373 protein-coding genes, 2 tRNA genes, 1 other RNA gene, 28 pseudogenes and 1 riboswitch (2 of these 405 only partly in view) are annotated in these 461,373 nt (G+C 61.1%); of the genes and pseudogenes, 232 read left to right on the forward strand and 172 right to left on the reverse strand.

The features are described 5' to 3' along the window. Positions 1 to 642, forward strand: the 3' portion of a protein-coding gene (locus tag A4R29_RS02915) for a dipeptide ABC transporter ATP-binding protein (RefSeq protein ID WP_013527989.1). The gene continues 189 nt to the left of window position 1, outside the view; only the last 642 of its 831 coding nucleotides appear in the window; the start codon falls outside the window, past its left edge; its stop codon occupies positions 640 to 642. Between the two features lie 85 nt (positions 643 to 727). On the opposite strand, the gene A4R29_RS02920 is transcribed toward A4R29_RS02915, so the two are convergent. From A4R29_RS02920 to A4R29_RS02930, 3 genes are all read right to left on the reverse strand, one after another. Continuing rightward, on the reverse strand, positions 728 to 2,002 hold the full coding sequence (locus A4R29_RS02920; RefSeq protein ID WP_063171134.1) for a cysteine desulfurase-like protein: 1,275 nt from the start codon (positions 2,000 to 2,002) through the stop codon (positions 728 to 730). Positions 2,003 to 2,051: 49 nt separating this feature from the next. After that, entirely contained in the window at positions 2,052 to 2,726 is a 675-nt protein-coding gene (locus A4R29_RS02925) for an amino acid ABC transporter permease (protein ID WP_013527987.1), read from the reverse strand. Positions 2,727 to 2,877: 151 nt separating this feature from the next. Next, complete coding sequence (locus tag A4R29_RS02930; RefSeq protein WP_013527986.1) at positions 2,878 to 3,675, reverse strand: ABC transporter substrate-binding protein; 798 nt, start codon at positions 3,673 to 3,675, stop codon at positions 2,878 to 2,880. A 504-nt stretch (positions 3,676 to 4,179) separates the two neighbouring features. Here A4R29_RS02930 and A4R29_RS02935 point away from each other — a divergent pair. After that, positions 4,180 to 5,271 carry an LLM class flavin-dependent oxidoreductase gene (locus A4R29_RS02935; protein WP_063171135.1) on the forward strand — a complete coding sequence of 364 codons (1,092 nt, stop codon included), beginning with the start codon at positions 4,180 to 4,182 and terminating at the stop codon, positions 5,269 to 5,271. Between the two features lie 24 nt (positions 5,272 to 5,295). Here A4R29_RS02935 and A4R29_RS02940 read toward each other — a convergent pair whose 3' ends face one another. From A4R29_RS02940 to A4R29_RS03000, 13 genes are all read right to left on the reverse strand, one after another. Continuing rightward, entirely contained in the window at positions 5,296 to 5,691 is a 396-nt protein-coding gene (locus A4R29_RS02940) for a RidA family protein (protein WP_063171136.1), read from the reverse strand. 63 nt (positions 5,692 to 5,754) lie between these two features. Beyond that, a complete protein-coding gene (locus A4R29_RS02945; RefSeq protein WP_063171137.1) occupies positions 5,755 to 6,903 on the reverse strand; it encodes an acyl-CoA dehydrogenase family protein in 1,149 nt (382 codons plus the stop codon). Between the two features lie 75 nt (positions 6,904 to 6,978). Beyond that, positions 6,979 to 7,791 carry an enoyl-CoA hydratase family protein gene (locus tag A4R29_RS02950; RefSeq protein ID WP_063171138.1) on the reverse strand — a complete coding sequence of 271 codons (813 nt, stop codon included), beginning with the start codon at positions 7,789 to 7,791 and terminating at the stop codon, positions 6,979 to 6,981. After that, on the reverse strand, positions 7,788 to 8,258 hold the full coding sequence (locus tag A4R29_RS02955; protein ID WP_013527979.1) for a MarR family winged helix-turn-helix transcriptional regulator: 471 nt from the start codon (positions 8,256 to 8,258) through the stop codon (positions 7,788 to 7,790). Before A4R29_RS02955 ends, A4R29_RS02950 begins: the two co-directional genes overlap by 4 nt. Continuing rightward, positions 8,252 to 9,025, reverse strand: coding sequence for an SDR family NAD(P)-dependent oxidoreductase (locus A4R29_RS02960; RefSeq protein ID WP_063171139.1), 774 nt, complete (start codon positions 9,023 to 9,025; stop codon positions 8,252 to 8,254). Before A4R29_RS02960 ends, A4R29_RS02955 begins: the two co-directional genes overlap by 7 nt. Then, complete coding sequence (locus A4R29_RS02965) at positions 9,022 to 11,316, reverse strand: bifunctional salicylyl-CoA 5-hydroxylase/oxidoreductase (RefSeq protein WP_063171140.1); 2,295 nt, start codon at positions 11,314 to 11,316, stop codon at positions 9,022 to 9,024. The genes A4R29_RS02960 and A4R29_RS02965 overlap by 4 nt, the downstream gene beginning before the upstream one ends. A gap of 141 nt (positions 11,317 to 11,457) precedes the next feature. After that, positions 11,458 to 12,057: a VOC family protein gene (locus tag A4R29_RS02970; protein WP_063171141.1), complete on the reverse strand. Its 600-nt coding sequence runs from the start codon at positions 12,055 to 12,057 to the stop codon at positions 11,458 to 11,460. A 78-nt stretch (positions 12,058 to 12,135) separates the two neighbouring features. Beyond that, positions 12,136 to 12,972: an ATP-binding cassette domain-containing protein gene (locus A4R29_RS02975; protein ID WP_063171142.1), complete on the reverse strand. Its 837-nt coding sequence runs from the start codon at positions 12,970 to 12,972 to the stop codon at positions 12,136 to 12,138. Further along, a complete protein-coding gene (locus tag A4R29_RS02980) occupies positions 12,965 to 13,843 on the reverse strand; it encodes an ABC transporter ATP-binding protein (protein ID WP_063171143.1) in 879 nt (292 codons plus the stop codon). Before A4R29_RS02980 ends, A4R29_RS02975 begins: the two co-directional genes overlap by 8 nt. After that, positions 13,840 to 14,688, reverse strand: coding sequence for an ABC transporter permease (locus tag A4R29_RS02985; RefSeq protein ID WP_063171144.1), 849 nt, complete (start codon positions 14,686 to 14,688; stop codon positions 13,840 to 13,842). Before A4R29_RS02985 ends, A4R29_RS02980 begins: the two co-directional genes overlap by 4 nt. Beyond that, positions 14,681 to 15,688, reverse strand: coding sequence for an ABC transporter permease (locus A4R29_RS02990; RefSeq protein ID WP_063171145.1), 1,008 nt, complete (start codon positions 15,686 to 15,688; stop codon positions 14,681 to 14,683). The genes A4R29_RS02985 and A4R29_RS02990 overlap by 8 nt, the downstream gene beginning before the upstream one ends. Before the next feature lie 222 nt (positions 15,689 to 15,910). Continuing rightward, positions 15,911 to 17,440, reverse strand: coding sequence for an ABC transporter substrate-binding protein (locus A4R29_RS02995; protein ID WP_063171146.1), 1,530 nt, complete (start codon positions 17,438 to 17,440; stop codon positions 15,911 to 15,913). Between the two features lie 110 nt (positions 17,441 to 17,550). Beyond that, entirely contained in the window at positions 17,551 to 19,125 is a 1,575-nt protein-coding gene (locus tag A4R29_RS03000; RefSeq protein ID WP_063171147.1) for a phytoene desaturase family protein, read from the reverse strand. Positions 19,126 to 19,244: 119 nt separating this feature from the next. Between A4R29_RS03000 and A4R29_RS03005 the strand changes: the two genes are divergently transcribed. The 5 genes from A4R29_RS03005 (at position 19,245) to A4R29_RS03025 (ending at position 26,176) form a co-directional block, all read left to right on the forward strand. Continuing rightward, positions 19,245 to 20,036, forward strand: coding sequence for a cyclase family protein (locus tag A4R29_RS03005; RefSeq protein ID WP_063171148.1), 792 nt, complete (start codon positions 19,245 to 19,247; stop codon positions 20,034 to 20,036). 314 nt (positions 20,037 to 20,350) lie between these two features. Beyond that, positions 20,351 to 21,922, forward strand: coding sequence for a phytoene desaturase family protein (locus A4R29_RS03010; protein WP_063171149.1), 1,572 nt, complete (start codon positions 20,351 to 20,353; stop codon positions 21,920 to 21,922). After that, positions 21,922 to 22,404, forward strand: coding sequence for a MarR family winged helix-turn-helix transcriptional regulator (locus tag A4R29_RS03015; protein ID WP_013527967.1), 483 nt, complete (start codon positions 21,922 to 21,924; stop codon positions 22,402 to 22,404). The genes A4R29_RS03010 and A4R29_RS03015 overlap by 1 nt, the downstream gene beginning before the upstream one ends. 45 nt (positions 22,405 to 22,449) lie before the next feature. Continuing rightward, complete coding sequence (locus A4R29_RS03020; protein ID WP_063171150.1) at positions 22,450 to 24,603, forward strand: thiamine pyrophosphate-dependent enzyme; 2,154 nt, start codon at positions 22,450 to 22,452, stop codon at positions 24,601 to 24,603. Further along, positions 24,596 to 26,176, forward strand: a complete 1,581-nt coding sequence (locus A4R29_RS03025; protein ID WP_063171151.1) for an indolepyruvate oxidoreductase subunit beta family protein — start codon at positions 24,596 to 24,598, stop codon at positions 26,174 to 26,176. The genes A4R29_RS03020 and A4R29_RS03025 overlap by 8 nt, the downstream gene beginning before the upstream one ends. A 5-nt stretch (positions 26,177 to 26,181) precedes the next feature. Here the strand turns inward: A4R29_RS03025 and A4R29_RS03030 are convergent, their stop codons facing one another. From A4R29_RS03030 to A4R29_RS03065, 8 genes are all read right to left on the reverse strand, one after another. Next, a complete protein-coding gene (locus tag A4R29_RS03030) occupies positions 26,182 to 27,918 on the reverse strand; it encodes a sulfatase-like hydrolase/transferase (RefSeq protein ID WP_244506886.1) in 1,737 nt (578 codons plus the stop codon). Positions 27,919 to 28,092: 174 nt separating this feature from the next. After that, positions 28,093 to 28,380: a GCG_CRPN prefix-to-repeats domain-containing protein gene (locus A4R29_RS03035; protein WP_024503409.1), complete on the reverse strand. Its 288-nt coding sequence runs from the start codon at positions 28,378 to 28,380 to the stop codon at positions 28,093 to 28,095. Positions 28,381 to 28,491: 111 nt separating this feature from the next. Beyond that, a complete protein-coding gene (locus A4R29_RS03040; protein WP_063171153.1) occupies positions 28,492 to 28,947 on the reverse strand; it encodes a periplasmic heavy metal sensor in 456 nt (151 codons plus the stop codon). Continuing rightward, positions 28,944 to 29,396, reverse strand: a complete 453-nt coding sequence (locus tag A4R29_RS03045; protein ID WP_063171154.1) for a hypothetical protein — start codon at positions 29,394 to 29,396, stop codon at positions 28,944 to 28,946. Before A4R29_RS03045 ends, A4R29_RS03040 begins: the two co-directional genes overlap by 4 nt. An 86-nt stretch (positions 29,397 to 29,482) precedes the next feature. After that, the gene (locus A4R29_RS03050) at positions 29,483 to 30,025 is read right to left on the reverse strand and encodes an RNA polymerase sigma factor (RefSeq protein ID WP_013527960.1); all 543 of its coding nucleotides are present in this window, start codon (positions 30,023 to 30,025) and stop codon (positions 29,483 to 29,485) included. Positions 30,026 to 30,070: 45 nt separating this feature from the next. Next, positions 30,071 to 30,502, reverse strand: a complete 432-nt coding sequence (locus A4R29_RS03055; RefSeq protein WP_063173539.1) for an EF-hand domain-containing protein — start codon at positions 30,500 to 30,502, stop codon at positions 30,071 to 30,073. A gap of 151 nt (positions 30,503 to 30,653) precedes the next feature. Continuing rightward, complete coding sequence (locus A4R29_RS03060) at positions 30,654 to 30,842, reverse strand: YodC family protein (RefSeq protein WP_013527958.1); 189 nt, start codon at positions 30,840 to 30,842, stop codon at positions 30,654 to 30,656. A 131-nt stretch (positions 30,843 to 30,973) separates the two neighbouring features. After that, a tRNA-Thr gene (locus A4R29_RS03065) sits at positions 30,974 to 31,049 on the reverse strand. Between the two features lie 331 nt (positions 31,050 to 31,380). Between A4R29_RS03065 and A4R29_RS03070 the strand changes: the two genes are divergently transcribed. Then, positions 31,381 to 32,520, forward strand: a complete 1,140-nt coding sequence (locus A4R29_RS03070; RefSeq protein ID WP_024503420.1) for a hypothetical protein — start codon at positions 31,381 to 31,383, stop codon at positions 32,518 to 32,520. 20 nt (positions 32,521 to 32,540) lie between these two features. Here A4R29_RS03070 and A4R29_RS03075 read toward each other — a convergent pair whose 3' ends face one another. Continuing rightward, on the reverse strand, positions 32,541 to 34,142 hold the full coding sequence (locus A4R29_RS03075) for a cisplatin damage response ATP-dependent DNA ligase (protein ID WP_024503421.1): 1,602 nt from the start codon (positions 34,140 to 34,142) through the stop codon (positions 32,541 to 32,543). A gap of 4 nt (positions 34,143 to 34,146) precedes the next feature. Beyond that, on the reverse strand, positions 34,147 to 35,157 hold the full coding sequence (locus A4R29_RS03080; protein ID WP_013527947.1) for a ligase-associated DNA damage response exonuclease: 1,011 nt from the start codon (positions 35,155 to 35,157) through the stop codon (positions 34,147 to 34,149). Positions 35,158 to 35,263: 106 nt separating this feature from the next. Between A4R29_RS03080 and A4R29_RS03085 the strand changes: the two genes are divergently transcribed. Next, a complete protein-coding gene (locus tag A4R29_RS03085) occupies positions 35,264 to 36,193 on the forward strand; it encodes a class I SAM-dependent DNA methyltransferase (RefSeq protein ID WP_027161792.1) in 930 nt (309 codons plus the stop codon). Positions 36,194 to 36,479: 286 nt separating this feature from the next. Beyond that, entirely contained in the window at positions 36,480 to 36,842 is a 363-nt protein-coding gene (locus tag A4R29_RS03090) for a hypothetical protein (RefSeq protein ID WP_027161791.1), read from the forward strand. Here A4R29_RS03090 and A4R29_RS03095 read toward each other — a convergent pair whose 3' ends face one another. The 7 genes from A4R29_RS03095 to A4R29_RS03125 form a co-directional block, all read right to left on the reverse strand. Then, entirely contained in the window at positions 36,843 to 37,784 is a 942-nt protein-coding gene (locus A4R29_RS03095) for a 2-hydroxyacid dehydrogenase (protein ID WP_013527944.1), read from the reverse strand. Positions 37,785 to 37,813: 29 nt separating this feature from the next. Continuing rightward, entirely contained in the window at positions 37,814 to 39,445 is a 1,632-nt protein-coding gene (locus A4R29_RS03100) for an ABC transporter ATP-binding protein (protein WP_063171155.1), read from the reverse strand. Continuing rightward, a complete protein-coding gene (locus A4R29_RS03105; RefSeq protein WP_027161790.1) occupies positions 39,442 to 40,587 on the reverse strand; it encodes an ABC transporter permease in 1,146 nt (381 codons plus the stop codon). Before A4R29_RS03105 ends, A4R29_RS03100 begins: the two co-directional genes overlap by 4 nt. Next, the gene (locus A4R29_RS03110) at positions 40,587 to 41,684 is read right to left on the reverse strand and encodes a microcin C ABC transporter permease YejB (RefSeq protein ID WP_013527941.1); all 1,098 of its coding nucleotides are present in this window, start codon (positions 41,682 to 41,684) and stop codon (positions 40,587 to 40,589) included. Before A4R29_RS03110 ends, A4R29_RS03105 begins: the two co-directional genes overlap by 1 nt. Before the next feature lie 30 nt (positions 41,685 to 41,714). Continuing rightward, positions 41,715 to 43,583 carry an extracellular solute-binding protein gene (locus A4R29_RS03115; protein WP_063171156.1) on the reverse strand — a complete coding sequence of 623 codons (1,869 nt, stop codon included), beginning with the start codon at positions 43,581 to 43,583 and terminating at the stop codon, positions 41,715 to 41,717. Beyond that, positions 43,583 to 45,460, reverse strand: a complete 1,878-nt coding sequence (locus A4R29_RS03120) for an extracellular solute-binding protein (protein WP_063171157.1) — start codon at positions 45,458 to 45,460, stop codon at positions 43,583 to 43,585. Before A4R29_RS03120 ends, A4R29_RS03115 begins: the two co-directional genes overlap by 1 nt. 157 nt (positions 45,461 to 45,617) lie before the next feature. Continuing rightward, the gene (locus A4R29_RS03125) at positions 45,618 to 46,295 is read right to left on the reverse strand and encodes a c-type cytochrome (protein ID WP_013527938.1); all 678 of its coding nucleotides are present in this window, start codon (positions 46,293 to 46,295) and stop codon (positions 45,618 to 45,620) included. 192 nt (positions 46,296 to 46,487) lie between these two features. Between A4R29_RS03125 and A4R29_RS03130 the strand changes: the two genes are divergently transcribed. Together A4R29_RS03130 and A4R29_RS03135 are read left to right on the forward strand one after the other, a co-directional pair. Then, positions 46,488 to 47,216: a 3-deoxy-manno-octulosonate cytidylyltransferase gene (locus A4R29_RS03130; protein ID WP_027161787.1), complete on the forward strand. Its 729-nt coding sequence runs from the start codon at positions 46,488 to 46,490 to the stop codon at positions 47,214 to 47,216. Positions 47,217 to 47,225: 9 nt separating this feature from the next. Beyond that, complete coding sequence (locus A4R29_RS03135) at positions 47,226 to 48,089, forward strand: prephenate dehydratase (RefSeq protein WP_013527936.1); 864 nt, start codon at positions 47,226 to 47,228, stop codon at positions 48,087 to 48,089. Here the strand turns inward: A4R29_RS03135 and A4R29_RS03140 are convergent. Genes A4R29_RS03140 through A4R29_RS03150 form a run of 3 tightly spaced genes read right to left on the reverse strand, consistent with a single transcriptional unit; the run spans position 48,086 to position 49,834 of the window. Then, positions 48,086 to 48,391, reverse strand: coding sequence for a Dabb family protein (locus A4R29_RS03140; protein ID WP_027161785.1), 306 nt, complete (start codon positions 48,389 to 48,391; stop codon positions 48,086 to 48,088). The two genes, A4R29_RS03135 and A4R29_RS03140, sit on opposite strands and share 4 nt — an antisense overlap. 37 nt (positions 48,392 to 48,428) lie before the next feature. Then, a complete protein-coding gene (nudC, locus tag A4R29_RS03145) occupies positions 48,429 to 49,373 on the reverse strand; it encodes an NAD(+) diphosphatase (RefSeq protein WP_013527934.1) in 945 nt (314 codons plus the stop codon). 41 nt (positions 49,374 to 49,414) lie between these two features. After that, positions 49,415 to 49,834, reverse strand: a complete 420-nt coding sequence (locus A4R29_RS03150; RefSeq protein WP_063171158.1) for an HIT family protein — start codon at positions 49,832 to 49,834, stop codon at positions 49,415 to 49,417. Between the two features lie 172 nt (positions 49,835 to 50,006). On the opposite strand from A4R29_RS03150, the gene ffs reads away from it, so the two are divergent. The 13 genes from ffs to A4R29_RS03215 all read left to right on the forward strand — a co-directional run bounded on the left by ffs (position 50,007) and on the right by A4R29_RS03215 (position 61,961). Then, an RNA gene (ffs, locus tag A4R29_RS03155) (signal recognition particle sRNA small type) lies at positions 50,007 to 50,103 on the forward strand. 105 nt (positions 50,104 to 50,208) lie between these two features. Continuing rightward, on the forward strand, positions 50,209 to 52,020 hold the full coding sequence (locus tag A4R29_RS03160) for a DNA polymerase III subunit gamma/tau (protein ID WP_063173540.1): 1,812 nt from the start codon (positions 50,209 to 50,211) through the stop codon (positions 52,018 to 52,020). 30 nt (positions 52,021 to 52,050) lie between these two features. Then, positions 52,051 to 52,374 (forward strand): YbaB/EbfC family nucleoid-associated protein, encoded by a 324-nt coding sequence (locus tag A4R29_RS03165; protein WP_013527931.1) that lies wholly within the window; start codon positions 52,051 to 52,053, stop codon positions 52,372 to 52,374. Between the two features lie 14 nt (positions 52,375 to 52,388). Further along, positions 52,389 to 52,796, forward strand: coding sequence for a hypothetical protein (locus A4R29_RS03170; protein ID WP_063171159.1), 408 nt, complete (start codon positions 52,389 to 52,391; stop codon positions 52,794 to 52,796). A gap of 230 nt (positions 52,797 to 53,026) precedes the next feature. Beyond that, positions 53,027 to 53,953: a cell wall hydrolase gene (locus A4R29_RS03175; protein ID WP_013527929.1), complete on the forward strand. Its 927-nt coding sequence runs from the start codon at positions 53,027 to 53,029 to the stop codon at positions 53,951 to 53,953. Positions 53,954 to 54,145: 192 nt separating this feature from the next. After that, positions 54,146 to 54,751, forward strand: coding sequence for a recombination mediator RecR (gene recR / locus A4R29_RS03180; RefSeq protein WP_063171160.1), 606 nt, complete (start codon positions 54,146 to 54,148; stop codon positions 54,749 to 54,751). A gap of 26 nt (positions 54,752 to 54,777) precedes the next feature. After that, positions 54,778 to 56,091 (forward strand): lytic murein transglycosylase, encoded by a 1,314-nt coding sequence (locus A4R29_RS03185; RefSeq protein ID WP_063173541.1) that lies wholly within the window; start codon positions 54,778 to 54,780, stop codon positions 56,089 to 56,091. A 261-nt stretch (positions 56,092 to 56,352) separates the two neighbouring features. After that, entirely contained in the window at positions 56,353 to 57,996 is a 1,644-nt protein-coding gene (locus A4R29_RS03190; protein WP_027161780.1) for an ABC transporter substrate-binding protein, read from the forward strand. An 18-nt stretch (positions 57,997 to 58,014) separates the two neighbouring features. Beyond that, positions 58,015 to 59,082, forward strand: coding sequence for an ABC transporter permease (locus tag A4R29_RS03195; RefSeq protein ID WP_024503440.1), 1,068 nt, complete (start codon positions 58,015 to 58,017; stop codon positions 59,080 to 59,082). Then, entirely contained in the window at positions 59,079 to 59,999 is a 921-nt protein-coding gene (gene nikC, locus A4R29_RS03200; RefSeq protein WP_013527924.1) for a nickel transporter permease, read from the forward strand. Before A4R29_RS03195 ends, nikC begins: the two co-directional genes overlap by 4 nt. A 10-nt stretch (positions 60,000 to 60,009) precedes the next feature. Continuing rightward, entirely contained in the window at positions 60,010 to 60,855 is an 846-nt protein-coding gene (locus A4R29_RS03205) for an ABC transporter ATP-binding protein (RefSeq protein WP_063171161.1), read from the forward strand. Beyond that, a complete protein-coding gene (locus A4R29_RS03210; RefSeq protein ID WP_013527922.1) occupies positions 60,852 to 61,601 on the forward strand; it encodes an ABC transporter ATP-binding protein in 750 nt (249 codons plus the stop codon). The genes A4R29_RS03205 and A4R29_RS03210 overlap by 4 nt, the downstream gene beginning before the upstream one ends. A gap of 45 nt (positions 61,602 to 61,646) precedes the next feature. Beyond that, positions 61,647 to 61,961, forward strand: a complete 315-nt coding sequence (locus tag A4R29_RS03215) for a hypothetical protein (RefSeq protein ID WP_063169981.1) — start codon at positions 61,647 to 61,649, stop codon at positions 61,959 to 61,961. Positions 61,962 to 61,973: 12 nt separating this feature from the next. Here the strand turns inward: A4R29_RS03215 and A4R29_RS03220 are convergent, their stop codons facing one another. Genes A4R29_RS03220 through A4R29_RS03230 form a run of 3 tightly spaced genes read right to left on the reverse strand, consistent with a single transcriptional unit; the run spans position 61,974 to position 67,284 of the window. Further along, the gene (locus A4R29_RS03220) at positions 61,974 to 65,072 is read right to left on the reverse strand and encodes an efflux RND transporter permease subunit (protein WP_063171162.1); all 3,099 of its coding nucleotides are present in this window, start codon (positions 65,070 to 65,072) and stop codon (positions 61,974 to 61,976) included. Next, positions 65,069 to 66,148, reverse strand: a complete 1,080-nt coding sequence (locus A4R29_RS03225; RefSeq protein ID WP_063171163.1) for an efflux RND transporter periplasmic adaptor subunit — start codon at positions 66,146 to 66,148, stop codon at positions 65,069 to 65,071. Before A4R29_RS03225 ends, A4R29_RS03220 begins: the two co-directional genes overlap by 4 nt. Beyond that, on the reverse strand, positions 66,145 to 67,284 hold the full coding sequence (locus A4R29_RS03230; protein WP_063171164.1) for an efflux RND transporter periplasmic adaptor subunit: 1,140 nt from the start codon (positions 67,282 to 67,284) through the stop codon (positions 66,145 to 66,147). Before A4R29_RS03230 ends, A4R29_RS03225 begins: the two co-directional genes overlap by 4 nt. 244 nt (positions 67,285 to 67,528) lie before the next feature. Here A4R29_RS03230 and A4R29_RS03235 point away from each other — a divergent pair, with 244 nt between their 5' ends. Beyond that, positions 67,529 to 68,806, forward strand: coding sequence for a 4-aminobutyrate--2-oxoglutarate transaminase (locus tag A4R29_RS03235; protein ID WP_063171165.1), 1,278 nt, complete (start codon positions 67,529 to 67,531; stop codon positions 68,804 to 68,806). Positions 68,807 to 68,836: 30 nt separating this feature from the next. Here the strand turns inward: A4R29_RS03235 and A4R29_RS03240 are convergent, their stop codons facing one another. Beyond that, complete coding sequence (locus A4R29_RS03240; RefSeq protein WP_063171166.1) at positions 68,837 to 70,090, reverse strand: NAD(P)/FAD-dependent oxidoreductase; 1,254 nt, start codon at positions 70,088 to 70,090, stop codon at positions 68,837 to 68,839. 433 nt (positions 70,091 to 70,523) lie between these two features. Here A4R29_RS03240 and A4R29_RS03245 point away from each other — a divergent pair, with 433 nt between their 5' ends. From A4R29_RS03245 to trmB, 18 genes are all read left to right on the forward strand, one after another. Next, the gene (locus A4R29_RS03245) at positions 70,524 to 71,813 is read left to right on the forward strand and encodes an imelysin family protein (protein WP_063173542.1); all 1,290 of its coding nucleotides are present in this window, start codon (positions 70,524 to 70,526) and stop codon (positions 71,811 to 71,813) included. 112 nt (positions 71,814 to 71,925) lie between these two features. Further along, positions 71,926 to 72,237, forward strand: a complete 312-nt coding sequence (locus tag A4R29_RS03250; RefSeq protein WP_013527915.1) for a (2Fe-2S)-binding protein — start codon at positions 71,926 to 71,928, stop codon at positions 72,235 to 72,237. Further along, entirely contained in the window at positions 72,203 to 72,688 is a 486-nt protein-coding gene (gene bfr, locus A4R29_RS03255) for a bacterioferritin (protein ID WP_013527914.1), read from the forward strand. Before A4R29_RS03250 ends, bfr begins: the two co-directional genes overlap by 35 nt. Positions 72,689 to 72,700: 12 nt before the next feature. Further along, positions 72,701 to 74,302 carry a di-heme oxidoreductase family protein gene (locus A4R29_RS03260; protein ID WP_063171167.1) on the forward strand — a complete coding sequence of 534 codons (1,602 nt, stop codon included), beginning with the start codon at positions 72,701 to 72,703 and terminating at the stop codon, positions 74,300 to 74,302. Continuing rightward, positions 74,302 to 75,381, forward strand: a complete 1,080-nt coding sequence (locus A4R29_RS03265) for an imelysin family protein (protein WP_063171168.1) — start codon at positions 74,302 to 74,304, stop codon at positions 75,379 to 75,381. Before A4R29_RS03260 ends, A4R29_RS03265 begins: the two co-directional genes overlap by 1 nt. Position 75,382: 1 nt before the next feature. Beyond that, positions 75,383 to 76,489, forward strand: a complete 1,107-nt coding sequence (locus A4R29_RS03270; protein WP_063173543.1) for a DUF1513 domain-containing protein — start codon at positions 75,383 to 75,385, stop codon at positions 76,487 to 76,489. A gap of 95 nt (positions 76,490 to 76,584) precedes the next feature. Further along, positions 76,585 to 77,262, forward strand: coding sequence for a tRNA (adenosine(37)-N6)-threonylcarbamoyltransferase complex dimerization subunit type 1 TsaB (tsaB, locus tag A4R29_RS03275; protein ID WP_013527910.1), 678 nt, complete (start codon positions 76,585 to 76,587; stop codon positions 77,260 to 77,262). 83 nt (positions 77,263 to 77,345) lie between these two features. Beyond that, complete coding sequence (gene rimI / locus A4R29_RS03280; protein WP_024503455.1) at positions 77,346 to 77,840, forward strand: ribosomal protein S18-alanine N-acetyltransferase; 495 nt, start codon at positions 77,346 to 77,348, stop codon at positions 77,838 to 77,840. 21 nt (positions 77,841 to 77,861) lie between these two features. Next, positions 77,862 to 78,662, forward strand: a complete 801-nt coding sequence (gene olsA / locus A4R29_RS03285; RefSeq protein ID WP_063169990.1) for a lyso-ornithine lipid O-acyltransferase — start codon at positions 77,862 to 77,864, stop codon at positions 78,660 to 78,662. 113 nt (positions 78,663 to 78,775) lie between these two features. Further along, complete coding sequence (gene miaB, locus A4R29_RS03290; RefSeq protein WP_244506962.1) at positions 78,776 to 80,146, forward strand: tRNA (N6-isopentenyl adenosine(37)-C2)-methylthiotransferase MiaB; 1,371 nt, start codon at positions 78,776 to 78,778, stop codon at positions 80,144 to 80,146. 83 nt (positions 80,147 to 80,229) lie between these two features. Then, on the forward strand, positions 80,230 to 81,222 hold the full coding sequence (locus tag A4R29_RS03295) for a PhoH family protein (RefSeq protein ID WP_023758127.1): 993 nt from the start codon (positions 80,230 to 80,232) through the stop codon (positions 81,220 to 81,222). Positions 81,223 to 81,240: 18 nt separating this feature from the next. Then, complete coding sequence (gene ybeY / locus A4R29_RS03300) at positions 81,241 to 81,741, forward strand: rRNA maturation RNase YbeY (RefSeq protein WP_013527905.1); 501 nt, start codon at positions 81,241 to 81,243, stop codon at positions 81,739 to 81,741. A gap of 28 nt (positions 81,742 to 81,769) precedes the next feature. Then, positions 81,770 to 82,900 carry a hemolysin family protein gene (locus tag A4R29_RS03305; protein ID WP_063171169.1) on the forward strand — a complete coding sequence of 377 codons (1,131 nt, stop codon included), beginning with the start codon at positions 81,770 to 81,772 and terminating at the stop codon, positions 82,898 to 82,900. A 16-nt stretch (positions 82,901 to 82,916) separates the two neighbouring features. Next, a complete protein-coding gene (locus A4R29_RS03310) occupies positions 82,917 to 83,387 on the forward strand; it encodes a VOC family protein (protein ID WP_063171170.1) in 471 nt (156 codons plus the stop codon). A 101-nt stretch (positions 83,388 to 83,488) separates the two neighbouring features. Next, positions 83,489 to 85,081 carry an apolipoprotein N-acyltransferase gene (gene lnt, locus A4R29_RS03315; RefSeq protein ID WP_063171171.1) on the forward strand — a complete coding sequence of 531 codons (1,593 nt, stop codon included), beginning with the start codon at positions 83,489 to 83,491 and terminating at the stop codon, positions 85,079 to 85,081. Positions 85,082 to 85,221: 140 nt separating this feature from the next. Further along, positions 85,222 to 85,641, forward strand: a complete 420-nt coding sequence (locus A4R29_RS03320; protein ID WP_013527901.1) for a helix-turn-helix domain-containing protein — start codon at positions 85,222 to 85,224, stop codon at positions 85,639 to 85,641. 169 nt (positions 85,642 to 85,810) lie between these two features. Next, complete coding sequence (gene metK / locus A4R29_RS03325; RefSeq protein WP_024503461.1) at positions 85,811 to 87,076, forward strand: methionine adenosyltransferase; 1,266 nt, start codon at positions 85,811 to 85,813, stop codon at positions 87,074 to 87,076. A 23-nt stretch (positions 87,077 to 87,099) separates the two neighbouring features. Then, a complete protein-coding gene (gene trmB, locus A4R29_RS03330; RefSeq protein WP_063171172.1) occupies positions 87,100 to 87,801 on the forward strand; it encodes a tRNA (guanine(46)-N(7))-methyltransferase TrmB in 702 nt (233 codons plus the stop codon). Between the two features lie 66 nt (positions 87,802 to 87,867). Here trmB and A4R29_RS32575 read toward each other — a convergent pair whose 3' ends face one another. Next, positions 87,868 to 88,035, reverse strand: a complete 168-nt coding sequence (locus A4R29_RS32575) for a hypothetical protein (RefSeq protein WP_013527898.1) — start codon at positions 88,033 to 88,035, stop codon at positions 87,868 to 87,870. A gap of 298 nt (positions 88,036 to 88,333) precedes the next feature. Here A4R29_RS32575 and rimP point away from each other — a divergent pair, with 298 nt between their 5' ends. The 11 genes and pseudogenes from rimP (at position 88,334) to A4R29_RS03380 (ending at position 100,581) form a co-directional block, all read left to right on the forward strand. Then, a complete protein-coding gene (gene rimP, locus A4R29_RS03335) occupies positions 88,334 to 88,978 on the forward strand; it encodes a ribosome maturation factor RimP (RefSeq protein ID WP_013527897.1) in 645 nt (214 codons plus the stop codon). Between the two features lie 49 nt (positions 88,979 to 89,027). Next, complete coding sequence (gene nusA / locus A4R29_RS03340; RefSeq protein WP_013527896.1) at positions 89,028 to 90,623, forward strand: transcription termination factor NusA; 1,596 nt, start codon at positions 89,028 to 89,030, stop codon at positions 90,621 to 90,623. Between the two features lie 38 nt (positions 90,624 to 90,661). After that, positions 90,662 to 91,312, forward strand: coding sequence for an RNA-binding protein (locus tag A4R29_RS03345; RefSeq protein WP_024503463.1), 651 nt, complete (start codon positions 90,662 to 90,664; stop codon positions 91,310 to 91,312). Then, positions 91,309 to 93,885: a translation initiation factor IF-2 gene (gene infB, locus A4R29_RS03350; protein WP_013527894.1), complete on the forward strand. Its 2,577-nt coding sequence runs from the start codon at positions 91,309 to 91,311 to the stop codon at positions 93,883 to 93,885. The genes A4R29_RS03345 and infB overlap by 4 nt, the downstream gene beginning before the upstream one ends. A 125-nt stretch (positions 93,886 to 94,010) precedes the next feature. Continuing rightward, on the forward strand, positions 94,011 to 94,451 hold the full coding sequence (gene rbfA, locus A4R29_RS03355) for a 30S ribosome-binding factor RbfA (RefSeq protein ID WP_024503464.1): 441 nt from the start codon (positions 94,011 to 94,013) through the stop codon (positions 94,449 to 94,451). Next, a pseudogene (gene truB / locus A4R29_RS03360) lies at positions 94,451 to 95,120 on the forward strand (tRNA pseudouridine(55) synthase TruB); the annotation flags it as partial. The gene rbfA and the pseudogene truB (A4R29_RS03360), both read left to right, overlap by 1 nt. Positions 95,121 to 95,206: 86 nt before the next feature. Further along, positions 95,207 to 95,446 (forward strand): annotated as a pseudogene (gene truB / locus A4R29_RS35525) (tRNA pseudouridine(55) synthase TruB); the annotation flags it as partial. Between the two features lie 44 nt (positions 95,447 to 95,490). After that, positions 95,491 to 96,585, forward strand: a complete 1,095-nt coding sequence (gene corA / locus A4R29_RS03365; protein WP_063171173.1) for a magnesium/cobalt transporter CorA — start codon at positions 95,491 to 95,493, stop codon at positions 96,583 to 96,585. Positions 96,586 to 96,724: 139 nt separating this feature from the next. Next, a complete protein-coding gene (gene rpsO / locus A4R29_RS03370) occupies positions 96,725 to 97,036 on the forward strand; it encodes a 30S ribosomal protein S15 (RefSeq protein WP_269470859.1) in 312 nt (103 codons plus the stop codon). Positions 97,037 to 97,313: 277 nt separating this feature from the next. Further along, positions 97,314 to 99,461 (forward strand): polyribonucleotide nucleotidyltransferase, encoded by a 2,148-nt coding sequence (gene pnp, locus A4R29_RS03375; protein WP_013527890.1) that lies wholly within the window; start codon positions 97,314 to 97,316, stop codon positions 99,459 to 99,461. 100 nt (positions 99,462 to 99,561) lie between these two features. After that, positions 99,562 to 100,581 carry a class I SAM-dependent methyltransferase gene (locus A4R29_RS03380; RefSeq protein WP_063171174.1) on the forward strand — a complete coding sequence of 340 codons (1,020 nt, stop codon included), beginning with the start codon at positions 99,562 to 99,564 and terminating at the stop codon, positions 100,579 to 100,581. A gap of 68 nt (positions 100,582 to 100,649) precedes the next feature. On the opposite strand, the gene A4R29_RS03385 is transcribed toward A4R29_RS03380, so the two are convergent. From A4R29_RS03385 to fabA, 4 genes are all read right to left on the reverse strand, one after another. Next, the gene (locus tag A4R29_RS03385) at positions 100,650 to 102,194 is read right to left on the reverse strand and encodes a putative bifunctional diguanylate cyclase/phosphodiesterase (RefSeq protein ID WP_063171175.1); all 1,545 of its coding nucleotides are present in this window, start codon (positions 102,192 to 102,194) and stop codon (positions 100,650 to 100,652) included. A gap of 207 nt (positions 102,195 to 102,401) precedes the next feature. After that, positions 102,402 to 103,214 (reverse strand): enoyl-ACP reductase FabI, encoded by an 813-nt coding sequence (gene fabI / locus A4R29_RS03390; protein ID WP_013527887.1) that lies wholly within the window; start codon positions 103,212 to 103,214, stop codon positions 102,402 to 102,404. A 13-nt stretch (positions 103,215 to 103,227) separates the two neighbouring features. After that, positions 103,228 to 104,448, reverse strand: coding sequence for a beta-ketoacyl-ACP synthase I (gene fabB, locus A4R29_RS03395; protein ID WP_063171176.1), 1,221 nt, complete (start codon positions 104,446 to 104,448; stop codon positions 103,228 to 103,230). Between the two features lie 52 nt (positions 104,449 to 104,500). Then, complete coding sequence (gene fabA, locus A4R29_RS03400) at positions 104,501 to 105,016, reverse strand: 3-hydroxyacyl-[acyl-carrier-protein] dehydratase FabA (protein ID WP_013527885.1); 516 nt, start codon at positions 105,014 to 105,016, stop codon at positions 104,501 to 104,503. Between the two features lie 242 nt (positions 105,017 to 105,258). On the opposite strand from fabA, the gene irrA reads away from it, so the two are divergent. Next, positions 105,259 to 105,690 carry an iron response transcriptional regulator IrrA gene (irrA, locus tag A4R29_RS03405; RefSeq protein ID WP_024503471.1) on the forward strand — a complete coding sequence of 144 codons (432 nt, stop codon included), beginning with the start codon at positions 105,259 to 105,261 and terminating at the stop codon, positions 105,688 to 105,690. Between the two features lie 46 nt (positions 105,691 to 105,736). Next, a complete protein-coding gene (locus A4R29_RS03410) occupies positions 105,737 to 106,144 on the forward strand; it encodes a DUF4260 domain-containing protein (protein ID WP_063171177.1) in 408 nt (135 codons plus the stop codon). Here the strand turns inward: A4R29_RS03410 and A4R29_RS03415 are convergent. Continuing rightward, complete coding sequence (locus A4R29_RS03415; protein WP_063170456.1) at positions 106,117 to 106,677, reverse strand: SH3 domain-containing protein; 561 nt, start codon at positions 106,675 to 106,677, stop codon at positions 106,117 to 106,119. The genes A4R29_RS03410 and A4R29_RS03415 overlap by 28 nt on opposite strands. 209 nt (positions 106,678 to 106,886) lie before the next feature. Here A4R29_RS03415 and A4R29_RS03420 point away from each other — a divergent pair, with 209 nt between their 5' ends. After that, complete coding sequence (locus tag A4R29_RS03420; protein ID WP_013527881.1) at positions 106,887 to 107,888, forward strand: 2-hydroxyacid dehydrogenase; 1,002 nt, start codon at positions 106,887 to 106,889, stop codon at positions 107,886 to 107,888. A gap of 47 nt (positions 107,889 to 107,935) precedes the next feature. On the opposite strand, the gene A4R29_RS03425 is transcribed toward A4R29_RS03420, so the two are convergent. The 9 genes from A4R29_RS03425 to A4R29_RS03465 all read right to left on the reverse strand — a co-directional run bounded on the left by A4R29_RS03425 (position 107,936) and on the right by A4R29_RS03465 (position 117,746). Then, the gene (locus tag A4R29_RS03425; RefSeq protein WP_013527880.1) at positions 107,936 to 108,424 is read right to left on the reverse strand and encodes a GNAT family N-acetyltransferase; all 489 of its coding nucleotides are present in this window, start codon (positions 108,422 to 108,424) and stop codon (positions 107,936 to 107,938) included. A 4-nt stretch (positions 108,425 to 108,428) separates the two neighbouring features. Continuing rightward, positions 108,429 to 109,184 carry a molybdopterin-synthase adenylyltransferase MoeB gene (locus A4R29_RS03430; RefSeq protein ID WP_013527879.1) on the reverse strand — a complete coding sequence of 252 codons (756 nt, stop codon included), beginning with the start codon at positions 109,182 to 109,184 and terminating at the stop codon, positions 108,429 to 108,431. Positions 109,185 to 109,215: 31 nt separating this feature from the next. After that, a complete protein-coding gene (gene recF / locus A4R29_RS03435; RefSeq protein WP_063171178.1) occupies positions 109,216 to 110,361 on the reverse strand; it encodes a DNA replication/repair protein RecF in 1,146 nt (381 codons plus the stop codon). Between the two features lie 82 nt (positions 110,362 to 110,443). After that, entirely contained in the window at positions 110,444 to 111,562 is a 1,119-nt protein-coding gene (gene dnaN / locus A4R29_RS03440; protein ID WP_013527877.1) for a DNA polymerase III subunit beta, read from the reverse strand. A gap of 303 nt (positions 111,563 to 111,865) precedes the next feature. Further along, complete coding sequence (gene dnaA / locus A4R29_RS03445) at positions 111,866 to 113,341, reverse strand: chromosomal replication initiator protein DnaA (protein ID WP_224618575.1); 1,476 nt, start codon at positions 113,339 to 113,341, stop codon at positions 111,866 to 111,868. Positions 113,342 to 114,266: 925 nt separating this feature from the next. Further along, the gene (gene rpsT, locus A4R29_RS03450) at positions 114,267 to 114,533 is read right to left on the reverse strand and encodes a 30S ribosomal protein S20 (RefSeq protein ID WP_013533694.1); all 267 of its coding nucleotides are present in this window, start codon (positions 114,531 to 114,533) and stop codon (positions 114,267 to 114,269) included. Between the two features lie 182 nt (positions 114,534 to 114,715). Then, positions 114,716 to 115,489, reverse strand: coding sequence for an enoyl-CoA hydratase (locus tag A4R29_RS03455; RefSeq protein ID WP_027161752.1), 774 nt, complete (start codon positions 115,487 to 115,489; stop codon positions 114,716 to 114,718). A gap of 132 nt (positions 115,490 to 115,621) precedes the next feature. Further along, positions 115,622 to 116,512: a bifunctional DNA-formamidopyrimidine glycosylase/DNA-(apurinic or apyrimidinic site) lyase gene (mutM, locus tag A4R29_RS03460; protein ID WP_063173544.1), complete on the reverse strand. Its 891-nt coding sequence runs from the start codon at positions 116,510 to 116,512 to the stop codon at positions 115,622 to 115,624. After that, complete coding sequence (locus tag A4R29_RS03465) at positions 116,505 to 117,746, reverse strand: phosphopentomutase (RefSeq protein WP_063171179.1); 1,242 nt, start codon at positions 117,744 to 117,746, stop codon at positions 116,505 to 116,507. The genes mutM and A4R29_RS03465 overlap by 8 nt, the downstream gene beginning before the upstream one ends. A gap of 251 nt (positions 117,747 to 117,997) precedes the next feature. On the opposite strand from A4R29_RS03465, the gene A4R29_RS03470 reads away from it, so the two are divergent. Further along, entirely contained in the window at positions 117,998 to 118,918 is a 921-nt protein-coding gene (locus A4R29_RS03470) for a phosphate/phosphite/phosphonate ABC transporter substrate-binding protein (RefSeq protein WP_063171180.1), read from the forward strand. Between the two features lie 34 nt (positions 118,919 to 118,952). Here A4R29_RS03470 and A4R29_RS03475 read toward each other — a convergent pair whose 3' ends face one another. The 3 genes from A4R29_RS03475 to A4R29_RS03485 all read right to left on the reverse strand — a co-directional run bounded on the left by A4R29_RS03475 (position 118,953) and on the right by A4R29_RS03485 (position 120,750). Next, a complete protein-coding gene (locus A4R29_RS03475; protein ID WP_013533689.1) occupies positions 118,953 to 119,570 on the reverse strand; it encodes a TadE/TadG family type IV pilus assembly protein in 618 nt (205 codons plus the stop codon). 38 nt (positions 119,571 to 119,608) lie between these two features. Further along, positions 119,609 to 120,190, reverse strand: coding sequence for a TadE/TadG family type IV pilus assembly protein (locus A4R29_RS03480; protein ID WP_063169998.1), 582 nt, complete (start codon positions 120,188 to 120,190; stop codon positions 119,609 to 119,611). 137 nt (positions 120,191 to 120,327) lie between these two features. Then, a complete protein-coding gene (locus tag A4R29_RS03485) occupies positions 120,328 to 120,750 on the reverse strand; it encodes a pilus assembly protein N-terminal domain-containing protein (RefSeq protein WP_013533687.1) in 423 nt (140 codons plus the stop codon). Positions 120,751 to 121,084: 334 nt separating this feature from the next. Here A4R29_RS03485 and A4R29_RS03490 point away from each other — a divergent pair, with 334 nt between their 5' ends. The 9 genes from A4R29_RS03490 to A4R29_RS03530 all read left to right on the forward strand — a co-directional run bounded on the left by A4R29_RS03490 (position 121,085) and on the right by A4R29_RS03530 (position 130,161). Beyond that, positions 121,085 to 121,267: a Flp family type IVb pilin gene (locus tag A4R29_RS03490; protein WP_063171181.1), complete on the forward strand. Its 183-nt coding sequence runs from the start codon at positions 121,085 to 121,087 to the stop codon at positions 121,265 to 121,267. Between the two features lie 171 nt (positions 121,268 to 121,438). Then, the gene (locus A4R29_RS03495; protein WP_013533685.1) at positions 121,439 to 121,957 is read left to right on the forward strand and encodes an A24 family peptidase; all 519 of its coding nucleotides are present in this window, start codon (positions 121,439 to 121,441) and stop codon (positions 121,955 to 121,957) included. Positions 121,958 to 122,170: 213 nt separating this feature from the next. After that, positions 122,171 to 122,983 carry a Flp pilus assembly protein CpaB gene (gene cpaB, locus A4R29_RS03500; RefSeq protein ID WP_013533684.1) on the forward strand — a complete coding sequence of 271 codons (813 nt, stop codon included), beginning with the start codon at positions 122,171 to 122,173 and terminating at the stop codon, positions 122,981 to 122,983. Then, positions 122,980 to 124,500: a type II and III secretion system protein family protein gene (locus A4R29_RS03505; protein ID WP_063171182.1), complete on the forward strand. Its 1,521-nt coding sequence runs from the start codon at positions 122,980 to 122,982 to the stop codon at positions 124,498 to 124,500. Before cpaB ends, A4R29_RS03505 begins: the two co-directional genes overlap by 4 nt. A 14-nt stretch (positions 124,501 to 124,514) precedes the next feature. Then, positions 124,515 to 125,249 carry a CpaD family pilus assembly protein gene (locus A4R29_RS03510; protein WP_063171183.1) on the forward strand — a complete coding sequence of 245 codons (735 nt, stop codon included), beginning with the start codon at positions 124,515 to 124,517 and terminating at the stop codon, positions 125,247 to 125,249. An 18-nt stretch (positions 125,250 to 125,267) separates the two neighbouring features. Beyond that, positions 125,268 to 126,557, forward strand: coding sequence for a CpaE/TadZ family protein (locus A4R29_RS03515; protein WP_063171184.1), 1,290 nt, complete (start codon positions 125,268 to 125,270; stop codon positions 126,555 to 126,557). A 29-nt stretch (positions 126,558 to 126,586) separates the two neighbouring features. Continuing rightward, the gene (locus A4R29_RS03520) at positions 126,587 to 128,086 is read left to right on the forward strand and encodes a TadA family conjugal transfer-associated ATPase (RefSeq protein ID WP_063171185.1); all 1,500 of its coding nucleotides are present in this window, start codon (positions 126,587 to 126,589) and stop codon (positions 128,084 to 128,086) included. 29 nt (positions 128,087 to 128,115) lie between these two features. Continuing rightward, entirely contained in the window at positions 128,116 to 129,129 is a 1,014-nt protein-coding gene (locus A4R29_RS03525; RefSeq protein ID WP_063171186.1) for a type II secretion system F family protein, read from the forward strand. A 9-nt stretch (positions 129,130 to 129,138) separates the two neighbouring features. Further along, a complete protein-coding gene (locus tag A4R29_RS03530) occupies positions 129,139 to 130,161 on the forward strand; it encodes a type II secretion system F family protein (RefSeq protein WP_013533678.1) in 1,023 nt (340 codons plus the stop codon). Positions 130,162 to 130,246: 85 nt separating this feature from the next. Here A4R29_RS03530 and A4R29_RS03535 read toward each other — a convergent pair whose 3' ends face one another. Continuing rightward, positions 130,247 to 131,068, reverse strand: a complete 822-nt coding sequence (locus A4R29_RS03535) for a tetratricopeptide repeat protein (protein WP_063171187.1) — start codon at positions 131,066 to 131,068, stop codon at positions 130,247 to 130,249. Between the two features lie 116 nt (positions 131,069 to 131,184). Between A4R29_RS03535 and A4R29_RS03540 the strand changes: the two genes are divergently transcribed. The 5 genes from A4R29_RS03540 to pdeM all read left to right on the forward strand — a co-directional run bounded on the left by A4R29_RS03540 (position 131,185) and on the right by pdeM (position 137,328). Continuing rightward, entirely contained in the window at positions 131,185 to 132,549 is a 1,365-nt protein-coding gene (locus A4R29_RS03540) for a leucyl aminopeptidase family protein (protein WP_063171188.1), read from the forward strand. Positions 132,550 to 132,621: 72 nt separating this feature from the next. Then, on the forward strand, positions 132,622 to 132,972 hold the full coding sequence (locus A4R29_RS03545) for a MarR family winged helix-turn-helix transcriptional regulator (RefSeq protein ID WP_063171189.1): 351 nt from the start codon (positions 132,622 to 132,624) through the stop codon (positions 132,970 to 132,972). Positions 132,973 to 133,003: 31 nt separating this feature from the next. After that, positions 133,004 to 133,864 carry a C40 family peptidase gene (locus tag A4R29_RS03550; protein WP_063173545.1) on the forward strand — a complete coding sequence of 287 codons (861 nt, stop codon included), beginning with the start codon at positions 133,004 to 133,006 and terminating at the stop codon, positions 133,862 to 133,864. Positions 133,865 to 134,065: 201 nt separating this feature from the next. Continuing rightward, complete coding sequence (locus A4R29_RS03555; protein ID WP_063171190.1) at positions 134,066 to 136,615, forward strand: ligase-associated DNA damage response DEXH box helicase; 2,550 nt, start codon at positions 134,066 to 134,068, stop codon at positions 136,613 to 136,615. Next, a complete protein-coding gene (gene pdeM / locus A4R29_RS03560) occupies positions 136,612 to 137,328 on the forward strand; it encodes a ligase-associated DNA damage response endonuclease PdeM (RefSeq protein WP_013533672.1) in 717 nt (238 codons plus the stop codon). The genes A4R29_RS03555 and pdeM overlap by 4 nt, the downstream gene beginning before the upstream one ends. Before the next feature lie 6 nt (positions 137,329 to 137,334). Here pdeM and A4R29_RS03565 read toward each other — a convergent pair whose 3' ends face one another. The 3 genes from A4R29_RS03565 to A4R29_RS03575 are packed head-to-tail and all read right to left on the reverse strand — an operon-like array spanning position 137,335 to position 141,935. Further along, positions 137,335 to 138,270, reverse strand: coding sequence for a dimethyl sulfoxide reductase anchor subunit family protein (locus tag A4R29_RS03565; protein ID WP_063171191.1), 936 nt, complete (start codon positions 138,268 to 138,270; stop codon positions 137,335 to 137,337). Positions 138,271 to 138,273: 3 nt separating this feature from the next. Then, complete coding sequence (locus A4R29_RS03570; RefSeq protein WP_024503180.1) at positions 138,274 to 139,008, reverse strand: 4Fe-4S dicluster domain-containing protein; 735 nt, start codon at positions 139,006 to 139,008, stop codon at positions 138,274 to 138,276. Continuing rightward, a complete protein-coding gene (locus A4R29_RS03575; RefSeq protein ID WP_063171192.1) occupies positions 139,005 to 141,935 on the reverse strand; it encodes a molybdopterin oxidoreductase family protein in 2,931 nt (976 codons plus the stop codon). The genes A4R29_RS03570 and A4R29_RS03575 overlap by 4 nt, the downstream gene beginning before the upstream one ends. Positions 141,936 to 142,213: 278 nt before the next feature. Between A4R29_RS03575 and A4R29_RS03580 the strand changes: the two genes are divergently transcribed. Continuing rightward, positions 142,214 to 143,116 carry a LysR substrate-binding domain-containing protein gene (locus A4R29_RS03580; RefSeq protein ID WP_063171193.1) on the forward strand — a complete coding sequence of 301 codons (903 nt, stop codon included), beginning with the start codon at positions 142,214 to 142,216 and terminating at the stop codon, positions 143,114 to 143,116. A gap of 134 nt (positions 143,117 to 143,250) precedes the next feature. Here A4R29_RS03580 and A4R29_RS03585 read toward each other — a convergent pair whose 3' ends face one another. Beyond that, positions 143,251 to 144,813, reverse strand: coding sequence for a winged helix-turn-helix domain-containing tetratricopeptide repeat protein (locus A4R29_RS03585; protein ID WP_063171194.1), 1,563 nt, complete (start codon positions 144,811 to 144,813; stop codon positions 143,251 to 143,253). Between the two features lie 110 nt (positions 144,814 to 144,923). Here A4R29_RS03585 and A4R29_RS03590 point away from each other — a divergent pair, with 110 nt between their 5' ends. Beyond that, a complete protein-coding gene (locus A4R29_RS03590; protein ID WP_063173546.1) occupies positions 144,924 to 145,385 on the forward strand; it encodes a cupin domain-containing protein in 462 nt (153 codons plus the stop codon). Positions 145,386 to 145,573: 188 nt separating this feature from the next. On the opposite strand, the gene A4R29_RS03595 is transcribed toward A4R29_RS03590, so the two are convergent. The 4 genes from A4R29_RS03595 to A4R29_RS03610 form a co-directional block, all read right to left on the reverse strand. Continuing rightward, positions 145,574 to 146,830, reverse strand: coding sequence for an Hsp70 family protein (locus A4R29_RS03595; RefSeq protein WP_024503176.1), 1,257 nt, complete (start codon positions 146,828 to 146,830; stop codon positions 145,574 to 145,576). 169 nt (positions 146,831 to 146,999) lie between these two features. Further along, on the reverse strand, positions 147,000 to 147,791 hold the full coding sequence (locus A4R29_RS03600) for a TIGR02186 family protein (RefSeq protein WP_013533664.1): 792 nt from the start codon (positions 147,789 to 147,791) through the stop codon (positions 147,000 to 147,002). Then, positions 147,791 to 148,714, reverse strand: coding sequence for a sulfite exporter TauE/SafE family protein (locus A4R29_RS03605; RefSeq protein ID WP_013533663.1), 924 nt, complete (start codon positions 148,712 to 148,714; stop codon positions 147,791 to 147,793). The genes A4R29_RS03600 and A4R29_RS03605 overlap by 1 nt, the downstream gene beginning before the upstream one ends. Before the next feature lie 192 nt (positions 148,715 to 148,906). Next, a complete protein-coding gene (locus A4R29_RS03610) occupies positions 148,907 to 152,944 on the reverse strand; it encodes a peptidoglycan-binding protein (protein WP_063171195.1) in 4,038 nt (1,345 codons plus the stop codon). 455 nt (positions 152,945 to 153,399) lie between these two features. On the opposite strand from A4R29_RS03610, the gene A4R29_RS03620 reads away from it, so the two are divergent. From A4R29_RS03620 to A4R29_RS03650, 7 genes are all read left to right on the forward strand, one after another. Beyond that, positions 153,400 to 153,858 carry a MerR family transcriptional regulator gene (locus A4R29_RS03620; RefSeq protein ID WP_013533661.1) on the forward strand — a complete coding sequence of 153 codons (459 nt, stop codon included), beginning with the start codon at positions 153,400 to 153,402 and terminating at the stop codon, positions 153,856 to 153,858. Between the two features lie 306 nt (positions 153,859 to 154,164). Further along, positions 154,165 to 155,955 (forward strand): acyl-CoA dehydrogenase, encoded by a 1,791-nt coding sequence (locus A4R29_RS03625; protein ID WP_024503172.1) that lies wholly within the window; start codon positions 154,165 to 154,167, stop codon positions 155,953 to 155,955. A 46-nt stretch (positions 155,956 to 156,001) separates the two neighbouring features. After that, positions 156,002 to 157,174: an acyl-CoA dehydrogenase family protein gene (locus tag A4R29_RS03630; protein WP_082827285.1), complete on the forward strand. Its 1,173-nt coding sequence runs from the start codon at positions 156,002 to 156,004 to the stop codon at positions 157,172 to 157,174. Between the two features lie 33 nt (positions 157,175 to 157,207). Then, positions 157,208 to 158,416 carry an acetyl-CoA C-acetyltransferase gene (locus A4R29_RS03635; RefSeq protein WP_063171197.1) on the forward strand — a complete coding sequence of 403 codons (1,209 nt, stop codon included), beginning with the start codon at positions 157,208 to 157,210 and terminating at the stop codon, positions 158,414 to 158,416. Between the two features lie 14 nt (positions 158,417 to 158,430). Further along, the gene (locus A4R29_RS03640; RefSeq protein WP_063171198.1) at positions 158,431 to 160,650 is read left to right on the forward strand and encodes a 3-hydroxyacyl-CoA dehydrogenase NAD-binding domain-containing protein; all 2,220 of its coding nucleotides are present in this window, start codon (positions 158,431 to 158,433) and stop codon (positions 160,648 to 160,650) included. 82 nt (positions 160,651 to 160,732) lie between these two features. Then, positions 160,733 to 161,383 (forward strand): S24 family peptidase, encoded by a 651-nt coding sequence (locus A4R29_RS03645; RefSeq protein WP_013533656.1) that lies wholly within the window; start codon positions 160,733 to 160,735, stop codon positions 161,381 to 161,383. A 9-nt stretch (positions 161,384 to 161,392) separates the two neighbouring features. Beyond that, positions 161,393 to 162,244, forward strand: coding sequence for a thermonuclease family protein (locus A4R29_RS03650; protein ID WP_366212087.1), 852 nt, complete (start codon positions 161,393 to 161,395; stop codon positions 162,242 to 162,244). On the opposite strand, the gene A4R29_RS03655 is transcribed toward A4R29_RS03650, so the two are convergent. Beyond that, a complete protein-coding gene (locus A4R29_RS03655) occupies positions 162,210 to 163,856 on the reverse strand; it encodes a lysine--tRNA ligase (RefSeq protein WP_063171199.1) in 1,647 nt (548 codons plus the stop codon). The genes A4R29_RS03650 and A4R29_RS03655 overlap by 35 nt on opposite strands. A 165-nt stretch (positions 163,857 to 164,021) precedes the next feature. Between A4R29_RS03655 and A4R29_RS03660 the strand changes: the two genes are divergently transcribed. Next, positions 164,022 to 164,429 carry a tellurite resistance TerB family protein gene (locus tag A4R29_RS03660; protein WP_013533653.1) on the forward strand — a complete coding sequence of 136 codons (408 nt, stop codon included), beginning with the start codon at positions 164,022 to 164,024 and terminating at the stop codon, positions 164,427 to 164,429. A gap of 12 nt (positions 164,430 to 164,441) precedes the next feature. Here A4R29_RS03660 and A4R29_RS03665 read toward each other — a convergent pair whose 3' ends face one another. Further along, positions 164,442 to 165,290 (reverse strand): transporter substrate-binding domain-containing protein, encoded by an 849-nt coding sequence (locus A4R29_RS03665; protein ID WP_063170010.1) that lies wholly within the window; start codon positions 165,288 to 165,290, stop codon positions 164,442 to 164,444. A gap of 249 nt (positions 165,291 to 165,539) precedes the next feature. On the opposite strand from A4R29_RS03665, the gene A4R29_RS03670 reads away from it, so the two are divergent. The 3 genes from A4R29_RS03670 to A4R29_RS03680 all read left to right on the forward strand — a co-directional run bounded on the left by A4R29_RS03670 (position 165,540) and on the right by A4R29_RS03680 (position 167,770). Next, a complete protein-coding gene (locus A4R29_RS03670) occupies positions 165,540 to 166,271 on the forward strand; it encodes a helix-turn-helix transcriptional regulator (RefSeq protein ID WP_024503165.1) in 732 nt (243 codons plus the stop codon). 96 nt (positions 166,272 to 166,367) lie between these two features. Further along, positions 166,368 to 167,006 (forward strand): acyl-homoserine-lactone synthase, encoded by a 639-nt coding sequence (locus tag A4R29_RS03675; RefSeq protein WP_013533650.1) that lies wholly within the window; start codon positions 166,368 to 166,370, stop codon positions 167,004 to 167,006. A 14-nt stretch (positions 167,007 to 167,020) separates the two neighbouring features. Continuing rightward, positions 167,021 to 167,770, forward strand: coding sequence for an enoyl-CoA hydratase-related protein (locus tag A4R29_RS03680; RefSeq protein WP_013533649.1), 750 nt, complete (start codon positions 167,021 to 167,023; stop codon positions 167,768 to 167,770). Between the two features lie 48 nt (positions 167,771 to 167,818). Here the strand turns inward: A4R29_RS03680 and ppk2 are convergent, their stop codons facing one another. Beyond that, positions 167,819 to 168,727: a polyphosphate kinase 2 gene (ppk2, locus tag A4R29_RS03685; RefSeq protein WP_063171200.1), complete on the reverse strand. Its 909-nt coding sequence runs from the start codon at positions 168,725 to 168,727 to the stop codon at positions 167,819 to 167,821. Between the two features lie 120 nt (positions 168,728 to 168,847). Here ppk2 and A4R29_RS03690 point away from each other — a divergent pair, with 120 nt between their 5' ends. The 3 genes from A4R29_RS03690 to A4R29_RS03700 all read left to right on the forward strand — a co-directional run bounded on the left by A4R29_RS03690 (position 168,848) and on the right by A4R29_RS03700 (position 172,053). Next, complete coding sequence (locus A4R29_RS03690) at positions 168,848 to 170,113, forward strand: ATP-binding protein (protein WP_063171201.1); 1,266 nt, start codon at positions 168,848 to 168,850, stop codon at positions 170,111 to 170,113. A 113-nt stretch (positions 170,114 to 170,226) separates the two neighbouring features. Then, positions 170,227 to 170,952, forward strand: coding sequence for a phosphate signaling complex protein PhoU (gene phoU / locus A4R29_RS03695; RefSeq protein WP_013533646.1), 726 nt, complete (start codon positions 170,227 to 170,229; stop codon positions 170,950 to 170,952). A 90-nt stretch (positions 170,953 to 171,042) separates the two neighbouring features. Beyond that, positions 171,043 to 172,053: a magnesium and cobalt transport protein CorA gene (locus A4R29_RS03700; protein ID WP_013533645.1), complete on the forward strand. Its 1,011-nt coding sequence runs from the start codon at positions 171,043 to 171,045 to the stop codon at positions 172,051 to 172,053. Positions 172,054 to 172,175: 122 nt separating this feature from the next. On the opposite strand, the gene A4R29_RS03705 is transcribed toward A4R29_RS03700, so the two are convergent. After that, positions 172,176 to 172,694 (reverse strand): GcrA family cell cycle regulator, encoded by a 519-nt coding sequence (locus A4R29_RS03705; RefSeq protein ID WP_013533644.1) that lies wholly within the window; start codon positions 172,692 to 172,694, stop codon positions 172,176 to 172,178. Positions 172,695 to 173,052: 358 nt separating this feature from the next. Here A4R29_RS03705 and A4R29_RS03710 point away from each other — a divergent pair, with 358 nt between their 5' ends. The 3 genes from A4R29_RS03710 to A4R29_RS03720 all read left to right on the forward strand — a co-directional run bounded on the left by A4R29_RS03710 (position 173,053) and on the right by A4R29_RS03720 (position 176,323). After that, positions 173,053 to 174,252, forward strand: a complete 1,200-nt coding sequence (locus A4R29_RS03710; protein WP_063170013.1) for an aspartate aminotransferase family protein — start codon at positions 173,053 to 173,055, stop codon at positions 174,250 to 174,252. Between the two features lie 17 nt (positions 174,253 to 174,269). After that, positions 174,270 to 175,181, forward strand: coding sequence for an ornithine carbamoyltransferase (gene argF, locus A4R29_RS03715; RefSeq protein ID WP_013533642.1), 912 nt, complete (start codon positions 174,270 to 174,272; stop codon positions 175,179 to 175,181). A gap of 110 nt (positions 175,182 to 175,291) precedes the next feature. Continuing rightward, positions 175,292 to 176,323 carry an Hsp33 family molecular chaperone gene (locus A4R29_RS03720; RefSeq protein ID WP_013533641.1) on the forward strand — a complete coding sequence of 344 codons (1,032 nt, stop codon included), beginning with the start codon at positions 175,292 to 175,294 and terminating at the stop codon, positions 176,321 to 176,323. A gap of 47 nt (positions 176,324 to 176,370) precedes the next feature. On the opposite strand, the gene apaG is transcribed toward A4R29_RS03720, so the two are convergent. Then, positions 176,371 to 176,763 carry a Co2+/Mg2+ efflux protein ApaG gene (apaG, locus tag A4R29_RS03725; protein WP_013533640.1) on the reverse strand — a complete coding sequence of 131 codons (393 nt, stop codon included), beginning with the start codon at positions 176,761 to 176,763 and terminating at the stop codon, positions 176,371 to 176,373. Between the two features lie 233 nt (positions 176,764 to 176,996). Between apaG and A4R29_RS03730 the strand changes: the two genes are divergently transcribed. Further along, positions 176,997 to 178,148, forward strand: coding sequence for a ceramide glucosyltransferase (locus A4R29_RS03730; protein WP_063171202.1), 1,152 nt, complete (start codon positions 176,997 to 176,999; stop codon positions 178,146 to 178,148). 7 nt (positions 178,149 to 178,155) lie between these two features. Here the strand turns inward: A4R29_RS03730 and A4R29_RS03735 are convergent, their stop codons facing one another. Beyond that, positions 178,156 to 179,343 (reverse strand): O-succinylhomoserine sulfhydrylase, encoded by a 1,188-nt coding sequence (locus A4R29_RS03735; RefSeq protein ID WP_063171203.1) that lies wholly within the window; start codon positions 179,341 to 179,343, stop codon positions 178,156 to 178,158. 57 nt (positions 179,344 to 179,400) lie between these two features. After that, a riboswitch (SAM riboswitch) is annotated at positions 179,401 to 179,478 on the reverse strand. A gap of 74 nt (positions 179,479 to 179,552) precedes the next feature. Here A4R29_RS03735 and A4R29_RS03740 point away from each other — a divergent pair. Together A4R29_RS03740 and A4R29_RS03745 are read left to right on the forward strand one after the other, a co-directional pair. Further along, the gene (locus tag A4R29_RS03740) at positions 179,553 to 180,647 is read left to right on the forward strand and encodes a 2'-deoxycytidine 5'-triphosphate deaminase (RefSeq protein WP_063171204.1); all 1,095 of its coding nucleotides are present in this window, start codon (positions 179,553 to 179,555) and stop codon (positions 180,645 to 180,647) included. A gap of 100 nt (positions 180,648 to 180,747) precedes the next feature. Further along, positions 180,748 to 181,521, forward strand: a complete 774-nt coding sequence (locus A4R29_RS03745; protein ID WP_024503157.1) for an ABC transporter substrate-binding protein — start codon at positions 180,748 to 180,750, stop codon at positions 181,519 to 181,521. Positions 181,522 to 181,693: 172 nt separating this feature from the next. Here the strand turns inward: A4R29_RS03745 and araD1 are convergent, their stop codons facing one another. From araD1 to chvE, 4 genes are all read right to left on the reverse strand, one after another. Beyond that, positions 181,694 to 182,686 carry an AraD1 family protein gene (gene araD1, locus A4R29_RS03750; protein ID WP_063173549.1) on the reverse strand — a complete coding sequence of 331 codons (993 nt, stop codon included), beginning with the start codon at positions 182,684 to 182,686 and terminating at the stop codon, positions 181,694 to 181,696. 305 nt (positions 182,687 to 182,991) lie between these two features. Further along, positions 182,992 to 184,278: a multiple monosaccharide ABC transporter permease gene (gene mmsB, locus A4R29_RS03755; protein ID WP_013533634.1), complete on the reverse strand. Its 1,287-nt coding sequence runs from the start codon at positions 184,276 to 184,278 to the stop codon at positions 182,992 to 182,994. Then, on the reverse strand, positions 184,275 to 185,807 hold the full coding sequence (gene mmsA, locus A4R29_RS03760; RefSeq protein ID WP_063171205.1) for a multiple monosaccharide ABC transporter ATP-binding protein: 1,533 nt from the start codon (positions 185,805 to 185,807) through the stop codon (positions 184,275 to 184,277). The genes mmsB and mmsA overlap by 4 nt, the downstream gene beginning before the upstream one ends. Before the next feature lie 123 nt (positions 185,808 to 185,930). Then, positions 185,931 to 187,001, reverse strand: a complete 1,071-nt coding sequence (gene chvE / locus A4R29_RS03765) for a multiple monosaccharide ABC transporter substrate-binding protein (RefSeq protein ID WP_027161715.1) — start codon at positions 186,999 to 187,001, stop codon at positions 185,931 to 185,933. Positions 187,002 to 187,312: 311 nt separating this feature from the next. On the opposite strand from chvE, the gene A4R29_RS03770 reads away from it, so the two are divergent. Then, a complete protein-coding gene (locus A4R29_RS03770; protein WP_027161714.1) occupies positions 187,313 to 188,302 on the forward strand; it encodes a LysR family transcriptional regulator in 990 nt (329 codons plus the stop codon). A 130-nt stretch (positions 188,303 to 188,432) separates the two neighbouring features. Then, positions 188,433 to 188,669, forward strand: a complete 237-nt coding sequence (locus tag A4R29_RS03775) for a hypothetical protein (protein WP_024503153.1) — start codon at positions 188,433 to 188,435, stop codon at positions 188,667 to 188,669. 2 nt (positions 188,670 to 188,671) lie between these two features. On the opposite strand, the gene A4R29_RS03780 is transcribed toward A4R29_RS03775, so the two are convergent. The 10 genes from A4R29_RS03780 to A4R29_RS03825 form a co-directional block, all read right to left on the reverse strand. Further along, positions 188,672 to 188,745, reverse strand: a tRNA-Gly gene (locus tag A4R29_RS03780). 81 nt (positions 188,746 to 188,826) lie between these two features. Further along, on the reverse strand, positions 188,827 to 190,740 hold the full coding sequence (locus A4R29_RS03785) for an acyltransferase family protein (protein WP_063171206.1): 1,914 nt from the start codon (positions 190,738 to 190,740) through the stop codon (positions 188,827 to 188,829). A 196-nt stretch (positions 190,741 to 190,936) separates the two neighbouring features. After that, on the reverse strand, positions 190,937 to 192,418 hold the full coding sequence (locus A4R29_RS03790) for a hypothetical protein (protein ID WP_063171207.1): 1,482 nt from the start codon (positions 192,416 to 192,418) through the stop codon (positions 190,937 to 190,939). 40 nt (positions 192,419 to 192,458) lie between these two features. Continuing rightward, a complete protein-coding gene (locus A4R29_RS03795; protein ID WP_063170021.1) occupies positions 192,459 to 192,926 on the reverse strand; it encodes a GtrA family protein in 468 nt (155 codons plus the stop codon). Further along, positions 192,904 to 193,605 carry a class I SAM-dependent methyltransferase gene (locus A4R29_RS03800; RefSeq protein WP_013533626.1) on the reverse strand — a complete coding sequence of 234 codons (702 nt, stop codon included), beginning with the start codon at positions 193,603 to 193,605 and terminating at the stop codon, positions 192,904 to 192,906. The genes A4R29_RS03795 and A4R29_RS03800 overlap by 23 nt, the downstream gene beginning before the upstream one ends. Next, positions 193,598 to 194,587: a glycosyltransferase gene (locus A4R29_RS03805; RefSeq protein WP_174299097.1), complete on the reverse strand. Its 990-nt coding sequence runs from the start codon at positions 194,585 to 194,587 to the stop codon at positions 193,598 to 193,600. The genes A4R29_RS03800 and A4R29_RS03805 overlap by 8 nt, the downstream gene beginning before the upstream one ends. An 80-nt stretch (positions 194,588 to 194,667) precedes the next feature. After that, positions 194,668 to 196,167 (reverse strand): sensor histidine kinase, encoded by a 1,500-nt coding sequence (locus A4R29_RS03810; RefSeq protein WP_063171209.1) that lies wholly within the window; start codon positions 196,165 to 196,167, stop codon positions 194,668 to 194,670. Continuing rightward, positions 196,164 to 196,838 (reverse strand): response regulator, encoded by a 675-nt coding sequence (locus A4R29_RS03815; protein WP_063173550.1) that lies wholly within the window; start codon positions 196,836 to 196,838, stop codon positions 196,164 to 196,166. Before A4R29_RS03815 ends, A4R29_RS03810 begins: the two co-directional genes overlap by 4 nt. 40 nt (positions 196,839 to 196,878) lie before the next feature. Beyond that, positions 196,879 to 197,271 carry a hypothetical protein gene (locus tag A4R29_RS03820; RefSeq protein ID WP_063171210.1) on the reverse strand — a complete coding sequence of 131 codons (393 nt, stop codon included), beginning with the start codon at positions 197,269 to 197,271 and terminating at the stop codon, positions 196,879 to 196,881. A 315-nt stretch (positions 197,272 to 197,586) separates the two neighbouring features. Next, positions 197,587 to 198,159, reverse strand: a complete 573-nt coding sequence (locus tag A4R29_RS03825; RefSeq protein WP_063171211.1) for an outer membrane protein — start codon at positions 198,157 to 198,159, stop codon at positions 197,587 to 197,589. Between the two features lie 502 nt (positions 198,160 to 198,661). On the opposite strand from A4R29_RS03825, the gene A4R29_RS03830 reads away from it, so the two are divergent. Continuing rightward, positions 198,662 to 198,925: a DUF6460 domain-containing protein gene (locus A4R29_RS03830; RefSeq protein WP_013533620.1), complete on the forward strand. Its 264-nt coding sequence runs from the start codon at positions 198,662 to 198,664 to the stop codon at positions 198,923 to 198,925. Between the two features lie 65 nt (positions 198,926 to 198,990). On the opposite strand, the gene A4R29_RS03835 is transcribed toward A4R29_RS03830, so the two are convergent. Further along, a complete protein-coding gene (locus A4R29_RS03835; RefSeq protein WP_063171212.1) occupies positions 198,991 to 199,896 on the reverse strand; it encodes a histone deacetylase family protein in 906 nt (301 codons plus the stop codon). 132 nt (positions 199,897 to 200,028) lie between these two features. Between A4R29_RS03835 and A4R29_RS03840 the strand changes: the two genes are divergently transcribed. Continuing rightward, positions 200,029 to 201,384, forward strand: a complete 1,356-nt coding sequence (locus A4R29_RS03840; protein ID WP_063173551.1) for an MATE family efflux transporter — start codon at positions 200,029 to 200,031, stop codon at positions 201,382 to 201,384. Between the two features lie 299 nt (positions 201,385 to 201,683). Next, entirely contained in the window at positions 201,684 to 201,857 is a 174-nt protein-coding gene (locus tag A4R29_RS34570) for a hypothetical protein (RefSeq protein WP_167355166.1), read from the forward strand. 7 nt (positions 201,858 to 201,864) lie between these two features. Here A4R29_RS34570 and A4R29_RS03850 read toward each other — a convergent pair whose 3' ends face one another. Both A4R29_RS03850 and A4R29_RS03855 read right to left on the reverse strand, forming a co-directional pair. Beyond that, entirely contained in the window at positions 201,865 to 202,941 is a 1,077-nt protein-coding gene (locus A4R29_RS03850; protein ID WP_063171214.1) for a quinone-dependent dihydroorotate dehydrogenase, read from the reverse strand. Then, the gene (locus A4R29_RS03855) at positions 202,938 to 203,288 is read right to left on the reverse strand and encodes a DUF952 domain-containing protein (protein WP_063173552.1); all 351 of its coding nucleotides are present in this window, start codon (positions 203,286 to 203,288) and stop codon (positions 202,938 to 202,940) included. Before A4R29_RS03855 ends, A4R29_RS03850 begins: the two co-directional genes overlap by 4 nt. A 186-nt stretch (positions 203,289 to 203,474) precedes the next feature. On the opposite strand from A4R29_RS03855, the gene A4R29_RS03860 reads away from it, so the two are divergent. Further along, the gene (locus tag A4R29_RS03860) at positions 203,475 to 203,891 is read left to right on the forward strand and encodes a hypothetical protein (protein ID WP_063173553.1); all 417 of its coding nucleotides are present in this window, start codon (positions 203,475 to 203,477) and stop codon (positions 203,889 to 203,891) included. Between the two features lie 122 nt (positions 203,892 to 204,013). After that, positions 204,014 to 204,673 (forward strand): response regulator transcription factor, encoded by a 660-nt coding sequence (locus A4R29_RS03865; protein ID WP_063173554.1) that lies wholly within the window; start codon positions 204,014 to 204,016, stop codon positions 204,671 to 204,673. Positions 204,674 to 204,676: 3 nt separating this feature from the next. Here the strand turns inward: A4R29_RS03865 and A4R29_RS03870 are convergent, their stop codons facing one another. The 3 genes from A4R29_RS03870 to A4R29_RS03880 form a co-directional block, all read right to left on the reverse strand. Beyond that, a complete protein-coding gene (locus A4R29_RS03870; RefSeq protein WP_063173555.1) occupies positions 204,677 to 208,165 on the reverse strand; it encodes a PAS domain-containing hybrid sensor histidine kinase/response regulator in 3,489 nt (1,162 codons plus the stop codon). A 98-nt stretch (positions 208,166 to 208,263) separates the two neighbouring features. Then, on the reverse strand, positions 208,264 to 208,560 hold the full coding sequence (locus A4R29_RS03875; RefSeq protein WP_063171215.1) for a type II toxin-antitoxin system RelE/ParE family toxin: 297 nt from the start codon (positions 208,558 to 208,560) through the stop codon (positions 208,264 to 208,266). Then, entirely contained in the window at positions 208,550 to 208,759 is a 210-nt protein-coding gene (locus A4R29_RS03880; RefSeq protein WP_024503137.1) for a hypothetical protein, read from the reverse strand. Before A4R29_RS03880 ends, A4R29_RS03875 begins: the two co-directional genes overlap by 11 nt. A 399-nt stretch (positions 208,760 to 209,158) precedes the next feature. Here A4R29_RS03880 and mscL point away from each other — a divergent pair, with 399 nt between their 5' ends. Both mscL and A4R29_RS03890 read left to right on the forward strand, forming a co-directional pair. After that, positions 209,159 to 209,581: a large conductance mechanosensitive channel protein MscL gene (mscL, locus tag A4R29_RS03885; RefSeq protein WP_013533610.1), complete on the forward strand. Its 423-nt coding sequence runs from the start codon at positions 209,159 to 209,161 to the stop codon at positions 209,579 to 209,581. 112 nt (positions 209,582 to 209,693) lie between these two features. Then, positions 209,694 to 210,860 carry a pyridoxal phosphate-dependent aminotransferase gene (locus tag A4R29_RS03890; RefSeq protein ID WP_024503136.1) on the forward strand — a complete coding sequence of 389 codons (1,167 nt, stop codon included), beginning with the start codon at positions 209,694 to 209,696 and terminating at the stop codon, positions 210,858 to 210,860. Positions 210,861 to 210,932: 72 nt separating this feature from the next. Here the strand turns inward: A4R29_RS03890 and hemA are convergent, their stop codons facing one another. Beyond that, a complete protein-coding gene (hemA, locus tag A4R29_RS03895) occupies positions 210,933 to 212,210 on the reverse strand; it encodes a 5-aminolevulinate synthase (protein WP_013533608.1) in 1,278 nt (425 codons plus the stop codon). A 267-nt stretch (positions 212,211 to 212,477) separates the two neighbouring features. On the opposite strand from hemA, the gene galE reads away from it, so the two are divergent. The 3 genes from galE (at position 212,478) to A4R29_RS03910 (ending at position 216,659) form a co-directional block, all read left to right on the forward strand. Beyond that, positions 212,478 to 213,473, forward strand: a complete 996-nt coding sequence (gene galE / locus A4R29_RS03900; RefSeq protein ID WP_063171216.1) for a UDP-glucose 4-epimerase GalE — start codon at positions 212,478 to 212,480, stop codon at positions 213,471 to 213,473. Positions 213,474 to 213,579: 106 nt separating this feature from the next. After that, positions 213,580 to 214,830 (forward strand): D-amino acid dehydrogenase, encoded by a 1,251-nt coding sequence (locus tag A4R29_RS03905; protein ID WP_063171217.1) that lies wholly within the window; start codon positions 213,580 to 213,582, stop codon positions 214,828 to 214,830. Positions 214,831 to 214,832: 2 nt separating this feature from the next. Then, positions 214,833 to 216,659, forward strand: a complete 1,827-nt coding sequence (locus A4R29_RS03910; RefSeq protein ID WP_063171218.1) for an alanine racemase — start codon at positions 214,833 to 214,835, stop codon at positions 216,657 to 216,659. Here A4R29_RS03910 and A4R29_RS03915 read toward each other — a convergent pair whose 3' ends face one another. The 7 genes from A4R29_RS03915 to A4R29_RS03945 all read right to left on the reverse strand — a co-directional run bounded on the left by A4R29_RS03915 (position 216,660) and on the right by A4R29_RS03945 (position 223,802). Continuing rightward, positions 216,660 to 218,036, reverse strand: coding sequence for an FGGY-family carbohydrate kinase (locus tag A4R29_RS03915; protein ID WP_063171219.1), 1,377 nt, complete (start codon positions 218,034 to 218,036; stop codon positions 216,660 to 216,662). It abuts the gene before it with no gap. Further along, the gene (gene rhaM, locus A4R29_RS03920) at positions 218,033 to 218,350 is read right to left on the reverse strand and encodes an L-rhamnose mutarotase (RefSeq protein WP_013897237.1); all 318 of its coding nucleotides are present in this window, start codon (positions 218,348 to 218,350) and stop codon (positions 218,033 to 218,035) included. Before rhaM ends, A4R29_RS03915 begins: the two co-directional genes overlap by 4 nt. Then, positions 218,350 to 219,345 carry an ABC transporter permease gene (locus A4R29_RS03925; protein ID WP_063171220.1) on the reverse strand — a complete coding sequence of 332 codons (996 nt, stop codon included), beginning with the start codon at positions 219,343 to 219,345 and terminating at the stop codon, positions 218,350 to 218,352. The genes rhaM and A4R29_RS03925 overlap by 1 nt, the downstream gene beginning before the upstream one ends. Further along, positions 219,342 to 220,319 (reverse strand): ABC transporter permease, encoded by a 978-nt coding sequence (locus A4R29_RS03930; RefSeq protein ID WP_063171221.1) that lies wholly within the window; start codon positions 220,317 to 220,319, stop codon positions 219,342 to 219,344. The genes A4R29_RS03925 and A4R29_RS03930 overlap by 4 nt, the downstream gene beginning before the upstream one ends. Then, positions 220,316 to 221,857: a sugar ABC transporter ATP-binding protein gene (locus A4R29_RS03935; RefSeq protein ID WP_063171222.1), complete on the reverse strand. Its 1,542-nt coding sequence runs from the start codon at positions 221,855 to 221,857 to the stop codon at positions 220,316 to 220,318. The genes A4R29_RS03930 and A4R29_RS03935 overlap by 4 nt, the downstream gene beginning before the upstream one ends. 84 nt (positions 221,858 to 221,941) lie before the next feature. After that, the gene (gene rhaS, locus A4R29_RS03940; RefSeq protein ID WP_013533599.1) at positions 221,942 to 222,937 is read right to left on the reverse strand and encodes a rhamnose ABC transporter substrate-binding protein; all 996 of its coding nucleotides are present in this window, start codon (positions 222,935 to 222,937) and stop codon (positions 221,942 to 221,944) included. A gap of 55 nt (positions 222,938 to 222,992) precedes the next feature. Beyond that, positions 222,993 to 223,802 (reverse strand): DeoR/GlpR family DNA-binding transcription regulator, encoded by an 810-nt coding sequence (locus tag A4R29_RS03945; protein WP_063170034.1) that lies wholly within the window; start codon positions 223,800 to 223,802, stop codon positions 222,993 to 222,995. A gap of 185 nt (positions 223,803 to 223,987) precedes the next feature. Here A4R29_RS03945 and A4R29_RS03950 point away from each other — a divergent pair, with 185 nt between their 5' ends. The 3 genes from A4R29_RS03950 to ggt all read left to right on the forward strand — a co-directional run bounded on the left by A4R29_RS03950 (position 223,988) and on the right by ggt (position 229,440). After that, complete coding sequence (locus tag A4R29_RS03950; RefSeq protein WP_027161700.1) at positions 223,988 to 226,090, forward strand: bifunctional rhamnulose-1-phosphate aldolase/short-chain dehydrogenase; 2,103 nt, start codon at positions 223,988 to 223,990, stop codon at positions 226,088 to 226,090. A gap of 12 nt (positions 226,091 to 226,102) precedes the next feature. Beyond that, positions 226,103 to 227,392, forward strand: coding sequence for an L-rhamnose catabolism isomerase (gene rhaI, locus A4R29_RS03955; RefSeq protein WP_063170035.1), 1,290 nt, complete (start codon positions 226,103 to 226,105; stop codon positions 227,390 to 227,392). A gap of 308 nt (positions 227,393 to 227,700) precedes the next feature. Beyond that, positions 227,701 to 229,440 (forward strand): gamma-glutamyltransferase, encoded by a 1,740-nt coding sequence (gene ggt, locus A4R29_RS03960; protein WP_063171223.1) that lies wholly within the window; start codon positions 227,701 to 227,703, stop codon positions 229,438 to 229,440. Positions 229,441 to 229,526: 86 nt separating this feature from the next. Here ggt and A4R29_RS03965 read toward each other — a convergent pair whose 3' ends face one another. After that, positions 229,527 to 229,874, reverse strand: coding sequence for a hypothetical protein (locus A4R29_RS03965; protein ID WP_032808338.1), 348 nt, complete (start codon positions 229,872 to 229,874; stop codon positions 229,527 to 229,529). A gap of 504 nt (positions 229,875 to 230,378) precedes the next feature. Between A4R29_RS03965 and A4R29_RS03970 the strand changes: the two genes are divergently transcribed. Genes A4R29_RS03970 through A4R29_RS03980 form a run of 3 tightly spaced genes read left to right on the forward strand, consistent with a single transcriptional unit; the run spans position 230,379 to position 234,218 of the window. Beyond that, positions 230,379 to 231,254 carry an ABC transporter substrate-binding protein gene (locus tag A4R29_RS03970; RefSeq protein ID WP_063171224.1) on the forward strand — a complete coding sequence of 292 codons (876 nt, stop codon included), beginning with the start codon at positions 230,379 to 230,381 and terminating at the stop codon, positions 231,252 to 231,254. Beyond that, positions 231,247 to 233,295 (forward strand): Fe(3+)-hydroxamate ABC transporter permease FhuB, encoded by a 2,049-nt coding sequence (gene fhuB / locus A4R29_RS03975; RefSeq protein ID WP_082827289.1) that lies wholly within the window; start codon positions 231,247 to 231,249, stop codon positions 233,293 to 233,295. Before A4R29_RS03970 ends, fhuB begins: the two co-directional genes overlap by 8 nt. Before the next feature lie 23 nt (positions 233,296 to 233,318). Continuing rightward, positions 233,319 to 234,218 carry an alpha/beta hydrolase gene (locus A4R29_RS03980; RefSeq protein ID WP_063173557.1) on the forward strand — a complete coding sequence of 300 codons (900 nt, stop codon included), beginning with the start codon at positions 233,319 to 233,321 and terminating at the stop codon, positions 234,216 to 234,218. A gap of 26 nt (positions 234,219 to 234,244) precedes the next feature. On the opposite strand, the gene A4R29_RS03985 is transcribed toward A4R29_RS03980, so the two are convergent. Continuing rightward, positions 234,245 to 234,583: a hypothetical protein gene (locus A4R29_RS03985; protein WP_013533590.1), complete on the reverse strand. Its 339-nt coding sequence runs from the start codon at positions 234,581 to 234,583 to the stop codon at positions 234,245 to 234,247. A gap of 378 nt (positions 234,584 to 234,961) precedes the next feature. Next, on the reverse strand, positions 234,962 to 235,402 hold the full coding sequence (locus A4R29_RS03990; protein ID WP_013533589.1) for a hypothetical protein: 441 nt from the start codon (positions 235,400 to 235,402) through the stop codon (positions 234,962 to 234,964). Between the two features lie 543 nt (positions 235,403 to 235,945). Between A4R29_RS03990 and A4R29_RS03995 the strand changes: the two genes are divergently transcribed. Then, positions 235,946 to 236,971, forward strand: a complete 1,026-nt coding sequence (locus tag A4R29_RS03995) for a DUF1403 family protein (protein WP_063171225.1) — start codon at positions 235,946 to 235,948, stop codon at positions 236,969 to 236,971. A gap of 5 nt (positions 236,972 to 236,976) precedes the next feature. Further along, a complete protein-coding gene (scpB, locus tag A4R29_RS04000; protein WP_063173558.1) occupies positions 236,977 to 237,711 on the forward strand; it encodes an SMC-Scp complex subunit ScpB in 735 nt (244 codons plus the stop codon). A 44-nt stretch (positions 237,712 to 237,755) separates the two neighbouring features. Here scpB and A4R29_RS04005 read toward each other — a convergent pair whose 3' ends face one another. Beyond that, positions 237,756 to 238,031: an RES family NAD+ phosphorylase gene (locus tag A4R29_RS04005; protein ID WP_244506887.1), complete on the reverse strand. Its 276-nt coding sequence runs from the start codon at positions 238,029 to 238,031 to the stop codon at positions 237,756 to 237,758. Between the two features lie 478 nt (positions 238,032 to 238,509). Here A4R29_RS04005 and A4R29_RS04010 point away from each other — a divergent pair, with 478 nt between their 5' ends. From A4R29_RS04010 to A4R29_RS04020, 3 genes are all read left to right on the forward strand, one after another. Further along, complete coding sequence (locus A4R29_RS04010) at positions 238,510 to 240,138, forward strand: MBL fold metallo-hydrolase (protein ID WP_063171227.1); 1,629 nt, start codon at positions 238,510 to 238,512, stop codon at positions 240,136 to 240,138. Positions 240,139 to 240,545: 407 nt separating this feature from the next. Continuing rightward, entirely contained in the window at positions 240,546 to 242,510 is a 1,965-nt protein-coding gene (locus A4R29_RS04015; protein ID WP_063171228.1) for an ATP-binding protein, read from the forward strand. Between the two features lie 8 nt (positions 242,511 to 242,518). Continuing rightward, positions 242,519 to 243,955, forward strand: a complete 1,437-nt coding sequence (locus tag A4R29_RS04020) for a Shedu immune nuclease family protein (RefSeq protein WP_082827290.1) — start codon at positions 242,519 to 242,521, stop codon at positions 243,953 to 243,955. Positions 243,956 to 244,278: 323 nt separating this feature from the next. On the opposite strand, the gene A4R29_RS04025 is transcribed toward A4R29_RS04020, so the two are convergent. Then, positions 244,279 to 244,728 (reverse strand): Ros/MucR family transcriptional regulator, encoded by a 450-nt coding sequence (locus A4R29_RS04025; RefSeq protein ID WP_063173559.1) that lies wholly within the window; start codon positions 244,726 to 244,728, stop codon positions 244,279 to 244,281. 386 nt (positions 244,729 to 245,114) lie between these two features. Between A4R29_RS04025 and A4R29_RS04030 the strand changes: the two genes are divergently transcribed. The 10 genes from A4R29_RS04030 to A4R29_RS04075 all read left to right on the forward strand — a co-directional run bounded on the left by A4R29_RS04030 (position 245,115) and on the right by A4R29_RS04075 (position 257,171). Further along, positions 245,115 to 247,607, forward strand: coding sequence for a phospholipase C/P1 nuclease family protein (locus A4R29_RS04030; RefSeq protein WP_063171230.1), 2,493 nt, complete (start codon positions 245,115 to 245,117; stop codon positions 247,605 to 247,607). A 165-nt stretch (positions 247,608 to 247,772) separates the two neighbouring features. After that, entirely contained in the window at positions 247,773 to 248,318 is a 546-nt protein-coding gene (locus tag A4R29_RS04035; RefSeq protein ID WP_063171231.1) for a hypothetical protein, read from the forward strand. A 67-nt stretch (positions 248,319 to 248,385) separates the two neighbouring features. Next, the gene (locus tag A4R29_RS04040; protein ID WP_145923725.1) at positions 248,386 to 249,390 is read left to right on the forward strand and encodes a hypothetical protein; all 1,005 of its coding nucleotides are present in this window, start codon (positions 248,386 to 248,388) and stop codon (positions 249,388 to 249,390) included. A 172-nt stretch (positions 249,391 to 249,562) separates the two neighbouring features. After that, positions 249,563 to 250,735: a DUF2235 domain-containing protein gene (locus tag A4R29_RS04045; RefSeq protein WP_063171233.1), complete on the forward strand. Its 1,173-nt coding sequence runs from the start codon at positions 249,563 to 249,565 to the stop codon at positions 250,733 to 250,735. 165 nt (positions 250,736 to 250,900) lie between these two features. Beyond that, entirely contained in the window at positions 250,901 to 251,242 is a 342-nt protein-coding gene (locus A4R29_RS04050) for a hypothetical protein (protein ID WP_063171234.1), read from the forward strand. Between the two features lie 22 nt (positions 251,243 to 251,264). Beyond that, positions 251,265 to 252,644 carry a DNA cytosine methyltransferase gene (locus tag A4R29_RS04055; protein ID WP_082827291.1) on the forward strand — a complete coding sequence of 460 codons (1,380 nt, stop codon included), beginning with the start codon at positions 251,265 to 251,267 and terminating at the stop codon, positions 252,642 to 252,644. A 4-nt stretch (positions 252,645 to 252,648) separates the two neighbouring features. After that, complete coding sequence (locus A4R29_RS04060; protein WP_063171235.1) at positions 252,649 to 253,761, forward strand: hypothetical protein; 1,113 nt, start codon at positions 252,649 to 252,651, stop codon at positions 253,759 to 253,761. A gap of 36 nt (positions 253,762 to 253,797) precedes the next feature. Beyond that, positions 253,798 to 254,220, forward strand: coding sequence for a very short patch repair endonuclease (locus tag A4R29_RS04065; protein WP_063171236.1), 423 nt, complete (start codon positions 253,798 to 253,800; stop codon positions 254,218 to 254,220). A gap of 144 nt (positions 254,221 to 254,364) precedes the next feature. Then, a complete protein-coding gene (locus A4R29_RS04070) occupies positions 254,365 to 256,185 on the forward strand; it encodes a hypothetical protein (RefSeq protein WP_145923726.1) in 1,821 nt (606 codons plus the stop codon). A gap of 251 nt (positions 256,186 to 256,436) precedes the next feature. After that, positions 256,437 to 257,171 (forward strand): hypothetical protein, encoded by a 735-nt coding sequence (locus tag A4R29_RS04075; RefSeq protein WP_063171238.1) that lies wholly within the window; start codon positions 256,437 to 256,439, stop codon positions 257,169 to 257,171. Positions 257,172 to 257,201: 30 nt separating this feature from the next. Here A4R29_RS04075 and A4R29_RS04080 read toward each other — a convergent pair whose 3' ends face one another. Continuing rightward, complete coding sequence (locus A4R29_RS04080; protein ID WP_063171239.1) at positions 257,202 to 260,525, reverse strand: phosphoribosyltransferase; 3,324 nt, start codon at positions 260,523 to 260,525, stop codon at positions 257,202 to 257,204. Positions 260,526 to 261,014: 489 nt separating this feature from the next. On the opposite strand from A4R29_RS04080, the gene A4R29_RS04085 reads away from it, so the two are divergent. The 4 genes from A4R29_RS04085 (at position 261,015) to A4R29_RS04100 (ending at position 266,093) form a co-directional block, all read left to right on the forward strand. Continuing rightward, positions 261,015 to 263,168, forward strand: coding sequence for an AAA family ATPase (locus A4R29_RS04085; protein WP_145923727.1), 2,154 nt, complete (start codon positions 261,015 to 261,017; stop codon positions 263,166 to 263,168). After that, on the forward strand, positions 263,165 to 264,037 hold the full coding sequence (locus tag A4R29_RS04090) for an HNH endonuclease family protein (RefSeq protein WP_063171241.1): 873 nt from the start codon (positions 263,165 to 263,167) through the stop codon (positions 264,035 to 264,037). The genes A4R29_RS04085 and A4R29_RS04090 overlap by 4 nt, the downstream gene beginning before the upstream one ends. 177 nt (positions 264,038 to 264,214) lie before the next feature. Beyond that, entirely contained in the window at positions 264,215 to 265,063 is an 849-nt protein-coding gene (locus tag A4R29_RS04095; protein ID WP_063171242.1) for a S1/P1 nuclease, read from the forward strand. A 142-nt stretch (positions 265,064 to 265,205) separates the two neighbouring features. Beyond that, positions 265,206 to 266,093 carry an SMODS domain-containing nucleotidyltransferase gene (locus A4R29_RS04100; RefSeq protein WP_063171243.1) on the forward strand — a complete coding sequence of 296 codons (888 nt, stop codon included), beginning with the start codon at positions 265,206 to 265,208 and terminating at the stop codon, positions 266,091 to 266,093. Between the two features lie 101 nt (positions 266,094 to 266,194). Here the strand turns inward: A4R29_RS04100 and A4R29_RS04105 are convergent, their stop codons facing one another. Beyond that, complete coding sequence (locus A4R29_RS04105; protein ID WP_063171244.1) at positions 266,195 to 269,671, reverse strand: DEAD/DEAH box helicase; 3,477 nt, start codon at positions 269,669 to 269,671, stop codon at positions 266,195 to 266,197. Positions 269,672 to 269,988: 317 nt separating this feature from the next. Between A4R29_RS04105 and A4R29_RS04110 the strand changes: the two genes are divergently transcribed. Further along, the gene (locus A4R29_RS04110; protein WP_063171245.1) at positions 269,989 to 270,516 is read left to right on the forward strand and encodes a hypothetical protein; all 528 of its coding nucleotides are present in this window, start codon (positions 269,989 to 269,991) and stop codon (positions 270,514 to 270,516) included. A 291-nt stretch (positions 270,517 to 270,807) separates the two neighbouring features. Here A4R29_RS04110 and A4R29_RS04120 read toward each other — a convergent pair whose 3' ends face one another. Both A4R29_RS04120 and tuf read right to left on the reverse strand, forming a co-directional pair. Then, on the reverse strand, positions 270,808 to 271,443 hold the full coding sequence (locus A4R29_RS04120) for a hypothetical protein (protein WP_063171247.1): 636 nt from the start codon (positions 271,441 to 271,443) through the stop codon (positions 270,808 to 270,810). A gap of 430 nt (positions 271,444 to 271,873) precedes the next feature. After that, positions 271,874 to 273,039, reverse strand: a pseudogene (gene tuf, locus A4R29_RS04125) (elongation factor Tu); the annotation flags it as partial. 422 nt (positions 273,040 to 273,461) lie between these two features. On the opposite strand from tuf, the gene A4R29_RS04130 reads away from it, so the two are divergent. The 5 genes and pseudogenes from A4R29_RS04130 to A4R29_RS04155 all read left to right on the forward strand — a co-directional run bounded on the left by A4R29_RS04130 (position 273,462) and on the right by A4R29_RS04155 (position 280,386). Continuing rightward, positions 273,462 to 275,198, forward strand: a complete 1,737-nt coding sequence (locus A4R29_RS04130; RefSeq protein ID WP_063173561.1) for a gluzincin family metallopeptidase — start codon at positions 273,462 to 273,464, stop codon at positions 275,196 to 275,198. A gap of 1 nt (position 275,199) precedes the next feature. Continuing rightward, a complete protein-coding gene (locus tag A4R29_RS04135) occupies positions 275,200 to 276,492 on the forward strand; it encodes a ComEC/Rec2 family competence protein (protein ID WP_201787929.1) in 1,293 nt (430 codons plus the stop codon). A 129-nt stretch (positions 276,493 to 276,621) separates the two neighbouring features. Further along, positions 276,622 to 278,024: pseudogene (locus A4R29_RS04140) on the forward strand (tyrosinase family protein). Continuing rightward, positions 278,021 to 278,758, forward strand: a complete 738-nt coding sequence (locus tag A4R29_RS04150; RefSeq protein WP_063171250.1) for a copper chaperone — start codon at positions 278,021 to 278,023, stop codon at positions 278,756 to 278,758. Before A4R29_RS04140 ends, A4R29_RS04150 begins: the two are co-directional and overlap by 4 nt. A gap of 473 nt (positions 278,759 to 279,231) precedes the next feature. After that, positions 279,232 to 280,386: pseudogene (locus tag A4R29_RS04155) on the forward strand (IS30 family transposase). A 578-nt stretch (positions 280,387 to 280,964) separates the two neighbouring features. Here the strand turns inward: A4R29_RS04155 and A4R29_RS04160 are convergent. Genes A4R29_RS04160 through A4R29_RS04175 form a run of 4 tightly spaced genes read right to left on the reverse strand, consistent with a single transcriptional unit; the run spans position 280,965 to position 284,950 of the window. Continuing rightward, positions 280,965 to 282,476 (reverse strand): SAVED domain-containing protein, encoded by a 1,512-nt coding sequence (locus A4R29_RS04160; RefSeq protein ID WP_063171251.1) that lies wholly within the window; start codon positions 282,474 to 282,476, stop codon positions 280,965 to 280,967. A 45-nt stretch (positions 282,477 to 282,521) separates the two neighbouring features. Next, a complete protein-coding gene (locus tag A4R29_RS04165; RefSeq protein ID WP_063171252.1) occupies positions 282,522 to 283,457 on the reverse strand; it encodes an AAA family ATPase in 936 nt (311 codons plus the stop codon). Positions 283,458 to 283,459: 2 nt separating this feature from the next. Then, entirely contained in the window at positions 283,460 to 283,969 is a 510-nt protein-coding gene (locus A4R29_RS04170; RefSeq protein WP_063171253.1) for an HORMA-1 domain-containing protein, read from the reverse strand. 9 nt (positions 283,970 to 283,978) lie between these two features. Beyond that, positions 283,979 to 284,950, reverse strand: coding sequence for a CBASS oligonucleotide cyclase (locus tag A4R29_RS04175; protein ID WP_063173563.1), 972 nt, complete (start codon positions 284,948 to 284,950; stop codon positions 283,979 to 283,981). 125 nt (positions 284,951 to 285,075) lie between these two features. Here A4R29_RS04175 and A4R29_RS04180 point away from each other — a divergent pair, with 125 nt between their 5' ends. The 7 genes and pseudogenes from A4R29_RS04180 (at position 285,076) to A4R29_RS04215 (ending at position 290,417) form a co-directional block, all read left to right on the forward strand. Then, positions 285,076 to 285,285, forward strand: coding sequence for a ribbon-helix-helix protein, CopG family (locus A4R29_RS04180; protein WP_063173564.1), 210 nt, complete (start codon positions 285,076 to 285,078; stop codon positions 285,283 to 285,285). Continuing rightward, on the forward strand, positions 285,282 to 285,902 hold the full coding sequence (locus A4R29_RS04185; RefSeq protein ID WP_063171254.1) for a hypothetical protein: 621 nt from the start codon (positions 285,282 to 285,284) through the stop codon (positions 285,900 to 285,902). The genes A4R29_RS04180 and A4R29_RS04185 overlap by 4 nt, the downstream gene beginning before the upstream one ends. Before the next feature lie 35 nt (positions 285,903 to 285,937). Continuing rightward, the gene (locus A4R29_RS04190) at positions 285,938 to 286,393 is read left to right on the forward strand and encodes a helix-turn-helix domain-containing protein (protein WP_145923729.1); all 456 of its coding nucleotides are present in this window, start codon (positions 285,938 to 285,940) and stop codon (positions 286,391 to 286,393) included. Then, positions 286,390 to 287,310 carry an ImmA/IrrE family metallo-endopeptidase gene (locus A4R29_RS04195; protein WP_063171256.1) on the forward strand — a complete coding sequence of 307 codons (921 nt, stop codon included), beginning with the start codon at positions 286,390 to 286,392 and terminating at the stop codon, positions 287,308 to 287,310. Before A4R29_RS04190 ends, A4R29_RS04195 begins: the two co-directional genes overlap by 4 nt. A 1,504-nt stretch (positions 287,311 to 288,814) precedes the next feature. Continuing rightward, a pseudogene (locus A4R29_RS34840) lies at positions 288,815 to 289,242 on the forward strand (MobA/MobL family protein); the annotation flags it as partial. Between the two features lie 195 nt (positions 289,243 to 289,437). Then, on the forward strand, positions 289,438 to 289,947 hold the full coding sequence (locus A4R29_RS04210) for a YciE/YciF ferroxidase family protein (protein ID WP_063171259.1): 510 nt from the start codon (positions 289,438 to 289,440) through the stop codon (positions 289,945 to 289,947). A gap of 53 nt (positions 289,948 to 290,000) precedes the next feature. Beyond that, positions 290,001 to 290,417, forward strand: coding sequence for a low affinity iron permease family protein (locus tag A4R29_RS04215; RefSeq protein ID WP_063173565.1), 417 nt, complete (start codon positions 290,001 to 290,003; stop codon positions 290,415 to 290,417). A 48-nt stretch (positions 290,418 to 290,465) separates the two neighbouring features. On the opposite strand, the gene A4R29_RS04220 is transcribed toward A4R29_RS04215, so the two are convergent. Continuing rightward, positions 290,466 to 290,924: a response regulator gene (locus A4R29_RS04220; RefSeq protein WP_063171260.1), complete on the reverse strand. Its 459-nt coding sequence runs from the start codon at positions 290,922 to 290,924 to the stop codon at positions 290,466 to 290,468. A gap of 84 nt (positions 290,925 to 291,008) precedes the next feature. On the opposite strand from A4R29_RS04220, the gene A4R29_RS04225 reads away from it, so the two are divergent. From A4R29_RS04225 to A4R29_RS04255, 8 genes are all read left to right on the forward strand, one after another. Further along, positions 291,009 to 292,799 (forward strand): PAS domain S-box protein, encoded by a 1,791-nt coding sequence (locus A4R29_RS04225; RefSeq protein ID WP_063171261.1) that lies wholly within the window; start codon positions 291,009 to 291,011, stop codon positions 292,797 to 292,799. 534 nt (positions 292,800 to 293,333) lie between these two features. Beyond that, positions 293,334 to 293,777 (forward strand): cyclic nucleotide-binding domain-containing protein, encoded by a 444-nt coding sequence (locus A4R29_RS04235; protein WP_145923730.1) that lies wholly within the window; start codon positions 293,334 to 293,336, stop codon positions 293,775 to 293,777. Positions 293,778 to 293,782: 5 nt separating this feature from the next. Beyond that, a complete protein-coding gene (locus A4R29_RS32590) occupies positions 293,783 to 294,169 on the forward strand; it encodes a hypothetical protein (protein WP_082827293.1) in 387 nt (128 codons plus the stop codon). A gap of 184 nt (positions 294,170 to 294,353) precedes the next feature. Further along, a complete protein-coding gene (locus A4R29_RS04245; protein WP_244506888.1) occupies positions 294,354 to 294,959 on the forward strand; it encodes a thermonuclease family protein in 606 nt (201 codons plus the stop codon). 360 nt (positions 294,960 to 295,319) lie between these two features. After that, positions 295,320 to 295,463 (forward strand): hypothetical protein, encoded by a 144-nt coding sequence (locus A4R29_RS34445; protein ID WP_161491065.1) that lies wholly within the window; start codon positions 295,320 to 295,322, stop codon positions 295,461 to 295,463. A gap of 155 nt (positions 295,464 to 295,618) precedes the next feature. Further along, a complete protein-coding gene (locus A4R29_RS35315; RefSeq protein WP_082827294.1) occupies positions 295,619 to 296,041 on the forward strand; it encodes an ArsR/SmtB family transcription factor in 423 nt (140 codons plus the stop codon). A 365-nt stretch (positions 296,042 to 296,406) separates the two neighbouring features. Continuing rightward, positions 296,407 to 298,173, forward strand: coding sequence for a type I secretion system permease/ATPase (locus A4R29_RS04250; RefSeq protein ID WP_082827295.1), 1,767 nt, complete (start codon positions 296,407 to 296,409; stop codon positions 298,171 to 298,173). Next, a complete protein-coding gene (locus A4R29_RS04255; RefSeq protein ID WP_082827296.1) occupies positions 298,160 to 299,506 on the forward strand; it encodes an HlyD family type I secretion periplasmic adaptor subunit in 1,347 nt (448 codons plus the stop codon). The genes A4R29_RS04250 and A4R29_RS04255 overlap by 14 nt, the downstream gene beginning before the upstream one ends. A gap of 96 nt (positions 299,507 to 299,602) precedes the next feature. Here A4R29_RS04255 and A4R29_RS04260 read toward each other — a convergent pair whose 3' ends face one another. Both A4R29_RS04260 and A4R29_RS35530 read right to left on the reverse strand, forming a co-directional pair. Beyond that, positions 299,603 to 305,020 (reverse strand): beta strand repeat-containing protein, encoded by a 5,418-nt coding sequence (locus A4R29_RS04260; RefSeq protein ID WP_063171266.1) that lies wholly within the window; start codon positions 305,018 to 305,020, stop codon positions 299,603 to 299,605. Positions 305,021 to 305,716: 696 nt separating this feature from the next. Then, a pseudogene (locus A4R29_RS35530) lies at positions 305,717 to 305,836 on the reverse strand (hypothetical protein); the annotation flags it as partial. Positions 305,837 to 306,105: 269 nt separating this feature from the next. Here A4R29_RS35530 and A4R29_RS04265 point away from each other — a divergent pair. Both A4R29_RS04265 and A4R29_RS04270 read left to right on the forward strand, forming a co-directional pair. Then, positions 306,106 to 306,520: pseudogene (locus tag A4R29_RS04265) on the forward strand (transposase); the annotation flags it as partial. Positions 306,521 to 306,841: 321 nt separating this feature from the next. Continuing rightward, complete coding sequence (locus A4R29_RS04270) at positions 306,842 to 307,462, forward strand: hypothetical protein (RefSeq protein ID WP_063171267.1); 621 nt, start codon at positions 306,842 to 306,844, stop codon at positions 307,460 to 307,462. A 128-nt stretch (positions 307,463 to 307,590) separates the two neighbouring features. Here A4R29_RS04270 and A4R29_RS34850 read toward each other — a convergent pair whose 3' ends face one another. The 3 genes and pseudogenes from A4R29_RS34850 to A4R29_RS34575 form a co-directional block, all read right to left on the reverse strand. Next, positions 307,591 to 307,860 (reverse strand): hypothetical protein, encoded by a 270-nt coding sequence (locus A4R29_RS34850; RefSeq protein WP_244506889.1) that lies wholly within the window; start codon positions 307,858 to 307,860, stop codon positions 307,591 to 307,593. A gap of 154 nt (positions 307,861 to 308,014) precedes the next feature. After that, positions 308,015 to 308,555 (reverse strand): annotated as a pseudogene (locus A4R29_RS04280) (recombinase family protein). 154 nt (positions 308,556 to 308,709) lie between these two features. Beyond that, positions 308,710 to 309,006 (reverse strand): hypothetical protein, encoded by a 297-nt coding sequence (locus A4R29_RS34575; RefSeq protein WP_167355159.1) that lies wholly within the window; start codon positions 309,004 to 309,006, stop codon positions 308,710 to 308,712. On the opposite strand from A4R29_RS34575, the pseudogene A4R29_RS04285 reads away from it, so the two are divergent. From A4R29_RS04285 to A4R29_RS32605, 3 genes and pseudogenes are all read left to right on the forward strand, one after another. Beyond that, positions 308,900 to 309,121, forward strand: a pseudogene (locus tag A4R29_RS04285) (transposase); the annotation flags it as partial. The gene A4R29_RS34575 and the pseudogene A4R29_RS04285 overlap by 107 nt on opposite strands. Before the next feature lie 430 nt (positions 309,122 to 309,551). Further along, positions 309,552 to 311,237 (forward strand): NAD(P)/FAD-dependent oxidoreductase, encoded by a 1,686-nt coding sequence (locus tag A4R29_RS04290; protein ID WP_063171268.1) that lies wholly within the window; start codon positions 309,552 to 309,554, stop codon positions 311,235 to 311,237. Between the two features lie 210 nt (positions 311,238 to 311,447). Continuing rightward, positions 311,448 to 311,642: pseudogene (locus tag A4R29_RS32605) on the forward strand (DDE-type integrase/transposase/recombinase); the annotation flags it as partial. Between the two features lie 607 nt (positions 311,643 to 312,249). Here the strand turns inward: A4R29_RS32605 and A4R29_RS32610 are convergent. After that, a pseudogene (locus A4R29_RS32610) lies at positions 312,250 to 312,436 on the reverse strand (transposase); the annotation flags it as partial. Positions 312,437 to 312,671: 235 nt separating this feature from the next. Between A4R29_RS32610 and trxA the strand changes: the two are divergent. The 3 genes from trxA to A4R29_RS04305 all read left to right on the forward strand — a co-directional run bounded on the left by trxA (position 312,672) and on the right by A4R29_RS04305 (position 319,116). Then, a complete protein-coding gene (gene trxA / locus A4R29_RS04295) occupies positions 312,672 to 312,992 on the forward strand; it encodes a thioredoxin (RefSeq protein WP_063171269.1) in 321 nt (106 codons plus the stop codon). A 297-nt stretch (positions 312,993 to 313,289) separates the two neighbouring features. Further along, positions 313,290 to 318,470 carry a shikimate kinase gene (locus A4R29_RS04300; RefSeq protein WP_063171270.1) on the forward strand — a complete coding sequence of 1,727 codons (5,181 nt, stop codon included), beginning with the start codon at positions 313,290 to 313,292 and terminating at the stop codon, positions 318,468 to 318,470. Between the two features lie 133 nt (positions 318,471 to 318,603). Continuing rightward, the gene (locus A4R29_RS04305) at positions 318,604 to 319,116 is read left to right on the forward strand and encodes a DUF192 domain-containing protein (RefSeq protein ID WP_063171271.1); all 513 of its coding nucleotides are present in this window, start codon (positions 318,604 to 318,606) and stop codon (positions 319,114 to 319,116) included. 309 nt (positions 319,117 to 319,425) lie between these two features. Here the strand turns inward: A4R29_RS04305 and A4R29_RS35535 are convergent, their stop codons facing one another. Both A4R29_RS35535 and A4R29_RS35435 read right to left on the reverse strand, forming a co-directional pair. Beyond that, positions 319,426 to 319,584, reverse strand: coding sequence for a hypothetical protein (locus tag A4R29_RS35535; RefSeq protein WP_366212690.1), 159 nt, complete (start codon positions 319,582 to 319,584; stop codon positions 319,426 to 319,428). 73 nt (positions 319,585 to 319,657) lie between these two features. Continuing rightward, on the reverse strand, positions 319,658 to 319,846 hold the full coding sequence (locus A4R29_RS35435) for a Tn3 family transposase (RefSeq protein WP_338039880.1): 189 nt from the start codon (positions 319,844 to 319,846) through the stop codon (positions 319,658 to 319,660). Between the two features lie 530 nt (positions 319,847 to 320,376). Here A4R29_RS35435 and A4R29_RS04310 point away from each other — a divergent pair. Next, positions 320,377 to 321,732, forward strand: coding sequence for an aspartate aminotransferase family protein (locus A4R29_RS04310; protein ID WP_063171272.1), 1,356 nt, complete (start codon positions 320,377 to 320,379; stop codon positions 321,730 to 321,732). Positions 321,733 to 321,925: 193 nt separating this feature from the next. Beyond that, a pseudogene (locus tag A4R29_RS34855) lies at positions 321,926 to 322,154 on the forward strand (LysR family transcriptional regulator); the annotation flags it as partial. Positions 322,155 to 322,167: 13 nt separating this feature from the next. Here the strand turns inward: A4R29_RS34855 and A4R29_RS04315 are convergent. The 5 genes from A4R29_RS04315 to A4R29_RS04335 form a co-directional block, all read right to left on the reverse strand. Then, the gene (locus A4R29_RS04315) at positions 322,168 to 322,980 is read right to left on the reverse strand and encodes a TIM barrel protein (protein ID WP_027161672.1); all 813 of its coding nucleotides are present in this window, start codon (positions 322,978 to 322,980) and stop codon (positions 322,168 to 322,170) included. A 573-nt stretch (positions 322,981 to 323,553) separates the two neighbouring features. Then, positions 323,554 to 324,450 (reverse strand): alpha/beta hydrolase family protein, encoded by an 897-nt coding sequence (locus A4R29_RS04320; protein WP_082827299.1) that lies wholly within the window; start codon positions 324,448 to 324,450, stop codon positions 323,554 to 323,556. 101 nt (positions 324,451 to 324,551) lie between these two features. Then, positions 324,552 to 324,950 (reverse strand): tautomerase family protein, encoded by a 399-nt coding sequence (locus A4R29_RS04325; protein WP_027161670.1) that lies wholly within the window; start codon positions 324,948 to 324,950, stop codon positions 324,552 to 324,554. A 61-nt stretch (positions 324,951 to 325,011) separates the two neighbouring features. Beyond that, positions 325,012 to 326,367 carry an MFS transporter gene (locus A4R29_RS04330; protein WP_063171273.1) on the reverse strand — a complete coding sequence of 452 codons (1,356 nt, stop codon included), beginning with the start codon at positions 326,365 to 326,367 and terminating at the stop codon, positions 325,012 to 325,014. A gap of 47 nt (positions 326,368 to 326,414) precedes the next feature. Further along, entirely contained in the window at positions 326,415 to 327,416 is a 1,002-nt protein-coding gene (locus A4R29_RS04335) for an NAD(P)H-dependent flavin oxidoreductase (RefSeq protein WP_027161668.1), read from the reverse strand. 115 nt (positions 327,417 to 327,531) lie between these two features. On the opposite strand from A4R29_RS04335, the gene A4R29_RS04340 reads away from it, so the two are divergent. After that, positions 327,532 to 328,458, forward strand: a complete 927-nt coding sequence (locus A4R29_RS04340) for a LysR family transcriptional regulator (protein WP_027161667.1) — start codon at positions 327,532 to 327,534, stop codon at positions 328,456 to 328,458. 341 nt (positions 328,459 to 328,799) lie between these two features. On the opposite strand, the pseudogene A4R29_RS35540 reads toward A4R29_RS04340, so the two are convergent. Together A4R29_RS35540 and A4R29_RS35545 are read right to left on the reverse strand one after the other, a co-directional pair. Further along, positions 328,800 to 328,870, reverse strand: a pseudogene (locus tag A4R29_RS35540) (thiamine phosphate synthase); the annotation flags it as partial. Positions 328,871 to 328,885: 15 nt separating this feature from the next. Next, positions 328,886 to 329,329: pseudogene (locus A4R29_RS35545) on the reverse strand (beta/alpha barrel domain-containing protein); the annotation flags it as partial. A gap of 648 nt (positions 329,330 to 329,977) precedes the next feature. Between A4R29_RS35545 and A4R29_RS04345 the strand changes: the two are divergent. The 4 genes from A4R29_RS04345 (at position 329,978) to A4R29_RS04355 (ending at position 335,507) form a co-directional block, all read left to right on the forward strand. Further along, complete coding sequence (locus tag A4R29_RS04345; protein ID WP_063171274.1) at positions 329,978 to 331,408, forward strand: phosphomannomutase; 1,431 nt, start codon at positions 329,978 to 329,980, stop codon at positions 331,406 to 331,408. Continuing rightward, on the forward strand, positions 331,408 to 332,823 hold the full coding sequence (locus A4R29_RS04350; protein ID WP_027161664.1) for a mannose-1-phosphate guanylyltransferase/mannose-6-phosphate isomerase: 1,416 nt from the start codon (positions 331,408 to 331,410) through the stop codon (positions 332,821 to 332,823). The genes A4R29_RS04345 and A4R29_RS04350 overlap by 1 nt, the downstream gene beginning before the upstream one ends. Before the next feature lie 217 nt (positions 332,824 to 333,040). Further along, on the forward strand, positions 333,041 to 333,301 hold the full coding sequence (locus A4R29_RS32620; protein WP_167355167.1) for a helix-turn-helix domain-containing protein: 261 nt from the start codon (positions 333,041 to 333,043) through the stop codon (positions 333,299 to 333,301). 298 nt (positions 333,302 to 333,599) lie between these two features. Further along, entirely contained in the window at positions 333,600 to 335,507 is a 1,908-nt protein-coding gene (locus A4R29_RS04355; protein WP_063171275.1) for a putative bifunctional diguanylate cyclase/phosphodiesterase, read from the forward strand. Positions 335,508 to 335,687: 180 nt separating this feature from the next. Here the strand turns inward: A4R29_RS04355 and groL are convergent, their stop codons facing one another. Next, positions 335,688 to 337,346, reverse strand: coding sequence for a chaperonin GroEL (gene groL / locus A4R29_RS04360; RefSeq protein ID WP_063171276.1), 1,659 nt, complete (start codon positions 337,344 to 337,346; stop codon positions 335,688 to 335,690). Positions 337,347 to 337,408: 62 nt separating this feature from the next. Beyond that, positions 337,409 to 337,705 carry a co-chaperone GroES gene (gene groES, locus A4R29_RS04365; RefSeq protein ID WP_006203049.1) on the reverse strand — a complete coding sequence of 99 codons (297 nt, stop codon included), beginning with the start codon at positions 337,703 to 337,705 and terminating at the stop codon, positions 337,409 to 337,411. Between the two features lie 596 nt (positions 337,706 to 338,301). Here groES and A4R29_RS04370 point away from each other — a divergent pair. The 5 genes from A4R29_RS04370 to A4R29_RS04390 all read left to right on the forward strand — a co-directional run bounded on the left by A4R29_RS04370 (position 338,302) and on the right by A4R29_RS04390 (position 344,182). Beyond that, the gene (locus A4R29_RS04370; protein WP_063171277.1) at positions 338,302 to 338,577 is read left to right on the forward strand and encodes an acyl carrier protein; all 276 of its coding nucleotides are present in this window, start codon (positions 338,302 to 338,304) and stop codon (positions 338,575 to 338,577) included. Beyond that, complete coding sequence (locus A4R29_RS04375) at positions 338,578 to 339,786, forward strand: beta-ketoacyl-[acyl-carrier-protein] synthase family protein (protein ID WP_063171278.1); 1,209 nt, start codon at positions 338,578 to 338,580, stop codon at positions 339,784 to 339,786. It begins immediately after the preceding gene. Positions 339,787 to 340,082: 296 nt separating this feature from the next. Beyond that, positions 340,083 to 340,820 carry a 3-oxoacyl-[acyl-carrier-protein] reductase gene (fabG, locus tag A4R29_RS04380; RefSeq protein ID WP_027162822.1) on the forward strand — a complete coding sequence of 246 codons (738 nt, stop codon included), beginning with the start codon at positions 340,083 to 340,085 and terminating at the stop codon, positions 340,818 to 340,820. A gap of 438 nt (positions 340,821 to 341,258) precedes the next feature. Continuing rightward, the gene (locus A4R29_RS04385; RefSeq protein WP_063171279.1) at positions 341,259 to 341,849 is read left to right on the forward strand and encodes a NodA family N-acyltransferase; all 591 of its coding nucleotides are present in this window, start codon (positions 341,259 to 341,261) and stop codon (positions 341,847 to 341,849) included. Positions 341,850 to 343,015: 1,166 nt separating this feature from the next. Then, complete coding sequence (locus A4R29_RS04390) at positions 343,016 to 344,182, forward strand: NAD(P)/FAD-dependent oxidoreductase (RefSeq protein ID WP_063171280.1); 1,167 nt, start codon at positions 343,016 to 343,018, stop codon at positions 344,180 to 344,182. Between the two features lie 115 nt (positions 344,183 to 344,297). Here A4R29_RS04390 and A4R29_RS34865 read toward each other — a convergent pair. Continuing rightward, positions 344,298 to 344,561: pseudogene (locus A4R29_RS34865) on the reverse strand (IS481 family transposase); the annotation flags it as partial. A 719-nt stretch (positions 344,562 to 345,280) separates the two neighbouring features. Here A4R29_RS34865 and A4R29_RS04395 point away from each other — a divergent pair. From A4R29_RS04395 to A4R29_RS04440, 10 genes are all read left to right on the forward strand, one after another. Then, positions 345,281 to 346,273 carry a nodulation protein NodZ gene (locus A4R29_RS04395; protein WP_063171281.1) on the forward strand — a complete coding sequence of 331 codons (993 nt, stop codon included), beginning with the start codon at positions 345,281 to 345,283 and terminating at the stop codon, positions 346,271 to 346,273. A 134-nt stretch (positions 346,274 to 346,407) separates the two neighbouring features. Then, a complete protein-coding gene (gene gmd / locus A4R29_RS04400) occupies positions 346,408 to 347,508 on the forward strand; it encodes a GDP-mannose 4,6-dehydratase (RefSeq protein ID WP_063171282.1) in 1,101 nt (366 codons plus the stop codon). Positions 347,509 to 347,581: 73 nt separating this feature from the next. After that, a complete protein-coding gene (locus A4R29_RS04405; RefSeq protein ID WP_027162816.1) occupies positions 347,582 to 348,550 on the forward strand; it encodes a GDP-L-fucose synthase family protein in 969 nt (322 codons plus the stop codon). Positions 348,551 to 350,049: 1,499 nt separating this feature from the next. Continuing rightward, on the forward strand, positions 350,050 to 350,643 hold the full coding sequence (locus A4R29_RS04410; RefSeq protein ID WP_063171283.1) for a NodA family N-acyltransferase: 594 nt from the start codon (positions 350,050 to 350,052) through the stop codon (positions 350,641 to 350,643). A 126-nt stretch (positions 350,644 to 350,769) separates the two neighbouring features. Beyond that, the gene (gene nodC / locus A4R29_RS04415) at positions 350,770 to 352,044 is read left to right on the forward strand and encodes a chitooligosaccharide synthase NodC (protein ID WP_027162814.1); all 1,275 of its coding nucleotides are present in this window, start codon (positions 350,770 to 350,772) and stop codon (positions 352,042 to 352,044) included. Positions 352,045 to 352,108: 64 nt separating this feature from the next. Further along, positions 352,109 to 353,116: a nodulation factor ABC transporter ATP-binding protein NodI gene (nodI, locus tag A4R29_RS04420; protein WP_395316747.1), complete on the forward strand. Its 1,008-nt coding sequence runs from the start codon at positions 352,109 to 352,111 to the stop codon at positions 353,114 to 353,116. Between the two features lie 3 nt (positions 353,117 to 353,119). Beyond that, the gene (locus A4R29_RS04425; protein WP_027162812.1) at positions 353,120 to 353,908 is read left to right on the forward strand and encodes an ABC transporter permease; all 789 of its coding nucleotides are present in this window, start codon (positions 353,120 to 353,122) and stop codon (positions 353,906 to 353,908) included. Between the two features lie 291 nt (positions 353,909 to 354,199). After that, positions 354,200 to 356,215 (forward strand): carbamoyltransferase family protein, encoded by a 2,016-nt coding sequence (locus A4R29_RS04430; RefSeq protein WP_027162811.1) that lies wholly within the window; start codon positions 354,200 to 354,202, stop codon positions 356,213 to 356,215. A gap of 93 nt (positions 356,216 to 356,308) precedes the next feature. Then, positions 356,309 to 356,968 (forward strand): chitooligosaccharide deacetylase NodB, encoded by a 660-nt coding sequence (gene nodB, locus A4R29_RS04435; protein WP_027162810.1) that lies wholly within the window; start codon positions 356,309 to 356,311, stop codon positions 356,966 to 356,968. Positions 356,969 to 357,460: 492 nt separating this feature from the next. Continuing rightward, entirely contained in the window at positions 357,461 to 358,090 is a 630-nt protein-coding gene (locus tag A4R29_RS04440) for an FMN-binding negative transcriptional regulator (RefSeq protein WP_027162809.1), read from the forward strand. A gap of 406 nt (positions 358,091 to 358,496) precedes the next feature. Here the strand turns inward: A4R29_RS04440 and A4R29_RS04445 are convergent, their stop codons facing one another. Then, positions 358,497 to 359,438, reverse strand: a complete 942-nt coding sequence (locus A4R29_RS04445; RefSeq protein WP_027162808.1) for a LysR family transcriptional regulator — start codon at positions 359,436 to 359,438, stop codon at positions 358,497 to 358,499. A gap of 302 nt (positions 359,439 to 359,740) precedes the next feature. Between A4R29_RS04445 and A4R29_RS32635 the strand changes: the two are divergent. The 4 genes and pseudogenes from A4R29_RS32635 (at position 359,741) to A4R29_RS34450 (ending at position 362,900) form a co-directional block, all read left to right on the forward strand. After that, positions 359,741 to 360,159 (forward strand): annotated as a pseudogene (locus A4R29_RS32635) (GNAT family protein). After that, entirely contained in the window at positions 360,152 to 361,273 is a 1,122-nt protein-coding gene (nolL, locus tag A4R29_RS04450; RefSeq protein ID WP_063173568.1) for a nodulation factor fucose acetyltransferase NolL, read from the forward strand. The pseudogene A4R29_RS32635 and the gene nolL overlap by 8 nt, the downstream one beginning before the upstream one ends. 51 nt (positions 361,274 to 361,324) lie before the next feature. Next, positions 361,325 to 362,230 (forward strand): LysR family transcriptional regulator, encoded by a 906-nt coding sequence (locus A4R29_RS04455; protein ID WP_027162806.1) that lies wholly within the window; start codon positions 361,325 to 361,327, stop codon positions 362,228 to 362,230. 529 nt (positions 362,231 to 362,759) lie between these two features. Then, on the forward strand, positions 362,760 to 362,900 hold the full coding sequence (locus tag A4R29_RS34450; protein ID WP_161491067.1) for a hypothetical protein: 141 nt from the start codon (positions 362,760 to 362,762) through the stop codon (positions 362,898 to 362,900). A gap of 950 nt (positions 362,901 to 363,850) precedes the next feature. On the opposite strand, the gene nodU is transcribed toward A4R29_RS34450, so the two are convergent. Beyond that, positions 363,851 to 365,536 (reverse strand): nodulation protein NodU, encoded by a 1,686-nt coding sequence (gene nodU / locus A4R29_RS04460; RefSeq protein ID WP_027162804.1) that lies wholly within the window; start codon positions 365,534 to 365,536, stop codon positions 363,851 to 363,853. A 555-nt stretch (positions 365,537 to 366,091) separates the two neighbouring features. On the opposite strand from nodU, the gene A4R29_RS04465 reads away from it, so the two are divergent. Next, positions 366,092 to 366,340 (forward strand): DUF982 domain-containing protein, encoded by a 249-nt coding sequence (locus A4R29_RS04465; protein WP_027162803.1) that lies wholly within the window; start codon positions 366,092 to 366,094, stop codon positions 366,338 to 366,340. A 273-nt stretch (positions 366,341 to 366,613) separates the two neighbouring features. Here the strand turns inward: A4R29_RS04465 and A4R29_RS04470 are convergent, their stop codons facing one another. Further along, entirely contained in the window at positions 366,614 to 367,516 is a 903-nt protein-coding gene (locus A4R29_RS04470; protein WP_027162802.1) for a dihydrodipicolinate synthase family protein, read from the reverse strand. After that, positions 367,504 to 368,796, reverse strand: a complete 1,293-nt coding sequence (locus A4R29_RS04475; protein ID WP_082827304.1) for a trans-sulfuration enzyme family protein — start codon at positions 368,794 to 368,796, stop codon at positions 367,504 to 367,506. Before A4R29_RS04475 ends, A4R29_RS04470 begins: the two co-directional genes overlap by 13 nt. A 68-nt stretch (positions 368,797 to 368,864) precedes the next feature. Here A4R29_RS04475 and pdxR point away from each other — a divergent pair, with 68 nt between their 5' ends. The 3 genes and pseudogenes from pdxR to A4R29_RS35440 all read left to right on the forward strand — a co-directional run. Then, on the forward strand, positions 368,865 to 370,403 hold the full coding sequence (gene pdxR / locus A4R29_RS04480; protein ID WP_063171284.1) for a MocR-like pyridoxine biosynthesis transcription factor PdxR: 1,539 nt from the start codon (positions 368,865 to 368,867) through the stop codon (positions 370,401 to 370,403). Positions 370,404 to 370,586: 183 nt separating this feature from the next. After that, positions 370,587 to 371,309, forward strand: a complete 723-nt coding sequence (locus A4R29_RS04485; RefSeq protein WP_174564957.1) for a B3/B4 domain-containing protein — start codon at positions 370,587 to 370,589, stop codon at positions 371,307 to 371,309. Positions 371,310 to 372,816: 1,507 nt separating this feature from the next. Continuing rightward, positions 372,817 to 372,975: pseudogene (locus A4R29_RS35440) on the forward strand (hypothetical protein); the annotation flags it as partial. An 87-nt stretch (positions 372,976 to 373,062) separates the two neighbouring features. Here the strand turns inward: A4R29_RS35440 and A4R29_RS35445 are convergent. Next, positions 373,063 to 373,404 carry a hypothetical protein gene (locus tag A4R29_RS35445; RefSeq protein WP_063171285.1) on the reverse strand — a complete coding sequence of 114 codons (342 nt, stop codon included), beginning with the start codon at positions 373,402 to 373,404 and terminating at the stop codon, positions 373,063 to 373,065. A gap of 383 nt (positions 373,405 to 373,787) precedes the next feature. Here A4R29_RS35445 and A4R29_RS04495 point away from each other — a divergent pair, with 383 nt between their 5' ends. Continuing rightward, on the forward strand, positions 373,788 to 374,630 hold the full coding sequence (locus A4R29_RS04495; RefSeq protein WP_050596312.1) for a TIM barrel protein: 843 nt from the start codon (positions 373,788 to 373,790) through the stop codon (positions 374,628 to 374,630). 307 nt (positions 374,631 to 374,937) lie between these two features. Here A4R29_RS04495 and A4R29_RS04500 read toward each other — a convergent pair whose 3' ends face one another. The 3 genes from A4R29_RS04500 to A4R29_RS04510 form a co-directional block, all read right to left on the reverse strand. After that, positions 374,938 to 375,591 carry a transposase gene (locus A4R29_RS04500; RefSeq protein ID WP_244506892.1) on the reverse strand — a complete coding sequence of 218 codons (654 nt, stop codon included), beginning with the start codon at positions 375,589 to 375,591 and terminating at the stop codon, positions 374,938 to 374,940. Between the two features lie 1,373 nt (positions 375,592 to 376,964). Next, positions 376,965 to 378,029 (reverse strand): LacI family DNA-binding transcriptional regulator, encoded by a 1,065-nt coding sequence (locus A4R29_RS04505; protein WP_050596311.1) that lies wholly within the window; start codon positions 378,027 to 378,029, stop codon positions 376,965 to 376,967. Between the two features lie 278 nt (positions 378,030 to 378,307). Next, positions 378,308 to 379,663: a dicarboxylate/amino acid:cation symporter gene (locus A4R29_RS04510; protein ID WP_082827306.1), complete on the reverse strand. Its 1,356-nt coding sequence runs from the start codon at positions 379,661 to 379,663 to the stop codon at positions 378,308 to 378,310. Positions 379,664 to 380,751: 1,088 nt separating this feature from the next. Between A4R29_RS04510 and nifA (A4R29_RS04515) the strand changes: the two genes are divergently transcribed. The 3 genes and pseudogenes from nifA (A4R29_RS04515) to A4R29_RS04525 all read left to right on the forward strand — a co-directional run bounded on the left by nifA (A4R29_RS04515) (position 380,752) and on the right by A4R29_RS04525 (position 385,008). Further along, positions 380,752 to 382,533, forward strand: a complete 1,782-nt coding sequence (gene nifA, locus A4R29_RS04515; RefSeq protein ID WP_063173572.1) for a nif-specific transcriptional activator NifA — start codon at positions 380,752 to 380,754, stop codon at positions 382,531 to 382,533. A gap of 221 nt (positions 382,534 to 382,754) precedes the next feature. Continuing rightward, positions 382,755 to 383,898: pseudogene (gene hisC, locus A4R29_RS04520) on the forward strand (histidinol-phosphate transaminase). Between the two features lie 82 nt (positions 383,899 to 383,980). Continuing rightward, positions 383,981 to 385,008: pseudogene (locus A4R29_RS04525) on the forward strand (LLM class flavin-dependent oxidoreductase). A 169-nt stretch (positions 385,009 to 385,177) separates the two neighbouring features. Here A4R29_RS04525 and A4R29_RS04530 read toward each other — a convergent pair. Both A4R29_RS04530 and A4R29_RS04535 read right to left on the reverse strand, forming a co-directional pair. After that, positions 385,178 to 385,855: a thermonuclease family protein gene (locus A4R29_RS04530; RefSeq protein ID WP_167355168.1), complete on the reverse strand. Its 678-nt coding sequence runs from the start codon at positions 385,853 to 385,855 to the stop codon at positions 385,178 to 385,180. 162 nt (positions 385,856 to 386,017) lie between these two features. Next, positions 386,018 to 386,398 carry an excalibur calcium-binding domain-containing protein gene (locus A4R29_RS04535; protein ID WP_027162793.1) on the reverse strand — a complete coding sequence of 127 codons (381 nt, stop codon included), beginning with the start codon at positions 386,396 to 386,398 and terminating at the stop codon, positions 386,018 to 386,020. A 153-nt stretch (positions 386,399 to 386,551) separates the two neighbouring features. Here A4R29_RS04535 and A4R29_RS35330 point away from each other — a divergent pair, with 153 nt between their 5' ends. Both A4R29_RS35330 and A4R29_RS35335 read left to right on the forward strand, forming a co-directional pair. Further along, positions 386,552 to 387,238 carry a S1/P1 nuclease gene (locus A4R29_RS35330; protein WP_276327768.1) on the forward strand — a complete coding sequence of 229 codons (687 nt, stop codon included), beginning with the start codon at positions 386,552 to 386,554 and terminating at the stop codon, positions 387,236 to 387,238. Beyond that, positions 387,213 to 387,485, forward strand: coding sequence for a S1/P1 nuclease (locus tag A4R29_RS35335; RefSeq protein WP_276327769.1), 273 nt, complete (start codon positions 387,213 to 387,215; stop codon positions 387,483 to 387,485). Before A4R29_RS35330 ends, A4R29_RS35335 begins: the two co-directional genes overlap by 26 nt. A 235-nt stretch (positions 387,486 to 387,720) precedes the next feature. Here the strand turns inward: A4R29_RS35335 and A4R29_RS04545 are convergent, their stop codons facing one another. Beyond that, positions 387,721 to 388,947, reverse strand: coding sequence for a PAN domain-containing protein (locus tag A4R29_RS04545; protein ID WP_145923732.1), 1,227 nt, complete (start codon positions 388,945 to 388,947; stop codon positions 387,721 to 387,723). Beyond that, positions 388,931 to 390,604 carry an ABC transporter permease gene (locus tag A4R29_RS04550; protein ID WP_027162790.1) on the reverse strand — a complete coding sequence of 558 codons (1,674 nt, stop codon included), beginning with the start codon at positions 390,602 to 390,604 and terminating at the stop codon, positions 388,931 to 388,933. The genes A4R29_RS04545 and A4R29_RS04550 overlap by 17 nt, the downstream gene beginning before the upstream one ends. A gap of 175 nt (positions 390,605 to 390,779) precedes the next feature. On the opposite strand from A4R29_RS04550, the gene A4R29_RS32655 reads away from it, so the two are divergent. The 4 genes from A4R29_RS32655 (at position 390,780) to A4R29_RS35550 (ending at position 393,856) form a co-directional block, all read left to right on the forward strand. After that, complete coding sequence (locus A4R29_RS32655; RefSeq protein WP_198032122.1) at positions 390,780 to 390,917, forward strand: hypothetical protein; 138 nt, start codon at positions 390,780 to 390,782, stop codon at positions 390,915 to 390,917. Between the two features lie 612 nt (positions 390,918 to 391,529). Next, the gene (locus A4R29_RS04555; protein ID WP_145721649.1) at positions 391,530 to 392,375 is read left to right on the forward strand and encodes a hypothetical protein; all 846 of its coding nucleotides are present in this window, start codon (positions 391,530 to 391,532) and stop codon (positions 392,373 to 392,375) included. 178 nt (positions 392,376 to 392,553) lie between these two features. Then, on the forward strand, positions 392,554 to 393,543 hold the full coding sequence (locus tag A4R29_RS04560; RefSeq protein ID WP_027162789.1) for a hypothetical protein: 990 nt from the start codon (positions 392,554 to 392,556) through the stop codon (positions 393,541 to 393,543). Positions 393,544 to 393,553: 10 nt separating this feature from the next. Continuing rightward, entirely contained in the window at positions 393,554 to 393,856 is a 303-nt protein-coding gene (locus A4R29_RS35550; RefSeq protein ID WP_395316743.1) for a hypothetical protein, read from the forward strand. A gap of 181 nt (positions 393,857 to 394,037) precedes the next feature. Here A4R29_RS35550 and A4R29_RS04565 read toward each other — a convergent pair whose 3' ends face one another. From A4R29_RS04565 to A4R29_RS04640, 15 genes are all read right to left on the reverse strand, one after another. After that, the gene (locus A4R29_RS04565; protein ID WP_027162788.1) at positions 394,038 to 395,942 is read right to left on the reverse strand and encodes an ABC transporter ATP-binding protein; all 1,905 of its coding nucleotides are present in this window, start codon (positions 395,940 to 395,942) and stop codon (positions 394,038 to 394,040) included. After that, a complete protein-coding gene (locus tag A4R29_RS04570) occupies positions 395,942 to 397,804 on the reverse strand; it encodes an ABC transporter ATP-binding protein (protein WP_063171287.1) in 1,863 nt (620 codons plus the stop codon). Before A4R29_RS04570 ends, A4R29_RS04565 begins: the two co-directional genes overlap by 1 nt. A 92-nt stretch (positions 397,805 to 397,896) precedes the next feature. Beyond that, on the reverse strand, positions 397,897 to 398,781 hold the full coding sequence (locus A4R29_RS04575; RefSeq protein WP_063173573.1) for an SIR2 family NAD-dependent protein deacylase: 885 nt from the start codon (positions 398,779 to 398,781) through the stop codon (positions 397,897 to 397,899). A 38-nt stretch (positions 398,782 to 398,819) separates the two neighbouring features. Beyond that, positions 398,820 to 399,032, reverse strand: coding sequence for a putative nitrogen fixation protein NifT (gene nifT, locus A4R29_RS04580; protein WP_027162785.1), 213 nt, complete (start codon positions 399,030 to 399,032; stop codon positions 398,820 to 398,822). Continuing rightward, complete coding sequence (locus A4R29_RS04585) at positions 399,029 to 399,349, reverse strand: nitrogen fixation protein NifZ (protein WP_027162784.1); 321 nt, start codon at positions 399,347 to 399,349, stop codon at positions 399,029 to 399,031. Before A4R29_RS04585 ends, nifT begins: the two co-directional genes overlap by 4 nt. Before the next feature lie 88 nt (positions 399,350 to 399,437). Further along, positions 399,438 to 399,632, reverse strand: a complete 195-nt coding sequence (locus A4R29_RS04590) for a 4Fe-4S dicluster domain-containing protein (RefSeq protein WP_027162783.1) — start codon at positions 399,630 to 399,632, stop codon at positions 399,438 to 399,440. Positions 399,633 to 399,663: 31 nt separating this feature from the next. Then, positions 399,664 to 401,145 carry a nitrogenase cofactor biosynthesis protein NifB gene (gene nifB / locus A4R29_RS04595; protein ID WP_027162782.1) on the reverse strand — a complete coding sequence of 494 codons (1,482 nt, stop codon included), beginning with the start codon at positions 401,143 to 401,145 and terminating at the stop codon, positions 399,664 to 399,666. A 475-nt stretch (positions 401,146 to 401,620) separates the two neighbouring features. Beyond that, positions 401,621 to 403,375, reverse strand: coding sequence for a nif-specific transcriptional activator NifA (gene nifA, locus A4R29_RS04600; RefSeq protein WP_063171288.1), 1,755 nt, complete (start codon positions 403,373 to 403,375; stop codon positions 401,621 to 401,623). A gap of 166 nt (positions 403,376 to 403,541) precedes the next feature. Beyond that, entirely contained in the window at positions 403,542 to 403,841 is a 300-nt protein-coding gene (locus A4R29_RS04605; RefSeq protein ID WP_027162780.1) for a ferredoxin family protein, read from the reverse strand. Between the two features lie 12 nt (positions 403,842 to 403,853). Further along, positions 403,854 to 405,161: an FAD-binding protein gene (locus tag A4R29_RS04610; protein ID WP_027162779.1), complete on the reverse strand. Its 1,308-nt coding sequence runs from the start codon at positions 405,159 to 405,161 to the stop codon at positions 403,854 to 403,856. A gap of 11 nt (positions 405,162 to 405,172) precedes the next feature. Beyond that, positions 405,173 to 406,282, reverse strand: coding sequence for an electron transfer flavoprotein subunit alpha/FixB family protein (locus tag A4R29_RS04615; RefSeq protein ID WP_027162778.1), 1,110 nt, complete (start codon positions 406,280 to 406,282; stop codon positions 405,173 to 405,175). An 18-nt stretch (positions 406,283 to 406,300) separates the two neighbouring features. Continuing rightward, the gene (locus tag A4R29_RS04620) at positions 406,301 to 407,149 is read right to left on the reverse strand and encodes an electron transfer flavoprotein subunit beta/FixA family protein (RefSeq protein ID WP_027162777.1); all 849 of its coding nucleotides are present in this window, start codon (positions 407,147 to 407,149) and stop codon (positions 406,301 to 406,303) included. Positions 407,150 to 407,317: 168 nt separating this feature from the next. Beyond that, complete coding sequence (nifW, locus tag A4R29_RS04625) at positions 407,318 to 407,695, reverse strand: nitrogenase stabilizing/protective protein NifW (protein WP_027162776.1); 378 nt, start codon at positions 407,693 to 407,695, stop codon at positions 407,318 to 407,320. Between the two features lie 563 nt (positions 407,696 to 408,258). Then, on the reverse strand, positions 408,259 to 409,479 hold the full coding sequence (nifS, locus tag A4R29_RS04635) for a cysteine desulfurase NifS (RefSeq protein WP_063171290.1): 1,221 nt from the start codon (positions 409,477 to 409,479) through the stop codon (positions 408,259 to 408,261). A 170-nt stretch (positions 409,480 to 409,649) separates the two neighbouring features. Beyond that, positions 409,650 to 409,970, reverse strand: a complete 321-nt coding sequence (locus A4R29_RS04640) for an iron-sulfur cluster assembly accessory protein (protein WP_063173574.1) — start codon at positions 409,968 to 409,970, stop codon at positions 409,650 to 409,652. Positions 409,971 to 410,284: 314 nt separating this feature from the next. On the opposite strand from A4R29_RS04640, the gene A4R29_RS04645 reads away from it, so the two are divergent. The 5 genes and pseudogenes from A4R29_RS04645 (at position 410,285) to A4R29_RS04660 (ending at position 416,173) form a co-directional block, all read left to right on the forward strand. Then, the gene (locus tag A4R29_RS04645; protein WP_063171291.1) at positions 410,285 to 411,346 is read left to right on the forward strand and encodes a hemin-degrading factor; all 1,062 of its coding nucleotides are present in this window, start codon (positions 410,285 to 410,287) and stop codon (positions 411,344 to 411,346) included. Positions 411,347 to 412,970: 1,624 nt separating this feature from the next. Then, positions 412,971 to 414,188: a cytochrome P450 gene (locus A4R29_RS04650; RefSeq protein WP_063171292.1), complete on the forward strand. Its 1,218-nt coding sequence runs from the start codon at positions 412,971 to 412,973 to the stop codon at positions 414,186 to 414,188. Then, positions 414,179 to 414,403: pseudogene (locus A4R29_RS34870) on the forward strand (ferredoxin); the annotation flags it as partial. The gene A4R29_RS04650 and the pseudogene A4R29_RS34870, both read left to right, overlap by 10 nt. A gap of 33 nt (positions 414,404 to 414,436) precedes the next feature. After that, positions 414,437 to 415,099 carry a nuclear transport factor 2 family protein gene (locus A4R29_RS04655; protein WP_395316745.1) on the forward strand — a complete coding sequence of 221 codons (663 nt, stop codon included), beginning with the start codon at positions 414,437 to 414,439 and terminating at the stop codon, positions 415,097 to 415,099. 432 nt (positions 415,100 to 415,531) lie between these two features. Then, positions 415,532 to 416,173, forward strand: a complete 642-nt coding sequence (locus A4R29_RS04660; protein ID WP_082827532.1) for a nitrogen fixation protein NifQ — start codon at positions 415,532 to 415,534, stop codon at positions 416,171 to 416,173. Here A4R29_RS04660 and rpoN read toward each other — a convergent pair. Then, positions 416,152 to 417,561 carry an RNA polymerase factor sigma-54 gene (gene rpoN, locus A4R29_RS04665; protein WP_063171294.1) on the reverse strand — a complete coding sequence of 470 codons (1,410 nt, stop codon included), beginning with the start codon at positions 417,559 to 417,561 and terminating at the stop codon, positions 416,152 to 416,154. The two genes, A4R29_RS04660 and rpoN, sit on opposite strands and share 22 nt — an antisense overlap. A gap of 182 nt (positions 417,562 to 417,743) precedes the next feature. Further along, the gene (locus A4R29_RS04670; RefSeq protein WP_063171295.1) at positions 417,744 to 418,277 is read right to left on the reverse strand and encodes a peroxiredoxin; all 534 of its coding nucleotides are present in this window, start codon (positions 418,275 to 418,277) and stop codon (positions 417,744 to 417,746) included. 1,600 nt (positions 418,278 to 419,877) lie between these two features. Here A4R29_RS04670 and A4R29_RS04675 point away from each other — a divergent pair. Then, a complete protein-coding gene (locus tag A4R29_RS04675) occupies positions 419,878 to 421,086 on the forward strand; it encodes a DUF418 domain-containing protein (RefSeq protein ID WP_082827309.1) in 1,209 nt (402 codons plus the stop codon). Positions 421,087 to 422,027: 941 nt separating this feature from the next. Here A4R29_RS04675 and A4R29_RS04680 read toward each other — a convergent pair. Then, positions 422,028 to 423,245 (reverse strand): MFS transporter, encoded by a 1,218-nt coding sequence (locus A4R29_RS04680; protein ID WP_063171296.1) that lies wholly within the window; start codon positions 423,243 to 423,245, stop codon positions 422,028 to 422,030. Positions 423,246 to 423,873: 628 nt separating this feature from the next. On the opposite strand from A4R29_RS04680, the gene nifH reads away from it, so the two are divergent. The 9 genes from nifH to A4R29_RS04725 all read left to right on the forward strand — a co-directional run bounded on the left by nifH (position 423,874) and on the right by A4R29_RS04725 (position 433,734). Next, positions 423,874 to 424,767 (forward strand): nitrogenase iron protein, encoded by an 894-nt coding sequence (nifH, locus tag A4R29_RS04685; protein ID WP_027162766.1) that lies wholly within the window; start codon positions 423,874 to 423,876, stop codon positions 424,765 to 424,767. Between the two features lie 92 nt (positions 424,768 to 424,859). Beyond that, positions 424,860 to 426,362 carry a nitrogenase molybdenum-iron protein alpha chain gene (gene nifD / locus A4R29_RS04690; protein WP_063171297.1) on the forward strand — a complete coding sequence of 501 codons (1,503 nt, stop codon included), beginning with the start codon at positions 424,860 to 424,862 and terminating at the stop codon, positions 426,360 to 426,362. 133 nt (positions 426,363 to 426,495) lie between these two features. Then, complete coding sequence (gene nifK, locus A4R29_RS04695; protein ID WP_063171298.1) at positions 426,496 to 428,037, forward strand: nitrogenase molybdenum-iron protein subunit beta; 1,542 nt, start codon at positions 426,496 to 426,498, stop codon at positions 428,035 to 428,037. A 62-nt stretch (positions 428,038 to 428,099) separates the two neighbouring features. Continuing rightward, the gene (gene nifE / locus A4R29_RS04700) at positions 428,100 to 429,602 is read left to right on the forward strand and encodes a nitrogenase iron-molybdenum cofactor biosynthesis protein NifE (protein ID WP_063171299.1); all 1,503 of its coding nucleotides are present in this window, start codon (positions 428,100 to 428,102) and stop codon (positions 429,600 to 429,602) included. Continuing rightward, positions 429,599 to 430,981, forward strand: a complete 1,383-nt coding sequence (gene nifN, locus A4R29_RS04705; protein WP_063171300.1) for a nitrogenase iron-molybdenum cofactor biosynthesis protein NifN — start codon at positions 429,599 to 429,601, stop codon at positions 430,979 to 430,981. Before nifE ends, nifN begins: the two co-directional genes overlap by 4 nt. Further along, positions 430,947 to 431,444: a nitrogen fixation protein NifX gene (gene nifX, locus A4R29_RS04710; RefSeq protein WP_063171301.1), complete on the forward strand. Its 498-nt coding sequence runs from the start codon at positions 430,947 to 430,949 to the stop codon at positions 431,442 to 431,444. Before nifN ends, nifX begins: the two co-directional genes overlap by 35 nt. 14 nt (positions 431,445 to 431,458) lie before the next feature. Beyond that, complete coding sequence (locus A4R29_RS04715) at positions 431,459 to 431,938, forward strand: NifX-associated nitrogen fixation protein (RefSeq protein ID WP_063171302.1); 480 nt, start codon at positions 431,459 to 431,461, stop codon at positions 431,936 to 431,938. Between the two features lie 103 nt (positions 431,939 to 432,041). Beyond that, on the forward strand, positions 432,042 to 432,746 hold the full coding sequence (locus tag A4R29_RS04720; protein ID WP_063171303.1) for a response regulator transcription factor: 705 nt from the start codon (positions 432,042 to 432,044) through the stop codon (positions 432,744 to 432,746). Between the two features lie 97 nt (positions 432,747 to 432,843). Beyond that, positions 432,844 to 433,734 (forward strand): universal stress protein, encoded by an 891-nt coding sequence (locus A4R29_RS04725; protein WP_063171304.1) that lies wholly within the window; start codon positions 432,844 to 432,846, stop codon positions 433,732 to 433,734. A gap of 683 nt (positions 433,735 to 434,417) precedes the next feature. Here the strand turns inward: A4R29_RS04725 and A4R29_RS04735 are convergent. The 6 genes and pseudogenes from A4R29_RS04735 to A4R29_RS33985 form a co-directional block, all read right to left on the reverse strand. After that, positions 434,418 to 436,352, reverse strand: coding sequence for an acyltransferase family protein (locus A4R29_RS04735; protein ID WP_063171306.1), 1,935 nt, complete (start codon positions 436,350 to 436,352; stop codon positions 434,418 to 434,420). 532 nt (positions 436,353 to 436,884) lie between these two features. Beyond that, positions 436,885 to 439,041 (reverse strand): peptidase domain-containing ABC transporter, encoded by a 2,157-nt coding sequence (locus A4R29_RS04740; RefSeq protein WP_063171307.1) that lies wholly within the window; start codon positions 439,039 to 439,041, stop codon positions 436,885 to 436,887. Between the two features lie 32 nt (positions 439,042 to 439,073). Further along, positions 439,074 to 440,156 carry an HlyD family secretion protein gene (locus A4R29_RS04745; protein WP_063171308.1) on the reverse strand — a complete coding sequence of 361 codons (1,083 nt, stop codon included), beginning with the start codon at positions 440,154 to 440,156 and terminating at the stop codon, positions 439,074 to 439,076. A 117-nt stretch (positions 440,157 to 440,273) separates the two neighbouring features. After that, on the reverse strand, positions 440,274 to 440,435 hold the full coding sequence (locus tag A4R29_RS34455) for a hypothetical protein (protein WP_161491068.1): 162 nt from the start codon (positions 440,433 to 440,435) through the stop codon (positions 440,274 to 440,276). 855 nt (positions 440,436 to 441,290) lie between these two features. Further along, positions 441,291 to 441,608, reverse strand: a complete 318-nt coding sequence (locus A4R29_RS34580) for a hypothetical protein (RefSeq protein ID WP_167355160.1) — start codon at positions 441,606 to 441,608, stop codon at positions 441,291 to 441,293. 36 nt (positions 441,609 to 441,644) lie between these two features. Continuing rightward, positions 441,645 to 441,833: pseudogene (locus A4R29_RS33985) on the reverse strand (IS5/IS1182 family transposase); the annotation flags it as partial. A 16-nt stretch (positions 441,834 to 441,849) separates the two neighbouring features. On the opposite strand from A4R29_RS33985, the pseudogene A4R29_RS32670 reads away from it, so the two are divergent. Next, a pseudogene (locus A4R29_RS32670) lies at positions 441,850 to 442,067 on the forward strand (transposase); the annotation flags it as partial. Positions 442,068 to 442,445: 378 nt separating this feature from the next. Here the strand turns inward: A4R29_RS32670 and A4R29_RS34460 are convergent. Then, positions 442,446 to 442,610 carry a hypothetical protein gene (locus A4R29_RS34460; protein WP_156949319.1) on the reverse strand — a complete coding sequence of 55 codons (165 nt, stop codon included), beginning with the start codon at positions 442,608 to 442,610 and terminating at the stop codon, positions 442,446 to 442,448. Between the two features lie 1,004 nt (positions 442,611 to 443,614). Here A4R29_RS34460 and A4R29_RS04760 point away from each other — a divergent pair. From A4R29_RS04760 to A4R29_RS04825, 14 genes and pseudogenes are all read left to right on the forward strand, one after another. Further along, positions 443,615 to 445,057: a lysine N(6)-hydroxylase/L-ornithine N(5)-oxygenase family protein gene (locus A4R29_RS04760; protein WP_082827533.1), complete on the forward strand. Its 1,443-nt coding sequence runs from the start codon at positions 443,615 to 443,617 to the stop codon at positions 445,055 to 445,057. 645 nt (positions 445,058 to 445,702) lie between these two features. After that, on the forward strand, positions 445,703 to 446,482 hold the full coding sequence (locus A4R29_RS04765; protein ID WP_063171310.1) for a phytanoyl-CoA dioxygenase family protein: 780 nt from the start codon (positions 445,703 to 445,705) through the stop codon (positions 446,480 to 446,482). 305 nt (positions 446,483 to 446,787) lie between these two features. Next, a complete protein-coding gene (locus A4R29_RS04770) occupies positions 446,788 to 448,770 on the forward strand; it encodes a class I tRNA ligase family protein (protein WP_244506894.1) in 1,983 nt (660 codons plus the stop codon). Between the two features lie 706 nt (positions 448,771 to 449,476). Beyond that, positions 449,477 to 450,631: a TlpA disulfide reductase family protein gene (locus A4R29_RS04780; protein WP_082827534.1), complete on the forward strand. Its 1,155-nt coding sequence runs from the start codon at positions 449,477 to 449,479 to the stop codon at positions 450,629 to 450,631. Positions 450,632 to 450,775: 144 nt separating this feature from the next. After that, positions 450,776 to 451,036, forward strand: a complete 261-nt coding sequence (locus A4R29_RS04785) for a hypothetical protein (RefSeq protein ID WP_063171312.1) — start codon at positions 450,776 to 450,778, stop codon at positions 451,034 to 451,036. Between the two features lie 387 nt (positions 451,037 to 451,423). Further along, entirely contained in the window at positions 451,424 to 451,627 is a 204-nt protein-coding gene (locus A4R29_RS04790) for a CCE_0567 family metalloprotein (RefSeq protein ID WP_027162749.1), read from the forward strand. Continuing rightward, complete coding sequence (gene fdxB / locus A4R29_RS04795) at positions 451,624 to 451,941, forward strand: ferredoxin III, nif-specific (protein WP_063171313.1); 318 nt, start codon at positions 451,624 to 451,626, stop codon at positions 451,939 to 451,941. The genes A4R29_RS04790 and fdxB overlap by 4 nt, the downstream gene beginning before the upstream one ends. A gap of 34 nt (positions 451,942 to 451,975) precedes the next feature. Then, on the forward strand, positions 451,976 to 452,296 hold the full coding sequence (locus A4R29_RS04800) for an exopolysaccharide production repressor protein (RefSeq protein ID WP_063171314.1): 321 nt from the start codon (positions 451,976 to 451,978) through the stop codon (positions 452,294 to 452,296). Between the two features lie 285 nt (positions 452,297 to 452,581). Further along, positions 452,582 to 453,041: pseudogene (locus A4R29_RS32675) on the forward strand (pyridoxal-phosphate dependent enzyme); the annotation flags it as partial. Between the two features lie 555 nt (positions 453,042 to 453,596). Continuing rightward, a complete protein-coding gene (locus A4R29_RS04810; RefSeq protein WP_063171316.1) occupies positions 453,597 to 454,877 on the forward strand; it encodes a KamA family radical SAM protein in 1,281 nt (426 codons plus the stop codon). Positions 454,878 to 454,961: 84 nt separating this feature from the next. Further along, positions 454,962 to 455,615: an SET domain-containing protein-lysine N-methyltransferase gene (locus A4R29_RS33990; protein WP_145923733.1), complete on the forward strand. Its 654-nt coding sequence runs from the start codon at positions 454,962 to 454,964 to the stop codon at positions 455,613 to 455,615. Between the two features lie 647 nt (positions 455,616 to 456,262). Continuing rightward, positions 456,263 to 457,552, forward strand: a complete 1,290-nt coding sequence (locus A4R29_RS04820) for an ATP-grasp domain-containing protein (RefSeq protein WP_063173577.1) — start codon at positions 456,263 to 456,265, stop codon at positions 457,550 to 457,552. Positions 457,553 to 457,755: 203 nt separating this feature from the next. Then, positions 457,756 to 458,162, forward strand: a pseudogene (locus A4R29_RS34875) (transposase); the annotation flags it as partial. A 57-nt stretch (positions 458,163 to 458,219) separates the two neighbouring features. After that, a pseudogene (locus A4R29_RS04825) lies at positions 458,220 to 458,773 on the forward strand (transposase); the annotation flags it as partial. Here the strand turns inward: A4R29_RS04825 and A4R29_RS34880 are convergent. Next, positions 458,766 to 459,571: pseudogene (locus tag A4R29_RS34880) on the reverse strand (transposase family protein); the annotation flags it as partial. The pseudogenes A4R29_RS04825 and A4R29_RS34880 overlap by 8 nt on opposite strands. Before the next feature lie 121 nt (positions 459,572 to 459,692). On the opposite strand from A4R29_RS34880, the pseudogene A4R29_RS04835 reads away from it, so the two are divergent. Next, positions 459,693 to 460,844: pseudogene (locus A4R29_RS04835) on the forward strand (IS110 family RNA-guided transposase). Positions 460,845 to 461,154: 310 nt separating this feature from the next. Here the strand turns inward: A4R29_RS04835 and A4R29_RS04840 are convergent. Beyond that, a protein-coding gene (locus tag A4R29_RS04840) for an aminomethyl transferase family protein (RefSeq protein ID WP_063171319.1) crosses the window boundary here: on the reverse strand, positions 461,155 to 461,373 show its 3' end. Its footprint extends 1,008 nt past the window's final position; the window shows 219 of its 1,227 coding nt (coding positions 1,009-1,227); its start codon lies off the right edge, out of view — the gene reads right to left on this strand; it ends in the stop codon at positions 461,155 to 461,157.

Raw genomic sequence — 461,373 nt, forward strand, 5'->3', positions numbered from 1 at the left:
ATCGATCCGGCGACATCGGGCGAATTGTTCATCGACGGCAACAAGGTCGACATCGCCAAGGGCGGATTGACCAAGGAGATGCGCCGCAAGGTGCAGATCGTCTTCCAGAACCCCTACGGATCGCTCAATCCGCGCCAGAAGATCGGCGACGTGCTGGGCGAGCCGCTTTTGATCAACACCGACAAGCCGGCGTCCGAGCGGCGCGACCTTGCGATGAAGATGTTGAAGAAGGTTGGCCTCGGCCACGAGCACTACAATCGCTATCCGCATATGTTTTCCGGCGGCCAGCGTCAGCGCATCGCCATTGCCCGCGCGCTGATGCTGAACCCGAGCCTGCTGGTGCTCGACGAGCCGGTCTCGGCGCTCGATCTGTCGGTGCAGGCGCAGGTGCTCAACCTGCTTGCCGACCTGCAGGATGAGTTCCAGCTGACCTATGTCTTCATCAGCCACGATCTGTCCGTGGTGCGTTACATCGCCGACGATGTGATGGTGATGTATTTCGGCGAGGCGGTGGAATACGGCTCGCGCGACGAGGTCTTTGCCGATCCCAAGCACAGCTACACCCGGACGCTGTTCGCGGCGACACCGCGCGCCGACGTCGCGTCGATCAAGGCGAGGCTGGCGAAGAAGAAAGCGGCTTAACGTCTCTTCGTCATCCTCGGGTCTGCACTGCGTCGCTACGCTCCCTTGTTCCGCCCGTGGATGACGACGCTGGAGAGGCCGCCTCTCACGACAGCTTGGCGATGATGGCGCGTAGCGCCTCGCCGCAGCGCCGGACTTCCTCGACCGTGTTGTAGTGGACCAGCGAGGCACGGATGGCGCCGCTGTCCATCGAGAGGTTGAGACGCTTCATCAGCCGTGGCGCGTACATGTGGCCATCGCGGATGCCGATCTGCATCTCGGCCATTTCCTCGACGATCCGCTGCGGTGACAATGTGCCGATGTTGAAGCAGAAGGTCGGCACGCGTTCCGTGATCCGGTCCTCGTCGGCGACGCCATAGATGGTCGCGCCACAATCTTTCAGCACAGCCAGCATCTCGCGCGCCAGCACCAACTCGTAGTCGCGGATGGCGCCCATGCCGGCAACGATGTTGTCGCGCCGCGAACGGTTGTTGGACGGCGCCAGATTGCGGCCTATCAGTTCCAGGTATTGCACGGCGGCATCCATGCCGGAGACGTTCTCGTAGATGAAGGTGCCGGCCTCGACCTTGTAGGGCGGCTCGTCGGGGATGAAATCCTCGCGGAAGGTCGGCAGCCGCTTCAGCGTCTCGAAGCGCCCCCACAGGAAGCCCATATGCGGCGAGAAATTCTTGTAGCCGGAGCAGACGAGATAGTCGCAGTCCCAGGCCTGCACGTCGATCAGTCCATGCGGCCCGTAATGCACGCAGTCGAGGAACACTTCGGCGCCGGCCGCATGCGCGATCTCAGCCACCGAAGCGACATCGACGATCGAGCCGATCGAGTGCGCTGTCACCGTGCAGGCGACCAGGCGGGTGCGGTCCGAAACCAGCGGACGCAGATCGTCGACATGCAGATTGCCGTCCTCACGCATCCGCCACCATTTGAATTTCGCACCGGCCGACTCCAGCGCCAGCCAAGTCGCGATGTTGGCGTCATGATCCATGTCGGTGACGACGATCTCGTCGCGCTCTTGCAGCATCTGGCCGATGCCGAGGCTGACCAGGCGGATGAACGAGGTGGCATTCATGCCGAAGCAGATTTCCGCCGGGCTGTAGGCGTTGATGAGCAGAGCGACGCTTGTCCGCGCATCGGCGACCGATTGGTCGACGGTGACGCTGCGGCCATAGCGGCCGCCACGCTGCACATTGTGCGAAACCAGATGATTGGTCACCGCGTCGAGCACGCTCTGCGGGATCTGCGCGCCGGCGGCGTTGTCCAAAAAGATGAAATCGCCGGCCCGCTGCAAGGCTGGAAACATGGCGCGGATGGTGTCGACGGGGAACGCGCTGGCATTCGCATTGTCGGTTTGATGCTTATTCACGGGTAGGCTCCTGCGGAGGGCTTGGACGGGGTGGGATCGGTTGGCGAGGTCAGCGCTTCTTTTCGGTCTTGAAGCGCTCTTCAAGCAGGCTGACGAGGCGGACCATCGGCCAGAGGAAGATGAGATAGACAAGGGCGGCGCCGATCAGCGGCGATGGGTTGGCGTAGAGCGACTGCGCGTTGGTCGCTTCCTTCAAGAGTTCCGGCAGCGCCACGGTGGACGCGAGCGAGGTGTCCTTGAACATCGAGACGCAGTTGCTGGTCATCGGCGGGATGACGACGCGGATCGCTTGCGGCAGCACCACCTTGCGCAAGGTCAGGAGGAACGGCAGGCCAAGCGCCTGCGACGCCTCGAACTGGCCACGCGGAATGCTCTCGATGCCGGAGCGGAACACCTCGGCCGAGTAGGCCGACATGATGAAGGCGAAGGCTGTCACCGCCGATGCCCAGGACGACAGGCGTATGCCGAGGAAGGGCAGCGCATAGTAGATCAGGATCAGCACGACCAGCACCGGCAGGGCGCGGAAGATGTCGGTGTAGCCGACCGCGAGCCAGCGCAACGGCTTCGGCGCATAGAGCCGCACCAGGCTGATCCCTAGGCCGATGGGGATGCCGATGCCGATGCTCAAAATGCCGAGCAGCAGCGTGTTCAGGAAGCCGCGCAGCAGCGCCGGCAGGCTGGACATGATGACGTCGGGGTTGAAGAAGGTGTCGATCAGCGACATGGGAGCGTTCCCGAACCCCAGAGCAAAGAATGCTCACGTTAAACTCGATGGGCCCGCCGAGGGCAGGAGATCTGCGGCAGAAGCCGGCGGCCAGGCGTGAAAGAATCGTGCCGGCCTGGAAAGCCGGCACGATGTTACCGCAGCCTTCAGCTCAGGCCTTCGGCAGCGGCATTTCCTTCATGGTCGAAGAGTCGGCGGGCGCGTCGCTGCCGAACCACTTCTTGTGGATCGCGGCCAGCGTGCCGTCCTTCTTCATCGCGCTCAGCGCATCGTTCAGCTTGCCGAGCAGCGGGTGGTCCTTGGTCATCATCAGGCCGTATTGCTCACCGGTCTTGATGCGCTCCTTGACCACCAGGTCCTTCATCTTGGTGAAGGAATATTCCATGCCCGGAATGTCGCTGACTGCCGCATCGACGCGGCCGGCGCTGAGGTCGAGCAGCAGGTTCTGCTGCGTGTCGTAGCCCTTCACGTCGCTGAAGCCGTCGGCTTCCTGATGCGCCTTGACCCAGGTTTCACCGGTCGAACCGGACAGCACGCCGACGATCTTGCCCTTGAGGTCGGCCTCGGCCTTGATCGGGCTGTCGGCCTTGGTGGCGATGCCCATATCGGAATCATAATAGGGCTGCGTGAACGACTGTGACTTCAGCCGCTCCGCCGTGATGGTGATCGACGAGATGGCGACGTCGATGCGCTTCGAGGTGGTGGCGGCAAACAGCGCCTGGAAACCGAGATCGGCGATGTCGGTGGTCATGCCGATGCGCTTGGCGGCTTCGTTGACGATGTCGACCTCGAAGCCTTCGAAAGTGCCGCTCTCGTTCTTGAATTCGAAGGGCGGGTTGGTCGGGTAGGCGCCGACATTGAGCATGTCGGCGGCATAGGCGGTGGCGGGGCCGGCGGCGATGCCGATGGCGGCGGCGAGAAGAAGCAATTTGCGACGCGTGAAGCTCATCTGTGTTCCCTCTGTTGTTGATCGGGCGGGTTGCTCCCGCACGGTTTTTTTGCCGCCCCGCTTCACGCAGGGCGTCAATTCATGGCAGCGACCATGCGGTCGCGGCGGCGATGTTGTGTGTTGCAGACCGCGAATCCGCGCGCACGTCATCGAAGGCATGGCGCGTGTTGGATGATGACTGGGGCAGTATGAACGACAAGAACTGAGACTCCCACCCGGAGCACCCACGATGGCTGGCCGGCACGATGGACTGGTCTGCTCGATGGACTGGCCGGCAAGCCCGTCCGGCACGGCAATCGCCATCGACTCCGGAATGCTTATCCAAAGTGCGGCGCTTTTCAAGGCGAAAGTTTTAAGCTTAAAAAGCTGCGGTGTCCGTTGCGTGGCGGACATGGTGCGGCCCGCTGGAACCGATACCCGCGAGCGATGGTGACGCCAAGCTATTTCATGCTTGAAATATTTCTGCGGAGCCGTAGCGTGCGATCTTCGCCGGGAGGTCGCGACATGAACAAACCATACCCCTTGCACGGCCCGAACAGACTGAAGCTAGGCGTCTTTTCAACCAATGCCGATGGCGGGCTCGCCATCACCGATGTGCCGGAGCGCTGGGCGGCGAGCTGGCAGGACAATGTGACCGCAGCCCAGATCGCCGACCGCGCCGGGCTGGAGTTCATGCTGCCGATCGCGCGTTGGCGCGGCTTCGGCGGCCGCAACAAGGTGCGCGAATGGTCGTTCGAGACCTTCACCTGGGCGGCGGCACTCGCCATGGCCACCGAGCAGATCGGCCTGTTCATGACCGTGCATGTGCCGCTGGTGCATCCGCTCTATGCCGCCAAGGCGCTGGCGACGGTCGACCATATCAGCCAGGGACGCGCGGGCTTGAACATCGTCTGCGGCTGGAACCCGAAGGAATTCGGCATGTTCGGCACGCCTTTGGTCGAGAAGGGCTACGATCAGGCGGCCGAATGGATCGAAATCCTGGAAAAGCTTTATGTGTCGGCCGAGCCGCTCGATTACGAAGGCACTTATTACCGCCTCAAGGAGGCTGTCAGCCGGCCGGCCAGTCTGCAGGTTCCGCGCCCCGTGACCATGAACGCCGCCTTCGGCGGGCCGGGCCGCGATTTCGCTGCCGCCCGGTGCGATTATCTGTTCACGACATTTTCGGAAATGAGCGATGCCGGCAAGCATGTCGCCGACATCAGCGAGCGGGCCGATAAGGCAGGCCGCGATGTCGGCGTCTACACCGTGGCGCATGTCGTCTGCCGCCCGACGATGGAAGAGGCGCAGGCCTACTACACGCGCTACGCCGTCGATATGGCCGACCATGACGCCGTCGATGCCCACATGGCCGGCAAGAAGGAATTCTCGCAATCGCACGACCCGCACGCCTATGACCGCTACCGGCAGCGTTTCGCCGGCGGCGCCGGCACCTACCCGCTGATCGGAACGCCGGAAACGATCGCCGCCGACATGGTCGCCATTGCCGGGCACGGCTATCAGGGCATCGCGCTGTCCTTCGTCAACTACACGCAAGAACTGCCCTATTTCTGCGATCACGTGCTGCCGATCTTGAGGCAGGCGGGGCTTCGCGAATAATTTATTCCTGAGGCAGCCAATAATTTATTCCGGAATGACGGCGGTGGCCTGGATTTCGATCTTGGCGCGATCCTCGACCAGCGCCACCACCTGCATGGCGGCCATCGCCGGAAAATGCCGGCCGATGACCTCGCGATAGGCCTCGCCGATACCCCTGAGATTGGCAAGGTATTCGGCCTTGTCGGTGAAGTACCAGGTCATCGAGGTGATGTGCTGCGGCCCCGCGCCGGCTTCCGCCAGCACCGCGACGATGTTCTGAAGCGTTTGCCGCACCTGGCCAACAAAATCGTCGGTCTCGAACTGGCATTGCCCGTTCCAGCCGACCTGTCCGCCGACGAAGACGAGCTGCCCGCGCGCCGCGACGCCATTGGCGTAGCCGACAGGTTTTGCCCAGCCTTCCGGCTGCAGAATCGTGTGCATTCAAAACCTCCCGGTATTCCAAAACCCAATTTTCAAAATCGAACGCTCGTCAATTTGCCGCCGTCAGGCCGCGCCCATCACTTGCCGCGCAATCACCACTTTCTGCACGTCGGAGGCACCCTCATAGATGCGCAGCGCGCGGATCTCGCGATACAGGCTTTCGACGATGTGGCCTTTGCGGACGCCGTCGCCGCCGTGCAGTTGCACGGCCTTGTCGATCACCTCTTGCGCCTTGTCGGTGGCAAACAGCTTGGCCATCGCCGCCTCGCGGGTGACGCGGGCAGCGCCCATGTCCTTGGTCCAGGCGGCACGATAGACCAGCAGCGCCGCCGCATCGACATCGAGCGCCATGTCGGCGATGTGCCCCTGCACCATTTGCAATTCGGCCATCGGCGCGCCGAACAGTTTGCGCTCGGCCACGCGTTTGATGCTTTCATCCAGTGCACGGCGGGCAAAGCCGAGTGCCGCCGCACCGACGGTCGAGCGGAACACATCGAGCACCGACATGGCGATGCGGAAGCCGTCGCCTGGCTTGCCGATCAGTGCGGTGGCCGGCAGGCGGACCCGCTCGAAAGACAGCCGCGCCAGCGGATGCGGCGCGATCACTTCGAGCCGTTCGGCGATGCCAAGGCCCTTGGCGTCGCCAGGCACGAGGAAAGCGGAAAGTCCCTTGGCGCCCGGCGCCTCGCCGGTGCGGGCAAAGACGACATAGAGGTCGGCGATGCCGCCATTGGAGATCCAGGTTTTTTCGCCTGTAAGAACGTAGCTGTCGCCGTCGCGGGTCGCCGTCATTTCCGTGTTGGCGACATCTGATCCCGAGCGCGGCTCCGACAGGGCGAAGGCTGATATCGCCTTGCCGGCGCGCGTCTTCGAAAGCCATTGCTGCTGCTCCACCGTGCCGAACAGGCTGAGCGCGCCGGTGCCCAGCCCTTGCATGGCGAAGGCAAAGTCGGCCAACCCGTCATGGCGGGCGAGCGTCTCGCGCGTGATGCACAAAGTGCGGACGTCGAGGGGGCCCGGATTGTCGGTGTCGAGCGCCGTCGGCTTCAGCCAGCCGTCTCGGCCGAGCTTGCTGACCAGCTCGCGGCAGGCGGCGTCGACATCATGGTGATCGACTGGGAGGTTGGTCGTGCACCATGCCTCGAGGTGCTCGGCGAGGTGGCGATGGCGGTCTTCGAAGAACGGCCAGGAGAGGAAGGAACGATCAGGCATTGGTGGCCCCGCTATTGAGGCCTTGCGCACTACGGCGCCCCCCTCCCGCCAACGTCTCCACGCAAAGCATCATCCTCAATCCCCCTCGAACACCGGCTTTTCCTTGGCCACGAACGCCTTGTAGGCGCGTTCGAAGTCGCGGGTCTGCATGCAGATCGCTTGCGCCTGCGCTTCCGCCTCGATCGCCTGGTCGAGGCCCATCGACCATTCCTGGTTGAGCTGGGTCTTGGTGATGCCGTGCGCGAAGGTCGGGCCGGAGACGATGCGCGCCGCCATGTCGAGCGCGTCGGCTTCAAGCGCGGCGGCATCGACCAGCCGGTTGTAGAAACCCCAGCGTTCGCCTTCATCAGCCGTCATGGTGCGGCCGGTGTAGAGCAGCTCGGCGGCGCGGCCCTGGCCGATGATGCGCGGCAGGATCGCGCAGGCGCCCATATCGCAGCCGGCGAGGCCGACGCGGGTAAACAGGAACGCGGTCTTGGCTTCCGGCGTGGCGATGCGGATGTCGGAGCTCATCGCAATGATGGCGCCGGCGCCGACCGCGACGCCGTCGACCGCCGCAATGATCGGCTTGCCGCAATTCAGCATCGCCTTGACGAAATCGCCGGTCATGCGGGTGAAGGCCAGGAGCTCCTTCATGTCCATTTTGACCAGCGGGCCGATAATGTCGTGGACATCGCCGCCGGAGCAGAAATTGCCGCCATTGGAAAGGAACACCACGGCGTCGACATCGTCGGCATAGACGAGGTCGCGGAACGTGTCGCGGAGTTCCGCATAGCTGTCGAAGGTCAGCGGGTTCTTGCGCTCCGGCCGATCGAGCCGGACCTTGGCGGTCCTGCCCTCGACCTCCCAGAGGAAATGCTTCGGCTTGCGCCCGGCCATTGCGGTCATTCGCGTCCCTCCCAGTTGCTGCGGAACGAGGTCAGCATGCCGGTCAGCCGGCGCGCGTCGTCCTCACTGACCTTGCCCAGCAATTCGCCGATCCAGCCTTCATGCGCCGCGGCGATCGCGGCAAAAGCCTGCGTGCCTTCCTCGGTCAGCCGCACCATCGAGGTGCGGCGGTCGCCATTGCGCCGCGCGCGGGCGACAAGTCCTTCCGAAACCAGCCGGTCGACGATGCCCGTGACATTGCCGTTGGAGACCAGCAGGAAGCGCGACAGGTCGCTCATCAGCATGCCTTCCGGCGCGCGATAAAGCGCTGCCATCACGTCGAAGCGCGGCAGCGTGGTGTTGAAGTCCTTCTTCAGCCGCTCGCGCAGCTCGGCCTCGATCGTGCGCGAGGCACGCAGCAGCCTGATCCACAGACGCAAGCGGTCCTTGCCGGGTCCCGACGGCGCGGGCAGGGGGCCGGCTACCATGTTTCGCCTCCTGAGAGGGAAATCGCCTGTCCGGTGATCGATTGGGCGGCGTCGCCGCACAGCCACAGCACGGCGGCGGCGACCTCATCCGGCTGGATGAAGCGGCCTTGCGGGTTGGTCGAGGCAAGGCTCGATCGCGCTTGCTCGACCGAGCGGCCGGTCTTCTCGATGATGCGCCGGATGGACTCTTCCAGCATTTCGGTTTCCACAAAGCCTGGGCACACCGCGTTGACGGTGACGCCGGATTTCACTGTTTCGGCGGCAAGCGCCCGCATCAGGCCGATGACGCCATGCTTGGCGGCGACGTAAGACGCGACGTAGGCGTAGCCTTTCAGGCCGGCGGTCGAGGCGATGAAAACAATTCGTCCCGTTTTCCGCGCGGCCATGCCGGCCAGCGCGGGCTTCACCGTCAGGAAGGCGCCGGTCAGATTGACGTCGAGCGTCCGCTGCCAGTCGCTGAGCGCGGTTTTGTGCGCTGGCGCGCTGCCGGCCATGCCGGCATTGGCGACGACGATGTCGAACGGGCCGCGCGCGGCTTGCGCCCTCTCGTAGAGCGCTGCCATTGCCGCCTCGTCGGTGACATCGGCGGCGATGCCAGAGATGCGGTCGTTTTCGCCGGCCACCTTGGCGAGCTCTGCTTCCCGGCGGCCGCAGATGGTGACGCCGATGCCGGCAGCAGCCAGCGCCAGCGCGATGGCCCGCCCGACGCCGGAGCCGCCGCCAGTGACCAGCGCATGCTTGCCGGGTATCGTCGCGGCGGCCGTCATACTTTCAGCCCCGCTGCGGCGTCGCGCTCGGCCAGACGGTAGAGCTGGTCGCGTCCGGGCAGATAGGGATCAGGCCATTTGACACCGCGGTCGCCGAGCGTGACGGCGGCATGCAGTGTCCAGTAGGGATCGGCAAGATGCGGCCGCGCCAGCGCCACCAGGTCGGCGCGGCCGGCCATCAGGATCGAATTGACATGGTCCGGCTCGTAGATGTTGCCGACCGCCATCGTCGCCATGCCGACCTCGTTGCGGATGCGGTCGGAAAACGGCGTTTGGAACATGCGGCCATAGACAGGCTTGGCCAGTGCCGAGGTCTGGCCTGCCGAGACATCGCAGATGTCGACGCCGGCCTCATGCAGCAGCCGCGCGATCTCGACCGCGTCGGCCGGCGTCACGCCCTCGATGCCGACCCAGTCATTGGCCGAAATGCGCATCGAGATCGGCTTCTCCGCCGGCCAGGCGGCGCGCACCGCGCGGAAGATTTCGAGGGGATAGCGCATGCGATTGTCCAGCGAACCGCCATATTCATCCGTGCGCCGGTTGGTGACCGGCGTGATGAAGGACGACAAGAGATAGCCATGCGCGGCGTGGATTTCGAGCATGTCGAAGCCGCAACGATCGGCCATCTCGGTGGACGCCACGAATTCGTCGCGCACGCGGTCCATGTCGGCGCGGTTCATCGCCTTCGGCACCTGATTCTGCGGCGACCACGCAACGGCCGAAGCCGCCATCACCGGCCAGTTGCCTGAGACCAACGGCACGTCAGTGCCCTCCCAGCCGAGCCGGGTCGAGCCCTTGGCGCCGGAGTGGCCGATCTGGGCGCAGATCTTGGCCTCGGTCTCGGTGTGGACGAAATCGACCAGCCGCTTCCACGCCACCTCATGCTTGGGCGCGTAGAAGCCGGGACAGCCGGGCGTGATGCGCCCTTCCGGGCTGACGCAGGTCATCTCGATATAGAGGAGGCCGGCGCCGCCCTTGGCGCGCTCGGCGTAGTGGGTGAAATGCCAGTCGGTCGGACAGCCGTCGACAGCCTTGTACTGCGCCATCGGCGAAACGACGACGCGGTTCTGCAGCCTCATGTCGCGCAGCTTGAACGGCGCGAACATCGGCGCGCGGCGCAGGCTGTTGCCGCCGGCGCCCGCCTGGCGCTGGAACCATTCTTCCGCGCTTTCAAGCCATTCGGCATCGCGCAGTCGCAGATTCTCGTGGCTGATACGCTGCGAGCGGGTCAAAAGCGAATAGTTGAACTGCACCGGATCGAGGCCGAGATAGCGCTCGACCTCCTCGAACCATTCCAGCGAATTGCGCGCCGCCGATTGCAGCTTGAGCACCTCGGTGCGGCGGGCATCCTCATATCTGCGGAAGGCGGCATCCAAGTCCGGCTCGGTTTCGACATATTCGGCCAGCGCCACAGCACTTTCCAGTGCCAGCTTGGTGCCGGAGCCGATCGAGAAATGCGCCGACGCCGCCGCATCGCCCATCAGCGCGAGATTCTTGTAAGACCAGCGCTCGCACAGCACGCGCGGGAAATTGATCCAGGCCGAACCGCGGATATGGTTGGCATTCGTCATCAAGGCGTGGCCGCCGAGATGTTTTTCGAAGATCCGCTCACAAACGGCGATCGATTCCTGCTGCGACATCGCACCGAAGCCGAAGGCAGCCCAGGTCTGCTCGCTGCACTCGACGATGAAGGTCGCGGTGTCGCTGTCGAACTGGTAGGCGTGGGCCCACACCCAGCCATGCTCGGTTTTCTCGAAGATGAAGGTGAAGGCGTCGTCGAATTTCTGGTTGGTGCCGAGCCAGACGAACTTGCATTTGCGGGTGTCGATGTCGGGCTTGAAGATGTCGACGAAGCTGTTGCGCGCCCTTGAGTTCAGGCCGTCGGCAGCGACGACCAGATCATGCGTCGCCATGTAGGGCTTGGGATCTGCAATGTCGGTCTCGAACATCAGCTTGACGCCGAGTTCACGCGCCCGGCGCTGCAGCAGGACCAGCAGCCGCTTGCGGCCGATGCCGCAGAAACCGTGCCCTGACGAGACCGTGCGCACGCCGTCATGAATGACGGCGATGTCGTCCCAGTAGGCAAAGTGCTTCTTGATCCAGACGGCGCTGACCGGATCGTTTTTCGACAGATTGTCGAGCGTTTCGGCCGACAGCACGACGCCCCAGCCGAACGTGTCGTCGGCGCGGTTGCGCTCGAACACCGTCACATCGTGGGCGGCGTCCCTCAGTTTCATCGAAATGGCAAAGTAGAGGCCGGCTGGTCCGCCGCCGAGAACCGCAACCTTCATCTGTGCGATCTCCTCTTCGCTTGCTGGAGTTCAGTATCGCGCCGGCGACAAGATATTTCAAGCTTAAAGTTTTATATCAGAACGATCGTCCTGACATGGCGAAAGCGCGCCTGCGTGTCATCGCGCAAGCGCGCTGCCGGATCACTTTTCCGGGCTCTTCGGGCTCCACAACACCGTCTCGGCGCCCTTCTCATAGGCCATCCCGTCGGGATAGCTGATCGCTTCCAGTTGCAGCCCCCAGGGCGCCTGGAAATAGAGGATGGTCTGGCCGGCGGCGGGTCCTTCCTTGACCGGCAATGGTCCCAAGCGTGTCTTGACGCCCTTGCCGTCGAGATAGGCTTTGGCAGCGGCGACGTCGTCGACATAGAAGGCGATGTGGAAGCCGCCGATGTCGCTGTTCTTCGGCGTCAGGTTCTTCTGGTCCGGCGCGGTGTATTTGAACAGCTCGATGTTCGAGCCGTAGCCACAACGCACCATGGTGACCTCTTCGATCACTGCCTTCGGATCGACGCCCAGAAGATCCTGCATGAACGTGCCCTTGTCGTCGGCGAACGGGCCGAACGACATCGCCTTCTTGCAGCCGACCACTTCTGTGAAGAAGTCGACCGCCTGCTTCATGTCGGGAACCGTGATGCCGGTGTGGTCGTGGCCGCGCATGCCCGGGATGGAATCCGCCGAGGCCATGCCGGCGCTGCCGAGCATAGCGGCGGCGAGCGTCGCAATTGCGATTGTGGTCTTCATGTCAGTCCTCTCCATTTGGCGGGACTTGGGTCTTTGTGGTCGCACGTCCGAGGCCCGCTCGTCGGCGTGCGTATGCATTCATGGCGGCGGCTTGGCTGCGGAAGGAATGTCGAGCCAGTTCGCATCGATCTCGGGCAGCGGAATGGCCGCGATGAGATCGCGCGTGTAGCTTTGCCGCGGCTTGTCGAACAAGGTGTCGGTGGCGCTCGCTTCGACGATCGCGCCTTCGCGCATGACGATCACCTGCCGGCACAGCCGCCGGATGACCGACAGATCGTGGCTGATGAAAGCGACGGTCAGCCCCATCTCCGCGGCAAGCTCCTCCAGCAGGGTGAGGATCTGCGCCTGCGTCGAGACGTCGAGGCCCGAGACGATCTCGTCGGCGAGCACGAATTTTGGCGACAGCGCCAGAGCGCGCGCAATGCCGACGCGCTGGCGCTGGCCGCCCGACAGTTCGTGCCGATAGCGGCTGGCGAAACTTTGCGGCAGGCCGACACGCTGCAGCGCCTCGGCGACGCGCGCCTTCAGGTTGTCGCCAAGACCATTCTGCTTCAAAGGCGCGGCGATAATGCTGGCAATGGTGCGGCGCGGGTTGAGCGACGACATCGGATCTTGAAAAATCATCTGCAGATTGCGCCGCAGCGGCCGCAGCTCCGCTTCCGGCAGATTGGTGATGTTGCGGCCGTCGAAGTTGATGCTGCCGGCGCTTGGCTGCAGCAGGCGCACCAGCGCGCGGCCGAGCGTCGACTTGCCCGAACCGGATTCGCCGACAATGCCGGTCACCGAGCCCCGCGGCAGGTCGAAGTCCAGGCCCTTCAGGATTTCGGCCAATGGCGCGCGGCCGATCAGTGGCTTGCGAGTCATGTCGGGCAGCGCGACCTTCAGCCCGCGCACGGAGAACAACGGTTCAACCATGCGACCGCCTCCAGGCTTGGTCGGCGGCAGCGATCTCCGAAGCAAGTCCGGCCAGCACCGCCTCGTCCACCGGTCTTAGCGAGGCGAAAGGATCGGTGTAGCGTGGCGTCGCCGCGATCAGCGCCCGTGTGTAGGGGTGCTGCGGCGCGGCGAAGAGCGCTGCGGTCTCGGCCTCCTCCACCACCTTGCCGGCATAGAGCACCGAGACCCTCTGGCTGATCTTGGCGACGACGCCGAGATCATGGGTGACGAACAGGATCGCCGTGCCATGCTCGCGCTGCAACGCAGCGATCAGCCGCAGGATCTGCTTCTGCACGGTGACGTCGAGCGCCGTGGTCGGTTCGTCGGCGACGATCAGCCTTGGCTCGGCGGCGAAGGCGGCAGCGATCAGCACGCGCTGGCGCATGCCGCCGGACAGTTCGTGCGGATAGCTTTTGAGCACGCGGTCGGGGTCGCGGATCTGCACCTCGTCGAGCAACTGGCGAATGCGGGTATCGGCCTTCTCGCCACTCCAGCCGAGGATGCGCACCAGCCGGTCGGTCATCTGCGAGCCGATGCGGCGTGACGGGTTGAGAGCGGTCAGCGGGTCCTGCGGGACTAGCGCCGTGCATGCCCCGATCAGCGTGCGCCGCGCCTTGGGCTGCAATTTGCCGAGGTCTTCGCCCTCGAGCCGCATGTCGCCTTCGACGATGCGCACGCTCGACGGCAGCACACCGAGCACCGCCTTGCCGATCATCGTCTTGCCGGCGCCGCTTTCGCCGACCAGCGCGCGGACCTCGCCGGGCTGAACGGCAAGCGACACCGAGCGCAATACGCGCTGGCCGTTGGGCAGCACGGCGCTCAGATCCCTGACGTCGAGACAGGCGCTCATCGCAGCACCGGATCGAAACGCATCTTCAGCGCCTCGCCGAACTGGCTGAACGACAGCACGGTCAGGATCAGCGTGATCAGCGGAAATACGAGCACCCACCAGGCCTGGTGGATCGACAGCCGGCCCTCGGCGATGATGCCGCCCCAGGTCGGGTCGTCGGTCGAGATCGACAGATTGACGAAGGACAGGATCGCCTCGACGATGACGGCGATGCCCATTTCCAGCGACAGCAGCACCACGATTGACGGCACCACATTGGGCAGCACTTCGCGCAGCATGATGCCGATGCGGCCATAGCCGGCGATGCGGGCATTCTCGACATAGTCCATGCGCGACTGGCCCATCGTCTCGGCACGGATCACCCGGCAGAAACGCGTCCAGTCGATGATGGCGATGGCGAGGATGACGGAACTCAAGCCTGTGCCGAGCACCGCAACCAAAAGGATGGCGAACAGCACCGGCGGAAATGCCATCCAGACATCGACGATGCGCGAGATGATGCGGTCGGCCCAGCCGCCGAAATAGCCGGCTATGAGCCCCAGCATCGAGCCGACCAGGCAGGCGGCGATGGCCGCGGCGAAAGCGACGATGAAGGCGATGCGGCCGCCGAAGATCAGTCGCGACAACAGATCGCGGCCGAGGCTGTCGGTGCCGAGCCAATAGCCGGGTTCGGCGCCGGCCATCCAGAACGGCGGCAACCGTTCCAGCATCAAATCCTGCGCCAGCGGATCCTGCGGCGCGACCAGCGGCGCGAAGATTGCCGCCAGAAGCGCCAGCAGCAGCCAGCCGCCGGCCAGCCACAGACGCGGCGACACAGCTCGTCTTTGAGCGCGGCCCTCATCCATGGCGCAGCCTTGGATTGAGCAGCGCGTACATCATGTCGACGCTGAGGTTGATCAGCACGAGCAGCAGCGCGAAGACCAGAACGATGCCCTGGATCAGCGGCAGGTCGCGGTTGATGACGGCGTCGATCGCCATGTTGCCGAGGCCTTCATAGGAAAACAGCCGTTCGACGATGACGGTGCCGCCGATGAGGAAGGTGAACTGCACGCCGACCAGCGTCAGCGTCGGCAGCGCGGCATTCTTCAGCGCTTCGCGCAGGATGACCTGTGTTTCCGAGAATCCCTTGACCCGCGCCAGCACGACGTAGTCGAGGTCGAGCACTTCCTTCAGCGACTGTTTCAGCAGCTGCGAGATGATCGCCGCCAGCGGCAGCGCCAGCGCCACGGCCGGCATCAGCATGTGTTTCAGCAGATCCCAGGTCAGGTCGAGGCGCAGACGAAGCAAGCTCTCGAACAGATAAAACTGGGTGACGAAGGGCAGGTCGAGTTGCGGCGACACCCGGCCGGAAATGTCGAAGATCGGCACCAGCACGCCGAACAGCAGGATCAGCACCAGGCCCCACAGGAAGTCGGGAATGGAAAGCGCCGCGCCGCTGGCGATGTCGATGCCGGCCTCGACCGCCGTGCCGCGTTCGCGCGCGCCGATGATTGCCGTCGTGCCGCCGAGCGCCACCGCCATCACAAGCGCGACGATGGCAAGCTCCAGCGTCGCTGGCAGCCGGTTGAAGACGAGACCCAGCACATCCTGCCTGAGCGAAATCGAGGTGCCGAAATCGCCCCTGGCGACGCCTGACAGCCAGATGAAGAATTGCTGCACGATGGTCTTGTCGAGGCCGTAGAGCGCTCGCAGCCGGGCAATGTCGGCATCCGTAGCACCAGGCGGCAGCATCATGGCGATCGGATCGCCGGGCGCGACGCGGATCACGACAAAGACGACGACGGCCACGCCGAACAGCGTGATCAGCATCGTCAGCAGACGGATCAGGAATCTTTGCAGGAGCATTCTGGCGTAGGCCTAATGCGTTTCGGTGACTGATGGAACGAAGACCCCTCATCCGGCCGCTTCGCGGCCACCTTCTCCCCGAGGGGAGAAGAGGTCGCTGACGGCTGAGCCGGTCTCTTCTCCCCAGCGGGGAGAAGGTGGCCCGAAGGGCCGGATGAGGGGGCCTGCGCAAGTTGGGAGAAGGCATGCCGGCTTTGCGACAGCGCGCCTTTCTCGACTCTCTCAGGCCGGGGTCATCAGGGCCGGCAGCAGCGCGCCCGACACATGCTGAACCACATTGACGCCCTTGGCATGGACGATGGGCTGCGCATACTGCATCAGCGGCAGCACATAGGCCTGCTCGGCGATGTATTTGTCGACAGCCTTCCAGCCGGCGATGCGCTTGGCCTCGTCCTTCTCGCCCCACAGCGGGTTGATCATGTCGATCAAATCCTGGCTGTCCCACACCGAATGCGGGCTCGGGCCGTACATGGCAAAGCCGGTCGAGGTGGTCGGATCGCCGATGGCGTTGCCCCAGTTGTAGAAGGCGGCCGGCGCCAGCTTATCGGCGGCGCGCAGTTCGTAGTGCTTTGCGATCTCGTAGACCTCGATCGTCGCCTCGATGCCGACCTTGCGCCACATGCCGACGATCGCCTGGATCATCTCATAGTCCTTGGGCTTGAAGCCCTTGGTCGTCTGGATGGTGAACTTGACCGGCTTTTCCGGCGAATAGCCGGAGGCAGCCAGCAATTCCTTGGCCTTTTCCGGATTGTGCTCGACCTTGATCGACGCGTCGTAGGATGCGTATTCCGGCGTTTCCAGCGTATCGATCGGCTGTCCGTAGCCGCGCAGCAGGCGATCGACCAGCAGCTTCTTGTCGACGGCCATCACGGCGGCCTGACGGACGTTCTTGTCCAGCATCGCCTCGATGTCGTTGAAGAAGATCATGCCGATGTCGGAAACGTTCTTGCACGAGCCGGCCAGCCCGTCCTTGGCGATCAGCCGGTCATACTCCTCGTAGGGGATTTCGAGCGTCACTTGCGAGGAGCCGGATTCGATCTCGGCGACGCGGCTTGCCGCGTCGGCGACGAACTTGATCGTCACATTCTCGAAGGCCGGCTTGCCGCCCCAGTAGTTCGGGTTTGCCTTGAGCCGCAGGAAAGCGTTGCGCTCGAACTTTTCCACCATGTAGGGCCCGGTGCCGATCGGCGCCTTCTCGAAACCTTCGGCGCCGACCTTCTCGTAATAGGCCTTCGGCATGATGTAGCCGGTCAGGAACGACATCCATTTGAAATAGACCGGGTCGAACTGCACGACGTCGCCGGTGATCTTGTTGCCATCGATCTTGAAGTTGTTGACGTTCTTCCAGACGAACTGGATCGGGTTGCCGGTCTTTTCGTCGCCTGCCCGCTGCAGCGACCAGACCACGTCCTCGGCCGTGAACGGCGAGCCGTCATGCCAGGTCACGCCTTCGCGCACCGTCATCATGATCTTGGTGCGGTCGTCGTTCCAGCCCCATTCGGTGAGCAGGCCCGGCGCGAAGGACAAATCGGGCTTTTGCGGGATGAATTGGTCGAACACCGACTGGTAAAGCCCCTGGATGGTCGGGTTGACGGCCGAGGGTCCGGTGGTCGGATCCCAGGATGGCAGGTTGACGTTGTAGGCGATGGTCAGTTCGCCGGCAGCTGCCTTGGCGATCTGCGGCAGGCCGACGGCGGCCACCCCAAGTGCCGCAGCGCTGTATCCGAGCAATTCCCGTCTGTTGATTGTCATGGTCGTTCCCCTTGTTGGTTTTGTTTCTGCGCGGCGTCTTCAGGTCATTGGTTCAGGCTTCTTGGGCAGCAGCGCCTTGCCCCTCGTAGCCTCAAGGAAATCTCCGGCTCCTACCTCCCGCCAAGCTGTTGTGCGAGCATGAAGCCCGACGCCGCACCTGTGCCGGCGCCCGGCCATGTCGCGGCTCCAGTGAGGTGCAGATGCGCCACCGGCGTGTTCCAGCCGGCATAGTTGCGCGCCGGGCGGAATAAAAAGTTCTGCGCCAGATGATGGCTGCCGCAGACCTGGTCGCCACCGACGAGATTCGGGTTCTCACGCTCGAGGTCGATGGGCGAGAAGACGGCGCGGCCGAGGATCTTGTTGCGCAGGCCGGGCGCATAGGTCTCGATGATGTCGAGGACACGCTCGGCGTAGACCTCCTTGACCTTGTCCCAATGGTCCGGTGCGATCTTGCCGGCGGCATCGCCCAGGATTTCGGCCGGCAGCATGCGCACTTGCACCCACAGCACATGCTTTCCCTGAGGCGCCCGCGACGGGTCGATCGCCGTCGGCTGGCCGACCACCAGCACAGGCTCGTCCGGCAGCATGCCCGCCATGGCCTGCTGATAGGTGCGCGACATGGCGTCGAGCGACGGCGACAGATGCACATAGGCGAACTGCCGAAGCTCCGCTCCGGCACGCCAATCCGGCAAATCGTCCAGCGCCAGGTGGATCATCATCGTGCCTGGCGCATGGCGGAATTTCTGCATCGCCGTGTCGAAGCCGGCGTCGCCCGAACCATTGGGCAGCAATCTGCCCGTCAGCGCCTTGGGCGCGACGCCGGCAATGACTGCCCTGGTGGCGGTATGCGACTCGCCCGAAGCGAGCCGTACGCCGGTCGCCTTGCCGGCCGAAACGGTGATCTCGGCGACTTCGGCGCCGGTGACGATCTTGCCGCCGGCGGAGGTCACCATGCCAGAGAGGGCACGGATGATGCTATCGGCGCCGCCCTTGCCCAGCACCATGCCGAAACTCTGGTTGGCCATCGATTCCAGATAGGGGAACACGGCACCGCCGGCGATATCCGGGGCGAAGTCGAGATGCATGCCCCAAGTGGCGAGCGTTGCCCTGATATGCGGCGACTCGAAAGTTTCCTCCAGCCAGGCGCGGGGTGAGGACAGCAGCAGGCGGCCCGTATCGAGCGCTCCGGACATGCCCTTCTTGCGCCACAGGTTCCACGCCGTGCCGGCAAGCGCGCGGGCACTCATCGGCGAACCCAGCAGCCGGAACAGGTGTTCGGCCTCCGCCGGGAAGGCGGCAACCAGCCTGCGCCATGTGGCGGCGTCAGTGGCGGAGAAGGCGGCGATGCGCGGGGCCGTCTTTTCCAGATCGTTGCTGACGCCGAACCAGCGCCCGTCAGGGAATGCGCTGGCGAAACAGTCGGCGACCGGGGCGAACTCCAGCCCCTGCGCTTTCAATTCATTTGCATATTTCCGGTGGAAGGCCGAGCCGGCGAAGAGGCTGAGATTCATCGCGCCGAAATCGTGGCGGAAGCCGGGAAGGGTGAATTCGCGCGTCTGGACGGCGCCGCCGATTGTCGCGCCGCGCTCGAAAACCCCTGTTTTCCAGCCTTTGAGCGCCAAATGCGCGGCGCATGCCAGACTGTTGTGGCCCGCCCCGACAAAGATGGCGTCGAACTCGCTCACGCCCCGTCCCCATTTCCTTTATGCTTAAAGATAATTGCAGATGCATATGTTTTCGTCTAGTAGGATATTAAGGGCCGAGACGAGCCTTGATCATCACACGAAAGAGGGAACTTCAAACCATGGACACGCAAAAACTCCTCGGCGAAGTCGCCGGCCAGCTTCTTTCAGGCGCCATCAAGGTGGTCGACCTGTCGGCGCCGCTCGGCCCGGACACGCCGTTGATCAAGCTGCCGCCGGAACTCGCCGTCGACACGCCGAAGGTCGAGATCCACAACATCTCCCGTTACGACAAGAACGGTCCGTGGTGGGCCTGGAACTGGCTGAAGCTCGGCGAGCATTCCGGCACGCATTTCGACGCGCCGCAGCACTGGATCAGCGGCAAGGATTATCCGGACGGCGCCACCGACACCATTCCGGCGCAGAATTTCGTCGGCCCGGTCAATGTCATCGACTGTTCGAAGGAAGCCGCCGCCGACCCCGATTTCCTGCTCACCGTCGACCACATCAAGGCCTGGGAAGCCAAGCACGGTGCGATCAATGCCGGCGAATGGGTGGTGATGCGCACCGACTGGTACAAGCGCAACGGCTCGGAAGCCGAGTTCCTCAACGCCAACGAGACCGGCCCGCACACGCCCGGCCCGACGGCCGAAGCCATCCAGTTCCTGATCAGTAAGGACATCAGGGGCTGGGGCTCGGAGACGATCGGCACCGATGCCGGCAAGGCCGGTGGCATGGAGCCGCCATTCCCGGCGCACACGCTGATGCACAAGGCCAACCGCTACGGTCTCGCCAGCCTCTGCAACCTCGACCAGCTGCCGCCGAAGGGCGCCATCCTGATCGCGGCGCCGCTCAAGATCGAGCACGGCACCGGCAGCCCGATCCGCGCGCTGGCGCTGGTGTCGAAGCAATAAAGCGAGGTGGGTCTTCGGGAGAAGATCATGCGAGAAGGCGAAACCGGGTTGATGGCAGGTAGAGGGTGGCAGGCTTGTAGCGCTAGCGCCCTACGGCGCCCCCCTCTGTCCTGCCGGACATCTCCCCCTCAAGGGGGGAGATCGGCCTTCACAATGGTTTTCGCCAATCTGCGACGTTGCAGGATTGAGTGGGGCGCCGAAGCTGCCAATCTCCCCCCAAGAGGGGGAGATGGCCGGCAGGCCAGAGGGGGGCGCCGTAGAGCGCAATTCCACGCGATTGAACTCCACTGCCCGCAAGCAAAGAGCAACCGCCAATGACCGCCCCCGATCACATCATCGTCGGCAGCGGCATCAACGCGCTGGTCTGCGCGGCGATGCTTGGCGGCAAAGGGGCGCGTGTGCTCGTCCTGGAGCGCAACGACCGCATTGGCGGTTGTTTGCGCACCGAGGAGATCACCGCGCCCGGCTTCATCCATGATGTGATGGCGACGACCTTCGTGCTGTTCATCACCTCGCCGGCCTTTGCGGCACTGGGCGCCGATCTCGCGCGCCACGGGCTGGAGTTCTGCCACACGGGCACGCCGACGGGCGTGCTGCGGCCGGATGGCAGCCATGCCGTGCTCAGCACCGACCGTGCCGCCAACATCGCCGCCCTCAACGCAATCACGGCAGGCGACGGTGACCGGCACGCGGATGATATCGGCGGTATCGAACGCAATGCCGGCCTGCTGTTCGGCTTACTCGGCGGCAGCCTGTGGTCCTACCCGACAGCGAAGCTGCTTGCCGGTGATGGCTGGCGGCGTGGCCCGCGCGGCCTTGCCGCCTTCCTCGGCGAAGCTCTGGTGCCGGCGCGCGGCTGGCTCGACAACACCTACTGGTCCGAAACCATCCGCGCGCTGTGGGCACCCTGGGTACTGCATGCCGGGCTTGGACCCGAGGACGCCTTCTCCGGCCAGATCGCCAAGGTGATCGCCTTCGCACTTGAGGCGGCCGGAGCACCGATCGTCAAGGGTGGGGCAAAAAACCTGCTGGCGGCCTTCGAGGCTTTGATTCGGGAACGCGGCGGCGATATCCGCACCAGCGCCGATGTCGCTTCGATCGTTCAAAACAATGGCCGGGCAACCGGCGTGCGGCTGGCCTCGGGCGAGACAATCAATGCCGAGAAGAGCGTCATCTGCTCGGTTACGCCAACGCAGCTCTATGGCAGGCTGCTTGGCGCGGATGCACCCAAAGCCGATGTCGAGGCGACGCAAAAGTACCGCTACGGCAAAGGCAATTTCCAGATCCACTACGCCTTGGACAAACCGCCTGCATGGCGGGGCGAAGGCTTGGATAAGGTGGCGCTGCTGCACCTGACACCGGGCCTGGATGGCGTCTCGAAAGCCTGCAACGAGGCGGCGCGGGGCATGCTGCCGGAGGTGCCGACCATCTGTGTCGGCCAGCCGCATGCGCTTGACCCATCGCGCTGCCCTGAAGGCAAGGCGATCCTGTGGCTGCAACTGCCAGAGGCGCCTCGCCACATCAAGGGCGACGCGGCCGGCAAGCTGCAGGCGCCGGCAGACGGGCAATGGACCGATGTGCTGCGCGAAGCCTATGCCGACCGCATTGAGGCGATCCTCGCCAGCCATATCGAAGGCTTCAAGGACAGCGTCATCGCGCGCCGCGCCTATTCGCCGGCCGATCTGGAGGCGATGAACATCAACCTGGTCGGCGGTGACCCCTATGGCGGTTCCTCGACCATCGACCAGTCTTTCCTGTGGCGGCCGTTCAAGACCAGCCGCAACCATCAGACCGGCATCAAGGGTCTCTACCATATCGGCGCCTCGACCCACCCGGGTGCGGGTCTCGGCGGCGGTTCCGGCTTTCTCCTGGCGGGGAGGCTGTGATGGAAGAGAAGGTCGCGGAAAAGCGCCAGCGCATTTCGACCCTGGGGCAGATCGGGCTGCAGCAATTCGCGCCCTATCTGATGAACCGCATCATGGGCCGCTACAACGCCACCTTGCGCGACGATTTCCGCAAGCAGGGCCTGACCATCCCGCAGGTCCGCACGCTCGCCGTGCTGTCGGTCACCGACGGTATCACCGTCAACGACCTCTCGGTCTATACGGTCATCGAGCAATCGACCTTGAGCCGGACCCTCGATACGCTGGAGGGCCAGGGTCTGGTGCGACGCGAGCAGGGTGTCACCGACAGCCGAATCCGCCATGTGTTCCTGACCGACGAGGGCCGCGCCGAGTTCACCCGCGCCTGGCCGGCCATGCACGACGCGTTCGAAGCGATGTTCGACGACATCGACGATGCCGAATATTCCGCGCTCATCGCCACGCTTTTGAAGATGCTGAAGAACATTCGCAAGCACGACATCTAGACCTACGCGCCGCCAGCGCTGGCGGTAACGGAAGGGAGAAAAAGAATGGCCGAACGGTCTTTTGCCAGGGAAGTCGAAAAACTCAGGCTCGGTGCCGGCGAGGAGTTTGCCGGCGAAGGCATTCTCGCCATCACCAAGGCGCTGCTGCAATGCGGCGTCGGCTATGTCGGCGGCTATCAGGGCGCGCCGATCAGTCACCTGATGGACGTGCTGGCCGACGCGCAGGACATTCTGGGCGAGCTCGGCGTGCATTTCGAAGCCAGCGCCTCGGAAGCCACTGCCACCGCCATGCTGGCGGCGTCAGTGCATTATCCCATTCGCGGTGCGGCGACCTTCAAGTCGACGGTCGGCACCAACGTCGCCTCCGACGCGCTGGCCAATCTCGCCTCCGGCGGCGTCACCGGCGGCGCGCTGATCATCGTCGGCGAAGACTATGGCGAGGGCTCCTCGATCATGCAGGAGCGCAGCCATGCCTTCGCCATGAAAAGCCAGGTGTGGCTGCTCGACCCGCGACCCAACCTGCCATCGATCGTCAAGGCGGTGGAGGATGGTTTCGAGCTGTCGGAGATTTCCAACACGCCGGTCATGCTGCAGGTGCGCATCCGCTGCTGCCACGTGCATGGCCATTTCATCGCCAAGGACAACAAGCGGCCGCCGATGACGGTCGCCGATGCCCTCGACGCGCCGCGCCGCGACACCGGCCGCATCGTGCTGCCGCCTGCTTCCTTCCTGCATGAGAAGGAGAAGGTGCAGAAACGCTGGCCGGCGGCGGTCGACTTCATCGCCAAGAACAAGATCAACGAGTTCTTCGGCTCGGACCATGGCTCGGTCGGCATCGTCATGCAGGGCGGCATGTACAATTCGGTCATCCGCGCGCTGCAGCGGCTCGGCCTTGCCGATATTTATGGCGACACCGACGTGCCGCTCTATGTGCTCAATGCCGTCTATCCCTTGATCGATGACGAGTTCCTGTCGTTCTGCGAGGGCAAGCAGTCGGTGCTGGTCGTCGAGGAAGGCCAGCCCAACTACATCGAACAGGCCTTTGCTTCGATGCTGCACAAGGCCGGTCGAGGCACCAGGCTGGTTGGCAAGGAGCATCTGCCGATGGCCGGCGAATATACCGGCCAGGTCATGCTCGACGGCATCGGCGCCTTCCTGCGCGCCGAGGCGCCGCATCTTTTGCCGGGCGAGGTGCGCGCGCCCAACAAGGTTGGCGACGGCGTTGATGCCGCCGACCTCATCAATGTCGTGCCGGGCCGTCCGCCGGGCTTCTGCATCGGCTGCCCGGAACGGCCGATCTTTGCCGCGACAAAACTGGTCGAGCAGGAGCTAGGCAAGCATCACATCGCCTCCGACATCGGCTGCCATCTGTTCTCGATCATGCCGCCTTTCGAGCTCGGCGCCACCACCATGGGCTACGGGCTGGGCCCGGCCTCCGCCTCAGCCTTCAATTCGCCTGATGCCAAGCGGCGTTCCATCTCCTTCGTCGGCGACGGCGGCTTCTGGCACAACGGCCTGACCTCCTCAATTGGCAACGCGGTGTTCAACAAGAACGACGGCGTCATCGTCATCGTCGATAATTTTTACTCGGCCGCCACCGGCGGCCAGGACATCCTCTCGTCCCGCGCCGGCAACAAGACCAAGTCGACGAAGCATCCGATCACCGAGGCGGTCAAAGGCATGGGCGTCAAATGGCTGCGCCATGTCGACCGCACCTATGACGTGACCAAGATGCAGGACACGCTGCGCGAGGCGCTGACGACGGAGGAGAAGGGGCCGAAAGTCATCGTCGCCTCGTCCGAATGCATGCTCAACCGCCAGCGCCGCGAAAAGCCGCTGGTCGACAAGGCGATCAAGGGCGGGACCCGTGTCGTGAAACCGAAGTTCGGCGTCGATGAGGACATCTGCACCGGCGACCACGCCTGCATGCGGCTGTCCGGCTGCCCATCGCTGTCGGTCAAGTCGCTCGACGATCCTTTGCGCGACGATCCGGTCGCGCATATCGACCAGAGTTGCGTCGGTTGCGGCAATTGCGGCGAGGTCGCCAATGCGGCGGTGCTCTGCCCGTCCTTCTATCGCGCCGACGTCGTCCACAATCCAAGCCGCTGGGATCGCTTCCTGGAAGCCGCGCGCCGCGCCACCATCAGCCTGTTGCAGCGTCGCCGCGAAAGCCGGCGCCTGACTTTCGCCGATGCTTGACGCCGTCCCCCCACTTCGCGCCCACGCCAGCGCTCAGGATGGTGAGCGTGTCATCAAGCTCGCCGTGCTGGCGGTCGGCGGCCAGGGCGGCGGCGTGCTCGCCGACTGGATTACCGACGTCGCCGAGCGCAACGGCTATGTCGCGCAGTCGACCTCGGTCGCCGGCGTCGCCCAGCGTACCGGCGCCACCATCTATTATGTCGAGATGGCCCGCGACACCGGCCGGCTGCCGGTCTTCGCTCTGTCGCCCTCGCAGGGCGACGTCGACATCCTGATCGCCGCCGAATTGATGGAAGCCGGCCGTGCCATCATTCGCGGCTTCGTCACGCCCGAGCGCACCACGCTGATCGCCTCGTCGCACCGCATCGCCGCCGTGTCGGAAAAGATCGAACCGGGCGATGGCCGGGCTTCGTCGTCGAAGGTGCATGCAACGGCGGAAGCCGCATCGAAGCGCTTCATCGCTTTCGATATGGAGAAGATCGCCGCCGACAATGGCTCGATGATCTCGGCCAGCCTGCTTGGCGCGCTGGCGGGGTCCGACGCCCTGCCGTTCACGCGCGAGAGCTACGAACAGGCGATCGGTGCCGGCGGCCGGGGCGTCAAGGCCAGCCTCGCCGCCTTCGGTGCCGCGTTTGACCGTGCGCGCGGCACGGCGGCACCGGCGCCTAGGCCGGCCGAGCCCGCGATTGTCGAATCTGCCCTGGGCGCCGGACAGGTGAGTGGCCCGCAAAACCTGCTGCAAGGCTGGCAGGCGTTGGCTGCCCGCATCGATCTGTTGCCGGTGGCCGTGCGCGACATGGCGCTTCGGGGCTTGAGAAAGGTCGTCGACTATCAGGACATCGCCTATGGGCGCGACTATCTCGACCGGTTGGACAAGGCCGTCGCGCTGGACGGGCCGATTCAGGGCTATGGCTTGTCCATCGCTGCCGCCAAGCATCTGGCCAACGCGCTGTGCTACGACGACATGATCCGCGTCGCCGATCTCAAGACACGTTCGACGCGCGACAAACGCGTGCGCCGCGAGGTCGGCGTCAAGGATGGCTCGATCCTGCAGGTCACCGAATATTTCCATCCGCGCATCGAGGAGTTCTGCGGCACGCTGCCGGCGGGTCTGGGCAGCTACATCGAGGACCGGCCGAAGCTCGCCGCCTTTCTCGACCGCCGCATCAACCATGGCCGCCGCATCCGCACCGACAGTTTTGCCGGCTTTGCAGCACTCTGGTTCATCGGTGGCCTGCGCCGCTGGCGCCGCAGCCTGCTGCGCCACAAGGTTGAGATCGCGCATCTCGATCGCTGGTACGCGCTGGCGCTCGACCATGTGCCCCAGGATTACGCACTGGCCGTCGAAATCCTCAATTGCCGCCGGCTGATCAAGGGCTACAGCGACACCCATGTCCGGGCGCAGTCGAAATTCGACCGGGTGCTGTCCGCGCTCGACATGGTCAAGGGCCGCACCGACGCCGCCGACTGGATCCGCCGCCTGCGCGAGATGGCGCTGAAGGACGAGAAGGGCGACATGCTGGACGGTGCGCTGAAGACCGTGGCGACGCTGGGGCCAGATAAAATCGGCTGAGATAACTAGCGAGCATCTACCGATTGGAGCGGCGCCAGCCCACGCAGCGGCACCGTTTCCGGGAACAGATGCAGCAGGCCTGAATCGACGCGCCGGCGCAGATGCGCATCGACCTCCGCCCGATCCTGACAACCATGAAACCTGCCGCCGCAATGGTCGCGCAGGCGCACGAGGTCGGCCATGACAGGCGACATCGGCAGGCCGGCGGCGTCGAGCAGGCTCGCGCTGAGGAAGCCGATGTCGAGCGGCGCCAGGTCAGGCATCGGATGGCGCAAAGGATGGTTGAAGGTGGTGAGCGTGTAGAAAGTGCGATAGGCAAGCGAGCCAGGGGTCGCCAAGGCCTCGTCCCCGGCGATCGCCTCGACGAACGGCTTGGTCGCCGACGACTGGTGATCGCCGAATTCGAGCACCACGGCGCCGCGTTCACCGGCATCCGCTTGCCTCTTGTCGAGGAAATCCTGGAAATCGCCGCGCGCTACCGCCATCCGGCGCAGATACTCATTGGCCTGGAAATCGCCCGAGAAAGGCTCGCCCTCGACCTTCAGCCCGGGCTCCATCCGCCCCTCATAGGGTGAGTGCGGAAACATGGTCTGGATTTCGAGGAACAGCGGCCGGCCGTCTTCCCTATGGTGCCTGGCGATGAATGCCTCGGCCGCCTGGTAATAAAAGTTGTCGCGCAGGTGATAGAAGGGCGCGGCGATGTCCTTGATGTCGAGCACGGTCTCGAAACCGATCGATTTCAGGAACGGCCCTTCATTGACGAACGAAAAGTCCATCGGCGTCATCACGACAGTCCGATATCCGCAGCGCGCCAGCACCTCCGGCAAGGCTCCGGCGACCTTGTCCTGCAGGGTGATGGTCAGATAGGGGCTTCGCCAGCCGAAATCGGTGGCCGACAGGCCGGTCATCAGCGACAGATTGGTGATCCAGGTGCCGCCGCCAAACGTCTCGACCTGCATCTGGTGCGGCGTGCCGGCCCCCGGAGCGAATCTCTGCAGGAATCCCGCGCCGTTGCCGACCTGCGGAAAATAGCCGGGATCGGACTGGCTTTCGCTGAGCACGAAAAAGACGTCGGGAAGATCAGCCCGGTCGCCGCAATCGACCGTGTCGGCAAAAGGCGGCTGTGGCGCCACGGCTTGCAGCCGCTTTTCGAAGCCCGATTCTACAACGAGGTTGTGCAAATCCAGCAGCGAGACGAAGAAGGCCGACATGTGCCGCCCCTGCATGTAGTAGAAATAGCGGTCCTTCGAGGCCTCGGCCGGAAAGGTCAGCGGCACCAGAACGACGAGCGCCGCCATCACCAGGACGCGTGCCGACACCGGCCAGCCGATTTTCCGATCGATCCGGAACAGAAGCACCGCCGCCGTAATGCCGAGCCCCAGGGCAATGACGACCGGCGCGATCAGATGGAGGTAGGAGCCGAGCAGGAAGCGGTACACTTCCGGATCCCTCGACACGAAGACCGTGTCGTAGAAGTGCAGCGAAAACCCCTTCATCCTGAACTTGATCGCCGAAACCACGGTGACGAAGGCAATGCCCATCCAGGCGAGATAGACGGAAAAGGCAAGGCGCCCCGAAGCCAGGAACAGAAGCCCGGCAAGGGCTGCCACCAGCGCCAGCGAGAACGGCACCGACAGCCATTCGTGCTCGGCCCGTCCGGCGGCGAAGACGCCTGCAAGGCTGACCACGGCCAGCGTCAGCGGATGGCAGTGCACCCGTCCAAGACCTTGAAGCTGAACCACAGATTTTCCCACGAAGATGCCTGAGCATAGTTTCGGGAAATTCTTCGATTATTTGCGGGCTAAGAACAAATGTATAGTGAATTTAACCTTAACTCGGCTGGTCGGGATTGTCCGGTGCGCGCCAGCGCTCGCGCGGGGCCGCCCCGAAAGGTGCCTGGCCCCGCGGTGCTTTGATCAGTAATGGTGCCAGTGGCGCCAGTGATGATGCGGATGCCAGACGTAGGCCGGACCGTGCCAGTAGTGGTAGCGCGGGCGCACGACGACGACGCCGTTCGGCACGCAGCGGCCCCATCTGTTAGGGTGCCAGCCGATGCCGCAGCCCCAGCGGACATGCTCGACCAGTGCCGGGGTGGCTGGCTTGGCAACGGACACGATGGGCATTGCGCTGGACGCGGAGGCTGTCACGACAGTTCCACCGATGGCCAGGATAGCGGTTGCTGCATAGTTTTTCAGGCGACTCATAATTGGACTCCGAGTGCTTTCGACGATGAAGATGGCCGTCCTGTATGGTGCACAGGGCAGGCTTGTCCCTTCGCATCGTTAAACGGCGTCTCCGGCCTTTTCCGTCGGTCGTCATGGCGATTTTTTTGGCGTAACGGTGGCGCGGCGTTCCATATGGCGCAGCAACGCCTGTGCCAGCACGCTCCGGTTTTCAGGCGATGTGCTCGCCGCGAAGTCGACAATGGCCTGTTCAAGCCGGCTGCGCACCGTCACATCGGCATTGCGTGCCCGTTCCAGGGCGGCGGACAAGGCGGCCTTGTCCATGACAGGCTGCTGCAACAGGTCCGCTGCCTCCTGCCTCGCCTGCTGGCCATCGAGAATGATCTGACGGGACTGCACGCGAACCTGGCGCAGCGCCTCGCGGAACGCCTTGCGGTCCTGGTCGGGCAGCTGTCGGCCGGCCGATTCCAGCGAGAAGCCCGATTTGGCATTTCTCAGCCAGACCGCGCCACCGACAAATGCGCTGGCCAGAAAGACGTTCAGCACCACGGAAGTAATGACCAGACCACGGATCCAGCGCGGGCTCATAGGTTTTCCTCACCGTTCTCGGCATCCGGGCCGGCATAGCCAAACGCCGTTACATCGGTATCCAGCACATAATGGTCCGGCTGGACCTCCGGCGTGACGATGGTCACCAGGGCCAGTCCTGCCACGGCACCGGCCAGGCCAATGCCGGCAAGTCCAAGTCCCAGCCACCAGAACCACTGACGCCGGCGCTGGACGATGTGCCGGCCGGCAGCCTGCAGAATGCTGCTGTGCAGTGCCTTGTCCGGGGCGTCGACGCGGTAGCTGTCGAGCAGCGCGTCAAGTGTCCCGGCCTGCCTCAAGATGGCCTCGCCCGCGTCGCTTGCGGCAAAGACCGTGCCGGCCATTCGCTCGGCCTCGGGCCATCGCCGCAAGTCGCCGCCATAGGCCTGCGCCAAGGCGGCAAAGCGCCTGGCATCCATTGCGGGTTCGTTCCTGGACCCTTCAGCCATGTGTCTCCCCCTTGCCCGTCGGCGCCGAGCGCCAGGCGGCACCAGCAAGGCGCAATGGCCGTGCTGCGTTGCTGCTTGCCCGGCGTTTACTCATCGGCGCCATCCTCCGCCAGGATCGCTTGCAGCGACCGCCGGCCGCGCGCGAGCAGGCTTTCCAGGGCATCGACGCTGATCTGCAGTGTCGCTGCCGCCTCGATATTGGACATCTCCTGATAGTAGACCAGAACGATCGCTTCGCGCTGGCGCGGCGCTATGGCTTGCAGCGCCCGTTCGACCCGATGGGCTTCTTCCTCGGAATGAGCATCGGGAAGCGGCGCAGGATCGGCGACGTCCGGCAGGTCGCCGGTCACCCACTCGCGCCTGCGACGCAGCCGGTCGTAGCAAAGGTTGAGCGTCACCCGGTGGATCCAGCTGTCGAAGCGCGCATTGCCGCGCCGCCAGCTCGCGGCATGGCGCCAGATCCGCACGAAGGTTTCCTGCGCGACATCCTCGGCCTCCGCCGCATCGCCGAGCATGCGCACGGCAAGAGCCAGGATACGCGGCAGCTTGCGCGCGACGAGCGTTTGCACGGCTGCCGGCTCGCCGGCGCCGACACGGCGAACCAGCTCCTCGTCCGGATCCGCAGCCATCAGTCCGCGCACTCCCGATGTTCATCGCGCGTCATTGCCTCTTGGTCATTGCTCTTGCTTGGGAGCGGTTTTGTGGCCCGGCAGTTCGTCGGCCGTCAAAATGCCGTCGGCATTCTTGTCCAGCCGGGCGAAGCGCTTGGCGAAGAACGCATCGAGTTCGGCGCGATCGATGAAGCCGTCATGGTTGGAATCGATCCGCGGGAAGGATTTGGCGGCGTCGCCCTTGACGTTGCGCTTCGCCTGAAAGGCCTCCCATTCCAGCAGGCTGATCTTGCCGTCGCCATCCGTGTCGGCCGCCATGATCGCCTTTTCGCGCCGCTTCTGGAATTTGGCCAGCGTGATGTCGGACCTGGTCCCCGAGGCGCCTGGCGCGGCAAGTGGCGCGCCGGTCTGCGGTGCAGGCGGGGTCGTTGCCTGGGCAAGAGCCGCAACCGTCTGCAAACTCAAGGCAACGACTAATATCGAACGGCTGATCATGTTGTGCGTCTCCAGCTTGGCGCGACGCAGACGGCTTGTGCCGTCATCGCGCTTCAACCGTTAAACGCCGCGACCCGGAAAATCCGTCGGTCGCGCGTGCTGATCCGTTCGTGCTCGGGTGCGCATCCCGTCGATCGGGATGGAAGGAGCTCTAGTCCGACTGGTCGGCCGCAATCAGTTGTTCGGGCTTGAACCCGGCATGCTGCGGGGTCCACACCTCGCCCTCGCGATTGAACCAGTGGCACAGATACATGCCCGAGGCTGCGCCATCGCTGACCGTCATCCTGGGGCCTCCGGATTTCAGCTTGACCACGTCTCCGGTCTTGAAATTGTTGGGCATTTTTTGACCTCCCATGCTGAGGCCATGAGTTTCACACCAAACCGGGGTCTCGACAATGGCAGATCTGCCAGGCCGGCGCCGCAATCCTTTGCACCAGATGCGAAGGGGTAGACGACAAAAAGGAGGGGAAATGGTGCCGCTTGCGTGACTCGAACACGCGACCCCCGCATTACGAATGCGGTGCTCTACCAACTGAGCTAAAGCGGCCCGGGAAGCCAACGCCTCCAAGATGCGGCGGTGATAGACGCAACCGGGCGCGAATTCAAGATGCGACTTGGCAATTCCTGCGGCGGCGTCATGGCACCCTCGAAAGCCGGCCGCCGCCTTGTCCGCCAATCAATCGTCAAGGGGATGCGGCGCACGGTGCGTGCGCTCCCCGCGCGTGAAGATCGGTGAAACATGCTGATTTTGTTGCCGGAACAGCGCCGGAATGGACTTTGCATACCTCCGCGAGGCAGAATGCGCCGCTCGCCCGTTGATTGATTGGTCGCCTGCGGCTAACGATCACGGCAAGGTTGGCAAAGACAGAGGGACCCGCTTGGACGCGATCGAAAAAGCGATCCGGAACGCCTTGGAGAAAGGCAATGCCGAGGACCGCGCGTTCCGCGAGAGGGTCTATCGCTCGGCTTTTGCCGCGCTTGATCGCGCGCTCCAGGCCAATCCCGGTGTGACCGTTGAGGTCGCCATCAAGCGCCGCAAGGCAATCCAGGCGAAAATCACCGAAATCGAATCCGAGTTCCTGCCGGCGGTGCCGGATGTCGGCCCGCAGGGCGATGCACCGGCGGTCGAACTCGGAGCGGACCCGGCGCCCGCGGTCGAAACCGGCCGACAGGCATCGTCCCCCGATGTCGTCGTCGACGGCCCCGTGCAATCCGCTGCCGATGCGCCGCGCTCGCGTGTCCTGCCCGTCGTTCCCGACATCATGCCGGACGCCACGCTTCCCGATGCTCCGGCCATCGACATGTCGGTTCCGGCCGCGGCCGGTGCGACCACGGAAGTGGCGCCCGACCGCGATGAACGACGCATAAGGGGGCGTCGCCTGCCGCTGACCGCCATCTTCCTGACCGTGACACTGCTGGCAGCGGTTGGCATCGGCCTGTTCTTCGCCGTGCAGACCGGCGTGTTCAAGACGTCGGCCCAACTCGACACCGCACCACCTGAAGCGCCGCCGACCGTCGAGGACGACGATTTCACACCGGCCGACGGCGGTCCGGCAAAACCCGGCGCCGCCGACCAGTCGCGCGACTGGATCAATGTGTTTTCGCCGGCCGATGCATCGCATGTCAGTGCGCCATCGGACGCCAGGGCCGAGGTGATGAAGGACGATACCGGTTCGTTCCTGCGCATCCGTTCCGGCGCGTCCGGTTCGGCGATCAGCTTCGACGTTGGACAAGGCGTGCTGGAGAAACTGGCCGGCAAACATGCCGTGTTCGACATCATTGCCCGCTCCGAAGAAGGCAAGGAGACGCAGATTTCGGTCGACTGCAATTTCGGCGAACTCGGCGACTGCGGCCGCAAGCGCTATGCGGTCGGCCAGCAGCAGAACGAATATCTGTTCGACGTGCAGTTTCCCGACAAGCATCCGGGCTCGGCCGGCACCATTGCCATCAATTCCGACTTCGACAAGCAGGGCAAGGCCGCCGACATCTACGAAATCCGCGTTTCGATCGAGCCATAGCGAACCCTGCACGCGCGAAATTAGCGGTCGAGCAGCGCCTGCAGCGTTTCGATGCGGTCGGCCTCGTTGGCCGGCTTGTCCCAGCGCAATCGCGAAATGCGGGGAAAGCGCATGGCGACGCCGGATTTGTGCCGGGTCGAGCGGTTCAGTCCTTCGAAGGCGACTTCCAGCACCAGGCCGTTGTCGCGGTCGGCCCGCACCGAGCGCACCGGCCCGAAACGCTCGATCGTGTTGTCGCGGACATATTTGTCGATCTGCTTCAGTTCCTCGTCGGTGAAGCCGAAATAGGCCTTGCCGACCGGTACCAGTTCCTCTTCGCCTTCGGCACCTGTCCAGACACCGAACGTATAGTCGGAATAGAAGCTCGACCGCTTGCCGTGGCCGCGCTGCGCATACATCAGCACCGCGTCCACTGTGTGCGGATCGCGTTTCCACTTGAACCACGGACCTTTCGGCCGGCCGGCGACATAGGCTGAGTCCCAGCGCTTCAGCATGACGCCTTCGATGATCGGATGCGGCGGCGCCCGGCGCAGTTCCTCCAGCGTTTGCCAGTCCGTGAAGTCGACGAATGGCGACAGATCGAAACGGCTCGGGTCGAGTGTCGCGACAAAGCTTTCCAGCCGGCCGCGCCGTTCGCGAAACGGCAGCGCGCGCAAATCCTCGCCGCCGACCTGGAGCAGATCGTAGCAGCGCATGAAGGCCGGGTATTGCTGCTGCATCTTCGGTGCCACCGTCTTGCGATTCAGCCGTTGCTGCAGATCGGAGAAGGTTCCCGTCGCCTCCCGGGGATCGCCGACAAGCAGTTCGCCGTCCAGCGTTGCGGAAAAATGCATGGCCTCGGCGAGGTCCGGAAAGGCGCCCGAAACGTCATCGCCGGTGCGCGAATAGAGCCGGCGGATGCCGCCCTCCGCCACCGCCTGGACACGGATGCCGTCCCATTTCCATTCGGCGGCATAATCCGCCGGATCGAGCTTTTCGAGATCGCCGTCGCCGACCGGGTTCGACAGCATCACCGGGCGAAACAATGCCAACGCCGTGTTCCTGGGCTTTTCGGCCTTGCCTTCCAGCCAGGCGAACAACGCTGTGTAAGGCGGTGACAGCCCGTGCCAGAGCTCCTCGATCTCCGCGACCTCGACCTTGCCGAAATCCGCCAGCGCCTGTTTGGCCAGACGCGCCGACACGCCGATGCGCAGGCCGCCGGTGACCAGCTTGATGATGGCAAAGCGTGCCGAGATGCCGGCGCTGTCGAGCAGCCCTGCCAGCACCTTCGGTCCGTCGGAGCGGCTTGCCGCCTGCAGCTTGGCGACGACCTCGCCGAGCGTCGGCTCGCGGTTCGGGATGTTTCCGGGCGTTTGCGGCCAGACCAGCGACACCGTTTCGGCGAGATCGCCGACATAGTCGTAGGAATAGCCGAACAGCACCGGATCCATGCGTTCGGTGACGAGCATGCGCAGCATCGCCGGCTTGACCGCGGCGATGTGGAGATCGCCCGTGATGGCAGCCAGCGCCAGGCCGCGATCGGGATCCTCGACGCTGCGGAAATAGTCGGTCAGCAAGGTCAGCTTGCCGTTGCGCGACGGCGTCAGCACCAGACGGTCGAGAAGTTCGGCGAAGCGGTTCATGGCTTCAATCGCCCTCGTCCTCGTAGCCCACCAGGTGCAGCGGCCGCGCCGCGATGCCTTTGAGCTCGCACCAGCGGACCAGCGCCTCCTCGCGGCCATGCGTCACCCAGACCTCTTCGGCTCCGGTCTCCTTGATGGTGGCGGTCAGCTCATCCCAGTCGGCATGGTCCGAGATGATCAGCGGCAGTTCGACGCCGCCCTGCTTGGCGCGCTGGCGGATGCGCATCCAGCCTGACGCAAAGCACGAGATCGGATCGGGAAACCGCCGCGCCCAGCGATCCGCGAAGGCCGAAGGCGGGCCGACGACGATGGCGCCGGCAAAATCATCCTTGCCGCCGCTTTCGACGGTCGCCGGTTCGAGGGTGCCGAGATCGATGCCTTGGCTCTGGTAGTACTCACTGAGTTTGGCCAGCGCGCCATGGATGTAGAGCGGCCTGTCGTAGCCGGCGTCGCGCAACAGCCGCATCACCCGTTGCGCCTTGCCCAGCGCATAGGCGCCGACCAGATGCGAGCGTTCAGGGAACTGCGCGGCCGATTTCAGCAGGCGGGCGATTTCTTCGGTGTCCGGGGGATGGCGAAACACCGGCAGGCCGAACGTCGCTTCGGTGATGAACACATCGCACGGGATCGGCTCGAATGGCGCGCAGGTCGCGTCCCTCTGCCGCTTGTAGTCGCCGGAAGCGACGATGCGCGTGCCCTGATGCTCGACCGCTATCTGCGCCGAGCCCAGCACATGGCCGGCCGGATGGAAGCTGACGCTGACGCCATCGAGGGCAATCGTCTCACCGAGCCTTGCCGCTTGTGTTGTTCCAGCGAAATCCTCACCGTAGCGCAGCCCCATAATGTCGAGCGTCTGCTGCGTCGCCAGCACCGAGCGGTGGCCGGAACGCGCGTGGTCGGAATGGCCATGCGTGATCAGTGCCCGGTTGACCGGCCGCACCGGGTCGATGAAGAAATCGCCCGGCGGGCAATAGAGGCCCTCGGGCCGGGGGTGAAGCAGAACACTGGTGCGCATGGTCTCCAAGATAGGATATAATTCCGCGTCGGGAAGCCTGTTGTAAGTCACTGCTGACTCCCGCATAGAGCACCGCCGGCTCGATCCGCCGGCAGGACCCATCGCCATGAAACCGCTTCAGGCTTCGTCCGGCGACTTGAACGCCGATCGCCGCGCCGACTATGCCGAGATGCTGCACGCTGATGGCGATCATGCGGCGGCGGCGGAATTGCTGCTCGGTGCGCTGGAAATAACGCCGCAATGGGCGATGGGCTGGTTTCGCCTCGGCGAGATGCAGCAGGCGGCGGGCGCGGCGGATCTGGCCGCGCAGGCGTGGACGATGTCGCTGCAACTCGATCCATCGGATCGTCAAGGCGCTGCATTGAACCTGCAATTGATCGGCAAGGCGCCGGCGGTCGATGCGCTCCCCAGCGCCTTCGTCGAGACCTTGTTCGACCATTATGCCGAGAGCTTCGACGAGTCCCTGGTCGGCAGGCTGGGTTACCGCCTGCCTGGGATGCTCGACCAGGCCATTCGAGCGGCAAGGCCGGGCCGCTTCGCGCTGGCGCTCGATCTCGGCTGCGGCACAGGCCTGATGGGGCAGAGGCTGCGGCCGATCGCCGACCGGCTGGAGGGGTATGACATTTCGGCCAAAATGTTGAGAAAGGCGCGGGCCAAGGGCGTCTACGATTTCCTCGACAAGGCCGATCTGCGGGATTTTTCCTATGCCGGTCCGAAAGCCGATCTGGTGACGGTGGCCGATGTTTTCATCTATGTCGGTGCGCTGGGCGGCGTGGTGAAGACGATTGCCGGCCTGCTGGCCACGGATGGCCTGTTCGCGTTTTCCGTCGAGACGCTGGCTGGCGATGGCGATTTTGCGCTGCTGCCGTCTCGCCGCTATGCGCATGCGCAACGCTATGTGCTCGACGTGCTGGCCGCCAACGGGTTTTCGGTCCTGTCACTGGAACCAACCGCGATCCGGCAGGATCGCGGGGAACACGTCAACGGGTTGGTCGTTGTGGCCAGGGCTCCGAACTCAGCTGAACAAAGGACCTGACGGCAGCCGGTCGGCGGTGTCGGCAGCTTTTCGTCGGGTGCGATAGGAATTTTTTCTTGACACCCTGCCCTCAGCTATGGTACATTTTCGCCCATGGTGCTGATTTGCGCCAGTGACCCGCCGGACAGGCGGGTTTTTCGTTTGATGCTCCGTCAGCCGCGCGCCTGCGGAGGGGCAGCCTCGCCGCCTCGCAAATATTCCTGCTGTGAAAAAGTCCGATTTGCATGCGCGACTGATATTTGCGATCTGCTCGCGTCAGGGCGGGATATCAGGAGGAGCATAGCCGATGCGCTGGAACATGATGATCTTGGCCTCTTGCCTGCTGACCGCCGGCTGTGTCGGTGGCACTTCGATGTCGGAACAGCAGGATGCGAACATCCAGTCGTCCCTGCAATACGACAGCGTGCCGTGCGACCAGTTGCTGGCGCAGCGCAATGGCTTGGCGCAGCAATACAACCTGCCGATCAAGGCCAAGCCGACCTTCTCCAATCCGGCGATGGGCTTCGGCCCGTTCACGCCGGACATGCGCTCCAAGGCCAAGCGCGATACCGACAAGGCGAGCGGTGAGATCGATGCCATGAACCGGTCGATCGACCGACGCGACTGCGGCCAGCCGGAGAAGCAGAAGAAGATCGCTCTGCCTGGCTAGCTAGTACCCCGCCTTGCGGTCCACCAGATTGTCGAGCTTTTCGCCGCGTTCGAAGGCGTCCATCTGGCGCAGCATGATCGGCGCCAGATGCACCGGATCGGAGGTCGCCGCCGCATGTGGCGTCACGAACACTTTCGGATGCCCCCACAGCGGACTGGTCTTCGGCAGCGGTTCGACCTCGAACACGTCGAGGCTTGCCTCCTTCAACGTGCCGTCATCCAGCGCCCGCAAAATGTCGGCATCCTTCTGCAGGCGGCCACGCCCGGCATTGATCAGCACCGAGCCGCCGAGGCCGTTGCGTTTCCGCAGCTCCTTCAGCACGCCGTAGTTGATGATGCCCTTGGTCTCCGGCGTCAGCGGCAGAAGCACCACCAGGATGTCGGTTGCCTTGAGGAAGGGGATCAATCCAGCTTCGCCGGAATAGGTCGCGACGCCTTGCATGGCCTTGTCGGTGCGCGACCAGCCATTGACGGCAAAGCCGAGCGAGAGCAGCACCGAGGCCGCGGCGCGGCCGAGACTGCCGAGGCCCATGATGCCGACCGAAATGTCACCGGCAGGCCTCTGCTGCGGCTCATGCCAGATCTTCTTCGACTGCTGCGACCGGTAGAGCAGGCCCTGGCGGTGATGGTCGAGCACCCGCCAGACGACATATTCCGTCATGTACTGGGTGAGGTTGTCGGCAACGATTTTGACGATCGGCACGTCGGGCAGGCCGGGATCGGCGAAGATATGGTCGACGCCGGCGCCGATCGAGAAGATGGCGCGCAGATTGGGCAGCGACGCCAGGATGTTCGGCTTCTGCTTCCATACAACGGCATAGGTGATCGAGGGGTCGCTGGCGCCGTCCGGCTCCAGCACCACCTCGCGTTCGGCCGACAGCAGGTCGCGCCAGCGCTGCGGATGAAAGCCGGTGACGGCAAGCAGGATGCGGCCTTTTTCCATTGCGGTCCTTTAGTCCCTCTTTACGCAAATCACTCGCTGACGATGCCGACCGGTGCCGTCTCGATCTTGAAGGCGGCCGAGATCAGCGCGCGAGTATAGTCGGTTTGCGGATTTTCAAAAATCTGCTGGGAAGGGCCGGCTTCGACGATCCTGCCATTGCGCATGACGATGACGTCGTTGGCGAGCGCGCGGATGACTTTCAAATCATGGCTGATGAAGAGATAGGCGAGGTCGTGCTTGGCCTGCAGGCTGCGCAACAGGTCGACGACCTGCGCCTGCACGCTCATGTCGAGCGCCGATGTCGGCTCGTCCAGCATGACGAAGCGCGGGTTGAGCACCATGGCGCGTGCGATGGCGACGCGCTGGCGCTGGCCGCCGGAAAACTCGTGCGGGTAGCGGTTGCGTGTCGCCGGATCGAGCCCGACCTCCTTCAGCACGGCGGCCACCTTGTCGTCGCGCTCATCGGGTGACAGCTTCGGCTCGTGGATCTTGAGGCCTTCCTCGATGATCTCGGCGATCGACATGCGCGGGCTGAGCGAGCCGAACGGATCCTGGAAGACGATCTGCAATTCGCGCCTGAGCGGCCGCATGGCATTGAAGGACAGCTGGTTGATGTCGCGACCGTTGAACTGGATCGTGCCGGTCGACGAGATCATGCGCGCCAGCGCCAAGCCGAGCGTCGTCTTGCCGGAGCCGGATTCGCCGACCACGCCGAGCGTCTGGCCGGCGCGCACGGTGACATCGATGCCGTCCACTGCCTTCACATTGTCGACGGTGCGGCGGAAGAAGCCCTGCTTGATCGGGAACCAGACCTTTATGTCCTTGCCGGTCATGACCGGCTTGGCGTCGGCATTGGCGGCCGGCGGCTTGCCCTTCGGCTCGGCCGCCAGCAGATGCCTTGTGTAGGCATGCTGCGGATTGGCGAAGATCTCCTTGGTCGGGCCGGTCTCGACGATCTTGCCCTTGGTCATCACGCAGACGCGGTCGGCAATCTTGCGCACGATGCCGAGATCATGGGTGATGAACAGCATCGACATGCCCTTGCGGCTCTTCAAGCCGGCCAGCAGTTCGAGGATCTGCGCCTGAACGGTGACGTCGAGCGCCGTCGTCGGCTCGTCGGCGATCAGAAGTTCGGGCTCGTTGGCCAGCGCCATGGCGATCATCACGCGCTGGCGCTGGCCCCCGGACAACTGGTGTGGATAGGCATCGAGGCGCTTGTGCGGATCGCGGATGCCAACCTCGTTGAGCAGGGCCAGCGTGCGCTCCTTGGCGGGGCGGTCGGCCATGCCTTGGTGCAGCTTCAGGATCTCGACGATTTGATGCTCGATCGTGTGCAGCGGATTGAGCGAGGTCATCGGCTCCTGGAAGATCATGGTGATCTTGTTGCCGCGCACCTGCCGCAACTGCTTCTCGCTCATCGCCAGCAGGTCGTTGCCCTGGAACACGATCTTTCCCGAGGGGTGACTGGCGCTTGGATAGGGCAAAAGCTTCAGCACCGAAAGCGCCGAGACCGATTTGCCGGAGCCGGATTCGCCGACCAGCGCCACCGTCTCGCCCTTGGCGATGTCGAACGAGATGTGGTCGACAGCCGTCGACTGGCCGCCGCCCTGGCTGAAGGCGACGCTGAGGTCCTGTACGCTGAGCAAGGGGGCTTCGCTCATCGGAACGTCTTGCGCGGATCGAAGGCGTCGCGCGTCGCCTCGCCGACGAAGACCAGCAGCGACAGCATCAGCGAGATGACGACGAAGCCGGAAATGCCGAGCCACGGCGCATTGAGGTTGCGCTGCGCCTGCTTGAGCAATTCGCCGAGCGAGGCGGAGCCGGGCGGCAGGCCAAAGCCGAGATAGTCGAGCGAGGTCAGCGTCGAGATCGAGCCCGAGAGCAGGAAGGGCATGAAGGTCAGTGTCGCCACCATGGCGTTGGGCAACAGGTGCCGGAACATGATGGTGCGGTTGGGCACGCCGAGCGCCCGGGCCGCGTTGACATATTCGAAATTGCGGGCGCGCAGGAACTCGGCCCGCACCACGCCGACCAGCGCCACCCAGGAAAACAGCAGCATCAGGCCGAGCAGGATGAAGAAGCCCGGCGGCAGGATGGCGGCGACGATGAGCAGGAGATAGAGCACCGGGATGGCGGACCAGATCTCGATGAAACGCTGGAACAAGAGATCCGTCCAGCCGCCGAAATAGCCTTGCACGGCGCCGGCCGCGACGCCGATCAAGGCGGAGCCGGCGGTCAGGATCAGGCCGAACAGCACCGAAATGCGGAAGCCGTAGATGACGCGCGCCAGCACGTCGCGCGCCTGGTCGTCGGTGCCGAGCCAATTCCAGTTGCCGACGATGCAGGCGGGGTCGGCAGCACCCTGCGGATACTGATTGCAGCGTGTCTTGGCGTCATACTGCCACGACGGCTTGGCCGGTGCTGCTTCGGGAATAGCGTTGTTGACCGTCTGATAGGAGTAGCGCACCGGCGGCCAGATCATCCAGCCATTGGCGTTGATCTCGTCCTGGATGACCGGGTCACGATAATCGGTGACGGCATAGAAGCCGCCGAATTTTTCCTCGGGGTAGGCGACCAGCACCGGAAACAGGATTTCGCCCTTGTAGGAAGCGATGATCGGCTTGTCGTTGGCGATGAACTCGGAAAACAGCGACAGCACGAACAGGACGAGGAAAATCCACAGCGACCAGTAGCCGCGGCGGTTGGCTTTGAAGTTCTGCAGGCGGCGCTTGTTGAGCGGCGACAGAAACGGCCGCTTGATCCGCGCGGGTGCCGCGTCGACGGGGACTGTAGCCTCCGACATCAGACGTCTCTCCGCTCGAAATCGATGCGCGGATCGACCCAGGTGTAGAGCAGGTCGGACAAGAGCCCGACGAACAGCCCGAGCAGCGAGAAGATGTAGAGATTGGCGAACACCACCGGATAGTCGCGCTCGACCACCGACCGGAAGCCGAGCAGACCGAGGCCATCGAGGGAGAAGATGTTCTCGATCAGCAGCGAGCCGGTGAAGAAGGCCGAGATGAAGGCGCCGGGAAAACCGGCGATGACGATCAGCATGGCGTTGCGGAAGACGTGGCCGTAGAGCACCTGCCGTTCCGACAGACCCTTGGCCCGCGCCGTCACCACATACTGTTTGCGGATTTCTTCGAGGAACGAGTTCTTGGTCAGCAGCGTCGTGGTGGCGAAGGCCGACAGCACCAGCGCGGTCAGCGGCAATGTCATGTGCCAGAAATAGTCGACGATCTTTCCCCACCACGACAATTGATCCCAATTGTCCGAGGTGAGGCCGCGCAACGGAAACCAGTCCCAGAAAGACCCGCCGGCAAACAGCACCATCAGCATGATGCCGAACAGGAAGCCCGGAATGGCATAGCCGACAATGACGACGCCGCTGGTCCAGACGTCGAAGGGAGTACCGTCCTTGACCGCCTTGCGGATGCCGAGCGGGATCGAGATCAAATAGGACAACAGCGTGATCCACAGCCCGATCGAGATCGACACCGGCATTTTTTCCAGGATCAGGTCGAGCACCGAAATGTCGCGGAAATAGCTGTCGCCGAAATCGAAGCGGGCATAGTTCCACAGCATCATGCCGAAGCGCTCGAGCGGCGGCTTGTCGAAGCCGAACTGCTTTTCCAGCTTCTTGATGAATTCCGGATCGAGCCCCTGCGCACCGCGATATTTCGAGCTGACGTCACCGGCGGCATCGAAATTGCCGCCAGCACCCGCGTCGCCGCCACCACCGCCGAGGCGGTCGCTGCCGCCCTGATTGGTCAGCCGGGCGATGACCTGTTCGACCGGACCGCCGGGGGCGAACTGGATGACGGCGAAGGATATCGCCATGATGCCGAACAGCGTCGGGATCATCAAAAGGATGCGGCGCAGGATATAGGCGCCCATCAGGCCTTCTGCCCTCGTTGAGCGAACATCTCAGCCTTTGCCAATTCTTGCCGCCTTGCCCTTATCGAACCACCACAGCGTCTCGACCGGAAAGCCGAAATCAGGCTTCTGTTCGACAAAGCCGAACATGTCCCAATAGGCGACGCGGTGATTCGCCAGATAGTATGTTGGAATCCAGTCCAGCCGCGCGCGCAAGACCCGGTCGAGCGCTCTGAGCGCCGTGACGAGTTCTATACGGTCTTTCGCCTTGGCTGCTGCCGCGATCAGGGCGTCGATGGCCTTGCTTTCGGTGCCCGGATAATTGCGTTGCCCCGGGATTTTCGCCATGCGGGAATCATAGAGCATCTGCAGGCTGTCGTCAGTCGGCGTCGCCCCGATCGACCAATGCAGCAAGGCAAGATCGAAGTCGTAATTGCTGTGCCGCTGCTCATACTGCGCCGAATCGATTTGCCGGATCGATGCGTCGATCCCGATCGCCTTCATATTCTCCGACCACGGGGTGTAGATACGAACGATGCCATCGTCCTCCGCCAGCATTTCGACCCGCAGCGGCTCACCCTTGTCATTGACGACGAAACTGCCGTCGCGCTTCCAGCCGGCTTGCGCAAGCAATCTCGAAGCCTCGCCCAGCAGCTTGCGGTCATGGCCCGAACCGTCGGACAGGGGCTGTGTTACCGCTTCACCGAAAACCTCTGGCGGCAACTCGGCCCGGAATGGCTCCAGCAGGGCCAATTCGTCAGGCGAGGGCAGGCCTTCGGCCTTGTAATCCGATCGTTCGAAGTTCGATTGAGAACGCTCGTAGGAGCCGTAAAACAAGGCCCGCTTCATCCATTCGAAATCGAAACATCTGGCGATCGCCCGCCGCACCCGCTCATCGCGGAATTGCGGACGACGCTGGTTCAGCGCGACGCTCTGCATGTCCGGCGTCTTCTCGCCGGGAAATTCCCGTTTGAGGACCTTGCCGTCCTTCAGCGCCGGAAAGTCGTATCCGGTCGCCCATACCCGTGAGGTGAATTCCTCGCGAAAATGCGTGTCGCCTTTCTTGAAGGCCTCGAATGCCGCCTGCCGGTCAAGATAGAAGTCGATGCGGATGCGGTCGAAATTGTAGAGGCCGCGGTTCACCGGGAGATCGCGGCCCCAATAATCGGCGACGCGGTCATATTCGACCGTCTGTCCGGCCGCCACGCGTCCAATCTTGTAGGGTCCCGAGCCAAGCGGCGGCGTCATGGTCGAAGCATCGAAATCATTGGCCGTGTAAAAGGCCTTGGAGACGATAGGCATCCCCACGATCGCAAGGACGTTTTGCGCCGACTGCTTGCCGTTGAGGGTGAGATCGACGGTGGTGGGATCGACCGCAACCACGTCGGTCATGTACCGCAACGCCTGGGAAAGGTTCGGATGGCCCTTGTCCTTATAGAGCTTCAGCGCAAAGACAACGTCTTGCGCGGTCAGCGGCGAGCCGTCGTGGAAACGCGCTTGCGGTCGCAGCACGAAGCGGAAACCGTTGCGGTCTGGCGACAGGGTAATGGTTTCGGCAAGCAGGCCATAGACTGCATCTGGCTCATCGAGCGCGCTTGTCATCAGCGAATCGAAACAGAGTTCGGCGCGCGGCGGCGCCTCCCCCTTCAACACCAGGAAATTCAACGTGTTGAAGGTCAGGAAGCTCTGATTGAGGGTTGCGTTCGGCGGCGCGAAATTCATCTGGCCGCCCTTGGGCGCGTCCGGATTTACGTAGTCGAAATGCGCGAAATCGGGCTTGTATTTGAGGTCGCCGAAGGCCGACAGGCCATGCAGCTTGATGCCGGTCGCAATGTCGGCGAAGGCCCGGCCGGGCAACAGGGCAGCGGCTGCCGCGGCACTGCCCAGGGCGAGAAAGTCGCGGCGGGGCAGGGCCGCCATCAATTGCCGCCCTTGTATTTGGCCGCCAGCGCCCTCTCCTTGTCCGGGTCGATCCACCAGGAATCGATGTCGGCGCCGACATAGGCGGGCTGCTTGTCGGGGAATTTGAACTTGTCCCAATAGGCCAGCCACACCGCCGACCGGTGATATTGCGGCAAGACATAGAAGTTCCACAGCAGGATGCGGTCGAGCGCATGGGTGGCGGCGACGAGATCGTCGCGATCGGTGGCGAAGATGATGCGATCGACCAGCGCGTCGATGGTCGGATCCTTGATGCCCATCAGATTGCGCGAACCGGGCGAATCGGCAGCTTTCGAGCTCCAGAAGTCGCGTTGCTCGTTGCCCGGCGATTCCGACTGCTGGAGGATGCCTGTGACGACATCGAAATCAAAATTGTTGACGCGGTTGATGTACTGCGTCTGGTCGATGATGCGCAAAGTGGCATCGACACCGATCTTGCGCAGATTGGCGATGTAGGGACTGGCGATCACCTGGTCAGTGTCGTTCCAGCCGAGGATCTCGAACTTGAACGGCGCGCCGGTCTTGGCATTGACCATCTTGCCGCCCTTGATCACCCAGCCCGCCTTGGCGAAGAGATCGACTGCCTGTTTCAGGTACTTCCGTTCCGCCTGCGGCGAATCATAGACCGGCAGCTTGAATTCCTGGGTGAAAAGTTCGGGCGGCAGCTTGTCGCGGTATTTTTCCAGGATCTCCAGTTCCTTGCCTTGCGGCAGTCCGCTCGACGCCAGTTCTGTGCCCTGGAAATAGCTCGATGTACGGGTGTTGAAGCCGAAGAACAGGGTGCGGTTCATGCTCTCGAAATCGAATGGGATGGTCAGCGCCTCACGCACCAGCCGGTCCTGGAACAGCGGCCGCCGCTGGTTGAGGACGAAACCCTGCATCGGTTGCGGCGCCTGGGTCTGGAGATCCTTCTTGATGACATCGCCGGCCTGGAATGCCGGGAAATTGTAAGCCGTCGCCCACTTACGCGAACTGTATTCGCGGTTGATGTCTTCCAGTCCGCCTTTGGTGAAGGCGAGCCAGGCAGCATTGTCGTCGAGGATATAGGTGTAGCGTCGGGTGTCGAAGTTCTCGCGGCCGATCTTCACCGGCAGCTTGGCCGCCCAGTAGTCCGGCACACGCTGCCAGATGATCTCCGAGCCCGGCTTGAAGCTGGCGATCTTGTAGGCCGCCGAACCGAGCGGGATTTCCAGGGTCGGCTTGGTCACGTCGCGTTTCTTGCCGTTGGCATCGGTGCCTTCCCACCAATGTTTCGGCAGCACTGCGAGGTCGCCGATGATCTTGGGCAGTTCGCGATTGCCCTTCTGGTTGAAATGGAACTCCACCTCGCGGTCCGAAATCGCCACCGCATCGGTGACATTCTCGAAATAGCGGCTGTATTGCGGGCTGTTGGCCTTGAGCACCTGGAACGACCAGATCACGTCATCGACGGTGATCGGCTGGCCGTCATGCCATTTGGCGCGCGGATCGAGCCGGTAAGTCGCGGAGGAATAGTCATCAGGATATTTGTAGGCGTCGGCGATCAGCGGATGGCTGGTGCTGCCTTCATCGGTCGCCTGCTCCATCAGCGTGTCGTAGAGCAGGCCGCCGCCGAACCCGACCAGGCCGGCGGCCGGTGATCCCTGGACGACATAGGGATTGAAACTGTCGAATGTGCCTGGCACCACCGAATTCAGCGTGCCGCCCTTGGGCGCGTTCGGATTGACGTAGTCGTAGTGCTGGAAATTGGCGCCGTATTTGGACTCGCCGATCAGCGATGAGGTGGTGCGCCATTCGTCGGCGCGGGCAGCCTGCAATCCCGCCGCCAGAAGGGCTGCCGCCAGCAACGACTTGAGAAGCGTTCGGCCAACCGTCATGCACTATCCTCTTCGCGATGCCCGTTCATGGGCAATCTAGATGATTTGGCGCTCGTGAAAACCGTCATGCGCGGCTTTGTCGCCGCCTATGCGGTTTTCCCAATAAAAAAGCCGGGCTGAACCCGGCTTTTTCAAGGTCGTTGAGATGATATCGAAATTATTGGGCAGGCGCCGGTGCCGGTGCGGCCGGAGCCGGGGCGGCGGGAGCGGCCGGCGCGGCACCCTCAGCCGGCTTTGCCGGAGCGGCTGCATCGGCAGGCTTGGCGCCTGCATCGGCGGCGGCACCGGGTGCCGGCAGCGGCTTGGGATTGTCGGACAGCGTGCGCAGATAGGCGATGACGTTGGCGCGGTCCTCGTCCTTGGGCAGGCCGGCGAAGCCCATGGCGGTGCCCTTCACGAATTTCTTCGGCGAGGTGATGAAGTGGTTGATGTTGTCGTAGGTCCACTTCTCGGTGCCGCCCTTGGAGAATTCCTTCATGCCGGCCGAATAGGCAAAGCCTTCATGCTCGGCGACCGGACGGTCGACGAGGTCCCACAGGTCCGGGCCGACCTTGTTGGGGCCGCCCTTTTCGCCGGAATGGCAGGCCTGGCACTTCTTGAAGACGGCAGCACCCTGCTCGACATTGGCGGTCGCCAGCAGATCGGCGATCGGCTTGGCCGCGGCGGCGGGCGCGGCCGGACCGCCTTCGGCGGGCTCGGCGGCCTCGATGGCGAAACCAGGCTTTTCCGGCGCCGGCGACGCAAACAGCGCATCGGACACAATGCCGACCGAGAAGACGACGAAAACGGTTCCGAGCAATCCGGCGAGCAGTTTGTTGACTTCGTTGGAATCCATACGCCCCTTGCTCCCTTTTCCGGCGGACAGAACCGTCCACTCCGTCCGTCGGTATCGTGACCGTCCTGCCAGGGCGGTCAAATCGGGCGGAAACTAGGTCTTTTGCTGCGGCGTTGCAACACCTATAAGGGCGCTTCCAGTGAGACCTTTTGCCACTTTCCCTGTCCTCTTTCGAGACGCCTTGCACCCGAAATGTCCACGCTGATCCTGATCCCGGCCCGCATGGCTTCGACCCGCCTGCCGGGCAAGCCGCTGGCCGACATCGCCGGCGCCCCGATGATCGTCCATGTCGCCCGCCGCGCCGCCGAAGCCGGCCTTGGCCGGGTGGTGGTGGCGACCGACACGCAAAGCGTGGCGCAAGCCGTGCGCGCGCACGGTTTCGAGGCCGTGATGACACGCATGGATCATGAATCCGGCTCCGACCGCATCCACGAGGCGCTGGTCGCGCTCGACCCTGGGCGCAAGGTCGAAACCATCGTCAATGTGCAGGGCGACCTGCCGACCATCGATCCCCGGATCATCGCCGCGTCGCTCAGGCCTTTCGAGGACAGTGCGGTGGACATCGCCACGCTCGGCGTCGAGATCGTCCGCGATGAGGAAAAGACCAATCCCAATGTCGTCAAGATCGTCGGCTCGCCGCTTTCCGGCAGCAGGCTGAGGGCGCTCTATTTCACCCGTGCCACGGCGCCTTGGGGCGAGGGGCCGCTCTACCATCATGTCGGCCTCTACGCCTATCGCCGCGAAGCACTCGAGCGTTTCGTCGCGCTCAAGCCGTCGCCGCTCGAACGGCGCGAGCGGCTGGAACAGTTGCGGGCGCTGGAAGCCGGCATGCGCATCGACGCCGAGATCGTCCAGTCGCTGCCGCTCGGCGTCGACACGCCTGAAGACCTCGAACGCGCCAGAACAATCCTTTCAACCTGAGATATCGGCATGCCTGAAAAGACCAACAGAATATCCTTCCAGGGCGAACCGGGCGCCAATTCCGACACCGCCAGCCGCAACATGTTTCCTTCGATGGAGCCGTTGCCCTGCCCGACCTTCGAGGATGCCTTCAACGCGGTCGAGACCAACAAGGCCGACCTCGCCATGATCCCGATCGAGAACACCATTGCCGGGCGCGTCGCCGATATCCATCATCTCCTGCCGGAATCGAAGCTGCACATCGTCGGCGAATATTTCCTGCCGATCCATTTCCAGCTGATGGTGCTGCCAGGCGTCAAGCGCGACGAGATCAAGACGGTGCACAGCCACATCCATGCGCTTGGCCAGTGCCGCAAATACGTTCGCAAGAACGGTTGGAAGGCGATCGTCGCCGGCGACACGGCCGGCGCCGCCAAAATGGTCTCCGAGGTCAAGGACCGCAGCATGGCGGCGCTGTCGCCGGCCCTGGCCGCGACCCTCTACGGGCTCGATATCATCGAGCAAAATGTCGAGGACACCGACTCAAACGTCACCCGCTTTGTCGTCCTGACCAAGAACAAGCAATGGGCCGAGCGTCCTTCGCCCGACGTCAAGATGATGACGACGTTCATCTTCCGCGTCCGCAACGTGCCGGCCGCGCTCTACAAGGCGATGGGCGGCTTCGCCACCAACGGCATCAACATGACCAAGCTGGAGAGCTACCAGCTGGGCGCTTTCACGGCGACGCTGTTTTACGCCGACATCGAGGGCCATCCCGACGATCCGCTGGTCAAGCTGGCGCTGGACGAGCTGCGTTTCTTCTCGCGCGAAGTGCGCATTCTCGGCGTCTATCCGGCCAGTGAGTCGCGTGAGCAGTGGAAGGTTGCGGACTAGATCACCGCGCCCAGCGGCACATAGTCGATCTCCATGAACGTCTCGACCTCCGGCACCCAGCGGTCGCGCACGAAGGCGACATGGTCTGGATGGTCGTTGTATCTGGTGTAGGCGGCCTGGTCGGCGAACTCCATCGAGAAGCCGAAACGATAGTCGTTCTTGGGGCTGATCTGCCGCAATTGCTCGAAATGCGTGACGCCCCTGATCGCGGTGAGGATCCTCTTGGCGTCGACCAGGAACCGCTTTTCCTCCAGCGAATGCGGCGGATGCTTCAGCGTGAAAACGACGGTGTGACGGATCATGTCCTGCTCCTGCAATGTCTTTAGGTGTTCGCTGCCATCATTCTGAATCGACCCAGGCGCGGATGAGGTGATGCGCAATGGCGCCTTTCGGCGGCGTGATCAGATTGTCCTGGTGCGTCCTTTCCAGCATCCGGCGCACCTCGTCGCGAAAAAACCAGCGGCAGTCCTCAAGCTCGTTGAGGTCGGCCTGGATATCGTCATTGAGCGGCTCGCCGAAGCAGCCGATCATCAGCGAATAGGGGAACGGCCAGGGCTGGCTGGCGTGGTAGACGACGCGGCCAAGCCGGATGCCGGCCTCTTCCAGCGTCTCGCGGCGCACCGCCGCCTCGATCGTCTCGCCCGGCTCGATGAAGCCGGCGAGGGCCGAATACATGCCCGGCGCGAAATGACGGCCGCGCCCGAGCAGGCACTTCTCCCGCGTCGCCGTCAGCATGATCGCCACCGGGTCGGTGCGCGGAAAATGTTCGGTGCCGCAATTCGGGCAATGCCGCTTGTAGCCGCCGGCCCGCATCTGCGATTCCGTGCCGCATTTGCTGCAGAAGCGATGGCTGGCATGCCAGGCGAGCAAAGCCGCCCCTTGCGCCATCGCGCCGGCCGCCGCCTCGTCGATCAGCCCTTGCATGTAGACCGAGCGGTAGTCGATGGCCTTGACTGTTTCCGGAAGCTGTTCGGGTTCGACGCCCGCGGGCACGGCCAGCACCGGTCCTCGTTCGGAAAAACCGAGCAGGATGCCTTGCGCCAGGGAAACCTTGAAGGGCTCGCTCTCGGTCGCGCCGAACCAGGGATCGAGAGCGCCGCCATCGCCGAGCTTCAGATAGAGCCGGCCGCCATGCATCAGAAGCAGCCGCGTCGCCGGATCGGCCAGCGCCTTGTCGACCGAATCGTCGGCGCGGTTCTCGGACTGCCGGTCGATCGTGTTGCCGGCGAAGCCGACGAACTGGCTCGGCTCGCGCAAAGGCGCGTCAAACAGGCGGAAGCTCATGGGGACTCTGGAATATGTTGAGGGATGGACACGGGGAACGCTTATAGCGCCGCCTTGATCGTTTCGGCAAACCGTCGCAAGTCGGAACGCTGATAGGGCTCTCGCAGGCCATGTCCCCACACAGGACCTGGCCAGCCGGGATCGCCTTCAGAACGCGCGATGACATGGACGTGCAACTGGCGCACGATGTTGCCGAGCGCGCCGGTGTTGATCTTGGTGCAGCCGGTCGCTTTCTTCAGCGCCTGCGCCACCATATTGGTCTCGAAGGTCAGCATCGCCTGGTCAAGCGGCGTCATGTCGTGGATTTCCTCCGCGCCCGGCCGCTGCGGCACCAGCAGCAGCCATGGCCAGCGGCGGTCGTTCATCACCCGCAGCTCGCACAGCCCAAGCCACATCAACTGCTCGCTGTCCGCCTCCAGCCGTGCGTCCAGCGTGAATCCGGCCTTCAGGCCCGGCAGCATCGGCGTTTCCCTTGCTTTTCTTGTTTTCCTCAAACGCAGGAACGCTAGAGCGGCGGCAGGGGGGCTGCAAGCGAATCATTGCGCCCCTCACGCCTTGGTGCGCCAATTCCATATTTTTGCGATTTCTGCGGCGCACTTGCATTTCGTCGCGCAATTGCCGATATGGAAAGCGGGAGGTTGGTGGTGGACGATCCACTCGCCAACCGGGTCAGGTCCGGAAGGAAGCAGCCCTAACGAGCCCGGAACGGGTCATTGTTCCAGCCTCCCACCTCATCGGCCCCTCTCGCGACATTGACGACGCATTGCAGCGCGGGCGAGACTATGCGCAGGAATCGGCCGCCTTCGGGCGCGGCCATTTGGAGCTTTACGGGCGTATGAGCGAAGCCGGAAATTCGGGACCAAAGAGCCTGGAGATAGGCAAGGCCGCCGCCTATCGCGTGCTGGCACGCAAGTACCGTCCTTCGAACTTCTCCGAGCTGGTCGGCCAGGAGCCGATGGTGCGCACCCTCACCAACGCCTTTGCCACCGGCCGTATCGCCCAGGCCTGGATGCTGACCGGCGTGCGCGGCGTCGGCAAGACCACGACGGCGCGCATCCTCGCGCGCGCCCTGAACTATAAAACCGCTGATATCGACCAGCCGTCGGTCGACCTTGCCGTCCTCGGCGACCATTGCCAGGCGATCATGGAAGGCCGCCATGTCGACGTCATCGAGATGGACGCCGCCTCGCACACCGGCATCGACGACATCAGGGACATCATCGAGCGCGTGCGCTACGCGCCGGTCTCGGCCCGCTACAAGGTCTACATCATCGACGAAGTGCACATGCTGTCGACGCAGGCCTTCAACGGCCTTCTGAAGACGCTGGAAGAGCCGCCGCCGCACGTCAAATTCATCTTCGCCACCACCGAGATCCGCAAGGTCCCGATCACCGTCCTGTCGCGCTGCCAGCGCTTCGACCTGAGGCGCATCGACGCCGGCGCGCTGGTCGGGCATCTCGCCTCGATCTCGGCCAAGGAGGGCATTTCGGTCGACGACGACGCGCTGGCGATGATCGCGCGCGCCGCCGAGGGCTCGGCCCGTGATTCGCTCTCCATCCTCGACCAGGCGATTGCCCATGGCGCCGGCTCTGTCGGCGCCGACGCGGTTCGGGCGATGCTGGGGCTTGCCGACCGCGCCCGCATCGTCGACCTGTTCGAACATGTGATGAAAGGCGATGTCGCGGCAGCCCTTGGCGAATTCCGTGCGCAGTACGATACCGGCGCCGATCCGGCCGCCGTGCTGACCGACCTTGCCGAATTCAACCACCTCGTCACCCGGCTGCGTTTCGTGCCGACGGCCATCGAGGATGCCTCGCTATCCGAGGACGAGCGGCAGCGCGGCGCCGATTTCGCCAGGACGCTGTCGGTCAGGGTGCTGTCGCGGACATGGCAGATGCTGCTCAAGGGCATTCCAGAGGTGCAGTCCTCCAACCGGCCCGTCAGCGCCGCCGAAATGGTGCTGATCCGGCTGGCGCATGCCGCCGACCTGCCGACGCTGGACGAGGCGTTGAGATCGCTTGAAGGCGCCGCGCCGGCGCAGAATGGCGCGCTGCGCCCAAATGGGGCGCCTGCAGGGGGAGGCAACGGCGCCAGCGCGGTGGCGCAGACGCGCATGCCGTCTGGCCCGGGCGGCGCGCAGACCATGCGGCTGGTCGAAGCCTCGCCTGCGCCCGTTGCCTACGTCGCTCCGCCGGAGCCGGTCACGGAGGCGCAATCGGCGCCGCTGAAATCGCTGGCCGACATCATTGCCCTGGCAGACGCGCAGCGCGACATCGCCTTCAAGGTGCTGGTCAAAAGCTGCATCCGGTTTGTGCGCATCGAGCCCGGCCGCATCGACGTTGGCCTGACCAGCGATGCGCCCAAGATGCTGCTCAACGACCTGACGACGAAATTGCGCGCCTGGACCGGTCGCAGCTGGCTTGTCTCGCTGTCGAAGGAAGAGGGCGGCCAGACGCTCGCCGAAATGGAATCGGCCAAACGCGAGACGGCTTTTCTCGATGCCAAGAGCGACCCGACAGTGGCCGCCATCCTGGCGCGCTTTCCCGGTGCCAAGATCATCGACGTGCGCATTCCGGACGCGCCGGAAACCGAAACGGCAGAGGCCGAAGTGCCGGTCGAGCCGCCGGCTGACGACGATGAACCCTGATCCAGCTACGAATCCGCAAAGGACCCGACCATGAAAGATCTTCTCGGCCTGATGGGCAAGGCGAAGGAAATGCAGGCCAAGTTCCAGGCCATGCAGGACGAGATCGCCACGCTGGAAGCGTCCGGCCAGGCCGGCGGCGGCCTGGTCAATGTGACGCTGACCGGAAAATTCGAGATGAAGTCGTTGAAGATCGATCCGTCTCTGTTCAAGGAAGACGATGTCGAGATCCTGGAAGACCTCGTGCTGGCCGCTCACAACGACGCCAAGACCAAGGTCGAGCAAATCATGCAGGAAAAGACCAAGGCGCTGACCGCGGGCCTGCCGATCCCGCCGGGAATGAAACTGCCCTTCTAGCCTTCGGTGCGGCCATGGCCGAAGAGCCGTCCGAAAGACTGATCGAGCAGCGTATCCGCAACAGGATCTACGAGATCCTGGAAATCCTGGCCGATTGTGACGACGGCGTCGATCTCGTCGGCATCAAGGGTTATTTCTATCTGTTCGAGGATTTCCTCCATCGCCCATCGATCGAAGCCGGCACATCGGCGCTTTCGAAGGACGAGCGCGCGATCGTGCTGGAGATCGCCGAATTCCTCGAGGCGGCAAGCGAGACAAATCCGGACTTCACCAAGGCTGAGTTCATAGACAGCGACTGGCCGGGAAAGATCGCGCCGACGGCCAGGGAGGCGCGGACGCTGTTCCTCCGGCGCGGCCTGTTTTCGGAGAGGGTCGAGGAGCTTGAGCCTGGCCAGCCGGCCGCGATAACGGCCGGGCGGTAGATCGCTTCAGGAAAAACCGCGTGGTGCTTTCCCTTGGGGCAATTGCGGCGAAACAAAGAGAGAGCGGTCATCGCTTTTGTGAAATGACGGCTCGATCTATCTGGAAAGCCACGAAATTGTGCCAATTTGGCAACAGTACGTTGTTAATAACGTTTTGGCCATCATTTTGCCCGAAAGTGTCTCATTCTTGCCGCAGCCTGGGGGCGGGCACGAAGTGAGAGGGTTACCTGTTGATTTCCACGCGATGGAAGACGCCGCTGTTGCTCGGCGCCGTCATTTCACCCCTGTTTTTGGCTGCCTGCAGCCAGACCACTTCACACGGCATGTCCGTCGCCAGCCTGACCGACGCCATCACGCCGGGTTTCCTGAGTTCAGGGGCCTACAGCCACACGCCGAAGGACAAGGAATGCCTGGAACGGGCGATGTTCTTCGAGTCCAACCGCTCGAGCCGCGACGGCATGATCGCGGTCGGCACGGTGGTGATGAACCGGCTGCGCTCCGGCAACCATGGCAGCACCATCTGCCAAGTGGTGGGCGAGCCCGGGCAGTTCGCGCCTGGTGTCATGACAAGGCCGATGAATTCACGCGCAATGCCCGATGTCGAGGAAGCCGCCGACGCGGTGCTGAAGGGCGAGCGCAAGTCCAAGCTCAAGAACACCATGTTCTTCCACACAGCCGGCCTCCGCTTCCCCTACAAGAACATGCACTACACCATGGTTGCCGGCGGCAATGCCTTCTACGAGAAGCGCGGCCGCAACTGGCAGCCGCTGCCGGATGAGCCGCAGGTCGCTATTGCCTCGGCGGCGCCCGACAAGTCAGCCGCGCCGGTGACGATGGTCGCGTCCGCGGAGCCGGTGCGTCCAGCCAGGACGGCAACCGTTCGATCCGCTCCCGCCCAGCAGACCTATGTGACCGCCGCCGCCGCGCCGGCCGCGAAATCCGCGCGTGTCTCGCAAGAGCCGACGGTGGTGGCGATGCAGGAGCCGATGGAAGAGCCGGATGCCGCGCGTTTTGGCGGAAGCTTGAACACAAGGGTCATCTCGTCGGTTCAAGACGCGCCGCAAGAGGCGTCGATGGGGTTCCAGTCGACGCCTGAGAACACAGACGCCATTGGCGCGATGATTGTCAGCCAGGGCCGGCCGCTCGAGACCAACTGATCTGCGCCCCGCGGTCCGCCAAGGCCCAATATGGCGGTCATGCGGATGCAGATGTTCCAAAGCGCTCTGAAAAATCCTGGAGCGGTTCACCCGTTTCGCGGAAACGGTGAACCGCTCCAGCTTTTCGTTTTGACGCAATTCCGGACGGAAAACCGCTTCGCACTTTTCCTGGAATTGCTCTAGATCAGAGCGATGTCGAAGCGAATCGCCGGTCCCGAGATCGAACGTCTGATCCAGCTCCTGGCCAAGGTGCCGGGGCTGGGACCCCGTTCGGCCAGGCGTGCCGCCCTTCATCTGATCAAGAAGAAAGAGCAGCTTTTGTCGCCGCTTGCCGCCGCCATGGCCGAGGCGGCCGACAAGGTGCGCATCTGCTCGACCTGCGGCAATGTCGATACATCGGACCCTTGCATGATCTGCACCGATCCGCGCCGTGATGTCGGCACCATCATCGTCGTCGAGGACGTCTCCGACCTGTGGGCGCTGGAGCGCGCGGCGGCGATGAATGTGCGCTACCACGTGCTCGGCGGCACGCTGTCGCCGCTCGACGGCATCGGCCCCGAGCAGCTCAACATGCGCTCGCTGGTTGATCGCGTCGCCGGCGGCGAGGTCAAGGAGATCATCCTCGCCGTCAATGCGACGGTCGAGGGCCAGACGACCGCGCATTATCTCACCGACCAGTTGTCCGGCTTCGACATCAAGGTGACGCGCCTTGCGCATGGCGTGCCGGTCGGCGGCGAACTCGACTATCTCGACGAGGGCACGCTGGCCGCGGCGCTGCGTTCGCGGACGGCGTTTTGACAAAGTTGCGGCAGAGGATGCGGGTCATGATTTTTGCGCGTCCTTCCAGGCTGGTGCCAAGCACCCCCCTCGACAGGACGGAGAGGGGTGCGAAGGAACGCAAACCTCTCAGATTGGTTCTGTTTTCCTTTTTTGCAGTTCTTCTCTCGGTCTTTTCCACCCCCGCCTCCGCCGCAAAGATCGACGACCAGTTCCGCGCCTGGCTGCAGAACGACCTCTGGCCACAGGCCAAGGCGAAAGGCATTTCCAAAACCACCTTCGACGCCGCCTTCGACGGCATCAAGCCCAATCTGAAGCTGCCGGACCTGGTCAAGCCGGGCGAGAAGGCGGCCACGCCGCAGAAGCAGCACCAGGCCGAATTCGGCTCACCCGGCGCCTATTTCGCCGAGAAGACGGTTCGCGCGGTGACGGCAGGCGGGCGCGCACGCGAAGCCGCCAATGCCAGGACACTTGCGGCCATCGAAAAGCGCTATGGCGTGCCGGGCGAAGTGCTGCTGGCGATCTGGGGCCGCGAGACCGGATTCGGCGCGGCGAAGATGCCTTATGACGCCTTCGAAGTGCTGGGCACCAAGGCATTCATGTCGACCAGGAAGGGCTTCTTCCGCACCGAACTGCTTGCCGCACTCGAGATCGTCGAGCGCGGGCTGGCTCCGGTCGGCGCGATGAAATCGTCCTGGGCCGGCGCGCTCGGCCAGCCGCAATTCATGCCGACCTCGTTCCTGAAACATGCCGTCGATTTCGACGGCGACGGCCGCGTCGACATCTGGAACTCGACGCCGGACGTGTTGGCCTCGATCGCCAATTATCTCGTCCACTATGGCTGGGTAAAGGGTCGTGGCTGGGGATTCGAGGTGACGGTGCCGGAAAGCGTTTCCTGTTCGCTGGAAGGCCCGGACCAGGGCAAGAAAATCTCGCAATGGGCTGATATGGGCATCAAGCGCGTCGGCGGCAAACCGTTTCCAGTGAGTGAGCTGAAGGCCGAAGGCTTTCTGCTGATGCCGGCAGGGCGCAGCGGCCCGGCCTTTGTCGCCACGCCCAATTTCTACGTGCTGAAGCAATACAACACCAGCGACCTGTACGCGCTGTTCATCGGCCATGGCGCCGATCGCATCGCCCATGGCGATCAGAACTTCGCCGGCAGCTGGGGCGCGGTCGGCGGGCTGCACCGTTCGGACATCGCCGCCCTGCAGCGGGCGCTGGAGGCCAAGGGCTATGATGTCGGCAGCGCCGATGGCCTGCCCGGCTTCAAGACCCGCCGCTCGATCGGCATATGGCAAGCCAAGAACGGCCGCGCCGCCACCTGCTTCCCTGACGCCGACCTGGTCGCAGTGCTGAAATAGCTCCGAAATTAGCAGATTTTTCTCGATCGGCAGCCTCGATTGGCTGGCCTATGCGTCGACATCCCACCGGCCTTTCTGGCCCAATGAGCCGTCGTATAAATGCTCGTTGCCCGCCACGGGGCCGCCGGGTATGGTGTTGACCAACTGGACAAAAACCACGACGGTAAGTGGGCAGAGGGGCCGTCTCCAGGCCCCGAAAAAATTCCGCAACCCTGAGCCGGGAACTCAGGACAACAAACAACAAAACAGGGAACAATCACAATGATGATGGAAAAGTTTGCTCTACGCTCCCGCTTCCTGCTCGCGGGTGCCGCCATGTCGGCGCTGCTTCTGGCCGGCGCGCCCGCCGGTGCGGTCACGCCCGCCGACACGCTGGTCGAAGGTTTCGCGATCGACGACATCATCTCCATGGATCCAGGCGAGGCGTTCGAGCTGTCGACCGCCGAGGTCACCGGCAACACCTATGATCTGCTTGTCCGTCTCGACCTCAGCGACACCTCCAAGGTCAAGGGCGACCTTGCCGAAAGCTGGACCGTCTCCGATGACGGCCTGACCTACACGTTCAAGCTAAAGCCCGGCCTGAAATTCGCTTCCGGCAATCCGATCACGGCGTCCGATGTCGCCTGGTCGTTCGAGCGCGTCATCAAGCTCGACAAGAGCCCGGCCTTCATCATCGGCCAGTTTGGCATCAGCGGTGACAACGTCACCGAAAAAGCCAAGGCTGTCGACGACGGCACCTTCCAGTTCACCGTCGACAAGGCCTATGCGCCGAGTTTCGTGCTGAACTGCCTGTCGGCAACGGTCGCTTCGGTGGTCGACGCCAAGCTGGTCAAGGAACATGTCGCTTCGGTCACGCCGAGCGCCGACTACAAATGGGACAATGACTTCGGCAATGCCTGGCTGAAGACCGGCTATGCCGGCTCCGGCGTCTTCAAGCTGCGCGAATGGCGGGCCAACGAAGCCGTCGTTCTCGAGCGCAACGACAATTACTACGGCGAAAAAGCCAAGCTTGCCCGCGTCATTTATCGCAACATGAAGGAAAGCTCGGGCCAGCGCCTGGCGCTTGAGGCTGGCGACATCGACGTTGCCCGCAATCTCGAACCGAACGACCTCGACGCCATCGCCAAGAACGCCGACCTCACCACCACCAGCGCGCCCAAGGGCACGGTCTATTACATCAGCCTCAACCAGAAGAACGCCAACCTCGCCAAGCCGGAGGTGCGCCAGGCGTTCAAGTATCTGGTCGACTATGATGCCTTGAGCTCCACCATCCTCAAGGGCATCGGCGAAATCCATCAGACCTTCCTGCCCAAGGGCGTGCTCGGCGAATTGGATGAGAATCCGTTCAAGCTCGATGTCGCCAAGGCCAAGGAATTGCTGGCCAAGGCCGGTCTGCCCGACGGCTTCAGCGTAACCATGGACGTACGCACCGGCCAGCCGACGACCGGGATGGCGGAATCGATCCAGCAGACGCTCGGACAGGCCGGCATCAAGCTCGAGATCATCCCGGGCGACGGCAAGCAGACGCTCACCAAATACCGCGCCCGCAACCACGACATCTATATCGGCCAATGGGGCCAGGATTATTTCGACCCGAACTCCAACGCCCAGACCTTTGCCTCGAACCCGGACAATTCGGATGGGGCCAAGACCAAGACGCTGGCCTGGCGCAACGCCTGGGACATTCCGGACCTGACCAAGCAGACGGAAGCGGCACTGCTCGAGAAGGATGCCGGCAAGCGCGCCGACATGTACAAGGATCTCGAGAAGAAAATCCTCGACACCAGCCCCTTCGTCGTCATCCACCAGCAGCTGGAAGTGGCCGGCCTGCGCAAGAACCTCAAGGGCTTTGCGCTCGGCCCGAGCTTCGACACCAACTTCGTCGGACCGGTGTCCAAGGAATAGTGCTCGCGGACACGCCGCATGAGCGCGGTTGAAAAAGAAGTGGCGGCGGGGCGCGGCAGCGCCCGCGCCGTCGCTATTGCATCATCGCTTGGCCGTTTCCTGGTCATTGCGATCACGACCTATCTTGGTCTGCTCGCGGTCACCTTCTTCATCGGCCGCGTCATTCCGATCGACCCGGTGCTGGCGGTGCTCGGCGACCGGGCGCCGGCCAATGTGGTTGAGCGCACGCGCCGCGAGATGGGTCTCGATTTGCCGTTGATCGAGCAGTTCTACATCTATGTGAAGAATGCGCTGAACGGCAATTTCGGCGTCTCCGTGCTGACCACCAATCCGGTCATGACCGACATTCGCCGGGCGCTTCCGGCCACGACGGAACTGGCGACCCTCGGAACGCTGATCGGCGCGTTGTTCGGCGTGCCGCTCGGTGTGCTGGCCGCGGTCAGGCGCGGCAGCCTCATCGACCAGATCGTGCGCGTCATCGGCCTGATCGGTTATTCCGTGCCGATCTTCTGGCTGGGGCTGCTTGGGCTGGTGCTGTTTTACGCCAAGCTGCAATGGGTTGCCTTCCCGGCGAGGCTCGACGTCGTCTACGAATACACCTTTACGCCGATCACCGGCTTCTATCTCCTCGACTCCGCAATGCAGGGGCAGTGGGACGTTTTTTACGACGCCTTCCGCCACATCATCCTGCCGGCCTCGCTGCTCGGCTATTTCTCGCTCGCCTATATCAGCCGCATGACGCGCTCGTTCATGCTCAACGAATTGTCGCAGGAATATATCGTCGCGGCGCGCGCCAAGGGCCTGTCGGAAACCCGCATCATCTGGGGCCACGCGCTGCGCAACGCAGCGGTGCCGATGGTGACGGTGATCGCGCTGTCCTATGCCGGACTGCTGGAAGGTTCGGTGCTGACCGAGACCGTCTTCTCATGGCCGGGCATCGGCCTTTACATCACCAATTCGCTGCAGAACGCCGACATGAATGCGGTGCTCGGTGGCACCATCGTCATCGGCTCGGTGTTCATCGCCATCAACCTTCTCTCCGACCTGCTGTATCGGGTGCTCGATCCGAGGACGAAGTCCGCATGAGCGTCGACACCATCCAGAGCCGTCGCGACTGGCTGCTCAGCGAGCGGCCGGCCTCGCGCATGCAGGCAAGGCTCGGCCGCGCCTATGTGGCGTGGCGGCGCTTTTCCGCCAACCGGTTGGCGTTTCTGGGCCTGCTCATCATCATTGCCCTGCTGGTCGTTGCCGCCCTTGCAGGCGTGCTGGCGCCTTATTCGCCAACGTTCGGCGACCTGAAGAACGCGCGCCTGCTGGCGCCGAGCGCCGAGCACTGGTTCGGCACCGACGATCTCGGCCGCGATATCCTGTCGCGCATCCTCTACGGCTCGCGCTGGACGCTTTATGTGGTCATCCTGGTTGCCATCATCGCCGCACCCATCGGCCTTCTGGTCGGCACCGTTGCAGGCTATGCCGGTGGCTGGACCGATGCCATCCTGATGCGCATCACCGACATCTTCCTCGCCTTTCCCAAGCTGATCCTGGCGCTGGCCTTCGTCGCAGCACTTGGCCCCGGCATCGAGAATGCAGTGCTGGCCATCGCCATCACCTCATGGCCGCCCTACGCCCGCATCGCGCGGGCAGAGACGCTGACGGTGCGCAATTCCGACTACATCAAGGCGGTGCAACTGATGGGCGCTTCGCCCTTCCGCATCGTGCTGCGCCATATCATGCCGCTTTGCATTTCGTCCCTGATCGTCAGGGTGACGCTCGACATGGCCGGCATCATCCTGACCGCCGCCGGGCTCGGTTTCCTCGGCCTCGGCGCGCAGCCGCCGCTGCCCGAATGGGGCACGATGATCGCCTCCGGCCGCCGCTTCGTGCTCGATCAATGGTGGGTGGCCGGTGCGCCGGGCTTCGCCATCCTCATCGTCAGCCTCGGCTTCAACCTGCTTGGCGACGGCCTGCGCGACGCGCTCGATCCGCGGAGTGGCGACCAATGAGCGGCGACCAATGAGCGGAGAACCGAAAACGCTTCTCGACGTAGACGACCTGCGCGTCACCTTCCCGACCCGCACCGGGCTGATCGAGGCGGTGCGCGGCGTTTCCTTTTCGCTCGGCCGCGAACGGCTCGGCATCGTCGGCGAATCCGGCTCGGGAAAATCGCAGACCGGCCGCGCCATCATGGGCCTGACGCCACCGCAGGCGCGGATATCGGCCAACAAGCTCGCCTTCGACGGCATCGATTTGCTCACCGTCTCGCCACGCGAACGCAGGAAGCTGCGCGGCAAGCGCATCGCCATGATCCTGCAGGATCCGAAATATTCGCTCGACCCGGTGATGAGCATCGGTCGCCAGATCGTCGAGACGCTGCGCACCCATGAAAAGGTCGGCAAGGCGGAGGCGCGCGACCGTGCATTGGCCATGCTGGAGGCGGTGCAGATCCGTGATCCCTCTCGCGTCTTCAATTTGCATCCGCATGAAGTTTCGGGCGGCATGGGCCAGCGCGCCATGATCGCCATGATGCTGATCGCCGGTCCGGAAATGATGATCGCCGACGAGCCGACCTCGGCGCTCGACGTCACCGTGCAGCTCGATGTGCTCGGCATCCTCGACCGGCTGGTCAGTGAGCGTGGCATGGGGCTGATCTTCATCTCGCACGATTTGCGCCTGGTCTCGTCCTTCTGCGACCGCGTCATCGTCATGTATGCCGGCAAGGTGGTCGAGCAGCTCAAGGCGTCCGAACTCGGCCAGGCCCAGCATCCCTACACGCGCGGCCTGCTCAATTGCATGCCCAAGATCGGTGCCGACCGCCACCCGCTGCCGGTGCTCGACCGCAAGCCGGAGTGGGCGGCATGACTTCTGCGATTGCCGTCGACAGGCTGGAAGTGATCTTCGACCGTTTTCGCGCACTGAAAGGCGTCAGCCTCGACGTGCAGCCGGGCGAATCCTTCGGCCTGGTCGGCGAATCCGGCTCCGGCAAATCGACGCTGCTGCGGGCCATCGCCGGCCTTGCGCCGGTTGCATCGGGCGGCATCGTCGTCAACGGCAAGACGCTCGGCGCGCGCCGCGACAAGGCCTTCTACCGTGAAGTGCAGATGGTCTTCCAGGATCCGTACGGGTCGCTGCACCCGCGCCAGACCGTCGACCGTCTGCTGCAGGAGCCGCTTGCCATCCATGGCTTTGCCGACGGCGAAAAGCGTATCCAGCGGGCGCTCGACGAAGTCGGCCTCGGCAACGGTTTTCGGTTTCGCTATTCGCACCAGCTCTCCGGCGGCCAGCGCCAGCGCGTGGCGATCGCGCGTGCGCTCATTCTGGAACCGTCGATCCTGCTGCTCGACGAGCCGACCTCGGCGCTCGATGCCTCGGTGCAGGCGGAAGTGCTCAACCTGCTGGAAGAGGTACGCAAGCGCCGCAAGCTGACCTTCCTGATGGTCAGCCACGACCTCGCCATCATCACCCATATGTGCGAGCGGCTGATGGTGATGCAAAGCGGCGAGGCGGTGGAGAATCTGGCGGCGGCAGACCTTGTCGAGCGCCGCGTGACCAAGGACTATACGCGCAATCTGTTGCGGGCCAGCGACGGGTTTGTGAGAACCGCTTGAATTCGTTTTCTCTTTTGCGCCGAACAACCATCTTGGGGAATTCCCATGGAGGAATGGAAGTTTGCGGATCCGCCCAATGTCGCGGTGTTTGTGGATAGGGCAGTCGTTACCCGCGGCGATTGGATTACATACGTCTCACATGACGATGACGACGGCAGTTGGCAATTCCACAACAGCGAAACCGGACCTGTTGACGAAGGCGATATCATGATCGTCAGCTTGCAAAACGTTGTGCAGCGGGACGAAAGCATCCAGGCGTTGGCGGACTTGCCAGAAGGCTGGCACGCTTGGCGCACCTCGAAATCGTCGCCATGGCAACGCGCCAGGTCGCGCCCTGTGCCCTCCAACGACAACGAATGATCAGGCAAAGCCTTAGGCTGAGCCTTGCGCCAGTTCGCCGCTCTCCAGAACGGGTGGCTCTTCCCGGCCCTTCGGCTCCTTGATCCTGAACCACGTCACATAAAGCGCCGGCAGGAACAGCAGCGTGATTGCGGTACCCGCGATGATGCCGCCCATCATCGCATAGGCCATCGGACCCCAGAACACTTCACGCGCGATCGGGATCAGCGCCAGGCTGGCGGCCGCCGCCGTCAGTGCGATCGGCCGCATCCGGTGTTCGGTCGCTTCGATGACCGCCGCCCAGCGGTCCTTGCCCTCTCGAACAAGATCCTCGATCTGCACGATCAGGATGACCGAATTGCGGATCAGGATGCCGATCAGCGCCAGCACGCCCAGGATGGCGACGAAGCCCAGCGGCGCTCCGCTCGGCACCAGGGCCGCCACCACGCCGATCAGGCCGAGCGGCGCCACCGCCACGACCAGGAACAGGCGCTGGAAGCTCTGCAACTGCACCATCAGGATCGTTGCCATGACGAACAGCATCAACGGCACGACGGCGGCGATCGGTCCCTGACTTTTGGCACTCTCCTCGACCGAGCCGGCGGTGGCGATCGAATAGCCCGGCGGCAGCTTGGCGGTGAAGGCATCGACCGATGGCTTCAGTTCGTTGACGACCGTGGCCGGCAGCACGTCGCCGACCAGCCCGGCGCGCACGGTGATGGTCGGGATGCGATCGCGTCGCCACACCGTCGGTTGCTCCAGATCGTAGCGGAAGTTGGCGACCGCCGCGAGCGGGATCGCCTCGCCGGTGCTGGTCGGCAACTGCATGTTCTGCAACGTCTCGATCGAGCCGCGTTCGGCCCCGCGGGAGCGGGCCACGACATTGATCAGGTAAGTGGCGTCGCGCACCTGCGTGATGGTGGCGCCGCCGACCGTACTGTTCAGCGCGCTGGCGATGTCGGAGGAGGTGATGCCGAGCTGGCGTGCCTTGTCCTGCAGCACGTCGACCCTCAGCACGCGCTGCGGCTCGTTCCAGTCGAAGGTCGGCGCGGCGAGCTTTGGATTGGCGGAGATGACACCGGCGAATTGCTGCGCCAGTTCGCGCACCGTCTGGATGTCGGGACCGCCGACGCGGTATTGCACGGGGCGGCCGACCGGCGGTCCGAGTTCGAGCGGCTTGACGAAGGCGTCGGTGCCGACGAACTCCTCGCGCAGCAGCTTTTCCAGCGCCGGCTTGACCCGGTTGCGGGCCTCGATGCTCTTGGTGACGATGACGGTCTGGCCGAAATAGGGGTTGGCCGGCTGCACGTCATAGGCGAGCACGAAACGCACCGCGCCCTGGCCGATATAGGACGAGAAATGGTCGATGTCGGGATTGCCGACCAGTGCCCGCTGCTCGAACCGCTCCATCTGGTCGCGCGTGTCGGCGATCGAAGAATTCTGCGGCAGGTTCCAGTCGACGATCAACTCCGGCCGGTCCGATGGCGGGAAGAACTGCTGCTGCACCAGGCCGAAGCCGGCGATCGAGCCGGCAAACAACAACACGGTGGCGATGATGGTCAGCCAGTGATGGCGCACCGAGCCGACAAGCACGCGCCGGAACAGTGAGGTGAAGCGGCCCGGCTGGTCGTGATGCTTGGTTTTCATCGTCGCCGGCAGGATGGTGACGCCGAGCAGTGGCGCAAACAGCACCGCCACGATCCATGACACCAGCAGCGAAACGGCGATGACCACGAACAGGGTGAAGGTATATTCGCCGGCGGCGCTGTTGTTGAGGCCGATCGGGATGAAGCCGGCGACAGTTACCAGCGTACCGGTCAGCATCGGAAAGGCGGTCGATGTGTAGACATAGGTCGCCGCCTTGCGCAGATTGTCGCCGACCTCAAGCCGCGCCACCATCATCTCGACCGCGATCATCGCGTCGTCGACCAGAAGGCCGAGCGCGATGATCAGCGCACCCAGGGAAATACGCTGCAGCGAAATGCCGAGATAGGCCATGACCGTGAAGGTGATGGCCAGCACCAGCGGGATCGAGAGCGCCACGACGAAGCCGGCGCGCATGCCGAGACTGATGAACGACACGGCGAGCACGATGGCGACCGCCTCGAACAGCGCGCGCGTAAAGCCCGAGACGGCCTCCTCGACGATGACCGGCTGGTCGGCGACCAGATGCACGCCGACGCCGACCGGCAGGTCGGCCAGCACCTTGTCCATCTCCTTGTGCAGGGCCTCGCCGAATTCGAGCAGGTTGGCGTTGGGTTTCATGCCGATGGCGAGCCCGATCGCGTCCTGGCCGTTGAAACGGAACAGTGCCGTCGGCGGATCGACATAGCCGCGTGTGATCGTCGCTACGTCGCTCAGGCGGAAGAAGCGGTCGTTGACGCGCAGATTGATGGCGCGCAGGCTTTCCTCGGAGGTGAACTGCCCGCCGACACGCACGCTGATGCGCTCCGGCCCGGACTGGATGACGCCGGACGGCGTGATCGCGTTCTGCGCCTGCAGGCTGGCGACGATCGCTTGCTGGTTGAGGCCGAGGGCGGCGATCTGGCGGGTTGAGAATTCGAGATAGATCGCTTCGTCCTGGGCGCCGACCAGGTCGACCTTGCCGGCGTTGGGCACGGTCAGGATCTTTGTTCTGGCATCCTCGACATAGTCGCGCAACTGGCGCGGCGTCAGCCCGTCCGATGTGAAGGCGTAGATGTTGCCATAGACGTCGCCGAAGCGGTCGTTGAAGAACGGGCCCTGCACACCCTGCGGAAACTGTGCCCCGATGTCATTGACCATGTTGCGCACCTGAATCCAGTTCGGCACGACATCGCGTGCCTTGGTGGTGTCCTTCAGGTTGACGAAGATGACGGTCTGGCCGGCCGTGGTGACGGACTTGGTGTAGTCGAGGCTATCGAGTTCCTCGAGTTTCTTCTCGATGCGGTCGGTCACCTGCTGCACGGTTTCCTTGACCGAGGCGCCCGGCCAGTTGGCCTGGATGATCATCGTCTTGATGGTGAAGTTGGGATCTTCTTCACGGCCGAGATTGAGGTAGGAGAACACGCCAGCCACGACGAAGACCAGCATGAAATACCAGACCATGGAGCGGTGGTTGAGCGCCCAGTCGGAGAGATTAAAGCCTTTCATGAGGCCCCTCCCTCGGGCACTGTCACCTTCTGGCCTTCGCTCAGGCTGTGGACGCCCGCCGTGACAACACGCATGCCGGCCTCCAGCCCCTCGGTCACCGTGAAGGTGCCGCCATTCTTCGACGCGACCTTTATGTCGCGTGCGTTCACGCTGGATGTCTGCGGGTCGACGATCCATACTTTCGCGGAACCGTTCTTTTCGAACAGCGCCGACATGGGCAGTTCGATCGTCGGTGCCACCTTGGTCACGCGGGTCGCCGTCACCGTCGAGCCGAGCCGGAAGGCCTGTGGCGGATCCGTGAGCGTCAGCCTGACGCGCCGGGTGCGGGTCGAGCCCTCGGATTGCGGTGCGATCTCGCGCAGCTTGGCCCCGGTCTGGATCGTCGGCAGCGACTGCAGGATGACCTGGAAGGGCGTGCCGGCCGCGAGATCACCGGTCAATTGGTCGGGAATGTCGACCACCGCCTCGCGCAGGTCCGAGCGCGCCACGGTGACGACGGTCTGGCCGGGCGAGACCGTCTGGCCAACTTCGGCGCCGACAGCGGTGACGACACCGTCGAAATCAGAGAACAGCCTGGCATAGCCGAGCTGTTCCTGCGATTTGGCAAGCGAGGCCTTGGCCCGCTCGACACCTGCCTCCGCAGCTTTGCGCGCCTGCTGCGCGGCGTCGAAGACAGCTTGCGTGGCGTTGGCCGAGGCGAGTAACTGGCGCTGCCGTTCCTCGCTGGCGGCGGCGTTGGCGAACTGCGCCTCGGCATTGGACAGTTCCGCCTTGGCCGCCTGGAGCGACAACTCCAGCGCGGTCGGATCGAGTGCCGCTATCGTCGTGCCCTTGCTGACGATGTCGCCGACCTGGACGTCGCGCGAGACGACCCGGCCAAGCAGACGGAAGGCCAGATCGGCGCTGACCTGCGGTTCGACGGATCCGGCAAAACCGAAGACTTGCGTGGTGCGCGGCTCGATCACCATCGACAGCACCGGCCGGATGATCTCGGGCGGCTTTTCCTCCGACCTGGAGCAGGATGCCAGCGCGCCGAGCATGAGCACGCCGAGCAGGACGCGCGGCGTCCGGCTCATTGGCCCGCTCCCGATATCTCGATCGTCTGTCCAGGGCTGAGCAGCTGTCCTCCAGCGGTGACGACGCTTTGGCCTTCGTCCAGCCCCCTGGCGATCACGACCGTGCCCGAATTGAACGCCAGCACTTCGACCGGCGCCATCGTCACCGCCTTGGTCGACGGATCGACGATCCAGACCGCCGGCTTGCCGGCGCTGGACGTCAGCGCCTGCCAGGGCAGCAGGATCGCCTTCGCCGGCTTGGCGCTTACCGAGCCGATGACGGCTGCTCCCAGCGGCATGCCGGCGGGCGTGTCGGGAATGGCGACCTTGACCCGGATTGAGCCCGAAGCCGGGTCGACCGCAGGCGAGATTTCGCGGACCTTGCCCGTTGCCTTGACCTGCGGATCGGACAACAGCGTGATCGTCACCGCAGGCGATGCCGGTGTCTTGGCGATCAGCGTCTCCTGCACGTTGAACACCGCGTCGCGGTCGCCGTCCTCGGCGACGGTGAAGACGGTTTGCGCGGCTTGCACCACTTGGCCGGTTTCGACCTGGCGGGCGGTGATCACGCCGGCGGCACCGGCCTTGAGCTCGGTGAAGGACAGGTTTTGCTGGGCGTTGGAGAAAGCGCTCTGCGCGGCTTCGACGCTGCCTTGTGCCACCTTCAGGGCCTGGTCCGCGGCGTCATAGTCGCGCCTGGTGGTGAAGCCCTGCGCCAGCAGCGTCTTCTGCCGCTCGAAGGCGGCAACGGACTGGGTCAGTTGCGCCTTGGCTGCATCAAGATCGGCCTGCGCCGAGCGCAGGTCGGATTCCTGCTCCTGCGGGTCGATGCGGGCGAGCACCGTGCCTTGATCGACATGCTGGCCGACATCGACAAACCGTTCGGCGACGCGACCGCCGACCCGGAACGACAGATTGTTCAGCGTACGCGCCGCGATCACCCCGGTCAGCGAAGTCCTTGGCGCATAGTCGGCCATCGCCACCGTTTCGGTGCGCACCATGATCTGCAGTTTCTTGTCCGCCGCTTCCTGCTTCTGACAGCCGGCCAGAAGCAGCGCCGCCGTGCAGGCGAAAAGCGCCGGGGCGGCTGGAAAAGACAAAAGACCGGGAGCTTTGACCGATGGCTGCGAGACGGGCGAAGTCACGTTCCTGCTCATGGGCTCTCCCGACCGCGGGCCGCTCGCTGATCGCGGTGCCTCGCGGCCATCCAGAGGATAGTCGATCCCCGGGAAAAGGAAACCGGTCTCGTACGTGTATCGCCCGACTGGCTAAGCGCCGGGATCTGCCCACCGCAGGCCCAATCGCCTGCCGGTGGTGCCGACTTGAGGAAAACGTGAAATAAGGTCAGAAGACATCTCAACGGCATCAAACAGGACGGGCGCCGGCCCGGTGAGGGATACGATGAAGAATTCAGCCATTTCCGAACGCAAGAACCAATCGATTTCCCGCGGCGTCGGCATGACCACGCAGATTTATGCCGACCGGGCTGAAAATTCGGAAATCTGGGATGTCGAGGGGCGTCGCTATATCGATTTCTCGTCGGGCATCGCCGTCGTCAACACCGGGCATCGCCATCCCAGGGTGATCGAGGCGGTCAAGGCACAGCTCGACCGCTTCACCCACACCTGCCACCAGGTGGTGCCCTATGAGAGCTATGTGCGCCTGGCCGAACGGCTGAACGGCATGCTGCCCGGCAAGTTCGAGAAGAAGACGATCTTCGTCACCACCGGGGCCGAGGCGGTAGAGAACGCCATCAAGATCGCCCGCAATGCCACCGGCCGTCAGGCGGTCATTGCCTTCGCCGGCGGCTTCCATGGCCGCACCTTCATGGGCATGGCGCTGACCGGCAAGGTCGTGCCTTACAAGGTCGGCTTCGGCGCCATGCCGGGCGATGTCTACCATGCGCCGTTTCCTGTGCCGCTGCACGGTGTCTCGGTCGCCGACTCGCTGGCGGCGCTCGACCGGTTGTTCAAGGCCGATGTGGATCCGGCGCGCGTCGCCGCCATCATCATCGAGCCGGTTCAGGGCGAGGGCGGCTTCTACGACGCGCCGCGGGATTTCCTGGTTGCGCTGCGCAAGCTTTGCGACCAGCACGGCATGCTGCTGATCGCCGACGAAGTGCAGACCGGCTTTGCCCGCACCGGCAAGATGTTTGCTATGGATCACCATGAGGTGGCCGCCGACATCACCACCATGGCCAAGAGCCTGGCCGGCGGCTTTCCTCTGGCGGCGGTCACCGGCCGCGCCGAAATCATGGATGCGCCCGGCCCCGGCGGGCTCGGCGGCACCTATGGCGGCAGTCCGATCGGCGTTGCCGCGGCGCACGCCGTGCTCGACGTGATCGAGGATGAAAAGCTGTGCGACCGCGCCAATACGCTGGGCGCAAGGCTGAAACAGCGGCTGCACTCGATCCGCGACGACGTGCCCGAGATCGTCGACATCAGAGGTCTCGGCTTCATGAACGCGGTCGAGTTCAACGACGTCAAGAAGGGCCTGCCCTCAGCCGAGATCGCCAATGCGATCCGGTTGAAGGCGCTCGACAAGGGCCTGATCCTGTTGACCTGCGGCGTCTACGGCAACGTCATCCGCTTCCTGGCGCCGATCACCATCCAGGACGAAGTCATGAACGAAGCACTCGACATTCTGGAAAGCTCGATCCGCGAAGTCTGCGCCGCCTGATCAGTAAGGTGCCGCGCCTGAGGGACGGAATTATCCCGCCGCTCTGGCGGGCTCATTCTCGAGGAAAGCAGCCAGTGCCGCTTTCAGCCCCTCGGGGCCAGCGGCCACCGTCTGTGGCGTCGGCGAGAAGCCGGCGCCCAACATCTTGCGGCCAAGCATATGGTCGCCCGGACGGTTGACCGATTCGATGCCGAGCAGCCGCTCGCCGGCGTAGTGGTAGATCGAGAATTTGTTGTCGGGCAGGTCGCCCAGCACGACATGGCTGTCGCCGCCGGCGGTCAGGCCGACCATCTGCAGCTTCATGTCGCCGATGTCGGACCAGAACCATGGCACCGCAGAATAGGCGTCGGCATGGCCTGATATCGTGCGCGCGGCAAGCCGCGCCTGGTCGGTGGCATTCTGCACCGATTCCAGGCGCACGTCGCCGCCGGTGAACCAGTGACGGTAAGAGGCAGCATCGCCAATAGCGAGAATCTCCGGCACCGAAGTCCGCATCTGGTGATCGACGCGGACGCCGTTGGCGATGCCGAGGCCAGCTTCCTGCGCCAGTTCGACATTCGGCACGGCACCAATGCCGACAATGACCATGCGCGCCGGCAGCCTTTCGCCTGACGAGGTGATCGCGGCCACGACATGACCGTTTTCGCCTTCGAGCCTGGCGATCGAGGTGCCGGTGAGGATGCGCACGCCCGTCGCTTCCAGCCGTTGCCGGACGTGGCTCGCCACCACCGGCGCTACGGCGCGGCCGAGCAGCCGGTCCACCGCCTCGACCACTGTCACCGTGCGGCCGGCGGCCTTCAACGTGGCTGCGATCTCCAGCCCGATGAAACCGCCGCCGAGGATGACGACTTCGTCGGTTTGCGCGCTGAGGTCGCGGATCAGCCGCGCATCGGCCAGTGAGCGCAGCGACAGCACCCCGGACAGATCGGCACCGGGCAGCGGCAGCGTGCGCGGGCGCGAGCCTGTCGCCAGGATCAGGTGGTCGAAGGCAAGCGCACCACCGCCGGCAATATCCAAACTGCGGCGTCCGGCATCGATGCGATCGATCCTGACGCCAGGCCGGTAGTCGATGGCGCTGCCGGTGTAAAAGGCCTCGCCGCGCAAGGGTTGTGGCTTGGCCTCGGCATCCTTGATGAAGGTCTTCGACAGCGGCGGCTTGTGGTAGGGCAGTTCGTCCTCATCTCCGACGAGGATTACCGGTCCGTCATAACCGTCCTCGCGCAGACTTGCGGCCGCTTGCACGCCCGCATGACCCGCGCCGACAATGACCACACCGTTCTTCATCGCACTCAATCCCGATTCTACCCTAGGATGTTCCGCCAGATGGCAATTGTCTGGCACCGCTGCAAGCGAGCTTTTGCGGGTCGCATCCGGGATGGCGGCTGTCAATCGCACAGTTCAGCGGCAAGACCGGTGCAGGAAAACGCATAAAGTTGACAGTTGCAGTTTAGAATAATTCTAAACTGTTGTTTCGATTGACTTTTCTTGCGGATTGTCATTGACATCCGACGGTGTCGCAGCTTTATGGAAGTTCGCGCGTCAGCGCATCCCTTTAATGTTTGGGCCTTGAACCCTTTCGATTGGAGGCATTTTGGTGTCTTTCTTCCGCGAACCGCGCGATGGCGCGGCATCTCTTGCGCCCAATGGCCCGCAGATGGCCTGGCGCCGGTTGCTGCGCGCGCCGTTTACAGAATTTCCGAGAAACTGGAGAGTGATCATGACAGCACGATATGGCAGCAGGCTTGCGGCGATCGGCGCCACTGCCCTGCTGACGGCGGCGGTATTCGTGTTGCCGGCAAAGGCGGAAACAGATGTAAAGGCGGTCAACAAGACCTATTCCGACATCGCGCTCGCGAAATACGAGGATTCGCTGACCACCGCGCAAGCGCTCGACAAGGCGGTCGACGCGCTGCTCGCCACGCCATCGGTGGAAACCCTCAACGCTTCCCGTGACGCCTGGAAGGCATCGCGCGTTCCCTACCAGCAGACCGAAGTCTACCGCTTCGGCAACAAGATCGTCGACGACTGGGAAGGCAAGGTGAATTCCTGGCCGCTGGATGAAGGCTTGATCGACTATGTCGCCAAGAGCTACGGCACCGAATCGGACGCGAACGCGCTCTACACGGCCAATGTGATCGCCAACAAGGAGATCGAGATCAACGGCAAGAAGGTCGATGCATCGAAGCTTTCGCCGGAATTCCTCTCCGGCACGCTGCAGGGAGCCGGCGGCATCGAGGCCAATGTCGCCACCGGCTATCACGCCATCGAATTCCTGCTCTGGGGCCAGGACCTGCATGGCACCGGCCCGGGTGCCGGCGAGCGCCACTACACCGACTACGACCTCAAGAACTGCACCGGCGGTAATTGCGACCGCCGCGCCGAGTATCTGAAATCGGCCAGCGACCTTCTGGTTTCGGATATTCAGGAGATGGTCGGCAACTGGAAGGAAGACGGCGCCGCCCGCAAGGCTCTTGTCGATGGCGAGCCGAACACGGCGATCTCGACGATCTTCACCGGCATGGGCTCGCTGTCCTACGGCGAACTGGCCGGCGAGCGCATGAAGCTCGGCCTACTGCTGCATGATCCGGAAGAGGAGCACGATTGCTTCTCCGACAACACCTACAATTCGCATCTCTACGACGCCATCGGCATTCGCGCGGCCTATCATGCGAGCTACACGCGTCTCGACGGCACCGTCGTTTCGGGTCCTTCGGTGGCCGATATGGTGAAGGCGGCCGACCCGGCGATCGACAAGGAACTGTCTGACAAGCTCGATGTTTCGGTCGCCAAGATGGAGGCGATCAAGGCGCGTGCACTGGCCGGCGAGGCCTATGACCAGCAGATCGCCGAGGGCAACATTGAGGGCAATGCCACCGTCCAGGCGGCGATTGATGCGCTGATCGATCAGACCAAGTCGATTGAGCGCGCCGTCGGCTCCCTGAAGCTCAGCACCATCGCCTTCGAAGGGTCCGACAGCCTCGACGCGCCGGACAAGGTGTTCAAGTAAGGGGTAAACGACGGAGACTGACCCGGAGCCGGACAACCGGCTTTGCAACGGCCTCCGCCAGAAGATCAAGCCACACGGCGCGGGAGACGCCGTCAGCCAGCCGAGCAAGCCAATGCTGATTTGTCATTGCAACATCATCACCGAGAAGGAGATCGAGCAGACGATCGTCGGGCTGCTGGACCAGGATCCCTGGCAGTTGATCGTGCCGGCGAAAATCTACCATGCAATGCAAAAGCGCGGTCGCTGTTGCGGCTGCTTCCCAAATGTGGTGGAAACGATCATTCGGGTCACCGAAAACTACCACGCTCGCTCGGAGGCGAGCGGCGTGGATGTCGTTTCACACCTGGATCGCGTCAGAGGCCTGCGCATCCAATACGGGAGCAGAATTCATGAAAGGCGATCCGCAGATCATCGAGCGGCTTAACGAGGCCCTTTTTCTGGAGCTTGGGGCCGTCAATCAGTACTGGGTGCATTTCCGTCTGCTTGAGGACTGGGGATACGCGAAGCTGGCAAAGAAGGAGCGGGCGGAATCGATCGAGGAGATGCACCATGCCGACAAGCTCGTCGCCCGCATCATCTTCCTCGAAGGCCATCCGAACCTGCAGTCCGTGGCGCCGCTGCGCATCGGGCAGAACGTGAAGGAAGTGCTCGAATCCGACCTTGCCGGAGAATATGACGCACGTACCGCCTACAAGCGTTCGCGCGAAATTTGCAACGACGCCGGCGACTACGTGACGATGAAGCTGTTCGAGGAATTGCTGGCCGACGAGGAGGGTCACATCGACTTTCTTGAGACGCAGCTCGACCTGCTTGCCTCGATCGGCGAGGAGAAATACGGCCAGCTCAACGCCGCATCGGCAGACGAGGCGGAGTAAGGGCATGCGGGAATGCGGCGCCTGCTAGAATTCGTGCGCCGCTCGCGGCGGGCCAATGGCTCGCCGCCCCCTGAGAAGACGCCAGCCGGATTGGCGCGTCGGCGCTGTGTCATGCTCGTGTTGGCGCTTACCTCTTCGGCGATGGCGGGTGATCTTCAGCCGGCCGGCTTCGCCACCACGCGCACCGACCTCAATGCGAAGGATCAGGCGCGCGCCATCGCCGTCACCAGGCCGACCACGGATTTTTCCAGGCCAGAGCCGTTCGAACTGATGCAAGGTGGCGCCGGCACGTCCCGAAAGGACGTCAGCCGCGATTCCTTCTCGCAATCCTCGGCCAACCTCACCTTCGAGGAAGAGGGCGACTTCAAGCTTGGCAATGCCCTTTTCCGCAAGAACTGGGTCTCGTCGCCATCCTCGACGCAGGCGTCGGACGGGCTCGGCCCGCTGTTCAACGAACGTGCCTGCCAGAACTGTCATCTGAAGGACGGCCGCGGCCGCCCGCCGCAAGGCGACGCCGGCACCACGTCGATGTTCCTGCGGCTGGCCCGCGACGCCAGCAGCACGCAAGAAAGGGCGGCGCTTGCCGACCACGAGGTGCTCAACTTCCCCGACCCGGCCTACGGCAGGCAATTGCAGGAGCTCGCCGTACCCGGCCTGCCCGGTGAAGGCAGGATGCATATCGATTACCAGGAACGTAAGGTGGAGCTGACGGACGGCTCTGTGATCTCCTTGCGCAAACCGAGCTATTCGGTTGACGGCCTTGGCTACGGGCCGCTTGACCCGCGCACCACGCTGTCGCCGCGGCTGACGCCGCCGATGATCGGCCTGGGCCTGATCGAACAGATCGCGCCGGCTGATATTCTCGCCCACGCCGATCCGGACGACAGGGACGGCGACGGCATTTCCGGCAGGCCGAACATCGTGCGCGATAGCCTGAACGGGGAACTGACGCTTGGCCGTTTCGGCTGGAAGGCACAGACCGCGTCGATCCGCCGGCAGGCGGCGGATGCCTTTGCCGGCGACATCGGCATCTCGACGCTCGAAGAGCCGAGGCATTGGGGCGATTGCACTGCTGCGGAGGCAAAATGCCTCGCCATGCCGAACGGCGTGCAGCAGCGTCTTGGCCCGGTCGAGGCGCCGCCGCCGGTGATGGATCTCGTCACCTTCTATTCGCAGAACCTGGCCGTGCCGTCGCGCCGGGACCTCGACCGGCCGGACGTGCTCGCGGGCAAAAAGACATTCTACGAGATCGGCTGCATTGCCTGCCATACGCCGAAATTCGTCACGCGCCGCGATACGCCCAATAAGGCGCAGGCCTTCCAGTTGATCTGGCCTTATTCGGACTTCCTGCTGCACGACATGGGGCCTGATCTGGCCGATGGCCAGGCCGTGGGCGATGCGACGGGCAATGAGTGGCGCACGCCGCCGCTGTGGGGCATCGGCCTGACCGAGACAGTCAACGGCAATTCCTTCTTTCTGCATGACGGGCGCGCGCGCAGCCTGGCTGAGGCGATCCTGTGGCATGGCGGCGAGGCGCAGAAAGCGCGCGACCGTTTTGCCGCCGCTAACGCGGCCGAGCGTGACGCATTGCTCAAATTCCTGGAGTCACTGTGATGTTCAAGCGTTCTGCATTGTTTTTCGCTCTTCCGCTGGCCCTGCTGGGCGTTGTCCCTGCGTCGGCGGCGGTCAAAGCCTCCGACATCATCCAGCGGGCGATCGATGGCTTCGTCCGCCCGGCCTATGCCGGCCTGCACGAGCATGCGGAAGCCTTGACCGGATCCATGCGCAAGCTGTGCGTCACGCCCTCGCAAGGAGAGCTCGATGCCGCACGCGCCGAATTCTCCGCCACCGTCTATGCCTGGTCGTCAGCCGAAATCATCGGCTTCGGGCCGATCAAGGAGAACAACCGGCTGGAACGCATGCTGTTCTGGCCGGATCGCAAGAGCATTGGCCTGAAGCAGGTGCAGGCGGCGCTGTCGGCGAAGGATCCAACCGCCACAGATCCGGCACAGCTGGCCGGCAAGAGCGTCGCCATGCAGGGGCTGGGCGCGCTGGAGTTCGTACTTTACGGCGACGGCGCCGATGCACTGGCCGGCAAGGATGATCCCTACCGCTGCGCCTATGGCACTGCTGTTGCCGGCAACATCGAAACCATGGCCGGCGAGGTCAGTGCCGCCTGGAACAAACCGGACGGCTTTGCAGCGCTTTGGGCCAATCCGGGGCCGCAGAACCCGCTCTACCGCGACGGCAATGAAGCGGTGACCGAACTGGTCGGCGTCTTCGTCAACGAGCTGGAAATGGTGCGTGACGTGCGCCTGAAAGGATTTTTCGGCGGCAAGCCGGACGCGGACAAGCCGAAACAAGCGATCTATTGGCGCTCGCAAAACACCACCGCGTCACTGGCCGGCAATCTCTCCGGCATCGATACGCTGTTCCAGGCCTCGAAACTTGGCGACGCCCTGCCGGCCGATGCGCGCTGGATGGCCGAATCGATCCACATCCAGCTGGTCAACGGTGTCGCCACCGCCAAGGCCGTCAGCGGTCCAATCGACAAGGCGCTTGCCGATCCGGCATTGCGCGACAAGCTCGATCATTTCGCGCTGATCACCTCCAGCCTGTCGACCCTGATCGGGACCAGGTTGACCGCTGAATTCGGCCTGACCGCAGGCTTCTCCTCGCTGGATGGGGACTGAATTGAAAACCCCGCTGATAGATCGCCGCGATTTCCTGAGAGCTGCAGGCGTTGGCTTCATGGCCGCGATGGCGCCATCGGCCTGGGCAAGGACGCTTGCGGCCGACGCCGTCTTCGCCACCGCTTTCGTCAAACGCGACGGCAGCTTTGGCGCTGCCGTCCTGTCCGAGGCCGGCAAAGTCCTGCATGCGATCGATCTGCCCGATCGCGGCCACGATGTCACCTTCGATCCCATATCGAAACGCTCGGTGGTCTTCGCGCGGCAACCCGGCACCTTTGCCGTGGTTTTCGACCATTCGGGCCGTGATGCGCCGCTGACCATCGCCAGCATCGCCGGCCGGCATTTCTTCGGCCATGGCGTGTTTTCGGCCGACGGTGCGCTGCTCTATGCCACCGAAAACGACTTCGACAACGCCGCCGGCGTCGTCGGCGTCTACGATGCGCGGGCGAAATTCAGCCGTGTCGGCGAGTTCCCGACCTATGGAATGGGTCCGCACGAGCTTCTGCTCCTGGGCGATGGCAGGACGATTGCGGTAGCAAATGGCGGCATCGAGACCCATCCGGATTACGGCCGCGCCGAGCTCAACATTGCGACCATGAAGCCGTCCTACGTGCTGATAGACCGCGCCACCGGCGACCTTATCGAGAAGCACGAATTGCCGGCCGCACTGCATCAGCTGTCTATCCGCCACATGGACACAGATCCATCCGGAACCGTCTGGTTCGGCTGCCAGTACCGGGGGCCGGGCACCGATCGTCCGTTGCTGGTCGGTCGCGCCACGCGCGGCAAGGATCTGCAACTGCTCGACATGCCGCAGGACGTTTTGTCCGGCTTCCGCAACTACATAGGCTCGGTCGCCGCCAATCCGGCTGCCGGCACGGTCGCGGTCTCCTCGCCGGAAGGCAACTCGCTTGTCGTGCTCGATTCGGCCAGCGGCCGGGTCGTCGCGAACAGCGCGCTGGTCGAGGTCTGCGGCGTGGCACCTGACGGAACCGGCTTCATGGCCACCACCGGCGCTGGCGAGATCGTCGAGGGCAGTGGTGCGACACGCTCCGAACCGGACTATGTCTGGGACAACCACATGCTGCGCATCGAGCAGGCCGCATAGGCCACAAGCGAAGCCGCTTAACGAATTATGCACTATCCCCTTGCGGTGGCGGGCCGTGGCGGGCACAGGGAATTGTCTTTCGAACCGGTTGCTTCATGAAATTGCTTGCCATCGACTGTGCCGCCAACCTCTGCGCCGCTAGCGTCTATGACGCGACGGCGAAGCGGGAGCTCGGCCGCTCGGTGCTCGATCTCGGCAAGGGCCATGCCGAGCAGCTGATGGCGGTCATCGCCGAAGCGCTGGAGGCAGGGGCAACCGACTATGCAGGTCTTGGCGCCATTGCCGTGTCTGTCGGCCCCGGTTCCTTCACCGGTCTGCGGGTCGGCGTCTCGACCGCGCGTGGCCTGGCGCTGGCGCTGAAGATACCGGCAATCGGAGTGACGACACTGGAGGCGCTGGCTGCCGAAGCAGCGACGGCATTTCCCGGTCGCGCCGTGCTGGCGGCGCTGGATGCCGGCCGTGAGGAGATCCACGCGGCCTTTTATGACGAAAGGTTAGTATTGACTTACGGTCCGGCCGTGGCCACGCTGGCCGACGTGGTGGCAATGGCGATGGCAACGTCTCCGGTGCTTGCCGGCACCGCTGCAGCGCTCATCAGTGCATCGGCCGGGCGCGAATTCGATGTCGGCCCTCGGACGGCCACCGCCGACATTGTCACCTACGCCCGCCTGGCTGCCGCCAAGGGCGCGGGCGAACGGCCGAAACCACTCTACCTGCGCGGCGCCGACGCCAAGCCGCAGGCCGGGTTCATTCTTTCAAGGATCAGACCATGATCCCGAAAAGTGGAAGCCGGTTTTCACGGACAACGGTTCCCGTTTGTCCAGAGATCATGGTCAAACAAGAAAACAAAGATTAGATGCGCATACCTTTTCTCCAACCACGCCGCCGGGACTATGCGCTCGAGCCGCTGAGGATCGCCGACAGTCCGGCGGTCTCGCTGCTGCATCGCGAGGACTTTGTCCGCCCCTGGACCGATGGCGAATTTGCCGCCTTGCTCGAACAGGACACCGTGTTCGGCTATGCCGCGCGCGAAACCGGACAGGGCTCCAAGCCGCCCGTCGGCTTCGTGCTGGCGCGGCTTGCGGCAGGCGAGGGCGAGATCCTGACCGTCGCGGTGGCGCGATCGCATCGCCGGCAGGGGCTGGGCTGGCAATTGATGGACGCGGTGTTGCGCGAACTGCACGCGCAGCGCGCCGAAGCGCTGTTCCTCGAGGTCGACGAGACCAATGTCGCGGCGATCGCGCTTTATCGCCGGCTGGGCTTCCGCGAGGTCGGCAAGCGGCCGAATTACTACAGGTCGGCCGAACACGGACCGACCGGCGCGCTTGTCATGCGCCGCGATCTTCGCTAGCGAGACGGCCGGGATGGGGCGATGATCAAGAAAATCAGGATTTTCCTGGCACTGGGCCTCGTTGTCGCCGGTTCGCTGGTCCTCGTGCCGTTACAGATACTGTCGATGAAGACCGGCTGGTGGCCGGAAACCTTCATCCTCAAGATCTGGCACAGGCTGATCATCAGGGCGCTCGGCATGCGCATCCATGTCAAGGGGACGCTGTCCGACAAGCGCCCGCTGCTGGTTGCGTCCAATCACATCTCCTGGACCGACATCATGGTGCTCGGCTCTTTTGCCGACGTAAAATTCATCGCCAGGGCTGATATGGAAGGCTGGCCGCTGATCGGCATGCTGTCGAAGCTGCAGCGTACCGTGTTCATCGAGCGCGAGCGCAAGCGTTCGTCGGGCGACCAGGCAAGCGAGATTGCCAGCCGCATGGCCAAGGGCGATGCGATGGTGCTGTTTGCCGAGGGCTCGACCGGCGACGGCAATATGGTCCTGCCGTTCAAGAGCACGCTGTTCGGCGCCGCCTCGATGGCGATTTCGGAAGGCGCGGCGGAACAGGTGTTCATCCAGCCGGTGGCGATCGCCTATACGCGTCTGCACGGCGTGCCGCTCGGCCGCCGGCATCGCCCGCTTGCCGCCTGGATCGGCGATGAGGATTTGATGCCGCATCTCAAGGTATTGCTCGCGGAGGGCGCGCTCGACGTCGAGGTGCATTTCGGCGAGGCAATCGCCTTTTCCAAGGGTTCGAACCGCAAGGAGACGTCGAAACTGATGGAAAGCCAGGTGCGTGAGATGATGCAGGCGGCGCTTGCCGACCCGCGGCCGAGCCGCTAGCCCCGGCATGCCCTTGCTGGCGCGGGCCGAGAATCGTCTGTTTTTTGTCACGGAAAGGCGTTAGAAGCCGCCTTATGGACTTGAACACGATAGAAAGCGACGACATCGGCACTATGGCTGGACAGCCGGCAGTGCTTTCCACGGCAGCGAGAAAAGTCTTCATCAAGACCTATGGCTGCCAGATGAATGTCTATGATTCGCAGCGTATGGCCGATGCGCTGGCTGCCGACGGCTATTCCGCGACCGATGCCATTGGCGAGGCGGACCTGGTGCTGCTGAACACCTGTCATATCAGGGAGAAGGCGGCCGAAAAGGTCTATTCCGAGCTCGGCCGTATCCGCGACATGAAAGCCGAGCGTGCCCTGGCCGGCCGCGAGATGCTGGTCGGCGTCGCCGGCTGCGTGGCGCAGGCCGAAGGCGCCGAGATCATCCGCCGTTCGCCGGCCGTCGACCTGGTCATCGGCCCGCAGACCTATCACCGGCTCCCCGACGTGCTGGCGCGGGTGCGCGGCGGCGAAAAGATCGTCGAGACCGACTACGCCATCGAGGACAAGTTCGAGCATCTGCCGCAGCCCAAGCGCGCCGAGGTCATCAAGCGCGGCGTCACCGCCTTCCTCACCGTGCAGGAAGGCTGCGACAAGTTCTGCACCTTCTGCGTCGTGCCCTATACCAGAGGCTCCGAAGTTTCCCGGCCGGTGGCGCAGATTGTCGCGGAGGCTGAGCGCCTGGCTGAAGCCGGGGTGCGCGAAGTGACGCTGCTTGGCCAGAACGTCAATGCCTGGCATGGCCAGGGCGAGAACGGCCACGAGTGGGGCCTTGGCCGCCTGCTGTTCAGGCTGGCCGAAATCCCCGGGCTGGCGCGTCTGCGCTACACCACCAGCCACCCGCGCGACATGGATGACGAGCTGATAGCGGCCCATCGCGATCTGCCGTCGTTGATGCCCTATCTGCATCTGCCGGTGCAATCAGGCTCCGACCGCATCCTCAAGGCGATGAATCGCCGGCACACGGCGAGGGATTATCTGGCGCTGCTCGACCGTATCCGCACTGCCCGGCCTGACATCGCGCTTTCCGGCGACTTCATCGTCGGCTTCCCCGGCGAGACCGAGGCGGATTTCGAGGCGACCATGGAGCTGGTGCGTCAGGTGAATTACGCCTCAGCCTTCTCCTTCAAATATTCGCCGCGTCCCGGCACGCCAGGCGCCGAAATGGCCGATCATGTGCCGGAAGCGGTCAAGGACGAGCGCCTGCAGAGACTGCAGGCTCTGCTTGTGAAGCAGCAGCAGGACTTCGGCTTGAGCCTCGTCGGCAGCACCATCGACACGCTGATCGAGAAGCCCGGCCGCCAGGCCGGCCAGAAGGTTGGCCGCTCACCTTGGCTGCAGCCGGTTATTGTTGATGAAAAGGCCGGCGAAATCGGTGACATTATCCAGGTGCGAATCACGAAGACGGGCTACAACAGCCTGTTCGCCGAATTGGCCTGAGGGTCTCGGCAGATGAGGAGAGACGGTTGAGCGCAGCAGAGCTGAAGAACCTGCCCCCGGTACCGGCATCTGGGGCTTCTGACATGGCGCACATCGTTCTGACTTTCGACAACAACAAGCTTGCCAGCGCCCTTTATGGTCAGTTCGACGAAAACCTCGCCCGGCTCGAGCAGAAGCTTGGCGTCGACATCCGCTCACGCGGCAACCAGCTGACCATCAAAGGGTCCGCTTCTGCCGCCGAGCAGGCGCGCCGCGCCCTGGACAATCTTTACGGCATTCTCCAGAAAGGCGTCGATATCGGCCAGTCCGACGTTGACGGCGCCGTGCGCATGGCGATTGCCGCCGACGATCAGTTGACCCTGCCAACGCTGGAACGCAAGGGCAAGGTCTCCGCCGCCCAGATCGCCACCCGCAAGAAGACGATCTATGCCCGTTCGCTCAACCAGGACGCCTATATGCGGGCGCTGGAACGGTCGGAACTGGTGTTCGGCATCGGCCCGGCCGGCACCGGCAAGACCTACCTGGCGGTGGCGCACGCGGCGATGCTGCTCGAGCGCGGCATGGTCGAGCGCATCATTCTCTCGCGGCCGGCGGTCGAGGCCGGCGAGCGGCTGGGCTTCCTGCCCGGCGACATGAAGGAGAAGGTCGATCCCTATCTGCGGCCGCTCTATGACGCGCTCTACGACATGATGCCGGCCGACAAGGTCGAGCGCGCCATTGCCGCCGAAGTGATCGAAATCGCGCCGCTTGCCTTCATGCGCGGCCGCACGCTGGCGCATGCCGCCGTCATCCTCGACGAGGCGCAGAACACCACGCCGATGCAGATGAAGATGTTCCTGACGCGTCTGGGCGAAAACTCGCGCATGATCGTCACCGGCGATCCGACCCAGATCGACCTTCCCTCGAACACCAAATCGGGCCTGGTCGAAGCCTTGCGGGTGCTGGACGGCGTGGCGGGCGCGGTCACCGTGCGCTTCAACGACGGCGACGTGGTTCGCCATCCGCTGGTGGCGGAAATCGTCAGGGCCTACGACCGGGACGCCAAGCTGGCGCGTGGCCTCGGCGCCGAGAATTGATGTTGGCGATGCGGCTTCATGCCTGAGGACATAATATCCGGCGACGGGAATATTCCCGTCGACATCGACATAGCGGTTGAGGCGGGCAACTGGCCCGACGAGGCAAGCCTGACGCGGCTGGTCGATCGGGCCGTTAAGGCGGCTTTTGCCGAAACCGGCGTGGCGGGCCGTTCCGAACTCAGTCTCGTTTTTTCCGACGACGCCCATATCCAGGTTCTCAACGCCGGCTGGCGCGGCAAGGACAAACCGACCAACGTCTTGTCTTTCCCGGCTTTTCCGTTTGCGCAGGGCGGTCCGTTGCCGCCGATGCTGGGCGACATCGTGCTGGCCGCCGAAACGGTCGCCCATGAAGCGGTACTGGAAGACAAGCCTGTCGAGAACCATATCACCCATCTCGTCATCCACGGCCTGCTGCATCTGCTGGGCTACGATCACGAGACCGAGGCCGAGGCCGAGGCGATGGAAGCCGTCGAACGCGCGGCGCTTGCAAGGCTTGCCATTCCCGACCCCTACGCGTAACTACATCTGACCAATTGACCGGACGACGATGAACGACAAACCAGAGACTGCCGCCCGCCCCGACGCCGGCAGTGCAACCAAGGCTTCCGATACGTCGGAAGAGGGATCAAGTCCGAGTACCGTTACCTCTGGTGCTAGCAGTACCTCTGCTGCTGCCGGCACCTCTGGTGCTGCCAGCATCGGCAGCGCTGCCAGCGAGACATCGCCTGCCGGTCCCTCCCTGTTCGACCGCGTTCTTGGCCTGTTCAGGCAACGCAACGGAACCAGCCTGCGGGAGGAAATCGCCGGCGCGCTTGCCGAGACAACGAGCGATGCCGGCGCCTTCTCGCCCGGCGAACGCGCCATGCTCAACAACATCCTGCGGCTGCGCGAAGTGCGCGTCGAGGACGTCATGGTACCGCGCGCCGACATTCAAGGGGTCGAAATCACGACGACGCTCGGCGATCTGCTGGGCACCTTTGAGCAATCCGGCCATTCCCGCATGCCGGTCTATTCAGAGACCCTCGATGATCCGCGCGGCATGGTCCATATCCGTGATGTGCTGGCCCACATCACCAAGATCGCGCGCGTCAAGAAGGGCCGCTCGACCAGGAAAACACCCGTCGCCACGGTTCTCGATCTCGCCCAGGTCGATCTCGCACGCACCATTGGCGACCTCAATCTGATCCGCCCGGTGCTGTTCGTGCCGCCGTCGATGCTCGCCTCCGACCTGATGGCTCGCATGCAGACGACGCGCACGCAAATGGCGCTGGTCATCGATGAATATGGCGGCACCGACGGCCTTGCCTCGCTGGAAGACATCGTCGAGATGGTGGTCGGCGACATCGAGGACGAGCATGACGACGACGAGCCGATGATCACCCAGAGCGGCGACGGCGTGTTCATCGTCGATGGCAAGGCCGAGATCGACGACGTCGCCAAGATGATCGGCGGGGATTTCGCCGCCGGTGAACATGGCGAATATGTCGACACCATCGGCGGCATGATTTTCAACACGCTTGGCCGTGTTCCGGCCCGCGGCGAGGTGGTGCAGGCCATACCCGGTTTCGAATTTCACGTCCTCGACGCTGATCCGCGCCGCGTCAAGCGCGTGCGCATCGTGCAGAGCCAGAAGGGTGAGCGTCGCCGGCGTGCCACGGCGCGCACCGAACAGGCGTGAGCGTTTCGCTCGCACGATGACTATCGACGACCCGTTCAAGCATCCAAGTCTGGGCTCTGGTGTTTTCTACAAGGATCCTGGTGCCGCGCTGGACTGGCTGGAAGCCGCTTTCGGCTTCGAGCGCAGCATGGTGGTCAGCGATGCCGAGGGAAAGCTCATCCATGCAGAGATGCGGTTCGGCGACAGCTACATCATCGTCGATTCCGAGTGGAGCGATTACGTCGCCAGCCCGGCTTCGATCTTGGGCAAGAACACGCAGTCGATCTACGTCAGGCTGAAGGGTGGCCTGGATGCGCATTGCGAGCAGGCGCGGGCGCTCGACGCTGATATAATCCAGGAGCCGGCGGATCAGTTCTACGGTGAGCGCCAGTATCGTGCACGCGACCCCGAGGGCCATGTCTGGACCTTCACGCAGACCATCCGTTCGGTTCCGCGCGAGGAGGCCGAGCGGCTGGGGGGCGTTCAAATCGAGGGTTGGCACCGGTAGGCAGGGCCGGAGCTGTGCATCTCAGCCAGCCCATCCGCCGTTTGGAGCGCGGAGCGCAGCCTGTTAAATCTTGTGTCCTGATTCGCGACTCGGAAGTATGCATGGAGCGCCTCACCGGCCGGATAATTCTGCTTTGGGGTTGGCGGCGTGCGCTCGTGGCGTTTCTCGCAGGCGCCCTCGCGGTGCTTGGGCAGGCGCCTTACGACTTCTTCGCCGCCTGTTTCGTCTCGTTCCCGCTGCTGGTCTGGCTGCTCGACGGCGCCACCGGCGAAGCTTCAGGCAGTCTGTTCCGGCGTCTGCGGCCGGCTTTCGCCGTCGGTTGGTGGTTCGGTTTCGGCTATTTCCTCGCCGGCCTCTGGTGGATCGGCTCGGCGCTGCTGGTCGAGGCCGACAGCTTTGCCTGGGCGCTTCCCTTCGCGGTGGTCGGCATTCCTTTCATGCTCGCCTTTTTCTACGGCTTTGCGGCAATCGTTGCTCGGCTGCTGTGGAGCAACGACATTGGCCGCATCGCCGCCCTTGCCTTCGGCTTCGGCCTGGCGGAATGGCTGCGCGATTTCCTGTTCACCGGTTTTCCCTGGAATGCCGTCGGCTACGCGGCCATGCCCGTGCCGCTGCTGATGCAGAGCGTCTCGGTGACGGGCATGATCGGCATGAACGCGCTCGCGGTGTTCGTCTTCGCACTGCCGGCACTGCTGGCGGCACGTCGGCACCTGCGCCTCGGCGCGGCACTGTTTGTCGTGCTCGTCGCTGCCCATGTCGGCTTCGGCTATATCAGGCTTGCCGCTCCCGAACCGCCGGCTTCACGCAGCCTGGATGTCCGCATTGTCCAGCCGGCCGTGGACCTGTCGGAAAAATGGGATGCCTCGGTGCGCGACCGCATCTTCGCGGTCCTGATGGGGCTCTCGGGCAAGGCGCCGGATCCAGGCCATCAAAAGCCGCAACTGATCCTGTGGCCCGAAACCTCGGTGCCGTTCCTCTTCACCGAGCGTCCGGACGCATTGACGGCGCTGGGGGATATGCTCGGACCCGGCCAGATGCTGATTGCCGGCGTCGTCCGCGAGGAAGGCGGCTCGGCCGCAAATGCCGACAGCCGCTACTACAACTCCGTGGTGGCGATCGACGACAAGGGTGAAATCACCGACGCCGTCGACAAGGTTCACCTGGTGCCGTTCGGCGAATACCTGCCTTTCGCCGATCTGCTCCAGCGTTTCGGCATCGAGCAACTGGTTGCCGGGCCGATGAGTTTCGCGGCCGGCAATGAGCGGCACGCCATCACGCTACCCGACGGCATCCGTGCGCTGCCATTTATCTGTTATGAGGTGATCTTTCCCGATCTTGTCGCAGTTGACGCTGCGTCAGCGCAGCTTATTGTGAACGTTACCAATGATGCGTGGTTCGGCGACACGCCGGGTCCGTATCAGCATTTCAGGCAGGCCCAGATCCGTGCGGTGGAAAATGGATTGCCATTGGTGCGTGCCGCCAACAACGGCATCTCGGCCGTCGTCGATCCGCGCGGGCGCATCGTCGATGCGCTTGCTATCGACGCGCGCGGCGCCATCGATGCCCACATACCGATTTCCGGACAGGCGCTCATATCTCCCGGCCAACGGCGCATTAACGGAATGCTGATCATGTTGCTGTTTGCCGTTGGGGCAGCGCTGTTGAACGTAAGGCAAAGGCTACGGGTGAATTGACAGCCAACACATTAGAAACTCATACTGTAAGTGCCTGAAAATTTCTCGAAGCCGGTGGATCGTTCTGTTGGGGCAGTTGCCTCCGGCTTTGTTTGGGCAGGAAAAAATAGAGAAAGCCGAAAAAATTCGGCGAGGAAAAAATGACAGAAGATAACAAGAAGAAACCGAATCCGATCGACATCCATGTTGGCAGTCGCATTCGGCTTCGCCGCAACATGCTTGGAATGAGCCAGGAAAAGCTGGGAGAAAACCTCGGCATCACATTTCAACAGATTCAGAAATATGAAAAGGGCACCAACCGCGTCGGCGCCAGCCGTCTGCAGGCGATCGCGTCCATACTCGGCGTGCCTGTCGCTTTCTTTTTTGAGGATGCGCCCGGCCAGGAGCCTGTGGCGGGCCGTGGATTTGCCGAGGACGCTTCGATGGCTTTCGCTGTCGAATTCTGCGGCAGCCCTGAAGGCCTTCAGCTCAACCGGGCCTTTGTCAAGATCGCCGACGCCAAGGTGCGCCGCAGGATCATAGACCTGGTCAAGTCCCTCTCCGCCGACGATCCCGACTGATCCTCAATCACGCCAGGACCGGCGGCGCCCCGCCGCCGGTGGCACAAGATAACGGCATCGACATTCATGCCAGAGCCGAAGCACCGCTTGACGAGCGGCGCTTCGCCCCGCTAACACGTGGCGCGCCAAAATCGGCAGCCTGCCGATCGTTTTTCAAGAGGGGACACCCGTGACGCGGCAGAACTACTTCTTTACCTCGGAATCCGTTGCCGAGGGCCATCCCGACAAAGTCTGTGACCGGATTTCCGACGAGATCGTCGATCTGGTCTATCGCGAAGCCAAGAAGACCGGCATGGACCCGTGGAAAGTCCGTGTCGCCTGCGAGACGCTGGCCACCACCAACCGTGTCGTCATCGCCGGCGAAGTGCGCGTCCCGGAAACGCTGCTGAAGAAGGACAAGGCAGGCAACATCCTCAAGGATGCCGCCGGCCATCCGGTCGTCAATCCGGCCAAGTTCAAATCGGTCGCCCGCAAGGCGATCCGCGAAATCGGCTACGAGCAGGCCGGCTTCCACTGGAAAACGGCGAAGATCGAGGTTCTGCTGCACGGCCAGTCGCCTGACATAGGCCAGGGCGTCGACAACGCTGCCGACCGTCAGGGCGAAGAGGGTGCCGGCGACCAGGGCATCATGTTCGGTTATGCCTGCCGCGAGACGCCGGATTTGATGCCGGCGCCGATCTACTACAGCCACAAGATCCTCGAACTGCTGGCTGCTGCCCGTCACGAAGGCAGCGGTGAAGCCGGCAGGCTCGGGCCGGATGCCAAGAGCCAGGTCACCGTTCGCTATGTTGATGGCAAGGCCGCCGAGGCGACGCAGATCGTGCTGTCCACGCAGCATCTCGATGCGAGCTGGGATTCAAAGAAGGTCCGCAAGGTCGTCGAACCCTATATCCGCGAGGCGCTGGGCGACCTCAAGATCGCCGACGATTGCATGTGGTACATCAATCCGACCGGCAAGTTCGTCATCGGCGGGCCGGACGGCGACGCCGGCCTGACCGGCCGCAAGATCATCGTCGACACCTACGGTGGTGCCGCACCCCATGGCGGCGGCGCCTTCTCCGGCAAGGACACCACCAAGGTGGATCGTTCGGCAGCCTATGCGGCGCGCTACCTGGCCAAGAACGTGGTGGCGGCGAAACTCGCCGACCGCTGCACCATCCAGCTCTCCTACGCCATCGGCGTCGCCCAGCCGCTGTCGGTCTATGTCGACTTGCATGGTACCGGCAAGGTCGACGAGGCAAAGCTCGAGGACGCGCTGCGCACGGTGATGGATCTGTCGCCGTCGGGCATCCGCCGTCACCTCGATCTCAACAAACCGATCTACGCCAAGACGTCGTCCTACGGCCATTTCGGCCGCAAGGCCGGCCGTGATGGGTCTTTCTCCTGGGAAAAGACCGATCTCGCCAAGGCGCTCAAGGACGCGGTCGCCGCCTGACAGCGGCGCCGCGAAGTCCCGCCATGGATCCGAAGGACAGACCAAGCCGCGCGACCGAAGCCTTTTTCGGTCGCCGGCGCGGCAAGACCATGCGTCCGCAACAGGCGGCCGCGCTGGAAAGCGGCTTCGGTGCATATCGGCTCGATCTGGCGGCCGAGCCGCCGGCCGATCTGCAAACTCTGTTTCAAACCGATGTCAGCGCGGTTCGCCTCGAGATTGGCTTCGGCGGTGGCGAACATCTCCTGCACCGCGCGACCGAGGCGCCTTCGATCGGCTTTATCGGCGTCGAGCCCTTCGTCAACGGCATGGCCAAGATGATGATGGCGGTGCGCGAGAAACCGCTCGCCAATCTGCGGGTTTATGACGACGACGCCACAAGGCTGCTCGACTGGCTGCCGCAGGCCTCGCTCGGCGGCATCGATCTGCTCTATCCCGACCCCTGGCCGAAGAAGAAACACTGGAAGCGACGTTTCGTAAGCCCGGTCAATCTCGAGCGGTTCGCGCGCGTGCTGAAGCCTGGTTCAAAATTCCGCTTCGCCTCCGACATCGACACCTATGTCAACTGGACCTTGCTGCATTGCCGCGCGCATGGCGCGTTCGCATGGCAGGCTTGCGAGGCGGCGGACTGGCACCGGCCCTATGATGGATGGCCGGGCACCCGTTACGAGGCCAAGGCCATTCGTGAGGGCCGGCGGCCGGCCTATCTTACCTTCATTCGGAAATAAGCTCGCGGTCTTAGAGCAATTCCAGAAAAAGTGTGAAACGGTTTTCCGTCCGGAATTGCGTCAAAGCTAAAAGCGGCGGCCGATGCGATCGAAGGCGGCCGGCTCGACGCCGAGGTTGCGCAGGTCGTCGGCGCGCGGCCTGCGACCGGCTTCCACGGCCCGTGAAGCGGCCACGGCGCTGCCGAATACGGTGAAGAAGTCGCCTATTGCAGAAAATATCTTGCGATTGCTCATGATCATGTCCTTTCGCGCACGTGTGGCGCACAGCCACCTTTGTGCAGCGCAGCGTAAGTAGGTGCGTTTCAGCGCCGATCCCATGGGGGCCGCCGCATGGGCGCCATGCGCTCCATGCAACGCTGGCGGGGCCACCTCGATGGCAGCGTTGCCCGACCAGCATAGCGGGCTTGAAACACAGGCCGCGATCGTCTATATCAGCCTCAAATTCTTGGTCGGTATGACGAAGAGTGGGTCCACCCGGTCCCGCTCTTTTTTATTACCTGCCGATAACTTGGTAGAGAACGACAGGGCTTCAATGACTGCAACGGCAAGCGAGGGCGACGATCGTATCATCCGCGAAAGCGGCATCGATGCGCGCATCGCGCTGATCGTCCAGCCGGTTCTGCGCGGCATCGGCTTCCGCCTCGTGCGGGTGCATCTGTCGGGCCAGAACGGGCTGACGCTGCAGATCATGGCCGAACGCGAGGACGGCACCATGACCGTCGAGGATTGCGAAGAGGTCAGCCGCGCGGTGTCGCCGGCGCTCGATGTCGATGATCCGATCGAAAAGGCCTACCATCTTGAAGTCTCGTCGCCCGGCATCGACCGGCCGCTGGTCCGCAAATCGGATTTCACGACCTGGACGGGTCATCTGGTGAAAATGGAAACATCGATCGTCGTCGCCGACCGCAAGCGCTTCAAGGGCAAGATCGCCGAAGCCGGCGAAGACGATGTGCTGATCGAGCGCGACAAGGCAGCCTATGGCGAGGAGCCGACGGTGCGCGTCCCCTATGACGCGATTGCCGATGTGCGCCTGATCCTGACCGACGATCTCATCCGCGATGCCCTGTCGAAGGACAACAGGGCGCGCAAGGAAGCCAAGAAGCGCCGCGGCGAACCGGACGACGACGAGTCGGGTGCGGAAGCGGACGCCACGGAAGAACACGAACAGGAACTATGATTGAGCTGCCGGGCGCAAAGGTCCGGCAAACAAGCTCGGGAGAAAAACGATGGTTGTAAGCGCCAACAGACTTGAATTGCTGCAGATCGCCGACGCGGTCGCGCGTGAAAAGTCGATCGACAAGTCGATCGTCATCGCCGCCATGGCCGATGCGATCCAGAAGGCGGCGCGCTCGCGTTACGGTCAGGAGACCAACATCCGCGCCGACATCAACCCGAACACCGGTGAGATGAAGCTGCAGCGGCTGATGGAAGTGGTCGAGAAGGTCGATGACTATGCCACGCAGATCGCCATTTCCTCGGCTCGCGAGCGCAATCCCGACGCCCAGCTCGGCGACTTCATCGCCGAACAGCTGCCGCCCATGGATTTCGGCCGCATCGCCGCCCAGTCGGCCAAGCAGGTCATCGTCCAGAAGGTCCGCGAGGCCGAACGCGACCGCCAGTATGACGAGTACAAGGACCGCATCGGCGAGATCGTCAACGGTACCGTCAAGCGCGTCGAATACGGCAATGTCATCGTCGATCTCGGCCGCGGCGAAGCGATCATCCGTCGCGATGAGCTGATCCCGCGCGAGAACTACAAATATGGCGACCGCGTCCGCGCCTATGTCTACGATGTGCGCCGCGAGCAGCGCGGCCCGCAGATCTTCCTGTCGCGCACCCATCCGCAGTTCATGGCCAAGCTGTTCACCATGGAAGTGCCGGAAATCTATGACGGCATCATCGAGATCAAGTCGGTCGCCCGCGACCCAGGTTCGCGCGCCAAGATCGCCGTCATCTCGCGGGACTCTTCGATCGATCCGGTCGGCGCCTGCGTCGGCATGCGCGGCAGCCGCGTCCAGGCCGTCGTCGGCGAATTGCAGGGTGAGAAGATCGACATCATTCCGTGGTCGCCTTCTGCGGCGTCCTTCATCGTCAATGCGCTGCAGCCGGCGGAAGTCGCCAAGGTCGTGCTCGACGAGGATGCCGAACGCATCGAAGTCGTGGTTCCCGACGACCAGCTGTCGCTGGCCATCGGTCGCCGCGGCCAGAATGTGCGTCTGGCTTCGCAGCTGACCGGCTGGGATATCGACATCCTGACCGAAGCCGAAGAATCCGAGCGCCGCCAGAAGGAATTCGTCGAGCGTTCGTCGCTGTTCATGGAAGCCCTCGACGTCGACGAGATGGTCGGCCAGGTGCTGGCCTCCGAAGGCTTCACCAGCGTTGAGGAAGTCGCTTATGTCGATTCCGGCGAGATCGCTTCTATCGACGGTTTCGACGAGGACACCGCTTCGGAAATCCAGACCCGCGCCCGCGAATATCTGGAGAAGATCGAGGCCGAGCACGACGACAAGCGCAAGGCGCTCGGCGTTTCGGACGAATTGCGCGAAATCCCCGGCGTCACCACCGCCATGATGGTGACGCTTGGCGAGGACGGCGTGAAGACGATCGAGGATTTCGCCGGCTATGCCGCCGACGACCTGACCGGCTGGAAGGAACGCAAGGACGGCGAGACAAAAGTCTATCCGGGCGTGCTGGCCAATCATGGCGTGACCCGCGCAGACGCCGAACAGATGGTTCTGGCCGCCCGCCTCAAGGCCGGCTGGATCACCGAAGACGAGCTTGCAGCCGAAGAAGTCTCGGCTGACGAAGCCGTTGGTGCGTGAGGTGAAACCGCATCGCACCGAACCCGCCCTTGGACGAGATGAACGATCGCACCTGCATCGTTACGCGCAAACAAGCCGAACCGGATGATCTGATCCGGTTTGTCGTCGGCCCGGATTCGGCCGTCGTTCCCGACATCAAGAGAAATCTGCCCGGCCGCGGTTGCTGGGTGAGCGCCGACCGCCTACATATCGACAAGGCTGCGGCGAAGAACCTCTTTGCCCGCGCCTTCAAGGCACAGGTGGTCGTGCCGCCCGATCTTGGCGGCATGGTCGACGGGCTGCTTTCCAGGCACGCTCTGGGCATGCTTGGTCTTGCCCGCAAGGCAGGCGCAATTTCGCTTGGTGCTACCAAGGTCGAGAGCGCGGTGCGCGGCGGATTGGCGCTTTTCGTGCTGCATGCTTCCGAGGCGTCCGATGACGGCGTGCGCAAGATCAGCCAGGCGCGACGGGCGACGGTCCATCTTGGTGGGCCCGCTATCCTTGCCTACAAACTTTTCTCCGAGGCCGAGTTGAGCTTGGCATTGGGGGGTACAAATGTGATACATGCTGCCGTTCTCGCGGGAGACGCGGGCAGGGCGGTCCAGAAGCGCATGGTTGCGCTCGACCGGTATCGGGGCGGTTCCCCGGACGATCTGGCAATGCTTGCGGCTGTTGCTGACGAAGATGATGCCGCAGAGGATATGGAATGAGCGATACGAAATCGGGTGACGACAATACGCTGAGTGTGACGCCGAAGAAGACCTTGACGCTGAAGCGCCCCGGTATGGAACAGGGCACTGTGCGCCAGAACTTCTCGCACGGCCGCACCAAGCAGGTCGTCGTCGAAACCAAGAAGCGCAAGTTCTCGATGCCCGGCGACAAGCCGGAGCCTGTTGCCGCCCCCGTCTTCACACCGAAGCCGGCGGTCGTGGCCGCACCCGTCGTCGTGCCGGAAGCACCGAAGGCGCCGCCACCTCCGCCGCCACCGGCCCCGGTCGAGCGCAGCGGCATGGTGCTGAACGAACTGTCGCGCAGTGAAATGGAAGCACGCCGCAGGGCGCTCGAGGGCTCGAAGGTTCGCGAGGTCGAGGACCGCCAGCGCGCCGCCGAGGATGCCAAGCGTCGCGCCGAGGACGAAGAGCGCCGCAAGCGCGAACGCGATGAATCCGCACGCCGCCAGGCCGAGGAAGAGGCTCGGTTGCAGACCGAGGCCGAATCCCGCCGTCGGGCCGAGGAAGAGGCGCGTCGCCGCGCGCCATTGGCTGCCGAACTGGCAACAGTCGATGACGAGGAAGTGGCCAAGCCGAAGCGGGTTGGCGCCGGCGCGCCGGTGCGCCGTCCGGTCACGCCTGAAGTGGCGCGTCCGGCCAAGCCGACCAAGAGCGAGGAAGATCGCCGCCGTGGCAAGCTGACGCTGAATTCGGCATTGTCCGACGAAGATGCGCGAGCCCGTTCGCTGTCGTCGATGCGTCGCCGCCAGGAAAAATTCAAGCGCGCGATGCACAATGAGCCGCGCGAGAAAGTCATGCGCGAAGTGATCCTGCCAGAGACCATCACCATCCAGGAACTGGCGCAACGCATGTCCGAGCGCGCGGTCGACCTGGTCAAGTTCTTCATGAAGCAGGGCCAGATCCTGAAGCCGGGCGACGTCATCGACGCCGACACGGCCGAGCTGGTCGCCACCGAATTCGGCCACACGGTCCGCCGCGTCGCCGAGTCCGACATCGAGGAAGGCCTGTTCAACATCGCCGACAATGCCGAGGACCTGGTTTCGCGTCCGCCGGTCGTGACGATCATGGGTCACGTCGATCATGGCAAGACCTCGCTGCTCGACGCGATCCGCAACGCCAATGTCGTCTCCGGCGAAGCCGGCGGCATCACCCAGCATATCGGCGCCTACCAGGTCGAGAAGAATGGTCACAAGATCACCTTCATCGACACGCCCGGCCACGCCGCCTTCACGGCGATGCGTGCTCGTGGCGCCCAGGCGACCGATATTGCCATCCTGGTGGTTGCGGCCGATGACAGCGTCATGCCGCAGACGATCGAATCGATCAGCCATGCCAAGGCGGCCGGCGTTCCGATCATCGTGGCGATCAACAAGATCGACAAGCATGATGCCGATCCGCAGAAGGTGCGCTCCGAACTGCTGCGCCATGAGGTTTTCGTCGAATCCATGGGCGGTGAAGTTCTGGACGTCGAAGTATCGGCGACCAAGGGCACCAATCTCGACAAACTGCTTGAGGCGATCCTGCTGCAGGCCGAAATTCTCGACCTGAAGGCCAATCCGGACCGTACCGCCGAAGGCGTCGTCATCGAGGCCCAGCTCGACAAGGGCCGTGGTCCCGTTGCCACCGTGCTGGTGCAGACCGGCACGCTGATGCCGGGCGACATCCTCGTTGCCGGCAATGAATGGGGCCGGGTGCGTGCGCTGGTCAACGATCGTGGCGTGCAGATCAAGGAAGCGCCGCCGGCGATGCCGGTGGAAGTGCTTGGCTTGCAGGGCACCCCGCAGGCCGGCGATCGCTTCGCCGTGGTCAATAACGAGGCCCGTGCCCGCGAGATCACCGAATACCGCCAGCGTCTGGCGCGCGAGAAGGCGGTTGCCAAGCATGCCGGCCAGCGCGGTTCGCTCGAGCAGATGATGTCGCAATTGCAGACAAGCGGGCTGAAGGAATTCCCGTTGGTCATCAAGGGCGACGTGCAGGGGTCGATCGAGGCGATCAACGCCGCACTCGACAAGCTCGGCACCGACGAGGTTCGTGCACGCATCGTCCATGCCGGCGCCGGCGCCATTACCGAAAGCGACGTGTCGCTGGCCGAGACTTCGGGTGCCGCGATCATCGGCTTCAACGTCCGCGCCAACGTCCAGGCACGTGCCGCTGCAGCGGCGGCTGGCATCGAGATCCGCTACTACTCGATCATCTACAACCTTGTGGATGACGTGAAGGCGGCTCTGTCGGGCCTGTTGTCGCCGGAGCGTCGCGAGACTTTCATCGGCAATGCGCAGATCCTCGAAATCTTCGACATCACCAAGGTCGGCAAGATCGCCGGCTGCCGTGTCACCGAAGGCAAGGTCGAGCGTGGTGCGGGCGTGCGCCTGATCCGCGACAACGTCGTCATCCACGAAGGCACGCTGAAGACGCTGAAGCGCTTCAAGGACGAAGTTTCGGAAGTCCCCGGCGGCCAGGAGTGCGGCATGGCCTTCCAGAACTACGAGGACATGCGCGTCGGCGACGTCATCGAGTGCTTCCGCGTCGAGATGGTGACCCGGACACTCTGAGTTCGAGTGACTTGTCCATACCGGGCGGTGGTCGAAAGGCCGCCGCCCCAAGTCTATTGAGAATGCCCATATGAGACATGCGGCACGGTTCCATCCCGCGCCTCACGCTTTCAGGATTGAGAAAAATGCCCCGTCCAACCGCATCCAGCCCATCCCAGCGCATGCTGCGCGTCGCCGAACAGGTGCGCCATGCGCTATCCGAAACCCTGCAGCGCGGCGAGATCATCGATCCGCTGATCGAGAACACCGTGGTGTCGGTCTCGGAAGTGCGCATGTCGCCCGATTTGAAGGTCGCTACCGCTTTCGTCTCGCCGCTCGGCGCCAAAGATGCCGATGCGGTGGTCGAGGCGTTGAACAAGCATGCGAAATTCGTCCGTGGCCGTGTCTCCGGCGCGCTGCGGCAGATGAAGTTCATGCCGGAGTTCCGCTTCAAGCTCGACACCTCCTTCGACAATTTTGCCAGGATCAACGACCTCTTGAAATCGCCGGAAGTGGCGCGCGATCTGGGTCCTGAGGACCAGGAAAACGCGGACCAGGACAAAGACGACAACAAGGACACCGAATAGTGGCGCGTCGCGGCAAGAAGAAGGGCCGGCCGATCTCGGGCTGGCTGATCCTGGACAAGCCGGTAGGCATGGGCTCGACCGAAGCCGTCTCCAAGATCAAATGGCTGTTCCAGGCGGAAAAGGCCGGCCATGCAGGCACGCTCGACCCGCTGGCGTCCGGCATGCTGCCGATCGCGCTTGGCGAGGCTACCAAGACCGTGCCTTACGTGCAGGACGGCGCCAAAATCTATCGCTTCACCGTTGCCTGGGGACAGGAGCGTTCGACCGATGACCTCGAAGGTCCGGTGACGAAAGAATCCGACCTGCGTCCGTCGGAAGCCCAAGTGCTCGCCCTGCTGCCGAAATACACCGGCGTCATCATGCAGACGCCGCCGCAATTCTCGGCGATCAAGATCGCAGGCGAGCGCGCCTATGATCTGGCCCGCGACGGCGCGACGGTCGACATACCCGCGCGAGAGATCGAGATCGGCCGTCTGGACGTTGTCGAGCATGGCGCCGACCATACTGTTTTCGAGGTCGAGTGCGGCAAGGGCACCTATGTGCGCTCGCTGGCCCGCGACATGGGCCGCGACATCGGCTGCTTCGGTCACATCTCCGAATTGCGCCGGGTCGAGGTCGAGCCGTTCACCTCGGAAGACTTCGTCACCATCGCCGAACTGGAAGCCGCCCGTTTCGGTGTGGAGGAGGTCGACAGCTCGGACACGACAGAAGCCGCTGACAAGGCAGAGGCTGCCGACAAGGTGGAAGCGCCAATCGACTTCGACGCCATCGATGCGCTTCTGGTCGACACATCGGCTGCCCTCGATTGCCTGCCGCAGATCGCCATCAGCGATGACGCGGCAACCAAGATCCGCCTCGGCAACCCGGTCATCATCCGCGGCCGCGACGCACCGGTGGAAGCCGAAGAAGCCTGCGCCACGGCGCGCGGCAAGCTGGTCGCCATCGGTGCCATTGAGCAAGGCATGTTCAAGCCCAAGCGGGTCTTTGCCGGTTGATTCCTGTCGTCTAATGTCGAGGCGAGGACTCGCACGAGGGGAATATGGCAAAGACTGAGACCGTGAAGACGCGGGCACCGGCGAAAACGCGGCGGCCGCCGGTCGGTGCGTCGCCCGGCACGCTGATCGCCGACCCGTCGGCGCGTCGCTCGGAACTGCGTCTGACGCTGATCTCGCCCGAAAAATTCAAGACTATCGAAAATGCCAGCATCGACGACCTCAATACCCATTGCGACAAATGGCCGGTCCTCTGGCTCGACTGCACCGGCCTCGCCAACATCCCGCTGATCGAGGAGATCGGCCGCATTTTCAGCCTGCATCCGCTGGCGCTGGAGGACGTCGTCAACACCGGCCAGCGGCCCAAGGTCGACTTCTTCGAGGACCATGCCTTCGTCGTCGTCAGGATGATCGACGATGTCACCTCGCACCGCTATGAGCAGATCGCCGTCTTCTTCGGCAGCAACTTCGTCGTTACCTTCCAGGAGCGGGAAGGCGATCCATTCGATCCGGTGCGCAAGCGCATCGAAAGTTCGGCGCCCAACCGGCTGCGCGCCCGCGGCGCCGACTACCTTGCCTATGCGCTGATCGATGCCATCGTCGACAGCTATTTTCCGCCGATCGAGGCCGCCGGCGACATGGTCGACAGCATCGAGGACCAGATGCTGCATTCGCCGCACAAACACCAGATGCGGCAGCTGCATGAATTGCGGCGTGACGCCAACGTGCTGAAAGGCGTGCTGTGGCCGATGCGCGATGCGCTGGCGACGCTGATCCGCAACGATGTGCCCTATGTGAAGGCCGAGACCAAGATCTTCCTCAACGACACGCTCGACCATGCGCTCAGGCTGATCGAGCTGGTCGAGACCCAGCGCGATATGCTGACCGGCCTGATCGAGATGCACCTGTCGCTGAGCCAGGCGCGCACCAACGACGTTATCAGCTATCTCACCATCGTCTCGGTCATCTTCATGCCGCTCACCTTCCTGGTCGGCATCTGGGGCATGAATTTCGATCCGGAGTCTTCGCCCTGGAACATGCCGGAACTGAAGGCCTACTACGGCTATCCCTTGTCGCTGCTGTTCATGGCGCTTGTCGCGTTCGGGCTGATCGCCTTCTTCAAATGGAAGAAATGGCTTTGACAGGGATAAACCTGCCATTTTGGCCTGAAAAGCCGGCTTGTGAATTGGGCTGGTGTTTTCCGGGGAATTGCACTATATGCGCCGCAGCTTAGCGCTATGACGCTTTGCTTGCACCGGCCCCTGCTGGACGACATCCCGGCTGAGGGCGACCCGTTTCCTCAAACAGATAAGGAAAAACACGATGTCGATTACTGCCGAGCGCAAACAGGAATTGATGGGTGAATTCGCAACCGCCAAGGGCGATACCGGGTCTCCGGAAGTCCAGGTGGCCATCCTTTCCGAGCGCATCAAGAACCTGACCGACCATTTCAAGGACCACAAGAAGGATAACCATTCCCGCCGTGGTCTGCTTGCTCTCGTCTCCCAGCGCCGCAGCCTGCTTGATTATCTCAAGCGCAAGGACGACGCGCGCTACCAGACGCTGATCGAGAAGCTCGGTCTGCGTCGTTGACGAATTGACCGGCGGGCTTTCGAAGGAGAGCCCGCCGGTCGCGCATTCTGCCAGTCGTATCGACTGGCCAGACCCGGTTTCGATCGTGCAGAGGGCACTCGAAACCGCCCATGGACGGTCATGGGGCAGGATTGCAGGACGCTCGCGCGCGCACCGCGCCGAAACACCCGAGCCTCCCGTTGTCTTGCCCGTGGCTGCCCGAGAAAGGAAGCCAGGGAAAGGGCATCTCCGCGCACCGTGAAACGGCGCGGCCCTTTCCTCATATTAAGGACAAGAGATGTTCAATCACCACAAAGTGGAAATCGAATGGGGCGGTCGTCCGCTCATCCTCGAAACCGGCAAGATCGCGCGCCAGGCTGATGGCGCGGTGCTCGCCACCTACGGCGAGACCAAGGTCCTCGCCACCGTCGTTTCGATGAAGGAGCCGAAGCCCGGCCTCGATTTCTTCCCGCTGACCGTCAACTACCAGGAAAAGACCTACGCCGCCGGCAAGATCCCGGGTGGCTATTTCAAGCGTGAAGGCCGTCCGAGCGAGAAGGAAACGCTGGTTTCCCGCCTCATCGACCGCCCGATCCGCCCGCTCTTCGCCTCCGGCTACAAGAACGACACCCAGATCGTCGTCACCGTCGTCCAGCATGATCTCGAGAACGATCCCGACATCCTGTCGATCGTTGCCACTTCGGCCGCCCTGACGCTCTCCGGCGTTCCCTTCATGGGCCCGGTCGGCGGCGCCCGCGTCGGCTACATCAACGGCGAATACGTTCTGAACCCGCATGTCGACGAGATGCAGGAATCCAAGCTCGACCTCGTTGTCGCCGGCACCGCCGACGCTGTGCTGATGGTTGAGTCCGAAGCCAAGGAATTGGGCGAAGAGCTGATGCTCGGCGCCGTCATGTTCGGCCACAAGGGCTTCCAGCCGGTCATCGACGCCATCATCAAGCTGGCCGAAGTCGCCGCCAAGGAGCCGCGCGACTTCACCGCGCCGGACTATTCCGCGCTTGAAGCCGAGATGCTGAAGATCGTCGGCGACGAACTCAGCAATGCCTACAAGAACGTCGACAAGCAGAAGCGTTACGCCGCCGTCGACGCCGTCAAGGCGAAGGTCAAGGCAGCGTTTGCCCCGGCCGAAGGCGAAGATGCCAAGTACACTTCCGAGCAGATCGGTTCGGTATTCAAGGAACTCCAGGCCAAGGTCGTGCGCTGGAACATCCTCGACACCGGTTCGCGCATCGATGGCCGTGACCTCAAGACGGTCCGCAAGATCGTCTCCGAAGTCGGCGTCCTGCCGCGCACCCACGGTTCGGCGCTGTTCACCCGCGGCGAGACCCAGGCGCTGGTCGTTGCCACGCTCGGCACCGGCGAGGACGAGCAGTATGTCGATTCGCTGACCGGCATGTACAAGGAGAAGTTCCTCCTTCACTACAACTTCCCTCCCTATTCCGTCGGCGAGACCGGCCGCATGGGTTCGCCGGGTCGCCGCGAAATCGGCCATGGCAAGCTCGCCTGGCGCGCCATTCGCCCGATGCTGCCGAGCGCCGACCAGTTCCCCTACACGCTGCGTGTCGTCTCGGAGATCACCGAGTCCAACGGTTCGTCGTCGATGGCCACCGTCTGCGGCACCTCGCTGGCGCTTATGGATGCCGGCGTGCCGCTGGCCAAGCCCGTCGCCGGTATCGCCATGGGCCTGATCAAGGAAGGCGAGCGTTTCGCCGTTCTATCCGACATCCTCGGTGACGAGGATCACCTCGGCGACATGGACTTCAAGGTCGCCGGCACCGCCAACGGCATCACCTCGCTGCAGATGGATATCAAGATCGAAGGCATCACCGAGGAGATCATGAAGATCGCGCTGGACCAGGCCAAGGATGGCCGCCAGCACATCCTCGGCGAGATGGCGCATGCTCTGACCGGCGCGCGTTCGGAACTGGGTGAGTTCGCACCGCGCATCGAAGTGATGCACATCCCGACCGACAAGATCCGTGACGTGATCGGCTCGGGCGGCAAGGTGATCCGCGAGATCGTCGAAAAGACCGGCGCCAAGATCAACATCGAGGACGACGGCACGGTCAAGATCGCTTCGTCCAATGCCAAGGAGATCGAGGCGGCGAAGAAGTGGATCCACACCATCGTCGCCGAGCCGGAAGTCGGCGAGATCTACGAAGGTACGGTCGTCAAGACCGCGGACTTCGGCGCTTTCGTCAACTTCTTCGGCCCGCGTGACGGCCTCGTCCACATCTCGCAGCTTGCCAACGACCGGGTCGCCAAGACCTCGGACGTGGTCAAGGAAGGCGACAAGGTCTGGGTCAAGCTGATGGGCTTCGACGAGCGCGGCAAGGTCCGCCTGTCGATGAAGGTCGTCGACCAGGCCACCGGCAAGGAACTCGCCCGCGACAAGAAGACCGAAGGCGAAGAAAACGCCGCCTGATTGGTCTGAGATCATGAATCGAAACGGGCGCGGCTTATGTCGCGCCCGTTTTCATTTTCAGCCTGGGTTTCAAAGCGCTTAGACAAGTCGAGATCGAACAATGTCCGCCGAGCCGTTGAAGACGCTTTTCCATCCCTTCGAGGCGGAGGCTGTTGCTTTGCCGGGAAAGGGCACGCGCGCCCTGTTTTTCGGCGCTGAGCCGGGTTTTCGCCTGCCTGAAGGCTTTGAGGCGACGCTTCACCTCGTACAGGGCTTCCGGCCGCATTTTAGCGTGCTGCAGGCGTCTGGCTTCGTCGTCACCGCGCAAGTGGAAGGCGATGGCTTCGATATGGCACTTGTGCTTGCCGGCCGGCATCGCGGCTTGAACGAAGTGCGCATCGCGCAGGCGCTTGAGTGCGTGGCGCCGGGCGGCCTGGTCGTCATTGCCGGCGGCAAGGACGATGGCATTGCCAGCCTGCGCAAGCGCGTTGACGAGCTTGTGCCGCTTGAAGGCCATTTGCCCAAATATCACGGCATTGCCTTCTGGCTGCGACGTCCCGCCGATCTGGCCGCCGCGGAAGAATTGCGCGCTGCCAACCCCGCTCTGCTGGTTGAAGGCCGGTTCCACACCGCGCCCGGCATGTTCTCGTTCGACCGGATCGATACCGGATCGAAATTGCTGGTCGAGAACCTGCCCAATGACCTGCGTGGCAGCATTGCCGATCTCTGCGCCGGCTGGGGCTATGTGGCGGCCGAGATCGCCGCCCGCTCCCCCGGCGTTCAGGCGCTCGACCTCTATGAGGCCGATTTCGCCGCGCTTGAAGCCGCGAAGCTCAATCTGGCAGCGGTCAGCCAGCCGACCGCCAGGAATTTCTTCTGGATCGATCTGCTGAAGGAACCAGTCGAGAAGCGCTACGACGCGATTGCCATGAACCCGCCCTTTCACCGCAGCCGGGCGGCCGAGCCGGAGATCGGCGCCGGCATGATCCGAGCGGCGGCCAAGGCCTTGAAGCCGGGTGGGCGGCTGTTCATGGTCGCCAACCGTCAGCTTCCCTACGAACCGATCTTGGCGGCTGTCTTTTCGAGCCATGCCGAACTCGCTCGTGACGGCATGTTCAAGGTGCTTTCCGCTCGTCGTTGAAGCATGATCCCGAAAGTGGATACCGGTTTCGGAAAAGATCATGCTCAAAAACAGATATCGCGTCGCACTCAATGCAGATTGGCAACGCGCCGGACCTCATCGGTGATATGCACGTCGCCGACCCTGATCTTGAGGGGGGCGGGCCTGCCATACAGGTAGCCTTGCACCACCTCGCAGCCGGCTGCCCTGAGCAGTGTCGCCTGGCTTTCGGTCTCGACGCCTTCGGCAATGATGCTGACGCCGAGCGCGCGCGAAAGCCCGACGATGGTCGAGACGACCGCGCCGGAGCTGGAATCTGTGTCGAGGCGGCTGACGAAGGACCGGTCGATCTTCAGCTTGCCGAATGAGAAATCGATCAGGTAGCTCAAATTGGAATAGCCGGTGCCGAAATCATCGACGGCGACCGAAATGCCGATATCCGCAAGCTCCTTCAGGATGGCGGCGGCGCGGTCGCGATCCTGCATCATCGCCGTCTCGGTCACTTCCAGTTCCAGCCGTGACGGCTTGATGCCGGTGCTCGTCATGGTGTCGCGCACGATGCCGACGAAGTCCTTGGTCATGAACTGGACGGGCGAGATGTTGACGGCGACGAAGCAGTCGTCGGGCAGATGCCGGGCGTCGCTGCAGGCTTTGCGCAGCACCCATTCGCCGATCGGGCCGATCATGCCGGTTTCCTCGGCGATCGGAATGAACTCCATCGGCGGGATCATGCCGCGTTCCGGATGCCGCCAGCGGATCAGCGCTTCGTAGCCGACGATGCGGCCGGTCGGGAGATCGAGCTGCGGCTGGTAATGAAGGTCGAAGTCACCGCGCTCGAAGGCTGTGTGCAGTTCGGATTCGATCCACTGGCGATGGTCGGCGACCCTGCCCATTTCGGCATGGAAGACGGACCAGTTGCCGACGCCGCTGGCGCGCGCGTTCTGCAGCGCCAGATTGGAGCGGCGCAGGATGAGGACGGGATCGACACCGTCCTTTGGCATCGCCACGATGCCGACCGACAGGCTGACCGATTGCAGGTGCGTGCCGAGATCATAGGGCTCCATCATCTCGTCGATGAGCCTCTCTATGGTGCTTTCCAAGGACCCTGCGACTTGGTTGTCGGGGAGCAGGATCGCGAATTCACCGGCGCCGATGCGTCCGATCAGCGCGCGCGGCGGCACGCACGTCTTCAAGCGCTTGGTGAAGGCGCGGATCAGCTCGTCGCCCTGGCTGTAGCCGATGGCGTCATTGATCTGCTTGAACCGGTCGATGTCGATATCGATGAGGAACATCGGCTCGCCGGTCCGGCTGGTCGCGCATGCCGCCTCGGCAATCTTGCCGACCATCGCCGGACGTGCCACCAGGCCGGTCAGCTTGTCAAAATGGGTTTCCGTGAAGACGAAATCCGCCGATTCATCGACGCCGGCGAAGAAGGACATCGCGGCGACCGACGCCGCCAGTGCGCAAAGAGCGGCCATCACCGAGACCATCATGTCGGCGGAGATGCCGGCAAAGCCATCGCCGAGACCGAGCTTCAGGCCCCAGAGCCCGAGGACGAAACTGCCGAGACCCGAACTCGCTATGGTGAGCAGTCGGAACACCGGTGATCGCTTCGGGTTGCTGACGGCGAGCATTGAAAGTTCCCCTGAGTACGGGGCTTTCTAGCGGATATCTCCTTAAAATGAGTTTCCGCGAATGAATCCAATTTTATTGGACCGAAAGTATTTCTTGAGCGGATCAATGCGACTGGCGCTGAAACGGGGTTTAGCCGCGCGCTTTAAGCTTCGTGTTTTCAGATGTCCGCCATTTCAAAACCGTCGCGCACCTTTGGCCGACAGGCGTTAGTCTCGCCCGCCGTCGGTCTGCTTCAATTCGTCGAGCGTCGGCATGGAAACGATGTGATAGCCGGAATCGACATAGTGGATTTCGCCGGTAACCCCGGAAGACAGATCCGACAACAGATAAAGCGCCGAACCACCGACCTCGTCGATGGTCACCGTGCGGCGCAGTGGCGAGTTTCGCTGCTGGTAGGAGAACATGTGGCGGGCGTCCGAAATGCCGGCGCCGGCGAGCGTGCGCACGGGCCCAGCCGATATGCCGTTTACCCTGATGCCGCGCGGACCGTAATCGTTGGCGAGGTAGCGCACGCTGGCCTCCAGTCCGGCCTTGGCGACGCCCATGACATTGTAGTTCGGCATGACGCGGACGGAGCCCGCATAGGTCAGCGTGATCATCGATCCGCCGTCCTTCATCAAGGTGGCCGCATGGCGGGCGACCTCGGTGAAGGAGTAGCAGGAGATCACCATGGTGCGGACGAAATTATCCCGGCTGGTGTCGGCGTAGAGGCCTTTCAACTCGTTCTTGTCGGAAAAGCCGATAGCGTGGACGATGAAATCCAGCCCGCCCCATTCGTTGCCCAGGGTCTCGAACGTGGCGGCGACCGAAGCGCTGTCCTCGACGTCGCACGGCACGACCAGCGAGGCGCCGAGCTTGTCGGCCAGCGGCTTGACCCGGCGTCCGAAGGCATCGCCCTGATAGGTGAAGGCGAGTTCCGCCCCGTGTTCGGATAATTTCCGGGCGATGCCCCAGGCGATCGAATGATCGTTGGCGACACCCATGACAAGCCCGCGCTTGCCCTTCATCAATCCGTCCATGGCCGGCAAATCCTTATGCGGAATAGCGCTGGAAAACGAGCGTGGCGTTGGTGCCACCGAAGCCGAACGAATTGGACAAAACAGTGTCGATCCTGGCGTCGTCGATGCGCTTTCGCACGATCGGCATGCCCTCGAATTCGGGGTCGAGGGTCTCGATATGGGCGCTTTCGCCGATGAAACCGCCCTGCATCATCAGGATCGAGTAGATGGATTCCTGAACGCCGGCCGCGCCCAGCGAATGGCCGGTCAGCGACTTCGTCGAGGTGATGTACGGCATCTCTGGGCCGAACACCTCGCGGATGGCGCCCATTTCCTTGGAATCTCCCACCGGCGTCGAGGTGCCATGGGTGTTGATGTAGTCGACCGGCGTGGAAACCGTGGCCAGCGCCTGGCGCATGCAGCGGACCGCGCCTTCGCCTGAAGGAGCAACCATGTCGTAGCCATCCGACGTCGCGCCATAGCCGACGATCTCGGCATAGATCTTGGCGCCGCGCGCCTTGGCATGCTCAAGCTCTTCCAGCACCAGCACACCGGCGCCGCCGGCAATGACGAAGCCGTCGCGATTGACGTCATAGGCACGGGAGGCGGTCGATGCCTTGTCGTTGAATTTCGACGACATGGCGCCCATGGCGTCGAACAGGTCCGACATCGTCCAGTCGAGATCCTCGTGGCCGCCGGCGAAGACGATGTCCTGCTTGCCCCATTGGATCAATTCATAGCCATTGCCGATGCAATGCGCCGAGGTCGAACAGGCCGACGAGATCGAGTAGTTGACGCCGTGGATCTTGAACCATGTGGCAAGCGTCGCCGATGCGGTCGACGACATTGCCTTCGGCACCGCGAACGGACCGATGCGCTTGGGACTGCCGTTCTTCAGCGTCGTTTCGGCAGCTTCGACGATGCTGCGGGTGGATGGTCCGCCCGATCCCATGACGATGCCGGTGCGCTCATTGGTGATGTCGCTCTCGCCGAGGCCCGCATCCGCGATCGCCTGGTCCATGGCGACGTGGTTCCATGCAGCACCCTGGCTCAGGAAGCGCATCGCACGGCGATCGATCATCGCCGATGGATCGAGCGTCGGCGCTCCCCAGACCTGGCAGCGGAAGCCGTGTTCGGCGAAGGAATCCGAGAAGCTGATGCCTGATCTGGCGTCATGCAGCGAGGCTTGCACCTCGTTGGCATTGTTGCCGATCGACGACACGATGCCGAGGCCTGTGACTACGACACGTCTCATTCGCAACTCCTTCCAGGGATGCTGGCCAAAGGGGGCCGGCCAGGGGTGCCGGTCAGCCGACCGCCGACTGCTTGGACAGACCGACTTTCAAATCCGTTGCCGCGTATATGGGTTCGCCATCCGCCTTCAGCCAGCCATCGGCGATGCCGAGCACCAGCCGGCCCCGCATCACGCGCTTGAAGTCGATGCCATATTCGACCTTCTTCACCGAAGGCGTGACCATGCCCTTGAATTTCACTTCGCCGGTCGACAGCGCCATTCCCTTGCCGGGTTCGCCAAGCCAGCCAAGATAGAAGCCCGTCAATTGCCACATGGCGTCGAGGCCGAGGCACCCCGGCATGATCGGATTGCCGATGAAATGGCAGGCAAAGAACCACAGGTCCGGCTTGATGTCGAACTCCGCGCGGATAAAACCCTTCTCGAAGGCGCCGCCGGTCTCGCTGATCTCGGTGATGCGGTCGAACATCAGCATTGGCGGATAGGGAAGCTGGGCGTTGCCCGGTCCGAACAGTTCGCCGCGGGCGCAGGCCAGCAATTCGTCGTACTCGTAGCTGGATTTACCCGCCATCAATCTCATCCCATATCGTTCCGGGCCATCGGGTGCCCTTGTCGTTGGTTTCCTAACACAATCTGTTTCAGGCCGGAAACCGGCGTTTGCGCTTAGCCTGCTCGTCTGCCTGGGTCAATGCGCGCTATTGATCGCATTCGGACGACAGAATATATGTCCTGAGAGGTCCGGTTTCGGCAGACGTTCATTTTTTTGCCATTCTGGGCGTGTCTTGGGGCGGAACTGTGGGGTTCGACGAGAAGATGGACCTGGACGGCCGGAAGGAAAATGTCGCTGTGGACAAGCGGGTCCGTGAAGCCGGGCTGAGGCCGACGCGTCAGCGCATTGCGCTGGCCGATCTGCTTTTCGCCAAGGGCGACCGGCATCTGTCGGCCGAGGAACTGCACGAGGAGGCGGTTGCCGCCGGCGTGCCGGTGTCGCTGGCCACCGTCTACAATGCCCTTCACCAGTTTACCCAGGCGGGACTTTTGCGCATCCTCGCCGTCGAAGGCGCGAAAACCTATTTCGACACCAACACCTCCGACCACCACCATTTCTACATCGAAGGCGAAAACCGTATATTCGACATCGACAGCGGTCCGGTGACGGTTGCCAACCTGCCGGAGCCTCCGGAAGGGATGGAGATCGCCAATGTCGACATCGTCGTGAGGCTGCGCCCCAAACGCCGCGAATGACTGGCGAGGCCGGAATCATCTGCCAAGCCAGAATTATCGGCCAGGGATGAAACCCCTCGATCTCGTAATCCGGCTCGAATGGGCGATCGTGGCACTGGCTGCCGTCATTTTCTACGGTTCGACCGGCATCTCCTGGTGGCTCTTCGGATTGCTTATCCTGGCGCCTGACCTATCGATGTCGGGCTATCTGGCCGGTCCGCGCGTCGGTGCCCTTGCCTATAACGCCTTGCACATCCTGATCGTGCCCGTGCTGCTGCTGCTCGGCGGGCACATGTGGGGCAATACGGCCGCGATGGCGGTTGCGCTGATATGGATCGCCCACATCGCCATCGACCGTGCGCTGGGCTACGGTCTGAAGCTGCCGACCGGCTTCCAGGACACCCATCTCGGCCGTATCGGGCATAAAGCCAGGACCGCGAAAGAGAATCAGTCCTTGACCCGTTCGCCGGGATAGGCGCCCCAGACGACCGACTGGGCGAGCCAGCCGGTGTGGCCGTCGAACGTCATTTCGCACCACTGGCCGTCGCAGGATTTGATCGTACCCATGACGCCAGGTTCGATCATCGCGACCACCCTTGCGTCCTTGTCGGGACTGTTGAGAAGGTTGATCCGGGTGCCCTTGCCACGCTGCCATGGTGCGACGATTGCCGTGCGTCGGCCGGAAAGCAGCGACTGGTTGATCCAGCCTTCCGAACCATCGGCATCGCGCACGCGGCGCCATGTGTCGAATTCCTGGATGATCTCCATCGGCAGGCCGGCCTTCATGTACATCCAGTCGACCGAGTAGTTGGCGCCGGGGCCGACGCGCGAGTTGACGCGGCCGGATTTCAGGCTGACGAATCGCGGCAGCGGCAGGCCGCTCGGCCCGAGCGTGACGACGCTCTGGGCAGGTGCAGCCGCACTCTGTGCCGCCGTAAGCGGAGAATAAAGCAGAGCGCCGAAAAATGCTGCACTGAGGGCCAGGCGAAGCGACGCGAAACCAGACACTTTCATTCCTTTCGGCGCTTGCCTCGGCGCCCCTTTTTCTTTGTCTTCGGCGGCACCGCTTGTTACATGGGTAATCGGCACCGCGACCGGCTTTCAGTTTCGCCGGTCTTGGTTAAAGAGGTCTCAACGAGATCGGGTTAGAGCAATTCCAGCAAACGTGTGAAGCGGTTTTGCGTTCGGAATTGCGGCAAATACTCGAGAGGGAAACAATGGCAGGCAAAAAAAGGCCTCTCGTCGTCATCACGCGCAAGCTGCCCGACCCGGTCGAGACCCGCATGCGCGAACTGTTCGACGCAAGGCTAAATGTCGAGGACCGGCCGATGACGCAGCCGGAACTGGTCGCGGCGGTCAAGGAAGCCGACGTTCTGGTGCCGACCATTACCGACAATATCGACGCGGCGCTGATCGCTCAGGCAGGCGACAACCTCAAGCTGATCGCCAATTTTGGCAACGGCGTCGACAAGATCGATGTCGCGGCTGCGGCCAAGAGGGGCATCACCGTCACCAACACGCCGAATGTCCTGACCGAAGACACCGCCGACATGACGATGGCGCTGATGCTGGCGGTGCCGCGGCGGCTCGCGGAAGGCGCCAATGTGCTCACCGGCGACAAGAAATGGGCCGGCTGGTCGCCGACCTGGATGCTGGGCCGGCGCATCTGGGGCAAGCGGCTTGGCATTGTCGGCATGGGGCGGATCGGCACGGCCGTAGCCAGGCGGGCCAAGGCCTTCGGTCTGTCGATCCACTATCACAACCGCCACCGCGTGCTGCCGGCCGTGGAAGACGGGCTGGAGGCGACCTATTGGGAAAGCCTCGACCAGATGCTGGCCCGCATGGATATCATCTCGGTCAACTGTCCCTCGACGCCGGCAACCTTCCATCTGCTTTCGGCGCGGCGGCTGGCGCTGCTGCAGCCCACCGCCTATGTCGTCAACACCGCGCGCGGCGACATCATCGACGAGGAAGCACTGGTCAAGCTGATCCAGGACGGCAAGATCGCCGGCGCCGGCCTCGATGTCTACGAGCACGAGCCAGCCTTGAACGGCAAGCTGCTGAAGCTCGCGGCCAAGAACAAGGTCGTGCTTTTGCCGCATATGGGCTCGGCGACGCTCGAGGGCCGTATCGACATGGGTGAAAAGGTCATCATCAACATCCGCGCTTTCGTTGACGGCCACCGCCCACCAGACCGCGTGCTGCCGCTCAGGACCTGATGCTGTCGCGGTGCAATATCCGTGGCCCACAAACCGTAAGATAAGACTTACGGGAGGGCTTTGCGCATGGTGACCGAAGTCGGCCTGGCATAGCCGTCATGCGCCGTCCGTTCAGTTTCGCGAAAGCCGAGGCGAGCAAAGGCCGCATGGTTTGCGGTCAACTCGATCCGCGTCTGAAGCTCGATGGCGGCCTTGCCGCGGCTGCGGGCAAGGTCTTCGACCGCCTGCATCAGCTGCCGTCCAATGCCTTGTCCCTGGCAGTCCGGCGCCACGGCGAGCTTGCCGACATAGAACTCTGCCACCTTTTCAAGGGCAAAGACGCAGCCGACGATCCGATCGCCCTTGAGCGCCACGAAGCCGGTCTCCCGCCCTGCCTTGTCCCGCAGAGTGTCTGCGGTCAAAAGGTGGGCCGAGGAGGGCGGGTCGATGACGTCGTCCATCGAGGCGAAGGCACGCATGATCAATGCGAGCACATCGTCCCAACGGTCGAAATCGGTCGGGATCCGCCTGATGGAGACTGCTTCGATCCGGCCCAAGAATTCAGCTTCTCTTGTAACGGATGGTGTCGAAGCGCGCCGCCAGCCCATCATAAAGCAGCAGCCGGCCGACCAGCGGTTCGCCCACGCCGGTGATCAGCTTGACCGCCTCCATGGCCTGCAGCGTGCCGATGACGCCGGTCAGCGCGCCAAGCACGCCGACTTCGGCGCAGGACGGCACCAGGCCCGGCGGTGGCGCTTCGGGAAACAGGTCACGATAGCCTGGGTTGGGCTTGCCGTCCTTGCCGTCTTCGAATGGCTTCAGCACCGTGACCGAGCCGTCGAAGCGTCCGACTGCGGCATGCACCAGCGGTTTCCCAGCGCTCGCGCAGGCATCGGCCACGGCGTAGCGCGTTTCGAAATTATCGGAACCGTCGACGACGATGTCATAGCGGGCGACGAGGGCAGGCGCATTGTCCGTGGTCAGCCGGAACGTATGCGGTTCGACTGTGGTATTGGGATTGATGCGGGCGATTGCCGCCTTGGCGCTGTCGGTTTTAAGCAGGCCGACAGTGTCGGTGCCGTGAATGACCTGGCGCTGCAGGTTGGAGAGCGAAACGGTGTCGTCATCGACCACGCCGAGCGTGCCGACGCCGGCGGCGGCAAGATATTCAAGCACCGGGGCGCCCAACCCGCCGGCGCCGATGACCAGCACCCGGGCCTGCTTCAGCCTCTGCTGTCCGGCGCCGCCGATTTCCGGCAGCACGATGTGGCGGGCATAGCGTTCGATCTCGTCTGCGGTCAGGGCGGCAGTGGTCATTGCCTGATCATACAGGCACGGAAAAACCTTGTCAGGGGTCTTCGGTTGGCCCAACCGTCCCGTGGTCGACGGTCAGGAATTGCGCACGGCCCTGGAGACTGGAAAACAGCGCAGCATCGGTTCCTGTCATGAATGCCTGGCAGTTCAGTTCCTCCAGGATGGAAAACAGCGCCGCGCGCCGCCCGCTGTCGAGATGCGCAGCGATCTCGTCGAGCAGCAGGATCGGCGTCATGCCCGACATTTCGCCGGTCAGCCTCGCGTGCGACAGCACGATGCCGACCAGCAGCGCCTTCTGCTCGCCGGTCGAGCAGAGCTCGGCCGGCATCGCCTTGGGGCGGTGCCGAACCACCAGGTCCGAACGGTGCGGGCCGTCGAGCGTGCGCCCGGCGGCGCGATCGCGCTCGCGGCCCTCGGCAAGCGTCCGACGGAACCGTTCCTCCACATCGACCGCCGGCGCCACGGCAATCTCGGCTTCCAGCTCGCCTGAAAGGCCGATATCGGCCTGCGGAAACGGTCCCGTGTCGGGCAGCCTGTCGATCATGGCGGCCAGCAGGCGCACCATCTCGGCGCGCGCCGCGGCAATCGCCACACCGGTTTCGGCCATCTGCGTCTCGATAGCGTCCAACCAGCGGTCGTCCCGAGAGCTTTCGGTAAGCAGTCGGTTACGACCGCGCATCGCCTTCTCGTAGTCGATCGCACGTTGCCCGTGGCCGGGATCGATCGCCAGCACCAGCCGGTCGAGGAAGCGCCGGCGATCCGCGGCCGGTCCGGTGAATAACGCGTCCATGGCTGGCGTCAGCCAAACCACGCGCAGCCATTCCAGCATGTCCTCGGCCGAACGCGCCGAAGCTCCGTTGATGCGTACCCGCCTGCCGCCTTCGCCGGCGGTGTCACCGCCGGAAATGCCTGTTCCGATCTCGACCTGGCCATCAGGTCCGTCGAGGCGGGCATGCAGCGCAAAGCCGCCGTCGCCGCCCTCGCGCGCGACATCGGCGTAGGGCGCGCGGCGCAAGCCGCGTCCCGGTGTCAAAAAGGAGATCGCTTCGAGGAGATTGGTCTTGCCGGCGCCGTTGTCGCCGGAAAAAACCACGGCACCTGGCGCCAGATCGATCGTCAGCGCCGCATAGTTGCGGAAATTAGTAAGTGTTAGCTTACTTATATGGGTCTGTGCCGGCAACCGCTATCCGCCTATAGAAGTCGCCGTAAATATCGCGCTTGCCGCCGGTCCACAACAGGACCGAAGTGCTGACACCGCGCCGCTACACGCGCATCGGCATCAGCACATAGAGTGCGGTCTCGTCGGCCATGTCGTGGATCAGCGTCGGCGAACCGGCATCTGCCAGCATGAACTTGGCCTCCGTGCCGGTCAGCTGCGCGGCAACGTCGAGCAGGTACTTGGCGTTGAAGCCGATCTCGATCGGATCGGATGAATAGTCAGCGGACAGTTCTTCGGTGGCGCTGCCTGAATCCGGATTGTTGACCGCAAGCGTCACCTGACCCTCGCTGATCGACAGCTTCACCGCGCGACCGCGTTCGGAAGAGATGGTCGAGACACGATCGACGGCGGCGGCAAAGCTCTGGCGGTCGATGATCAGCTTCTTGTCGTTGCCTGTCGGAATGACCCGCTGATAATCGGGGAAGGTGCCGTCGATCAGCTTCGAGGTCAAAACCACGCTGCCGATGGTGAAGCGGATCTTGGTGTCCGACAGTTCGGTGGTCACCGCAACATCCGGATCGTCGACAAGCTTCTGCAGCTCGCTCACCGTCTTGCGCGGAATGATGATGCCCGGCATGCCCTCGGAACCCGCCGGCGCGTCGATCTCGGCGCGCGCCAGGCGGTGGCCGTCGGTCGCCACCGAGCGCAGCTTTAGCTTGCCGCCGACCTCATGCGTGTGCAGGTAGATGCCGTTCAGGTAATAGCGTGTCTCCTCGGTGGAGATGGCGAACTGGGTCTTCTCGATCAGGCCTTTCAGGGCAACCGAGTCGAGACGGAAGATATGTGAGAAGGATCCGGCCGAAAGCTCCGGGAAGTCGGATTGCGGCAGGCACTGAAGGCGGAAGCTCGAGCGGCCAGACGTCACCGTCATGGCGTTGCCGTCCTCGTCCGTCTTCAGCATCACCTCGGCGCCATCGGCGAGCTTGCGCACGATGTCGTAGAGCAGATGTGCCGGGACCGTCGTCGCCCCGCCGCGCTCCACCTTGGCGGGCGTCGCTTCGGTCACCTCGAGGTCGAGATCGGTCGCCTTCATTTCGAGGCTGGCGCCTTCGGCGCCGAGCAGCACGTTGGACAGGATCGGTATGGTGTTGCGCCGCTCGACCACACGGTGGACGTGGTTGAGCGACTTCAGGAGATTTGACCGTTCCAGGATAACACGCATGACGAAACAGGCTCGCTTGAATGAATGACGGGTCACCAGTGAGCGGCGTCCCGCGAAAGGTCTGAATAGGCTCAGAATCTGCGTAAACTGACAGGAAAAAACCAGCAAACGCAAGCCCGCGCCGCCGGTTCAGGCCGGCTACGCGGGCTTTCTGGGGATAACGCGCCCGAAGTCCGCGAGCCAGTGTCGAAAAACCGAAATCCAGATCGCTTCCAGGCGATGCCACGAGCCCGATGCAGGCCCGGCGCCGCACTGGCAAGCCATTGAATTCCGGCGTTGTTTCGGTTCGGCCCTCCCGGAGGGTCAGGCCTGATCGTTGATCAGCCGCCTCAAAAGCTCAAGTTCCTGCGCCAGCGTGTTGTCGTTGCCGGAAAGGTCCTCGATCTTGCGCACGGCATGCAGCACCGTGGTGTGATCGCGGCCGCCGAAACGCCGTCCGATCTCGGGTAGCGAGCGCGGCGTCATCACCTTCGACAGGTACATGGCGACCTGCCGCGGCTTGACGATGGTGCGCGTGCGCCGGTTGGACAGCAATTCGGTCTTCGACACATTGTAGTGACGCGCCACGATGCGCTGGATGTCCTCGATACGGACACGCTTCGGCTCGCCTGTGCGATAGATGTGGCCGAGGATTTCGTCGATCCGGTCGATGGTGATCTGCGGCTCGAAGGATTGACGGAACAAAAGCTGATTGAAGGCGCCTTCCAGCTCGCGTCCGCTGCCGGTCACGGTGCGGGCGACGTGATTGAGGATCTCCTCCGAAATGTCGAGGGATGCGTCGTCGCTCCTGGCCGTGGCAAGGCGCAATTTGAGCATGCCGAGGCGCATGGCGAAATCGGGCGCCGACATTTCAAGCGCGACACCGCCATTGAGGCGCGAACGGACCCGCGGTTCGAGCGATTCCAGTTCCGATGGTGGCCGGTCGGCAGCGACGACGACCTGCTTGGCGCTGTCGAGCAACATGTTGATCAGGTGGCAGAATTCATGCTGGATCGACTTGCCCTGCAGGAACTGCATGTCGTCGATGATGAGCAGGTCGATGTCGCGCAGCTGCTCCTTGAGCGTCAGAGCGTTGTTGTCGCGGATGGCGGTGGCAAAGCGCCACATGAAATACTCGGCCGTGAGATAGACGACGCGCGACTTGGGGTTCTGCTTCAGCGATTCCGCGGCGATGGCCTGCAGCAAATGGGTCTTGCCGAGCCCGACGGTTGCGTGAAGGAAGAGCGGATTGAAGCGCACCGCGCTCGATTGCGATTCCGCCACTGCCTTGGCGGCGGCGAAGGCCACCCGGTTCGACGGCCCCTCGATGAAAGAGCCGAACGTGTAGCGTGGATCGAGCGGTGACCCCAGAACGTTGTGGCGGAATTCGCTCTCGACGGGTGTGCCCGGACGCGGAGTCGATGCGCGCTCCACCCGGCTGGGGCTGACTGTGCCTGCGGCAAGCGCCGTCTGCGTCTGCCGTGTCACCTTGCTGCGTGCCGGCGTTACCTCTGGCTCGGCCTGGGCGCGTCCCTGACGGGTTGCCGTGCGCACGACGATGTCGATCTTGAGAAGATCGGGATCCTCCTGCTTCCACAGTTCGGAGATGAGGTCGAGATAGTGGCCGTTGATCCATGAGCGCAGGAAGGCGGTAGGCACCGAGATGCGGACAATGCCCTTGGAAGCCTCGGCGACTTTCATGCGGCCAAACCAGCTCGAATAGACTTCGGTTCCCAGGCGCGCCTTCAACTGGGTCTTGACCCGGTCGAATTTCTGTTCCGCGTCGCTGGACACCGCCATGTCGTTTGCTCCGATCAAAGTTCCAGGAAATGGGAGGTCGCCCGTAAGTTCCCTTTCGATGCCGCTCTGCATGATCTTTTCCTTGTCCTTCCGTACCTGTTTTCCGCCGGGGATGCGCCTCCTGCATCCGGTTCCGGCGACCTAAGTCTTTGCTGCGATGTCCGCTGCCGCCGCCGGCAGGTGAACGTCGCCCATTATCCGTGGGAACCGGTGCCGGCCCATGGAAGCCAGTCCGCGTTGGGTATGTCAGGGCAATACAACACCGTCCGGCGAAAAGAGCGCCGGCGCGCCGTCTACCTGCCATGTCTAGTTACGCCAGTCCCCTACCGTATCGAAAAAGACAAACCAAAGCCGTCCGCGGACTTGATCCGCGTTGCAAATCCCGCCAATTTAAGCTGGCCGATTCAGGCTTGGGTTAAGAGCCAGAGCCCGTCCCTTTCGATAGATCGACACTACCGAAATCGCTGTGGATAGGGCAAGGCCACGTCTAACGGATTTTTAAGGAATCTGGTTAGTGGAGGCGGGTTCGAGTGGCATGCCGCGACGGCACATTTTAACAAAGCCATTGTGATTCAAACCCTTTTCCGGCGAATATGAAAAACCGGGCGCTGACAGAAATATTCTGAAATAATTCGCTTGACAGCGACTTCTCCCCGATCGGGCCAGTCCGGTGTGGACAAGCTGTGGATCACCATCTGTAAGCGTTTGAAAAATATAAGCTATTTTTGACAGCCAAGAATCATTAGGCCGGCGATTTTCAAGCGTGCCGATCAACAGCAGGCATGCATATGCCGGCAAACTATTCCCTATTGTGAAATCCGCATAAGACGCCGTTTCCGGACATTCTTTTTAAGTGCTTGCCGGCAAACGAAAAAACCCGGCACAAACGGCCGGGTTCGAAGAACGTCAGTCTAGGCAAGTAATGTCAGGCCGACAGTACCTTGACCCGCTGAGCCAGTCGCGACACCTTGCGGGACGCCGTGTTCTTGTGAATCACGCCCTTGGTTGCGGCGCGCATCAATTCCGGTTCCGCGATCTTGAAGGCAGCCTGTGCGGCAGCCTTGTCACCGGAGGCAAGCGCCTCTTCGACCTGGCGGATATAGGTGCGGACGCGCGAGCGACGGTTCTTGTTGATCGCTGCGCGGCGGACGATCTTGCGCGTTGCCTTTTTGGCCGAGGATGTATTGGCCATGATGCCTCTCTTCTGATCTGGTCGGCGCATGCGGGATGCCGCAGGGCGCAAAAAACAAACGGGCTGCCACGGGGCCGCCTCGGTTGGTGCGGCTTATAGTTCAGCTTTTCCGGCGCGTCAACGCTGCCTGACCTTCTTTTTGGCGGCCAACAGCCATCTTCTTCGAAGCCAAGGGATTGGCGTCAGCGGTTGGTGAAATTCGGCTTCCGCTTCTCGGCAAAGGCCGCCATGCCTTCCTTCTGATCGTCCAGTGCAAACAGCGAGTGAAACAGCCGGCGCTCGAACCGCAATCCCTCGGCAAGCGTCGTCTCGAAGGCGCGGTTGACAGCTTCCTTTGCCATCATCACCGATGGCAGCGAGAAAGCGGCGATCTTGGCCGCGGCCTTCAGCGCCTCCTCGACAAGTTCGCCGGCAGGCACGACCCGCGACACCAGGCCAGAACGCTCGGCCTCGGCGGCATCCATCATCCGCCCGGTCAGGCACATGTCCATCGCCTTCGACTTGCCGACAAAGCGGGTCAGCCTTTGTGACCCGCCCATGCCTGGAATGACGCCGAGCGTGATCTCGGGCTGGCCGAACTTGGCCGTGTCGGCGGCGATGATGAAATCGCACATCATCGCCAGCTCGCAACCGCCGCCGAGTGCATAGCCCGCCACCGCCGCGATAATAGGCTTTCGCGCCCGCGTCAGTTCCTCCCAGCCGACGAAGAAGTCTTGGGCGTAGGCGTCCGCATAGGAGATGGACTGCATCTCCTTGATATCGGCGCCCGCCGCGAAAGCCTTTTCGGAACCGGTGATGACCATGGCGCCGATACCGGGATCGGCGCTGAACCCGTTCACGGCTGCCACCACCTCGGTCAGGATCTGGGAGTTCAGCGCGTTGAGCGCCTGCGGCCTGTTCAGCGTGATCAGCCCGACCTTGCCGTGCGTCTCGGTGATGATCGTCTCATAGGTCATGGCTGCTTCTCCTTGCTTACGCTCGTCTAGAGCGGTTCATCGTTTCACGGAAACGCAGAACCGCTCCATCTCCTTGTCTTGACGCAATTTCGGACGGAAAACCGCCCTCGCTTTTGCTGGAATTGCTCTGACTCATCGCTGACATGTCCGGCAATAAAAGGTCGATCGGCCGCTCTGCACGATACGCTCGATGTGGCCGCCGCAACTGGGCTTGGAGCAGGCCTCGCCTTCGCGGTCGTAGACGGCGAAGGCGTGCTGGAAATAGCCCAGCGACCCATCGGTCTGCATATAGTCCCGCAGTGAGGAACCGCCGGCTGCGATCGCATCCGATATCACCGAACGAATGGCTTGCGCGAGGTGTTCGCTTTGGGCCTGGGCTTTCTTTCCGGGCTTGGCGATCGTGCCCGCCTCGCGCAGCGGCGACAGGCCCGCACGCCACAACGCCTCCGACACATAGATATTGCCGAGCCCGGCGATCAGCCTCTGGTCGAGAAGCGCTGCCTTCAGCGGTGATCTCCGCCCCTTCATCAATGAGGAAAGCAGCGCACCGTCCAATGTGTTGCCCGTAGGCTCGACGCCAAGTCCAGCCAGCATCGGATGAACGTCCGGCAGTCCTTCCGCAAACAACATGAAGCCGAAGCGGCGCGGATCATTGAAGATCACGCGCGATCGGGTACCGGCCGGAGACACGACATGGAAGACGACGTGGTCGTGATTGGAGCTCTTCGAGCGGTCGTGCCGGAAGATGCCGGGCATGTCGCTGCCATCGGCCGTCTCGATGCGGAATGAGCCCGACATGCCGAGATGGCAGATCAGCGCGGGGCCGCCTTCCAGGTCCATCGTCAGATACTTGGCCCGGCGGCCGAGTGCCGTGATCGTCTTGCCGGCCAGTCGCTGCGCGAATTTCTCGGGAAATGGAAAGCGCAGATCCGGTCGGCGTGCCTCGACGCGGGCGATGGTGGCGCCTTCCAGAACCGGCTGAAGTCCGCGCCGGACGGTTTCGACCTCCGGTAACTCAGGCATGACCGCCGATAGCCGCATAGAAAGAAGTGCCGTAGCGTCCGGGCGCCAGCCCGAGATGCTCGGCCACGGTTTCGCCGATGTCGGCGAATGTCGTTCTCAGTCCGATGTCGCCGCCCTTGAGACCCGGTCCAGTGCCGATCACCGGAACCCGCTCGCGCGTGTGATCGGTCCCGGCCCAGGTAGGGTCGTTGCCGTGGTCGGCCGTCAGGATGAGAAGATCGCCCTGCCGCAGCCTCGCAAATGCCTCCGGCAGCCGCAGGTCGAAGGCCTCGAGCGCTGCAGCATAGCCCGCGACATCGCGGCGGTGACCGAATTCGGTGTCGAAGTCGACGAAATTGGCGAAGACGAGGTCACCGTCGCCGGCATCATCCATCGCACCCAGCGCTTCGTCGAACATCGCCATGTTGCCTGCCGCCTTGCGCACTTGCGAAATTCCGCGATGGGCGAAGATGTCGCCGATCTTGCCGACGGCGATGACACGGCTGCCACGCGCCGTCAGCCGGTCGAGCAGGGTCGGTTCCGGCGGGGGCACGGCGTAGTCATGACGGTTGTATGTCCGCTCGAAAGTGGCGGTGGTTTCGCCGACGAACGGCCGCGCGATCACCCGTCCGATCCTGAGCGGGTCAACCAGCCTGCGCACCACCTGGCAGAATTCATAAAGCCGATCGAGGCCGAAATGGACTTCATGCGCGGCGATTTGCAGGACCGAATCGACCGACGTGTAGCAGATCGGCTTGCCGGTCCGGATGTGTTCCTCGCCGAAGCGCTCGATGATTTCGGTGCCCGGCGCATGGCAATTGCCGAGAATGCCCGGCACCTTGCCTTCGCGGATCATCGCCTCGGTCAGTTCGGCCGGAAAGGCGGGAACCGTATCCGGGAAATAGCCCCAGTCGAGGCGCACCGGCAGGCCGGCGATCTCCCAATGGCCCGACGGGGTGTCCTTGCCGCTCGAAACCTCCTGTGCGGCGCCGTGAAAGGCAGTTGGGAGCAGATCCGTCCCGCTGCTGGCAAAGCCCAGCCCCGTTGCGGTTTCGGCAGCCTTGCCAAGCCCGAGCGAGGCCATATGGGGGACAAACAGCGGTCCACTGCGAAGCCCTTCGCGATCCGCGCGGCCCTCTGCACAGGCTTCTGCGATGTGCGCGAATGTGTTGGCGCCGGCGTCGCCGTAGCGGTCGGCGTCGGCCGCTCCACCGATGCCGAAGGAGTCCAGAACGAAGAGGAAAGCGCGTGCCATCGAGTTGTTGCCAGTTTGACCGACCAGACATAGGGTTCCGCGACTTCATTGGCAATTCGGAAACCAAACGGCAACGGCTTGGCGTGATAGTCTGGTGCATGTCGCCCAAAAGTGCGCAGCGGTTTTGGGATAACGACATGCACAAACAGAGATGCATGTCGCCCAAAAGTGCGCAGCGGTTTTGGGCTGCGACATGCACAAATGCTCCGGGCATGGGCATGAATCGAGGACAACAGACCGTGGTTCCTGTCATGAGGGTTGCGCTGAAGACTTATGCCGCTCTCATGCTGGCGCAGGTCGCGCTCTGGTCCAATCCGGCGCATGCCGACTGGCGCGATGATATCGGCACGTTTCGCATCGGCATCGTTGCCGAGCCAGGCGCCGGCAACTCCGTTCCGGGGCTGGCACTGTTGACCGACGCCTACACCAAGGCCTTGGGCATGAAGGTCGAGTTTGTCGTTGCACGCAACTATGCCGCGCTGATCGAGGCGCAGGCCAATGCCCGCATCGAATATGCGATCTATTCGGCCACCGCATATGCGACGGCCTCGCAGCGCTGCTTATGTATCGAACCGCTTGTGGCTCCGGTCGATTCAGACGGCGCGATCGGCATCCGCTCGGTTCTGCTGACGCGGGACGGCAAGCTGGCCGACCTTGCGGCGATGGACAGCCATCGTATCGCCATGGCGCCTTCTGACAGCGTCGGCGGTTCTCTCTTGCCATTGGCGGCGTTGGCGGCGGAAGGCCGCAAGATCGCGGAAGACGCACCGTTTCTGGTCCATGCCGATTCGGCCGCGGCGGCCGAGACGATGCTGGTCGACGGCAAGGCCGATGGCCTGTTCGGCTGGGTGACGGCCGCTGCCGGCGGCCCGCGAGAACCGTCGGGCACCCAGGCCAGGTTGGAGGCGGTAGGGCTCTCGGTGACGGCGCTTCGGATCGTATGGACGTCGGGCCTGTTGAGATACGGCCCCCATGCGGTCCGCAGCGATCTCGACCCCGAAGCCAAGCGCCGGCTTGCCGTGTTCCTCACCAACCTCAAGTCGACGACGCCCGATATCTACGATCTCCTGGAATCGAAACATTCCGGCGGCTTCGCCACCGTGGCGCCAAAAGACTACGAGATGGCCGCTGCTATCGTGCGCTTCGTTTCGGACCGTGGGCCGCAGCAGTAGCTGGAGCGGCCTGCGCACGCCTGGCTGCCTCTGTTCAACAGTCGCTGCAAGGGATCGTCACGCTTCTGCGGGGGCGCAGAAAATAGGTTTCGCCCATGGTTATGTTGCTGAAAGCCGAGGTCAGCCCAAGCTTCTGTTGACTGCTCGCGCTCCACGCGATGACCGGCGTATAGCCGAGGTTGCTTTCGACGCGGATGAGAAAAGTGTTGGCGACTCTGAGCGACGCCGGGATCGTTGTCTCGGTGGTGGCGGCGGCGCCAGGGCTGGCGACGCCGGCTACCAATTTGCGTGACCACACCACCAGTGCCCTCGTCGCATCGGCCGAGACCTGGATTGCCGTGACGGTGATGGTCGGATTTGAGCGGTTGTAGGGCTGAAGGGTGACGCTGCCGATCTGCATGATGGCGTCGACATCTGCCTTGAGGACGCTTGTCTGCTGGGTGACGAGATCGGCCACCATGCTGCCGATACGGCTGACCTTCTTGCTGGTCTCGATGGCTTGCGACGCTTCCATTGTGAGGAAATACATGATCAGCAGAATTGGCATGATCAACGCGAATTCGACCGCCGCGATGCCACGACGATCGGACCAGAACAGACTTGTTTTCCGCCAAACTCCCGTAATCATAAGATGTGCCCCCGCACGCATCATGCCCATTGCCCTTTTCTTATACTGCTCGTGCATTCCGCTCAGTTGTCGAACGGTTCGTTCTGCCAGGTCACCGATGCGAAGTGCAGCGTCTTGTTGCCGCCCATCGATTTGGCCAGCAGGTCGGTCATGATCGGCCATTTGTAAAAGACCCGCAGCATGTTCCTCGACTCCGCCGCACCCGCTGTCACTGAAAACGACTGGGTTGCGGTGCCTTTCGTCAATACGACATCGCCGTTCTGGATCTTGAAGCCGGCCGTGGCCGCATCGGCGAACGATGTATATTGGCGAAGATCCACCAGCAGTTGATTGGGACAATCCTGGGAAACGATGATCTGCAGTTTTGTGCAGATCATGTCCCGCAAGTTGGTTCCGGCGACGTCAACCGCCCTCAACTGGCCGGTGCGAAGCTTGCGCGCGACATCGTCGGTGATGTTGGCCATCACTTCCTGCGCGGCAAACGAGATGCAGCTTTCCAGAATGGCGAAGACAAGCAGCGCGAAGGGGACTGAAAGGATCGCGAATTCGATTGCCGTGGCGCCGCGCCGGTCACGAAGAAAGCGGGCGAAAAACCTTGGGCATCTCACTTTGTGGTCGCCTGCGCGGCCGTATCCCTTGCTCATGTCCGATCCTGCCGATCTCTATGCGGTCTCGGAAGGACCATTAACGCAAACCGATTGAGGTCCGGTTTGGATGATCGTTAAAGTCGGCGCAGGCCTCTTAACCGGCCAATAACCGCACCGGCAGCCGGTCACGCCACCTATCGGCTGACGCTCATCTCCGCCTCGGAAGACTTCTCCGCTTCGCTCTTGTAGGAGCTTTCGCAATAGGGCGTGCAGGACATCGTCTGGATTTCGGCACGCCGATAGATGCGCACCGACGAAGCGGCCTGCCGCACGACGGTTACCTGCTCATCGACGATGGGACTGCCGTCGGTATCGAGCACGACCAGATTGGTGACGCCGAAACCTTTGCCGGTGAGCACGATCGTCGAAGCGTCCTGCACGGAAGCGTCGGCGATTGCCGGGTTGCCGACCACGATGGTGTCTGCGGGACGCGACAGTTTGACGATCTTGGCCTGGTTCATCGTGACCTCGATGCCGGCGCCGGCCATGGCGGGCGCGACGAAGCTCGAGACGGCAAGAAGCGCGGCAATCAGGATTGACGATCTCGGCTGGGCCATTGAGGCGCTCCACGCAGGCGGACTGATCAACGGAACATGAACGAGATTGGTGAACCAACGGTTAAGCCTGCGATGTTGCCAATCCTGCAATGGCCGATAAGGGCGCCCCGCGAGGCGCGGTCCAGTCGGGGCGCAAGCCTGCCAAACCTGGGACTGGAAGGCGCGGCGGTACTTTAGCCCGAAGTTAACCACGCAATATGTTCGAACCGGGAAAGGAATCGGTAAGGCTGTTTCTTAAGCCGATCGAAAGAGCTTCTCCCTAGATTGGCAGCATCCGATCAACCATCACAGAAGTTGACGGAAGTGCTGTAACACGTGGAGTAGGAGCTCTCGAATGTCTAATCTCATCGCACGTTTTGTGAAGGACGAATCCGGCGCGACCGCTATCGAATATGGTCTGATCGCCGCTCTCATCGCGCTCGCCATCATCACTGGCGCCGGCACGCTCGGCAATGCGCTGAATGCCAAGTTCACCAACATTGGCAGCACCCTGAACGGCACGCCGAGCGGCAGCTGATCGGCTTATCGCCGAGCACTTGCATTACATTTCTGGAAAAGGGCCGCCGCGTGGCGGCCCTTTTTCTATGCCGCTGCCAATATAGGTCGTCTTTTCGTTCTTGGCCTCATCAATCGTTAATCGAACATACTTAGATTGAGCCCGTGAAATCGGACAATAGGCATGGCGCCGATGCTTGAAGCCCTGATCTTCGTCGTCTTTCCGTTCTGCATGCTGTTTGCCGCGATCTCCGACATGCTGTCGATGACGATCGCCAACCGCGTGCCGGTGCTGCTCGTCGTCGTTTTCGCGCTGGTCGCGCCCCTTACAGGCATGGACTGGGCGGCCTATGGCGGACATTTCGCCGCCGGCGCCCTGGTCCTGGCCGTGACGTTCGGCCTGTTTGCAATAGGCGGCATGGGCGGCGGCGACGCCAAGCTTCTGGCCGCAACCGCGATGTGGATGGGCCTCAATGTCAATCTCGTGGAGTATCTTGTCGCCTCGACAATCATCGGCGGCCTGCTGACGCTCGCGATCATCCTCTACCGGAAGTCGATGCTTGCGGCCGTTACCGGCCAAAATCCGTTTCTGCGCCATTTCGCCGACGAGGCAAAAGGCGTTCCCTATGGCGTCGCGCTCGGCCTTGGCGGGTTGCTGACCTATCCGGACTCGCCTTTGATGATATGGGCGCTGGCCAGGCTGGCGGCCTGACCACGATATTATTTTATTGTCTGTCAGCATTGCCGAGACCCCGTTCTCAACGGGGTCGGCCCGGCTGTTTTGGCCGGTCCGGCTATAGTCCGGCTAATTTATGTAAACGTTAAATTAATCACGATCGTAAGCATTACATTAACCTTGTTTTGACGATTGCCGCTGCAAAGTCCGGCTTGGCTACGTGGTTTGCCAGGGCAAGGGTTCGGACAGATGCCAGCATCGCGATTGATAATTCTGAGCGTGGCGGTGGCCGCGGCGGGTGGCGCTGGCTATGTCGCGAAGAACATGGTGGCACCGCCGCCCCAGGTCGTCGTTGATTCCGCTCCCCAGGCCCCGGCAGTGGCACTCCAGGATGTGCTTGTGCTTTCAGGCGACGTTCCGATGGGCAGCCCGATCCAAAACAACATCGCCTGGCAATCCTGGCCCGCCGACGGCGTCAACGCGAATTTCATCACCCGCACCGCCGAGCCCGAGGCGCTGGACAAGCTGAAGGGTTCCATTGCCCGTGTGGCGATGTATGCCGGAGAGCCGCTGCGGCGTTCCAAGCTGATCGGGGAGGGGCAGAGCTTCATGTCGTCGATCCTGCCTTCCGGCATGCGGGCGGTCGCCACGGCCATCTCGGCCGACACGTCGGCCGGCGGCTTCATTCTTCCCAACGATTTCGTCGACGTCATCATGACCCGCAGGGCCGATGCCGCCAGCGGTGCCGCCGGCTTCAACACCGAAACCATCCTCAAGAACATCCGCGTCCTGGCCATCGACCAGACCATTCAGGAGGACGAGGAAGGCAAGAAGACTAGGGTGGGCCAGACCGCCACGCTGGAACTGACGCCCAAGCAGGCGGAGATTATCACCGTCGCCCAGCAGATGGCGGATCGCCTGACCTTGGCGCTGCGGGCGGTCGCGGACACGCAGGAAAAGAATGTGGGTGAGGCCGACTATCTCGTTTCCGGCAATGGCCGCAGGGGAACGGTGAGGCTGATCAAGTCGGGCGAAGTTTCCGAAGTGGGAGCAAGGAAATGAAGCTAGGTGGCAAACTGCCGGCAATCGTAGCCGCGGCATTCGGCCTGCTGCTCGTCGGAACGAATGTGCAAGGCAGCGTCGTCGAGGCAAAGAACGCGCAGGTCACGGCATCGACGGCCACCCAGCGCGTCAAGCTCGGCCTCAACAAGTCGGTGGTCATCGACCTGCCGAGCGATGCCTATGACATTCTCGTAGCCAACCCGGCGGTTGCCGATGCGGTGACCCGCACCGCAAGGCGCATCTATCTGTTCGGCAAGGCGGTCGGCGAGACGAACATCTTTGTCTTCGGCCCCAATGGCGAGCAGATCGTCAGTCTGGACCTGGCCGTCGAGCGCGACGTTGCCGGCCTTGAGGATTATATCAGGCGCTTCCTGCCGACGTCGGCCATCAAGGTGGAACTGCTGAACGACAACGTCGTCCTGACCGGAACGGTCGACACGCCGCTGGACGCAAAACGCGCGGTCGACCTGGCGACGATCTTCGTTTCCGGTGGTGAAGCGACGACCGGACAATATTCGCAGACCGCTGCCGGCGGTTCGGCCCAGAGCGGTGTCGACATCAACAATCCGGACCAGGAGCGCCGCACCAGCAAGATCGTCAACCTTTTGCAGATCATTGGCGACGACCAGGTAACGCTGAAGGTCACGGTCGCCGAAGTCAGCCGCTCGGTGATGAAGCAGCTCGGCGTCAACATGGTCGGCAGCGGGGGCAGCAACGGCATTAGCTACGGCGCGGTCAGCGACAATTTCATGGGTCTCGGCAAGCAGCTATCGAACTCGGGCCTCCAGGTCGGCGCGTCGGGGCTGCAGGCCTATGTCAACGCCATGGAGCAGTCCGGAGTCATGAAGACTTTGGCGGAGCCGACCTTGACCGCCGTATCCGGCGAGAAGGCGACCTTCAAGGTCGGTGGTGAATACAACATGGTCACAAATGTCGACCAGAAGGTATCCGACGACAACCGGACTGGGTTGAAGACCTACAGTGTCGAAAAGATCGAGTACGGCATCGGCCTGGAATTCCAGCCGGTGGTGCTGTCTCCCGGCCGCATAAGCCTGAAAGTCCGAACCTCGGTTTCCGAGCCGACAACCGAGGGATCCGTGTCGTTGTCCGAAGGCGTGACGAGTTCCGGCATGAACGCCCTTTCGCTGCGTAAGCGTCTTGCCGATACGACCGTTGAACTGCCCTCGGGCGGCTCCATGATGATCGCCGGGCTGGTTCGCGACGATGTCAGGCAAGCCGTCAACGGACTGCCCGGACTGACAAAGATTCCAGTGCTTGGCGCGCTCTTCCGCAGCAGGGATTTCGTCCGCAACGAGACCGAGCTCGTCGTCATCATAACCCCCTATCTGGTGAAGCCGGTGGCACGCAACGACCTTGCCAAGCCGGACGACAATTTCAACGCCGCCAGCGATGGCGCCGCCATGTTCCTTGGCCGCGTCAATCGTGTCTACGGCACCATGCAGACCGACAAGCCCAACGGCCGCTACCACGGCGTCGTCGGCTTCATCTACAAGTGAGCGGAGAAGCGGACATGTCTCAGTCAGCATTGAAGGCAAGCACCATCGCCGCAACGATGCGCTTTGGCCGCTCGCGGGTCTGCCGGCGGTCCGTTCCGGTTCTGGCGATTGCGATGGCGGCACTGCTGGCCGGCTGCGCCCAGCGCGACAGCATCACGGTCGGCTCCATCCCGGACGATTATCGCACCAACCATCCGATCGTGATCGCCGAGAAGAACCAGAAGATAGATCTGCCGGTGGGCGCCGGTGACCGTGGCATGACGGGCTCCCAGCGTGACACGCTTTCGGGCTTCCTCGACGGCTACGACAGGAGCGCCGCCCCGACGCTGACGATTGCAATCCCGGCAGGCTCGGCCAACGAGGTCGCGGCGGCCGCTGCCGGGCGTGATTTCGCCCGGCTGGCGGTTGCCAGCGGCATCAAGCGCAACCGGATCGTCATGACCTCCTATCAGTCCGCTTCCGCCGAAGCCTCGGCCCCCATTCGCGTTGCCTATATCTCGGTGAAAGCCCAGACCGATAAATGCGGGCGCTGGCCCGAAGATCTCGTGGAGACATCGGAAAACAAGCACTATGCCGATTTCGGCTGCTCCTATCAGAACAATCTTGCTGCCCAGATGGCCAATCCGGCCGATCTGCTTGGACCACGCAAGCAGGCGCCTATCGACGCCGAGCAGCGTGGAAAAGTCATCGACGGGTACCGAAATCAACCGTTCTTTGATTGGCAAGCAGAAGGCGAAGTTAGCTACTAAAGCGCAGTTCCGGAGCACATGGACATGAACAATCTGGCCTATGACACTCCTGTGGACGGCAGCGATACCTCGCAGCAGGACATCGCCGCGATGCAGGCGTTGCGGCCGATCCCGCGCATCTCGATCCAGGCATTCTGCGAGACCGAGGGTGTTGCCAACCCGGTCGAGCGCGCCGGCGAGGACCGTCGCATGACGAAGGCGCATCTCAAGGTCCACATGGGCGGTGTTCCCACTGCCATCGAATTCTACCAATCGGCGCCGACGCCCAATCTGATCCTGCTGGAATCGCGCAGCGAGCCCAAGCAATTGCTGGAACAACTCGCCCAGCTTTCGGAATATTGCGATCCGACGTCGAAGGTGGTGGTGATCGGCCACTACAATGATGTCGGCCTCTACCGGGAACTCATCCGCAACGGCATTTCCGAATATGTGATCGCTCCGGTCTCGATGGCCGACATCGTCAGCGTGGTGTCGTCGATTTTCATCGATCCGGAAGCCGAGCCGCTCGGCCGCTCGATCGCCTTCGTCGGCGCCAAGGGCGGTGTCGGCTCCTCGACGATCGCCCACAATGTGGCTTGGGCGATGTCCTCCCTGTTCAAATCCGAAGTGGTCGTCGCCGATCTCGATCTGGCTTTCGGCACCGCCAACATCAATTTCGACCAGGATCCGGCGCAAGGCATCGCCGAGGCGGTGTTTTCACCGGAACGCATCGATGAAGTCTATCTCGACCGGCTGCTGACCCAGTGCGCCGAGCATCTGTCGCTGCTGGCGGCGCCTTCGACGCTCGAACGGGTCTATGATTTCGATCCAGAGGCCTTCGTTCAGCTCATCGACACCGCCCAGCGCAGCGTGCCGCTTCTGGTGCTCGACGTCCCCCATGCCTGGACGGGCTGGACCAAGAACACCTTGGTCAAGGCCGACGAGATCGTCATCACCGCGACACCGGAACTTGCCAATCTGCGCAACACCAAGAACCTCATCGATATGCTCAAGCGGCTTCGTCCCAATGATCCGCCGCCCAAGCTGATCATCAACCAGGCCGGCGTCCCGAAACGCCCGGAGATTTCGCCGGCCGATTTCGCCGAGCCGCTCGGTCTGTCGCCAATGTCGGTCATTGCTTTTGATCCCTTGCTGTTCGGCAATGCTGCCAACAACGGACGCATGCTTGGCGAAATGGATGCCAAGAATCCGATCGTCGCAATGATCAACGAAATGGCGCATGTGCTGACCGGGCGCAGCGAAATCAAGATCAGGAAGAAGGCCGGGCTCGGCAGCCTGCTCGGCAAGCTCTCGCGCAACAAGAAGTGACGCTTCAGCAGTGGAATCGGTAGTCGATCATGTTTGGTAAAAGAGGCAGCGACGACGGCAACCGGTTCACGCCGGAATTTCGCCAGCCAGCACCGGCGCCTGTTGCGCCGCCGGCTGCAGGTTCCGTGGACACGGCGGTTCTGACACGGCCCTCGGCGCCAAGCGCGCCTGTCGCGCCGCCGGCGCGCCGTGCGGTCGAGGCACCGCCATTGGCGCCTGAGCCGAAGCGGGCACAGCGCGAAAAAAGCGAAACCTATTACGATACCAAGAGCCAGGTCTTCTCCGCACTCATCGACACCATAGATCTGTCGCAGCTTTCCAAGCTTGATCCTGAAAGTGCGCGCGAGGAAATCCGCGATATCGTCAACGACATCATCGCGATCAAGAACTTCGCAATGACGATCGCCGAGCAGGAAGAGCTGCTCGAGGACATCTGCAACGACGTGCTCGGCTATGGGCCGCTCGAGCCGCTGCTCGCCCGCGACGACATCGCCGACATCATGGTCAACGGCTCCAGGAACGTCTACATCGAGGTCAACGGCAAGGTCGAACAGACCGGCATCCGCTTTCGTGACAACCAGCAGCTCCTCAACATCTGCCAGCGCATCGTCAGCCAGGTTGGCCGCCGCGTCGACGAATCCAGCCCGATCTGCGACGCGCGCCTCCCCGATGGCTCCCGCGTCAACGTCATCGCGCCGCCGCTCTCCATCGATGGCGCCACGCTCACCATCCGCAAATTCAAGAAGGACAAGCTGACGCTCGACCAACTGGTCAAGTTCGGCGCCATCTCGCCGCAGGGCGCCGAAGTTCTCAAGATCATCAGCCGTGTTCGCTGCAACATCGTGATCTCGGGCGGTACCGGTTCGGGCAAGACCACGCTGCTCAATTGCCTGACCAACTATATCGACCGCGAGGAGCGCGTCATCACCTGCGAAGACTCGGCCGAGCTGCAATTGCAGCAGCCGCATGTGGTGCGCCTCGAAACCCGCCCGCCCAATCTGGAGGGTGAGGGTGAGGTGACGATGCGCGACCTGGTCAAGAACTGCCTGCGCATGCGGCCCGAGCGCATCATCGTCGGCGAAGTGCGCGGACCCGAAGTGTTCGATCTTCTGCAGGCGATGAACACCGGCCATGACGGCTCGATGGGCACGATCCACTCGAACAGCCCGCGCGAATGCCTGAACCGCATAGAATCCATGATTGCCATGGGCGGTTATTCGCTGCCGCAGAAGACAGTGCGCGAAATCGTCGTCGGCTCCATCGACGTGATCATCCAGGCAGCGCGCCTGCGCGACGGATCGCGCCGCATCACCCACATCACCGAGGTGATCGGGATGGAAGGCGACGTTATCATCACGCAGGATATCGTCCTCTACAACATCAAGGGTGAGGACGCCAACGGCCGGCTGTTGGGTGAGCACGTATCGACCGGCATCGGCCGTCCGCATTTCTGGGAGCGTGCACGCTATTACGGCGAGGAGCAGCGTCTCGCCATTGCGCTCGAGGCGATGGAGAAACGCGCTGACTGACGTCTGCTGGGGTGTAAGGGTTCGGGCCAATGTTTGGAATTGACGGCACAGTACTGGCGTTTGTCGTGCTCGCCGGCTTCAGCGCCGGCGCCGTTGCTTATGCATTTCTGTTCACCCGGATCAGCAACGAGAAACAGGTCGGCAAGCGGCTCGAAACAATCAGGACCGCCGAGACGGATCGCTCCGTCGTCAAGGCCTCGCGCGACCGCGTGGCGGAAGCCGCCAAGCGGCGCAAATCGGTTCAGGATTCTCTCAACGAACTCGACGCCAAGCAGAAAACCAAGGACAGCCGCGTCAAGAAGCCGCCGCTGAAAGCCCAGCTTCGTCAGGCCGGCCTCAAGACCACCATCGAGCGTTTCTATATGTATTCCGCAATATGCGGCATCGTTTTGACGATGGCCGCTTTCGTGGCCGGAGCCCCGCTGATCGCCTTGCCGGGCGTGCTGCTGGCCGGGGGGCTGGGCCTGCCGCGCTGGTTCGTCACGTTTCGCCGCGCCCGCCGGGTCAAGGCATTCCTCAACGAATTTCCAAACGCGCTCGACATCATCGTGCGCGCGGTCAAATCCGGCCTGCCGCTGAACGATGCCGTGCGCCTGATCGCCAACGAATCGCCCGAACCCGTGAAGACCGAGTTTCGCCGCATCGTCGATTCACAGCAGATGGGCCTCTCTATCCCCGACGCGACCTTGCGCATGCCCGAAACCATGCCTTGCACCGAGGCAAGCTTCTTCGGCATCGTTATCCAGATTCAATCGCAAGCCGGCGGCAATCTCTCCGAGGCGCTGGGCAATCTTTCGCGCGTGCTTCGCGATCGCAAGAAGATGAAAGCCAAGGTCGCGGCGCTGTCGATGGAAGCGAAGGCATCCGCCGCGATCATCGGTGCGCTGCCCTTCATCGTCGCCTTTCTCGTCTACCTGTCGAGCCCGGCCTACCTGATGCCGCTGTTCAACACCAGCGTCGGAAACCTGATCCTTGGTTGCTCTGCGGTCTGGATGTCGATCGGCATCCTGGTGATGCGCAAGATGATGAACTTCGAAGTCTAGGATGCTGGCATGACCGAGCAAGTCATCAAGACCCTGACGGATCCGAGCTTCCTGATCGCGATGCTGGTCGCGATAGCGGTGTTTGCGACCGTCTTCACCTTGCTGCCGGCGTTTGGCGGAAACCAGCTCAAGTCACGCATGAAATCCGTTGCGCTGGAGCGCGACGAACTGCGTGCGCAACAGCGCGCCCGGCTTGCGGTCGAGGCCGATCGCCGTCGCAAGGGCTTGCGTGAGGAACAGTCGATCGGCATGCGCAACATCGTCGACCGGCTGGATCTGAGACGCGCGCTCGCCGATGAAGGCACCTTGCAGAAACTCAAGGTGGCCGGTTTTCGTGGACAGAATCCGCTGACGCGGTTTCTTTTCTTCCGTCTCGTGCTTCCTTTTGTCGGTTTCGCGCTGGCCGCAATCTACATTTTCGTGCTCGGAGGACTGCCCGACAAGCCATTGGTCATCAGGCTGTTCGTCTGCATCCTCGTTGCTTACGGCGGCTTTTACGCGCCGGTCATCTACGTCAACAACCGCGCCACCAAGCGCAAGCAGTCGATCCAGATGGCATGGCCGGATGGGCTCGATCTGATGCTGATCTGCGTCGAATCGGGCATGTCGGTGGAAGCAGCATTGCGCAAGGTCGCCGACGAGATCGGCGCGCAATCGGTGGCGCTGGCGGAAGAGTTCATCCTCACCAATGCCGAGCTTTCCTATCTGCCGGAGCGCAAGCAAGCCTACGAGAACCTGGCAAGCCGCACCGGCCTGGATTCGGTCAAGTCGGTGTCGCAGGCGCTCGTCCAGGCCGAGCGTTACGGCACGCCGGTGGCGCATGCACTGCGCGTGCTTGCCGCCGAAAGCCGCGACATGCGCATGAATGCGGCCGAGAAGAAGGCGGCCGCCCTGCCGCCAAAGCTCACCGTTCCGATGATCCTGTTTTTCCTGCCGGTGCTCTTCGCCATCATCCTGGGTCCCGCCGGCATTCAGGTCAGCCAACGCGGTATCTTCGGCGATCATGCGGCGCCGGCAACAAACGCCCAGTAGCGGCAAATTCCTGCAGTGCACTTCAAACGAAGAGGCCGCGCTGCATGCAGCGCGGCCTCTTCGTTTGGGCGTCGGACTTGTGGTCTCAGTTGGTTGCGGATTTCGTCTTGTCCTGATCCTTGAGCTGGCTCCAGGCGTTCTGTTGGGCCAGCATCTGCCTGAGATAGGCGACATTTGCCTGCGCCTGTTCGGGCGACAGTTCCTGTGAGGCGATCTTCTCGGCCTCGTCGAACCGGCCTTGCAGGCCGACGACCAGCGCCAGGTTCTGGCGGACCCGGCTGTCCGCATTCGGCTGTTGCGCGGCCGAGCGCATATAGGTTTCGGCGGTGCGCAGATCACCTTCCAGCACATACGACATGCCAAGATTGGAGAGCACGGAAGGCTCGTTCGGCTTGAGGTCGAGCGCCTTGCGGTAAAGCTGGCGCGCATCGTCCTTCTGGCCGGTCTGGTCGAGAATGGCCGCTTCCGCCGACACCAGCCTCCAGTCGGGATATTCCGGTGTCTGAGCGCGGCGCACGGCGTCGAGCGCCGCCTCGAACTGGCCATTGGCGGCCAGCGCCTTGCCATAGGAGGCAAGCACGTCACGATCCTTGGGCAAAGCGATGGCGAGTTTGCGCATCACGGCCAGCGACTGGTCGGCATCGCCATCCATCTGCAACGCCGCCGCATAGTTCGTCGCTATCCGCTTGTCGTTGGGGTTCTTCGCGTAGGATTGGCCAAGTGCGCCGGTGGCATTGTGCAGTTCGCCGGCCGACATGCTTTCAAGCGGTTTGCCGCTGGTGCGTGCGATAGAGCCGGTGGAGAGCTTGTCGGTTCCGCAACCGGCGACGCCCGCCGTCAGCGCCAGCACAAGAGCCATGGTGATGAGCCGTTTTCCCCTGGCATTGATCCTGCGGTTGGTCGGCATGGCACCCTAAGCCTCCATTCATGCGCGGCCATTGCGTGGCCGTCTTCCCTCTCGCAGAAATATTCTGTTAACCCTAACGGACGGTTAAGAACGGCGACTCACACGGAGAACATCGCATGCCTGTCGAACTCGTCGGGAAGACATTGCCGGGCGCGTTGCCGGTCCATCTGGTCGCCAGGGACGGTCTGGACGCGGCCGGTCTTGCGCCGGCCGCCATCGCCTGGGCCAGGGCCAACGGCTTTTCCGGCGAGGCAGGCAGGACACTGGTCGTGCCCGGCGAAAACGGGGCGCTCGGCGGCGCCTTGTTCGGTATCGGCGATGGCGAAGGCGCGCTTGCCCTCGGCGCATTGTCGAAAGCCTTGCCGGAAGGCGACTGGCATTTCGCCTTGGCGCCGGCCGAGGCCGAACTCGCGGCGATCGCGCTGCTGCTCGGCGGTTATGTCTTTACTCGCTACGGCAAGAAGCCAGGCAGGGCGCTGCGCTTCGGCCTGCCGGCCGACGTCGATGCCGGGCGCGTTCGCCGCATTGCCGATGGCGTCTTCCTGACACGCGATCTGGTCAACACGCCGACCAGCGATATGGGTCCTGAAGATTTGGAGCAGGCGGTGCGGACTCTGGCCGCCGGGCACAAGGCCGAAGTCTCAGTGATCAAGGGTGACGATCTCCTCGACTGGAATTTCCCGATGATCCATGCGGTCGGCCGTGCGTCGACCAGCGCACCGCGCTTGATCGACATGCGATGGGGGCAGCAAGACGCGCCCAAGGTGACGCTGGTCGGCAAGGGCGTCTGCTTCGACACGGGCGGCCTCGACATCAAGCCATCGTCCGGGATGCTGCTGATGAAGAAGGACATGGGCGGTGCCGCCAATGTCCTTGGCCTCGCCTCGATGATCATGGCTGCCGGGCTGAATGTGCGGCTGCGCGTGCTCATTCCCGCGGTGGAAAATTCGATTGCCGGCAACGCCTTCCGGCCTGGCGACGTGCTGGTGAGCCGCAAGGGCATCACTGTCGAAATCGGCAACACGGATGCCGAGGGACGGCTGGTGCTGGCCGACGCGCTGGCGCTGGCCGACGAGGAGGAGCCGCAGCTTCTGGTCGACATGGCGACGCTGACCGGGGCTGCCCGTGTCGCGCTCGGCCCCGATCTGCCACCGTTCTACACCGGCGACGAAACGCTGGCATCCGATCTGGCGGAGGCTTCCGTCGCGACGGAGGATCCGCTGTGGCGCATGCCGCTGTGGCGGCCCTACGATGCAAAACTGTCGTCGAAGATCGCCGACATCAACAATGTCACCACGGACGGTTTCGCCGGCTCGATCACAGCGGCGTTGTTCCTGAAGCGCTTTGTCGAAAAAACCGCGGGCTGGGCGCATTTCGACATCTTCGCCTGGAATCCGGCTGATCGTCCGCATGGCCCCGCCGGCGGCGAGGCACAGGGCATCCGCGCGCTGGAGCGGATCATCGCGAAACGCTATGGCTGACAGTCGCAGGCGAAAGACGGCAATCGCTTTGACTGAAACGGAACCGAAACAATTTGCCGTCATGCTGGCACGATGTCGATTGCGATGCGCCCGAACCAGGCCTTGCGACTGTGGCAGCAGGTGATGCTGTCGCAGGTGCGCGACGACGCGCCCGATCTGACCATGCGCCAGACGGCAATCCTGTTCACCATCTATCTCGATCCGCCGCCGCACACCGTGCGCGGGCTCGCCGCCCGGCTCAATGTCACCAAGCCGGTGATCACCCGCGCCCTTGACACGATGGGCGCTTTGAAACTCGTCTCGCGCCATCGCGACGAGCTCGACAAGCGCAATGTTCTGATCAGGCGCACGGTCGAGGGCGCGCTCTTTGTCGAGCGCTTCGGCGATGGTATCATCGCCAAGGCGCTCGAACTGCCGATGTGAGCGACCTTACCTTTTCAACAGAGTGCTCGATTTGACTGCCAGAGATGCCCGCCTTCACGCTTTTCGCTCCGACCTTGCCGATGCACGGCTGAAGGGTGAGGTCGCCGCTGACCGCTTCGTCGCCGGCCGGCCGGCGCGGGTCATCGCGTCAGTGGCCGATATGCGCAAGGCGCCGCAGCCGGATGCCGGCGTCAACACGCAAGCCCTGTTCGGCGACGATGTCCTGGTCTTCGATGTCGCTGAAGGCTGGGCCTGGATCCAGGCCGAACGCGACGGCTATGTCGGCTACGTCGCCGACACGATGCTGGGCGGGCGGGACCATACGCCGACGCACATCGTCTGCGTGCCGCGCACCTTCCTCTACCCCGGGCCGGATCTGCGCTTTCCGATCGCCGGACAATTGTCGATGGGATCGACGGTGACGGTGACGGAGGCGGCCGAGACGCGCGGTACGCACTATGCGGTCCTGCCGTCCGGCGAGGCGCTGATCGCAGGTCACCTGCGGCCGCTCAGTGAAGCTGTGTCCGACTATGTCGCGGTTGCCGAGGCGTTTCTCGGCACGCCCTATCTCTGGGGTGGCACTTCCGGTTTCGGCATCGACTGTTCGGGGCTGGTGCAACTGGCGATGCGCATGGCCGGCAGAGACGTGCTGCGCGATTCCGACATGCAGGCTGCGGCCCTTGGCGAGCCGCTGGAACCGGGACCTGATTTCTCCGGCTTGCGACGCGGCGATCTGGTGTTCTGGAAGGGCCATGTCGCCGTGATGACCGATGCCGACACGATGATCCACGCCAACGGCCACACCATGCTGGTGTCGCGCGAAGGCCTGAAGGATGCGGTTGACCGCATCGGTTATCTCTATGGTGGCCCGACAGGGTTCAGGAGGCCGTAGCCCTTTCTTCCTTCGCCCCGTTCACGGGGAGAAGGTGCCCGAGGGCGGATGAGGGACAGCGCCAGCATTGAAAGGTTCGCGCCGCCCCCCACCTGCCTGCCGGCATCCTCTCCCCGTAGACGGGGCGAGGAAAGCTCACCTCGATCACCTTTTGTTCCGATTTTCCTTGGCGTTCGCGCGCCGTCGCGCTACCTCTGGCGGGTGACAGTTGAGCCGCGCCTTGCCGAACAGAATGCCGCCGTGGCCCTGCCCGAACCATTCCTCAGATGGTTTGGCGAGAAAGGCTGGTCGCCGCGCGCCCATCAGATCGAACTTCTGGCGAAGGCCCAGGCCGGTCAGTCGGTACTGCTGATCGCGCCGACCGGTGCCGGCAAGACGCTGGCCGGCTTCCTGCCTTCGCTGACCGAACTGGCCAACCGGCCAAAGAGAAAGCCGGGCCAGGCGCAGCGCGGTATCCACACGCTCTACATCTCGCCGCTGAAGGCGCTGGCCGTCGATATCGAGCGCAATCTCGGCAAGCCGGTGGAAGGAATCGGGCTGCCCGTCACCATCGAGACGCGCACCGGCGACACGCCGGCGCACAAGCGCCAGCGCCAGAAACTGGTGCCGCCCGATATCCTGCTGACCACACCCGAACAACTGGCGCTGCTGATTGCGGCCGGAGATGCCAGACGCTTCTTCGAAGATCTGCGCTACGTCGTGCTCGACGAACTGCATTCGCTGGTGACATCGAAACGCGGGCATCTGCTGGCGCTCGGCCTGGCACGGTTGCGCGGCTATGTCCCTGGCCTGCAGACGATCGGCCTGTCGGCCACGGTGGCCGAACCGGACGAGTTGCGGCGCTGGCTGGTCAGCCAGAATCCACTCAAGGGTTCGACAGGCCATGACATGGCCGAACTGATCGTCGTCACCGGGGGTGCGAAACCGGAGATTTCCATCCTCGACTCCGAAGAGCGCGTGCCATGGGCAGGACATTCTGCGCGCTACGCCACGCCGGAAATCTATCGCGAGATCAAACGCCACAAGACGACACTGCTGTTCGTCAACACCCGCAGCCAGGCGGAGCTGCTTTTCCAGGAGTTGTGGCGGGTCAACGAGGACACCCTGCCGATCGCGCTGCATCACGGCTCGCTCGACGTCGCCCAGCGCCGGCGCGTCGAGAAGGCGATGGGCGAAAACGCGCTGCGCGCCATCGTCGCCACCTCGACGCTCGATCTCGGCATCGACTGGGGCGATGTCGATCTGGTCGTGCATGTCGGCGCGCCAAAGGGGGCGAGCCGGCTGGCACAGCGCATCGGCCGTGCCAACCACCGCATGGACGAGCCGTCCAAGGCGATCCTCATCCCCGCCAACCGCTTTGAGGTGCTGGAATGCCGGGCCGCCCTCGACGCCAACTATCTAGGCGCGCAGGACACGCCTCCGTTGATCAATGGCGGGCTCGATGTACTGGCCCAGCATGTGCTCGGCTGCGCCTGCGGCGCGCCGTTCCGTGCCGATGACCTGTACGAGGAGGTGCGAACGGCAGCACCCTATGTCAGCCTCGACCGGCCGACATTCGACCGCGTCATCGATTTCGTTGCCACCGGCGGCTATGCGCTCAAGAATTACGAACGCTACGCCCGCATCCGTTTGAACAAGGATGGGTTGTGGCGGGTGTCCAATCCGCGCGTCGCCCAGCAATACAGGCTGAATGTCGGCACCATCATCGAGGTGCCGGCGCTGAATGTTCGATATGTGCAGGCCGGCAGCAAAGGCACGGCTTCGCGTGGCGGCCGGGTCCTCGGCAAGATCGAAGAGGCCTTCCTCGAAACGTTGACGCATGGCGACACGTTCATGTTCGCCGGCAAGGTGCTGCGCTTCGAGGGCATCCGCGAGAATGAATGCTTCGTGTCGAACGCGCCGGGCAGCGATGCCAAGGTGCCCTATTATGGAGGCGGCAAGTTTCCGCTTTCGACCTATCTCGCCGAACAGGTCCGCATCATGCTCGATGACCCGCAGCGATGGAAAAAGCTGCCCGAGCAGGTCGCCGACTGGCTGCGCTTCCAGGCCGACAAATCGGTGCTGCCCAAGCGCGACGACCTGCTGATCGAGACCTTTCCACGAGGCAACCGCCACTATCTGGTGGCTTACCCGTTCGAGGGCAGGCTGGCGCACCAGACGCTCGGCATGCTGCTCACCCGCCGCCTCGACAGGGCAGGAGCCAGGCCGCTCGGCTTCGTCGCCACCGATTATGCGCTGGCTATATGGTCACTGGGCGACATGGGCGCGATGTTCAACGCCAGGAAGCCTTCGCTGAGCGCACTTTTCGACCAGGACATGCTGGGCGACGACCTCGAAGCCTGGCTTGCCGACAGCTGGCTTCTCAAGCGCACCTTCCGCAACTGCGCTCTGATTTCCGGATTGATCGAGAAACGCCACCCTGGCCAGGAGAAGAGCGGCCGCCAGGTCACGGTCTCGACCGACCTGATCTATGACGTGCTGCGCAGCCATGAACCGGACCACATCCTGCTGCAGGCGACGCGTGCCGATGCGGCGGCCGGCCTGCTCGATGTCAGCAGACTTGCCGACATGCTCTCGCGCATCCAGGGTCGAATCGTGCATAAGGCACTCGAACAGATATCGCCGCTCGCCGTGCCGATCATGCTCGAGATCGGCAAGATGCCGGTGAACGGCGAAGCCGATGAGACATTGCTGATGGATGCGGCGTCGCTGGTCGCAGAGGCCATGGGGCCGGAGATGGTCGAGGAATGAATTTTTCGCTGGCGCGCACATCGCTGATCGCCGAGGCCGATCTTGTCGGCATATCAGGCGAACGCGCCGTCTGCGACCCGCGCGGCGTGCTTTATTTTCCGGATCTGCGGCTTCTGGCCGTGTCCGACCTGCATCTGGAAAAGGGCTCGTCGCTGGCACGCCGCGGCACGCTGATTCCGCCCTATGACACCGGCGCGACCTTGCTGCGATTGCAGGCCGTCATCGCTGACTACCAGCCGTCTATCGTCATCAGCCTGGGCGACAGCTTTCACGATGGCGGCGGCGCCCAACGCATGCATGCAAGTTTCCGAGAGCGGCTGGAAGCGCTGATATCAGGCCGGCAATGGTTCTGGGTCGCCGGCAATCATGACCCGGAAGCGCCAGCCGACCTGCCTGGCGAGACGGTGCGTGAACTTGCTATAGGCTCGCTGCTGTTCCGGCATGAGCCATCGAAGCAGCGTGTCGAAGGCGAAATAGCGGGCCATCTGCATCCCTGCGCCCGCATCGTCCAGCAGGGCCGCTCGGTGCGGCGCCGCTGCTTTGCCGGCGACGGCGGCCGCATGATCATGCCGGCCTTCGGTGCCTATACAGGCTCGCTCAACGTGCTCGATCGCGCCTATGCCGGGCTGTTCCGGCTGGACACGCTGATGGCCTATATGCTGGGCGCCCAACGCATCTTTGCCATTTCCGGCTCGATGCTGCGGCCGGGCTAAACAGCCCTACCTGCCGTAATAGAGCGTAACCGTGTGCTTCGCCTCTGCAAAAAACAGCCAGCGCTCGACCAGCATGCCGGCGAACTGGATTGCAGCAGCGAGTACCGACAGCAACGCTGCCGGCGGCCAGGGCAGGGCGAACACAATGGCGAGCAGCCCCAAGGGCAACGCGAAGGCCAGAAGCTGCGTGATCTGGCGCAGCCGCGCGCTGTGCTTGCGCGCGATGCGGAAACCCATTTCCTTGAGCAGATAATTCTCTTCGGTATGCGGCCATTCCAGCGACCGCACCGTACCTCCCGCCAGCCCGGTCGCGGTGTTGGCGGTGGTCGCGATCTCCAATCGGTCGTTGTAGCGCCAGGTCGCCACTTTCCAGCCCCAGCCGATCAAGGTCAGCAGCAGGCAAGGCGCCAGAAGCATCTTCGAACCGAAGGCAAAGCCCTGCAGCAGCGCGTTCAGCAGCACGCTGCCGGTCATTGCCGAGAAGATGACATAGCCGGGCAGGGTGAAGCGGCTATGCCATTGGGCGATCGGCTTCAGCGACGCATAGATCATGCCGGTGGTGCAGACGGTGATGATTGCGCCGATGGTGGCCAGAGATCCGGCGATGCCGACCCAGCCATCGGTCTTGCCGAAGAATATCCAACCGATGCCGAACAGTCCCGCCGGAATGAAGGTGATGACCGAGGCAACACCTTCGCGCGACAGCCATGAACTGCGCCATTGCGAGAACGCCCGCCAGGCGCGTTCGGGGCGGCCGAGATGACCCGTCGAGGACAACAGGCCGGCTACGATCAGGCCGAGCGCCAGCCCCATGCCGATGAAGCCCAGCCAGAAATCGGGTGGGATGATCTGGAAGCCTCCGAGCGTGCCCAGCAACGCGAGCAGGCCGTAGCCCGCGCCGGTGGCAGTGGTGAAGAAGACGACGGAGAAGGCTGGATGCATGGGTCAGTTCGAAAGCATGCGGTCGACCCAGCCGAGGAAACCGCCGTCGGCCCGCACCGGTTCCAATGCCGGCGCGGCCACCGATGCGGCGCGCGCGGTGTGGGCGCGCGGCGGCAAATATTTGTTGGTCGGGCGATAGCCGAGCTCAGGCATCAGGTCGACGCCGCCACGCTCCGCCACCAGTTGCGAAACAGCCGACAGGGGATCGCCGAGATCGCCGAAATGCCGGGCACTGGTCGGGCAAGCGGCGACGCAGGCCGGCACGCGGTCTTCTTCGGCCAGATTGTCATTGTAGATGCGGTCGACACACAGCGTGCATTTCTTCATCACCCCGACATCGGTGTCGAATTCGCGTGCTCCATAAGGACAGGCCCAACTGCACAATTTGCAGCCGATGCACTTGTCCTCGTCGATCAGCACGATGCCGTCCGAAGCCCGCTTGTAGGAGGCGCCAGTCGGGCAGACGGTGACGCAGGCCGGCGTCTCGCAATGCAGGCAGGAGCGCGGAAAATTCACCGTCCGTCCGCCCATCTCGGTGGTGTGCTCATAGCTGTGCACGCGGTTGAACCAGACGCCGTCGACATGGCCGCCATAGGGATCGATGTCGGTCAGCGGCGCCATGTGGCCGCCGGTGTTCCATTCCTTGCAGGCGGTGACACAGGCCTGGCAGCCGACGCAGGTATCGAGGTCGATCACAAGGCCGAGTTTCTTGTCGCTTTGACTTGGCAGACAGGTCATTTGGTCGCCTCTCTCGCCCTGCGGAATTCGGCGCCGAAAGTCAGTCTGTCGGGCGAGGGTTCGAAATGCGGCGGCTGCAGGAAACGCTCGAACTGCGGCTCGGTGAACCCGGCTTCTTCGGCTGCGCATTTGACGATGCGCACGCGCAGGTCGAACCACGCAGCCTGGCCCGTCACCGGATCGGAATTCGAATAGCGTTTGCCCTGCGCGTCGGCCGAGGTCTGGTCGCCGATGATATGGTTGAGCAGGAAGCCACGGTTGCTCTCGGCCGCGTCGTCCTTCAGCCCCCAGCTGCCGCGCCTTTTGCCGATGGCGTTCCAGGTCCAGACCGTGCTTTCGTTCACCCCGTCGATCAGCTTGATCTGCCCCTTCACTCTACCGTTGATGCTTTCGATCCACACCCAGTCATCATCGACAAGGCCAAGACCGGCTGCCGTCCGGTGATGCACGAACAGCCGGTTCTGGCTGGTGATCTGCCTCAGCCATGCATTCTGCGAACCCCAGGAATGGTACATGTGCATCGGCCGCTGCGTCAGCGCATGCAGCGGATATTTTTCGAGGTCGACGACCGCTTCCTCGAAGGGCATGTGCCAGAACGGCAGCGGGTCCATGTAGGTCTCGATGCGCTGGCGATCGCCTTTCGGCGGCACCACACGGCCATGGCCACGCGCGGCGAGCCTGAAGCGCTGCATAGGCTCCGAGTAGAGCTGGAAAACGATCGGTTCGGCTTTCGGGATAAAACCCATCTGCACCGCGAAGTCGAGATAGGAGCGGTTGGCCATCTTGTAATAGCGCTGGTCGTCCGCGAAATCATGATGCCAGAAGCCGCCATTGTCGATGTAGCGCTGCAACTGGTCCGGGTTGGCCTCACCCCTGCCGGTCGAGGTCCCATCCTTGCCGCGCCAGCCGGCGAGCGGGCCGATGCCGGGCGTGCGCTCATGGTTGACGATGTAGTCGGCATAGTCGCGGTATCTGGCCGAGCCGTCCTCGTCGACGAAACCAGGCAGGCCGAGCCGGGCGCCGAGTTCGATCAGCACCGACTGGAACGGCCGGACGTCGCGGTCGGGCTCGATGACGGGATGGCGGATGGCGTCGCCCGGTCCGTCGGCATGACTGATCGGCCGGTCGAGCAGGCTGATGCAGTCGTGGCGCTCAAGATAGGTCGTGTCCGGCAGCACCAGATCGGCGAACGGCACGGTCTCGGAATAATAGGCGTCGGAATAGATGATGAAAGGGATCTTGTAGTTGCCCGCTTCGTCGCTGTCGGTCAGCATCGCCATGGTCTCGACGGTGTTCATCGAGGAATTCCACGCCATGTTCGACATGTACATCATCAGCGTGTCGATCTTGTAGGGATCGCCTGCCCAGGCGTTGCGGATGACGGTGTGCATCAGGCCGTGCGCGGCCAGCGGCGCGTCCCACGAATAGGCCTTGTCGATGCGAAGCGGCGTGCCGGCCTCGCCGACCAGCAAATCGTCCGGCCCGCAGACGAAGCCGAGCGGCATGCCATCGAGCGGCGTCATCGGCTTGACGGTCTTGCCCGCCGGCTTCGGTCCGGGCGGCGCGGATCGGGGGTAGGGTGGCTTGAAACGGAAACCGCCGGGAACATCCACCGTGCCCAACAGCACCTGAAGGAGATGGATGGCGCGGCAGGTGTGAAAACCGTTCGAATGGGCCGAGATGCCGCGCATGGCGTGCATCGAGACAGGCCGCCCCTTGATCGTCTCGTGGCGGCGCCCGGCCCAGTCGGTCCAGGCGATCGGCAATTCGATCGTCTGTTCGAAGGCGACATGGGCGAGTTCGGCGGCGATCCTGCGGATCGTGTCGGCGGCAATGCCGCAGCGCTCGGCGACCGAGTCCGGTGCGTAACTCTCATCGAGGTAGCGGTCGGCGATCAGCTGGAACACCGGGACGCAGCGGCGCCCGCCGATCGTGAAGCTGCCGGTCAGCGCCGGTTTCGCACCGGCATCGGCGGCGCTGACCGGTGTCTTCGCCACCCTGTCCCAAGCCAGCGGATTGCCGTCGGCATCGCGCACGAACAGCCCGTCATCGGCAGCACCCGGCTCCTGGATGACGAGCGAATGGGCATTGGTGTAGCGCAGCAGATACTCGAGATCGACGCGGCCCGCCTTGAGCAATTCGTGGATGAGGGCGAACACGAACAGGCCGTCTGTTCCGGGCCGGATGCCGATCCAGTCATCGGCAATGGCATTGTAGCCGGTGCGGCACGGATTGATCGAGACGACCTTGGCGCCGCGCGCCTTGAGCTTGCCGAGACCGATCTTGATCGGGTTGGAATCGTGATCCTCGGCGACACCGAACAGCATGAAATACCGGGTGTTGTCCCAGTCGGGCTCGCCGAACTCCCAGAACGAACCGCCGATCGTATAGAGGCCGCCGGCCGCCATGTTGACCGAACAGAAGCCGCCATGGGCGGCGAAGTTCGGCGTACCGAACTGGCTCGCCCACCAGCCGGTCAGCGACTGCGACTGGTCGCGGCCGGTGAAGAAGGCGAGTTTCCTGGGGTCGGTCCGGCGGATGTTCGACAGCCGTTCCGTAGCGATCGAAAACGCCTCCTCCCACTCGATCTCGCGGAACTCGCCGGAGCCGCGCGGGCCGGCGCGCAGCAATGGCTTCTTCAGCCTTGCCGGGCTGTAATGCTGCATGATGCCGGAGCTGCCCTTGCCGCAGATCACGCCGCGATTGACCGGGTGGTCCTTGTTGCCGTTGATGTAGCGGACCTTGCCATCCTTGATGTGTACATCGATTCCGCAGCGGCAGGCGCACATGTAGCAGGTCGTCTTGGCGATGCTGTCGGAAACGGCAGGCGAGGTGTCGACGCCGTCGCCTTCGTCAGGCGCTCGCGTGTCGGCAAGCGGGCGTTGCGATGGTGCCGAATTCGCGCCGCGCGGCGGTCCCTGCATCATGATCCGGTGGCGCCTGTACGGCGCATGGATTTGGCCCGCGTCTTCGGTCCGGGGCCGCGCATGTAATGCTCTTCCGTGTGGTAGCGATCACCGGCAAGCCGCCGCCTTATGCCGCGGGTCCAATGCGCAAGCAAGGATCTGAAACGCCCGATCATTCTGCTCTCTGCGATCTTTCGGCGAATTTTTTCTAACTTCGCTGGAAAACTTAGAATAAAGCTATCGATCTGTCTAATCAGTTGTTCTTGTAAATTCGATCGATATTGGTTCTTAATACGGACATGACCCTGGATCAGTTGCGGATTTTCGTCGCCGTCGCCGAGCGCGGCCATATGACCAAGGCGGCGGAACTGCTGGGCATTTCGCAGTCGGCGGCATCGGCGGCCATCCGGGCGCTTGAAGAACAGCACGGCGTCCACCTGTTCAACCGCGTCGGCCGCAACATCGAGCTTGCCCAGACCGGCCATCGGTTCCTGCCCGAGGCCAAGGCCGTGCTCGAACGGGCCGCCGCTGCCCGCAATGTGCTGGAGCATGTCTCGCAGACCGTCACCGGCAGCCTCTCGATCGCCGCCAGCCAGACCATCGCCAGCTACTGGCTGCCGCGCCGGCTGGCTTCCTTCCACGAAGCCTATCCGGCCGTCAGGCTGAGCGTCTCCATCGGCAACACCAGGCAGGTCGAGGCCAATGTCCTCGATGGCGCGGCGGATCTGGGCCTGGTCGAAGGCCGCACCGAGTCCGATATCCTGCGCCGCACCAAGGTCGACGTCGACAAGCTGATGCTGGTGGTTGCCAGCGCGCATCCGGAGATCCCCGAAGTCGCGCCCGGCCGCCCTGACATCAAGGGCCTGCGCTGGATTATCCGCGAGGGTGGTTCGGGTACGCGCGAGGTGCTGGAGGATCTGGCACGCCACGAAGGCATTTCGCTAGCCGACCTCCAGATATTCCTGGTGCTGCCGAGCAATGAAGCTATTCGCCAGGCGGTCGAGGCGGGGGCCGGCGCCACCATCATCTCCGAGCTTGTCGCGGCTCGCGCCGTGGCCGAAGGCAGTCTGAGATCGGTGCCGCTCGAACTGCCGAAACGCGACTTCGCCATGATCACCCATCGCGATCGCCAGGCAAGCCTGGCCCACATGGCGCTTAAGGCGCATCTCGACGGCAAGGCGGATGCCCCGTCGGCGGGCTAGAGTATCAGAGTTTGCGGCTTTGCCGTTGGCTCGGAGGTCTTGGTACTTTGTATCGAGTGGCTGATTGAAACGCCTCACCACGACCTTCCTCCCCAGATGGGCTCGCTAGCGCTGTCCGCCTCGACGCCCAGCCGTCACTCTGGCAATCCGGCGTCCCGCAGCGCGCTTCCCAGAGTCTCCGCGAGCGCTGGCGCACAGCGCACGCCAGCAAATTGGCGGCTGTAGCGGAAGCCCGGCTGAAGCTCGCGCACGCGCGCGGCGGCGGCCCTCGCTTCGTCCAGCCGGCCGAGTTTGGCGAGCGCAGCGGTCAGTTGCACGTAGGTGATGCTGTGTGCCGGATTGGCTTGAACGGACTTGTAGGCTGCGCGACAAGCTTCTTCGTAACGCCCGCGCAGCAAATGGCTCATAGCTTGGGCGTCAAAGGCGGCCCAAGCCCACGAATCGAACGGGCTTAGCCGGATACCCTTCTCGCTCCATTCTATCGCGCGTTCTGCTTCGCCGGCCCATCCGAGAACGACGCTGCCAAGAATGTAAGTCAGCGCCGATGACGGGCTAATGGCGAGGGCTGCGTCTAATGCCGTGAATGCAGCGGCGCGATCATGCGCGTCCATGCCGATCGAAAACCCTGCCCATGTCAGAGCGAGTGCATCGTCTTGTCCATGGACAATGGCCAATCGGGCGTGCCGGATCGAAGCCGCACGGTTGAATTCCTGCAGCCCGGCACGAAGGAACAAACAATGATGACACATTGCTGCATTGCCATGCGCAAGGGCATAGGCAGGCTCGAGTGCGATGGCACGCTCAAGAAGCGCCAGTGCTCTCGTAACTTGTTCCGGCATACCTGTATCGACATCAGGCTGGGCTTGAAGCACGAGATCGTATGCGTCGAGACTCTCTGGGCGCTTCCGCCTGACACGTTCAATTTCCGCTTTTCGCAAGCTTGGAGCAATCGCGCCCACCGCTGATAGCGCGATTTCGTCCTGAAGCGCGAAAATGTCCTCCGAACTCCGGTCGTAGCGCTCGGCCCACACGTGCGCGCCGGTCGATGCATCGATCATCTGAGCGGTTACGCGCACACTACCGCCAGCTTTGCGCACGCTGCCTTCGAGGACATATCGTACGCCAAGCTCGCTGCCGACCTGCTTCACGTCCACGGCGCGGCCTTTGTAAGCGAAGGTCGAGTTTCGCGCGATAACGAAAAGCCATTTTATGCGTGCCAGGCCGGTGATGATGTCATCGACCATTCCATCGGCGAAGTACTCCTGTTGCGGATCTCCGCTCAAGTTCGAGAACGGCAGGACCGCCACGGAAGGCTTCTCAGGCAAGGTCGGCGCCGACGCGGTGCGGGCGGCTGCAAAACGATCGGGGACATTCGTCGCAACAGCCGGTCCTACATAGCGATAGCCTCGGCGCGGCAGTGTTTCGATCCAGCTCTCAGCATCCGCTGCGTCGGCCAATACCCGGCGCAAGGCCGCGATCTGGACCGTCAGGTTGTTGTCGGCAACCGCCAATTTGCCCCAGCCGGCTTCGACCAGCGCGTCTTTGGATACCGGTACGCCCGCGTTTTGGAGCAGCAAACGCAGAAGCGAAACGGCGCGTTGCCCAAGCATGGTCGGCTCGGCGCCGTGATACAAAATGCCCGCCACCTGATCGAGACGGAACGGGCCAAACTGATAAAGGTCGCCTCCGATTGTCATCCAACGCTTTTAGCAAATTTTTGGGAACGAATTCACGACTTTCCCGGCATCGACGGCCAATGTTGCACAGGTGCTTGCCGGAAGTAAGCACCCAGTCAAAGGAGGATCCTATGAGTGCCAATGCCATTATTCGCATGCCCGACGAGAAGAAGGGGATCATGCTGCGTGGTCAACCTATGGTCTTCCTCGTCACCGGCGAAAACACCAAGCACACGAGCATGTTCGACTGGACGATCCCAGCGGGATTCGCCACCGGACGGCATGTTCACCGTGTGCAGGAAGAGACGTTCTACCTGCTCGAAGGTGAGTGTGCGTGGCATGTCGGCGACAAGACGGTTCGCGCAACGCCCGGAACCTATCTGTTCATTCCACCGGGAGTGCCGCACGACATCACGAATGTCAGTGAGAGACCCGCCCGCGTGCTGATGACCGTCTCTCCGCCTGGCCACGAACGCTACTTCGAAGAACTTGCCAGACTCGCGGCGCAGGGTGCGCCGGACCCAAAAGCCCTCGCTGAGTTGCGGAACCGCTACGATACTGACCAGCTCTCGACTTTGACGACACGCGGGTAGGCATCTGTCACGGCGGCCCCACGGCAGCTTCTGGCCAATTGCGACATATCGCGCTGGCGCACGAGCTTGGTCGCTATCGGCGCAAAGCGGACGTGATCTTCATCGCATCACGCCGAAGGTTATGGGTACACGACCTGGCCTAAAGCGGATCAGTAATCTCTGAAAAGCTGGACCGCTCGAAGAAAGCCTCAGCCGAACTTGCGTTGCGCATCCAGCGCCAGGCCAAGTCCGACCGAGCCGAACATGTCGCCTTCGATGACGGATGCCTGCGGCACCAGCGACAGGATCTCTCGTTTGGCCAGCGGGATCGCGGTCGATCCGCCGGTCAGGAACACCGCGGTGATGTCGGACGGCTTCACCTCAGCGTCCCTGATAGTCTGCCCGACCGTTGCGGTGACCCGCTCGATGTCCCTGGCAATCGTCACGTCGAGCCCGCTGCGCGTGATTTCGGCGGTGAACTCCGCACCCGGCAGCTTCACAGCGACCTCTGCGGATGACCTGTCGGTCAGCTCTATCTTGGCCTTCTCGACACGTGCGGCCAGCGCGTGTCCGTAGCGGTGTTCGACGACGTGGATGAAACGGTCGACCAGGTCGGCGCGCTCGGCCTCGTAGCGGATCTGGCGCAGATGCGTCATCGCCTTGGCGGTGTAGACCAGGTTGATGCGCTGCCATGTGGCGAGGTCTATGAAATAGCTTGCCGGCAGGTTGCGCTTGCCGTCCTTGGTCGGCGTCAAATAGCCGAGTTGCGGCATGACATGGGCGATGCTCAGCAGCCGGTCGAAATCCGTGCCGCCGATATGGACGCCCCGGCTGGCCAGGATGTCGTCCTTGCGGTCGAGCGAACGGGAGCGCTGCGGCGAGACACGCACGATCGAGAAGTCCGACGTGCCGCCGCCCATATCGATGATCAGCGCCAGCTCCTCGCGTGTCACCTTCTGCTCGTAGTCGAGCGCCGCCGCGATCGGCTCGAACTGGAAAGCGATGTGCTTGAAGCCCTGGGCACGCGCGGCGTTCTCGAGTTCGCTTTGCGCCTTCGCGTCGGCCTCGGCATCGTCATCGACGAATTGCACCGGCCGGCCAAGAACGACGGTCTCGACCGTATCGCCGGCATCGGCTTCCAGCCTCTTCTTGAGATGGCCAAGGAACATGCCGACGATCTCCATGAAGCCGATCGACCGCGATTTGATGCGGGTCTTTTCATGGGCCAGCGAACTGCCGAGCACGCTCTTCAGCGAACGCATCAGCCGGCCTTCGATGCTGTCGGTGTAATTGGCGATGGCCTGACGGCCAAAGCAGGTGCGGTTGTCCTCGAAGTTGAAGAACACGGCACTGGGCAGCGTGACCTGGCCGTTCTCCAGCGCGACGAGGCGCGGCTGCCCGTTGCGGACCACGCCCACGGTGGAGTTCGAAGTGCCGAAGTCGATGCCGCCGAAGGCTGGTCGCATGACAAGTTCCTGCATTTGTCGTCGGCGAGCCGACAGGCGCCATGAGAAATCGCGCGCTGTCCGGGGACGGGCTGCTCTGCCGAACCGAATTGTTTGTGTCTGCCATTTGGCTGGGGAGCGCGGTCTACCGCATGCCTCGGCAAAGGGAAACCACTTTTCGGGGAAAATGCTAATCTCGCCGGAAGATCAGCCTTCCGAGCCAGCCGGTCAGCATGGCCAGCGATATCGCGAAGACGCCGTAGAGGAAGGAATAATTGTGGGCGACACGGAAGATCGACTGCTCGAAACCGGATTTGCGGATTTCGAGCTGGGCCGAGCTTTCCTTGATGAACAGACCGCTCTTGAACAGGAACGCGCGGGCTTTGTGGGTTCCAACCGGCACATTTGGCGCCAGCCTCACTGTGGCGCGGAAAAGGTTCTGCGACAGGAATTGCACGCCGCCGACATTCTCGCTGTAGAGGCCGGTCGCCGACTTGCGCTCCCGCAGTGCTGCCGTGAACTCCTCGATCGTCGCCGGGCTGTCGCCGGCATCGGCGGGCTGCATATAGAGGTTGGAGGCGCCGAGCGACAGCTGCTTGTAGCTGTTGGGTTCGGTGATGTCCTGCAGCGGCCGCGTCGTCGCCACCGAATAGGAGACCGGCACGTTTTCGAAGGTCTCAGAGTCCAGATTGACCCAGACGCCGAGCACCCTGTCCTTGCGGCGCACCACCACCGGTTTGGGCGGACCTTCGAGCACGACGATGACGTCGTAGCGGCCCTGGCGCGCGACGAGTGGATCCGGGTTTTCCAGCGAACCGAAGATGGTCAGATCGGCCCCGGAAAAACCGGCGGTGATCGAGACGTTGTCGGTGGAGAGACCGATCTGGATGCCTTCGGTCAGCGGGACCTGTGCCTTCGCCGGCACGGCGGCCGCAAGCAGCGACAGGACAATGGCGGTTGCGAATGTGCTGCGAGCCTTCATCAGTTGAGGCCCGCGGCAGACAGCGAATAGAGGTTGGGCGGGGTGACGAAAAGATCGATCGCCAATCGTATCGCCACCGCCAGCACCAGCAGTGCCAGCAAGGCCCTGAGCTGCTCGCCGCGCAGCCTCTGGCCGGCCTTGGCACCGTACTGCGCGCCGGCGACGCCGCCCGCCATCAACAGGAAGGCCAGCACGACATCGACTGTCTGGTTGGTGGTGGCGTGGACCAGCGTCGTGTAGGCGGAGGTGAAGATGATCTGGAACAGCGAGGTGCCGATGACGACATTGGTCGGCACTTTCAGCAGATAGATCAGTGCCGGCACCATGATGAAGCCGCCGCCGACACCCATGATCGACGACAGGAAGCCGATGCCGGCGCCAAGCCCAAGGACGGGGATGACGCTGACGAACAGTTTTGACGCCCTGAACCGCATCTTCAGCGGCAAGCGGTGGATCCAGTTGTGCTGGCCGGATTTCTTCAGCACCGGCGCCGCACCGCTGCGCGTCGCGCGCAGCGCATTGACGCTCTCGACCAACATCAGCCCGCCGACAGTGCCGAGCAGCACGACGTAGAGCAGCGAGATGAACAGGTCGAGCTGGCCGAGCCTGCGCAGGAAGGCGAAGACGTAGATGCCGCCGGTGGAACCGACAATGCCGCCGGCCAGCAACACCCCGCCGAGCTTGAGGTCGAGCGTACCGCGCTTCATGTGCGAAAGGACGCCGGAGACGGAGGAGGCGATGACCTGGTTGGCGCCAGTGGCGACAGCGATCGCCGGGGGGATGTTGTAGAAGATCAACAGCGGCGTGATGAGGAAGCCGCCGCCGACGCCGAACATGCCCGACAGGAAACCCACCGCCGCGCCCATCGCCAGCAGGACGAAGATATTGACGGAAATTTCCGCGATCGGGAGATAGATGCCCACCCGTCAGTCTCGATCAGTTCTGCCTGTCGGCGAATGCAACCGTTGCGGGCATCTTGGACCGACAAGCCAATTCGTTCTTGCGCCGGAGGTGCTGCGAAGTCAAACCGCGCTACGCCGCCGAAACAAAAAACATCTCAATCAGTTAACAGGCGAATGTGTGGCAAGGGCGTCGTGGAAGCGACGCCTCTGCCGTTATTTGCGCGCCAGCAGTGCCTTCACCAGGTTTTCGTCGACTTCGCCGGTCGCCGGCATCTTGTTGTCGGTCTGGAAAGCCATGATCGCGGTCTTCGTTTTCTGGCCCATCTTCCCGTCGGCGCCGCCGGCGTCGTAGCCGTTCTTGTTGAGAATGCGCTGGATGTTCTGGACGGCCTTCTTCATGTCGATGCTGGCGGTCGTCTGCGGCGCGCCGTCCTGCCAGGACTCGGGAATGTCGGCCGAGTTGGCTGCCGCATCCAGCGGCTTGGCCTTCCACAGCTCGGTCGCGGCGCGGGCGCGCTCGAGCTGCTCGGGCCGCAGCGCATTGGCGATCTCGTCACGCTTGGCCGCCGCATCCTTGTCGCCGGTCTTGGCGACGAGCGCGAACCATTTGTAGGACTCCTCGAGGTTCTGCTTCATGCCGACGCCCTTGGCGGCGAGGATGCCGAGATTGAACTGGCTGTCCTTGACGCCGACGTCGGCCGCCGCCTGGAACCAGTGCGCGGCCGATTCATTGTCGGTCACGCCGTCAGCCGCCATGGCGAACAGCACGGCCAGATTGTGCATGCCGCTGGCGTTGCCCTGTGCCGCGGAAAGCTGGTACCAGGTCTTCGCTTTCTTGATGTCGCGCGCGACGCCGATGCCCTTTTCGTAGAAATTTCCGATACGGTATTCGGCCGGCGCGAAGCCGAGTTCCGCCGATTTCTCGTACCATTTGGCCGCTGCCGCCATGTCTTCCTTGACGCCGCGCGACTCGGCATAGCGCGAACCGATTTCGAACAGCGCCTTGGCGTCGCCGCTGGCAGCGGCGTCACGCAAGGCGGCCGGGCCGGCGTCAGCGGGAATGTCGAATTTTGCCGTCGTCGCCGGCGAAGCGTCCACCGGCGGAACCGCGCCCGTGGTGTCCTTGGCGGTGGTCGGCTCTGTCGCCATAGGCTGGATGCCGGTGGCGGTATCGGTATCGGCAGGTTCGGCGGCGACCGGAACGGTCGAGGCCGGCGCAGCCGAAGCTGTCGTCGTCTCGGACGCCGCTGGGTTCGCATCGGCCGATGTAGCCAAGGCGACGGGGGCGGGAACCGGTTCTGCGATCGGCGCGGCACCCATCGACGGCTCGGCGCCTGACGGCGTGGCAATCATGCTTTGCGCGGCCATGTCGTCCTTGGTTGCCGGTGCGGATGGCTCGGCCTGTCTGACGGCATGGTCCGGCGCGCTTTCCACTGCCGCGGGCTGCGCGTCCGTCTTTGGCTGGCTCGCGGCATCGAGCGAGGCGGTTTGCATCGGCTGCGAGGCGACGATCGGCACGACATCGTTGCTCGCCACCTGGGCCGGATCGGCGAAGAAGGCCTTGCCCAGTTGCAGGGCGCCCAGCGCCAGCAGGATCGCGGTTGTCCCCATCAGGATCGGCTTGCGCCGTGCCTTGAGCAGGTCGCCGATCCGCAGTGCCTTCACCGGTCCGGTCACCGTCGACTGGCGCTTCAGCGCATCGGCCTCGGCGGCCGCGGCCTGCGCCGCGCGCCGGGCAGCGGCGATGAAATCCGATTTCGCGGCATCGGTGTCGCTGGGCTTGGCCGGCTGGCCGCGCTCGTCACGCACGCGCTTCATGATGGCATTGAGGTCAGGTGCGCCGGAGCCGGGCTCCAGCGGCCGGTTGGCCATTTTCGGATCGAGCGGCTCGTCGAGATCGACGCTCGGTATTGGGGCACTCGGCGCTGAGCCGGCCAGTGGCGGGATATCCGCCTCCTTCTTGCCCTTGAAGGCGCGGGCCAGCCCGCCGAACAACGATTTGCGGCCGCCGGCCTGTCCGCCTTTCTCGGCGATCGTGTCCGAACCGAGCGCGGCCATGGCCGCCGCCGCGGCAGCCTCGGCCGGCGTGCGCGTGCCAATACCAATACCGAGGTCGCTACGCATACCCAGGTCGCCGCGTGCACCCGGCTCATTGCGCAGGATGGCGGCGGCACGGCCATCGAGATCTGCCATGTCCCCAGTCAATGGCAGGGGCTGATCGATATCCATCGACGGCGCGTCGACGGCCATTTTGGGTCGGCGCACGCCGCGCCAGTTGCTCGGCTCGGCCGGTGCCGCATCCAGCAATTCGCTCATCGCCTCGACCGGCTCGCCGGGTTCGAGCGAACCCAGCCGGTCGACGATCTTGAGCAACGTATCGTGGATGGCCTCGAACGTTCTCGAATTGCGTTCGTCGGAGCGCCGCGTCAGCGTTTCAAGCGTCTTCAAATCCTGGGCGAGGCCGGAAACCGCGGTCGCATTGGCGCTCGAACCGGCCAGCGATTGCACTGCGTTCTCGGCCGCTTCGCGCGCCGCGCCAAGGATGGAATCGCGGGTTCCTGCGAGCGACTTTTCAATTTCGTTGAGACGCGGGCTGATGTCCTCGAATTCCGGCAGCGGGGTGCTGGGCTTGGAAAGATGGGCCGACAGGCCGGCAACCTGTGCTTCCAGGCTGCGGATCAACGCCGGATCGATGCCGGCGACCTGTGCGGCCGACGCGTCTAGCCGGCTTGAAATATCTTCGAGCCGGCTCTCCAGTCCGCGGATCGCCGCTTCGCCCGCGGGATCGGGCACACGCGTTTCAAGGCGCTTGGCGAGCGCCGTAAAGCGGGCATCGATGGCTTCCATGATGCCGACGCTGTCGACCTGCGGCATGCGCTGGTCGAGCCTGTCAGCAACCTCGTCCAGCCTGCGCTCGAGATCGCGGAACAGCATGTTGCCCTGTTCTATGGCGTCACCCTGGCGGCGTTCCATCATGCTCGACAGCACGTCGAAGCGTTGCTCCAGCCCATGGAAGATGTAGTCGGCGTCAGGCATGGCGGGTGCCTGGTCGATCTTGTCGGCGATGAATGCGATCTGCTTGGCCAGGCGCTCCATCGCCTGCTCCGGCAGATTGGCGCGGCCGGCGAGTTCGTCGACCCGGCCCGACAGCGTGCTCAACCGGTCCATGACCGCGTTGCCGGGACGATCCTGCGCCACTTCCTGGATCTGGCCGGCAAGCGAGTCGATCCGTCTCTCTATGCGCTCGAAAGCCTCGTGGTCGAATGAATTGGCTTGCGCGGCGACCGTCGATGCCACGATGGCGCGGGAAATCTCGTCCAGCCGCTCGTCGATCATGCCAAGCGTGTCGCTGCCGCGATTGTCTTGCTGGCTGGCGAAATGGTCGACAGCGCCGGCAAGCGTGCGCACCTTCTCCTCCAGCGAGCGCAGCGACAACGATTCCGGCAAATTGCTGACGGCATTGCTGATCTGCTCGAGCCGGGCGGTGAGAGCAGACAGGCCCGGGTCGTCCGAGCGCTTGCGCTGGTCGGCGTCGACGCGGTCTTCGAACGCCGTCCAGCGGCGATCGAAATCGTCCCAGCGGCGGTCGACCTTCTGCACGCTCTCTTCGCGTGCCAGCGTTTCGAGTGCGGCTTTGACCTGTTCGAGCTCGAGCCGCAGCATGTTGACGCTTCTGTCGTCGCTCTTCTCGGCCAAGGTCTGGATGGCGCCCGAAAGCCGCTCGAACTCAAGGCCGAGTTCAGCACTGCCCTTGGCCGAAGCACCGGGCCTTGCGCCTGACTGGAAGGCCCGCTCGATGTCCTTGCGCAGCGCTTCGAATTCCCGCTGCAGGCCTGCGGTCATCTGGTGGCGCAATTCCTCGCGCATGCCGCGCAATTCGCCGGCGATCTTGCCGACTATGGCAACGCCATCCTCCTGGCCGCGCACGCGATCGATATCGCGGGCAATGGCCTGGTAATTCTGCTCGAAAGCGGCGGCTCCCTGCATCGGGCTCTTCGGACGCGACGCGGGCTGCGGGTCCTCATACCAGCGCTGCTGGCCAGAGGGCCGGGCGGCGGGGTAGCGCGCATCGGCACCATATTGGCGGGGATCGGGTTGGCGGAGTTCGGGACGTGCCATCGGATCCTCGCGCGTCCGCTCCAGCCGCTGCTCCAGTGTCTCCAGCGACTGGTTCAACTGATCGAGCGTGGTCTGCGGCCTGCGCTGCCTGCCGGCATTGAGTGTATCGAGATAGGACCGCTTGCTGTTCATCGGTGCGTCCGTCTTTCAGAATGGCTGGCTCGCGGCCAGTTCCCCCAGGTCCCTATCGGAACGAAGGCGACCGGCGGCGATGCCGCGGCGGAAGACGAGCTTCCCGGGCTCTCGCCCGCGCTCCGAAAAACCGTGAAAAATTCGATACAGGATAAACACGGGTAGCCGACGCGCCCACATTTCCCCCAACGTGGTAAACAACGCGTTAACCAAACTTAAGAAACCGAAAGGATGTTGGCTGCCGGCCTGACGGTGCGGCATAAAGGGCGGGGCGCAGAACGCCCTTGCGTCATCCTGCGGCAATCGGTATAGAATTGACGTAAACGTAAAAGGCGCATTGAGCGCATGTTTGCGATTTGTTTGTTGAAACCACGACTGGAAGCAGGCCCCCGCTTCCAGTCAGGCGACGCACGGTCCAGGACCGCGACGCCACCAGACGGGGAAAGCCAGTGACCATGAAGCTTATCTCGGCCGGCGAGACCGCGGCCAATACCAATATGTCTGCCGAAGCCGGCGAGGACCTCGTCCGCATCGGCGAGATGGCGAAGAAATATGGAGTGACGCTGCGCACGCTGCGTTTCTACGAAGACAAGGGCCTGCTCAACCCGCAGCGCGACGGTTCGACCCGTCTCTACACGCGCCGCGACAAGGCCCGCCTCAAGCTGATCCTGCTTGGCCGCAAGGTCGGATTCTCGCTGCGCGACGTCAAGCAGATGATGGATCTCTACGATCCGACCGGTTCAAACACCAAGCAGCTCAAGCTTGCGCTGGATAAGTCGGAAAAGCAGCTTGCCCGCCTGCAGAAGCAACGGGCGCTGATCGACGACGCCATCAACGAACTCAGCGGCTCGATGTCGGCGGTGCGCCAGATGCTGAGCGAGCGTTCGGCGCCGCAGGCGAGCGCCGCCAGCTGAAGCAATTCCGTCAGGAATTGCGCCAGACACCAAGTCGTCTGCTGATTGTCCGAGTTCTGTCTAGCCGCGTGGCCTGCCACGCGGCTTTTCGTTGTCCTGGCCCACTCTTAGGCCTTTCGGCGCTGGCTTGCGCAACGTCACGCCGCTACGCTCATTGCTCCAGGGGGCGGGGAATCTTGTCGCATCGAGAAAATTGACGTTTACGCAAACGTCAATTTTTGCTATCCCGCTCCCAATATGGGTCCGCATGCCGCCCTGGCTTGTCTTCGGGGCATTCGGACCGGGTTTGCAGGGTGGAGAAAAAGCATGCCGACATACAGGGCTCCGGTCCAGGATACGCTGTTCGTGCTCAACGAGGTTCTGGGTTATCAGCGTTATTCGAACCTTCCCGGATTTGCCGACGCCACGCCCGATGTGCTCGAGGCGATCCTCGCCGAAGGCGCCAAGCTCGCCGAAAACGTCATGCATCCGCTGAACCGTGTCGGCGACATGGAAGGCTGTGTGCGTCACGACGATGGCTCGGTGACCACGCCGAAAGGCTTCAGGGAGGCCTTCGACCAGTACCGCGAGGGCGGCTGGATGGGATTGGCCGCACCCGTCGAGTTCGGCGGCCAGGGCCTGCCCTATGCCGTGCACACCGCCGTCGCCGAATATATGGTCTCGGCCAATATGTCCTTGATGATGTATCCGGGCCTGACGCAGGGCGCGATCGCGGCAATCATCACCCACGGCACCGACGAGCAGAAGGCGACATGGTTGCCGAGGATGATCGAGGGTGCCTGGACCGGCACCATGAACCTGACCGAGCCGCATTGCGGCACGGATCTCGGCCTGTTGCGGACCAAAGCGGTGCCGAACGGCGATGGCACCTATAAGATTTCAGGCCAGAAGATCTTCATCTCGGCCGGCGAACACGACATGTCGGACAACATCGTCCATCTGGTGCTGGCCCGCATCGAGGGTGCGCCGGAAGGCGTCAAGGGCATCTCGCTGTTCATCGTGCCGAAGCTCAAGCTCGACCCGTCGGGCAATCCGGGCAACAGGAACACCGTCTCCTGCGGCTCGATCGAGGAGAAGATGGGCATCCACGGCAATTCGACCTGCGTCATGAACTATGACGAGGCTGAGGGCACGCTGCTCGGCGAGCCCAATGGCGGCCTGAAGGCGATGTTCACGATGATGAACGAGGCGCGCCTCGGTGTCGGCCTGCAGGGGTTGTCGCTGTCGGAGATCGCCTATCAGAACGCTGTCGGCTACGCCAAGGACCGTTTGCAGGGCCGCTCATTGTCTGGGCCGAAGGCGCCGGACAAGAAGGCCGATCCGATCATCGTCCATCCCGACATCCGCCGCAGCCTGATGACCATGAAAGCCTTCAACGAGGCCGGCCGCGCGCTGGCGCTGTGGACGGCGATCAAGTCCGACATCGCCCACCGCTCCGGCGATGACAAGGATCGCCAGGCCGCCGACGACTACACCGGCCTGATGACGCCGGTGGTCAAGGGCGTGCTCACCGACAAAGGGTTCGACCACGCCGTCATGGCGCAGCAGGTGTTCGGCGGTCACGGTTATATCGAAGAGCACGGCATGAGCCAGTTCGTGCGCGATGCCCGCATCGCCATGATCTATGAAGGCGCCAATGGCATCCAGGCGCTCGACCTCGTCGGCCGCAAGCTTGGTTTGCATGGCGGCCGCGCCGTGCAGGCCTTCTTCAAGGAGGTCGGCGAATTCTGCGAGGAGAACCGCGCTAACGAGAAGATGGCGCCGTTCACCAAGGCGTTGAAGAAAGGTCTCAATGATTTGCAGGCGGCGACCATGTGGCTGGTGCAGAACGGCATGGCCAAGCCCGACAATGCGGGTGCCGCCTCGACCGACTACATGCATCTCTTCGGCCTGGTCGCTCTGGGCTATATGTGGGCTCAGATGGCCAAGGTGGCACTTGGTAAGACGGACGCCAATGGCGCGCAATCTTTCTACGACAACAAGGTCGTGACGGGGCGCTTCTTCATGGAGCGGATCATGCCGGAGACATCGGCGCATCTCGCCCGCATTTCGAGCGGCGCCGACACATTGATGGCACTGCCGGCGGAAGCGTTCTAAGCTCGACCTCACTGGCCTTTCTGTCTGTCGATACGCGGAGGAAATCGTGGCGACAAATCCCGTCGAAGTGCTCTCTTTGCCGAAGCCCGCCTGGGCGGCGGACGAGGTCGGCATGCTCTACGACATGACGCATCGCTTCATGTCGGAGGAGATCGCGCCGCGCTACGACGAGTTCGAGAAGAACGAGATGGTCGATCGCGAAAGCTGGCTGAAGGCAGGTTCCGCCGGCCTGCTCTGCGCTTCTATGCCGGAGGAATATGGCGGCTCCGGCGGCACCTTCGCGCATGAGAGCGCCATCATCGAGGCCATTGGCCATGTCGGTGTCGACGGGTTCGGCATCGGCCTGCACAATTCGATCGTCGCCCCTTATATCCTCCACTACGGCTCCGAGGAGCAGAAAAAGAAATGGCTGCCGAAGCTGGCGACCGGCGAGCTGATCGGCGCCATCGCCATGACCGAGCCCGGCGCCGGTTCCGATCTGCAGGGCGTCAAGACGCGGGCGCAGAAGGATGGCAACCACTACAAGATCAATGGTTCCAAGACCTTCATCACCAACGGCCAGCTTGCGAACTTCATCATCGTCGTCACCAAGACCGATCCGGAGAAGGGGGCCAAGGGAACCTCGCTGATCGTCGTCGAGACCGACGAGGTGGAAGGTTTTCAGCGCGGCCGTAACCTCGACAAGATCGGGCTCAAGGCCAACGACACGTCGGAGCTGTTCTTCAACGACATGCGCGTGCCGACCTCCAATTTGCTCGGCCACGAGGAAGGGCAGGGCTTCGTCCAGTTGATGCAGCAACTGCCGCAGGAGCGGCTGCAGATCGGCACAGGCGCCATCGCCATGATCGAGCGGGCGCTGGCGCTGACCATCGACTACGTCAAGGAGCGCAAGGCGTTCGGCAAGGCGATCATCGATTTCCAGAACACCCAGTTCAAGCTGGCCGAACTCAAGACCGAGGCCACCATCGGCCGCGTCTTCTACAATGATTGCGTCACCCGCCACATCGCGGGCGGCCTCGATCCTGTGACAGCGTCGATGGCCAAGTACTGGCTCAGCGACCTGCAGGGAAAAGTCGTCGACGAATGCCTTCAACTGCATGGCGGCTATGGCTACATGAATGAATACCCGATCGCCCGCATGTTCCGCGACGCCCGCGTCCAGCGCATCTACGGCGGCACCAACGAGATCATGAAATTGCTGATCGGACGCTCTCTCTGAAGGCGACATCAGGCAAACCCAAGGAGCAAGCAAATGGCTGAAGCTTATGTCTATGACGCCGTGCGCACACCGCGCGGCAAGGGCAAGAAAGACGGATCGCTGCACGAGGTGCCGGCGGTGCGGCTTGCCGCCAAGACGCTCGAAGCGCTGCGCGACCGCAATGGGCTGGACACTGCAAACGTCGACGACATCATCTTCGGCTGCGTCGATCCGGTCGGCGAGGCGGGTTCGATCATTCCGCGCGCCGCCGCCTTCGAGGCCGGCTACGACACCAAGGCGCCCGGCATGCAGATCTCACGCTTCTGCGCTTCCGGGCTCGACGCCATCAATTTCGGTGCCGCCAAGATCGCGCAGGGAGCGGACGAGATCGTCATTGCCGGCGGTGTCGAATCGATGTCGCGCGTCGGCATGGGCGCCTCGGGCGGTGCCTGGTTCATGGATCCTTCGGTCGGCCTGCCCGGCTGGTTCGTGCCGCAAGGCATCTCGGCCGACCTGATCGCCACCAAATATGGCTTCAGCAGAGACGACGTCGACGCCTATGCGGTCGAGAGCCAGAAGCGCGCCGCCAAATCCTGGGCGGATGGCCGCTTCAAGAAATCCGTCATCCCGATCAAGGACCAGAACGGCCTGACCATCCTCGACCATGACGAGCATATGCGCCCGTCGACCGACATGCAGTCGCTGGCCTCGCTCAACCCGTCCTTCGTCATGCCCGGCGAAATGGGCGGCTTCGATGCGGTCGCGGTGCAGAAGCATCCCGAAGTGGAAGAGGTCAACCACGTCCATCATGCCGGCAATTCGTCCGGCATCGTCGATGGTGCGGCGGCCGTGCTGCTCGGTTCGAAGAAGGCCGGCAAGGCGATGGGGCTGAAGCCCCGCGCGCGTATCCGCACCTTCGCCAACATCGGCTCCGAGCCGGTGCTGATGCTGACCGGTCCGGTCGACGTCACCGAGAAGCTGTTGAAGCGCGCCAAGATGAAGCTCTCGGACATCGACCTGTTCGAGCTCAACGAAGCCTTCGCTTCGGTGGTGCTGCGCTATATGCAGGCTTTCGACATTCCGCATGACAAGATCAACGTCAATGGCGGTGCCATCGCCATGGGTCATCCGCTCGGCGCCACCGGCGCGATGATCTTCGGCACGGTGCTGGACGAACTCGAGCGGCGCGATCTCAACACCGCTCTGGTGACGCTGTGCATCGGCGCCGGCATGGGCACCGCAACCATCATCGAACGCGTCTGACGGGGAGAGAAACGATGAGCTACACCAATTTCGCCCTCGACACCGACGCCGACGGCATTGCGCTGGTCACCTGGGACATGCCCGGCCGTTCGATGAACGTCTTCACCGAAGAGGCGATGCGGGAATTGAACGCCATTGTCGACAAGGTGGCTGGTGACGCCGCCATCAAGGGCGCCGTGATCACCTCCGGCAAGGATACCTTCTCCGGCGGTGCCGATATCTCTTTGCTGCAGAAGATGCTGACGACCTTCGCCGCGGAAAAGGGCAAGGACGCCGAAAAGGCCACCAAGGCGCTGTTCGACAATGCCGGCATGATGACCGGCCTGTTCCGCAAGCTGGAAACTTGCGGAAAGCCGTGGGTGTCGGCGATCAACGGCACCTGCATGGGCGGCGCCTTCGAATTGTCGCTCGCCTGCCACGGCCGTGTCGCCGCCGATAGCGACAAGGTGAAGATGGCGCTTCCCGAGGTGAAGATCGGCATCTTCCCGGGCGCCGGCGGCACCCAGCGCGTGCCGCGGCTGACCGATCAGCAGCAGGCGTTGCAGATGCTGACCTCCGGCCAGACGCTGTCGCCGCAGAAGGCCAAGTCGATGGGCCTGATCCATGAGATCGCCGAGCCGACAAGGTTGGTCGAGACCGCCAAGGCGATGATCAGGAATGGCCTGAAGCCGGTGGCGCCATGGGACGAGAAAGGTTTCAAGCTGCCCGGCGGCCAGATCTATTCGCCGGCCGGTTTCAATCTGTGGCCGCCGGCCATCGCCATCTTGCGCCGCGAGACCTATGGCAACTATCCGGCCGCCGCCGCGATCCTCAAATGCGTCTATGAAGGCCTGCTGGTGCCATTCGACACCGCCTTGCGCATCGAGCAGCGCTATTTCACCGAGATCATGCAGACCAGGGAAGCGGCGGCGATGATCCGCTCGTTGTTTGTGTCGCTACAGGAACTGAACAAGGGCGCCCGCCGCCCGGCCGGCGTGCCCGAAACCAAGTTCAAGAAGATCGGCATTCTCGGCGCTGGCTTCATGGGCGCCGGCATCGCCTATGTCACCGCCAAGGCCGGCATCCCGGTGGTGCTGCTCGACCGTGATCTGGAGTCGGCCGCCAAGGGCAAGGCGCATTCCGACAGCCTGGTCTCGGATCAGGTCAAGAAGGGCCGCGCCAAGCCGGAGGACAAGGACAAACTGCTGTCGCTGATCACGCCGACGGCGGACTACGCCGACCTTGCCGGCTGCGATCTGGTGGTCGAGGCGGTGTTCGAGGATTCGGGCGTCAAGAAGAGCGCCACCGAACAGGCGGAAGCCGTGTTGAAGCCATCGGCGATCTTCGCGTCGAACACCTCCACCATCCCGATCTCGTCGCTGGCCAAGAATTCGGCGCGGCCGAAGAATTTCATCGGCATCCATTTCTTCTCGCCGGTCGACAAGATGATGCTGGTCGAGATCATTTTGGGCAAGAAGACCGGCGACAAGGCGCTGGCCACCGCGATCGACTTCGTTCGCGCCATCAAGAAAACGCCGATCGTCGTCAACGACACGCGCGGCTTCTACGTCAACCGCTGCGTGCTGCGCTACATGTCGGAAGCCTACAAGATGCTGATCGAAGGTGTGCCCGCGCCGATGATCGAGAACGCGGCGAAGGCAGCCGGCATGCCGGTCGGCCCCCTGGCGCTGACCGACGAAACGGCCATCGACCTTGCCCAGAAGATCATGAAGCAGACCATCAGGGATTTGGGCGACAAGGCGGTCGATCCCAAGCAGATGGCGCTGATCAACACCATGGTCGACGATCACGGCCGCTTCGGCCGCAAGAACGGCAAGGGTTTTTACGATTATCCGGCCAAGCCCGCCAAGAAGAAGCTGTGGCCGGGCCTCAGGGATCTCTATCCGCAGCTTGCACCCGAGAAGGTCGATTATGAGGAACTGCAGCAGCGGCTGCTGGTCACCATCGCGCTGGAAGCGGCCCGGGTGATGGAAGAAGGCATCGTCACCGACCCGCGCGAGGCCGATGTCGGCTCGATCCTCGCCTTCGGCTTCGCTCCCTATACCGGCGGTGCGCTGTCCTACATCGACGGCATCGGCGCCAAGGCGTTCGTCAAGATCGCCAGAAACCTGCAGAAGAAATACGGCGCCGAGTTCAAGGCGCCCAAGCTGCTGCTCGACATGGCCGAGAAGGGTGAGAGCTTCTATCAGCGCTTCGATCCCTATGCGAAAGGCGAGACCAGGAAAGCGGCGTGAGTAAGCCTTGCACTGTGGACAAGATGGCGGTCCGGGGTTAGAACAGGGAAGGTATTTTTTCCTGTTCAAAGGAGAGCGACACATGCTCTCGCATGACCGTGTCTGGGCTGCCATTGATGCTCTTGCCGAGCGCTATTCGCTTTCGGCCTCGGGGCTGGCCAAGCGTGCGGGGCTCGATTCCACCGCCTTCAACAAGTCGAAGCGCCTGTCGTCGGATGGCCGGCCGCGCTGGCCCTCGACCGAATCACTGGCAAAGATCATGGAGGCAACGGGCGCCTCCCTCGACGAATTCACCGGTTTGATTGAAGGTAGGGCCGGGGCCAGCCATGCGGCTTCGGTCGCCCGCCGAAGCTCCGTGCCGCTGCTCGGCTTTGCCCAGGCCGGCGCCGGCGGCTTCTTCGACGATGCCGGCTTTCCAGCCGGGCAGGGCTGGGATCTGATCGAACTGCCGACGCAATCGACCGAGAGTTCCTATGCTTTGCAGGTGCAGGGCGATTCCATGCTGCCGCTCTACCGCAATGGCGACGTCCTCATCGTCGAACCGGGCGCCGTTACCCGCAAGGGCGATCGCGTCGTCGTCAAGACCACATCAGGCGAAGTGATGGCCAAGGTGCTCGAGCGCCAGACCGTCAGGTCGATTGCGCTGGTCTCGCTCAATCCCGATCATCCCGACCGCGATATTCCCATGCGCGATGTCGAATGGGTGGCGCGGATTGTCTGGGCAAGCCAATAGGTTAAGCTGGTGCGGCTTCTCCATCACGCGCTGGCGGTTCTGATGGTCCCTGTGATGGCAGCCATCGTCGTCACTGGCGGTCGCACTCTGAAAGGTAATGAAAGCGTCATCACCGTGGACCAGCTTGATCCGGGCGCCGATACGATGGCGCAGCAGGCTGCCGGGACGCTGCCCGAGGAGCCGGCCACATCGGCCATCGCAGTTCCGCAGCCGCCGAAGCCGGCGACGCATTCGAGGGCGATCGATCCCGAAATCGTCGCGCCGCCGGAACTGCCCGCCGACGGGCTTGAACGGATCGAGCCGCGCGAGCCGCTGAGCAAACTCGCGCTGGCCGTGCCGCCCAAGCCGAAAATGCCTGACGACTGGAACGGCACAAAGCTGTTCCAGCCGGTTGCGCCGGCCGCCGGCTTGATCGAGGCGAAGGGCTACTCGGTCGCGGTTTCCGGCATCGACATCGTCAGGCAGGACGAGATTTGCAGCGAGGACGGCAAGTCCTGGCCGTGCGGCGTCCGGGCGAGGACAGCGTTCCGCGCCTTCCTGCGCGGCCGCGCGGTGGTCTGCACGGTGCCGCCGCAGGGCGGCCGCGACCTGATCGCAGCCGAGTGCCGGATCGGCAAGCAGGATGTCGGTCAGTGGCTGGTCGAAAATGGCTGGGCGCGCGCCGCCAAGGGCGGCCCCTATGTCGAGGCCGGCGACAAGGCGCGCACGGGCAGGAAGGGCATTTTCGGATCGGCGCCCGATCTGTCCGGCATGCCGGCGATGCCGGCCGCGCCAGGCCCCGCACCTCAGGCGCCGGGTTCGATCCTGGAAGAGGTCGACGGCGTGCTCAAGCCAGCTGACCAGCCAGCGCCCGCTCAATGAGCGCACGCGTCTCGGCAACGCCGTAGAGTGCTGCGAACGAGCCGAAGCGCGGGCCGCGCTCCTGGCCGATCAGCACCTGGTAGATCATCTGGAAGAAGGCGCCCGATACGCCGGGGCCGCCTTCCGGGCTCTGCTTGGAATGATCCTGATAGCGCTCGATCCTGCGTGCGACGTTGAGCGAGGCGTTCTGGATCGCTTCGCCGCTGGCGTCCGCCGGCAGCGCGCCAAGTGCTTCGTCGAGCGCTGCCAGCGCTTCGCGCTCGACCTCGTCGGCGGGCCGGAAGGTTTTCGTCGGCTTCACGAAGTCGTCGAAATAGCGGATCGCATGGCCGACCAGCCGGTCGAGCTCTGGATGCGTCGCCGGCGTTACGCCTTGCGTATGACGTGAAATGAATCCCCACAGCACATCCTTGTTCTGCGCGTTGGAAGCGCTGACCAGATTGAGCAGCAGAGAGAACGGCACCGGCATGTCGATCGCGGGCGGGTTGCCGTCATGCATATGCCAGACCGGGTTGCCCAGCCGCTCCTTCCAGTCCTGGCGGGGATAGGCGGCGAGGAACGTGTAGTATTCATCCACGGCCCGCGGGATGACGTCGAAATACAGCTTCTTGGCCTGCCGCGGCCGTTGGTACATGTAGAGCCCGAGGCTTTCGGTCGGCGCATAGGTCAGCCACTCGTCGATGGTCAGCCCGTTGCCCTTCGACTTCGAGATCTTCTGGCCATTCTCGTCGAGGAACAGTTCGTAGACGAAATGCTCGGGCGCCCGTCCGCCCAGAATGTTGCAGATACGGTCGTAGACCACCGCATTGGTCTGGTGGTCCTTGCCGAACATTTCGAAATCGACGCCAAGCGCTGCCCAGCGCATGCCGAAATCCGGCTTCCACTGCAGCTTCACGCGGCCGCCGGTGATCGAAAGCGTGGTCTCGGTGCCCTCGTCGTCGAAGGTGATGGTGCCGGCTTTGGCGTCGACATGCTTCATCGGCACGTAAAGCACGCGGCCGCTCTTCGGCGAGATCGGCAGGAACGGGCTGTAGGTCGCCTGCCGCTCGGGCCCGAGCGTCGGCAGCATCACCGCCATGATCTGCTCATAGCGCTCGGCGGCGCGCTTGAGCATCGCGTCGAAACGGCCGGCCTTGTAGTATTGGGTCGCGCTGGCGAACTCGTAGTCGAAGCCGAACGTGTCGAGGAAGCGGCAGAGCATCGCATTGTTGTGGTCGGCGAAGCTCGCATAGTCGCTGCCGAAGGGGTTGGGGACCGACGACAGCGGCTTGTGCAGATGCGGCTCGAGTGCGGCGCGGTCCGGCACGCTGTCGGGTATCTTGCGCATGCCGTCCATATCGTCGGAAAAGCACAGCAGCTTGGTCGCGACCTTGTCCTGCGTCAGGACACGGAAGGCATGGCGCACCATCGAGGTGCGCGCCACCTCGCCGAACGTGCCGATATGCGGCAGGCCGGACGGCCCGTAGCCGGTCTCGAACAGGACCGTTTGCGGAAAGTCGGCGCCTTTGTAGCGCTCGATGATCTTTTTGGCTTCCTCGAACGGCCACGCCTTGCTTTCGGTCGCGGCCGCCAGCAGCTCGGGGTTGAGATCGATGATGTTTGATCCCGCCATGTCACAGTTTTCCAAATCATCTGCCGGCCCGAAGGCGGGCCGCAGCAAGGGTTTTTCAACCGGTCTCTAGGCGTGCAGCGCCGGAGCGTCAACGCGTGCGGCGCTTTTTCCTTGCGGTGCAGAACGGGCGTTCCTAACTTCGAGGCCCGGTTCAAGGAGAAAAAATTGCCGACACCTCATGAAGCCCTGATCTATCTGATGGTCATCACCTCGGCCTCCGACCGCGACATGACCGATGTTGAACTGGCACGGATCGGCGAGGTCGTCCGCTCCTGGCCGGTGTTCGAGGACTTCAACCACGACAGGCTGGTCGGCGTCGCCCAGGACTGCCAGAAGCGCCTGCACGAAAAGGATGGGCTGGAGGGCGTGCTGGCTGAAGTCGCCGAGGTCTTGCCCGAGCGGCTGCGCGACACCGCCTATGCCGCCGCCTTCGAGGTTGCCGCCGTCGACCTCGAAATGCGCATGGAAGAGGTGCGGGTGCTGCAGCTGATCCGGCGTCAGCTCGATCTCGACACGCTGACGGTTGCTGCCATCGGCCGCGCGGCCAAGGCGCGGCTGCGTACCCTGACCTGAAAGTCCTTGGCTTTAGAAAAAACTGACGGGGAAATAGCGCAGATAAAATTCGGCGAACGTGCCTTTCATTGAAATTTCCTGCAGCGCGTAGTCGATCGCTGCGGCCAGCGCCGGATTGTCAGCCTTGGTGGCGATGGCCATGCCCGTGCCCAGATATTCGGGCGCCAGATAGGGCCCGCCGGCAAAGCGGCAGCAGCCCGCCGCGTCCGAGCCGCCCAGCCAGAAAGCCAGGCGCATGCCGTCGCCGAAGGCGGCGTCGACCTTGCCGGCCTTGAGATCGGCATACAGTTCTTCCGGCCTGTCGAAAGGGACGACCTGGACCGTGTTGAAATAGTCGCGCAGCATGCGCTCATGCGCCGAGCCTGATATCACGCCGACACGCTTGCCGTGCAATTTGTCAAAGACGGGCTCGGTCAGCGCCTTGCCCTTCGGCATGATGAAGCGCGCTGGAAACTGCAGATAGGAGCGTGAGAAGGCGTAGGTCGCGCGCGATTCCGGTGTGGCGGCGATGCCGGCGATGATCGCCTCGCCTTCGCCTTTCCGCAGTGCGCCTTCCAGCTCGGCCCAGGGCAGGGCCTGGATCTGGCATTTTTCGACAATGCCAAGCTCGGCGCAGATCGCGCGTGCCAGATCGATGTGGAAGCCGGACAGCTTTCCCGCACCGTCGAGGAAGTTGAAAGGCGGGAAGTCCGTGGTGGTGAGGAATCTCAGCCGGGGCAGCTTCGAAAGGTCTGGCTTGGGCAGCCGCTCCTTGGCATCCCACAGCACCGGAACCTGAGGCGCGGCGGCGCGCGCACCGTCGGCGAACGACAGCAACCCGATCAGCATCGCAAAGGCGAAGGACCTCCACCGGAACGCCAAGATAAAACTCCGCCACAGTCGTGCTCGCACCGGTTTTGGTACGAAAATGGTACAGGCACAATGGTTTTTGATTTCAACACGCCGATTTCAGGATATGATTTAGCCGGTTTGCAAATCAGCTTCGGTCGCCTCGATGAGAGGGAGCCACAAAATAAGTATGCGATTTGCAATCCGTGGTCGGTGGCGAAGTGTAAATCAGGCACGCATCATTGGCCGCAATGCACAAGGCAACATGGGGTTGATGTTGCGATGGGTCAGTTCGATCGCACGCTGGAATACATAGACCAACTGCAGCACGCCGCAACGGCGGCGGCGGTCTGCGAAAGGCTGCTGGGCATAACATCGGATTTCGGTCTCACCGCACTGATGGCGGGAACCGTCCCGCAGCCAGGCACGCCGGCCGGCCAGCAAAAGCAGCATGTGCTTCTCTGCGATTGGCCTGGCGAGTGGCTGGAGCGCTATGTCGCGCGCAACTATGTCGATCATGACCCGGTCGTCAGCCATATGAAACAGTTGCAGGCGCCCTTCCAGTGGCACGAAGCGTCCCAAGGCATCCGCATAGACAAGAGCAGCGGCGAGGTGATGGGCGATGCCGGCGCCTTCAAACTGCGCGATGGGTTGGCCTTTCCGCTGATCACGCTCGACGGCCAGATCGTCATGGTGTCGCTGGGCGGCGAGGCCGTGGAATTGTCCGCCGCCGAATTCGGCCAGGTGTCGCTGGTCTCGACCTACGCGGTTGGCCGCGCCATGCAACTCCACACCATGGCGAACAAGACCATCGATCATATCGTGCTGACGCCGCGCGAGCGCGAATGCCTGCAATGGGCCGCCGTCGGCAAGTCCGAATGGGAGATTTCGCAAATCCTCGGCATTTCCGAACACACCTCGGAGAAACATCTTCTTAACGCCAAAAGCAAACTAGGTGCCGTCAACAGGGTGCAGGCCGTCGCGGAAGCGATACGGCGCGGCTACATTAGTTAGGTCGGCCGTGCCGACCTGAAATCCTTGCCTACGCGATCACGCAATTTTCTCATCAAAGCACGGCCGTATCTTCCTCTGAACGCAGGAGACGGCGGAATGCTTTTTTCCCTTACAACCCAGGAATTGATGGAACGTCCCGACCTTTGGGAGGCCGTCCATCGTTTGCGCTACAAGATATTCGTCGAGGAGATGGGGTGGGATGACCTCAGGCGCCCCGATGGGCTCGAACTCGACCAGTTCGATCACGACGAGGCGGTCCATCAGATCGTCATCAGGGGCGGTGAAGTGGCGGGTTATCAGAGGATGTTGCCGACGACGCGGCCACATCTGCTGACCGAGGTCTTGACCGATCTTTCCGAAGGAACGCCGCCGTCGGGTCCAAACATCTGGGAATTGACCCGCTATGCGGTGGCTCCCGGTTTTCGCGATGGTCGTCGCGGCGTTTCGACCGTCGGCACCGAACTGATTGCCGGTTTCGTCGAGTGGGGGCTGAAGCGCGGCGTCGACAAGGTGATCATCGAGTTCGAGCCGATGTGGGTGCTGCGCGCCTTGCAACTGCATTTCCTGGCGACCCCGCTTGGCTATCAGCGCACCTATGGCAACCAGCAGGTGGTCGCCACCTTGCTGACCTTCAACGAGCACACACTCGATGTGGTGCGGTCGCGCCGCAATCATTTTGCTCCCGTGCTGGCCAGGGGATATCCCGACATGCTCGGGCAAAGGCGTGCGTCATGAGATCGGAGACAGTCATGAGCACACATCCGCAACCTGAACTTCGCAACCACACGCTGGTGGTCACCGTGTCGTCGAGTGACGGCCGGCCGGTGCTGGACAGGAGGGCCTATGAAAGCCTGGCAAGGACCTTCCATGAAGCAGCCGACAATGAGGAGGTTCGCGTCGTCGTCTTGCGCGGCCTGGCAGGCTGTTTCTGTCTGGGCGGCGACTTCTCCGAATTCCTCGACGCCACCAAGCACCAGAAACTGATCGCCGCCGTCACCGACCTGTTCCGCACGCTGGCGACGTTTCCAAAGCCCATCCTTGCCTGCGTCGATGGCGATGCCGTCGGTGTCGGCTGCACCATCCTGTTCCATTGCGACATGGTGATCGCGTCCGATGAGAGCACGTTCAGGGTGCCGTTCGTCGATTTCGGCCTGGTGCCGGATGCGGCGACCAGCATCCTGGCGCCGCAGAAGCTCGGCTACGCCGGTGCCTTCCGCTTCTTCTGCCTCGGCGACACGCTTCGCGCCGAAGATGCCAGGGCGCTCGGCCTGGTCGCGGAGATCGTGCCGGGAGGCACCGTCGAGGAGGCGGCCCTTGGTCGGGCAAGACAGCTCGTCAAGAAGCCGGTCGCCGCCCTGCTGCAGACGCGCGGCCTGCTGAAGGGGAACACCGAGGCCCTCTGCGACCGCATCGATCAGGAGATCTCGCTTTTCCAGCAGGCGCTGCAGGATGATACGACGCTGCGGCGATTGCAGCGTATCGCCAGGCTGGCGGCTTAAGCATCATGATTGCGTCGCGCGGTTCCTGCCGCGCGACGCAAAAAAGCATCAATCCTGTTTTCCCAGGAATGACGGTCCTTCGCCGATGATCTTCTTGTCTTCCTTGCCGATGATTTCGAGATCGCGCCCCTCATAGGGCAGAGACAACAGGATGCGCCGCATGACCGCCAGCCGCGCGCGCCGTTTGTCATTGGCCCGTACGATGATCCACGGCGCGAATTCCTTGTGGGTGCGCTCGAACATTGTGTCGCGCACCTTGGTGTAGTCGTCCCACTTAGTGATGCCCGCAACGTCGATGGGCGAAAACTTCCAGCTCTTCAGCGGGCTGTAGCGGCGGTCGTGGAAGCGCTCGAGCTGCGTTTCCCGGCCGATGTTCAGCCAGAATTTGAAGAAGTGAATCCCCTCGTTGGAGATCATCCGCTCGAAATGCGGCGTCTCGTCGAGAAACTGCTCGTGCTGCTGCGGCGTGCAGAAACCCATCACCGGCTCGACGCCGGCGCGATTGTACCAGGAGCGGTCGAAGGTGACGAATTCGCCTGAAGTCGGGAAATGGTCGACATAGCGCTGGTAGTACCATTGCCCCAGTTCGGTCGGGGTCGGTTTGGTCAGCGCCACGTTGCGTGCGGTGCGCGGATTGAGGTACTGGCGCACCACGAAGATCGTGCCGCCCTTGCCGGCGGCGTCGCGGCCCTCGAACAGCGCCATCACCCGTTTGCCGGTCGACTGCAGCCAGGCCTGCGCCTTGACCAACTCGATCTGCAGCTTCTCGAGCGTCTCGTCATACTCATCGCTTTTCATCTTCTTGTCGTAGGGATAGCCGCCGGCAGTCAGCTTGTTGTCCTCGACCCAGTCGGGAAGCACGGGGTTTTCGATATCGAACTCCCGCTCCTTGCCGCCGATCCTGATCTTCAGCGGCCCCGAAGTTGGCGCGGCGGGACTTTCCTTGGCTTTTTTCATCGAGACGAACCCTTTCCAGCTTCCGGACTCATGCTATGGGGAGCCTCCGGAACGGTCTAGTGGAAGTTTTTCCGCCACCGTGGACCGGGTGCGAAGGCATGGGTGCGGGCCCGCGGGCAGATGGCTGACCTGGACACAGAGCAGAGAGGCATCACGCAAACCATGGCCGCACGGCTGTGGAACAGCCGCTGGCTGCTTGCGGCCGGCGTCGTCGCGATCGTCGCCGTTTATGCCTTGGCCGGGATTTCAGCCTATATCGTCCTCGCGGCGCTGCTGTTGCTATTTGCAGCGGCAATACTGCCGGCCGGCGGCGCGCGCCAATCCACCGGCAGCGGCGCTGCCATCGAGGCCATCGGCCTGCAGCGGCTCTCGGGTGAATATCTGGCCGCCGCCGTCGCCGATCCGCTGATCATCTTCGACCGGGCTGCCACCATCGTCCATGCCAACGCCGCCGCCTTCGCCGCTTTCGGCGGCATCGCGCCAGGCATGTCGCTGTCGCTGAAATTCCGGGCGCCGGAAATGCAGGCCCTGCTGGATGGCGTGCTATCGGGCGATGTCGCCTCCGATATCGTCGACTATACGGAGAAGCTGCCGGTCGAACGGGCTTACCGGGTGAGCGTGTCCTCGGTCGGTCATGCCACCGATCTCTATGTGCTGGTGTTCAAGGACCAGAGCGAAGCACGCAGGATCGACCGCATGCGCGCCGACTTCATCGCCAATGCCAGCCACGAACTGCGCACCCCACTTGCCTCCATCGCCGGCTTTATCGAAACGCTGCGCGGGCCAGCCCGCAACGACGCGGCGGCGCGCGACCAGTTTCTGCAGATCATGCAGAGCCAGACCGGCCGCATGGCGCGTCTGATCGACGATTTGTTGTCGCTGTCGCGGCTCGAGATGAAACCCTATCTGAAGCCGGGAACCGAGGTGGACCTGCGCCAGACTGTCGACAGCGTCATCGACTCGCTCGGACCGCTGGCCAGCGAAAACGCCGTTGCCATCGAGCGGCGCTACGCCGATGGACCGCTTCATGTGCCTGGCGATCGCGATGAGCTTTTCCAGGTTTTCGAGAACCTCCTGGAAAACGCCTGCAAATATGGGCAGTCGGGTGGGCGCGTGGTTGTATCCATAGCGCATAGCGATGCCGGATCAGAGCCGGGCATCGACGTGACGATCAGGGACTTTGGCCCTGGCATTCCCGAGGAGCACATTCCGCGCATCACTGAGCGCTTCTACCGCGTCGATGTTGAGACCAGCCGGACCCAGAAAGGCACCGGCCTCGGCCTGTCGATCGTCAAGCATATCCTGACGCGCCACAACGCCCGGCTTTCGATCAAGTCCGAAGTCGGCAACGGCGCGGCATTCTCGGTTCATTTGCCGGCGCACTGATACCGCCCTAATTCAAGGGGACTGTTTCTTTTTTCTGTCATCCGGCTAGCGTATCAGCGGGGATTCGAGGAAACGACTCAAGATCAAAACACCCCGTGGGAAGGCATTTTGCCATGCAGTCCGTGCACATCGTCAGCGCTTATGACGAGGAGTTGAAATATCTGTCGAAGCGCATCGCCGCGATGGGTGGCCATGCCGAGCGCATGGTCGAACAGGCGGTCACCGCTCTCGTCAATGCCGACCCGGGCCTTGCCCAGAAGGTCATCCGCGACGATACCGTACTGGACGAGGGCCAGCGCGAAATCGACGACAAGGCGATCATCATCATTGCCAAGCGTCAGCCGATGGCGGCGGATTTGCGCGAGATAGTCGGGACCATCCGCATCTCCGCCGACCTCGAACGGGTTGGCGATCTCGCCAAGAACGTTGCCAAGCGGGTTGTCGCCGTCACCGACGGACGCCAGCCGACCAGCCTGTTCCGCGGCCTCGAGGCTCTGTCCAACCTGGCATTGACCCAGCTCAAGGAAGTGCTCGACGTCTACGCGTCCCGTTCGGTGGAGAAGATCGGCTTCGTGCGCGATCGTGACGACCAGATCGACGCCATGTACACATCGCTGTTTCGCGAATTGCTGACCTACATGATGGAAGATCCGCGCAACATCACGCCCTGCACGCATCTGCTGTTTTGCGCCAAGAACATCGAGCGTATCGGTGATCACGCCACCAACATAGCCGAGACCATCTACTACATCGTCACCGGCGATCAGTTGCCGGCTGAGCGGCCCAAGGGCGACAAGACCGACAAAATCAGCCTTTCCGAGACGCAGCCGGTGAAGTGAACGCCGCCTCTCGAACCGTCACCCGATTTACGATAAGCTTTCCGGGCTTTGCCTCTATCCTCGTCCGTGGATTTGCTCCGGGAGGTCGTGATGGAAAATGTTCGGAACCTGACCCCGGCGCCTGCGCCGATATCCGGCATTATCGCTTGCGGCGTTTACACCGCGGGCCGCCGCATCGCCGACATTCCCATCGAGGAAGCCGGCGAATGGGCAAAAAAATCCGGTCACGTCGTCTGGATCGGCCTGTTGGAGCCCGACCGTAACCTGTTGCTGCGCGTCCAGGCGCAGTTTCACCTGCATGAGCTGGCGATCGAGGATGCCGAGCACCCGCACCAGCGGCCGAAGATCGAGCAATATGGCGACGCCTTGTTCATCGTCGCCCGCACCGCGCAGCTGATCGAGGGCCGGGTCACCTTCGGCGAGACCCATTTGTTCGTCGGCTCAGGCTACATAGTCAGCGTCAGGCACGGTCCCTCGACGTCCTATGCCGCCGTTCGTCAGCACTGGGAAAGCTGCCCGCACTCGCTGGCCAAGGGCGAGGATTTCGTCCTCTATGCCATCCTCGATTTCATCGTCGACAATTACATGCCGGTGCTCGAGCAGATCGAGGACGAGGTCGAGGCGATCGAGGACAAGGTTCTGCTGAAGCCGATGACCGCTCCCGACATAGAGCGGCTCTATATGCTGCGCCGCGATCTCCTGCGCCTGCGCAATGCCGCGCTTCCGCTGGTCGAAGTCTGCCGAAGGCTGACCAGCGCCGAGCTGCCGCAGATCCACACCGCCATGCATCCGCTGTTCCGCGACGTCACCGATCACATCCGCACCGTTCAGGAGAAGATCGACAGCCTGCGCGAGGTGCTGGCATTCGCTTTCGAGGCGAGCTTGCTGGTCGGCCAGAGTCAGGAAACGGCCAACACCAAGAAGCTCGCTTCCTGGGCCGCAATCCTGGCGGTGCCGACGGCGCTCGCCGGCATTTACGGCATGAACTTCAGCGACATGCCGGAACTGAAGATGGAATACGGCTATCCGGTGGTTCTGGCCACGATCGCGCTGATCTGCGCGTTTCTGTATTGGCGGTTCAGGAAGAATGGCTGGTTGTGAAGTAGGGCAGTAGGGCAGTAGGGCAGTAGGGCAGTAGGGCAGTAGGGTGGCATTTCGTGAGCGCGACTTTCCGCGCACATACTGCCATACTGCCCTACTGCCCTATTCCCCTATTCCCTTATCTACCTGCTCCGCCGCCGCTCCGATGCCGGCTGGAATGCCACGCGGGCGTGGTACTTGCAGTAGGGACCGGTTTCGGCGGCATCGTTGCCGCAGAAATGGAAGTCCTCTGAAAGCGGATCGCCGTTCGGCCATTTGCAGGTCCGCTCGGTCAGCTCGACCAGCTGCAGATGCCGCGAGATCGGCAGCACGACATTTTCGACCGGGCGGATGTAATGGCGTGCCACGGGTTCGGCGTCGAACTGCGTCTGCAAAGCGGTCGCGCCGACCGATGTCGTGACATGGCGTGCCGTGGTTGCGGCGCGTGATACCGATTTCTGGACGGTCGATCCTTGCGCTGCCTTCTTCTGGCGTGCCGGCGTGGCGGTCGAGCGACCGCGGCCCGACAGTTTCAGCCGATGCACCTTCCCGATGACCGCATTGCGGCTGACCCCTCCAAGCTGCGCAGCAATCTGGCTTGCGCTCAGACCCTCCGACCACAGTTTTCTCAAGAGTTCTACCCGCTCGTCAGTCCAGTTCATGAGACCGCGCTCCTCTAAGCGTGCGGCAATCGGAATCCTTCTCCCGACCCGGCAACATTTGCCAGGGCAGACACCACATATATCTGGTGATTAGGTCCGCCGCACGAAATCTAGTTATTTCTCGACTACAACTACTCTATGCGCTGACTCGGTGACAAGAGTCCCAAGTGCAACACGAATCGGTTTTTTCGGTTTTCCCCAACTTGCCCGGTCGCTTATGAGCCGGCGTCCCGTCGGGGGGCTTGCCGCGCGCCACTACGCGACGTTTTCGTTGACTTCATGGCCGAAAAACAGGATAAGCCGCACAGGCCGCCGCTTTGGCGGCTTTTTTGATTTTCCGGTACCGGAGACGCATATAATGAGCGGTTCGGCGCTTTACGAGACCTTTGCTCGCGCACCCCTGGCCTTTGACCACGGGGAAGGCACATGGCTGATTACCGACAAGGGCGAGCGATATCTCGATTTCGCCGGCGGCATCGCCGTCAATTCGCTGGGCCACAGCCATCCGCACCTGGTCGCCGCACTCACCGAGCAGGCAGCCAAGCTGTGGCATGTCTCCAACCTCTACGAGATCCCCGGGCAGAGCCGGCTTGGCGAACGGCTGGCCGACGCCACCTTCGCCGACAAGGTGTTCTTCACCAATTCCGGCGCCGAGGCGCTGGAATGCGCGATCAAGACGGCGCGGCGCTACCATTTCGTCAAAGGCCATCCCGAGCGCTTCCGCATCATCACCTTCGAAGGCGCCTTCCATGGCCGCACGCTGGCGACCATCGCGGCTGGCGGCCAGTACAAGTATCTCGAGGGCTTCGGCCCCAAGGTCGAAGGTTTCGACCAGGTTGGCTTCGACGACATTGACGCCGCCGAAAAGGCGATCACGCCGGAGACGGCCGCGATCCTGATCGAGCCGGTGCAGGGCGAGGGCGGTATCCGCCCGGTGCCGACGCAGTCGCTGAAGCGGCTCAGGCAATTGTGCGAGCAGCACGGCCTGCTGTTGATCTACGACGAGGTCCAGTGCGGCATCGGCCGCACCGGCAAGCTGTTCGCACATGAATGGTCGGGTGTAACGCCCGACATCATGGCGATTGCCAAGGGTATCGGCGGCGGCTTCCCGATGGGCGCCTGCCTTGCCACGGATGAAGCGGCGGTCGGCATGACCGCCGGCGTGCATGGCACCACGTTCGGCGGCAACCCGCTTGCCATGGCGGTCGGCAACGCCGTGCTCGATGTCGTGCTGGAAGACGGCTTCCTCGAAGATGTCCAGCGCAAGGCGCTGCTGATGAAGCAGGGTCTGGCGTCGGTCGCCGACGAGTTTCCCGAAATCATCGAGGACATCAGGGGTGCCGGGCTGATGCTCGGCCTCAAATGCGCCATGCCCAACACCAAGGTGAACATGGCCTTGCGCGACCAGCACCTGTTGACGGTTCCGGCCGGCGACAACGTCATTCGCCTGTTGCCGCCGCTCACCGTCACCGACGCCGAGATCCATGACGCGCTCAACCGCATCCGCGCCGGCGCCAAGGGCCTGGCGGAGGCGATCGCTTCCGCCGCGGCGAAGTAATCCCGGAATCATTGCTGATGTCAGTTCGCCATTTCACCGATCTTTCCACCGTTTCCGAAGGCGACCTGCGCTTGATGCTGGACGACGCGGTGGTGCGAAAGGCGCGGCTCAAGGCCGGCGAGCGCACCAAACCGCTCGAAGGCAAGGTGCTGGCGATGATCTTCGACAAGCCGTCGACGCGCACGCGCGTCTCCTTCGACGTCGGCATGCGGCAGCTCGGCGGCGAGACCATCATGCTGACCGGCACCGAGATGCAGCTCGGCCGTTCCGAGACCATCGCCGACACCGCCAAGGTGCTGTCGCGCTATGTCGATGCGATCATGATCCGCACCACCTCGCATGAGCGGCTGCTGGAATTGACCGAGAACGCCACCGTGCCGGTGATCAACGGACTGACCGACGATACCCATCCCTGCCAGCTGATGGCCGATATCATGACCTTCGAGGAACATCGCGGTCCGGTAGCCGGCAAGACCATCGCCTGGACCGGCGACGGCAACAATGTGCTGCATTCCCTGCTCGAGGCCTCGGCCCGGTTCCGCTTCAACCTCAACGTCGCCGTTCCCGAAGGCAGCGAGCCGGCGCAGAAGCATATCGACTGGTCGCAGGCGCATGGCGGCAAGCTGCACTTCACCCGCTCGCCCGAGGAAGCCGTCGACCAGGCCGACTGCATCGTCACCGATTGCTGGGTGTCGATGGGCCAGGAGCATCGCGCCCGCGGCCACAATGTGTTCTCGCCCTACCAGGTCAATGCCAAGCTGATGGCGAGAGCCAAGCCGGACGCGCTGTTCATGCATTGCCTGCCGGCGCATCGCGGCGAGGAAGTGACAGACGAGGTTATCGACGGACCGCATTCGGTGGTCTTCGACGAAGCCGAGAACCGGCTCCATGCCCAGAAGGCCGTGCTTGCCTGGTGTCTAGGCGCTTGAGGTGTCTGGGCGCTTGATCCCTGGGAGCTTGATCTGCGGGCGTGTGATGCCTATTTGCGCCGCATCACGCAAATCAAGCGCGTTTCGACGCATGCGCCCCGGAGGGCGGCATGGCCGCGCCCTGGAGCTTTGTCATGTTGGAAACCTATCAAGTGACTGAACATCACCCCAAACTCGGCGAATTCGGCTATGCCGGCGACGATCACGTCGTGCCGTTCGAGGTCGGCCCTCTCGACGTGCGCGGCCGCACGGTCCAACTCGGGCCGATGCTGGACGCCATCCTCAGCCGCCACGATTATCCCGAGCCGGTCGCCCGCCTGCTGGCGGAGGCCTGTGTGCTGACCGTGCTGCTCGGCACTTCGCTGAAGTTCGAGGGCAAGTTCATCCTGCAGACCCGCACCGACGGGCCCGTCGACATGCTGGTTGCGGATTTTTCCACGCCCTCGGCGCTGCGCGCCTATGCGCGTTTCGATGCCGACCGGCTGGAAGCGCTGGTCGCGGCGGGCGAAACCTCCCAGCAGACGCTGCTCGGCAGTGGCGTGCTGGCGCTGACCATCGACCAGGGCGCCCATACGCAGCGCTATCAGGGTATCGTCCAGCTCGATGGCGAGACCCTGGAAGACGCGGCACGCACCTATTTCCGTCAGTCGGAGCAGATCCCGACGGATATCAGGCTGTCGGTGGCCAAGCTTTTGACGCCCGGTCCCGGCGGCGCCCGCGAGCAATGGCGCGCCGGCGGTATCCTGGCGCAGTTCCTGCCGCAGTCGCCCGAGCGCATGCGCGTCCCGGACCTGCCGGGCGGCGATGGCGATCCGCGTGAGGAGATCCACGATCCGGTCGACAATTCCTGGCAGGAGTTGCTGGCTCTGCTCGGCACCATCGAGCCGACCGAACTCATCGACCCGACGATCGGCGCCGAGCGGCTGCTCTACCGGCTGTTCCACGAGCATGGCGTGCGCGTCTTCGGCGGCGTTCCGGTCGCCGACCAGTGCTCGTGCTCCAGGGACAAGATCCGCGGCATCCTCGAGGGTTTTTCCGCCCAGGAGATCAAGGACAGCACCGAGGACGGCGGCATCCACGTCGCCTGCGAATTCTGTTCGAAGCAATATGATTTCGACCCGGCGGAATTCGCGGCCCAGTAGAGTAGAAACCACGCCTCACCGGTCGCTCCGCGGCCGGTGAGGCGAAATCAATTCACCGTCCGCCGCGTCCCCGGCAAGTCCAGCGAAAACGCCGGAATGGCGATGTCGAACGTCTCGCCCCGCTTGTTGCGCATCGTGTAATGCCCGACCATGATGCCGGACGGTGTCGAGAGCGGGCAACCGGACGTGTACTGGTAGCTGTCGCCGGGATTGAGTTCGGGCTGGTCGCCGACCACGCCGGGGCCGCGCACTTCCTCGACCCGGCCGGTGCCGTCGGTGATGTGCCAATAGCGCGACAGAAGCTGCACGAAATCGTCCGACTGATTGTCGATCGTTATCTGATAGCCCCAGACATAGCGGTTCTCAGAGGGATCCGAACGGTCCTCCAGATAGAACGGCCTGACCTGCACTTCGATGTTGCGCGTGACGGCGCTATACATAAGCGGCTCCAAAAAACGGTTCCAGCGGAACTTTCGGCGCTCCGTGCGGTTAGGTCAACCGATCGAAGCCTCCTCTGGCCGACCTCGCGGGCAGGTGCCGACAAAGAATGTCATTTAAGTGACATATGACAATGATGGTGTGCGCGGACTGGTGACGCGCGACTCGGGCGCTCTGTTGAACTGTTGAAACCGGCCATCTTGCGGACCGGTTTTCCTGGAGTGACCGGATCTCGATGCAACTCACTCTCATAGCCGCCACGCTTTCAACCGTCCTCATCCTCTCGAATCTCGCCAGCATCGTGCTCGCCGCGTCGCGTCTGAGACGGCGTCGCACCATTGCGCCGCCGGCCGGCAAGCCGCGGCCGGTGTCGATCGTCGTGCCGTCGCGCGGCGTCGAGCCGTTCACGCAGGAGACGCTGGAGCGCGCCTTCTCGCTCGACTGGCCGCGCTATGAGCTGATTTTCTGCGTCGCCCATGCCGACGATCCGGTGGTCAAATTGATAAACCGGACGATCGTCCGGTTTCCGAAAGTGCCGGCCCGGCTGCTTGTCGGCGACGACCGCATCAGCGCCAATCCGAAACTCAACAATTGCGTCAAGGGCTGGGAAGCGGCGCGGCACGACTGGGTCGTCCTGGCCGATTCCAACGTGCTGATGCCGAGGGACTACATCCAGCACCTGATGGCTGCCTGGCGGCCCGGCACCGGCCTTGTCTGCTCGACGCCGATCGGCTCGCGGCCGGCCGGCTTCTGGGCCGAGGTCGAATGCGCTTTCCTCAACACGCTGCAGGCGCGCTGGCAGTATGCCGGCGAGGCGCTCGGCCTCGGCTTTGCCCAGGGCAAGAGCATGCTCTGGAACAAGCCGATGCTCGACGCCAATGGCGGCATCCGCGCGCTGGCCGCCGAGATTGCCGAGGATGCCGCTGCGACCAAGCTGGTGAACAGTCTCGGCCTGCGCGTCAATCTCGTCGCCGCCCCCTTCGAGCAGCCGCTTGGCCGGCGCTCGTTTGACGACATCTGGTCGCGTCAGGCCCGTTGGGCGCGCCTGCGCCGCGTCACTTTCCCGCTGTTCTTCGCACCCGAAATCCTGACCGGCGCCGTGGTGCCGCTGGTGCTTGCGTTGCTTGCGGCGGCAAGCGCCGGCTTCAGCCTCTGGGCAACCGCCCTTGCCGTGCTGGCGGCCTTCTATCTTCCGGAGTGCGCCCTGGCCTGGTCCAAGGGCTGGTACCTGTCGCCACGCATGGTCGCCGCGATCATGGCGCGCGACCTGATCCTGCCGGCGATGTGGGGGCGCGGCTGGCTCGGCGGCGCCGTCGACTGGCGCGGCAATGCGATGACCATCGGCACCAAGACGGCCGAGCTGGAAGAGACGCCGTCCGGCGCCTGAAAGCCTCCTACCTGGCCTTCAGCGCCTGCGCGATGTCCTCGAGCAGATCGTCGGCATCCTCCAGGCCAACCGACAGCCTGAGCGTGCCCGGCCCGATGCCGAGCTCGGCGCGCGCCTCGTCGCTGAGATTCTTGTGCGTCGTCGTCGCCGGGTGGGTGATCAGGCTCTTGGCGTCACCGAGATTGTTGGAGATCAGGACGATCTCGAGCGCGTTCTGCAAGGCGAAGGCCGCCTGCTTGCCGCCCTTGACGTCCAGGCAGATCAGCGTCGAGCCGCCCGACATCTGCTTCTTGACGATGTCGGCCTGCGGATGGTCGGCGCGGCCGGGATAGATGACGCGCGCGATTTCCGGCCGTTCGGCCAGAAAATCGGCGATCCGGCCGGCACTTTCCGTCTGCTGGCGTACGCGCAGCGGCAGCGTTTCCAGGCCCTTCAGCAGCGTCCAGGCGTTGAAAGGCGAAAGGCTTGGGCCGGTATGGCGGAAATAGTCGTGCAGGTTCTCGTCGATCCACTTCTTGTCCGACAGGATGACGCCGCCGAGACAGCGCCCCTGGCCGTCTATGTGCTTGGTCGCCGAATAGACGACGACATGGGCGCCGAGCTGCAAGGGCTTCTGCTGCAGGGGCGTGGCGAAGACATTGTCGACGATCAGCCTGGCGCCGATCGAATTGGCAAGCGAAGCGACAGCGGCGATATCGACCACTTCCAGCGTCGGATTGGTCGGGCTTTCCAGGAAGAACAGCTTGGTGTTCGGCTTGACCGCCTTTTCCCAGTTGGCGATGTCGGTGCCGTCGACCAGCGTCGCCTCGATGCCGTATCTCGGCGCCAGCGTCTCGACCACCCAGCGGCAGGAGCCGAACAGCGCGCGTGCCGCCACGATATGGTCGCCGGCCTTGGCGCTGCACAGAAGGGCGGCCGTCACCGCGGCCATGCCCGACGCGGTGGCGCGCGCGTCTTCCGCACCTTCCAGCGCGCACATGCGCTTCTCGAACATGTCGACGGTCGGGTTGGCGTAGCGCGAATAGATGAAACCCGGCTCCTCGCCCTTGAAACGGGCTTCGGCGGCCTGCGCCGTTTCGTAGACATAGCCTTGGGTGAGATAGATCGCTTCTGACGTTTCGCCGAAACCGGAACGCAGCGTTCCGCTGTGCACGAGTGCCGTCTGAGGCTTCCAGTTGCGCTTCTTGGTGCTCATCGCTTTTCTTCCAGACACAAAAAAACCGGCCGCGAAAGTCGCAACCGGTCCATACGGCCTTGCGGCCCGACGGTCCTTTAGCGACTTGTTTAACGTGGCTGCAAGCCGACCGGCCAAATCACCACGGGATAACGACCCTTTAGACCCGCACCGCGCTTGCGTCAATTGCCGGCTTCATTAAGAGGTTTGTACCAAGCAGGAGTGGAGCCTTGCGGCAGACAGGCATTCTTCCCGACCAGGACATATCGGCGCTGTTCCAGTCCGGCGCGCTGAATTCGGCGCGTGCGCTCGATGCCGACCAGATCCAGCCGGCCAGCCTCGATCTCAGGCTCGGCGACAAGGCCTGGCGGGTGCGCGCCTCCTTCCTGCCCGGCCCCAATCACAAGGTCTCGGAAAAGCTCGACCGGCTGCAGCTGCACGAGATCAACCTGGCCGAGGGCGCGGTGCTGGAGACCGGCTGCGTCTATATCGTGCCCCTGCTTGAAAGCCTGGCGCTGCCGGCGGACATTTCAGCCTCGGCCAATCCGAAGAGCTCGACCGGGCGGCTCGACATCTTCACCCGCGTCATGACCGATCGCGGCCACGAGTTCGACAAGATCGCCGCCGGCTATCATGGCCCGCTCTTTCTGGAAGTCAGCCCGCGCACCTTCCCGATCGTCGTCCGCACCGGGTCGCGCCTGTCGCAGATCCGTTTCCGCATCGGCAATGCGCTGCTCTCGGAAGCCGAGTTGCACGACCTGCATCGCACGCAGATGCTGGTCGCCACCGAGCCGCCGAACATTTCCGGCGGCGGCATCGCGCTGTCGATCGACCTCAACGGCGATCAAAGCGGCTTGGTCGGCTATCGCGGCAAGCATCACACCGGCCTCGTCGATGTCGACAAGCGCGCGGCCCAGGAAGTCGTCGACTTCTGGGAACCGATCCACAAGAGCGGCGCCGGCGAACTGGTGCTCGACCCCGATGAATTCTACATCCTCGTCAGCCAGGAGGCGGTGCATGTGCCGCCGCTCTACGCCGCCGAGATGACGCCCTTCGATCCGCTGGTCGGCGAATTCCGCGTCCATTATGCCGGCTTCTTCGATCCGGGCTTCGGCCATTCCGCGTCCGGCGGCACCGGCAGCCGGGCGGTGCTGGAAGTGCGCAGCCATGAAGTGCCGTTCATCCTCGACCACGGCCAGATCGTCGGCCGGCTGGTCTACGAGCATATGCTGAAGCGGCCGCAGGCACTCTACGGCACCGATCTCGGCTCCAACTACCAGGCGCAGGGCCTGAAGCTGTCCAAGCATTTCCGCGCCGCGCGCTGACACTCATTGCCCCAAGGCAAAATACTTGCCTGTGCCGGTTCGGCATGCTTGGCTGCCTTGCCGCCCGTCAAGCTGGCGGCGTTCAAGGGGAACCAAGAAAATGCGATTTTCGAAATGGGTCATATCGGCGGCGGGCGCTGCCATGCTGGCAACACTGGCCGGCTCTCTGTCGGTGCAGGCAGCCGAAAAAATCAAGATCGGCACCGAGGGCGCCTATCCGCCGTTCAACACCATTACCGCCGACGGCAAGGTCGAAGGCTTCGACATCGACATCGCCAATGCGCTGTGCGCGCAGATGAAGGTCGAATGCGAGATCGTTACCCAGGACTGGGACGGCATCATTCCCGCTTTGCAGGCCAAGAAATTCGACGCCATCATCGCCTCGATGAGCATCACCGAGGAGCGCAAGAAGCAGGTCGCCTTCACCAACAAATATTATACGACACCGCTGGCTCTGGTGGCGCCGAAGGACACCGATCTCACCTCGACCGAACCGGCGGCCCTTGCCGGCAAGACGGTCGGTGCCCAGGCTTCGACCACGCAGGCCGACTATGCCCAGAATGAATATGGCAAGGCGGGCGCGGAGGCCAAACTCTATCCCACCCAGGAAGAGGCGATCACCGACCTGACCAACGGTCGTCTTGACGCCGTGATCTCGGACAAGTTCGTGCTGATGGACTGGCTGAAGAAAGCAAGCGACGGCTGCTGCAAGCTGGTCGGCGACGTCAAGGGCACCGAGACCCAGGCCGGCATCGCCGTGCGCCTGGACGACACGGCCCTGCGCGACAAGCTCAACGCGGCCATCGACGCGATCGTTGCCGACGGCACCTACAAGAAGATCCAGGCCAAGTATTTCGACTTCGATATTTATTGAGGCAGAGGCGCCTTTTTCCTTCTCCCCTTGTGGGAGAAGGTGTCGCCGGAGGCGACGGATGAGGGGTGTTCCAGGGAACGCCAACGTTTCACTCCGCTGGAACACCCCTCATCCGTCTCGGCGCTAACGCGCCGATCCACCTCCCACTTGGGGAGAAGGAAAAGGCGCGCTCTCAAAGCGCCTTCACAGCCACCTTCACCGGCTGCTCGATCTCGAGCGGGTTGCGTAGCGGCAGGCCGAAATCCCCGGCCTCGATCTCGAAGACATCGCCGGCCTCGGTCGTGATGCCGTCGGCGAAGGACAGCGTCGCCGTGCCGAACATGTGCACATGCACGTCACCCGGCTGGCGAAAAGCCGCGTATTTGAAATGATGATGTTCGAGATTGGCGATGGTGTGCGACATGTTCGCTTCGCCGGACAGGAACGGCTTTTCCCACAGCACCTCGCTGTCGCGCACGATGCGCGAGGTGCCGCGGATGTCGGACGGCAGGTCGCCGATCAGGATCTCCGGCCCGAACGAGGCGTTGCGCAGCTTGGAATGCGCGAGGAACAGATAGTTCACGCGCTCGGTGACGTGGTCGGAAAACTCGTTCGACAGCGTGAAGCCGACGCGGAAAGGTGCGCCGTCGTCGCCGATGACATAGATGCCGGCGACTTCGGGCTCTTCGCCGGCGTCCTTGGCAAAGGCCGGTGACAGGAGTGCGGCGCCTGGTGCCACCGCCATCGTGCCGTTGCCTTTGTAGAACCATTCCGGCTGCACGCCGATCTGGCCTTTCGCCGGCTTGCCGCCCTCCAGCCCCATGCGGAACATCTTCATGGAATCGGTGAGCTGCTCCTCGCCGTCGGCGCTCAGCTTCTTGTGCATGGAATCGCGCGTCGCGGCGGAGCCGAGATGCGTCAGCCCGGTGCCGGTCAGGTGCAGATGCGCCGGATCGGGGTGATTGATCGGCGACAGCAGCCGCCCCTTCTTGTAAGCGGCCTCGAGATCGACCGTCTCGCCAAGCCCCTTGCGTTCGATCAGCGTGACGAGGCCGACGCCGGTGCGGGCGGCCTCCATCGCCAGCGAATAGACGCTGCGGGCGCCATTGATGATCCGGGTCTTGCCGCCATTGCGGGCGACGACGCGGATGGTCTCGGCGTCGTCAAGGATCTGGGAGATCAGCATGATGAATCCTCTCTCATTTGCCTTGGCAGGGCTGCCAAAACGGCAAACCTTGCTCAGCGCGGCCGGGACCTCGTCCATGCCACGGTTTAAATTCTCAGTTCGGATTGCGCTCGCGGGCCTGGTCCCTCAGGGACTTCTGTTACCGGCGGGTTGCCGGCAGCGTCGCGATCGTATGCCTCCTGCTTTCCTCGACCAGAGCAGTTCACCGTTTCACGGAAACGGCGAACCGCTCTAACTCATTGTCTTGGCGCAATTCCGGGCGGAAAACCGTTTCACACTTTTCCTGGAATTGCTCTTAAGTCCGTTCAAGCCTTGTTCTTGTTGTAGACGTCGAAGATCACGGCGCCGAGCAGCACCAGGCCTTTGACCACCTGCTGCCAGTCGACATTGACGCCCATGATCGACATGCCGTTGTTCATCACGCCCATGATGAAGCCGCCGACCACCGCGCCGATGACCTGGCCGACGCCGCCCATCGCCGAGGCGCCGCCGATGAAGACGGCGGCGATGACGTCGAGCTCGCTGCCGAGGCCCGCGGCCGGCACCGCCTGTCCCAGTCGCGCCGCGATGATCAGGCCGCCGAGCGCCGACAGCACGCCCATATTGATGAACACCATCAGCGTCAGCCGCTCGGTGTTGATGCCTGACAGCTGCGCGGCCTTGGCATTGCCGCCCATGGCGTAGATACGGCGGCCGATGGTCATGCGCTTGGTGACGAAGACGAACAGCGAGATCAGCACGCCCATGACGAGCAGCACGACCGGCAGGCCTCTGTAGCTGGCGAACTCATAGACCAGGAACAGCGCCAGGGCGCTGGCGACCAGCGTCTTGACGACGAACAGGGCAAAGGGCTCGGCCTCATAGCCATGGCGTTCGCGCTTGCGACGCGTCCTCACCCCGAAATAGGCATAGGCCAGCACGGCGATCAGGCCCAGCACGATCGTCGTCATGTGCAGCGTCAGGCCGCTGCCCATGATGGTCTTGCCGGCCGCGTTCACCGTCGGCGGGATCAGCGTCAGCGGGCCGATGACATCCGGGATGAAGCCCGAGCTGAGCATTTTGAAGTCGTCGGGAAGCGGACCGACCGAGGATCCGCCGCCCAGCAGCGCCTGGCAGATGCCGCGGAAGATCAGCATGCCGGCCAGTGTCACGATGAAGCTCGGTATTCTGTGATAGGCGATCCAGTAGCCTTGCGCCGCCCCGATCAGGCCGCCCACGACGAGGCAGATGATCGAAACCACCAGCGGATTGCTGAGCGGTCCAAGTTGCCAGATGACCATCATGTTTGCCGCCAGCGCGCCGATGAAACCGGCGACCGATCCGACGCTGAGGTCGATATAGCCGGAAACGATCACCAGCAGCATGCCCAGCGCCATCACGATGATGAACGAGTTCTGCTGCACCAGGTTGCTCAGGTTCACCGGCTTGAACAGCGTTCCCGACGTGGTGAACTGGAAGAACAGCATGATGACGATCAGCGCGATGATCAGGCCGTATTCGCGCAGGTTCGTCGCCAGCGCCGAGACGGCGATGCGTGGGCGCTGCTCTTCGGCGACATTGCCGTGCGGGGCGGGGGCGCTTTCGGTGCTCATGCTGCTTTTCCTTCTCCACGAACGATGGCGCGCATTATTTTTTCCTGGCTTGCTTCCGCGGCGGGCATTTCGCCCACGATGCGCCCTTCGTTCATGACGTAGATGCGGTCGGTGATGCCGAGCAATTCCGGCATTTCCGACGAGATGACCACGATCGCCTTACCCTCCGAGGCGAGTCGCGCGATGATCGTGTAGATTTCGTACTTGGCGCCGACATCGATGCCGCGTGTCGGCTCGTCGAGGATCAGCACGTCCGGGTCGGCGAACAGCCATTTCGACAGCACCACCTTCTGCTGGTTGCCGCCGGAAAGATTGCCGGTCAACTGATAGACGCTGGAAGCGCGGATATTGGTCTTCTTGCGATAGTCGTTGGCAACGGCGAGCTCGCGCATGTCGTCGATCACGCTGTGGCGGGCCACGCCGCCGAGATTGGCCAGCGTGATGTTGTGCTTGATATGGTCGATGAGGTTGAGCCCGTAGGTCTTGCGATCCTCGGTGACGTAGGCGATGCCGTGTTGGACCGCCTTGCTTACCGAGGACACATCGATCGGCTTGCCCTTGAGCAGCACCTCGCCTGTGATGCGGCGGCCGTAGGAGCGGCCGAACAGGCTCATGGCGAATTCGGTGCGGCCGGCGCCCATCAGCCCGGCAATGCCCACCACTTCGCCCTTGCGCACATTGATGTCGATACCCTTGATCACCTGCCGCTCGGCATGGAGCGGGTGATAGACCGACCAGTTCTTCACCTCGAACACGATCTCGCCGATATCAGGCTCGCGCGGCGGATAGCGGTCGTCAAGGGAACGACCGACCATCGAGGTGATGATGCGGTCCTCGGAGATGTCCTTCTTGGCTAGCGTCTCGATGGTGCGCCCGTCACGGATCACCGTCACCTTGTCGGCGACCCGGTTGATCTCGTTGAGCTTGTGCGAGATCAGGATCGAGGTCATGCCTTGCCGCTTGAATTCGAGCAGCAGGTCAAGCAGCGCCTGGCTGTCCTTTTCGCTGAGCGATGCCGTCGGCTCGTCGAGGATCAGGAGCTTGACCTCCTTGCTCAGCGCCTTGGCGATCTCGACCAGCTGCTGCTTGCCGACGCCGATATTGGTGATCAGCGTCTTGGGGTCCTCCTTGAGGCCCACCTTCTTCAACAGCGCACTGGTGCGCTCCTCGTTGGCGTCCCAGTCGATGACGCCGAATTTCGCGTGCTCGTTGCCGAGGAAGATGTTTTCGGCGATCGACAGCATCGGCACCAGCGCTAGCTCCTGGTGGATGATGACGATACCCTTGTGTTCGCTGTCCTGGATGCCCTTGAACTGGCATTCCTGGCCTTGGAAGATGATCTGGCCGTCATAGGTGCCGGAGGGATACACGCCCGACAGCACCTTCATCAGTGTCGACTTGCCGGCGCCGTTTTCGCCGACCACGGCGTGGATCTCGCCTTCCTCGACGCTGAGGTTGACGTTCGACAGCGCCTTCACGCCGGGAAACGTCTTGGTGATGTCGCGCATCTCCAAAATCGTCGGGTCCATGGGGACTACCGCTCCTTGAGAGCTCGGCAAACATTGCCGGCGAGGTCGGTGACAATACCGGGCTCGCTGGTGAACGAAAAGGGGCCCTGCGTTGCGCAGGACCCCCTGACTTTGTAACCGGGATTACTTCAGTTCGTCGGCCTTGATGTAGCCGGAGTCGACGACCAGCGCCTGGTAGTTCGACTTGTCGACTTCATGCGGCGTCAACAGGATCGAGGGAACGACCTTGACGTCGTTGTTGTAGGTCTTTTCATCGAGTCCGTCCGGCTTGCCGCCCGAGAGCACCTTGTCGACGAGCTCGACGGTGGCCTTGGCCAGTTCGCGGGTGTCCTTGAACACGGTCGAGTACTGCTCGCCCGAGATGATCAGCTTGACCGAAGCGGTCTCGGCGTCCTGACCGGTCACGATTGGCCAAGGCTGAGCTTCGGTGCCGTAGCCGACGGCGCGCAGCGAGGCGGTGATGCCGCGCGACAGGCCGTCATAGGGCGAAAGAACGCCATCGACGCGGCTGCCGTCCGAATAGTTGGCCGACAGCAGATTGTCCATGCGTGCCTGGGCGGTGGCGGCGAGCCAACGCAGCGTGCCGACCTTGTCCATGCCGGTCTGGCCGGACTTGATCTTGATCGAGCCGTCATCGATCAGCGGCTGCAGGACGGAGATGGCGCCATTGTAGAAGAAGAAGGCGTTGTTGTCGTCGGGCGAGCCGCCGAACAGTTCGACGTTCCACGGCTTGGTGTTCGGGAAGCGTTCCTTGAGGCCCTTGACCAGCGAATTCGCCTGGATCACGCCGACGCCGAAATTGTCGAAGGTGGTGTAGTAGTCGACATTGGCGGTCTTCTTGATCAGGCGGTCATAGGCGACGACGACGACGCCCGCGTCAGCGGCCTTCTGCAGAGCATCCGACAGGGTGGTCCCGTCGATCGAGGCGATGATCAGCGCCTTCGGGCCTTTGGTGATTTCGTTTTCCAGCTGGCTGAGCTGGTTGGGGATGTCGTCCTGCGCGTATTGCAGGTCGACGGTGTAGCCGAGAGCCTCGAGCTGGGACTTGACGGCATCGCCGTCATTGATCCAGCGCTGCGAGGTCTTGGTCGGCATCAGCACGCCGACGAGACCCTTGTCGGCTGCGTGCGCCGAGTAGGTCATGGCAGCGATGCCAAGGGCCGCGACGGCGGCCAGTGTCTTGATGATTTTCACTTTAACTCTCCCTGTTTGATGGACGCGGCACCCCGGGGGTCGCGGGCCGCGCAATCGTGCAGAAGCGCCAAGGCACCGCTGCCGTCATATCGATCTCCGGTATCCTCCCATGGCCCCGAGACGCTGATTCAATCGATACGATTTTTCTCGTCGGCGACCGTCACGTCTTGGAACGCGCGGAGGGTGTGGGTCTTTGCCATAACTGTCAAATGCGATCTTTGATGGTTGCTATATCATGGTTGGTATATGTATTGCGACGTGACGGGCTGACCCCGATGTCGGTCGTACACGAGCAGAAGGCAGGGAAAGCGATGGCGCGGCCAGCGAATCCGACAACAGCTTCAGATGGTTACAGAGAAGCACCGGGCGATGGCGAAACCCTGCTGCGCAGCGGTCTCAGTCTGCGTCACATGCGCATGATCGTCGCGCTCGACGACCATGGCCGGGTCAGCGCGGCAGCCCAGGTTCTGAACATTTCGCAGCCGGCGGCCTCGCGCATGATCGCGGAGATGGAGGCGGTGCTGGAGGTCAAGCTGTGCGAGAGGCTGCCGCGCGGCATCACCTTGACGCCATACGGCAAGGCTTTGGCCAGGCGCGCGCGCTCGATCCTGCTGGAGATGCGCGAGGTCGACCGCGAGATTTCCGAGCTCAAGGCGGGCAAGGGTGGTTCGGTTTTCCTGGGTGCCGTGACCGCGCCGGCAATCGAGCTGGCGGTGCCGGCAATTCGTGAAATCCGCCGCATCTATCCGCGCATCGAGATCACCATGCAGGTCGAGACCTCCAATGTGCTGGCACGCGAGCTGATCGCCACGCGCCATGACTTCATCATCGCGCGCATCCCGGACGACCTCAATCCGCGGCTGTTCGAGTCGCGCGTCATCGGCGTCGAGAAGGCCTGCCTGATCGTGCGCCGTGGCCACCCGCTCACCAGGGGCAGCGTGGTGCGGCTGGAAGACACCGCCGCCTATGACTGGGTCTTCCAGTCTGGCGGCTCGCCCTTGCGCCAGGCGATGGAGAGCAACTTCCTCAACCGCAACATCGCTTTGCCGGACCGTATCCTGAACACCAGTTCGCTGCTCCTGACCCTGGTCATGGTCGCGCAATCCGATGCCATCGCACCGGTCTCTGTCCAGGTGGCGAAATTCATCCAGAACCCTGACGGGCTGGCCGGCGCCATCGACGTCGTCCAGACCGAATTCGACATCGAGGTCAGGCCCTACAGCCTGATCACGGTGAGGAATCGCGCGCTGTCGCCGGCCGCCAAGATGCTGCACGACTTCATTCTGAGGGAAGTGGGATGATGGCTGGATCAGGTAAGCTTCTCCGGCGAAAGCGCCGCCAGGCCGAGGCCAGCGAAAGCGCACTGGGAACATTATTTCCCGCCGATGCGTTCATGATCTTGCAAGGGACGATTTCTTCTGGAGGCTGAACATGCGCAGCTTCGAAATCATCGACCTGCTTTGCGTGATCGAGGCCTGCAAGCACGATCGATCGGTCGGCAATTTCGTGTCCATGGCTGAAGGCGTGGAAGAATTGCGGGTGTTGACCGGCGATTTCGTTTCATCGGATGACGCGGCGGCAAACGCCCTCGCAACGGTGGCGCTGGCGAGAGGCTGCTCGGTTGTGTTCGACGAACAGGCAGGCGCTGAAATGGTTCTGACGCCTTAGACTGGAGCGGGTAGCGGGAATCGAACCCGCGCGTTCAGCTTGGGAAGCTGACAAGCTACCATTACATCATACCCGCGTGCGCCCTCGTTAGCATGAGGGTTGGCCTTCGGGCAATCGCAAAGCGGTCCGTTTCGGCACGACGCCGTCGTGCTGCGGATCACGGCGCGCCTGCGGCCGTGAATTGCCGGTTTGCCTTCGCGGCCTTGTCGCTGGTGGCGAAACTTGGCCAGTATTTCGAGATGGCCAGCGTCGCGCCGGCGGAAGAGAAGTGGCCATAGTCGAAGTAGAGAAATTCATTGGTCTTGGCGTCGGCGTATGAACAACCGGCCGAGTCGCACAGATACGTCAGCGGATCTATGAAATCGGCCCCTTTGGTGAACGGCAGAACCCGTGCGTTGATGCCCGGATCCATAGCCATGGGCCAGGATGTGGTTGCGGCATGCTCCCGCTTCACGAAAAAAGCGATCTTCTGGACGTCGGCGATGAATTCCGGAGACTGACCGACGGTATAGATCTTGACCCCCATCTCGCGAAGCCGGTCGATCGTCTTCTGCAGGCCGTCGAAGCCCCTGGCCTGGTAGTCGGTCCATCGGCCGCTCAGGATCACCGCCTGGATGTTTGCGTCGCGAATGATCGACAAGGCCCGTTCGTTGAAGCGGGTGCAGGCGGGCCGAGCATAGGAAAAATAGGTCAGGTCGGGCGGACAGCCGGCATAGGTGTATTGGATGACATTGGCCTGGATTTTCTGGGCGTTGGGCTCAAGTCCCGATACATAATGGGCAGCGAAAGAATCGCCCCACAGCAGCACATTGGTGGCAAAGCCCGTTGTACGGGTGCAGTCGGCGAGATTCCAGTCTTCGATGCGGGTCCCGTTTTCGTTGAAGCAGATGCCGTTGCGCCAGTCGCCGACCCGGATACGTTCGGTCGAGAAGTCCGGGAACCGTTGCGGGAAACCGTTGCCCAGTGCACCGGCCAAACCACCGGCGCACAGCAGCGCGATGGCCGTCGCCGAAAAAGCGAAGATAGGCAGCGGTGCGGTATAGGCTCGTTTCTGGCGGAAGGGCTGCTCGACATATTTCCAGGAGAATGCCGCCAAGGCGAAACTGGCCACCGTCATCGCGACAATCGTTGGCACACCGACGGTCTTCAGCGAGAGATAATGGACGAACGAGTTGATTGGCCAGTGGACGAGGTAAAGCGAATAGGAAATCAGGCCGACCCAGACCAGCGGCGCCAACCGAAGCACGCGAGTGGCGACAGGTGCCGGCCTGTCGGCGTTATCCTGGCCAGCATAGATCAGCAGTGCTGTTCCGATGCAGGGGAATAGGGCATTGTAGCCGGGAAACGGATCGCTGTCCGAAATCATCACAAAGCCAAACGCAATCAGGGCAAAGCCGGCGAGGCCGATCAGTTCCACCGCCAGCCGACCGGCTAGGACCGGAGGCTTCCGCAACATCAGCATGGCGCCCAGCGCCAGCTCCCATATGCGCGTCGGCAAGAGATAGAAGCCTGCCGTCGGTGCCAGCGAGGTTGCTATGACTGCCAGGGCAAAGCTGCCGACGGCCATCGGCAGAAGTACCGTCAGCCAGCGCTTCGAGACGTATCGGTGGATCAGATAAAGCAGGATCGGCGCGAAGATATAATACTGCTCTTCCACCGAAAGCGACCATGTGTGCAGGAGCGGCCGCAGTTCTGCGTCGATGGAGAAATAGTTCGTCGTTCTCCAGAAATAGATATTCGACCAGAAGGTCGCGGCGGCGATCACGCTAAGGCTGAATTCGTGGAGATCCGAAGGCAGAAGGATGAACCAGGCGGCAATGCTCGCGAGCAGGATGACGAAGGTCAGCGCCGGCAGGATGCGCCGGGCGCGGCGCCAGTAGAAGCGGCCGATCGAGAACTGGCCCCGCTCAAGATCATCGAGCAGGCTGCCGCTGATCAGATAGCCCGATATGACGAAGAAGATGTCGACACCGGTGAAGCCGCCAGGAATGGCGGACACGCCGAAATGGAAGAGCACGACGGGCAGCACCGCAACGGCCCGCAGGCCGTCGATGTCGCGCCGGTAGTTCATCCGGCCGGCTCGCGCGCGACCACCATGATCCGTGCGGCCGCACCCGACACGCTCATGCGGCGATGCCTTCGGTCGTGCTGAAAATCCCGGCTCGTCGGTCTCACAGGCTTACCCTCAGGCAGCAATTTTGCTGCGCTGCAACATGGGTGTCAAGGCATATATTGGCTGTCGCGAAATCCGCCAGGAACGCACAGGATCAGGCGCCGGGCAGATAGATTACCGCGTAATCGTCCGAGTAGGCCCGTTTCCAGCCCAACTGGTCGAAGAAGGGAATCCGGCTGTCGTCGGCCGACAGCAGCGCCCAATCTATTGCGTATTTCTTCAGGCGGGCTTCGAGGAGCGGCTTGCCGTCTCCGCGTCCGGTGTCGTTGTCGCTCTTTGTGAAGCCGCCCAGGAACAGCTGGTCCGTCCGTCCGTCGATATAGGTCTTGAACCCATGGAAAATCAGCGTGCCGCCGAAATTGTAGGAATTCAACACATTGCCGGACAGATGATGGCTTTGCGCGAAGGCCAGCGCCCCGCTGGCCGATGTCTTCGGGCTCGGCGCGACCTGATAGGCGCTGCCGAGCACGGCGATCCCGCCGATCAGCAGAACGGCTGCCGTGCCGCAGATGGCGTAGAACCGTCTGGCTAAGAATCTCTCCAGCCCGTCGCGCTTTTCGGCCAGCCATGCGGTGGCTGAAAGCGAGTGATATTGCTGTGCGACCTCGGCCGCCATCACCAGCGGAATCAGCAGGAAGAACAGATACATGAAGCGCACATGGGCGAGATAGACATGCAGGGTGAAGACGACGAACAACGCCTTGGCCCAGCCAATTCGCAACCGGGACACCAGAAGCCCGAAAAGCGCCAGCAGCATCGCCGCTTCCTGGACAGGACTGTCCGGCTGACTGAACGGTTTCCATTCCATGATCAGCGACACCGCCTCATTGCCGTAGGCCACGGCGAGCGTCGCGAGGATGGCCTGGACGCCGTAGGGGTGGATCAGGCTCACCAGCGGGCAAAGCAGGCCGAACGCGATCCACTTCGCCAGCAGGGACGGTTTCGACAGGCCCGTGCGCGCCAGCAGATCGAGACCGGCGAAAGCCGCGATGACGAAGCTCAAGGTGAAGGTGGCGTGCAGGTTCGCCCATAATACGACCAGCACAAGCAGCCACCAGGGCGGCGCCCGTTCTTCCCTTGCCGCACCGAAGAGGACCGCTGTCCAGATGACGATGATCGGGAAGGTGAAGACATGCGGACGCGCCGTGAAGATCGGGTTGATCAGGAACACCGCGGCGAACGCCAGTGTAATCGCCAGGATCGGCTTCAGCCATGCGCTGAGAAACCACCCCATCAGGAAAACCGTCAGTGAGATCGAGGCGATGATCGCGGTGACGACCCCGTTCCAGCCGCCCGCCCGGTAGGCAAGAGCCAGCAGGACCTGCCCCAGCCATTCCTTGGCAATCCAGGGCTGGCCGGCAAACGTGTAGGAATAGGGATCGACGGTCGGAAATGTCCGGTTAGTCAGGAAATCCAGACCGACCTTCACTTGCCACCAGCTGTCGGGATCCTGCAGGGTGGCGCCTGCCTGGGCACCCAACGCACCCGCCATCGCCAAGGCCGCGAGCAGGCAGAAGATCAGCCTGCTCCGCTCGTTGTATGTCGCGGCCGCCGCACTGGCCTGAGCGTCGTTCATGCTGCGCCGCCTCTAATCGGTTCCGGTGACAGTTGGGTGTTCAAGGTGTTGGATTGGCGGGCTGCCGCCGAGGCTTGTCGGCCACCCGAACTGTGCGGTCGGTGCTGTCGTCCCCACGCCCCACAAACACGAAGCGAGCCGAGCCAAGATAGAAAACAACCGAATAGACGCAGATTCCCGCGAGGTGGACCAGCGGGTTTTCGACGATGCCTGCTGAACGGGCGGCGATTACGACGGCCAGATTGATGCTGTAGGCGACCAGAAAGACACCCCCATAGCGCAGCGCGGTCCCGGGCTTGAAGCCATCGGCTCTGCTGAAGGTCCATTGGCGGTTGAGGAAGAAGCCGAGGACAAGGCCGGCGGCATAGCCCGTGGCGTTGGCAAGGATGTCGCCCAGACCCAGCGCAAGCCCGGCCAGAATGACCGCGTATCCCAGCGCCGTGTTCAACAGACCGACGGCGCCAAATCGCAGCATCCTCGGGAAGTCAAACGGCAGGCTTGACCACATGCGCAAAATATTGGGCTCCGACAGGTACCTTGGTGAGGAAGCGCTCGAACGGCCTCAGTCTCGCAAGCATCCGAGGAAAGAAAATCCGGTAGACGATCCTCGTATTGGCAAGGCCCGCCTCGGCCATGCGCCCGCGCATCTCGCGCGAATTTATCAAAACCGCGTTTTCGTCGAAGGCACAGTTCCTCACCGCGTGCGTGGTCAGCGGGTTCCAAGGATTGTGTTCGAAGACGAAGAAGCTGCCGCCATAGGCCAGCACCCTGCCGATCTCGGCGAACAGTCCGATCTGCAGGTTCTCGGGGATATGGTGGAAGACGCAGGCCGCGAAGGCCAGGTCGAAGCTGCCGTCGGCAAAGGGAATTGTCTTGCCGTCGAAATGCGTGAAGGCGGCCTGGCCGGGAAAGCGCTTGCTGGCGATGTCGAGCGATTCCCGCGAAGGATCGAGCAAGGTGATCTCCGCGTCGGGAAACGCGTTGCGCATATGGCCGAGCGAATTGCCGACGCCGGCGCCGAAATCCAGTATTCGTCGCGGTTTGACACCGGCCCGCCGCAGCGTCGCGGCGACGTCGTCGATCTTGTACCTGGCGAAGAAATCCGGGTTTTCGCCGCTCAGCCTTATGCTTGCGGCATGCTGCTCCTGATATTCCCGCGCAAACTGGTCGAATTCCGCCTCAACCACGCGCGGCTCTTTTCGCCATCTCCTGCAGGCGATGGACCGGCAATTCGCCGTCCTCCACTGCCTGGCTGCGCGAAACGATCTCGTTGACGAAGTAGAGCGGCCGCCGCTTTGTCTCCATGTACATGCGCCCGAGATACTCGCCGAAGATTCCGAGCACCATAAGCTGGACGCTGCCGAGGATCAGCACGATCGCGGCAAGGCTGGTCCAGCCGGGCAACACGTTTCCGACCGACCATTCGAGCAGCGTGTAGCCGAGCACGACCAGCCCCAGGAGCCCGAATGCCATTCCGAGCAGCGAGGCGAAGCGCAAGGGCACGATGGAGAAGCTGGTCATCGCGTCGATCGCCAGGAGAAGCATTTTCTTCAGCGGATAGTGGGTGGTGCCGGCAAAGCGGCGGTGCCGCTCATAGGGGAAAGCCACCTGTCTCAGCCCGATCCAGCTCACCATGCCGCGAATGAACCTGTAGCGTTCTGGCATCGCGTTCAGATGGTCGAGCGCGCGCCGGTTCATCAGCCGGAAATCACCGGTATTCGGGGCTATGTCGACGTCCACCATCCGGCGCAGCAAGCGATAGAACATGGACGCGGAGGCGAGCTTGAACCAGCTTTCGCCATCGCGCGTCAGCCTCTGGCCGTAAACCACATCGAAGCCTTCGTTCATCTTCGTTATCATCGCGCCGAGCAGTTCAGGCGGATCCTGCAGGTCGGCATCGAGAATGAGAATGCGCTGGCCGCGACAGAATTCGAGCCCGGCGCTCAACGCGATCTGGTGGCCGTAATTGCGGGCAAGGTCGATGGCGACGATATGGTCGTCCTTTTCGGCCAGCTGCAGAATGGCCTCGCGCGTACCGTCGGTCGCGCCATCGACGACAAGGACGATCTCGTAGGAAGGGCCTTGCCCAAGGCATGCGGCCGTTACCCGCCGATGCAGTTCGGCCACGCCATCCAGCTCGTTGTAGCATGGGATGACCACCGACAGCATGACGCCGCGTCGCGCGGTGTTTCTCTCCGTCTCCACCAAAGCCTTGCTCCCGCTATCCGATTGGGAATAGCGGCAATTGGTTAGAAAACAGATAAGCCAGCGGGATCGGCCGCAACCGTGGGCCGGCCATCATTTCTGCCGCACGCGGCCACCGCCCGAACCGGCAATTCCATGCGGATGCGGGCGCCTTGCCAGGAGCCGGCCAATATCCGGATGGAGCCTTCGTGCAGCAGTGCGATCTGCCGGGCAAGGTTCAATCCCAGGCCCGCGCCGCGCGATTGCGGCCGCAGTCGGTAGAAGGGCTCGAAAACGTTCTCGTGCTCATCGGCTGGAATGCCTGGGCCTTCGTCGCGGATTTCGACGCCGCCGTTTTCATCGATCGCTATGGTGATCGTGCCGGAACCGCCGCCATGATCGATGGCATTGCGCACGAGATTTGCCAGCGCCCGCTCGATCTGCAGCACGTTGATCTCGACATGGACCTTGTTGGCTGGCGGCTCGAAGGCAAGATCGTAGCCTGCTTCGATGGCGAGCGGGGCGAAGTCGGCGGCGACCCGGCCGACAAGATCGCAGAGGTCTATGATCTGGCGCTGGTCCGCCGGGCGGTCGAGCAGCTGGTGGTCGAGCAGCTGTTGCGCAAGATGCGACAGGCGCTCGATGTCATGCAGCAGGCGCGCGCTTTGCGGTTCCTGCTTCAGCAATTCGGCGCGCGTGCGCAGGATGGCGATCGGCGTGCGCAGTTCGTGCGCCGCGTCGGTGAGGAAGCGGTTGTGCCGGTCATAGCCCTGGGCGAGGCGCGCCAGCGTCTGGTTGAAGGCATGCACCAGCGGCGCGATCTCCTGCGGCACATTCTTGACCGGCAGTTGCATCGCACGGGTGCCGATGTCGATGCGCGCGGCCTGCTGGACGGTGTCGACGAGGCCGGCAAACGACCGGCGCACGACGGCTGGCGTCGTCACCAGGGTCGTGGCTCCCATGACGAGGACGATCGGCAGCAGCAGGATGACGATGATGGCCGCGAGAGCGGGAAGCGCCTTCTCCCAGTTCCTGCTGCCGTCCGGGTTCTTGGCGACGTCGATGGTGGCCGAAATGGTGACTTCGAGGCCGTCGGTCTCTTCCCGCGACGATCGCGTCGCGGCAATGATCTGAACCGTGCCAGCCTTGGTCGAAACTTTTTCGAGGTAGGCCTCCGGCCTCAAATCATCTTCGGAAAATCCGATGGTGGCGTGATCGGCCTGGCCCAGCAGATCGCCAAAATTCCTGGTGTAGACGTCGGGTATGCTGCCGAAGCGGATGCTCTGGCCGTTGTTGTCGCGGATGATGTACCAGACATTTGGGAAACCCTCACGAAACGAACGCAACCCATCGGTCTCATGGACGATCAATTTGCCGTTGCCGTCACGATCGACGGCATCCTTGAGGGCGGCGACGGCAGCCTCGTTGTCGACAAGAAGCCGTGGATCGGCGATCCACAGCGCGGCCGCGCACAGCACGATGAAGACAAGAAGCGTCGCCGCCTGCAACAGGATCATCCGCCGCACCAGCACCCATTGCAGCGATCGCGCGCGCGCCTTCTTCACGAGGCTGCCCGCAAGAGATAACCGAGGTTGCGGATCGCCCTGATCTCGATGCCGGCAGTGACGTCGTCGAGCTTGCGGCGCAGCCGCGAAATATGCGCATCCAGTGCATTGGAGCCGATCTCGTCGTCGAGAGCATAGACGGCTTCTTCCAGCGCCCCGCGCATGATCGTCCGGCCCGGCCTGCGGATGAGCGTTTCGAGCACCAGCCGCTCGCGCCGCGGAAGCTCCAGCGCCTGGTCCTCGACAAGCGCCTCGCGATGGCGGAAGTCATAGGTGAGGCGGCCGACCATCACCTGATTGGCACGCGTGGTGAACGAACGCCGGTGCAAGGCATTGAGCCTGGCAACCAGTTCCACCGTTGCGAACGGTTTGACCATGTAGTCGTCGGCGCCGGCATCGAGCCCCGCCACGCGATCGTCGAGCCCGCTGAGCGCGGTCAGCGCGATCACCGGCACGTCCAGATGCAGGGCCCGCAGGCGCGGGATCAGGCTGAGGCCATCGCCATCCGGCAGCCGGCGGTCCAGCACCACCGCGTCATGGTGGCCGAGCCGCGCCACGGCTTCGGCATCCGCCAGTGTCGCGGCATGGTCGACGATGATGTCCTGGCGCTCGAGCGCGGTCTTCAGCACCGAGGCCATTTCCGGCTCGTCCTCGATCAGCAGGATGCGCATGCGCACTCTCCGTCACAGGCAGCCGGCACGCTGTGGCAATTCATTCGCATTCCAGCTTCGGTTGACGAAAATTGGTGATGAACCATCGGCCGCCCGAGGCGCGGGCATAGAACGTATAGAAGCATTCCTGGCGCTCGATATAGCCAGGCGTTTCGGTTTCTTCGTAGACGGTTCCGTGTTTTGTGTGGCGAACTTCGCCGCTGGAGCTTCCGGAAACCGCATTGGTGGATATTTTCCGCCATTGATAGGCCCGCTCGCCCCGGCCGACATCAACGACGGCGGTCGGCGGCCCGTAGTCCAGAATGACCGATTCGACCGGTTGCCCGATGTAGTTCTTCATGATGTCGGAGGCGCATCCCGTCAGCGCCAGCACGATGGCGACGAAGAACGCCTTGGAGATCCACACCAGATGGTTTGCGCTGCGTTTGGACATATCCGATTCCCGTCATCAAGGTCATCCGCGGCACCGAATGCATGTCGCCCAAAAGTGGTCCCGGTTTTGGGACAACGACATGCACAAAACAAAACCTGAAGCGGGCCGCATGATCCGTTTCGATGCGACGCGCTTTAGGGTGTGAAGATTGCATCGGCATTACGCAGGACCTGGCACACAAATGCGGTCTGCCGACACGCGTCGATGACGGTGCGGATGGAGGCAAAGCAATTGCGCGGCCCCGTTGCATCCGGGCGCCGCGCAAGGTCGTTCGAGCAAAATACAAAACAGGTTCGACGGAACCCATGGCCTGCCCTAGAACCGGTAGTTGATGCCGGCCTTCAGTTCATGGCTGCCGATCGTCGCCTTGGATTTGCCCAGGGCGGACGTCGTTTCGACGCCTGGGGTGCGCACATAGTCATATTCGACCTTGGCCGAGAGGCCGCCGGCAAAACCCTGCTCGATGCCGCCACCGACCAGATAGCCGAGTTTCCACCCGTCGATACCGTTCACCTTGTCGCCCTTGTCGAATTTGGTCATGGCGACGCCGCCGGTTCCAAACAGCAGCGTCTGGTCGAAGCTCAAGCCGGCCTTGGCCTTGGCGGCACCGCGCCATTTTTCCTTGATCTTGCCGCCCCGGACGTCGTGCTCGGCGCCACCCAGATAGGAGCCCTCGATCTCGGCACCGAGAACCGCTGGACCCATCTGCTGGTTGTAGCCCGCCTGAACGCCGCCGCTGAGGCCGTTCCTGCCGGCAAACGGGTTCGGCATCCCGGTGAACGCCGTGCCGCCATGCACGCCGACATAGGCGCCGCTCCACTGGAACGCGGGGGGATCATTGTAGGCGGGCGAAAGGTCGGCGGCCATCGCCGGCCCCAGGAGGCACATGGCAAGGGCACTTGCCGTCAGGATGATCTTTGCTTGAGAGAATACTGCATTACTCCAACACGCGCGCGCATCCGGCAATCGATGCGCAGGTTTCCCGAAGAACTCGACCGTTGAGGCGGTCGGGCTCCGATTTGGTGTCTTTCAGGGATGGTTGCGCGGTCCTGGGACTGGCTTTCGCCAGTTGTGGTAGGGGGTCAGATCGCCCGCGCGGCCAATCGCCTGAAAGACGCCGACCGTCTCGCAGGCGAAAATTGCGCGCACATTGCGGGAAATCGAAAAATGAACGTTTTTCGCTTTGTTTTCAATAAATTAAAGCGATGTTGTTTACGCAAATTTAACAGTCTGGCGCGGGTTTAGTCCGTTTGGCAGCACAAGCCTGCCATGCAATCGCGCGGTGCAGGCCGTTGGCATCCCGCAAAACTCCCGGCTTGAAGCGGACAAGCCAAGTGCGTATGTCTGGCCGACGCCCTCGAGCCTGGGTGCCTCAATCGGGAGACGAGCCTTGTCCGCACTGACGCGCTTTCTTGGCGACTCGCCGCTCAAGGTGATCCTGAAACTGCTGGTGGTGTCTTTCCTCGTCGGCCTGGTCATGAATGCCTTCGGCTGGTCGCCGATGGATGTGCTCTACGGCATCCGGAAGTTCTTCATGGACCTGTGGAATCTCGGCTTTCATGCCATCGACCGTTTCCTCGGTTATATCCTGCTGGGCGCGGCTATCGTCGTGCCGGCGTTCATCCTGTTGAGGCTCGCCAACTACCGGAAGTAGAGCATGATCCCGAACCGCAGGTCCGCGTCAGCGAACCCTGGCACCGGTTTTTGGACAAGATCGTACTATCGGGCGCAGCCTGCGGCGACCTCGAACAGGATGGCATGGCGCGCGGCAAGGGCGGGCACATCGGTGGAATAGCCACCGCCTATGACGCCGCAGACCGGAACGCCCTGCGCGCGAAAATGGCTGATGACCATGTCGTCACGGGCGCGCAGGCCGTTATCCGATAGCGACAGCCTGCCAAGCCGGTCCTCGGCATGAACGTCGACACCGGCATTGTAGAACACGATGTCCCAATGCGCCAGGGCGGACAGTTCCGGCAGGATGGCGGCGAGCCTCTGGAGATAGGCGGCGTCACCCGTGCCATCGGGCAGTGCGACATCGAGGTCGGAGGCGATCTTGCGTACGGGGTAGTTGCGGTCGCCATGCATGGAAAAGGTGAACACGCGCGGATCATCGGCGAGAATATCCGCCGTGCCGTCTCCCTGGTGCACGTCGAGATCGACGACCAGGATGTTTTGCGCCGCGCCTTCGGCTAGCAGCACCAATGCGGCCACGGCGACATCGTTGAAGGTGCAGAAGCCCGCGCCTTGCGCGCGCCGCGCATGATGGCTGCCGCCGGCGGTGTTGCAGGCGATACCGTGGCGCAAGGCAAGCCGCGCCGCCAGCACGGTGCCGCCGGTGGCAAGCTGCGCGCGCAGCGAGACGCGGGGTCCGATCCGAAAACCGATCTCGCGTTCGATCTTCTCGGGCACGCGGCAGTTGACGACCTGGTCGACATAGTCCGCCGCATGGGCAAGCTCCAGCCATGACGCCGGCGCCGGTTCGGCGGTGCTGAGCGCGTCGGGGCCGGCGAGGCCACGTGTACGTAGCGCCTCCATCAGCAAGGGATATTTGCTCATCGGAAAGCGGTGGTTGACGGCGAAGCCGGCGTCGTAGTCGGGATGATGCACGATCTGCAGAGGCATGAACTCGTATCCGGCTGGCTCACGCCAGACCGGGATTTCGGTTGGCCGTCAAGGGATAGGTGATTGCGCGGTGGCCGGAAAATGGGGCACATCGACGGTTCCATCAAGCCGCAATCAGCAAGGCAGCAATCCTTGGACCAGGGTGCAACCCCAGCCGACGCCAGATCCCCAATCAACCCCGGATCATTTGTCGTCACCAACCGCTCCGTGCTCGCCATCGCCGTGCCGATGACGCTTGCCTATCTGACGACGCCGATGCTCGGCCTGGTCGACACGGCTGTCGTCGGCCAGTTCGGCGACGCCGCCCTGCTCGGCGGTCTGGCGGCCGGCGCATTGATCTTCGACGTCGTCTTCACCTCTTTCAATTTCCTGCGCTCGGGCACCACCGGCCTCGTCGCCCAGGCTTTCGGGCGCGGCGATGCCCTGGAGGAACAGGCGGTGTTCTGGCGCGCCGTGCTGATCGCTGTTGTCGCCGGCATAGTGCTTGCTGCCCTTGCGCCGCTGGTCGCCATCGCCGGGCAAAAGTTCATGGGCGCCGAACCGCGCGTCAGCGAGGCGATGGGCGTCTACATCAGGATCAGGCTGCTTGCAGCCCCCTTTTCGCTGATCAACTACGCCGTCCTTGGCTACGTTCTGGGGCGCGGCGAGGGCGGGCTTGGGCTGATGCTGCAATTGGTGCTGAACGGCATCAACATCGCGCTCTGCTTCCTGCTTGGATTGGAGCTTGGCTGGGGCGTTGCCGGCGTCGCCTGGGCGACCGTCACCGGTGAGTTCCTGGCCATGCTGCTCGGCCTGGCGATCGTGATCCGCCGGTTCCGGGCGGCCCCATCCTTACCGCGCCATCGCCTGCTCGACATGGCCGCCTTCCTGCGCATGATGTCGCTCAACCGCGACATCATGATCCGCTCGTTCTCGCTGCTCGCCGCCTTCGCATTGTTCACCCGCCAGGGCGCGCAGTTCGGCACGGTGACCCTGGCCGCCAACGCCGTGCTGATGAATTTCTTTCTCGTCGCCGGCTATTTCCTCGATGGCTTTGCCACCGCCGCCGAACAGCTGGCGGGCCGTGCCGTCGGCGCACGTGCCGCCGCACCGTTCCGCCAGGCCGTGCGGTTGACGCTGTTCTGGGGTTTCGGACTGGCGGGAGCCGCGACGCTGGTTATGCTGTCTGGTGGCGCCAATCTGGTCGCTCTCGTGACGACATCGGAGGAAGTCCGTTCGGTGGCCGACATCTACCTGCCATGGGCGGCATTCACGGCGCTGAGCGGTGTGCTGGCGTTCCAGATGGATGGCGTCTTCATCGGCGCGACCTGGTCCCGCGACATGCGTAACATGATGCTGCTGTCGTTCCTGGTTTTCGCGGCCGCGCTGCTGACCCTTGCGCCCGCCTTCGGCAACAATGGCCTGTGGGCGGCGCTGCACGTCTTCCTGCTGGTGCGAGGCTTCAGCCTGCTGACGATCCTGCGGCTCAGGGTGCGGACGGCGTTTTAAACGGTGTCACCGGAAGGCCCTGGGCCGTCCCGGAGCTGAACGGCAGCTTTTCACGATAGGAATTTTTTCTTGACTTGGTGACCTCAGCTATGGTACTTTTTTACCTATGGTGCTGATTTGCGCCAGTGACCCGCCGCACAGGCGGGTTTTTCGTTTGATGCTCCGTCAGCCAACGCGCCGGCGAAGGCTCCGAAGGAACCGTCGACCTGAGTTCGTTGCCCTGCTGTGCGGCCGGATGCACTTGCACTTCCTGTCGATTTCCAACAGACTTGACGCGCCAATTGTTCCAGGGCGAGCTTATGCGAAGCTACCTGCCATATGTCTTGGGCGCGGCGCTGGGATTGCTCGCTGCGTTCATTCTCTCCGCGGTTTCTGGCATCGGCGGAACCGCACAGTTGCTTCTCTTCGGGGTGTTGCCTGCGATCGGCGGCACCATCTGCGAGCGGGCTGTCAGTCGCAATCCACGCTCCTGAGAGCGGTTCAGAGTTGCCTGGACGCCCAGAAGTCGAGGCGGCTGTCGCGCAATTCGCAAACCGACTTCAGCCGTTCTTTTTCGAGGAAACGCACCATTCCGGAAAGAATATGGCCTGGCAGCGAAGGCCCGGCATAGATCATGCCGGTGTAGAGCTGCACCAGATCGGCGCCCGCGCGGATCTTGTCCAGCGCCGTATCGGCGGAATCGACGCCGCCGACGCCGACGATGGCAAGCTCCGGCCCGAGCAGTTTGCGCATCTTCGCCAGCATGACGGTCGAGCGCTCGAACAAGGGTTTTCCCGACAGTCCCCCGGTCTCGCGCGCGGTGTCGCCGCTGCGCAACGGTGGTCGGGATATGGTGGTGTTGGAGACGATGACGCCGTCGACCCGCTTTTCGGTGACCTCGGCGGCGATGTCCTCCAGCTCGGCCTCGACCAGATCCGGCGCGATCTTGAGGAAGACGGGCGGTTGCGCCGTTGCCGCGGCGCGCGCGGCCATGACCCGCGACAAGAGCTCATCAAGCTGCTCGCGCGCCTGCATGTTGCGCAGGCCCGGCGTGTTGGGCGATGAGATGTTGACGGTGAGATAGCTGGCGTATCGCGCAAACCGGGAGACGCCGCGCTCATAGTCACTGACGCGGTCGGCGCTGTCCTTGTTGGCGCCGATGTTGACGCCGACGATGCCGGAGCGTCCCTTGCGCGCGGCAAGGCGCTCTTCGGCCGCTGCATGGCCTTCATTGTTGAAGCCCAATCGGTTGATCACCGCATCGTCGGCCGTCAGCCGGAAGATACGTGGCTTCGGATTGCCGGCCTGCGGCAGCGGCGTGATGGTGCCGACCTCCGTGAAGCCGAAGCCCAGGCCAAGCAGCGCGTCGGGCACCTCGGCGTTCTTGTCATAGCCGGCCGCCATGCCGAGCGGATTGGGGAAATCGAGGCCGCAGACGCTGACCTTCAGCCGCGCGTCGAGCGTCGTCCGCGCGCCGACCGGCAGGCCGCATCGCAGCGCCGTGATCGACATGCCATGCGCGGTTTCCGGATCGAAGGCGAACAGCAGCTTCTGGCCGAGCCGGTCGAGCACGCTCATTGCCCCTCCAGTGCCGGGAACTGATGCACACCATCGGCGCCCAGCGGCAGTGGCCGGACCCACAGCACGGCCTTGAGGTCCAGCGGACCATAGAGATGCGGAAACAGCGCGCCGCCGCGCGAGACCTCGTATCTCAGCGCAGCGCCCAGGCCGGCGCCGTCGATGGCGACCAGCAAAAGGTCCGTCTGGCCGGCAAAGTGCTTTGCCGCCGTTTCCCTGACCTGTGCTGCCGTGGAGAAATGGATGAAGCCGTCTGCGACATCTATCGGCGCGCCTGTGAAGCGGCCATGCGTTTCGGCCTCGCGCCAAGGCGCTTGCGGGGTTATCTTGTAGATAATCTGAGACATGGTTGCGCTATAGAGCAGTTCCAGGAAAAGTGTGAAACGGTTTTCCCGGGAAAAGCGCATAGCGCTTTCCCTTGGGAATTGCTTCAAAAGGTTCCGAACCAGCCATTCGGGAAAGGCCACGCCAAGGGTCTTCCCCATTTCCGGCGCAAACATGCGATATCTGAGGCCTTTGCCATGGAGGACAACATGCGTCTGCAGCACATCTTGATCCCCGCCGCGCTCGTTTCGCTGGTCGCGGCTTCAGCTTATTCGGAAGAAACCGACCGCTACCGGCTGGAAAAGTCGGCCACCGGCTATATCCGCATGGACACCCAGACCGGCGCCATGTCGATCTGCGACGAACGCTCCGGCCAGCTCGTCTGCAAGATGGCGGCCGACGAACGCGCCGCTTTCCAGGACGAGGTCGACCGCTTGCAGACCTCGATGAAGGCGATGGACGAGCGCGTCACCAAGCTCGAGAATTCGCTCTCCGCCCGCCTCGAATCGAAACTGCCGAGCGAGGAGGATTTCAACAAGACGATGGGCTACATGGAACGCTTCCTGCGCGGCTTCATGGGCATCGTCAAGGATATGGACAAGGACAACGGCGCCCAGAAGACCTGAGCGCTTCGGCCACGGGAGGCGACGCGCTGGCTTTGCCGCTTGAAAACAGCGCGCAGCCCATCATAATCGTCCAAATTGAACCCGAAAAAGCCAAAAATCATCGGGGATTCGGGGAGGAACATTTGCCGGCAGGCTATTCTTTCGTCATCGCCGACGATCACCCGCTGTTTCGCGGTGCGCTGCGCGAAGCGCTCGCCGGCATAGGCAACGTCGCCGCCATCCATGAAGCCGGCGATTTCGAGAGCGCCAAGGCGCTGGTCGTGGCCAATGAGGACGTCGATCTGGTGCTGCTCGACCTGTCGATGCCGGGCGCCAGCGGCCTTTCCGGCCTGATCTCGCTGCGTGGCATCCATCCGGCGGTGCCGCTGGTCGTGGTGTCGGCGCATGACGATCCGGCGACCATCAGGCGGGCTCTCGATCTCGGCGCTTCCGGCTTCATCTCCAAATCGGCCAGCATGGAAGAGATTCGCAGCGCCGTGCAGTCGGTGCTTGCCGGCGATATCGCAGCACCGGTCGGCGTCGATCTCGGCATCGAGCGCGATCCCGAAATATCCGACCTGATCAAGCGGCTGCAGGCGTTGACGCCGCAGCAGACACGGGTGCTGGGCATGCTGGCCGAGGGCCTGCTCAACAAGCAGATCGCCTATGAACTCGGCGTCTCCGAAGCCACCATCAAGGCGCATGTCTCCGCCATCCTGCAGAAGCTCGGCGTCGACAGCCGCACCCAGGCGGTGATCCTGCTGTCCAAGATCGGCAGCGACCCGCTGCAGCCGGCAAGTTGACCCCTATGCGGCCGCCGGTGCCAGCGGCCTGACCCTGGCCATCATCGAACGCAGCACCGCTGGTCTGAGCGGTTTGTTGATCACCGCAATCTCGAGCCCGCCCGCGGCCGTGCGCACCTCGTTGGAGCGGTCGGCGGTAACCAGCACGGCCGGCAGGGTGTCGCCATGGATCGCGCGCAGCCTGACGACGAGTTCGAGACCGGTTTCGCCGTCGAGATGATAGTCGGCAAGGACGATGTCCGGGCGGTGTGTCACCCCGCCTTCCAGATCCTTTGAACCGGACACGGTCTCGACATTGCAGCCCCAGCCTTCGAGCAGGAGCCGCATGCCTTCAAGGATGCGGGCGTCGTTGTCGATGCACAGCACGTGCAGCCCGGCCAGCGAAGCCGTCGCGCGGGCAGGAACCCTGGCGTCGACTTCGCGCCGCGGTTCCTGTACGGCCGCGACGGGCAGGATGACGGAGAAGCGCGTGCCCTTGCCAGGATTGGAAAAGATCCGGATCTCCAGGCGCAGTACCCGGGCGATACGGTCGACGATGGAGAGGCCGAGACCGAGGCCCTCGGCCTCGCGCGCGCCCTCATCGAGCCGGGTGAATTCACGAAAGACGGTGTTCAGCTTGTCGCCGGCGATGCCGATGCCGGTGTCGATCACCTGGATCTCGGCCAAATCGCCGCGCCGCCTGACGCCAACCAGCACGCGGCCGTGGCGCGTGTATTTGATGGCGTTGGAGACGAGATTCTGGATCAGGCGGCGCAGCAAATTGCGGTCCGTCGTTACCGTCAGCGATGACGGCATGATCGTCAGCTCGAGCTTCTTTTCGGCGGCGAGCGGCCGGAAGTCGTTGCCGATCTGGCGCAGCAATCCGTCGAGATTGAAGGCGGTGTCGTCCGGCTTCATCGCGCCGGCATCGAGGCGGGAGATGTCGAGCACGGCGCCGAGAATGGTCTCGACCGATTCCAGCGAGGATTCGATGTTGACGGCCGCCTTGCCGGCAGGCCCCTTGCCGGCCTTCTCGATCAGCGAGGAGCAATAGAGCCGGGCGGCGTTCAGCGGCTGCAGGATGTCGTGGCCGGCGGCGGCGAGGAAGCGTGTCTTGCCGAGATTGGCCTCCTCCGCCAGCATCTGCGCCTGCGCCAGTTCCTCATTGACCCGGGTCAGTTCGATGGTGCGGGTCTTGACGCGCTGCTCCAGCGATTCATTGGCACGTTTCAGCGCCAGGTCCTGCTCGACGCGTCCGGAAATGTCGGCGTAGGTGGCGACGATGCCGCCGTCCGGCATCGGGTTGGAGCGCAGCTCCAGAATGCGGCCCGAGGTTTTCAGCTCCATCTGCCATGGGCTGACGAAGCTGGTCAGCCGGTTCAGCATGGCCACACGCTGATCGGCGGGAATGTCGCCGCGCTCGGCGAGATGGCGCAGGATGCGGTCGAGCGACACGCCGACCTGGCCCATCTCGTCGGGCAGGTCGAACAGTGCCCGGTATTGGCGGTTCCAGCAGATCAGGCGGAAATCGCGGTCGAAAACGGTGATGCCCTGTTCCATCTGGTCGAGCGCGATCTGCAACAGGTCGCGATTGTGCTGCAGCGCCTCGGTGGCGTCGTCGAGCAAGCGGAAGGCATCCCTGGATTCGCGGTCGTGGCGGCGAAACAGCAGCGACAGGATCAGGCGAGCCGAGGAGGAACCGACGGCGCTGGCCAGCAATTGCTCGGAGAAGCGGATGACGTCCATGCTCGCCTGCTCATTGCCGTGCAGCGAGGCTCCGTTGGTCTTTTCGAACGACTGGAAGGAGCGCTCGGTGCGCTCGACGCCGAGATAGCGGCCGATCGTGTCCTTGAGGTCGTTGACGGTGATGGCGGTGCGGAAGCGCCGCAGGCTGGGCATCGGGCCGGCATCGCGCGGCACGAAGATCGACGCCTGGATCCGTTCCAGCGGCACCGATGCGCGCGACAGCGAACCGAGCACGAAGAACACCGCGTTGATCGACAGGCTCCACAGCACGCCGTGGTTCAGCGGTTCGGCGACGGTGCCGAACAGGGCCTGCGGCCGCAGCGCCTCGAAGCCGAACAGCCCGTGCACGATGATGCCGGTATCAGGGGCGGCAAGCGATGGAAACAGCAGCGTGTAGCCCCAGACGAGGATGCCGGCGACCATGCCAAGTGCGGCACCCCGGCCGTTGGCGCCGCGCCAGATCAGTCCGCCGATCAGCGCCGGCGCGAACTGGGCGATCGCCGCGAACGACATCAGGCCGATCGACGACAGCCGCGCGCTGTCGGTGCTCTCGCGGTAGTAGAGGAAAGCGATGAACAACAGGATGAAGATCGCCCCGCGCCGCACATTGAGGATCAGCGTCGACCAATCCTCGGTCTCGGAGGTCGAGGTCTTGAGCAGGCGGCGCACGAACAGCGGAATGACGAGATCGTTGGAGATCATGATCGACAGCGCCACGCTTTCGACGATCACCATCGCCGTCGCCGCCGACAGGCCGCCGATGAAAGCCGCCATCGCCAGCACATCATGGCCGCTGAACAGCGGCAGCGACAGCACGTAGAGATCGCTGCTGGTTCCGGTGCCGACCAGCGAAAGGCCGGCGAAGGCGATCGGCAGCACGAACAGGTTGATCGCCACGAGGTAGAGCGGGAACACCCATGTCGCGGTGCGCAGTTCGGCTTCGCCGCGGTTCTCGACGATGGTGACGTAGAACTGCCGCGGCAGCATGATGATGGCAAAGCCGCTGAGGCACGTCAGCACCAGCCAGGTGGCGAGCGAGGTGTTGTAGCTCATCGCCTGCCGGACCTGTGCATTCTGGGCGAGCTTGTCGAACATGTCGCCCGGGCCGCCGAAGATCAGGAAGGTGACCATCAGGCCGATGGCCAGGAAGGCGGCAAGCTTGACCACGGTTTCGACGGCCACCGCCAGCACCAGCCCGTCCTGATGTTCGGTGGCGTCGGCGTGACGGGTGCCGAACAGCACCGCGAACAGCGCCAGGAGCATGGCGACGACCAGCGAGATGTCGCTGACGAAGGGATCGAACGAAGGCGGCGATCCCGTATAGTGCTCGACCATCAGGCTGACCGAACCGGATATCGCCTTCAACTGCAGCGCGATATAGGGCACCGCGCCGATGGTGGCGATCAGCGTGGCGATCGCCGCGACGGTGAAACTCTTGCCGTAACGTGCGCCGAGGAAATCCGCGATCGAGGTGATCTTCTCGGTCTTGGCCAGCCGCACGATGCGGTTGAGCAGCGGGAAGCCGAACACGAAGACGAGCACCGGGCCCGTATAGATGCCGAGGAATTCGAGGCCGCGTTCGGAAGAGAGGCCGACCGAGCCGAAGAAAGTCCAGGATGTGCAGTAGATCGCGAGGCTGAGCGCATAGATGAAAGGCCGCCCCCGGCTCGGCTCGGAGATGGCCGAGCGGCGGTCGCCGAGGCTGGCGATGGCAAACAGCAGCGTCACATAGGCGACCGCGATGATGACGATGAACAAGCCCTGCACGCTTGGACTTTCCTCCTCTGCCGTCTTTCTATCCGGCTTGCCCGGACGCAACCACAGCTTGGCGTCCGAGTCCATTGCAGAGCTGTGCAGGACGGCTATCAGGGCGGCGCGTCGGTGTCGTTATGGTGAAGATCGCCGCTGAGCGCCGTGGAAAATACGGCAATGACGACCTCCTCCAAACCCATGCGATAGAGGATGATGTGCTTGCCGTGGACGAACTGATGGGTCCTGCCTTCATAGAGCCGGCCCATACTCGGATAGTCGCCGAGCAACTCAAACACCGCGTCGAGTTCGCGCAGGTACTTTTCGGCCTGAGTGTGGCCGAAGTTTTCGAAGGTGTGTCGGTAAATGTCTTTCAGATCGCGTTCGGCGCGATGCGTTATCCTATGGCGCATGCGGGAGTTCGGCACGCGCTTCCCGAATAATGTCGTCGATCGACTTTTCGCTGACCGGGCTCTCAAAACCTTCGTTGATCGCCGCCTGAATCGCTTTCCGCTTCTCGTCGGGCGAAAGCGCGTCAAACCAAGCGCGCTGCTCCTTTGTTGGAGCCGCCCACGGATAAACATCAATGCTGATGGTTTCGAGCATGTTCATGAGAACATTATAGGCGAAAACGCCTATAATTTTCAGAAATTCAATGCTGGCTTTGCCGTGCCGTCAATGCGGGAAACCTTGCAAAGAGCGATTGATCGCTCGCGTCAACAACCAGGGGCCCATGCCGTGCTCGGCGGCAATCTGGTCCAGCGTGGTCGTTTTGCAGTGATTCGGCGGCATCTGTGTCGATTTGCATCGCGGGGATATGAAATTTCACGCCCTTGTACGCAACGCGTCAAATTCGGCAGAGCTGCCGCCCAAAGTGCCGTAAGGTAAGGAGAAAGCGGTTGTTTTCTCCCTTTTACCCATGTTGCGTCAGGAGGTTTTTGTTATGTTGCCTCAGGTCGATGCCGCAAGGACGGAAACGGCAGCTCGGCCAGTCACGACAAGGAGGGTCGAATGCTGAAAGAATTCCAGGAATTTATTTCCAAGGGCAATGTGATGGACCTTGCGGTCGGCGTCATCATCGGCGCGGCCTTCGGCAAGATCGTCGATTCCCTTGTTAACGATATCATCATGCCGATCGTCGGCGCGATTTTCGGCGGCTTGGACTTCAACAATTATTTCCTTGGCCTCTCCTCGGCCGTCAACGCCACCTCGCTGGCCGACGCCAAGAAGCAAGGCGCGGTCTTTGCCTACGGCAGCTTCATCACTGTCGCGTTGAACTTCCTCATCCTCGCTTTCATCATTTTCCTGATGGTCAAGGCGGTGAACAACATGCGCAAGCGGCTTGAGCGCGAGAAGCCCGCTGCACCGGCGGCTCCGCCGCCAGCCGACGTCGCGCTGCTCACCGAAATTCGCGATCTGCTCGCCAGGCGCTGACCACGGGCAGCATTGCTGGACCAAAACCCCGGTCGTTGGCGGCCGGGGTTTTCTGTTTTCGCATCTGGTAAGGACCGCTGACGAAAACCGCAGACCAAAAACGGATCCGCCCATGACCCTGATCGACAGCTTGCGCACCGAGGCCCGTGCAGCACCCGAAAGTGGCATTGTCGCCGTCGTCAACTACGGCCGCCTGCGCGAAGGCATGATTCCGCTCTGGGCCGGCGAAGGCGACCTGCCGACGCCAGCCTTCATCACCGATGCCGCGTCGAAGGCGCTGGCCGGCGGCGAGACATTCTACACCTGGCAACGGGGCATCCCCGATCTCAGGCAGGCACTCTCCCGCTACTATGCCAGGCATTTCGGCAAGAATTTCCCGGAGGAAGAATTCATCGTCACCGGCTCCGGCATGCATGCCATCCAGCTGGCGCTCGACGCGCTCGCTGGCGCCGGCGACGAGGTGGTCTACCTGTCGCCGGCCTGGCCGAATTTCGATGCCGCAGCAGGGATAGCGGGAGCCGTTCCAGTCGCGGTCACGCTCGATCATTCCGGCAATGGCTGGTCCTGCGACGTCGAGAAGATCGCCGCTTCGATCACGCCGCGCACAAAGGCGCTGTTCATCAACACGCCGTCGAATCCGACCGGCTGGACCGCCGATCACGAGACCTTGCAGGCGATCCTCGCTCTGGCGCGCGCGAAGAACCTCTGGATCATCGCCGACGAGATCTATTCACTGTTCCACTACGGCCACGGCCGCGCGCCGTCCTTCCTCGACATAGCGTCGGCGGAAGACCGTATCCTGTACGTCAACTCCTTTTCCAAGAACTGGGCGATGACCGGCTGGCGCGTCGGCTGGATCAAGACGCATCCGAGCTTGCAGCAGGTGTTCGAGAACCTGATCCAGTATTCGAGCTCCGGCGTCGCCCAGTTCATGCAGCGCGGCGCGGTCGCCGCCCTTGACGAGGGCGACGCCTTCGTTGCCGAACAGGTGGAGCGGGCGCGCAAGGCGCGCGACCTTGTCTGCGGCATCCTCGGCGCCACCGGCCGCGCTGGGTTTACGGTGCCGCAAGGCGCGTTCTATCTGTTTTTCACAGTCGATGGCATCACCGATTCACGCACCGCTGCCTTCGACATCGTTGACAAGGCCAATGTCGGCCTGGCGCCAGGCACCGCTTTCGGCCCCGGCGGCGAGGCGTTTTTGCGGCTGTGCTTCCACCGCCGCCTCGACCAGATCGAGGAAGCGGCACACCGGCTGGCGAAGTGGATGAAGAACGCCTGAGCCGCTGACGAAGCCCGAATTGAAATCGCTCCGGCGAGCCAGATGGCCGCCGGAGTAGAGTTCCAAACGGCATCAGCCGCCTGACTTGGGCACCAGCAATGGAATGATGCGGTCGCTCTTGGCCACCGAAGGCCGACCTGCCGAACCATAGGGGATGCCGAGCGCATCCCAGGTCTCGACCAGCGCATCCTGCAATTCGGCGATCAGCGCATCGGAATGGAACGGCGTCGGCGTGATGCGCAGCCGCTCGGTCCCGCGCGGCACGGTCGGGTAGTTGATCGGCTGGATGTAGATGCCGTGCACGCCGAGCAGGCGGTCGCTGGCCATCTTGCAGGCCTCGGGATCGCCGACCAGCAGCGGCACGATGTGCGTCGGCGAATCCATCACCGGCAGGCCGGCGGCCGACAGGATGTGTTTGGTTCGGCTCGCCTGCTGCTGCTGGGCGTCACGCTCGGCCTGCGAGCGCTTGAGATGGCGGATCGACGCGGTCGCGGCGGCAGCGATCGCCGGCGGCAGTGCCGTGGTGAAGATGAAGCCGGGGGCATAGGAGCGCACGGCGTCGATCACAGCGCTGGTGCCGGTGATGTAGCCGCCCAGCGTGCCGAATGCCTTGGCCAGCGTGCCTTCGATGATGTCGATGCGGTCGGCCAGGCCTTCGCGCTCGGTGATGCCGCCGCCGCGCGGCCCGTACATACCGACGGCATGGACCTCGTCGATATAGGTCATGGCGTTGTAGCGCTCGGCGAGTTCGACGATCTCTTTGATCGGCGCGATGTCGCCATCCATCGAATAGACGCTTTCGAAGACGATCAGCTTGGCGCGTTCGCGCCCCGCCGCCTGCAAAAGGCTTTCCAGATGCGCCACGTCATTGTGGCGGAAGATCTTCTTTTCGGCGCCGGAACGCCGCACGCCTTCGATCATCGAGGCGTGGTTCAATTCGTCCGAGATGATCAGGCAGTTGGGCAAAAGCTTCGCGATGGTCGAGATCGAGGCTTCGTTGGAGACGAAACCGGAGGTGAAGACCAGTGCCGCTTCCTTGTCGTGCAGGTCGGCAAGCTCCACCTCGAGCTCGACCAGCGGGTTCGAGGTGCCGGAAATGTTGCGGGTGCCGCCGGCGCCCGAACCCATCTTGCCAGCGGTATTCTGGAACGCGGCGATGACGTCGGGATGCTGGCCCATGCCGAGATAGTCGTTGGAGCACCAGACGGTGATTTCCTCGGCACGGCCATTGGAACGCCAGATGGCGCGCGGGAACTTGCCCGCGATCCGCTCGAGGTCGGCGAAAACGCGGTAGCGACGCTCGGCATGGAGCTGGTCGATCGCTTCCTCGAAGAACCGCTGATAGTTCATGTCGACTTCCCAATTTTTGCGCGGGATCATAATCATTGGCCTGTTGGTCGTCCACCTGGCCTTTTTGGTCAAAATGCCACGCCCCGGACCTGTTCCTAACGACCGCGGATCGTGGCCTATTCCCTTGATGTGGATGAACTTTGTTTCAGGACAATGCCACTGGCCGGCAATGCCGGTTACCAGGGGTTCCAATGGCCATGCGGCGGGCTTTCCAGTAGAGCGGGGTTGAGACAGTTTCCGATAAATCTTGGATAAGCGAGGACGCGGATGACAGTTTTGGTGACAGGCGGCGCCGGTTACATCGGCAGCCATATGGTCTGGGAGCTGCTGGATGCCGGCGAAAGCGTGGTCGTTCTCGACCGTCTTTCCACCGGTTTCGAATGGGCGGTGGCGCCGGAGGCCAAGCTGGTCGTCGGCGATGTCGCCGACAAGGAATTGGTCGGCGCGGTCATCAGGGAGAACAAGGTCGACGCGATCATTCATTTCGCCGGCTCGATCGTGGTTCCGGAATCGGTCGCCGACCCGCTCAGCTATTATGAGAACAACACCTCGAAGACGCGCACGCTGATCGAAACCGCGGTGCGCGAAGGCGTGCCCAATTTCATCTTTTCCTCGACCGCCGCCGTCTATGGCGGCGCCGGGCTGGAGCCGGTGCGCGAGGACGCCCGCCTGGCGCCGGAATCGCCCTATGGCCTGTCCAAGCTGATGAGTGAGTGGATGCTGCGCGACGCGTCGATCGCGCATGGCCTGCGCTATACGGCGCTGCGCTACTTCAACGTCGCCGGCGCCGACCCGAAGGGCCGCACCGGCCAGTCGACACCGGGCGCAACCCATCTGATCAAGGTCGCATGCGAGACGGCACTCGGCAAGCGGTCGTTCATGCAGGTGTTCGGCACTGATTATCCGACGCCGGACGGCACCTGCATGCGCGACTACATCCATGTCAGCGACCTGGCGGCGGCGCATCGCCTGGCCCTGCAGCGGCTGCGTGCCGGGGGACAAAGCCTTGTCGCCAATTGCGGCTACAGCCATGGCTATTCGGTGCTGGAGGTCATCGACAGCGTGCGCCGTGCCTTTGGCCGTGATTTCGAGGTGAAGATGGGCGACCGTCGCCCTGGCGATGCCGCGGCGGTGGTTGCCAATTCGGATCTCGCCCGCGCCGAGCTCGGCTGGACCCCGCAACGCGACGATCTCGACCAGATCGTTGCCGACGCGCTCGCCTGGGAGCGCATCCTGACCGGCAAGAACTCCGCGCGCGGCTGAGCCGGGTTCTCCCAAGGGCTCGCAAGGCGGGCAGCGAAGCGCTATTGAAGGCGTTCGCGGCAAGGCGCGGAGGCGCCGCGCCGCGAGGAGCTTTTTGGGGGATGGCATGAAAATAACGGTGCTCGGGGCCGGTGTCGTCGGTACGGCGGCCGCCTATTATCTGGCCAGCGACGGCCATGAGGTGACGGTGATCGAGCGCCATCCGGCGGCGGCACAAGGCACCAGCCAGTCCAATGCCGGCCTGGTGTCACCGGGTGACGCCACCGCCTGGGCCTCGCCGGCGGCTTTGAAGACCTTCCTGCGCGGGCTCTACAACCATGATCTCGGCATCAAGGTCAGGTTGCGCCTCGATCCCTATTTCCTCGCTTGGAGCCTGCGTTTCCTGCGCCAGTGCACGGTGGCGCGCCTGCGCGCCAACACCGACATCAAGCTCAGGCTCGCGCTCTATTCGCGCGACTGCATCAATGCGCTTTCGGAAGCGACCGGCATCCATTACGACGAGCGCAAGAAGGGCATTCTCTATTTCTTCCGCTCGCAAAAGAGCCTCGACACCGGCACCGACAATTACCGTTATCTTGCCAAGCACGGCCTGCCGATCGAAATCGTCGGCCGCGACCGGCTGGTCGAGCTGGAACCGGGCCTTGCCGGCGTCAAGGACAAGATTGCCGGCGGCGTCTATTCGCCAACCGACCAGACCGGAGATTCCAAGCAGTTTGTCGACAGGCTGGCCGCCTATGCGGCCGAGAAGCTCGGCGTCAAATTCCTGTTCGGCACGACAGTCGAAGGCCTCGACATCGAGGGCGACCGGGTGCGCGCGGTGATGACTTCGGTCGGCCCGGTCGCCGGCGATGCGGTTGTCATCTCGATGGGGCCGGAAAGCGGCCTGCTCGGGCGCCGTTACGGCATCGACCTGCCTGTCTATCCGGTAAAAGGCTATACCGCGACGATTCCCCTGGAGGACGAAAGCAAGGGACCGACCATGGGCGGCGCCGACGAGGACCGGCTGATCGGCTATTCCAGGCTGGGCAACCGCTTGCGGATGTCCTCGACGGCCGAATTCACCGGCTTCGACCGCACTTTCAAGCCCGCCGATTTCAAGACGATCATCAGCACCGGCAAAGATCTTTTCCCGGGTGCCTTCGACGAGAAGAAGGCTGTGTTCTGGGCGGGCCTGCGCCCGATGATGCCGAACTCGGTGCCGGTCATCGGCCAGGCGCGCTACAAGAATCTCTATCTCGACACCGGCCACGGCCACGTCGGCTGGACCATGGCCTGCGGCTCGGGGAAATTCCTTGCCGACCTCGTTTCCGGCCGCAGGCCGGAGATCGACCCGCAGGGGCTGGTCTACGGGGGCTAGTGATGTCGGGACCGCAAGTCGCCATCGACCTTGGCCGCATCGAGCGCAACGCGCGCACCATCGTCGAGCGCTGCGCGCTGTCGGGCATAAAAGTGTTCGGCGTCACCAAGGGCACTTGCGGCATGCCGCAAGTGGCACGCGCCATGCTGCGCGGCGGCGTCGCCGGCATCGCCGAATCGCGTTTCGAGAACATCCGCCGGCTGCGCGACAGCGGCATCAACGCACCGATCATGCTGCTGCGCAGCCCGCCGATGGCGCGGGTCGAGGAGGTGGTGCGCACCGTCGACATCAGCCTGCAATCGGAACTCGCCACCATCCGCGAAATTTCGCGCATCGCCGAGCGCATGGGCCGCGTCCACGACATCATGCTGATGATCGATCTCGGCGATCTCCGCGAAGGCATCTGGCCGAACGACCTGATCCCCACGGTTGAGCAGATCCTGCAGTTCAAGGGCGTGCGCATCGCCGGCATCGGCACCAATCTCGGCTGCTTCGGCGCCATCATGCCGACGCCGGAAAACCTTGGGCAGCTCGTCGCCCATGCCTACAAGACCGAGCGCCTGTCCGGCAAAAGCCTCGACGTGATTTCCGGCGGCGCCTCGTCGTCGCTGCCGCTGCTGCTCGAAGGCAGGCTTCCGGCCGGCATCAACAATCTGCGCGTCGGCGAGGCGATCCTGCAAGGTGGCGTCGAGACCTTCCGCGATGTGCCATGGGCCGAGCTTGAGCCCGATGCCTGCCGGCTGACCAGCGACATCATCGAGGTCAAGCTCAAGCCGTCACGGCCGATCGGCCAATCGGGCTACGACGCCTTCGGCAACCAGCCGGTCTTCCCCGACGAGGGCGACAGGCTGCGCGCCATCGCCAATATCGGCCGCGAGGACGTGCTGGTCGAGGGGCTGACGCCGATCGCCAGGGGGATCCGGGTGCTGGGCGCCTCCAGCGACCATCTGCTTTTGGATGTCGCCGATGCCGACCCGCCGCTGGCCGTCGGCGACCGCGTCGCCTTCCGCATGAGCTATGGCGCCATGCTTTTGGCGATGACCTCGGAATATGTCGAGAAGGCCCCGATGCACGATGTCGAGGATTTTTCCGGCCGCAAGATGGTGCAGATCACGGCCGGGCCGGGGGCTGCCGGCATCCTGGCCCGGGAAGGCACCGGCGCGCGGCTGGAGGCGATGAATTTCGACGTCGTCGAATTGGCCGATATCGAGCGGCCGCCATCGGGACTGGTCCGGCTGACCGCCGGCGCCGATCGTCGCGTCGCGCACAAGGCGCTGACCGCGACGGCGCGAGCGACGCATTCCTTCGGCCTGATCTGGATCGATTCCATCGCCGCCCTGATGCCCGAGGACGAGGACGGCATCGACCTGCCGGAAGGTTCGGTCCTGGCGCGCACCCTCGGCCTCGACCACAAGGCGGGCGCGCTGCAGCCGCAGCTGTCGCCGGAGAATGTCGTCATCGTCGGCCTGCGCCACGCCGATCCGGCCGAGGCGCGGGTGCTGAAGGATTCGCGCGTCTCCGCCTTCACCATGACCGACATCGACGCCATGGGCATGCGCGACCTGATGCATGAAGCGATCCGTATCGCCACATCAGGCACGCAAGGCTTTCATGTCAGCTATTCGCCGACCGCGACCGAATTCGCCGGCTGGGCTGCGGGCTCCGGTGGGCTGACCGTGCGCGAAACACATCAGGCGATGGAGGCGATCGCGCTCTCCGGCGGCTTGCTGTCGATGGATGTGTCGGGCCTGACCGCGGATCTGGAGCCGCGGATCGGCACCGATGCGGTCAACTTCGTCATGTCTGCCTTCGGCAAACGGATTCTCTGATCAGCCCTGCACTTCCACTGCCGCCCGCCATGCGCTGACATAGTCGACCCAGGCTGGGTCTATAGGCCGTTCTATTCTTTCGCCCTTGCCTTGCGTCGCCGGCCGATCGCATGCCAGCAGCGCCGCGCCGATGCTGGTGCCGGTGGCGGCCTCCGACGCAACAACGGCGCGCGCCGTGGCTGCCGCCAGCATGCCGACAAAGAGCCGGTTGCGGGCAAAGGGGCCTTCGACCGTGGTCGGGCCGTCGGCACCGATCAAGTCGAGGCAGGTCGCCGTCATCAGGGCCAGATAGAATGAGATGGCGGCAAAGCGCTGGCCTTTGTTGATGCCGTCGGCGTCGAGCCATGCCGCGGCATGGTGCGGGAACGGCCCCGAACCTTGCTGGGTCGACGGCAGCAGCAGCATCTTTCGCGCCAGCACGGCGCCGACATCATCCTCGGTCCACGGCTCCGGCTGATCCTTTGTCAGCACCGAAAACTCGCGGCCGCCCATGAAGCGCGCCGAGGGAACGGGATCACCGAGCGCGTTGACATTGACCAGCGTGTCGCGCGCGGCATCCAGCGCAATCTGTTTGCCGCCGACCGCCATCGATACCACCCAGGTGCCGGTCGAGACGACGGAGAAAGGCGGCTTGTCGGAGAGAAGATGCGGCAGCAGCGAGGCGTTGGAATCATGCAGGCCGCAGAACACCGGCGTGTGCGGATCCAGTCCGGTTCGCACAGCAACGGTGGGCAGGATCGGGCCGAGGCGATCGCTGGCCGGCCGCACCGACGCCATCAGCGCGCGCCAACCCAGCCTGTCGACCAGCGACGAAAAATCCGATTTCCACGGGTTCCACAGATCGGTGTGGCAGCCGAGCGAGGTCACCTCGTTGGCGGCGATGCCGGTCAGCCGCAAGGCCCAGTATTGCGGATACATCAGCACGGCGGCGGCTTTTGCGAATTCGGCCGGGAAGCCTTTCTGCTGCCAGAAGAATTGCGCGCCGAGATTGAGGCCGAGCGGCAGGCGCGGCGTGCCGGTCTCGGCGAAGGGCGGGCGAACAACGTCATAGTCCGCCGCCAGCCTGTCGGGGCCGTCGAACTCATAGTCGAGCACAGGCAGCACCAGTTCGCCCGCGGCATCGACCAGCACGCCGGTCGCGCCATGGGTGGTGATCGAGATGGCGTCGATGCGCTGTTCGCGGTTGAGGCCGGCAAGGCTGTCGAGGATGAACGCCCACAGCGCTTCGACATCGTGGTGCGGATAGGGCGCCTGGCGCACCGGCGCATTGGCCACGCGGCGCAGTGCCACCTCGCTCAATGTGGCAAGATCGACCAGCGCCACCTTGGCGTTCGTCTTGCCGATGTCGATGACGGCGATGTGGCGCATCGCACTCATGCCATATGGAACACGGTTTCCAGCGGCACCGCAACCGGTTCGTTGTCCGGCTTGGTCTCCATGAGGTCGGCCATATCAGCCCACCAGCGCTGCATCACCGGATGCCCGGGCAAATCGTCCATGCCGTGGTCGTCACGCCGCCACAGCACGCCGAACAGGATGTTGGTCTCCTCATCGAGGTGAATCGAATAGTCGCAGACGCCGGCCTGCTTCAGAAGCGCGACCAGCGACGGCCAGATTTCGTCGTGGCGCTTCTGGTACTCGGCCTTCATGCCGGGCTTGAGCTTCATCTTGAACGCGTATTTCTCAGGCATCAGCGTCCCCCGCGCAGCCGCCGCCAGACGATCGGCAGCGCGATGACGATGATCAGCAGCAGGCCGATGAAGATCGACATGACGATGCCGGGCACGTTGAGCAGGCCGAGCCCGAAGGTCACCAGTCCCATGATGAAGGCGGCGAGCACGACGCCCAGGATGCTGCCGGCGCCGCCCAGGATGCTGACGCCGCCCAGAACCACCATGGTGATGACTTCGAGCTCGTAGCCCTGCGCAATCGATGGCCTTGTCGAGCCGAGCCGCGAAGTGATCAGCACCGAGGCGATGCCCGCCATCAGTCCGGTCAGGCAGAACAGGGTGAATTTGATGCGGCCGACGCGCACGCCGGAAAACTGCGCCGCGACCGGGTTGTTGCCGATCGCAAAGACGCGGCGGCCGAAGCTCGTGCGATGCAGCAGGAACCAGTAGATGACGGCGGCGATGAGGAAGAGCACCAGTTCGAACGACACCACCCACCAGACATAGCCCTGGCCGAAGAAGGCAAAACTCTCGGGATAGCCCTTGTAGGCCTGGTCGCCGAGGATGATGAAGGCGATGCCGCGAAACAGGCTCATCGTGCCGATGGTGACCACGATCGAGGGCAGGCCGAGCCTTGTCACCAGCAGCCCGTTGAAGGCGCCGCAGCCGAGCCCGACGACGATGCCGATCAGCACCAGCACCGGCGTGCCGGCACCGGCCTGCACCGCCATGCCTATCATGGTCGAGGCCAGCGCGATGATGGCGGCCACCGACAGGTCGATCTCGCCTGAAATGATCAGCAGCGCCATGGCAAAGGCGATCAGGCCCTTCTCGGTGAAGTTAAAGGTCAGGTCCGACAGCGAATAGGGGTCGAGGAAGTAGGGCGAGGCGAAGCTGTTGATGGCGAAGATGGCGACCGCCACCACGATCAGCAGCGCCTCCCATGAAAAGATCGCCGAACGCAGCGGCTTGTCGAGCCGGTCGGGAATGTGGCGCGGGGCAGGGATGTCGGTCATGCCGCCTCCGCCTTTCTCAGGATGATGCGGCCCTGTTGGCGTTCGCCGCGCGCGTTGAGCACGACAGCCAGGATGATGGCGCTGCCCGAGATCGCCATCTGCCAGAAGGGCGAGATGTTGATGACCGGCAGAGCGTTGGAGATGATGCCGAGGAACAACGCGCCGAGCACCGCCCCACCGACCGAGCCGATGCCGCCGGCGATCGAAATGCCGCCGATGACGCAGGCGGCGATGATGTTGAGCTCATAGCCGTTGGCGACCTCGACCGAGGCGATCACATAGCGCGAGATCCAGAGATAACCGGATAGCCCGCCGACCATGCCGGAGATGCAGAAGACGATGAATTTCGTCCGGCCGACATCGATGCCGGCATAGACCGACGCCGTCGGATTGACGCCGATGGCGTAGATCGAGCGGCCGAGCGCGGTGCGTGTCATCACAACGAAGAACAGCGCGATGACCAGGATGGCGATCCAGGACAGCACGGGAATGCCGAGGAAGGCCGCTCGCTGGAAACCAATGAACTCGGGGCTCATCTTGTCGGCATTGACCCAGGCGCCGCCGGACAGGACGAACGTGGCGCCGCGATAGATGGTCAGCGTGCCCAGGGTCACCACGATCGAGGGGATGTTCAGCCGCCACACCAGCAGACCGTTGATGGCGCCAAGCACCAGCCCGACGGCCAGCGCGATGACGATCAGCAGCGGGATCGGGATCGCCGGATGCGCGGCGTTGAGCATCGCCACCACCATGCCGGTGAAGCAGAGATTGGACGCCATCGACAGGTCGATCGACCGGGTCAGGATGACCACCATCTGGCCAAGCGCCAGGATCATCAGGATCGAGGTGTCGTTGAACACCTGGCGCAGATTGGCCGGATCGGCGAAGGCCGGAAAACGCGTCGAGATCAGCCCGATCAAGACGATGATGGCAGCAGCCAGCCAGATTTCGCGGTATTTGAGGAAAGCCTTCATGCCGCGATCCCTGCTGCCGTCCGAACCAGCGTCTCGGCGTCCAGCTCCTTGTTGTCGTAGACCGCCGCGACAAGCCCCTCGCGCATGACCACGACACGGTCGGACATGCCGAGGATTTCGGGCAGCTCGGACGACACCATGATCACCGACAGGCCTTGCGCCACCAACTCGGCCATGAAGCCGTGCACGGCGGCCTTCGAGCCGATGTCGATGCCCTTGGTCGGCTCGTCCAGGATGATCACCTTGGGCGACGTCGCCAGCCATTTGGCGATGACGATCTTCTGCTGGTTGCCGCCCGACAGTGTGCCGACATCCTGGCTGAGCGAAGAGGCCCTGAGGTCGAGTCGCTCGGTGTAGGAGCGGGCCAGATCGAACTCCTCCGACAGCCGCAGCAGGCCGGACTTCGACGTGCGCTTGAGCGAAGGCAGCGAGACGTTCTGGAAGATCGGCAGGCCGATCACCACGCCTTGCTTGCCGCGTTCTTCCGGTACGTAGACGATGCCGGCATCGATCGAATCCGCAGCCGATTTCGGCGCGATCGTCTTGCCTTCCAGCGTGATCGTGCCGGCTGAGGTGCGGGTGATGCCCGATATCGCCTGCATCACCTCGCTGCGGCCGGCGCCGACAAGGCCGTAAAAGCCGAGGATCTCGCCCTTGTGCAGTTCGAAGCCGATGTCGTTGAATTCGGTCGGATGCGACAGGCCGGAAACGGAGAGCACCGGCGCGCCTATCTCGGCCTTGCGCTGCGGGAAGATGTGATCGACCGCGCGGCCGACCATCAGGCGCACGATCTGGCTCTGGCCGGCATCCTTGATCAGGCCTTCGCCGACCATCTCGCCATCGCGGAACACCGTGTAGCGGTCGGCGATACGGTAGATCTCGTCGAACTTGTGGCTGATGAACAGGATCGCCTTTCCGTCGCTCTTGAGGAACTCGATCAGCAAAAAGAGCTCCTCGATCTCCTTCATGGAAAGCGCGGCGGTCGGCTCGTCCATGATGACGATCTGCGCGTCGATCGACATGGCGCGCGCAACGGCGACCAGATGCTTGTTGGCGATGCCGAGGTCCTTCAGGCGCGCATCGGCGTCGATGTGGCCGGCATGCATGGTGTCAAGCACTTCGCGCGCGTTCTTGCGCATCGTGCGCCAGTCGATGGTGCGCAATCGCGTGCGCGGCGCATGGCCGAGAAAGATGTTTTCTGCGACCGACAAATCGTCGAACAGCACGGTTTCCTGGTGGATGGCGGTGACGCCATGGCCGAAGGCGGCATGCGCGCTGGGCAGGGTGACGGCGTGGCCGTCTATGCTGATCGTGCCCCCGTCGGGCTGGTAGATGCCGGTCATGATCTTGACCAGCGTCGACTTGCCGGCGCCGTTCTCGCCGATCAGCGCCGTCACCTGGCCCGGATAGAGCGACAGGCTGACATTGTGCAACGCGCGCACGCCGGGAAAGCTCTTGGAGATGCCGGACAGCGTCAAGCGTGGAGCCGGGGCCGGAGGCCGCTCCTTCACCGCGCCGTGTTGGGCTGTCGTGTCCATAGTCGTATCAAGCCCTGAAACAAGGTTCGTTTAAAGCCGCGGCGGGACGTGAGCCCCGCCGCGTCAGCTCTAGAGAACTCCAGATCAATAGATCTTGGAGAATTTTTCGATGTTCGACTTGTCGAACTGGAAGGGCGGAGCCATTGCAGCCGAGTTGGTGTCGTCGAGCGTGACCTTGCCGACGCGGCCGATCGACAGCGTGGCGCCGGGCTTTGCCTCTTCCTTCTTCACCGCCAGATCATGGGCGAGGTAGACGGCCGAGTAGCCGAGGTCGATCGGGTTCCACAGCGCAACCGCCTGGCTGGAACCGTTGTCGATGAATTTCTTGAACTCGGACGGCAGTGCGAGACCGGTGACATTGACCTTGCCGATCAGGTTCTCGTCGGTGACGACCTGGGCGGCGGCAACGACGCCGACGGTGGTCGGCGCGATGATCGCCTTCAGGTTCGGATAGGACTTCAACAGGCCCTTGGCTTCGTCGGTGCTCTTGGCCGAATCGTCATCGCCGTAGACGGTGGCGACGAGTTTGATCTTGGGGAACTTCTCCGGCAGGATCTTCTTGGCCGCGTCGATCCAGGCGTTCTGGTTGGTCGCGGTCGAGGAGGCCGACAGGATGGCGACCTCGCCGCCTTCCGGCAGGTGGTCGGCGGCGAGCTTGATGATGGTCTCGCCGATCAGGCCGGTGTCGGACGGGTTGAGGTGAAGCTGGCGACCTTCCTTGGCGACGCCCGAATCCCACGAGATGACGGTGATGCCGCGTTCCATGGCCTTCTTCAGCACCGGCACCAGAGCGTCGGCGTCATTGGCCGAAATGGCGATGGCGTTGACCTTCTGCGCGATCAGCGAATTGACCACTTCGATCTGCGCTTCGGCGGTCGCCTTGGTCGGGCCGGTGTAGATGATGTCGACATCGCCGAGTTCCTTGGCCGCCTCTTCGGCGCCCTTGTTGGCGGCATCGAAGAAGCCGTTGCCGAGCGACTTCACCACCAGCGCGATCTTGACGTTTTCGGCATAGGCGGCATTCACGAACATGGCGGCTGAGAATGCAGCCGTCACCATCAATTTCTTCAAGAAGCTCATCGAATTTCCTCCCTTGAGCGTTGCATTCCATCGCCGCTGCGAGCGCGAGTTGGCCTCAGGCCTGCAGTGAAGATTCTTCCTTGTTGGTTGCGGATGTGCGGGCGACGATCAGCGTCACGCCGGCGGTCTCCAGCATCTTGGCTTCACGATCGTCGATGCCGTCATCGGTGATGACGGTGGCGATGCGCGACAGGCCGCACAGGATGAGGCTGGAGCGTTTGCGGAATTTCGAGGAATCGACCAGCACCACCAACTCGTCGGCCTGGTCGATCAGTTTCTGCTCCGCCTGGATCAAGAGCGGATCGCCCTCCATCAGGCCGAGCGGCCCCAGACCCTGCGCACCCATGAACATGCGGCGCGCATAGAAATTGCGCGTCACGTCGTTGTCGAAGGGCGACAGGATGATGTTCTGCTCGCGATAAATGGTGCCGCCCGACAGCATCACCGTATTCTTGGAATGCTTGAGCAAATGCTCGGCGATGGGGAACGAATTGGTGAAGATCGGCATGCGGCGGCCGGTCAGGAAATGCACCATCTGGAAGGTGGTGGTGCCGCCATTGATGATGATCGGTTCGCCGTCGTTGCACAGCTCGACCGCTTCACGCGCAATCGCCCGCTTCTGCGAGGCGTTGATGGTTTCGTTGACGGAAAAGGGCCGGCCGGCCAGCCCGATGAACTGCGGCGGCGAGATTGCCTCGGCGCCGCCGCGCACGCGGCGCAGGCGCTTCTGGACGTGGAGAGCCGCGATATCGCGCCGGATCGTCGCCTCGGAGGACTCCGTCAGGTCGACCATCTCCTGCACCGTCACCACAGGCTTTTCCTGGACGGCGGACAGAATGATCCTGTGGCGCTCTTTTTCGTGCATGGTTCCTCCCTGCCCGGGCATCTAGGCACCCAAAACGCGCAGTGTCAATCATTTCCGATCATATAATTTCATTGTGCAGTGCAGTATGATCGATATTGATCGTTTGTGATTGACAAGCCGAGCGCTTCCGTGGAAATTCGGGGCCAAATGGCCGCGCCTTCTGCGTGCCTTCGGGAGGATTTCTTATGCTCGACAAGCGCACCGGCGCGCGCCTCGCCAATCTGTGGGACGAGGCCAAGGCTCACGCCATGAGCGGGCCGGAACTTCTGGTCTACCGTTCGAACACACTTGGTTCCGACAAGCGGGTCACCAACTATGGCGGCGGCAACACGTCGTCGAAGATCTGGCAGAAAGACCCGCTCACCGGCGAGGATGTCGAAGTGCTGTGGGTCAAGGGATCGGGCGGCGACAGCGCCTCGATCAAGCTGGACGGCTTTGCCACGCTCTACATGGACAAGCTGCGCGCGCTCAAAGGCCTCTATCGCGGCGTCGAGCACGAAGACGAGATGGTCGGCTTCCTGCCGCACTGCACCTTCAACCTCAATCCGCGTGCGGCTTCGATCGACACGCCGCTGCATGCCTACGTGCCGAAGCCCTTTGTCGACCACATGCATCCCGATGCCATCATCGCCATTGCCGCGGCGAAGGATTCGAAGGCGCTGACGAAAGAAATCTTCGGCGAGGCCATCGGCTGGCTGCCGTGGAAGCGCCCTGGCTTCGAACTTGGCCTGTGGCTGGAGAAATTCTGCCTCGAACACCCAGCCGCCAAGGGCGTCATCCTGGAAAGCCACGGCCTGTTCACCTGGGGCGACACCCCCAGGGAATGCTACGAGACGACGATCTCAGTGATCAACCAGGCGATCGAATGGTTCGAGCGCCGCTCCGAGGGTGTCGCTATCTTCGGCGGTGAAGCGGTCAAGTCGCTCGACGCCACTGAGCGCCGTGCCATCGCGGCCAAACTGATGCCGAGGATTCGCGGCCTGATCTCGGAAAGGAGCCACAAAACAGGCCATTTCGACGATTCCACTGCTGTGCTCGAATTCGTCAACTCCAGGGATCTGCGCCCGCTGGCGGCACTCGGCACCTCATGCCCCGACCATTTCCTGCGCACCAAGATCCGCCCGCTGGTCATCGAATTCGATCCGGCAAAGCCCGATGTCGATGCCGTCATCGCGCGTCTTGCCGACGACATCGCCGAATATCGCGTTGGCTACCAGGCCTATTACGACAGCTGCAAGCATCCGGACTCGCCCGCCATCCGCGATCCCAATGCCGTCGTCTACCTGATGCCCGGCGTCGGCATGTTCACCTTCGCCGGCGACAAGGCGACGGCGCGCATCTCGGGCGAATTCTATGTCAACGCCATCAACGTCATGCGCGGCGCCTCCACCGTGTCGTCTTATGTCGGCCTGCCTGCACAGGAAGCCTTCGACATCGAGTACTGGCTGCTCGAAGACCTGAAGCTGCAGCGTATGCCGAAGCCGAAGTCGCTTGCCGGCCAGATCGCCCTGGTCACGGGTGGCGCCGGCGGCATCGGCCGCGCCACGGCCAACCGCCTGCTGCGCGAAGGCGCCTGCGTGGTGCTGGCCGACATCGACGAGACAGCACTGGCCAGCGCCAATGACGAACTGGCGAAAGTCTACGGCAGGGACTTCGTGCGGCCGGTGCTGATCAATGTCACCTCGGAGGAGCAGGTCATTTCGGGCTTTGCCGAGACAGCGGTCGAGTTCGGCGGCATCGACATTCTGGTATCGAATGCAGGGCTGGCCTCCTCGGCGCCGATCGAGGAGACGACGCTGGCGCTGTGGAACAAGAACATGGACATCCTGTCGACCGGTTATTTCCTGGTCTCGCGGGAAGCGTTCCGGCTGTTCCGCGCGCAGAAGATTGGCGGCAACGTCGTCTTCGTCGCCTCCAAGAACGGCCTTGCCGCATCGCCGAACGCCGCCGCCTATTGCACCGCCAAGGCTGCCGAGATCCATCTCGCCCGCTGCCTGGCGCTGGAGGGCGCGGAGGCGCAGATCAGGGTCAATGTCGTCAACCCGGACGCGGTGCTGCGCGGCTCGAAGATCTGGACCGGCGAGTGGAAGGAACAGCGCGCCGCCGCCTACAAGATGTCGACCGACGATCTGGAGGAGCACTATCGCTCGCGTTCGATGCTGAAGCGCTCGGTCTTCCCGGAAGACATCGCAGAGGCGATCTATTTCCTGGCGTCCGACATGTCGGCCAAGTCGACCGGCAACATCATCAATGTCGACGCGGGCAACGCCCAGTCGTTCACGCGCTGAGCGGAGGGGACGATGGAACACATCATCTCCGCCGACCTCGTCGACAAGGACAACGCCGCGCGCAAGGCAAACCTCGAGCGCGACTACGCCTCGCTCGGCGAGCGGCTCGACCGTCGCGGCATCGCCATCGACGCTATCAGAGACAAGGTCGAGAAATTCGCGGTGGCGATCCCGTCCTGGGGCGTCGGCACCGGCGGCACGCGCTTTGCCCGCTTTCCCGGTGCCGGCGAGCCACGCGATATCTTCGACAAGATCGAGGATTGCGCCGTCATCCAGCAATTGACGCAGGCGACGCCGACCGTTTCCCTGCACATTCCGTGGGACAAGGCCGATCCGAACCGGCTGAAGCAAGCGGCCTCGCGCTTTGGCCTCGGCTTCGACGCCATGAACTCCAACACCTTTTCCGACGCCAAGGACCAGAAGCTCTCCTACAAATTCGGCTCGCTGTCGCATGCCGACGCCGGCACGCGCCGGCAAGCGGTCGAGCACAATCTCGAATGCATCGAGATCGGCAAGACGCTCGGCTCCAAGGCGCTGACGGTGTGGATCGGCGACGGTTCGAACTTTCCCGGCCAGGTCAATTTCGCCAAGGCATTCGAGCGCTATCTCGACGCCATGAAAGAGGTCTACGCCGGACTGCCCGCCGACTGGAAGCTGTTCAGCGAGCACAAGATGTACGAGCCGGCCTTCTATTCCACCGTCGTGCAGGACTGGGGCACCAACTACATGATCGCGCAGGAGCTGGGCGACAAGGCGTTCTGTCTCGTCGACCTCGGCCACCATGCCCCAAACGTCAACATCGAGATGATCGTGTCGCGGCTGATCCAGTTCAAAAAACTCGGCGGCTTCCACTTCAACGATTCGAAATATGGCGACGACGATCTCGATGCCGGTTCGATCGATCCTTACCGGCTGTTTCTCGTCTTCAACGAACTGGTCGACGCCGAACTTTCCGGCGCCGAGGGGTTCGACCCGGCCCACATGCTCGACCAGAGCCACAACGTCACCGATCCGATCGAAAGCCTGATGCTATCGGCGGTCGAGGTGCAGCGCGCCTATGCGCAGGCGCTGCTGGTCGACCGCAAGGCGTTGGAAGATTTTCAGGATAGCAATGACGCGCTGATGGCGACGCAGACGCTGAAAGCGGCCTACCGCACCGATGTCGAGCCGATCCTCGCCATGGCGCGGCTGAAGACCGGCGGCGCCATCGACCCGGTCGCCGCCTATCGAGCGGCGGGTTACCGCGCCAAGGTTGCAGCGGAACGCCCTGCAGTCGCTGGCGGTTCGGGCGGCATTGTCTGAGGCCGAGCCGGCCCCCTCATCCGGCCGCTTTGCGGCCACCGCCCTCCGGGCGTTCGTTGTTCGAAAAGCCAAGCAGTTGGCTTTTCGCCCGCTGCGCGGACCACGCCTCACCCCCGCAGGGAGAAGAGACTGGCGTCAGCGCTGACACCTCCTCTCCCCTCGGGGAGAGGTCGGATTGCCCCGAATTGCCCTTCGCAATTCGGTTGGCAATCCGGGTGAGGGGGCTCTTTCTCGTGCTCCCTTAATTGTTAGTGGACTCGATCCGTCCAACACGGTCTTCTAGGCATCCCCCCGCCCGGAGAACCGCCATGCCTCTCAACCGTCGGACACTGATCGCCGCCAGTCTTTCCATCACCTTTGTCCTGGCGCCGTTGACGAGTGTCTTCGCCGCCTCGCCGGCGCCGGCCAAGGGCGAGCACGGCATGGTGGTGACGGCCCAGCATCTGGCGTCCGAAGTCGGCATCGAGGTGTTGAAGAAGGGCGGCAATGCTGTCGACGCGGCGGTTGCCGTCGGCTATGCGCTCGCCGTCGTCTACCCCAATGCCGGCAATATCGGCGGCGGCGGCTTCATGACCATCCGCTTCAAGGACGGCAAATCGACCTTTCTCGATTTCCGCGAGCGGGCGCCGCTGGCGGCGACAAAAACCATGTATCTCGACAAGGACGGCAACCCGGTGAAGGGCGCCAGCCTCGACGGCTATCTCGCCGTCGGCGTACCGGGCTCTGTGGCTGGCTTCGAGATGGCCCGTGAAAAATACGGCAAATTGTCCCGCCAGGATCTGATGGCGCCGGCAATCGGCTACGCCAAGGACGGGTTCATCCTCAACCAGGGCGACGCTGCCTCGTTTGCCGGCAGTGCCGACAGGCTGGCGAAGGACCCCGCGGCCGCCGCCATATTCCTGAAACCCGACGGCAAGCCCTATGGCATCGGCGAGCGGCTGGTCCAGCCCGACCTCGCCGCCTCGCTCGCCGCCATTTCCGAAAAGGGTACGGATGCCTTCTATAAAGGCGCCATCGCTGACGCCATCATCAAGGCGAGCGGCGCCAAGGGCGGCATTCTCGCCAAGCCGGATTTCGAGCAATATGCGGTGCGTGAGCTCAAGCCCGTGACCTGTACCTATCGTGGCTACGAGATCACCTCTTCGCCGCCGCCCAGCTCCGGCGGCGTCATCATCTGTGAAATCCTCAACGTGCTGGAGGGCTATCCGCTGTCCTATCTCGGCGCAGGTTCCGCCGAGACGGTCCACGTCATGGTCGAGGCGATGCGCTACGCCTATGTCGACCGCAATTCAGCGCTCGGCGATCCCGATTTCGTCGACAACCCGGTCTCGAAACTGCTTGATAAGGCCTATGCCAAGGATATCCGCGACAAGATCGACCCGTTCCGGGCCGGCGTGTCGCAGGATCTGATGCCGAAGGGCTTTGGCGAGAGCAAGGAGACGACGCATTATTCGATCATCGACGATGCGGGCAATGCGGTCGCGGTCACCTACACGTTGAACGGTTCCTTTGGAGCCGGCGTCGTCGCCGACGGCACCGGCATCCTGCTCAACAACGAAATGGACGATTTCACCCAGAAACCCGGCGTGCCCAACCTCTATGGCCTGGTCCAGGGGGAGGCCAACGCCATCCAGCCGAAGAAGACGCCGCTGTCGTCGATGAGCCCGACCGTGGTCGCCAAGGACGGCAAGCCGTTCATGGTCATCGGCAGCCCCGGTGGTTCGCGCATCATCACCATCACGCTGGAAGCGATCGTCAATGTCATCGACCACGGCATGAACATCCAGGAGGCGATCGACGCGCCGCGCATCCACCATCAATGGCTGCCCGACAAGGTGTATGTCGAGCCGTTCGGCCTGTCGCCGGACACAGAAAAGCTGCTGGCCGGCATGGGATATCACCTCGATCTCGCCGACCAGACCTGGGGTCAGGCCGCCGGCATCCTGGTCGGCGGCAAGAGCCTGGCGGAAATCGAGAAAGGCGGCGGCGCGCGCTACAACGGCGCCATCGACAGCCGCGCGGCCTCTGGCGAGGCGCTCGGATACTGACAGCTCGGAGGAAAAGCTTGGAGCAGCGTGGCGATTCGGGTTGATCGCCCGCTGCTCAAGTGGATCGGCTCACACCGACTTGACCGTCACAAGACCAGCGTGAGGGTGGACGCAACCAGCATCAAGGCGGCAATGCCGACGAACAGCGCATAGATGCGCGGCCGGTCGAGCAGCAGCGCATTTCCGGAGATCCAGGCGGATGTGGCGCCGCCAAGCGCGAAGAGGAAGCCGTTGCGGTGCCCGAAGACCATCGATGCGGCCATCAGCCCGCCGATGATCAGCGCACCGAACACGATGATCACGGCAACGGCATATCTCTCGAAATCGTTGCCGCTTCCCATGCTCGGGCCGATTGCGTTCAAGGTTGGCAGGTCGTCCGGATCGAAAGGGTTCGTCGACCCGTATTCGTCTTGACCGGCAGGCTCTCGCATCATTCGTTCTCCGTATAGCGGCAACAAATCATCAAGCCTTGCCGAGTGCAACCCGATCACGCTGCCTTGATGCGTTCGACCGGTCCTTGACGTCTTCAGGTGGCGGCTTGCTGCCGGCTTTTGGTTCTTGGCCGTCTTTGGTCTCTCAGGCAATCCAGGAAACGGCTGCCCAAAGGCGACCGTAGCTCCCTCTATCATGGAATGCATTCGTGGAGGAAAAATGATGCGAAGCGCGGATTGGGCTTCGCAAACCGTGATTCGGACGGTGATGTCGCACAGGGTTGTTGTACGGGCGAATCGCCTTGCGGCCAGTGGGCGTCTGCGCTTGGCATGCGGTTGCGTGAAAGTTGACTGGGCAGGCATCTTAAATGTTGACTAGTATACTCATGTTTCATAGTCACCGGGCAGTGGTCACTGGAGACCAACCCCCGAAAAGCAGGGCCGGCCGCATTGCAGAGAGACCAAGAGCCCCAGTCGAGAGCCGCGCCCGATCATTTGCGCAGCCGAATGACCCGGCGCCAGGCGCTCGGGCTTTTTTCGCTGCCGTTCGCCGGCATGAGGTCCTCCACGGCTGAAGCCCGTCCGTTGCGCATCGTCTGCCTGGATGACGGGTTGACCGAGACCTTGCTCATGCTCGGTGTCAGCCCGGTCGCCATTGCCGATCGGGAGGTCTGGGAGAAATGGGTGGTCGAGCCGCGGCTGCCGCCCGACGTCGCCGATCTCGGCACGCTGCTCGAGCCCAATCTCGAATTCCTGCAGCAGCTCAGGCCCGACATCATCCTGTCCATGCCGTATCTCGAGGGCATCAAGCCGCTGCTCGAACGCGTGGCTCCAGTGACGACGATCGGGCTCTATACCGAGGCCGGGCAGCCCTATCGGCGCGCGCTCGAGGCGACGCGCCAGCTCGCCGGGCTTGTCGGCAAGGAAAGCGAAGGCGAGGCGCTGATCGCGGCGACAGACGCGTATTTTTTGGAGGTTCGCCAGCAGTTGGCGCCGCTTTCGGCACGGCCGATCTATGTCGTCAGCTTCCTGGACCCGCGCAATGTGCGCGTCTACGGCGCAAAGAGCCTGTTTCAGGAGGTGTTCGACCGCATCGGGCTCAGCAACGCGTGGACGGCCGAGACCAACTATTGGGGGTTTTCGACCGTCGGCATCGACGGGCTGGCGACATCCAGCGATGCGCGCCTCGCCTATCTCGAACCCTTGCCTGAGGGCGCCGGCGGCACGCTGACCGAAAGTCCGGTCTGGAATGCCATGCCCTTCGTGCGCAACCGCTCGATCATGCGCCTTCCTGCCGTCCTGATGTTTGGCGCGCTTCCATCCGCGAGCCGTTTTGCCCGGGTCCTGGCATCGGCGATGACCGCGGAGGCCGCCCATGGCTGAGGATGCTGCCATTGCCCAAAGGGGGAAGCCTGCGTCGGCCGGCCGGGCCTCCGTGTGGAGCTTTTCCAGCAATCAGCCGGTAGGCGCGATCCTGCTTTGCGCGGTGCTGCTCGCGGCTGCGGCAGCGGCAACCGTCTCGAACCTCACCGTGCAACTGCCATCGGCGCTCTGGCTCCAATCGCTCGCCGCCCCCGACATCGCTGACATGCGGCAGGTGCTCGTCCACTATGCCTTCCTGCCCCGGCTTGCGATCAGCCTTTTGTGCGGTGCGGCGCTCGGGCTTGCCGGAGCTGTCCTGCAGCAGGTTCTGCGCAACCCGCTCGCCTCGCCTGAAACCGTTGGCGTCTCGGCCGGCGCCTATCTGGCGCTGGCACTGGCGACGCTTCTGTCACCGTCCCTGCTTGCCTTCGGCCGCGAATGGGTGGCGCTGGCCGGCGCATTTATGGCCCTTGCCGCCGTCATCGCTCTGTCCTGGCACAAGGGCCTGTCGCCGCTTTCGGTGGTGCTGGCGGGGCTTGTGGTCAGCCTCTATGCCGGCGCCATCGGTGCCGCTCTCATCGTGCTGCGGCATGAATGGCTGGCCAGCCTGTTCATCTGGGGCGCCGGTTCGCTCGGCCAGCAGGACTGGTCGACGACGCTGTGGCTTTTGCCCCGCATCGGCGCAGCGGCGCTTGCGATCTTCTTCATGGTGCGGCCCCTGACCCTGCTTGGCCTCGACGATGAAGGCGCGCGCAGCCTTGGCGTGCCGCTCGGCGCCTATCGCTTCGCCGGACTGGCGGCCGCCGTCGCGCTGATCGCCTTTGTCGTTGCCGCTGTCGGCGTCATCGGCTTCGTCGGCCTGGCCGCGGCGACGCTCGCGCGCATCGGCGGTGGCCGGCGGCTTGGCCAACAGCTGGTGATGGCGCCGCTGATCGGCGGCGCGTTGCTGTGGGCCGCCGATCAAGGCGTGCAGATCGCCACCGGGCCGCAAGGCGACCTGCTGCCGACCGGAGCGATCACAGCACTTCTCGGTGCGCCGCTGCTGCTCTGGCTGCTGCCGCGCCTTGCGCTTGGCTCGGAAGCCCCGACCTTGATGGCCGTGCGCCTGCCGCGCGCAAGCCGGCCCGGCCTTGTTCTGATGGCACTCGGCCTGGCTCTGCTTCTGCTGCTCGGGCTGGCCCTGCTCTATGGACCGGGTCCGCATGGCTGGACCTTCGCCTTCGGCGACGAGCTGCAGCCTTTGCTGTCGTGGCGGTGGCCCCGCGTGCTTGCCGCGCTGAGTGCCGGGGCGATGCTGGCGCTTGCCGGGCTGATGATGCAGCGGCTGACCGGCAATCCGATGGCCAGCCCCGAAGTGCTGGGCATCAGTGCCGGTGCCGCCCTTGGCATGATGGTGGCGCTGTTTGCGCTCGTCGATGCCGGGCGCCCGGTTCAGACGGCGGCGGCAACGATCGGCGCCTTCGCCGCTTTGCTGGTGACGCTGGCGATCGGCCGTCGTGCCGCCTATGCGCCGGAGCGGCTGCTGCTTGCCGGCGTTGCCCTGACGGCCTTGTTCGACGCGCTGATCCTGGTGCTCACCGCGACCGGCGATCCTCGCGCCATGCTGCTGCTCAACTGGCTGACCGGTTCGACCTATGGCGTCGATGTCGGTGACGCCCTGCTGACCGGTGGTATCGCGGTCTGCCTCTTCGCGCTCGCGCCTTTCTTCATGCGCTGGCTCGACATCCTGCCGCTCGGCTCCGCCGCCGTTCAGGGCCTTGGCATCAACCTGAAGAGGGCGCGGCTTCTCGTGCTGCTGGCCGTCGCGGCACTCACCGCGGCTTCGACGCTGATCGTCGGTCCGCTGACCTTCATCGGCCTTATGGCGCCGCATCTTGCTCGTCGCCTTGGCCTTTCCCGTGCGCTGCCACAGGCCATTGGCGCGGTGCTCGCCGGCGCGCTGATCATGGTCGCCGCCGACTGGGTGGGCCGGATCGCCATCTTCCCGCGCCAGATCCCGGCCGGTCTCGTCGCCACGTTGATCGGCGGCCCGGTGCTGATGTGGCTGCTGCGCCGCCGCTGACCGTTTTGCCCCTGGAGATATCCATGTCCAAGATATCCATGTCCAACGCGACGCCAGCCCTGATCGCCAACTCGACGGTCCACGATCTCGTTCCGGCGCAGGGCGGCGCGCCCTGGCGGATATTCCTGCATGTGCCGTCCGGGCCGGTGCCCGAGGCCGGCTGGCCGGTCCTCTACATGACCGACGGCAACGCCGTCATCGGCACGGCGGTCGACGCCATGCGCGCGCAGGCCTTCTATCCCACGGGCACCAATGTCGGCTGGGGCGTCATCGTCGCCATCGGCTATCCCGTCGACGGCGCCTATGATCCGCTGCGCCGCTCATGGGATCTCGGCCCGCCGCCAGGCAAGACCTACCCGCCCTTCTACGAGGGCACGTCCGAAGTCCGGACCGGTGGGGCAGGGAAATTCCTTGCTTTCATCGAGGATGAGCTGAAGCCGTGGGTCGCCAGCCGGGTCACGGTCGATGCCAGCCGCCAGGCGCTTTACGGCCATTCTTTCGGTGGCCTGTTTGCGCTCTACGCCCTGTTCACGCGGCCTTCTTCCTTTCAGACCTGGATCGCGGCGAGCCCCGCCATCTATTGGGAAGATCGTGCCATCGACCGCTTTCTCGAAGCCTTCGAGGCCGCCATTCCCGATGGTCTGGCGGCGACCATGATCCTGTCGGCCGGCGAGTACGAGACCGAGAATCTGGCGCCGTTCCAGATTGGCGCCGAGGACGAGGAAAAGCGTCTGAAGCAGAAAAAGGTGACACGCACCGACGCATTCGCGCGGGCAATGGCGCAGCGTCTTGACGCTCTCCCGGGCGTGCGCGCCAGTTTCGAACTGCATGCCGGCGAGAACCACATGTCGATCCTGCCGGTCACCGTCAATCGCGCGGTGCAGGCGGCGTTTGCGGTGAGGAGGGACACCGCCCTTTGCTGAACGCCGCAGCAAGACGGTCGGCGCTGTCATTCCTGTGAAGGGGAGGCGCTCAATCGGCGGTAGGAGACGCCGCCGAAGTTTGCCGTCACAAAATCCGTGACGGACATCTTGCGCTTGCCTCCGTCGCTGCAGGCGTAAACCGGCCAACCGGCATCGCTGCATTCGCTGGCAGCGCAGATGCGCGCCAGGCAGTTGCCGATAGTCAGCCGGAAGCCGCCCTTGCCGGCAAAGCCTTGCAACAGGCTGCCGTCCGCCGAGCGCCATGTCCGCGCACGGAATTCCGCCCGCAAAAGCAGTGGTTCGAGAGGGACCGCAAGGTTGTTTTCGCCGGCACGCCCTGCGAGCTGCAGACGGAAGCGCGCCATTGCGGTCGCGTATGCAGTCACAAGATCGGCTTGGCGAAAATAGGCGGTTGCCAGGCTTGGGCGGTCAAGCAGATGAGACGTCCACTCGCCTGCCCCTACCGGCCTCACCAAGGCAACAAAGGCAAGAAAGGCGAAGCAAGCTCGTGACATTTCCAGCAGCCATATCTGTCTCGGCGTGCCGGTTTGCCCCCCGGTTGCCCTCCCATAACATCCCGCCAATCGGCGCCCGGCGCAAGCCGCTTGCTAAGGCAGTTCAGAAGGCCGCCGAGCAAGGGATCCTGGAGCCGAAGACGGTGACCCGCATCGACGAACCTGTGCGGGCGATCGCGAGAGGGTGGCGGTGTTTGCGGCAAGGGATCTTGACCAGCCCAGGGTTTCCTAGCCGATGCGAGCCGGCGGCAGCTCGAACAAAGTGGCGCCGTTCTCCCGGCCGCGCTCGACATAGCCGATGACGCCGAACCATCTTGCGACATCCGGCCCCTGGAGCCAACTGCGCGAATGGATGGCGAGGTTGCCGGCGAGCGCCTGGATATGCCTGATATGCCGCTTGCAGAAACGGACGGTCGTGGCCCGGAAGAAGTCCTCCCGTGCGGCGAACAGCGTGTCGGCGGCGTCGCTGTTCTCATGCCAGGCGATGATCGCCACGGCCTTGTCACCCTCGACAAGCGCGTGCGCGCGGCCCTCCTTCAAATTCATCATAAGGTTGTCGTAGGCGATCTTGCTGTCCTTGCCGGCAGCGACGTATTCGTCCGACATCCGCTTGGACAGACCGCGAAAGACATCCTCCAGATCCCCAAGCGTTGCTGCGCGTGCTCTCATTTCACCTCCTGCAGCCCCAACGGGCAGTTTGCCCTAGGGTTGAGGGGTGGCCAAGCAAATTAAATCCGCCGACGGGCTAATGTGCGCAAAGTGATTCCACTTGGCGATGCAGGCGGCGACGCGATGGGGGTGCCCAAAACGGACCACGGGAAAATGGTGCCCAGAGGCGGAATCCAAGCCTGGGAAATCTGGCCTTAGTTCCAAGCTGTTAGCGCTGGCCGGTGGCAGCTCAAGCCAACAGAAATACCAACAAAATTTTTCTGTGGATTGGTTCTGTTCCCGAATATTGCCATTCGCCCAGGCCCGGACTGTCCCTCGATTGCGTTCAAAATGAGAGCTTCGCACGGTCGCCGTCACCAAAGTGTTTGCCTGCCGGGACTGCGCAGGCGCCCGCGGGGCACTCGCTCATCGGGCAGTTCGATCATGTGCCACTTGGGCGCATTCCAGTGTCTAAGAACGCAGGCCGCGGTTGATCGCGGCGATGCAATCAGGTTGTGACCTGTCAATCCAGGTTGTCGGCCGCCAGGATTCATCCTGTCGGGGATGATTCTTCGACCCAAACTGTCCCTGCGCTACCACGGTACGCTGACTGGTGAAGTCGGCGTCGCTGCATCGAAAACCGCCGTGCCTGCTTGGTTGCGTCGGGCGGTTCCTGATGCGCAAAGCCTTGCTGGAAAAAATGTTGAGGAGGTGGCGCTCATCGCAGGCGCCACCATCAGCGCACTCGATGCGGTGGTTCGGCGGCAGGAGCGGTGGGCCGGCGCCTGGCGGCAGCGGCGGGCACTTTCGGCGGCCGCGGTAACGGCAAAGCAGGCGGGCCGCGTCGAAGATGAGGCAGCATTGCGCGATGCGGTGCTGCTCACGCGGCCGGGCGATTTTTTGTCCGTCGGTCCCGCCGGATCGATGCTGCTTGCCTGGCGCCGGCTGGCTGGCACGCCTGCCGAGAAACTGCTGACCGAGGCGAGCATCGGCGCGGTGCTGGATGACCTTGGTCTCCGCCGCGACGACGACGCAGTCGGCGAACTGGCAGATGATCTTCGACAGCTTTCCGCGAGCATCGGAATGGTCGGCATGCTGACCGGCGCGTTCACGGCCGCCGAAAGGTATGGCTTCGCACGAGCCTTCGGATGTTGGCTCGCGGACGCCCTGCTGGCGCAACGGCTGGGTTGGACGCAGGCCGTGCCGCTGTTGGGCGCCGAAGCGGCCTTGGGAACAAGCGGTCGCTCGCGTCGATCGGCAGACAGCTCGGTGGCGACAGGCACTGAGACAGATCCTGAGCGTGCGAAAGATCTGCTTGCCGCGCAGGCGCGCGCTGCGTTGCGTGCGATTGATCTGTCCGCTGAGCTCGAGCGCCGCGCGGATCGGCTGCTTGCGGTTGCGCCGAAACTCAGGGCCAAGGCGGCGGACGTCGTCGTGGAAAGGCTGCTCTCTGACGACGCGGTCGTCGCTTCGGAGAAGATCGCTGGGATGAGCGACCGCGGCCTGCGCCGCCTGTTCGACCGGCTGGTCGAGCTCGGCGCCGTCCGCGAGCTGTCCGGCCGTCCCACCTTCCGCATCTACGGGCTGTGACGATCATGGCGGAGGCTGCGCGCAGGCGAGGGGAGAGCCGGTCAGATGAGCGTCGATCGGGCGAACGGCGATCAGCTGACCAGCTGTTTGACCGGGAGCTGGATCATCTGCCGCCGGAAGCGCGTTGGCGTGAATGGATGCACCGGGTCGAAGCAACGATCTTCGCCGCCAGCGAGCCGGTCGACCGCGAAATGCTCGCCCGCATCGTCGGGAAAAGCTGCAGCATTGATCTTCTCATCGACGACATCCGCGAGGAGCTGCGCGGCCGCCCTTACGATCTGGTTTCGGTCGCCGGCGGCTGGAGACATTTGACCCGGCCTGCCTATGCAGACGCCATCCGCGCTGCTGTAGGTGGAAGTGGGAAGACCGCCGACCTTACGCAGTCTGAGGTTCTGGTTCTGATGTGCATCGGCTACTTCCAGCCGATCACCCGCGCCGAACTGTCGTCTTTCTTCGGCAAGGAGATCAGCCGCGATTTTATTGGTCATCTGCGCGGTGCGAAGCTGATTGCGTCCGGTCCGCGCAGCCCGACGCCGGGCGCGCCCTACACCTACGTCACCACCAAAAAATTCCTGCTGGAGTTTGGTCTCGATACGCTGCGCGACCTGCCGGATTTCGAGGCGCTTGAAGATGCCGGACTGCTGTCGAAGGAGAAGCTGCCGGCCGGCGATATTCCAGCCGGGCTGGCTAGCAGGGAGGGCAACGGCAAGGACGATGTCGTTGGGGACCAAGCGCCGTGACGGGGGGCGTCGTCGCGTTGTGATCCCCAGAGACAGTCGATCACTCACGGCCAGGACGACTGGTCGTGCGGCAGCCGGTGATCGAGATCATGGACCGTGACCTTATCGCGTTGTACAAGATTGGCCGTAAAGATCACTAGGTTAGTGCCACCGGTGTGACGTAGCGACGGAAAAAGGATGCCGCGAAGTCCGGCGGTGATGACCAGGTCCGCGAACTTCCACGATGGCTTGTCGATGCGGGCGACCTGGCGCCAGGCACAATCCGACTCCTTCCACGAGGACATCATCGACGACGTGCACGACGAATTCTTCACCGCCATCTGCAATCCGAGCTGCGCCGACGCCAAAGGATACCGCGAGTCTTTCTATGGGCGCCTCCGCGACCCAATGTTCTGCCGTCTTGCGGTCAATTTCCAAAGCCCGCAATGGAGGCGGTTCCCTTCGTCCCGCCGAAGGGCACTCGATCTAGGTGAAGCCGAAACGCGAGACGTTTGCGCGGATCGGGGGACCCGGGCAAGGATCTGCTCCACGTCTATCGCCTCAAGCAGGTGCTCAACGTTCTCGAGCAATGTCGGGTCCGGCCGTTTGACATCAGTACCCCCAGTGAATAGCGGCCAATGCCCCACACGAACCATCACGCGCGATGTTGTGCTACATTAGTCTTCCTCGGCCGCCTGTAAGCCGAGTCTGGGCCAAACCTTCGGCAGCACATCAGAAATAGGAAAATCGGCACGGTCATCTGAGGCGATCGTGTAGGGTTCGTCTCGCGGAGCAGCATGGAAGAGTTCTGATTAGCCGATGAAAAACACCATTGCTTATGGCGGTTCGGACGACGAAAAGTGGGAGCTGGCGTGTCAGTGCGCCGATTTCGACATTCGCACAGCCATAGCTCGTAGCTATGGTTTGAGAATGCTGATGGAATCCTTCTTCGATCAAATGAGGCGGGAGGTATCCGATCAACTCTACGCCCAGGCACTGGATTTCAGACAAAAGACTTTCGAGGCTGAGGATTTCGATAATTACTGCCGACAAATGCTATTGGAACGCGAGCAGCAAGCTGCGCACCTCGCTGCTCGGACGGCTCGCTTGCCATCTAGTCACTCTCGTGCCTGGAAGCGTGACTTAGCGAAGCATGTCCTAGGACATCACCGATATCAGCTTCCGGTGGGTCAGGGCGGCTTCAACGTCGGCACGCTTCGGGATCTTGGACCGAACGAGGCGACATGGCAGCCGTCCCTGGTTGCCGACGCGATACCCTTCGCCGACTTCATGTATGTTTACGACTGCGGCTCGGATCCGATAGCAGGCGTGGTACAGTCCGTGCGGTCTATAGTGGCTCGGCGCCCATCTCGCCGACTCGATATGCTTTTCGTGTCGCATTTCGACCGAGATCACATCTGCGGCATTCCTCATCTATTGCACCAACAAAGGGGGCTCCGGGTCGACACGATCGTGATGCCATATCTAGACGACATCGATCGGATGATCGCATTTGGAAGAAGTGTGGCGACAGGCGGCGAACGCAGTGCAGAACGCTTCCACGAAGATATTGTAGTCGATCCAGTCGGTACCATGGCTCGGTTTGGGCCGCGGCAGATCGTCATGGTAATGCCGGGTGACGAGGACGACGGTGGTTCGGGCTTTTTCGAACTGCCGCCAGCAGAGCCTCCTCTTTCCGACCCGGATGGTATGCCCTGGAAGGGAAGAGATTCGACGGACTGGGGCAGCGCCTCACCTGCCGCACGCCGGACGCCCGACGGAGCGACCGTAGTGCGGCGTATCGAGTTCGACGTTGCCGCGGGCTCCGAAGGCGGATGGCTCTTGAAGCCACACGTAAAACAGGCATCTCGGCGAGACAGGGAGGCGTTCTGCGCCGCGGTGGAGGTGATCCTGCGATGGCCAAGAGGTAGCTTCCGCGACAAGGTGAAAATCGAGAAGGAACGTCGAGGATTGGTGACGAAAAACCGTACCGCCGTTTCCCGAGCTTATGCGTGGGCGTTTGGCGACAAGAACGAAACCTCCTTGTCGTTGTACTCTGGGCCGGCCGAGCCACGGAAGGCCGGCGCCGTGCTGCGCAATTCGCGGATTTTCACGAGTGCGCGCGTAGGCTGGATGGGAACCGGCGATGCGGGGTTCAAGGATCCGGCTACAGTGCAGAGGTTCCAGGATCATTACCGCGACGAGATAGATTGGGTTACCACCTTCATGCTGCCCCATCACGGATCAGCGAATAACTTTGATCCCTCACTTTTCGTGGTCGGTGCGGAGCTCTTTGTGGCAGCTGCCCAACCGATCCACTCGCATTGGAAGCATCCGGCGCCGGAGATCGTCAAAGCGATCAAGGCAAGCGGCGCCAGATTCCGCAGGGTAGGCTCGTCGCCAAAATCTCTTCTGGAGGAAAGAATGGTCGTATTCTGGCCCGGCTGAAACTACGCAAGCACTTCGGCTACAGATGGCAGGCATGTGATCTCGGCTATGGAGACAACCGTGGTCCGATCGACACCAATCTCAATCTGTCACCGGTTCGAATGCTTTGACGCCGCCGGCCGTGCCTCAGAAACTCGTCGCGTTCGTCATATCGCCGGGCAACGCCATATATTTCTCGCGAAAGCAGGCCGAAGATGAAGAGCACGATCGACAGTTCCACAAGTGAAATTCCATGAAGCATGGCGCATCTTACGACTTAATGCAGCGCCGCATAAAGGAGTATATTCTTACATTGTCTATATGATCCCACGTACGTGGTCTTTCCAGAGCTGACCGGGGCCATGGGCGCTTAGCTGTGGACGTAAGCGGAAATTCCCTGTGTATTACAATGAGGGGGAGACGGCACCATGGATACACAACGCGCAAATCAGGGCGTACTGTTCGATGATCGGTTCCTCGACAAATATGCAGGGCCGATCATTTCCGATCCGGCAGTTGCCATCGTTGAACTTGTCGCGAACGCTTGGGACGCCTATGCGACCAAGGTGGATATAGTCTGGACGAAGCGCAGCCAGGACATCCCCTTCTCCATCACCGACAACGGCAAAGGGATGACGCCTGCGCAATTCGAAAGGCGCTGGAAGACGCTTGACTATAATCGCCTCGCGGACGAGGGCAGCAAGGCGGCGCCGCCGGCTGACATGCCGGATTCCCCTCCGAGGCATCCGTACGGCCGTAACGGCAAAGGCCGCCACGCAGCGTTCAAGTTCTCCGATCCATACAGGGTGCGCACTTGGCGCGATGGCACTGAAACCATTTACGAGGTTCGTCGCGGTGTCACCCAACCGTTCGACGTGACAGTGATCAGCTCGCGCGATAAGGTTGAGGGGCATGGTACGGAGATAACGGCGACCACCTCCGACGGCACGGCCATGGACGCGGACACCGCGCGCGAGATCATCGGCACGCGCTTCCTGGCAGATCCAAATTTCGTGGTCTCGCTCGACGGGACTCTGGTCACCTTCGACGACATCCCGACGCGCAACATCCAGAAGGCCAATGTCGATGTGCCCGGGTTTGGCGTCGTCGACATCGTCATGATCGATAGCCAGAAAGCCGACCGTACCACGAGGCAGCATGGAATCGCCTGGCGCGTGAATTCACGGCTGGTGGGCAGCCCGGGTTGGGTCGGGTTCGACCATGAGCGAATCCTCGATGGGCGAAGCACGGAGGCAAAGCGTTTCCAGTTCATTGTCTCGGCCGGCATCCTCGAAAATGCGGTGCAGCCCGACTGGAGTGGGTTCATTCCCAATGACCCGGCGTGGCAGGCCACTCGGCCCGCTGTGCATGCGCAGATCAAACAGTACCTCTCCACCTTCTCGGCCGACCGCCGCCGGGAGGCGAAACATTCGGTCAAGCAATACCTCGTCAAGACCGTACGGCAGCTGCCTCCCGTTGGGCGAGAACGCTGGAATCAGTTCGTCGATGAGGTGATCGACAATTGTCCCTCTATCTCGACAGAGGAGGTCGGCAAGGTTGCCGGGATCCTCGCCAATCTCGAATTGAGCACGTCGAAATTTAGCCTGGTCAGCAAGCTGAACGAGCTGCAGCCCGGCGATCTCGATGCTCTCTATGAACTCCTCGATGATTGGACCCTCAGGCTCGCGAAGGACGCCCTCGATGAGATCCAGACGCGCCTGAAGCTGATCGAGGACCTGGATATGAAACTTCGTGATGAGAGCATGGATGAGGTCGGCGACCTGCAGCCCCTGTTCGAGCGCTCACTGTGGGTGTTCGGCCCCGAATTCGAGAGCCTAGAGTTCACGAGCAACAAGGGCATGACGGAAGTCATTCGCAAGATTTTTGGATCAAATGAGAGCGGCAGCAGGCAGCGGCCCGATTTCGTGATGCTCCCCGATGGTAGCGTGGGGCTCTATAGCCGTGATGCGCACGACCTTGGACACGAGGTAGACGGCGTGTCCCGCCTCGTCCTGGCGGAGATAAAGAAGCCCGGCGTGGGCATCGGCTCCGAGCAGAAAGATCAGGCGTGGCGGTATGTGAAGGAGCTGAGGAGCAAGGGGCTGCTGACCGAAGCGGCCGTGACCACCTGCTACATCCTCGGCTCAAAGATCGATCCCGCCGAGGGCGATATTCGGCACGAGTGGGACCGGCGCGTCAACATTATTCCTATGACCTACAATACCTTCATCCGTAGAGCGGAAAAGCGCATGCTTGGTCTTCGCGAAAAGCTGAAGGACGCGCCGTTCCTGAAGGAGCACGGGATCGATGGCCAGGCCTTCCTCACACCGCCGGTCGACCCACAGCCTGACCTGCTGAACGCTGCCGGCCCGGGTGTTTCGGCGCACCCATAGGGATCAGCATGGCTTCCTTCGGACCGCAATTTGGAGAGGACGACCAAGGCACCTTGTCTCTTGAGGAAAGGGGGCCTGGCATCGTGGAGGTATTTTTCCAACCTTCGGCAACTCGCGTAAGCATTGCGCACCGAGAAGGGGACCCCGCGACCCGCGTCCTGCTTATGCGGTTCGATGCCAGAACCGACACGACCACGCTCTATCCCGTCAACACTATGCCGACGTCGGCGGGCTTCTTGAGGCCGAAGCACGATCCGATCGTCTCGATCGAACTGGTGGAGAAGGACGGGTTCGGCCATATCGTCGATGATGACGACTTCGGCGCCGAGCACTTTGCTTTCCCCAAGACCCTCGAAGATGTGCAGATGTACCTGTCCGAATGCATGCCGTCCGGCTTCACTAAGGACCCGAATTTCGGGCTTGGCCTTGACCGGACGCTGTCTTTCATCACGCAGGCGATCTCCCAGGTCGAAGGCATCGAACATCTGCGTTTGACGGACGAGAAAACGCTGGAGGTGTCGCGCTCAGCCGACGGCATGACATTCGAGATGGGCTATCGCCTGTTCGACGAGCTGCGGCTGAACGCCAATCGCTTCGATGACAAGGCACGCGCCTCCAGCCGGAAAAAGAAGCAGCAGGCGGCCTACGCCAATCTACTCACCCGACTGGACCGGAAATCCTTCCCCGTGAAGCTTTTCGAACGAAGCCCCGACGACGTGGCGGACGCGATCGGCCCCATTATTGTGGACACGAAGCTCTCAGAAAGGGACCGTACAGCGGTGGTCGCCATGGCGAGGGCTGCGGTACGCACGTCGCTGAAGACCCAGCGCGACGCGATCGTCCAGCTGCACGAGGAGATCGAACTTGCATCGCTCGATGAGCTTATCTCGCACATGGAGGCGAAGCTCACGTCGAAGGCGACGGAGTCGCAGTGGCAAAAGCTGTTTGAGGCCAATCCGTTCATTCTCGATCTGGCGTTCAACGTGCCGGTACTGCTGCTGCAGGGCCAGGCCCATGTCGGCGGGAAGAAGGTGAACGGCGCCGGCGAGACCATCACCGATTTCCTCTTCGCCAACGCGCTGACAGACAATATTGCGGTGCTTGAGATAAAGACCGCTCACACGAAGCTGCTTGCCAAGCGCGAATACCGGGGCGGCGTCTTCGGCCCATCCTCTGAACTGGTCGCCGCCGTGACGCAGGTCCTCGACCAAGTGAACCATCTACAAAGCGACATCTACAAGCTCAAAGTCCTGAACCCCGAGCACCGGATGGAATCGTTCGGCATCCGCGGCGTGCTCGTCATCGGTACGATCCCCGAAGCCCCGCTCAAACGCTCATTCGAGCTCTATCGCAACGCATTAACCAGCGTTGCCGTCATTACGTTTGATGAGCTGCTGGCAAAGCTAAGGTCGCTGCGCACCCTGTTGGGCGGCGATCAGGCCTAAGCGGGTGGCGAATAGCCCAAACGTCCGCTTCTGGGTGAAGGCAAAATATGCCCGAAGGACCGAGATGAGGCGCAAAGCTACTGTTGGTGTCGTGGAGGACGTAAGGTCGGCTTCGAGTCTAATGCGGCCGTCTTCCGATGCCTATCCAATCGTTTTGGGTATCAGTGCCATCGCCGACACCCTGTAGCGAGCAGGAATCGGACCTCTGTTCCGTCATCAACCGGCGAAGGTGATCAATCCGGGCAGGAACGAAGGTAAGGTACGCATGCCCAGATAAGAGCGCCGGGCTCTGAGGAGACGGTCCTCTGCTGGTGCCAAAGCTGCTAGGCTTTGACCTTCCGCGCCTTCGGGCGCGCTTTCTTGGCGGGCAATGGGGCGGCCTTCCGTCCCAATCCTGACGATTTTGCCATGGCCGATCGCACTGCAGAATAGCTCGGCGCTACCATCGGATAGTCCTTGGCCAAGCCCCATTTTGCGCGATACTCATCCGGTGTCATCCCGTGCGCGGCCGACAGATGCCGCTTGAGAGACTTGTATCTTTTGCCGTCCTCAAGACTGATGATGTAATCTGGAAATATCGATCGCTTTGGATTGACCGCAGGGACCGGCGCTGGCTCCACTGCCGGCAACGATTGGCTGACGTTGGACAACGCTAAATTCACGCTAGCAATCAGATCTGGCAAGCCCGCCACGGGTACTGCGTTCTTCTGCACATAGGCTGAAACGATGTCTGCAGTCAGTTCGATCAGGTTGCTAGTGTTCACGCCGGTCAATGACTTGCCTCCTTTGTTCTTCACCAGTTCGTATACCCGAAAATTGGCTCATGCAATCAGCCACAAGCTGGCGGTCAACCACAGGAATTCCGCGCCTGCGTTGATTTCGAAGGCAGTCGGCACCAGCCGTATTCAATCACCCAACCAACGATCCTGCTAATACTCTAGGCAGTCTTCAACGGTATTCGATGTCTTTCCAATTCGAAATGGCTCGCTGGTAGCCGGCCATGCGAATGCCAGCCGGTGACAAGGGCAGAACTTTCAACGATCACTAATATTTGATGGTGGACAAAATCATGCAAGTCTGCTTATGTTGGAATATTCTAGAAGTATGTAGCTGAATTTGCATTGAAACTGCTCAGTCATGACGCGGGGGGAGTCTTGGCATGGACACGCTGTTCAAGGATAGCAGCAATTTTTCTTCGCTTTCGCTAAAGGACTTGCTTCAGGCGCGCGATCTTTTTCACTACCATCTGATGAACAAGAAAAACGTCGTGGCGACGGCGATAGGGCTCTACCGGATCCGCAAGGATGATAAATGGCCCTCTCCCGAGTTGCCGAGAGGCCAGGAGCATTCCAGCCGCAGACACTCGCGCCGGACCCTTTTCAATTCTGAGATCCGGGCTTACTCCTGGCCGTGCGTCTATGCATTTGTCTCAAACTGGGAGACTGAAGAAGACCTCGCCAAAGAGGATCCCAGCGACATGGTCCCTAAAACGCTCTACCTGCCTGACGGGCGGACTGTGCCGGTTTGCGTCATCGAAACCAGAAAGCAGGAATTCTCGACCGGACTCATTCAGAACCTATTCATCCAGCGGCCGCGCAACTATCTTTGCCCCGGTTCTCCGATTGTCAACGAGGACGGACAGGGGCTCGAGCGCGCAGGCACTGCTGGATGCATAGTCAGCGATAGCGGCCGGTTCTATCTGATGACGAACAGCCACGTGATAGGCGCGCCAGGCACGGCAATCCACGCATTCCAGCCCAACCGGCGCCCCTTTATCGGCCGGACCTCCAAGAAGGGCCTTGTGCGCAAGGACCTGGAGCTTGTCTACCCGGGACTACCTTCGACGAGACAACGGCTGCGACTCGACATTGGACTTGTCGAACTCGATGACATACGTGCATGGCGAACAGCTGTCCCTGGTATCGCCCCGGTTGGCGAGGTGCTCGACCTCTATGACAACAGCTTCAACCTGCAGCTCATCAAGAAAAAGGTAGTTGGCCAGTCGGCCAGATCCGGCCTTGTTCGCGGCGAGATCCACGGGCTGTTTTACCGTCACAAGAGCATGGGCGGCTCAGAATATATTACCGATTTCCTGATTGGCCCCGAGACCTATATTGTTGGGCCTGATGGCGAAGAACAGCATATCGACCGCAAAGAAAGCGGCAATGAAAACATTGCCTTTGCTGTAGACCATGGCGACTCTGGGACGCTGCTTTTCATCGAACACACCGCAAAGGATGGCAAGGCCAGGAATGCGCCGCTCAAGACCGTCTATTATCCGTTTGCATTGCTCTGGGGGCGCGAAGCATTCTTCCGTGGGAAGGTCAAACTAGCGCAGCCGTTCGCGCTGGCCACCGCCATCAGCCCCGCACTCGACATGCTCGATCTCGATCTTGTGCAGAATATCGATCGCAACAACGATTTCATCTGGGGTTGGCTAGGTCACTATCTGATCGGCCGTGCGCTCAATCTGCCGGGAAAGCTTTTGACGCCGCCTTCACTCAAAACCTTTGTTGAAAATCACCTCGATCTCATTTCGATCCAGCCTGACGACGAGGCTGGTAATGATCCCAAGGTGATTGTGAAGGGAAAACCGGCACCGCAGTACGTACCGCTCGCCGACGTTCCCGACAATGTGTGGAAAAGCAATGTCAATCACACAGGCAGCGCCGCGAAAGGCACCTACAAACTAGGCCCGGGTAACCGCGGCCAGGACGACAATCCCAACCACTTCGCCGATCTCGACCTCCTCTATCTCGACGGCAAGACGTTCCTGGAGCTGAATCTGGCCGAGCCAGACAAATATCTGAAGCCGTCGGCATGGGTTGACTACTTTGCGGCGATCAAGCCACAGGAAGAGGCTTGGGCTCAGTTGCTGGGCCCCAAGCATCACGCCAAGCGTGTTAATTGGGGCGCTCTGCCGTTTCGTGTCCACCAGCTCTTCGACATCATGGTCGCGGCAGCAAAGAAGGGTAACGATAAGCTGTTCCTGTGCGCCGGCGGCGTCTTGATCCACTACATGGGCGACGCCTGCCAACCCTTGCACTCGTCGTATATGTCGGATGGGGATCCAGCCGACGTCGTCCCCGACGAGGAAAACCCTGGCCAGAATATCATGCGGGCCGACGGCGTACACGTTGGCTTCGAAAATGATATGATCGAGTACGGTTTTAGGGAAATGCGGCTGAACGATCTGCTTGAGGCCGAGATCAGCCGGCTGGCCAAGGACGGACTGCCCAAAATCACTTCCGGATATGAGGCGTCGAAGGCTGTCATCGCATTGATTGCAGCTACCCAGTCGACACTTCCGCCGCGCATGATCGTGGAAAAGTGGAACGCGCTTCCGCCGCCCGCCAATGGCCGCACGTTGACAGACGTCCAGAAGGCGGCGCTTTGGAAGGACCTTGGGACAGCCACAATCACCTGTATGGCCCGCGGCACGCTCTACCTCGCGGCGATGTGGCAAGGCGCTTGGGGTTCGGGCGGTGCCGAAGGCAAGATCGATCCCGCCGGGAAGATAGATCCTCAAGAGATCATGACCTTGTACAACAATCCAGACGTTGTGCCCTCGGTGCCACTCGATAGCTATCTCGAGAACCGGTCAGCGGATTGGTCGGCAATCAAACGGCCCGCGAAAAAGAACGCGGTCTAATCCAATGCGTCCTGAATGGCAGAGGCTCTTTCTGCCGTGAATTTGGTGGCCGCTTCGCTGCGATGTGGACAGATCGAAAATGACATTGAAGTGGATCTTCTCAGTTCCGTCGTTTTAGCAGCCTCCCGGTGAAGCCTTCCACGCATCTTAACTACAGGCGAATCCATGCCGGAAAAAGTTGTAATGATCATTCGCCACGCCGAAAAGCCGGTTCCAGGCGGCGCGGACCTCGGAGTTGACGAACAGGGCGAAGGTGACCCGGCATCATTGACAGTGCGCGGTTGGCAACGCGCAGGGGCCCTTTGCCGGCTCTTTTCAGAACCGCCTTTGCCGCTAAGCATGCCGGCTTCAATTGTTGCGTCGGCCACGGTCAAGAAAGACGGCTCCGGGACCCGCAGCAAGCGGCCCAGCCAAACAATTGCGCCCTTGGCCATGCGCCTTGGCCTCGAACCGGACCTCACTCACTCGAAGGGCCAAGAACAGCTTGCCGCGGAGTCTATCCGCATAGCCCCTTCGCCTGTGTTGGTCAGCTGGCAGCACGAGTCGATCCCCGGCCTGGCGGCAGCAATTGCCGGTAGCACAGAGATCGCTCCGCCGTCGTGGCCGGATGATGACTTCGACAGCATATGGATGCTTGAGGCCGGTCAGGACAATGTCTGGTCCTTCTTAAGAATGAGCCAAGCTCTCCTGGACGGTGACGGCACTGCGTAACAGCTTCTGGTCTGCCCCGGAGCAAGTTCGGGAACAGGCCCGCTCTCAACAAATAATAGAGGTCGACATGGCCGCCAAAACCGGAATCCCAAATAAAACGTCTGAACCCGACGCGCCATCGAGAGCGGATAAGGTCGCCGCGGCGGCGCGAATATTTCGAGACTGGGTGGGCGTTCCGGGTATCATAGTGGCCTTTGCATTGAATTACTGGCACCCGACCGTCGGCGCCGTGAAGAGAATGTTGGGCATCGATCACGCTAATGTTGCGATCTTGTTTCTAAATAGGGATTTTATCAATATCGGAGTGAACGATAGAGCGCCGTCCAATTATGTCGAAAAAGTCGATTCCTACGAAGCGAGAGTTAGAATAAGTATCTCAAACACTGGTTACTCGGCCGCATCATTGACGCCAACTTATTGGTGCTTTCTGCCAAGCGGACCTTTCCAGTACCAATATTACGACGAAATCACAGGAAAGCCCATTCTCCCAGTCATACAGGCGGGGGAAACGAAAATTGTTTTCACGCGAGTGCTTCCCAACGACGGTTCGCAACAACCCAGCGCGTCCAAAGACGAGGCTGGAAAATGTTCATTCAAGTACCTCGACAAATATGGGCCGACACCTCCAACTGCAACCGACGCCCCCGAAGATCTGGAGCTGATATCAGAGGCTGCGTTGGCAAAGGAGACGGATTTCAGTTCCCAATATTGTCAAGGAATGATCACCAAGGTGAAATTGACACCGGCCGACACCGCAGATTGCGTCAGTAGTACTCACGCAATAGCAATCGAACGAAGCTATCGATGGGGCATTGCAGTTCAGAGGGCGCTTGCGTACTCCGCTGATTTTGCAAATATGACAGCAAAGCAAAGCACCCGCCAAGCCGGTTTGTTGTTGATCTGCAATGCGCAGTACTCCGACTGCACCAAGGACAATGCCGAGATGTCGCAAGCCTTGGCCGGGTTTGAACCTCCCATTACGGTCTGGACATGCACCGAGGGGCAGGCCACACCGCTGAACAAATGCAACCCGCAGGAATTTCCAGTGGCTGCGGCCGGGGCGCGTCATTGAGATCTGCCGGGATTGCGCCTGGAACGGGCGGCCGAGCTCGTCACTGGGTGATCGTCAATCGCAGCTGGCGGTACATCGCCAGCGGCGATGGTGATCTTCTGGAGTTGATCCAGCCGGGGTTTCTGATCCAGGACAGCTGTTCTTATTTACAACGTCGAGCAGAGGTATTTGGATGAACAAGAACATAGTTGTCTGCTGCGACGGCACCGGCAACGAGGTCCAAGGCGACCTCTCCAACGTGCTCAAGCTATTCCGGATTGCGCAAAAGGACGAACAGCAGATCGTCTACTATAATCCAGGTGTCGGCACGATCGGCCTGAGCAGTGAATGGGGCCATGCCCTTCAGAACGCCAAGGGCGTTTTCGGATTAGCGACAGGCTATGGTCTGGACGACAACATCATGGCTGCCTACCGGTTTGTGTGTCAGGCATATGAGGAAGGCGACAGGTTGTTCTTTTTCGGCTTCAGCCGCGGCTCCTATACGGTACGTGCTCTGGCCGGGTTGATCCACATGGCTGGCCTGCTGAGGCCGGAGCAGCTTAACGTCGCCACCTATGCGTTGACCGCCTACAAACGGGCAAGCGAGGAGAACAACCTCCACCTTGCGTGGGATTTCGGAAGGATCATGAGCACCCGGCATGCCACGATCCATTTTCTCGGCGTGTGGGACACGGTGGCCTCGATGATCGTGCCGCGCCGGGATCGTTTTTACCTGCCCAGCCTGCGCACGCTGCCATTCACGCGCAAAAATCCAAGCGTACGGTGTTTCCGGCAGGCGGTGGCGATCGACGAGCGGAGGCGAATGTTCCGACTGAACCGGTGGGAGCCAGGACAAAGTTATGTGCCGGTCCCGTTCGCTAATCCACCGAGTGACGTTCCGCAAGACGCCGTGCAGATGGCATTTGCGGGAGTGCATTCTGACATCGGGGGTGGCTATCCCGAGTCCGAAAGCGGGCTTTCCAAATTCCCTTTGGCCTGGCTCGCCGGCGAGGCGATTGCTCAGGGCTTGCTTGTCAATGCAGCAATGTATGAGCACTTGGTCGATGGCGCTGCTGTGACCGGCGGCAAACATGCCTATGTCGCGCCGGATGCCACTGCCAAGCTGCACAATTCGCTGACTTGGGGATGGCGGATCCTCGAACTCCTTCCAAAACGCGTGAAATGGCGGGAATGGAAACGGCGGTCGCTTTTCGGTTTGTATTTGCCGTGCGGAGAGCCTCGCCGATTGCCGGAAGATCTAAATATCCATCCTTCAGTCGAGGAACGGCGCAGCCGCTTGGCTGGCTACCGCCCGGTCAACGTCCGTTTTCCAGGCGACGGCCCAGCCAGACCAGCAAAGCCCTGACGGCGCGCCGGTGTCTGATTAGAATACCGTTGCAGGGATGGTCAGCATCGTTAGACTTTTGCTCAACCGGCTTTCGGCTCAGCATGTCTGAGAGTCATTAACTTATGACCTATTGACATAAAAAAACTAAAGGGCAATGTGGCCTGATATTTGAAGCGGGCAACGATGACGTATGAAGAGTTTCAGAGGCATGTCGGCAAGGCGGGCTTGACCCTGAAGGGATTCGCCGAGCTCATTCGAATGAACCGTGTCTCTGTCTCAAACCTTGCAAAGAAGGGCGAGGTGCCATCGCACCTGGCTGTAATTGCATGTCTGCTGGGCGAGATGGCCGAGCGCAAGGTCGATTTCCGGGCGCTCCTAGCCGAGCTTGATATTGACCCCAAAAAGCCTCGCGGGGCGGCCGTCAAGGGCCGGTTTGGCGGCTCGAGGCAGCCTGATCTCTTTATTGAACGGCAAAAGGGCGTGGCCTTGCCGCCAAAAGGGCTTGGCGACTCAGGCGGAACATAATAAGAACAGACAAGGGATCGGCATGGGGATTGAGATCGTGGGCCGGGTTACCGTCAGCCAACCAAAACGCGAGTTGCCGACAGATTCTGGTCCGCCGTCACAATTCGGCGTGGTCGACCTGTTCAGCGGAGCAGGCGGTCTCTCCGAAGGATTCCGTCAGGCAGGCTTCAATGTGTTGGCCGGCAGCGACAATGATCCGGATGCGCTCGCAAGCTTCTCTGCCAATTTCCCGGAGGCCCGAGCGATCCATGGCGACATTCGGCAAGACGCCGTCAAAGAGCAAATCCTCGATGCGGCCCGCAAGGCGACTGTGCTGGTTGGGGGGCCACCATGTCAGGCGTTCTCTCAGGTTCGCAATCACGCCCGGTTGATCGATGATCCGCGCAATTCACTGTACCGCGAATTCGTTGATACCCTTGGCACCGCGCTCCCGCCGGCTTTCGTGATGGAGAACGTAACCGGCATGGACCAGATGGGCGCGCGGGAACAGATCTTGTCTGATCTGGCCCTTGGCGGCGAATATACCGTACATGCCCAGGTCGTTGACGCGGCCGATTTTGGTGTACCGCAGACACGCAAGCGCCTTCTGTTTCTTGGTGTAAGGCGCGGCACCGGAATGGCTGTGCCCGTTCTCAACGGATCGGGCGTGACAGAGGCGGTGGTTCTCGCCCGCTTTACTGGCGCCCGCAGGCCCCGCTATCAATTGGTGGTCCAACAGAACCTATTGAGCATCCGGCTGGCCGAAGCGTTGGACGATAGCGAACAACTGACAGCGGTCACCGCGCTTCAAGCGATATCTGATCTCGCCGCCTTGCCAGTTGGCAACCGCAGCGACGAGATGGATTGGGCCGACCTGCCTGAACCCAGCAGCGCATATCAGCGGCTTATGCGGGCAAAGCCTCGCGATAGGGCGGCAAACCTGCAGGTTCCCAGGCTTAACAGGGATACCGAACTGCGGCTTCGGGGAATTCCCCAGGGTGGCAACCATCGAGATCTGGAGGGTGATCTGCTGGACCGGTACCTGACCGGACAGCGCTGGGGCCAAGACAACGGAACCGGCCGGCTTTCGAGAAAGCATTTCTATGCCTATCGTAGATTGCATCCGGGTTTGTGGGCGTGGACGCTCAACACCAAGGCCGATTGTGTGTATCACTACGAAGTGCCGCGTGCGCTCTCTGTGCGCGAAATGGCGCGCTTGCAGTCTTTTCCCGACTACTTTGTTTTCACGACGGATCCAAGACGTGGTCTGGAGGGACGGCACGACGGCGGCCCGGCTCATTCGCGCTATCGCCAGGTCGGCAACGCGGTGCCGCCGATGCTCGCTAAAAGTATAGCGCAAACCCTCCTGATCGAGCTTAATGCCTTTCGCGAACGGAAAGCGATTCGCGTCAAGGCGGGGTAGGGGAATGGCAGAGGAGGAGATCCTCCTAGCAGAAGACAACGTAACGGCAGCTGCGGATGTTATAGACCGCGCCTTTGGTTCGGAAAATCGCAACAGGCTGATTGATCGCTATTTCCAAACCTCGCCGTACGGAGACGTCACGCCGGCAAATGCATGGCAGCACGTTTATAGGCTGCTCCTTTGGTCCGACCCGACGACCGGACTTGCCCACTGCTACGAGAGTGATAAGTCGCAACCCGGAAAGCCGTGGTATTCGCGTTCGCTGGCATTTCACGACTGGGTATGTTCCGGGTTGGGTACTGATCCCGGCAAGCTCGGACACGAGATCGATTGGCTGTTCATCAAGGCTTGTGCCGACCTATCGGCCGTGATGCTCCAACGAGCGGCACGGCTTCCCGAAGCGGCTGCAAGACAGCGTGAAATCTACAAAGGCCGCGGATTTCCTGAACCGGGGGCAGATCCGGAACTGGCTGCTATCATCCAGGAAACGCTTCAGCCCTACTTTGCGAGCAACCCGCCCGATGACCGCTGGCAAGAGGTTACGCAAAAGGTGCGGCAATTTCTTGCAGTGCAAAACAAGCGCAAAAACCTTGTGGGAGAGGGCTTCGAGGACGTGCTTGCTCAAATCGTCCGGCGCGCCTGTGGATTACCGGAGGACATGGTTCGCACCAGGCGGCTTCTCTATGAAATTCCCGGCTTCAACAGGGCCAGACAGGGCGGCAAGGAAAACAAGGTTGATCTGGCGATCGTGCGTCCATCGATGCGTACCCTGGTCACAGCCAAGTGGAGTGTTCGCGCAGATCGCGAAAAGCAGTTTCCGACAGAGTACGAGGAATACTGCAACGCCGAGTCAGAGAACCGCAAATTCCAATACGTCTTCGTGACGAATGAATTTGACCCCGCCAGGCTCATGCGCGCCTGCGAGATCCTTTTCCGGAATAATCCGATGTTTGATCACGTGGTTCACATAAGCACGGATGCCGTTCGGGCCGCCTATGGCAATCTATCATCCGAGCGTGTCAGCGCGGTCAAATCGCGTTCCCGGGTTATCGAGTACATCGAAAGCGGCCGGCTGATCAGCATGGAGCAATGGCTTGCCGGATTGTCGACCAAATGAGAAACCAGATGGGCAGCAAGTCGCATCAGGGCACTCATGGATAAGCTCACACCCGAACGCCGGAGCGCGAACATGCGGGCGGTCCGGTCCAAGGACACAAAGCCTGAACTGGCTGTGCGCAAGGCGTTGCGCAAAGCGGGACTAACCGGCTACAGGCTGCATCGAAAAGAGCTACCCGGCCGGCCCGACATTGCCTTCATCGGCCGGAAGAAGGCGATCCTTGTCCATGGTTGTTTCTGGCATGGACATGACTGCCGCGAAGGTCGCCGGCGGCCACAGTCGCAGCAGGACTATTGGTTACCGAAGATAGCAGGCAACCGGTCGAGGGACGCCCGCCACCGGGCGCAATTGACCGCCGAAGGTTGGGATGTCTTGGTCGTCTGGGACTGTGAGACCGCCAACGATGACCTCACTGATCGCCTCTCGGCCTTCCTCAATGAGCCGAAGCACAGCCACTGAAGCCTTCCGCGAATTCGCACTGCCCAAACAAAAAGGAGGTCTCACCCTCCATTTTGATTTCCAATACTTGTCGCATTGGGTTTTCCCTTCGGTGTGAGTATAATGATAGCGTAGTGCCGTCTGGCGGCTGTGAGGGCAACGTTATTGATTGAGCACTTAACCGTCAGCCGGGCCGCCTATTTCTATGCGCGGAAGAAGCCGCTTTCTCAGGAGGCAATCCGCCGTCTGTTTCGCATCCTGCGAGCCCAGACTACATCGCCTTCTCAGAATCTATTTTACTTGAATAAGGTCGAGCAGGGAGGCGCGGCCTGCTCTGCGATCTGCTTTTCGTTTGAACGGGCGCCCAGCTTCCTTGAACATGCTGCGGGCGCAACGGAGCGGGTCTTCGGATTTCTGATGCTGATCGAACGAGGCGGACTGGTCGCCGTGATCAAGGCAGGTCTGGATCTTCCCTCCTGGTTCAAGTCGGACTTCCTCAGCAAGGTCGCAAACGACAAGGTCGAGCGCGCGATTGCGCGGCACGACGCCGTGTTCGAACAGCTGCGCCTCAAGAACATGTCGCCTTCGAAAATGGCCCTTAGATCGAAGGCTTTTGAAGCTAGCGACTTGGAGAACACTGTTCCCACGGCCAGCGCAAACCGCTTCGTTGCGCTTGGATATCGCGTACGGCGGCCTGATGGGAACTATTCGGCGACACCGGGGACTGGGCGCATCTCAATCCGGTCCGACCGCGCCAACCATCTGCAGATCATTGCCTGGGCGAACGCTGTCATCGACGCCTTGGAAGCAGACAATGAACCGTCGGCACCGTTTATTCGAAACTTTGCCCGGCCCCTGGAGCTTACGGCGATTCCGGCTGGGGTTCGTCCTACATTCATTGCAATCGACGTACCGGCGCTATCGGAGCGTTTGCTTGAAGCGGATGCGTCATTTCGCCTTGTCGAGGAACGTGACGGAGTTCAGGTAGCCCTCACGGATGCGGAAACGCACCAGATATTGGAAGCGCTTGATGAAAGCTTTTCCGTCCGGGTCAGCCGGTCGGGCCTAAAGGTCGTAGCTGCAGACGGCAACAGTCAGATCGGCGCCGTCAAAATTGGCAAGACACGTATCTCATTGCAGAAATTCGCCCTGCCAGCGGTCGAGCGCGTAGCAATTGAGGACCGAACGTTCCTTCCCGGGGAGGATCCGGAAGGCAAACCGCTCGCTCGTTATCTTGATCGCGAAGATCTGTTCGCAGTGCTGTTCAGCGATCTTGCGATTGCCTATGTCGATGGCGCGCTTTTCCGCGACGAGGCTCTTGCCGGCGGCGGCGAAAACTTCCTGCGCCACCTCATAGCAGAGCCTTTGCTGGCACAGGCAAATAGCGAGAAGGGAAATTTCGCTGATGGTCAAATCGCCTTTTCGGAGCATTCAGTTTTCCGCTCGGTCGTCGACCGTACTGCCAACGACTGCGATGTCCTGCTCTGCGATGATCTTGGCGATGAATGGGCCGATTTTATCGGCCTGACCACGCGGGCCAGTCCGACAATGGTCAGTTTTTACCATGCCAAGCACGGAGCGCGCTCCCTCAGTGCCGCGGCATTCCACGACGCCGTCGGGCAGGCGATGAAGAATCTCGGCCGCATGGCACTTCCAGTCGAAGCTATGGCTGCCAAGTACACTTCGTGGCAGGAACCGTATCGCAACAACGGCGCGGTGACTGCAATCTCGAGGATGATGCGCGGCGGAACTCGGGCAGACATTGAGGCGGCAGTCACCACAGCCAGGCGCGCGCCCGATCTTGTGAAGCGGGTTTTCATCGTTACCTCATCGCTGAGCCGGGCTCAGGTGGCTCGAGTCTTCGCCGATGCTGCGGCCGGGGTCGCGCCGTCGGCGCACTTTGTGCAGCTCTACTGGCTGCTTACGACCTTTTTCGCGTCCTGCGCCGAGATGGGCGCTGCCAGCTACATCGTGTGTCAGCCCTGAACTAACGCAATGACGAAGCCATAGTGGAGCGATTGAACCGCATCTTCGGGAATGGTGAGCGATGAGCGGTTGAACGATCAACGCGATAGCGACGTGACATCCACCTGTTTTACGGTGGCTTGCCGGCAAGGCCGTAGTTGCCGCACTTCAGGGTCGGATCGACAAACCCTCAGGTGCCGGTTACGACGGCCGCGAAAGTAGTTTAGCAGTAGCCATGCCCGTGGCCGTTGCAGCAGCCCGCCGAGTGATCCATGCCGGAAGACTACACAAGTTCGATGATCCCCACCTGGATCAACTGCAAGGCAGATATAGGGACCTACGCACACGTTCGAACGATTGAGATGTTCCTTGAGAGTGTAGCACTCTCTTCGATGCGAGCGATCGACGAGCAAATCGGCCATTTCCGGGCATCGCAGGACCCAGTTGCGATGTTCGACCTGTCGGATATGGAAGACCTACGTGCGGTTACGCTGAGTGCGCTCTGTCTGTCCCTGCAGTCCATGTGGGAACAGCAGTTCCGCAGCTACCTCATTGCGTGCGCCGGCGAAATTGCGAAGGATCAGGCTGGCTTGGCCGGCAAGCTTCAATGCAGAGACTGGGAATATCTGAAGCTACAGTTCTTTAAACTCCGGAAGCTGCCTTTCTCGCATTTCAAGGTGCATCGCGACCTTGACCTTCTGAACTTGCTTGGCAACTTCTGCCGTCACGGCGAAGGCCGGGCGTCGGCGGCCATTCAAGCGAATTTTCCGGAGTTCTGCACGCCAATACCCGCATCCCCGCCGATGCCATTTGACGATTCGGCTGGATCTCCCGCCCGGCTCGACATTGTGCTGGAGGTGAAGGACCTCAAACGGTTTGCCCGAGCCATCGTGTCGTTCTGGACGGAAGCCGAGTGGATCTATAACAACAGCATTTCAAGGAAACACGAAAACACAGTGAGGGCGATTAAAAAACGCGAGCAGGAGCTATCGGCAGCAGCCGAGTGATCGCAGAGGAGAGCGATCTGCTTTGACGCGTCACCCGATCCATCCAGCCTCGGCCGATGTGACTGTTTCGAAGTCATCCATTTCGACACGCACATCGAATCTATGTACCGGCTCGAAGGAGAGTTCCGGAGGCAGACTGATATTCGACGATTGCCACTCGCACAACCACAGACAGGACCTTGGGAGTACCCGGCTTTCTCCCTTTATCACCTTGTCTTCTTCAGTTCTCAGGGCAGTCTTCAGCCGCTTGAAGTTTTCCCAGAAAACTCTCCCCTCAACCTCCGCTCGCGCGTCATATCGGTACGGTTCAGCGCCCGCAAACCCTGTAGGTGCTAGTATCGCCCTAAACCGCACATCGTTGACTTTGGCTCTCTGAGTCAAGCTTTGCAACGTGACCCATGCCCACTCGAGTGTGTTCGCATTGCCGAAAAAAATGTGCTTCTCATCATCTTCGGACTCCAGATTTCCGTAGGTAGCATGGATCGTGGCTCCGGAGTCCTTAGCTCGCTGCTTCAACGATCTGAGGTCGCCATTCGACTGCTGCTTGAAAGCTTTAACCCGCCGCTTGTAGTCGACGAGTTTGTCACCTGTCAGGCCGCCTTTCTGACCTGTAGAGTCGATGATGTCGTACCATAGGACGATAGGAAAGGTCATCTGTTCGCCGATGTTCCCGAAGTTGTCGATGACGTCGGCGGCTTGATTGGCGGTTTGGCCAAGACTTGCAAGATGGATGGCCAGCCGTTGCAGTGAGAACGCAATTGCAGCATCGACCTTCTCGATCGGCTGCTCGGTGGTCATCGCCTTTCGCAATCGCTCGATGTTGGTGTCGTGGCTGGCACCGGAGTTCACGCTCGATCGAAATACCGGAACGATCTCATCGAATTGGCGCAACAGCCGTCGCAGGTCCTTGTCCCTCTCTCGAGGCTGCTTTTGTTGGCCGTAGATCGCGGCGGAAAGGATCATAAAGACATCAATAGTAATATTTAAAAAGTTTTGACCAAGGATATTTATCCACCGCTCAAACGTCTCCTTCTGCTTACGGTCGTTCCACTTAGAGATGCCTATCCAGTACTCCTTCCAAGACTCGGCAAGGAAATCGCCTTCCGGCAGATTGGAAAGCCCCTTACCGCCTTGCTCTATCAGTCTATCAAAACGACCTGTGACATAGGCGTTAAACTTCAGTCTTGCGGAATTGAGAGCCGTCATTCCATATCCAGAACGGCCGTCACGCACCAAGAGTGCGTAGCCGTTCGTGTCGAGCGAGCGGCTCGCGTGAGGCCTCAAAACCTGGGCAAGCCAGCGTGACAGAATCCGTGCTTCTGCAATCAGCGCGCCGGTGAGATCCTTTGGCCCGGCACACGAGGCCAGAACGATCAGATCATTCAAGCTGAACTTGGCGTCGCCCATCGCTGGATCTTCGCGGAGCTTTCCGAGAAGCCAGCCAAGCCGGCGCGCGGAGCTTGCTGCGCTGGCCTTGTAGAGTGCGGCATCGGGCCTTGTTCCGAGTGCTATTCCCGAGTTAGATCGAATGACAACCTCGCGTTCGATCACATAGGTCGAAAGCCAGCTGTCTTTGTTGTCGGCCAAATACGTGTTCGCCGTACGAAAAAACGGTACTGCGCCGTGTAAATGGTAACCAATCCGAACCACTCCGTCATTGCCATGTATGCCATGCACTACTTCCAGAAACTCCCTGGCGGCGCCCACCCGCATCAGGCACGCCATGAGCTTCTCGAGAACGAGTTTCCCGACGGTGCTTGCTTTTGCGCCGGCGAGGTATCCGTCGACGATGTCATAAATCAGAGCGATCTCCTGATCTGAGAAGGCCACATCCTCACCGTGCCTGTACGCCCTAAAGATGACGCCGTCCCGGTGAGCCAGAATGGGAACTGCGATCCCCCAGTCGATGAGGTGATCCAGTGAAAGACTTAGAAGATCACGTCGTCTTGCTGTGAGACGCTTTCCCTTCGGAAAGAGGTCAGCTGCAAGCACGCTCCAGGACAGTCCGTAATTTAACCGGTCCCTGTGAGGCGCAATCGCGACGGGCGCAGTCAATACCTCCGACCCTAGCTTCTTTGTCTCCTCGCGCGCCGGCAGCTCATACTTGTAATAGAAGCGGACAAATGTTCGCATCAAATCGACAAGCAGGTTAGACCGAGATGCATTGGCATCCTCGGCCTTGCCTCGGAGAGCCGCCGGCGGGCTTGCGGTAAACTCGGCCAGATCGGAGCTTGAGATGTCGTACTCATGAGCTGGTATCGACGACTGTCGGTATTCTGGTGTGAGTGGAGAAGATGTGCCCGTTTGGAACTTTTCCGCCAAAAGTTCCGCAGTCGACGCCAGATTGACAAGATGTCGACGGGACCAAGGACCAAAATGGCGGGCTCCGTCACCCAGGTCCAGTTCAAGCTTCCGGCCGACATCAGCGACCTCGGCGATGTCGGATGCCAGTATTTTTCCGGCAATCAGGGACAAGAAGAATTGAAGATGGCGAAAATTCGCAATAGCGGAACCTGATGGCAAGAACCCCGCTGCCCCAGCCCGGCCTTCCGTCGCGTTGTCCAGGATTTGTTCGAGCAGCGCGGTTGCGTCCTCGTCTTGGATGGAAGCGAGCGTAACAATTGGAACGACCCGCAGCCAAGATACGGTGCGGCTATGCCGAACGAAAAGCCTCACCTTGAGGATGTCGACGGGAGTTCCTTTGTACGCGACGAACTCATTGAACCGCTCCCTAAGTTCGTCACTCGGTAGAAGGGAGTAGTAGGATGACATTCGGTCGCTGCTGCGGCTACCGGAGATAGTATATGCTCTCCAATCCGGCAGCGACGTTATTTCGTTGAGTTCGCTAGGTCCTACAGCGAGGCGGCGAAACATGGGGAAATCGGTGAGGTAGGGAATTGCACGCGTCTGAAGGGCCACTACCGACGCGTTGCAAAAATTGAGGAGGACATCGTGCGGCAGAATGCTCCCGATATGGTCTGGATCGATGATGCTCTTTATCCAGTATTTTTCGTCGGCAAACATCACGTGTACTGAGACATCGCTCGCCCCCAGGACCAGGAGCGCGTCGACTGTTCTTCGAAGCGTCGTGCCAAGGATGAGCGTATCGTCCACAAGGGCGATGCGCTTTCCACGAAAGCGTTCAGGGGCGAAATCGATCACATGGTCAGAAAGAACAACGCGTTCGGTTCTCGGGAATCCACATTCTGTGAAAAGGTCGTAAAGTCTCAGCGATTTGCGAGCCAAAAAAACAATATAATCAGCATCGATGGTTGAGACATGCCGCCAGAACTCGATGATACTGTCGTGCAGGCTCGGCGGGAACTGACTCAATAGCTCAGATTGCCGATTCATGTCCCACCCCCGGAAGCCAATATATTTCGCATTTTTCACATAGCAAGACGCACTTGCGGCAATCCGCAAGTTTCAGTCAAGTCTGTGTGGATAATCGAGAACCATTTTCAGATTCGATTTTAAAGACATGACGAAGACGACGGGCAATGGAACAAAACCGGTGTTTGGCTACCCCGTTATGCGAAATCATCCCGTACAAGCCAAGTCTCGCCTGTTTCGATATTTTGAGGTCCGTCCCAACTCAGCGTGCAGGCACGCGACCCAAATTGACAAAATCTATTGAACCGCATTTCTGGGCATTTGGACATCTTGCCGAGCATTGTAGGCAGCCGCTGACATTCGATTCAAGCTGTTCCCGCGCAGGGTTATCCAAGAGCTGTGTCGTCTATGGTCTCGGCAGGTAAGGCCGATGCCGGTTACTCGCCTTCGCTCTCGCGACAGAGTTGACTCTTGGACTTCGGCTGCGATGTTCTGTGGCGGGAGGAAAAGATGATCCGGGTTCAGCGTGGCCAGCCGCCGATCGAAACAGACATATGGTCACTGGCTGACGACGCGCGGCGCAGGATCCGCGAATACTACGCACTGACGCCGGCAGAGATGAACCAGCGTACCCCCGACCTTGGCGATAGCACCGGCCGTTTCCATAATCGTATCCGGCCTGTTCTTGAGGAGGCCTTCTCTCAGAAGTGCGCCTACTGCGAGAGCCGTATCGGTATTAGCTGGTCTGGAGTTGTGGACCAATTCCGGCCTCGTGTGGGCGCCACCGATCTGGCTGGGGTCGGAAGTTTACCGCATTATGGCTGGCTTTGCCTCGAGTGGGACAATTTGTTCCCCGCCTGTGAACTCTGCAATCGCTCAAAGAAGAACCTGTTCCCAGTTGAAGGGCAAGTTCGTGCGCCTCCCCTTACTCCAATCGAGGTGATAGATTCGACTGAGCGTGCCCTCCTGATCAATCCCTGTAGCGAGGACCCTGAAGAGCACTTGGAGTTCACTGACGATGGTCAGGTCGTTCCCAAGAGTAGCAAGGGTGAGATCACGATCAAGGTCCTCAGTCTCAACCGGCCAGCGCTTGTTGAGGCGCGTGCGAAGCGGCATGCAAACCTGGCTTCGGTGTTTGCTATCCTGCTCGATTCACCACGCGCGTCAACGCGCCAACTTCTCATCGCGCGCCTCTCCGGGGAGCTCAGACCTGACACGGAGTACACGGCAGTGGCCCGTGCCTTCGTGGCTAGGCGGCGCTCGGAGCTCCAGGCTCTTGGGTTCTTCGACCAGGCCGATGCGCCTGTGACGGCAATTGCTGATGCCGCGTCCCCGTCGGGCATTGCAAGCGGCTACGCTGCTACGGGTGAGACCTCAGAGGAATCCTTCCGCCTTGAGTCGCGACCGCTCAAATCGATCCGGATCCGCAACTTCCGCATGCTGAGGGACTTGACGCTTGACCTGCCGGAGCCACGCAGCGGAGAGCCGTCGCCCTGGTTGGTGCTGCTGGGCGAAAACGCAACCGGGAAGAGCACTGTGCTGCTGGCTGTGGCGCTGGCGCTGGCGGGCGCGAAGGCGGCGGGGCGGCATATCAAGCCACGGGACGTCCTGCACAGACGCGCCGCCGGTGGAGAGGTCCGTCTGGAATTCTGGGATCGGGAGCAGCCTGCCATCCTCAACTTCTCGCGCTCCGAGCCGCACTTCACCGGGACCGAGCTCCCAACTGCTCTCGTGCTCGCCTACGGGGCACTCAGGGTCCCGGGGCGCCGGCAAGGTAGTCTTTCCACGTCCATCTCATTGGCACCGCTGACCCTGGAAGGCGGCTCGCCCGAAACCAGACCTACACACATCGCCGGCATTACACGCGAGGTCGCGCGGCTGCCGAACCCGCACCCTTGGCTGAGGTCGCTTCCCGAAAAGCATTTCAACGCAGTCGCGAGGGTGCTCAAGACCGTATTGCTGCAGGATCAGGCGGCTCAGATGACCCGCTCCGGGCGGTATGTCCGCTTCCAGGTTCATGGGGATTCCCCCACCCTTAATGAGCTGTCGGCCGGCTACCGCGCGATCGTGGGGATCACCTGCGACATCTTGCAGGTCCTGTTCTCCCGCTGGGATACGCCGGAGTCTGCCGAGGGCTTCGTGCTGCTCGATGAATTGGAGTCCCACTTGCATCCCCGCTGGAAGATGCGTATCGCGGGCGCTCTGCGCATTGCCTTCCCGCAGGTGCAGTTCATCATAACTACTCACGATCCTCTGGTTTTGAGAGGCGTGCGGAATGGCGAGGTGCGGCTGATGCTTCGCGACGGCGAGCTCGGTGCCGTCCCGGCCAACTTTCTGCCTGACGTGGAAGGGCTGCGAGTGGACCAGCTGTTGCAGTCAGAGGCGTTTGGCCTGCACAGCACCTTGGACCCGCAGATCGAGGCTGACTTCCAGTTGTACTATGAGTTGCTCGCTCGTGATGGCCTCTCATCCGACCAGCAAACCACGCTCGAGGCCGTGAGGGAGCGCTTGGAGGGCAAGTCACAGTTGGGCTCCAACCATCGTGAACGGCTGATGCTGGAGGCCATCGACTCCTACCTGGCGAAGACTGCGGACGTCACTCCCCCTGTCCGGTCTGACCCAGTCCTTATCGGCCGGCTCCAAGCTATTTGGGATCAGGCATGATCTACATTGATCGTTCCAAGGTGAAAGAGCCCAATCTCGACGGCGTTGACAAGCACGGCAAGACCGAGCTGGAGCGTGCCAGGGACCATTTCGCCAATGGCGCCAACGGCAGCTTCGAGTTCACGGCCTACGGCAAACCGGATGTGCGCGACGCCGTGAACGCTCTCACTGGCCACAAGTGCGCTTATTGCGAGAGCAGCTACGCCGCCACCGCGCCGGTTGCAGTGGAGCACTACCGACCGAAGGGGCGCATCGTCGTCAGGAAGGCGCCCCGAACGGAGATGACCGGATATTGGTGGCTGGCGGCTGCGTGGGAAAATCTGCTTCCGTCCTGCACAGACTGCAACAGCGCGCGCTGGCAGCAAATTGCAGAAAGCGGTGAAGAGGTGCTTTCGGGCAAGGCCGACTACTTTCCACTGCTTGACGAGGCCAAGCGCGCCACCGCAGAGGGCAAGGAGTGCGACGAATCCCCTGTGCTCTTAAACCCCTGTGATCCTGCTTGCCCCGATCTCCTTGCTTTCGAGGTCCGCAGGGGTGAGAGTCTGGTTGTTTCCCGTGAACGGGACAAAAACTCTGACGCGTTCCGTCGCGCAGACGGAACCATTAAGATCGTGGGCCTCAATCGCTCACTGCTGGTAAAATTGAGAACTGAACGGATGATGCTGGCGATGGCATGGGCTCGGCTTGCGCGCAAGAAACTCCAGGAGCTGCAAAATCTCCCCGCTGGCGTGCACCGTGATAGTGTGCAGGGTGACATCGAAGAGGCTCTGGTCTGCCTAAAACCTTATGTGCAGCGCTCCGCCCCATGGTCCGCTGCGATTCGAGCGGCTGTCCGAAGTGAGCTCGAGCCGATTGGCCTAAAGATCTAACCCTCGCCGCTTTGAGCGCTGTCAACGCTGCCAGTCCACAAAGCGCCAGATCGGCCCAATGAAAACTTCTATTGCTGGAAAGTCAGAAAACTTTGTGTTGAGGAGCTTAGGTCTGCTTGATTGCGAGGTTATTTCGATCAATATTCATCAACTAGCTTGGCGCGAGGAGGAGCTTCAATGCTGCGTCGTATCATTCTAGCGATTGTCTTTGTCTTTTCCGCAAGAAGTGTAGCACTTGCGTGGGGTCCGTCCGGGCACGCCATCATTGCCGAAATCGCGCAACGGCGCCTGGACGCTGTGGCATTGAAAGGTTCCTCGGACCTGCTTGGAGCCGGAACGTCGCTAGCCTCGCTCGCCAGTTGGGCAGATGATGAGCGGGTTCGAGACAAAGCGACCACCAGATGGCACTTCGTCGATATTCCCGGGGCAGCGACAGCCTACGATGCGTCTCGAGATTGTATCCTTGACGCCGCGTTGGGCGATTGTCTGATAGCGGCGATCGACAGGCAGCTTGCTGTCGTCGCTTGCCCATCACAGCCCCTCGATGATCGCCGGCGTGCCCTAAAATTCCTGATCCACCTTGTCGGTGATTTGCATCAACCATTGCATACGATCGGCGATCAAGGCGGCGGCAACGGTATTAGCGTGACGTTGGTGACGCAGGAGGGCGTCAATGGCAATCTCCCCTTCAATAGCAATCTCCATGCTGCGTGGGACGCCGGTCTTATCGACAAGACGGCATGGTCTTGGGGGTCCTACGAGGACCGGTTGGAAAATGGTTGGTTAAAGACAGCCGACGTCCCGGTGGCAACCTCCGGAACAACCATCGACTGGGCAAATGAAACCCACAAGCTCGCGGTCGACATAATCGAGTCCGTCCCGGCCAACATTGTGCTCGATGATGCCTATAGGAGGTCGAACCTTCCAATTCTCGATGAGCAGCTCGGCCGGGGTGGTCTAAGGCTCGCAAAATTGTTGAACGATGCCTTTGCGAGCGGCGGGTGTACGGTGGGGCAACCCGGATAGTGGGCAGCGGCGACGAAATGGCGATGACCATGGCTAGGCGGGATCCAAGGAGCGGATCAGGGAAGGCAAGGGATTTGTCGACGTGATCTTTGAATGAAGATCTCCATGCCCGGTGCGGAACGAAAGGCAGTGAGGGACAGGCATGTTGCCGAACAGCCGCTTTGAGGAGCTCCTTCGGGACATCGAGCCCAAGCAAGGGATCAGGGATTCGGCCTCGGAGGCCCACTATTCGATACGAAATTATCTTAGGGATCATCCCGTTTTTTCGGAGCGGCTGAACCAGGATTTCCTTGCCGGGAGCTATTCGCGCCACACAGCAATCCGCCCGAGCACTGCAGGCGGCGATGAGTTCCGGCCGGACGTCGACGTATATGTCGAGCTTCGGTACGGATTCGGCGCCGATCCCCGGGATATTTTGAAAAACCTAAGGCGAGTTCTTCAAGAAAATTATAATGTCGAGCGAATGAATAGGCGGTCAGTGCGCATCCGAATGCCACTGGTAGATGTGGACGTTGTTCCACTTATTCGTTCTGGAAAAGGATTCAAAATACCAGATCGAAGGGACGAGGAATGGATGCAGACAGATCCCCTCTTTCACAATGCATGGAGCGCGGCCATGAATGTGGAATTCCAGAGCAGGTTTAAGCCCCTTGTGAAGCTTATCAAATGGTGGAGGCGAGTGAACTTTGGCTCCAGGCGGCCCAAGGGTTTCTCACTGGAAATCTTGACTGCGGCGCACGCTCCTTCGGACGAATATCACTATGGTGAGGCGTTCGCCCAGTTCCTCGAGAACATAGAGGAGGCGTATGGCGACAGGCCATACGAAAAGCCCACGCTTGGTGATCCGGCGGTGCGCGGCAAGGACATTTTGTCCAATGTGTCCCAGAAAGACTGGGACGACTTTATGGATCTAGTGGCCGATCACGCTACCATGGCACGCTTGGCGCAGAAAACTGGTAACGACAAGCTCGCCATGGACCTTTGGCGCCAGGTTCTCGGCCCACGGATGGGCTGGGGCTTCTCTGCCTAGGCAGCGACGGAGCGAGATTGCACGATGCAAACTGGTCCCAGCAACCCTTTTCTTCGCCAGTCTGTGGCCAACATTTTGAAAGCCGCGTTCTTACTTTGCCGCTAAGGGGAACAGTAGATCCGCATGCCGATGTTGGCGCGATTGGCTGACGTTTGCAGTGACGCCAGGTAATAAATCATCTGACGCGAGCGAGGGCTTGGGGCCGGTTTCTTGAGCTCGTCGACGAGTGCCTGACGTTGGAGGATGCTACCCGCCAAAATCCAGATTTCTTTTTTGTAGCGCACCGACCGCGCTGCGTCGCGGGCGCGCTCCCAAAGCTCTGGAACCGGATCAGTCCCCTTGACGACGCGTGAAGCGATTTGTCCGTCCTTAATGGTGACCGGCGTCTGCCAATCCGCCGTACGGTCAGGAAAGGATTCGATGCGCGTCAGAAAGGCGATGCTTGCCTGAGCTTGCCTTCCCACAGCCTGGAGGGCGTTCAGGCTCATGATGGTATCATCAACTTTGGCGTGGATAAGTACGAGGCGAGGGTCCACGTCATCCACGCAAATAAAGTCGCAGGTCTCGGTGCCGCCGTCGTCGCAAACGACGAAGGAAAACTTGTCCAGGAGGTCAGCTAGCGTTGGGTCAAGGGCACGGATGGCGCTGCGATATCTCGTGTTGGCCGCGCCGTGAGACGCCAGACCGGCCTGCGCGTAGAAGCCTCCGAAAATACTACTAGAGACCCACTCCTTGATGGCGGACTTGGCGTTGCCCTTTTCGGATATGACGGTCGCGAGCCACGGGGATCCTGTCAGGAACTCCAACGGTCCGCCCGGTGGGTTCTTCGCGATCTCGTCGATTGACATTCTGGGGTGATAAAAGTGCCTTTGTGCGTAAATGAGTGTGGGATCCGTTGGGATTACTCTGAACGCCTGATCCCGGGTCAGCATACCTGACAGCAGCTGTGGCTTCTCCTTGCGGGTGACATCGTGACCCACGAGATGAGCATCGAGATCGGCGCACTCTACTACATATCGGCCGCGGCGGCGTAGAGCGCCGGTGATCTCGTACTTTAGCTTGCCGTCGAAAAGGTGGTCGTCCACTTGTATCGTGAAGGAGCCATCTGGCTCGACATCAAGACACCGGTCCGCCGAAATTAGACCTGCGACGTTATGGGTATTCCAATGGGGAGGTGCGTGTTCTCCACCGTCACCGATCATCTCGGCAAAATCGAAGAGTACGTTCACAGGAACTGCCTTTCCTGCAGCAGGAGCTGGGACCGCTTGCGCGAACCGCTGGAAAGCTCTGCTCGGTGTGTCTTTGGATTCCAGTTGGGCGGCAACGGAACTCACCCAGGTTGCGTACTCGACGATCGGCACGTACTTGCCGCTGCCGTCAGATACGGAAGAGCGCTGCAGCGACAGGTAGCGTAAAGCCGTAGTCACGGCGCCCTTGCGCCGAATGGAAGCGCGAACGGACGTAGTCGCTTGCATGCCTTGCGCAAGGTCATAGAACCCTTCACTGAAGTCTCGCATTCTTACCGTGGCAGCTCGAACGCCCATGTCCGATATATCGAGACTGAGGGCCGATGCGACCGTCACCCGAGACGTCTCCCCGGGACCGGCGGCTGGCACAAGGAGCTGCATCTTCTCTGGGGATTCCGGTTCGAGGCCAAGCTTCTCAGGGTCGATGACGAGCCCTTCGGTATCCAGAAGGAAGATTCGGTTCCCGACTTCAACAAGCGCCATTACGCCAAGATTCCATGTTGGCATGGCGCGGCGGATGAGCAGCGGTGAGTTGCCCCACAACACATAGACGATAAGGCGTAGTCCCGACGGATCCTTGCTGCCGCTGGGCCGGAAAATGGTGGCGTCGTGACGATCCTCAAGGCCCATAGCCAGTTGCGAGGCCTCTGCGATCTCGTCCAACGATCTTCCGCCCGTGTTCCGCATTACGTAGGCGCGGCAGGGCAGCTGAATATCAGCAAACCCAACCTGGTCGTCATCAAGGTCGAACCGGTCACGGAAGTCGCCGGATATGTATTGCACCGCTGGCGATGCGGCTCGCAACGTTTCGAAGAACTGGGTCTCTCGACGAAGGGCTTCACTTGGATTGGCGTTGAATCGCTGTTCATAGGACATGTAGCGATCGAAACGCTCGGCCAGATCGACACCTAGTCCCTCCCTGCCGATGACGAGCGCTGTCTCCGCCCGTTTGCGGTCGCCATACCGAAGTACACGGCCGATCTGCTGCACCACGGCACGGCTGGTCGTGAAGGGCTCACTTACGGCCACGCCGCCGAACCGGCTGTCGTCGACGCCTTCGAGTAGCTTCCATTGATGCAGCCAGAATCTAACGTCCTCAGTCTCGTGAGCAGCAAGCGCGTCCATTACGTTTTGGAAACGTAGGGCGGCAGCGTTCCGCTTCTCCTTGTGATGAATGAGAACGCTGCGCTGACCGAGCGCGCCAAGCTCCTGTCTCAGTGTGACCAGACTCTCGTGCGTGTCTCCTCGGACGATAATGCGGCCTCGCCCGGGATGGTCCGGGTTCGTTTCCCTTGCGACCTGATCGGCGAACCGGATGAGCCGTTTTGGGAAGCTCTCACCAGCAGTTGCGGAGGGATCATCTGCCAGGACTTTGACATCGCGAATGAGACGCCTCTTTCTAGCTTCGTCGTAGGACAGATTGAATGCGAAGCGCCCGTCGATATCGAAATAGCGAAAGTCGTTACGATAAGGGGTTGCACTGAAAAGTACGGTTGGAAGTCCAAGTTGTCTAATACATTGAGACCAGATGAACGCTGGCTCGTAATGGCTTTCGTCTACGATCACGAGGTCGAAGCTCTTCAACAGTGCAACCAGTTTCTTGCGATCCGGCTCTTTGAGGTCGGCGTTCTCTTCAGGATCGGGGGGGATCTCGTCCCCACCCAACGGGCGGCGGCCGCTCAGGCGATGTGCAGGACGGTCAGGTCGAAGTATCTGCTCGAGAGCGGCGAACGTGCCTACCACCACGATCCGATCGTCGGCGATCGTCGTCAGGGTGGCGGCATCACTCGGTAGCAATCGCCAGACTGGACCCTTTATCGCCCGCGATCCGACGTCAGCATCACCTACTGCCCGCGCGCGGACCTCGGTACCGGAATAAATCAGACCAAAACGACTCCAGAGGCGTGTGTGAAGGTCGGCCAACATCTGATCAACAAGAGCTCGACGCGGTGTGATGACCAGCGTTCGCTTGATGTCCTCGACGGCGCATGCCAGCGTCGCGATTACGCCGGTCTTGCCCGTCCCAGTTGGCATTTTGACAAGGGCAGCGCCCGCGCCTTCCTTTGCCGTGCGGCGAGCGGCGAGGTAGGCGAGAGAAAGACCAACTGCGCGACGCTGTGGGGCCCAAAGCCCGACATCGGGGAGATACTTCTTCTGGGTAGGGGCTGCGGTCCAAAAGTCGTGTGTGTCGAGCTGCCCCGATAGCTTCTCGAACAGTCTATATCCCGCCTTTGAGATCGCGTCCTTGTCGAGGCAGACTCGACCGCCTTGCCTGCTGATGGACGGATTGTCCGTCTCGCCATCTGGCGTGAGCAAGTCCTCCAGATCCAATCTAGCCCCCTAGTAACGCTGCCCGATGATTTGAAGGAACACTATCATTGTGCTGAATTAGTTGGAAGAATTGATGCCTAGATTATTTTTTGATCCGATGTTTTTCTTCTTTACAATTAAAATGCGGCACTTCAGTTCGTGGCTGCCGCCCCTTGCGCGCCCGTCCCTGCTTGCTGGCCACATTGACGGCGGTGGACTTGCCTACCCATAGGTGCGGGGCATAATCCGAAGTGACCAGGCTCTTCTCTGCGGGCGTATCAACCCGCAGCAGGTTTCACAGCAATGTTTTGCGGATCACAGCGGACTAGCGCCCCGGCATGACACGTGTGAACAACCAACAGCCACTGACATTCCGCTTTGCCGACGATGGCATGGTACCCAACAATGCGCGCTGGCCGATGCTCGTCTATCCGGGCGCCGTGACATTGCCGGCCGATGCGGATGCGGCGACCGTTCTTGAGGATTTGTTCAGTTCAAACGGCTGGGGCGACAGCTGGCAGAACGGCATCTTTGGCTATGTCCACTACCATTCGCGCATCCATGAGGTATTGGGAATTGCGCGGGGCACTGCCGAGATCCGCTTCGGTGGCGACAAGGGCGAGGTGCTTAATGTGAAGTCCGGAGACATAGCGATCCTGCCAGCTGGCACGGGCCATCAACGTCTTTCGTCATCCGCCGATCTCCTGGTCGTTGGAGCTTACCCGCCCTTCGGCACCTACGATCTATGCCGGAGCGCCGAACAGCATGCGGAGGCTTTACGTGCCATCCCGAAGGTCCGACGCCCGGACAAAGACCCGGTCTATGGCCGCGGGGGCCCGCTGCTCACCGCCTGGCAGGAAGCCTAAACGGCATGCGTCGCCGCTGAGGGAGGGAGCAATGACGGCTGACGATGATGCTTGGCAGGGATGACCTTGGGGTCGGAATCCAGCAGGCTTCTTTCGCGGCGACCGCAGGTGCGACGCCGCCAGATCCGAAGGACCCTTCAACTTTCTGCCAGAGCTTCAGGGGCTTGGTAGCTCAGCGGGCGGTCGAGCAGTTGAACCAGAACTTAGTGTCGCCGCCGGCGATCAACGGCGCCGTCTTCACGGCTTTGAGATATCCTCAACCACATCAGATTATGGATTGGATCCACCTCCTCAGGAGACACCCTTTGTGGTAGAACCGGGCCAATACATCGGGACAATGCGATGCCGAATGTTGAATGGCAGACCACTCGTTTCACAGGGATAACGAGTGCGAAAATAGAGCTGCGTGTCGATCTCGTCCTCCAGAATGCTGACACCTTCATACGAGCCGAGAACCATGTCCCGCCATGCCCGAAGAACAGCCGCCGCATCCTTGTTGCGGCAGTAGATTAGCAGCTCACCATTGTCTCGCCCCCGGAGGGAGACACCGTACCGGACGGATAGTTGGACAAATCCTTTCTTCAGCCAAAGGAAGTCATGATGGATTTTCGCTTCCGCAATCCATAAAAAGTGGTCGCTGGCCCTTACAAGAATGTCGCAGTGACCGCCGCGCCTTTCATCGTTGGTTGCTTGAATGTGAAGCATTTTCAGCTGGTCTACAATCTGAACCGTTAGCTCATCTTCGGGCAAGTTCTTCTTCAGCTGCCGGTTGTCGATGAGCAAGTTGTAGCAATGCTCCAGAATTCCCTCCAAAGCCGCTAGGCGGTCTTTATGCGTCTTTGCGAAATGGTATTTGAGCCAACTTCCCCCGCAGAGCGGCTTGGCCACCGCCAAGAGGTCGGCCAAAGACAGTTCAGTGTCTGACATGATCCACCCTTCGGTTCCTGACGACGAATATTGGGTAGACATACTTCTGGGCGTTTTCGACCGTTTCGCCAGTGCGTGGATGGACAATTGCATTGTTCACCAACGCATCTCGAAATTGGTTCTGCGACAGGTTGATGCCCTCCTGCCCAGGCTGCCTTAAGACGCCCTGAACCTCCAGCAATGCCGATTCCGAGGACGTCATGAAAATCACCGCTTCAATCAAGACCCGGTCTCGCTCCGACGTTCCGATCTGGTCGGCAATCTTCGACAACGTTACGAACTCTTCCGAAATAAGATCGTCACTGTCTACCGCGTCCCGCACCAAGCGGCACATCTCATCGAACGAGATCCTCGGCTCTCGTCTCGAACCGGACCGGGCGGCTGTAGTTGCGAGATCGCCCGGCGAAGCGGTAACAACTGCACGGCGGTCGACACTCGAAACGATCCCGGCTCCGACGGTGCGGCCACCTTCTCGCAGGGCAAAACGCAGACGCTCCTCAAGAGCAACAGGCACGATGAGCTCGACATCAAAAGTGATGTTGTCGCCAGGCATCACCATATCTGTGCCTTCCGGAAGCGACACGATGCCGGTAACGTCGGTCGTGCGGAAGTAAAACTGCGGACGGTAATTTGTGAAGAATGGTGTGTGGCGGCCACCCTCTTCTCGCGTCAGGATGTAGGCCTCGGCAGTGAATCTCCGGTGCGGTTGAACTGATCCTGGTTTAGCGACAACCTGGCCGCGCTCCACGTCCTGCCGGTCAATGTCTCGGAGCAGCAGTCCCAAATTGTCGCCAGCCTGGCCCTGATCGAGCAGCTTGCGAAACATTTCAACGCCCGTGCAGGTCGTCCTGGCCGTCGGTCGGATGCCGATGATCTCGAGTTCCTCGCCGACCTTAATGATGCCGCGCTCGACGCGGCCGGTCACGACCGTGCCACGGCCGGAGATCGAGAACACGTCTTCGATCGGCATCAGGAACGGCTTGTCCAGCGGACGAACCGGCGTCGGGATGTAGGCATCGACCGCAGCCATCAGCTCGCGGATCGCATATTCGCCTAGCTCCTTGTTGGAACCTTCGAGCGCCTCAAGCGCCGAGCCTTTGATGACGGGGATGTCGTCTCCTGGGAATTCGTTCTTGGCCAAAAGCTCGCGAATCTCAAGTTCGCACAGCTCAAGCAGCTCTTCGTCGTCCACCAGGTCGACCTTGTTGAGGAACACCACGATCGCTGGAACACCAACCTGCCGCGCAGCAAGATATGCTCGCGGGTCTGCGGCATCGGTCCATCGGCAGCTGAGACGACCAAAATTGCGCCATCCATCTGAGCTGCGCCTGTGATCATGTTCTTCACGTAGTCGGCGTGACCAGGACAGTCGATGTGGGCGTAGTGCCGCGTTGCCGTCTCGTATTCCACATGAGCAGCCGAGATCGTGATGCCACGGGCCTTCTCTTCCGGCGCCGCGTCGATCTGATCATAGCGTTTGTATTCGCCAAAATACTTGGTAATTGCCGCAGTCAGCGATGTCTTGCCATGATCGATGTGTCCGATGGTGCCGATGTTCACATGCGGCTTCGTACGCTCGAATTTGCCTTTAGCCATTCCGCCGCACCAGAATCTCTAATACCAAATACCTCTGCACCAATTCTCTAGGTCTCCACCAGCCCAAAATCGAAAGATTGTCGATTTTTGAGACGGCAATCTACTACTGCCTGATACAGCGGTTAAGGGAAGTTCAACGAACGTCTTCCTTTGTGGGGATAAGCCTTGCAACGCCTCAGCAAACCGGCGACTTCATCAGAAGGGCCTCTTCTCCCGCCCGGAGAGTCGTTCTATCAATTTTCAATTATTAGAGTCCGATGCAAGGCCAGAACGTTCGTTTCAAGAAAAAGCTGGCGCCAACGAAAGACCGAGTTGCTTTGGGCGATCACTTAGCTCAACAAATTACTCGCAGGTTCAGTATTGCATGACCTCGATGATTACGCCTATGGTTGATTGAGGCAGACTGTCTGGGAGCTGAGTATATGCTCGACCCACCACCGACCCGGAAGTTGACCATCATCGCCAAGGATCCCGGCCTTCGCATCGGATCAGCCGAGGGACCGATGGTGTTCACGCAGGTGGCGGTTCCAGCCGAGATCTTGGCAAAGGGACCAACCGGGTACCGTGTCAAGGTCGTCGACTATAATGCGACGGAGAGGCGCGCCTATCTCGACGGTCAGGACTATCAGCTCGCGTCGGGCGTGCTCGTCGATCCCTTCGCACCGGGTCCGGGCGAAGATTTGCTCGATCCGGCGTACCAGCGCAGACTACTTGGCGAGCCCAACTTCCACGCCCAGAATGTGTATGCGATCGCGATGCGAACGCTCGGCGCATTCGAGCGCGCACTAGGCCGCAGGGTAGGCTGGAGTTCCGGCGGGCACCAACTGCACATCGCACCACACGCCTTCGCGCAGGCGAACGCCTTCTACTCCGAGCCCGACAGGGCTCTGATGTTCGGCTATTTTCATCGCGAGGACGGGACGCCGGTTTTCACCTGCCTGTCTCATGACATAGTCGCGCACGAGACTACACATGCAGTGCTCGATGGTCTCCGCTCTCGCCTTACCGAGGCGTCCGGTCCGGATCAGGCCGCATTCCACGAGGGTTTCGCCGACATCGTCGCGATCTTGTCGATCTTTTCTCTGGAGCCGGTGGTGGCTGCGGCGATCGGCGAGGATGGCGCGATTGCACAGGGCAAGGAGACGATCAAGCTCGTCTCTGCCCATAGACTTAAGCCGGCCGCAATCAAGAAGTCGATCCTTCTCGGGATAGCGATGGAAATCGGCAACGAACTGAATGATGGCGGACGCGGCGCGTTGCGCCAATCGGTCGAGCTGACGTCGAAGAAAGGCAAGGAGCTGCGGGACGATCCCGACGAGCACGCTCGTGGCGAGGTTATCGTGGCGGCGATGATGAACGCGTTCGTGCTTCTCTGGGGCGCACGTATTGCTGCGCTCGGTAAGTTCGAAGGAGATCGATACAATCTCGCATCTGTGGTGGAAGAAGGCGCGAAGGTTGCTGGCCATCTCCTGACGATGGCGATACGAGCGTTGGACTACTGCCCGCCTACCGACCTCGACTTCTCACAGTATCTCTCGGCGCTTCTGACTGCGGACCGCGAGCTCGTGCCCGACGACGATCATCAATACCGCCCGACGATCCGCGCTTCGTTCCGATCCTACGGGATCATCACACAACGCAAGAATTGCGACGAGGAAGGCTGCTGGAAGCGGCTTTCGCATCCGGGGCAATTGACCTATGCGCGCTCCAACTATGTCGCGATGACGCGCAATGCCGACGAGATGTTCCGCTTCCTGTGGGAGAACCGCAATGTCCTCGGGATCAGCGAACGCGCCTACACCGAAGTCCTGTCGATCGATCAGGCCGCTAGGCTCGGGCCGGATGGGATTATGCTTCACGAGACGGTCTGCCAATACGTACAGCGCGTTGACCTGTTCGGAGCGGAGTTCAAATCCGTACTTGGCGCGGAACGGCCGGATGGCATGAAGACGACTGACCGGATTACGGCATACGGGGGTGGTGTTCTGATCCTGGACCAGTATGGTCAGGTCAAATACCACATCGCTAACCCTATCTTCGACGGAGCTCGTCAGCGCGCCCGCGGTCAATACCTTCTCGACGCGGATCAGCTCGGCGGAGGGGGCGTTGGCCAGAGGATGCGGTTCGCACTCAGCCATCAGCAACGGATGGGAGCCTGATATGGTGGCTCCAGCCAGTGCGACGATCTTCGCCTATCAGGTCGGATTTGGCGATTGCTTCCTCCTCCGGTTCAGCTACGCGGATGGCGCGCGCCGCCACATCCTCATCGACTTCGGTACTACCGGACTCCCGGAAAATGTCGCATCGTCGCACATGCTTCGTGTCGCGGAGGACATTCGCGACAAATGCGGTGGAGCCAATGGCGTCCTAGACGTGCTGGTCGCGACCCACCGGCATAGGGATCACATCAGCGGCTTTGCAACCAGCAACGGCGCCGGTTCCGGCGACATCATCCGCAAACTCGCGCCGAAGGTGATCATCCAACCGTGGACGGAGGCGCCAGAGGCGCCCGTGGACTGGCTGGGGCCGGTGGGCCGCGATCGGCAAACGGCATTCGCCAGCCGCCGTGCATCACTCGCGGCCATGCAGCAAGTCGCCCAGCGGGCGCTTACCTTTCTCGACGGGGAGGGCAAGGCGATGCCGCGTGCAATAGCCGACCAATTGCGTTTCGTCGGAGAGAACAACCTTTCAAACCGTTCGGCGATCGACAATCTTCAGGCGATGGAGGGACGTCATGAATACGTCTTTCATGGCTGTGATCCGGGGCTGGCCGAAGTTTTGCCGGGCATTGAGGTGAATGTGCTTGGTCCACCTACGCTTCGTCAGAGCGAGAGCATTCGCAAGCAGCGTTCAAGCGACCCAGATGAATTCTGGCAGCTCACGGCACAGCGCCTCGTCGAAGCGACCGAGCCCGGCGATACCAAGCCGTTATTCCCGGGCGCGAAGTCCGTGCGTGCAACAAAGTTGTTCACGGAGCAGCGCTGGTTGTCGCACCGGATCGACGATGCCAACGCCGAGCTCATGCTTGGCCTCGTGCGCGCGCTCGACGATCAGATGAACAACACCAGCGTCATCCTGCTGTTTCGCACCGGCAAGAAGACGCTGCTGTTTCCGGGCGATGCTCAACTTGAGAACTGGCAGTATGCGCTGGAGTCGAAGTTTGCCAAGCTGCTCGCCGATGTCGATGTCTACAAGGTCGGCCACCATGGCAGCCGGAACGCCACGCCACGCAGTATGTGGAACAGCTTCTCGAAGCGCGGCGACGAGGCTCGTAAAGACAGGTTGGTTTCGGTTCTGTCAACGAAGCACGGCAAGCATGGCTCGGAAGACAAAAAAACCGAGGTTCCGCGGCGGACCTTGGTCAACGAACTTGAGGCCAAATCTCATTTTCATTCGACGGAGTTGCTGGCGGACGGGGTACTCTACGAAGAAATCCCCATTGCGCTGGGCTGAACATGCAATGACGGCTCAAGCCCGAGCCGCAAGCTAGCGGGGGAAAACATGGCACATCTGCGCCGAAATTTGTGGGGCCTTGCTGCTTGGGATCCGATCATCTAGTGGTATGCGCGCGCCGTCGCGGAAATGCAGAAACGCCCAATCGCTGCTCCCGGGAGTTGGCGCTGGCAGGCGGCCATCCACGGGTTCCACGACGGCTTGATCGAGCCCGGCGACGCGCTTCCGAACGACGACGATATCAAGGATTACTGGAACCAATGTCAGCACGGCAGCTGGTATTTCCTGCCCTGGCATCGCGGCTACCTTGCCGCCTTCGAGGCGATCGTTCGCGCGGCCGTTGTCGGCCTGGGAGGGCCACAAGACTGGGCACTGCCTTACTGGGGTTGCAGCAAGCCCGAGTGGCAGCGTTTGAGGCCGGAATTCTGCGTGCCAAAATTGCCTGACGGCCAGGAAAACAAGCTGTTCGTGACTCAGCGGCGCGAACACTTCGAAACCGGAGATGTCGGAATTGATCCGCGCGGTGTCGCGCTCGACCGGATCCTGATCGAACCTCGATTTGGCGGTAGTTCCTCGGGCGGGTCAACCGGATTTGGCGGACCTGAGACGGACTTCTTTCACGGACCGGGTGCGTCCGGTGCCCTGGAGGGCGGTATACACAACTACATCCATGGCAGGGTAGGTGGCAGCGGCGGCTTCATGTCGAGCTTCGAGGAGGCGGGCCTCGACCCATTGTTTTGGCTGCATCACTGTAATGTCGATCGGCTCTGGGAGGTCTGGAGAGGCCGCGATAAGGCTCATGTCGACCCCGCTGAGGCGCTGTGGCGTACTGGTCCGCGAACGAAGAAGTTCAAGGTGCACGGCTCGGACGGCAAGGTCTGGAAGTTTACTTCGCAGCAAATGGTGGACACGACCGCGCCACCGCTTGATTATGATTATGAGAATGTGGCCGATCCGCTGGCCGGGACCCCGAAGCCGCCACATCTCCGCCCATTCGCCGCTGCGCTCAGGAAACCAGCAGGGAAACTAGGCATGATCAGCAAGCGCAAGACTGGAGTTCGGGTGCTCGGCGCATCGACGCCGGGCGTGAAGCTCGGATCTGGGCGCAGAAGTGCCACGGTCGCTATTCAGCGCCCGAAGAAGACAGGCCGTCTGAAGGGGTTGACCGGGGGCAGCATGGATTTGGGTCCAGATCGGATATTGCTCAATCTTGAGAACATTACAGGCACCGACCGCGGCCAGGCTTATCGCGTCTACGTCAACCTGCCGGACGATGGTAACCCCGACACCGACGAGCGACATATGTAGGCATGATGTCCTTGTTCGGCATTGACACGGCGAGCGCCCCGAACGGCCCGCATGCGGGCAATGGTCTGAGCTACGTCTTCGACATCACCCGACTTGCAGCCGAAAGACCCGGCGGAACACGCAGCGCCGATGAAATAACCATCGACTTCGTTTCGGACGACCAAGATGTCAGCGCCGAAGCGGCGGAAGTTGGGCGAATTAGTATTGTTCGCGAGACGCCGTGACGGATTTGGCCCATTTACTCAATCAGTATAGGCCGCGTGGGTTGATCGTGGTCGCAGGTGGGGCGTGGCTGGCGCTTCTTGGTATTGTTCCGGGACTAAACTTGCCATCGCTTTGCGGCATTATCACTCCCCAGACGTGGTTCGCTGCTGACTCGCCAGTGCCATCGCTTCTTCTCCTCAATCCGCCCGAGGAGATTCTGGCCGGTTGGATTGTCATGTCGCTAGCAATGATGCTGCCAATGGCCATTGGCCAGATCGACCATCTTGCTGACCGTATAGGTGAAGGGCGCCTGGTGGGACAGGCAGTGTTCGTCGTCAGCTATTTTGGCCTATGGTTGGCAGGATGTGCGCTTCTCACATCGACCGTTCTCGTCTTCCGGATGATCTTCCAGATACCAGGGGCCCTTACAGTTGCCCTCGGAGCGGCTACGGCGGTTCTCTGGCAGGAATCTCGTATCAAGGCATTAGTTTTGCGACGATGCCATAGCCAACCACCTATTAGGTGGAGCGGAGCCGGCCTCTTGGTCGATAGCACGCGATTTGGTGCAAAGACGGGTCTTTGGTGGTTCATTGGCTGCTGGCCCTGGATGCTGCTTTGTATGGTCGCACCCTACGGCGTGCTCACCATGGCGCTAATCTCGCCGTTTCTCTGGTATGAGCGATTTGCGCGAACCTCGCCATTCCGGTTAAGTGCGGTTGCTCGACAATCAAGGCGGACAATGAAGACCCAGTAGGCTGCATTGGTCACGCTTTTGCTTGCCGTCGACGACAGCGAGCGCCTAGTCTAAGATCCACTGACCACATTTTTCTGATTGCTGCTAAGGGATCATCAGCAGTCTGAGCCAGAAAAAAGCTCGTCCTATCGATAGTCGGCGAAAGCAATGAATTCCTGAACAGGCGAGCCTTAGGCATGCCGCAAGAACAGCCGTGGACGCAGGGGTTGATACGCTGGATAGAGAATTCATTCTCCTTACTGTCCTCGCGTTTGCCAGACCATACTGTTTGTTTTTGTTGAAAAGGCGACGTCCCTCATCGATCACGATCATCGTTATCGATCAATAGCTTAAGAAGCGGTTTGCCAGTTCGATTCAAGGGGTGTCCAGCTCCTTGCCGATCGCATTTGTCTGCTACTGAATGGCAGCTTTGCGCCGGTGGGTTCAACCGGTCGTCGCAACACCTTTAATCTGAGAGGATTGGGAGGTGTCGCATGGTGACGTCACGGGTTTGGTTTACGTCAGAACAGAAGGCCGAGTTATGGGAGCGCTGGAAGCAAGGTCAGAGCATTTCGTCGATCTCGCGGGCACTGGAGCGCCGGAACAAGGGCGGCGTTCAGCGGATCGTATCCTTACACGGCGGTATTGCTCCGTCAGCAAGGCGTAGGGCGGCCTCGGCGCTTGAGCTGGGGGAGCGCGAAGAGATCTCTCGCGGGATTGCGGCAGGTCTTGCCATCCGCGCTATTGCACGAAGTCTGGGGCGATCCCCATCAACGATATGTCGGGAGATCTCTCGCAATGGCGGTGCACAAACGTATCGCGCAACCCGGGCCGACAAGCAGGCTTGGCAGCGCGCGCTACGCCCGAAGCAATGTCGCCTGGCGCGCTCTGGACGGCTACGGTGGCGGGTGGCGCAAAAGCTGGCGCTGCAATGGTCGCCGGAGCAGATTGCGGGCTGGCTGAGGCGAGCGTACCCAGGCGATCCAAGCATGCGGATATCTCATGAAGCGATCTATCGCAGCCTATTCATCCAGTCGCGAGGGGTGCTCAAGAAGGAACTGACAGCGCATCTGCGCACCAAACGACAGATGCGGCTTGCCAAGGTGCACAGAGCCGAACGGGGCAAGGTCAAATCCTCGATATGGTCTCCATCGCGAGCGTCCCGCAGAGGCGGAGGATCGTGCCATCCCAAGCCATTGGGAGGGTGATCTGCTCACCGGGGCGAACGACACAAACATCGTCACCCTCGTCGAGCGACACAGCCGGTTCACGATGCTTGTGAAGTTGGCGAGAAGGGACTCGGCGACCGTCGTGGCGGCCCTCGCCGAGAAGATCGGCACTTTGCCCCAAGAGCTGCGGCGCTCGTTGACATGGGACCAGGGCAAGGAGATGGCTCGTCATAAGGGCTTCACCGTCGCAACCGATCTACAGGTCTACTTCTGCGACCCGCGCAGTCCCTGGCAACGCGGCAGCAACGAAAATACCAACGGTCTGCTCAGGCAGTACTTTCCGAGAGAAACCAACCTCTCCCATGTCTCGCAGGCCCAACTCAACGGCGTCGCCCTGCGGCTCAATCAGCGCCCCCGAAAAACCCTGGACTTCGAAACGCCCGCCGATAGGCTACAGAAGGTGTTGCAGTGACCGGTTGAACCCACCGCCTCATTTCAGTCATTGACGTAATCTCTGCTGCGGCCTCAAAGCTGACTTCGAGCCCTGATATCGCTGGCGATCTTATCTGCTGGCGAACGACAACGAACCTAGTGGAGGACGGATGCCTAAGGTCAAAGGTGAGAGCGCTCTCAACAAGGAGCGCGCCAAAACAGAGAAACTCCTTAAAAAGATCGGATACACGGCCTTGAAGGAGGCCGGAGTGGAATCCAAGCGACCCGACCTCCCAAACCTAAAGATCGAAAAGCGAGGGAAGTAGCGCGCCACTCGCGTATTCGCGTCGGATCAGCCGATCCAACGGTCGTTGACATGGCTTACGAGGATCGAGAGCGCCGTGTTGAAGGGTCGTAGGTCCCAGTCTGACCGGCCGCGCAGGTCCAGCAGGCTGAACACCTAACCACATTTCGCCCGTGATCGGCCAGCGTTGCGGTGTCGATAGTCGGATCGGTTGCGCGGGGTCCTGAGCCGCCTTGCGGTAAGGATTTGAAGCGCATGGCTTAGTCCAATCGCTGGTTGTCGGGAAGATTGCGGCATGCGCTGGCCGAACGCGCGGGCAGCGTCAGTCCATTACGAAAGAAGGATGGTAGCTCTTGTTGCCACGCCGGTCGAAGTCAAACTCGTAGACGATGCAGGGCGCGATCGCGTGATGTTGTTGGCCGAGGTAGAACAGGATGCTGTTTGGGACTGACGCGAACAGATGGACGACAGCGTCGGGGTCCTCGGCTTTCGCCCTCCGCACGGCGTTGGCGATCTGCTCGGCCAATGCGGCGCCGTGTGCGCCTCCCGCGATGCTCTGTTGTCCTGGTCCGCCGGTGAACGAGAACTCGAGCATCATGCCGACGCTGAGCGAGGCCTTCGCAATGTAGGCGCGCGCCTGTGGCGCGACCTCCTGCGCCGCGCTGACTAGGACGGCGATACCGCGGCCTGCCCCAAGGGACGTGACGGTCTCTACGAAGCGGGGGCCGACGGTCCCGTCGTTGGCGCGCCATGTTCGCGCGCCGACCCGACCCTTCTGGACGAGCTGAACGTCGACACCCGACTTTACGTCGAGCACCGTACCCGCGAGGAAGGCGATTGACGCGTGCGCGTCCAGGATTAACCGGAGTTGGCGCGAGCGGGCGGCTGCCGAGGCGAGGAACGGCTCGACTCGGGGCCGGATGGTCGTCTGCCAGTCGCGCCCGTCCTGCAGATAACGCTGGCGGAAGTCGTCGGTGAGCGACAGTGTGTTCTCGGGCGTCGCGCCGGTCAGGTCGGACGCCGGCCCGAGAAAGCTGCGAATCGCGATTGGAAGGTGCGAATCAGCCCCCTTCGGAATCGTGTCGAGAAGGCCCTCCTCTCGCGCTAGCGCGAGGAGCGTGTCACGTGTGAATGCGGCGAGACCACGTGATTTCAACTGGCGTGCAAGTTCGTCGTAGCGGAAGTCCGAGTCAGCAGCGCTGCATGTCAGCATGCCGACGACCTTGGCCTTTAAATTTATCTGCGAACGCAGCTCATCCAGCGACCGGTGGCCGTCCACGATGCGGAACCCGCGAAGGACGTTCCTCAGCGCATTGTCGTCGGGAAGCGCGAGGTGCTCGCGCCAGCGCTTCCTGACCTTGCCGAGCTTACTGCGGTCGGTCGTCCCATCGAACAACCGCTCGAGCATGAGCGTTCGGTCGTTGCCCGACACAAGGGGAGCGAGCGGATCGGTTGGCGACACACGATAGGTCGTCAGGAAGGTGAAGAGCGAGGGCGCACTCGTTACCGCCTGTGCGTTGCGTAGGCGCTCCAGCAGGGAGAAGGACGTTGCTCCAATGAAGTTGGGATCCGTGAAGTCCTCGTAGCCGAAATGTCCACCGCGATCGACGTGATACTTGACCTGGTGGTAGTCGGCGTGAATGCGGTCGGGACCCGACCGGGCGACGGGCGGATCATACTTGACCACCACGTCGTCGAACGCTTTCGGCCCGCTGGCCTCGAACGTGACTTCAACGACACATGACGTGTCGTCGAGAAGGTTCAGCGCGTTTTCCCAGAACACGCGCGACTGGTAGTTGTCCCCATGCCAGCGAGCGGTGACAGCCTCGGCCATTCTAGCTCTCCCTCGCTGAACTGGCTCGGTAAGATCCCACGGCGGTCATGTGGCACCGTCTTTAAAGGGCGGCGTGGGACGGATCGACTTGGCCAGCTCGAGTGCCCGCACGGCGGTGATGGGCCGGTCGGGATAGGCGTCAAGGACGAGCGTCGGCATCAGTCGCTGTGTCAGGTCTGAATAAGTGAAGCCGGGCCTGACGTGGTCCTCGCCTGTGGCCGATACGATGCGCTCGACATCGCTCGGCCGCAGGCCGGCCTCGGTCAGCGGCCCGTCGAGCACCGCGCGGCGCTGTTCGGAGTTTGGGCGGTGGAACGAGAAGATCTCGGCCGCCCGCCGCTGGACGGCAGGATCGATCGCGGACAGGCGGTTCGTGCACAGGATCACGGCCGCCGGCACCCGCTTGGCAGCGAGTTGGTCAACACCCCGGATGAAGGCGTTGACACCCGCGCGGTCCTCGTGATGCATCTGCGCGTCCTCGCGACTCTGGGTGAGCGCGTCGGCCTCGTCGACAAGGAGGATCACGCCGCCCGTTGCGCGGCCGTCGCCGCGCTGTAGTCTGGTGGCTGCCTCAAGGGTCAGGTCAAACGCTGCCGACACGAGGCGCGTCATCTCGCCGACCTTTCCGCTGCCGCGCGTGGAGAGGCTAAGGGGATAGAGCGTGACTGGGATATCCTCCTGACGCGCAATGGCGTCGCCGATTGTTTCGGCGAGCTCGGTCTTGCCCGAGCCGACGTCGCCGGCGAGGATGACGAGCGGGGGTCGGCGCTCCAGGTAGTCAAGCAGAACCTGCGCGTTCGGGTGATGTTTCTTCGCCCACGCGCGCGGGCCGGCGGGGTTGACGAGGATGCCGAGCATCTTCGTCAGCCGCTCCTTGGCCTCGTCGATGCCGACGAGTCGAGTAAGGCGGCGTCGGGCGTCGAGGTCGGGAAACTCGAGGCGGCGGTCGAACAGCTCGCCGATTGTCATGCGTTCGCTCATCGTTAGGTCCTCACGCTGCTGCGTCCAAGGCCCCGACCGCCGGCAGAGTAGCTGAGGTCGTCGCTCCAGGCACCGGTCTCAAGCGCAGGCGCCGAACTATGTGTGCGCTGGATCGGCAGGCTGCTCTCGATGCTCTCGCGCTCAGCCGGGGTCAGGTCGAACCAGGTCGTCGAGTAGCTCAGGAACGACGTGAAGCGCGCGCCCGTGATGTCGATCCCCGGCCTGATCTTGCCCGGATCGTCGTCGGCGATCAGCGAGCCGCCGGGGATCGCGCGATAACGGACAGACGCCGGTGTCCAGAGCGAATTGCGCTGGAAGCCGTAGACTACGTTCTCAACGGCGTCGTGCTTGAGAAGACCCGCCAGCTCGCCCTCGTACCGGTCGATCCAATCGTCACTGGGCGAGCCGTAGAAACGCTGGAACCGCTTCAGGTCGGTCGCCACCTTTGACGCGATGTAGCGCGCGTGCGTGATCGTGAAGCTGCTGGTCTCGGTGCTGGTGTAGCTGCTCATTGGTGGTTCCTACACATCAAAACTCGGTCCGAAGACCTTCTGCCAGTAGCGGATCGTCTCGCCTTTGGAGATGGCGCGCAGCGCGGCGTCGATCGCATCACCAGCGTCGATTGCGGCGTCCACGATGAGCGCCTGGTTGGTGGTGTTGTAGAGCTTGGCAACATTGTTCTCGCAGTTGACCGGATCCCAGATGCTGACCGGATCAGACGTAGGGCTGCAGGTGCCGGCGGGATAGTAGTCGGTAAACGAAATCATCGACCGCAGCTGATCAGTCGCAAGGAAGGTGAAGAAAGACTGCAGGGCCTCGGGATAGTCGTCGAGGACGACGCCACGGTCGGCGAGGTGCGCGACGATCATCTCGATCATGAACGACTTGAACCGAAAGTTCCCGCTTGTGTCCTCGCGCTTGCGCAGGCCCGACCAGAACTTGATGAGACGCACCACTTGGGCGAAGTGCTGCGGGCTGGCCGCCTTGCGCTTCCGAATGAAGTCAAGGTGCATGGGGACGCTCGTCATGAGCCGCTCTCCCGTCTCCTGCGAGATCAAGTCGCCGCGCCACTGAGGATCGCCTGAATAGAGGATCGGCACAATGTCGACCTCGTTGCCGGTAGCAATGAACTGCACAGAGACCGAATAGGTCTTGCGCGTGATCTGTGACGGCTTGAAGTTGGGGAACGCGGTCTCTAAGCGCTTGGCGAGCCATTCGATCAGGTCGCGAATCGAGTGCGGCGCCGATTCCGTCGCGACGTAGCAGGCGACATCGATGTCGCTAATCGACTTGAGCGCGGTCCCCTTCGCCAAGCTTCCCGACAGCAGCATCTTCTTAAGCCCGAAGTCGGGATGGTCGACCAGATACCCTTCCAGCTTGTCGCGCAGCCGGTTGGCCTGTGCGCGAAGTTCCGACGCGTCCTCCCGTTTCAGGTTCACCCTGCTGTCCGCGAACAGGACAATGTCTCTGTGACCGACGTGCTCACGACTCATGGCAATCTCCTTGGTCATACACATAGTGGCCAATAAATAGCTATTCAATAAGTATTTTATCATGGCATGACGTTGACAGAGTAGCTATCTGTTCCATATCAGAGGTCGAGCTGATGGAGAACCGAATGTCCAAGCGGACAATGACGCTCAACCTAACTGACGCCGAAATGCGCGCTCTCGAGAAGCTGTCCTTGCGTAAGGACCTTAGCAAGACCGCGGTTCTGAGGCAGGCTCTGCGCCTGTACCAGATGCTGGATGCCAGGATGGAGAAGGGCGACAAGGTCGTCTTTGAGAACGACGGCACGCGGGAAAAGACTGAGCTAATGCTCCTATGACAGGTGCTTCGCCTGTCTTTCTACGGGATGTCGCGTCCGGCGGTGTTGTCGCCGCCGAACTCGTATGCGGCATCGATGTGCCGCATCTGCTAGACTGGCACAATGCGTGGCAGCCTGAGCTCGGCGCCATCAAGGCGACGCTCTACAAACAGGGCGTCCCGAAGTCGGAATGGCCGCAGTCCGGCCATTGGCGCTGGCCGGACAAGGTAGAAGAGGGAGGCCTGCTGGGCTTCGAGACGTTCTGTGTTACCGCCGCCGGGATGACGCAGGCCATGATGCGGGTCAACGTCGCGACCAAGGAGTCGCGCCTGGAGGACTCCGCTGGCAAGCCGATCGCCTATGTCGACTATCTGGAGGTTGCGCCCTGGAACCAGCCGATCGTTGGGATGCAACGGCGTTTCAAGGGTGCCGGCACGATCCTCATGGTCGCAGCCGCCGCGCTGAGCGTCGACCAGGAGTTCAAGGGACGTGTGGGGCTGCATGCGTTGCCCCAGTCGGAGGTCTTTTACCGGGACATAGGCATGATAGACTTGGGTCCCGATGCGGAGGTGCCTGGAAAATTGCATTATTTCGAGATGACCGCCGAGGTTGCTCAGGCGTTGATTGCGCAGGAATGAAGACGATGCGATTTGAAAGAACTAAGGAATGGTGGTTGACCCGCATCGGCGGGGAGGCTGACGTTCTCATTGGCGCGAGCAGCGGACTTGCGGAGTCTGACACCGACGCCCCTTATAAGGGGAGCGTGGCGGGCGACCAGTCGCCCCCTTCATTCAGCGAGTTCGTACATCTTCTGCGTCGCCGCGAGGGTCTGTCCGTCGATCAGTTCGCCGAGGCCGTCGACATCGAGCTTACCGATGCCCAAGCCATCGAGGAGGATCCGTTCTATCGGGTTGACGCCCGCACCGTCTGGGCGATCGCACGAACCTTTTATCTTCCGCAGGGCACATTAAACGAGATGGCGGGTGTCGTCGTTGCTAACGACGCGGAGCCGTTCGTCGACCAGCAGCGCTACGCCGCGCGTTCGGAGCTTCGAAGCGCGCTCTCCGGCAACGAGATCGCTCTTTTAAACATAGTGGTATCCGTGATTGAGGACAGGGCGCGGAGATGAGAAACGTAGCGCTCGGGCCACGCACGGCCGCCGACATCGACGGCCAGGTCAAGAAGATCCTTCGCGGATTGGGAAACCCGGAACCTCCGATCGATTTGCGGATGGTGCGCGAACTGCTGAAGCTCGACCGGCAGTTTTACAGTTCCACTGACGATGGCTTCGTGCGCGAAGTCTTCAGTCGCATGAAGGTTGCGGGTCAGCAGGTGCTACAGCGCCCAACGTTGCTTAAGGAGGCCATCCAGAAGCTGAGCCTGAAGGCGCTTTATCTCCCTGATTCGAAGCGTATTCTGATCGATGCGGATGTCCCGCAGCTCAAGCACCGCTGGAACGAGGCCCACGAGATCGGTCACAGCATCATACCGTGGCACGAGGGCATAATGTTCGGCGACGACACTGTCACGCTGACGCCGCACTTTCACGAAGAGATAGAGGCCGAAGCAAACTACGCTGCCGGCCGTCTGCTTTTTATGTCGGATCGCTTCGGTGCGGAGGCGACGGCCAGGGCGCCGTCGCTCGACCTTATCCGCGGGCTAAGCACCCAGTATGGTAACACGATCACATCGACGCTTTGGCGGTTCGTCGAGCAGGCCGAGGCGCAGCGCCCGATGGTCGCGTTGGTGACGGGTCATCCTCACCGCAGCCGGCGCAAGGCAGACTTCGATGCCGCCAACCCGTGCCGCTACTGCGTCCAGTCGCCACTTTTCCGCGCGAACTTCGGCCGCCTGACTGACGCCGACCTGTTCGGTATCGTCGCCGGATATTCGGGGCCGCAACGTGCGGGTCCGCTGGGCGAGGCCGAGGTTCGCCTCGTGAACGACGACGGTCAGCGCCACCTCTTCAATTTCGAGACGTTCTTCAACGGCTACGAGGCGCTGACACTCGGTGTGTGGCAGAAGTCCGAGCCGCTCGTGCACTGAAGGCGGCCGATGACAGCGGCCGATGACAGCCGTGTGACAACTGAGATGAATGAGATCCTGAGATCGTCGCGAATGACGACCGCTATTGCCGTGCCAAGCGATTTAAGCGGTCAGTCTGCAAACGGCTCAGTTCCAGCCATTGCCATTGATCACCGGAACTGACGGAATGGGCAGGCCTATTGATGTCAAAAACACACAACGCCCTTTTGATGTTCGCTTTTTGTGCTTCGAAAGTCGCATAAATGGCAGACTGGTGTGCCGTCCAGAATTATCTGTCGTCGGCGTCCAGAATTTATTTGTCGTCAGCTGTACTGCTAAGTGGCTCATATCCCACTGCTTTCGCTCGAATAGGTTACCAATGCCCTTCGATCACAAGGTTACCATTGTGCCCCAACGACAATTAATTTCGAACTGGCGCCAAAGCGGTGATTCATTGAGACAATTGCGGCCTCGATTGGTAACCTAAGGCCATTCATTAGGCGCATTCGTAACCCACCAGCGACAGGTTTGGTAACCCTCAACGAACGACTACCGCTCACACTCGGCGGATGCTGAAGCCCGCAGATTCCGTCCGCGGCGGCGGCTCGACACATAGGTCATTGATCGTTTTCGCGATGGGCCCGGCCTCTCCGAAGTCCGGATTAATTCCGGACAACAACAGTTAATTCCGCGCGCCACACTGGTGTGACGTCCGGAATTAATTGGCCTTTCACGGGGTTTACCAGTCCGGAATTATGGGTCGCTTGTGGGTGGCCTATGTGATTGAAAACAGGAGTGTTTCTAGCTGAAGGTAGGAGTTTCCAATGCAAAGATCGAGTTTACCAATGGCCTCAATGATAGTTAATTCTGGATTGGCATTAAGTGATTGGATTTGCGTAGAATATAGCCGCCCTATTGGTAAACCCGCTCACGGTCGACAACGGATTGGTCAACCTCAAGACGACAGGATTGGTAAACCGGAGCAGCCCTTTCGACCAAGGTCCAGCTGTGCGCCTTCAGGCGCGCCTTCGCAGGCTGCGTGGCGATGCAAGGCGTGATTGTCACGACAGATATAACTCCAGCTGTTACTCGGTGGTCCTGTTCTGCCGCTAGGGAATAGCGCACGGTGTCGAGGAAAGAGTTCGTGCCACTCAACCTGCTCGCCAAGTTGGCAGGAATCTCTCGACAGGCAATTTGGAAGGCCTGCCTGCGTGGCAACTGGCGAGGGCACTCCCTAGAGGTGCGCGTCATTCAGGGTAAGGGCGGCAACGCGGGCAACCAGTATCTTGTCAGTTTGACTTCCCTCCCACCGGAGTTGCAACTCCGGTTAGGGCCCATTCAAACGCAGGTCCAAAACCCTTCGAAGCAGATCGCAACCCGAGGCCGGCACGGCCGAGCGGACAAAGGCAAGAAACGTGTTGTCATCAGTCGGCAGTGGGATGCTCTGGTACCGTTCAACGTTCTCACCAAGACAAAGATTGCAGAGGATCTAAAACGGGAAATCCGAGGCCTTCTTGCGGCCGGCGCAGCTTCGCGCTTACGCGACGAGCGGATCGAACGCAGCCATGATTTTTCCGCCAGCGCGGCGTCGTCCATTCCGAGGTGATGCTGCCGGAAAATGCACCGGAGGCATGGCGCGACCGCGAGAGGCTGTGGAACGATGTCGAGGCGTTCGAGGTCCGCAAGGATGCCCAGCTCGTCCGCGAAGTGGAATTTGCCCTGCCGCGCGAACTCAGCCAGGCGCAAGGCGCGGCGCGGGAACGTGATCACTGCAGAAATGTGCAGGGGCGTCGAGGCAGTTTGCTCCGCCACATGGTCGGAAGCGTGCCGAGGTGCTCTCATGTCCAGCGCTTGGCCGCGGCGAGGACGATGGGCGACGACGAACGCCGTGTCCATGCGATGGAGCTGCATGACGCACTTGCAGTCTCTTGCCGGGCAGACGGCCACCACTAAAGAACAAGCGCGCGATCTTATCCGGTTGATCGGCACCGACTGGAATTCGCTTCTGCGCGAGGCGCGGCAATTACTCCGGCAGCGGCTTCGCTAGGCAAGCGTCAGGGCCTCGATCGTCGTGTCGGTAATGGACTTGCCGGAACCGTCTGGCGCTGGCGGAGTTATCGCTCGCAATCAACGAGGAGGGTTCCCGGCATGGCAACGTCCAAGGCATCGAACAAAGGTCTCAACGACCTTTTCCACGACACGCTCAAAGACATCTATTTCGCCGAGAAGAAGATCCTGGCCACCCTGCCCAAGATGGCCAAGGCCGCTCAGAGTCCGGACCTGAAGGCAGCCTTCGAAAAACACCGCGAACAGACCAAGGAGCATGTGGCCCGCCTCGACAAGGTTTTCGAGGCGATTGGCAAGAAGCCGGCAGGCAAGACATGTGCGGCGATCATCGGCATCACCGAGGAAGGCGCCGAGATCATGAGCGAGTATAAGGGCGCGGCTGCGTTGGACGCCGGTCTGCTGGCCGCCGCCCAAGCGGTCGAGCACTATGAAATTTCCCGTTATGGCACCATGCGGACCTGGGCCTCTGAACTTGGCCTGACCGACGCGGTCAACCTGCTGGACCTCACGCTCGGCGAAGAGAAAGAGACGGACGCGGCCTTGACCGAACTCGCCGGGGCCGCTGTCAATGTTGCCGCTGAAGCGGCATAGGAAGACCTTCCGGCGCCCTGGTGACTGTCAGGGTGCCCACGCAAGAGGGCTTCATGGAACGACTGTTTACGACCATGGCCGGAGCCGTTGCCCGCGCCACCGGTAGACCTTGGGCTTTCGCTCTCTGCGTCGCCTCCGTTATTCTATGGGCCACCTTGGGGCCAAGGTTTCAGTACTCGGAGACGTGGCAGCTCATTATCAACACCAGCACCACGATCATCACCTTCCTGATGGTGTTCCTGATCCAAAGCACCCAAAACCGGGATGGAGCGGCCATTCAGGCCAAACTTGACGAGTTGATCCGGGCCGGTGACGGAAAGAATGACTTCATTGGCATCGAGCACCTCACCGAAAAGGAAGTCGAGGAAATGCGCGCTCTGTGCCTTCGCGCAGCCAATAGGAAGAAGAAAGCCGAGTCCCAACTAAAAAGGGCGGCGGGCCGACGGCCGAAACGAAAGTCGCCACCGTGACACGTGGAACCGGCACGTAAGTCCCGAGCTCAAGTTCAAAGGACGCAGCTATCCCGTCATCCTCGGTTGCTGATCGGCCAACAGCTCTCTGAGAAGGCGGACAATTTCTTCCGGTCCGGCCGGCTTCATCACTGTCACACCACGTGAGAATGCCTCGTCGCGATCCTCGACGCCAAGACCGGAATACACGACGAAGGGCACATCCCGGCCAGCCAGCGTTCTTGCTGCCTCAACGCACTCACCGTCCGACAACCTGACGTCCAGGACCGCTGCGGCAGGGGTGTGGTCGGCAAGAAAGCGCTCCGCTTCGGAACATGACGATGCCAATGCTACGGCAAAGCCTGCCTCGCGAAGGGCGGACTCCATCTCCAGGGTAATCAAAGCTTCGTCGTCAACGACAAGGACCAGAGATTTGTCCATTTGAGGCACGATTTGCACGTTACGCGAGGTTGTTTTCCGTCCGTGACTAAGCTTGCATGTCGCAACAGGCTGAATCAAGAGCAGCATCGTGCGCAGGCCGCGAGGCACGAGCGGTTGGAACAAATTGGCCACGGCCGCGTTGTGGGCGGTTAAACAGCAAGGGGTTTGGGGATGGGTGAAGTGCCGCACGCGAATGTTGTCGCGTTCAAGAACCAAGTAACATCCGGTGGGGATAGCCGGAACTTCAACTACCAGGATTTCTTCGAGAACGGCGCCCTTGCGCTCCATCTGGTGAGCGGCGACGGTGTAATTCTGCATGCCAACCAGGCCGAGCTCGACCTTCTCGGCTATCCCGCAGAGGATTATATCGGCCGCCACATCGCGGAGTTCTATCCGGACCGGGAGGTCATCGAGGACATTCTGAAACGGCTCACCCATGGCGAAAAAATCGCAAGATATCCGGCGAGATTGAGGGCTCGTGATGGATCAATCAAGCATGTCGAAATTTCCTCCAGCGGCCACTTCAGTGACGGCGAGCTGATCCACACAAGGTGCTTCACTGTCGACGTAAGTGATCTAGAGCGCACGCGGACTGAGCTGAGGCGGCAGGACAGCACCTATCACCAGGTCCTCGATAGTCTGCCGGTCGCCATCTACACGACCGACCCGGATGGAATCATCACGTATTACAACCGAGCCGCCGCCGAGATGGCGGGCCGCGAGCCCGAGATCGGCAAGGATAAATGGTGCGTGACGTTCAAGCTGTTCACGCCCGACGGCAAGGAACTGCCTCACGATGAGTGTCCGATGGCGATCGCGCTCAAGGAGAACCGCCCTGTACGCGACCAGCAGGCCATAGCGCAGCGTCCGGATGGATCCTTCTTCCCCTTTCAGCCCTATCCGACCCCGATCCGCGATGAGACGGGCAACCTGATCGGTGCCGTGAACATGCTGTTTGATCTCACCGACCGCCAGCGTGCCCTGGAGGCCAGGCACCATCTGTCGGCCATCGTGGAGTCCTCATTCGACGCAATCATCAGCAAGGATCTGAACACCGTCATCAAGAGCTGGAATCGCGGTGCCGAACGGCTGTTCGGCTACACTGCCGAGCAAGCAATCGGCCGGTCGGTGACCATGCTCATCCCGGACGACCATCAGGATGAGGAACCCCGCATCCTCGAACGAATCCGCCGTGGCGAAGCCGTCGACACATACGAAACGATTCGTCAGCGCAAGGACGGCAGCCTGGTTCCGGTCTCGCTGACGGTATCGCCTGTACGCAACGCGACCGGGCAGATCATTGGCGCATCCAAGATCGCACGCGACATCACGTCCGCAAGGGAGAACGAGCATCGTATTCGCATGCTGATGCGCGAGGTCAACCACCGGGTCAAGAACCAGTATTCCGTCATCCTTTCGATGATCAGGGAAACCAACAAGCGCGCCGAGAACCCCGCAGTATTCGAACGGCAGGTTCGTGAGCGGATCATGGCCCTGTCACGCTCGCACGATCTGCTTGTCGCTGGCGATTGGAGAGGCGTCACCGTTTTTGAACTGCTGCTGTCGCAGGCTAAACCTTTCGGCAATGAGGGGCGCATTTCCATGTCGGGACCATCCATCGTGCTGAGTCCCAATGCCGTCCAATATTTCGGCATTGCCTTCCACGAGCTTGCGACCAACTCAGCCAAATACGGCTTGCTTTCTGGCGATGACGGGACGATTTCGGTCCAATGGGACGCGACAGGCTCTGGTGCCTCGAAGCACTTCCACCTCTCCTGGGCGGAAACAGATGGGCCGAAGGTCCAGAAGGTCGGCCAGGGCGGCTTCGGAACCGTGGTGCTGAAGCGGGTGGCGCCTGAGGCGGTCGGGGGCAAGGCCAATCTTGAGTATGGCCCCCATGGCATCACCTGGACGCTTGAAGCGCCGTTGGCCGCCGTCGCATCTGTTGAGAAGGACGTCTAGAAGTCATCGGGTCCCTGCCTGCCAACGTCTGTTTCATCTCAGCCGGACGGTGAGGCGGTCGGCAGCTTACCCCGATGTAGAACGGTAATTGTCGAAAACGTACCGACTATAGCGCTCTATCTGCTTATCGCTAACGTGCTGATGTGTGCTGTTAGAGGGGTAGCAGCGATGACCCGACCCTACAATTCCCCAAAGTGGCGTGGCCTATCCCGATGATCTTGCCTTGCTGAAACGCGTTTATGACCATGTGTGCCGGGAGCAGGGTATAGCCGATGGCAGTTCCGAGGCTGCGGACCTGGCGGCCCGTGCCATGGCCCTTTTTTCGCACGGTGTCGTCGACGAGGCGCTGCTTCGCGAACATCTCAAACGGTTCGGCCCCAACGCCAGCCAGCCCTCCCTCCTCAGGCCTCGGGTAGTTCCCACGCCTCAGCAATCCGCATTCTTCATCAAAACGACCGTGTGTGGCAGCGGCCACATGACGAACCGGAATCCGCATATAGGAACCTGCTGCTGCGGAATATGAGTGCAGAAGACTTGGCCCTGCTCAAGCCGCAATTGCGTACAGGATGTCTTCCGCTCAGAACACCGCTCGAAACCGCAAACACTCCGATCAAGGCCGTCTATTTCTTTGAGACGGGGATCGGCTCGGTGGTGGCGAAGCTACGGCCGGAACTCGACGCCGAAGTTCGCGTCATCGGCTTCGAGGGCATGACCGGCTCGGCACTGATCATGGGGGGCAACAGGTCGCCGCACGACTGCTACATTCAGGTGGAGGCCGAGGTCCTCGGCATGGACGCAACGCCATTCGCGCAGGCGCTCTCGGACAGCCCCACCCTGCGGCTCTTTCTGCTGCGCTACGTCCACTACGCCCAAGTCCAGACTAGCAAGTGCGTCGCCGGCGACAAGGCCGCGTGTGGGACTCGAGCGAAGCTTGGTGCGCAGCTGAGAGCCGCCGGCATAAACCCGGCGCCGGTCTAGGGGCCATGCAGTGGAACCTGGCGATCTGCCTTGGCATCGTTCTGGCATTGAGCGGCTGCGCAGCGGATTATCTCAATCACTACGACAGCGTGACGCTCTCTGCCGGCGACGCCAATCGCGCCAATAGCCTCGCCCAGACAGTCGCCCCGTTCAACCCGAACAGTCAGAACACGCATATTGAGGGCGACGGCCAGCGAACAGCTGGAGTTATCCAGGCCTTTCGCGGAATCCCGCTGACACCGCCAGGCCAAGGTGCGCGCCAAGGTGGCGGCGGGGACTCTGGCAATCATCCATGCGATCTGCGCAATGGGGTTGACAGCCTAGGCCGGGCTTGCGGTGAACGTGCCGCCGAAGCGAAACCGGGCGGCCGCACCGGACATGAGGCGAACTAGCAATGCTGCGTAGAATGCGATCGCCTCGCCGGAGGCCACTTGGCGTGGTGCAAAGGCGCCTGATCTTGGTGACGGTGACCGCGGCTGGCGCTCTGGCTGCGCAAACGGCCATGCAACACAGCGACCGCATACCTGAGTTCCATCTGCCGAACTGGACCAGCGCGGGCCTGGCGACGATTGCGGCGTGGCATCCGTCATCGACGGCGACACGATCGAAATCCACGGACAGCGCATCCGCTTCAACGGCATCGACGCGCCGGAGAGCCAGCAGCTTTGTAAAAATGCGAGCGGGGCCGACTATCCCTGCGGCCGGCGATCGGCACAGGCGCTTGACACCTTCCTGGCCGCGTCGAAGCCAGTGCAATGCTCATTCGTGACCTGGGATCGCTATCACCGCTTTGTCGGCGACTGCCAGCGTGCCGATGGCGCCAGCGTGGGCGCCTGGATGGTCGAGCACGGCCAGGCGATCGACTGGCCCCGCTACAGCCATGGTGCCTATGCAGTGCAGCAGGGGAAGGCGGAAGCGGCGAAGGTCGGGCTGTGGGTCGGAAAGTTCCAAGCGCCGTGGGAATGGCGCGCCGGGCATGGAGACGATGCCCAACCGGCGGTGAGCCAACCGCTCGGCACCATCAGCCGTCAACAGGTAGCGCAAAGCTACTCATGCCAGCCGCGGCGGAAATGCTCGCAAATCAGCTCGTGCGACGAGGCTCAATGGTATCTCAGTAATTGTCCGTGGGGCGGCAAGCTCGACCGGGATGGCGACGGGCAGGCGTGCGAAACCTTATGCTAGCAATGGCGACGATGACAGCGAGACTAATTGGACTGGCTGTGGCTTTGTGCCTGCCCTTTCAGATGGTTGCGCTTGCGGCGGGAGAACCGACTGTGGTCTCCTGCAAGTTTGAGCACCTGCCTCCGATGCTGCTAACGTTCCGTGGCGGGATGGGAGCTAACGACAATACTCTGCAAGTCGGACAAAACCCGCCCGTTTCGTTAAGCGTCGGATCAAGTTTTGATGGTTGCCGAAATAGGGGCACAGGAGCTGACGTTTTCCCTTCGAATGCCCACCTCTGTTTCCATAGCCGCGCCTGGGAATGACGTCATCACATACTACGGAGACTGCATTAGCTCCCTACAACCGCGAGGATAACCGGTGCGGCTACTTCTAAGGGCTGATGGAGCCGAGCGGCGCAACTGGCTGGATTTATTCTCGGCTCCGTTCGACCCCTCCGCCAAAGAGATCGGCTACAAGGTGCGGGCCGAGGAGATCACGCCGGTCTATCGCAAGCTCAGATGAACTCGACCTCACCACCAAGCGCATTGCCATCCTCACCAACCACTGGAGGGGCAAGGGCTCGCACTGGGTGATGCCGGAGAGCGGACTCCTTTAGCATATGCTTGACTAGAGAAGCGTCGTAGTGCTTCTGCTTAGCTGGGGTCGGAGGCACGTGCATGACTGCATATGTTAGACGAGGTCTTGTGGAAATCGGGGGGAGCCCTGCTCCGCGGCGGCGTCCGACCAAGCGCCCTTCCTTCCGCGAACAGGTGGCGGTCGCGGCGCAGTTGCTTGCTGCCCTCGCCAACGACAAGCGCCTGTTGACACTAATTCATTTGATGGATGGCGAAAGAACGGTGTCAGATCTGCTCTCCCCAGTGGGCTGCACTAAGCACTCCATTTCGCTACATCTAAGAGAGCTCGTCGAACATGGAGTTCTCGAGTGCCGCGCCGAAGGCTCTTGGCGGTACTATTCCTGCAAGTCCGAAGAAGCCAAGGCTATCATCAGGGTGCTTGATGATCTGGCCAGAAATAACGAGCTTCCAGCATTACCATCTTGGGTCCCGCAGCGACCTTGCAGAAAGAGGCGATCAAGGTAGGCCGTCCGATTGGCTTGACAACGATCGTTCGCTCCACCGAGTTGCGAGCGCGTTACAAAGATCGAAACACACCATGGGACAAGCTTGATCAAGGCCGGTAAGAGGCGTGGCCACCGCAACCAGCGCAGGAAGGATAAGGACATCAGGTTTGTCGAGCCAGTTGATCGAGAGCCTGATTTGTGCGTGCGCGCAGCGGCCGGCGAGCACCCATCAAATGCATCGATTTTTGCTGGCATAGCGCCTCAGTCGGCGTCGGCCCTCTTTACTATGGCTCTCAAAAGAATTGCGGCCGATAGCGTGACAACCTCGAATGATATATAACGATTGCCTAATGTGCGTGCATTTCGCTGGGGGCAATTTTGGGCATGTCCAGTTCTACAAACCGAAAGGTGCTTTCGAGGAGCGTGGTCGAAATGGGCCTCTTCTCCGCGGTGATGAACACCCTGGTGCTAATTCTGCCTCTCTACATGCTGCAGGTATACGATCGGGTTTTGCCCGCGGCCAATCTGGATACTCTCACCTACCTAACCTTGCTTGCTCTATCGTCGCTCTTGCTGTTCGGCGTGCTCGAAGTCGTGCGGGGTGTATATGCAAGCCGACTCGCCGCGCGACTGGATGTCTCTTTGGGCGCATCGTCTTTTCTCGCCGCAATGAGCGGCCCTCGCGCTGGACTAGGCGATGTGCAAGCCTTGCGTGACTTGGCCACCCTGCGGGGATTTATCGCCTCGCGAACCATCTTTTTTCTATTCGACCTCCCTTTCGGGCCGATCTTCGTGGGCCTACTTTATTTCATCCATCCGTTTCTCTTCCTAGTAACTGTTATTGGAGCGGTTCTCATGGTTTCCATCGCCGTGCTGAACCAGATTGCGAGTTCGCGACCTAACAGGGAGGCGGCGGAGAATCTTAGCGCCTCAATGAATTCGGCGCAGGCCTTCGCGCGAAACTTCGAGACGGTCCGTGCACTCGGCATGGTGTCCAACGCGATAGAGTTCTGGGGCGCCCGTTTTTCCGGCTCGCTGCACGCCTCGGATGGGCTCGCTCGCATCAACGCATTTTACGGCGGTGTGTCTCGCACCACGCGATCGGTACTACAAATCGCGATACTAGGCGTCGGCGCTTATCTGGTTCTGCACAACGAGATGACCGCCGGTATGATATTTGCGTCCTCGATGATCTCGGCGCGCGCGCTCCAGCCCCTTGATCAGATCATTGGAAGCTGGCGGCAGGTCATCGACGCCAATCTTGCGTGGAAGCGGCTTTCAGCTGCCCAATCAAGGTCTGGACCAAAGGACAATGTTGCATTGCCGACGCCTCAAGGGGCGTTGAGTGCTGATCAAATAGTCTATCATGTTCCAGGTTCTGCCGACGGTGCGCTGCCGCTGATAAAGCGCTTGACCTTTGAAGTCTCCGCCGGCGAAACAGTTGCGATCGTCGGGCCAAGCCAGGCTGGAAAATCGACGCTGGCGCGCCTCATAGTCGGTGCCATTGAGCCCCGTTCCGGGGCGATCCGCATCGATGGCGGCGATATTCGCAACTGGGATCCGGAGGAACTCGGCCGTCATATTGGCTATCTTCCGCAGGATGTGGAACTTTTCCCAGGGACCATCGGCCAGAACATTGCGCGTTTTGAGCCAGACGCGCCTGATGAGAAATTGGTTCAAGCAGCCCAGCAGGCGCAGGTGCATGAGCTTATCCTAGGTCAGAGGGATGGATATTCGACGGTGATCGGCCCGACCGGCGTCCGCCTCTCTGGTGGTGAGCGTCAGCGCATTGGGCTTGCGCGCGCTTTTTACGGCGATCCCAAGGTCCTGGTTCTCGACGAGCCTAACGCGAATCTTGATTCCGAAGGCGAAGCCGCGCTCGAGCGAGCGATCATCCGAGCCCGTTCACGAAAAACGACCGTGCTCGTCATAACCCACCGTCCCTCCCTCGCTTCCAAATGCGATCGTATACTCATGCTGCGCAATGGCCAGGTTGAGATATACGGTTTGACCAAGGACGTGCTCGACCAACTTGCCCAGCGACGGGGCCAAGCGGCGGCCGCGGCCGCTCAGTCGCATGACAACGAAGGCGTGGTGCCTTTCCCGTCACCTGCTCGCGTGGAGGTAAAGGTCGCTAATGACGGTTCCTAGCCAAACTATCCAGACGGGCGCCAAGGTGTATCGCTGGCAGCGCAACATCGATACACGCACGGATCGGATCACGCTGGCGGGATATGCAAGCGTCGCCGTTTTCTTGCTCGGCTTCGGATTCTGGGCGGCCACCGCACCGATTGGGGGAGCGACGATCGCGCCAGGGGTGGTCGCAGCAGCCGGGCAGAATGTCATGATCCAGCACCTCGAAGGAGGCGTGGTTAGCAGCATCAAGGTCCGGGAGGGTGACAGGGTCTTAAGAGGCCAGGCCCTGATCGTGCTCGATCCGACGGTGGCGCAGTCCCAGCTCAACCGCGTTCTCAAGCAGTGGGTTGCACAAAAAGCTGAAATTTCTCGGCTCGAAGCAGAGCGGGACAGCCTTGACAAAATTGTCTTGTCCACTGACCTCGGAGCCTATTCAGGCGCTTCCGAATATAGCGGTGTCTTCGGCGAGCAAAACAAGGAATTTCAGGCGCGGCTAGCGCGTTATGGCGCGGAACAGGGGATTCTGAAGCAAAGGGTCGCAGCTCTTCAGGACGCCGTGGTCGGGCTAAAGGCCCAGAAGGAGGCCGCGGAAAATCAGCTTGCGGTCGTCAACGAGGAGACGGAAAGAAAAAAAGACCTGCTGAAAAAAGGGCTCACGAATCGTTCCGAATATACCGATCTTCTGCGCAGCACTGCCGAGCTGGTGGGCCAGGCAGGATCACTGGAAGCGCAAATCGCGAGCTCGGCGACACAAACTGTGGAAGCCCGTCAGCAGATTGAACGGCTCACAACAAGCCGGGTCGAGGATGCTGTCACGGAATTGAACAAAGCGCGGGCCCAGGTCGCGGACCTCGAGGAACAAATCAACGCCGCTCGATCAGTTCTGGATCGGACGACCATCCGGGCGCCGGTGGACGGCATCATCGTTCGATCGCTCTACAATTCCGAAGGCAGCGTCATCCGTGCAGGGGAGGCGGCGATGGAGCTTCTGCCGACCACGAACGAGCTCATCGTCGAGGCCAGGATAAAGCCCGAAGACATCGACTCAATTCGGATCGGGCAGGACGCAAATATGATGTTCACGGCGCTCAATGCGCGGACGACGCCGAAAGTACCCGGAAAGGTGTTCTACATTTCGGCGGACCGCCTGATAACACCCAGCACGGGACTGCCATACTTCACCGTCCGGCTCAAGATGGCCGACAAGCTGCCACCCCAGGTCAAGCCCGAGCAGATCTATCCAGGCATGCCGGTCGAAACATTCATTTCAACCGGCGAACGGACGTTTCTGGCTTATCTTACCAAGCCCCTGGTGGATTCGTTCCAACGCGCCTTCCGGGAGAGGTAGGCCCGCCCCACCTCTGAATATCGGAAGCTCGAATGTGATGGCGGGCGCCGGATCTATCCGTCGCCCGCTTTACTTCCGAGCCTGCGGCCTTCAACGTCAGACGAAGTGGAAGTCGTCCGCAGGATTGTAACCAACCACTGTGTGCCCAGCGCCGTCGTCGGCTACGGTGAAGCTGCCCGGATCGTAAGTGCCGATGATGTGGAGCCTAGCGTCGTGGGTGCCGTCCGAAACGGTCAACGTTCCTCCACTTCCATCCTGGTTTGCTTGATAGACAGCGGATGTTCCGGTGCTGAACCAGATATCTCCGAGGTCTACCTTGTCATCATTGGTCATGCCGGCGATGCTTCCGCTGAAATCAAATGAATCGTCCAGCCGCAATGTGCCAGCTGCATCCACCCCGAAAATGACGTCTGCGGACGAGGCGGCGTGAAACTCCAGCTGCGACATGTTTCCGATCAGGGCATCGCCGTTCCCGGTAACCTGACCGCCGATCGCGATGTCGCCGCCATTAGCCCAGATTAGTCCGGAATTGGCGACGGTACCGTTGATCGCCAGGCCGCCCGACCCCGTCGCCTCCAGCGTTCCCGAGTTCACGACGGTGCTGCTGCCGGTGTCGATAACCAGTGCATGGCTGCCGGTGGCGATGATCGTGCCCTGATTGTTCAGACCCAGCAGGCCGCCGCCGAGTTGGCCGGCGCCGGAGATGGTGTTGTCGACATTGGTCAAGGTGACATCGGCAGCCGTGCCCGAGATCATGTTCGCATCGCTGTCGGACAGGACGATCTGTCCACCACCTTGCAGCGTGATGCCGTGCTGGATCAGCTGCAGCAGGGTGTCGTTGCCGGCCGAGTCGAGCGAGATAAGGCCGGTATTGTTGATTGTGCCACTCAGTGGCAGCAGCGCGCCGTCGCCGATCGACATGGTCCCGGCATTGTTAATCACCGGGGTCTGGTCGAAGACGAAATTGCTTCCGGTGAGCGCGCTCGAATGCACGCCGTCGAGCGTGATCGACTGGCCATCCGCAAGCGTGATCATCGCATTGCCGTTACCATCGTCGGCCATATGTGCCTGGACATCGGCGAAGCTCGCGAAGCCGGAATATCCGATCAGGTCGATCTTATCCGCGGCCGCGTCGAAGCTGTGCACCGTATCGTTGCCGATCGGCTGCGAGAAGACGAAGAGATCGTTACCGCTCGAGCCGGTCAGCACGTCGTCGCCGGACCAGGCAAAGATCGGCGAGCCCTGGGCGTAGGCCTCGACGTTGTCGGCGACGAACTTGGTTCCGATCGTGCCGTCTGCGTTCGTCCAGGTCTCGGCGATGTTCAGCACCACCGCACCCGCAAAGCCGCTTGACGAGGTGACCGCCAGGGAACGTACATCGTTTGTTTGCACGGTCCAGGTGCCGTCGCCGTTGTTCGCCCCCGCGTTCAGGCTCCAGCCCGAGGGAACGCCGGTGACCGTAAGTGTGATCAAGTCGTTCGAGTCGGCCGAAGGATCGGTCAGGGCCAGGTTGATGGGCTCACCGGCGACGCCAGCTGGGTGGATGTCCGTTATTGCTGAGCCCACGCCGGCATTGCCCGCGATATCCGTCCACGACGACACGCCGGTGCCGCTCGACACAACCTGGAAGTTGACTGGATTACCCGATACATTGGTCACAGGTACGGTCCAGGTAGTGCCTGAGCCTGTCACTGTCCCGACGGTACCGCTCGATACAGTCACGTCGCTGCTGTCGAAGTTCACAATCGCCTCGCTGAACACGACTGTGACCGTCCTATTATTTCCACTCTTAGTAAAAGTGACGCTGCTCACGGTCGGCGCGGTCGTGTCCACAGTAATATCGAGCGCCGCCGAACTGGTCGCACTCTGGTTGCCTGCCACGTCCGTCTGGACCGCCCGCACATGATGCAACCCAGCCGCAAGCGCAATCTCCGTGGTGAAGGTCGTTCCACTTGAAATGGTGACGGTGCCCAGCGTCGCTTCGCCGCCGTCCTGCGCGCCATTGTTGTTGGCGTCGTCGAACAGCGTGACCGTCGCACCGTTCTCGCCCGAGCCACTGATGGTCAGGGCCGAGGTGTTCTTGGTGATGTTGTCGGTGCTGCTCGAACCGCTATCGTCGACTGCCGCCAGATCGAGGGCCGTCGGCGCAGACGGAGCGGTCGTGTCGACGGTGATGTCGAGCGCATGCGAGGTCGAGGCCGCGCTGGCGTTGCCTGCGACATCGGTCTGGATCGCCCGCACGTTGTGCGTGCCTTGCGCAAGAGAGACGTCGAGGCTGAATGCCCCGCCGCTCACCGTCGTGGTCCCGAGGCTCTCGCCTCCATCGACTATGCCGTTGTTGTTGGCGTCGACGAACAGCGTGACCGTCGCACCGTTCTCGCCCGAGCCACTGATGGTCAGGGCCGAGGTGTTCTTGGTGATGTTGTCGGTGCTGCTCGAACCGCTATCGTCGACTGCCGCCAGATCGAGGGCCGTCGGCGCAGACGGAGCGGTCGTGTCGACGGTGATGTCGAGCGCATGCGAGGTCGAGGCCGCGCTGGCGTTGCCTGCGACATCGGTCTGGATCGCCCGCACGTTGTGCGTGCCTTGCGCAAGAGAGACGTCGAGGCTGAATGCCCCGCCGCTCACCGTCGTGGTCCCGAGGCTCTCGCCTCCATCGACTATGCCGTTGTTGTTGGCGTCGACGAACAGCGTGACCGTCGCACCGTTCTCGCCCGAGCCACTGATGGTCAGGGCCGAGGTGTTCTTGGTGATGTTGTCGGTGCTGCTCGAACCGCTATCGTCGACTGCCGCCAGATCGAGGGCCGTCGGCGCAGACGGAGCGGTCGTGTCTTCCGTGACCACGAAGGTGTTCGACGCCGCGCTCTGATTGGTGGCTGCATCGGTGATCCTGGCCGTCAGGTTGTAAGTGGTCCCATTGGTCAGCGTGCCCGTCTGGAGGCTGACGAAGCCACTGACGATATCCGCGGCGGTCAGTGTGTAGGCGCCTCCCAGCGGGATGCCTGTGCCAGTGCCGTTATAGAGCCGGATAGTATCGCCCGCCTCGGCCGGTGAACCACTTGTCGGTAGCGTAACCTTGACGGTCAGATCAGTGTCATTGGTTGTCACGCCGGAGGTCCCATAGGTCGCCGTGACCGGAGACACGTCGTCCGTGACGGAGGTGATGACCGGCGCATTCGGTGCAACCGTATCAACGACCGTGATGTTCACCGTATCCGTATCGGACAGGCTTCCATCATTCGTGGTGATCTGGATCGACGCCGAACCGTGGAAGTTGTTCGTAGGTGCGAAGCTCAGGCCATTCAGCGCCGCGTTGATGGCCGTATCCGTACCACTGAAAGTCATCGTCCCATCCGCGCTGCCGTCGCCCACTGAAAAGGACAGGCCAGCGAGGCCGCTAAGCGTGAGTGTACCGTTGCTCGACGTCAGCGTTACCGTGTGGCTTGAATTGTCCACGTCGGAAATGCTGATCGCGTTGCCGTTCGCCGAACTGAACACCTTTGCCGTGTTGCTGTCGGTTGATTGGGAAGCTGGCACACCATTGACGGCGGCGTCGTTGGTGCCGTGGATGGTGAAGCTGACGAGCTGGGTGGTGCCGTCGGCGGCCGTCACCGTGAAGGTGTCGACATGGGTGCTGGTGCCGCCGTTGGCGTCGCTGCCGGCGAGGAACTGCACGGCGGCGTTGGCGACCGAGTAGGTGTAGGAGCCGTTGGCGGCCAGGACGAGGCTGCCCAGATTGGTGCCGGCGCCGCTGACGGTGGTCTGGAAATGATCTTCGCCGGTGTCGACATCGCTGATCGAAATCGATCCCGCGGCGGTGAGCGTCACGGCCGCGCTGTTGGGCGTGTCTTCGGTGACGTCGGCGACCGTCGGGGTTCCGATCACGGCGGCGTCGTTGGTGCCGTGGATGGTGAAGCTGACGAGCTGGGTGGTGCCGTCGGCGGCCGTCACCGTGAAGGTGTCGACATGGGTGCTGGTGCCGCCGTTGGCGTCGCTGCCGGCGAGGAACTGCACGGCGGCGTTGGCGACCGAGTAGGTGTAGGAGCCGTTGGCGGCCAGGACGAGGCTGCCCAGATTGGTGCCGGCGCCGCTGACGGTGGTCTGGAAATGATCTTCGCCGGTGTCGACATCGCTGATCGAAATCGATCCCGCGGCGGTGAGCGTCACGGCCGCGCTGTTGGGCGTGTCTTCGGTGACGTCGGCGACCGTCGGGGTTCCGATCACGGCGGCGTCGTTGGTGCCGTGGATGGTGAAGCTGACGAGCTGGGTGCCGGAGTTGGTCGTGCCGTCATTGATCTGCACCGTGTAGGTGATGGTCAGGCTCTGGCCAGCGCGCAGGAAATCGAGGTTGGCGGCGGTCGGATCGTAGGTGTAGCCGATGTTGGCCGCGCCGCCGTTGGAGGTTGTATCCGTCAGCGTGAATGCGCCACCGGCGATCAACGCGGCTGCCCCGGCGGGCAACGAGAACGGACTGCCATTGAGCTGCACCACCGGGCCGCCCACTACCGACGCATGCAGCGTGTCGCCGACGTCGAGATCGCTCACCGAGAAATTGCCCGTGATCGCCACCAAGTTCTGAGCCGAGGCATTAGTCAGTTCGAGCACTGCAACCGGATCACTCGTATCGCTCAGCACCGGCGCATCATTAGTGCCTGTAATGGTGAAGGTGACATTCTGCGTGCCGGAGTTGGTCGTGCCGTCATTGATCTGCACCGTGTAGGTGATGGTCAGGCTCTGGCCAGCGCGCAGGAAATCGAGGTTGGCAGCAGTCGGATCGTAGGTGTAGCCGATGTTGGCCGCGCCGCCGTTGGAGGTTGTATCCGTTAGCGCGAACGCGCCACCGGCGATCAACGCGGCTGCCCCGGCGGGCAAAGAGAACGGACTGCCATTGAGCTGCACTACCGGGCTGCCCACTACCGACGCATGCAGCGTGTTGCCGATATCGAGATCGCTTACCGAGAAATTGCCCGTGATCGCCGCCAGGTTCTGGGCCGGGGCACCAGTCAGTTCGAGCACCGTCGCCGGATCGCTTGTGTCGCTCAGAACCGGCCCGTCGTTGGTCCCCGCGAACTGAATGGTCGCGGTTGCCCAGCTGAGCGTCCCGTTGCCGAGCCGGATAGAGTAGATAAAGGTGTCCGTCAAATATTGGCCGGCATTCAACCCCTGCAATTGCGCCCTGAAAGCAGCCGACAAGAACGCTGTATCGTATCCCACCTTCCCGTCGGCCGTAATCCAGATCTTTGCGCCGTTGGCGCTTGTATCGGAACCCGCGGATTCAATCCGCCCCAGGTCCTGCGTCAACAAATCAGCTGCGATGTAGCCGCTCATCGCGCCAGTGTTGTTCGTTCCGTTATCGACAGACCACAGCGATTTGGCGTTTCCGCCTAGATCGTTGGCCATTACATTGAGGAAAATGGTCCCGAAACTGTCTTCAGTGAGCCCGGTGAAAACGCTGGTGAAGAAATCATCCGCTGCCTGCGGCGTGTTTGAAAAAGACGTCGTTGTTCCACCCATAGCCGTTTCCCCTAGTGCCCGTAGAGCGCTTGCCCGAAGCGCAAGTTTTTATGCGAAACATTAACGTCGGCCGGACGCGTCAACGCCCGTCGGCCTGCAACGTCGCCAGTCAAGGAAATCCCGTGCGAATGGCTTGCGATCGCCAGCCAGGGAATGATCGGCGAGAGCGCCAGGATCAAAGGATTTCCCATTCAGACCAATGGCAAGACGCCGCGCTCACACGCGCTATCGCAGTTCCACTGGCGCCTGCGAATTCAGAAGAAGCCATTTTAACCCCCACCTTTTACTCGTACACGAGACAGATGCCCCCACATCTGTTCACTGCCGCATCGACAGATTAGTCACTCTCCATCTGAAACACCTAGAATCCAGATGCGAATTTTGGCGTACGGCTACTGTCAGTGCGTAGTCCAGTCGCCGCAAGGCCACAGTGCGGCGATCAGCCAGACATCAACATGGCCGTCCACGTGTAAGTCTTGGCTACAACATGTAGCCGCGACGACTTTGGTAGCCGCGCTGCGTTCCCTTTAGTCCCCATGACGCCCTTTCCCTGATTGCTGGTCAGGATCTTTTTTTAGGAACCGCTTATATTAACACATTCTTAATGCCAATGAAGAGTGAGCGTCAACATCCAAATGGATGAACGGTTAACGCACTCGATGTGATTAACATTGCGGTTCGGGACAAGAATCCGGCTCAACAATTTTGTGACGTTTGCAGGTGCAAACGGAGAATGCTATGGCGGCGACAGACTTGCGCCACGGCGCCGCCGGACTTCTCCGTCTCCTGCACGATCGCCCGGTTTTGCTCGTCGCTGAACCGGCGCCGGTCGACCGCCCATCCACCGCGTCCGTCAAACGGTGTTTGGCGTCGCGCGCAATTCGCAGCGCTGCTTAATTAGGCCCTCGCACCCGGTGAAGCAGGGATCGCCAGTCCATTTCGTCACCGATTCTTCCACGCGATCGCGCCAGATCCGCAACGCATGCCGCGAGAGACCGAGTGTCGCCGCACTCGGCATGACCTACGCCGCTCAGTTCATCGCCTCGACATGAATACTTCAGAAGCCGGCTCACTCAGCTCGGCCCAGGTTCATGGCCATCCCCGGCGTCGGCCCCCTGACGGCGATCTCGTTCATGAAGGCGATCGACGATCCCACGCGCTTTCGCCGCTCGCGCGAGTCGCCGCCTACTTCGGGCTGACCTCGCGGCGCTGGCAATCGGGCTCAACGATCGGCGTCCAGGGACGGATCTCGAAGGCTGGCGATGTGTTTGCGGCGCGCGCTCTACGAGGCGGCGTCAGGCCTGATGACGCGCTTCAAGGGCAGGGACAAGGTCTAGAGCTGGGCCAGGAGATCGCAAAACGCTCCGGCCACCGTAGCGGTGATCATGCATGCGATCTGGACCGACGGGACCTTCTACGTTGGCGATCCGGCCGCGGGCCAAGCGGACGCCGCTGCGCGCGCATCGCAAGGCGCGCAAGCTTCTGGGCGCTTATCGATGACCGGTGTGGCGGCAGTTGGAACGCATGGCGCGAGCAAGGTGATGGACGCCATCTGAACCAAGGAGATCCGCCCCGGCGGATGAGGACCGATGCAGACCAGGAACGACGGAACGCAAATTATCCTGCCTGCGGCCGTGCCGACGATGAGACGGCCGGACCGCGCTCGATTGCTTGTGACGATGCTCCGTCAGTCCGATGGAAGAGTGCGCCACGACAGTTCGAGCGCTGCGTTCATGGAGCCTAGCCACGCCGTCGCAGAGAGCGGAAGACTGCACGGCGCATCGGAACTCGACGCCAGAACGCAAGATCGTAGCGCAGAGCTTGACGGTCGGCTCGACGAAGGGTGGCGCGATCGCCCATGCCGGCCAGCAGAATCGCTATACGTTCGATCTGGCGAGCCCGGCACGGCTCTATTTCGACAGCCTCACCAACGATCCGTACCTCTTCTGGACGTTGATCGGTCCACGCGGAGAGGAAGTCAACGCACGATCCTGTTCCGGTTCGGATGCGGCCAATCTCTCAGGCAATCCGGTACTCGACCTGGTGGCCGGATCATACACCTTGGTTGTCGACGGCGCTCTCGACGCGACCGGTACCTACAAATTCCGGCTTCTGGATCTTGCCGCTGCCGATCCGATCATACTCGGTGATCCATTCACCGGGATTCTGGCCTCAGGAAACGAGACGGCGCTCTGCCGCTTCGCAGCCGCGGCTGGTGACCAGGTTCTGCTTAACCGGCAAGCACTCAGTGCCGGCAGCCCGTACTGGCGTTTGATCGATCCCTTTGGCGGTCGATTTTGCGGTCTGATTTGCTTCGGGATGTCGGTCCCGTTGGGTCATCACAATTGGCACACCTTGCCTGCCTTTCCGACTGGTCGGCCGGAAAGCTCGTTGTCTAAGCCCCAGCGCGAGCTCCGCGGATCTCATCGTGGCCATGGCTGAAAGGCCAGAAAACAGGCCGGACATATGACCGCACCGTCCTTACTGGGGAAATACATGAGGAAATATCTTGCCAAGCGGGCCGTTCCACATATGCGATTTTGGCCAACTTGCGTAACAATCCGAGAACGTCACGGCTTGTTCTCCTTGGCTTGGAGGAGCATGGCGACGTTTTCGGCGGCAAATTTGAACCCTCTGCGGTCGGGAATTCGCTCAGCGGAGATCGGGTAGCGTGGCCGCTTTGGATCGATGCCGGTGATCCGGGATCGTTCGCTTCCGGTGCGGAACTCGCGTCCGAAGTCCGAAGGGGCCAATCCGAATTGCTCTGCCAAGAACTCGAACCTGTCTTTTTCGAGATTGAATGCGGTGCCGTCGGAAGCGGGAATGCTGACGAGGAACACGGGCTCGAAGAAGAAGCCGGTATCCGTACCGTGCCATCCGGCGCCCTAGATGACCAGGCATGGTCCTCAGCGATCTTCTGGCAGACTTCGAGCATGCGGGTCTGGATCTCTGCGCATGTCGCTGGCGTCAGACGGGTTATGAGCCTGCCCTTCATCATTTGCCCTTCCTCCCCTGATAGACAGTACCGCGTGAGACGCCGAGATCGCGGGCGATGTTGGGCCCTGACCCTGTTTAAGCCTTTGCTGGATCGCGTCGCGGTCGATTTTCGGCGGCCGGCCCTTGTATGTGCCGCGCTTCTTGGCGGCAGCGATTCCCTCCGCTTGGCGCTCGCGCCGCAGATTGGTCTCGAACTCGGCAAAGACACCAAGCATGTCAAAGAAGGCCTTACCGGCGGCGGTCGACGTATCGACGGATTGTTCTGTCGCGGAGAGATGCGCGCCCTTCGTCTTGAGCTTGTCCACGATCATTTGCGGGTCGCGCAGCGATCTGGCCAGGCGGTCAATCCGGGTGACGACAGCGTCTCGCCAGCATGAATGAAGTCGAGAATGGTGTTGAGTTGCGGACGGCCTTCCAGGGTAGAGCCGCTCTTCTGCTCCTCGCGAATGACCTCGCAGCCGGCGGCCTTGAGCGCGGCGATCTGCCCGGCGAGGTTCTGGTCGGTGGTGGAGCTGCGAGCGTATCCGATGCGGGTCATGCAAACTGTTCATTTTGGGTGTGCCGGCGCGATGCTCTGTTCATTATCGAAGATTGAGCCCAAAATATTTACAGGCTTTTCCGGTTGCGACGTGTTCATGGCGGGTGTTCAGGCCGGGTATACCCAAATCAGAACACGCCCATCGGTCCGGTGGTCAGTTACGCCGTCGTCGTGGTTTCAGCTTTCTGGTAACCTCCGCCAGCCACGCGACTGCACCGGGCGTGGCCTGCCATGCCTGGCCGTTTTCGTCGACGTAGTCAGCTGCCTCATCCTCGCCCCCCAAAGTGATATAGCGCTCGATGGAAGCAACCAAAGGCTGCTTGCCGGAAAGGACGCCAGGTGTCGTGCCTACGAATATCACCATCCTGCCACTGCCGCCGAAATCACCGGAGCTCAACCCGGTCGAAAACCTCTGGCTCGTATTGCGCGAAAACCGGCTGTCGAACCACATCTTCAAATCCTATGACGATATCGTCGCCCATTGCTGCGATGCTTGGCGCAAGCTCGAAAACCAGCCTTGGCGCATCATGTCCATCGGCCGAAGAGAAAGGACAAATGGGTTCTGATCAGTGAGGAAGCGGTTTATATTACATATGAAACGTAATAATAATTCAATGAGTGGGAATTTAGTGATAGAAAGAAGTAGATAATATGGTCAGTTAGCAAGCACTAATAGAAGATATCGCGCACGAGTATTTGGTACATGCTCGGTGGCAGGAGTAAGACTTCCCCCATATGAGAGGAGCGCGAAGTATGTCGGCTAATCCATTCTCACCAAAATAAATATGCGTCAATCTTCGATTGGCGAGATGCGTTTGTAGTGATTATTATTACTGAGTACTAAAGATGGCAAGATATCTCTAATACACACTGTTAATTGCACCTCCGGTTAGCAGCAATGGTTATGCTGTGTCCAGCGTTCCAATTTAACGGGGGAGGCATTCTGAGGGCGGCTACACTAGATCTCAAGAAATATAGCTATCACCGGAGAGCGGTATGCTTAACAATACCATCGCAAGAAATTCATTGCCGAGTATCGATCTTCTGTATGATTATGGACCGTTCTTGCGATTGAGCGAGTCTGAAGGTGGTATTGGGAGCTTTGCTCAAAACAGCCGGCGCCCGCGGGTTGGCATTGTGGGCGCCGGCATCAGTGGCTTGGTTGCGGCGACTGAACTTTTGCGCGCCGGAATAACGGACATCGTGCTATTTGAGGCGCGGGATCGTATGGGTGGGCGGGCTTGGTCACAAATCTTCGACCCGCGCGAACCGCATCTCATTGCCGAGATGGGCGCTATGCGCTTTCCTTCCAGTGCAACCTGCCTGTTCCATTATCTGGACAAATTGAGGATAGATACCGCAGCTTCCTTCCCCGATCCGGGCATCGTGGATACCGAGGTGCACTATCGAGGTGCGCGTCATTTATGGCAGGCCGGCGAGTCTCCGCCGCCACTGTTCAGACGCGTTCATCAAGGATGGCAGGCTTTGGTAAGCGACGGTTACGTGCACGAAGGGATTCAACTGCCCGCACCGGCAAAGATCACAACTTTGCTTCGGTCGCATCGCTTTGACCAAGCTCGTGACGCATGGCAGGCCTGGCTAGATTCGTTTCGCGACATCTCCTTCTATTCGGCCCTCGTCACCATCTTTACCGGACCGCAGCCACCAGGGCGCGTACCTTGGAAAAGGCCGGAAGATTTTGAGCTTTTCGGATCGCTGGGGATTGGATCTGGAGGCTTTTTACCTGTGTACCAAGCCGCGTTTACTGAGATACTGCGTCTAGTAATTAACGGGTACGAGGACGATCAGCGCCTGATTATGGGTGGGATCTCCCTGTTGGTGAAACGGTTGGCTGAACAGGAGCTTAACGGTGTGAGTTTGCGGCAGCGTGTCCGCTACGGTCATGTAAGCCGTATTTACAAACAGGGCGGTCAGATTCTCGTGACATGCGCAGGAGGGCAGGTCGCGCCTTTTGATCGCGTCATCGTCACCACCAGCAATCGAGCTATGGAGCTGGCCCATCGTCTCACGGCGGATGGAACCTTTCTTACTAACGAAGTTTTGCGAGCGGTCAGAGAAACTCACCTTACCGGCTCTTCCAAGCTGTTTATGCTGACGGAAAACAAGTTCTGGTTAAAAAAGGGCTCGCCAACAACCATCTTGTCAGATGGCCTTGCCAGAGGGGTTTACTGCCTAGACTATCAGCCAGATGATCCGGATGGTAAGGGCGTGGTGCTGTTAAGTTATACATGGGAAGATGATGCTAACAAAATGCTTTCCATTCAGGACAAAAAGGAACGATGCCAGCGTCTGGTCGATGATCTAGCCGCCATTTCCCCTGATTTCGCCCGTTATCTAGTCCCGGCTAACGGTGACTATGAACGTCATGTCCTGCAGCACGATTGGCTGATGGATCCATATTCAGTAGGTGCCTTCAAGCTCAATTATCCTGGTGAAGACATCTATTCAGAACGGTTATTTTTCCAATTCGCTACCGCAAAAAGACCGGAAGAAGACACGGGCTTGTATCTCGCAGGATGTGGATGCTCCTTTACCGGCGGGTGGGTCGAGGGCGCGATACAAACGGGCTTAAATGCCGCATGTGCTGTTATCCGCAGCAGTGGCGGCCAGCTCTTGAGCGGTAACCCTATTGATTCGATGAATTCCGCTTATCGATATTGAGAACCGGTAAATTAGCCTTCTTTAGAAAAGGCTTCTTAAATATTTGCTACGTCCACACTCAAGGAGATTTGCAACAATACTGCCCGGGAAAACTTCGGCGTTGGATATCAGGGAATCGGCACTTTAGGGCGCAAAATTCCATGGTCGATCGGCTAGGATGGGATTTCCTGCGCTGACAGGCGCGGGATGCAGTAGCATCGGTACTGGAACCGCCGCAACACCAAAGCGGCCAAGCGCTTGCTGACGCGGCTGGTGAAGAAGCAAGGCGTCGCGCCGAAGCGCATGATCACCGACAAGCTGCGCTCTCATGGAGCAGCCAGGCGACAGGTGATGCCGGACGTCGAGCATTGGTCGCATAAGGGATTGAACAACCGTGCCAAGAATTCGCATGTGCCGCTGCGAAAACACTCCGGCCACGTACTTGACGCGGGACCCTCTCCCTCGATGGTGCTGGCGATCGTGTTCAGCCGGCCGAGCGGGTTGACGGGCGCATTCGCGTCACACTGCGGCCAAGGCGCGAAGCCGCCCAGACCACCGGGACGTGCGAAACCGACGGCCAAGGCCATGCGGTCGGCACATCCGGGCGCACGACCAACAGCATTTTTGTCAGCGGGCCGCTGGCGCGTGGCAGCGTCGGTGAATTGATGGGGATTCCCGAGGTCACCGGGCAGGTTCCTGGCGCTGTCGGGTTTCTCGCGGATAGGACGAGCTTGACGTTGCGAGGCCTGGGGCGGGTCCGTTCGACGCGCCGTCGAGATCCGCTCGACCTCCGAGGTGCCGATCTCCTTCCCAGATCGGCGGCCCGCTTGGCGGCAACCGCAATGATGAAGACGACCAGAGACCGACTGGGCGGCAAGAGGCCTACATCGGGCCGCCCGCCCTGTCGCCGCCAGCCCGCCACCGTGAGAAAGCCGGGAAATTCTACCTTCCGGCGGTCCAAAGAATGGTATCGGAGCAGAACACTGCATCGTCCTGATCGAAACGACCCTTGCACGGGGGCGGGTCATACCATTTTTGAAAGCAGCTCGCGAAGGGCGGCCACGTAGAAGCATCTGCTCGGCCAGAAGCTTCATCAGCTTCGCGTTCTCCTCTTCCCAAGGCCTCAGCCGCTTCGCCTCGGAAACGTCCATGCGCCGAAATTTGGCCTTCCAATTGCAGGTCGTCGCTTCGGAGATCCCATGCTTGCGAGCCAGTCCAGCATGTCCGATCTATCCACATTACGAATGTAACCCATTTCGACGTTGACGCTTCAGAATTTTGGATCTTCATTAAAGGACACGCTCCAATCGACGCATTCGATAGTGAACGAAGGTCCATTTGCCGCTCGCAAAACTTACATCATCTCACTCGGGCTCAGTCAAAGTGGAAACAGCATTCGGCTAAGCCGGAAACCGCACATTTGATTCAACATCTTCTTCGATCAAAGGAGCAGCCATGGCTACCGTGAAAGTCGATATCAATAACTTCCAGTCGGAAGTTCTGGAATCCGCAGCACCCGTCGTCGTCGATTTCTGGGCCGAATGGTGCGATCCCTGCAAGATGATTGCTCCGAGCCTCGAGGAAATCTCCGTCGAGATGGAAGACAAGATCAAGATCGCCAAGCTTAACATCGATGAAAACTCGGAGCTCGCCGCCCAATTAGGCGTGCGCTCCATTCCGGCGCTCGCGATCTTCAAGGGCGGCGAAGTGGCCGATTTCTCGGTCGGCGCCAAACCGAAGATAGCTCTTTTGAACTGGATTTCGAACGCTGGCTGATCGATATCGCTCAATCTGTACCGCAATGAAAAAACCGTAGATTCGGCCCGCAAAGCGGGAGGGTCCATAGTGATTTATGGGCGTTTTGTACAAGGCTCAGCCCTTTAAGCTTCAGCCTGATGTCGGAGCCATCGAGTGGCCAAGACGCTTTTCATTGCGGTGTTGTCGAGGCAGTTGTCGTTGCGTGAATGCTGCGGCTTTCAAGCATGCCGTTGCAGGCTCGCGTGACCGCACTCAAACCAATGATCTGTTGTTGACAGGCCTAGGCGATGCGTTTTGCTGGATCGGAGAGGGAATATGGGCAGCACCGGAGAGTTGGCCGAACAAGCAGGGCGTCCTAATAGCGAGGGCGGCCCGCACCGCATCTCAGACGCAATGTCGGACCAGCAGAAGACGCGCGAGGCGACGCTTGCCAGCGCCGACGCGTTGGTCGCCCGCGACGGCAATCTCGGCGGATTTTCGGATTCAGAGTTGGCCGATTTTGTGAACGACTTCAGCAGATGGCCGGACCAGCAGAAGACGTGTGAAGCAACCGTTGCCATCGCCGGCGCGGTGCTTGCCCGCGACGGCAATCTCGACGGATTTTCGGATTCAGAGTTGGCCGGTTTGGTGCACGGCTTCAGCAGATGGCCGGACCAGCAGAAGACGCGTGAAGCGACGCTTGCCATAGCCGGCGCGGTGGTTGCCCGCGACGGATTCTCGGATCAAGAATTGGCCAATCTGGTGAACGGTTTCGGCAAGTGGCCGGAAGAAGAAAAAGCACGCAAGGCGATCGTTGCCATCGCCGGCGAGCTCGGTTCCAAGGGCCGTCGCTTCAGGACTTTCAGCACGCCTGCGCTAGTCAGGATCGCCAACGGTCTGTCGCGGTGTATCGAGGAGGGAGAGACCGCCGGCGAGGCCGCCGAACCGGCCTTGCTGAAGGACCGCCTGCATCAGCTGGCGCGCTACCTCCAGCATGCCGAGGATCGGCTGCAGCAGGCCGATGTCCATGCGATCGCGAGTATATTCAAGGCGTTGGGCAAGGCGCAATTGTTGGACGATCTCGGGGTGCTGACACAGCCGGGGCTGGATAGGCTCGAGGTGTTACGTGCCGCTCCCGGGTTTAAGCTCGACAACAACCTCGAGACGATGGGCAATCTTTGCGCCTCCCTGCTGCCACTGGCTCGCAGCCCGAAGCCGGCGTTGCGCTGGCACCGCAGGTCGGCGCTGAACCTGCTCAACGCCATCCAGCCGGTGGTGGAACACAAGATCGATGCCCATCTCAAAGCAGGCCAGGCCGAGCGCACCAGCGGCGCCAATGCAAGCCGCTGCCCGGCGCTTTCGATCCATGAGGTGCTTAAGACCCGGGCGGTGCTGGAGAACCTCTACCGGCTGCCCTATGTCGAGGGCGACACGCTAGCCTTGAAGCGCAGGCGGAAAGAGCTGCATGGCAAGACCAGGCAGATACTGAAGAGCGCCCGCACCCTCATCGACGCCGGCCGTTCCTACAGAAGCTGGAACGTGATCGCCGAGATCGAGGCGAAGGAGCCGCTCGAAGCGCTCGACACCTTCATGGCGCAGAACGCATCGATGATCCAGGCCCAGCATGCAGCCGCCAGCTTCGATGTCCATCGGGTCCTTCAGGCCATGGACCAAGAGCCGAGACCGCCGCAAGGCGATGCCGGACTGATGCGGCTGCCGGTGGTCGACATGCAAGGCCGGCCGCTGGCCAGCGAAGCCGAGTTGCGCTATTCCACTTTCCACCGCTTGACCTCGGGCGCGGTGAAGGTGGTGGCGGTGCAGCTAAAGGGAACTCCGACTGCCGCCATGCTGACACGCACGGTCGCCGTGGAGGGCGTGCCCTACCGCATGGACCTGTTCGGCGGCAGCAAACTGAAGCCGCCGAAAAAGAGCCTGAACCAGCTTGCCTCTCAGCTGCCCTTCACGGCCGAAGAGGCCCCGAGCGGCAAGCTTTTGGCGATCCCCTATGCCGAGACGGCTCCGGGTACGGCCTTTGAGCAGCTGTCGCGGGACTGGGCGCCGTTCAAGGAAGCCTATTACTATACCCAGCGCCGCGGATTTGCTGCGCCGCCGGGCATCCCCGACGTTGGCCCGCATGATTATGCGCTGGAAGGGTGCTTCAAGCTGTCCCTTCTGCCCGACCGCCCCGCAGGCGCAGTGCATCCCTTCCGGTTGGAGGGGCGAGACGGCGAGATCGCCTTGCGGCCGCATGACGGCTGCGGCTTCATCAGGGCGTCGCTGGCCGAGCGCATGCCGTCCATTGCCCGAGCTCGCCACGACGCTCCCGAGCGGATACCTGCCTATGCCGATAAAAGGCAATCGGCGGTACCGCCCTCGGCGCTGCAACATTATCCGCGCAGCGTCGAGGTGGCACAGGAGACCCGCGAGAAGGCTCTGGCATGGCTCGAAACCCATCAAAGCCTCACCGCCGAGGAGCTGTTCCGGACGGTCACGGGCGGGCATATCGAGGGTTCGAGCGCTATCGCCGTGCCGTCCAGCGACGAATGCCTGCATGTGCCGACGGGCAAGAGCAAGACCTTGACCCGTGACGCTGGCGTGCTTGTCGGACGCTCCCCCTACGACAAGCCCAACCTGCGCCCGTTCGCCGCCGACCGGGTCAGGTCGGCGCGCGATGGCGATCGGACCGCGGCGTTCCTGGATCGGTGCGTGGCCTTCCAATACAGCTTCAACGTCGCGCACAGGTCGGGGGCTAGGCTTGCCGCCGACGATCCGACCTTCTTTGCCAAAGGCGTCTTGATCGTTGTGCCCGACGAAATGTGGCCGGCGGACTTCGCCGAGCGCGGGGTGGTGATGTCTGCCGAGGACGTAAAGTGCCATTCGCACTGGCTGGAGGAAAAGGACCGGGTCAAGGCCGACACCGCGCTCGAGTGCGTCGGCATCCTGCAGGCGACGGAGGTGATCGCGCCCGGCTCTTTGGTTGCGGTTCCGAGCGCCGAACAAAAAATGCTCGACGGCGATTTTGACGGCGACAGCGTCGTCATCATCGGCGACCACCCTCGCCTTTACGAGCATGTGCGCCAGTTCGACGCGCAGCTGCAGGCGCGCGGCATCGCCTCGATGAAGCCGCCGAAGTCGCACACACCGGCCATTGAGAAAGGCGGCTACCAGTTCAGCCGGTCCAAGCAGATCCTGTCGACCACCGGGCTGGTGCTGGAGACCTACAGCTGCCTGCAGCGCAATCTGCTGGCGCAGCCGCTGGAGGCGCAACGCTGGTTTGCCGAGCGTGCCATCTTCGGCACCTACGAGGGCATTCATCAAGAGCTCAAGGCCGACATCCGCGCACTGTTGCAGGAAGATCGGCCGGATGGCCAGACCCTCCATGAGCTGATCGCCAGGGCGGGGGAAGACAGCAAGGCCGCCAGGCATCCGGTGGCCTGCGAACTGGCCACGTTGCTGGTGGCCGAGCTTCAGGATTGGAACCTGCAGCTCAATAGCGAGCCGGCTCATGAGCAGTCGGACGTCAAGCAGCAGTTAGCGCGATCCGTGGCCTCAACCGGCGCGAATCCTGCCGTCAGCGCCGACGCCGGCGCGCTCTTCCCGAAACTCCGAGAATCCTATCCGGCAACCGCTGACGCCAGGAAGCGCATCGACTTCCTGCTCAACCACTACCAGCCGCGCATTGATCCGCGACCCGACGGCTACAACCCGCACGATCTGCATGAAAGCGCCCTCAATCTGTTGAGCGTCGGCATCAAGGTCGGCACGGACGCCTACAAGTCCGATACCGGTGCGCGGGTGTTCATGCAAAAAGCCACCGAATTGCAGCGGCTATTGGAGCTGAGGCCGAGCTTCAAGTCGGCGCCCTATGTCAAGGCGCAGGCGGCAAAGCTCCACCAGGGCCGGTTCGAGGTCGATGACAGCCTGGCGGATCTGAAGGACAACCCCACGCTGGCGGCCTCGGTCATGGAGACCTCGATCAGACTCGCCGTCGAAACCCGCATTCTGCCCAGCGCCATAGCAATCTCGGCCGACGACGACCCCGCCAGCAGGATAACGCTGAGCAGCGAACAGGCCCTGGAGCGCGCCAGGCTCGAAGCCGCCCCCGCCGAAGCGCAAGAAAGCGCGATTACCGAAACTGTGCATGCGGTTGCCGAGCTTTTGCGGCAGGACGGCATCGAGGTGAAGGTGCCGCATCTTGACCAACGGTCGCGCGGGCATGTCTGGATAGCCGACGAATTGACCGGCCAGAGCGTGAGCGCGGCGCCGGAGGCCCAACTGGTCACCAATGCCGTGCGCCATATCTTCGAGATCCCCGACGAGACATTTACGCGCGCCTTCAGGAAGGCGGCACTGGCCTTCGAGGAGCGGGACTGTAGCGAGGTCGAGACCACCAACTGGTTCATCAGGATGGACACGCCGCGGTTACGCGGCGTGCACACGGCGTTCAGAACCGCGCAGAACTATCGCTTCGAGGTCGAGTTCCATACGCCGGCCAGTTACCGGGCCGATCTCGCGCAGCGCGCGCAGAGCGAATGCGAGATGGTCCCCATTCCCCGTGGTGCCTGGGAGATATTACACTGGGGCTCGTCAGCAGAAAGCAGGTCGAGGGCGGCAGGTACCTCCAGGTCGCTCACCGTCGCAAGACAACAGATTGCGCTCGCTCGCTCGCCGCAAGCCGGCGAGATCGTCGCGGCCCTCGGCACGCGGCCGGTGGTGCTCGTCGGCATGCCGGCGAGCGGCAAGTCGAGCATCGGCCCCCAGCTTGCCAAGGAGCTGGGGGTGGAGTTTGTCGACATCGATAAGCTTATCGTCAAAAGGCACGGCAATATTGCGGATATATTCAAGCGCAGTGGCGAGCTGTGCTTCAGGGAGCTGGAGGCTAGAGAGCTCGCCGAGCAGCTGAAGAAAGGGCCCATGGTCATCGCAACCGGCGGCGGCGGCTTTGTCAAGCAGCACAATCGAGAACTGATCCGCGAGAAGGCGGTGTCGATCTGGCTCAATACCGACCTGCAAGAGATCGGCAGGCGTCTCAGGGGCGACACCAGCCGGCCGCTGCTACAAGGCCCCGACAAACAGCAGCAGCTCGAAAACATGTTAGAAGAGCGCCGGCCAGACTACCAACAGGCCGATATCAGGGTGGTCCCGCCCTTTAAAAAAGACAAGAAGAACGCCGGCACTTGCGTGAAGGAGCTCTACGCTTTCCTGTGCAGCAGGGAGAGAGAAGCCGCCCTGACGCCCGCTGCCGAGATATCAGATGTCTCTGGTGCTTCCGGCTCCGCCATCGACTTGCCTCCGACAGCACAGCGCATGCGCGACGATCATGACAACCGCTATGATCGCGGGGCCGGCGTCGTGGTAACCATCCAGGCGCTGGCGGCACCAATGAGTGAAGGTGAACTGCCGCCGCCCCGCGACACCCTCACCGCCGACCCGCAGTCTTTGCTGGCCGGCAACAACCCACGAGCGGATTTAGCGTCTTCCACGAGAAGCAGAGAACGCTCAAGTCCAGGACGATAAAGCTTTAAGTGGCACAAGGGTTCTTTCGCAGGTTTGGTGCAGAGCGTGCGGGTACGCCGCCGAATGCTAATAAAAGCGGGAATCGCATGCATAAAGTCGTCAGAAGTAGGACGATTCCGGGCGAGGATTTCGAATGACTCACAGGAACTGGCTGACAACGGGCGCAATTTGCGCGGCGATCGCCTTTGTCGTCGCCACAGGCGCTTTCTTCCATTCGCAGCAACCGGCTTCGGCCGACAGCCGGGCGATGATCCTTGCCGTCGACCCGCAGCCGCTGGTCGTGGTGACGAAAGGCGGCGGACGCTCATTTTCCGTCGAAATCGCCGACACCTCGGCCGAGCGCGACGCCGGCCTGATGTTTCGCGATGAGATGGCCGACGACCATGGCATGCTGTTCGTGTTCGAGGAGCCTCGGGACGTCAGCTTCTGGATGAAGAACACGCCGGTGCCGCTCGACCTGATCTTTGTCGGCCAGGACGGCAGGATCCGGGCGATCAAGCAAGGCAAGCCGCAATCGGAGGCGATGATCTCGCCCAGCGAGCCGGCTCGCTTCGTGCTCGAGCTCAAGGCAGGCACGGCAGCCAGGAGCGGCATCGCGGACGGCGATTTGTTGCGTCACCCGGCAATCGGCACTGCACCCAACTGAACGCGCAGGATCGATCGCAGATGCAGTTTTTCTCCCATGACGGGTCGGAACAAGAACTGTTCCCAGCGACACGCCAAGATCGAACGGAGCATGAACGTTGTGCGGCGTGGCGTAACCGAGCCGGGGTCGAGCGATCGGAAGCCTTCAGGTACCTCATGTTCTGTATCCCAGGTGTAGATTCCGGTCAGATTGATTTGTTCCGAGCTCAGCGGCGAGACGTGATTGGGCAACATCCAGAGTCTCGGGATGCATTCTCGCAAGTGGGTGACGGCCCGTTCGATATAGACCGCGTTCCAATTCACGATCGCACTAACGAGGCCCGGAGGCGCGCAAGGCCTGGCTTTCGAATGATCGGTCGCGGATTTCACCGCGTTCGTGGAACAAGACGGCGCCCTTCAGTTTATGCGCAGCTTCGCCTTGCTGAGCCCAGCTTGGCAGCGCCGACGCAACATCGGACTTGAGTATCACTCGTGTGAAGAGCGAGCGCTCGATCTTATCGAGTTCCCGTAGCGCCCTTGCGAGCTGGACGCGGACAGGTTCCTCAGGATCGTAGACGCACCACGGACCGCGTTGTGATCGACGCCGCCAGATGGAGCAGATCGTCCCATTGGTGGAGAATCAGAGTGGTGTTAATCGGCGCCCCGATGTGGTTCGACAGCGCCGGATAGCATCGCCCTTCTCGAACATGTGGAACTTCCGATCTTTTTTGGGCGTCGCGGTGCGAACCGATTGCAGATCAGCGAACAGCCCGAAGACGTGATCACTCGCACCGCCCGTATCAGTAAAGTCTTCTGGATATCGAGGGACCGTGATCGAATGGCCCATCGAGCACATAGGGTCCGCCTCGTTTTCGGTCGGACTGATGAGCAGAATGGGCGCAACAAGGCAGGATGGTCTGCGAACAGTTCGGTTGAGCCGTCGGCGGCAAGCAGTGTAACAGATCCTTCAAAGAAATTGATAGACTCTTAGCAACTCCCGCCGCCCATGCTAACGACATAGACTCATTGAAAGCCGTCTCGTTGGCCTTCTTCTTGTTGGAGCTGACTTGGGAAGCATCCCGATCCGTGTTGATGGTGTAGCCATCCATATGAAGCCTCGCCGTCCACCCCCACGGCCCAATCACCACGATCGGGCAAGCTGCGATGACAAAGGCTTAGTTAATCCATTGAGCATCTCACGCTTCCTCCAAGTCGCCGACGACAACAATGGCATCAAGGTTTCGTAGCGCCTCGCCATCTCGACAGGTCAAGGAGTTCGGACATGAAGCGCATTTCAAGGCTGGGCCACAACCGGGGAGAGGTTGTTGGGCCGAGATCGCGCGACGAGTTTCAGCGTTCGCTAAAGATCACGCCAGGCGGAAGCATGCGTGCTGCGCCTTTCTTCGCTCCACACCCGCCCTACGCTGTGTCAGGAGCGGGCTGCTGGATCACCGACGCGGACGGCAGGAAGATCTTCGACTGCGAAAACAATTTCTTCTCGCTCGTTCACGGCCATGCCTTTCCGCCGGTGATTGAGGCGCTGCACAAGGTCCTGGACGACGGGACCGCATTCGGGCTCCCGACCACAAGCGAGACCAGGCTTGCGGAAGCACTCACGACGCGTTCGCCGAAGCTTGAGCAGGTCCGCTTTACGAGTTCCGGCACCGAGGCCGTCATCTTCGCTGTCAAGGCCGCTCGCGCTGTTACAGGGCGCCCTATGATTGCCAAGTTCGAGGGCGCATATCACGGCGCCTATGACTATGTGGAAGTGAGCCTTGATTCTGCACCAAACAACTGGGGCAATTCGTCGCCTAACAGTGTGCTCTACGCCAGTGGAACTCCCCCCTCCACCGCCGCGGATGTCCTTGTCCTTCCTTACAACGAGCCCAAGTCGTGCAGAGAGCTCATCCGTAAACACCATGAGCGTCTCGCCGCGATCCTTTTCGATCCAGTTGCTTCCCGCGTGGGCCTGGTTCCGATAGAGGCGGATTTGCGGGATGTGATCCAGGATTGCTGTCACCGCTACGGTATCCTGCTTGTGGTTGACGAGGTCGTTTCCTATCGCGTCGGTTTCCGCGGAGCCCATGACGTCTTCGGCGTTGAGCCTGATCTGGTTGCTTTGGGCAAGATCATCGGCGGAGGTTTGCCCGTTGGGGCCGTAGCGGGGCTTGCGTCGCACATGGCAGTCTTCGATCACACCAATGGTAAACCAGCCGTCTCCCACGGCGGCACGTTCAGCGCCAACCCGCTCAGCATGACAGCTGGGCTGGCGGCACTGCAATCATACACGAAGGATGCCGTGGTCCGCCTTAACCAGATGGGCGACACGCTTCGCAGTGATGTCACCGAGCAACTCAGAAGGCGCGAACTCCCCGCGCAAGTTGCCGGCATGAGCTCCCTCTTTCGGCTCCACCTAAAGGCTGAAGTTGTCCGAAACTACCGGACCTCGTTCCCAAGCGTCTTGCAGAAGGCTGCGCTGGCAAAGGTGCACCGTGCAATGCTGGAACGGGGTTTTCTGATGACGCCGAATTGCTCTGGCGCGCTGTCGACCCCGATGAGCGAGACCAATATCCAAGATCTAGCCGCAGCGCTCGTGGATGCCGTCCATGAAGTTTGGAAGCAATCTCCGTGGGACTGATCGAACAAACGGTGGAACGCAGTCGCGGCAGCGCTCGCTCGGCGGCCCCGCGGACATGGGACGAGGTCCGAGGGGAAATGAATAACCACCCAATCAAATAGCCGGCGATGTCGTTGGTCTTTGAAGCAACTTCGCGGACCATCTGCTTTACACTCGCCGGCATTTCGGTAATTCCGCGCACATCTTGCCGGCGAGCATGATCCCGCCGATGGTCTCAGGCACAGCGCTTATAGCGACCGTGCCCTCCCGGCTGGTTGAGCTTTTCAAGTCTTCCCACTAAGATCATCTAACTTCCGCTGCGCTTCCCGCATTTACCGAGGCGCTGCAATGGCCCGCCCTTCACAACAGTGATGTGGCAAGCGTCTGGGGAGGCTTCTCTAACGACTTCTCCGCGGGACGCTAAAAAAGGTCGCATGCCCTGATTGATACCGCGTCTCACGCCGCCACTCGCGTCAATAGCCCGTGTCGGACGAGATCGATGCTCGCGGCAAGCGCGCCTGCGAGGTCGTCCTGCGGGTCGGCTGCGCCCAGAAAAGGAGCGAATGAAAAGGGTCCCCCATAGCCGCCATCAAGCAGCGCCCGGATCTGGCTGCCATTGTCTGAACCGACTAGGACGCGATCCGGGTAGATCCAGTGGATCGGATCGTTCACGCTTGAAATGTGCACGAGACCGGTCAGTTCGCAGGAGAAGAATGGCTCCCCGGCGAGCGTGTGATGAAATGTGTCGTGCACGAGCCGGAAGACGGACTGGCCATCAATGGCGGCGATGGCCTTAGCCGCTTCGTTCTTCGATCGAAGCGAGCAGGTCTGGAAGCCCAGCGGCTCGATGAGACCGATCAAGCCGCGCGACTGGAGGATCGGCTTGAGAGCCTTCAAGGCAAAGCGGAGATCGCCCCTGCGCTCGCCATTGGCGGGCCAGGAGCCGTCGTTGACCGGCATTAGCATGAGCGTCTTGGCTCCGCAGGCCGCCGCATAATCGGCGAGCTTGTTCGCCTCGGTCTTGCGGGCGGGTGTCCACTCGTTGAAGCGCTGCAAGGCATTGATGGAAATGATCCCAACGCCTACTTCGGCGGCGGCAGCCCGGACGTCCGCCGCCGGCATACCGCGTGCAATAGCATTGCTGTACGGTTGGCTGCGGATCTGGACATCGGTCAGGCCCTGGTCACGGGCAACAGCGAAAAGTGCCCTGACGTCGAGTCCGGGCGTCGCCATTTGGTCGAGTACAAAGCGGGGCGCTGCTTGGCGCATGGCTTGGCTTTCCTTCAAATTTTCCGCGACCCTATTGCGACACTTGAATTAAGACAAACGATTAGATCAGATGTTTTTCATCTGAAAAGGAGATGGCTGATAAACAACGCCGAACTCAGGTTTTTCCAGGCGGGTTTGAGAGCAAACACACGGATTGGAGCACAATGGCTGGCCATGGTGCTTCGCTTGCGCGTGCCATGCGGCCAAACTCATTGTAAGACGCTTGAGGTCAGCACTGCTGCTCTTCAGACCGAGGTCCAACAAGCAAATCAAGATCAGTAAGTGTGACTGTCGTCGAAGGTGCCCCGCAGCAGCCGAGTGCCCAACTGTGGGATGCCTCTAGTTTGCACACGATGCTCGCACGATGGGGCCGGGACAAGAGCTGCAAAAGATTTACGAGGCATTTTGCAACCGGAGGCAGCTATGGTTGATTTGATGATGATTCCTCCACCCAGGCTTCAGCGGACGCCCCGTGGCGGCGCCAAACGCTCAGTAGCTGCAGCGCCGGCGGGCACGCGCGACTGCCAATCCGGCCGGCTTTGCCGGCCGAGCGAGCGCTGTTGGACGCGCAGGCTATTCGCCGTTGGACTTTAGGAAGGCGACCGTCGCTAAGATCAGCTTGTCCACGGTCTTGGCACTCCGTTCAACGCCGAAACCATGATCAACGGGTTCAGCCCACAGTTCTTCCGGACCGTCGTGATAAGCGAGCAACGACTTGGCGAGAACGGGTTGGGGAAAGACGATGCTATCGCGCGTGCCGACCGCGAGGAACAGCGGCCCCTTGTAGCGCGAGATTTCGCCGGCAGGCTGCACCGCGTAGAGGCTCTCGAAAAAGCGGCCTTTCAATGGAATTTCCTTCCCATCTCCGACGCGCTTGGCCGGATAGACTTTATCGCCCACCGTCACAGCTTCCGCCATCTGCTTCTCGCCAAATATGGAGATGAACGCTGCCGGAAGATTGATGCCGGGGTTCCAGAGCACGACAGACTTTAAAGGCGTTTTCGTCCGGCCGGCAACTGCTGTCGTGACCGCACCGCCCAGGCTCATTCCCATCAGCGAAATGCGTTTGGCGTCGACGCCGTCATTCGTCGATAGGAAGTCGAGTGCGGCTTGTGCGTCCGTTATCTCGGTTTCGACGGTCATGTCTGCGAATTTGCCGTCACTCTCGCCGCTGCCTCGAAAATCGATCCGAAGCGAAGCGATACCATTCTTTGCGAGCACCGGCGCGGCACGCCCGAACAGGCCTTCCTTCACTGCCTGCGAACTCCATTCGTTGCGGCTGCCGGTGAAACCGTGAAGCATCAGGATGACGGGAGGATTCGCGACATCATCCGGCGTGACCATTGTGCCTACGATTGTCTGGCCTCCGACTTGGAACTTGATGATGGCCTCCTTGGCTTGCGCCGAAACTAAAAAAGTTGTCATCAGCATTCCCAGTGATGCTGCAACGGTTCGGTGTAGTTGTTTCATAGCTCACTCCCTGTTGTTCGGATTTGCGCGGCCGGTCAAAGCTATTGGCGCGGCCGTATCGGACTGGTATTAGTTGTTGACTTATTTTTCCGCCGCGATGCCTAATTTCCGCGAAGCTCGCTGGTTAGGAATTGAGCTCGACCAAGGCCGAAGGACCAATCCGCGTCACCATTTTCTACGATACTGACCACAACATCTGCAGGGTCGATCGCACACACATCCAAAAGCCCTCTTGCAACGAAACGATAGAAGGCCTGTTTGTTGTCAGTTGACCGTGCTCGCGAGATCACCTCGATAATGATCAGCCTGTCACTGCGAAAAAGGTCGAGACCGGTATCCTCGGCGCGCATATGCGCTCTCTCGTGTTCGATCAGGATCTGATAACGATCGGCGGGTGGCACATGGAAAGCCCTGACCACCGCCTCATGGATGCAGTCGAGGATATTTTCCTTCTCACCAGGCGATCGGCCCTTCAGAAGGTTAATTTTTACCAGCGGCATGGCTCGTCCTCGGCAATGGAAAAGAGGGCGGGGACGCGCACTCGGCGTCCCAGTGAAGATTTCAGATTGCTCTCGCAGGTAGGCCGGTTGGGGCAGCCTCGGGCTCTCCAGCCATCGCGCAGGGGAACCATAGAACATTTACAACTGCGCTCATGATCGCGATCGCAATGGGATAGGCCAGGCCCGCATAGATGTTGCCCGTGTAGGCAACCAGCGACAGGCTGATGAAGGGAACTAGGCCGCCAAACACGCCTGTGCCGATGTGATAGGGCAGCGAGAGCGAGGTGTAGCGCAATTTCGCCGGGAAGAGCTCGACGAGGAAAGCTGCCATAGGGCCATAGACCAATCCGACGAAAACGAGTTGGGCCACGATCAGCGCTGTTACCAAAACGAAGTTCTGGGCAGCGACGGCGGCGGCAATGCCTTGATAGATTGGAACATAGAACGTGGCTGCCAGAATGAAACCGGTGACAATCAACGGGCGGCGGCCGATCCGGTCGGACAAGGCGCCGAAGAAAACGATGAGGGGCGCTCCGATCATCAAAGCAGCAGCAAGGCAAATGTTCGCTGTCAGGAAGTCAAGTTTCAGCACGCTCTGCATGAAATACAGTGCGTAGAACTGGCCTGTATACCAGACGCACCCCAAGCCGGCGGTCGCCCCGAACAGTGCAAAGGCTGCATAACGCACGCCATGACCGGTGGCGAAACTCTCACGAATTGGGCTCTTTGCGGTCTTCCCGCCTTTGCGAAGCTCCTCGAAGACCGGGGATTCGCTCAGCTTGAGGCGCAGATAAAGGGACAGCACGATCAAAACGGATGATAGCAAGAACGGAATTCTCCAACCCCATTGCTTGAAGAGTTCTTCGCCGAGCGACAGCCGGCACGTAAGCACGACGACAATAGCCAGAAAAAAGCCGACGGTCGCCGTTGTCTGGATAAAGCTCGTGAAGAAACCGCGCCGGTTCGCCGGTACGTGTTCTGCAACGTAAACGGCGGCGCCGCCGTATTCGCCGCCGATCGCCAATCCCTGGATCAGCCGAAGGACCACAAGAGCGATTGGAGCGAAAAATCCCGCTGTCTCAAAGGTTGGCAAGGCGCCGACGAGCGCGGTCGCAATGCCCATCAGAATGAGCGTCATCAAGAACGTGCTCTTACGTCCGACGCGGTCGCCGATGCTGCCGAACAGCAGGGCTCCCAATGGGCGCACGAGGAAGCCTGTGGCAAAGGTAGCGACGCTGATCAGGACAGCTGCCGTCGGTTCATTGGCAGGGTAGAAGAGCGTTGAGAAGAAAATCGCCAGACTTCCGTAAAGATAGAAGTCGTACCATTCGATTACGGTGCCGGCGCTTGATGCTAGGACGACGGTCCAGATACCTGGTTTTTGGGCGGAGTCGCCCCTTTCCTGTAGCTGTTGCATGCTGCAATTCCCCTTTTATGTTTTTTGAAAGCAGTCGGCCCTCTTCTTTAGGGCCGTGGTTGCTCAGCTCGCGATGCGTGATCGAATGCGTAGACGCCAAGTCTTTCGCTTGCCTCGCGCACCGTTCGGCGGACGATGTCCTTCGCCGATGGCAGATCGCTGATGAGGCCCACCGCCTCACCGACAGTCACGTTGGCCGTGTCATAGTCGCCAGAGGCCCATGCCGCCTCGACTTTCGACAATTCTTCGGAACGCAGCGTGCGCAGCTCTTCTTCCCGCCCGTGCCACTTGTCGACGAAGCCGTTTTTGAGCAGTCGGCCGGTATAGCCAGCCGGCCAAGCCTTCTGACGAACAATATCGTAGACGGAAGTCCGGATTGTCTCGTCGCCAGAGGCAGCGACTACCTTGTCCTTGGCTGCCGGATGAATGAGCGACTCTCGCGTAGCCCAGAACCTGGTTCCCATCAGGATCCCGTCGGCTCCGAGCATCAGCGAAGCGGCCAGGCCCCTACCGTCTGCAATGCCGCCTGCCGCCACGACAATGACAGAAGGCGAAATCTTTGACACCAGATCCACGACTGCTGGAACGAAGGGCATGGTTGACCGCGCGACCAAGCCATGGCCACCGGCCTCGGTCCCCTGAACTATAAGAACGTCGGCGCCAATGTCGATTGCGCGCCGGGCATGTTCGAGTGTGTGGATCATGCAAATCAGCGGAACATCCGCCTGCCTGACCCGTGCCGCGAGTTTCGCCGGATCCGAAAACGAAAGCATCATCGCGGACGGACGCTCCGCAAGTGCGCGGTCAAACAGATCAAGGTCGGCTTCGACTGCCCAGGCGATGAACCCGCAACCAACGCGTTCATTGGTGATAAGCGACGACTCTGTTTCGTACCATTGACGATCAGCATATCCCCCACCCAACAGGCCCAGACCACCGGCGTCAGCGACGGCGGAGGCAAGCGCGCCACCGGCGGCCGGTGTCATCGGGGCAAGGATGATGGGATGCTCGATTTTGAAAAATTCTGTCAGACGCGTTCGTATCGTCATCTGTACGTCTCCCCAGCTTGAGGAAGTTCCCGGAGCTTTTTTTGACGCTATTGCGACACTTGACTTAAGACAAACGATTAGGTCAGATGTTTTTCATCTGAAAAGGAGATGGCTGATGAACAGCGCCGACCTCAGGTTTTTCCAGGCGGTTGTGAGAGCAAACAGTATCGGAGGGGCTGCCGGTGTACTCAACACGGTGCAATCCAACGTCACCGCGAGAATAAAATCGCTTGAGGACGAAATCGGTGCTCCGCTTTTTCATCGCTCCAGGCGAGGGGTCACACTGACAGCCACCGGCATTCAGCTCGTTCCCTATGCCGAGCGCGTCGGAGAGCTTCTGGACGAAGCCAAGCGCGTCGTCACAGACCGCGGTACGCCGAGCGGTTTGCTCAGGATCGGCTCGATGGAGACCACTGCAGCGCTTCGCCTTCCGCCGATCCTGATCCGCTATGCTGCAGAATATCCAGAGGTCGACGTACTGGTGGAGGCTGCCCCGACGGAAAAGCTCGTCAGCGAGGTCGTCGCACGCAAACTGGATGGCGCGTTCGTCTCCGGCCCTATCGTTCATTCCGAACTGAAGAGCCTGTCAATCATCGAAGAGGAGCTCGTTGTGATCTCCTCGCCTAGGTTTCGCGAGCTTTCGGATCTGAGGGCCTTGGCCGCATCACCGGCTCTGAAGGTCCTCGCCTTTCGATCGGGCTGTTCCTACCGCCGGCGTATGGACATGTTCCTGGCGGCGTGTGGGGTGACGCATGGCCGCTGGATGGAACTCGGAACAATGGACGGGATCATCGGCTGCGTCGCCGCCGGGGTAGGGATGGCCATGCTACCTCTGGGGGTCGTTCAGGATGCGGCAGCCGACGGACAGGTCATCATACACCAGCTACCTGATAACCTGCGGTCGGCGCCGACTGTTTTTGTGACGCGGAGCGACGAGTATCTCTCCGCGGCACTTCGGGCTTTCATGACGGTGGCGTCTGAAACCCATTCACGGCCTCAGCCGGCAAGACTAGAGCCGGTGCGGAAACTGCAGCGGGCTTAGGAAAGGTGGAACAAAAACAAGGGGTCAGTCGGGTGCAAGCGTCGGCGAATCTTGTTGGCAGCTCGTATGTCCGTTTGCTCAGAAATCGCCCACGATGCTGGAGTGAACAATGGCAGGCCAAGTGCTCCGCTTGCGCGTGCCATGCGGCCCAAACTCATTTCGCCATTCGGTTAAGGAGCTTGACGTCAGCACTGCTGCTCTTAGATTCGCGGTTCAACAATCAATCGAGATCAGTATGTGACTCTGGTGGAAGGTGACCCGCAGCAGCCTGTGAATAGCCGTAGCCAAGGCTGACGTCTGTGCCGCCCAGTGGACCCGCAACTCGGCCTCACCATGGTATTGATGCGAAGCTGCACCAGCTTCACGCGAGCGGTACCGGCCGTTCGATCCCGGCAGCGCTGTCCACGATCAGGTAGAACGGATCGAGTCAGAACGCCAGCATTCCGATCACGGGAGTGGACGGGACGCTTCGAGCATTCCCGAACCAAGCTTCGACCGGCTTCGCGCCATGCCCGCGGCATCCGCCGCCTTGGCGACCGCCGTGTCACAAGCACGGCGTCAAAGCCGAGCTCCATGACGATGGCAGCATGCGAAGGCGCATCGAGCGCAGCGCCTCATATAACCGGCCCGCGCTCACCACGGCGGCATCAGCACCTTGCGCTTCCAGCACCCGCTCGGCGAGGATAGGCCGCCGATGACTGGCAGGGGATTACCGCAAAGCCGTCTTCACACAGGATGCGCGCGGCCCTGACAAGGCCGGACATGTCCGCTTCCAACGTTACTTCGAGCTTGGTCCAGCTCGTGCCGAACTCTCGCGGTGCCATGTTCGCGGTGGTGTCCGCTCTTCCTTGACGGAGTTGCAGCCAGCAGTCCCGGCGGATTGAAGCGGCGCAAACAAGCACGTGGCTGGATCGGGTTGCAGTGAATGCGGCCGTTACGTTGCCGAAAAGGGATGAATGCAGACAAGGGCGAAGGCGTGGATCACGGAGACGACGAAAGCGTCAACTTTTTGGGTAGGCCCTGATCCAACGCAACTCCAGAAACAACTTTCATAGACTTGAGCGCAGGGGCTCTACGATCCTTGTCGATAAGGGCTTTCTAGCCCATCCATGGCATGGATGCATCCAATCCAAACAACCAAGTTTACCGGCCGGTCATGATGCTGCATAGCGAAATACCGGCATGCCCCGATCAATCATCAATGCCTTTGATCATTAGAAGAGCGGGCCAAAGATTCCGATAGAAGAGGAGAACTGTGCATGCCCCTGACCGACTGTGGAGGCCGGACCTCAGAAGGGCCTCACGGCTCTCGTGATAGAGCGAGCTATAGGGTCCGCTAAAATCCGGCAGCCTTGGGTGGCGAGAAACCCCCGTTCTGAGCTCCTGTTTGGGATCGTTCTAGAAATTAGATCGGCCGTTACCGGAGAGAGCGCATATCTGAACTGCAGGTGGCTGAGAGCGATGGCGCATTTAATAGAAGCACTAGCCAACTGCAACATTACACCAGCAAAGCGAAGTCATGAAATTCGGGTCAAGCGGCGTTCGAGGTTTGGATTCGGAATTGGTTGGCGAAGCCAGCGGACTTTATGCCGAAGCTTTCGCTTGGCGTTTGATTTCGAGCGGGGTTCAGCCGAATGGTTCAGTCTTCATAGGCCGCGACCTACGTGACAGCAGTCAGGCAATAGTCAACAATTGCTTGGCGGCGTTGGCTTCAAATGGTTTTCAGCCGATCGATTGCGGCGCCATACCTACGCCTGCCCTGGCACTATATGCACGCAGACACGGCACGGCCGCTCTTATGGTCACCGGGTCGCACATTCCAGCCGATCGCAACGGCATCAAATTCTATGGTCCGAATGGTGAAATCAGCAAGGCGGATGAGGCCGCGATGACGCGCTTTGTAGGCGAAAGGTCAGCTGCATATTGCTTGCCACCGGCCCCTCTGGGAACGACGTGGCCTATGCGCCATGAAGAAGCGATCGGCTGTTATCGAGAGCGCGCCAATGACATACTTGAGCCGGGCTCCCTTTCCGGCATGAGACTTGGTGTCTACCAGCACAGTTCTGTCGCGGCGGAACTGTTGGTACAGGTCCTTCAATCGCTCGGTGCCAGCGTAATCGCGGTCGGGAAAACCGGAACCTTCGTTCCTGTCGATACCGAAGCCGTGGACTCGGCAACAATGTCAAAATTGAAGAAATGGGTCCGCGAATTCGGTCTCGATGCCATCGTGTCGACCGATGCGGACGCTGATCGGCCACTCATCGCTGATGAAAATGGCGATCTCTTTCGCGGCGACCTGATTGGGCTCGCAACGGCTCTCTTCCTGAAGGCAGACACGGTCGTGACGCCAGTGACCTCCAATTCGGGCATCACGAAAGCTCTTGGTTTCGAAGTCCGGAGGTCGAAGGTCGGCTCTCCATTTGTCATCGAAGCCATGGAAGCCTCAGGCGGCGCCGCCGGCATCGTCCTCGGTTTTGAGGCCAATGGCGGTGTTCTGCTAGGCTCGGATTGCACGGTGAACGGGAAGACGCTGACCGCATTGCCGACGCGGGACTCGCTGCTCCCAATCCTAGCTGTTCTCGGTACCCTGGCATCGACAAAGAAGAAGCTGTCGGGACTGCGCGGGTTTTGGAACCTTCCGGCGTGCGCGAGCGAACGCCTTCAAGACTTCACTGCGGAAAGTTCGCGCAGATTGATGGATCGCCTCGCAGACCTCGACGCGTTGCGGCAATTTCTCGCTCCGTTCGGGACCGTAGCCGAAGTCGACGAAACCGACGGCCTCAGGGTTCGGATGAGCACAGATGAGATCATACATCTGCGACCCTCCGGCAATGCACCGGAATTGCGCTGCTATTCGGAAGCTTCAACCGAGAGCAGAGCCACGGCGATCGTCGCCTCGGTGCTGAAAAGGGCATTGGCATCCGCGTCACAGACGATAGGGAGCATTTGATGAAAGTGGTTCCGGTCATTATCAGCGGCGGGGCGGGCTCGCGGCTGTGGCCTGCCTCGAGGCAATCGCATCCCAAGCCTTTCCTCAAGGTGGCGGACGGGCATTCGCTCATTCAGCACACCGTGTTGCGTGCGGTCTCGATAGAGGGGGTCGCCGAACTCGTCACCGTGACCTCCAAGGCCCACCTCTACCTCACGAAAGACGATTTTAACGAGCTGAAGTCTGTTGTGCTGCCGCGCACCTTCCTGCTCGAGCCGGAGGGCCGGGACACGGCCTCCGCTGTCGCCGCGGCGACGATCCACACCAAGGCAACACAGGGTCCGGATGCGATCCTGTGCATTTTTCCGGCGGACCAAATCATCGGCGACCTGTCGGCTTTTCGAAGCGCCATGGGCCGGGCGATAGAGCATGCGCGGCAGGGGCACATCGCTGCCTTGGGCATAAATCCGAACAGGCCGGACACAGCATTCGGCTACATCGAGGCCGATGGCGAAAAAGTCGTCCGTTTCGTCGAGAAGCCGGACATCGAGACAGCCAAATCCTACGTCGCCTCCAAACGTTTCTTTTGGAACGCCGGCATCTTCTGCTTCAAGGCGCAGGTCATGCTCGACGAAATGGCTGCGCATTGCCCAGAGGTGATCGATGCCGTTCTCACTAGCTACGAGAATGCTCGCGTCAGCCACGGCGACCATGTTGCCAGCATCGAACTCTCATCTGAGCACTTCGCCATGGCTCCGCGTATTTCACTCGACCGAGCGGTGATGGAAAAAACCCACAATCTCTCCGTCGTTCCATGCGAAATGGGGTGGAATGACATTGGATCGTGGAACGCAATGGCTGAACTGGTCGCCGCTGACGTGAACGGAAACAGGATTCGCGGCGATGTTCACATGATCGACACCATGCGCAGTTACATAAGCTCGGACAAGAGAGTCATCGGCACCGTCGGTATCAGCGACCTGGTGATCGTGGATTCCCCCGATGCCCTGCTTGTCGCATCCCGCGATAGCGTCCAGGATGTAAAGAAACTCTTCGAGGGACTCAAGGCTGCGGGACATGAAGCACACTTACTTCACAGTACAGTGCACCGGCCCTGGGGCACCTACACGGTTCTGGAGGAAAGCGAGCGCTTCAAGATCAAGCGCATCGAGGTTAACCCTGGCGGACGCTTGAGCCTGCAGATGCACCATCACCGCTCCGAGCACTGGGTCGTGGTCAGCGGCACTGCGAAAATAGTCAACGGCGACCAGGAGCTACTCCTGACCACCAATCAATCCACCTATATCCCGTGCGGTCACAAACACCGGCTCGAGAACCCCGGCAATATCGGCCTGGTGATGATCGAAGTCCAAAGCGGAGAGTATCTCGGCGAAGATGACATCGTGCGGCTTGATGACGTATACGGTCGAGCCTGACAGTCCACTTCTACGGGTCCCAAACAAGTTGGCGCACTCGCGAACGTCTTCTTTTAGCTATATAGGAATCCGCGGAGATGAGGTCTTGATTTAAACGGTGGCGGCCGCCGCATTAGCGGAGCGCCTCCCACGCCGAGATGCCCCCGGCTCGGGCTTTTCGGCATCCTATCTCAACATCGGCCGCCGCTTGACGGCCGGTCTCTGCTTTGGAGGCAAAATGACTGCTTCGCCTTTCGCGCTGCCCGAGACAGTACTTACCGCAATTTCAAACGGAAAACCCGCAATTCAGGCATATCGAGAACATCTTGGCTATTCGACCGAGGAAATCGCCGTGACGAGCGGACTGACGGTAGAGGAGGTCAGGCTGATTGAGTCTGGCCATCCCTCCGACAGGGCATATCGCGATCGGATTGCTCGGGCACTTGGCTTGGCTGAGAGTATCTTCGATGAAATCTCAACCATCCCAAACGCTGCTTGACCTCGCCCTCTGAAGATTACCCGCCGCAGGGGCCGTGAAGAGCATCGCGAAGCCCTTGTGCGTCGCCTTCGGCGGCACGACCAGCGCAGCTTCCGTGCCGCTCCTTCCTAGATCCCAGTTTCGTGCCGAATCCGGGACACCACGACGCCGCGTTCCTTTGGCCGCAGTAGGTCTTCGCAGACATCTCATTGACTAAGCGACGCAAGGCTGATGCCCCGCTGAATCGTTAACCCGTCCTTCAGGGGGTTTGCATAAATCTGCGCTCCGGAAGAAGACCAGAAAGCAAGCTGACTGATCTATGGCCCTGAACAAAGAAGACGCGCTGGATGCCAGAATTCTTCAGGATCAGCTCGCTGATTTGAGGGCCGGTCTCTTCGTGTCAATGCCGATAAGCACTATCCTATCAGGCTTGATTTTGATGGTGCAGGCCCTTTCTGGCGAGGGCTTTGCGGCCGCAGTCTGGTTCTTGATTGTCAATGCTATAAATGTCGCGCGCCTTGCACTAGCCCATTATCAGCTAAATGAGACGGGTCATCAGGACGATTTGAAATGGATTTCGCAGAGGCTTCGCTGGTTTGCGATTCTTGCTCTTGTGGCAGGATTTGCCTGGTCCTTTCCTGCCGTCCTCACGGCCGGATACACAACACCCCAAGCGGCGCTGCATCTGATCATTCTGGCGGGGATTTCAGCAGGTGCGATAACATACGGCAGTTCGTATTCTGCGGCAGCGATCAACTTCATCACACCGCCACTCCTTATCACTGCAGGATGGCTGCTGACGAAAGGCAACTTGGAAGACTACATTCTGGCCTTTGCGGTTCTACTCTTCGAGGGCGGCTTGGTTCGAAGCTCGTTTGTAGGGCAAGCGCGCTTCCGCGAGGCGAGCCGCCTGAGACATGAGGCCGAGCGGCTTGCGGCCGAAATGGAGCGCAATTCCAGGGAGGACCACTTGACGGGGCTGCTCAACAGACGGGGCCTCGAACACGCAATCGGTCAGTACGAAAACACAGACGGCCCCTTCGTGGCAATGCTGATTGACTTAGACGGTTTCAAGTCTGTCAACGATACCTACGGTCACAGGACGGGTGATGAACTGCTCGTCATGATCGCCCGCCGGATAGAGCAAGAAGCGCCCGCAGGCTCAACGCTCGCCCGTATTGGCGGCGATGAATTTGTGCTTTTTTTCCCCTCGCTCAGAAATTCTCCTTCTCCCAGTATTCTCGCATCCAACATCATAGCCAAACTTGCTCGCCCCTATCCTGGGGTCGCGTCCGTCCGGATCGGAGCATCTTTAGGAATATACTTGGCCGAAAGGCCGGGGCTGACAGAAATGTTGTTGCGGGCGGATATCGCCCTTTACACAGCTAAGCGTCGTGGCAGGAACGAATTTTGCCTGTTCGCTGCCGAACTCGACAGGGAGCTGCATCGCCGCCAGTCCATTGAACGCGACCTTCATGCGGCGATAAAGACGAGAAGCCTCAGTTCTTGGTTCCAGCCCATCGTAAGACTCGATACCGAGGCCCTGGTTGGTTTCGAAGCCTTGCTGAGGTGGACCCACCCGATTCATAGCGCCATCTCTCCGCCCGAAATCATCATAGCCGCGCGCGAAACCGGAATGCTTCAGCTGCTGACCCATACGGTATTCGCGGACTGTTGTGCTCTTATCGACGGCTTGTTGAAAGCTGACCGCCGTGATGTACGTGTGGCAATGAATGTTTCACCGCGCGAACTGGAGGCCGGCGATATCGACGATATGATTCTGAATGGTTTGGCCGCAAAAGACCTGCCACCAACGATGTTCGAAATTGAGATCACCGAAGAATCCCCTGTGGACCCGGACAGAGTGGATGAGAAGCTCGGACGGCTTTCACATGCCGGCATCTCCATCGCGCTCGATGACTTCGGCACCGGCTTTTCCACATTGGCATCGCTCAAGGACAGCCGGATACGCAAGGTGAAAATTGACCAGGGCTTCGTTCGCGGTCTGGCAAGGTCCCGAGACGACCGGCTGCTTGTCAAAACGGTGATCGATCTTGGTAGGACGCTTGGGATCGAGGTCATGGCCGAGGGCGTGGAGACAGAGGCAGACCGACAAATTCTGCACAAGCTTGGATGCAGAACCGCTCAGGGCTTCCTATTCTCCAAGGCGGTAACTCTGACCCAAGCGCTTGAATTTGCAGTAAAAGAGCACGCGAAAGACTTGTGACCGGTACCAGCTATTGCTGATTTCATCAAGGAGAGCGCCAAAGGACGAGATGGGTGCTGGAGCGGACATGAGGTGCGTTATCAAGCGCCATTACGACGATGTAGTTGTGGTTCCGAGAAGTTGGTCAAAGGGCGGCATCGCTGCCGCCCTTTCCGTATCTGGAGGCTGATAGAGGCTGGATTAGAAATCCATGCCGCCCATACCGCCCATGCCGCCGCCGCCCATGCCACCAGGCATGCCGCCGCCGCCAGCCGACTCCTTCTTCGGAGCCTCCGCGATCATGGCTTCGGTGGTGACCAGCAGGCCGGCGACCGAGGCCGCGTCCTGAAGAGCGGTGCGAACGACCTTGACCGGATCGACGATGCCCATGGCGATCATGTCGCCATATTCGCCAGTCTGGGCGTTGTAGCCGAAGGTCGCGCCTTTGTTCTCGAGGATCTTGCCGGCAACGATCGATGCTTCCGCACCGGCGTTGGCCGCGATCTGGCGGGCCGGAGCCTGCAGCGCACGACGAACGATGTTGATGCCAGCGGCCTGGTCGGAGTTGACGCCGACCGCGTTGATGCTCAGCGAAGCGCGCAGCAGTGCGACGCCGCCGCCGGGAACGATGCCTTCTTCGACGGCCGCGCGGGTCGCGTTGAGGGCGTCATCGACGCGGTCCTTCTTTTCCTTGACTTCGACTTCCGTCGCACCGCCGACGCGGATCACCGCAACGCCGCCGGCGAGCTTCGCCAGACGTTCCTGCAGCTTCTCCTTGTCGTAGTCCGAAGTGGTCTCCTCGATCTGCTGCTTGATCTGGGCGACGCGGCCCTGGATCTCGTCCTTCTTGCCGGCGCCGTCGACGATGGTGGTGTTCTCCTTGGAGATCGACACCTTCTTGGCGCGGCCGAGCATGTTGAGGCCGACGTTCTCGAGCTTGATGCCGAGGTCTTCCGAGATGACCTGGCCACCGGTGAGGATGGCGATGTCTTCCAGCATGGCCTTGCGGCGATCACCGAAGCCCGGCGCCTTGACGGCAGCGATCTTCAGGCCGCCACGCAGCTTGTTGACGACCAGAGTGGCCAGAGCCTCGCCTTCGACGTCTTCCGAGATGATGAGCAGCGGCTTCGAGGTCTGCACGACGGCTTCGAGGACCGGCAGCATGGCCTGGAGGTTGGACAGCTTCTTCTCGTGCAGGAGGATGTAGACGTCCTCGAGCTCGGCAACCATCTTGTCGGCGTTGGTGACGAAGTAGGGCGAGAGATAGCCGCGGTCGAACTGCATGCCTTCGACGACTTCGAGTTCGGTCTCGGCGGTCTTGGCTTCTTCAACCGTGATGACGCCCTCGTTGCCGACCTTCTGCATCGCTTCGGCGATCATCGAGCCGACCGAAGCATCGCCGTTGCCGGCGATCGTGCCGACCTGGGCAACCTCTTCCGAGGTCTTGATCTTCTTGGCGTTCTTGATCAGCGTCGCAACGACGTCGGTTACCGCGAGGTCGATGCCGCGCTTCAGGTCCATCGGGTTCATGCCGGCGGCAACGGCCTTGTGGCCTTCCTGGACGATCGACTGCGCCAGAACGGTCGCGGTCGTGGTGCCGTCGCCGGCAATGTCGTTGGTCTTCGAAGCAACTTCGCGGACCATCTGCGCGCCCATGTTCTCGAACTTGTCTTCAAGCTCGATTTCCTTGGCGACGGTGACGCCGTCCTTGGTGATGCGCGGGGCGCCGAACGACTTGTCGATGACGACGTTGCGGCCCTTGGGGCCGAGCGTGACCTTCACCGCGTCGGCGAGGATGTTGACGCCGCGCAGCATGCGCTCGCGGGCATCACGGGAGAATTTTACGTCTTTGGCAGCCATTTTTAGCTCCTGGCAGGGGCTTCGATCGAGCCCGGGAATTCAGTTGACGGAAAGGCCTGATATCAGCCGATGATGCCCATGATGTCGGATTCCTTCATGATCAGAAGGTCTTCGCCATTGAGCTTGACTTCGGTGCCCGACCACTTGCCGAACAGGATGCGGTCGCCGGCCTTGACGTCCAGCGGGACCAGCTTGCCAGCTTCGTCACGAGCGCCGGAGCCGACAGCGATGATCTCGCCTTCCTGCGGCTTTTCCTTTGCCGTGTCGGGGATGATGATCCCGCCAGCGGTCTTGGATTCGGATTCGACCCGGCGAACGACCACGCGGTCATGAAGCGGGCGGAACTTCGATTTTGCCATTTTTTCTTCCTCGATGAGAACGGTGAGAACACCATCCGGCGGCGCCGGACACGTACAAAGCCCGGCTGTCCGGACCTGCAGTTAGCACTCAGCAAAGGCGAGTGCTAACGTGGCGGTGAGATAAACCGTGGCGTGGCGCTAGTCAAGACGACAGGGTGGGCGATCGCGACATTAAGGGCGATGCAACCCTGAAGAGTCCAGCGAATCGATGATGTTCGGAGCTCGACCCACAGGATGAATCCACCCTGCGGATGGTTAACTTTTGTGCCATCGCGACCGCAAGCGCGGTTCGTCGCGCCGTAGAGAGCAAGGCGGGCGCTGAGCATCTAGTCGCCCCGAGACGTGCCGAGCTTTTGCGTTGGAGGGCCATGCGGGATTTATGACGAGGGCTTGCCCGTTCATCGGGATCTATTTCTATCCAAAGGGTGGATGCGTCTTATCGAAACAAACGATTTTATCAATCTTTCGGAATCTCGCATTGAGAGCACCTCACACGCGCCGATCGCCCGAACCCTTGTCGTGTGACGTCGCGACGTGACGGCAAAGGCCTGGCGCCGCGCCCACGTCAAAAGGCATTATTATGGAAAAAAAACAGAATGGCTGATCAACTCGCAACGGAAATCATTGCCACGATCAAGAACCGCCTCGAATCGGAAAGCGGCGAGAGCGTGTCCATTGTCGGCGAAATAACGACTGCCACGGAACTGACCTCGCTCGGAGTCGATTCACTGGGTTTGGCGGATCTCCTCTGGGATGTGGAGCAGGCCTACGACATCAAGATCGACATGAACTCGGCCGACGCCTGGTCGAATCTCAACAATGTCGGCGACATGGTGGAAGCCGTTCGCGGTTTGCTCGCGAAGGAGGTCTGATTGGATAGGCGAGTCGTCATTACTGGGATGGGCGGGCTTTGCGGCCTGGGCAACAACGCTGCCTCTATCTGGAAAGAGATGCGTGAAGGCCGCTCCGCCATCCGCCCGATGGTAACTTCCGAGCTTCAGGAGATGAAGGGTACTGTCGGTACCGAGATAAAGGAGCTGCCGGAGCACGACATCGGCCGCAACCAGCTCGTCTCCATGGATCGCCTCAGCTTGCTCGCTGTGCTTGCAGCGCGCGAAGCGATGCAACACGCCGGACTTTCCTGCGAGGAGGGAAATCCGTATCGCTTCGGTGCGACAGTAGGCGTCTGCGGTTGGGGCTGGGGAACGGTCGAAGAAACCTACCGCGCCCTCTATTTGGACGGCGCGAAGCGTACTGGCCTCTACGCTGCACCAAAGGGATTGCCGAGCGCCGCTGCCAGTCAGGTCAGCATGAGCCTCGGCCTGCGCGGCCCGGTCTTTGCCATCGCGTCTGCATGCGCATCAGCCAACCATGCGATCGCTTCGGCGGCGGATCAGATCAGGCTCGGTCGAGCCGACGTGATGCTTGCTGGGGGCGCCGAAGCGCCACTCGTATGCGTTCAGCTGAAGGCATGGGAGGCAATGCGCGCCCTCGCTCCGGACACTTGCCGGCCCTTCTCCGCCGACAGAAAGGGAGTGGTGATAGGTGAGGGTGCGGGCATGGCCGTGCTGGAAAGCTATGAGCATGCCGCGGCGCGCGGTGCCACAATGCTTGCCGAGATTGCAGGCATCGGCCTTTCCGGCGATGCCTTTCACATCGTCGCGCCGTCCATCGAGGGGCCGGAGGCCGCGATGCGCGCTTGCCTTGCCGACGCCGGGCTGAATGCCGAGGACGTCGATTACCTCAACGCCCACGGCACCGGCACCAAGGCCAACGACCGAACCGAGACGGCGGCCATCAAGCGCGTCTTTGGAGACTATGCCTATTCGATGTCTGTCTCGTCCACCAAGTCCATGCACGCGCATTGCCTCGGCGCGGCGAGCGCACTTGAAATGATCGCCTGCGTGATGGCGATCCAGGAGGGCATCGTGCCGCCGACCGCCAATTATCGCGAGCCAGACCCCGATTGCGATCTCGACGTCACGCCCAATATGGCGCGCGAACGCAAGGTGCGCGTGGCACTGAGCAACGCCTTCGCCATGGGCGGCATGAACGCAGTTCTGGCGTTCAAGCAGGTGTAAAAGCCATGAGAGATGCAAATAACTCTCTCTCATATCCAATCCTTGCCGGATCACGGTTGTGAAGGACGTCCCTTGGACCGCCCAGCGCAAAGTGGCGGGGGAAGCTCGACGAACCGGACCTCGTTATTGCAAAATTCTCAACTGTTGAAGCGGCGGACCTACCGCTACCCGGAAGGTCAAGCGAGGTCCTTCGGTTCGGCTCGGGTCTGTCCAAAGCTTTACCCTAATGTCAGGCACGCAGTGCCGCCAGTGGCCGCTTCCATGCGAAGCCGGTCCTTAGAAAGGGAAATCGATAAATGTTCGATCTGACCGGCCGCAAGGCGCTCGTCACCGGAGCAAGCGGTGGAATAGGCGAGGCCGTAGCGCGGGCGCTGCACTCGCAGGGCGCAACCGTCGGCCTGCACGGCACGCGTGTCGAAAAGCTCGAGGCGTTGGCTGCCGAACTTGGCGGGCGCACAAAACTGTTTCCGGCGAACCTCTCGAACCGCGACGAGGTCAAGGCGCTGGGTGCAAAGGCGGAAGCCGATCTCGAAGGCGTCGACATACTGGTCAACAATGCCGGCGTCACCAAGGACGGGCTTTTTATCCGCATGTCGGACGACGACTGGGACTCGGTCCTCGAGATCAACCTGACCGCCATGTTCCGGCTCACACGCGAACTGACCCATTCGATGATGCGCCGCCGCAACGGCCGCATCATCAACATCACCTCCGTGTCCGGCGTAACCGGCAATCCCGGCCAGGCGAACTATTGCGCCTCAAAGGCTGGCATGATCGGCGTGTCGAAATCTCTGGCGCAGGAGATCGCAACACGCGGCGTGACGGTGAACTGCGTGGCGCCGGGCTTTATCGAATCGGCCATGACCGACAAGCTGAATGACAAGCAGAAAGAGGGGATCATGGCCGCCATTCCGGCCAGGCGCATGGGCACCGGCATGGAAGTCGCTTCGGCCGTGGTCTACCTGGCCTCGAACGAGGCCGCCTACATCACCGGCCAGACCCTTCATGTGAACGGCGGTATGGCAATGATTTAGCGTGAAAGTTCAGTGCGCCCCGATCACGTATCAACAGTGGAGGACGGTTCCCACCCGGATAGCAGTCGGGTGGTCTGGCCGAGCGGTCGGACAACTGGCCGGGTCGGCGGAGATTTAGGACAAGCTCTTTGAAACGCATGTCCTTCCTTGCGCTGGACTGCATTCATCGAACAGACGACTTTGCCATTGCCCACAGAACATCGCCTAGCAAAGATGTCCAAGATATAATCCAAAGGTAATTATCGATGTTTCTAGCGGTTCCGACCAGTATTCTTCCAGTGTACGCCTTCCGGTGTAATCGGAACGCAGCGGAGACACATGTTCGTTGTGGCTAGTTCGTCGGTGACCTGCGCAAGCTACATCGAGCCCGCTCGATGCGACAAGCGTCCCTCGGCTAGGCACTTCACAACAAAACACCAACAAAGATGAGGTCTTTCCATGTGCTCTGACGTGCGGTGGAGGTTGTGCTGGGAAAGTGACTTGCAACAGGCCGACCATGTCGAACTCTCCGAGTTTTTCCGAACGACCTACGGACCGACTGGGGCCTTCAACTCAGAGCCATTCGAAGGCGGCCGTAGCTGGGCCGGCGCGAGGCCGGAACTCCGTGCAATCAGCTACGACGCGCACGGCGTAGCGGCTCATATCGGCATACTACGCCGCTTCATCAAGGTTGACGAGGCCGAGCTCCTGGTGGCTGACCTGGGGTTGTACGGGGTACGCGCGGACCTTGAGGGACAAGGGATCGGTCATTCAATGCGCGTTTTATATCCAATATTGAGGCAGCTTGGAGTTCCATTCGCTTTCGGTACCGTTCGGCACGCGATGCGGAACCATATGGAGAGGTTCTGCAGAGACGGCCTGGCGGCGCTTCTGTCGGGCGTTCGCGTGAGGTCCACTCTCGCAGATGTGTATCTCGACCTGCCGCCCACGCGAGTGGAGGACGTGCTCGTCGTGGTTGTGCCGATTGGACGCTCGATCAGCGAGTGGCCATCCGGCACCATGATCGTTCGGAACGGTCCGGAGCTATGAACATCTTGAAGTGACGCGTGATGGCGCTGGGGCATCTAGGCAACGGGCCTTTGTAGAGCTGCTCGGACTGAATATGCTTTCCGCGTTCGCGTTGCTATGGATAATTAAGGCCGACGCACATCCAAAAACCTGCGCGTCTAAATCGATCCGAGCGCGAGGTTCCGCGCAGGGACGATCCGGCACTTCCAGTCTGACCTTGAGGCGACGAAATGAGGGGCAGCGATGGTGGTGGCGAACCTAATGACGTGCGCGTCAAGCTTGCGGTGAGGGAGGATCTTTCATATCATCAAGGACGTCAACTGACAGCTCTTCCGTTCAAGACACAGTCTCCCGCCGAGAGTTTCGCCGATGGCCAACGAGCTAGGCTCGGCCTTGCTGCCAAGCCACCGATCGACGAACGCTGATATATGACCGATCGAGCGTTCGAGCGCTGGTGAGCGCTTGGCGCGGGCAGGAAACACTTGCCGAAGGCCAATTCAATGCGCCGAGCGGGGCTAGCTTGGAGGCGTCCATATGGTAGGCGGCAAGGTCGTCGGCGTCGTTGCTGTCTCGCAACCGCATATCCGGAACTGCGGTTTTGCATGTTTAACCCATGTCTCAGGTTACTGCTGCTACTTGCGCAGTTCGGCTGCCAAATTTTGCAAGGTTGGTTGGCGCCGCTGCCTATACGAAGTCGGTGGCCTGCTTGTTCGACACGGCCGCAAAGATCATGGCAAGCCAGATCGTCAAACCCAGCAGGGCCGATGGAGAACAGCTGAGGGAAGTGTTTCACAGATTGGGAGTTAGGCGATCTCATCGCTCGAAGCGCGATCGACGCCGGATTTGCTGTCGACGGCGCCACGACAGGTTAAGAGTCTTTTTGCGGCACACTGTGGTGCCAGGCAATTTGCGTTTCGCCCTGGCCAATGTCGTTGCGCTCCTGTTTGCAACAGTCCTTTCAAAGAAATTCATGGAATCTTCGCGACCGCAAATCGCTGTCAATGGTACGCTCACCACGATTTTCAGGTTCACTGGCGGCAGGCATCTTGTGAGTGAAGCAGGACCGCCTGTGTGAGGGCCGCTGGAAAGCCATGCGGGAACGGTGACCGCGCCCTCCGGCGCGCGCTCCGACATCATGCTGACGGCTGTGTAATCGACACGGGCGGTTACCGGAAAGGCGACAAAAAATGCATGACGACATCGTTATCGTTGGAGGAGCCATCGTCGGCTCTGCGATCGCCTATTATCTGCGCGAGGAAGGGTTTTCCGGCTCAATCGCGCTGATCGAGCGCGATCCGCAATTCGCGCATGCGGCGACGACACTGTCCCTGGCCTCGATCCGCCAGCAATTCTCGATCCCGGAAAACATCCGTCTGTCGCAGTTCACGTTGAAACTGTTCCGGCGGTTGAAGGAAGAGTTCGGGGATGACGCCGATATCGGCTTTCGCGAGGGCGGCTACCTCATCCTTGCCGGCGAGGACGGCCTGCCGATCCTGAGGAGCAATCACCAGGCGCAGATCGCGGAGGGCGCCGACATCTTGCTGGAGGATGCCGACCAGCTTTCGCGCCGGTTCCCGTGGCTGTCGGCCGAGGGCATTTCAGCCGGCGCCTATGGCCGCACCGGCGAAGGCTGGTTCGACGCGCATGCGATGCTGATGCTGTTCCGCAAGGCGTTGCGGGCGAAGAAAATCGATTTCATCACCGCCGATGTCACGGGTATCGAGCGGCAGGGCGACCGTGTCAGCGGCGTCGGCCTCGACAATGGCGAGGTGCTGGAGGCTGGCATCGTCGTCAACGCCGCCGGCCCGAACGCCGGCAAGGTTGCGGCTCTTGCAGGGCTGGCGCTGCCGGTAGAGCCGCGCAAGCGCAACGTCTTCGTCTTCGAGGCGCGCGAGAAATATACCGACATGCCTCTGCTGGTCGATCCCTCCGGCATCTATGTGCGCCCGGAAGGTTCGGTCTACCTCGCCGGTGGCGCCGAGCCGGAAGAGCGCGACGGCCCGGCCGCCCCGGGGGATTTCGAGGTAAACTGGCAACTGTTCGAAGAGGTGATCTGGCCGGTGCTGGCGACCCGCATTCCCGCCTTCGAGGCAATCAAGCCGACCCGCGCCTGGGCCGGCCACTACGACTACAACACGCTCGACCAGAACGCGGTGATTGGTCCGCATCCCGAAGTCGGCAATTTCATCTTAGCCAACGGATTCTCCGGCCACGGCCTGCAACAGGCGCCGGGGGTGGGCAAGGCACTGGCGGAACTCATCGTCCATGGCGGCTATCGCACGGTGGACTGTTCGGCGTTTGGGTATGAGAGGTTGGCGGAGGGGCGGGCGTTTCGGGAATTGAATGTGATCTAACAACAACGGCGGCGCGACTGTCTCCTTTGGTGTCGGCGAGACAGCGCCACGAAGGATAGCGACAGGCGGTGCCGCGGTACAACGGCCTTCATGTTTAGCTTGCCCTGGTCCTGCGGACCTTCGCTATATCAATGGGGAAGAGGGCGATCGGAACGGCCTTGAACCTCTTCTTCGCTGGCCTGTCGACGTCGGCGTCTGGCAATTGCCCGATGCTTGCGCTGGAGACATCGGCGCAGTGAAGAGCGCGTCAGATGAGGTATCGTCGGCTGCAAGCGTGTTGCGGCGGAAGGCCACAAGAACGGTTCTCTTCCTCGGCAGACAAGACCGTCGATCTCGGCTCCCTGGGGCTGGTGGGCAGATCGGCTGTCGAACCCCGCCTCTCCACTTCTCGGCCCATCGGCGCATCCATTTAGTCGGATGACAATGATGAGCCATCAAACCTCGGATCAAACACCAGACAAGCCGATTATGCTGCGGCCAGCCACTTGGCAATGCTCGCCGCCGGCCTGCCGCCGGGCGCCAGGCCAACTGGTGAACGGTCCGGCGAGATCTCTTCGCGACAACCCCTGTCCATAACCGCTCGGCAAATATCCGCTTTCAGCAGAGCCGTGCAGTACAGACGAAGTGTCTTGCGACAGTCGAAACTCAATCCACTTGCCCGCACACGAAGGAGATCATCGGGATCGTCGTTGCAGGCGCGCTAAATGGCCGGCTGACGCTGGGTTAGCAGTCCGCCGAGCACAACGAGAGGGTTCAGGTCAACGCCCGTGGAGCTCATGTCACGCCCCATCCATGGCGTGGATGCCTTTCATCGAAACAGACGATTTTACCGATGTTACGGCACGTTGCATAGAATGAATTCAAGGATGTAACCCTTAGGGAAAGTGGTTGATGTTTGCGTTGGCTCCGAAGAGCATTTTCTGGTCTGCGCCGAAGACCAGTCCTGGCGCGCGTCCATCGCGGCCACGCACTTCCGCGATGGACGCAAGCTACATCGCATTGGCGCAGCACGACAAGCTTCCCTCAATTGCGCAGGCGCTTGCCTCAAAGGGAGCAGCAACGCTGAGGTTTGTGGTGTGTTGGAAAGAGGCAATTTAGATGCTTGTGGATGGCTCGAGGATGGATCGGTTCGTTGTTTCTCGACGGCGCGAGGGTCTCGGTGATTGCCTGTGGTCTCTAGCGTCGGCTTGGGACTACGCGCGTCGGACGGGACGAGCTTTAGCAATAGATTGGCGCGGCTCTTGTTACCTTGACAACCCGTCTGTGAATGCCTTTCCGGCTTTCTTCAAGCCAATTGAGGAGATCGGTGGTGTACGGGTCATCTGCGATGACCAGATCAACCACGTCTCATTCCCCGGTCCCTTCTTCCCGTCGTGGTGGAACAAGCCATCCATAGACTGCGTGTACCGTCCGGATGAACAGATTTTTCAAGAACGTGATGAGCTTAACGATCTTTTCCAGGCCCAACATGATTGTGAAGCCAACACGGTGGTGTGTGATGCTTGCTTGATGTGGCGTTGCGATGAGCAAGCCGAGCGAACGATATTTCGGAGCATTAGACCAAGGGCCGAGATTGAGGATCGGATTGAAGCGCTCTACCAGGAACATTTCGACGGGCACAGCATAATTGGAGTCCATGTCCGCCATGGCAACGGCGAAGATATTATGGATCACGCACCCTACTGGGCTGATCCAAAGGTTGCCTTAGAGCAGGTGTGCACTGCCATTCGTATGGCCAAAGCGCAACCGCATCCAAGGCCTGTAAAAGTGTTCTTGTGTACAGACAGCGCGCAGGTTGTTGATCGCTTGTCGGGCATGTTTCCCGAACTCTTCACCGTCCCAAAACACTTCCAAGCGGATCATGCCGGCCCCTTACATAGTGCGGCACTGGGCGGTTCCGACGGGGGCTTTTCCGCTCTCGTTGAGATGTATCTCCTCGGTAGATGCGACACTGTAATTCGATTTCCTCCGACCAGCGCCTTCTCCCGCTATGCCCGCCTCTTTGTGCCGCGAATCATCGAATTCGATTTGAATGACCCGCCTCGTTTGATCTTGATTGATAATTCTTTCGAACGTTCCCCAGCTCCATGAAAGGGTTGGCCGCCCGCTAGAACTCTCCCCAGCGCAGAGCCCCCGTTCGCCTGCCCAATGCGCCCCTTTTCGTCACGCAATGCCGCCGCAGGCGAGCATTTTTTTGGGCGCGTCAAAATCAAAGGATAACAAGCTTGTCAAAGAGAAAAGTCGCTTTAATCACCGGGGTCACGGGGCAAGACGGTTCCTACCTCGCGGAATTCCTATTAGAAAAAGGCTATTCTGTGCATGGGATAAAGAGACGATCGTCTCTTTTTAATACAGGCCGTATCGACCATCTCTATCATGATCCTCATGAAAGTGACGTTGGTCTTACACTTCACCACGGGGACTTGACAGATTCGTCCAGCCTTACGCGCGTCATCCAACTGGTTCAACCGGATGAAATTTACAATTTGGCAGCTCAGAGCCACGTTGCAGTCTCCTTTGAAGAACCAGAATACACCGCGAACTCCGATGCCATGGGTGCGCTGCGTATCCTCGAGGCAATTCGGATCCTGGGGCTCGTCGAGCATACGCGATACTACCAAGCCTCGACGTCTGAGCTCTACGGGCTGGTGCGGGAAACACCACAGACCGAGACGACACCGTTTCATCCCCGTTCACCCTATGCTGTTGCCAAATTGTATGCTCACTGGATTACCATAAATTATCGAGAAGCTTACAATATGTATGCATGCAACGGCATTCTATTCAATCATGAATCACCCGCGCGTGGAGAAACGTTCGTAACGCGGAAAATAACGCGCGCCATGGCTCGAATTAAGCTTGGATTACAGCGGACTTTAGTATTGGGAAACCTTAATGCGCGTCGCGATTGGGGGCACGCCCGAGACTATGTTCAGATGCAGTGGCTGATGCTGCAGCAGGAGCAAGCTGAAGATTTTGTGATCGCTAGCGGTGAGCAACATTCGGTGCGCGAGTTTGTCACCGTCGCGGCCGCTGAACTCGGCATTGATGTTCGTTGGGTTGGAGAAGGGGTCGACGAAGAGGGATACGATGCAAAGACGGGAGCTTTGATTGTAAAAGTAGATAGCCGTTATTTTCGTCCTGCAGAAGTCGAGACGCTCCTCGGCGATGCCCGCAAGGCCAAAGAAAAACTTGGGTGGGAGCCCAAGATCTCCTTCATTGAATTGGTTAGGGAGATGGTTCGGGAAGATCTGCGCATGGCAGAGCGTGACGCAGTGATGATGAAGCAAAGTCATTACTCTCACAGTCCACGAGAGTTATGCTGACCACGGCGGCGCCATGCTGGCTTGTTGCCAAGTACTATGGTGGCCTTCTTAAGGAGCGCTCAGAGCGCTATCAATGGAAAAACAAAAGATGAAGAAAGTCTACGTGGCAGGTCATCGCGGCCTTGTTGGATCCGCCACCATGAGAGCCCTCGAGGCGCTAGGATCCTATGAGATAATAACACGTACTCGCGAAGAAGTAGATCTATTTGACCGTAGCGAGACGCGAAAGTTCTTCATGTCGCGGCGGCCTGATTACGTGGTAATGTGCGCGGCAACGGTGGGTGGTATACTCGCGAACGATCGCTCCCCTGTCGATTTTCTTCATGACAATCTCGCGATCCAGGTCAGTGTTTTTGATGCCGCTTACGCCTCCGGCGTCGATCGGATGATTTTTCTTGGCTCCTCCTGTATTTACCCACGCGACTGTCCGCAGCCGATACGGGAGGAATACCTTCTCACCGGTCCGCTTGAAGCGACGAATCGTCCCTTCGCTTTGGCAAAAATCGCAGGAGTCGAATCATGTTGGTCTTTCAACCGGCAATACAAGGCGCGCTATCTCGCCTTGATGCCGACCAGCTTATATGGTCCCGGCGATAATTATCACCCGGAAAAATGCCACGTTCTGCCTGCTCTGATACGCCGTTTTCATCACGCTAAAATAAACGGCGAGTCCTCGGTGGGGGTCTGGGGTTCCGGAAACCCTCGGCGAGAGTTTATGTATTCGTCGGATATGGGCGATGCCATTGCGTTCCTGCTTGGCCTGCCAGATTCGGAATTTGACGCCTTGACAGCCCCCGATACTGCGCCCCTGATTAATGTTGGCGTTGGCGAGGATGTCACAATTCGCGAGGTGGCGGAACTCGTCAAGGCGGCGGTCTGCTGGGAAGGAAATCTGGTATTCGATACGACGAAGCCAGACGGTACTCCGCGCAAGTTACTGGACGTAACGCGCTTGCATAAGCTTGGCTGGAAAGCCAAAACCTCTCTTGGTACCGGGTTGCAAGCGACATATCAGGATTTTCTTCGCCTTCATGGGACTTGAGGTGGATGCGCAAGCTTGCTCAGATTGGCCAAACAGAAGGGAGGGACGCATACATGCCCAGGCGGCCGCACTATTGGCTCGTGCTAACGTTGCAGGCCGGACCTCTCCGCAGCCGGTGATGCAGGGGATCACCCAAGAAGGTTGGTCAAGCCAACTGGAAGGGCCGTATACGGGCCGCACCTGGAACCGCTGTGCGTGAGCGCGGTTAACTCAAGCCGCTAATTAGAACGGCTCAACCTCTCGGGAGCCGCTGCCTAGAATTTGGCCTCGCCAAGGACGCCAACTAGACCCTCATCATGCCTGGGGCAGGCAAGGCGGTGCAAACGGAAATGGCGGACGTCGATGGCCAACTCGCGCATCCGCAGGCGGTCGCGTCGCCATCCAAAGATCGCGCCTTTTCGCGGTCTGGCAACCTTCCTAGCGGATTCAATCGGCGTGTTTATGCCGACTCACTCGCCTCCAACGTATAGCGACGCCCCATGCTGCAGCGGGACTCGTTGATGGCGAAGCGGGTTACCCTACACCAGTCGCTCGTCTGCAGTGCGCCAAGCTGTCTCGGAGCGCGATCGTCCTGAGCACTCAGACGGCAGTGACAGGTTACCGCGTCCATCAATGAAGGGTGCCTGCTGGCCCACTTCCGATAGCCGATTTCCGCTTCCTGCTGGACGAATTGACGAGGATGACTCTGGAGACACTGCGCCTAAGTGTCAAGCTGACGCTAAATAGGTGGACATATAAGAGCGCCGGTTGCAAAATACCTGGATCCGGTTGATGGTAACAAGTGCTTAGAATGTCCGGCTTCTTCATGCGGCTCGATCTTCAGCGCCGCGAGCCGCAACGGTTTCCGTCCGCTTCCCCTTCAACGGCCCCAGACGTCGGCCGAAGCCTTTCCCGTCCACACATCAGGTTCGGAAGCGACGGGTGACCGTTTCCCACCTCTTCCATTTGTGCCGAAAGCCGAGGTGCGCCCTCCTTTCGCTCTCCAGTTCCGTCAGGCCGCTTTCACCCCCGTACGGGTTGCCAAGTGGACCTCGAGAGCATCGGCCAGACGATCAGTGTTGGCGAGCGCGACCGCCCGTAACTCGTCGAGCCAGAGGCTTCGCGGACCTTTTTCAGCGCTGTCCAAAGCTGCGCGATCGCCATGGATCATCAGCGTGCATTAACGGTCGCTGCGTTTGCTGACGCCTACAGACGGGTCCGTCCTCTACTTGATCGCTGTTCGGCACGAGGCGCACGCTGGCGGCCGCTCTTGAACCAGGTTGTGTCACCGACAGTTGCCTCGGTGCGTCGCCTGTATCGAGCAAATCGAGCACGACCAGAAGCTTCAGATCAAGGCCTTTAAAACGCCTGGTTTAAACATCCATGGCGTGGATGCTCGCGATCTAAACAATCAATTTTACCAATCTGGGGGGGTGGTCCATAGAGCCCGACATGACAGGCATCCCCATTGCTCTACCGCGTGGGGTGCACAAAGGAACCCAAAAAAAGGAAGTCTTCGCATGCGCTCTGACGTGCAGTGGAGGTTGTGCTGGGAAAATGAGTTGCGGGTGTCCGATCACCTCGAACTCTCTGAGTTCTTCAGGAATACCTATGAGCCTACCGGAGCCTTCAATGGGAAGCAATTCGCAGGCGGTCGCAGCTGGGCCGGTGCAAGGCCGGAGGTCCGCGCAATCGGCACTGATGTGCACGGGATAGCGGCTCACTTGGGCCTGCTGCGCCGATACATCAAAGTTGACGAGGCTGATCTGCTTGTCGCTGAACTCGGTCTATACGGTGTGCGTCGGGATCTTGAGGGGCTGGGAATCGCCCATTCGATCAGCGCGATGTATCCGGTGCTGCAGCAGCTTGGCGTTCCATTCGCTTTCGGCACGGTTCGGCAGGCGCTCCGGAACCATGTTGGGAGGTTCTGCCGCAAAGGCTTGGGGAACATTTTGACGGGCGTTCGCGTGCGTTCAACCCTCCCGGACGTGTACCCCGATCTGCCTCCCACCCGCGTAGACGACGACATACTCGTTATGGTGCTCCCAATTGGACGCCCAATGAGCGAGTGGCCGGTCGGCACTTTGATCGATCGGAACGGTCCTGAGCTATGAACAACACCCGCAATTGTTCAGTCAGCGCGACCCGGCCCCTTTGGCATTGATCGATCTGAATTCAGCACTGGTCGCGGATTTATTGGCCGCTCGCTTCCTCAAATTCATCGAAAAATCTGAGATATCATGAACCTCTTTGCCCCAACCAGTATTGTTGCAGTCTGCTCTTATGCGCTGCTGTCGACTGTTTATAAGACCGCGCAGGTTTTTTATACCCTGCCCGCAAACGTACCGCCGACTTCGGGCGAACCGACCGGCTGTGAGCCTTGGCCGAGCGTCGATGTCATTATCCCATGCTACAACGAGGCACCTCGCACCCTCTCGGACTGCCTGGCTTCCATTGCAGGTCAGGACTACGCCGGACAACTGCAGGTCTATGTTGTTGATGACGGTTCCGGAAACCGCGATGCGCTCGCAGGTGTACACGAGGAATACGCTCGCGATCCGAGGTTCAACTTCATTGCACTCCCAACGAATGTCGGAAAGCGCAAGGCACAGATCGCGGCGGTTCGCCGCTCGTGCGGAGATTTGGTGCTCAATGTCGATTCGGACACGATACTCGCGCCGGACGTCGTCACAAGGCTTGCGCTGAAGATGCAAGATCAAGCGATCGGCGCCGCAATGGGCCAATTGGCGGCTAGCAATCGCGATGAAACTTGGCTGACGCGGTTGATTGACATGGAATACTGGCTCGCCTGCAACGAAGAGCGGGCAGCGCAGGCTCGGTTCGGTGCCGTCATGTGTTGCTGCGGTCCGTGTGCCATGTATCGGCGAACCGCTCTTGTTTCGCTGCTGGATCAATATGAGACGCAGCGCTTTCGAGGGAAGCCGAGCGACTTCGGTGAGGACCGCCACCTTACGATCCTGATGTTGAAAGCGGGCTTTCGAACAGAGTATGTGCCGGAGGCCGTCGCGGCAACAGTCGTTCCCAACAGCATGGGTCCCTATCTGCGCCAACAGCTTCGCTGGGCCCGGAGCACATTCCGTGACACGTTGCTGGCGCTCCAACTGCTGCGCGGTCTTAATATTTATCTCACATTGGACGTGATTGGGCAGAACCTTGGCCCACTATTGCTCTCTTTGTCGCTCCTGGCGGGGATCGCGCAATTCATGACCACAGGTACTGTGCCTTGGACGGCATGCCTGACGATTGCGGTCATGACTATAGTTCGCTGCAGCGTGGCAGCGTTTCGTTCGCGCCAACTTCGATTTCTCGGTTTCTCGCTTCACACACTCATCAACATCTTTCTCTTGCTGCCATTGAAAGCATACGCGCTGTGTACATTGAGCAATAGCGATTGGTTGTCGCGAAGCTCTGCGGTCACTGTGCCAGACACCGGCGGCGCCATTCCAAAGCCCAACTTGGTGAGATCTGACGCAGCTTACAGCGAACAGCAATAGTTACGTGACCGCAGGTGGAAGAGTTTTGAGCCAGGACCAGAAACAGCCAGTGTTGAACCTGAAGTTGGACCCAGAGAATCTTCGGCGGATCGAGATGTCCGCGATCGAAGGGGAATCTCAAGGGCAAACAAGCGCGAAGAGCTCCGTGCCTGCCTCTCTGTCGACCGCTGCAGTCGATTTCAATGGCGTAACCAAGTCGTATGGGAGCAAGGTCGTTGTCGACGACTTGTCGTTCACCGTTGCGTCGGGAGAGTGTTTCGGCCTCCTGGGACCAAACGGGGCGGGCAAGAGCACGATTGCGCGTATGCTTCTCGGCATGACATGCCCTGATGCGGGCACGATCACGGTTCTCGGCGTCCCGGTGCCGGCGCGCGCTCGGCTGGCACGTAGGGGCATCGGCGTGGTCCCGCAATTCGACAATCTTGACCAGGAATTCACCGTACGCGAGAACCTGCTGGTGTTCGGCCGCTACTTCGGCATGAGCACCCGCCAGAGCGAAGCGGTCATCCCGTCGCTTCTCGAGTTTGCTCGCCTCGAGCGCAAGGCGGATGCGCGCGTCTCGGAATTGTCCGGCGGCATGAAGCGATGCCTGACGATGGCGCGGGCGTTGATCAACGACCCCCAGCTCATCGTGATGGACGAGCCGACCACCGGCCTCGACCCGCATGCGCGCCACCTGATCTGGGAGCGGCTGCGCGCCCTGTTGGCGGGCGGAAAGACGATTATCCTGACGACGCATTTCATGGAAGAGGCTGAGCGATTATGCGATCGGCTGTGCGTGCTCGAAAGGGGTCGCTACATCGCCGAAGGCCGCCCGCAGGCGCTGATCGACGAGCATATCGGATGCCAGGTCATGGAGATTTACGGCGGCGACCCGCACGAGTTGCATTCGCTGGTCAAGCCATATTCTCAGCGCATCGAGGTCAGCGGCGAAACGCTCTACTGCTATGCGCCAGACCCTGATCAGGTGCGCACACAACTCCAGGGGCGGCCAAGTCTGCGCCTTCTTCTTCGTCCAGCCAATCTCGAGGATGTTTTCTTGCGGCTGACCGGTCGTGAGATGGAGGAGTAAACGATGATTGAAGGTCTTGCGGCGGTGCTACCCGCCAATGCGTGGAACTGGGTTGCGGTGTGGCGCCGCAACTATCTGGCATGGAAGAAAGTCGCGTTCGTGGCGATTCTCGGTAACCTCGCCGATCCAATGATATACCTTTTCGGCCTCGGTACCGGCCTCGGCATAATGGTCGGCCGCGTCGACGGTGCGCCGTACATCGCCTTTTTGGCGGCCGGCATGGTCGGGGTCGGTGCGATGACCGCCTCTACCCTCGAAACACTGTACGCGGCTTTCGCTCGCATGCATTCTCAACGCACATGGGAAGCCATGCTGTATACGCACGTTACCCTCGGCGACATCGTTCTGGGTGAACTGGCGTGGGCAGCCACCAAGGCCTTCCTGGCCGGTATGGCAATTACCATTGTCACCTCAGCGTTGGGCTATACAGCCTGGCCGTCCGTCCTCTACGCACTGCCATTCATTGCTCTGACAGGGTTCGTATTTGCCAGCATCGCGATGGTCGTCACCGCACTTTCGCCCAGCTACGATTACTTCGTATTTTACCAGACGCTTATCCTTACACCCATGCTGTTCCTGTCGGGCGCGGTCTTCCCATTAAATCAGCTGCCTGACACCTTTCAGCAGATAGCGCGATGCATGCCGCTGGCACATGCGATCGAGCTTATTCGTCCGGTAATGCTTGATCGCCCGATCAGCGGCATGGCCCTGCACATCGGTGTGCTCGGCCTGTACGCTCTGTTGCCATTCTTCCTCTCGATGGCGCTGTTGCGCCGCCGACTGATGCGCTGACGCGAAAGAGAAGGAGATAAACCATGTACTACGGACGCAAATAGAAGCGACATCGCCAGCATGTGCCGCGAAGGGTTTTGGCTGGCGTCGATTCAATCTCACAACGCTATGGAACGCCCGGCGTCTCGAGCACAGGATCTTATGTTGATCCCGGCGGACTCAAGAGAATTTCTTTGAGGCCGTCATCTTTGGCCGGCGTTCTGGCGCGAACGACAACTCGGCCTGTCTTTCTGATCGAACGGCACCGAGACCGGCCAATTTAGTATTCCTGTATGACAAATGGAGAGTGAGATGCTGTGTCTAGGATTGAACGGCGGATTGGACAAAGTCTATGAAAACAGGTTTCAGATTTCAAACACATTCATGCACGACGGCGCCGCGGTACTCGTGCGGGACGGACAGGTCATTGCGGCCGTAGAAGAGGAGCGCCTCAATAGGATCAAACACTCCAACAAGCTCCCAATTAGTGCGGCTCAATACTGTCTTTCCGCAGCTGGGGTTCAGCTCAGCGAAATCGATCGTGTGGCGTTCTACGCTAGCGAAGACTATAGCAACGCCATGCTCGAAAACATGCTTTCTTCCCAGCCGGACGCCTCCATTCCGTTGGATGCTAAACTGTTGATGCAGAGCCTATTGGCGCAGGAGTTCGGTACCGAGATCGACCCTTCGCGTATCTCATTCGTAAGTCATCATCAGGCGCACGCCGTGAGTGCTTTCGCAATGTCCGGCTTCGAGCAAAGTCTGATTTTCGCGGTTGATGGCTCTGGTGATTTCCTGTCGGGCCTTGTGGCGGTAGGATCTGGTACTGAAATTACGCAACTCGCGACTTTCCCGGAGAACAATTCTCTAGGGCAATTTTATCTCGAGACGATCCGGTATCTCGGCTACGGCTTGTTCGATGAATACAAGGTAATGGGGCTTGCCCCCTACGGCGATCCCGTTCCCTATCGCGAGCTTTTCGAGCAGTTCTATGAACTCTCTGCAAACGGCGAGTATCGCGTCCACCTGGACCGCATCGGTCCGACTTTGCTCCGCAACATTCAGGTCCGGCAAAAGGGAATGCCATTCACTCAGCAGCATAAGGATGTGAGTGCGTCGTTACAGGAAGCGCTCGAACGCATCGTGTTTCACATTCTTCGCCATTATCGTGAGGCCACCGGGATGACTCGGTTGTGCCTGGCCGGCGGAGTTGCGCACAATTGCTCCATGAACGGCAAGCTGCTCTATTCAGGACTTTTCGAAGACATCTTCGTGCAGCCCGCATCGCATGACGCTGGGTGCGCTTTAGGCGCAGCACTAATCGTGTCTAACGAGCTGGGCCGCCCCGCGCCGCGTGCGCGATTGCAGGAGGTTTATTGGGGGCCCGAACTCGCGAGCGATCACGCTGTCGAAGAGGAACTGAAGGCATGGGCGGGGCACCTGGAGTTTGAACGCACTGAGGAGGTGGCGGATAGGGCAGCTGAGTGGATGGTCGGTGGCGCCGTGATCGGCTGGGTGCAAGGTCGTTCGGAGTTCGGGCCGCGAGCGCTCGGAAATCGCAGCATTCTTGCCGACCCCAGGCCCGCTTCAAACAAGGACCGGATCAACGCTATGGTCAAGAAGCGGGAAGGATATCGCCCGTTCGCCCCATCAGTGTTGGAGGAGCATGCGCGCGAATTTTTCGACCTCCCCGGTAGTGCGTGCGAATTTCCCTTCATGAATTTCGTTGTTCGTGTTCGCGATTCCAAGCGTGATTTGCTCGGCGCCATCACGCATGTCGATGGTACGGCTCGGCTGCAAACAGTATCGCGCAAGGCCAGTCCGGCCTACTGGGAGGTCATCAATGCCTTCAAGCAGCGGACAGGCATCCCAATTTTGCTCAATACGTCCTTTAACAACAATGCCGAGCCGATCGTAGATTCAGTTGCAGACTCGATTGCTACGTTCCTGACCACGGAGCTGGATGGCCTTGTGGTCGGGCCGTACCTCGTCAAAAAACGGCCCGCAACACTGCAGGATTGGACTGCGCTCGCGGTTTCATTGCCGCCTTATGTATCCCTGCATAAAGTCCACGAATACACGGCACAGGATCGCCACGAGACCGTCTGCGAAATCCGAACGGATCACCGTGAGTGTGCGCGTATTTCACGTGAGTTGTTCGATCTCTTGACGCGGATCGAAGGCGAAGCCGTGCTTGCGGATCTCCTCGACACAATTACGCGGGATCAAGCCCAGCGCGAGGCTCTCACCGGAGAGCTGCGACGATTGTGGGAGCAGCGCCATGTTAGGATGCATCCCTCGCAAGCTGCTCGCGTCCACCAAAACTGATGCCAAATCCTGGACGACCGATGACAGGGCCGGAACACCGGTCTGCACCTTCATATGACTGTTTCCGATCCAGTAGGCCGAGGCGAGGGTTCTATGAAACATCTTGATGACAGAAAGGAGGTGCGGAGTGAATGCGCTGATGGAACCGGCCGTCGGAGCGTCCATCTGACGTTTGACGACGGTCCCGATCCAATTTTCACGCCACAGATACTCGATGTGCTGGCGCAAAATCGGGTGTCAGCAACTTTCTTCGTGATTGGTGCCTACGCCGCGGAGCACCCGGACCTAGTCCAGCGAATGATCGCAGAAGGGCATGAGGTAGGCAACCACACGATGTCTCATCCGGATTTGTCCAAATGCGGCTTGGGCGAAGTCCAACGTGAGGTGTTTCAGGCGAGCCGTGCCATCATGGCAGCATGCCCCCAGGCCTCGGTCCGCCACATTCGCGCGCCATACGGCGCCTGGAGCGAGGAAGTATTCATTGCCTCAGAGATCGCCGGGCTGGCGGCTCTTCACTGGTCGATAGATCCAAAAGACTGGACGCGCCCCGGCGCCGACGCGATCGTCGATTCAGTGCTCGCCGCGGTCCGGCCCGGCGCAATCGTGCTCTTGCACGACGGTTGCCCTCCCGACGAGTCCAGATGGAGCACTCAAGCCAGTCTGCGTCACCAGACCGTAACGGCGCTGTCCAATCTGATTCCGGCATTAGATGCCTGCGGATATGAATTTCGCTCGCTTCCAGAACATCACTGAAATGCGAGATCCTGACCTGCTTTCCCAGACAGTACCTAGTGTCGCTTATGAAGATTATAGGGTTTTATGCCACCGGACGAACTGATCGGCTCCGACCCGTTGAAAGCCTAGACGTCTGTCCTCACCTGCTATAGTGCGGGCCCGCGCAAGCTCTCTCGCCTGCCAGGGCCCGAACCTCTTCGACGATCGTTTCAAAACGGTTCACTTTGTCTTAGATCATTTCATTGGGCTTGCAGAGGCTTACATAGCGCGACCCCTCCGGGGTGCGGAGTGCTTGCACAAAGGTTTGGCTAACTAATCTCCATTGCCGTTATGCGGGATACACCCCACCTCGGCTGCTAATGACCCAGGGGGTCTCCGACTCGCACACCCCCAAAGATCCGGCGCGCGATGTTCATCTTGCGCAACTGGACCACGTCGATACCTTCTGACTGGCTGTTTCCAGCAGGCCAGGTTCGCCGGTATGTGATTGGTGACGCAAGGAGTTTCGTGATGTACATCCCTCCCGCTTTCCGCGACGACGACAAGGAGTGCGTGCGCGCGACGATCCGCGCGGCGCTGCTGGCGAACTTCGTTACAGTCACGGCGGAAGGGCCGCTCGCAACGCCACTGCCGCTCTTGCTTGATGAGAGCGAGGGCGAGCACGGCGTGATCTACGGGCACCTCGCGAAGGCTAATCCCCAGTGCCATGTTCCCCCGATGGGCGACGGCTTGGCCATCTTCATGGGGCCGGACGCTTATGTGACGCCGGCATGGTATGCGACCAAACGGGAAACTGGGAAGGTCGTCCCGACCTGGAACTACGTCGCCGTCCACGCCTATGGTCCAGTCGAGTTCTTCGAGCATGCGGGAAGACTGCTGGACGTCGTGAAACGTCTGACTGACCACCACGAGGGCAAGCGCGCCTCGCCTTGGGCGGTGTCGGATGCACCGCCGGATTTTGTACAGGCGCAACTCCGCGGCATTGTTGGCTTGCGCATGCCGATCACGAGGCTGGAGAGCAAGCGCAAACTGAGTCAGAACCGGAACGCGGCCGACCGCGCTGGCGTGGCTGCGGGCCTCGCGGTAAGCGAGCGGGCATCTGACCGCGAGATCGCCGCTCTCATCCCAAAACAATCATGAACTTTGTCGCAATGACTCATCATGCCAGAACTGACCCCATCGCCCCTGTACCCCGCCGCGACCTCCGTGCTCGCCTTCACGCCCGGTCCGGGCATCTTCTATGTTGCCGCGCGCACGCTCGCAAACTCGCCGATATGAGGCGGCTTGCGGAGGCCAGGAGCCATCGTCGGACGGAACCAGCATGAGCGTTGGATCTACCCGGATCGCGCCCTAATAGGTAGTCGGTTCCGACCACGGCAGCCAGACCGGGCGCTGCTTGATGGCGGGTATGGGGACCCCGCCCCCCCCTCATTCGTAGCCTTTGTCGACGCAGCCCACCCGTAGGACGACCTCGCAGACGCACGTTCGCGACTATCTCGATCGACACGCCGGTTGACACGAGCGCCGGTGTGAGACGTGGTGTCAATCAGGGCTTGCGACCCTTTTTGGCGTCTCGCGGAGAAGTCATTAGAGACGCCTCCTGCAACAATATCTCTCGCATCCAGACGCTTGCCACATCACTGTTATGAAGGGCGGGCCATTGCAGCGCCTCGGTAAATGCGGGAAGCGGCAGCGGAAGTTCAATGATCTTTAGTGGGAAGGTTTTCTTGAAATGCTCAACCAGCCGGGAGGGCATGGTCGCTATACGGGCTGTGCCTGAGACCATCGGCGGGATCATGCTAAAGGCCTGCACGATAACCTCGACACGTCTCTTGAGACCATGCTCAAGCAAAAAACGCTCCTCGATCGAGCCTTTCAGCGTCGGCCCGAACTTGGCCGCAACGTGCCTCATCGACATGTATCTCTCGAATGTAAGCTGCTGCGGCAGTTGCTTGTTCGTGGGGCAGCCTACGCACACGAACTTGTCGTCGAACAGCGCCGCTCTTGGATGCGCGCTCGACATGAACCATTCTGGACAAATCAGAAAATCGACGTCACCGCGCCGGAGAAGTTCATCGGGGTCGTCATCGAGCGGCAGCAATTCGAAGCTGACGGCGGGTGCTTCGCGTGCAACACGCTCCACGACCTTTTCAAAAAACACGAGTGTGGCGAAATCGGAAAGGGTGATCCTGAAACGGCGATCGGACTGAGCTGGATTGAACGGATCCCAAGAAATAATCGAACTCTGGATCTTCAAGAGTGCGCCGCGAACAGCGGGCGCGAGCGTTTCCGCACGTGGGGTTAGAACACGTTCGCGGCCGTTCATCGTAAACAGTTCATCCTTAAAATAATCGCGCAGCCGGCCGACGGCCGCGCTCATGGCCGGCTGACTTAGGTTGATGCTGCTTGCCGCCGCCGTGAGGTTGCGCTGGGTCAGCAGTGCGTCGAGCACAACGAGAAGATTCAGATCAAGGCCTTTGAAGCGCATCGCTTTCACTTATCCATAGCGTGGATGCTCGCGATCTAAACAATCGATTTTACCAAACTTCCAGGGCGCTGCATAGACGACCGCACCTGAGATGCACCCGATCAGGCCACTGCTTCTGTAGCGTGTGCTGGGAAATAACTTGCAAGTCGCCGATTATATCGAACTCTCCTCCATCTCCGAGAAGCCTATTTGGCCGATAAGGGCTTCAGGTGGTCGTAGCTGGGCCGGTGCAAGTCCGGAGGTTCGCGAAATCGGCCGTATCTGCACAGCGCAGTGGCTCACCTGGACCCCGCCGTTTCATCATGGTTGGGGAGATTGATTTCTTGGTAGGCGAACTCGGATTGTACAGTGTGCATCCGGATCTTGAGAGACTCGAATGAGCCATTCTATCCGCATCATGCGTCCGGTGCTGCAGCAGCTTGGCATTCCATTTAGTACGGTTCGGCACGCTCTGCGGAACCGTAGCGAGAGGTTCTGCAGAGCCGGCCTGGCGACAATGGGGCCGGGCGGTCGCGTCGTCACACTTGATCGCGACCGCCACTGCGCTCCAGCTTTTGCGATCAGTTCCTGCAATTTGTCCGCTCGGTTGCAGCCAGTCGGCCTTCGATACCACGCTGCGATTCGCGCAAATTTCAATCCTTTTCACCGAAACTGGCGCGCTCGCCGTGCCCAGGATCGGCTGGTAGCAACCGCGACAGATGGGCTTGAGTCTGATGCTTAATCAAATAACAGTCGGAGCGAAGGGACGCGGCTCGCGCCCAGCGGAAATAAAGGACCGAGACCTAAGTCTCGATTTCGCCAAAGGTATACTAATTACTTTGGTAGTAATTGGGCACTTATTGCAATATGTAATTTATAGAGGTACTGACGACTTCTGGATATCTCCGTATTATAACGTAATATACATATTTCATATGCCGCTCTTTATGGCGATAAGTGGATATGTTTCTTCTGGGGCAATTTTTCAAAAACCGTTCACTCAAGGGGTCCGTGATCGAGCAGTACAGTTATTGCTGCCAATGTTTGTTTGGTGTGCATTTATTTTCGCACTAAAGTCCGCTACGATTTATCCAACGAAGAGTCAAACTGACGTATTGCTGGATCTATCGAAGGAAGTCATCGGAACATACTGGTTCATATGGGCGGCGTTTATTTCATTCGTTCTAGTTCGTGTTTTTGCAACCTCCAAACGGCTACCGATGTGGATCATAAGCGCGTCCGCAATCGGGGTCGCATTCGCGCCCATCACATTGTCAATAACCCCGTTGGTAAGATACACCTACCCATTTTATTGTTTGGGGGTCTTGTTTGCCCAGCCAATTGGATGGCATAAAAGTATCATCTGGACCCACAAATCGACCTTTGTATTCTTACTTTCGAAAATAGCTTTCATATCCTTACTTCTGTGGGATAAGCAGACATACGCCTTCAACAATCATGTTTTGATCAATGATGAAGAGTCAGCCAGACAAGTGCTGCTGATGTTCGCTGGCTCTGCAGCGGCTTCTGCGGTGGCAATGCAGTTTATGGTCCAATGCTGGAGAGCTGCCTCTTCAACTAGAATAGCTCAGTTTGTCGCGATGGAGCTCGGTCAGAGCACGCTGCTCTTTTATCTTGTTCAGGGTGCCGCGTTTCGCCTCATGGATTTCATCCAGTTTGGAGAAACCTGGAATCTCACGACCAGAATTGCGTTCGCAAGTGTGGTTGGAGTGACGATTGTCGCCGCAGCGATGGCAATTCGCAAGATTGCGCGCGACCTTGGATATGTGTCGCAGATCCTTGTCGGAGCGCCGCCACACCCACGTCTGCTCAAATCTCAATCTGCAATAAATTAGCCATCCACAATGGTCGCGATGACAAGCAACCACGTTACGGACAGATGAGGCATGCGTTTCAAAGGCCTTGATCTGAACCTTCTCGTTGTGCTCGACGCACTGCTGACCGAGCGCAACCTCACGGCGGCGGCAAGTAGTATCAACCTAAGTCAGCCGGCCATGAGCGCGGCCGTCGGCCGGCTGCGCGATTATTTCAACGATGAACTGTTTACGATGAGAGGCCGCGAACGCGTTCTAACCCCACGTGCGGAAACACTCGCGCCCGCCGTTCGCGGCGCTCTCTTTCACATCCAGTGCTCGATTATTTCTTGGGATCCGTTTAAACCGGCTCAATCCGATCGCCGCTTCCGGATCATAGTTTCGGATTTCGTCACACTGGTGTTTTTTGAAAAGGTCGTGGAGCGTGTTGCACGCGAAGCACCCGCCGTCAGCTTCGAATTGCTGCCGCTCGACGACGATCTCGATGAGCTTCTCCGGCGCGGTGACGTCGATTTTCTGATTCTTCCGGAATTGTTCATGTCGAGCGCCCATCCTAGAGCGTCGCTGTTCGACGAGACATTCGTGTGCGTAGGCTGCCCCACGAACAAGCAGCTGCCACAGCAGCTTACATTCGAGAGGTACGTGTCGATGAAGCACATTGCGTTCAGGGTCGGCCGTGCGCAGATGCCATCCATCGAGGAACAGTTTTTGCTTGAAAATGGTCTCAAGAGACATGTCGAGATTATCGTGCCGGCCTTTAGCATGATCCCGCCAATGGTCTCAGGCACAGCCCGTATAGCGACGATGCCCTTCCGGCTGGTTCAGCATTTCAAGAAGACTTTCCCTCTGCGGATCGTGGAACTTCCGCGGCCACTACCCACGTTCACCGAGGCCGTCCAATGGCCCACCCTTCACAACAGTGATCCGGCAAGCGTCTGGATGCGGCAAATAATGTTGCAGGAGGCATCCCGCATGTGAAGCCGCAGGCGCTCCGGGTCAACGGCATGCAATTCGGTGATCTTGCATGACAGTGTGGTGCTGATTTCCCGGCGATGCTGAAGATGCAATCGCGCCAGCCGCCCGGTGCGGCGTGCTGCACTGGCGTGCGTCAGGCGGTCTAAATCACCAAACAGCCCAATGTCATCCTGCTTTGGTAGGGCTGATCAACCGCTATGAGCGACGAACCGATGAGGCTCGCGGAAGGCTTGACGGCAATGCCGGGCGAGCGGGCACGGGTCGAAAACGATATTACGAGTCTGCCGGATGTGGGATGGGTGGGCCGTTCGGCTTTGCCAAGCCAAAGGTAAGAGCCGCATTGGTTCTGCTTCGGGCACCGAGCGCACAGAGCCCAGTATTTGCAGGGGCATGATGATCACTCCGCCAAAAACGCCAATTTGACTACCGCATCGCTCGATCGATTGCCAGCAAGCTAGGGGCAGGATCTCTCGATACTTTCTTTACTGCGGCTAGTGCGACATTCCGGCTCGAGCAACGGAGGTCGGAAATTATGGCCCGCAAAGTCAAGTTCCAGGACGACGATGTGCTGGTCACGTCGTACAACCCGCTAAGAGGCACCTTGCTGCTGATCACGGATGACGATGATGAGGTCGAACTGCAACTCGACAAGGAACCGCCGAGGCATTGCTGAGTGCTTGGGAGCCTTTCTGTTGGAAGGCGTGGTCGGTCCCCTATAGCCGCCCTGCCAAACCCACAGCGTGCGTTCCTGCCGGCCGCGGTCATACGCCGCCCTTACCTGGACTCGCCTCGGAATTGCCGGCGGGGAGCTCCCCGATGTCGAGGTTTCAACGACCCGTGCGGTCCGCTTCTCCTCAATCAAACGCGGGCAGTCGCCGGCGTCGGGAGGTGCCAAACACTCTTCGACGTTTGCCTCGTCGAGGGAAGCGAACGCATCAGTCTTTGTTCCCCGACCGGGTCCAGGATATCGGCAAGGCGCTCTTCAAAAGTGTGCCGCCTGCCACCACGCCGATGCCGCCGCGCGGAGCAAGTCTACTCAACGCATATCACAGCGCGAATTGGTGCTGGCCGATCTCAGCCGACTGCGGTCCAGTTCGTTTGAGGGTCGCCGTGGCGAAGTTATCGATACGCCAGAAGATAGCTACCTGGGGACCAGAAAGTGGGGCCGAGGCCATCCATCCGGAGTGCCCGGCCATTGACGGTCTGTGCTGGGTTTCGCCCCGTGACCGTGCTGACAATTGTACTCTTCGGCATCGGGTTGCTGCAACCGATCCCGCACGTGGACGATGCAAGACGCATGCCCGAGGATGTGGAACCTCTACTCCGACTTCCTGACACTGACGGAGGGTGTCGGGGTCAACGTGGTCAGCTACATGCCCGGCGCCGTGGCGGAGTGGTTCGGCCGAGCAAAGGGCCGTGCAGGCCCTTTTATCCTCCAGCACATCACTAAGTTGCCAGCTTAACCGCACAGTCTCTGCGCTCTGTCGGCCATCGATCAGATTCGTTCTTCAGATCTAGGCAGCTTCAAGGGGCCACACACCCGCAGTATCAGGCTCCCTCAGCGATGCTGCCAGCGATTGCAGCGCTAGAGCGCGGCAACTCAGGTGTGTCGCAGCCTGGCGCTCAGCCCTCGAATTGACTTGCACCTGTCTTGGTCAACAGCAACCCTTCGCACCAAACGTGGTCTACGCATCCCCACTCACAGGCGGCAGCCGCATCCGGAAAAAAACCACGTCCATTAAGATTTGCACTCGTGTTGCAGAGCAGAGAAATGCCCGTGAGCTTCTCATATTCTATCAGAAGTTCAGCAATTGGGTGTTCAGATGTTCTTGAAACTGTCTGTAGTCGCGCAGTTCCGTCGAGATGGACGACCGCCGGGATCTTTTCTTTCCACTCCGAACGGGTTCGGTGATCGAACAGCATGTAAGGATCCGGCGTGCCGGGGTCAAACATGTCAGGTGCACGATCCTCCAAGCATATTGGCGCTACCGGCCGAAAGTGCTCTCGAACTTTGATTTTGTTGAGATGGTCCTTCATTTCCGGCGAAGTTGCGGCCGCCAGGATGCTTCTGCCTCCCAAAGCACGTGGACCAAGCTCTGCGTGGCCTGCAAGGAACACAACAGGCTTGTTGTCGGCCAGCACGCTGGCAAGTTCTTTCAGGCTGCAAGCAGCAGATTGCCAACCAGGTGGAACCTTGCCATGGCTCACATTTGGCCCGCTGTAGACTGACCAGTCGAGGTGCACGAAACCTTTGTCGGCGGCCAGCGCGCAGCAAGCGGCACCGATCGCCGATCCGCTGTCGTTTGGAAACGGAGGCACCCAAACTGCGTCGAACAAACCGCTCGCCCGCAGGGCGCTGTTCCATTTGATGTTCAGCCCGCATCCGCCGGCTATGCACAGGTTTCGGGTTTTGGGAACCGAGCACCCACGCAGCGCGCTGGTCATCCCCCGGACGAGAAGACGCTCAACGAAGGCATGGAACGAAGCAAGTATGTCCTCGGGCGTTTCGGGGATTAACCGCGACGCGCTTGCATCGAAGAAGTTGTGCACAGCCGTGAGTAGCGCGTCTTCGCTGTGGCTATTCTCCCTGTAACCAAGTGCAAGGTCCGTATCCCCGGCGAAATGGTCGTCGTAAAGCTCCTGAAACACCTTCACGATGTGTTCATGGACCACTCCGAGCGCGATATATGCCATCAACTTGCCGGCGATACCGAGATCCCAGCCAGTCCGCAGTTCTCGCTTGTAAGGACCAAAATGTTGGCCCGCAGCGGCATACGCATGGCCTATCATCGGAAACAGACACCCAACAAATCGGGCTCCACTTGGCTCGACGTAGTAAAGCCGCGGAAAGATGCAGCCGTCCCAAACCAGACAAAATGCTGGTTCCTCTCGTTTCGCAAATGAGCTGGTGCAGTATGCGGAAGCAACGTGCCCAAGAACATGCGGGTAGCTTTCATAAGAAAATGCCTCATTGTCGAGCATGAGACCGGAACCGTGATAGGCTGTCAGGGGATTTTCGGCGTCCCGCTCCACGTATGGTGCGCCGTTGAGAGTGATAGGGGAGCCGTTACTCAGAACTTGGAATTCCGACTGAATTTCACCGTCCCATCCGTCAATAACGAACCGGTCGATATCGCGCGGAGCAAGCCCGTTTTCCGCCAAAACGGCGGCGACCGTCTCAAGCCGCTCGATATGCTGGTATCGTGCGTTATTGTCGAGCTTCTCCTGCTCGATGGACAAGACTAATCTCCCGTCTTCCACGACAGCGATTCCCCCGTCGTGCGTCAGCTTGATACCGCAAATGCGCATAGTAGATCCTACTCAAAGTGAGAGTGACCGCAGGAAACGGCTGAGAAACATAGCCGTGGGTTTTGATGTCGCGCTATGCGCGGTGATGGGGGGGCGGTAAACTAGATTGTTTGGATGTGAGGCATCCGCGCGGTGAATGATCAGATCTGCCGTGTGGTCGAGACAAGATGGCTGACACGCAATTGCGAGGCAGCGCTGTGCGGCACAGTGAGAAGGGATGTCCACCGCAAGGTGCCACGCTCCCTCGGCACCGAGCGTGCGCGTGCTGAGCACGAAGATGGACGCCTAGAAGAGAGCCTTCCTCGATCAAGCTACTTTTTAATCTCTGGTCGAAAAGATTTTTCTCGGCGAAGGCCGCGCCCAAAGGGCCTATTCGGCTTCTTTAATATCCCGCCTGCAGATCGGCAGCGGAACAGAGCGGCTAAGCGCGTGTCGGGCTAGCGCGGGGTCGGTAGAAAGGGCATTGTCTCGGCTCGCAGATGCAGTGGCACCGGGTTGGCTCGGTAAAGACGAGCTGGGCTCTTTTGACGGATGATCGCCTTGGGGGGCGGAGACATGACCGGCTTGCAGAGATTTGAGAGGGCGGTCGTTGTTCAGGTTGGCCGCCCCAGTTCCGAGCGTATCGTATTCGATGTCAACCAGGCGGCGGCTATCCTGATGCGTGACCTTCATCGTCGGACCGAGAAACGGAAGGTAGCGATGGACGCTTGTCTGCAGGTATTGCGTGGCAAGGCCCATCCACCAGCTGCTCGAAAGGCTTTTGTGGCAGCCGCGCTTGAAGCAAAGATCCTGCGCAGCGATTGAATGCTGTTAGCGCATCAAGGCTTTGATGCTTCGAGTGGAGGTCGCAGAAATTTGGGTGGGCTCGGAACGCAGCCTTCCTCCCTCGCCGATATGGAGGTTCTGCCAATCGCACGCGCTGACGAGGACGTGATTCGCGTCGAGACCTGTCGATCCGTAGGTGATCAGCACGCAGCGCATCGTTCCCAATCAGATGATGGAGCAGATCTCGGCTACTACAGGCCCATCGAAGGATGGGTGCGTACATTTTCCCCCGGCAATATGAAGTCGCGCGGCTTACGATCCGACACCTGATCCTAGACGGTCCAGGACGCCGGCGAGCTGGCACTTCGCGGCAGCGGAAAGTGGCTTGATTGGCCGTGGTGGCTCGGCGGAACAAATTCCGAGGAGCTCGGCGATTGCGTATACGACGCGAAGGCTCGAGAACGTCTTAAAAAGCTCCCACACCGGGGCCAGGGTGGCGTCGATCCGGTGTGCTTCCGCGTGGTCGCCGTGCTGAGCGGCTCTGACCATCCTCAGGCACGGGTCGGGCAAGATGCCACCGAGGACGCTGTACCATGTATCGGCTCCGGCGATCAGGGCTTCGGTGGCGTTCCAGTCGCCGCTGTAGCCGATCGAGAATCCTTTCGGCACAATTTTTTTCTGGTGCGCAAGTTGGCCTTTGATGGCATCACCCCGGTCGGCCGAGTTCTTTATAGCGAGGATCTCAGGCAGGTGTCCCAGACGCTCGATGAGCGCTGGCGTGAAGCGAAAATGCGTGTTTGCGGGATTGTCGTAGATCACGATCGGCAGACCGCTGTCGCGCGCCACCGTCGAAAAATGCTCGAAAACTTCGTCCTCCGTGAGCGGGGTGTAGGAAACAGCCGCGAGCAACCCCGCGGCTGCGCCGAGGGCCTTCGCATCACTTGCACATTTTACCGCTTCATCGGTGCGCAAAGCGCCCACGCCGATCACGAGCGGGACTCGTCCACCTGTCTCGTCCAGCGCCTCGCAAAGCGCCCGGCGGCGATCTTCGCGCGACAAATACATATAGGTGCCGGTGCTGCCGAGCAGGCCGATGGAATCCACCTTTGCTGCGCAAAGCCGCGCTATCAGCTTTCGAAGCGCCAGGATATCGACGCCGCCATCGCTGTCGCTTGGCGTTATTGGGAAGGCCGAAAGGCCGCTCAGGAAAGCCATGCTGAAGCTCCCGTTATTACATTGGGTGAAGCGTTTGGCATCAGACCCCCGTCCAGCGCCTGCTCTAGATCCGCGATCAAATCGGCGGCGTCTTCGAGCCCTACCGACAGACGCATGAGATCGTCGCCGACTCCGTCAGGCAAATGCGCGTCCTTGCGAATTGGCTCGCGCGAGCGGGTCAGGCTTGCTGGATGATAGATGAGACTGTCAGCGTCGCCGAGGCTGACCGCTCGGATGATCAGCTTGAGCCGGTCCATCATACGGCGCGCGCCCTCGAACCCCGTTTGGAGGCCGAGAGCCAACATGCCCGAGCCGTTCGACATCTGTCTGCGCGCGATCTCATGGTCGGGATGAGAGCCGAGAAATGGATAGCTAACCCAAGCCACAGCCGGATGCGCCTCGAGCGCCTGGGCGACCGCAAGCCCAGAGGCACTGTGACGCTCCATACGCAACGTGAGTGTCTTCAACCCGCGCAAGATCAGGAACGCCGACATCGGCGAGAGCGCTGCCCCGGTGAGATAGCGCAGGCCAGTTTCGCGCAGCAGGTGCAGTGTATTCACGTCGCCCAGTATCACACCGCCCAGCGCATCGCCATGGCCATTTATGTACTTGGTGAGCGAATGGATCACGAGGTCGGCTCCGAGTTCCAGCGGACGCTGGAGGGCGGGCGAGGCGAAGGTGCTGTCGACGGCGACCTTCACGCCGCGAGAATGGGCGTGTTCGGCAATGGCAGCGATGTCGAGGATACGGCCCAGCGGGTTGATTGGCGTCTCGAAGAACACGAGCCGGGTCCTGTCGGTGATGGCGCCATTGAGATTGCTCGGATTAGACAGGTCGACGGCAACGACCTTGATGCCAAACTGCGGCAGCCCCTGTTCGACCATGGCGAGCGTATTCGAATAGAGGGTCTTGTGGACAATGAGTTCGTCACCCTGCGAAAGCAGCGAAAGGATCAGCGTGCCGAAGGCTGCGATCCCCGAGGCGAGTACCAGCCCAGCTTCGGCTCCTTCGAGATTGGCGAGCCGCTTTTCGAGGATCTCGGTGGTCGGGTTGTATTCGCGTGCGTAAAGCCTTCCCCCAAGCGCTGCGGCGGCTTCGTTTGCTGCCACGCTTTCAAATCCATAGGTCGATGTGAGAAACACCGGCGTCTGAACGGAATTGGAAAAGCCGGCCGGATCGTAGCCATGATGGATGGCCCGGGTGGCGAATGCGAGACCGACGTCGTTCCGGGACGGCGTTGATGTTGTCTCGGCTTCAAGCTGATCTTCGGCGCTGTTCATCGGCTTAAGCCCTCTTGATTTCGGCGACAATGCCTTCACACTAACCCAGGTGAAACGTCCAGTTGGCGATGAAAGAAATGGTCCAGCCTTCTCCTTCCGCGTCGACAGCTCGCTCGCAAGGTCTGGGCGCGCGCCAGATCTGCGAAGCTCTTCGAGAGCAGATCCTGGGTGGAATCTATGAAACGGGCAGCCAGCTGCCGTCGTCCCGCGGCCTAGCAAATGAACTCGGTGTGTCGCGGACCACGGTCACCATGGCATATGACCAGCTGGTCGCCGAAGGTTTCATCGAGGTCGTTCAAGGCGCAAGACCGCGCGTTGCATCTTCGCTAGTCCGGAGTAAAGAAACCAGCGCGGTGCCCAAACGGACTGGCCCCATCCATCTTTCTCGTTACGGCGAGCGACTGCGCGCCAGTCCCCCGCGGCGCGATTACCTCCCCAACCGCTTCAAGGTCGATTTCCGTTATGGCGACCTCGCCCCATCTGATTTCCCGGCGCTCACGTGGAAGCGTGCGATGAACGCGGCAATGTCACCAAGCCCCAAAAGGCTAGCTTATCACGATCCACGCGGCTCGCTTCGCTTGCGCCAGGCGCTGCAGGGATATTTGTGGCGTGCCCGAACGCTTAGCTGCCAGGTCGAGCAGATCCTCGTCGTAAGTGGATCACAGCAGTGCCTCGACATGTGCGCGCGCCTGCTGCTCGATCCTTCCGACAGCTTCGTGATCGAGGATCCCTGCTATAGAATGGCGCGCCAAGTCTTTGCCAGCACAGGAGCCACGCCCGTTGCTGTCCCCGTCGATAGCGAGGGCATGAAGACCGAGCTGCTGCAGGAGATACCAGCGCGGCTAGCCTATGTCACCCCGTCGCACCAATTCCCGCTCGGCGGCGTCTTGTCGATTTCGCGGCGGTATCAGCTCCTCGAATGGGCTCGGCGCAATGACGCCTATATTATCGAGGACGATTACGATGGCGAGTACCGGTACGACATTCGACCGGTGCCCCCGCTGCATAAGCTGGAAGACCGCAGTTCCGTAATCTATGTTGGCACGATCTCCAAGACACTGTCGCCGATGCTGCGCATCGGCTACCTGGTGGTTCCGGCCGAGTTGCAAGACGTCTTTGCGATGGCCAAGCAGCTTCTCGACAGGCATTCTCCGGTTGCGGAACAGGAGGCCCTGGCCTCACTCATTGAGAGCGGTGGTTATGAAAGGCACGTGCGCCGCGTCCGCCGTCTTAACGGGGAGAGGCGAGAGGCACTGCTTGCTGTCCTTCGACGTGCGTTCGCAGACAGCATTGCCATCGAGGGGGCCGATGCAGGGCTGCATGTCGTCGTCTGGTTCAAGGATCTTTCTCGGTCGCTGGAGGAGGTCATGGTTGACGAGGCGCGGCGGGTCGGGGTTGGCATCCATCCGATTTCATCGCTGTACATCCGAGATGAAGGCCGCGCTGATCGGATTGGATTGGTGATGGGCTATTCCGCCCTGACCATTCGGCAGATCGAGAATGGTGTTCGCCTCCTTGCTGGCGCTGTCCAACGGGTCAGAAGCTTTGCCGAAGATTCGGCAAGACGCTCTATGCGCGCCCTGACAGCGAGCGGGCCTGGCTCGTGACCTCAGAGTCGCGCCGGCATTGATCGCAGACTGGATCAGCAAGACTTGCCCGGACTGGCTCTGTCGGCCAGTCCGGGTCCAGGGCAGGAGTATGCCCTGGGACCGGGGAAGGGATTCTTGAGGAGCTCTCAAAAGGCGGTCGAAGCAAAGGCGCCCTCGCGACTGGCTTAAAGGGAGAAAGCGTTGTTGGATTTTCCGCGGATCGACGAAGAAATAGCAGAGATCGCACCTGACTTTCGCGCAATCAGCATTCTTGTTGATGCACAGGACAGTGCGCGAGGCGCCATGGCTCGGGACGTGTTGGGAGAGGCTTGCGACTTCGCCCGAGCGGGGGGGGCCGCCTGGGGAGAAGCGCACTTGGCCAATTGGGCGGAGGCATACGTTCGGTTCGGCGCGAAACCAAACCGGACGCCGTGCTCGGCGCATGCATTGAAAAAACGGGTGGAGAAGGATGGTCGAATCCCGTCAATAAATCCTATCGTTGACCTCTACAATGCCGTGAGCCTGCGTTTCGCAATACCGATTGGCGGCGAAAATTTTGATGCATATGTCGGCAAACCGCGGCTGACGGTTGCCGTAGGAACGGAGTCTTTCCACACTGTTTTGAATGGCGAAACGGTCGTCGAAAACCCTTCCAAGGGGGAGGTCATCTGGCGCGACGATCTGGGAGCTACATGTCGCCGCTGGAATTGGCGGCAGGGCACGCGCACCCGGTTGGAGAGGGTGGGCGGCCGCATGTGGTTTATTTTGGAAAGCTTGGCGGCGATGCCGGAAGAGGCGCTCGAGCAGGCGGCTAACATGCTGGTGAGCGGTCTCAGAGAGCTGGCACCAGGGTGTAAGGTCTACAAGCAGGAAATCACACCGCTAAAGCCTGTCGCCGCCAGTGTCGACAGACGGGTCGGTTGAGGAACGTGCCCGCCCCGGTATGATCGGTTCGCTCCCAACCAGTGTGCGTTCCTTTGCGGCTGGGTCTCCTGGCGCGAAGGTCAATGGGAGGTAACGCCTCTGGCCATTTCGTGCTCAGCAGGCCAGCGGAAGGTGCACCGCATTCATAATTTGACCCAGCGCCATGGTCCAAAGATTGCGCACTGCTTTGATCAATTTCGACGTCAGGCGCCAGTCCTGGCACTCCAGCCAGTACAACATCTCGTGGCGAAAGCCGGATGGAATTCAGATCGAAGCGGTCGCGAGACATCTGCCATCCTTGGGCAGACTCGTGGCTCCGCCGAGGAGGGGATGCGGATGACGATTCATTCCGCTTGCCTTATCGGAGGGCGACCGCGGCAGTTGTACCCGATCCGCCCTCGGCCGCGTGTGCCTGCCGTGCGGCAGTGCTCGGTCGCCGACATGACCCTGAGCTGCCGAGGCTGAACTGGCCTGCATGCGCGACCTTATAGGCAGGCCGGGCAGCACGGATCATGTCGGCGATCTCAATCGAGTGGCCGCACGGGCGAGCTTTCCGCTTCCTTGAAAGGCTAAGTTCTCGCGCGGACTGGCCTGCAGCGTATCTACAGGTCGGGCTTGCGTAGAGGGCCGTGTGTGTCGAGCTTGCTTCCCCCAGAGGGCCTGGGTAATTTCCGACGTCGCGCCGGCCTCAAAGCGTGGCGAAGCTGTGACGCAGCGGTGCCGGCCCGGCCCTTGACGGTGTTGGCGCTGCTGCAGTCTCGGCGACGATTCGATGGATCTGCAGCGTCGGGTAATCGCGTGCTGCCCCGGGAACAGCCAGCCGCCGCACCGGCGCCTGAACTTCCATCCGTAGCGCAGTCGGCCAAGCCGGCCGGCCGACAGCATGGCATCACGGCACCGTGCGCGGTGCCACGCTCGACAGGAAGCACCATGCGCTCGTTGTGGCCGTGGCCATAATGCGCCGGGCGCTCGTACTTCCTTAAACGAGCCGCCGAGGTGCGCCATCTCCGGCGTAGATTTCTTCAACAGGACCATCAGGGCCGCCAGAGGCTACCCCTGGTTCTATCTTTATCGCCGGCAACTCGATCGGTAGCACTACGCTGGCGACGGCGGAGCCACGGACGGTTGAGCCAGACATGTCGGGGCGCAGAAGCCGTGGAGGGCCTCTCTGTTGGATCGCCAAACTATTAGCCCAATGATCCGGCCCGCCAGGCCACTTCACCAACTGGACGGCTACAAATGCAACTAACTGGCTGTTTCCAGAGGGCCAGATTGCAAGTATCTAATCTGTAACGCACACACGGAGTTCCGCCGATGTAGCCTCTCCGGCCTTCCGAGATGATGATGATATCGATTTCCTGCGAGCGAGCATCCGCGCAGCGCCGCTGTCGAACTTAGTCTCTGCCACGGCCCAATGCTCTTCGCCTCGTCACCGCCCACTTGCTTGATGAGAGGGCGAGCACGGCGTGATCTACGGGCACCTCGCGAAGGCTGATCCGCAGGTGCCGTGTTCCGCCGCTGGGCGACGGCTTGGCCATCTCATGGGGCCGGACACTTATGCGACGCCGGCATAGTATGCGGCCAAGCAGGAAGCCGGGAAGGTCGTCCGACTTGGAATTACATCGCCGTCCACGCCTATGATCCGGTCGAGTTCTTCGAGCATGCGGGAAGACTGCTGGACGTCGTGAATGGCCTGACTGACCACCACGAGGGCGAGCGCGCCTCGCTGGGCGGTGTCGGCACGCCCGCCGGATTAGTACAGGCGCAACTCTCGCGGGATCGTTGGCTTGCGCATGCCGATCACAAGGCTGGAGAGCAAGTGCAAACTGACTCGGAACCGGAACGCTGCCGATCGCGCTGGCGTGGCTGCGGGCCTTGCGGCGAGCGAACGGGCATCTGACCGCGAGATCGTCGCTTCCAGAATAATCATGAACTTTGTCGGAATGAACCAATGATGCCAGAACTGACCCCATTCGCCCTGTACCTCGCCGAGGCCTCCGTGCTCGCCATCACGCCCGGTCCGCGGAGACTCTATGTTATAGCCCGCAGTCTCGCCGGCGGTCACGCCGATTGCGTTCAACACGCTGGCCGACATGTTGCCCTTGTTACCAGCGGCATTCAAGGCCGCACGGCAGCGCGTCCTGGATGGATCCAGAGCCTGAGGGAGGGGGCGGAGAGGCGCGCTATGATCGCGCTGGGCACCTCGCCACGAAGAATCAGCCTGCCATATCAGTTTGGCTCCGGATCGGTCCAGCATCCTTTCCGGGCGCCTACTCTGCGGAAGCAACTGGATAGCCTCGAGCGATCTTCCGTCATTTCGCAGCAGATCAATGTTCTCAAGAGGCGCGGCAGTATCCGTTGCGTGAAAGTCGGCTCACAATGAATCACGATCGTGTGGATATAGAGCGGGTCAGTTCGATTGGCTCGCCTCCCTATGCCGATCATTTCGGCCAAACGGCAGAGGCCAGTCAGCCGAGAATGGCGGCCGCCTTGATGAAAGAAAGCCACCCCGTGCGCCAGGCGCCACTTCGGTTTGCACTCGACTACATGGCGGCGCCGGGACTTGACGTCAGGACGTTCTTCGCGCTCGCCCGCGATCTCGGTCTGACCGACGTGCAAATCCGGAATAGTCCCTGCAGCAAGGCTGTTGTGCGCGGCAAGCCGCCGGCGGATGTCCGGTCTGCCGCTGCCGAAGCGGGCGTCACGATTATCTCAGTCAACGCCCTACAGCGGTTCAACGAATGGACTCCCGCCCGCAAGGCCGAGGCCAGCAAGCTCGCCGATTATGCGGCCGCTTGTGGCGCTCAGGCGCTCATGCTGGTGCCGGTGAACGACGGTTCGTGGTCCGCCAATGGAGGGCGCAATGGCAATCTGCGCGCCGCCTTGAAGGCGCTCAAGCCGATACTTCAGTCGCGGGGTCTGATTGGACTCATCGAACCGCTGGGCTTCCAGACCTCCTCGCTTCGGTCGAAGAACGAAGCGGCCAACGCTATTGCCTGGGTTGATGGCCAGTCCGTCTTTCGGCTCGTGCACGATACATTCCACCACACGCTCGCCGGCGAGACGTCTTTCTTCTGCGATCTGACAGGTCTCGTGCACCTTTCAGGCATAAACGATCCAACCTTCTGGGTTCACCCAGATCGCATCCCGGGAGGTTCCGACAATTGCAGCCAGATCCGGGCGCTACTTGATGGCGGCTATGCGGGTCCCTTTTCTCTCGAGCTCGTCGAGGAAGTCCACTCGTTGAATGACTCTGTAGGCGCATTTGCCGCCAGCATCGATCTCATCCGAAATGGGCTACTGGCGCGAATGCCGGTCTAAGGCGCGTAGGCACTTGAGCGGACATGTCATTCGAGATCGCTCCTGTGTCTCGCTCATGCAGATGCTTGCCGGACCGCCTTGGGCGGCAGGCAGTCGATGGGTCCGCAGAGGGCGGCGGACTATCGCAGTGTTCGGACGAAGGAGCAACTGGTGGCGGACTTAGGGCGAGTGCGCGAAGCCAACCGCAGGTGCCGCGGTCGCGCAGCTGCGGTTTCACCTAGCCTGGCGACACCCGGTTCCTCCGACCACATGTGCCGGTGCCAGACCCGTAGCTATGAGCTCTCGGATGTCGGACAAGATTGCAGGGTTATTGCAAGCCCAGCTTCCTCTTCAGTTCCGCGTTCTCCTTGCGCAGGCGTTCCGCGAGCAGGCTCTTCAGTCGGCTGTTTTCTTCCTCAAGAGCGACGAGGTCCTTCAGATCGTCACCAACCGATACAGGCAGCACAGCTTTCTTCCATTGATAGTAGGTCTGTTCCGAGATACCGGCCTGCTTTACGGCGCTCTTGTGAGTGGCGCCGCCACTGATAGACTTCTGGATCAGGGCGAGCAGCTGGGCGCGCTCCTTTCCAGAGTAGATCTTACGTCCGGTCCGAACGGCCGCTGCTTCCTCCGCCTGAGACGCCGCATCGGGCACATTCTTCCGAGCAGGCGGCCTGGACTCCGCCTCCGCTTTCGGCGACCGTTGGGCATTCTTCTTCTGAGGCCTCTCTACTTTGGCTGCCGGTTGCATAGCGGTTGCTATTGGTTCTGCGTCCAGGGAATTTGCCATGAGATACTCCGCTCGCGGTTTGTGAATGTGTTCAGCATCAAGCGCTACAACACTTGAGTCAACAGGGCGACCATTTGGCAACTCCATCTCCTCGAGTTCCCTTGTTGTCTCGGCCATTGCTGCGGTAAGATCGACATTGCTCCAGATCGAACCACTCCGCTTTTGAGAGCTGCGCTTCTGTTTGATCTCCACCGTGAAAGCTCGGGGCTGCCGCCTCATAGGTCGTTCCTTGTTGAACACGAATTATGCAGTAAGTCGCGGCAGACGACGAATGAAGGTCTGGCCGCCTCTTCTGTAGCCGAGCTATATGCATCCGACCGCCCGAGCAAGCCCTGCTGGCGACGCACACTCCGGGAACGGACCGATTCCTATGAGCACCTGAGAGCAAACAGGCAATGCCATCTCGGACCGAGGCAGAATGCAAAGCTACCTCCCGTGTTTTCGATGGTAGAGCGACGGCTGGCATCCGAACTGAAAGGAGCTGCTCAAGAGTTGCGATCCAATCTGCGCTGGCAGTGCCGGACGGCATACCTCCGAAGGCCGGCTCTACCGACGCTAGCCCACTGATCAAAAAACAGAGAACCGACATCGGTTGCCGCCGATAACGGACAACTGCCCATACTTAGCGCGCGGGGGAGAGTGGAGGGCATGAGCCCTGTCGAACTCGCACCCAGCGTCGTCCGGCAGCGGCGTGGATGATAGGCTTTTTCGACAAGAACGGAGCCTGACCGAAGCTACTCGTCGCTGCCGCGACCGTGCCACGAGGACCGGCGGCCGCCTGGTCGGAACGCCAGGCTGACCGAGTTTGAATTTCGCGGGCTCAAGCAGCCGTGTCGTGCGCAATCGGGAAAGCCAATATAGGCACGCCTTGGGGAAGACGTTTTCCAGGCCCGCGCAGCGCATAAATTCCCCAAGCCTTTACCGGGCCGCTATGCTCTTGGCAGCGAGTTTGCCAAGCTCACGATATGTCCGGAAAAATTGTTCCCCTTTCACGCCGAGCTTCAGGCCGCTTCATTTGTGTTCGCCTCCTCCTGAAGGCCGGCCAACCCGCTTTTCGCGTTCGATCGATGACGCGTAAGGCCGGCCAAGGCCTTGATGTCGACGGTCAGGTTTGAGAATGCCGAAGGACGCACGCCTGGTTGCCTCCCCGGCTGCCAAGCGAGGCGATCACGGAGATCGTTGAGCCATCACCAAGCATCGCAGCTAATGGCGCCAAAACTGCCCTCGACCGGCTTCGCAACGCGCCGCTCCAGGTCGGGACACTGGATAAAGCGAAAGAGCCATTTTGGTGGGCCCGTTATACTTCATCCAGCAAACGATCGGCGCCTTGACGGACGCGAGCAGCTGGATGCATCCGAATTTAACGCCCACAACTGACCGAGCGTCTTTGTAAGAGCTGCACGCTTAGCTTCATCGTGACGTGATTGACTGGAGGAGATTCCCCAGCACGGCTTTGCTCTCGATCTGCATGAGCAGAGCCTACACTTCATTTGAAATGTGCATACCGTCCCGAGTGGAATGCGCGGCAATTATGAATGTCGGCCATGGCGATAGATCGCATCATTTCAGATGTTTTCCGGCAGATAGATGTCAAACGGCAGAAATGTCTGCCCCGGCGTCTCCGCAGTGCCGGTCTTGATGGCGCGATCCATCAGCAACATCAGCTCTTGGCAAAGTCGGCGCAGCGGCGTCGCCACCGCCATCGTAATGATATCGTCCGCTAGGGCCGACCGCGACTCCGGCGTAATTTCATTCACGATCGCGACGAGGTCCTGGCCTTTGTCTTCTTCCCGGAGCGCGGAGATAGCCCCCTCCATGCCGCCGCCAGCCATGTAGAAGCCGACGAGCTCAGGTTCCCGGTGCATAAGATCTAGCAGCGCCTCATAAGTGATCTGTCGCTTTTCAAGATTGACGAGCGTATCCACCAACTCGAATGCTGGCTCGTTCTCACGGAAATAGGAGCGAAACCCGCTTTCCCGCAGCTCATGACCCTGGAAACGGTGGCTGCCGACGAAAACGGCCACCTTGCCGGTCCGTTTAGCGACCTTGGAGAACATCCAGGCTGCCGTGCGACCGACGCTGCGGTTGTTGAGACCTATGTACCCCTCGCGCACGCCCGCGGCGAAGTCAGAAAGCAGCGAAAAGACCGGGATGCCTTTCGCCTTGAGCTCCTCGACTGCTGCGGTGATCTTCGGATGATCTGGCCCCACCATGGCGATCGCGTGGCATCGGCTACCAAGATCCTTAAGCAGTGCCGTGAGATCCCCAGGCAAATGTGAAGGCGCAAATTCGATGAGCGGAATGCCGTGGAAACAGTGGGCCGAACTGACAGACGCCTCGACCTCGCGCGCGAACTCCTGGTAGAAATACTGGCCCGGTTTTCTCAAGATGAAGCCTAGCCGGTAGCGCGGCAGGTCCTGCCGCATGCGCTGTTTGATGAGTCCCGCATTATGATAGCCGATCGCGTGGGCCGCGTGGTGAACGCGCCGCATGGTCTCCTCCCGCACCGGAAGGCGAGCGTTCAGGACCCGGTCGACCGTTGCCACGCTCACCCCGGCTTCGCGGGCGAGGTCGGCAATTGTAGGGCGCTTTGCCGTCGCTCCAATTTTGATCGGGTGGCTCTCCGTCATCAGCTGCATCCCGGCGGCGGATTGAGGCCTGAACATTTCGGCATCCCCTCCGATCGACGGTCCATACACTGAACAGCGCTCCGGACGCACCTGGGCGCGTCTCGGTCTACGGTCAGTTTTCTTAGGGCCTTCATGTTTCTTGTCCTCACCGCATTTGGTGCTTCTGATCTGTGGCCTCGCGAAGCGCTGTGTAGACCCAGCGAGCCGATTGTTTGGTGCTGGTGAGCCCGGCGAGTTGGCTGGTCGCGCTGCAGCAATCTTGCCGGGGCGAGGGGCGCTTAATCTCTCGGGCAACCCCTGAAGGCGGATTTCATGCGCGATTCGTCCAGTTCACCTTCCCAGCGGGCGACAACCAGCGAGGCCACCGCGTTGCCGACCACGTTCGTCAGCGCCCGGCATTCGGACATGAAGCGGTCCACGCCCAGGATCAGAGCCATCCCAGCAACGGGAACGCTTGGTATTACGGAGAGCGTAGCGGCCAAGGTGATGAAGCCGGCGCCTGTTATACCTGCGGCTCCCTTCGAGGAAAGCATCGCGACGAGCAACAGGAGGATCTGGTCATTAACCGACAAGTGCGTGTTCGTCGCCTGGGCCAGGAAGAGGGCGGCGAGAGTCATGTAGATATTGGTGCCGTCCAGATTGAAGGAATATCCAGTGGGGATGACGAGACCCACGATGGAACGCTTGGCGCCGGCCTTCTCCATCTTCTCCATCAGCGAGGGCAGCGCGGCCTCCGAGGAGGACGTTGCCAGGACCAGCAGTAGCTCTTCCTTGATGTAGCGCACGAGAGAGAAAATCGAGAAGCCGTTATATCGGCAGACGGCGCCAAGAACCCCGAAGACGAAGAGGAAGGCGGTGAAATAGAACGTCGCGACCAGCATGGCGAGGTTGGCCACCGAACCGATGCCAAATTTGCCGATTGTGAAGGCCATGGCGCCGAAAGCACCGACGGGCGCAGCCCGCATCAGGATGCCGACCAGCTTGAACACCGGCGCGAGAAGCGCCTGAAGCAACGAAAGCACAGGCTTGCCCTTCTCGCCGACCATCGCGAGAGCGATGCCGAACAGAACCGAGAAGAACAGGACCTGCAGGATGTCGCCGTCCGCGAAGGCACTAACGATCGTTGATGGAATGATGTTCATTACGAAGCCGGTCACCGACTGGTCATGCACCTTGGCGGCATAGTCCTTTACGGCTTGGGAATCGAGCGAGGCCGGATCGATGTTCAGTCCGGCACCTGGCTGAACGACGTTTCCAACAATGAGACCGACAATCAATGCGAGACTCGAAAAGGTGAGGAAATAGATCATTGCCTTGCCGGCGACCCGGCCGACCTTCTTGAGGTCATTCATGCCGGCAATGCCGGTTGTTACGGTTAGAAAGATCACCGGCGCGATGATCATCTTGACGAGCTTGATGAAGGCATCGCCGAGCGGCTTCAGGCTCTCGCCAACGTCCGGGTAGACATACCCGACTGCGATACCCAGCGCGATGGCGGTAAGCACCTGAATGTAGAGCTGCGCGTAGAAGGCCTTGCGGGGCGCTGGACCCGCGCTTCGGATTGGTGAAACCAACAGCTTTTCTCTCCCTGACCGGATCGGGCTGGGCCTCCTCCCTTCCCGCACTTCTCGCATCGCGGCGCTCCGGTCACGCGCTGCTGGCAGGTCGCCGCAAGTCTTGTGCCAAGTGGAGGCTCGCACCCAAATACGCGTATTCCTCCGCTCGGTGAGGCAGCCTCAGTACGGGTGGGTTGTGCGGGTTTCCGCATCCTTGACGGCATCTCGGGCGAAATCCCGCACGTACGCCCAGCTTTGCACCCATGGCTGGAGCTTGGCAGCAACCAGGCGGTAACCCGGAAGCCGCCGTGCCCGTTCGCTTCTTGGTCGCACTTGCGACCCGTCCAGGCGCGGAAGTGGAGGACTCCCTACACTAGCGGATTCTTACTGCTCTCCCGCTGCTACCGTGACCTCTCGACGGGTCATCGATAAGACCGAATAGGTCGCCGGACCTCGCGCGTCGGTGCGAGTCAGAAGAGGCTTCTTAGCGCCAACACTTTTGCCGCTCGACGACACTCCAAGCCGTACGTCTGCCTAACGCGCCTCAATGCCGACAGCATCCCGCAAGCTTCGATCTCGGCAGGCTTAGCGGCCGGGCATCGCTGAAAAAGCCGGGGTAGCTTTGCCTTTCGACGTCGATTTGTCGGCAAAATCTCAGTTGATGGAATTCTGTCATGTCCGCCTGCTTTCCTTGCATAAATGCGAGAAAAGCTCGGTTGACTAGCCATCCTCATTCCCGCTCTGTAGGCCAACGTGTGGTTGCGCCCCGGAGCCTGAACCGCGCCTCAGTTCAGTAAGGATAGCCAAGCCATGCATCAAGCCTTGCCTCCGGCCTCTTTCGTGCTTTCCCCTCGTCAGGGCCTGACGGACGCCCAAAACAGTGACCCACTCTTGATCCTATGCAAGGCAGTATGTCAGCTGCGAAAGTCTGGCGCATTGCCGCCGACACATCACGACTACCCGCATCAACGTCAAGCGTTCCGGCAAGCGGCACCCACGCGCGAGCAAGTTCGCCAATCATGCGGCGGCTCGTGGGGCGAAGACATGCTTGTTGATGCCGGCCATCGATGGCTCGGACCCTGATGCCATCCGGTGCGTCTACGCCGGGGGACATCGCAGATCCAGGTGGCGCGGCGTTGCTGTCGCGGCCCAAGATCGAGGATGACATGCCAGATCGGAACAATGGTCGCCAAGCTGAAGACGATGCTGAGGAGACTTCGTCAAGCTTCACATCACTCCACGACTCCAAAAGCGATGAATGCGAACCCGCCATTCTGCCGTCGCGCGCGAGCGCGCTTGCGGGCATCCACGAAATTTCGAAGGCACTCACCGCCTCCTCGGCGCTCGAGGTCAGGTTGGCCAAGGCCGTAGATCTGCTGCGATCGTTTCTTCAAATGCGGCACGGCATCATCTCACTTGTCGACTCTGATGGCGAACTTGAAATCATCGCTGGCGCCGACCAGACCGAGAGCTGCAGTGAGCGCTGCCGGACGTACCTGCCGCGGAATGCAATCGACCAGGTTTTGGCGACGGATAAGCCGCTGGCCACCGAGAACATCGCGGTTCATTCGGCTTTCACCGCGGCCGACAGGGACGTGCTCGGGGCTTCCGACGACATACCAGTGTCCTTCATCGGCGTTCCCATTCGCGTCGATGCAAATGTGGTGGGCACGCTGACCGTCGACCACGCACTGCGCCATGGTTCAAGAGTTTGGCTCGATTACGGCCTATGTCTGCTCCCGCTAATCGCCAACCTGGTAGGGCAGACGGTGAAGTCGCATCGCTCTTTCGAGGGCGACCGCGAGCAACCGGTGGCAAGGCAGGACTCCCTGCCAAAACAGAAGCGCCTGGCCCCGCAGCGTAACACTCAAGTGGAGGGGATGATTGGCGACAGTTTGGCGTTGCGCGGTCTGCTTGAGAAGGTCGCGCTCGTAGCCAAGGCCAAGATTGCGGTTCTGTTGCGAGGCGAATCCGGTACCGGGAAGGAGCTGGTCGCCAAGGCTATCCACGAATTGTCCCCGCGCGCCAAGCGGCCCTTCATCAAGCTCAATTGCGCGGCGCTGCCCGAGACTGTGCTGGAATCCGAATTGTTCGGCCATGAGAAGGGTGCGTTCACGAGCGCGTTCAACTCGCGCAAGGGGCGCTTTGAGCTCGCCGACAAGGGGACATTGTTCCTGGACGAGATCGGCGAGATTTCGGCCTCGTTCCAGGCAAAGCTGTTGCGCGTGTTGCAGGAGCAGGAGTTTGAGCGCGTCGGGGGCAACCAGACCATTAAAGTCGACGTCCGCATCATCGCCGCCACAAACAAGAACCTGGAAGAGGCAGTTGCCAGAAACGAGTTCCGTGCCGACCTCTACTACCGCATCAGTGTTGTTCCCTTGCTGGTGCCGGCGCTACGCGAAAGGCGCAGCGATATTCCGCTCCTTGCCGCTGAGTTTCTCAAGAATTTTAACGATGAGAACGGCCTTATGTTGACGTTCGATCCGAGCGCAATCGACGTGCTGATAAACTGTGACTTTCCCGGCAACATTCGCGAACTGGAAAATTGTGTGTATCGGACCGCCGTTCTGGCGGCGGGGCCATCAATCGGGAAAGAGGACTTTGCGTGCTGCCAGGGCAAATGCTTCGCCGAGGCGCTGCATAATTGCAAACTTGGCAAAGTCGCGCTGCAACCGTCGCCGGTCGGGCCGCTGGCACTGGGTCGGGCCGTACCGCCGGCTGCTGGGGTTAGTTCTGCCGCCGTCGCAGCCCCAGACACCCTGGGGCAGTCGCCGCTGAACGCAGCTGGGATCGTCCACTCCGCGAGAATGGCCGATGCCGAACGTGTCATCCAGGCAATGGAAAGATGTGGCTGGGTTCAGGCAAAGGCGGCACGCCTGCTCGGACTGACGCCGCGCCAGATTGGCTACGTGTTGAGGAAATACGGCATCGAGATCAAGCGTCTTTGAACAAATCACCGAGCCGAGCATCTGGGACAATAAAGCATTCGTGCCTTGGCGCCTTGAGACGAGTGATGCGGTGCTCGTCCAATTCCGATCCGATCCCATAGGCCGCGCTGCCCCCACGGTAGTCCCCACGAGCGGTCCGACGGCGGCGCTTTCGGTGGTCCAGCCTATGTCACGATCCCAACGCGTGCCCGACACACGGAAACAGAAACTGAGAAAAATTGATGTCTGATGCAAAACTTCAAGCTGTGCTTTCTTCCCTTTCGCAAGTCGCGAGACAGTTGGATGTTCTGCTGTCCGACAAACCGGCGTCTGATCCTTGTTGCGTCAAGCTAAACACGAACGAGAACCCGTTTCCGTTGCCGGAACCCATAATGCAAAGTGCGATGGCCGCTCTCGGACAGCAATATCTATATCCAGAAGACGACAACGCCAGCTTGAGGCAAGCAGCGTCGGAAGCCTACGGCGTCTCGAAGGATCAGGTGATCGCCGGAAACGGATCGTCTGAACTGCTCGGGCTTATCTACAGAGCTTTCCTGGTTCCAGGAGACAGAATGGCGATGTTGTCGCCGGGGTTTTCGTTCAACCGCAAACTTGCCCGTTTGCAAGGTGCCCAATTCATCGAAATCGGATGGGGCGCGGATCATTCCTTGCCCGTCGACGACTTGCTCTTGGGACCGGCAAAAGATGCCAAGTTCATTCTGCTGGCTAACCCAAACAATCCCACCGGAACGTTCGTTCCTGTGGCCGATGTCGAACGCCTGGTATCACAATCAGACCGCCTGATTGTTGGATGAGGCGTATGTCGATTTTGCACCGGACAATGGTCTGCATCTCCTCAATCGTTATCCAAACCTCCTGATCTTGAGAACATTCTCGAAAAGCTATGCCACCGCCGGCATTCGCGTCGGTTTCGGACTTGGCCACCCTGAAGTCATTGGCAGGCTGCGGGAGCTCCAGAACGTCTTCAACATGAACGTGATCGGCCAGGCTGTTGGCATCAGCGTGCTTGGGCACCGCGGCGCCTACGCCGAGAACCATAAGCACATCAAGCATGAAAGACAGCGAGTGACAGTGGCACTGTCGAAACTTGGATTTTCCGTAATACCTTCTCACGCAAATTTCCTGCTAGCGCGTGTGCCAGCCGGGCAGGAAGGCTCATGGTGGCAAGGAGCCTTGGAAAGGCAAAAGATACTCGTTGCCTTCTTTGAGGATGCAGGGCTGGAAAATTACATCCGCATCAGCATCGGTACAAAAGCCGAGATGGATGAATTTCTCGAGGTCGCCACAGAGATAGCTGCAACGGCGAAGGAAACGACCCCGTTGTGCCGGCCGTCGGCGGCGGCCGCTTCTGCCTTAAGTCGGTAGTTCCCCGGCGATTTCAGCGCACCATTAATTTGAATTTGCCCATTGCGAGCCACGAACTGTTGCAAAGAGTTGGAGAAAATCCGTGAAGAATGCCTTCCCCGGCGGCCTGACCTTCGGCATATTCGACCATCTGGACGAGGACGGCTGCGAGATTGCCCGGCAATACGCCGATCGTCTGAGTTTGGCAGAGGCGTGCGACCAGCTTGGGTTCTACGCATATCATCTGGCAGAGCACCACTGCACACCGCACGGGATGGGGCCATCGCCGAATCTGTTCTTATCCAGCGTCGTTCAACGCACCCGGCACCTTCGCGTCGGCCCGATGGTAATGCTCCTTGCCCTTTATCATCCACTGCGTGCGTTCGAGGAGATCTGCATGCTCGACCAATTGAGTGGTGGCCGGGTCGAACTGGGCATAGGGCGCGGCTCTCTCCCAGTCGAACTGGGTTACTTCGGGATTGCTGCGGAGGCGGCGCCAGGTCACTATGCGGAAGCCAGTGAAATCCTTATCAAGGCGATGAAGGGCGACACGCTGTCCTATCGCGGCCGCATTTTGAATTGAATGACGTCCCTTTGACGCTGAGATCGCATCAGCGCCCCCATCCACCGACATGGATCGCCACCAATAGACCCGAGTCGGCCAGTTGGGCCGCTGCTAGTGGCGCCAACATCGCGTGCCTGGGACCTGCCTCTTCGGTTCGCAGAATTACGGATGCATTCCGAGCCTGCCTGAAGCACAGTGCCGACGCGGACGAGCGAAGGCCATTTCTTGGGATGCTCCGCATGGTCGTGATCGCGCGATCGGAAACAGATGCATATGCGCTCGCGGCCCCCGCCTACGAACGATGGCTCAAGAGCTTCAGGTTCCTCTACGACCTCAATGCACTCCAGACGCCTCCAAATCTGCCGCTGAGCTTGGAGGCAGCAATGGAGAGCGAGCTGTGCGTGGTGGGGACGGCATCTTCCGCGCGACAAGTTCTTCTTGATCAGCTCGAAGAGGCCGGCGAAAATTATCTACTTTGCCAACTTGCATTTGGAAATCTGTCCTTAGACGCTTCGCTATACACCGCAAGGTCGATCCAATCTGAAATCATGGCTCGAATTACCTGACGGAAATGCGCGTTCCGCGTTCGGATTCGAACTTCTCCGGCGCACCGGTCCCGCTAATGATGCTGACATTTTGCAACGACCGCGGCCGATGCTGCAGCGCGCCGGCCGATTTCCATTTAACCCCCTAAATTGTTCAGCCGGCCAAAATTCCACAGCCGTTTGTCGTTCTCTAACAGAGCGTTTCGCATGCAACGCCATCGCCATCACGATCCAACCTGCGGCCCCATGGGCAATTGCTGAGATACCATTGGGCTTCCTCGCAGGAGCCGATTTGCGAGCAAGTCCGCCGCGGCTGGCATGCGTAGCTTTGCGCTACCTGCCGGCGGCTGATGATGCCGAGACGACTGACGGCTGGCTGCTGACTGTCCGCATGCTCGGCACGCCAATCCCATGGCTCCTGAAACGTTCCGATCCATAGGCCGACGTTTGCCTTCTCGGCTTTGGTTTGCCGCGCTGCATACGCGCCGTGGCTGTAGCGAAACCAATCGAGTGCCTGGCCGTGCTCGACCATCCAGGCGGCGACGCCGGCGCCGTCGGCGCGCCGGCAGTCGCCGACAAAACGGCCGTAGCGGTCCCAGCTGACGAAGCTGCAATGCACTGGCCTCGAGGCCGCCAGGAACTTATCCAGTGCTTCGGCGGCCTGGCGCCCGCAGGCATATTCGAAGCCCTTGGCGTCGTCGCAATACTGCCGGCTTTCTGGCGCGTCGATTCCGTTAAAGCGGATTCGCTGTCCGTGAATTTCGATCGTGTCGCCATCGATCACCGACGCAACACCGGCGATCGGCGCCGGGCTCGGGCCATTCCAGTTCGCCAGATTGAACTCAGGCATGCGGTCGCCATGCTGCATGACGAACTGCGTGGCGTAGGCCGCCATCGCCGCCACGGTTACGACAATCAGCCGCTTTGGAATGCCCGCCAATTTGCGTACTCGCCGCTGCTTGGCGCCAGTCCGTTTGCGCCATTGGGCAGATCGATTGTCGTAGCGAGAGCTGTCCAACGTCCGCCGCCCCTACTCGCACCCGACGCCGTCGTGATCGCGGTCCAGCTTGTTGGGATCACCGTTGGTGATCTTCACCGGGCCAACCACGACAGCGTTGTTTCCCTTGTCGCCTGCGCAATCCAAATCACCGCCGCCCGCCCGTGACGATTGAGTCGGTGCTGCCGACACCCCTCGATACCTATTGACGACTGCGGCAGCGCGCACGCCGTCGCCCTCGATATGCGTGTTCTGACTGTTCGGATTGAACGGGTCGACTGTTTGGAGGAGCAGATTTGCATGGCTCGCGTCGCCGGCCGTGAGTGTCACCGTATCGTAATGGTTCAAGTAGTCCGCGGCGCAGCCCGAGAAGAGCACTGCGCGTAACACGCACGAAAATTCGCGCACGCCCATGAATGAATTTCCCCAACCCAGGCAAGATCATGCGCTATTTGGCTTTTGTTGTCGAATCCAGAGAGGTTCGCCCTTCCGTGCAGGCACCATTGCCGTCATTGCCGCGTCGTCTGCAGTTGATATATCAGAAAAGCCGGCTTCGGGGAGGATTACATGCGTGGCGCGCTCGTCTTTGGTTCCGTTCTTTCGTTGATCCTGTCATCGGCGCCTGCACTGGCCTGGTGGGACGGCGGGCACATGCAGGTCGCCGCCGTGGCCTACTCTAAACTGACGCCGCGGGCGAAGGCCAAGGTCGATGCACTGATCAAGCTGAACCCCGACTATCCGGGTTGGATCGCCGGCGTGCCCGATGACAAGAAAGCGCAATACGCCTTTGTTCATGCGGCCGTTTGGGCGGATGACATCAAAGACTCTGCCCACGGCTACACCAAGGACGACGACACGCCGACGGCGCAGAACATCGGCTACGCAGACAAAAACATGCACCGCTACTGGCATTTCAAGGACATCAGATTTTCGACCGACGGGACGCAATTCTCGGATGCCGATCCGATCAATGCCGTTTCGCAGATGAAGCTGTTCATCGCGGCGCTGCCGGCGACGTCGGCCGCGACCGATGACATTCGCTCCTACGACATGGTTTGGCTGCTGCATCTCATCGGCGACATTCACCAGCCGTTGCACGCGACGGAGCGAATTTCTGCGATCAACACAGATGGCGACCGTGGCGGCAATGAAGTCAACGTGACGCCGGCGACCGGCGAAACGATCGACCTTCACGCCTATTGGGATAGAATGTTCGGGTTACGTCTCCGTGCCCGGTGCGATCTTCGATGCTAATGACAAGGCCGGCATCTCGAAGCTCCAGGCCGACAGCGCAAAAGCCAAGCTGCTGGACCCGGACGCTTGGACCCAAGAGAGCTTCGTGCTCGGCAAGAACTTTGCGTATGCGGAGCCTGTGATGAGCGAAAACACCGTGGCCGTGCTAACCCGCACATATGAGACCGATGCGCGAAACGTTGCCAGAAGCCAGGCAGCGCTGGCGGCAGCAAGGCTCGCCAACGTTCTCAACGACGCATTCAAATAACGGACAAGAGACGGGCGAACTAAGAACAGGCGAGGGTGACGGTTTCGACGGTCACCCGCAGAACGGCAGGGCCATCGAATCGTGAAACTGCATAGGCCCCGACCTTATTTCAGCAGCAGACTACCCTGTCACCAAGCACACCTCTACCGAGGTAAGCGGGAGAAAAATTTCACGATCACTTTGCCAGCTTGCTCATCTGGCCTTCTTTGGCACATGATGCCGAGCCGGTGCCAATTCAACTGCGGGTGGCTTTAACGCCCGACGTCACGCCCTTGAAGGGAGACGATGAAGTCACGTTGTCGAGCATGGCGCACATCTTGTTCGGACCGTCAAAATTGAAGCCTAGACATCTCTGATCGGCAGCGCAGGCCAATACGCAGTCGGCATAGCCGCTCCGAACATTCGCGTAGGCGCCCCCGACCACTACTGTGTCCTTGGCGAAAACGAGGCTCGAGTACTGGAGATTCGCCTTGATTGCTCCCTTCGCCGCCATCACTGCGTCAGGACTCCTAACCAGAATCGACCCATTATCTTTCATGAAACAGGCGGCGTGTTTCTTATCGTAAGTGAGTGCTAAGCAGCGGCGATCTGCTTCGCATTGGGCTTGGCACTGTTCAAGCGAGATATTCCAGGCCGGCATACCCGGCAAATCGTTTCCCATAGCGTCCCATCCGTCCTGCTGCACAGACAGTTCTTCGGCCGCGGTAGCTGCTTCTTTCCGCTCATGGTCCATGTCGAAATCGCTTGGCGCGAAACTGGCCTTGTCGAGCCAAAGGCAACGGCTGGCGAGTTCTCGCGCTGAATTGTCGTCAAGGCCCACCGATGACAGTGTCTCGCTCGACGACACCGGTGCCAACGGCACCGACGTAGGTGAGGGTCTGTTGACAAGGCTTACCTGAACCTCGACGCCGGTGTTTGCCAGCCTCCGCGTGTAGCACCAGGCGGTGTTCCAAGTTGGAGCTTTCTCACTGTCAAAATGATGACCGGACTCGAGTTGCCAAGTGCTGCCGGCGTAGGTCACTTGGCGATAGGCGAACTTTACGAAATCGAACGTATCTGGATTGGCTGGGTCTGCGGGCGGCGGCGTCGGCTGCTCGATTGGGGGCGACTTCGGCTTGTCGGTCTTTCCCTCCTGGGCGATCGTCTCGCCACCCGGAATTCTGTCTTCTGATTTCTTCGTCTCTCTTGGCTCGTTTTCGTTCGGGTTTGACGGAATGTTTTGGGTGATCGGCGGTTCCGGTTGGGTCACCGTTGGGTCACGATCAAAGACCAGCCATACACCCACGCCGATCCCAATTGCGGCCATTGCGACGGCAGCGCCGCTAGCCATTCGCCGAAATGCATTGGCGCGAGCGATCTTGTCGTGCGCAGCTGCTTCTGCTTGCAGGGTTGGAATGGCCGACCGTTTGATCTGCAGATCGATAGCCTGCTCGAGCAGCTTGGTGTTATGTCGTACGAGCACGTCTGCTACCCCGCTTAGCCCCAGTCGCCGGCTCGTTAAAATCTGATCGCAGTTCACCTTCGAGGGCTTTCTCCATCTCCCTTTGGTCGTATTGCCCTTTTGCAGAAACCTTCACCAAATCGATTACTTCCGGGGGCAGTTCCCGGTCCAATGCCCGGCGCAACGCCTCCGGGTCGTCAGTAAGGATAGGCACATAGAGTATCTCTTTGACGACCTTCTCGACTTCAACAGGAACCTCGACGCGCTTTTCTACTTCTCTGTCGACAGGCACCTGCACCCGTACCTTCCGGACACGGCGCCACCGCCAGCGCAACAGCATCCGGCGCAACAATCGCGAGAGTTTGCTGTCACGCTGAACTTCGGGCTGCGCGCCGATGCGTTGCAGGGCCAGCGCGACCATCGCCGTGATTGGCCCCGCTAACGCGGCGATGAATGCAAGCGAGGCGAACCAGATCGTCGATACCGTGCCGGCCTGTGCGTCCGAAACGTCTTCCGGCTTCAGCCCATACCAGCGAGCTGCCAACCTACGGATCTGATCGTTGCGAGCAACTGGGAGGCGCTCTGTTTCCAGGCGGCTGAGTTCCGTAGCGATCGCCTCTTGCCGCTGCTGGTTCTTGGCGAGTGTCTCCGACTTTCGAGTTGCGCCTTCCTGAGCGGCCGCTAGCGCAGTACGTGCCTCGTCAAGCTTACGATCCCAATCGGCCGCGGTGCCGTCATAGAGCTTCTCCAGATCGTTTCGCCTACCCTCAAGGCGTTGTTTGTCTTGGAGGGTCATCGGAGGACTATCTTTTCGCAGCCTCTCATATTCCGCGCGGGCCGTGGCGACTGCGGGCTCCAATTCGGCCAACTTCGGCGCGAATTCGGCCTCCTTTTTGAGCCGCGGATTGGCTAACTTGTTCAGCCCTTCTTCGTTGCGCTGCACTGACGCAAGATCGCCTTTTTCGCGCGCGCTCTTTATGCGATCAACGTAGCTATCCCGCTGTCGCTCGAACTGCTCCACGGCGTCCTTGATCTCTCGATCGCGCCGTTCCACCAGCGCGCTTAGCGCTGCTTGTTTCTCCTCGAGAAGCTCTTTGGCTCGCGCAGCCGCAGGTGAGAGGGTGGTTGCTGCCTGCAGCTCTTCGTCAACCTCAGTTATCCGGGCACGCAACTTATCGCGCTCGGTGTCAGCCAATCCACTGAGCTGCTCCAGATCGCTCCGGGCCTTTGCCTCGTCGTCACTGTTTCGCAAACTTTCGGCTGCCGCCTTGAGATTCTCGAGCTCTTGCTGGAGTGTTTTGGTTTGGTTGGCGAAGTTGGCGTACTGCACCTCGCGCATTGTGCTGGCACGCTCCAATCCGAGTAGAACTGTCTCAAAAGTGATACCGGCCAAAACGAGCAGAAAAGCCAGGACAACAGGCTTCCAAATCCACGAGGCGCCGAACAGAAGCGTGGCGATTGGGATTTTCGTCAGCTCAGCAATCGCGATCATAAAGAAGGGGGCACTCGCAAGCACAAGGTCCATTGAGTCCGCCGCCTCATTGGCAACGAAGCCGCGGTAGCTCAGAGCAACGCCGGTGGTTAGGCCGATGATCGCCGCAACGATTTCAAGTGCCCACGCACCGCGATACGTCCACTGGCCATAGCTCGCCAGCTTTTGGCTCATTGCCGTGTGCATATGTGATCCCCACCCTTTTCCAAGCCCATCTTGACATGCGGCGCCGGCGTTTGCAGCAGAATTTAACGCTTGATACAGCGTTACTTGGAACAGGGTGAATAATCGGATGGACGCTGATGTTGAATAGGTATCGAACTGTGATTGGGTCCTACGCCAAGAAGGTGCGGACAGAGCAATCCGCAGATTTGACACTAAGGAGGAGGCCACCAAAGGTGGTGTGCTGGAATCTGCGGTTGGGAAAGGTGGCGGCTCCGTCCGGATCAAGAAACCTTGGCACAGTTCAAGAGGAGCGAACGTTCCCAGGAAGTGCTGACCCCACGGAGTCACCCGGCTAATATGCGTCGGGTGCTACCGTTTGCCATAATAGCTATCTTCACGCGAGTTGGATATCGGCAAATGACCATTTGCACGACGCTCTGCTAGATCGTGAGATGGAGGCGCTTCGGGATAGTTACCTGTTCTCACCGCCTTCGCGGCAATGCTCGTCGCGTGTTTCAAGGTCCTCGCGTCAAACCTGAACACGCCGCGCGGGTGTGCGAGGTGATGGATCGGCGCAGCAGTGTTTGGAACGTCCGCAATCGCGTCGCAGCCGTAATCGCTGCATTGGGGGAGGAGTTGGTGGGGCTCGATGCGAATAGGGACACCATGGCGATCTAGGATCCCACGCCTGACGACCGCAGGACCGGTTGATAGACACCTGCGGCGCCGGCGCATGGTCGCCGGCAACCTCTTTTGACATCGGCGGCGTCACTGCGCTTAGTTTTGCCCAAGAAAGTTGCCGACGGCACCTCCACTTGGCGAGCTAGAATTACCGAACGGCGATTATTTGCTGCCTATATGTTATTCCTGTGGAAACTCTTATCGCGGCATTTCTTCTCAGAAGCCGCCATGCTCCGCTTGAAAAAACGGGAACGCGGGGGGTGCCATGAGGGTTTTTGTTCGGGGATCGTTAGGGTTCTGCTTCGCCTTTTCGGGTTGTGCCAGCGTTCCGAATTTGCCAACCGATGTCGGTCTGCTTCGGATCTCTGACATTGTCGACAACATCCGGTGTGACCTAAAAGACGGCCGCGACGGCAGGCCCAAAGCCAATCCCCCGGTCAAGCCGGCCACATTCCTGACCGATAAAGGCAAATGGGCCGCGGCGGTCGAACTGTCGCTGAACGTGGTGGCGACAGGCGGCGGCGACGGCAGCGCCGGAAATGAAGTGCCGTATATCCCCCAGACAGGCACGTTTGCGCTGGCGACGAACGCGACCGGCACCGCTGACCGGATGGTCGGCTACAAGTTTACCATCGGCCTCAGTCAGAAAGACGATATCGCGTGCGACACGGACACCGTGAACGGCAGGCGCGCCCATGGGTCACGGCTTGTCGGGAACCTGAAGATCGCGGACTGGCTTGCCCAAGTCCAGGATTCCTACGCGGATACCAAAACCCCGCCCGATTCCGTGTCCTATACCATGGGATTTACGCTCGACCAGGGCGCCTCAGCGAGCGTCAAGATTGTGACCATACCTTTCAACACCGGGCAAGCCAGCCTTGGCATGGGCTGGAAGACCACCTGGAAAGATGTCAACAAGATCAGCATTGTGTTCGCGCCAAAGGCAGAGGAAACGCCGAAAGCCGCGCCGGCGCCCCAACGCGCGAACCCGCTGCCGAAAGGCCAACCGATAAAAAAAGTTCCGCCGCCGCCGCCGGTCGATCCGGGCGCAAAGGACAAACTGCTCAACGACCTGAACCTGCTCATCCTTCAGCAAAGCCTGAACAAGTAACAGGGACGCCTCGCGCGGCAGCTTCGGCCTTGCTGGGAACGGTGTGGGGGCGGCGCGGCCGATATGCCCGCCGGGCCTGCACCGCCGACATCTGCGGCGCGCAGCGGCTCACCCGTGCGTTGCGGATGGGTCCACCTTGCTTGGCGCGCCATAAAAATTGGGGACCGAAGAGAAAATTATGACAACAAAAGCCGAGCATCTGTTGGTTCACCATATCCGCGAGACACTTAGGGAAGCATGGGCCGCGTCGAGGGAGATGATCCATCAGATCGAGAACCAGGCCTACAAATCAATGAAAGAACTGGAACAGACGGATGCTGCCTACGATTTGGCCGGGGTTATGTTCGTCTACTATGTCGAGAAAGCGTTCCGGGAGATCGGAATGCTGGCCGAGCGTCTGCAGTTGCCCCAGACCAAGGCGGACCTGGTCGAACGCCGCAAGGGCCTTAAAATGATGACCGGCTCGGGCCTCATCGAGATGCTCGAAGATTTCTACTCGCCGGTTCTCGGTGAGCTGAACGCCACGTTCGAGGCCATGGCGGTCATGGTAGACGGGAGCGCCACGACCGGCATGTCGATGCTGGAATCGATTCTCAAAAACACGGCAGGGATCATTGACGATCAGGGCTTGGATCCTACGAAGGAAGGGGAAATAGACGACGCAATCGCGAAGATCGTGAGATACGTATTCCCGGACTTTGTGAACAAGCCGCAGATTGATAAGGCCGTCATCAATTACAAGCCTGATTTCGGGGTGAAATCCCTCGGTGCCCTGGTGGAATACAAGTTTGCCGTCGACGCGAAGGGCGTGAAGGTCGCTTTGGAGGGAATCTCTGCCGACATGATCCATTACGCGGGCGATCCCAATTGGGGAAAATTTTACGCCGTAATCTACACGACGCGACCAATTCTCCATGCGGAGCGGATCGAGGCTCACTTCACGTTCTCAACCAAAGATGCGGATCGGTGGTCGATTATCTTCGTCAACGGCCCGGGTGGGCCGAGGACCAAGCTCAAGGACAAGGAAAAGGCCAAGGTGCTTCAGACTGCGAAGAAGCGCGATGTAACGAAGTTACCGAGTGCGGCTTTGCGCAAGGCTCCCGCCACCCGACAAAGGGTAGCGACTAGTCATCGCCCGAGGCGTCAGCCTCAGCTTTCAGCAAGCTAAAGTGGGGAGCATGAGCAGCAATCGCAAAGCCAAAAAGCCATCTTTCGACAACGATCAGAAAAAGGAACTGAAACAACACGCGATCGGCCTCATGCGCGGGCTCCTGCAGGGGGCAATTCGGGTTGGCGATCCGAAGCCATTTGACTTTGGCGAACTGGGCGGAACTTTTTTTGAAGGGTTCACGGCTCGCTTTACTCCCTGTTTGTTGAGGCCAACTTCAAGTGCGTCATTCTTGACGTGGCAAGGTGAGAATTGGGAAAGGAACGGCAAATGGCCCTGTCGTGCAGATCTATACAGCCAATCTTCAACGTGATCCCGAGCAGCGATAGTCAGGGATGCAGTTCGGGCGTCCTGTTCGAGTTGTGCTGGATCGGTGATGGACCACCATTCTCCACGATTGCAGAGTGTCACTCGAGATGTTTCCCGTCGTCCTGGAGCCACATGCGGAGGACGAGCGCGCGGGATAGACGGTCAGATACGGCTCGCAAGGAGCATCAGGTACGAGAGGCGGCTTGTCCGGTCGGATCGGCTCCCTCTTCGGGAATATCGTCGAATGACGAGTAGTTCAGATTGTAGAGTTTGGAATAGAGCCCGCCCATAGTCATCAGTTTGTCGTGGTTGCCGGACTCGATAACCTGGCCGTTCTGAAGCACGATGATACGATCGGCACCTCGGATCGTGGCGAGACGGTGAGCGATGACAAGCGCAGTCCGGCCTTCAAGGAGCTTTCTGAGAGCCTTCTGGATCAGCATTTCCGTGTAACTGTCGATGCTGGCGGTGGCCTCGTCAAGAACAAGGATTTTGGCGTCGGCGACGAGGGCGCGGGCGAAACTGACAAGCTGGCGCTGGCCGAGAGAAAGATTGCCGCCGCGCTCGCCGAGTTGAGTTTCATACCCGTCGGGAAGGCTCATGATGAAATCATGGGCTCCGACCACCTTGGCGGCCCCGATCACTTTGTCCCGTGTGGCTTCCGTCTTGTGGTAGCGGATGTTCTCGAAGATCGTCCCGGTGAACAGAAACGGCTCCTGCAGCACCATGGCGATCTGGTTGCCGAGCGATTCCTGTGTGAGATCGCGCACATCATGCCCGCCGACCATCACTTGGCCTTGCTGAGCATCATAGAAGCGGTGGACGAGGGCCATCGCGCTGGATTTGCCAGAGCCGGTCGGCCCGACTAAGGCGACCGTCTCGCCGGGATTAACCCGGAAGGAGACGTTTTTCAGCACCGGATGGTTGGACTCGTAGCCGAACGTGACGTTCCTGAACTCGACCGGGCAGTCAATTTCCGCCGAAAGGACCCTCGCATCCCGTTTGTCCTGGACTTCGACCTTGACGTCGAGCACATCGGTCAGGCGCTTGCCGGAGGCCATTGCGCGCTGCATGACCGAATACTGGAGGGTAAGGGAGCGAATTGGATCGAAGAAGCGTTGAATATAGAATATGTAGGCCACCAATACCCCTACACCAATACGGCCATTCATAATCATGGAGCCCCCGACGACGATGACGACGGCCATAGCGAGACCGGTGAGACTATCGACGATCGGGACCATGACCTGTGCATACCTGGCAGCGGTCAGGTGGGTCCTGAGGTCGGCATGTGCCTTATCGTCATACAATAGGAAGTTTACGCACTGGCGGTCCATGGACTGGACGGTGCGTACGCCCTGAATCGCTTCGGCCAATGCGCCGTTGACGACTGAATTGGTCTCTTGCGCAGCCATGAAGGCCTCGCGAGCACGCGGCAGCCACACGATACGAATAATCAACAGGGCCGGCAAGACCGAGAGCGTCAGAAGGCCGAGGCTGAAGTTGACCGACAGCATTACAAAAATGATGCCAAAGAGAAGCGCAATGTCGCCTACGGAGTAGATCGAGTTTTCGAGAAATTCGTGAATAGAGTTGACATCGCCCTGAAGGCGAGACATCAGGCGTCCTACTTCGGTCTTGTCCATGAACGAGAGCGATACGTTCTGCAGATGGGCAAACATGGCCCGGCGGATGTCGAAAAGGACGCTCTCAGCCATTTTCCCTACCACGGTTTCCTGCGTGTACGCCGCGCCGAAATTAACCAGAATGGCAAGCGCAAACGCGACGGCAGCCTCAACCAGGGCGGAGGCATCAGCGCCTGCCGGAGTTATGGCGTGGTCGATGGCGTAGCGGATGATCAGCGGGATGAGAAGCTGCGTGCCAGTGAAAATCAGCAATGCGGCAAGCGAGACGAGCGCCATGGCTCGGTAGGGGTGAACGAAGGCCCATATGCGGCGAATGATGTTCTTGTCAAAAGCGCGGCCAAAGATCTCCTCCTCGATGCGATGGGACCCGACGACCGCGCGCGGAGGACGTCTACCGCTATCATTCGGTTCGATTTCGAGTTGGTTGGCGTGCCGCTTGGCCATCAGGGCGCGCCTCCAAAAGTGGTCGCAATGTCATCTCCAGGGCGCAACTGAAGATCATAAAGCGCCTTATAGCGTCCTCGCCTGGCCAAAAGCTCTTGATGGGTGCCGCGTTCCACGATCTCGCCCTTGTCGACAAACAGGATCCGGTCGGCGTGCTTGAGGGAACTCAGCCGGTGCGCGATGATGATCGTCACCCTATCTTTGGCGAAATGCTCTATCGCCGCTCGGATGCGCTGCTCTGTGGCGGCGTCGATCGCGGCCGTTGAGTCGTCGAAAACGACGATTGATGGGCGCAACATCATCGTGCGAGCTATGGTGAGACGCTGACGCTGGCCACCAGAAAGAGATCCACCACGTTCGCCGACGACCGTCTTGTAGCTCGCGGGCAAGCCAAGGATGTAATTGTGCAACTGGGCGGATTCGCTAGCGCGTTCAATCCGCTGTTCCTTCGCCCAGGGGTCGCCATAAGCGATGTTGTTCTCGATCGTGGTGGTGAACAGATATGCATCCTGCTGTACGATGGCGACCGCCTTGCGAAGCGTAGCCAAGGTCACCCCGCGGATGTCCTGCCCGTCAAGCATGATGGTGCCGCCAGTGACGTCATAAAAGCGAGGAATTAAGTGAGCGATTGTCGATTTTCCCGAACCCGGCGGACCCACGATCGCGATCGTCTCGCCCCTATGGGCGCTAAACGTGATGTTCCTCAGAAGAACGCGGTTTCCGGCGCCGGGATATGCAAACGAGACATTGTCGAAGCGCAGGGTACCTTCGCTTATCTCGAGCGGTCTTGCACCGGAAGCATCCCTGATCGTGACGTCCTGGTCGAGCAGACCGAAGACGCGCGAACCGCAAGTGGAAGCGCGGGCGAAGCCATTCACCATCAGCCCGATCTGGCGGACGGGCATTTGCAGTATGGTCATGAACGTCAGGAACATCGTGAGCGTCCCAACGCTGATCTGGCCGGCGATGACCTTGTTGCAACCGCTCCAGAGGACCAACCCCATGGCGAAAAAGAAGGCCAGGGTCATTGCCGACGTATTGGTCACGTAGACGTTAACCTGCTCGTGGGCGAGTTTGAGCGCATTCTTCGAGGCGCGGTCGAACTTTACCATTTCATAGGCTTGTGCCGAAAACGCCCGGACAACACGGATGCCCGCGAGATTTTCCTCCATCACGCGGCCTAAGACGGAAAGCCGCTCCTGCAGGTCCAGCCAGATGGCGCGTAGCTTAAGCTGTGTGACCGACGACCGCCAAGCCACGAAAGGCATGAAGCTCAGCGCGACGAGACCGAGCACCGGGTCGGTAGAAATCATCATGCAAGCGCCGATCCCGATCAGCATGATGAGCATAAGCAACCGAACCAGAGCGGTGGAAAAATACATCCGCACGCCGTCGAGATCTAGAATGGCGAGGGTGATCAGGTCGGCTGAATGGACCCGGTCGTGAAAGGAAAAGCTCAGGCGCTGGACCTTCTCATAACAAGCCAGTCGCAATTCGTACGCGGCGTGGTGCCCGACGGCTTCGGCAAAATAGTTTTGCGCCATCGTGAAGAGGCCGCGCAGCAAACTCGCTGCGAGCAGCAGGAGAGCCAGGGTCCAGAGCGATTGTTCTGCAGCCTTCCCCTTGAGATCACTCCCAATTGCCACCTGGGTCTGGTCGACAGCCCAGCCGAGAAGCCAGGGAATTAGCAACTGCAGGATCACGGCTATAATCGTCGAACCGATAGCAAGTGCGACCTGCCACGGGTGCCTCAAATTGATCCGCGTAATGCGCAGTAGTATGTTCAAGCCCCGGCCCCACCCGGCCGCTTTCACATGTGCGGACAATTTGGGAGGAGTCGTGCCAACAGCATCACTGCCCACAGAATATCCTCGACTGAATTTTGTGCCTTCGGAAGCGAGCCGGTCGACTCACACCGAAGACTTCCTCCAAGGTGATCCTGGCCACCATCGGCTCAAGACGCTGGTCCGGCGAGTTGCGCAAGGGCTTCGCTCGCTGGCATGTCGATCACAGTGATTCCGCTTGCCGCAAGGAAACGGGCCTCGTTTCTGGTCAACGCTTGCCCATCCATGATCGCGTAACGGGGGCCTTCCGAGCGCTTCATGATCTGCCTGGCATAAGTGCGCAGCATCTGATCATTGAAGCGGCAGCCGATGAAGAAAAAACCCCGGTGGACGCGTCTTTCCTTGACCACGTCAGGAATGGGCGTCTGGATATCGATCTCAGTCAGGGCTTCGACATAATCGGAATCGGCAATGAGGAAATTTGCGGCCGGCCTGATACTGCCATGAGGCGCATAGAGAACCGTCTCTGCCGCTGCCCCGGCTTCGAGCTCCCTTCCGAACAAGTCGTAGGTTCTGGTCCAGATGTCGCGAACTTCGTTCGCTCGCGTGATGCCTTGTATCTCGGCGACGTCGGTTCGCCCGGCCTCAGCCAGCGCCGCCCTCATGGCGCCTTCATACCAGCTGTCGATGATGAGGGAGAGCGGGAGCTTTGCGAGCCATTTGTGCAGGAGCGTCGGCGCCGTAGGACCTGCGAATATATCTGTCATCCAGGCCTGAAGTGTGCGGCGATGCCGGCGCTGCTCGATGAATTGCGCGACTGACCACATGTTGGTGCGGATCTTCGAGGGGGCTGGCGTCCGAGTGTTGAGCGCGGCGGCGACGGCCTCCGGGGTACACGGCACTGGCGACTCCGCTGAGCTTAGCTGCAGCAGACCCGGACCGAGATATGGGATCACGTGATCCGAGACGAGCGCTTGTCTGGCCAGCTCGAGCAGCTTTCGGGCGAAACTGTCCCGCACGACGACGAGGTGGCCCGAGGTCGGGATCGTATTCATGCTCTTTTCCTCTTGACGCCTCTCATCGAGGGGCAGCATCAGTCCTCGCCGGGAAGCTTCCTTGCCTCGACGGTGATGGGCAGGCGCGTATGTGGCGGAAGATCGGGTAGGAGGAGCCGCCACCCGTTCCTGAGCGTTACGACCCCGCCCCAGAGGTCTTGGTTCTCGAACTTGATGATCGGCTCTTCGAGATCCTTTTTGGGGACATACGCCGACAATCCCGAATCGGTCCTGCGGATCATTACTTTCATCCGACCATTCCTTGTTTGGCTGTTTCTTCGGCGTTGAAGGGAAGGTCGGGTTTGTCGAGGCTCATCAATTCACGCGCTCGCATGCCTACGATCGTCCCACGGTCGATCCATTCGACCGCGTAGATGAAGAACTGCTGGAGAAACGTGCCGATGTCGCGCACATAACCCTCTTCGCCCTTGCGCACGAGATTTTCGCCGATCTGCATGCCAGGATAAGTGCCGTCATTCCTAACGTGACGAGTGGCACGGACCCGCTCTCCCGGCTGAAATTGGGGAGGTTTGCGGACTTCCACCTCCTGTTCGCGTGCGAGCCACATGGCGTTTCCTTGGTTCTCTGGGCTATTGTCATTGATGCGGCGCGCAGGCATTCCCGGGGGCAGCCACTTGTGTGCGTAACCAGTCGACTCAAGCAGGAACGCAGGTCTTCGGCACAGGACACACCGAAGCACATTGCTGCGTTTCGAAAGCTCCTTCGCATTCGGTGCACTTCTGCAGCTCGACCACGTAGCTCTCGCCTTTGAACTTGATCGCGCCCGAGGGGCATTCGAATTCGCAAGCGCCGCATTGTGTGCATTGGGATGCGATGATCTTGAAAGCCATTTTGACTCCTGATTCGAGTAGATGAGATGGGTCAGGCCGTCGCCGCGCGTGCCTGGACGCCGAACTCGGCGGCGTATACCGCGCCAATTGCCGTTTCGATGTAGTCATGGCCGTAAGCGTCGGTTGCTCGAATACCGGCGGCCGCGAGCTGATCCTTGGGCCAGTCCCCTATTTTGACGCAAAGCACGACGTCCACGCCTTCCAGCGCAGCGATGACCCGGTCGAGAGTGGCCTTCTCGCCCCAACCGCCGAGGCAATACTGCTCAACCTTGCGGTGCCCGACAAAGTTGATCCCCCGCGCCGAGGCTTCATACATCTGGAATTCCTTGGCATGGCCGAAGTGTTCGTTGACGCGGCCGCCGCCCCTCGTCGCCACCCCGATGACAAGGGACTTCCCGGAACTCGATGCCTTCATCACTCCGATCGCTTCACTCCTGGCCGCCAGGTGATCGCGGCGCTCGTGCGCGACCAACTCCCGGTAGGCTTCACGTTTGCTGGCATCGTAGGTGAGCTCACCGGGGATGTGATTGAGCGTGAATTCCTGGCCACGATCCTCACCCAGCAGGCCGACGGCATCGGCCCGGCATTGCCGGCAGTGGCGCATCAATTTGGCGCCGCCTTCGAGACGATCCTGAAGGGTCTTCATCTCCATTGCATTTGGGCCACGCTGCCCGGTCAAGCCGTAATGGGTGCCGTGTGCCGGGTCCGAGATCAGAGGCATGACGTTATGCAGGAACGCGCCGCGCTGCTTGACCCACTTGTTCACCTCGATCAGGTGCTGGTCATTCACTCCAGGGATCATCACCGAATTGATTTTGGTGAGGATGCCGCGCGCGCTGAGCATTTCCAAGCCCAGCATCTGCCGCTCGTGCAGAAGTCTGGCGGCTTCGATGCCGCAATAGCGGCGGTGACCGTAAAAGATCCAGGGATAGATTTTTGCGCCGATTTCCGGATCGACCATGTTGATAGTGATCGTCACGTGTTCGACATTCATGTCGGCAAGCTCGTCGACATGGTCCGGCAGCGCGAGCCCGTTCGTGGAGACGCAAAGCCTGATGTCGGGGATTTCCCTGACGACGCGTTCGAACGTGGCCTTCGTCTTCTCCCAGTCGTAGCAGGCATCACCCGGCCCGGCGATGCCAAGCACGGAAAGCTGCGGCACCTCATTGGCGACCGCGATCACCTTGCGTGCCGCCTGATCGGGCGTCAGCTTTTCCGAGACAACCCCGGGCCGGCTTTCGTTGGCGCAGTCATATTTGCGATTGCAGTAGTTGCACTGGACATTGCAGGCCGGGGCAACGGCGACGTGCATGCGCGCGAAATAGTGGTGCGCCTCTTCTGAAAAGCACGGGTGATCCTTGATCTTGTCCCAGATGGCCGGATCCAGATCGTCCGGCCCTATCGACGACCCGCAGGCGGAAGATGCGCAACCACCCGACTTCGCACTCACCAGCAACTGGTCCGAGACCCTCGCGCCGGTCAGGCTCTCAACTGAAATCGCCGGTGCGGCCATTGAACGGCTCCGTTACGGGTTAACGTCGCCGTTCGAAGCGCAAGAGCAATGCCAACTCAAAACGTGGCGCTAGCTCACCAACTGGGTTTGCGCGTCTGATATCATGGAGTTGCTCCGACATAACTTTGTCGGACTTCTTACAGGGGCACGCTTAGAAGGTGAGGAAAACGACTGTGGCCGGACAATCAGCTCAAGAAAGACAACATCCTTGTCGCAAGACCGGTCGGAATTGCGCCGAGAGTGATCACGCGCCGACCGCTCAGCCGGCCCTGGGCCAGGCGCATTCGTCCGTGGTGAAGTTGCCACTGCTCGACTGGGTCTGCAGGGTTCCGATTCAGGAGGGTGGGTCACTCCTTTCTGCGATCGGCAAGATGCCGGAAAGGGCAGGTGATGAAGGGGGTGTGACAGCATCACACGATCGCGCAACTTCGGCCTGGGCTCCAACACAGTTCGCGTTCTCCACGTCATGAGAATGCTAAAATTTCTTCACCTCGATGCCGTGTCGGCGCAAAGCGTATCCGACCTGTCGCGGCGTGACGCCGAGGACACGAGCGGCCTTGGCCTGAACCCAGCCGACTTTCTCCATCGCATCGATCAGCCTGTCGCGTTCCGTAAGGCGCGGGCCTATTGCGGGGAGAGCGGGATCCTTTGCATGGTCGGCAGTATGGAGTCGCACGTTGTCCTGCGGGGCGCCGAAACGCCCGCCCGGCATCGGCAATCCGCCGGGCATCATATTGCTTCGAAAGCGCTGGTTGCCGGTATTGCCGTTGTGCGAATGATCAGCTCTTTTCCAAAGGAGCCAAGACAGGCATTGGTTATTGTTGCAGGCAAAATCCGATGGAGCGATTGTCCTTGAACGCGCCAGCGTGGCCGTCCTTTGTACGCAGTTCTGCAATTCGCGGACGTTACCAGGGAAGTAGCATTGCGAGATAAACTCGAGCGCTGGCGGCGCGAAGGCGAGGTCGAGATTGTTCTCCTTGTTGAACCGCTCGAGGAAGGCGTTCGCAAGCCGAGGTATATCCCCCGGTCGCTCTCTGAGCGGAGGCAGGATGATTGGCACCACATTGATGCGATAATAAAGGTCGGCCCTGAAATCCCCGTGTACGACAGCCGACTCGAGATCCCTGTTGGTGGCGCATATAAGTCGCACGTCGACCTGTAGCGTCTTGCTACCGCCGACACGCTCCAATTCGCCTTCCTGCAAGACGCGTAACAGCTTGGCTTGGAAGGCAGGCGAAATCTCGCCGATTTCATCAAGTAGCAGCGTTCCCCCGTTTGCCAGTTCAAAACGGCCGGCGCGCTGGGAAATTGCCCCTGTGAAGGCACCTTTTTCATGTCCGAACAGCTCCGACTCCAGAACGCTTTCCGACAGTGCGGCGCAGTTCAACTTGACGAAAGACTTCATCCGCCGGCGCGAGAGCCTATGTATGGCTTGCGCGAAAAACTCTTTGCCGGTGCCGCTCTCGCCCCTCAGAAGCACGGTGGAATTCGTCCTTGCTACAATGGAGACCGTTTTGAGCACCTGCGTGAGTGCCGGGCTCTCTCCGATGATCCCGTCTATCTTGACGGGCGCATGCGCGACGGGGACGGTCCGGTCCTCATTAGACGAAGTCTCCGCAGGCCAGTGCTCAGCGACGCGCCGTTCACGATCGGCAATCAGGCCCCGATGGAGGCGAATGGTGCGGCCGACGAGGTTGGCGACCATCGTCAGGAAACAGATGTCCTCATCGTAGCGGGACCCGTTTGCGCTGTCTCTTACGATCGACAACGTCCCAAGGATCGTGTCCTCCGCCTTAACCGGGACGCCGATAAAGGCCATCGGGAGGGAATTGAAGCCAGAATGTGTTTGAAGGCCGCTCTGAAACAACTCGGACGTGCTGAGGTCCGAGATCACGAGCCGCGTGCCCGTTGCGACGATCTGATTTATTGCGGCCTTTGGCATGACGGGGCGATTGCCTGATGGGGCGCTGCCGGCACTCGCGGCGATCTCCGGCTCACCTTCTGAATCTAGGACGAAGATTGCTCCGTGACGCATTTGCACAAATGACGGGAGCGTGTTCACGACGTTGGCCAGCGTAACCTCCAGCCGGGCGGGGGCCGTCAGCGCCTTCGAGACCTCGTAGATTCCCCTGAGCAAGTCATCTGCTTCGAACATCCCCTCACTGGCGGGTTTGCGGAGGGGATCGCGTCGTCCTGCTTCGTTGACCCGATCCGGGGACATGTGAGCCATGGAAGACCTCAGCGGTTGTGGTCAGGGGTGCTCCTCCCAAGCGCCTGTTCATCAGTTCAGGACGTTCACCCCTCCGCACTTGGGGCGAGATGGTGCCGGCGATTGCGCTTTGTCGTTACTTGGGTGTGCACGGCTGCACACCACTGAAAGGGGGTGCCAAGGCCAATCATCCGAACTTGAAGAGGACGCCGAAGCCACCACGCGGATAGTTCCATACGATCTCGCCGCTGGCCTCGCATAAAACGCGGCAGGTGCCACACTCCATGCAGCCATCGGCCGTTATTTCGACCTGACCTTTGTCGTTCAGCTCATAGCATTTTGCGGGACACACGTGGGTCAGTGCGAGCAGACTTGCGCTCGGTTGCTCGTGCGGTCGCACCTTGATATGCGGACGGCCGGGGTCCACCAAATAACGGTTCTGGTAAAGCTTGTCTTCGACACGTAACTTCGTCACGGGGTTGGTCATGTCGTCAGTGCCTCACCGCCACGCCATCGCCAAGCGAACCGCGTCGCTGATCAGCCCCCAGCGCGAGCGCGCCTTGATGAAGGCTGCCGTGGTCGCCTTTTCCTTCTCGATCTTTGGCGTGCCGTCGACACGCATGAAATTCTGCGCGGCTTGCGACATCAACCATGGGTAGGTCGTGAAGAAATTGGAGGCGTTCGTGTGGAGCAAAGCCGGCATGTCTTTGTATTTCCGCAGGTCTTTGATCACGAACGATTTGTCCAGCATTGCCTTGTAAAGGGCGAGGTTGCGCTTGTTCATAGGATCGTTGCGTCTCTTAACCTGGATGATAGCCTCCGCCGCGATCCGGCCCGAGGTCATGGCGAGGTTGGAGCCCTCGCGGTGAACGGCGTTGTTCAATTGCGCGGCATCACCGACAACCACCCAGCCGTCGCCAAAGAGCTGCGGAATAGCTTTGTACCCACCTTCGGGAATGAGGTGCGCCGCATATTCTTTCACCTCTGAACCGGCAATCAGCGGCCGGACCGAAGGATGGTTTTTGAATTCGTCGAGGAGGGCATATGGGCTCTCCACCTTCGCGGCGAAATCCGAGACGAGGCAGCCGATGCCCAGTGAGATCGATTCCTTGTTGGTGTAGAGGAACCCGAGCCCGGCCATGCCGTGGGAAATCGTGCCGACTGCCTCAACGACACAGCCTTCACCTCCTTTCACGCCGAACCGCTGCTCAATGACCTCTTCGGGCAGGAAATGCATTTCCTTGACTGCCAGCGCAACGGATTGCGGCTTCAGCATCTTGCGCAGGCCGCCCCGTGTGCCAAGCAGCCCGCAGACACCTTCTGCAAGAACAACGACGTCCGCGTAAATCACTCCGCCAGCCCGATCGGTGCGGACGCCGATCACCTTGCCCTTAGTATCACGCACGAGGTCCGTCACCGTGGTCTCGCACAAAACCGTCGCGCCGGCCTCCCGCACCCTGCGCGAAAACCATTTATCGAACTGGGCCCGGATGATCGTATAGCGATTGGGCTTTACCTCGTTGAAGTCGTCCGATCGATAGTGAATCCCGGTGTGGGAGGTGTCATCCATAACCCATAACCGCTGTTCAACCAGATGCCGCTCGAGAGGTGCATCATCGCGGAAATCCGGAATGATCCTCTCCAACATGTTCGCATACATGATGGCGCCCTGGACATTCTTAGAACCCGGATATTCACCTCGCTCCAACTGGAGCACATTCAAGCCGTCGCTTGCCAAAGTATAGGCAGCTGCGTTCCCGGACATTCCGGCGCCGATGACAATGGCGTCGAACTCTTCCTTGATCATCTGCATCTGCCTTAGCTCGCAAGCTTGTCGCGACTGTGCGGTGACAGCCGCCGGGTGAAGGCTTCGGTCAAAGCCGGTAGGAAGCGCACCGCGTCGGTGACGATCCCGAGGTGAGCGAAATCGAAAATCGGCGCGTTCGGGTCGGTGTTGATGGCCACGATAAGATCGGCTCCCTCAACTCCAACGCGGTGCTGGATGGCGCCGGAAATGCCGGCCGCTATGTAAAGCTTTGGCCGGATTGTCTTGCCTGTTTGGCCGATCTGCCGATCGACCGACATCCAGCCCTTTTGGACGAGCGGCCGCGAACAGCCGTATTCGGCGCCGATCACGCGCGCGAGACTCTTCACAAGCTGCAGGTTCTCCGCTCCGCCGAGACCAAGCCCTCCCGCAACCACCACATCCGCATAGGCGAGATTGGCGATGCCCGATTGGCTATCCGGAAGGAAGCCCAGCACCTTGGTGACGATTTGATCCTCGGCGAGCGACAGCTTGTGCGGGATGACACGCCCGATCGCTCTGTCGGCCCGCTGCGGCATGGGCATGACTCTCGGTCGCACCGTCGCCATTTGCGGCCTGTAGTTGAGCGTGTAGATCGTGCATAGCAATGAACCGCCAAAAGTAGGGCGGGTCGCGGCGAGTGAACCGTCAGCATCCACGTCGAGTTCGGTGCAGTCGGCCGTCAGCCCGGTCAGCAGGGTGGTTGCGACGGATCCGGCAAGATCCCTGCCGAGCGTGGTTGCGCCCAGAAGCAGGATCTCGGGTTTGTAAGTATCAACCAAGTCCGTCATTGCTTTGGTGAAAGGCTCATTGCGATAGTCGGCGAGCAGCGGCGCCTCTACGAGGTAGACGAGATCGGCGCCATAGGCGAAGGCCTCGGCGACGGCGTTCTGGGTGGCATCTCCAAGGGGCCCGAGCACAGCACCCGCGAGCTGGACGCCAAGTTTGTCCGCCAGCTTGCGGCCCTCGCCTAGCAGCTCAAAGGATACCGGGTGGACCTGGCCGCGTTCGAGCTCGATGAAAACCCAGACGTGCCGATAGTCCCTGAAACGCTCAGGAAGCTCTTTCTTCATCCCGGCACGGCCGGGGGGCTGCCGAGGGGCGTCTGAGTTCGTGCTCGACATATGATCTGCTCCTTGCCGTCACACGCCCTCGAAGGCGAGTTCCGGTTCCAGCGCCGGCTGGCGGGTGAAGATTGCACCGATCAGCTCGTCGGCGACATCGCGCAGCGTCTTCTCCGCGGTCTCAATTTGCGTGGCCTTTTCCGACCGGGCACTAGGGGCAAAAACGCGTTTGACGACCGTCGGCGAGCCACGCAAGCCGCATTTGGTGAGGTCTTCAATGCCGGCCTCGGCCGCGCTCCATTTCACAATCTGGCTGCGGGCGGCGCAAAGCGCGTCTTCGATCGAGCCCCGGCGCATCTCGTTTGTGCCTTCCAGCATGGTGATGAGGCATGGCAGCCTGCTCTTCAGCTTCTGGGTGCCGCCTTCGCAGCGGCGCTCGACCGTGATCTCGCCTGCGGCGAGATCAATGGAGGCGATTTTCGACACATAGGTGAGTTGAAGCAGATCAAGACGCTTGGCGATGCCGGGCCCGACTTGGGCGGTGTCGCCGTCGATCGTCTGTTTGCCCGTGAAGACCACGTCCGGCGTGCCGAACGTCTCGCCGATCTTCGCGATTGCCTGGGAAAGAGCAAAGGAGGTGGCCAGGGTGTCGGAACCGGCAAAATAGCGGTCGGTCAAAAGCACCGCGCGATCGGCGCCGTAGCCGAGCGCCTTGCGCAGGGAGTCCTCGGCCATAGGTGGACCCATGGTGAGCACGGTGACTTCCCCGCCATAAGCGTCGCGCAGTCTGAGTGCTTCTTCCAGGGCGAACAAATCGTAAGGGTTGATGATGGTCGGCACACCCTGGCGCATGATGGTGTTCGTCACCGGGTGCACCCGTATCTGTGCCGAGTCCGGCACCTGCTTGATGCTGACGACGATATGCATTGGCGTTCTCTGCGTTATCCCGATGCGGGCTGGCGGTGCGCGTTCTTTGTTTGCATCATTCGTGCCAGGCGTTTTGCGGGCGCCCGTGCCGTGTAATTGCGCTGAAGCCCCCGGTTTCGACGTCCGAATTGTCGGCTTGTCGACATTGTCGCGTCGCAACTATGTGGCTTATTCGCCGAACCGCTTCAGGACCGTGTCGAACGGAACGAATGTGCGGCCGGGCGTGTGAGGTTTGTCCGGATCATGGTCTTTGAGCACCTTGAAAACTCGGTGCGTGAGCGGGGAGGAAATCGCGAACTCCTCGTAGGCGCGTTGCAGCATCGCGCGCACGCGCGCTGCAATCACCTGATCGGGCAGACCGGAGAAATCTTCCTCGACAAGGTATTGGCCCACACGCTTGAGAATATGCAGCCGTGAGACATCGAGCACCGTCGGATCATACGTGACGCCAAGAGCAGCAAAGAACTCCTCGGCGGATGACAAGCCTTTCAGGCGCTCGAGGATGTTGGTGACGTCGATGGGCCTGCTGTCAGCGGAACAATTCATTGCATTCTCCCTTGTCGGAACGGTGGTTTGGTCGTTCGTCGCACATTGGACATGAAGCCCCGAAGAAAGCCCCCCATCCGCAGTTTGATGACGAATGCGCTGGCAATCGCCTCGTCGACTCGACTGTCTATCCGGTGCCTGGCGTTCGGCCCGACCGAGGTCTGGCGCGAGCACCAGTGACAAGCCGGATTGCGCGCCTTGAGAGCCGTGGCGGCCGCGCGCCCGACCATCTGCTCGATGAGCTGTAGCGCTCCTTCCCTGAGCCCGCTTGGTGGCAGCTGCACATCCGATGGAAGACAAATTGAGGCGCAAACGCCGCTCTCGGCTGACGCATGGAGGTCCTGTGAGGTCATCCGGCACCATGTCGTGAGCGCATCGAGACCCTCCGTACGACCACGGCGCAGATTGCGTCGATTTCGTCGGTCCCCGTGACCGTGTGCCGATCTCGATCCCAGGCAAGCTGGCTGCCGCAAGCAGGCGGTCGCAAGCTTTCCGCTCTCGAGGCAACGCCGGGAGCCTGCTCGACCTCGCGCAGGGTGGCCTCCTCAAGAAGACCTGGCTGCTCACGAATGGACGCCAGTCCTTCTTCCGCTGAGATTTGGAACGCATTGGAGATCCTCGGCGCTGCGTCCATTCGACCCGGAACTGTGGGCGTGGCGCAGCGTCTCCACGACCGAAGGCAAGACCTCGAGAACCCGGTCCACGTCTTCTTGTCCGTTGTCACGCGCGAAAGAGAAGCGGACCGCCCCATGTGGTATTTTCATTGCCCTCAGCACATGGCTTGGCTCCGAACGGCCCGATGTGCAGGCGGATCCCGAGGAACAGACGACACCCTCGCGGTCTAGGAGATGCAGGATTCCATGGCCGCCCTCAATATGCTCGAAGGCGATGTTCGCGGTGTTCGGCAAACGCTCCCGGGGATCGCCATTGACGAAGCTGTTTGGGACACGCTGGAGAAGCCCTTTCTCGAGCCGGTCGCGGAGCCACTTTAGCCGCGTGGTCTCGTCATCCATGAATTTCAAGGCAAGTTCGGCGGCCATGCCGATCCCGACTATGCCGGGCGTGTTTTCGGTGCCGGCGCGGCGATCGCCTTCTTGGTGACCCCCCTTGATCAGGGAATGGAACGGCACGCCGCGCTTGACGAAAAGTGCGCCTATCCCTTTTGGCCCATGAAATTTATGGCTGGAGAGCGACAACATGTCGATCGAGGTTGATTTCAGGTCGATCGGGAGCTTGCCGACGGCCTGCACGGCATCAGTGTGGAAAATGGCGCCGACTTCCTTGGCCAATTCGGCGAGCTTGGCGACGGGGAAGATCGTGCCAGTTTCGTTGTTGGCCCACATGATCGAGACGACCGCCACGTCTGAGGTGAGCGCAGCCCGATAAGCGTCGACATTCAGCTGGCCGTGGCGGTCCACCGGGATCCTGTGCACCTTGGCGCGGCCCGTCTGCTCAAGATGAGCGCACAGGGTCAGCACAGCCGGATGTTCGACAGCGGACGTCACGATCTCTGTTCGGTCAGGCATTGCCTCGAGCGCCGAAAGAATGGCCGTATTGTCGCTTTCCGTACCACCCGAGGTGAAGGTGATCTCATCGTCGAACTCCGCGCCGATCAGCGCCTGCAACTGACGCCGCGCCTTTGCCAATGCAGCGCCGGCAAAGGCGCCAAAACGGTGCGCAGACGAAGGGTTGCCGAATTGATCGGCAAGGAACGGCAACATGGCTTCAACGACCGCGGGATCGACCCGGGTCGTTGCGTTGTTGTCGAGATAGACAACTGTCATCGGTGGTCTCCAATCGAGCGGAATGCCGTCAAGCGCGGCCTGGTCGCATCGAGCCTGCGCCGTTGAGAGTGCGATCCAGAGTCTGCGCAAGTCTCCACAGATTGAACGCAGGCCCGGGACCAGGGCCACCGCCAAGCTCACCGAAGGCGCCCTCTCTCCTTCTTCGACGATCAGCCGAATGACTTGCCGCAGGAGCACTTTTGTCGCGCGTTAGGATTGTCGAAAACAAAGCCGGAGGATTCGAGACCCGTGATGAAGTCGACGGCCATGCCGGCGACATGCGGTTGCGAGTCGGCGTCCACAAACAATTTGATCCCATCTGTCTCGACAATGGCGTCGCCCTCGCGCGGGACGCTCTCCAGGCCCAATGAGTATTTGAAGCCGGAGCAGCCGCCGGCCTCAACCATGATGCGAAAGCCGTCTGCGGGCTCGCTAGCGGCGGACAGAGCGGTCTTGACGGCGGCAACGGCCTTGTCGGTGAGCGTGATCATGGCTCGCTTCTCCTTGATGCGGACGAATTGCGGATTACCGCGCATGGAGTGTGCCAACTGGAAAAGCCCTTTTCGAACAGCGCTACATCCCCAACACGCCCAGGATTCCCCTTTCGGAACTGCCGCCTATACGTCGAGCATCGACGCGTATTGTCGGATTTGTCGGTTCCGCCACACCTGCATGGACCCCGGTTCCTCCTCGAACTGCATGCAAGCGAGGTTTCCGGGATGGTTTCGGGAATTGGTACGCCTTTTGAGGCTCCTCTTGGCGAGGACTAAGGCTCCCAACACCGACAATACGCAGGGGTTAAGACATGCACCAGCGCGAGGAACTTTCGCCGGAGGCAATCCGGCGCGCACGTGAAGACTGTCCCACCATCCGCGGCCGCGATCTCGCCGCCAAATTGGGCATTTCGGAAGCTGAGCTCTACGCGGCACATTGCGGTTTTGGCGCGCTGCGCATCGAGCCGCGCGTCAATAATGTGCTTACCGGCCTCGAGGCCGTCGGCGAGGTGATGGCGCTGACCCGCAATGACAGTGCCATGCATGAGAAGATAGGCGTCTACGACAAGGTGTTCACCGGCAACCATCGCGCCATGGTGCTCGGCAATGACATTGATTTGCGCATCTTCCCCAAGGTGTGGACGCATGGCTTTGCCGTGGAGACACGCGAAGCCGAGAACATCCGCCGCGGGTTGCTGTTCTTCGACGCGGCAGGCGAGGCAGTGCACAAGGTATATCTGAGACCGTCCTCAAACCTCCATGCCTATCGAAAACTGATAGACGAGCTCCAATCCTCCAACCAGGAACCGATCATCTCGGTTGAGACGAGGTCGGCCGAAAACGACGCAAAGAGTCCGGACCAAGCCGCTACGGTCGATGACCTACGCGAGCACTGGAGTCAGCTGAGCGACGTGCACCAGTTCTACGGCATGCTGAAGGCGCTCAACCTCAGCCGCCGCCAGGCGGTGCGCATGGTCGGCGAGGACTACGCCTGGCTGCTCGACCATGCTGCGCTGGGCGCCATGTTCCATCGTGCGGCCGAAGAGGAGATGCCCATCCTGTGCTTCGTCGGCAATCGTGGCTGCATCCAGATCCATTCCGGCCCAATCAAGACGATCAAGCAGATCGGACCCTGGATCAATGTGCTCGACAAGACCTTCCGCCTGCATCTCAGGACCCACCACATCCGCGAGGTTTGGGCCGTGCGCAAGCCGACCAGGGACGGCCACCTCACGTCACTTGAAGCTTATGGCGCCGACGGCAAGATGATCATCCAGTTCTTCGGGATGCGCGAGGAAGGCGAATCCGAGCGCGACGACTGGCGGTCACTGGCCGAGAACCTTCCGCGCATTCCCCGTTCGACCGCTGCTTGAGGCAACACCGATGCGTCTTGATTTCCGTTCTCGCGCGGTCTGCGGGCCGCTACTTTGGACTTTGCTGACCATCGCTGTGCCGCGGACGCCAACCAGGACACAGCTGCGATTTGGGGCCGCCGCGGATCGCCTCCAGGCACAGGCTCCATTCCCACGAGCGTTTCCGCGTTTGGCGAGAATCGCCGCCAATCGCTGCCGGTTGCGGTGAGCCCCAACCCGAACCCCGCGCTAAAGCTGCTCAATTCAGGCAAACGCGTCCGCTGGTCGCGGCGGGTGTGTTGTCAGTCAATTCCGGGTGCCCGCCATGTACGGCAGCGGCGGCAGGAATGGGTCCAGGTGAAGTCGATTGGCGGCTGAGTCAAATTTCCAGAGGACGGCCTCCACAAAGGCATCCTCGAATTTTCCATCAGCAGCAGGGGCCTCGGCGTCTGATGCCGAGCTCGAAAAGCTAGTCTAGCGTCCGGATGGTTATGCGCGGCCCGACATAGGTCTTCTTCCGCCTCTGGCCAGGCAAAATTGGGCTTAGGCCGGCCCGAGTGCCACACACGGGGTGCTACACATGGTACTTGCTATGAGCGTCTGGGTCGTTCGCATTACCCCCCCCCCGGTTGAATGCGCATTCGCATCGGTATGGACGGCATGTTCGGAATCGGTGCGCGTTACAGCTGGTGGATGAATTTCAGCGCCAATGCCGTTGAATTGGGTAAACCGTTTTTGTCAGAGACTGGTTATCGGAGCTTGCGGGCGCATTCACGCGGAAATCGTGCCTGACGAGTTCGCGATGGAGATCATCGCCTTCGGCGGGCAGGCAGTTCCTCATCCAAACTGCGCCCCTCCGCCTAGTATTTCACTGCTATACCGTTTTTTCAGCAAATGCTGAAAGCCGGCATCATAATGAAATTCTGTAGACGGCATTTCACCAAATATTGGTTTGTTGGCACGATGCGTTCGACAAAGATCCCGTCAAATGCCAGGCGGCAATTTCCCTCGAAATCCAGAAAATTAATGCCCGGCTTCGGTGCAGATGTCCCGCGTCTGCGGCGTTAGGAATGGGGTGATAAAAATCAGAACGGCTTGCTTTTCGTTAAGCCGCGCCGCTGACCGCTGTAGCTGGGAAATAGCGTCGCGACCCTGACGGGGCTGCCCTATTGATTTGACCTCAGCCAGCAATGTGCGTCTCAGGTCGGTCCTCGAGCCTCCCTCGGATTGGTCTCAGCAATCCGAGTTATCGAGCAAGTGTCGACGACGACGGAAAGCCGCTCGCTCGCTACGGCGCTTGTGGAGGGCGCGCGGCGAGCGGCTTTTCTGCCGCCGAGCTGCGTCCGGAGTGGCAGGTGACCTCGATCGATACTCGGCCTCGGTCCACGAGGCGCCCCGTTCGATCTTCATGCGCCATCCTGTGGTGTCTGGAACCGGACAAGAATGTCTGATGCCCGCCAAATGGTAGCCTCATACGGACCGCCGCATCGCAGAATGAGCGGGGTGCCGATGGTACGCTTGCGCGGCACGCAACTTGCTCGATTTTGTCATCGGAGACGTGTTGGCGGTGCGTTGCGGAGCCCAGCGGTGGCGAACAGCCTTGCGATCTCAACCGAGCGTAAACGCCTGAACTCAGGAGAACCAAATGGCGACCATCCCGGTTCCAGATCATGTCCCGCCGGAAATGGTAGGCGACTTCAGCCTCTTCTCCTCGCCAGGCATGTCTCCTACGCCCAACGGCGACCCACACGCAGCAATCGCTTGCGTGCATGCCGGACCGCGTATCTTCTATTCGCCCTGGAACACGCGTACCGGGCAGGGTGCTTGGGTCATCACTCGCGCCGCAGATCAGCGCCGGGTGCTGCAGGAGACCGAAAACTTTTCCAGTCATCGCAATGTCTTCGCATCCGCACTGGGCGAAGACTGGCCGACGATCCCGCTCGAACTCGATCCCCCTTCCCATGCAGTCTTTCGCTCATTGCTCAATCCGCTCTTTTCCCCGAAGCGTGTAACGGAACTGGAGCCCGCCATCCGCGAGCGAGCGAAAGCGCTTATCACGAGGATCGCCTCGTCGGGAACAAGCTGCGATGTCATGAAGGATTTCGCCTTTCCTTTCGCGGTCAACATCTTCCTTCGCTTCATCGGACTGCCGGAGCACCGTCTTGAGACGTTTGTTGCCTGGGCGAGAGATCTGCTCCACGGCGATGATGTGAGACGGCCGGCGGCGGCTCGGACGATTGTGGCGTTCATAGACGAGCTGGCGGCGATGCGCCGAAAAAAGCCCGTCGACGATTTCATGAGCTTCATTGTGCAGGCGCAGGTCGAGGGCCGCGGGCTGACAGACCAGGAGGTCCGTGGCATTGGCGTGCTCGTTTTGGTGGCGGGGCTCGACACGGTCGCTACAGCCATAGGCTTTGACTTGGCCCATCTAGCACGAAACCTGGAAGATCAGGAATTGCTCCGAAAAGAACCGGACCGGATCGTGCGTGCAGCCGAAGAACTGCTGCGCGCCTTTCCGACCGTCCATCTGATCCGCGTGGCACGAAGAGATATCGACTTCGAAGGCGCGCCGATCCGCAAGGGGGACTTTGTTTCCTGCGCCACAATGATCGCAAATCGTGACCCGGCGGAATTCGAATCTCCCAACACGGTCGATCTGACCCGAGAAGGCATCCGCCACGCCGCCTTTGGCTATGGTCCCCACCGTTGCCTTGGCTCACATCTTGCCCGGCGGGAAATTGTCATTGGCCTGGAGGAGTGGCTGGCGCGCCTGCCGCCCTTTCGGATCAAGGAGGGAACAGCACCCATCACTCATGGCGGACAACTGTTCGGGATTGAAAATCTGATCCTGGAGTGGGGCTAAACCTAGCCCGGCCTGAGCCGGGAGCACAGACGTTGGAGGTCGCCTTGCGCATCATCGTTCACCAAGCCAGATGTCAGGGTCATGCGCAATGTTCGGCGCGAGCGCCGGCAGTCTTCAAGCTGGACGACGCAGGTTACATCCTCCCCGGTGACATCGAGGTTGCGGACGGGGAGCAAGCGCTTGCGTCGGATGGGGTGCGATCCTGCCCCGAACTTGCGCTGGAAATCGACGATCCCCCCGCTGCGCGAATGGTTTCGGAGGCCCCCCTCGAACCGAAGACAGAGGTCCCGGAACACGTCGGAACCGCCGAATCTGCGACAGACCCGACGGGCCAAGCAAGAATCATCGAACTGCTCGATCGCGAGGCGATCCGCGACTGCCTCTTTCGGTATTGCCGCGGGACAGACCGCGCCGATGAGGCGGTGCTGCGCAGCGCCTACTGGCCCGACGCGCATGACAGCCACGGGGCGTATCGCGGCTCGGCCGAGGGCTTCATTGGGTATGCGCTCGATGTCTTCAAGACCGGACCGCGCAACATCCATCAGATCACGAACATCCTGATCGAATTCATTGACGCGGCGCAGGCCACGGTCGAGAGCTATTTCACCGCGCTGCAACGCGGACCGGACAAAGGCGGAGAAGTGCGTCAGATCTTTTTATGCGGGCGCTACTGCGATCTGTTTCAAAAGCGGGAAGGGGAGTGGCGGATTGCCGAACGGACCGTTGTCTATGACTGGCTGGAGGAGCAGATCCCAACCTTGGTCATGGAGGCAGAACGCTTCGGCACGCGACAGCCGATTGGAGCACCGTATCCGCACGATCCGGTCTATGCGCTGGGCAAGCGTCGCATTGCTTCTCATGACGATGCCTTCACAACCTCGGAACCGCATCAATATGACTACGGACTGTGAGCCTTCCAACGCCACCGCGACAACTCCAAGGGAAAGATGGGCCGGCAGGGACCGCGCCACGCCGCGGCTCGTGCTCTGCTCTCCACCACCAGCGTACCAAGGAGGCCGGTCTGCGTCGCTGGCTGGAGCTTGGTAGAGCCGCTCATCATCCTGAACCCGGGTCAGATCGTGTCGCAGACCCGGTTGGGAAATTTCGACCAAGGACAATGCTGCCAGACCGAACCGGGAGACCGGATCATCCCCTATCAACAACGCTATGGGGGTCATGGTCTAGCGCGGTGACTTCGAAGGCCAGCTCGAGGCCTGGTCATGCGGTCGACCCGCGGCCGCTGTACTGGAGTCGAGCACGCGCCGGCGCGTGCCCGTAGTCAGACCCAGTGTTGCTCAAGGCTGGGCCGCTGCATCGCGAAAACAAACCAGGAGAACGGGACCATGTCCGCCCATAAAGACGCATGTATCGGCGCCGGCCAATGCCCCACCATCGAGCCCGAGAGGGGGTTCGACAAGCATGTTCTTGCCTGCGTTCTCTCGTGTGCGCTCAAGGAGGTTGAGGCTGGCGAAGCGACTGCGACGGAGTCGACAGGCCTGTCCCTCGCCGAGCTGCGCCAAGTCCTGCCTGGGGGTTTGTCCGCAACCGCACTGGCAGCCTTAGCCTTGGAGGACGTCAGCGATCCTGAGCCGGGCATGGAGGAAGAACTTCTGCGCGGCCTGCTCCTGGCGCATGCCCGGCCGAGCGACCCGGCGAGCGCGCGCTTCGCCAAGATCGTTGCCCGGCGTGCCATGCGCGATGATCATCTGTGGCAGGATCTTGGTCTTCTCAATCGGGCCGAGCTCAATCGCCTGCTTGCCACGCATTTTCCAATGCTCGCGGCCGGCAACACACGAAACATGAAATGGAAGAAGTACTTTTACCGCAAACTCTGTGAGGCCGAAGGGTTCTCGCTATGTACTGCGCCCAATTGCCGGGAATGCCGCGATTTCGACAGTTGCTTCGGCCCGGAGGAGCACGAACGCGAAGAACGCATCACATTTGACTTAGGGGCTACGCCTGGTCACGAGGCCTTGAGCCCTTGATCGCCGTCGCGCCACAAGCGCTTTTCCCGGCGCCGCTGTATGGAGGAGGGGATGTTCATCGCCTCGCGATATTTGGCGACCGTGCGGCGAGCGAGATCTATGCCGCATTCCTTGAGCCGGTCAGCGATGTCGTCGTCAGAGAGCATGTTATCAAGCGATTCTTCGGCGACCATCGCTCTGATCCGATGACGGACAGCTTCCGCGGAGTGCGCGTCACCGCCTTCGCAGGAGGCGATCGCGACAGTGAAGAAATATTTGAGCTCGAACACGCCGCGTGGGGTAACCATGTACTTGTTCGACGTCACCCGGCTCACTGTTGACTCGTGCATGTTGATCGCCTCAGCGACCGTCCTGAGATTGAGCGGCCGCAGGTGGGCGACGCCATATTCCAGAAAAGCATCCTGCTGGCGCACGATTTCCGTGGCGACCTTAAGGATCGTCTTGGCGCGTTGATCCAGGCTGCGGATCAACCAGTTCGCATTTTGCAGACATTCATTGAGAAATGTCATGTCCTTTGATTTTTTGGCGGCTCGGCAGGAAACCTCCGCGACATAGCTTTGGTTGATCAGCACCTTGGGCAGCGTGTTCGGATCAAGTTCGATCTGCCATCCACCTCCGGGCGAGCGCAGCACCCATACGTCCGGTATGACGCATTCCGGCGTTCCAGACTGGAATGTGTTTCCAGGCTTGGGGTCAAGCGCGCGGATTTCCTGCAGCATGTCGAGAAGATCTTCTTCATCGACGCCGCAACGCTGCTTCAATGTCTGAAAATCGCGTCGCGCAAGCAGCTCAAGGTTGGCAACCAAAACCGCCATCGCCGGATCGAAGCGGTTTTTCTCGCGCAACTGTATCTCGAGACATTCGCTGAGCGATCGTGCGAAGATTCCCGGAGGATCGAGGCGCTGCAAGACGCCCAACACCCGTTCCACTTCAGTCAGCCCGACGTTTAGGGTCTCAGCCAGATCGGAAGGACTCACCCGAAGATAGCCGGTATCATCCAGATGACCGGCAAGCTGATGAGCTATCACCCGCTCGTGCGGTGTGAAAGCGGTGAGGGAGATCTGACGAGCGACATGGTCGTGCAACGTTTCGGCTAGGGCGACAAACTCCTCGTAGGCAGGACGTTCGCCCGGCGTGGCGGTTGTTGCGTTTGGCTGGGACTTCCCTTGCCTGGGCAGGTCCGGGGACCCTGCCCAGGTCGGTCCCTCAACCTCGCCAGACAGCCCTTCGTCTTTTGGCGCATGCTCCAGCAGTGGATTCTTCTCAAGCTCCTGGTCCACGAACTGATGCAGTTCGGCATGCGTCAGTTGCAGCAGGCGAATCGACTCGATGAGTTGAGGCGATGCTGCGAGAGCCTGTTTCTGAAGGAGGCTGAAGGACGATTTCATGGTCGGTTCGGTATTCCTGTCAAAGAAGCTCTTGGCCGTGGCTAATTGGATCTCTCACAGGTCGACGCTGCAAAGCCGCGTCACCGTTTGAACGACCTCACGGGCCGCGGGCTTCAGAGCCTCGCCCTCTGCGTCCCGTAGCGTCGCCCAAACGCAGTTGCGCATGGCCGATCTGGACCGGGTCACGCGGCGTCCTTCAACGATTGAAGGACGTTCTGCGGGGATGAGACGCCATAGGGGTCGGTCTCGCAGTTATCGGAGAAACCTTCCTCCTCGAACCACTGCTCCACCACGCCATTGTTGAGCAGAGCCGCGTAGCGCCAGGAGCGCATGCCGAAGCCCAGATTGTCCTTGGCCACCAGCATGCCCATTTTGCGCGTGAACTCGCCAGACCCATCCGGAATCAGTTCGACCTTCTGCAGCCCCAAGGACTTTCCCCATGCATTCATGACAAAGGCATCGTTGACGGAGAGGCAGTAGACCGCGTCGACTCCTTGTTTCTTGAACTCCTCGTAGAGATCTTCGAATTTGGGCAGTTGGTAGGTCGAGCATGTCGGTGTGAATGCGCCAGGCAGAGAGAACAGGATGACACGCTTGCCGGCAAAGTAGTCGTCGGACGTTTTTTCTTCCCAACGGTACGGATTTGGCCCCTGGACTGAATCATCGCGAACGCGCGTGAGAAACGTGACGAAGGGGACCTTCTTCTGACCGGTCATCAACTTGCTCCTTTTGAAGAAACTGGCGCACTGGATTTTACTGAGCCTGGTGGATTGCCGCGCTGGGGTGCTGCCGGGGTGCGAGACGGTGCCCGCGATTCCCACTCTTTCCCCCGTCGGGTGTATGGGGAACGGCCCGGCTCCAGATGCTCGGATCTCCAAACCGGGCGATGCGCACTCTTCAGCGAGGACAATCAATGCCGCCCGTGCCGATCGTTTTGAGCTTCGCGTGCCAGCCATGGTTCGGTATCCGTCCTCATCGTGTTCGATGGGCTTCGAGCATGAGGAGCAAGAGGCATGCCATCGCAATTGAAGCTGCTCTGCACCAACGCTTCGCGCTCGGGACGACGTCTTTCGCCAAGCCGGATGCGTGCCATAGCCGTCCCGTGTGTAGCCCGGATATTTACGCTCCGCGCCGGCCTGCAAACGACGCACCACACAGCGTAAGCCTATGCCGAGGGCACCGCAGCGAGGGCAAAGTGCGCCCCAGTGTGTTTTTGTGTGCGCAGAGGCATGACTGACGCGAACACACGCCTGTGGCAGCAATCCATGGCGGCCACTGTTCGGCAATCGGGTCAGAGTCGATGAAATCGAATTCGGCTCGGCAACGATGATGACATGCTTGGCGTCCCAACGATGTCGCCGTGCGCGCCCCTCAAACCTTCTGTGTCGGAAACCGGACTAGAATTGTCGCAAGGCCGACCAAAAGGTCGGCAAGCCGCCGCTGGCTAGCGGGAGGGGCGGAACGCTAACGGAGCGCCAGCCGGGCACGCAAATTGCGAGGATCTTGTCGGTGGGACCTCCGCAATTCGAGCGAGAGCCTCGGTCCGATGATTGGCCGGGTCTCGCAGGTTCGCGCCGAACTGTGCTGCACGTAACCTCGTGACCTTCAAACGGTCATTGAAGAGCAGATTACGCCCTATCTCCCAAGCTCGTCGGTTTCTCCCGTGGGACGGGTTCGATGCCATGAAGCTGTCGGGGTAATTGCGACGGTGAAGCCGTTGCGCTGACACCTTGGAATAGCAGAACATCGATATAGATGCGGCCCTTTCAGGGCGTCCTCCGCCAAGTCACCTTAGCGATTCCCTCTTGTCGAGCACCACGCTTCCATCTCGGCGTAGCCTTGGCGACTCAGGTGGGACGGGCCGGTGAGCCGATGGCCTCAATTGCGGCCAAGTGTGCTTGCCTCGGTCGCATCGAGGCGCAACCGCTTCCGCCGCCGGCTCTTCAGGTCCAGGAGGCGCCGAAACCCGATCCTCTGCTGTTCGGCGAATCTTGAAGGTCATCTTGCGACGCTGGCTGGGGCCAGCCGTTCATCAACGGCTGAAGCTGGCCACGATCGCTGAGGCCGGCAGCGTGCTGGTCGGATAGTCCGTGTTCAGTGATCTCTCGGACCGCTCATGCGTGCAAAACGTCGGCTTCGCGACACTTGTGCCGGTTGTCGAGTCCCCGCCACGGGCCGGGCCGATCCCAAGTCCGTGATTGCGGGCAGGCTGTAGGCATTGGCACGAGCTTTGCGCCGAGGGCGAGAGGACGGCAGCAGCCGACAGGCCTCATATCGCGGGTCCCGCGATGGACACAACCAACGAAGGAATGCACCATGGCACTGCCGCACCGCATCTTGGAGAGCGGGTCACGAGATGGGCGGCCTGCGGCTCGGCTGATCGGCATCGACCTTGCTCGCGGCTTGGCCGTCTTCGGCATGTGTGCCGTCCATGTCGGTCCCGGCAGGGGCGACGGACTGGCCGGGCGTATGATGGAATTCCCCTTTGGGCGGTCGTCCGTCCTGTTTGCCGTATTAACGGGTTTTTCGCTCATCCTGATTGCCGGCCGCAACCCGCCGAAATCGGCGCTAGCCGGTAGACAGGCCATTGCCAAGATTGCAATTCGCGCCCTTATCCTGCTCGCCCTTGGCGAAATCCTCGCCTATGTCAACGCGCCCGTCTCGGTCATTCTGGCATACTACGGCGTCTGCTTCCTGTTGGTCCTGCCGCTATGTCGGCTCAGCGCACAGCGGCTCGGATTGCTCGCGGCGGCAACGGCATTGGTTCTCCCGCAGGTGCGTTTCCTCCTTCTCAAAATGTTTGGCTCCGGGCGCTCAGACCCCGAGGTGTTCACCCTGCTGGTCAGCGGCACCTATCCCGCCTTGACCTGGGTTCCTTTGCTGATCGCAGGCATGGCCATTGCGCGCTTTGACCTTCGCACGCGCGCAATGCATTTGCGCCTTGGTGTAGCCGGCGTCGCGCTGGCCGTGTTGGGCTTTGGAGGATCCTGGCTCGCGCTGCATTTGATGCCTGGGGTAAGCGCAGAGCTGGCCAATTTGCAAGAACTTGAGCTGGCTCCTCAGCCCTGGTGGTGGCTGGACTTGGACGATCTCACAACGAGTTGGCTATGGATTGCCTCGCCTCATAGCGAGACGACGTTTTGGATTTTTGGCAGCGCCGGTTGCGCAATGATCATCGTGGCGGCTTGCTCGCTTGCTATGGATGCGCTCCCGTTCATGCGAAAGCTGGTCTCACCAATAATCGCGGTCGGCTCGATGCCTTTGACGGCCTATCTTCTGCACATTCTGGGAATATATATGCTTGGAAGACCTCACTCACTGTCCGCGCTGTTTGGCCTCATCGTGGTTGTAAGCGCTTTCGCGGTGCTTTGGCTGCGCTTATTCCAGCGAGGACCGATGGAAGCGCTGATGGGTTCGATCGTCGATCGAGCGACGCGACGTCCGCTGAGCACCACGTCGCCCCGACTTTCGGATCGACAGTTACGCACGCCAAAGAAAGCGAACCTGACCGATGGGCCGACATAGCTGATAACTAAAATGTCGCGGCTGCTCGGTACCATCTGGGGGCAATCGCCAAATCTTGCAACCATTGCCCTGCGGGCGGCTTTGACCAAACGAATTTCGAGTATGCTGGCGCTTTTGCGCGATGTGTTTGATGCATCTCCACAAAGTCCTTAATTTCGGACCGAAGGACACCTGTCGATTTCCACGGAGGTTGTTCCAGCGAATAGGCCCGTTCCGGCGCTGGAAGCGACCTCGCATAGCGGTCAGGCGGCGCCATGCGCGCAGGTGCTTGCCAAAGCTATCGCTGTCGGTCGATCATACCGCGTCCCTGGCTTGGTAGAGCTTGCTGATTGGGCCACTGATGAACGTACATCGCATTCGCTTGCCGTCGACAGCACGCTGGTCAGGTCGCTCTCAAAGAGAGGGTAACGAGCTGACAGTGAGTTGACGCTTCGTGAGGTCATTTCGGCGAGCGACATTCTGTGTGCGCCTTTTCTTTGGTCGGCACTCGCGCAGCCTATCGTGGGTTGGAATTGACATTCGGATCATGCAGGCGTGCTGCCGGGAATGCCGTGCTCGCAGCGACTGTTGCGCATGAGGTGGCGCGCACAAGTCGACCTACGAGCCGGCCCGGCGTTCGCGCGGAGTTCCAAATCGAGACCGGGACGGTCGGCGCCTCAAGAACGGCGCCCGGTCGCCCTGCTGCCAAGCGCGACCGCGCTCGCCCGGGCTGCGCAACCTGACCAACTCCGCCCGGGCGAACGCTGAGGCACTTCCCGGACGCGCGAACGGTTAAGGTGGCGAGGCGCCCGGCACTGATCAAGGCCCCGTCGGCAGTAGCCGCGATCCACGGCTTAGGCAAGACCAGGCCTGACAGACAAAGTGGTCGCGGGCAGGATCGCGCCGCGCGGCTGGTACGGCTGCATCGCAGGCGCTGAGCTGACGGTCTCGCACGTCAGAGGTTAGGTTGCGCGTTTCGGGCCGAATAGGAACACTGTGAGGGCGGCAAGGAACGTGGCAACCGCGCTGTATGCAAACACACTGGCGACGCCGGCATTATTCACAAGCACTCCGCCGAAGATCGCGCCGGCTGCGATGGCAATTTGGAACGTTGAGGTCATCAGCACACCGGCGCTTTCGGCCTGCTCAGGAACGGCGCGCAGCACCATCCAAGTCTGTACCCCCACCGGCACCGCACCGAAGCCAAAACTCCATACAGCAACCGCAATGGCCGAGGCGAAGGCCGATGCTCCAGGCATCAGCAACGAGACAGCGGCTATCGCCATGAGCAGCGGCGGCAGCGCCGCGACTGCCTTGAGGCTGTGTTTGGCCAGGTATGCGCCGGCTAAATTGCCGAAAAATCCGCACACCCCCGAAACGAGCAACAGCAGCGAGATCGTCTCGATCCGGAGCGCGGGAATCTTCTCGAGATAAGCCCGGACATAGGTGAAGCTGGCGAAGTGCCCAGAAGCGACCAGCAGCACCACCACAAGCGCGACCTTGATGGTTGGCTTCTTGACCACATGCAGCAGGCCGCGCAATCCAGCCATTTCAACCGGCGGCAACGTCGGAAGGGTTACGAGTTGCACCAGCAATGTAACGGCATTGACGGCAGCGGCGATCATGAAGGTGGCTCGCCATCCCCAGATGTCGCCGACATAGGCGCCGATTGGAGGCGCGCAAACGATAGCGACCGAAACGCCGGTGAGGATGATTGATAGGGCGCGCGGCAGGAGGTGAGTTGGAACCAGCCGCACCGCCAGCGATGCCGAAATCGACCAGAAGCCTCCAAGCGCAATGCCGAGCACGATGCGTGCCGCCAGGAAAACCGGCGGCGACCAGGCGACACCCGCCAGAAGGTTGGACAGGATCTGAAGCAGCATCATCGCCCACAGCACGACTCTGCGGTCGAGGCGCTTTGTTATGAAGGCGATCGTCGGCGCCGAAATCGCCGCGGCAATCGCAGTCGCTGTCATCGTCTGCCCAGCCGCACCCTCTGTGATATGCAGATCATGCGCGAGCGGCGTCAGCACGCTGGGAGGCAAAAGCTCTGCCGCCACCAGCCCGAAGGTGCCCAGGCCAAGCGAAATGACCGCGCCCCATGCGGGACGAGATCGTCGATCCGGGTTTTCTGGGCCGTCCAGAAAAGTCTCTATGAAGCCTGTCGCGGATTGGGTCATGGGTAAGTTCGCCAGCTTGGGTGCAACTCAACATCGGCTGCATTGACCCGCATTCATGCCAGGAGCACGCCGTTGTCGGCGGCGTCGCACGAAGGCAATGTTCATCGCTGCCGGACATGTTGTGACAGCGCCGCGTGCAATATCAGTGCCGGTTTCTCCGGGTCGGGCGGGATCTGATCGTCGGTAGTCGTAGCATCACGCATGCTCCATGCCGACTGCGCGGGGCCAGTCTCGAACCAGCCATGCGCAACCAGCTGCCGGCAGGCACGTCTGATGACCCGCGATGGAGGCGCGCAAGCCGATCGCTTTGCCGCCGCCCGTACGCAGCAAAAAGTGGGCTCTGGCTCGAAAGCCCAAGTTCTTCCGGTGTCGGCTTCGAAGCTGACGCCTTGTGTCGGGCAATGTCGGCTCCGCTACAGGGCTTGTTGCGACAATCACTTGTTTGGCAGCAAACATTTGTTGGCGCTCAGGCTAACTCGCGAGACACTAAAGAAAAAATCCCTGTTCGTTATCGCCCAGTCTACTTGGCACGAGTCTTGAGACCCTGTCGGTGTGAGGCGGCATGAGCTGCCCATAGGCATTCATAGTGCGGGCAAGCCGCGACGATGGAAAAGGAAGGGAATCTATAATGTCAGGTCTGCGTCAGATCGCCTTTTACGGAAAAGGCGGCATCGGCAAGTCCACCACCTCCCAAAATACGCTCGCCGCCCTGGTCGACCTCGGGCAGAGAATTCTCATCGTCGGCTGCGACCCCAAAGCCGACTCCACCCGCCTGATCCTGAACTCGAAGGCTCAGGATACTGTCCTGCATCTGGCGGCACAGGAAGGTTCGGTGGAAGATCTCGAACTGCAGGACGTGCTCAAGATTGGCTACAGAGGCATCAAATGCGTGGAGTCCGGCGGCCCGGAGCCGGGTGTTGGCTGCGCGGGCCGAGGCGTCATCACATCAATCAACTTCCTCGAGGAGAACGGCGCCTATGACGATGTCGACTATGTCTCCTACGACGTGCTCGGCGACGTGGTTTGCGGCGGTTTCGCGATGCCGATCCGCGAGGGCAAGGCGCAGGAAATCTACATCGTCATGTCCGGGGAGATGATGGCGCTCTATGCCGCCAACAACATCGCCAAGGGCATCCTGAAATATGCCCATTCGGGGGGCGTGCGGCTCGGAGGCCTGATCTGCAACGAACGTCAAACCGACCGTGAGCTCGACCTTGCTGAAGCCCTGGCTTCCAGGCTCAATTCCAAGCTCATCCACTTCGTGCCGCGCGACAACATCGTTCAGCACGCCGAGCTCAGGAAGATGTCAGTTATCCAGTACGCGCCGGATTCCAAGCAGGCCGGGGAGTACCGCGCGCTGGCCGAGAAGATCCATGCCAATTCTGGCCAGGGCACCATCCCGACGCCGATCACCATGGAGGAGCTCGAGGAGATGCTGCTCGACTTCGGCATCATGAAAACCGACGAGCAGATGCTTGCCGAGCTGCAGGCCAAGGAAGCAGCCAAGACGGCCGCCCAGTAACGACCGATATCGGTCGCCTCTCGAGTTGGGGCGCCTTGCCAAGAACGGCGCCTCATCGGTGGGGCGTCATCAGACACCTTGAAAGGGGTCCCATGAGCCTGGAATACGAGAATGATGGTGCTCTCCATGCGAAGCTTATCGAGGAGGTGCTATCGCAATATCCCGACAAAGCGGCGAAGCGCCGCAAAAAACACCTGAACATCGCAAAGAGCGGGGATGAGGCTACCGGGGAAAGTGAGATCCTTTCCGAATGCGACGTCAAATCGAACATCAAGTCCATCCCCGGGGTGATGACGATCCGTGGCTGCGCCTATGCCGGCTCAAAGGGCGTGGTCTGGGGCCCAGTCAAGGATATGGTCCATATCTCGCACGGCCCCGTCGGCTGCGGCCAATATTCCTGGTCACAGCGCCGCAATTACTATGTGGGCACAACGGGCATCGATACGTTCGGGACAATGCAGTTCACCTCCGACTTCCAGGAGAAAGACATTGTCTTCGGCGGTGACAAGAAACTGGAGCAGATCATCGACGAGATCGAGGTGCTGTTTCCGCTGAACAACGGCATCACCGTGCAATCCGAATGCCCGATCGGTCTCATTGGTGATGACACCGAGGCCGTTTCTCGCAAGAAGGCCAAGGAGTACGAAAAGACCATCGTGCCGGTGCGCTGCGAGGGCTTCCGCGGCGTCTCGCAATCACTCGGCCACCACATCGCCAATGACGCGATCCGCGACTGGGTCTTCGACAAGAAGGACGTCGACTTCGAGGCCGGTACTTACGACGTCAACGTGATCGGCGACTACAATATTGGCGGCGATGCCTGGGCCTCGCGCATCTTGCTTGAGGAGATAGGATTGCGCGTGGTTGGCAACTGGTCGGGCGACGCAACACTGGCCGAGATTGAACGCGCGCCAAAGGCCAAGCTCAATCTCATCCACTGTTACCGGTCGATGAACTACATCTGCCGACATATGGAGGAAAAGTATGGCGTTGCCTGGATGGAGTATAATTTCTTCGGACCGTCCCAGATCGAAACCTCCCTGCGCAACATAGCCAAGCATTTCGGGGCGGAAATCGAGGAGAAAACCGAGAAGGTAATCGCCAAGTACAGACCGCTTGTCGACGCCGTCATCTCCAAGTACCGGCCCCGCCTCGAAGGCAATACCGTCATGCTCTACGTCGGTGGTCTGCGCCCCCGCCACGTCATCACAGCTTACGAGGACCTCGGCATGGTCATCGTCGGAACCGGCTACGAGTTCGGCCACAATGATGATTATCAGCGCACCGCTCATTACGTAAAGAACGGCACGCTGATCTACGACGACGTTACCGGCTACGAGTTGGAGAAGTTCATCGAGGGAGTTCGCCCCAACCTCGTGGGCTCCGGCATCAAGGAAAAATACCCGGTGCAGAAGATGGGCATTCCGTTCCGTCAGATGCATTCCTGGGACTATTCGGGACCTTATCACGGCTATGACGGCTTTGCCATTTTCGCACGTGACGTGGATCTTGCAATCAACAATCCGGTCTGGGATCTCTACCACGCTCCTTGGAAAGAACGCCCGCCTACTAGGCGGGCGATAGCTGCCGAATAAACGCCCAGTCCTTGGTCCGGTCTCTCCAGAGAGACCATGAACCCCGCGAGCTTGTGAGCCTCGCGGTTACCGGAAACGTCTCGACCTGTCTGAGCTGCCGGATAGCGCGGCCAGATTAAAAAGAGGAATACCAATGCCGCAGTCGGCCGACAAGATTCTCGACCACGCTCCCCTGTTCCGCGAGCCGGAATACAGGCAAATGCTCGCCGAGAAGAAGCTGAATTTCGAATGTCCGCACCCGGATCAGATCGTTACCGATCAAGGCGAATTTACCAAGACCTGGGAGTACCGCGAAAAGAACCTCGCCCGCGAAGCGCTTGTGATCAATCCCGCCAAGGCTTGCCAGCCCCTCGGCGCGGTGTTCGCGGCCGCGGGCTTCGAGCGGACCATGTCCTTCGTCCACGGCAGCCAGGGCTGCGTGGCCTATTACCGCTCGCACCTGTCACGCCATTTCAAGGAACCTGCTTCGGCGGTTTCCTCCTCGATGACCGAGGATGCGGCAGTGTTCGGCGGCCTGAAGAACCTGGTCGACGGGCTCGCCAACACATACCAACTTTACGACCCGAAGATGATCGCAGTGTCGACGACATGTATGGCCGAGGTCATAGGCGACGACCTCCACAGCTTCATCCAGAACGCCAAAGACGAAAACTCGGTCCCACGCGACTTCGACGTGCCCTTTGCCCACACGCCAGCCTTCGTCGGTAGCCATGTCGACGGCTATGACGGCATGCTCAAGGGCATTCTGGAGCACTTCTGGAAAGGCCAGCAGCGCACGGAAACCAAGGGAAGCATCAATGTCATTCCGGGCTTCGACGGTTTCTGCGTTGGCAACAACCGGGAGCTCAAACGTCTGCTCGATGTGATGGGTGTGTCCTACACCTTCATCCAGGACGCGTCTGACCAGTTCGACACGCCGTCGGACGGGGAATACCGCATGTATGACGGCGGCACGAAGATCGAAGAGGTGAGGGGGGCACTCGACGCCGAGGCAACGCTCTCGCTGCAGCACTACAACACGCGAAAAACGCTGGACTATTGTGGGCAAGTTGGGCAGGCCACGGCTTCCTTCCATTATCCGCTCGGCGTCCAGGCGACTGACGAATTGCTGATGAAGGTCTCGGCGCTTTCCGGCAAGGAAATCCCCGAGGCAATCCGGCTGGAGCGCGGCCGACTGATTGATGCCATGGCGGACAGCCAGTCCTGGCTGCACGGCAAGAAATACGCGATCTACGGCGACCCTGACTTCGTGTACGCCATGGCCCGCTTCGTCATGGAAACGGGCGGCGAGCCGACACATTGCCTCGCCACCAACGGCACCTCGACCTGGGAAGCCGAGTTGAAGGAACTGCTTGCATCCTCTCCCTTCGGCAAGGACGCTCAGGTCTGGGCGGGCAAGGACCTCTGGGCTATGCGGTCGCTGCTCTTCACCGAGCCAGTGGACCTGCTGATCGGCAATTCTTATGGCAAGTATCTGGAGCGCGACACCGGCACGCCGCTGATCCGGCTGACGTTTCCGATCTTCGACCGGCACCACCACCATCGCTTTCCGCTCATGGGCTATCAGGGCGGCTTACGCGTTCTGACCACCATCCTCGACAAGGTCTTCGACAAGCTCGATCGCGAGACGAGCCAGACGGGCGTGACGGACTATTCCTATGACCTCACCCGCTAAAAGACACGGACCGGCTTTTCGCCCAGGCGGTTTATTGCCAATTGGCTTTGGGGACTGACGTGATGAGCTCGCTCAGTGCGAAGATCCAGGACGTTTTCGACGAGCCCGCCTGTGACAAGAACCGTGGCAAGGATGCCAAGGCGCGCAAGCAGGGCTGCGCAAGGGCGCTGACGCCAGGAGCGGCAGCGGGCGGTTGCGCCTTTGACGGAGCCAAGATCGTCCTGCAGCCGATTACCGACGTTGCGCATTTGGTCCACGCGCCGCTCGCTTGCGAGGGCAATTCCTGGGATAACCGCGGTGCAGCTTCGTCCGGGCCAAGCTTGTGGCGCACCAGCTTCACGACGGACCTCACCGAACTCGAGGTGGTGATGGGGCAGGGCGAGCGGAAGCTCTTCAAGGCGATCCGCGAAATCAAGGAGGCGTATGCGCCACCGGCAGTCTTTGTCTATTCGACCTGCGTGACGGCGCTCATCGGCGACGATATCGAAGCTGTCTGCAAACGCGCCGCCGAAAAATTCGGCTTGGCCGTGGTCCCGGTCAATGCGCCGGGCCTGGCCGGTTCCAAGAATCTCGGCAACAAGCTCGCCGCTGAGGCGTTGCTCGACCATGTCATCGGCACGGCGGAACCCGATGACGCCGGGCCGCACGACATCAACATACTTGGCGAATTCAACCTCTCCGGCGAATTCTGGCTGATAAAGCCGCTCCTCGACCGGCTCGGGATCCGGATTCGCGCCTGCATCCCGGGCGACGCGCGCTATCTCGACATCGCTTCCGCGCACCGAGCTCGGGCAGCTATGGTCGTGTGCTCGACGGCCCTCATCAATCTAGCTCGCAAGATGGACGAGCGTTGGGGCATCCCTTTCTTCGAAGGCTCCTTCTACGGGATTTCGGACACTTCGGAAGCACTCCGCAAGATCGCTGAGCTGCTGGTGAGGAAGGGAGCCGATCCGGAGATCCTGGACCGCACAGAGACGCTGATCGCCGAGCAGGAGGCGATTGCATGGAAGAAGCTCGAAGCCTACCGGGCCCGCCTCCAAGGCAAGCGGGTGCTGCTGAACACGGGTGGTGTCAAGTCCTGGTCGGTCGTCCACGCGTTGGTGGAGATCGGGATCGAGATCGTCGGCACCTCGGTCAAGAAATCGACCGTCGAAGACAAGGAGCGCATCAAACTGGTCCTCAAGGACGACAAGCACACTTTCGAGCAGATGCCAGCGCGCAACCTTTACGCCATGCTCTCTGGAGGCAAAGCCGATATCATGCTGTCGGGCGGGCGCACGCAGTTCGTCGCGCTAAAGGCCAAGACGCCCTGGCTCGACATCAACCAGGAGCGACAGCACCCTTATTCCGGTTATGACGGCATGGTGGAACTCGTGCGGCAGATCGACCTCGCCATCCACAACCCGATCTGGGCCCAAGTGCGCGAGCGCGCTCCGTGGGATTGCCCACCCCATGTGAAGGACGAACTGCCGGGCACGAGCAACGACACCGAGAACCTGCACGCCGTCGGAAAATCCGCCGGCAAGCCGCCGTCGAATTGGGTGGATGTTGAGGAGATGCGATGACCCGTATCCTCCCCCAGACCAAATCAGCATCGGTCAACCCGCTGAAGTCGTCACAGCCGCTTGGTGCAGTCTTGGCCTTTCTCGGCATCGACGGCGCCGTGCCGCTGTTCCACGGCACTCAGGGCTGCACCAGCTTCGCCCTCGTGCTGCTTGTGCGGCATTTCAAGGAAACGATCCCCCTGCAGACCACCGCGATGGATGAAGTAACAACCATCCTCGGCGGGTCGGACAATCTGGAAGAGGCGATCCTCAATCTCAAGACCCGCACGAAGCCAAAGCTGATTGGGGTCTGCACGACGGCCCTGGTGGAAACCCGTGGTGAAGATTCGGCAGGCGACATCGCCGAAATCAGACTGAAACGCGCGGCAGAACTCGCGGGTACGGAGATCGTCCTGGCCAACACGCCGGATTTCGCCGGCGCCCTCGAACAGGGCTGGGCCAAAGCTGTCACCGCGATGATGGAAGGCATTACGCGACCAGGCGAACGGGCGCGCAAGAAAAAGAAGATCGCAATCCTGCCCGGTTGGAACCTCACCGTGGCTGACATCGAGCATTTGCGCGAGATGGTCGAAAGCTTTGGGCTGCAATCGGTGATTTTCCCGGACCTCTCAGGCTCGCTCGACGGTACGGTGCCAGACCACTGGGTCCCGACCACCTATGGCGGTACGAGCATCGAGGATATCCGCGAGCTCGGCACGGCTGGTCACTGCATCGCCGTCGGCGAGCATATGCGCCGCCCCGCCGAGGTCCTGTATAGGGCGACCGGCGTGCCCTACGTGCTGTTTCAGTCGCTGACTGGATTAAAGGGCGCCGATCAGCTCTTTTCCCTGCTGTCGGCTATTTCTGGCAAGCCTGTGCCGGCAAGTGTCCGCCGCCGGCGGGCGCAATTGCAGGATGCGTTGCTCGACGGACATTTCCATTTCGGAGGCAAGAAAATTGCGATCGCTGCTGAACCAGACCAACTCTATCAATTCGCAACCTTCTTCGTGGACATGGGCTCCGATATCACGGCGGCGGTCACGACGACCGATATGTCGAATATTCTGGAAAAGGTTCCGGCGGAGTCGATTCAGATCGGCGATCTCGGCGATCTGGAAGCGCTTGCGGGCGGCGCGGATCTTCTGGTCACCCATTCACATGGACGCCAGGCGTCGCAACGCCTTGGCATTCCGCTCATGCGCATCGGCTTCCCCGTCTTCGACCGGCTCGGTAGTCAGCACAAGCTCTCGATCCTCTATCAAGGAACCCGTGACCTGATCTTCGAGGTTGCCAACCTGTTCCAGGCCGAGCGGCGTGCGCCGACGCCTGAGGAGCTTGATCCATTCCGCAGGCGGCAAACGCCAGGTGAGCCCGATGCGTCGCCTCTCACTCGTCACTGACGAGGTTCACCGTCCGATGCGTGAACGACAAGCAGGCGCCTTGCGGGTGGCAATCGCTACTCAGGACGTCAAGCAACTCAATGCCCATTTCGGGTCGGCCAAGCGCTTTGTCATCTACGATATGACTCGCGAGGAGTGGGAGCTCGTGGAAGTCATCGAGTTCGACGACGTCTCCGACCAAACTGGGAAACATCGGGCCGAGAGGGATGACCGCATCACACCGAAGGTTGAAGCGCTGAAGGGCTGCCACCTCCTGTTTTGCCTGGCGATCGGCGGACCTTCGGCGGCCAAGCTTGTTTCGGCAAAAATCCATCCGATCAAGGTGCGGCAGGCTCAGAGCATCCAGGAGGTACTGTTTCGCACGCAGGTAATGCTCAGGACCTGCCCTCCACCTTGGCTGCGCAAGGTCCTGGCTGAAGCCGGCGTTGCGAAACAGAAACCGTCCTTTGAGGACGAAGACTGAAATAAGGAGGCGAAATGACCGACCCTTCGGCTACCTCTGCTATCGCCGGCGACGAGGTGGCGCTTGCCAGCCCGTTTCTCAAATGCCTCGTGCGGCTGATCCGTGCTCAGGACTCCCACGGGTCATGGGACGGCAAAGTGGACGCTGAGTTGCTGGCCGACTTCATCGTCAGCAAGGAGCAGCGCCGTACGATTCCAATCATCGGTGATCCCGATCCGGACGTGCTGTGGAGGCTCGACAAGTTCTACACTGCCGTCGCCCTTGCAATCGAGGAGCGCTGCGGCCTGATGGCATCTCCGATGATCGAAATGAGCCATGAGGGCTTCGGGCGCGTGCTTTTCACCGCCGGGCGGCTGGTCGTTCTGTCCAAGACCCTGCGTGACGTCCATCGGTTCGGCTCCGAGACGTTTTGCAAACTCGCCGCGGCCGGTACGAAACTGGTCGACGAGGCAATCGCAGCTATCGACACCTATCCCGAGGTGGCGCGTGCGTAATGGAAACGGGTTTTGAGCAAAGGGGCCATGGCAGTCCTGAGCGGCGCGAAGGCCTCTACTCCGCCGCTACGGTCCAGGCCGATGGGCACTTGAGGCAGCGACGATGAAGCCACTCGTCCTGATCTGTTCGCACGATGCCGAGTTCTATATGTTCCTCAGCCATATACTGGAGGCGGACGGCTTCGCCAGTGAGCCGGCAGGCGGCGCAAAGGAGGCACTTGCACTGGCGGACGAACGGGAATTTCAGGCCGTGGTGCTGGACTGCGGGCCAGCGAGCATAACCGGCTCCCCAATCTGCTGCCGGCTCAAACAGCACCCCCGGACCGGCGGGCTGCCCGTTATCGCCCTGATCGCGCCCGGCGCCGAGAACCAGCACCTCAGCCTCCTCAAGGCTGGCATTGACGAGAGCTTTGTGCGGCCGATCGCGCCGGCCAAGCTGCTGGACTGTCTGCGAGCGAAGCTGGCGCTGCCCCTACGGGGCGAAAATGGTCTTGAAAACGGCGGCTGGCTCTCCTGTGGCGGCCTCGAGATGAAGCTCGATGCCCACCGCGTTCGCGGCAACGGCCACGACATCCATCTCGGACCTATCGAGTTCAACGTGCTGCGGCTTTTGATCAAAGCCCCCGGGAAGGTCTTCAGCCGGGACGAACTTATCCGCGCGGCCTGGCCGCCCAACATCCATGTCGGTGCACGCACCGTCGATGTCCATATCAGCCGGATCAGAAAAGCCCTTCAGGCGGCTTCGCCCGGCAGCGTCATTCGAACCGTCAGGTCGGCCGGCTACTCGCTCGACAATCCGGACGGCTAAAAATCACCTGCCAGGTCTGGTCCCACAGCCCCTTTCCTCGCTGTGAGCCGGTTTCGCCGGTTGAACACCAAACGAATACTCGGGAAGAAGCAGGCAAATGGGTTTCAAAAGCGTACTCTGTGTGACCGGCGCTGACGGTTCCGATCAGGACGTCAGAACTGCCGCCGGCTTGTGTGCCGAAGTCGGCGCGCATCTTTCCGTACTGATCCTACCCACTCCGATGCTCATCATGTCGTATTATCCATCGATTGCAGATGGTGTCCCCGAATGGCCTGTGGGACGTGGGCTGGCCATTGACCGATTGAACGATCGTTTTCGGGAGATCGATCGATTTACACAGGACGTGGCGAGACTGGAAAGATGCTCCAAAGATCTCCAGAAGCTGCTGGGATCCATGTCGCTCTCATTTGACATCGATGCCGACTGCTGCAATCCGGCTAGCCTGGGTGAATTGGCACGACAGCGGGCGCGCTGTTCCGACCTCACCATCGTCGGACCGGGCCTTCTCAATGACGAGACTCTCGGACCTCCTGTAGTCAACGGCTGCTTGTTCGATACGGGAACGCCGGTGCTCGTTGTGCCGAAGGGGGCTGAGGCGACCCTGTGGCCACGGCGCGTCCTGGTCGGTTGGGATTCGCGTGTCGAGGCTTCCCGTGCGGTTCGCGAAGCGCTGGGTCTCCTCTGCGTTGCCGAGAACGTTCGTGTCGCCCTGGTCGATCCGAAGGCGAACTACAACGGGAACGGCTCGGAGCCTGGCGCTGACATCGCTGCCTATCTCACTCGACACGGTGTTCGGGTGTCGGTTGACGTGTTGGCAAGTGCCGGCAAATCGGTCGCCACGGTGCTTGTGCAGCACGCAATCGACACGTCTGCCGAATTGATCGTCATGGGCGCTTATGGCAGCCGTGGATTACGTGAGCGGCTCTTTGGCGGTGTGACGCGATGGACATTCGAGAAGCCGACATTGCCGCTGTTTTTGGCGCGTTGACGCGTCCGAGTTGCGACCATGCTGTTCTGCGCTCTGCTTCCCGATGACCTATTCTGATGCCGGCTGGAGAATGAACGCAACGGGGAGAACACCCTTGCAGCCATCTGCACGCGTCGCCACCCGGCATATGTTCTCCCTGCTTCAGTGCTGCTGGGATTCTGCTCACGCAGATGCACGCGCAGACCAAGTGCCGCGCAGGGCCGCTACTCGAGGCAACCAAAGCACGGCTTCTAGGTTGGCGAAGCCGAGAAAAAGAGGCGTTTCAGCGCGGCAGCCGAGTTCTGACCCGTTGCCCCCAGCCTGCACCCGCAGTGGCAGACCATGTCCTGCCACTGTTCCCTGGCTCCGGTTGTGAAGGCAATGGCGCTGCCGCAATCCACATACTGAAGGGATCGAGCCAAGATCGGACCCGACTCGTTTGGGGCGGCCGCAGGAATCTTCGCATGTCCGCGCCGACCGGCTTTCTTCGGGTGCTCGGGAAAGCCGAACCACACCCGCATTGCGGCAACAGGATGCTGCTGGCGGTTGGCATGGATCAGTGCGGCGGTGAGGGTGCTCGAGCCGCATAACTTGGCCGGCAGGCCTCGATAAGGTTCAAAAAATTCGCTGCAGTCCTCGCCGAGGCTTAGCCCGCTTGAACCGCGGCGATCCGCGATCCGCTTGCCCGCACGCTTAGTGCCGATTCATGACTGCGAAGAGATAAGCTCGGCAAAAATGGGAGCGAGGATATGCCGGCTCGCCGGCGAAAGGTGGAGCGCGTCAAGGTAGAAGACGTCTTCACCTGATCTCAGCGGGCACTTTTGCTGCCCACACAAAACTGGGACTATGGGGACGAACTGCACGGTTGGTGGCAGCAGATCGGCGAGGACTTGATTGTTGTGCCAAGACCTCTCGGCCGGCATGGTGGAGCACGGCGCATCGCCCTTCATGAAGTCCGCACGGATAAGGCAAGTCAGCACATCGGTGGGCGGTTCTGGGGCTGGTCCAACCACGGCGGTCTTAATGCCATGCGTTGCCAGTGTGGCGGTTGTCTGTTCTATGGCGGACGTGAAGTTCGCTTTGGAAGCCTCCTGTGAAGGCCAGCTTCCATCCCTTGAAAGGAAGCTGCCTCCACGCCCGGAGTAGGTGTTCCAGCGGCCTGCGAGGATCACGAGTGTGACGTTGCGATCGGCCAGCACCGATTGGAGCGCGGACCTATTGAACGCCGGGCAATCCCTTGTCAATGAACTGGCGGGAAGCACCGTCATGTTGGGGAAAGGAGCGCACCCCGCTTTTGTAATCTGTCTGACGCGCACGCCTGTGGTCCGGGCGGCCTCACTTAAAGAAGGGGCAAGATGGGCAGCCTGAGAATCCCCCCACAAAACGATCGTCGGAGCGACATTGCCGGAGCCCAGGACGCATTCGCCCGTTTTGGGAATGAGCCCGCCATGCTCGAGGCAGGAAGATGCTTCGAACCTGGCACTTTCCGCTCTAAGCGCTCGAACAGACGGGCCGCCATCCGGACCCCGACTGGGGAAGCCGGAGCTGTTGATGATCACCAAGGACAGACAGCAGACCGCAGCCGTTGCGCCGGCGGTCGGTACCAGCCACGTCCAACCTGTAGCTCTCCGGCGGAACGGGCGCTCGACAAAGCGCCATGAGAGTGCAGAAACGAGCAGCGCGGCCATCAGGACGGCGACACGTTCAGAGACGAGCAACTCGCGATTTCGATAGATGCCAGCAAAGACCAGCATCGGCCAGTGCCAGAGGTAGAGCGAGTAGGACGTCAAGCCGATGAAGCCGCCAGGTCCGATCGACAGTGCCTTTGCGACCATTGTCTCGCGATGAAAGCCAGCGGCGATGATGAGCGCGGCGCCCATGCAGGGAGCAAGCGCGTAAAGGCCGGGAAAAAGCGTATCATGATCGAGCAGGAAGAGTGAAGCAGCGATGAGCCCCAGGCCAGAGGCAGCGAGGAGTTCTGCAATCGTTTGGGTTGGCCTTATTGCCTTAGCAACAGGCAGTGCGATCAGCCCGCCCGCGAGCAGTTCCCAAGCGCGCGTCGGAAGCATGTAGAATACGAAGGGCGGATCGCTCTGGAGCCAGTGCTCGGCGGCGTAGATGGACATCACGCACAGCGCCGCGACGATGATTGCCGCCCAAGGTCTCAGCCACCTCATCATGAGTATGACCGCCAAAGGCCACAGGAAGTAAAACTGCTCCTCGACGGCCAGCGACCATGTGTGCAGGAGCGGGAGCGAGGTCGCGGCTTCAGTGAAATAGTTTGTGTTGCGGTAAAAAAAGAAGTTGCTGACGGAAATTGCGACGGCAATGGCGCTGTTGCCGAACCCAACGAACTCTCCCGGCGGCAGCACAAACCACGCTGTCGCAAAACAGGCGGCGAGCATTGCGAACAGGGCTGGGAAGATCCGTCGAACGCGACGGTGATAGAAGTCCAGTAGCGAGAATTCGCCTTGGTCTGTCCGCTCGATGATGTCGGACGTTATAAGGAAGCCGGAGATCACAAAGAATATATCGACCCCAACGAACCCGCCGCTGACCGCTGAAAAACCAGCATGATATAGGACAACCGGAACAACGGCGACGGCCCGTAGACCGTTAATATCCGCTCGGTAGTTCATGCAACTGATTCGTCCTCAGAAGGTCACGAGCAGCGTTTTTCATGTTCGTTGCTGTTCGTAAAATCGATCGTTTCGATAAGCGCATTTACGGTATGAATGCCGGCTATCAAATTCGACTAAGACGCCGACTGATCGCGACGCGAATTCAGGTTCTACCTTCAGAAAGGCGGTGGGCTTTTAAGGACGTGTCTTCCAGCCCACTTGCTGGGCGGCAAGCGCTATCACGGGCAGTGGGAGGCGTGGACCACAAGCAACATTGCCCACCTGCGAAATCGATGAGACCGTCCTGGGGCTTCAAGAAGCTGGTCTTGTCACCCCGATGACACTGCCAAGTACCATCCGCGTTCGCCTCGGCTGCGCAATCCTGACCAACTCCGCGCGGCGAAGGCAGACCGCCCGCATGATACAAAGATCCCATGAGGCGACGGGCGGCCGCTGATTTGAGTGCGCCCCTGAGGCCGGACAGCAACAACATTTCGCCACCCTGGCTTATGGCCTTGGGAGATTCTGCGATCAAGCCTCACCCCAGCTGTTAGCTGGATTCAGTTTGCGCTCGCCACAAGCGGGCGTAGGCGCCTTCACTTGTCACCAGATCAGCATGCTTTCCCTCCGCAACGACCCGCCCCTTGTCTAAGACGACTATTTTGTCGGCCCTACGGATGGTGCTCAGTCGATGAGAGATGACGACGACAGTCTTGCCGTCCCGACGCAGATCCTCAACCACCCGCAGGACAAACGCCTCGGCGACGGAGTCGAGTGATGACGTCGCTTCATCGAGGATCAGGATCTCCGGATCCCGGTACAAAGCACGAGCCAACGCTAAGCGCTGCTTCTCGCCCCCGGAGAGGCGCACGCCGTTCTCGCCGAGATTGGCCTGGAAGCCACCCGGCCAGCGCTCGATCACATCCCTCAGCCCTGTTTGAGCGCAGATTCGATGGATTTTCTCGATGTCCGGCTCGAATTCGCCAATTGCGATGTTGTCGATGAGCGAGCCCGAGAACACGTCGATCGATTGGGGCACCGCAGCGACAACCTTGCGCAGGGATACGGTCGAGAGGTCTTGGATAGAATAGGGGCCAATCCGGATGTGCCCACCCTCAAGGGGGTAGACATTCTGCAGCAGCGCCGCAAGGGTGCTCTTGCCCGAGCCACTTTCACCCACAACCGCAGTCATTCCCCCGCGGGGGAAGGTGACGCTAAGATCCTGGAAAAGGTCCAGTTGCCCGCCATAGCGGAATGTGACATTCCCCAGGTGGATGTCGCCAATGCTGCATTTGGTGGCGTCGATGCCGCCACCGCTCTCCGGCTCCAGGTCGAATATATCGTACAGGCGATCCGCCGCGATAAGAGCATCTTGGACGATGCGGTTGGTCTGGATTAGACTGGCAACCGGACGGGTGACATAGCCCAGTAAGGTATAACAGGACAGTAATTCGCCGGGCGTGACGGTTTGATCGAGGACAAGGGTCGTTCCGGACCACATCAGCACGATGGTGAATAGAATTGCAAGGAAAGTCGAGGCACTGTCTCCGAAGATCGAGATCAGGCCGGATCTGTAGACGGAGTGCAGCATCTTGATGAAGCGGGTCTCCGCCCTGAAGTTGGCGAAGCTCTCCATGCCGGAGTTCTTGATCGTGGAGACAGCTCCGAGTGACTCCACCAGTTGCGTTTCCAGTTCGGCAGCGTTCTCCATTATGGCGCGCTGTCTATCCCTGTTCAGCCGGTTGGTGATCCAATAGACCGAGAGGTACATGGGGATGGAGACCGCCACGACCAAGGCGATCTTCCACGAGTAGATGAACATCAGCCCTAACGAGAACAGTATCGTTAGCACGTCGACGAACATGTTGATCGAGACGTCGTTCAGGAAGCTCCTGATCTTCACCGCGTCGTTCATGCGGGAAATGATTTCGCCCATGCGCATGCTGTCGAAGAATTTCTGAGGCAAGGTCAGGATGTGATTGTAGTAGCCCAGGATCAGTTGTACGTCGATCTTCTGCCCCGTTTGCAGGACGAGCCGGTTTCTGAGGAGATCGACCAGGATCTGCACAACCAAGATCAGCAGCATGGCGACGCTCATCAGGTTGAGCAGATTGCGGTTGCCCCCTGTAATCACATGGTCGACGATCTTCTGAACGTAAATGGCCGTCGAGAGGCCAAGGATCGTCGTCACCAGCGCCCCGACGAGAGCCTGCGCCATTGCCGCCCTGTGTGGTGCGAGCAGACGCGCGAAACGGGCTAGGGGCGAGGTGGACTCGTCGCGGCGCTTGAAGGTGTCTGCCGGAACCAGGAGCACCAGGGCTCCAGTCCATTGCTTTTTGAATTCCTCGTGCGCCAGCTTGCGGACTTCACCATAGGCTGGGTCCATGACGGTGACCCACATCGGGTCGACCGCCTGGATTACAACGAAGTGGTGCAGGACCTCCTTGACGATCACGTGCGCGATGGCGGGCTTGGGGATCTTGTATAGGCTGTCGAAGCCGCCCTTCACCCCCTTGGCAACAAAGCCCAGCTTCCGAGCCGCTTCCATGAGGCCCAGCACCGTGGTGCCGGAGCGGCCGGTCGAGGCATACTGGCGAATGCGCGACAATGGCAGCTTGTGGCCATAGAAGGCCGCGACAGAAGCAAGGCTGGCGGCCCCGCAATCGGTGATGTCGCGCTGCTTGAACTTGATGGCTTTGCTCGACATGGCGGCTCGCTTACTGTTTGGAAAATGAAGGATCAGTGGCCCGCCAGGAGCGGATTGAGCCAATCGTCGACCTCACTGTAGAGGAGTTGCAGGAGAGTGCGGTCGCCCAGGATGAAGCGGGCCCGCACGGTCATGCCTTTCTTCAGGTGACCGGTGACCCCATGCTTGAGGGCGAGATGGCGGCGCGAGAGCGCGCAGCGGACCTTGAAGACCGGGCTCCCGTCGTGGAGAATGAAGTCCTGCGCCACGTCAAGCACTGTCGCGTCAATGATGCCCGATTGATTGTAGTTGAAGCCATCGACCTGCAGACGCACCGGCTGACCGGGGCGCACAAAGCCGATGTCGCTCGGGGAAACGTAGATCTCCGCCACCAGTTCGGCGTCCGGCGAAACCCAAGCGACCGTTTGCCCGGCCTGGACATAGCTGCCTGGGCTGAGAGCTGTGAACTGCTGGAGAGCGCCCGACACAGGGGCTCGAATGCGGGTCAGATCCCGTTCGTTCTCGAGCTGATGCAAGGTGGCCGTAAGTTCATTGAGGCGCAGCCTAGTATCGAAGAGCTGCTGGCTCCATTCGGCGGCCTTGCGGCCGGCGAGGATCTCGCCCTGAACCTCAATTGTCTGGAGGGCGAGAGCCTTATCCTCAACAGCCTTTGCAGGCGCTACAGCGGCGGAGAGCAGTCGCTTAGCACGGTCGAGTTCCGCGGCGGCATTATCGCGGGCGTTTTGGTTCTCGCGCAGCAGGTTGAGGAAATGCGCGCCCTCGGCCGTGGCGGACTCGGTCAAGAGGAGGATCGGGTCTTTGGACGTGCCGGAAGAGATCAGGGTTTCGAGGTCACGGGCAAGATCGCTCTGCGCGCGAATATCGCCTGTAAGCGCCCTGAGCTTTTCCTCAACGACCTTATCATCGAGGGTGAGGATCTCCTGCCCGCGGGCAACCAGATCATTCTCAGTGGCAAGGATGCCGGAGATGCGTCCCGAGAGCGGCGCCACTAGGGGCGTCTTTTCGATGGTGGGACGAATGCTGCCGGCACTTTGGACAGACACCGGTATGGTGATGAGTGGCAGCGACAGCAATGCCCCAACCACACAGAGCACAAGTACCTTGTAGATGGCCAAAGATCGCCCTGATCGCCGAGCAAGGATGCTCTCTGCAGTGCAGTTGGCCCGTTCAGACGAAAGAGGAATCAATGAGCTATCGTCAGTATGAAGCATAGCTTTTGGCGGCAATTATGTTCAATCCGCGTATCCATGGTTGATAAGCAACTCACCTATACTCGCAGCTACAAAAGCTAATAGCGTAACAGCTCCCAAAATCCAAAAGAACCCTCCCGAAATTGAAGATGCTTCTTCAGGGCTCAATTCGGTCACAGCATAAGCCGACAGGTCCGTCTTCATTGTTTCTCCTTCCTTGAAGCTAAAATAGGATGCGGAATCAGTGATTCCGCTCGGCGGCTTTCGCGACGTGTGCCGCCGCACAACGAGAACATCAAGGATCGTGCCAACTCGCAGAAATCTCAGAACGGCGCTTACGCATTTTAGATTTACCGGCTTACTTGAGAGCGCGGCGGAACGCCGGGCCGAACATCACCGTGTCGCGAACTCGACAAACCCGACAGCAGTTCCGTCAACATGCTGTTTGAGCTGAACCTGCGATGTGTTCTGCCGAGAACCTCCGAAGTCGATCTCGCGGCAGGGCTGTTTGTCAGCTGGGCCAATGAAAATGCGGTGTCTAAGCCGGACCCCGAGGTGTTTTCATGCGGGCTTCGTAAACGCCATCATCAAACCGTTTGTTGGAATCTCAGGGCAGACAATCGGACCCGACGATCACAGGCCGCGGCGCTCGCCCACTGCCAGTCAGACTTGGCCCATATTCTGATGGCCGTCAAAACAGTCGCCTTCATCCGGCGAACCCATTCTTGCACAGGAAGATTTCTGTGAGGATACCGAAAGCTCATTGGAGCGGGTTCGGAATAGCCACGATTGCGAAGCAGGAATTCCAGCGGCGGAGCCTGTGGGCAACGGCTCCTCTTTTGTGAACCACTTCAGGCATTGAGTAAAGAACACTGGTACATTTCGGACAGGTGGTCGAATGGCAATCATCAGAACCTCACCTGGTCCGCCGATCAGGGTGAAGAACCTGGATGGAGCGCTGCACTCAGCCTAACCCGAGTGGGCGATCGGCAATATGCCTGACCAGCGAATTGATGCTTTCGTTGCCCGGAAGGACCGCTCTCCTCGGTTCTTGCTCTCTCAGTTGAACTTGATGCTAGCCTGCACGAACACGCCATAGCGCTCTACCTCCCACTTCTCGACCTGCGGGGAAAAACCGACCTTTTCGAAATGAGCGGTGCCGTTAGCCGCCACGCCCCAGTAGCGGGAGCCGACCCCGATGTTGAACAAATCCGCGACCTCGTACTTCAACACCGCCTCGATCTGGACACCATGCCCATCGCCGTCCTCGGGGATTTGCCCGATGAAAGAGCGCATATGGTGCTGATCTTCGCCGTCGAGCCGCGTGAACAGGAGCGCCACCTCAGCAGAAAGGCTGAGGTGCCCGGTGAGTTGCATCTGGCCGGCCAGGCCGAGTCGCAGCGAATGCCAATCGCCGCGCGATCGACCGAGACAGTTATCTAGGCCCCCCTTTTTGCCGTCGCGGCCTGCTGGTGGGCGCGAACAGAGGTGCTGTCGATCATCTGGATGTCACCGTCGCGCGCGGCGGTGATGGCATCCATCAGCCGGTCCCACACGTCCGCCTTCCGCCATCGCGAAGCGGTTGTAGCAGGTGGTTCGTGGTTCGTGGGCCGTACCGGCAACGCCCAACATCCCGCCTAAAAGCAATCGGCGCTGGAAGCGTGCTTCAGCAAACGGCTCTACCGTGATCGCGATCTGATCGAGCGCTTCTTCTCCAGGCTGAAACACTTCCGCCGCGTCGCCACCCGCTACGACAAGCTCGCCAACAACTTCCTCGCTATGGTCCAGCTCGCCTCAATGCGCCTGTCGCTGCGCGCTTATGAGTCTACGGCCTAAGATACTGTTCGCCCATCTGTCGGTAGCCATTTAGCTCTTATGGTTCAGAATTCTATCTGCAAATATACCCATAATTACCAGTCCAGCAATTCCAAAAATGGCGAAGACAAGAGGTAACACCCATCCCCCCGAAACTGAGGATGCTTCTTCAGGAGTCAGTTCTGTAACATCATAAGCTGGCATATCCATAAGGGCTCTTTCCTGGCTGGTTGTTCCAATGATAACATTCTGGCAGCTCTAGCTGACAGCAGGGTGAAAGCTTCCCGATATTTTTCGCCGCAGCGGTTCAGCGTAGGGTCGCTATAGTGGCCTCGCATCATTGTGAAGACTGTTTACTGGAGGCGTAAGCTGGTAGAATCGCGTCCCCTGCACATCGTCTTAATGATGCTTCAGATATCTTTCCAGTGCTGCTAAAGCCAGCCCTAACGCACCAATTGCGCCAAATCCTGCCACCGCTCCCCAGAACCACCATCCTCCGGACGTTGCACATGCTTCTTCGCGCGTTAACTCGGTCACACCACAGGCTTGAATATTGGTCTTCATCTTTTCTCCTTTCCTAGAGCTTGAATATCAGGGGTGAAACAATAGCTTCACCGTAGCAGCGTGTGCCGCTGTACAACGAGATCATCAAAGGTCGTGCCAACTGACAGAAAACCCCAAACAGCGTTTATGCATGTTCTTTGACGGCTTAGTTGCGAACGCGGCCGAACATCACCATGTAGCGAATTCGACAAACCCGACAAACCCTACAACAGCCTACCAAAGGTTCGTTCTGATCGTCTGGAGAGGATGCTCTCTTCCGTACATGTGATTGTTCTCCGTAGAGAACAGGCAGATCAGTCAACGATGCTGCGGCCGGCAGACCGGCGGTCGTCCTTTCATAGACGCCAGAGAGAATGAATCCGTGATGCCGGTCGGCGGCGTGTGGTGCCATGCAAAGAGACGTCAGAGGCATCCCAATCCCACGGGGGGTCTTAGAACCCTGTCAGCAGATTTAACGGCTGCATGGAATGCGCGCACATCACGGCAAAGCATCGCGGATGGCGGACCCGACAACAGGAAACCTACAAGCAGCACTAAGTCCGTCGCGTTGGGTTGGCGATGAGGTCAGGGCCCTTATGTCGGACAGCGGCCGGACGGCCTAAGCATGAGGTGTCCACTGGGGCGTAGTTGCCTGCCGTTACGAACTCGACCGATCGGCCGCTTGGGCCTTGCCCGGCGTACGGTTACCCCTCACTGTCCAATATCGGTCAATTTCCTTGTGGCACGCTAGATGCAGGGGTCCTTCCGAACACATCAAGGATGCGTCCTATGATCAGGCCCACGGAAGAATGCTATCGCCGTATTCGAGACCGCGCCCTCGCGGATCCCCAAGCTGCTCAAACCTCGACGGGAGGGAGCGACTGCGCCCGATTAAAACACGGGATAAGCTTGGAAAGCACCTCGCTGACCGAGACGCGATCATTCGAAGCGGGGAGCGGGCCGTCGATCGCGCCGCCCCACACCTCGCCGACATGAGTGTCAATCTCCCCACTATGCTGGGATCCATGGGCTTCACAGCTGACCACACGAAAGCTTCTAGCAACTCCAGCGGCACGGAGGAGAATGCCCGTGTGGAGCGTAAACCAAGTGGCCGATATTCGCCGCGATCGTCGCCTGATTGGGAAACACCTACACGAACAGAACGAGTAGAGCTCTCTTGCATTGGAGTGGGTGCCGGGCCGTCCAATTTGAGCCTTGCGTGTCAGATACACGAGCAAATGGGGCAAGGGGCCCTGTTCCTGGATCGGCAAGTCGATTTCCGCTGGCACCCAGGTAGCGCATTCGATTCCTCGGAGCTCCAGGTCAGCCACTTCAAGGATCTGGTCACGCTCGTAAATCCGCGATCAGCCTACACTTTCATAAACTACCTGCACGAGAACGGGCGTCTTTACCATTTCCTGAATGCACAGTTCGAGGCCGTGCTCAGAGCTGAGTTCGAGCAATATCTGAGCTGGGCCTTCCAAAGGAACCCGCTTGTTCGCGGCGGCCAGACAGTGCGCGAAATCCGCTTTGACGGCGAGTTTCGGGTGCGCACGGATAACGCGGCTCTCGGCGCCAGAAACGTCGTGATCGGCATTGGCAAGCAGGCAAAAGTTCCGCCTCAGTTTAAGGGGTGGACTGGACGCAATCTGTTCCACTCATCTGAATTACTGCACATCCAGCCTGAGGTGCACAAAAAGCGTGTCTGTGTGGTCGGCGGGGGACAGTCGGGAGCCGAGGTGCTGTTGCATCTCGTCGGTCGGCCGGAAGAAGGGCGGCCTACCTCAATCACTTGGGCCTCGCAACGCGAAAACTACCTGCCCCTCGACGACAGCCCGTTCACAAACGAGTTGTTCATGCCCTGCTTTTCGGATCGTTTTGCGGCTATGAGCGAGTCACACCGCAGGCTGTTCCTGCGGCGTTTTATGCTTGCTTCGGACGGCATTTCGGAAAGCACGTTGCGCGCTGTTTATCGGGCGCTGTACCGCCACGCATTTCTTGAGCCAAACCGATGTGCAATCGCACTGCGGCCGGGCTGCACGGTCTTGCACTGCACCAATACCGGCGCGGCTCACAGGCTGACCCTGCGGCACGGCATGGACGAGTTCGAAGAAGTCACGGCTGACATCGTCATCCTGGCCACCGGTTACGAGAACGCGGTGCCAGCCTTCCTGGAACCGCTGGCGGACCGGCTTGAAAAGATCGACAATGAACTGGCCATTGGCGACGATTTTTCGGTGAGCTGGGACGGACCGTGTGACAGACGCATCTTCGTACAGAACGCGAGCCTCGGGCAGCGCGGGCTGGCTGATCCGAATCTAAGCCTACTGGCCTGGCGAGCGCGTCGCATCCTCGACAGCCTTCTGGGGCGCGCGCCGCGCGCCGACTCAGAGCATCCCGGCTTCATCAGCCCTACCTCCGTCGACAGCTGGTTCGACCCCGTTGCAGAAATGGGCGGCGGGATATGACCCGCCGACTACGGATTATCAGCGGTGGCATCCAAGGAACGATGTCGTCCTTCGCCGTAGCGAAAGCCGGAGCCTTCTCCGAAATCATCGCAACTGAACCAGCTGGACTCAGCGGCCCATCTCATGACTCCGCGAGCGAGCATTTCGCCTTCGGCCGCAAAGACCCTAGCAGGTCGCTCACTCGAAACTGCGCAGTGGCATTGGTGGCCATTCCTGGGTCGACGATCAGCGAAGGGTACCAGCCCGTAGCAGTGGGCGTCGTGGCTCATCGGTGGAGCTCATGTCGCGGATGTTCCGGCCCTGATCGCACAGCCCCAATGGGACCGTGTCGCAGAAGTTTGTGTGGGGCACGGCTTGTGCTGGATCAGACCGCACGAAAGGTCGCCTACCAAGCAGCCGCATCATCAATAGCATGGTCGGCCGTGTACCCTTCAGACTACCGCCCCGCAGACGTTTACAAGCCTCGACGATCTCTCCAGTGAGGAGGGACAACAAAGCCCTGCAACATACCCGGAGCGGAACGTGCTTAGCACCGCCGCCCCAGATGCCGTGGAGTACCGTCTGCGTCGATGCACAGCCTGACCCGAGCCCGACTGCCATAAGCGGGATGTTAGACCACCGTCCTACGAACAGGAGGCTTTTCGTATGTTGACTGACGCACAAAGAGAAAAGTGGCATAAGGACGGCTATGTCAGGCTCGAAAGGTTTTTCGATGCCGTGGCTGTGGAATGCATTTCCAGTTTTGTTGAAGACGTATCACGCTGGGAGGTCAGCGATGACAAATGGCTCATGTGGTTCGAGAAGACGACGGATAATCGAAAGATCACCTCGAAGGCCGAGAATATTCTCGACTTCCATGATCCATTGCGTCATCTGCTCCTCGACGATCAGCGCATAGAGGCTGCCGTCGAGGAGCTGCTTGATGAACGGTCGCGCAGGCTCAAGGAGTTGCTGATTTTCCACTATCCCGACAGCGGCGGCTATCGCCCGCATCAGGACATCTATCACATTCCTCACGGACTGCCCGACCGGATGGTCCATGCGGTCGTTGCGGTAGGCATCGACGACTCCGACCCGGACAACGGCGGCCTTTTCTTCAGCCCCGGCAACCACAAGAAGGGGATCTTTCCCATGGATGCCTGTGGCGTGATTGATCCTGAGGTCGCCGAAACGTTCTCCTGGGAATCCGTAATATGGAAGGCTGGCGACATCTTCATCTTCGACGATTACGCACCGCATTACTCGCAACCGAACAAGAGCAACCGTTCGCGGCGGACGCTCTACTTGGTCTTCCAGCGTGCTTCAACCGGTGGGCCGACCCGCGCCGAATATAATGTGCTTAAGCGCGCCGTTAATCCGCCAGAGGGCAAAGTGGCCGATCTAGACAATCTCAAGCCGCCAAACGGCATTTTCTATCGCGATTGAACTCACGCAGCTAGGCATGCACAGGAAACTGATCGGCTGCTCAAAATGCGGAGAGCACTGCGTTTTCGATTGTGGGCTGCTGGAGCAGCGCCGCAGCCGTCACGGCTTTGGCACGACGATTGTGGGGTGGTCGCCGGGCGGTCTTCCGTGACGCCTAAAGCCGTACTGGCGTGCCCGTCTTGGCCCGTTGGATTATTCTGGAGGGAGCGCCAACGGGTCCGGGCTGCCGCCTCTCTTCGTGACTTGCGGCAGAGGCTTTGCGTTGGCGGCCGAAGATACCACTGCTTGGATAGCTGAGGTTCGTTATGCGCAAATCCACGTTTTCTCGAACGGAACTGTCGCGAGCGTTCGGTATTGACGTGGCCACGCTTGGAACCGGAAGCGCGGGCACCGGATTTTCATTTGGCAAGGTGGCACCGGGCGTCACATCCGAGCTCCACCGGCACGACGAAATTGAGGCTTTCGTGGTCCTCTCTGGCGCGGGCAAGGTCAGGACCGACCTAGGGGAAATCTCGATCAAAGCCGGCGACGTAGTTCTGTTCGACCCATTTGAAGCCCATGTACTACACAACGATGGGGACGAAGATCTAAATTTCGTGGATGTCTTCTGGCGTGACGGCAAGGCCGCCCTCGATGCCGCTGCACAGGTCGCGGCTCCCGGCCGGCCGATCTTCGTCTTCTCCGCGCCGCCAACGCCTAACGGCGATCTGCATCTGGGGCATCTTTCTGGTCCTTATTTGGGTGCCGATGTCTACACGCGTTTCCTGCGCATGAATGGGGCCGAGGCCTACCACCTGACTGGGAGCGACGATTACCAAAGCTACGTTGTGACGCGTGCCGATGCCGATCAATCGACGCCCGCAAAGGTGGCTCACCACTACGCGGACGAGGTTCGCACCACGCTTGGTCTTCTTGACTGCGAGATCCACAGCTTCTTACACACGATGGGTGATGCCGCTTATGGCGACTTTCAAGCCGCGTGTTTCCGCAGTCTTCTGAGCAGCACGGCGGTAGATGTGAGCGAGAGCCCTGCGCTGTTTGACGCCGTGACAGGCGATTACCTTTATGAACCGGATGTTAGCGGCCTCTGCCCCGATTGTGGCGCCTCCGCTGGCGGCAACATCTGCGAGGAATGCGGCGCGCCGAACCTATGCCACGACCTGGGTGCAGTCCGGTCGCGGCACTCGGCCGAGGCGCCGCTGGTCGGCTCCGTGCGCCGCCCTGAACTCGCTCTGGAACGGTGCTATATCAATATAGACCGGCATTTAAGGGCGTCGGGCGCGCCCGTTCGGATCATGGACCTCTTCGCGCGTCTACGCCAACGCGGCGAGTTTTCCGTGCCCCTTACCCACCCCTCGAACTGGGGCCTGCCTGCCGAAGGGCTCCCGGGGCAGGTGATCTGGGTCTGGCCGGAGATGGCTTTCGGATTCCTTTACAACATCCAGACGCTAGCTCGCCTGCTTGGGCGCGACTGGAATGCGGCGATGCCCAGCAATGACTGGCAGATTGTCCATTTCTTCGGTTTCGACAATTCCTTCTACCACGCGCTACTCTACCCCGCTGTCTATGCCGAGGTGTTCTCCCACTGGACCCCGCGAGTCCGGTATCACGTGAATGAGTTCTACCTGCTCGATGGGCAGAAGTTCTCGACCAGCCGCCGCCATGCGGTCTGGGGTAAGGAGGTTCTGGGTCCAAAGACAGTCGACGTCGTGCGACTTCATTTGGGCCTGACACGCCCGGAAGGTGAGCGGACGAACTTCACGCTGGACGCGCTACGCCGCACCGAGAATGAGGTGTTTCAGGGGATCTGGCTGAATTGGCTTGATGCGCTGCACCGGGAAATCAAGCAGGACTTTGGTGGCTGTGTGCCCGACGCAGGCGACTGGGCTCCCACAGATCGCGCTTTCCTTGCTCGGATAGAGAACCATCGCGCAGCGATGGAACGCACCTATTCGGACGATGGCTTCTCGGTCCGTCGCGCGGCCGTGCAGGCCTGCGATTTCGTGCGCGATTGCGTAATCTACCGTCAGGCGCAAGACTATGCAGTGGCGCGAAGTCTCTATCTCGCTCGCACCCGGACTTGGCTCGCGCTTCAGGCAACCGCCGCTGCTATCCTTGCGCATACGCTCGCACCGCTGATGCCCCGATTTGCCACAACGCTTGCGCGAGGCATTGACGGCGTCTCACCCGAAACATGGCCCACGTCCGTGCGGCGACTTGCGCCAGGGACGATCTTTGATCTCGGACCCCTGCTCGCGTTCTATGCCAAGTCAGAAAACCTTAAATGACCAGCGAGCGTATGAGCTACCCCAACCTCGACCGGAGGTGCGCGGCAATCAAAGCCGATGAAGACAATGTCTTTACTCGCTGCCGCTGGCGCCTGAAGGCCGCTACCTAGCTCTTGAGACCAAATTGGCCAACTGAACCTGCAAATGGTTGACGCCGAGCTTCCAGTCCGTACTGCCGCAAATGCCGGTGTGGGCTCTGCGCTGAACAACCGCTCCGGCATTGGGGGATTGCCGTCCGAGTACGGTCAAACCCGCCATGGGTCGAGGCACTGGAATCTGCAACGCTGCCGAACCTCTGTCATGAAAATAATGGAAGGTGCATGCGGCATCCCCTCTAGCGAAACAGCATACGCACTCCGGCAGCTCGCACTCGATATGCCCGGCCTCATCGACCCGGCGCTGTTCGCTGTTCTAAGCGATTTACGCACCAGAGATGCGTGTCCAAACCTGACAGCCGGCAGAAAACATGTCGGGATGGAAACAACCGTCCTCTTGGCTCTGTTCGACTTATCGAAGCCAATAAAGCGTTTGCAGCGTGCCAGGCGCGCTGGCACGGCCTTTGCTCGTTGAGGGGCGGCGATGGTGGGTTGACCCGCATGAGACCACGCAACAGGTGTGATGGCCTCCCGTGTGTTCCGTTCCTGAGGGTAGTGCCAGATCGCTTATGGACGCTAACGAGGTCCGGGAAAAGCTTTTGGAGAACAACATGGTGTTGCGTATCGAGTCCCCGGCTCCTCCGATCAAAGTCAGCGACTGGCTCCGTGGCAAGCCCCTCGCGAACTTTCAACCCGGCAAGGTGTACCTTGTTGAGTTTTGGGCGACTGGATGCGGACCTTGTGTGGCGGCGACGCCCCATCTGATGCAGCTACAGGACAAATTTAAAAATAGCCGATTTGAGGTGGTCGGAGTCGCAGCTAGCGAAGATGGCCCGACCGCGGAGGAGACGCGGACGAGCTTGGATGCTTGGCTGGTTCAGAGATTCCCCAATTTAAATTATCGGATTGCCTTCGATTACACAGGCGAAATGAACAGACTTTGGATGAAGGCGAGTTCTTCTCTCGGGATTCCTGCCTCGTTCCTGGTGGACCGCGACGGCCGCATCGCATTCATCGGCCACCCATCGGAACTCGATGACGTTTTACCCAGAGTTATAGGAGGAAGCTGGCGCAGTAGCGACGAAGCGAAAGCCGCCGACAAAGGGCGGATCGATGGGAACCAGCGCACAGCGCGCGAACTGGCGCTGATCGAACCGATATACGCCAAACTCCAGCCGGCGATGCAGGCGCAGGAATGGAAGGCGGCACTCTCGGCCGTCGAAGAAGGCCTCGCTTTGATGCCAGACAATTACGGGTTCCGGCATACTCATGTGGATCTTCTGCTTCACAAGATGCGCGACATGGAGACCGGGTTGCCAGTTATGCGCCAACTAGTCGGAGACGCTATCGACAAGAAGTTTGAGGCCGTGTCCTGGATGGTAATGGCCCTGAAGCAACTCTTCGATCCCTCGACGAACAACTCCCATCTTCCCCCTGCTGAGCGCTTCGCGATGGGCAAAGAGCTGTCTGAACAAATCTTGGCACTGAGTCCTCCAGAAAACGACGGCCCCCTTAAATTCGTTTGGTACGTTCCAGTCGCTGAGTACCATTATGAGTGTGGCAACAAGGTTCGCGCGATCGAGCTGATCGAGGTTGCGCTGAAATCGCTTGACCTTCCGGAGCCAATGCCGGACCACATCAAACAGTACTACCTTACCCCCTTGCTCCAAGCCTTGGCCAACTACACGGGTGAGAACGCCTCTTACGCGGATCTCTGCGTGGTTCCACAAACTAAGGCTCCGGAAACTCAAACCGCAGCCGCCTGATGAGCAAAGATCACAAAGGAATACGTGAATTGAACCTGGTCGATTTCTGCGGCGGCGCCGGCAGGAAGTATGCCCCAAGCATTAGAGGCGGGATCGTTTGCTGCAAATAGGCTCAGACATTAGTGACCAACAAGCGGACACGGCGTGGAAGAGAAGTTCGAGCCGTTTTGCCACGTCTTTGAAGGCATCTCAGTCCAGGACGTGTTCGAGATCGGCCATGAAGACCTCAATTGCCCTGAATCGGGTCCGCCACGCGAGCCGCCGGTTGCGCAGGTGTGCCCGAACTCAGCGTACCCGAAAGCAGAAATCCTCCGTTGCGGACGAGGACTGGAATTTGAGGAAACGAAATTTCTCACTGCGCCTGGCCTGCCGTCAACAACGAGCGCCTTGCCCTTGTTGGAGTAATTCTGGAGGTTTTCCGATGCTCATGAGTCCCAGGGCTCACGCAAAGGAAATCGGGGACCGAGCTGCTGGCCGGCTTCATCATTCACGGAACTGCGCCGCAAGTCCGATCATTCGCAATCCGGATCCGGATGTGGAGGCACTATGTTTTCAGGCCAGCGGAGATAGCGATCGAGGTGAGCTCAGGTGTGATGAAACTAACATTGAAAGTTTCTGGGCCTCTGGCTCGTGCTTTTCGCGGACGCAGCTGTTCGTTTCTGTCGAGGCGTCCGCCGGTTGGGCATTCGAGACTTTCCGGGAAGTCGCGGACGGAACCAAACTGGTCGATGATGCGACTGCAGCTATTGTGACATCGCGGGGGCGTGAAAGACCGATTTTCGAGGAAGGATCATGTCGAACTTGGATGAGATGGTGAAGAAGGTCCGAAAGCTTCAACTGCGCGCAGCAATTGCTAAGACGAACCTGCGCGACCTGGCTGAAGGTCTTCCGGTGAAATGGACTGAGATAGAGGAAGTGGCCGAGAAGGCGCACGCCGTCTATGCGGAGTTGCACGGTGCCAGGAGAGAACTCACGAAAATGAAGAGTTTACAGTGACGAGCGCATTCATCACGCGTGACGGTTCCAGATGGATACCGGAATATTTGACGACTATAGATGGCAAGATCTGTATCGGCTGCGGGCGCTGTTTCAAGGTCTGCTCCCGTGAGGTCATGCACCTTTACGGTGTAGATGACACGGGTGAAATTCTCGGCGCCTGCGACGGCGGTGACGACGACTTCGATGGTGAGCTCAGTCGCATGATCATGGTGGTGGACCATGCTGGCCGATGCATTGGCTGCGGAGCCTGCGGCCGTGTCTGCCCAAAGAACTGCCAGACTCATGTCGCGGCCGACCAGATCTCGGCCTGAGCTGCACGATTGACGAGAAATCAGGAGAACGGCATTGCGCTTAATCATCTTTTGTCGGCTCCTGGGGATGGTCCTGTGCGGCAACGCTGTGACGGTTTACTTCGCGTCGGATTCCATCCGTCTGGCCGTCTTCACGACGCTGGCCCTTTGGCTGGTTCTCCAGGTGGCCTATTTCGGGAGCGTTCTATTTCTAATCTGGCGGTCCAGCGGCGTTCGCGGCGAGCAAACGGCTGAGCTTTTCGGTCGCTCCCAGAAAGCTCGATTCCGGCCGCCAGATAATGATGATGTTAGGAATGAACGTTCAGATCTGCGCCAGCGCAATCAAATGATCGGCATAGCGCTGCTCCTCCCTTGATGCGCCGTGGCAATATAAAGCACAGCTTCCTACAACCTCGGCGCACCATATTGAGTTGATCATTGCGTGTGACAATCGGATGCGACGCGTTCTGTTGGTCATACTGCCATCGAACGCAGTTTCGCCCATTCTTTCGCGGGAACCAGCACCCGGGTGGTTCGTCTCGGCGGCTAACGAAGCGCCGGAAAGCACCAACAGTGGCGCTCTTTGGAAACGCAGCCGGCCCTCTTAAAAGCGCTCGTGCACCGCTAGTGTCAGGGCGATCACCTTAACACTGGAGAAAACATGATGAAAAGGCTCGCACGCTACCAGCTCACCTTCGGACCCCGTCGAGAAGCTCGACCGGCTCAGCAAGCATCTGGACGGCAGGGTGGAAATCTAAGCCAAGCGCGAGGACTGCAACTCTGGTCTCGCATGCGGCGGAAACAAGCTGCGCAAGCTTGAATACATCATCCCCAATGCGATCGCGTCAGACGCCGACACGCTCGTCACCGTCGGCGGCGTGCAGTCCAACCACGCCCGGATGGTAGCAGCGGTCCCCGCCAAGCTCGGCATGAAATGCCTCCTGGTTCAGGGGATCTGGGTTCCATGTGACGATGCCGTCTACGACCGGGTCGGCAAAATTCTCTTGAGCCGCATCATGGGGGCAGAGGTTCGCCTGGTCGACGAGGACTTTGACATCGACATCCGCCAAAGTTGGGAAAAAGCCCTTTCAGCACGAACAGCCGCAGGTCGCAGACACTACCGCGATCTTGTCCGTCATCTCGTCGACGCAGACATCCCTTCGAACCTATGCGGTTTACGGTAGCAACGCATTCGAGCCGCAGATCTGTCCCTTCTGTGGAGTGACCCGGACGACTATGCCGAGAGGCTTGAGGAGCTCGCTCGCTCGGCCCCGCAATCACGACAACTTCATCGGCGGAAAGTGTTTGGCCCGTTCCAACCTACACTGTCACGCGGACCGGACACTTCAACACACCGACGCCGGGCTAAAGGCCCGTGCCGCTTATTAGGTTCGAAGGCGTGAACGCAGGAGCGGATCCCAAGGTTCTCGGCCATCGGCATCGCCCCGAAGAGGGGGGTGTAACATACCGGGAACGAAGGCCGTCCATGTCAGGTGACATTCGGTGATGTCCGATCTCCGACATTTCAGACGGGAAAATAGGTAACGATCGCTCCAACATCTTGTTCCAAAACGATATCACATTTCGGCACGTTTCTCGCAGAGTTATCCATAAGACGCGTCACGTACTTTCGAGAACCCGTCTAATTTGCTCTTTCCCGCCTGAGAGAAGTGACGATGAATCCTGTAGCGCAAGCGATGATAAGGCCCGAATTCGCTGACGCCGCATGGCAGGAGCGCCGTGCTGTTACTCGCGTGGACCAGCTGCGCGAGCTGATGGAGAGCGGCGCCAACGGCAACCTCGTGCGAGACATTGAGCTCGGCCTCTCGCGCGCGCCTATGTCGATGCGGATCACACCCTATCTTCTGAGCCTAATTGACTGGTCGAACTTCCTCGAAGACCCGATCCGCAAGCAGTTCATACCGGTCGGAAGCGAGATTCTTCCATCTCACCCGTTACTAAGAATGGATTCGCTACATGAACAAGAAAGTTCACCTGTAGATGGATTGGTGCATCGCTATCCCGATAAGGCGCTTTTACTCGTGACGGATCGCTGCCCGGCTTATTGTCGTTTTTGCACCCGCAGTTACAGCGTAGGCCTGGATACTCAATCTGTGTCGAAGAAAAGGCCTTCGTCATTCCAAACCCGGTGGAATGCAATCCTTGAGTATCTTCGTGCGACCCCCGTCATCGTTGATGTGGTGGTTTCGGGAGGTGATTGCTTTCAACTGAATCATTCTCAACTCTTGGCGATCGGTACGGGACTTCTGTCCATCTCCTCAATTCGCCGCATCAGATTCGCTACGAAAGGCCTCGCTGTACTGCCCATGAAAGTCACAAGCGATCATGAATGGACTGATGCCCTTGTGAACATTAGCGATGCTGGCCGGAATCAGGGCGTAGACATCTCACTTCACACCCACTTCAACCACCCGCGAGAAATCACAGACTATACCGTTGCGGCGGCAGAGCTTCTTTTCAAACGCGGGATAAAGATGCGCAATCAGTCGGTTCTGATGGCTGGCATCAACGACGATGCTGAGGTCATGAAAGGGCTAGTCCAAAAACTCTCGCACCTGCACATACAGCCGTACTACGTGTTTGCTTGTGATCTTGTGGACGGACTCGAGCACATGCGCTGCTCGATCAGTCTTGCATGTGAGATAGAAAAGGCCATACGCGGGACCACGGCTGGATACAACACTCCGTTATTCGCTGTCGACGCGCCGGGGGGCGGCGGAAAACGCGACGTTCATAGCTTCGAGCATTATAATAGGCAGACAGGGATTGCTGTTTACCGGGCCCCCTCTGTCCGGCCGGAGCAGCTGTTCATATATCCCGATCCTTTGCAATCTTTATCACGAAATGCCCAGGCCGCATGGCTAGATCCTCAGCGCGCCGAACGCATGCTGACCGATGCGGTTCAGGCCGCTCAAACAAGGCGACGGGTTGAATAAACGCCTCCGCGGCATGGCATCGCGCATGAGCACAGTGTTGATAGGAGAGCTTGTAGAACCGTTAGCCGGGAGCATTATAAAGAATTGAGTGCAGTAGTGTTACAGAACTTTTTTAACCTCTTGTTGCTGTCGAAGGTGTTCATTCCAAAATATGGCACCTCGGCAGAGCCGAGCAATGTTCATGAAAGGAGCTTTGGCGTGCCGAGTCGAAAAGTAGAAAAAACCACTTCTATCGTGATAGACGACGTCGGTTGTGCAAGGCAACTCAATGACCGTAATGTAAGAGTCCTCGATGTTAGTGAAGCTAAAGGGCGCGGCGTGTGCTCGGCTCGCGACTTCATGCCAAGCGAGGTTGTTGTCATTGGACTGATTGCCCGTCTGGAGACGGCTCGCACGACGGACTCGATTCAGATGGAGCGGGATGTCCATGCTCTGTTTGAGGAGCCGGCTGTCATTATCAACCATTCTTGCGACCCCAATTTAGCAATCGTTCCTAATCGATTCGGCGCCTACGACTTCGTGGCCATCCGGGAAATACCAAGTGGTGTCGAATTGACATGGGACTATGCAACCTCAGAGGTTGCGTGCCTCGGGGTATCACTCTGCCTCTGTGAAGCGGAAAACTGCCGAGGTGCAGCCGGAGGTTTCGCCACGTTGCCTCGCGACCACCCGATGATCATATCCGGACTGTACGCACCGTATCTTGACGAGAAGCCGGGCAACCGCCGGAGACGATAAGGGTGTCTCCACTCAAGATCGAAAAGTTCCGGACAGGAGCTTCGACTTGTCCCGATCCGACTTGGGTGCAGTCTCGGGGACATGAAGGCCGCTCACAATGCTGCCAATGTTTACTGCGACGGTCCCGACATTCTGGCCGGGGGTCCGGCAGACCGCAACACGACTGTGTGCGCATTCGTGTCAAGAGGGGAAGGCCGATAGCCGGCGCGGCTGAGGGTGCTGGGACGCTCATCTCGAACAGGGTGCCGCGCCCAACCGCCCTGTGATCGAAGCGTCAATTGGTGCCAAGCTTGCTGCGACCGGGGCGCTTCCAGGAACGGTTTGGCCGATCTTCGAAAACGGTGTGTGCTTGCATCTGAGGGCGTGCCGAACTTAGAACACCGCTGGCTTGCAACCGGGCGGAGGATTTCAGCTGCGGCGGAACGAATGCGACAAGGTTTGCTGGCGGTCACTCGGCCGTATTTGACCCAAAACCACCGTGCGTCACCAGTCGTTGCAACGGATCCGTCAATAAACTTTATAGAATCTTTGCGACCGCCAATTGCCAGCAATGCTACCTTCTTTATAACGTGTGAGGTCAGGCATGGCCCGAAAGCAGACGCCAAATTATTCTCCGAATAGAACGCGAAATGGAGATCAGAAGCACAATGACAAGAAGAGCAATAATTCTGCTTGACGGCCTAGTTTGTGAAACTCTAATATATTCCCGAGCGGCCAGACGTCTTAGACTGAATCCCATTATCCTGTCAGCGGATCCGGGTCGGTACGACTATATTGCTGCTGAAAGGATCGAGGCGATCCGGGTAGATACAGACAATCTCGATGCGCTGATCTGCGAGTGTTCCCGGCTAAATGAGACCTATGACATTGCCGGCATTACGTGCGCTGGGGACTCGTTTTATGCCACAGTTGGCAAGCTCTGCCAGTATTTCAATCTGCCGGGACCGAACCCCGAATCCATTGAAAGATGCTGCGACAAATTCATCCAACGTCAGCTCCTCGCCCAAGCCGGCCTTCCCGTACCTGCTTACCGCTTGGCTGCGGATGCTATGGACATAGAAAGCTCTGCCGCACAGATCGGGTTGCCGGTGGTTCTTAAGCCGGCCGTGGGCAGCTGCAGCAGCGGTGTAAGATTGTGCCGCAACGCAGATGAGTTGGCCGAACATACGACCTATCTCTTCGGGGGCAAGCACAGGTGGCAGTCCTCGCCGAGGGTATTGGTCGAAGAATTTGCAAACGGCCCGTTCTATAGCGCTGACATTATGGGAAGCGAAGTCGTTGGGATTGAAGCTGTTGACTTCGATAGCCCGCCGCATTTCGTCTTTCGTCAGTTGACCTTTCCCGCCCCCTTAATTAACGAGGACTATCAGAGAATCGCCGAAGTTTCGCTGAGTTGTTTGAAAGCTCTCGGCCTTGGCTGGGGTCCCACGAACATTGAATTCCGGTGGACAAAGCGTGGTCCAGTGGTCATCGAGGTCAACCCGCGCCTTCCCGGCGGACCCAATCCTCGGCTGGTTCAACTGGCTTACGGTGTCGATCTCTTCACCGAGCACATCAAGCTTGTCATCGGCGACCAATGGGATCTACGCAGAACGAATTCGCATACCGCGCTCGCGCGGCGCCTGATTCCTGATCGGGACGGCATCCTCGATTGGGTCAATGGCGACAGCAGGGCAGCTGAAATACCAGGTGTAGTAGAGGTAAAATTGGAGGTCGAACCGAAGACGCCGATCGTCAGGAAAGGCGATTGGGGCGACTGTATCGGATCCGTGATCGCCGTTTCACCCACTCTTGCTGGGGCCGAAGCAATACTTCAGACTGCCGTTGACTTAATCGATTGGTCGATCACACCATTTCCGACCGACGGCGGTGAGCAACAATCTGCGGCCCAGGGGCTTTCATCGGGTCCGAACGGTTCCGTTGCGAACTCCAGTTGACGTCCCGAAGGCCGGTTGAACCTTATCCGGCGTTCATACGGCGAGCAATGTTGAAGCGAGTGCGGACTTGTGTCATGCCTGTCTGGGGTGCGGCCATTCACATGGCCCAGGCCCGATATGGTGACGCGCGATCAGGTCCAAAACTGCTGCGAACTCATGCAGCTCGGGACTTTCAGGAATTCCCGTGCGGGGGCATAAGGGGTATAAGGATTCCACATAACCCGAGACCAAATGATCTTCTCGACCAGCTTCTGGGAGGAGATAAAGCCAGTGCAGCCTTCGAACAGGGCGGCCTGCTTGGATACACCCAAGGAGGCTTTGACCTAGCGCGCTGAACGCGGAGATGGACCATCGTCTGGCGAACGGCGGAGACGCTGGCAGTACGCATAACGGCTAGCGTCCTCAAGATGGTGAATTGAGGCCGACAGGCTCGAGATCGATGTTCCGCGCGACCTCCAATCGAGCTTCAATCCGCAGCTGAGCGCCAGGCATCAGCGCCGTTTTCCCCTTTGATGACAATGACTATCTATGCATGAAGCGCGGCATGAGCACCCTGGAGATTAAGGGTTACCTGCGCGATCTGTACGGTATCGATGTGTCGGCGGACCTTGGGGCTGTCAGGAATTCCGTGTGCGGGCGGGCATAATGGGTAAAAAGGATTCCCACTATGACCCGACGCAAAGACCCTGCGATACCAAATGATCTTCTCGACCAGCTTCTGGCGGGAGGCGCAGCCAGTGCAGCCTTCGAACAGGGCGGCCTGCTGGATTCGCTCAAGAAGGCTCTGACCGAGCGCGCCTTGAATGCGGAGATGGACCATCCTCTGGCGAGCGGCGAAGACGCTGGCAATACGTGTAACGGCTACGGCCGCAAGACCGTGACGACGGAGACCGGCAAGCTGGAGATCGACATACCGCGTGATCGCCAGGCCAGTTTCGATCCGCAGCGGATCGCCAAGTATCAGCTTCGCTTCCCCGGCTTCGAGGAAAAGATCGTGTCAATGTATGCGCGCGGCATGAGCACCCGGGAGATCACCGGGCACCTGCATGATCTGTATGGCATCGACGTGTCGCCGGATCTGATCAGCACGGTGACGGACGCCGTGCTCGATGAAGTCGCCACTGGCAGCAGCGCCCGCTCGATCCGGTTTATCCGCTCATTTTCTTCGACGCGATCCGGGTCAAGATCCGGGACGAAGGGATGGTTCGCAACAACGCAGTTGGTCGTGATCGTCGTAATAGCAGCGCTTGACGGTTGCGTCCTTGATGGTCCGGTTCATTCTCTCGACCTGACCGTTGGTCCAGGGGGTGCTTTGGCTTTGTGGTTCGATGTTCGCTATCGTTCTTGGCACAGGCCTATTCGAAGGCATGAGCCCCGAATATCTCGCCATTTGCGATTGCCTCCTTGATCAGCGGAACGGCCGAACCGCCACCGCCTGGCGTGGTGAACCGGATGCCGTTGTCGGTGAGAACGGTATGGATCCTGTAGGGACGGCCGCGGTCAGGCGCAGCAGAAACTCTTTGGAAATGACTGTCGGAGCCTTCTCGTGCAGTTCGACGAAGGCGAACTTCGAGGTTCGGTCGATAGCCGATCGGACAGTCCTTGAACTTCTTCTTCGCCGGCCTGTCGCCCTCGACATCCGGGCAATCGGCCGATGCCGTGGCGCGCTGCAGACAGCGGTGCAATGAAGAGCGTGTCAGATGCGGGATCGACGGCTGCAACGCGTAGAGGCAATCGTCGAGCGGCAGCAGGCGACGAACATGTGTATTTTGCTCTGTTCGGTTCGAACCTCCGCGATATCAATGTGGACGAAGAGCGTGTAGCGGCGGAACGTCGATCTCGGCTCCCTGGGCCGGTGGGCAGATCGCGGTCGAACAACTCTGCTTCTTCCACTTCGCGACCGTCTTGAGGTTGATGCCATAGCGCTTCGAAAGCGACCTCAGGCTCACTTGACTATGTTGTATCGCTCGACGGACCGCCTCTGTCGTTGTGGCGCTCCCATGCCAGGACCTGGCCCATAGTGCATCCTTTGATGCAGACGACAATAATGAACCATCACAGATCCCATGACTGGTGGTGGATAGCGACCTGCACTCTGGCAGAGTGGGGTTGCTGACCAACAACTCTGTGGAGGCCAATCATGCGTGTTGTAGCCGATCGATCTGCGGCGCCTGCCGCTATCCGTACCGATCTTGGCGCGATCTTCGTTTCTTTGGAACTCAGTAAACTGGTTGATCACTTCGCTGTCGTCGGGCAGTGGGGAGAAGATGTCGAAACATGCGGTACGCGGCGGCGATATCACGGACTGCTGGCACGCTTTTGCCCAGCTCCAGGACAAGGCACAGGCGCGCACCGGCCGGCACTTTGCGCTTGTGGTCATTCAGGAGGCGGATCTCGACGGCTTCTGGATCCATCGAATCCTGGAGGCCGAGGGATCGAAAGCCATGTCGTCGACGCCGCCTCGATTCCTACGTCGCGCCGGCGGCGTCGTACCAAGACCGAGAAGATCGATGGTGAGGCGCTGGTGCGCGCACTGCTCGCCTACAAGCGGGGCGAGCCGCGCGTGTGCGCGATGGTCAGGGTGCCGGGCATCAAGGAGGAGGACCGCCGCCGCATCGGCCGTGAGCGCAAGGTTCTGGTTGGTGAGCGGACCTGCCATGTCAACCGGATCAAGGGTCTGCTGTTTGCTCAGGGCATCACCGGCTACGAGCCGCTACGACGTGACCGGCGACATCGGCTTGAGGAATTGAGGACCGGCGACGGCCGCGCGCTGCCTGAACATTTGAAGGGGCAAATCCGTCGCGAGCTCGACCGACTCGAACTGGTGATAGCCCAGATCAAAGAGGTGCAGGCCGAGCGTGACGCTCTGCTGGCAATCGAAGTCGCCGGACTCCAGCAGCGACATTGCTCGATCTCAAGGGTATCGGCCCCGAGTGTGCCGCCATCCTCTACGCGGAAGGGCTGTTCCGGCACTTCGAGAATCGCCGGCAGGTCGCCGCCTATGCCGGGCTCGTGCCGACGCCTTGGCAGAGCGGATCGGTCCAGCACAAGCAAGGCTCTCGAAGGCCGGCAACCCCCGGCTGCGAACGACGATGATCGAGTTGGCCTGGCTATGGCTGCGCAATCAACCGAGTTCAGCGCTTACCCGCTGGTTCCACGAACGCGCGATCGCAATCAGGGGCGCCTCAAAAAGACAACCATCGTCGCCCTTGCAAGGAAGCTGCTCGTGGCGCTGTGGAAATACGTGACCGCGGGCGTCGTCATCGAAGGTGCCGTCATGAAGGCTGTCTGACGAGACCACACCGACACACTCATCCCTCGAGGCCTGATCAGCCTCGGCGAATCCAGGAGGCGAACCGAGATCCCAGCTGGCTGGAATGCCGTATCAAAGACGGGTCTCGCCTTCTGGGCCCTTGCCACCGCAAGCGGGATATTGGTGCAGCCGTCCTCAAGCGGCGACCGTATGTGAGTTTGACCAGGCTCGATTGACCGAGCCGTGTCACGCAATCGGGCCCAGCTCTGGATTCCGCGACCAATTGGAGGAACACGATGCCGCTCTAACACCCCTCTTGACCTCAGCATGGATCAAACATCTAGTCCGACTAGAAGGCGGCGGGCGGGGTCGCCGACCGGCGAGTGTGGGTGAAGAAGGGGCGATCGACGATCATGGTCCTGACCTTCAGTTTTCGCCATCCGAGTTCGCGGAGCGTGTAGATCTCGACCCAGAGGTTGTCGTTGGCCTTGCCAATATATTTGCTCTGGAGCGAGGCGATAGCGATGTTGCGCTTGGCCGTGGGAGACCATGCCGCCGCGGTGATGTG

The sequence above is a fragment of the Mesorhizobium ciceri biovar biserrulae genome (assembly GCF_001618845.1).
Taxonomy (GTDB): domain Bacteria; phylum Pseudomonadota; class Alphaproteobacteria; order Rhizobiales; family Rhizobiaceae; genus Mesorhizobium; species Mesorhizobium ciceri.

What these genes read in the sequence shown, in the direction of transcription:
- A4R29_RS04410 (WP_063171283.1), top strand. Translation starts at nt 350,050, where the DNA reads ATGCGCTCTGACGTGCAGTGGAGGTTGTGCTGGGAAAATGAGTTGCGG.
- A4R29_RS04670 (WP_063171295.1), bottom strand. Translation starts at nt 418,277, where the DNA reads ATGACCGGTCAGAAGAAGGTCCCCTTCGTCACGTTTCTCACGCGCGTT.
- A4R29_RS04085 (WP_145923727.1), top strand. Translation starts at nt 261,015, where the DNA reads ATGATCCGGGTTCAGCGTGGCCAGCCGCCGATCGAAACAGACATATGG.
- nusA (WP_013527896.1), top strand. Translation starts at nt 89,028, where the DNA reads ATGGTTGTAAGCGCCAACAGACTTGAATTGCTGCAGATCGCCGACGCG.
- A4R29_RS03080 (WP_013527947.1), bottom strand. Translation starts at nt 35,157, where the DNA reads ATGCGCACCAGTGTTCTGCTTCACCCCCGGCCCGAGGGCCTCTATTGC.
- A4R29_RS04495 (WP_050596312.1), top strand. Translation starts at nt 373,788, where the DNA reads ATGGCGGCCGCCTTGATGAAAGAAAGCCACCCCGTGCGCCAGGCGCCA.
- A4R29_RS02965 (WP_063171140.1), bottom strand. Translation starts at nt 11,316, where the DNA reads ATGAAGGTTGCGGTTCTCGGCGGCGGACCAGCCGGCCTCTACTTTGCC.
- apaG (WP_013533640.1), bottom strand. Translation starts at nt 176,763, where the DNA reads ATGTATAGCGCCGTCACGCGCAACATCGAAGTGCAGGTCAGGCCGTTC.
- A4R29_RS03040 (WP_063171153.1), bottom strand. Translation starts at nt 28,947, where the DNA reads ATGAGCCCGCGCTGGATCCGTGGTCTGGTCATTACTTCCGTGGTGCTG.
- A4R29_RS03525 (WP_063171186.1), top strand. Translation starts at nt 128,116, where the DNA reads ATGTTTGGAATTGACGGCACAGTACTGGCGTTTGTCGTGCTCGCCGGC.
- A4R29_RS03055 (WP_063173539.1), bottom strand. Translation starts at nt 30,502, where the DNA reads ATGATCAGCCGTTCGATATTAGTCGTTGCCTTGAGTTTGCAGACGGTT.
- A4R29_RS03210 (WP_013527922.1), top strand. Translation starts at nt 60,852, where the DNA reads ATGACTTCTGCGATTGCCGTCGACAGGCTGGAAGTGATCTTCGACCGT.
- A4R29_RS03915 (WP_063171219.1), bottom strand. Translation starts at nt 218,036, where the DNA reads ATGAGTGCGATGCGCCACATCGCCGTCATCGACATCGGCAAGACGAAC.
- A4R29_RS03825 (WP_063171211.1), bottom strand. Translation starts at nt 198,159, where the DNA reads ATGTGCCTCCTGGGGCCGGCGATGGCCGCCGACCTTTCGCCCGCCTAC.
- A4R29_RS03465 (WP_063171179.1), bottom strand. Translation starts at nt 117,746, where the DNA reads ATGGCACGCGCTTTCCTCTTCGTTCTGGACTCCTTCGGCATCGGTGGA.
- A4R29_RS03170 (WP_063171159.1), top strand. Translation starts at nt 52,389, where the DNA reads ATGGCCGAAGAGCCGTCCGAAAGACTGATCGAGCAGCGTATCCGCAAC.
- A4R29_RS02945 (WP_063171137.1), bottom strand. Translation starts at nt 6,903, where the DNA reads ATGCCTGATCGTTCCTTCCTCTCCTGGCCGTTCTTCGAAGACCGCCAT.
- A4R29_RS04250 (WP_082827295.1), top strand. Translation starts at nt 296,407, where the DNA reads ATGTCCAGTTCTACAAACCGAAAGGTGCTTTCGAGGAGCGTGGTCGAA.
- A4R29_RS03600 (WP_013533664.1), bottom strand. Translation starts at nt 147,791, where the DNA reads ATGAAGGCTCGCAGCACATTCGCAACCGCCATTGTCCTGTCGCTGCTT.
- A4R29_RS03205 (WP_063171161.1), top strand. Translation starts at nt 60,010, where the DNA reads ATGAGCGGAGAACCGAAAACGCTTCTCGACGTAGACGACCTGCGCGTC.
- rhaS (WP_013533599.1), bottom strand. Translation starts at nt 222,937, where the DNA reads ATGAGCTTCTTGAAGAAATTGATGGTGACGGCTGCATTCTCAGCCGCC.
- A4R29_RS04465 (WP_027162803.1), top strand. Translation starts at nt 366,092, where the DNA reads ATGACCGGCTTGCAGAGATTTGAGAGGGCGGTCGTTGTTCAGGTTGGC.
- A4R29_RS03015 (WP_013527967.1), top strand. Translation starts at nt 21,922, where the DNA reads ATGGAAGAGAAGGTCGCGGAAAAGCGCCAGCGCATTTCGACCCTGGGG.
- fabB (WP_063171176.1), bottom strand. Translation starts at nt 104,448, where the DNA reads ATGAGACGTGTCGTAGTCACAGGCCTCGGCATCGTGTCGTCGATCGGC.
- A4R29_RS02995 (WP_063171146.1), bottom strand. Translation starts at nt 17,440, where the DNA reads ATGACAATCAACAGACGGGAATTGCTCGGATACAGCGCTGCGGCACTT.
- A4R29_RS02970 (WP_063171141.1), bottom strand. Translation starts at nt 12,057, where the DNA reads ATGAAGACCACAATCGCAATTGCGACGCTCGCCGCCGCTATGCTCGGC.
- A4R29_RS35445 (WP_063171285.1), bottom strand. Translation starts at nt 373,404, where the DNA reads ATGTCGGCCAGCGTGTTGAACGCAATCGGCGTGACCGCCGGCGAGACT.
- A4R29_RS35330 (WP_276327768.1), top strand. Translation starts at nt 386,552, where the DNA reads ATGCGTGGCGCGCTCGTCTTTGGTTCCGTTCTTTCGTTGATCCTGTCA.
- A4R29_RS04320 (WP_082827299.1), bottom strand. Translation starts at nt 324,450, where the DNA reads ATGAAACAACTACACCGAACCGTTGCAGCATCACTGGGAATGCTGATG.
- A4R29_RS03475 (WP_013533689.1), bottom strand. Translation starts at nt 119,570, where the DNA reads ATGATGCGTGCGGGGGCACATCTTATGATTACGGGAGTTTGGCGGAAA.
- trmB (WP_063171172.1), top strand. Translation starts at nt 87,100, where the DNA reads ATGGATCCGAAGGACAGACCAAGCCGCGCGACCGAAGCCTTTTTCGGT.
- A4R29_RS04590 (WP_027162783.1), bottom strand. Translation starts at nt 399,632, where the DNA reads ATGGCTTTCAAGATCATCGCATCCCAATGCACACAATGCGGCGCTTGC.
- mutM (WP_063173544.1), bottom strand. Translation starts at nt 116,512, where the DNA reads ATGCCTGAGTTACCGGAGGTCGAAACCGTCCGGCGCGGACTTCAGCCG.
- A4R29_RS03935 (WP_063171222.1), bottom strand. Translation starts at nt 221,857, where the DNA reads ATGGACACGACAGCCCAACACGGCGCGGTGAAGGAGCGGCCTCCGGCC.
- A4R29_RS04740 (WP_063171307.1), bottom strand. Translation starts at nt 439,041, where the DNA reads ATGTCGAGCAAAGCCATCAAGTTCAAGCAGCGCGACATCACCGATTGC.
- A4R29_RS03675 (WP_013533650.1), top strand. Translation starts at nt 166,368, where the DNA reads ATGCTTTTTTCCCTTACAACCCAGGAATTGATGGAACGTCCCGACCTT.
- A4R29_RS03085 (WP_027161792.1), top strand. Translation starts at nt 35,264, where the DNA reads ATGAAACCGCTTCAGGCTTCGTCCGGCGACTTGAACGCCGATCGCCGC.
- A4R29_RS03515 (WP_063171184.1), top strand. Translation starts at nt 125,268, where the DNA reads ATGGACATGAACAATCTGGCCTATGACACTCCTGTGGACGGCAGCGAT.
- ybeY (WP_013527905.1), top strand. Translation starts at nt 81,241, where the DNA reads ATGCCTGAGGACATAATATCCGGCGACGGGAATATTCCCGTCGACATC.
- irrA (WP_024503471.1), top strand. Translation starts at nt 105,259, where the DNA reads ATGGACCTGGACGGCCGGAAGGAAAATGTCGCTGTGGACAAGCGGGTC.
- A4R29_RS03775 (WP_024503153.1), top strand. Translation starts at nt 188,433, where the DNA reads ATGCGCAGCTTCGAAATCATCGACCTGCTTTGCGTGATCGAGGCCTGC.
- nolL (WP_063173568.1), top strand. Translation starts at nt 360,152, where the DNA reads ATGCTTAATCAAATAACAGTCGGAGCGAAGGGACGCGGCTCGCGCCCA.
- A4R29_RS03690 (WP_063171201.1), top strand. Translation starts at nt 168,848, where the DNA reads ATGGCTGACCTGGACACAGAGCAGAGAGGCATCACGCAAACCATGGCC.
- A4R29_RS03945 (WP_063170034.1), bottom strand. Translation starts at nt 223,802, where the DNA reads ATGCACGAAAAAGAGCGCCACAGGATCATTCTGTCCGCCGTCCAGGAA.
- A4R29_RS03490 (WP_063171181.1), top strand. Translation starts at nt 121,085, where the DNA reads ATGTCTAATCTCATCGCACGTTTTGTGAAGGACGAATCCGGCGCGACC.
- A4R29_RS04735 (WP_063171306.1), bottom strand. Translation starts at nt 436,352, where the DNA reads ATGAACTACCGAGCGGATATTAACGGTCTACGGGCCGTCGCCGTTGTT.
- A4R29_RS03010 (WP_063171149.1), top strand. Translation starts at nt 20,351, where the DNA reads ATGACCGCCCCCGATCACATCATCGTCGGCAGCGGCATCAACGCGCTG.
- A4R29_RS34575 (WP_167355159.1), bottom strand. Translation starts at nt 309,006, where the DNA reads ATGTGGTTCGACAGCCGGTTTTCGCGCAATACGAGCCAGAGGTTTTCG.
- A4R29_RS03250 (WP_013527915.1), top strand. Translation starts at nt 71,926, where the DNA reads ATGCTGATTTGTCATTGCAACATCATCACCGAGAAGGAGATCGAGCAG.
- pdxR (WP_063171284.1), top strand. Translation starts at nt 368,865, where the DNA reads ATGAAAGAAATGGTCCAGCCTTCTCCTTCCGCGTCGACAGCTCGCTCG.
- A4R29_RS03115 (WP_063171156.1), bottom strand. Translation starts at nt 43,583, where the DNA reads ATGGCGGCCCTGCCCCGCCGCGACTTTCTCGCCCTGGGCAGTGCCGCG.
- rpoN (WP_063171294.1), bottom strand. Translation starts at nt 417,561, where the DNA reads ATGAAATCGTCCTTCAGCCTCCTTCAGAAACAGGCTCTCGCAGCATCG.
- nifH (WP_027162766.1), top strand. Translation starts at nt 423,874, where the DNA reads ATGTCAGGTCTGCGTCAGATCGCCTTTTACGGAAAAGGCGGCATCGGC.
- nifW (WP_027162776.1), bottom strand. Translation starts at nt 407,695, where the DNA reads ATGAATTGTTCCGCTGACAGCAGGCCCATCGACGTCACCAACATCCTC.
- groES (WP_006203049.1), bottom strand. Translation starts at nt 337,705, where the DNA reads ATGGCAAAATCGAAGTTCCGCCCGCTTCATGACCGCGTGGTCGTTCGC.
- A4R29_RS04220 (WP_063171260.1), bottom strand. Translation starts at nt 290,924, where the DNA reads ATGCTGCTCTTGATTCAGCCTGTTGCGACATGCAAGCTTAGTCACGGA.
- A4R29_RS03420 (WP_013527881.1), top strand. Translation starts at nt 106,887, where the DNA reads ATGGCAGGCAAAAAAAGGCCTCTCGTCGTCATCACGCGCAAGCTGCCC.
- A4R29_RS04725 (WP_063171304.1), top strand. Translation starts at nt 432,844, where the DNA reads ATGGGTTTCAAAAGCGTACTCTGTGTGACCGGCGCTGACGGTTCCGAT.
- lnt (WP_063171171.1), top strand. Translation starts at nt 83,489, where the DNA reads ATGGAGCGCCTCACCGGCCGGATAATTCTGCTTTGGGGTTGGCGGCGT.
- A4R29_RS03060 (WP_013527958.1), bottom strand. Translation starts at nt 30,842, where the DNA reads ATGCCCAACAATTTCAAGACCGGAGACGTGGTCAAGCTGAAATCCGGA.
- nifT (WP_027162785.1), bottom strand. Translation starts at nt 399,032, where the DNA reads ATGAAAGTAATGATCCGCAGGACCGATTCGGGATTGTCGGCGTATGTC.
- A4R29_RS04430 (WP_027162811.1), top strand. Translation starts at nt 354,200, where the DNA reads ATGCTGTGTCTAGGATTGAACGGCGGATTGGACAAAGTCTATGAAAAC.
- A4R29_RS04060 (WP_063171235.1), top strand. Translation starts at nt 252,649, where the DNA reads ATGGCAGAGGAGGAGATCCTCCTAGCAGAAGACAACGTAACGGCAGCT.
- A4R29_RS03530 (WP_013533678.1), top strand. Translation starts at nt 129,139, where the DNA reads ATGACCGAGCAAGTCATCAAGACCCTGACGGATCCGAGCTTCCTGATC.
- A4R29_RS03025 (WP_063171151.1), top strand. Translation starts at nt 24,596, where the DNA reads ATGCTTGACGCCGTCCCCCCACTTCGCGCCCACGCCAGCGCTCAGGAT.
- A4R29_RS03125 (WP_013527938.1), bottom strand. Translation starts at nt 46,295, where the DNA reads ATGGATTCCAACGAAGTCAACAAACTGCTCGCCGGATTGCTCGGAACC.
- A4R29_RS03890 (WP_024503136.1), top strand. Translation starts at nt 209,694, where the DNA reads ATGACCCTGATCGACAGCTTGCGCACCGAGGCCCGTGCAGCACCCGAA.
- A4R29_RS04290 (WP_063171268.1), top strand. Translation starts at nt 309,552, where the DNA reads ATGCTTAACAATACCATCGCAAGAAATTCATTGCCGAGTATCGATCTT.
- A4R29_RS04530 (WP_167355168.1), bottom strand. Translation starts at nt 385,855, where the DNA reads ATGCAGCATGGCGACCGCATGCCTGAGTTCAATCTGGCGAACTGGAAT.
- argF (WP_013533642.1), top strand. Translation starts at nt 174,270, where the DNA reads ATGTCAGTTCGCCATTTCACCGATCTTTCCACCGTTTCCGAAGGCGAC.
- A4R29_RS03195 (WP_024503440.1), top strand. Translation starts at nt 58,015, where the DNA reads ATGAGCGCGGTTGAAAAAGAAGTGGCGGCGGGGCGCGGCAGCGCCCGC.
- A4R29_RS02985 (WP_063171144.1), bottom strand. Translation starts at nt 14,688, where the DNA reads ATGGATGAGGGCCGCGCTCAAAGACGAGCTGTGTCGCCGCGTCTGTGG.
- A4R29_RS02940 (WP_063171136.1), bottom strand. Translation starts at nt 5,691, where the DNA reads ATGCACACGATTCTGCAGCCGGAAGGCTGGGCAAAACCTGTCGGCTAC.
- A4R29_RS03150 (WP_063171158.1), bottom strand. Translation starts at nt 49,834, where the DNA reads ATGCTGCCGGGCCTGAAGGCCGGATTCACGCTGGACGCACGGCTGGAG.
- A4R29_RS04605 (WP_027162780.1), bottom strand. Translation starts at nt 403,841, where the DNA reads ATGACCAACCCCGTGACGAAGTTACGTGTCGAAGACAAGCTTTACCAG.
- A4R29_RS03495 (WP_013533685.1), top strand. Translation starts at nt 121,439, where the DNA reads ATGCTTGAAGCCCTGATCTTCGTCGTCTTTCCGTTCTGCATGCTGTTT.
- A4R29_RS04475 (WP_082827304.1), bottom strand. Translation starts at nt 368,796, where the DNA reads ATGAACAGCGCCGAAGATCAGCTTGAAGCCGAGACAACATCAACGCCG.
- A4R29_RS03385 (WP_063171175.1), bottom strand. Translation starts at nt 102,194, where the DNA reads ATGCTCGCCGTCAGCAACCCGAAGCGATCACCGGTGTTCCGACTGCTC.
- A4R29_RS04640 (WP_063173574.1), bottom strand. Translation starts at nt 409,970, where the DNA reads ATGATCACGCTCACCGACAAGGCCGTTGCCGCCGTCAAGACCGCTCTG.
- mscL (WP_013533610.1), top strand. Translation starts at nt 209,159, where the DNA reads ATGCTGAAAGAATTCCAGGAATTTATTTCCAAGGGCAATGTGATGGAC.
- trxA (WP_063171269.1), top strand. Translation starts at nt 312,672, where the DNA reads ATGGCTACCGTGAAAGTCGATATCAATAACTTCCAGTCGGAAGTTCTG.
- A4R29_RS03035 (WP_024503409.1), bottom strand. Translation starts at nt 28,380, where the DNA reads ATGAGTCGCCTGAAAAACTATGCAGCAACCGCTATCCTGGCCATCGGT.
- A4R29_RS04310 (WP_063171272.1), top strand. Translation starts at nt 320,377, where the DNA reads ATGAAGCGCATTTCAAGGCTGGGCCACAACCGGGGAGAGGTTGTTGGG.
- A4R29_RS03565 (WP_063171191.1), bottom strand. Translation starts at nt 138,270, where the DNA reads ATGCATCCAGCCTTCTCCGTCGTCTTCTTCACCACTGCCACCGGCGCG.
- A4R29_RS04335 (WP_027161668.1), bottom strand. Translation starts at nt 327,416, where the DNA reads ATGACGATACGAACGCGTCTGACAGAATTTTTCAAAATCGAGCATCCC.
- A4R29_RS04760 (WP_082827533.1), top strand. Translation starts at nt 443,615, where the DNA reads ATGGGCTTCACAGCTGACCACACGAAAGCTTCTAGCAACTCCAGCGGC.
- A4R29_RS32575 (WP_013527898.1), bottom strand. Translation starts at nt 88,035, where the DNA reads ATGAGCAATCGCAAGATATTTTCTGCAATAGGCGACTTCTTCACCGTA.
- A4R29_RS03535 (WP_063171187.1), bottom strand. Translation starts at nt 131,068, where the DNA reads ATGCCGACCAACCGCAGGATCAATGCCAGGGGAAAACGGCTCATCACC.
- A4R29_RS03185 (WP_063173541.1), top strand. Translation starts at nt 54,778, where the DNA reads ATGATTTTTGCGCGTCCTTCCAGGCTGGTGCCAAGCACCCCCCTCGAC.
- A4R29_RS03575 (WP_063171192.1), bottom strand. Translation starts at nt 141,935, where the DNA reads ATGATGCAGGGACCGCCGCGCGGCGCGAATTCGGCACCATCGCAACGC.
- A4R29_RS03905 (WP_063171217.1), top strand. Translation starts at nt 213,580, where the DNA reads ATGAAAATAACGGTGCTCGGGGCCGGTGTCGTCGGTACGGCGGCCGCC.
- nudC (WP_013527934.1), bottom strand. Translation starts at nt 49,373, where the DNA reads ATGAGCTTCCGCCTGTTTGACGCGCCTTTGCGCGAGCCGAGCCAGTTC.
- cpaB (WP_013533684.1), top strand. Translation starts at nt 122,171, where the DNA reads ATGCCAGCATCGCGATTGATAATTCTGAGCGTGGCGGTGGCCGCGGCG.
- A4R29_RS03610 (WP_063171195.1), bottom strand. Translation starts at nt 152,944, where the DNA reads ATGAACAGCAAGCGGTCCTATCTCGATACACTCAATGCCGGCAGGCAG.
- A4R29_RS04315 (WP_027161672.1), bottom strand. Translation starts at nt 322,980, where the DNA reads ATGCGCCAAGCAGCGCCCCGCTTTGTACTCGACCAAATGGCGACGCCC.
- A4R29_RS02955 (WP_013527979.1), bottom strand. Translation starts at nt 8,258, where the DNA reads ATGGTAGCCGGCCCCCTGCCCGCGCCGTCGGGACCCGGCAAGGACCGC.
- A4R29_RS02935 (WP_063171135.1), top strand. Translation starts at nt 4,180, where the DNA reads ATGAACAAACCATACCCCTTGCACGGCCCGAACAGACTGAAGCTAGGC.
- A4R29_RS04715 (WP_063171302.1), top strand. Translation starts at nt 431,459, where the DNA reads ATGACCGACCCTTCGGCTACCTCTGCTATCGCCGGCGACGAGGTGGCG.
- A4R29_RS03265 (WP_063171168.1), top strand. Translation starts at nt 74,302, where the DNA reads ATGTTCAAGCGTTCTGCATTGTTTTTCGCTCTTCCGCTGGCCCTGCTG.
- A4R29_RS34580 (WP_167355160.1), bottom strand. Translation starts at nt 441,608, where the DNA reads ATGCAACTCACCGGGCACCTCAGCCTTTCTGCTGAGGTGGCGCTCCTG.
- A4R29_RS04340 (WP_027161667.1), top strand. Translation starts at nt 327,532, where the DNA reads ATGAACAGCGCCGACCTCAGGTTTTTCCAGGCGGTTGTGAGAGCAAAC.
- A4R29_RS02960 (WP_063171139.1), bottom strand. Translation starts at nt 9,025, where the DNA reads ATGACGGCCGCCGCGACGATACCCGGCAAGCATGCGCTGGTCACTGGC.
- A4R29_RS03345 (WP_024503463.1), top strand. Translation starts at nt 90,662, where the DNA reads ATGAACGATCGCACCTGCATCGTTACGCGCAAACAAGCCGAACCGGAT.
- A4R29_RS03820 (WP_063171210.1), bottom strand. Translation starts at nt 197,271, where the DNA reads ATGTCCAAACGCAGCGCAAACCATCTGGTGTGGATCTCCAAGGCGTTC.
- A4R29_RS04655 (WP_395316745.1), top strand. Translation starts at nt 414,437, where the DNA reads ATGGTTTCGGAGGCCCCCCTCGAACCGAAGACAGAGGTCCCGGAACAC.
- A4R29_RS04305 (WP_063171271.1), top strand. Translation starts at nt 318,604, where the DNA reads ATGACTCACAGGAACTGGCTGACAACGGGCGCAATTTGCGCGGCGATC.
- nifA (WP_063171288.1), bottom strand. Translation starts at nt 403,375, where the DNA reads ATGGCTCACATGTCCCCGGATCGGGTCAACGAAGCAGGACGACGCGAT.
- A4R29_RS03995 (WP_063171225.1), top strand. Translation starts at nt 235,946, where the DNA reads ATGATTCTTCGACCCAAACTGTCCCTGCGCTACCACGGTACGCTGACT.
- A4R29_RS04355 (WP_063171275.1), top strand. Translation starts at nt 333,600, where the DNA reads ATGGCCCTGAACAAAGAAGACGCGCTGGATGCCAGAATTCTTCAGGAT.
- bfr (WP_013527914.1), top strand. Translation starts at nt 72,203, where the DNA reads ATGAAAGGCGATCCGCAGATCATCGAGCGGCTTAACGAGGCCCTTTTT.
- A4R29_RS03595 (WP_024503176.1), bottom strand. Translation starts at nt 146,830, where the DNA reads ATGCGACCAGCCTTCGGCGGCATCGACTTCGGCACTTCGAACTCCACC.
- A4R29_RS03570 (WP_024503180.1), bottom strand. Translation starts at nt 139,008, where the DNA reads ATGACCTGTCTGCCAAGTCAAAGCGACAAGAAACTCGGCCTTGTGATC.
- A4R29_RS04370 (WP_063171277.1), top strand. Translation starts at nt 338,302, where the DNA reads ATGGCTGATCAACTCGCAACGGAAATCATTGCCACGATCAAGAACCGC.
- mmsA (WP_063171205.1), bottom strand. Translation starts at nt 185,807, where the DNA reads ATGGACCCGACGATTTTGGAGATGCGCGACATCACCAAGACGTTTCCC.
- rimP (WP_013527897.1), top strand. Translation starts at nt 88,334, where the DNA reads ATGACTGCAACGGCAAGCGAGGGCGACGATCGTATCATCCGCGAAAGC.
- A4R29_RS03620 (WP_013533661.1), top strand. Translation starts at nt 153,400, where the DNA reads ATGAAGCTTATCTCGGCCGGCGAGACCGCGGCCAATACCAATATGTCT.
- nifD (WP_063171297.1), top strand. Translation starts at nt 424,860, where the DNA reads ATGAGCCTGGAATACGAGAATGATGGTGCTCTCCATGCGAAGCTTATC.
- fabG (WP_027162822.1), top strand. Translation starts at nt 340,083, where the DNA reads ATGTTCGATCTGACCGGCCGCAAGGCGCTCGTCACCGGAGCAAGCGGT.
- A4R29_RS03135 (WP_013527936.1), top strand. Translation starts at nt 47,226, where the DNA reads ATGCCTGAAAAGACCAACAGAATATCCTTCCAGGGCGAACCGGGCGCC.
- A4R29_RS04090 (WP_063171241.1), top strand. Translation starts at nt 263,165, where the DNA reads ATGATCTACATTGATCGTTCCAAGGTGAAAGAGCCCAATCTCGACGGC.
- A4R29_RS32590 (WP_082827293.1), top strand. Translation starts at nt 293,783, where the DNA reads ATGCAGTGGAACCTGGCGATCTGCCTTGGCATCGTTCTGGCATTGAGC.
- A4R29_RS03790 (WP_063171207.1), bottom strand. Translation starts at nt 192,418, where the DNA reads ATGAACGACGCTCAGGCCAGTGCGGCGGCCGCGACATACAACGAGCGG.
- A4R29_RS03485 (WP_013533687.1), bottom strand. Translation starts at nt 120,750, where the DNA reads ATGGCCCAGCCGAGATCGTCAATCCTGATTGCCGCGCTTCTTGCCGTC.
- A4R29_RS04300 (WP_063171270.1), top strand. Translation starts at nt 313,290, where the DNA reads ATGGGCAGCACCGGAGAGTTGGCCGAACAAGCAGGGCGTCCTAATAGC.
- A4R29_RS04820 (WP_063173577.1), top strand. Translation starts at nt 456,263, where the DNA reads ATGACAAGAAGAGCAATAATTCTGCTTGACGGCCTAGTTTGTGAAACT.
- A4R29_RS34460 (WP_156949319.1), bottom strand. Translation starts at nt 442,610, where the DNA reads ATGAAGACCAATATTCAAGCCTGTGGTGTGACCGAGTTAACGCGCGAA.
- A4R29_RS03850 (WP_063171214.1), bottom strand. Translation starts at nt 202,941, where the DNA reads ATGAGCGTGCTCGACCGGCTCGGCCAGAAGCTGCTGTTCGCCTTCGAT.
- A4R29_RS04260 (WP_063171266.1), bottom strand. Translation starts at nt 305,020, where the DNA reads ATGGGTGGAACAACGACGTCTTTTTCAAACACGCCGCAGGCAGCGGAT.
- A4R29_RS04175 (WP_063173563.1), bottom strand. Translation starts at nt 284,950, where the DNA reads ATGAGTCGTGAGCACGTCGGTCACAGAGACATTGTCCTGTTCGCGGAC.
- A4R29_RS35315 (WP_082827294.1), top strand. Translation starts at nt 295,619, where the DNA reads ATGACTGCATATGTTAGACGAGGTCTTGTGGAAATCGGGGGGAGCCCT.
- nikC (WP_013527924.1), top strand. Translation starts at nt 59,079, where the DNA reads ATGAGCGTCGACACCATCCAGAGCCGTCGCGACTGGCTGCTCAGCGAG.
- A4R29_RS03100 (WP_063171155.1), bottom strand. Translation starts at nt 39,445, where the DNA reads ATGAGCGAAGCCCCCTTGCTCAGCGTACAGGACCTCAGCGTCGCCTTC.
- A4R29_RS02950 (WP_063171138.1), bottom strand. Translation starts at nt 7,791, where the DNA reads ATGACCGCAATGGCCGGGCGCAAGCCGAAGCATTTCCTCTGGGAGGTC.
- A4R29_RS03305 (WP_063171169.1), top strand. Translation starts at nt 81,770, where the DNA reads ATGAACGACAAACCAGAGACTGCCGCCCGCCCCGACGCCGGCAGTGCA.
- A4R29_RS03510 (WP_063171183.1), top strand. Translation starts at nt 124,515, where the DNA reads ATGTCTCAGTCAGCATTGAAGGCAAGCACCATCGCCGCAACGATGCGC.
- A4R29_RS04040 (WP_145923725.1), top strand. Translation starts at nt 248,386, where the DNA reads ATGGCCGCCAAAACCGGAATCCCAAATAAAACGTCTGAACCCGACGCG.
- A4R29_RS04135 (WP_201787929.1), top strand. Translation starts at nt 275,200, where the DNA reads ATGGTGGCTCCAGCCAGTGCGACGATCTTCGCCTATCAGGTCGGATTT.
- A4R29_RS34570 (WP_167355166.1), top strand. Translation starts at nt 201,684, where the DNA reads ATGCGAAGCTACCTGCCATATGTCTTGGGCGCGGCGCTGGGATTGCTC.
- A4R29_RS03165 (WP_013527931.1), top strand. Translation starts at nt 52,051, where the DNA reads ATGAAAGATCTTCTCGGCCTGATGGGCAAGGCGAAGGAAATGCAGGCC.
- pnp (WP_013527890.1), top strand. Translation starts at nt 97,314, where the DNA reads ATGTTCAATCACCACAAAGTGGAAATCGAATGGGGCGGTCGTCCGCTC.
- A4R29_RS04650 (WP_063171292.1), top strand. Translation starts at nt 412,971, where the DNA reads ATGGCGACCATCCCGGTTCCAGATCATGTCCCGCCGGAAATGGTAGGC.
- A4R29_RS04575 (WP_063173573.1), bottom strand. Translation starts at nt 398,781, where the DNA reads ATGAATACGATCCCGACCTCGGGCCACCTCGTCGTCGTGCGGGACAGT.
- A4R29_RS03805 (WP_174299097.1), bottom strand. Translation starts at nt 194,587, where the DNA reads ATGCTGTCGGTGGTCATCCCATGCTACAACGAGCTGGATGGCGTGGCC.
- A4R29_RS03470 (WP_063171180.1), top strand. Translation starts at nt 117,998, where the DNA reads ATGAGGGTTGCGCTGAAGACTTATGCCGCTCTCATGCTGGCGCAGGTC.
- A4R29_RS03240 (WP_063171166.1), bottom strand. Translation starts at nt 70,090, where the DNA reads ATGAAGAACGGTGTGGTCATTGTCGGCGCGGGTCATGCGGGCGTGCAA.
- fabI (WP_013527887.1), bottom strand. Translation starts at nt 103,214, where the DNA reads ATGGACGGATTGATGAAGGGCAAGCGCGGGCTTGTCATGGGTGTCGCC.
- A4R29_RS04015 (WP_063171228.1), top strand. Translation starts at nt 240,546, where the DNA reads ATGGATACACAACGCGCAAATCAGGGCGTACTGTTCGATGATCGGTTC.
- A4R29_RS03585 (WP_063171194.1), bottom strand. Translation starts at nt 144,813, where the DNA reads ATGACAATCGGAGGCGACCTTTATCAGTTTGGCCCGTTCCGTCTCGAT.
- A4R29_RS04185 (WP_063171254.1), top strand. Translation starts at nt 285,282, where the DNA reads ATGACAGGTGCTTCGCCTGTCTTTCTACGGGATGTCGCGTCCGGCGGT.
- A4R29_RS03235 (WP_063171165.1), top strand. Translation starts at nt 67,529, where the DNA reads ATGAAGAATTCAGCCATTTCCGAACGCAAGAACCAATCGATTTCCCGC.
- A4R29_RS03985 (WP_013533590.1), bottom strand. Translation starts at nt 234,583, where the DNA reads ATGGCGCGCTTCCGTCTGCAGCTCGCAGGGCGTGCCGGCGAAAACAAC.
- A4R29_RS04680 (WP_063171296.1), bottom strand. Translation starts at nt 423,245, where the DNA reads ATGACCCAATCCGCGACAGGCTTCATAGAGACTTTTCTGGACGGCCCA.
- nifB (WP_027162782.1), bottom strand. Translation starts at nt 401,145, where the DNA reads ATGGCCGCACCGGCGATTTCAGTTGAGAGCCTGACCGGCGCGAGGGTC.
- A4R29_RS03990 (WP_013533589.1), bottom strand. Translation starts at nt 235,402, where the DNA reads ATGAGAGCACGCGCAGCAACGCTTGGGGATCTGGAGGATGTCTTTCGC.
- mmsB (WP_013533634.1), bottom strand. Translation starts at nt 184,278, where the DNA reads ATGAGCACCGAAAGCGCCCCCGCCCCGCACGGCAATGTCGCCGAAGAG.
- A4R29_RS03770 (WP_027161714.1), top strand. Translation starts at nt 187,313, where the DNA reads ATGGCGCGGCCAGCGAATCCGACAACAGCTTCAGATGGTTACAGAGAA.
- A4R29_RS03260 (WP_063171167.1), top strand. Translation starts at nt 72,701, where the DNA reads ATGCGGCGCCTGCTAGAATTCGTGCGCCGCTCGCGGCGGGCCAATGGC.
- A4R29_RS04325 (WP_027161670.1), bottom strand. Translation starts at nt 324,950, where the DNA reads ATGCCGCTGGTAAAAATTAACCTTCTGAAGGGCCGATCGCCTGGTGAG.
- A4R29_RS04645 (WP_063171291.1), top strand. Translation starts at nt 410,285, where the DNA reads ATGCACCAGCGCGAGGAACTTTCGCCGGAGGCAATCCGGCGCGCACGT.
- A4R29_RS04425 (WP_027162812.1), top strand. Translation starts at nt 353,120, where the DNA reads ATGATTGAAGGTCTTGCGGCGGTGCTACCCGCCAATGCGTGGAACTGG.
- A4R29_RS03730 (WP_063171202.1), top strand. Translation starts at nt 176,997, where the DNA reads ATGCAACTCACTCTCATAGCCGCCACGCTTTCAACCGTCCTCATCCTC.
- A4R29_RS03580 (WP_063171193.1), top strand. Translation starts at nt 142,214, where the DNA reads ATGACCCTGGATCAGTTGCGGATTTTCGTCGCCGTCGCCGAGCGCGGC.
- nifE (WP_063171299.1), top strand. Translation starts at nt 428,100, where the DNA reads ATGAGCTCGCTCAGTGCGAAGATCCAGGACGTTTTCGACGAGCCCGCC.
- A4R29_RS03925 (WP_063171220.1), bottom strand. Translation starts at nt 219,345, where the DNA reads ATGACCGACATCCCTGCCCCGCGCCACATTCCCGACCGGCTCGACAAG.
- nifN (WP_063171300.1), top strand. Translation starts at nt 429,599, where the DNA reads ATGACCCGTATCCTCCCCCAGACCAAATCAGCATCGGTCAACCCGCTG.
- A4R29_RS04470 (WP_027162802.1), bottom strand. Translation starts at nt 367,516, where the DNA reads ATGGCTTTCCTGAGCGGCCTTTCGGCCTTCCCAATAACGCCAAGCGAC.
- A4R29_RS04075 (WP_063171238.1), top strand. Translation starts at nt 256,437, where the DNA reads ATGCCGGAAGACTACACAAGTTCGATGATCCCCACCTGGATCAACTGC.
- A4R29_RS04330 (WP_063171273.1), bottom strand. Translation starts at nt 326,367, where the DNA reads ATGCAACAGCTACAGGAAAGGGGCGACTCCGCCCAAAAACCAGGTATC.
- A4R29_RS04505 (WP_050596311.1), bottom strand. Translation starts at nt 378,029, where the DNA reads ATGACGGAGAGCCACCCGATCAAAATTGGAGCGACGGCAAAGCGCCCT.
- galE (WP_063171216.1), top strand. Translation starts at nt 212,478, where the DNA reads ATGACAGTTTTGGTGACAGGCGGCGCCGGTTACATCGGCAGCCATATG.
- A4R29_RS04045 (WP_063171233.1), top strand. Translation starts at nt 249,563, where the DNA reads ATGAACAAGAACATAGTTGTCTGCTGCGACGGCACCGGCAACGAGGTC.
- A4R29_RS03005 (WP_063171148.1), top strand. Translation starts at nt 19,245, where the DNA reads ATGGACACGCAAAAACTCCTCGGCGAAGTCGCCGGCCAGCTTCTTTCA.
- groL (WP_063171276.1), bottom strand. Translation starts at nt 337,346, where the DNA reads ATGGCTGCCAAAGACGTAAAATTCTCCCGTGATGCCCGCGAGCGCATG.
- rbfA (WP_024503464.1), top strand. Translation starts at nt 94,011, where the DNA reads ATGCCCCGTCCAACCGCATCCAGCCCATCCCAGCGCATGCTGCGCGTC.
- A4R29_RS03130 (WP_027161787.1), top strand. Translation starts at nt 46,488, where the DNA reads ATGTCCACGCTGATCCTGATCCCGGCCCGCATGGCTTCGACCCGCCTG.
- recR (WP_063171160.1), top strand. Translation starts at nt 54,146, where the DNA reads ATGTCGAAGCGAATCGCCGGTCCCGAGATCGAACGTCTGATCCAGCTC.
- A4R29_RS04065 (WP_063171236.1), top strand. Translation starts at nt 253,798, where the DNA reads ATGGATAAGCTCACACCCGAACGCCGGAGCGCGAACATGCGGGCGGTC.
- A4R29_RS04615 (WP_027162778.1), bottom strand. Translation starts at nt 406,282, where the DNA reads ATGTCGAGCACGAACTCAGACGCCCCTCGGCAGCCCCCCGGCCGTGCC.
- hemA (WP_013533608.1), bottom strand. Translation starts at nt 212,210, where the DNA reads ATGAACTATCAGCGGTTCTTCGAGGAAGCGATCGACCAGCTCCATGCC.
- A4R29_RS03190 (WP_027161780.1), top strand. Translation starts at nt 56,353, where the DNA reads ATGATGATGGAAAAGTTTGCTCTACGCTCCCGCTTCCTGCTCGCGGGT.
- corA (WP_063171173.1), top strand. Translation starts at nt 95,491, where the DNA reads ATGGCAAAGACTGAGACCGTGAAGACGCGGGCACCGGCGAAAACGCGG.
- rimI (WP_024503455.1), top strand. Translation starts at nt 77,346, where the DNA reads ATGCGCATACCTTTTCTCCAACCACGCCGCCGGGACTATGCGCTCGAG.
- A4R29_RS04560 (WP_027162789.1), top strand. Translation starts at nt 392,554, where the DNA reads ATGACAACAAAAGCCGAGCATCTGTTGGTTCACCATATCCGCGAGACA.
- A4R29_RS04550 (WP_027162790.1), bottom strand. Translation starts at nt 390,604, where the DNA reads ATGCACACGGCAATGAGCCAAAAGCTGGCGAGCTATGGCCAGTGGACG.
- A4R29_RS03735 (WP_063171203.1), bottom strand. Translation starts at nt 179,343, where the DNA reads ATGAGCACCAAGAAGCGCAACTGGAAGCCTCAGACGGCACTCGTGCAC.
- A4R29_RS04180 (WP_063173564.1), top strand. Translation starts at nt 285,076, where the DNA reads ATGTCCAAGCGGACAATGACGCTCAACCTAACTGACGCCGAAATGCGC.
- A4R29_RS02925 (WP_013527987.1), bottom strand. Translation starts at nt 2,726, where the DNA reads ATGTCGCTGATCGACACCTTCTTCAACCCCGACGTCATCATGTCCAGC.
- A4R29_RS04255 (WP_082827296.1), top strand. Translation starts at nt 298,160, where the DNA reads ATGACGGTTCCTAGCCAAACTATCCAGACGGGCGCCAAGGTGTATCGC.
- dnaN (WP_013527877.1), bottom strand. Translation starts at nt 111,562, where the DNA reads ATGCGTGTTATCCTGGAACGGTCAAATCTCCTGAAGTCGCTCAACCAC.
- A4R29_RS03625 (WP_024503172.1), top strand. Translation starts at nt 154,165, where the DNA reads ATGCCGACATACAGGGCTCCGGTCCAGGATACGCTGTTCGTGCTCAAC.
- A4R29_RS04080 (WP_063171239.1), bottom strand. Translation starts at nt 260,525, where the DNA reads ATGAATCGGCAATCTGAGCTATTGAGTCAGTTCCCGCCGAGCCTGCAC.
- A4R29_RS04100 (WP_063171243.1), top strand. Translation starts at nt 265,206, where the DNA reads ATGTTGCCGAACAGCCGCTTTGAGGAGCTCCTTCGGGACATCGAGCCC.
- ggt (WP_063171223.1), top strand. Translation starts at nt 227,701, where the DNA reads ATGCCTCTCAACCGTCGGACACTGATCGCCGCCAGTCTTTCCATCACC.
- A4R29_RS04510 (WP_082827306.1), bottom strand. Translation starts at nt 379,663, where the DNA reads ATGCGAGAAGTGCGGGAAGGGAGGAGGCCCAGCCCGATCCGGTCAGGG.
- A4R29_RS03225 (WP_063171163.1), bottom strand. Translation starts at nt 66,148, where the DNA reads ATGAGCCGGACGCCGCGCGTCCTGCTCGGCGTGCTCATGCTCGGCGCG.
- A4R29_RS03295 (WP_023758127.1), top strand. Translation starts at nt 80,230, where the DNA reads ATGGCGCACATCGTTCTGACTTTCGACAACAACAAGCTTGCCAGCGCC.
- ppk2 (WP_063171200.1), bottom strand. Translation starts at nt 168,727, where the DNA reads ATGAAAAAAGCCAAGGAAAGTCCCGCCGCGCCAACTTCGGGGCCGCTG.
- A4R29_RS03160 (WP_063173540.1), top strand. Translation starts at nt 50,209, where the DNA reads ATGAGCGAAGCCGGAAATTCGGGACCAAAGAGCCTGGAGATAGGCAAG.
- A4R29_RS04765 (WP_063171310.1), top strand. Translation starts at nt 445,703, where the DNA reads ATGTTGACTGACGCACAAAGAGAAAAGTGGCATAAGGACGGCTATGTC.
- A4R29_RS03785 (WP_063171206.1), bottom strand. Translation starts at nt 190,740, where the DNA reads ATGAACTACCGGCGCGACATCGACGGCCTGCGGGCCGTTGCGGTGCTG.
- A4R29_RS03700 (WP_013533645.1), top strand. Translation starts at nt 171,043, where the DNA reads ATGGAAAATGTTCGGAACCTGACCCCGGCGCCTGCGCCGATATCCGGC.
- A4R29_RS34450 (WP_161491067.1), top strand. Translation starts at nt 362,760, where the DNA reads ATGGCCCGCAAAGTCAAGTTCCAGGACGACGATGTGCTGGTCACGTCG.
- A4R29_RS04120 (WP_063171247.1), bottom strand. Translation starts at nt 271,443, where the DNA reads ATGTCAGACACTGAACTGTCTTTGGCCGACCTCTTGGCGGTGGCCAAG.
- A4R29_RS03215 (WP_063169981.1), top strand. Translation starts at nt 61,647, where the DNA reads ATGGAGGAATGGAAGTTTGCGGATCCGCCCAATGTCGCGGTGTTTGTG.
- A4R29_RS04585 (WP_027162784.1), bottom strand. Translation starts at nt 399,349, where the DNA reads ATGTGGCTCGCACGCGAACAGGAGGTGGAAGTCCGCAAACCTCCCCAA.
- A4R29_RS03480 (WP_063169998.1), bottom strand. Translation starts at nt 120,190, where the DNA reads ATGAGCAAGGGATACGGCCGCGCAGGCGACCACAAAGTGAGATGCCCA.
- scpB (WP_063173558.1), top strand. Translation starts at nt 236,977, where the DNA reads ATGGCGGAGGCTGCGCGCAGGCGAGGGGAGAGCCGGTCAGATGAGCGT.
- A4R29_RS35550 (WP_395316743.1), top strand. Translation starts at nt 393,554, where the DNA reads ATGAGCAGCAATCGCAAAGCCAAAAAGCCATCTTTCGACAACGATCAG.
- rhaM (WP_013897237.1), bottom strand. Translation starts at nt 218,350, where the DNA reads ATGCCTGAGAAATACGCGTTCAAGATGAAGCTCAAGCCCGGCATGAAG.
- araD1 (WP_063173549.1), bottom strand. Translation starts at nt 182,686, where the DNA reads ATGCTGATCTCCCAGATCCTTGACGACGCCGAGACCATCCGCGTCGTC.
- A4R29_RS03880 (WP_024503137.1), bottom strand. Translation starts at nt 208,759, where the DNA reads ATGAACATGCTCGAAACCATCAGCATTGATGTTTATCCGTGGGCGGCT.
- A4R29_RS04780 (WP_082827534.1), top strand. Translation starts at nt 449,477, where the DNA reads ATGGTGTTGCGTATCGAGTCCCCGGCTCCTCCGATCAAAGTCAGCGAC.
- A4R29_RS03090 (WP_027161791.1), top strand. Translation starts at nt 36,480, where the DNA reads ATGCGCTGGAACATGATGATCTTGGCCTCTTGCCTGCTGACCGCCGGC.
- A4R29_RS04165 (WP_063171252.1), bottom strand. Translation starts at nt 283,457, where the DNA reads ATGAGCGAACGCATGACAATCGGCGAGCTGTTCGACCGCCGCCTCGAG.
- A4R29_RS04020 (WP_082827290.1), top strand. Translation starts at nt 242,519, where the DNA reads ATGGCTTCCTTCGGACCGCAATTTGGAGAGGACGACCAAGGCACCTTG.
- A4R29_RS03020 (WP_063171150.1), top strand. Translation starts at nt 22,450, where the DNA reads ATGGCCGAACGGTCTTTTGCCAGGGAAGTCGAAAAACTCAGGCTCGGT.
- A4R29_RS03640 (WP_063171198.1), top strand. Translation starts at nt 158,431, where the DNA reads ATGAGCTACACCAATTTCGCCCTCGACACCGACGCCGACGGCATTGCG.
- A4R29_RS03835 (WP_063171212.1), bottom strand. Translation starts at nt 199,896, where the DNA reads ATGCCTCTGCAGATCGTGCATCATCCCGACTACGACGCCGGCTTCGCC.
- nodB (WP_027162810.1), top strand. Translation starts at nt 356,309, where the DNA reads ATGAAACATCTTGATGACAGAAAGGAGGTGCGGAGTGAATGCGCTGAT.
- A4R29_RS04810 (WP_063171316.1), top strand. Translation starts at nt 453,597, where the DNA reads ATGAATCCTGTAGCGCAAGCGATGATAAGGCCCGAATTCGCTGACGCC.
- A4R29_RS03105 (WP_027161790.1), bottom strand. Translation starts at nt 40,587, where the DNA reads ATGTCGGAGGCTACAGTCCCCGTCGACGCGGCACCCGCGCGGATCAAG.
- A4R29_RS03815 (WP_063173550.1), bottom strand. Translation starts at nt 196,838, where the DNA reads ATGCGCATCCTGCTGATCGAGGACGAGCCGGAAATGGCCTCGGTGCTG.
- A4R29_RS02930 (WP_013527986.1), bottom strand. Translation starts at nt 3,675, where the DNA reads ATGAGCTTCACGCGTCGCAAATTGCTTCTTCTCGCCGCCGCCATCGGC.
- A4R29_RS03545 (WP_063171189.1), top strand. Translation starts at nt 132,622, where the DNA reads ATGTCGATTGCGATGCGCCCGAACCAGGCCTTGCGACTGTGGCAGCAG.
- A4R29_RS04170 (WP_063171253.1), bottom strand. Translation starts at nt 283,969, where the DNA reads ATGAGCAGCTACACCAGCACCGAGACCAGCAGCTTCACGATCACGCAC.
- A4R29_RS04035 (WP_063171231.1), top strand. Translation starts at nt 247,773, where the DNA reads ATGCCGGAAAAAGTTGTAATGATCATTCGCCACGCCGAAAAGCCGGTT.
- A4R29_RS03320 (WP_013527901.1), top strand. Translation starts at nt 85,222, where the DNA reads ATGACAGAAGATAACAAGAAGAAACCGAATCCGATCGACATCCATGTT.
- phoU (WP_013533646.1), top strand. Translation starts at nt 170,227, where the DNA reads ATGCAGTCCGTGCACATCGTCAGCGCTTATGACGAGGAGTTGAAATAT.
- A4R29_RS03860 (WP_063173553.1), top strand. Translation starts at nt 203,475, where the DNA reads ATGCGTCTGCAGCACATCTTGATCCCCGCCGCGCTCGTTTCGCTGGTC.
- A4R29_RS03505 (WP_063171182.1), top strand. Translation starts at nt 122,980, where the DNA reads ATGAAGCTAGGTGGCAAACTGCCGGCAATCGTAGCCGCGGCATTCGGC.
- A4R29_RS04030 (WP_063171230.1), top strand. Translation starts at nt 245,115, where the DNA reads ATGGACACGCTGTTCAAGGATAGCAGCAATTTTTCTTCGCTTTCGCTA.
- A4R29_RS03455 (WP_027161752.1), bottom strand. Translation starts at nt 115,489, where the DNA reads ATGACCTATGAGACGATCATCACCGAGACGCACGGCAAGGTCGGGCTG.
- A4R29_RS04385 (WP_063171279.1), top strand. Translation starts at nt 341,259, where the DNA reads ATGTGCTCTGACGTGCGGTGGAGGTTGTGCTGGGAAAGTGACTTGCAA.
- A4R29_RS03120 (WP_063171157.1), bottom strand. Translation starts at nt 45,460, where the DNA reads ATGACGGTTGGCCGAACGCTTCTCAAGTCGTTGCTGGCGGCAGCCCTT.
- nifK (WP_063171298.1), top strand. Translation starts at nt 426,496, where the DNA reads ATGCCGCAGTCGGCCGACAAGATTCTCGACCACGCTCCCCTGTTCCGC.
- rpsT (WP_013533694.1), bottom strand. Translation starts at nt 114,533, where the DNA reads ATGGCCAATACATCCTCGGCCAAAAAGGCAACGCGCAAGATCGTCCGC.
- A4R29_RS03950 (WP_027161700.1), top strand. Translation starts at nt 223,988, where the DNA reads ATGCTCGACAAGCGCACCGGCGCGCGCCTCGCCAATCTGTGGGACGAG.
- A4R29_RS03745 (WP_024503157.1), top strand. Translation starts at nt 180,748, where the DNA reads ATGCGATTTTCGAAATGGGTCATATCGGCGGCGGGCGCTGCCATGCTG.
- A4R29_RS03310 (WP_063171170.1), top strand. Translation starts at nt 82,917, where the DNA reads ATGACTATCGACGACCCGTTCAAGCATCCAAGTCTGGGCTCTGGTGTT.
- A4R29_RS04405 (WP_027162816.1), top strand. Translation starts at nt 347,582, where the DNA reads ATGGAAAAACAAAAGATGAAGAAAGTCTACGTGGCAGGTCATCGCGGC.
- A4R29_RS03380 (WP_063171174.1), top strand. Translation starts at nt 99,562, where the DNA reads ATGTCCGCCGAGCCGTTGAAGACGCTTTTCCATCCCTTCGAGGCGGAG.
- A4R29_RS04095 (WP_063171242.1), top strand. Translation starts at nt 264,215, where the DNA reads ATGCTGCGTCGTATCATTCTAGCGATTGTCTTTGTCTTTTCCGCAAGA.
- A4R29_RS04350 (WP_027161664.1), top strand. Translation starts at nt 331,408, where the DNA reads ATGAAAGTGGTTCCGGTCATTATCAGCGGCGGGGCGGGCTCGCGGCTG.
- A4R29_RS03855 (WP_063173552.1), bottom strand. Translation starts at nt 203,288, where the DNA reads ATGTCTCAGATTATCTACAAGATAACCCCGCAAGCGCCTTGGCGCGAG.
- A4R29_RS02975 (WP_063171142.1), bottom strand. Translation starts at nt 12,972, where the DNA reads ATGGTTGAACCGTTGTTCTCCGTGCGCGGGCTGAAGGTCGCGCTGCCC.
- A4R29_RS03635 (WP_063171197.1), top strand. Translation starts at nt 157,208, where the DNA reads ATGGCTGAAGCTTATGTCTATGACGCCGTGCGCACACCGCGCGGCAAG.
- rhaI (WP_063170035.1), top strand. Translation starts at nt 226,103, where the DNA reads ATGGAACACATCATCTCCGCCGACCTCGTCGACAAGGACAACGCCGCG.
- A4R29_RS04455 (WP_027162806.1), top strand. Translation starts at nt 361,325, where the DNA reads ATGCGTTTCAAAGGCCTTGATCTGAACCTTCTCGTTGTGCTCGACGCA.
- A4R29_RS03140 (WP_027161785.1), bottom strand. Translation starts at nt 48,391, where the DNA reads ATGATCCGTCACACCGTCGTTTTCACGCTGAAGCATCCGCCGCATTCG.
- A4R29_RS03590 (WP_063173546.1), top strand. Translation starts at nt 144,924, where the DNA reads ATGAGTGCCAATGCCATTATTCGCATGCCCGACGAGAAGAAGGGGATC.
- A4R29_RS04210 (WP_063171259.1), top strand. Translation starts at nt 289,438, where the DNA reads ATGGCAACGTCCAAGGCATCGAACAAAGGTCTCAACGACCTTTTCCAC.
- A4R29_RS03245 (WP_063173542.1), top strand. Translation starts at nt 70,524, where the DNA reads ATGACAGCACGATATGGCAGCAGGCTTGCGGCGATCGGCGCCACTGCC.
- A4R29_RS04005 (WP_244506887.1), bottom strand. Translation starts at nt 238,031, where the DNA reads ATGGCGGTGAAGAATTCGTCGTGCACGTCGTCGATGATGTCCTCGTGG.
- A4R29_RS04110 (WP_063171245.1), top strand. Translation starts at nt 269,989, where the DNA reads ATGACACGTGTGAACAACCAACAGCCACTGACATTCCGCTTTGCCGAC.
- fabA (WP_013527885.1), bottom strand. Translation starts at nt 105,016, where the DNA reads ATGGCGGGTAAATCCAGCTACGAGTACGACGAATTGCTGGCCTGCGCC.
- nodC (WP_027162814.1), top strand. Translation starts at nt 350,770, where the DNA reads ATGAACCTCTTTGCCCCAACCAGTATTGTTGCAGTCTGCTCTTATGCG.
- A4R29_RS03875 (WP_063171215.1), bottom strand. Translation starts at nt 208,560, where the DNA reads ATGCGCCATAGGATAACGCATCGCGCCGAACGCGATCTGAAAGACATT.
- A4R29_RS04675 (WP_082827309.1), top strand. Translation starts at nt 419,878, where the DNA reads ATGGCACTGCCGCACCGCATCTTGGAGAGCGGGTCACGAGATGGGCGG.
- A4R29_RS03965 (WP_032808338.1), bottom strand. Translation starts at nt 229,874, where the DNA reads ATGATGCGAGAGCCTGCCGGTCAAGACGAATACGGGTCGACGAACCCT.
- A4R29_RS02980 (WP_063171143.1), bottom strand. Translation starts at nt 13,843, where the DNA reads ATGAGCGCCTGTCTCGACGTCAGGGATCTGAGCGCCGTGCTGCCCAAC.
- A4R29_RS03645 (WP_013533656.1), top strand. Translation starts at nt 160,733, where the DNA reads ATGCTCTCGCATGACCGTGTCTGGGCTGCCATTGATGCTCTTGCCGAG.
- A4R29_RS03655 (WP_063171199.1), bottom strand. Translation starts at nt 163,856, where the DNA reads ATGGCGGGATCAAACATCATCGATCTCAACCCCGAGCTGCTGGCGGCC.
- A4R29_RS04770 (WP_244506894.1), top strand. Translation starts at nt 446,788, where the DNA reads ATGCGCAAATCCACGTTTTCTCGAACGGAACTGTCGCGAGCGTTCGGT.
- A4R29_RS32620 (WP_167355167.1), top strand. Translation starts at nt 333,041, where the DNA reads ATGACTGCTTCGCCTTTCGCGCTGCCCGAGACAGTACTTACCGCAATT.
- A4R29_RS04215 (WP_063173565.1), top strand. Translation starts at nt 290,001, where the DNA reads ATGGAACGACTGTTTACGACCATGGCCGGAGCCGTTGCCCGCGCCACC.
- nifS (WP_063171290.1), bottom strand. Translation starts at nt 409,479, where the DNA reads ATGACAGTTGTCTATCTCGACAACAACGCAACGACCCGGGTCGATCCC.
- A4R29_RS03680 (WP_013533649.1), top strand. Translation starts at nt 167,021, where the DNA reads ATGAGCACACATCCGCAACCTGAACTTCGCAACCACACGCTGGTGGTC.
- A4R29_RS03970 (WP_063171224.1), top strand. Translation starts at nt 230,379, where the DNA reads ATGACCCGGCGCCAGGCGCTCGGGCTTTTTTCGCTGCCGTTCGCCGGC.
- A4R29_RS02990 (WP_063171145.1), bottom strand. Translation starts at nt 15,688, where the DNA reads ATGCTCCTGCAAAGATTCCTGATCCGTCTGCTGACGATGCTGATCACG.
- nifA (WP_063173572.1), top strand. Translation starts at nt 380,752, where the DNA reads ATGCCAGATCGGAACAATGGTCGCCAAGCTGAAGACGATGCTGAGGAG.
- infB (WP_013527894.1), top strand. Translation starts at nt 91,309, where the DNA reads ATGAGCGATACGAAATCGGGTGACGACAATACGCTGAGTGTGACGCCG.
- tsaB (WP_013527910.1), top strand. Translation starts at nt 76,585, where the DNA reads ATGAAATTGCTTGCCATCGACTGTGCCGCCAACCTCTGCGCCGCTAGC.
- A4R29_RS04535 (WP_027162793.1), bottom strand. Translation starts at nt 386,398, where the DNA reads ATGGGCGTGCGCGAATTTTCGTGCGTGTTACGCGCAGTGCTCTTCTCG.
- A4R29_RS03670 (WP_024503165.1), top strand. Translation starts at nt 165,540, where the DNA reads ATGGGTCAGTTCGATCGCACGCTGGAATACATAGACCAACTGCAGCAC.
- A4R29_RS04720 (WP_063171303.1), top strand. Translation starts at nt 432,042, where the DNA reads ATGAAGCCACTCGTCCTGATCTGTTCGCACGATGCCGAGTTCTATATG.
- A4R29_RS03705 (WP_013533644.1), bottom strand. Translation starts at nt 172,694, where the DNA reads ATGAACTGGACTGACGAGCGGGTAGAACTCTTGAGAAAACTGTGGTCG.
- A4R29_RS04620 (WP_027162777.1), bottom strand. Translation starts at nt 407,149, where the DNA reads ATGCATATCGTCGTCAGCATCAAGCAGGTGCCGGACTCGGCACAGATA.
- fhuB (WP_082827289.1), top strand. Translation starts at nt 231,247, where the DNA reads ATGGCTGAGGATGCTGCCATTGCCCAAAGGGGGAAGCCTGCGTCGGCC.
- A4R29_RS04610 (WP_027162779.1), bottom strand. Translation starts at nt 405,161, where the DNA reads ATGATCAAGGAAGAGTTCGACGCCATTGTCATCGGCGCCGGAATGTCC.
- A4R29_RS04445 (WP_027162808.1), bottom strand. Translation starts at nt 359,438, where the DNA reads ATGCGCTTCAAAGGCCTTGATCTGAATCTTCTCGTTGTGCTCGACGCA.
- A4R29_RS03220 (WP_063171162.1), bottom strand. Translation starts at nt 65,072, where the DNA reads ATGAAAGGCTTTAATCTCTCCGACTGGGCGCTCAACCACCGCTCCATG.
- A4R29_RS03795 (WP_063170021.1), bottom strand. Translation starts at nt 192,926, where the DNA reads ATGTGGTCAAGCCTGCCGTTTGACTTCCCGAGGATGCTGCGATTTGGC.
- A4R29_RS04130 (WP_063173561.1), top strand. Translation starts at nt 273,462, where the DNA reads ATGCTCGACCCACCACCGACCCGGAAGTTGACCATCATCGCCAAGGAT.
- A4R29_RS03230 (WP_063171164.1), bottom strand. Translation starts at nt 67,284, where the DNA reads ATGAGCAGGAACGTGACTTCGCCCGTCTCGCAGCCATCGGTCAAAGCT.
- A4R29_RS04395 (WP_063171281.1), top strand. Translation starts at nt 345,281, where the DNA reads ATGCTTGTGGATGGCTCGAGGATGGATCGGTTCGTTGTTTCTCGACGG.
- A4R29_RS34455 (WP_161491068.1), bottom strand. Translation starts at nt 440,435, where the DNA reads ATGAAGACGGACCTGTCGGCTTATGCTGTGACCGAATTGAGCCCTGAA.
- A4R29_RS04555 (WP_145721649.1), top strand. Translation starts at nt 391,530, where the DNA reads ATGAGGGTTTTTGTTCGGGGATCGTTAGGGTTCTGCTTCGCCTTTTCG.
- A4R29_RS04790 (WP_027162749.1), top strand. Translation starts at nt 451,424, where the DNA reads ATGTCGAACTTGGATGAGATGGTGAAGAAGGTCCGAAAGCTTCAACTG.
- A4R29_RS04345 (WP_063171274.1), top strand. Translation starts at nt 329,978, where the DNA reads ATGAAATTCGGGTCAAGCGGCGTTCGAGGTTTGGATTCGGAATTGGTT.
- nodU (WP_027162804.1), bottom strand. Translation starts at nt 365,536, where the DNA reads ATGCGCATTTGCGGTATCAAGCTGACGCACGACGGGGGAATCGCTGTC.
- dnaA (WP_224618575.1), bottom strand. Translation starts at nt 113,341, where the DNA reads ATGGCGGTGTCCAGCGACGCGGAACAGAAATTCGACCGGGTCAAGACC.
- A4R29_RS03930 (WP_063171221.1), bottom strand. Translation starts at nt 220,319, where the DNA reads ATGAAGGCTTTCCTCAAATACCGCGAAATCTGGCTGGCTGCTGCCATC.
- A4R29_RS04195 (WP_063171256.1), top strand. Translation starts at nt 286,390, where the DNA reads ATGAGAAACGTAGCGCTCGGGCCACGCACGGCCGCCGACATCGACGGC.
- A4R29_RS04390 (WP_063171280.1), top strand. Translation starts at nt 343,016, where the DNA reads ATGCATGACGACATCGTTATCGTTGGAGGAGCCATCGTCGGCTCTGCG.
- A4R29_RS03910 (WP_063171218.1), top strand. Translation starts at nt 214,833, where the DNA reads ATGTCGGGACCGCAAGTCGCCATCGACCTTGGCCGCATCGAGCGCAAC.
- A4R29_RS03540 (WP_063171188.1), top strand. Translation starts at nt 131,185, where the DNA reads ATGCCTGTCGAACTCGTCGGGAAGACATTGCCGGGCGCGTTGCCGGTC.
- A4R29_RS03720 (WP_013533641.1), top strand. Translation starts at nt 175,292, where the DNA reads ATGGCCGCGCCCTGGAGCTTTGTCATGTTGGAAACCTATCAAGTGACT.
- olsA (WP_063169990.1), top strand. Translation starts at nt 77,862, where the DNA reads ATGATCAAGAAAATCAGGATTTTCCTGGCACTGGGCCTCGTTGTCGCC.
- A4R29_RS03410 (WP_063171177.1), top strand. Translation starts at nt 105,737, where the DNA reads ATGAAACCCCTCGATCTCGTAATCCGGCTCGAATGGGCGATCGTGGCA.
- A4R29_RS03095 (WP_013527944.1), bottom strand. Translation starts at nt 37,784, where the DNA reads ATGGAAAAAGGCCGCATCCTGCTTGCCGTCACCGGCTTTCATCCGCAG.
- A4R29_RS03710 (WP_063170013.1), top strand. Translation starts at nt 173,053, where the DNA reads ATGAGCGGTTCGGCGCTTTACGAGACCTTTGCTCGCGCACCCCTGGCC.
- A4R29_RS03430 (WP_013527879.1), bottom strand. Translation starts at nt 109,184, where the DNA reads ATGACCACTGCCGCCCTGACCGCAGACGAGATCGAACGCTATGCCCGC.
- A4R29_RS04010 (WP_063171227.1), top strand. Translation starts at nt 238,510, where the DNA reads ATGAAAAACACCATTGCTTATGGCGGTTCGGACGACGAAAAGTGGGAG.
- A4R29_RS04565 (WP_027162788.1), bottom strand. Translation starts at nt 395,942, where the DNA reads ATGGCCAAGCGGCACGCCAACCAACTCGAAATCGAACCGAATGATAGC.
- A4R29_RS04050 (WP_063171234.1), top strand. Translation starts at nt 250,901, where the DNA reads ATGACGTATGAAGAGTTTCAGAGGCATGTCGGCAAGGCGGGCTTGACC.
- A4R29_RS03050 (WP_013527960.1), bottom strand. Translation starts at nt 30,025, where the DNA reads ATGGCTGCGGATCCGGACGAGGAGCTGGTTCGCCGTGTCGGCGCCGGC.
- A4R29_RS03075 (WP_024503421.1), bottom strand. Translation starts at nt 34,142, where the DNA reads ATGAACCGCTTCGCCGAACTTCTCGACCGTCTGGTGCTGACGCCGTCG.
- A4R29_RS04160 (WP_063171251.1), bottom strand. Translation starts at nt 282,476, where the DNA reads ATGGCCGAGGCTGTCACCGCTCGCTGGCATGGGGACAACTACCAGTCG.
- A4R29_RS03045 (WP_063171154.1), bottom strand. Translation starts at nt 29,396, where the DNA reads ATGGCTGAAGGGTCCAGGAACGAACCCGCAATGGATGCCAGGCGCTTT.
- A4R29_RS04225 (WP_063171261.1), top strand. Translation starts at nt 291,009, where the DNA reads ATGGGTGAAGTGCCGCACGCGAATGTTGTCGCGTTCAAGAACCAAGTA.
- pdeM (WP_013533672.1), top strand. Translation starts at nt 136,612, where the DNA reads ATGAATTTTTCGCTGGCGCGCACATCGCTGATCGCCGAGGCCGATCTT.
- A4R29_RS04055 (WP_082827291.1), top strand. Translation starts at nt 251,265, where the DNA reads ATGGGGATTGAGATCGTGGGCCGGGTTACCGTCAGCCAACCAAAACGC.
- A4R29_RS03520 (WP_063171185.1), top strand. Translation starts at nt 126,587, where the DNA reads ATGTTTGGTAAAAGAGGCAGCGACGACGGCAACCGGTTCACGCCGGAA.
- miaB (WP_244506962.1), top strand. Translation starts at nt 78,776, where the DNA reads ATGGCTGGACAGCCGGCAGTGCTTTCCACGGCAGCGAGAAAAGTCTTC.
- A4R29_RS04660 (WP_082827532.1), top strand. Translation starts at nt 415,532, where the DNA reads ATGTCCGCCCATAAAGACGCATGTATCGGCGCCGGCCAATGCCCCACC.
- A4R29_RS04440 (WP_027162809.1), top strand. Translation starts at nt 357,461, where the DNA reads ATGTACATCCCTCCCGCTTTCCGCGACGACGACAAGGAGTGCGTGCGC.
- A4R29_RS03980 (WP_063173557.1), top strand. Translation starts at nt 233,319, where the DNA reads ATGTCCAAGATATCCATGTCCAACGCGACGCCAGCCCTGATCGCCAAC.
- A4R29_RS03110 (WP_013527941.1), bottom strand. Translation starts at nt 41,684, where the DNA reads ATGGGCGCCTATATCCTGCGCCGCATCCTTTTGATGATCCCGACGCTG.